This is a genomic window from Pseudoroseicyclus sp. CXY001, assembly GCF_041714655.1.
GTDB lineage: Bacteria > Pseudomonadota > Alphaproteobacteria > Rhodobacterales > Rhodobacteraceae > Pseudoroseicyclus_A.
Genome location: NZ_CP168219.1, coordinates 1 through 432,264 on the forward strand (window position 1 = coordinate 1; position 432,264 = coordinate 432,264).

A 432,264-nucleotide genomic window follows, 5' to 3' on the forward strand; every position below is an offset into this window, starting at 1 on the left:
CGACGCTGGAGGCGATCGAGATCGGCGGGCGGGTCTATCTCGCCGCCGCCGGCGGCGATCACGGCATCACGCTGATGGAGCTGCTGCCCGAGGGGCGGCTCGTCACGCTGGCGGTGCTGGAGGATCAGCTCAACACCGGGCTCTTCACGGTCACCGACATCGCGCTCGCCGAGGCGGCGGATGGCGGGCTCGACATCCTCGTCTCCTCCGGGTCCGAACCCGGGATCACCTGGCTCCATGCCGATCTGCCGACCGGCGGGCAGGTGCAGATGGGCGGCGCTGGCGGCGGCGCCTTCAGCGGCACGGGACGGGCCGACATGCTGAGCGGCGCCACCGGCAGCGACCGGATCTACGGCGGCGGCGGCGACGACATCCTCTATGACGGCGCCGGCACCGACACGCTCGAAGGCGGGGCCGGGCGCGACATCTTCTTCCTCGAGGCGGATGAGGAGATCGACACGATCCGCGATTTCCAGCGCGGCACCGACCGGCTCGACCTGTCGTCCTGGACGTTCCTGCGGAGCGCGGCGCAGCTCACCATCCTCGAACGGAGCTGGGGGACGGAGCTGCGCTACGGCAACGAGGTGCTGCGCATCCTCACCGCCGATGGCGGCACGCTGACCAAAGCCGAGATCACCGCCATGGAGCTCATCGGCCTCGAGCGGCTGATGCCGGGCTGGACGCCGGAGCTGGTGCCGCCGAAGACGGTCATCGGCGGGGCGGGCGATGACGACCTCAGCGGCGACATCTCGGGCGACACCATCGACGGCGGCGCCGGCAACGACGTGCTGCACGGGGTCGACGGCAACGACACGATGTACGGCGGCATCGGCAACGACACGCTCTACGGCGAGGCCGACAGCGACATCATGGACGGCGGCGAGGGCGACGACCTGCTCGACGGCGGCGACGGCCACGACATCGCCAACGGCCAGGCGGGCGACGACCGCATCGACGGCGGCGACGGAGACGACCAGCTCACCGGCGGGGCCGGGGCGGATTCGATCTCCGGCGGCGCGGGCGACGATGTGATCGACGGCGGCATCGGGGATGACCTCCTCCTCGGCGATGACGGCAACGACAGGATCGGCGCCGGCGACGGGGCCGACACGCTCTATGGCGGCGCCGGCGACGATGTGCTGCGCGGCGGTGCCGGCGATGACCTGATCGCCGGCGGCAGCGGCAACGATGCGCTCGATGGCGAGGCGGGGGATGACCGGCTCGACGGCGCGGCGGGGGACGACAGCCTTGCCGGGGGCGACGGCACGGATTCGCTGACCGGCGGCGAGGGCAGTGACCTCCTCTCCGGCGATGCCGGCCGCGACGTGCTCGCGGGGGAGGACGGCAACGACACGCTCTACGGCGGCACCGATGCCGACGAGCTGTCGGGTGGCGCGGGGGACGATCTTCTCGACGGCGGCACCGGCGACGACGTGCTACGCGGCCAGCAGGGCAGCGACGTCCTCGCCGGCGGGGCGGGGAACGACACGCTCTGGGGCGGCGGCGGTGGCGACGTGCTGACCGGCGCCGACGGCACCGACATCCTGCATGGCGAGGACGGCCACGATTCGCTCGCCGGTGGCGCGGGCGACGACCAGCTCACCGGCGGCGAGGGCAACGACAGTCTGACGGGCGATGCGGGCCGGGACACGCTCGACGGCGGCAATGGCGACGACCGGCTGCATGGCGGCGACGGCGACGACTGGATCCTCGGCGGCGATCACCACGACATCCTCGATGGCGGCGACGGCAACGACATGCTCCGCGGTCAGGCCGGGCAGGACAGGCTCTTCGGCCAGGACGGCGACGACCGGCTCTTCGGCGGCGGTGCCGCCGACCTGCTCGACGGCGGCGACGGGACGGACCTGCTGCGCGGCGAAAGCGGCAACGACACGCTCTACGGCGGGGCCAATGCCGACTCGCTCTGGGGCGGCGGCGACAACGACCTGATCGAGGGCGGCAGCGGCGCCGACATCCTCTACGGGGCCGGCGGGCGCGACCGGCTCGATGGCGGCAGCCAGGACGACCGTCTCTATGGCGGCGCCGGCGCGGATTCGCTGACCGGCAAGCAGGGCAGCGACCAGCTCTACGGCGGCGACGGGCGCGACGTGATGTCGGGCCACGAGGGCAATGACCGGCTCTGGGGCGGCCGCCACGACGACCGCCTGCTCGGCGGCTTCGGCAAGGACAGGCTCTATGGCGAGGATGGCAACGACCGGCTGGAGGCGGGCGACAACCCCGACACCGTCTGGGGCGGCAGCGGCAACGATCTGGTGATCGGCAACCGCGGCAGCGACAAGCTCTACGGCGGCACCGGCGCCGACCGGCTGCAGGGCGGCGACAGCAAGGACCAGCTCTGGGGCGAGGCAGGCAAGGACAGGCTCGACGGCGGCCAGGGCAGCGACAGGCTCTTCGGCGGCACCGGCGCCGATGTTCTTAAGGGCAGTGGCGGCAACGACCTCCTGCGCGGCGGCGCCGGCAATGACGAGCTCTTCGGCGGCTCGGGCGCCGATGCCTTCGTGTTCGAGGCGGGCCGCGACTGGGTGCGCGACTTCGAGGCGGGGCGGGACAGGATCGAGATCGACAAGGCGCTCCTCGGCGGCAAGGCGCTGAGCGGGCAGGCGATCCTCGACAGCTACGGCCGGCGCGGCGGCGGCGACACGATCCTCGATTTCGGCCATGGCCATGTGCTGACCATCGACGATGTCACCGACTGGGCCCTTCTGACCGGCGCGCTCGAGGCGGGCTGAGGCCTAGTGCCGCGAGTTCCAGGCGTGGCGCTCGATGGCCTCGTCGACGTCGTCGTAGTAGGTGAGCTGCCCCTTCTCGAGCACCATGCCGGCCGTGCACATCTCGCGCACGGAGCCGAGCGAGTGGGTCACGTAGATGGCGCCGCAATCCTTGAGCCGGTTCTGGAAGACCGCCTCGCTCTTGCGCTTGAAGGCCGCGTCGCCCACCGCGGTGATCTCGTCGAGCAGATAGGTGTCGAACTTCAGCCCCATCGAGATCCCGAAGGACAGGCGCGAGCGCATCCCCGAGGAATAGCTGCGGATCGGCAGGTAGAAATGCGAGCCGAGCTCGGCGAAGTCGCGGACGTATTCCATCAGCGACTCGGTATCGACGCCGTAGATCCGCGCCACGAACCTCGTGTTCTGCGCGCCCGACATGTCGGGGTGAAACGAGCCGGCATAGCCCACGGGGAAGGAGATCGTCCCGTCGGAGAGGATCTCGCCCTTCGTGGGGTGAGTCGTGCCGGCGATCATCCGCAGGAGCGTCGACTTGCCGGCGCCGTTCCGCCCCAGAAGCGCGATGGAGGTCTTCGACGGCAAGAGCAGCGTCACGTCGTTGACGACGCGCTTCACCGTGCCCTGAAGCCGGTAGGTCTTGGTGAGGTTCCGAAAGAGGATCATCGCCGCCGCCGGCTCAGCGCCGGTCCTTGAAGGAATAGAAGGCGAGGACGAAGATCGCCCAGAGCAGGAAGGCAAAGAAGCCGATCAACGCCAGGATGGTGAAACGCTGCGGATATTCCGCCCGCTCGGCCAGCGTCGGGCGCACATGGGTGGCGAGATAGCGGCTCTGCCGCTGCGATTCCGCCACCGCGCCGTCATAGGCCGCCCGCGCCGCCGTGTAGCTCTGCTCGGCGAAATGCAGGTCGACCGCCAGCCCTTCGTACTCGCCGACGAGATCGGCGAAGAGGTCGGAATTCTCGTCGCCGGTGGCGCCACCGATGCCGAGCTTGGCGCGCTCCTCGGCGATCCGAAGCTGGATCACGTCGATCCGCCGCTGCGCCTGCTCGAGGCGCGGGTCGGTCTCGCCCGCCGTCTGGCGGAGGAGGTCGACCTCGATCAGCGTATTGGCAAGCTGCGACTGCAGCTCGGAAAGAATGCCCATCTGGCTCTGGATCGAGGCCGCCGGATCGACGAGCTGATGCTCGTTGCGGAAGCGGGTCAGCGCCTCGCGGGCCTCGCGCAGGCGCTCCTGCGTCAGGTCGAGCTCCTCGCGGGCATAGCGTGTCGCGTCCTGCTGGGCGTCATAGGCCAGCCGGTTGATCATCAGCGAGCTCTCGGAGACGATCGTGCGGGCGATGAGCTGCGCATCCTCGGGCGAGAAGGCCTGCGCTTCGATGTTGAGAAGGCCGGTGGAGCTGTCCTTGTAGACATCGACCATGCGGCCCCAGTAATCGACAAGATCCTCGATCGTGCCGGGGGCATGATAGACATAGATCGGGTCGCGCTCGATATCGGCATCCGACCAGATGCTGCGCAGGTCGATCAGCTCGTCGATGCGGGCGACCATCTCCTGGCTCTGCAGATACTGGTGCAGGATGTCGACATCGGAGGAGGAGCCGCCGCCGAGTTCGGCCACGCCGCCGAGAAGCTCGATGGCCGACGAGACCTCCTGCGTGCGGATCGACAGGCCGGCGACCGAAGAATAGCGGTCGATGGCGCGATCCCAGAGATACCAGGCGGTGGCGCCGATCGGCACCGCCACCATGTAGAGAAAGGCGAAGGCGACGATCCAGTGGCGGTGGCGCAGCTTGCTGCGCTCCGGGTCGGGCTTGATGACCGGCTTGCCGCCGGGGAGCTGCGCCTCGCGTTCGGCCTTGCGCTCCGCCTGGCGGGCCCGCTGCTCGGCGAGCCGCTGGCGCTGGATCTCTTCCTTCCGCTTGCGGATGAGCTCGGCATTGCCGGGGTCGCGCTTCGGGGCCGGCTCCGACTCGGGTTCCGCCGGGGCGGAGGCGGACGGAGCGACGGCGCGGCCGCGGGGCGCCCCGGTCGCCTTGCCGGGCTGGCCCTGGGCGACATGGGTCACGTTTGCGCTACGAGGGCGCGCGGCGGGGGCCGGCGCCTCGGCGGCGCGGGTGTCGGGCTGCGCCTCGGACGGGGCGTCGGTCTGAGCTTCGGCGGCAGGTTCCGCGCCCGTCTCGGCGCCACTCTTGAGGGAGGTCTCTGCCGCCACCTTGCCCGCGCCGCGACTGCGTGCCGACTTGCGATCAGCCAATGAAAGAACGGCCTTGTCTTCGGCTGTGTCCTCGGGCCGGGTCTCCGCTGCGGGAGACTCTGTCGCGGCGTCGCCGGTGCTGCGCTTGGCGCGCCGGCTGCGGGCATTGGGGTTTTGGGACAAACGGGCCTCTGCTCGCCGGTTGAATATTGTCGCCCCTTCCTACATAGAAACGGGCGCACTGACCAGAGTGCCGCATGGGGCGGCGGAGGCTCGGTGCCAGCGCCCCCGGGGACGAATGGCCGCGCCGCATATCCATATCCTGCTCTGCACGCATAACGGCGGCGACCACCTGGCCGATCAACTGGAATCCTATGCGGCCCAGGCTCATGCCGACTGGTCGCTCTGGGTGTCGGACGATGCCTCGACCGACGGGACGCGCGACACCATCGCCCGCTTCGCCGCGCGGCATCCCGGCCGGCAGGTGACGGTGTTCGACGGCCCGGCGCTCGGCCCGGCGGCGAACTATTTCTCCCTTCTGGCGCGGCCCGAGATCCCCGATGGCTGGGTCGCCTTCTCGGATCAGGACGACGTCTGGCTGCCCCACAAGCTCGCCCATGGCCTCGCTGTCATGGAAGAGCGCGGGGTGGAGGTCTACGCGAGCCGCACCATCCTGACAGACGCGAATCTGACCAGGATCGGCCCCTCGGTGGTGCATCGCCGCGGGCCGAGCTTTCCCAATGCGCTGGTGCAGAACATCCTCGCCGGCAACACCCTGATCCTGACGCCGGAGGCCTTCGCGCGGCTCCGGGCGATGACCGCCGCCGCACTTCGTGAAGGGATCACGCCGCCGCATCACGATTGGTGGATCTACCTCGCGATGAGCGGCGCCGGCATGGGCATCGTCAACGACCTGCGGCCGGGGCTCCTTTACCGCCAACATGCCAGCAACGCGCTCGGCGCCCATCGCGGCCTCCGCGCCGGGACGGCGCGGCTGGCGCTCTTGCGGGATCGTCACTACGCCGGCTGGCTGGCGACGAACCTCTCGGGCCTCGCGGCCGCCTCGATGTACATGACGCCGCCCAACCGGGCACTGGCGGAGGCCTTCGGCACGGTGCGGCAGGCCAGCGGCGGTGCCGCGCGGCTGATGACGATGCGCAAGCTCGGGATCACGCGGCAGAGCTGGCGGGGCGATCTCGTGCTCGCCGGCCTCGCGCTGACGGGCCGGATCTAGAAGCTGAAGCTTAGCCCGAAGTTGAGCGCGCCGGTGGTCACATCGGTCTCGAGCGTGCCGCCGGTGGTGAGCTCGGCGCTGTTCTGCGACCAGGTGCCCTTGTATTCGCCGAAGACGTCGATCCGGTCGGTGACCGGCAGGCTGGCGCCGGCGATCCAGGTCGCGGCGGGGCCGGTCACCTGATACTCAAAGGTCTCGCTGGCGCCGTCGGTGAGCTCGACATGCGGCATGGCGAGCCCGACACCGCCGCCGACATAGGGCGTCACGGCGCCCAGCATCCCGTCCCACCGGTAATAGGCGTTGACCGTCAGGATGTTGAGGCCGTCGGAGAATTCCAGCCGCTCGTAGCCGGTGGCGGCGAGCGTGGCCGCATCGGCATAGACCTTGGCGTGGTTCACATCGAGCCCGAAGCCGAAGCCGCCCTCGCCCCACCAGGTGGCGCGAGCGCCCCAGTAATAGGGCAGATCGAACGAGCGCCCCTCCCAGGTGGAGGTGAAATCCCGATCCGCCAGCAGCGAATCGCCGCGGAGCGTCACGTCGGACGGCGCCGCTTCCTGCACGCCGCCATAGAAGCTCAGCGACAGCTCCGCCCAGGCGGAGACGGGCGCGAGCGCACCGCAAAGCCCCACCGCAGTGGCAGCGATCATGGAAGTCTGGCGAAAGCGCATGGCGCCCTCCGATAAGCCGCCCCTCGAGGCCGGGACACTAGGGGCGAGGCAGGCCGACCACAAGGATGCGCCGACAACCTTTCGGAAATGTTAACCAAACGGACGCAGCCTCGCACCACCTGCGGGCTCTCTTTGCGGCCGGGCATTGCGCGCTGGACGCCCCATTGCATCACGGCTAAGAAGCCCACAAAAATCGGGCGGAAATCCGCCGCGGGACAAGTGCGCCGGGCCTCCGGGCCCCCGACATAGGAGAAAAACCTCGTGTCACAAGCAGAGACCACCCCAGAGGGCACGCGCCGCGACTTCATCTACTATGCGACCGCGGGCATGGCGACGGTGATGACCGGCGCCGCCGTCTGGCCGCTGGTGAACCAGATGAACCCCTCGGCCGACGTTCAGGCGCTCGCCTCGATCCGCGTCGACATCTCGGGCGTGCAGCCCGGCACGCAGCTCACCGTGCTGTGGCAGGGCAAGCCGGTGTTCATCCGCTCGCGCACCGAGGCCGAGATCGAGGCCGCCCGCGCCGTCGAGCTCTCCGAGCTGGTCGACACCAGCGCCGAGAATGCCAACCTTCCCGAGGGCTCGCCCGCCACCGACGAGAACCGCGCGCTCAGCGAGGACGGCACCTGGCTGGTGCAGATGGGTGTCTGCACCCACCTCGGCTGCGTGCCGCTCGGCGAGCAGGGTGACTTCGGCGGCTGGTTCTGCCCCTGCCACGGCTCGCATTACGATACGGCCGGCCGCATCCGCAAAGGCCCGGCGCCGCGCAACCTGCCCGTCCCCGTCGCCGCCTTCGTCGACGAATCCACGCTGCAGCTCGGTTAAGGAGAACCCTCGATGGCTGGTATTCCCCACGACCATTACGAGCCGAAGACCGGCTTCGAGAAATGGCTGCACACCCGTCTTCCCGTCGTCAGCGTGCTCTATGACACCCTGATGATCCCGACGCCGAAGAACCTCAACTGGTGGTGGATCTGGGGCATCGTCCTCGTCTTCGCACTGGTGCTGCAGATCGCCACCGGCGTCGTCCTGGTGATGCACTACACGCCGCAGGTCGACATGGCCTTCCAGAGCGTCGAGCACATCATGCGTGACGTGAACGGCGGGCACATGCTGCGCTACTTCCATGCCAACGGCGCGTCGCTCTTCTTCTTCGCCGTCTATGCCCACATCTTCCGCGGCCTGTTCTACGGCTCCTACAAGAGCCCGCGCGAGGTGACCTGGATCATCGGGATGCTCATCTACCTGCTGATGATGGCCACCGGCTTCATGGGCTACGTGCTACCCTGGGGGCAGATGTCCTTCCACGGCACCGCCGTCATCACCGGGCTCTTCGGCGCCATCCCCTTCATCGGGGAAAGCGTGCAGACCTGGCTCCTCGGCGCCTCCGCCGTCGGCCAGCCGGCGCTCAACCGCTTCTTCTCGCTGCATTACCTGCTGCCCTTCATCATCGCCGGGCTGGTGATCGTCCATGTCTGGGCGTTCCACTCCACCGGCAACAACAACCCCACCGGGGTCGAGGTGCGGCGCGGCTCCAAGGAAGAGGCGGCCAAGGACACGCTGCCCTTCTGGCCCTATTTCGTGATCAAGGATCTCTTCGCGCTCGCGGTGATCCTTGTCGTCTTCATGGCCATCGTGGGCTTCATGCCGAACTACCTCGGCCACCCCGACAACTACATCCCGGCCAACCCGCTGGCGACGCCGAGCCACATCGTCCCCGAATGGTACTTCCTGCCGTTCTATGCGATCCTGCGCGCCTTCACCGGCGACGTCTGGGTGGTGATGTTCGCCAACTGGATCTCCTTCGGCATCATCGACGCGAAGTTCTTCGGCGTCCTCGCCATGTTCGGCGCCATCCTGGTGATGGCGCTCGTGCCCTGGCTCGACACGTCGAACACCCGCTCGGGCCGCTACCGGCCGATGTTCAAGTGGTGGTATCGCCTGCTGGTCGTCGACTTCATCGTGCTGATGTGGGTCGGCTCCCAGGCGGCCGAGCCGCCCTATTCGACCATCTCGCTGATCGGCGCGACCTACTGGTTCGCCTATTTCCTGGTGATCCTGCCGCTCCTCGGCGTCTTCGAGAAGCCGCTGACTCCGCCGGACACGATCGAGGACGACTTCCGCGATCACTACGGCGATGCCGAAACGCCGCCGCCCTATGCCGCCAAGTCGCCGGCCGAGTGAGAAAGGACGAACACATGCTCAAATCTCTCGCTCTGACGGTCGCCCTGGCGCTGGGGCTGCCCATGGCAGCCGCCGCCCAGCACGCCGAGGCGCATGTCGAGAACTACTCGTTCCCCTATGAGGGGCCCTTCGGGACGTTCGACCAGAACCAGCTCCAGCGCGGCCTGCAGATCTACACCGAGGTCTGCGCCGCCTGTCACGGGCTCGAATATGTCTCGTACCGCACGCTGGCGGAGGAGGGCGGCCCCGCCCTCCCTGAGGACCAGATGCGCGCCTATGCGGCCCAGTTCGAGGTCTTCGACGAGTCGCTCGCCGATGGCGAGGGCGACTATCGCACCGCGACGCCGGCCGATTACTTCGGCCAGTCCGCGCTCGGCAACGCGCCGGACCTCAGCCTGATGGCCAAGGCCCGCGCCGGCTTCCACGGCCCCTACGGGACCGGGCTCAGCCAGCTCTTCAACGGCATGGGCGGCGGTGAATACATCGCCTCGATCCTGACCGGCTACCACGAGGCGCCCGAATGCGCCCCCGAGGATTTCGACGGCTACTACAACGTCGCCTTCGCCGCCGGCGGCTATCCCGACAGCTGCAAGGACGAGGACGGTCACCACACCGTCCCCGGCTCCTGGATCGGCATGCCCCCGCCCCTTCTGGGCGAGGATGTCACCTTCGCCGACGACCATTCCAACGAGCTGCACCACGAGGCGGTCGATGTGGCGGCCTTCCTGATGTGGACGGCGGAGCCCCACATGGCCGCGCGCAAGCAGGTCGGCCTCGCCGGGGTCATCGGCCTGACGCTGCTGGCCGTGCTGCTTTACCTCACCAACAAGCGCCTCTGGGCGCCGCACAAACCGAAAGGCCGCAAGGAAGAGGCCTGAGCCTCTCCCTCACCCCGGCAAAAACAGGCGGGCGCCCCCAGCGGGCGCCCGTTTTGCATTGGGGCGCAGGCCCCTGGCCGACCTGCTGACGCCCGCGTGAGCAATCGTGAGGGCCCGCGTGAACATCATCTCCGCTCTCCTGCGTGTCTACGAGCAAGTTCGGCCATGAGGGCCGTGCCGCAAAGACGTTAACGAGAGAGGATTTCACCCATGAAAACCCGCTATCTTGCCAGTGCCGCCGCCGCCTCCCTGCTCCTCGGCTCCGCCGCCGTCGCCCAGGACATGACCCCCTCCGTCACCGCGATGGATCAGGACGTCTCCAACGGCGTCGTCAGCGCCGAGAGCATCACCGCCGAAGAGAACGGCTGGCTGGTCGTGCACCGCACCGACGCCGACATGGCCCCCGGCCCGGTCGTCGGCCACGCGCCGATCCGCGCCGGCACCACCTCCGACGTGGCCGCCATCCTGACGGAAGAGGTCGCCTCCGGTGACATGCTGATGCTCATGGTCCACAGCGAGGCCGGCGGCATGCAGACTGGCATCTTCGAATACACGCTCGGCGCCACCGAAGACGGCCCGATCCGCGTGAACGAGGACCTGGTGATGTCGGTCATCACCGCCGAGTGACATCGGCCCGGCTTCGGCCCGTGCGCCCGCCTCCCCCCGGGGAGGCGGGCGTTTCGCGTCACGGGGCGGGGAGCCTCTGCAAAGTGAGCGGATCCGGCTCGCGGGAATAGAGCGCCGCCAGAACCTTTGAGAAGACCGGCGGCGCGCCCGGGACCGCCGCGAAGAGCGTCATGGACGAGCGGAGCTTCAGCGCGTCCACCGGCCCCATCAGCCGCTCCGCATCGCGCTCGCCGGAGGCCAGCACCAGCTCCGCCGCCTCCACCAGCCGCGCGCCCAGCACCGGATGCGCCAGATAGGCCGCCGCCTCGTCCAGCCCCGCCAGCGCATAGGCGCGGGCGGTGTCCGACCGGCCTAGCCCGGCGATCTGGGGAAAGATCCACCACATCCAGTGGCTGCGCTTCCGCCCGGCGCGGAGCTCTGCCTGCACCTGCGGCCAGACCGGCTCCTGCGCCGCGAGAAAGCGCCCGGCGTCGATGGCGTCAGCCCGTGCGCTCGCAGGCGAAATCGCCGTTCGTCATCGAGCTTGCGGTAACGTTGGCGAGCTGCACCTGATTCCCGTTGGCGAGGGAGAGCGTATAGGACTCGCCCGGCCCGGCACTCACGGCGGCGATGCCGCTGTTGACGTTGCCCAGGGTGTAGGTCGTGGCCGAGATGCGGGTGTTGAAACCCTGGCAGTTCCACGCCCCCACGAAGGGATAGCTCGCGGGGGCGGCCGCAGTCGCCTCCGCCGGCGCGGTGGCGGGAATGGTCTCGTCGCAGGCGGCGAGCAGCGGAAGGAGCAGCAGAAGGGAAAGGGCGCGCATGGAATCCATCCTTGATAATCCCGGCCAGCCTAGGCCGGGATTGCCGTCAAGGAAAGCGCCTCGCGCGGTCAGCCCCGGCGGTTGCGCGTCGCCAGCAGCTTCAGCCGCAGCGCGTTCAGCCGGATGAAGCCCTCGGCATCCTTCTGGTCATAGGCGCCGGCGTCGTCCTCGAAGGTCACATGCGCCTCGGAATAGAGCGAGTGGTCCGACCAGCGGGCCACGGTGCGGGCCGAGCCCTTGTAGAGCTTCACGCGGACGGTCCCGGTGACGAACTCCTGGCTCTTGTCGATGGCGGCCTGCAGCATCTCGCGCTCGGGGGAGAACCAGAAGCCGTTGTAGATCAGCTCCGCATAGCGGGGCATCAGGCTGTCCTTGAGATGGCCGGAGCCCGAATCGAGCGTGATCTGCTCGATCCCCCGATGCGCCTCGAGAAGGATCGTGCCGCCGGGGGTCTCGTAGACGCCGCGGGACTTCATGCCGACGAAGCGGTTCTCGACGAGGTCGAGAATGCCGACGCCATGCTTGCCGCCGAGCTCGTTGAGCTTGGTCAGGATCGTGGCCGGCGACATCGCCTCGCCGTTGATCGCGACGGCATCGCCCTTCTCGAAGGTGATCTCCACCATCTCGGGCTCGTCCGGCGCCTCTTCCGGGCGGGTGATCCGCTGGAGCACGTAATCCGGCGCCTCCACGCCCGGATCCTCCAGCACGCGGCCCTCGGAGGAGGTGTGCAGGAGGTTCGCATCGACCGAGAACGGCGCCTCGCCGCGCTTGTTCTTGGCGATGGGGATCTGGTGCGCCTCGGCGAACTCGATGAGCTTCGTGCGGCTTTGCAGGTCCCATTCGCGCCAGGGCGCGATCACCCGGATCTCGGGGTTGAGCGCATAGGCGGAGAGCTCGAAGCGCACCTGGTCGTTGCCCTTGCCGGTGGCGCCATGGGCCACGGCATCGGCGCCTGTCATCGCGGCGATCTCTACCAGCCGCTTCGAGATCAGTGGCCGGGCGATGGACGTGCCGAGAAGGTAGAGCCCCTCGTAGAGCGCATTGGCGCGGAACATCGGGAAGACGAAGTCGCGCACGAATTCCTCGCGCACGTCCTCGATGTAGATGTTCTCGGGCTTGATCCCCAAGAGCTCCGCTTTCTGTCGCGCCGGCTCGAGCTCTTCCCCCTGGCCGAGATCGGCGGTGAAGGTCACCACCTCGCAGCCATACTCCGTCTGGAGCCACTTGAGGATGATCGAGGTATCGAGCCCGCCGGAATAGGCGAGCACCACTTTCTTGGGCGCGGACATGAGGCCTCCATTGACGTATCGCCAGCGGCGTAAGGGGTTTTGGGGGGCTGGGCAAGCCGGCGCCGGCCCTGCCCCCTTCCCAGGAGGGCATATCTCCTGTATGCGCCCGCCATCTGAGACGTGACGCTAGGGCCCCGGCGCATGGAACGATGAGAGGGGCCGGCGGCAATGGGGCCGCCATATGAACGGGAGACGCGGGAACGCCCGCGAGTGCTCCCTTACAGGATACGCAGATGTTCAACACCGTTACCAAATCCATCCAGTGGGGCGACGAAACGCTCACGCTGGAAACCGGCAAGGTCGCCCGCCAGGCCGACGGCTCGGTCATCGCCACGCTGGGCGAGACCTCCGTCATGGCCAACGTGACCTTCGCCAAATCGCCGAAGCCGGGGCAGGACTTCTTCCCGCTCACGGTCCACTACCAGGAAAAATACTATGCGGCCGGCAAGATCCCGGGCGGCTTCTTCAAGCGCGAGGCGCGGCCGACCGAGAAGGAAACGCTGACCGCCCGGCTCATCGACCGGCCGATCCGGCCGCTCTTCGCCAAGGGCTTCAAGCATGAAGTGCTCGTCATGTGCACCGTGCTCAGCCACGACCTCGTCAACGACCCCGACGTCGTCGCCATGATCGCCGCCTCGGCGGCTCTGACGATCTCCGGTGTGCCCTTCATGGGCCCGATCGCCGGCTGCCGCGTCGGCTTCGCCAATGGCGAATATGTCCTCAACCCGACGGTTGACGACATGCAGGGCCTGCGCAACGACCCCGAGCAGCGGCTCGACCTCGTCGTCGCCGGCACCGCCGACGCCGTGATGATGGTCGAATCGGAAGCCTACGAGCTGACGGAAGCCGAGATGCTCGGCGCCGTGACCTTCGCTCACAAGCAGATCCAGCCGGTCATCGACTGCATCATCGACCTCGCGGAAATCGCCGCGAAGGAGCCCTTCGACTTCCAGTCGCCGGATTATTCCGAGCTCCTTGGCGTCGTGAAGGGCCTCGGCGAGGCGGACATGCGCGCCGCCTATGCGATCACCGACAAGCAGGAGCGGGTCGCCGCCGTCTCCGCCGCCAAGGCGAAGATCAAGGAAGGCCTCACCGAGGAGCAGCTCGAGGATCCGAACCTCGATTCCGCCCTCAAGACGCTGGAATCCGGCGTGCTCCGCGGCGATGTCGTGAAGAACGGCCGCCGCATCGACGGCCGCGCGCTCGATCAGGTCCGCCCGATCGTCTGCGAGACGGGGCTCCTGCCCCGGACCCATGGCTCGGCGCTCTTCACGCGCGGCGAGACCCAAGGGCTCGTGGTGACGACGCTCGGCACGGGCGACGATGAGCAGTTCATCGACGCGCTGCACGGCAACTTCAAATCCAACTTCCTGCTGCACTACAACTTCCCGCCCTATTCGGTCGGCGAGGTTGGCCGTGTGGGCAGCCCCGGGCGCCGCGAGATCGGCCACGGCAAGCTGGCCTGGCGGGCGCTTCAGGCGGTGCTGCCGGCGGCGACCGACTTCCCCTACACGATCCGGCTGGTCTCGGAGATCACCGAGTCGAACGGCTCCTCCTCGATGGCTTCCGTCTGCGGCGGCTCGCTGTCGATGATGGATGCCGGCGTGCCGCTCAAGGCCGCCGTCGCCGGTGTGGCGATGGGCCTGGTGCTGGAGGAAGACGGCTCCTACGGGATCCTGACCGACATCCTCGGCGACGAGGATCACCTCGGTGACATGGACTTCAAGGTCGCGGGCACCGAGAACGGCATCACCTCGCTGCAGATGGACATCAAGGTCGCCGGCATCACGCCGGAGATCATGGAAAAGGCCCTCGCCCAGGCGAAGGCCGGCCGGATGCACATCCTCGGCGAGATGGCCAAGGCGCTGAACACGGTGAATGAATTCTCCGTCCACGCGCCGCGCATCGAGACGATGCAGATCCCGACCGACAAGATCCGCGAAGTGATCGGCTCGGGCGGCAAGGTGATCCGCGAGATCGTCGAGGTCTCGGGCGCCAAGGTCGACGTCAACGACGACGGCGTCATCAAGATCGCCTCGCCCGATGGCGAAGCCATCCAAAAGGCCTACGACATGATCTATTCGATCGTGGCGGAGCCGGAAGAGGGCAAGGTCTACAAGGGCAAGGTCGTGAAGATCGTCGATTTCGGCGCCTTCGTGAACTTCTTCGGCAAGCGCGACGGGCTCGTCCACGTCAGCCAGATCGAGAACCGCCGGCTGAACCACCCCTCCGACGTCCTCAAGGAGGGCCAGGAGGTCTGGGTCAAGCTGCTCGGCTTCGACGATCGCGGCAAGGTGCGCCTGTCGATGAAGGTCGTCGACCAGGAGACGGGCGAGGAATCCAAGGCGGAAGAGCCCGCCGAGGAGTGATCCTCACCGCTTGAGACAAGGAACCGCCCGGGAGTGCTACTCCCGGGCGGTTTTTCTTTGGCTGGAGACTGGGGTGGGGGCCAGCGGAACCCATATGGCTTCCGCCTCCAATTTTCATGTGGAAATCGGTGCCCGGCCCTGAGGTTGGCGTAGGGTGGGTTCCAACCCACCGCCCCCCCTTAACCGCGCCCAACCTCGCCGCGCGGGGTGAGCGCCAGCCCGCGGGACGGGCCGGCGCTCGCCCTGCGCCGTGCCGGCGCGTACCGGGCGGGGGCTCAACTCAGTAGCGGTAATGCTCCGGCTTGAACGGCCCTTCGACCGTCACGCCGATGTAATCCGCCTGCTCGGGGCTCAGCTCGCTCAGCTTCACGCCGATCCGGTCGAGATGGAGCCGCGCCACCTTCTCGTCCAGATGCTTCGGCAGGATGTAGACGCCGGGCTTGTACTCGTCGCCCTTCGTCCAGAGCTCGATCTGCGCCAGCGTCTGGTTGGTGAAGCTCGCCGACATGACGAAGCTCGGATGCCCCGTGGCATTGCCGAGGTTCAAGAGCCGCCCTTCGGACAGAAGGATGATCCGGTTGCCGGACGGCATCGAGATCATGTCCACCTGTTCCTTGATGTTCGTCCACTTGTGGTTGCGCAGGTTGGCAACCTGGATCTCGTTGTCGAAGTGGCCGATGTTGCCGACGATCGCCATGTCCTTCATCTCGCGCATGTGCTCGATGCGGATGACGTCCTTGTTGCCGGTGGTGGTGATGAAGATGTCGGCGCTGTCCACCACATCCTCCAGCCGGACGACCTCGAAGCCGTCCATGGCGGCCTGCAGGGCGCAGATCGGGTCGATCTCGGTGACCTTCACGCGCGCGCCGGCGCCGGCCAGCGAGGCGGCAGAGCCCTTGCCCACGTCGCCATAGCCGCAGACCACGGCGACCTTGCCGGCCATCATCACGTCGGTGGCGCGGCGGATGCCGTCGACCAGGCTCTCGCGGCAGCCGTACTTGTTGTCGAATTTCGACTTGGTGACGGAGTCGTTGACGTTGATCGCCGGGAAGGGCAGCTGGCCCTTCTTCTGCAGGTCATAGAGCCGGTGGACGCCCGTGGTCGTCTCTTCCGAGACGCCGACGATCTGGTCGCGCACCTTGGTGAACCAGCCGGGCGATTGCTTCATGCGCTTGGCGATCTGCGCCTTGATGACCGCCTCTTCCTCGGAGGAGGGCACGGGGATGATCTCTTCTCCCGCCTCGGCGCGGGCGCCGAGCAGCACGTAGAGCGTCGCATCCCCGCCGTCGTCGAGGATCATGTTCGGCCCGTCTTCGAACTGGAAGGAGCGGTCGAGGTAATCCCAATGCTCCTCGAGGCTCTGCCCCTTCACGGCGAAGACAGGCACGCCGGCGGCGGCGATGGCGGCGGCGGCGTGATCCTGCGTCGAGAAGATGTTGCACGACGCCCAGCGCACATCGGCGCCGAGGGCGACCAGCGTCTCGATCAGCACGGCCGTCTGGATGGTCATGTGCAGCGAGCCGACGATCCGCGCACCCTTGAGCGGCTGCGCCTGCCCGTATTCCTCACGCGTCGCCATGAGACCGGGCATCTCCGTCTCGGCGATGTCGAGCTCCTTGCGACCGTATTCGGCGAGGGCAATGTCACGGATGATGTAATCTTCGGCCATTCTGCACGCTCCTGAGACGAAATTTCGCTTGGCTCATATCAAGAGCCGACTTCGTTAGGAAGGCGTGACCGGGAGCTGTTCCGCAGCGCAGCGAAGCGGGCTAGGCTGGCCGCATGGCCCGACTTGCCTTCTTCACCGATCTCGACGGAACGCTGCTCGATCACGAGAGCTACGACTGGTCCCCCGCCGCCGGGGCGCTGGCGCGGCTGAAAGCCGCCGGCCTGCCGCTCGTCCTTGCCACGTCGAAGACGGCGGCGGAAGTGGCTCCGCTCCGGGAGGCGCTCGGTTTCGCCCATTGCCCCGCCGTGGTGGAAAACGGCGCCGGCATCCTGCCCGCCGGGGCCGAGACGGTGGACGGCGCGGATCACGCGCGCCTGGTGGAGGCGCTTGAAGCGGCGCCCGGCCGCGAGAATTTCCGCAATTTCCATGCGATGAGTCTTGGCGAGCTGGCCGAGGCCACCGGCCTGCCTGAGGAAGGCGCCGCCCGCGCCCGCCAGAGGCAATTCTCCGAACCCGGGCTCTGGGAGGGGCCTGAGGAGGGCCGCGAGCCCTTCCTCGCCGCGCTCGCCGCCAGCGGCGTCAGCGCCCGCGCCGGGGGACGGTTCCTCACCCTGTCGTTCGGGCGCACCAAGGCTCAGGCGATGGCGGAGCTCGCCCCGGATCTCGGCGACACCATCGTCGCGCTCGGCGACGCGCCCAACGATGCCGAGATGCTGGAGGCCGCCGACATCGGCATCATCATCGCCAACCCCGCCCATCCGCCCCTGCCGCTCCTCGCCGGCGAGGGCGCGGGGCGGATCACCCGCTCCTCCCTCGCGGGGCCGGACGGCTGGGCGGACGAGGTGTCGCGCATTCTCGATCTCCACGAGATCCCAGACTAGGAGCCGCCCTTGGCCGATTTCCACCAGAACGGCAACGTCGCCACGTTGCACAACCTCTCCACCCGCCGGGTGGAGGAGATGAGCCACGAGATCAGCACCATGTCGCGCGACCGGCCGGTGACGCTGATCCTGCCGTGCCTCTTCTCGGAGCTCGAAAGCCCGGCCATCGGCAATATCGTGAACGAGCTCAACGAGCTGCCCTGGATCGGCCGGGTGATCATCGGGCTCGACCGGGCGGATACGGCCCAGTACCGCGAGGCGGCGGATTTCTTTTCGCGCCTCCGCCACAACCACGTGGTGATCTGGAACGACAGCCCCGCCCAGCTCGCCATCGGCGACCGGCTGAAGGAGCTGGGGCTCTACCCCTCCGAACCCGGCAAGGGAAAGAACGTCTGGACCTGCCTGGGCTACAACATGGCCTTCCGCGACAGCGCCGTGGTGGCGATCCACGATTGCGATATCGTCACCTATCACCGCGACATGCTCACGCGGCTGGTCTATCCGGTGCTCAACCCCAACCTGCCCTATCAGATGTCGAAAGGCTTCTATCCCCGCATCGGCGAGGGCAAGATGAACGGCCGCGTCACGCGGCTCTTGGTCTCGCCGCTGCTGATCGCGCTGAAGAAGGTGGTGGGCGACCGGGACTACATCGATTTCCTGCGCGGCTTCCGCTACCCGCTCTCCGGCGAGATGGCGATGCGCTCGGTGATGCTGCCCGACCTGCGCATCCCCTCCGACTGGGGGCTGGAGATCGGCATCCTCTCGGAGGCCTGGCGCAACCTCGCGCCGAAGAGCGTCTGCCAGGTCGAGATCGCCGACAATTACGACCACAAGCACCAGGACCTCAGCGAGGCCGACGCCAACACCGGGCTCTCCCGGATGTCCACCGACATCTGCAAGGCGCTCTTCCGCAAGCTGGCGGCCGACGGCACGGTCTTCACGCCCAACATCTTCCGCTCGCTGAAGGCGACCTATTACCGGACGGCGCTGGACCTCCTCGAGCACTACGACGCGGATGCGACCATGAACGGGTTGGCGCTCGACCGCCACAAGGAGGAGCGCGCCATCGAGCTCTTCGCAGAGAACCTGATGCGCGCCGGTCAGATCTTCCTCGAAAATCCGTTCGAATCGCCGTTCATTCCGGCGTGGAACCGGGTGCATTCCGCCGACCCCGGGCTGATGGAGGACATGCTGAGAGCGCTCGAAGAAGACAGGGCGGTGCTGTGAGCCCGCGGTCGTCGCGCGACATCCGCAAGCCGCGCCGGAGCCGCCCGTGACCCAGCCCCGCGCCTGGCAGCGCATGCTCTCCGGCCGGCGGCTCGACCTCCTCGACCCGGCGCCGCTCGACATCGAGATCGAGGACATCGCCCATGGCCTCTCCTTTGTCGCCCGCTGGAACGGCCAGACACACGGCGACTGGCCCTATTCGGTCGCCGAGCATTCGCTTCTGGTGGAGGACATCTTCACCCGGCTCTATCCGAAGGAGCCGGTGCGCTGGCGGCTCGCGGCGCTTCTTCACGATGCGCCGGAATACGTCATCGGTGACATGATCTCGCCGGTGAAATCCGCCGTCGGCCCGGCCTATGGCGAGCTCGACGCGCGGCTGACGGCGGCGGTGCATCTGCGCTTCGGCCTGCCGGCGCTGCTGCCGCAGGAGGTGAAGCGCAAGATCAAGCGGGCCGACAAGGTCTCCGCCTGGCTGGAAGCCACGCGCATCGCCGGCTTCACGGAAAGGGAGGCGACGCGCTTCTTCGGCCGCCTCCCCTCTTCGGTGGATCAGGGTCTGTCCATCGTCCTGCGGCCTCCGCTGGAGGCCCGGGCCGATTACATCGCCCGCCATGCGGCGCTGCTGGCCGCATGCTGACCTACCAGCGCCGCTCCCAGTAGCGCTCGTCGCGCTCGCGGATCTGCTGCTGACGGCGCAGCTCGCGCTCGGCGCGCTCGCGCTGATGGGAGGTATCCCGGCCGCGGCCGAGGGCGGTAAGCAGGCTCTCGCCAAGAATTGTAAGCATCTCTGTCTCCTTTGCTGTCGTCTTGTCCTGAAGATAGGCGCTCTTGCCCCGGTGGAGCGAATCAATAGGATTGCCGATGTGTAAGGAGGGCTAACAGATGGATTGGCGCGCCATGCCACCGCTCGCCGCGCTGCGCGCCTTCGAGGCCGCCGCCCGCACCCGCGGCTTCACCGCCGCCGCCCGCGAGCTGAACGTCACCCACGCGGCCATCGCCCAACAGGTGCGCAGCCTCGAAACCACGCTCGGCCTGCCGCTCGCCCGGCGCGAGGGGCGCGGCATCGCGCTGACGGAGGAGGGCGCCGCCCTCGCCGCGGCGCTGACCAAGGGCTTCGAGCGGATCGAGGGCGCGATCCTCGAGCTGAAGGCCCGCGACGCCGAGGGGCCCCTGCGCGTCTCGCTGACGCCCCGCTTCGCCACCCAATGGCTGCTGCCGCGGCTGGCGCAGTTCTGGAAGGAGCATCCGGAGATCCCCGTCTCGATGTCGCCGAGCCAGGACCTCGTCGACCTGACCCGCGACCGCTTCGACATCGCCATCCGCTTCGGCGCCGGAAGCTGGCCGGGGGTGGAGACGGAGCTCCTCGTCCCCGCCCATTTCACCATCGTCGCCTCGCCGAAGATGGGGCTGAAAGGGCCGATGAGCATCGAGGAGCTCATGCGGCAACCCTGGATCGTCGAGGACGACTGGCCCGAGCAGTTCGCCTATTTCAAGCGCCACGGCTTCGACATCGGCCAGGTCAAGGCCACCCACATGCCGACGGAGGAGCTCGCCGGCGCCGCCGTGCAGAACGGCATCGGCATCGGCGCCGCCTTCATGGGGCTGGTGCAGGACGATCTGGACAGCGGCCGGCTGGTGACGCTCTACCAGACGGAGGAGACGAGCCTCGGCTACTGGCTCTGCCTGCGCCCCGGGCCGATGCGAGATGACTTGCGCACCTTTCTGCGCTGGCTAAGGTCGGTAGCCTGACCGCCGCAGCCTGAGCCCCGACGTTTCCGCAAGCCCCCGAACTCCCCGAAAAGCCCCCGTTAGCCCCATGCCTGTCACGACCCGCCCCGCCACCTCCGGCGATGCCGAGCCGCTCGCCGCCCTGATCAACCGGATCATCGCCCGCGGCGGCACCACCGCGCATCAGACCCCGTTCGATGCGGCCCGCATGGCCCGCCATTACGTCGCGCCGGAGCGGAACATCTCCTGCACGGTCGCGGAAGAGGCGGGGGCGATCCTCGGCTTCCAGTCCCTCGTCTGGCCCTCGGACGACGGCGACCCCTTCCCCGAGGGCTGGGCGATCATCGCCAGCTTCGTGGCCGAGGGTCATGCCGGCAAGGGCATCGGGCGGAAGCTCTTCGAGGCGACCTGCAAGGCCGCCCGCGCCGAGGGCGTGGCGGTGATCGACGCGACCATCCGCGCCGACAATGCCGAAGGGCTCGGCTATTACGCGGCCATGGGCTTCGAGGATTACGACATCCTCCCGGGCGTGCCGCTCCGCGACGGCACGCATGTCGACAGGATCCGCAAGCGGTTCGACCTCTGAGGGAGGCGTCGGGGGTGCCCCCGGCCGTAGAGTGGTTTTCCAACCCACCGCCGGCGCAACGCTCGTTCCTTTTCCCCGCCCGGGGCGCGGGCTGGCGCTCTGGCTGGGTCCGGGCGCAGCCCGAGAGCGAGGGGGTTGGTTGCACCATAAAGTGCGCCGACAAACCGTCGGGGCGCCACCCCCCGGGCCGGCGCTCGACCTGCGCAGCACCGGTGCACCCCGTTGAGAGGGGGCGGTGGGTTACAAACCCACCCTACGCCGGGGGCAATCCCCCTGCCCCGCAACGTCGTTCCCGCGGGCGTCTTGCCCCTGTCGCGTAAATACTGTCAGATTTGGCGATGGAGACCCATGTGAAATCCTGGGCCGATGCCGCCCCCCGCCTTGTCGAGATCGCCGCCGGCCGCGCGCCCGCCGATCTGGTGCTGCGTGACCTCACGCTCGTCAACGTCCAGTCCCGCGAAATCCTGCCCGGCTGGCAGGTCGCCGTGGCCGAGGGGCGCTTCGCCTATGTCGGCCCCGACGCCTCCCATTGCATCGGCGAGGCGACCGAGGTCGTCGAGGCCGGCGGGCGTTTCCTGACCCCGGGCCTCATCGACGGGCACATGCATATCGAGAGCGGCATGCTCATCCCGGCGGAATTCGCCGCCGCCGTGGCGCCGCATGGCACCACGACGATGTTCACCGATCCGCACGAGATCGCCAATGTCCTGGGGCTCAAAGGCGTCCGCCTCATGCATGACGAGGCGCTGATGCAGCCTCTCAACATCTTCACGCAGATGCCCTCCTGCGCGCCCTCCGCCCCGGGGCTCGAGACGACGGGCTACGAGATCACCGCCGAGGAGGTCGCCGAGGCGATGGACTGGCCGGGCATCATCGGGCTCGGCGAGATGATGAACTTCCCCGGCGTGGTGAATGGCGATCCCAAGATGCTGGCCGAGATGGCGGCGACCATGCGCGCCGGAAAGACCGTCGGCGGCCATTACGCCTCGCCCGACCGGGGGATCCCCTTCCACGCCTATGCGGCCGGCGGCGCGGCGGACGATCACGAAGGCACCGCCGAGAGCGACGCCGTCGCCCGCGCCCGGCAGGGCATGCGCTCGATGCTGCGCCTGGGCTCCGCCTGGTACGATGTCGAGAGCCAGATCACCGCGATCACCGAGAAGGGGCTCGACCCGCGCAACTTCATCCTCTGCACCGACGATTGCCATTCCGGCACGCTGGTGAAGGACGGCCACATGGACCGTGTGGTCCGCCACGCCATCGCCTGCGGCTGCGACCCGCTGGTCGCGCTGCAGATGGCCACCGTGAACACGGCGACCCATTTCGGGCTGGAGCGCGAGCTCGGCTCCATCGCCCCGGGGCGGCGGGCCGACATGATCCTGACCTCCTCGCTCACCGAGCTGCCCATCGAGGCGGTCTGGGCGCGGGGCGTGAAGGTGGCCGAGGGCGGCACGCTCCTCGCCGACTGCCCGCATCTGGACTGGCCGGAGGAGGCCCGGGCCACCGTCCACCTCGGCAAGACCCTCGCCCGCGCCGATTTCGAGATCGCGGCCCCCGAGGGCCGCAACCGCGTCACCGCGAAGGTCATCGGCGTGGTCGAGAACCAGGCGCCCACCAAGGCGCTCACCGCCGACCTCCCCGTCATCGACGGCAAGGTCGAGGCGGAGGGCCCCGTCGCCCAGATCGCGCTCGTCGAGCGGCACCGGGGGACGGGCGGCGTCACCAATGCCTTCGTGCAGGGCTTCGGCTACGAGGGGCGGATGGCCATGGCCTCCACCGTCGCGCACGATTCCCACCACATGATCGTCGTCGGCACCGACCGCGAGAGCATGGCCGCCGCGGCCAACCATCTCGGCGCGCTCGGCGGCGGCGTGACCATCTGGCGCGATGGCGAAGAGCTCGCCACCGTGCCCCTGCCCATCGCCGGGCTCATGTCCGACCGGCCGGCCGCCGAGGTGGCCGCCGGGGCCGAGGCGCTCGGCCGGGCCATGGCCGCCTGCGGCTGCACGCTCAACAACGCCTATATGCAGCATTCGCTGCTCGCGCTCGTGGTCATCCCCGAGCTGCGCATTTCAGACCTCGGGCTCGTCGATGTCCGCACATTCGAGCTCGTGCCGCTTTTCGAGGAAACGACATGAATACCCATACCGGCGCATCGCTGCCGATCCTGACGCCGCCGCCTTCGGGCCACGAGCTCTTCACCGATGCCGAGGCCGCCGTCGAGCGGCTGATCGCGCTCTATGCCGAGGCGACGGAATTCCTGCAGGGGCGCTTCCGCGCCGCGCTGACCTCCGGCCGCCCGGAGGCCCGCGCCCGCGCCTTCTACCCCGAGATCCGCTTCACCTGCGCCAGCTTCGAGCAGACGGACAGCCGCCTCTCCTTCGGCCATGTGAGCCAGCCTGGCACCTATGCGACGACCGTCACCCAGCCGACGCTCTTCGCCAATTACCTCCGCCAGCAGATCGGGCTCCTGATCCAGAACCACCATCTGCCGGTCTCCATCGGCCCCTCCGAGACGCCGATCCCCGTGCATTTCGCCGTGGCGAACGATGCCGCGATCAATGTGCCGCAGGAGGGGGCGACCGCCTTCATCCTCCGCGATTTCTTCGACGTGCCTGATCTGACGACGACGCACGACGACATCGTCAACGGCGAGGGCTTCACCTATCCCGACGGGGCGCATCCGCTCGCCCCCTTCACCGCCCAGCGCATCGACTATTCGCTGGCCCGGCTCAGCCATTACACGGCGACGAGCGCCGCGCATTTCCAGAACCACGTGCTCTTCACGAACTACCAGTTCTATGTGGAAGAGTTCGAGGCCTTCGCCCGCGCCGCCCTCGCCGACCCCGAGTCCGGTTATGTGAGCTTCGTCGGCCCCGGCTATCAGGAAATCACCGAGCCCGACGCGCCGCTCACCCTGCCCGCCAAGCTGCCGCAGATGCCGAGCTACCACCTGACCCGCGCCGACGGGCAGGGGATCAGCCTCGTCAACATCGGCGTCGGCCCCTCCAACGCCAAGACGGCGACGGACCATATCGCCGTCCTCCGCCCCCATGCCTGGCTGATGGTCGGCCATTGCGCCGGCCTGCGGAATTCGCAGCGCCTCGGCGATTTCGTCCTCGCCCACGCCTATCTGCGCGAGGACAAGGTGCTGGACGACGACCTGCCCGTCTGGGTGCCGATCCCACCGCTCGCCGAAATCCAGACCGCGCTCGAAAGCGCGGTGGAGGAGGTGACGGAGCTGCAGGGCTACGAGCTGAAACGCATCATGCGCACGGGCACGGTCGCCAGCCTCGACAACCGCAACTGGGAGCTGCGCGAGCATGCCGGCCCGGTGCGCAGGCTCAGCCAGTCCCGCGCCGTAGCGCTCGACATGGAAAGCGCGACGATCGCCGCCAACGGCTTCCGCTTCCGGGTGCCCTACGGCACGCTGCTCTGCGTCTCCGACAAGCCGCTGCATGGGGAGCTCAAGCTCCCCGGCATGGCCAGCGACTTCTACAAGACCCAGGTGGCCCGCCACCTGATGATCGGCATCCGCGCGATGGAGCGGCTCCGCGACATGCCGCTGGAACGGCTCCACAGCCGGAAGCTCCGCAGCTTCGAGGAGACGGCCTTTCTGTGAGGGAGCACCCGCCCCGGCCCATGAGCGGGTTTGTGCCAACGCGGCCATTCCTCTCGGAAAACCAATAAAAAAAGGCATATAAGGGTGAAAAAGGCTTGCAACCCTACACAAATCGTTGTGTGGATAGCCAAACGACGGGCGACTTGTGGGAGTTATCCACAAGTCCTCGGGCATGATGGAAGGAGACCTACGACATGGCGAAACCGATGACCAAGGCCCAGCTCGTCGCCGCGCTGGCCGAGGCGACCGAGTCCGACAAGAAATCCGCCAGCGCCACCCTGGACGCCCTGGCCGACATCATCACCAAGGAAGTGTCCGCCGGTGGTGCCGTGACGATCCCCGGCATCGGCAAGGTCTACTGCCGCGAGCGCCCCGAGCGCATGGTCCGCAACCCGGCCACCGGCGAGCAGATGAAGAAGGAAGCCGACAAGGCGGTGAAAGTCACCATCGCCAAGGCTCTGAAAGACAGCGTCAACGCCTGATCCTGTCAGGCCAGCGCGTGCAAGGGGCTGCCTTCGGGCAGCCCTTTTTGCATTCCGGCTGCTGCCCCCTCCCCCCGGCCCCGGCCCCCCGCCCCCGTCTTTGCTCCAGGGAAATCCTCAGGGGGGAGTCGGCCCCTCAAGGGGCCGACGGGGGGCGCGAGCGCCCCCCCCTCAAGGGATGGAATGCGCCGCAGGCGCTCCTTTGAACAGCCGGGCTGCCCTGCCGCCCCCATGGACTTTTCCCGCCTGCGGCTCCAGCCTCCCCGCCGAGCTGGAAGGAGACCCCATGGACATTCGCGCAATCGGCATGGGGCTGGCCTTCGCCTTCTTCTGGTCCTCGGCCTTCACCTCGGCCCGCATCATCGTCACCGCCGCGCCGCCGCTCACCGCGCTGACGGCGCGCTACCTGCTCGCCGGGATCATCGCCATCGCGCTGGCGCGGGCGCTCGGCCAGCACCTGCCCCGCGACCGGCGGACGTGGACGGCCATCGTGATCTTCGGCATCTGCCAGAACGCGCTTTATCTCGGGCTCAACTTCGTCGCCATGCAGTGGGTGGAGGCCTCGGTCGCCGCCATCATCGCCTCCGCCATGCCGCTGATCGTGGCCTTCCTCGGCTGGGTGGTGCTGGGCGACCGGCCGGGGCCGCTGGCGCTGGCCGGCCTCGTTGCCGGCATGGCGGGCGTGGCCCTGATCATGGCGACCCGCATCGAGGGCGGCGCCGTCGGGCTCGGGCTCGCGCTCTGCGTCATCGGCGCGCTGGCGCTGGCGGTAGCGACGCTGGCGGTGAAGGGCGCCTCGGGCTCCGGCAACCTTGTGATGGTCATCGGCCTGCAGATGCTCGTCGGCGCCGTCTCCGTCGGGCTACCGGCCCTGGCGCTGGAGCGGGGGGCAGAGATCGCCTGGAGCTCCACGCTGGTGCTCTCCTTCGCCTATACGACCATCTTCCCGGGGCTGGTGGCGACCTGGATCTGGTTCCTGCTGGTGCGGCGCATCGGCACGGTGAAGGCCTCGGCCTTCCACTTCCTCAACCCGTTCATCGGCGTGGCGGTCGCGGCCGTGCTTCTGGGCGAGCGGCTGACGCTGCTCGACGGGATCGGCGTTGCCATCATCGCCGCCGGCATCCTCGCCGTGCAGCTCTCGAAGGCCCCGCCCCGCGTGGCGGAGGCGGAGGCGGCCACCGCCGCCCCCGCGATGCCGCGCCGCTAGGCGGCGGCCATCAGCTCTTCGTCATGGGCCACGGCCCATTGAAAGGCCGGTAGCGCCGCAACCCGGGCGACCCATTCCTTCGCCACGTCCGGCGTCGCCTCGGGGAACCACAGATAGGTGGAGGCGACGATGAAATCCGCCGCGGTCAGCTGCTCGCCCATCAGCCAGGGCCCCTCGGCGAGCGCGGCCTGCAGCCGCGCCACCGCCTCCGGCACGCCGCGGATGGCGGCATGGATGGCGCCGCGATCGGTGACCCCGTCGACCTGCGCCAGATAGACCGGCTCGAAGACCGAGCCGTACCAATGCATCCACGACAGGAAGCGCCCGCGCTCCGGCCCCTCGCCGACGCCGAGCCCGGCCTCGGGGAAGAGCTCCGTCAGGCGGAGCATGATGGCGCCCGATTCCCAGGTGGCGATGCCGTCTTCGACGAGAAGCGGCACCTTGCCGTCGGGATGCGGATTCGCCGGATCGGCGCCGCCGGTGCCATCCTGCCGGCGGATGGCGACGATCTTCAGATCGATGCGGTCCAGCGCGCCGAGCGCATGGGCAAGGGCGACGACCCGCGTCGAGCGCGAGCGGGGGGAGTGGTAGAGGGTGATCAACGTGGGTCTCCTGATCGAGGGCCCGTGGACGGGCGCCGGTGAAAGCCTTGTGAAGCTGGCGCCACCATGCTCCTTGGCCCCTGTCAGAACCTGACAGGAGCACCCATGGCCCGCGCAGATCGCCTTCTCCGCCTCCTCGACCTGATGCGCCGGCTTCGCCCGCCGGTGACAGCCGCGCGTCTGGCGGAGGAGCTGGGGCTTTCGGAGCGGACGCTCTACCGCGACATCGCCGCCCTCCGCGCCGCCGGGGCGCGGATCGAGGGCGAGGCGGGCTATGGCTACACGCTGACCGAGGATCCGGCCCTGCCGCCGCAGATGTTCGACCGGCTGGAGGTCGAGGCCTTGGCGCTCGGCCTCGCCGAGATCCGCTCCTGGGGCGACGCGGCGCTGGCGGAGGCGGCGGAGCGCGCCCTCGCCAAGATCGTCGCCACCCTGCCCGAGCGGGTGCAGCGCCAGGCCATGCACAACGTGCTCCACGCCTACCGCTATTTCGAGCGCCCCGCGGCACCGCCCTGGATGGCGCTCCTCCGCGAAGCGGCCTGGGACGAGGAGGCGGTGCACATGCGCTATACCGACCGGGCCGGGGCGGAGACGGAGCGGGTCGTCTACCCGCTCGGGCTCGTCTTCACCGAGGATCGCCACCAGCTCCTCGCCTGGTGCTGCCTGAGGGAGGGGTTCCGCCGCTTCAACCTGCACCAGGTGGCGGCGGCCGAGCGGACGGGCGAGAGCTTCCGGCCCCGGCGGGTGGGGCTGTTGAACGATTATCTGAAGCAGATGGGGGGATGAATACGGTGGGTTTAAAACCCACCCTACGCCTGGTGCGACGGTTGGAGCTGTGCCCCGCCCGGTACGCGCCGGAACGGCGCAGGGCGAGCGCCGGCCCGTCCCGCGGGCTGGCGCTCCCGAGGGGCAGCGCATCGCTGTGGGCGAGGAGGTAGCTGCACCATAAAGTGCCCTGCGGAACAGTCAGGAGCGCCACCCCCCGGGCCGGCGCTCGCCCTGCGCGGCACCGTGGCCGCTGCTCCGGGCGCCGATTTCCCTATGGAGACCGGAGGCGGAAACCATGAGGTTTCCGCTCCCCGCCTCAGCCGATCCGCCCCCGGACCCCGCCGGTCTGCCCCCGGTCGAGCAGCAGGTGATCGAGGAGCACGGCCGCCATCATCGCCTCGCCGACCGGCACGGCGCGGATGCCGACGCAGGGGTCGTGGCGGCCCTTGGTGATGAGCTCCACCGGGTTGCCCTCCACGTCGATCGAGCGGCGGGGCGAGAGGATCGAGGAGGTCGGCTTCACCGCGAAGCGCACCACCACCGGCTGGCCGGAGGAGATGCCGCCGAGAATCCCGCCCGCATGATTGGAGCTAAACGAAAGCCCCTCGTTCTCGCCCCAGAAGAGCTCGTCGGCATTCTCGCGCCCGGTGAGCGCCGCCGCGCCCATGCCGGCGCCGATCTCGACGCCCTTCACGGCGTTGATGCTCATCATCGCTGCCGCCAGCTCGGTGTCGAGCTTGCCGTAGACCGGCGCGCCGAGGCCGGGGGGCACGCCCTCCGCCACGACCTCGATCACGGCGCCGACGGAATTGTGGTCGTCCTTGCGGAGGTGGTCGAGATAGGCGGCCCACTCCTCCACCACGCCGGGGTCAGGGCACCAGAAGTCGTTGCGGCCGATCTCCGCCGCGTCGAAGCGCGCCCGGTCGATGTGCTTCTCGCCCATCTGCACCATGTAGCCGGTGATCTTCAGCTCCGGCGCCAGCATGCCCAGCGCGGCGCGCGCCACGCCGCCGGCGGCGACCCGGGCGGCCGTCTCGCGGGCCGACGAGCGCCCGCCGCCGCGCGGATCGCGAACGCCGTATTTCAGATGATAGGTCAGGTCGGCATGGCCGGGGCGGAACTGGCGGGAGATCTCGGAATAATCCTTCGACCGCTGGTCGGTGTTGCGGATCATGAGGGAGATCGGCGTCCCCGTCGTCACCCCCTCATAGGTGCCGGAGAGGATCTCGACCGCGTCGGGCTCCTTCCGCTGCGTGGTGTGCTTCGACTGGCCGGGGCGGCGGGCGTCCAGCCAGGGCTGGATGTCGGCCTCCGTCAGCGGCACGCCGGGGGGGCAGCCGTCGACCACGGCGCCGAGCGCCGGCCCGTGGCTCTCGCCCCAGGTCGTGACGCGGAAGAGATGGCCGTAGCTGTTGAGGCTCATGACAGGGCTCCCGGAAAACCGCGCCATCTCTAGGCCAGCCCTGCGCCCGGCGCAAAGGGGAATCCCCTTGCGCCCGCCGGGCTCTTCCCTATCTTCCGCCGCACCTCGGGGTTCCAGGCTGCGATGCCTGGCTGAGATGCGGTGACCCGCGAACCCGTTGAACCTGAACCGGTTAGACCCGGCGGAGGGAAGGTTGGAGCGCAATGCTCTCATGCCGTCTTTCCGCCCCGCATGAGAGGAGAACGCCATGCGCGTCGCACTCGCATCGGGGCTGAGCCTGGCTGCTTCGGCGGCCCTGGCCCAGACGCCCGAACTGACGATCTACACCTATGACAGCTTTGTCACCGATTACGGCCCCGGCCCGGTCATCGCCGCCGCCTTCGAGGAGAAGTGCGGCTGCACCGTCTCCTTCGAGGCGTTCGGCGAGGGCGCCGCGCTTCTCAGCCGCATCCGGCTGGAAGGCGCGCGTTCGGAGGCCGACATCGTGCTCGGGCTCGACACGAACCTCATCGCCGCCGCGGCGGAGACGGGGCTCTTCGCGCCGCACGGGGTCACGCCCGAGCTCGACATGCCGGTCGCCTGGGACGACCCCTTGTTCCTGCCCTATGACTGGGGCTGGTTCGCCTTTGTCGGCAATGTGGGCGACGACTTCCCGACCAGCTTCCGCGAGCTGGCCGAGAGCGACCTGCAGGTGGTCATCGAGGACCCCCGCTCCTCCACCCCCGGGCTCGGGCTCGTCTACTGGGTCGAGGCCGCCTATGGCGACGAGGCGCCGGAGATCTGGGCGGCGCTGGCCGACAACATCCTGACCGTCACGCCCGGCTGGTCGGAGGCCTATGGCCTTTTCACCGAGGGCGAGGCGGATGCCGCGCTCTCCTACACGACCTCGCCGGCCTATCACATCGTGGCCGAGGGCGACGAGACCAAGGCGGCGATGGCGTTCGAGGAAGGCCACTACATGCAGGTCGAAGTGGCCGGCAAGCTCGCGGCGACCGACGTGCCGGAGCTGGCCGACGCCTTCCTGGCCTTCATGCTGACCGAGGGCTTCCAGTCTGTGATCCCCGAGACCAACTGGATGTATCCGGTCACGATGCCCGAAGGCGGGCTCGGCGCGGGGTGGGACGGGCTGGTGACGCCCGAGACCTCGCTGCTCTACTCCCCCGAAGAGGCGGCGGCGCGGCGTGACGCGGCCATCGAGGCATGGCGCACCGCTCTCGCGCGCTAGGCGCGGCGATGGCGCTTGCGGCCCTGGCACTCGTGCTGGGGCCGCTTGCCGCCGTCGGCCTGTGGGCCGGCCGGGCCGGGATGCCGACGCCCGGCGACTGGGCGGCCTTCCGCTTCACGCTTTGGCAGGCGGCGGCCTCGGCCGCCCTGTCCTGCGCGCTGGCCGTGCCGCTGGCGCGGGCGCTGATGCGCCGGCGCTTTCCGGGGCGAAAGGCGTTCCTCTCGCTCATCGGGGCACCGTTCATCCTGCCGGTGATCGTCGCGATCTTCGGGCTGGTGGCCATCTTCGGGCGGAACGGCTGGATCAACGCGGCGCTGGCGCCGCTCGGCCTGCCGCCGCTCTCGATCTACGGGCCGCAGGGGGTGATCCTCGCCCATGTGTTCTTCAACCTGCCGCTGGCCTGCCGGATGCTGCTCTCCGGCTATGCCGCCATCCCCGGCGAGCACTGGCGGCTGGCGGAGGCGCTGAGCCTGCCGCGCTTCCGCTTTCTGGAATGGCCGATGCTGCGGCAGCGGCTGCCGGGGGCGGCACTGCTGATCTTCCTCATCTGCCTCACCTCCTTCGCGGTGGCGCTGACCCTCGGCGGGGGGCCGCGCGCGACGACGATGGAACTCGCCATCTACCAGGCGCTGCGCTTCGAGTTCGACCTCGGCAAGGCGGCGCTGATGGCGGTAGCGCAATGCGCCGTCTGCCTCGCGGCGCTCGGGCTCGCCGGGCGCGCGGCGCTGGCGCCGGTGGCGGCGCCGGGGCTCGGCCTGCAGGCGCGGCTGCCGCCGGGCCCGCTCTGGCTGGATGCCGGGGTGATCGGCCTCGCCGGGCTCTTCTTGGCGCTACCGCTCGCGGCGGTTGTCGCCTCTGGCGCGACATGGATATTTGATCTACCGCCGACAATCTGGTGGGCTGCGCTCCGCTCGATTGTCGTGGCGCTCGCGGCGACGGCGCTGGCGATGGCCATGGCGCTGGTGATGGCAAGGGCCGGCGGCCGCCTGGCGGAGGTCGCGGCGGCGCTGCCGCTCTCCGCCTCCTCGCTGGTGACGGGGACGGGGATCTTCATCATCCTCTTCCGCGTGATCCGGCCCGAGGCGCTGGCGCTGCCGGCCACGGTGCTCGTCAACGCGCTCGTCGCCCTGCCCTTCGCCTACCGCATCCTCCGCCCCGCGCTGGCGCAGGTGGAGGCGGATTACGGCAGGCTGGCCGACCAGCTCGGCCTCGGCGGCCTCCGTCGCTGGCGGCTGATGCTGGTGCCGCTCGCGCGCGGCCCCATCGGCTTCGCCGCCGGGCTGATCGCCGCCATGGCGATGGGCGACCTCGGCGTCATCGCGCTTTTCGCCAGCCAGGAGCAGCAGACCCTGCCGCTCGCCATGTCGCGCGCGATGGGCGCCTACCGGATGGGGGAGGCGGCGGGGGCGGGGCTGCTTCTCGTGCTCCTCGCCTTCGGCATGTTCTGGATCTTCGACAGGGGAGGCCGCGATGTCCGGGCCTGACGGGCTGACACTGGAGGGCGTGACCCTCGTGCAGGGGAGCTTCCGCCTCGGCGCCGATCTCGCCGTCCCGGCGGGACAGACCCATGCGGTCATGGGCGCCTCCGGCGGCGGCAAGTCGACGCTCCTCGGCGGCATCGCCGGCTTCCTGGCGCCGGCCGCCGGGCGAATCCTCTGGCAGGGGCGGGACATCACCGCCCTGCCCCCGACGGAGCGGCCGGTCTCCATGCTCTTTCAAGAGCATAACCTCTTCCCGCATCTGACCCTCGCCGAGAATGTCGGGCTGGCCCTCGGCCCCTCGCTGAAACACGCGGGCTCCGCCGAGGTCGCGGATGCCCTCGCCCGCACCGGCCTTGCCGATCTCGGCAAGCGCCGGCCCGCCGAGGTTTCCGGCGGGCAGCGGAGCCGCGCGGCGCTGGCCCGCGTGCTTCTGTCCGACAAGCCGCTGATCCTGATGGACGAGCCCTTCGCCGCCCTCGGGCCCGGGCTGAAGCAGGAGATGCTGGCCCTGGTGGACGAGACGCTCCACGCCGCAGGGCGGACGCTGCTGATGGTCACCCACGACCCGGCGGATGCCCGCGCCATCGCCGCGCAGATCATCGTGGTGGAAGACGGCCGCGCCCTGCCGCCCGCCGCGACCGGCCTGCTGCTGGACAACCCGCCGCCCGGCCTCGCCGGCTACCTCGGCAGCTGAGCCGAGGTCCAGGCGCCGGCGATCTTGGCCGGCAGCCCCATGCGGACAAGGGCGGAATCCATCCGCCGGGCGAGCGCCGCCTCGCTGGCGAGAATGCCGCCGAGGTCGATGAGCCCGCCGTGAAGCACGATGGCGATCGTCGCCTCCCCCTCGGCCTGATGGGCGCGGAAGAACGCCGCCTCCTCGGGTAGTTCGGCCGCGACGGCGCGCACCGCCGCCGCGACATCGAAGCCGGGCTCGGCGCCGCCCGGCGTCAGGATCGGCAGCGGGCGACCGTCCAGCTCCATCTCGCCGGCCTCCTCCATGCCCTCGGGGCGAGAGCTCATCCGGGCCATGAGGCTGCCGATCAGTCCCGGCGGCAGGGCGCTGGCCGGGCCTTCGGCGACGAAGGCCGCGCCCGGCCCCACCGGCGAGAGCGTGACGATGATGCCGTGGAACAGCGTCGACTTGTTCTCGCCGCCGGATTTCAGATGCAAGTCATACCCGGCATAGCTGACGCCGCCGAGCTCGCCCGAGATGCAATCGTCGAGCGGCACCGTGGCGGCGTTCTTCGGCACGAGCCCGCGCGACTGAAAGAGCGGCACGTCCGCCCGCGTCTGGCTGTGGCGAAGCCCCAGCGCCGCCGCGAGCCGGGGCGCAAGCCGGTGCGTGCGCGCATAGCGGAGCCGCGAATCGCTGAGCGCCACATAGATGCCGAACGCGATGAGGAGGACCGCCACGATCGGCGTCGCTTCCGTCCCCATCAGAACGAAGAGCGCGACCGAAACGAGCGCCGTGCCCGCCGCGGCCAGGCCCAGCCACCGCAGGAGCTTGCGCCGTTCGGCACGCAGCCCCTCCAGAAGCTCGGGGACCGCCGAGAGCGGATCTGCCGCCTCGCCCCCGCTCATGCCGGCTGCCCCGCCGTCCAGGCGTCTGCCACCTTGGCGGGCAGGGCCATGGCGGCCAGCGCGTCGTCCATCTTCTCGCGCACCTTCTCTTCGGAGGTGAAGAGCCCGCCGAGGTCGAAGAGCCCGCCCGTCAGCGTGATGGCGATATCCGCCCGCTCCTTGCCCTGGCGGATGCGGAAGATCTGCGCCTTGTCGGGCAGCACCGCCTCGACGGCCTGCGCGGCGGCGGCCACGTCGAAATGCGGCGGCTCCAGCGCCGGATGTAGGATCGCCTGCGTCCCCCGGCGGAGCTCGACGGTGCCGGATTGCAGCCACCCCCGGGGCGTCGGCGCCATCCGGTCATGCGCCCATTGCCCCGCCCGGCCGCCGCCGAACTCCGGCACATGCACGCGCAGATACATGGCGCCGCCCGTCACCGGCTCGATCCCCAGGACGATGCCGTTGAAGAGCGAGCGGCTGTTCTTGCCCGTCGTCATCAGGCGCAGGTCGTGCGAGGTGAAGCTGATGTCTCCTAGCTTTCCGCTCAGCCCGTCGTCCTGCACCTTGGTGTCGCCGCCGGGCGGCAGGACGAGCGCCTCCTCCAGCCGGGCCGCCGGCGTCGTTCCCCAGGAATGATGCATTCCCGCCGCCGCGGCGAGGAGCGGCATGACCTTGCGGGCGCGCCGGGCGCGGAAGTTCAGCCCCGCAACCAGCACCGCGACGAGCACCCAGCCGGGCGCGAAGGCGATGATGACGAAGAGGATCGCCGCATTCCCGGACAGGAACAGCACCAGCGCGAGGTCGAAGACCACGCCCAGCCCGGCGATCAGCCCCATGCGCATGAGGGCGCGGCGGCGGTCGGCGTTCAATTCGTCCAGGATGTCCGGAAGGTGACCCAGGCCCTCAAGGCCGTCGGGGTGCTCATTCATTTCAATCGGGCCTCGGCAAGGGCTGTGTAAAAAGGCATCGCCTCTTCCACCAGGGCCCCCGCCCGTCCGTCGAGTTCGGGGAGCGGCCCCTCGGGACCGGCAAATCCGGTCGAGGCATGGACCCCAGCGTACCAGTGCTTCGCCCAGATACCATCCTCCTTTCGCCCGCCCGCGGGCCAGTGGAGCATCGCATCGGTATAGGGCAGCCCGATTTCGGCGCAAAGCCGCCCCAGCGCGCCCGCCGGATCGGCGCGGATGTCGGCGCTGTCGATCACCGGGCCGGGCAGCCGCCGGTAGATGTCGAACTGCTGGCTATAGCCGAGCTCCTCCAGCTCCGGCAGGTCGCGCCGCGCCCCGTAGCTCGCCACCACCCGCGCCGGATGGCGGATGAGATGCACATGGGTGCATTCCTCCGACCAGCCGAAGGGGAAGCCCTCGGCCATGTGGTGCGGCATGAGCTTGAGGTAGAGATGCGGCAGCCCTCCGGGGATCGGCGCGATGCAAGCGGCGGCAACGGCCTCTGCGTCCGTTTCCATGTCGGCGAGGATCTCCTCGCGCATCGGATGCTGCGCGCCGCCGGCCTTCAGCCAGGCGCCGTAGAAGGGCTCGTCCACCACCGCGCAATCGCCGCGGGCGGCGAAGCTGTACATCATGGCGGTGGAGAGGTTCCGCGGGCCGGACCACATGGCGATCCTCATGCGCCGACCAGCTCCTTGTAGAGCGCGCGGATGCGCTCCGTCACCGGGCCGAGGCCCCCCTCGCCGATCCGCCGCCCGTCGATCTCGCTCACCGGGGTCTGCGCCCCGAAGGTGCCGGTGAGGAAGGCCTCGTCGGCGCCATAGGTGTCCACCAGCGAGAAGTTGCGCTCGAAGACCGGGATGCCGTTCGCGCGGCAGAGCTCGATGACCTTCCGGCGCGTGATGCCGTTCATGCAATAATCGCCCGTCGAGGTCCAAACCTCGCCGCGGCGGACGATGAAGAAGTTGCAGGCGTTGGTGGTGTTCACGAAGCCATGCACGTCGAGCATCAGCGCCTCGTCCGCCCCCGCCTTCTCGGCGGCGATGCAGGCGAGGATGCAGTTGAGCTTGGAATGGGAGTTGAGCTTCGGATCCTGGCTCATCGGCAGGCCGCGGAAATGCGGCACGGTGGCAAGCCGGATCGGCCGGCCGATGGCGGGTTTCGAATGCTCCATGATGATCGCGACCGTCGGGCCGGAGCGGGAGAGGGCGGGGTGCTGGAAGGGCCGGTGCTTGACGCCTCGGGTCACCATCAGCCGGGCATGGGCATCGGTCTGCATGCCGTTGGCGGCGCGGGTCTCGTCCAGCGCCGCCGCCAGCGCGTCGGCACTCATGCCGATGTCGAGGTCGATGGCCTTCGCCGCCTCGAAGAGCCGGGCGAGATGCTCATCGAGGAAGGCCCAGCGCCCGTGGTAGAGCCTGAGCCCCTCCCAGACGCCGTCGCCCAGCATGAAGCCGGAATCGTAGATCGAGACGAGCGCCTCGGCCTTCGGCACGACGCGGCCGTTCAGCCAGAGCTGCAGGGTCTCGTTGCGGGCGTCCTCTTCAGAGGCGTGTGTGCTTGTCTCGGTCATGCCGCCAGTCTTCGGGCCAGCGCCCGGGCGGCGCAAGCCTCACTCGGGCGAGAGGCTCACGAGATAGGCCCAGATATCAGCGGCATCCTGGGCACTGCGCACCTGATAGGCCATCTTCGAGCGGGCCTGACGATCCTCTAGATGCTCGCGGAGGAAGCCGGTCGGATCCTGGACGTAGGGAATGAACAGCTCCGCCGTCCAGGGCGCGCCCTCCCCGCCGGCGGCGGCGAGATCCACGATCGAATCGCCATAGCGGAAATCCTCGATCCCGGCGATCGGCCGCTGGTCGATGGCATAGAGATTGGGGCCGGTGCGCGCATTGCGGCCGGCCAGCGTCTCGCCCGCGTCGTTGACCACGACATGGCAGGCCACGCATTGCCGGCCGAAGAGCGATTCGCCGTTCGCGGCATCGCCCTCCTGCGCGGCGGCAGGGGCCGCAAGGGCCGTGAGCGCGGGCAAAGCCAGCGCGGCGATGAGGGATCTGGGGTGCATTTGCGCCTCCCTGACAGGTTGGTTCACGCTCAAGATAGGCACGGCGGCGGAAAGCGCCAGCCCGTCCGCATCAGAGCGTTGCGTCCACTTCGGCGCGATGCGGGATGCCGGCGGCGGCCCCGGCCCGTGTGACCTTCAGCGCCGCGGCGCGGAGAGCGAGCGAGATCGCCTCCGGCATCTCCATCCCCTCTTCAAGCCCGGCCAGCAGGTAGCCCGCGAAAGTGTCTCCCGCCCCCGTCGTATCGACGGCGGAGACCTTGATGGCCGCGAAATTCCGCGCGCCCCCCGGCCCGGCCCCGGCCCCGTGCCAGGTCACCCCCTCCGCCCCGCGCGTGACGACGACATCCGCCACGCCAAGGCCCCCGGGTGCCTTGCCGGTCGCCTCCTGCAATTGCCCGGCCTCGACTGCGTTGAGGATGAGAAGGTCCGCATGGGGCAGCATCGCCTCGACCGCCGCCGCGTCGAAGGGCGCCGCGCAGTAGCAGACCTTCAGCCCGGCCTCCTTCGCGGCGCGCGCCGCCTCAGCCTGCAGGTTGGTCTCGTTCTGGGTGACGAAGATGTCGCCGGCCCCGGCCCCCGCCAGCGCCGCCGTCACCTCCGCCTCGGTGAGGCTCATGTTGGCGCCGGGGAGGAGCACGATGGCATTCTCGCCCGCCGCGTCCACATTGATGATGGCATGGCCCGTCGGCCCCTCGCGCCGCGCCACATGGCCCAAAGCCACGCCATGGCCCTCCAGCTCCGCCATGACCCGCTCGGCCCCCGCCCCCACGGCGCCGATATGCACCACCGCCGCTCCCGCCTTTGCCACGGCGACCGAGAGGTTCGCGCCCTTGCCGCCGAGCCCCTGGCTGTAATCGAGCGAGGCCAGCGTCTCCCCCGGCGCCGGGATATGCGGCACGCGGTAGACGTGATCGACATTGATCGAGCCGAGATTGAAGATCGTCACCCTGCCCCTGCCCCTTTCCAAACACCCTTCGGGGGGGCTGGGGGGCAGACGGCCCCCCAGCCTCTCCACCCGGGCCCGCCGTCAGCCCACCTTCACCGCCGCCATGACCGCCATGTTCATGATGTCGTTCACCGTCGAGACCGTCGAGCAGATCTGGATCGGCCGGTCGACGCCGGTGAGGATGGGCCCGATCACCGTCGCGCCGGCCATCTCCTGCATAAGCTTGACCGAGATCGAGGCGGAGTGCCGCGCCGGCACCACAAGCACATTGGCCGGGCCGGTCAGCCGCGAGAACGGGTAGTTCTCCGCCGAGCGGGCGTTCAGCGCCACGTCGACGGCCATCTCGCCCTCGAATTCGAAGTCGACGCCCCGACCCTCGAGCACCACAGGCGCGCGGTGCATCTTCGCCGAACGCTCCGAGACCGGATAGCCGAAGGTCGAGAAGCTGACGAAGGCCACGCGCGGCACCAGCCCGAGGTGGCGCGCCACAGCGGCGCCGCGCTCGGCGATGTCGGCGAGGTCCTCCTCCTCCGGCCATTCATGCACGAGCGTGTCGGCGATCAGCACGATGCGGCCCTTGTGCATCACCGCGCTGACGCCGACGGCGCCGTCATGCGGGCCGGCGTCGAAGACGTGGTTGATGAGCTCGAGCACATGCGCGCTCTTGCGGGTCGCGCCGGTGACCATGCCGTCGCCATGGCCATGCGCCAGCATCAGCGCCGCGAAGACATGCCGGTCGCGCGCCGCGAGGCGGTGGATGTCCTGCGCATCGAATCCCTTCCGCTGCAGGCGGTCGTAGAGGAAGCCCTTGTAGGTCTCGAAATGCTCGGTCCGCGCGGCGTTGGTGATCTCGAGTTCGCCCAGCGCATCGCCTAATCCGGCGGCGCCGAGCTTCTCCTCCACATCCGCCTGCCGGCCGACGACCACCGCCCGGCCGAGGCCGGAGCGCTGGAAGGCCACCGCGGCGCGCAGCACGCGCGGGTCGTCGCCCTCGGCGAAGATGATCTTCGCCTGCGCCGCCCGGGCCCGGGCATAGAGCCCGCGCAGCACCGAGGCCGTCGGGTCCATCCGCGCCATCAGCGCCTGCTCATAGGCCTCCATATCCTCGATCGGCCGGCGGGCGACGCCGGTCGCCATGCCGGCCCGCGCCACGGCGGGCGGGATCTTGTGGATCAGCCGCGGGTCGAAGGGCGTCGGGATGATGTAATCCCGCCCGAAGGTCAGGTTGCGGCCATAGGCCAGCGCCACCTGGTCGGGCACATCCTCCCGCGCCAGCGCCGCCAGCGCCTGGGCACAGGCGATCTTCATGTCGTCGTTGATGGCGCGGGCATGGATGTCGAGCGCGCCGCGGAAGAGATAGGGGAAGCCGAGCACGTTGTTGACCTGGTTGGGATAATCCGACCGGCCGGTGGCGACGATGGCATCGGGGCGCACCTCGTGCGCCTCCTCCGGCGTGATCTCGGGGTCGGGGTTCGCCATGGCGAAGATCACCGGATCGGGCGCCATGGAGGCCACCATCTCCTTCGTCACCGCCCCCTTGGCGGAGACGCCGAGGAAGACGTCGGCCCCCTTCATCGCATCCGAGAGGCTCCGCGCCTCCGTCACCACGGCATGGGCGCTCTTCCACTGGTTCATGCCCTCGGTGCGGCCCTGCCAGATCACCCCCTTGGTGTCGCACATGATGCAGTTCTGCGGCTGGGCCCCCATGGACTTCAGCAGCTCCAGGCAGGCGATCCCCGCCGCGCCGGCGCCGTTGAGGACGATGCGCACGTCTTCGATCTTCTTGCCGGAGAGGTGCAGCGCGTTGATCAGCCCCGCCGCGCAGATCACCGCCGTGCCATGCTGGTCGTCATGGAAGACGGGGATGTCCATCTCTTCCTTCAGGCGCTGCTCGATGATGAAGCACTCGGGCGCCTTGATGTCCTCGAGGTTGATGCCGCCGAAGCTCGGCCCCATCAGCCGGACGGCCTCGCAGAAGGCATCCGGGTCTTCCGTATCGAGCTCGAGGTCGATGGAGTTGATGTCGGCGAAGCGCTTGAAGAGCACCGACTTGCCTTCCATCACCGGCTTGGAGGCCAGCGCCCCGAGGTTCCCCAGCCCGAGGACGGCGGTGCCGTTCGAGATCACGGCGACGAGGTTGCCCTTGTTCGTGTAATCATAGGCCGCCTCGGGATTGGCGGCGATCTCTTCACAGGGGATGGCGACGCCCGGGGAATAGGCGAGGGACAGGTCGCGCTGCGTGGTCATCGGCACGGTGGCCGACACCTCCCACTTGCCGGGCGACGGCTCCATGTGGAACGCGAGCGCATCCTCGCGCGTGAAACGCGGTTTCGCCATGTCAGACCTCCTCCCGGCTGGTTGCAGAGCCATATCGGGCTTCGCCCCCGGGGGGCAACCGGCTGCTTGCTCGGCGCCGTTAATGTTGATATCAACATGAACGGAATCAGCGTGGAGATTGCGCGTGGAACAATCACCGTACAGATGGGTCATGGTCGCAGTGGGCGGCGTGATGGGCTGCATCGCCATGGGCTCGCTCTTCGCGCTGCCCGTGCTGCTCCTGCCGATGTCGGAGGCGACCGGCTGGTCGCGCACCGGCATCTCGGCGGCGATGACCTTCGCCTTCCTCGCAATGGCGCTGACCTCGATGCTCTGGGGCGCGATCTCCGACCGGTTCGGGACGCGCGTGGCGGTGATGGCCGGGGCGGTGCTCTTCTCCGCCGCGCTCTGGGGCGCCTCGGCGGCGCCCTCGCTGCCGGTCTTCCAGATCGCCTTCGGGATCTTCGCCGGCACCGGCGTCGGCGCCTTCTTCGCACCGATGATGGCGACGATCATGGGATGGTTCCAGACGCAGCGGGGCCTCGCCGTCTCGCTCGTCTCCGCCGGCATGGGGCTGGCGCCCGTCACCATGTCGCCGCTCGCCGCCTGGCTGGCGGAAAGCCACGACTGGCGCGGCGTGCTCGCGATCATGGCGGCGATCGTCGCCGGGGTGACGCTGCCGCTCAGCCTGCTCATCCGCCGCCCGCCGCCGCAGCCGGAGATGGATCCGGCGCCGGAAGCGGGCGGGGGAGCGGGGCTCGTCCCGATGCCCGCCCTCGCCTCCGCCGGCATGAGCGTCCGGCAGGCGCTGCGCTCGCCGCAGTTCATCGTGCTGGTGCTGACGAACTTCCTCTGCTGCGCCACCCATGCCGGGCCGATCTTCCACACGGTGAGCTATGCCCAGCTCTGCGGCATCGCCGCGGTCGCGGCCGTGTCGATCTATTCCATCGAGGGCCTCGCCGGCATGGGCGGGCGCATCGGCTTCGGCGTGCTCGCCGACCGGCTCGGCGCCAAGCGCGTGCTGGTGGCCGGGCTCCTCGCCCAGGCCTTCGGGGCGCTGGCCTATTTCTTCGTGCGCGAGCTCTGGGCCTTCTACACCGTCGCCGCGATCTTCGGCTTCATCTATGCCGGCATCATGCCGCTCTATTCCGTCCTCGTGCGCGAGAACTTCCCGATGCGGATGATGGGCACGATCATGGGCGGCACCGGGCTCGGCGGCGGGCTCGGCATGGCCATCGGCCCCGTGGTCGGCGGCTGGATCTTCGACCGGACGGGCACCTATGGCGGGCTCTACATCACCAGCTTCGTCCTGGGGCTCGGCGCCTTCCTCGTCGCCATGACCTTCCGCCCCTTCGGCAGCACCGCCCCCGCGCCGCAACCGGCCTGAGACCTGGCGGCCCGCCCGTCAGGGCGGGCCGCCCCGTCCTTACCGGATGGTAACCAAGCCCCTCTAGCGTCTGGGAGACATCCGGGCGGCAGCAGAAGGCGGCGGTCTCAGACATGCGATCAGCGACAGGGGCGCCTTCGCGGCGCCAGGCGATTCCAACGGCCCGTCCCGGCGAGGAGGGCTGAGCCATGCCGAAGACCACCATCTTCCAGCCGACGATCCTCCTGGCGCTGGCGCTGATGGCGATCATCACCATGATGATCCTGCCCATGCCGCCCATGGTGCTCGACCTCGGCCTCGCCGCCTCCTTCGGGCTGGCCATCCTGATCTTCACGGTGACGCTCTTCATCCAGCGCCCGCTGGATTTCTCGTCCTTCCCCACCGTGCTTTTGGCCTCGCTGATGCTGCGGCTCAGCCTCAACGTCTCCTCCACCAAGCTCATCATCGGCCAGGGCCATACCGGCACCGCCGCCGCCGGCCATGTCATCGAAGGCTTTGCCGATTTCGTCATGGGCGGCTCGGTGATGCTCGGGCTCGTCGTCTTCGGCGTGCTGCTCATCGTCAACTTCGTGGTTATCAACAAGGGCGCCGCGCGGATGGCCGAGGTCGGCGCCCGCTTCGCGCTCGACGCGATGCCGGGCAAGCAGCTCGCCATCGACGCCGACATGTCCGCCGGCGCCATCGACCACAAGGAGGCGAAGGCGCGGCGCGAGCGCGAACAGCAGGAAACGACCTTCTTCGGCTCGCTCGACGGCGCGTCGAAATTCGTGAAGGGCGATGCCGTCGCCGGGCTCCTCATCACCGCGCTCAACCTCGTCGTCGGCCTCATCGCCGGTGTGGTCATCCACGGGATGCCACTCTCCCGCGCGTTCGAGACCTATTCGATCCTCACCGTCGGCGACGGGCTCGTCAGCCAGATCCCGGCCGTCATCATCTCCGTCGCCTCCGCCCTGCTCCTCGCCCGCGGCGGCGCCACCGGCGCGACGGATACCGCGCTCCTCAGCCAGCTCGGCCGCCATCCGGCGGCGCTCGGGACCGTCGCCGTGCTCATGCTGCTCTTCGCGCTGGTCCCCGGCCTGCCCTTCACGCCCTTCGTCATCGGCGCGGCGCTCCTCGGCGGCATCGCCTTCTCCGTCAGCCGGCGGCAGGCGGCGGAGGCTGTGGCGGCCGCCGCCGCCCCGACCGATGACGCGCCGAAGCCGAAGCAGACCTCGCTCGGCGATCTTCTCGACCTCGACGACATCCACGTGGAATTCGCGCCGGATCTGGTGGAGATGGTGCTCGACGCCGCCACCGGGCTCGACGCGCGCATCGCCAACATGCGGGCGCATGTCGTCACCGCCTTCGGCGTGATCCTCCCCGAGATCCGGCTGACCGACAACGCCGCCCTGCCGCCCGGCACCTATGTGATCCGCATCCAGGGCGTCGAGCAGGTGCGCGAGGGGCTGCGGCCCGACCGCTTTCTCGCGCTCCTCTCCGGCCCCGATCAGGGCGCCTTGCCCGGCGAGGACGTCAAGGAGCCCGTCTACGGCGCCCCCGCCCGCTGGATCGCCAAGGCCGACCAGGAGCAGGCCCAGCTCGCCGGCATGACGACCGTCAGCCCGCCGGAGGTGCTGGCCACCCACCTCCTCGAGGTCATCAAGCGCAACTTCCCGCGGCTCCTGACGCTCAAGGCGCTCCGCCGGCTCCTGGACGAGCTCGTCTCGCTCTCCGATGCCGGCCGCGCTGAGGCGAACAAGCGCATGATCGACGAGCTGATCCCCGAGAAGCTGCCGATCGACACGCTCCTCTCCGTCCTCCGGCTGCTGCTGGAAGAGCGCGTGTCGATCCGCAACCTGCCGCTCATCATCGAGGCGGCGGCGGAGGGGCGGCAGCTCCACAATGCCGCCGACCTCATCGCCGAGCATGTGCGCCAGCGGCTCGGCTTCCAGCTCGTCGCCGAGCTCCGCCGCGAGGACGGCACCATCCCGCTGGTGCAGCTCGCCCCAGAGTGGGAGGAGTGTTTCACGGCCTACCAGATCCCCGGCGATCGCGGCTCCTCCGACGTCGCCCTGCCGCCCGAGGCCTTCAACAAGCTCGCCAACGGCATCGCCGACCGCATCGCCCGGGCGGGCGAGACGGGGACCTTCCCGGCCCTCGTCACCTCGGCCCGGCGCCGGCGGTTCCTCAAGACCGTGCTGATGGCCAAGGGCATCCCCAACCCCGTCCTCTCCTTCGACGAGATCGGCATGGATGCGCGCCCGGCCCTCGTCGGGCTGGTGGCGGCGTGACCCTGGGGAGCGCTGAGCTCGCGGCGCTCCTCGGCCTCGCGGAGGGCTGGCTGCCCATCGCCGTGCTCGTCTTCCTGCGCGTCGGCGCCGCCATGTGGCTCCTGCCGCTCGTCGGCAACCAGGCGGTGCCGGGCCGGGTGAAGACGGCGCTGGCGCTGGCCTTCGTGGTGATCTGCCTGCCGCTGGTCGCCCCCCTCTACGGGCCCGCCCCCGCCGGCCTCGCCGGCTGGGGCTTCGCCGCGGGGGCCGAGGTGCTCGCGGGCCTCCTCTTCGGGCTGGCGCTGAGGTTCTTCGTCTTCGCCCTGCAGGTCGCCGGCACCATCGCCGCGCAATCGGTCTCGCTCAGCCAGATCTTCGGCGCCAGCGCCGGCGGCGAGCCGCAGCCGGTCATCGGCCACCTGCTTGTCATCTCGGGCCTGGCGCTGGCGGCGATCCTGGGGCTCCACATCCGCCTCGCCGAATACCTGCTGATCTCGTGGGACATGCTGCCCCCGGGTGCCTACCCGCTCCCCGCCGAGGTCGCCGAGATCGGCCTCGCCGAGGCCGGGCGGATGCTGGCGCTCGCCTTCTCGCTCTCCGCCCCCTTCGTCCTCGCCGGGCTCGCCTATCAGGTGACGCTCGGCGTCATCAACCGGGCCATGCCGCAGCTCATGGTGACCCTCGTCGGCGCGCCCGCCGCCACCGCGGGCGGGCTGATCCTGCTCCTCGCCGCCGCGCCGCTCCTCCTCTCGCTCTGGACAGACGCGCTCTTCGCCTTCATGGGCGCGCCCTTCGCGCCATGAGCGGCGAAGACGACGACTCGGCCGAGAAGGAATTCGCGCCCTCCCAGCGCAAGCTCGACGACGCGCGCCGCAAGGGCGACATCCCCAAATCCACCGACCTCGCCACCGCCGCCGGCTACGGCGGCATCCTGCTCGCCGCCTCGGTCTTCGGCGGCGCCAGCCTCACGTCGCTCGGCGGCACGCTCTCCGGCGCGCTCGGCCATGCGGCGGAGCTGGCGGCGCTGGTCTTCACCGGCTCGCCCCAGGCGGCGCTGGAGCCTCTGGCCACCGGCACGCTCTCCGCCAGCGCGCCCTGGTTCGCGCTGCCGGCGGCGCTGGTGCTGCTGACGCTCCTCGCCCAGCAGGCCGTGGTCTTCTCGGGGCAGAAGCTGCAGCCGAAGCTCTCGCGCATCTCGCCCCTCAGCCAGCTCAAGCAGAAATTCGGCCGGGCGGGGCTCTTCGAGTTCCTCAAGAGCTTCCTCAAGCTCCTGCTCTACTCCGCTATCCTCGGCTTCTACATCCGCCGCGAGCTGCCGCAGATGATGGAGGCGATGGCGCTGGAGCCCGGACAGATCGCGCTCCTCTTGGGCGATTTCCTCGCCGGCATCATGCTCATCGTGCTCCTCGTCGCGCTGGCGCTGGGCGTCGTCGACTACATGTTCCAGCGCGCCGAACACAGCCGCAAGCTGATGATGACGCGCAAGGAATTGACCGACGAGATGAAGGAGAGCGAGGGCGACCCCCACATGAAGCAGCAGCGCCGCCAGAAGGCGGTTGATATCGCGCTCAACAAGATGCTGATCGAGGTGGAGCGGGCCGATGTGGTCATCGTCAACCCCGAGCATTACGCCGTGGCGCTGAAATGGGAGAGGTCGTCGGGCCGCGCCCCCACCTGCGTCGCCAAGGGGGTGGACGAGATCGCCTTCCGCATCCGCGAGATCGCGGCCGAGCATGGCGTGCCGATCCATGCCGACCCGCCGACGGCACGGGCGCTGCATGCCACCGTCGAGATCGGCGCCGAGATCAGCCGCGAGCATTACAAGGCCGTCGCCGCCGCCATCCGCTTCGCCGAGCGGATGCGCAAGGCGGCGCGGGCGCGCGGATGGTGAGCCGGTCGGGTCAGATGGCCGGGCTGGCGGCGCTGGCCGATGCGCGCTTCCGCGCCGAACAGGGCCGCCTTGCCGTGCTTCGCCGCAAGCAGGCGGCGCTCGAGGCGCAGATTGCCGAGCTTTCCCGCGCCCGGGCCGGCGCCGCGGCCCTGCCGCTCGACGATCCCGCCACCCGCACCGGCGCCGACCTCAAGTGGCAGGCGTGGGTTGCCCGGCGGATCACGGCGCTCAACATGGAGCTGGCGCGCCTGCGCGCCGAGATCGAAGTCGAGCGCGCCCGCCTCGCCAAGCTCTTCGGCCAGTCCGTCGCCGCCTCCCGCCTCGGCCGCCGCCTCGCCCTCGAGGAAAGCCGCCTGCAGGAGACCCGCGCCGAACGCGAAGGCCGGTAGGTCACCCTCGCCCCACCCCCCATGTCTTTGCTCCAAACAAATCCTCGGGGGGAGTCGCCAAAGGCGACGGGGGGCAGACAGCCCCCCGGTCCACACTCTCAACCAGTCCCGCCGCCCGCCATCCGGGCCCAAAATTCTTCGCAGAAGAATTTTGCCCCCCCGCGCCGCCCTCAGCCCTGAAGCCTCTGGCGCACGATGTCGGTCACCAGCACGTCGATCACCACCTCGCCCAGCACCGCCCGCCCGGCGGCGCGGAGCGCGTCGCGCAGGTTCCGCATGGTGGCCGCCTCGGTGAAGTTGCCGTCGAACCCGCCGGTATTGGAGTGATCGAAAAGCACCTGCAGGAACACGTCCCTCAGCCGCGGCTCATGGGCGAAGATCACCGATTGCTGGCCCGGCGGCACCTCGATGGAGAGCGACAGCAGCATCATCGAATCCGCATTGCCGTTCCGCACGACGGGGATGACGAACTGGTTGTTCATCTTGGCATATTCGTTGGTGGTGGGCGCATCGGCCACCGTCTCCGCCTCCTCCAGCGCCGCCTCGGGCTCGTGACCCTCGGCCGGCACGTCGCCGCAGGGGCCGGGCGCCTCCTCCTCCGCAGCGGAGGGGAAGAGGAACATCGCCGCGCCGACACCGCCGCCGGTGCCGAGGAGCGCGAGGAGCAGGGGGAGGAGGAGCTTCTTCATCGGGGCCTCTTCAGAACGGCAGCATCAGCTCGGTCGCCTCGGCCGCCCAGCGCGGCCGCTGCACGTCGGAGATCATCCCCCGCCCCCCGTAGGAGATCCGGGCCGCGGCGATCTTGTCGTAGGTGATCTCGTTCTGCCGGGTGATGTCGGCCGGGCGGACATAGCCGTCGACCAGAAGCTCGCGGATCTCGTTGTTGACCCGCACCTCCTGCCGGCCCTGGATCTGCAGAACGCCGTTCGGCAGCACCTCCGTGACCGTCGCCGCCACCCGCAGGGTGAGCTGCTCGGTGCGGGTCACCGAACCGTCCCCCGCGAAGGCGGAGGAGGAGGAAAGCCCGACGGCCGGCGACATGTTCGGCCCGCCGTTGTTGTCGATGAACTGCGGCAGCGCGAAGAACTCGTCGATCGCCAGATCCTGGCTGCCGGAGCGGGAGCGGCCGGAGGCGTTGTTGAAGCTCGCCGAATCGTCGATCTCGATCACCACCGTCAGGATGTCGCCGCGGGTCATCGCCCGCCGGTCGCCGAGAAGCGAGCCGCGCTCGCCCGTCCAGAGCGAGGCGGCGGTCAGAGTTTCCGGGCCGAGGACGGGCTGCATCTCGATGGGCAGGCCGGGCTGCATCATCGCCATGTGCTCGTCGCTGAAGGCGACGGGGGTCATGGGCGGCGGCTGGCCGACCTCGCTCATCCGCTCGCAGGCGGAGAGCGCAAGGGCGGCAGCGGCAAGGGGAAGGATCTTCACTGGAGCACCTCCTGGGCGGCGACATAGGCGGCACCATCGGCCCCGATCAGCGCCGTGACGGTGTTGCGGGAGGAGGTGTTCATCACGCGGATGCTCTCCCCCACGCCGGCGCGGTCGAGCGCGCGCCCCTCCGTCTCGATCCGCAGGCCCGAGGCGTTGTAGATCAGGGGCAGGATCTGGTTGCGCTCGACGATGGCCGGCGGGCCGAGATCGGCGAGCCGGATCGGCCGGCCGGCATAGAGCGCGACGCGGCTCTCGAGGCCGACGACCTCGCCCGGCGTCGCGGCGACGCCCGGCATCTCGCCCTCGGCGGCGGTGACATCGCCGGGGCCGAGCAGCGTCTGCGCCGGCATGGTGCGCGCGGCCACCATGATGTCGGCCGCGGCCGGCGGGGCGGCGAGCGCCGCCAGAAGAGCCAGCCCCCGCATCAGCGCACCTGCACCATGGCGCCGAGCATCTGGTCGGCGGCGGAGATGACCTTGGAGTTGAGTTCGTAGCCGCGCTGCGCCTCGATCAGGTCGGTCACCTCGCGGACGGCATCTACGGCGCTGTCCTCCAGATAGCCCTGGCGGAGGACGCCCAGCCCCTCGTCCCCCGGGGTGCCGCCGAGCGGCGGGCCCGAGGCCTCCGTCTCGGTGAAGAGGTTGGAGCCCATGGCCTCCAGCCCCCGCGGGTTGGAAAAGCCGGTGAGGGTGAACTGGCCGATGAGCTGCGCATTCACCCGGTCGCCGAAATAGGCATAGACCTCGCCATCGGCATTGATGGAGAGCGAGCGCGCATCGGCGGGCACGGTGATGTCGGGCGCGACGGGGAAGCCGTCGGAGGTGACGATGAGCCCGTCGCCTGTCATCTTCAGCGCGCCGTCGCGGGTATAGGCGGCGCGGCCGTCGGGCAGCGTCACCTCGAGGTAGCCATCGCCCTCGATGGCGACGTCGAGATCGCCGCCGGTGGCGGAAAGCACCCCCTGCCCGAGGATCTGCGCGACGGATGACGCGCGCACGCCGAGCCCGAGCTGCACCCCGGTCGGCAGCACCGTGCCGTCGGCGGAGGAGATCGTGCCGGGCCGGGCGACCTGCTGGTAATGCAGGTCGGCGAATTCGGCGCGGCGTGGCTTGTAGCCGGTGGTCGACATGTTCGCGAGGTTGTTCGAGATCACCTCGACGCGGGTCTGCTGGGCCGACATGCCGGCGGCGGCGATCTGAAGGGCGCGCATGGCTCTCTCCTAGCTTCTGACGGTTTCGATGGTGTCGCGGATGCGCTGGTCCTCGCGCTCGGCGAGGCCCTGGCCCAGCTCGTAGGCGCGCTGCACCTCGATCATCCGCGCCACTTCAAGGAGCGGGTTGACGTTGCTCTGCTCGAGGAAGCCCTGGACCATGCGGCCCTCGGGCTCCGGCTCCCACCCGGCGGCGGCCTCGAAGAGCACGCCGTCGCTGCGCTGCATGGCGCCGGGGTCGAGCGGGCGGACGAGGCCGATCTGGCCTATGGGCTGCCCGCCGGCCGAGATCGTGCCGTCGGCGGCGATGGCCACCGGCCCCGCGCCCTGCGGCACGAAGACCGGGGCGCCGCCGGCATCGAGCACACCATAGCCCTCGGGCGTCACCAGATCGCCGTTGGCGCTGGGGCTGAAGGCACCGGCGCGGGTCAGCCGCTCGCCCTGCGGCGTCGCGACGACGAAATAGCCCGGCCCCTCGACGGCGAGGTCGAAGGCGCCGCCCGTCTGGGTGAGCGCGCCCTGGGCGACCGACAGCCGGCGGACATCGCCGAGCCCCATCGACAGCGAGGGCTCACCCTGCCCGGTCAGCGCCACGAATTCCGAGAAGATCATCCCCTCGGCGCGGTAGCCGGTGGTGGCGGAATTGGCGATGTTGTTGGCGATGCTCTGCATCTCGTGCATCAGCCCCGCCTGCCGGGTCAGCCCGGCGTAGATGGCATTGTCCATTCCGGTGGCTCCTCAGGTTGCGGCGATCAGCGGCACGAGCGTGTCCAGCCAGAGGCTGCGCAGCGTCTCGGTCATGAAGCCCATGCTCAGCCAGAAGATCGCGACGATGGCGGCGAGCTTGGGCACGAAGGTCAGCGTCATCTCCTGCACGGAGGTCAGCGCCTGGAAGAGCCCGATGGCGAGCCCGGTGACCAGCGCCACCACGAGGATGGGCAGCGAGATCACCACGGCGACGCGCAGGGCGGCGCGGAACGTGTCGTAGAAGAGCGACGGGTCCATGTTCCGGCCTCAGACCGGCATGCGGAGGATTTCCTGATAGGCCTCCACCACCTTGTTGCGCACGGCCACCGCCGCCTCGACGGCGAGCTCGGTCTGCGCCAGCGCCTGCACCAGCGCATGCGGGTCGGCGCCGCCGGTCATCGTGCCGATGGCCATCTGCTCGCCCGCGCGGAGCGTCGCGGCGAAATCCTCGGCGGCGGTGCCGGCGAGCCCGGCGGCGCCGCCGGGTTGCGGCTCGGCGGCCGAGCGGGCGGCCTCGTACTGGCGGGCAACGGCTGAGAGTTCCATTCTGGTCCCTCCTTCTTCCTCGGGGGTGGGTGGTCAGGCACCGGGCGCCGGTCAGCGGCGCCGCAGCAGGTTCATCAGCTCGCTCGACATCGAGCGGATCTGTTCGAACATCTTGAGATTGGCCTCGTACGAGCGGCTGGCCTCGCGGGCGTCGGCCACCTCCATCAGGAGGTTGACGTTCGACCCCTCGACATTGCCGTCGGCATCCGCGAGCGGGTGGCCGGGGTCGTATTCGACCGCGAGCGGCGACTGGTCGAGCCGGACGGGGCCGGTCTCGATCATGCCCGTCGCGCGGCCGCCCTCGACCTCGGCGCGGAACGAGGTCGTCTTGCGGTGGTAGCCGGGCGTGTCGGCATTCGCGACATTCTCGGAGGTCAGGCGCAGGCGCATCGCCTGGGCGCGCATGGCCGAGGCGGTGACGGCGAGGCTTTCGGAGAAATCGGGCATCGGGCGCCTCCTCAGCTGCCGATGACGGTGCGCAGCACCTGCATCGAATGGCGGTAGACGGTCAGCGCGCGGCCATGCTCGCGCTCGGCATCGACGGCGCGCACCATCTCTTCCTCGATCGAGACGGAATTGCCGTTGGGCGAGGTCTGCGCCTCCGCCCGTTCGATGCGGGCGAGCGCCGTGGCGCCGCTGCCGGCGATATGGCCGGTGCGGGTGGTGCGCATCCCCGGTTCGCTGAGCGCGCCTTCGTCCGCCAGATCGGCGAAGCTCGGCAGCGCCTGGGCGCGGTAGCCGGGCGTATCGGCATTGGCGAGGTTGCGCGCGGCGAGCGCCGTGCGCTGCCCGGCGTGGCGGGCCATCGATTCCGCCATGCGGAAAACGGTCAGTTGGTCAAACATCGGGGCTTCTCCCTCGATCATGCTCAACGGCTGATTAAGCGCGATTCCTTAAGGTCGCGTGTGTCCCACCCCGGAAATTGCCCCGGACCAGGAGCCGGACCCAGCCCCAGACCCAGACCCAGCGAGGAGAAGCCCGCGATGCCACCCCCGACGAACAGCCTCTTCGACAGCCCCTCGGCCCCCGGCGCCCCCCGCAGGAGCCCGCCGCGCCATCCCGTCCACCCCGGCGAATCGCCCCTTTTCGGGCGCATGGCCGCCGCCGTCGGCCGCGCCCGGCTGACCCGGCCGCTCGGCGCCATCACCGAGATCGCCGGCGGCCGGCTGATCGCGGGAGGGCTCGCCGACAAGGCGCGGCTGGGCGACCGGGTGGAGATCCTGAGCCCCGGCATCCCCGCCGGCATCCCGGCGGAGGTGATCCGCGTCTCGAACGGCGAGGTGCTGCTGCTGGCGGAGGGCTCGACGGAGGGCGTCGGCACCGGCACCCCGGTGCGGCTCTGCCCGCCGCCCTCCTTCGCGCCCGACGATTCCTGGATCGGCCGGGTGGTGGACCCGGACGGCCGGCCGCTCGACGGCCGGCCGCTTCTGCCCGGCACCGCCGAGCGCAAGCTCGCCGCCGCGCCCCCCGCCCCGGCCGAACGGCGGGCGCTCGGCAGCCGCATGGCGACCGGCTTCGCGCTTTTCGACACGCTCCTGCCGCTGGTGCGCGGCCAGCGCGTCGGGCTTTTCGCCGGCTCCGGCGTCGGCAAGTCGACGCTGCTCGCCGGGCTCGCCCGCAACATCGAGGCGGAGGTCGTCGTCATCGGCCTCGTCGGCGAGCGCGGGCGGGAGCTCAGGCATTTCGTCGAGGCGGTGCTCGGGCCGGAGGGCATGGCGCGCTCGGTCGTCGTCGCCGCCACCTCCGACCGCGCCCCGCAGGTGCGCCGCCGCTGCGCGCTGGCGGCGACGGCGGTGGCCGAGCACTTCCGCGCCGAGGGCTGCCAGGTGCTCCTTCTCCTCGACAGCGTCACCCGCTTCGCCGAGGCGCATCGGGAGCTCGCGGTCTCGTCGGGGGAATCGGCGGGGCTCCGCGGCTTTCCGCCCTCCACCGGCGGCGCCATCGCGGCGCTCTGCGAACGCGCCGGCCCGGGGGTGGAGGAGGAGGGCGACATCACCGCCATCTATTCCGTGCTCGTCGCAGGCTCCGACATGGAAGAGCCGGTGGCCGACATGCTCCGCGGCGTACTCGACGGCCATGTCGTGCTCGACCGGGCCATCGCCGAGCGCGGCCGCTTCCCGGCGGTGGACGTGCTGCGCTCCGTTTCGCGCTCGCTGCCGGATGCGGCAAGCGATGCCGAGAACCTCCTGATCGGCGAGGCCCGCGCCCGGCTCGGCGCCTATGACCGGGCGGAGCTGATGATCCAGGCGGGGCTCTATGCCAAGGGCTCCGACCCCGAGATCGACGCCGCCATCGCCACGCACCAGCCGCTCGAGGCGTTCTTCGCGAGGAAGGGGCCCGACACCGCGCAGCATTTCGCCGCCCTCGGCCAGGCGCTCGCGGCGGGCAAGGCGAAGGCCAAGTAGGCCGGGCTTCAGCCCGGCCCCCCTTTCGCCCACCCCCTTTCGCCCGGGCCGCCCCCGCCCTAGTCTGCCGCCTCAACCACGAGGGGGCAGGCATGGCCGCGGACGGCGCCACGCCGATGATGGCGCAATATCTGGAGATCAAGGAGAGCCAGCCCGGCGCGCTCCTCTTCTACCGGATGGGCGATTTCTACGAGATGTTCTTCGACGACGCCCTCGCCGCGGCGGAGGCGCTCGACATCGCGCTGACCAAACGCGGCAAGCATCTGGGCGAGGACATCCCGATGTGCGGCGTGCCCGTCCATGCCGCCGAGGGCTACCTCCTCCAGCTCATCCGCAAGGGCTTCCGCGTCGCCATCGCCGAGCAGATGGAGGACCCGGCGGAGGCCAAGAAGCGCGGCTACAAGGCGGTCGTGAAACGCGACGTGGTTCGGCTGGTCACGCCGGGGACGCTCTCGGAAGAGGCGCTGCTCGATGCGCGCCGCCACAACTTCCTCGCCGCTTACGCCGAGATCCGCGACGAGGGAGCGCTCGCCTGGGTCGACATGTCGACGGGCGGCTTCTGGGTCACCACCTGCCCTGCCTCGCGGCTCGCGCCGGAGCTCGCCCGGCTCGGCCCCCGCGAGGTGCTGATGGCCGAGGGGGCGGAGGCGCCCTATGCCGCTTTGGTGGCGGAGGCGGGGGCGGCGCTGACCCCCGTTCACCGCGGCACCTTCGATTCCACTGCCGGCGAGCGGCGGCTCGCGGGGCTGTGGAACGTCGGCTCGCTGGAGGGCTTCGGGGCCTTCACCCGCGCCGAGGTCTCCGCCATGGCGGCGCTGGCCGAGTATCTCGACCTGACGCAGCGCGGGCAGATGCCGCTTCTCCGCCCGCCGCAGCGCGAGCGGGCCGGGAGCATGATGCAGATCGACGCGGCGACGCGGCGCTCGCTGGAGCTGACCCATGCGGCGGGCGGCGGCCGGGCCGGCTCGCTCCTCGCCTGCATCGACCGGAGTGTCACGGCCGCCGGCGCGCGGCTGCTGGAGCGGCGGCTCGCCGCCCCCTCCTGCGACCTCGCGCTGATCGGGGACCGGCAGGCGGCGGTGACGGCGCTGGTGGAGGGCGGCGCGCTCCGCCGTGACCTCCGGAGCCAGCTCCGCGCGGTGCATGACGTCGACCGCGCGCTCTCCCGCCTCGCCCTCGGCCGCGCCGGCCCCCGCGACATGGCCGCCATCCGCGATTCGGTGGCAGAGGCCGGGCGGCTGGCCGAGCGGCTGGCTCCCGAAACCCTGCCGGAGCTGCTGGGGGAGGCGGCGGGCGCGCTGACGGGGCTCGAGGACCTGACGGAGCTGCTGGACGCCGCGCTGGTCGCCGAGCCGCCCCTCCTGGCGCGGGACGGCGGCTTCGTCGCGGCCGGCCATGATGCGGAGCTCGACGAGGCCCGGACGCTCCGCGACGAGGGGCGCGGTGTCATCGCCGGGATGCAGGCGCGCTATGTCGAGCTCTCGGGCGTCGGCTCGCTGAAGATCAAGCATAACAACGTCTTGGGCTATTTCATCGAGGTCACGGCCACGCATGAGGCCAAGCTCCGCGCCCTGCCCGAGACCTTCATCCACCGCCAGACCACCGCCAGCCAGGTGCGGTTCACGACGCTGGAGCTGAACGAGCTGGAGAGCCGCATCCTCAACGCCGGCGCCCGGGCGCTGGAGATCGAGAAGCGGATCTTCTCCGAGCTGACCGGCGCCATCCTCGCCGAGGCCGGCCCGCTCGGCGCCCTCGCGAGAGCGCTGGCGGAGATCGACCTCGCCGCCGGGCTCGCCGAGCTGGCGGCGGCCGAGGACTGGGCGCGCCCGGTGCTGGAAGACAGCCGCGCCTTCGAGATCACCGCCGGCCGCCACCCGGTGGTGGCCGAGGCGCTGCGGCGCGAGGGCAAGCCCTTCGTGGCGAACGATTGCGGGCTGTCGGACAGCGCCATCTGGCTGCTGACCGGGCCGAACATGGCCGGCAAGTCGACCTTCCTCCGCCAGAACGCCCTCATCGCCATCCTCGCGCAGATCGGCGCCTGGGTGCCGGCGGAGGCGGCGCGGATCGGGCTGGTCTCGCAGATATTCTCGCGCGTGGGGGCCTCCGACGACCTCGCGCGCGGCCGCTCGACCTTCATGGTCGAGATGGTGGAGACGGCGGCGATCCTCCATCAGGCGGATGACCGGGCGCTGGTGATCCTCGACGAAATCGGCCGGGGCACGGCGACCTGGGACGGGCTGTCGATCGCCTGGGCTGTCTTGGAGCACCTCCAGGCCGTCAACCGCTGCCGGGCGATCTTTGCGACGCATTATCATGAGCTTGCCGCGCTGGCGCAGCGGCTCAGCGGGGTGGAGAACGCCCATGTCGCGGTGCGCGAATGGGAGGGCGACGTGATCTTCCTGCACGAGGTGCGGGAAGGCGCGGCGGAAAGCTCCTACGGCGTGCAGGTGGCCAGGCTGGCCGGCCTGCCCGAGGCGGCGGTGGCGCGGGCGCGGGAGGTGCTGCAGGCGCTCGAGGAGGGCGAGCGCGAGGGCGGCGCCTCGGCCGCGCTGATCGACGACCTGCCCTTGTTTGCCGCCGCCCATGCTCCGGCGCCCAAGCCTGTGGCGAAAGTCTCCGAGGTGGAGGCGGCGCTAAAGGAGGTGCTGCCGGACGAGCTCAGCCCGCGCGAGGCGTTGGAGCTGGTCTATCGGTTGAAGGGGTTGCTTTAGAGGGGCCGGAGGGGCCGGGCTGAAGCCCGGCCTACGGGCCGGCCCGCGGCTCGTCCCACGGGCAAGAAGGGAGGGAGGGCGCCGAGACGCCCCTCCCCCTTTCATCTGGCCATAAATACCTCGAGGGGGGTCCGGGGGGCTGGCCCCCCGGCCTCTCCGCCAGGCTCAGTTCGCCGGGGTCGAGGACACACCCACCTGCGCGGCGCGGAGGAGCCGGCCTTGCAGCGTGAAGCCGCTCGCCATCACCTGGATGATGTCGCCGGCCTTGGTGCCGGGCACCGGGGCCTCGAACATGGCCTCGTGCATCTTGGGGTCGAAGCGCTCGCCGACTTCGGGGATGATCTGCACGATGCCGTGCTTGGAGAAGGTGTCGAGCAGCGCCCGCATGGTCAGCTCGATGCCTTCCACCAAGGGCGCATGGTCCTTCTTCAGCTCCTCTCCCACCGCGTCGAGGGCGCGGGAGAGGTTGTCGTAGATCGGCAGCAGGTCGCCGGCGAGGCGGGAGGCGCCATAGGCCTCGCCCTCGCGTCGCGAGCGGTCGGCGCGCTTGCGGGCGTTCTCGGCATCGGCGAGGGCCCGGACGAAGCGGTCCTTGTAGGCGTCGCGCTCGGCGATCACCGCCTCGAAATCGGGGCTTGCCTGTTCGCCTTCGGCGCGGGCCGCGTCGATCTCGGCCTGTTCGGCCTCGATGGCCTCGGCCTCCGCAGCCAGATCGTCGAGGCTTTGCGGCTCGGGGTTCTTGCTCGACATGTCGTCCTCTTGGTTTCCTCAGGTCCGGCCGGACAGCAGGCGTCCGACGAGCTGGGCCGTATAATCGACGATGGGCACGATGCGGCCGTAGTTGAGCCGCGTCGGGCCGATGATGCCGACGGCACCGATGATCTTTCGGTCGGCGTTCATATAGGGAGAAACCACCAGAGAGCTACCCGAAAGTGAAAAGAGCTTGTTTTCGGAGCCGATGAAGATCCGTACCCCCTCGCCGCCCTCGGCAAGCTCCAGAAACGAGGCAATGTCGCGCTTGCGTTCGAGATCGTCGAAGAGCAGGCGGATGCGCTCCAGATCGGCCTCGGTGCCGTCGCCGCCTAGCAGGTTGCCGCGGCCGCGCACGATCAGCCGGTCGGGCTCGCCATCGGCGACCGCCCAGGAGGCGAGGCCGGATTCGACGAGGCTGGCGGCGAGCGAATCGATCTCCTGCCTCCGGTTGGCGATCTCGCGGGTCATGACCGTGCGGAGTTCGGAAAGGCCGCGCCCCTCGGCGATGGCGGAGACGAAATTCGCCGCCTCGCGGAGCGACGCCGCCGTCTGGCCGGGGGGCGGGGTGAAGAGCCGGTTCTCGACATGGCCATCGGCGAAGACGATGACCACCAGCGCCCGGTCGGGCGCGAGCGAGAGGAACTCCACATGGCGGATCGGCGCCTCGTGCTTCGGCGCCAGCACCAGCGAGGCGCCGCGCGTGAGGCCGGAGAGCGCCGCGCCCACACGGTCAAGGAGCGCCGGCACCTCGGATTCGGTGGCCGCCGCGCCGTCGAGGAGCTCGCGTTCCTCCCCCGCGAGGTCGGAGACCTCGAGGAGCCCGTCGACGAAGAGGCGGAGCCCCGCCTCGGTCGGCATCCGGCCGGCGGAGACATGGGGCGAGCCGAGAAGGCCGAGATATTCGAGATCCTGCATGGTGTTGCGGATCGTGGCCGCGCTCACCGGCTCGCTCATCGCGCGGGTCAGCGAGCGCGAGCCGACGGGGGCGCCGGTCTCGAGATAGGCCTCCACCACGCGGCGAAAGACTTCGCGCGAGCGGTCGGAGAGATCCTGAATATTCGGGCTCGTTTCCTGCATGGGCTCTCTTGCCGGGGGCCGGGGCGGGACCGGGGACATTAAGCCCGAGGCTGCGGCGGCGTCAATGAGGGTTGGTTTTCGGGCAGGCGGAGCGTATCCCGCCGGCTGAACAAAGAGGAGAGAGCCATGCGTCCGTCCGGCCGTGCGAACGACGAATTGAGGGACATTTCCATCGAGACGGGGGTGAATGCGCATGCGGAGGGCTCCTGCCTCATCAAGGTGGGGCGGACGCAGGTGATCTGCACCGCGACGCTGGAGGAGAAGGCGCCGCCGTTCCTCAAGGGGTCCGGGCTCGGCTGGGTCACGGCGGAATACGGCATGCTCCCACGCGCGACGAACACGCGGATGCGGCGCGAGGCGAAGACCTCGCAGGGCGGGCGCACGCAGGAGATCCAGCGGCTGATCGGCCGGTCGCTCCGCGCCGGGGTCGACCGGGTGGCCCTGGGCGAGCGGCAGATCGTGGTGGATTGCGACGTGATCCAGGCCGATGGCGGGACGCGCTGCGCCTCGATCACCGGCGGCTGGGTGGCGCTGCGGCTGGCGGTGAACAAGCTGATGAAGGCGGGGCTGGTGACGGCCGATCCGCTGGAGGTGCCGGTGAGCGCGGTGAGCTGCGGGATCTACGCCGGCCAGCCGGTGCTCGACCTCGACTACCCGGAGGATTCCGAGGCGGGGGTCGATGGCAATTTCATCCTCTGCGGCGAGAAGCTGGTGGAGGTGCAGATGAGCGCCGAGGGGTCGACCTTCACGCGGGCGCAGATGGGCGAGCTCTTGGACCTCGCCGAGAAGGGCTGTGGTGATTTGATGAAGGCGCAGCTCGCGGCGGTGGAGAATGCGTAGATTTGAGGGCGAGCGGCTGCTGATCGCCACGCATAACGCCGGCAAGCTGGCCGAGATGCGGGCGCTGCTGGCGCCGTTCGGGGTGGAGGTGAGCTCCAACGCCGATCACGGGCTCCCGGAGCCCGAGGAGAGTGAGGAGAGTTTCGTCGGCAATGCTCGCATCAAGGCGCGAGCCGCGGTGGCGGCGACGGGGTTGCCGGCGCTGGCGGACGATTCCGGGATCGAAGTCGAGGCGCTCGGCGGCGCGCCGGGCGTGCACACCGCCGATTGGGCGGAGACGCCGGGGGGCCGCGACTTCGTGCAGGCGATGACGCGGACCTGGGAGGAGCTGGAGCGGATCGGCGCGCCGGAGCCGAGGCGTGCGGCCTTCTGCTGCACGCTGGTGCTGGCCTGGCCGGACGGCCATGAGGAGGTCTTCGAGGGAAGGATGCCAGGGCGCCTCGTCTGGCCGATGCGCGGCGCCGAAGGTCATGGCTATGACCCTATCTTCCAGCCGGAGGGCCATGAGATGACCTTCGGCGAGATGGACCCGGCGGAGAAGAACCGCATCTCGCATCGGGCGAAGGCGGTGAAGGCGCTGGTGGAGGGCTGCTTTGGGGCCTGAGGGCGGTTTCGGGCTCTATGTGCACTGGCCGTTCTGCCAGGCGAAATGCCCTTATTGCGACTTCAATTCCCATGTGGTGAGCGCCGTCGACCAGGGGCGCTGGGCCGATGCCTTCGAGGCGGAGATCGCCCGCTACGGCGCGGAGACGGGCCGGCGGGTGTTCGGCTCGATCTTCTTCGGTGGCGGCACGCCGAGCCTGATGCAGCCCGAGGTCGTGGCGCGGGTGATCGAGGCGGCGCGCGGGCAATGGGACTTCGCCAATGACATCGAGGTGACGCTGGAGGCGAACCCGACCTCCGCCGAGGCGGCGCGGTTCGAGGGCTATCGGGCGGCGGGGGTGAACCGCCTGTCGATGGGCGTGCAGGCGTTGAACGATGCGGATCTGAAGGCGCTGGGGCGGCTGCATTCGGCTGCCGAGGCGATGGAAGCTTTCGCGATGGCGCGGGAGCTGTTCGGGCGGGTCTCCTTCGATCTCATCTATGCGCGGCAGGGGCAGGATGTGGCGGCCTGGGAGGCGGAGCTCGGCCGGGCGCTGGAGCTCGCCGTCGACCACCTGTCGCTCTACCAGCTGACCATCGAGGACGGGACGGCCTTCGGGGCGCGGGCGCGGGCGGGCAAGCTGCGCGGGCTCCCCGGAGAGGACGCGGCGGACGAGATGTGGGATGTCACCCAGGCGCTGACGGCGGCGGCCGGGATGGCGGCCTATGAGGTGTCGAACCACGCCGGGCCGGGGGCGGAGAGCCGGCACAACCTCATTTACTGGCGGAGCGGCGACTGGGTCGGTGTCGGGCCCGGGGCGCATGGGCGGCTGACGCTGGATGGCACGCGCTGGGCGACGGAGACGGCGCTGCAGCCGGGGGCTTGGCTCGCCGCTGCGGAGGCCGGGCGCGGGGAGGCGTCTCGCGAGGCGCTCGGGGGCCGGGAGCGGCTGGAGGAGCTTCTGATGATGGGGCTGCGGCTGTACGAGGGCGTCGAGTGGCGGCGGGCGGAGGCGCTCGGAGGCGGGGATTTACATCCTAAAATCAACGGCTTGGTTGACATCGGCATGCTGGAGGCGGGCGAGCGGCTGCGTGCCACGCCGGAGGGGCGGCCGGTGCTGAATGCTGTGCTGCGGAAGCTTCTCGCCTAGCCGCCGAGGGCACGCAGCAGATCGTCGAGCTGGTCGAGATCGCGGTAGTGGAGCGCCAAGGTGCCGCCCTCGCCGCCCGGCTTGTGGGTAATGCTGACGCCCATCTTGAGCTGCGCCGCAAGTTCGGCCTCAAGCGCCCGCGTGTCGGCATCCTTCTCGGCGCTCGGGCGCGGCTGGCGCGGCTTGGGGCTGAGGCCCTGCTTCACCAGCTTTTCCGTGGCGCGGACCGAGAGGCCGCCCTGCAGAATGCGCTTGGCGAGGGCCGAGGCCTCGGGATGCCCGACCAGGCAGCGGCCGTGGCCGGCGCTGAGCGAGCCGTCGGTCAGGTAGCCCTGCACATCATCCGGCAGCGCCAGGAGGCGGAGGAGATTGGCGATATAGGGGCGCGATTTGCCTAAAGCCGTCGCCAGCTGCTCCTGCGTATGGCCGAAGCGGTCCATCAGGGCGCGGTAGCCGGCAGCCTCGTCGACGGGGTTGAGATTGGCGCGCTGGATGTTCTCGATGATGGCGATCTCGAGAACATCGGTTTCCGAATAATCGCGGATCAGCACGGGCATCTCGTGCAGCCGGGCGAGCTGCGAGGCGCGCCAGCGGCGCTCGCCGGCGACGATCTGGTAATCTCCCGGATGGGTCGGATCGGGGCGAACGATGATCGGCTGGATCACGCCGCGACGGGTGACGGAATCGGCGAGCTCCTTGAGCTCGGCCTCGTCGAAATGGCGGCGCGGCTGATCGGGATTGGGGCGGATGCGCTCGATCGGCAGATGTGTGTCGGGGCGCTTCGGCGCCTCGGGCGTCGCCGGGGTGACATCGGCCATGAGGGCGGAGAGGCCGCGGCCGAGCCCGCGGGTCTTCGGCTTCGGAGCGCTATCGGATTTGTCGGCCATCAGCCCTCCTTCCCCGCGTTGCGGGCGATCAGTTCGGCGGCAAGGGCGCGGTAGGCGAAGGCGCCCGTCGAATTGGTGTCGTAATCGAGCACGGGGCGCGCGAAGGACGGCGCCTCGGAGAGGCGGACGTTGCGCGGGATGACGGTGTCGAAGACAAGGTCTCCGAGGTTCTCCCGCGCGTCCTCCTCGACCTGGCTCGCAAGGTTGTTGCGGCGGTCGACCATGGTGAGGACGACGCCGGCGATGCGGAGGTCCGGGTTCGGCCCGGCGCGGAGCTCGCGGACCGTCAGCATGAGCTGGGAGAGGCCCTCAAGGGCGTAGAATTCCGCCTGCAGGGGCACGAGCAGCGCGTCGGCCGCGACGAGGGCGTTGAGGGTGAGAAGGCTGAGCGCGGGAGGGCAATCGATCAGGATGATGTCGTAGGGCGAGTCAGTGCGGAGGGCCCCGCGCAACAGGCGCATCCGTTTTTCATTGTTTATCAGGTCGATATCGGCGGAGGAGAGGTCCGTTGTCGCCGGAACGATCGAGAGATTCGCGAAGCTCGTCGGGCGGGTGGCGGCGGCGAGATCGGCGTCTCCAGCCAGCAAATCGTAGGTGGTGACGGGCCGGTCGTCGCGCTCGATACCGAGGCCGGTGGAGGCGTTGCCCTGGGGGTCGAGGTCGACGAGGAGCACCTTTAGCCCGTGCTCGGCAAGGCCCGCGCCGAGGTTGATCGCCGTCGTCGTCTTGCCGACGCCGCCCTTCTGGTTGGCGATGGCGATGATGCGGGCGCCGGGCTCAGCCACGGGTGATCCTTTCGAGGGTCAGGAGGGTCGCGTCGGGATCCGTCTTACTTTGGCTTCGGGTGAGATCAAAGTGCCATCCGGGCGCGGCGGCCAGCTCTTCCTCCGCGCGGCGTCCCTTCGGCAGGATCGCGCGGCCGGTCGGCGACAGGTGGCGGGTGACGAGCGGCAGGAGTTCCGCGAGAGGCTTGAGGGCGCGGGCGGAGACGACATCGGCCTCGAGCGGCGGGAGCGACTCGACCCGTGCGGCGTGGATCGTGGGCGTGAGCGAGAGGGCGCGAGCCGCCTGGCGCAGGAAGGTCGCCTTCCGTTGGTCGGATTCGACGAGGGTGATGCGTGCCGTGGGATTGAGTTCCGCCGCCAGCACCGCGATCACGAGACCGGGGAGGCCGCCGCCGGCGCCAAGGTCGGACCAGTGGCTGAAACTCTCCGGCGCGAGGCAATAGAGCTGTGCAGAATCAAGAATATGGCGGTGCCAGACATCCTCTGCCGTGCCCGGGGCGATCAGGTTGATCCGGGCCGTCCATTTCAGGAGGTCGGCCGCGAAGGCCTCCAGCCGCTCCCGTGTTTCACGTGAAACATCGAGGCCCGGGAGCAGCTCCGTCCGCCCGGTCACGCGATCTTCGCCTGCTCCTGGCGCTTCAATCGCGCGGTCAGGAGAAGGAGGGCCGCCGGGGTCATCCCCTCGATTCGCGCCGCCTGGGCGATGGAGACAGGGCGAACCCGCTGGAGCTTGAGCTTGAGCTCGTTGGAAAGCCCCTCGATCGGCGCATAGTCAAACCCGGCCGGGATCGTCAGCGCCTCGTCGCGTTGGAGCGCCGCGATGTCGCGGGACTGCCGCTCAAGGTAGTGCATGTAGAGCGCATCGCGCTTCAGCTGAACCTGGATCGGCTCGGGGATGTCGGCCAGCTCGGGCGCAATCTGCAGGAGCTGCGGGAAGTCCGCATCCGCCAGCGCCAGCATTTCCAGCGCCGAGCGGCTCTCGCGCTCGGGGTTGAGGTTGACGCCGGTCCCCGCGATGGCACGCGCCGTCAACGACACGCCCTCCAGCCTGGACCGGCCCGCCTCCAGCGCATCGGCCTTGGTGGAAAAGGCGCTCCACCGCCCGTCGCCCACGCAGCCGATCTTGCGGCCAAGCGGGGTCAGCCGCTGGTCGGCATTGTCGGCGCGGAGCGAGAGGCGGAACTCGGCGCGGGAGGTGAACATCCGGTAGGGCTCTGTCACCCCATGGGTGATCAGGTCGTCGATCATCACGCCGATGTAGCTGGTCGAGCGCGTGAAGTGCAGCGGCGCCCCATCGGTGGCGCGGCGCGCGGCGTTCAGGCCCGCCACCAGCCCTTGCGCCGCGGCCTCCTCGTAGCCCGTCGTGCCGTTGATCTGGCCGGCGAGATAGAGGCCCGGGAGCGCTTTCAGCCCCAAGTCGGCGTCAAGAGCACGCGGATCGACGTAATCGTACTCGATGGCATAGCCGGGCTGCAGGATCATCGCCTGCTCCAGCCCGGCGATGGAATGCACATAGGCCTCCTGCACATCGGCCGGAAGAGAGGTCGAGATGCCGTTGGGATAGACCTGATGGCTCTCAAGCCCTTCCGGTTCAAGGAAAATCTGGTGAGAGGTCTTCTCGGCGAAACGGACGACCTTGTCCTCGATCGAAGGGCAATAGCGCGGCCCGACCCCCGCGATGTGGCCCCCATACATGGCGGAACGCGTGAGGTTGTCGCGGATGATCTCATGCGTCCGCTCGTTTGTCTGGGTGATACCGCAGGCCACCTGGCGAGCGACGGGCGCATCCGAGAGGAAGGAGAAGAGGCTCGGCACCTCGTCCCCCGGTTGCATCTCCATCCCCTCCCAGTTGATCGTGCGCCCGTCCAGCCGGGGGGGCGTGCCCGTCTTCAGGCGGCCCATCGGCAGGTCGAGCGCATCGAGCCGCTCCGCCAGCTTCTGCGAGGGCGACTCGCCCATGCGGCCGCCCGGGCGCGACACATCGCCGATGTGAATGACGCCGCGCAGGAAGGTGCCGGTGGTCAGCACCGCTGCCCTGCAAGAGATCTCGCTGCCGTCCCCCAGGATGACCCCGGCCACTTCGCCGGCCGAGACCATCAGGTCCGTCACCTCGCCCTCGATGATCGTCAGCCCCGCGCGCGCCTGAAGCTCCCGCTGAATCCCCTCCGCATAGCGCGCCCGATCGGATTGCGCGCGGGGGCCCTGCACTGCCGGCCCCTTGCGCCTGTTGAGCAGGCGGAACTGGATGCCGGCGTAATCCGCGACGCGGCCCATCACGCCATCCAACGCGTCGATTTCGCGGACGAGATGGCCCTTGCCCAGCCCGCCGATGGCCGGATTGCAAGACATCGCGCCGATACCCGCGACCTTGAGCGTGACGAGCGCCACCTCGGCGCCCATCCGAGCCGCCGCATGCGCCGCCTCAGCGCCCGCATGGCCGCCGCCGATCACGATGACATCAAAGCGTTGTTTCACGTGAAACACTCCTACTTCCCGATGCAGAAGCTCGAGAAGATCTCATCCAGCAGATTTTCGACGCCCACCCGACCGATAAGCATGTCTAGCGCCCGCGTCGCTTCGCGGAGCCGCTCCGCCGCGAGTTCGGCCCGGTCGGACCCCGCTCTTACCTCAGCTTCCGCCGATTCCAAAGCCCCTACGGCCGCTTCGACCGCCCGCAACTGCCGCTGCCGGTGGATCGTCGCCGCCCCGGCGCTCCGCTCCGCGAGCCGAGCCCCGATCTGCTCCAGAAGCGCGCTCACCCCCTGCCCCGTGAGTCCGGAAACCTCCCCCTCCCCGAGGTCCGCCTTGCCGCGCACCGTCAGGTCCCCCTCGCGTGGCGCCATCAGCGGCAGGTCCTCGCCATCGAGGAGGATCACCCGCAGATCGGCGGCCTCCGCCCGCTGCAAGGCCCGCTCGACGCCGATCCGCTCGACCTCGTCCTCCGCCTCGCGCAGCCCGGCGGTATCAAGGAGTGTCACCGGCAGGCCGGCGATCTCCATCCGCACCTCGATGACGTCCCGCGTCGTCCCCGCCACCCGCGAGGTGATCGCTGCCTCGCGCCGCGCCATAGCGTTCAGAAGCGTCGATTTCCCCGCGTTCGGCCGGCCGACGATGGCCACCTCGAACCCCTCACGCAGCCGCTCCGCCGCCCCGTAGCCCGCAACCTCGCCCCGCAGCTCCGGCAGCACCCGGCCGATCAGCTCCAGCACCTCGGGCGCCACATCGACCGGCACCTCCTCGTCGGCGAAGTCGATCGTTGCCTCGATCAGCGCCGCCGCCCGGACCAGCGCCACCCGCCAGCCCGCCGCCTTCTCGCCGAGCGCCCCGGCCAGCACCCGCACCGCCTGGCGCCGCTGCGCCTCCGTCTCCGCCTCAATCAGATCGGCGAGCCCCTCGACCTGCGCGAGGTCCAGCCGCCCGTTCTCCAGCGCCCGCCGAGTGAACTCCCCCGCCTCCGCCGGCCGCAGGCCCTGCCCCGCCAGCGCCTCCAGCACCGCCGCCACCACAGCGCGGGAGCCATGGACCTGCACCTCCACCACCGCCTCGCCGGTGAAGCTCCGCCCGGCTTCGAAGGTCAGCACCAGCGCCTCGTCGATCAGCCCCGCCGGCCCGACGAGCCGCGCCAGCCGCCGCCCGTGCGCCGGCAGCGGCCCGGCCAAAGCCTCGCCGGCCGCAAGCGCGCCAGGCCCCGAAACGCGCACCACCGCCACACCGGCTTTCCCGGGGGCGGTGGCCGTGGCGAAGATGGTATCCATCGCCTATCTCATTGTCAGATAAGGGAAATCAAGTGTTCATCGAGTCGAAGAAGTCGCTGTTCGTCTTCGTCTGCTTCAACTTGCCGATGAGGAACTCGATGGCATCCGTCGTGCCCATCGGGTTGAGGATCCGCCGGAGGACATACATCTTCGACAGATCCGCCTTGTCGACCAGCAGATCTTCCTTCCGCGTACCGGACTTGAGGATGTCCATCGCCGGGAAGACCCGCTTGTCGGCCACCTTTCGGTCGAGCACGATCTCGCTGTTGCCGGTGCCCTTGAACTCCTCGAAGATCACCTCGTCCATCCGGCTGCCGGTGTCGATCAGCGCGGTCGCGATGATCGTCAGCGAGCCGCCCTCCTCGATGTTCCGCGCCGCGCCGAAGAAGCGCTTCGGCCGCTGGAGCGCATTGGCATCCACACCGCCGGTCAGCACCTTGCCCGAGGACGGCACCGTCGTGTTGAAGGCCCGCCCGAGGCGCGTGATCGAATCGAGCAGGATCACCACGTCCCGCTTGTGCTCCACCAGCCGCTTGGCCTTCTCGATGACCATTTCGGAGACCGCCACGTGCCGCGCCGCCGGCTCGTCGAAGGTCGACGAGACGACCTCCCCCTTCACCGAGCGCTGCATGTCCGTCACCTCCTCCGGCCGCTCGTCGATGAGCAGCACGATGAGATAGGCCTCCGGGTGGTTCACCTCGATCGATCGCGCGATGTTCTGCAGAAGCACCGTCTTGCCGGTCCGCGGCGGCGCGACGATCAGGCCCCGCTGGCCCTTCCCGATCGGCGCCACCAGGTCGATGATCCGAGCAGAGCGATCCTTGTTGGTCGCGTCCTCCTCGATCTCCATCTTCAGGCGCTGGTCGGGATAGAGCGGCGTCAGGTTGTCGAACGCCACCTTGTGCCGCGCCCGTTCCGGGTCCTCGAAATTGATGCTCTCGACGCTGGTCAGCGCGAAATACCGCTCGTTCTCGCCAGGCTCGGCGATGACGCCCTCGACGGTATCGCCGGTCCTGAGCGAATACTGGCGGATCATGTCCGGCGAGACATAGATGTCATCCGGCCCCGGCAGGTAGTTCGCCTCGGGGCTCCTCAGGAAGCCGAAGCCGTCCTGCAGCACCTCGAGCACCCCGTCGCCGCCGATGACCCAATCGTCCTCGGCGCGCTCCTTGAGGATGGCGAACATCATGTCGCCCTTGCGCATGGTGGAGGCGTTCTCGATCTCCAGCTCCTCGGCGAGGGCGAGGAGGTCTTTCGGGCTCTGGGCCTTCAGGTCGGCAAGGTTCAGGCGCTCTTCAAGCATGAATACACTCGTGCTGAGGCGGGGCGGTCCCGCATCTGTCGAAAAGGAATGGATGGTGCATCGCCCCGGACGGGGCGGCGACCCCTCAGATAGGGACAGGTGTCCCCCAAGTCAATCGCTGCCTCGGTGGACCCGTCAGAACGGCCGGGCGATGACCATCACGACGATGAGGATCAGAAGCACGGTCGGGATCTCGTTGACCATCCGGTAGGTCCGCCCGCTCACCGTATTCGTCCCCGCCTCGAAGGCCTTGCGCTGCTTCGACAGCCAACCGTGGACGCCGCTCATGCCGAGCACCCCCAGGGCCTTGCCCCAGGGCCAGCCCTGATGCCAGTCGACCACCCCGGGCGTGAAGACGAGCATGAGCCCGAAGATCCAGGTGGCGATCATCGCCGGGTTCATGATGGCCCTGAGGAGCCTGCGCTCCATCGTGCGGAAGGTGCTCTCGAGCTTCGGCTCTCCTGCCGCCTGCTCTGCGTGATAGACGAAGAGCCGAGGCAGATAGAACATGCCAGCCATCCAGGCGACCATGGCGATGACATGGAGCGACTTCACCGTCGGATAAGCAAAGGTGAGAAAATCCCCGATCATGGCAGGTCCCCCGAGCTGATCTCTCCCCCTAATCAAAGAATAAAGAAAAAGAAAAGACGTGGTTGATGTAGGGGTGTGGACAAGTCGGGTCTCAAAACTTCTCCGCAGAGTTACCCACAGGCGTCCACAGCCGCGGGATCAGAGTTAAACGAATCGTGAACTCAACAAGCCATTGATTTCAAAACATTATTTGATCAGCTGTCGCCACCTCTGCAGCATTGACTTCGCCGGCGCGCCAGTGGCGCCGCCGAGTCCCCCACAGCCGCGACTTGTTAAGATCCACCGTGGGGGACTCGGGCCTCGTCTGACCCGGATCCGCGTCAAGCCCATGGGCAAATCCCGCCCCTCGTGGCATTCAGGCGCTCCACCCACCGTCCGTTCCCCGGCTTGTCCCCTATGCTGTCCACAGCCCTGATCCTCGCCTCCGGCTCCGCCACCCGCGCCCGGCTCCTCGCCCAGGTCGGCCTGCCGTTCGAGCCGCACCCGGCCCGCGTCGACGAGGCGGCGATCCGCGCCGCCCTCGCGGCCGAGGGCGCCCCGCCCCGCGACATCGCCGATGCGCTGGCCGAGGCCAAGGCGCGCAAGGCCGCCGGCCGCCATCCCGGCCGCCTCGTCCTCGGCTCCGATCAGGTGCTGGTGCTGGTCGGCGAGATCCTCTCCAAGCCCGAAAGCCGCGAGGACGCCGCCGCCCAGCTCGCCCGCCTCTCCGGCCAGACCCACGAGCTCCTCTCCGCCGCCGTCCTCTATGAGGATTCCGCCCCCGTCTGGCGCCACATCACCCGGGCGCGGCTGACGATGCACGCCCTCACGCCGGAAGAGATCGAGGCCTACCTCGCCCGCACCTGGCCCGGCACGGCCGACAGCGTCGGCGGCTACAAGATCGAGGAGGAGGGTCTCGCGCTCTTCTCCGACATCACGGGCGACCATGCCACCATCCTCGGCCTGCCGCTTCTGCCCCTCTTGTCATATCTGCGCCTTCGCGGAAGATTCCCGGCATGACCAGTTACCCTCTCGCCGGTGTTCTCGGCTGGCCCATCGGCCATTCCCGCTCGCCCCAGTTGCACCGCCACTGGCTGAAGACCTATGGCATCAAGGGCGATTACGTCGCCCTGCCCGTGGCGGAGGAAAACCTCGAAGCCGTCCTGCGGACCATGCCGAAGATGGGCTTCGTGGGCTGCAACGTCACGATCCCGCACAAGGTCGCCGTCCTCGAGATTGCCGATCATATCTCCGACCGCGCGACGCTGCTCGGCGCCGCGAACACGCTGATCTTCCGGGCCGACGGCGGCATCCATGCCGACAATACCGACGGCACCGGCTTTCTCGCCAACATCCGCCAGCACGCGCCGGACTGGACGGCGGCGAACGGGCCCTGCGCTGTCCTCGGCGCCGGCGGCGCCGCCCGCGCGGTGATCGGCGCCCTCATCGAGGATGGCGCGTCAGAGATCTTCCTCTCCAACCGCACCCGCCCCAAGGCCGAGGCGCTGAAGCAGGAATTCGGAAGCAAGATCAACGTGGTAGACTGGGTGCAGGCCGGCAATGCCGTCGAGGATGCACAGACCATCGTCAATTGCACCTCGCTGGGCATGGAGGGCTGCCCGGAGCTGCGCGTGCCGCTCGACGGGCTCACCCCCGGCAAGCTGGTGACCGATCTCGTCTACCAGCCGCTCGAGACGCGGCTCCTCCGCGAGGCGCGCGCCGCCGGGGCCACGGCGGTGGACGGGCTGGGGATGCTCCTGCACCAGGCCGTGCCGGGCTTCGAGCGCTGGTTCGGCGTCAAGCCGGCGGTGGACGAGGCGGCCCGCGCCGCCGCGCTCGGGGCATGATCGCGCTCGGCCTCACCGGCTCCATCGGCACCGGCAAGAGCACGACCCGCGAGATGTTCGAGGCCGAGGGCGTCGCCACCTGGGATGCCGACGCCGCCGTCCACCGGCTCTACGCCCCCGGCGGCCCCGCCGCCGCTGCGCTGAAACCCCATTTCCCGGGCGCCGTGACGGCGGAAGGCGGCATCGACCGCCCTGCCCTCTCCGCCCTCGTCACGGCTGACCCGGACGCGCTCAAGCTCCTGGAATCCCTCATCCATCCGCTCGTCGCCGCCGACCGGGAGGCCTTCCTCGCCAGCGCCAGCGCGCCGGTGACGCTCTGCGACATCCCGCTTCTCTTCGAGACGGGGCTCGAGCGGCTCTTCGCCGCCATCATCGTCACCACCTGCCCGCCCGCCATGCAGCGCGCCCGCGTCCTCGCCCGGCCAGGCATGACCGAGGAGAAGCTCGCCGCCATCCTCGCCCGCCAGATGCCGGACGAGGACAAGCGCCTGCGAGCCGATTACACGGTGGTCACCGACACGATGGACCATGCCCGCGCCCAGGTCCGCGCCATCCTTGCGGAGGTCACATCCCATGCGTGAAATCGTCCTCGACACCGAAACCACCGGCTTCGAGCCGGAATCCGGCGACCGCATCGTCGAGATCGGCGCCGTCGAGCTTTCCGGCCACCTGCCCACCGGGCGGACCTTCCACAAATACCTGAACCCGCAGCGCGACATGCCGCAGGAGGCGTTCGAGGTGCACGGCCTGTCGGAGGAGTTCCTCTCCGACAAGCCGCTCTTCGCCGATCTGGCGGATGAATTCCTCGCCTTCGTGGGCGATGCCAAGCTGGTCATCCACAATGCCGGCTTCGACATGAAATTCCTCAATGCCGAACTGCGCTGGGCCGGCAAGCCGACGCTGCCGATGGATCAGGCCATCGACACCGTCGCCATCGCCCGCCGCCGCTTCCCCGGCTCGCCCGCCTCGCTCGACGCGCTCTGCCGCCGCTTCGGCATCGACAATTCGGCGCGCACCCTGCACGGGGCGCTGCTCGATTCAGAGATCCTGGCGGAGGTCTATCTGGAGTTGATCGGCGGGCGGCAGCCGGATTTCGCGCTCGGCGGCCCGGCCTCGCAAGGCGGCCCCGGCGCCGCCCCGGCCTGGCGGCCGGAGCCCCGTCCCGTGGCTCTGCTGCCCCGGATCACCGCGGCGGAAGAGGCGGCCCATGCCGCCTTCGTCGAAAAGCTGGGGGAGGCGGCGCTCTGGCTCAAAGCCTGAGCGCCGGCCCTAGTCAGCCGCCCGGGGGTCAAGCGTCAGAGGGCTTCGGCTCGCTCGTGTCCACCTCGGCCTCGACCTGCGACTCGCGCTGCGCCTGCAGGCGGCGGGCCATGTCGGCGCGGTAGAGCGCCACGAAGTCGATCGGCTCGAGGTTCACCTGCGGGAAGCCGCCGTCGCGCGTCGTGTCGGCAACGATCCGGCGCACGAAGGGGAAGGTCATCCGCGGGCATTCGATCAGCAGGTAGGCATGGAGCTGCTCCTGCGGCACGCCCTTGATCTCGAAGACGCCGGCGTAATCCAGCTCCATCAGGAAGAGCACCGCCTCCTGGCCCTTGGCCTTGGAGGTGACCTTCAGCTTGGTCGAGACCTCATAGGTCTCCTCGCCGCGCTTCTTGGCGTCGAGGTTCACCTGGATCGAGACCTCGGGCTGCGGATTTTCCGGCGCGCCCTTCTGGGCGAGCACGTTCTCGAAGGACATGTCGCGGATGAACTGCGCCAGCACGCGCTGGCTGATCTGCGGGGGAGTTGCGGCGGCGCCGTTTCCGGCCGCGCTGCCATTCTCCGGGGTATCGGGCGTGTCGGCCATGTGAGGCTCCTGTCGTCAAACTCGCGTTTGACTAACAGGAGCGGGCAGGGGCCTCAACCGAAAGCGCCGGATGGCCCTGTTGGAGCCCCCCGGAGGCCCCCTGCGGCGCCCGTCAGTGCCGCGTCCAGCCGGAGGGCTCGTGCGTCGGGCGCTTGCCGGGCGTCACCTCCTCGAAATCCGCATCGATCACATCCTCGCGGGCTGGCCGCGCGGAATCGGGATAGCTCTGCTGCCCGCCGGTGCTGCCATAGGTGAAGGTCTGCGCCACGACCTTGCTGCGGATCCAGCGATAGACCTGCCGGCGGACCGGCGGCACCAGCAGCGCGAAGCCGCAGGCGTCGGTGAAAAAGCCGGGTGTGAGCAGCAGCGCCCCGGCGACGAGGATCATCGCGCCATGGGCCAGCGGCTCGGACGGATCGCGCAACTCGTTGAAACTGCGCTTGAGATCGCCGATCGCCCGCGCGCCCTCGCGGCGGACGAGCTGCGTGCCGAGGATCGCCGTCACCAGCACGATGGCGAGCGTCGGCCAGAGGCCGATGAAGCCGCCGACCTGCACGAAGAGCGCGATCTCGATCAGGGGCACGGCGATAAAGGCCGCTAAGAGCCACATGGCGATCCTCCTCTCGGCCTGCCGGTCCGTGCCGGGGGCCTTGTTTTGACGGGCCGCGAGGTGGACTCGGCGGCTCGTCGACCCTAGATAGGGGCTGTACGCCACATCGCAACGCCGCCGTGCGGAAAGTCGCCTTCAGATGAATGGACCCATCCTTCAACTCCTGGTGCTCGCCGGCATCGCCATCTTCCTGATTCTGCGGCTCCGCAGCGTCCTCGGCACCCGGGACGGCTTCGAGAAACCGACCCTCGAGAGCCCGGCCGAACGGCGCGGGCCGCGGCCGGATCTCGAGGTGATCGAGGGCGGCCCCGATCGCGACATTACCGATCACGTCCCCGAGAAATCCATCTCTGCCAAGGCCTTGGCCGAGATGAAGCGGGCGGACCCGTCGTTCTCCGTCGGCGAGTTCCTCCATGGCGCCCGCGGCGCCTACGAGATGATCCTCATGGCCTTCGAGCATGGCGATCTCGCCAGCATCAAACCGTTCCTGTCGGACGACGTCTATGCCGCCTTCGCCGAGGCGGTGGAGGAGCGCGAGCGCGAGGGGCTGCAGATCGAGGCGAAGTTCGAGGGGCTGAACGAGCTGGCCCTCGATGAGGCCGAATACGATGCCGAGACCGGCGAGGGCGAGGTCACCGTGCGCTTCGTCTCTGAAATGATCTGGGCCGTCCGCGACCGCGCCGGCGACATCATCGAGGGCTCGCTGACCGAGCGGCGCCGGCAGAAGAACCTGTGGACCTTCGCCCGCACCATGACCAGCGCCGATCCCAACTGGCAATTGGTCGCCACCGGCGAATGATCCGCGCCGCCCTGGCCGGGCTGGCGCTGATGCTGGCGCCCGGCTCCGCGAGCGCGGTGGCCACCGGCGGGCCCGCCGCGCAGATCCTCTCCTTCGACGCGCTGCCCGGCTGGGCGGAGGAGGATCATGCCGCGGCGCTTGCCGTCTTCCGCTCCACCTGCGCCGACATGCGAGGCCGCGACTGGCAGGTGCTCTGCGCCTTCGCCGGCACCGGGCCGGACCCGCGCGCCTTCTTCGAGCGGTTCTTCCTGCCGGTGTTCCTCGCGGAGGAGGGCACGGAGGCGATGTTCACCGGCTATTACGAGCCCGAGCTGCGCGGCGACCGCTGGCGGTCGGAGTATTACCACGTTCCCCTCTACGCCCCGCCGCCGGAGCTGCCGGAGAGCGGCCCCTGGCTGACCCGGCGAGAGATCGAGGATAGCGGGGTGCTCGAAGGGCGGGGGCTCGAGCTCGCCTGGGTGGCCGACCCGGTGGATGCGTTCTTCCTGCAGATCCAGGGCTCCGGCCGCATCCGCCTGCCCGACGGCTCGCTCACCCGGCTCGGCTATGCCGCCGCCAACCGGCAGGATTACACCTCGCTCGGCCAGATCCTCGTCGCCCGCGGGCTCTTCGAGCCGCATGAGGTCTCTTTCGAGGCGATCCGCGCCTGGGTGCGCGCCAATCCGGAGGAGGGGGTCGAGCTCCTCCGCCAGAGCGACAGCTATGTCTTCTTCCGCCGGGTGGATGACGTGCCGCCGAGCGCCGGCCCGCTCGGCGCCATGAACCGCTCGGTGACCGCCATGCGCAGCCTCGCCGTCGATCCGGCCTTCGTGCCGCTCGGCGCGCCGGTCTGGGTCGAGACGACGGCCGCGCGGCCCCACCGCCGACTGATGATCGCGCAGGACACCGGCTCGGCGATCAAGGGGCCCCAGCGCGGCGACATCTTCACCGGCACCGGCCGCGAGGCGGGCCGCGTCGCCGGCAACATCCGCGACGGCGGGCGGCTGGTGATGCTGCTGCCCATCCAGCTCGCCCATGCCCTCGTCGCCGACCCGGGCGCGGAGATCCGCTGATGCGCCGCCCCCGCCACCTGTCGCCGGACGAGCGCCGGCTGTGGGAGAGTGTCGCCCGCCAGGCGGACCCGCTGCACCCGAAGGGCGGGCCGCTGAAGGCGCCGGAGGCGACGCCGCCCGCCAAGCCGGTGCGCGAGCCGGGATCGGAGCCGGCACCGGAGCGGCAGGACCAGCCGCGCCTGGGCTTCCGCCTCGGCGAGAAGGCTGCGCCGAAGCCCATGAGGGACGACCTCGCCCCCTCCATGGCCGAGGCGCTCCGCGCCGCGCCGCCGGCGATGGACGTGAAGGCCCACCGCCGCCTGACCCGCGGCAAGCTCCGGCCCGATGCGCGGATCGACCTGCACGGCATGACGGCGGCAGAGGCGCATCCCTACCTCACGTCGTTCCTGCTCAGCGCCCATGCGGAGGGGCGGCGGCTCGTGCTGGTCATCACCGGCAAGGGCAAGCGCCGCGACGAGCTGGCGCCCATGCCCGTCCGCCAGGGGGTGCTGCGCCATCAGGTGCCGCACTGGCTGAACCTGCCGCCGCTCCGCGCCATCGTGCTGCAGATCAGCCCGGCGCATCTGCGCCATGGCGGCGAGGGCGCCTATTACGTCTACCTACGCCGGCCCAGATGAGGGCACACGGGCGGGCCGCGCGAAGAGCGCCAGCGCCCCCCAGGCCAGCGCCGCCGCCACGACGAAGTAGATCGCGAAGGCGATGAACTGCACCTCCATCCCGATGCCCCGGTCGAGCAGCGCGCCGGAGATGCCGGGGCCGAGGGCGCTGCCCAGCACCATGATCGCGGCATTGACCGCCTTGATCGCGCCGATGAAGCGGGTGCCGTAGACCTCCGCCCAGAAGGCGGAGACGACCGTGCCCGCCATCCCCTGGCCGAGCGCCATGACGACAAGCGCCAGCGCCGCCGCCCCGAGGCTGGGCGCCCAGGCCATCAGCGCGAAGGCGGCGGCGAAGGGGAAGAGGAAGAGCCGCAGCATCCGCATCGGCCCGAAGCGGTCGATGGCGAGGCCGGAGGTCAGCGTCACCGCCACCGTCACCGCCGTGAAGAGCGGCAGGAGCGCGACGAAGCCCGCCAGCGTCCAGCCCTTCTCGGCCACCAGCTCGACCTGCTGGAACCACAGCACCGTCCCCCAGGCCGGCGGCCCGAGGAGGAGCGGCACGAGGCACCAGAAGAGCGGATGCCGGAGCATCTCTCCCCGCGTCCAGTGCCGCCCGCCGATCCCGGCGGAGACCTCGGCATCGGTGAAGCTCTGTGGCGTGCGTTCGGCGCGCAGGAGCCGCTGGACCACTGGCAGGGCGATGAGCACCAGCCCGGCCGCCAGCACCCAGAGCCAGCGCCACGGGGCGATTTCGGCGAGGGCGACGAAGCTGATCGGCAGCACCGCCTGCCCGAGCGCGAAGCCCATCGCGGCGATGGACAGCGCCCGCCCCCGCGTCGCCACGAACCACCGCGCCATTGCGACGGTGGAGAGTTGGCTCATCATCCCCTGCCCGAAGAACCTCAGCGCGAAGATGGTGAGAACCAGCATCGGCACGGAGGCGACCCCCGCCATCGCCACGCAGGCCAGCGCCAGCCCGGCCATGACGAACCCCGCAAGCCGCCTTATGCGAAACCTGTCCGTCAGCGCCCCCGCCCAGAGCATCAGCGCCGCCGAGGCGCTGGTGGCGATCGTGTAGAGCCCGCCCCACTGGCCGTGGGTGAGGGACAGCTCCGCCCGGATCTGGTCGGAGAAGAGCGCGATGAAGAAAGTCTGGCCGTAGGACGACGAGAAGGACAGGAGCACCCCGGCGAGAAGGAAGAGCCAGTTGGTGCGCAGGAAGGAGAGGAAGGTCATGAAGCGCTAGGTGCGCCGGATTTGGGGGGAAGGGAAGGGGGGGGCCGGTTTGGGGGGCGTGGGGGGGGCTGCCGCCCCCCGGACCCCCTGCCTCGGGGGGCCCTCGCGCCCCCCGAGATCCCCCCTGAGGATTTTTCGGGAGCAAAGACTGGGGGGCGCGGGTTTATGAGACGCGCCTGAAAGGGCGCGGTGAGGGGGTCAGAGTACGTAGCGGCTCAGATCCGTGCTCCGCGCCAGCCCGCCGACGTTCTCTTCGACGAAGGCTTCGTCGACCACGACCTTGTCGCCGCCCTTGTCCGGCGCGGTGAAGCTCAGCTCTTCGAAGACCCGCTCCATGATCGTGTAGAGCCGCCGGGCGCCGATGTTCTCGACGCTCTCGTTCACCTCCGCCGCGATCCGCGCGAGCGCGTGGATGCCGTCTTCGGTGAAGCTCACCTCCACCGCCTCCGTGCCCATCAGCGCCGTGTACTGGCGCGTCAGCGCATTGTCCGTCTCCGTCAGGATGCGGACGAAATCCTCCTCCGTCAGGGCGCGGAGCTCGACGCGGATCGGCAGGCGGCCCTGGAGTTCGGGGAGCAGGTCGCTCGGCTTCGCCACATGGAAGGCGCCCGAGGCGATGAAGAGGATGTGGTCGGTCCTGACCGGCCCGTGCTTGGTGGAGACGTTCGTGCCCTCGATCAGCGGCAGCAGGTCGCGCTGCACGCCCTCGCGGGAGACATCCGCGCTGCGCGCGCCGCCTTCGGACTTGGCGCAGACCTTGTCGATCTCGTCGATGAAGACGATGCCGTTCTCCTCCACCGCCTCCAGCGCCGCGCGCTTGACCGCCTCGTCGTCGAGCAGCTTGTCGGCCTCGTCGGCAATGAGCACGTCATAGCTCTCGAGCACCGTCAGCTTCTTGGTCACCGTGCGGCCGCCGAAGGCCTTGCCGAAGATGTCGCCGAGGTTCATGCCGCCGCCCATCATCCCCGGCTGGCCGGGGATCTCGAACATGCCGCCCGCCGGGCCGCTGTCGGCCACCTCCAGCTCGATCACCTGATCGTCCAGCTCGCCGGCGCGGAGCTTCTTGCGGAACATCTCGCGGGTGCCGTCGCGGGCGCCGTCGCCGGCGATGGCCGAGATCACCCGCTCCTCCGCCGCCGCCTGGGCGCGGGCCTTCACGTCTTCGCGCATCTGCTCGCGGGTCGTCAGGATCGCGGCATCGACGAGATCGCGGATGATCTGCTCGACATCGCGGCCGACATAGCCGACCTCGGTGAATTTCGTCGCCTCGACCTTCAGGAAGGGCGCCCGCGCCAGCTTGGCGAGCCGGCGGGAGATCTCAGTCTTGCCGACGCCGGTGGGGCCGATCATCAGGATATTCTTGGGGAAAACCTCGTCCCTCAGCTCGGGCGGAAGCTGCTTGCGCCGCCAGCGGCTACGGAGCGCCACCGCGACGGCGCGCTTCGCCTCCTTCTGGCCGATGATGAAGCGATCGAGCTCCGAGACGATTTCGCGCGGCGTGAGGTCTGACATCATTCTCTCCGGTTGCAGCGGGCGACTTAGGGGCGCGGGGCGGAATTTCCAACCCCGGGACTGGCCAGGGGGGCGGCCGGGCGGTAGCCTCCGGCGATGTTCCAAGCCCGAACCGGCCATGTTGACGCGACTGATTTCCCGCTTCCGGCGCCCGGCGCCCGCCTCCTTCACCGCTGCCCTCGCCCCTGACGCGCCGCTGGCGGTCATCGGCGACGTGCATGGCTGCGACAGCCTGCTCGCCGGGCTTCTCGCGCGTCTGGCGGAGGAGGCGCCGGATCACCGCATCGTGCTGGCCGGCGATCTCGTCGATCGCGGCGAGCAGTCGGCGGAGGTGCTGCGCCGCGCCAGGACGCTCGACGCCGAGGTGCTCATGGGCAACCACGAGGCGATGATGCTCGCCTTCCTCGAGCATCCGCGGTCAGAGGGGCCGCGCTGGCTGGCGAATGGCGGCTTGCAGACGCTCGCCTCCTTCGGGATCGGCGGGCTCGGGCTGGCGCCCGCGCCCGAGGCCCTGCGCGAGGCGGCGGCGGCGCTGCGCGAGGCGATGGGGCCGGAGCTGCTGGACTGGCTCGCGGCGCGGCCGATGCTGTTCCGCAGCGGCAATGTCGCGGTGATCCATGCCGGCGGCGAGCCTGGCCTGCCGATCGACGAGCAGCCGGAGCGCGCCAGTCTTTGGGGCAGCCCGAGCTTCCTGCAGGAGACGCGCGCCGACGGTATCTGGGTCGTGCGCGGCCATGTCATCGTGCCCGAGCCGCAGGCGGCGGAGGGGCGGATCTCCATCGATACCGGCGCCTTCGCCACCGGATGTCTGTCCGCCGCGCTCATCGGGGCGGGTGGGCTGCACTTTCTTCAGCACAGGGCAGACAAAACCGCCCTCATCGGGTAACGATTTTTTTGATGTCTCGGACAATCGGCAGTACCGTCAAGCGGCTACCGGTACTCCGGATCTACCGAGCCTTGGGGGGCCCATGACCGTGATTTCGATGACGCTGCGCGCCGCGCTGCTTGGCTGCGCCCTGACCATTTCCGGCTGCGGCATCACCTATATTAGCCCGACTGTCAGCGACCAGATGCCCGGCGTGGATGTGCGCGTCCTGCCGGTGACGCCCGAATCGGTGCTCATCGCCAATCGCCAGCCCTATGCCCCTCGGAGCCTGCCCGCCTATTTCAGCCAGGTGGCCGGCGGCGGCTCCCCGCGCGGCATCGGCGCGCTGCCGAACGCCCCGCAGGTGCCCGACCTCGCGCCCGGCGCCCTGTCGCTCCGCCCGCCGCCCTCGGCGGAGGATACGCCCTACCGGATCGGCGTGGGCGACCGGGTGCGCCTCGCCACCCGCTCGCGCGAGGATGTGCTGAACCCGCTGACCAGCGATGTCGCCGGGCAGAACGTCCAGCAGGATTACCTCGTGCGCGACGACGGCGGCGTGACCATCCCCGAGGTCGGCGCCATCGACATTGCCGGGCTGACCATCGAACAGGCCGAGAACCGGCTCTTCGACCGCTTCATCCAGGGCGGGATCGACCCGAGCTTCAGCCTCGAAGTCTCGGGCTTCAATTCGCAGCATGTGAATGTCGGCGGCGCCGTCGGTGGCGCGACCCGCGTGCCGGTCGGCCTGACCCTGCCGACGCTCGACGATGCGCTGACGGCGGCGGGTGGCCTCGCCGTGCCGAACCCGGAGTTCGGTGTGATCCGCATCTATCGCGATGGCACGCTCTACGAGATCCCGGTCAGCGATTACACCACGCGCACGGAGCTGCGTAGCCTGCGGCTGTCGGATGGAGATTCCGTCTTTGTCGACACCAGCTACGACCTCGACCGCGCACTCGGCTATTATCAGAACGAGATCCAGCTCGCGACGCTGGAACGCTCCGCCCGCAACGCTGCGCTGGACGAGCTGGCGACGGAGATCGGCCTCCGCCGCGCCGCGCTGAACGAGATGCGGGGCAATTACCAGGCGCAGCTGGAGCTCGGCGGCATTGAGTTCGACTATGTCTATCTCGCCGGCGAGGTCTCCGCCCAGGGGCGGCAGGCGCTGCCGCCGAATCAGCAAAGCTCGCTGGCCGACGTGCTCTACGGCAACGGCGGCTTCGCTACGGCCACGGGGAATCCGGGTCAGATCTACGTGCTTCGCGCCTCGCCCGACCCCGCCGATTTCGGCGCCGTCACGGCCTGGCATCTCGATGCGACGAATGCCGTGGCGCTGACGCTGGCGACGCGCTTCGAGATGCGCCCCGATGACATCATCTTCATCGAGGAGCAGCCGATCACCCGGTGGAACCGCGCGCTGCAGCAGGCCTTCCCGGTGCTCATCAGCTCGGCGGCCGATGCGTTGAACTGAACGGGCGTTTGCGCAAGGTTAACGCCCCGGGCGATTTCCGGCGTTTTTGCTTAAGATGCCGCCCTCAAGAGCCCCGTAAGACCTTCATGGTTGATTGCCCCCGGCCGCAAAGCGGCGCGTGTTATTGAGGGGTAAAAATCATGACGATCTGGACTTGGCTCCGCCGCAGCCCTGCGGCGGCTCTGGTGAACCTTTGCCTTCTGGCCGCCGGCGGGCTGGCCGTGCCGACAACGGGTCTAGCCCAGGTATCCTACCCGCCGCTCGTCATCGGGGATGACCGGGGCGGTGTCGTCTCCACCCGGGTGCAACTGCTCGACCGGCTCCGGGCCAGCGGCCAGCGCGTCGAGATCCGCGGAAACATCTGCTATTCGGCCTGCACGCTCTACCTCGGCGCCGGGGATGTCTGCGTCTCGCCGACCACCAATTTCGGCTTCCACGGCCCGAGCAACCGCGGCGCGCCTCTAGCGCCGCAGACCTTCGAGCGCTGGTCGAACATCATGGCGAGCTATTACCGCGAGCCCTTGCGGAGCTGGTTCATGCGCGACGCGCGCTATCTGCGCGTCAACATGCGCCACATGACGGGCCGCGAGCTCATCCGCATGGGCTATCGCAGCTGCTGACATGCGAAAGGCGCCGCTCGCGAGGAGCGGCGCCGATCCCGGCTGCAATCGGGGTTGATCTTAGTTCGTGGTGTCGGTCGGGGAACCCCCGAGGGCGCCGCTGAGCAGCGCCGCAGCGCCGGCACCGCCGAGAAGCAGCAGCGGCAGCGGCAGACCGAACGCGGTGACGTTGCCGTCGCCATCCGCAGGAACAACGACCTGGGCGGTCACTTGACCGTCCATCCCGCAGACCGGCGTCACGCCGTCGGCAGCATAGCCCATGAACTGTGCGGAGCCGCAGGGGTTGAGACCACCGGCAAAGGCCGGAGCGGAGATGAGAAGCGCGGAGACGCCGGAAATCAGAAATTTCGTCATGGGAATACCCTCATGTTTGGCGAACTTGACTTGCCGTAACACGGATTCAATCGTTTCGCATAGCGGCGAATTGCTCTTTCTCAGCGAAAAGGCGCCAATTTGCAGGCCTGCGCACCCCTTCGCCCGTTTTTGCACCGACATTTCTGCCGCAGCGTCAACCGGCGATGCGCTCCACCGTCAGATTGCCGTTCGTGTAGACGCAGATGTCGGCAGCGATTCCCATGGCGCGGCGGGCGATCTCCTCCGCCGGAAGATCGCTGTCGATCAGCGCCCGCGCCGCGGCCAGCGCGTAATTGCCGCCGGAGCCGATGGCGGCGACGTCATGTTCGGGCTCCAGCACGTCGCCGGCGCCGGTGATGACGAAGAGGTCGCGCCCGTCGGTGACGATCAGCATGGCCTCGAGCTTCTGCAGGTACTTGTCGGTCCGCCAGTCCTTCGCCAGCTCGACGGAGGCGCGGGCGAGCTGGCCGGGCGTCGCCTCCAGCTTCTTCTCGAGCCGCTCCAAGAGCGTGAAGGCATCGGCGGTGGAGCCGGCGAAGCCCGCCACCACGTCGCGGCCGCCGGGGGCGAGCCGGCGCACCTTGGTCGCCGTGCCCTTGATGACCGTCTGGCCGAGGGTCACTTGGCCATCGCCGGCGACGACCACCTCGCCACCCTTGCGCACACCGATGATCGTCGTCCCGTGCCAGCCGGGAAAGTCGTTCTCTGCCATGGGATGCCTCCTTCTGGCCCCGATATGGGCGGGGGGGCGCTGAAATGCAAAGGGCGCCCGAAGGCGCCCTCTTGTCGGTCCTGACCAGTGCTCAGATCGCGCTGTCGATCCAGCTCTTCAGCGCTGCCTTCGGCGCCGCGCCGGCGCGGGACGAGACGGGCTGGCCGCCGTTGAAGACGAACAGCGCCGGAATGCCGCGCACGCCCATCTGGGCCGGGGTGTTCGGGTTTTCGTCGACGTTGACCTTCACGATCTTCAGCTTGTCGCCGTATTCGGTCGAAAGCTCCTCGAGGGCCGGGCCGATCTGCTTGCAGGGGCCGCACCACTCCGCCCAGAAATCCACCACGACGGGAACGTCGGAGTTGCGGACTTCGGATTCGAATGTGGCGTCGGTGACGGGAATCGTGGCCATGAGAGCCTCCTCGCACAAGATGTCGAGGGCTGAACGTAGGTAGACCACAAGGCCGCGTCAAGGTCGCGACCCCTACGGCAACTCCACCCGGAGGAGCGCATCCTCCAGAAGCGGCCATGGCATCTCCATCAACTGGCCCGTCGCCGTCCAGAGCACCGACAGGCGGAGCGGCCGCACGCCGTAGATCTCGCGCAGCATCGTGCCGTAGGCGGCCATCTGGCGGAGGATGCCTTCGGGCGTCGCGCCCGGCCGGTCGGGGACGATCCGGTTGGTCTTGAAGTCGATGGCATGGACTTCCTCGTCGGTGACGATCAGCCGGTCGATCACCCCGAGGAGCCGCCGCCCGTGGAAGGCGGGCGGCGCGGCGCTGAGTTCGACCTCGGCGAGCGCGGACGGGGCGAAGATCGCGGCGAGCGCCGGGGCGCCGATCAGCCGGGCGGAATCGGCGATGAGCCGGGCGGCCTCCTCGGGCTCCGGCGGCTCCTCGGCGGCGGCGAGAAGCTGGCGGGCGGCCGCCTCGCGCGCCGGGGCCACCAGCGCCGGCAGATGCTCGAGCAGCAGGTGCAGGTGCCGGCCGCGGCGGCGGGAGGCATCGCCGCCCTCGCCGAACGTGTCGCCGGGCAGCGCCTTGGCGCCGCCGAGATCGGAGGGCGAGACCAGCATGGCCGGGCGCGCGGCGGGCGGCAGCGGCAACAGCTCCAGCGGCTCCGGCGGGGCAGGGGGCTCAGGCGCCGGGGCGGCGTCGGAGCCGGCCATCGGCCAGTCGCCCGATTGCAGGCGCCGCCCGGGGCCGGTGGGCGCCGCGAGATCCACCGCGCCCCCATGCTCCAGCCCCGCCGCCACCAGCCGGTGCCAGCTCTCGTCCTTCTCGGCATCGCCCGCCGCCGCGAGGATCAGCCATTGCTCCGCCCGGGTCATGGCGACGTAGAGGAGCCGGAGTTCCTCGCGCCGCTCCGCCTCGGCCTCCGCCTCGCGGAGCCGGGCGAGGGCGGGGGGCATCTCGTCCTTGCGGGTGGCCCAGAAGGGCGGGCCGTCGCCGGCCAGCACCTGCCCGCGCGGCTGCGCCTGCCGGTCGGCGCAATCGGGCAGGATCACGATCGGCGCCTCGAGCCCCTTGGCGCCATGCACCGTCATCACCCGGATGCGCCGCTCCGCCTGGCCGAGCGGGCGCTTGATGTCGATCTCTTCTGTCTGCATCCACTCGGCGAAGCCGGTGACGGAGGGCACCTCGCGCCGCTCGTAGGCCAGCGCCTGGGCGAGGAGCGCGTCGATCCCTTCCTCCGCCTCCATCCCGAGCCGTTCCAGCAGGCGCTTCCGCCCGCCGTGGCGGGTGAGGAGCCGCATGACGAGGTCATAGGGGCGCAGGTAATCGGCCTGATCGCGCAGATCGGTGAGGATCGCCTTCGTCTCCTCATGGCCCGGCGCCTCTCGCAGCGCCTGCCAGAGCGAGCGGCCGCCCCGGGGCCGGGCGAGGGCGTGGAGCTGCTGCTCCGACCAGCCGAAGAGCGGCGAGCGCAGCGCCGCTGCCAGCGACAGGTCGTCATCGTCGAGCGCGAGAAAGCGGATGACGGCGCCGATGTCCTTCACCGCGAGTTCGGATGCGAGCTTCACCCGGTCCTTCCCCGCCACCGCGAGCCCGGCCGCCTTGCAGGCGCGGATGATCTCGGAATAGAGCCGCTTCTGCCGCCCGCGCACGAGGATCAGCACGTCGCCCTCGTGGATCGCCCGCGCGCCCCAGGAGCCGTCCGCACGCCGCTCGGGCAGGCGCTCCTCGGCGATCATGCGCTTCAGCTCGGCGGCGAGGGTCTCCGCCAGAAGCGTCTGAGCCTTGCGGGCGCCGAGCGGGTCTTCGCTGCTGTCGAAGGCCGGCGCCTCGGCGCGGTCGTCCTTCGGCAGGGCGGGCCAGAGGTCCACCCGGCCGGGCATCGCCTCGTGGAAGGCGATATGCGGATTGGCATCGGGGAGGAGCGGGGCGCCTTCGACCCGGGCAAAGGTCAGATCGACCGCGTCCAGCACCGCCTTGGCGGAGCGGAAGGAATGCTGCAGCGCCTGCTCGTGCAGGCCGGGCGGCGGCAGCTGCGCGGCGAAATGCGCACGCATCCGGGCGAAGCCCTCCGGGTCGGCACCCTGGAAGGAATAGATCGACTGCTTCATGTCGCCGACGACGAAGAGCGTCCGCCCCGGGCCGCGCGCGCCTTCGCCGGCGGTGATCTCGCGGGCGAGATGCTCGATGACCTGCCACTGGCCGGGCGAGGTGTCCTGCGCCTCGTCGACGAGGATATGGTCGATCCCGCCATCGAGCCGGTAGAGCACCCAGTCCGCCACCTTGGGGTCGGAGAGGAGCCGGTTCGCCCCCGCGATCAGATCGTCGAAGCCGAGGAGGCCGCGGCGCGTCTTCTCCTCCGCCAGCCGGGCGCAGAAGCGGTGGGCGAAGGCATGAAGCGCCTCGGCCCGGGCAAGCGCGGTGAGGGCGAGCCTCGCGGGGCGGGCGGCCTCGAGCCGCTCCATCAGCGGGTCGAGCCAGTCCGTGATCTCGGGATGCGCCTCGCGAAGCGCCTTGGTGGGGATCTTGCCTGTCTTGGCCGTGAAGGGCTCCTTCGCCGTGGCGCCGGTGAGAAGCGCGCCTTCCAGCCCTTCGAGGTCGATGGCGCGGAGCGGCTGGCTCCAGTCGACGGCATGGAGCGCGGCGGCGAGCTTCTGGTCGGTCGCGCCGCCGCGGGCGAGGTGGGGCAGGGCGGCGAGTACGTCTTTCTCGCAGGCCTCCCAGGGCAGGCCGGCGCAGAGCCGCTCCATGCTGTCACCCTCGCCGAGGGAGAGGGCCGCGCGCAGAGCGGCGCGGTCCGGCCTCGCGGCGAAGCGGGGCGCCTCGGCGGCGAGCTCGGCGAGGAGCGTCGTCAGCGCCTCCTCGCCTGAGAGATGCTCCGCGAGCGCATCCACAAGGCCCTGGTCACGCCCGCCCGCCATCTCCTCGAAGATCTCGCGGCGGAGGAGCTCGGCCTCCCGCTCTTCCATCTCGGAAAAGCCGGGGCCGACCCCGGCCTCGAGCGGAAAGCGGCGGAGCAGCGCGGCGCAGAAGGCGTGGATCGTCTGGATGCGGAGGCCCCCCGGCACCTCGATGGCGCGGGCGAAGAGGGTGCGGGCGGCGGCCAGCTCTTCGGGCCCGAACGGCCCCGCCTCGCCAAGGCTCGCCAGCTCGGCGCGGAGCGCATCGTCGCCCAGCATCGCCCAGGCGCCGAGGCGGGTGAAAAGGCGGTTCTGCATCTCTCCCGCCGCCGCCTTGGTATAGGTGAGGCAAAGGATGTTCGCCGCCTCCGCCCCGCCGAGGAGGAGCCGCGCCACCCGGTCGGTCAGCACGCGCGTCTTGCCCGAGCCGGCATTGGCCGCGAGCCAGGTCGAGAGGCCCGGCGCCGAGGCGAGGTGCTGGCGGGCGCTGGCGGGATCGGGGCTCATGCCACATCCTCCGGCCGCGGCGGGTCGCTTTCGTCCCACTCGCCGTAGCGGGCGAGGTGGTCGTAATCGCCGTCGAACCGCCCCGGCCAGCGGCGCGAGACATAGCCCCGGTCTTGCGTCATCCAGCCGGCCACCAGCCGCTCGAGCCCCGCCCAGACCTCCGCCGCCGGCTCGTCGCCGAGCGGGGCCGGCACGATGCGGGCCGCGCGGTTGAGGCCGATGTATTCGGCCCCGACGACCGGCATAGGCCCGAGTTCGGCGAAACCGCCGTTCTCGATCAGCGCCGCCTCGAGGAGAAGCTGCTTTTCGTGCGATTTCTGCGAGGGCACCGTCGGCGGGTCGCCGGTCTTGTAGTCATAGACCCAGACCTCGCGCCCGCCCGCCACGTCGATCCGGTCGGCCTTGGCGACGAGCGTCACGCCCGTCGCGCCGACCGGCAGCGCCCCCCGCTGCTCGAAGAGCCCGGGCAGGGCGCGAAGCTGGCGGGTGATCTCGCCGGCGAGGAAGGGCACCGCGATCCGCGCGATGCGGGCGCGCCAGAGGCGGCGCATCGAGGGCCAGGGGCAATGCTCGGCGAGGACGGCCGCGGTCGCGCGCATGAGCTCCGCCTCCGCCGTGGGGGCGGCGGCCGGCGGGCCGTCCTTCACGAAGCGCTCGAAGATCTTGTGCAGGATCTCGCCACGGAGCCGCGCGTCGGGCTCTGGCACCAGCGGGTCGAGCGGGCGGAGCCGCAGGACCTTGCGGGCATAGATCGCGTAAGGGTCGGCATGGAGCCGGCCGATATCGGTGACGGACAGCTCGGTCGGGCGCTGGGCGACCGGCGGGCGGGGCGCCGGGCGCGGCGCCGCGCGCGGCGGGCCGGCGGGGCGCTCGAGCCGTTCGGCGAGGGCGAGCGCCGCCGCGCCCCGGGCGCGCATGGCATCGAGCAGCGGGCGGCCCGCCTCGAGCCCCGAGAGGAGGTTCGTCAGCCGGTTCAGCCAGCGCGAGGGCACCGTTTCCGCCTCGTCGGAGCGGGCGGCGCGGGTCAGCCAGACCTCGCGCGCCGCGATCCCCTGCTGGAAGTCATGCGCCGCCAGCCCGATGCGCCGCTCGGGCAAAAGCATCCCGGCCTCCGCCCGCATCCGCCGGTTGAGCCAGGGATCGGCCGCCGGCGGCTCGGGCCAGGAGCCCTCGTTGAGCCCGGCGAGGATCATCAGCTCCGCCCCCTGCTCGCGCAGCTCGCGGGGGCCGAGGATGCGGATCAGAGGATGGCCCGGCTCGTCGCGCCGCGCCTCGTCTGCCGCCAGCACGCCGTGGAGCAGCGCCGCATATTCGGCGGCGTCGATCTCGCCGGCCGCATCGGCATGGGCCTCGAGCGCCGCCATGGCGCGGCGGGCCACGCGGCCCGGCTCTTCCTCCCAGAGCCGCCCGGCGCCCTCCTGCCCCGGGCCGGCGGCGAGGCGCTCGGCCAGCGACAGGTGGCGGGCGACGTGATCGGCGAGCGGCATCTCGCCGGGCGGGCCGAGCGTCAGGCAATCCTCCAGCCATTCGGCCCAGACCCAGAGCCGGTCGTCGCCCTTGATCCCGCGCTCGGCCATGCGCCTGAAGGTGCTCGGCCCCGGCGTCGGCGCGCCGGTCTTGCGCAGGTAGAGCTCCAGCGCCGCCGTGCGGCGGACGTGATTGCCGCGGTCGCGGCCGTCCGACAGGGTGAAGGGATGCTTCAGCAGCGCGAGGAGCTGGGCGGCATCCGGCGGGCGGACGTAGAGCTCCGCCACCATCCGCAGGAACCGGCCGGGTGCGGTAAGGGGCAGTGGCAGGCCGGCCGATTCGTCCGGCCTGATGCCCCAGCGCGACAGGGCGGCGGCGACGCGGCGGCCAAGGCTGCCGTCAGGCGTCACCAGCGCGGCGGACTGGCCCTCGGCGGCCGCCTGCCGCAGCCGGATGGCGATGGCCTCGGCCTCGTAGCGGGGGTCGGGCGCCTCGAGCAGCGTCAGTGCCCGCGTGGCCTCCGCGAGCCCCTCGAGCCGCGGCCCCTCCGCCAGCCAGGCGTCGGTGACCGGCGCGGGGCGGAGCGCGAGCGACACAAGCCGGTTGCGCTCGGGCGCGGCGGGGGTGGCGTCGGTCCAGCGGGGCAGGGCGGTCTCGGTGAGGTCCATCGCCTCCGCCAGCCGGCGGAAGCGGTATTGCGGGTGATCCTCGCCGGACAGCGGCCCGCCCATGGAAGACCAGACCTCCTGCGGCAGGTCGGTATCGACCCCCGGCAGGATCGCGGCGCCGTTCGGCAGGGCGGCGACGGCGCGGATCAGCTCCGCCGCCGCGCCGCGCGAGCCGGTCGAGCCGGCGACGAGCACCGGGCCCTCCGGCGGAACCTCGGCCCAGCGGGCGGCGAGCCCGGCGACGGCGGCGCGCATCCGCCCCTCCTGCCCCGGCGGGGCGCCGGTCGCGCCCAGAAAGCCGGTGGCGATGGAGAGGAACTCCTGCGCCATCGCCCAATGACCGGAGAGGTCCGAGACATCGAGCTCCCTCAGCGCCTCGGGCGGCACGCCCTCGCCCTCCATCTCCGACAGGAGGCCATGGAGGCTCTCGGCGAGGTCGAAGAGCGCGGCGCGGGGCGCGAGCTCGGGCCGGGCGCGCAGGAGCGCGGCGGTGAGCCGCGTCAGCTCCAGCTTGCGGCGGAGCGCGGGGACGGGCGCGCCCTCGCCGGCCTCGGGCAGGAGCACGAGGTCGTTCAGCGTGCGGATGCGCGGCAGGAGCCCCGCGCCGCCCTCGGCCGCGATCTCCTTGATGCGCCGCGCCATGCGGTTGGTGTTGACCCAGATCGTTACCCGCGCCCGCGCCTCGGGCGGCTGCCCGCCGAGCCGCCGGTCGAGCCCGGCGAGCACCTCGCGCGCGAAATCGACGCCGGGCGGCAGGGTGAAGAGGCCGGGACGCTCGAAGAGGACGGGGTCAGACATGAGCGCAGACATCAGGCTTGAAGACGGGCTCAGGCACGGGCCGTCACGCGGGCCAAGAGGCTCTCCGCAAGGGGCAGCGACGCCGGCTGGCCGACATCGACCCAGGCGCCCTCATGGACGAGACCGAAGAGCCGGCCGCCAGCGATCATCCTGTCCCACAGCATGTTGAGAGAGAACGCCTTCTCGCCGATCTCCGCCAGCCCCCCCGTCTTCGTCACATGCGCCCCGGTATAGACATAGCCGCGCCCCCGGGCGAGCCGCCCCTCGGGCGAGAGGTCGAAATCGCCCAGCCCCGGATGGCCGATGGCGGCCTCGCGGGCCACGAGGAGGAGGAGCGCATCCATGCGCTCCGGGTCCCAGGCGCGGGCGAGTTCGGTGAGGGCGGTGGGCCGCTCCCAGGCGGCGTCGGCATTGAGGACGAAGCAGGGCTCCGGCCCCAGAAGCGGCAGGGCGGCGCGCAGGCCGCCGCCGGATTCGAGGAGCTCGGGCTCTTCGGAGAAGAGGATCCCCCGACCCTCCAGATGCGCCCGAAGCTGGGCGCCGCGGTAGTGCAGGTTCACGACGCGGGTGAGGGGGAGGAGCGGCTCGGTTAGCGCCAGCGCATGGTCGATGAGCGGCCGGCCGGCGATCTCGATGAGCGGCTTCGGGCGGTCCGCCGTCAGTGCGCCCATGCGGGTGCCGCGCCCGGCGGCGAGGATCATGGCGGCAGAGGGCCGGCTCATGGCGCCCGCCCCGGCAGGAGTGCCTCCGGCGGCGGGGCGGCGGCGCGGACGAGGGGCGCGAGCTGGGCGGCGGCGGGATGGGTCAGGCAGGTCTCCACATGGGTGTAGACCCTCGGGACGAAGGCCAGGTAGCTCCGCCGCCCATGCCGCGCCAGCCGGGCGAAGAGGCCGAGGATCCGCAGGCTCCGCATGAGCCCGAGCACCGCCACCTCGGCGGCGATCTGCCGCTCCGGCAGCTCCAGCGCGGCGGCGAAGCGGGCCGTCACCTCCTCGGCGAGGCCGGGCGCGGCGTCGCGGCGGGCGTCTGTGATCCAGGAGGCGAGGTCATAGGCGCGGGGCGCCAGCACCGCATCCTGGAAGTCGATGATGCCGAGCCGGCGCAGGCCGCTCTCGCCCTTCCGCCAGATCAGGTTCTCGGCGTGGAAGTCGCGCAGCGACAGGTGATCGGGCACGCAGCCGAGCTCGGTCAGCCGGCCCCGCAGCCCGGCCCGCAGCGCCTCCGCCGCCTCGGGCGGCGTGGCGGCGTAATGCTCGAAGAGCGGTGCGAGCTGGGCGGCACCTTCGGTGGGGCCGAGCGGCGGCAGCGCCGCGGGCGGCTGGGTTCGGGCGAGGAAGGCGAGAAGATCGGCGACGAGCCGGCTGGCCTTCGCCTCGCCCTTCGGCTTGCGGGCAAGCCGGGCGGCGAGCGTCTCCGGCCCCAGATCCTCGACGAGGGCGAGCCCCTCCTCGGGCGCGGCATCGAGGATCTCGGGCGCGGCGAGGCCGAGGAGCCGCAGGTGCGCGGCCATGGAGGTGAAGGGCGCCACCGTCTCGGGCGGCGCCTGCATGAGGAGCATCGTCGCGCCCTTCGGGCCGGTCAGCCGCCAGTAGCGCCGGCTCGAGGCATCGGCAGGCAGGGGCGCCGCGTCCCAACCGGCCGCGGCGGTGCCGCCGAGCCAGGCCTCCGCCGCCTCCTCCGAGCCGCGGGGCGGGGCGGGGATCGGCGGCCCGACGGTGAGCTCGGTGAAAGGCTCGGGGGGGCCGGGGGGTGCGTCAGACGGGGTCAAGCGCTGCCTCCAGCCTCTCGCGCCATGCAGGCGCGCCCAGGAGCGTCAGCCGATGGGCCGGGCTGCCGGCCTCGAGCCGGAGCGTCAGGGCGGAGGGCGGCAGCGCCCCCGCCAGCCGCTCGGGCCATTCGATGAGGAGGATCGCCCCCTCCTCCTGCGCCGCCCAGAGCCCGAGTTCGTCGGCCTCCTCGGGTGCGGAGAGGCGGTAGAGATCGGCGTGCCAGATCTCGCCGCCGGGTGCGGCATAGGCCTGCACCAGCGTGTAGCTGGGGCTCGGCACCTCGGCGGCGGGATCGCCGAGCCGGGCGCGGATCAGCGCCCGGGCGAGGACGCTCTTGCCCGCCCCGATCTCGCCCGAAAGCGCCAGCACATCGCCGGGTGCAAGGCAGGGCGCGAGGCGACCGGCAAAGGCCAGCGTCGCCGCTTCGCCGGCGAGATCGAGGGTGCCGAAGGGGTCCATGGGGCGGGAGTTTAGGGGCGGGGGCTGCGGGCCGAAAGGGCGAAGTTGGCGGGACGGGTCCGGCCGCGGGGCGGCGATGCCCATTTGGGCAGGGCGCTGCCTGTCGCGCCTGGGCCCGCGCCATCCGGGGTGGCGTGGGGGCCAACCCCCACACCCCCGGAGGATTTGGAAAAGGGCGTTTGCATCGGGCGGTCGCGGGCTCTGGCGCTGGGCCTCGGCCTGCGGGAGTGGCTTCGGGCCCGCCACCGCGCCTCACTCGCCGGGCGGCGCCTCGGCGGGCATGAGCGCCGGCAGGCTGTCGGGGGCGGGCAGGGCGGCGGGCGGCCGATCCGGCAGGCCGGTCTGCAGGAAGCCCACGAGCAGCGCCCCGGCCGGCAGCGGCTCCACCCTCAGGCGGAGCATCCGGCCATCGCGCCGCTTTACCAGCCCGACCCAGCCGCGCCGGGCGCTCCGCGTCTCTGCCGTCTCGCGCAGTCGCTGCCAGACGCGGCTCGGCGCGGCCTGGCGCCAGCGCTCGATCTCGCTGGAGATGACCAGCTCGCTCAGCCGCGCCTCGGCCGGGCCCCACATGTCCTCGTAGGGCTCGTTGGCGAGGCTGAGCCGGCCGCCGGCGGTGAAGACGGCGATGCCCTCCTCCGTCCGGTCGAGGACGGCCTGGGCAAGGTCCATCTCCTCCCGGAAGTGGCGGGTGAGCGCGACCTCTCCGGTGATGTCCTCGAAGAGGAAGGCCAGCGCCCCGTCGGGATGCGGCCGGCCGGTGACGCGGATGGTCTGGCCCGAGGGCAGCACCCAGGTCTCGCCGAAGGTGCCTTGCCGCGCCTGGCTTTCGACCCGCGTGAGCTGTTCGCGCCAGGAGCGGTAGTTCTTCGGCTCCGGCAGGATGTGCTTGTCGCGCATCCGGTCGAGCACGCTCGCGAGCGTCGGCCGGCCCGAGAGGAACGACACGGCGAAGCCGGTGAGGTCGGTGAAGGCGGGGTTGAAGATCATCAGCCGCCGTTGCCGGTCGAAGATGGCGAGGCCGATGGAGAGCTGGGCGAAGGTCTTCGACAGGGTCTGCACGAATTCCGCCCGCGCCTGGGTGGCCTCGGCCATCTCGGTCACGTCGACCGCATAGGCGATGAGTTCGCCGCCCCGCCGCACCAATGTGATGTCGAACGACTGCGCCCGGGCGGCGCCGGGCAGCGAGATGTCGCAGCGGGTGGAGGCCGGATCATCCTCGCTGGCGGGCGGGGCGAGCTGATCGAAGATGATGGGCGGCGGCCAGTCGCGCCCGTCGCCGGCGGCGCCCTCCATCGGGCGCATCATGTCGCAGAGCGTCAGATAGGCGCTGTTGGCCCACGAGATGCGGCCGGTCCTGTCGATCTTCCAGATGGGCAGGGGGGCGGCATCGCCGATCGTGCGCAGGACCTGCAGCTCCTCCATCACCGCGGCCACGGCCGGCGGGGCGTCGTCGCGCGCGCGGGGCGCCGTCGTGAGGGTGACGCGGAGCCGCGCGCCCCAGCGGGCCAGCTCCACCCGGGCCTCGCCGAAGCTGCTGCCGAGATGCCGGCGCTCGCCGGTCAGCAGATCCTCCGCCAGCGCGCCGATGCCGGTGAAGCGCGGCTCGAGCTGGGCGACGAGGCGCTGCAGATCGCTCGCGCCGGCGCGGCCGCCCTCGCCGGCGGGCAGAAGCGCCTGCGCCGCGGCGGAGGCGTCGATCAGCCGCTCGTCCTCGAAGAGGAAGGTCGCCACCTCGCCGCCCGCCCGCCGCCGCCCCGTGAGCTGCGCCCAGGTGGCGCCGAAGAGGCCCGGCAGGAGCAGGGCAACGGCACCGCCGCAGAGCGCCGCGGCGAGGAGCGTGAGCAGAGAATCGGCAACTGGCAACATCGGCGACCGTTCAAGATAGCAGCCCGATGACGATCGGGATGGAGACGTTAAGAAGGAGTTAACCAAGCGTCATCTTAGACCGAAAACGCCGTCTCACGGGCAAGCCGCGCGCCGAGATGCCGTAGCGTCATTTTCGCCGCGAGTGACGCCTCCGGGCGGGGCGGGTGGGCGCGCCGCCGGGTCTCAGCTCGCGAGCGGCAGGTTGGGGCCGAGCGGGCCGCTGGCCGGGGCCTCGATTTGCGAGCGGGGCCAGGTGACGGTCACGACCGCGCCCTGCAACCCGTCCGCGGCGCCATGGCCATTGCCGAAGGAGAGCCGGGCGCCGCTCCGCTCCAGCAAGGTCTTGGCGATGAAAAGTCCAAGCCCCAGGCCATCATAGCCGGGCTGGCGCGGGGCCTCGTCGGCGGTGCGGCGGCGCCGCTGCATGGGCTCGCCGATGCGCGCCAGCACCCCGGGCGAGAAGCCGCGCCCGTCGTCGGAGATCGTCACGCTGATCTCGAGCGCCGTCCATCGCGTCTCGATCCGCACCTCGGTCGCCGCGAAGTCGACGGCGTTCTGGATGAGGTTGCGCAGCCCGTGGATCACCTCGGGCCGCCGCCAGATCCGCGGCTGATCGCGGCCGGGGCTGCGGGGGCTCGTGAAGGTCACGGTCTTGCCGCGCGCCATGTGCGGCTCGGCCGATTCGCGGATCACCGTCATCACCGGCGCGTTGCGGACCTGCATGTCCTCGTTCCCGGCGCGGCCCATGGCGCGCAGGATGTCCCGGCAGCGGTCGGCGCTGTCGGCGATGAGCTGGGCGTCGGCGGCGAGCGTCGGCCGCTCCGTCAGATCGTCGGCGAGCTCGGCCGCCGCCAGCTTGATCGTGGCCAGCGGCGTGCCCAGCTCATGTGCCGTCGCCGCCACCACGCCGCCGAGATCGGTGAGCTTCTGCTCGCGGGCGAGCGCGAGTTGCGTGGCCGAGAGCGCCTCGGAGAGCTCCGCCATCTCGGCGGTCACCCGATGCGCATAGAGCGACAGGAAGATCGAGCCGATGACGAGCGCCAGCCAGAAGCCGACGATCCAGCTCTGCGGCAGGGCGAAGACGCTGCCGTCGGCGGTGATGATCGGCCGGTTCCACAGGAGCAGGGCGGTCAGCACGAAGACGGTGAGCGCCCCGAGCGGCAGCGTGACGCGCAGGCGCAGCGCCGTCGCCGCGATGGTGATCGGGGGAAGGAGGAGGAGCGCGAAGGGGTTGATCAGCCCGCCGGTCAGATAGAGCAGCGCGCCGAGCTGCAGCATGTCGAAGGCGATCATCCCGCCCGCCTCGTGCTCCGTCAGCATGTGCCCGGAATCGTAGAGCGCCAGACAGGCGAAGTTGAGCATCACCGAGGCGCCGATCGCGAGCCCCACCATCGGCAGGTCGATCTGCAGGCCCCAGCCCAGGCAGGCGACGAGGACGCCGGCGATCTGCCCGACGATGGCGACCCAGCGCAGGAGCAGCATCGTCTTCAGCCGCATCGCCCGCGAGGTGCGCAGCCCCAGCGCCTCGGCCCCGGCGCGAACGGCGAAGGGGCCGGCGGTGTAGTCGGTCTTCGGGCCGGCGGCGGGGCCGTTCGCGGCGAGGGGGGCCGCGATGGGCTCGGCGACCATGTCGGGCATCTTGAGCGGGCGGGCGGGGCCGCCGGGTGGGGGAACGGTCATCGGGGTCGCTTTCCTCTGGCCCTGCCTATGTTATGGGGTGGTCCCGCAGGGTCAATTGGCTGCCGGGCCGACCGGGCCCACGATTGGCGGGAGGAAGAGCATGCAGCGCCGCGCCATGATCGCCGCCGGTGGCGCCTGCCTTCTCGCCCTGGCCCTCGGCGGCACCTGGCTCGCCACGACCGGCCCGCTCGCGCCCGACGATCCCTTCGTCGCCTGCCGGGGAGAGGACGGGCCCGCCGCCGTGCCGGCCGGTCTGCCGGCCCTTTCGGCCGAGGCGCCGCTCGGCCTCGTCAGCGAAACGGGGGAGGCGATCGCTGTTTCCGAGGCCCTAGGCGGGTTTTCGCTCGTTTACTTCGGCTACACTTTCTGCCCTGATATTTGCCCCATCGACGCGATGCGCAACGCGCTCGCGGTGGAGGAGGCTACGGCAGAGGCCGCCGAGCCGGTGCTCCCCGTCTTCATCACGATCGATCCGGATCGCGATACGCCGGAGGTTCTTGCCCGGTTCACCGATAATTTCCATGACCGGATGCTCGGCCTCACCGGCAGCGCGGAGGAGATTTCACAGGTGGCAGAAGCCTTTGGCGTGGCCTACGCGCGCGATCCGGGGGAGGAGGCGTTCTACACGATGTCGCATACCGCGCTGTCCTACATCATGTTGCCCGGCGGCCGCGTCGCCGATATCGTTCGCAGGGAGGAAAGCCCCTCCGCCCTTGCCGCGCGGCTCGTCTGCTTCACGAATTTGCGAGAAGTCGACCTAAGGTCAAATTGACCCTTGGGCGACCAAGAGCTAAAGCACCTCCGGAAGGACGGTAGCTCCATGGTAAACAACGACTTTTCACTCGGCGAAGACACAACGCTTCTTCTCGTTGACGACGATGAGCCGTTTCTCAAGCGTCTCGGGCGCGCCATGGAAAAGCGTGGCTTCACAGTCGAGATGGCCGAGAGCGTCGCCGACGGCAAGGCAGTGGCCGCGAACCACCCGCCCGCTTATGCGGTCGTCGATCTGCGTCTCGACGATGGCAACGGACTCGAGGTGGTCGAGACCCTGCGCGAGACGCGGCCCGATTGCCGGATCGTCGTGCTGACCGGCTATGGCGCCATCGCCACGGCCGTGGCGGCGGTGAAGATCGGGGCCACCGACTACCTCGCCAAGCCCGCCGATGCCGATGACGTCACAAGGGCGCTTCTCTCCGCGGCCGGCACGCTGCCCTCGCCGCCGGAGAACCCTATGAGCGCCGACCGGGTGCGCTGGGAGCATATCCAGCGGGTCTACGAGCTCTGCGACCGCAATGTCTCCGAAACCGCGCGGCGGCTCGGGATGCACCGGCGGACCCTGCAGCGGATCCTGGCGAAGCGCAGCCCGCGCTGAGGCGCTGACCTGGCGGTGAGGCGTCGGGTGGGTTTTCAACCCACCGTTCTCCCCCTCAACACATCCCGCGGGTGCCGCGGAGGGCGAGCGCCGGCCCGTGGGATGGCGCTCCTGCCCGTGCCGCAGCGCGCTTTATGGTGCAACCCACCTCCGACCCCAACGCGGCGCCTGACCTCACCAGAGCGCCAGCCCGCGGGACGGGCCGGCGCTCGCCGTGCGCCGTTCCGGCGCGCACCGGGCGGGGCATCGCTCGGGCGGCGGGAAGGTGGTGGGTTGGAAACCCACCCTACGCCTCACCCCTTCGCGCGGTGCTGGTCGATGAGGATGGCGTTGCCGTCGGGGTCGGTCAGCGCCACATGGCCGGTCCCCGTGCCGTCCGGGTCCGTCTCTTGCGTCAGCTCGATCCCGGCCGCCTTCAGCCGCGCCTGGATGTCCCGGATGTCGGTGAAGGGGTCGGCCTCCGCCCCGTCGGCCGTCCAGCCCGGATTGAAGGTCAGGATGTTGCCCTCGAACATCCCCTGGAAGAGCCCGATCGTGGCCGCGCCGTTCTTCAGGATGAGGTAATGCTCGCCATCCCCGCCGATACCCGCAAAGCCCAGCGCCTCGTAGAATGCCCGGCTCTTCGCCAGATCATTCACCGCGAGGCTCACCGAAAACGCGCCGAGATCCATGGCTCTCTCCTTTTCCCTAGGGGAAACATAGCCACCCCCGCCCCCGCCCGTCTACCGCTCGCGGCCCATCACGGATTGGTGGCCCGCCTTGCGGATGGGCGCGGCGCCTGTAGTCTCCGCCCTGGATCCCGCAGGGAGGAGACCATGCGCGCCCTCACCCTTTCGCTCGCCATCCTCGCATCGCCCGCGTTGGTCTCGCCGGCCCTTGCCGAGACGGGCGACGTCACCACCAGCAGACTCGCCAACGGCATGGAGATCGTGGTGATCGAGGATCACCGCGCGCCCATCGTCGTGCATTCCGTCTACTACCGCGCCGGATCGGCCGACGAGCCGGCCGGGCTCTCCGGCGTCGCGCATTTCCTCGAACATCTGATGTTCAAGGCGACCGATACGCTCGCCTCCGGCGAATTCTCCTCCACCGTCGCCGCCAACGGCGGGTCGGACAATGCCTTCACCTCCTGGGATTACACCGCCTATTACCAGCGCATCGCCGCCGACCGGCTGCCCTTGATGATGGAGATGGAAAGCGACCGGATGGTGAACCTCCGCCTGACGGAGGAAGAGATCGTCACCGAGCGCAATGTCATCCTCGAAGAGCGCAGCCAGCGCGTCGACAACAACGCCAATGCCCTCGCCCGCGAGCAGATCGCGGCGGCGCAGTATCTCAACCATCGCTACGGCATGCCGATCATCGGCTGGCGCCACGAGATGGAGGCGCTGACCCGCGAGGACGCGCTCGCCTGGTACGAGCTCTTCTATTCGCCGAACGATGCCATTCTCGTGGTGGCGGGCGACGTGGTGCCCGAGGAGGTGCTCGCCCTCGCCGAGCAATATTACGGGCCCATCCCCGCCGAGCCCGACCTGCCGGAGCGCAACCGCGCCGAAGAGCCGCCGCAGATCGCCGAGCGGCGCCTGATCTTCGCCGACCCTCGCGTCGGGCAGGATTACGTCACCCGCTCCTATCTCGCCCCCGAGCGCGATGCCGGCGCGCAGGGCGAGGCGGCGGCGCTCGTCTATCTCGCGCAGATCCTGGGCGGCTCGAGCTTCACCTCCATCCTCGCCCGCGAGCTGAGCTTCGAGGAGGACATCGCGCTCTTCTCCGGCGCCGGCTACAGCGGGCTGTCGCTGGATGACACGACCTTCACGCTCACCGTCGCCCCGTCGGAGGGCGTGACCCTCGCCGAGGCCGAGGCGGCGCTGGACGAGGTGCTGGCCGGGTTCCTCGAGGAGGGGATCGACGTAGAGCAGTTCGCCCGCATCCGCACCCAGCTCCAGGCCGGCGAAATCTATGCGCAGGACGATATGGAAGGCCTCGCCCGCCGCTACGGCATGGGCCTGACCTCCGGCCTCACCATCGAGGATATCGAGGCCTGGCCCGAGGTGCTGCAGGCGGTGACGCCGCAGGACGTGATGGAGGCCGCCGCCGCCGTCTTCGACATCCGCCAGTCCGTCACCGCCTATGTCGTCGCCGATCGCCAGGAGGCGCTGCAATGATCCGCCATGCCTTTGCTGCCCTGATGCTTCTCGCCACCCCCGCCGTGGCGGAGGTGGAGATTCAGACGCTCACGACGCCCGGCGGCGTCGACCTCTGGCTGGTCGAGGAGCATTCCCTGCCCTTCGTCGCGCTCGAGATCCGCGCCCGGGGCGGCGCGGCGCTCGACCCGGAGGGTCTGCGCGGTGCCGCCAACCTGATGACCGGCCTCATCGAGGAAGGCTCGGGAGACATGGATGCCGCCGCCTTCCAGACCGCCCGCGAGGGGCTGGCGGCGGATTTCTCCTTCCGCGTCTACGACGATGCGCTGGCGATCTCCGCGCGCATGCTGTCGTCGAACCGGGACGAGGCCGTGGCGCTGCTCCACCAGGCGCTGACGGAGCCGCGCTTCGACGACGACGCGGTGGAGCGGGTGCGCGCCCAGGTGCTGGCCGGGCTCTCGGCCGCCGAGCGGCGCCCCGGCACGCTCGCCTCGCACCGCTTCTTCGCGGCGGCCTTCCCCGGCCATCCCTATGGCAGCGATTCGGACGGCACGGTCGAGAGCGTCTCCGCCCTCACCCGGGCCGACCTGCAGCAGAGCTTCGCCGACATCCTGACCCGCGAGGGGCTCTATGTCGGCGCCGTCGGCGACCTCACGGCGGAGGAGGCGACGGCGCTGGTCGACGAGCTGCTGGACGGTATCCCGGCCGAGGGGCCGACTGCCGAGGGCCATGTCGATTTCGCGGCGCCCGGCGGCGTCGACATCGTCGATTTCGCCACGCCGCAGAGCATCGCCATCTTCGGCCATCAGGGCATCGGCTGGGAGGATCCGGATTACTTCGCCGCCGCGGTGCTCAACCAGATCATCGGCGGCGACGGCTTCGACACGCGTCTCATGCAGGAGCTGCGCGAGAAACGTGGCCTCACCTACGGGGCCAGCACCTCGCTCTATGTCTTCGACAATGCCGAGGCCATCGTCGGCTCCTTCGCCAGCGCCAACGGCACCATGGCAGAGGCGGTCGAGGTGGTGCGCGACGTCTGGGCCGACTTCGCCGAGAACGGCGTGACGGCCGAGGAGCTCGAGGCCGCGAAGACCTACATGACGGGCGAATATCCCCTGCGCTTCGACGGCAATGCCGAGATCGCCAAAATCATGGTCGGCATGCAGATGATCGACCTGCCGCCCGACTACGTGGTGCATCGCAACAGCTACATCGAGGCGGTGACGCTGGAGGATGTGAACCGGGTCGCGGCGCGGATCCTGAAGCCGGACGAGCTCTACTTCGCCATCGCCGGCCAGCCGGAGGGGCTGGACGACACGGTCGAGTAGGGTGGGTTTGTAGCCCGCCCGGGTCGCGACCCAGGCGCTCGGTGCCTCAGCTCTGCCGCCCGACCATCTCGTTGATCCAGAGGGGCGCGAAGGGTGAGGTGCAGCCCTTGGGCGTCGGGTAGTCGCGGTAGACGCCGAGCCGCTCGCCTATTTCCAGCGCCCGCTCGCGCTCCGCTTCATGGTTGATGCCGATCGCGGCGAGCGTGTTGTTCATCGTCCATTGCGGCTCGGGCGGGGCCTCGGCCATCTCCGCCTCGATCCGGTCGAGCAGCGGGCCGAGCGCAAGCCCCTCCGGCGCCTTGGTGACGCGCTCCGCCGTCAGGCTCCAGTAGGCGCGGGCCAGCATCGGGTCCTCCGCGGACTCCCAGCGCTGGCGAAGCTCTTCCTTCGCGGGATGCTGCTTCAGCACATAGGAGTTCAGCCAGTCGGAGACCTGCATCACCCGGTTCTCCCGGATCAGCCCCTCCATCTCTTCCGCCGAAAGCCGCTTGGGCTTCATGAGCAGGATCGCCAGCATCCGCGCCTCGAACTGGCCGGTCTCCCAAAGCTCCAGCGCCAGCTCGTGGCCGCCCTTGCTGGCCTTCGCCAGCTTGCGGATGTCGCCCATCTTGACGCCGAATGCGTCCTCCCCCGCCCCGTGGCGGATGTGGCTCTCGCGCATCTTGTCGTCACCGAGCGCCTTGAGCTCGGCCATCAGCTCGTCCCGGGTCATCGGTGCCTCCTTCGGCGCCAATCTGGCCCCCGAGCCCACCTCCGCGCAAAGAAAAAGCGCGCCCGGGGGGCGCGCTTCCAAACTCGCGAGGGCTGACAGGCTCAGCGGCGGAGGCCGAGGCGCTGGATCAGGTCCTGGTAGCGGGCTTCGTCGTTGCGCTTGACGTAGTCGAGCAGCTTCCGGCGCTGGGCAACCATCTTCAGAAGGCCGCGGCGGCCGTGGTTGTCTTTCTTGTGCGTCTTGAAGTGCTCGGTGAGCGTCGCGATGCGCGAGCTGAGGATCGCCACCTGGACTTCGGGCGAACCGGTGTCGCCCTCCTTGGTGCCGTATTCCTTGATCAGACGGGTCTTCTCGTCGGGCGTGATCGACATCGGGGTCTCCTTGGGTTCGAGGTGATGGCGCAAGCCGGGATGTCGTCCAGCAGGGCCCTTGGAGGGGGACCGCCCCATGGCGGATGCGGGCTGATAGGGGATTCGCGCGCCTTTGGGAAGGGGCTAGCGGGCCACGAGGCGTATGGCGCCGAGGTCGAGGCTCTCCAGCCCCGCCAGATGCGCGATGGGCATCCCGTTGGCGAAGAGCGTCAGCACGCCGTCGCCCGCCTCGGTCGTCAGCTCGGGGAGCGGGCCGTCCGGGTCGTAGCGCAGCACGATCTCGTCGCCCTCCGCGGGGTCGAAATCACTGACCTCGGCCGGCCCGGCGGCGTTGGCGGCGAAGCGGAAGCTGTCGGCGCCGATGCCGCCGCTCATCACGTCGCCCGCCCCGCCGAGGAGCACGTCGTCACCCGCGCCGCCGTTGAGGAAATCGGCGGAGGAAAACGGCTCGTCCGTCACCCCGTCCACCAAATCGTTGCCCTCGCCGCCCTGCAGGAGGTCGCGCCCCGCGCTGCCCGTCAGCGTGTCATCGCCGGAAGAGCCGGAGAGGCTGTCGTCGCCCGTGCCGCCATTGAGCACATCCGCCCCGTCCCCGCCGGTGAGCGTGTCGTCGCCGGCGCCGCCCGCGATCACGTCGTCGCCCACATGGCCGTAGAGCGTGTCGTCCCCCGCGCCGCCGTCGATCCCGTCGTCGCCTTCGCCGCCATGCAGCTCGTCACCGCCCGCGCCGCCGTCGATCCGGTCGTCGCCGCCCTCGCCGTCGATGTAATCTCCGCCCTCGCCGCCCTGATGCACCCCATCCGCATCGTCGCCGAACGCGACATCGTCGATGGCGCCCGGGAGGGGAGTGTCTTCGGGCGGAGGCTCGTCCGGCAGGTCATCGCCGAGGAGCTGGTCGATCGGCACCATCTCGGGCGCGTCGTCCTCGCCCTCCTCCTCCGGCTCGGAATCGGGGATCTCGTCGCCGCCGAAGCCGGGGAGGGCGAGGCCGATGATCGCCAGGCCGAAGAGACCGAAGAGCGCCAGCATGGGGACTCATCCTGCAAAGAAGGCCTCCCGCCTAGCACAGCTAGCTGCCGGGATGGCCGACTTTCGCGCCTTGAGGTTAACCGCGGCTTGCGCGGCGCTCCGGCACCAGGACGACAGGCGGGGCCCAGGGCTCCGGCCGCACCGTCCTGCGCAGATAGAGCGGGTGGCGCGGCAGCCCGCCCTTGGTCAGCCCCAGCACCGTCAGCGCATGGCCCTCGGCCGCAAGCTCCGCCGCCAGCCGCTCGCCGGCGCCCTGATGGGCGCCATGCACGCCCCAGGCGCAGATGACCGGACCATCCTCGCGCAGCGCCGCCGAGATCACCGCCCGGTTGGCCGGCCCCTCCGGCGCGGCGGCGGCCTTCAGCGCCGCCGGCCGCGTGGCGCGGTAGGCGAAGAGGTTGGCGATGGCGAGCCCGCCGAGGCCCCACTCCCGGCTCCGCGCCTCGCAGCGGGCGATGGTGGGATCGTTCCGCGTCTCGTCCGCCGTGGAAGGGTTGAGCATGATCCAGAGCGCCCGCGGCCCCGCGCCCCAGCGCCGCGTCAGCAGGTAGCGATAGGCCCCGCAGGAGGAGTAGAGCGCCGCCGAGGCGGTGCCCCCCGCCTCGTGCCGCCGCTCCACGACCCCCGCGGGGAAGCTCATGAGACCGGGAAGACCCGCGCCGGGTGGAACTCGCCGCCCATGTAGCGGCCGATGGCGACGGGTTCGCCCTTGTGCCGGGCGAGGCATTCGACCCCGAACTCGACGCCCGAGGCGATGACGCTCGCCGGGTTGCCGTTCCGCAGCCGCGCCAACGAGGACTCGGGCACCACGACCTCCGGCAGGTCGCCGAGCGCCGCGTCCATCGGCAGGAGCAGCGCATCGCGCGCCTCGGGGCTCTCCAGCGCCTCGACCGCCTCCAGCGTCACGGCATCCTCGAGGTCGAAGGGCCCCGACCAGACCCGGCGGAGCGCGGTGACATGGCCGAGGCAGCCCAGCGCCTGCCCGAGGTCGCGGGCAATGGAGCGGACATAGCCGCCCTTGCCGCAGACCATCTCGAGCTCTGCCGTGTCGGCATCCGGCCGCGCCACCAGCTCCAGCCGCTCGACCCAGAGCGGGCGGGCGGCGAGCTCCAGCGCCTCGCCGTCTCGGGCGAGGTCATAGGCGCGCGCGCCGTCCACCTTCACCGCCGAGAAGGCCGGGGGGACCTGCTCGATCTGGCCGCGGAAGGCTGCCAGCGCCGCGTCGATCTCGTCATCCGTCGGCCGGGTCTCCGAGGTCTCGACGACCTCGCCCTCGGCGTCGTCCGTCGTCGTCGCCGCGCCGAAGCGCACGGTGAAGCGGTAGCATTTGAAGGCGTCGGTCACATAGGGAATGGTCTTCGTCGCCTCGCCGAAGGCCAGGGCCAGAAGCCCCGTCGCCGCCGGATCGAGCGTGCCCGCATGGCCGGCCTTCTGCGCCTGCAGAAGCCAGCGCGCCTTGCCGACGACATCGGTGGAGCCCATGCCCGCCGGCTTGTCGACGATCAGCCAGCCCGAGACCGGGCGGCCCTTGCGCTTGCGTGCCATGTCTCGCCCCTGCTGCCCGAAGAAAGGCGCCGCTTAGCCGCCACCCTCCGGCGGGTCAACCAGCAGCCCGACGATCGGCCCCATGGCCCGCCCGGCATCCGAGCGGCCGAAATCCGGCGCATGGAGGCGCGAGACATTGCCGTCAAGGAACAGCGCCTGGTCGATCCCCAGGAAATCGCGGAAGAAGCTGCCGAATTCCCAGAAGGTCACCGGCTCGTCGGAGATGACGAACACCGCCTCGTCCCCGGATGCGCTGGTGCCGACGCCATTGCGCACATAGCGCGAGGTCGAACTCTCGAGGAAGCGCGGGTGCAGCTTGCCGTCGATCACCAGCATCGGCCCCGATTGCGTGGCATAGTCGCACGCCGGCTCCTCCTCGGCGAAGCGGCGGGTCTCGATGACCTCGGCGCTGTCGGCCGTCAGGCAGAGCACGCCATTGGGCAGAAGCCCGAAGTTGCCCGGGCTGGCGCTGGTGAGAAGCCGCGTCTGCGCCTCGCCGCCTTCGACGTAATAGCCGACCGCCGCGCGATCGGGATGATACATCCCGGCGTTCATCGCGAAGACCAGCCGCTTGTCGGGGAAGGCCGCCTCGACGGCGCTGAACTCGCCGAAGGGCTGGCCGTTCGCATCGTTGAGGAAGAGCCGCAGGTCCCCCTCTTCGGGCGAGAGGCGGCACAAAGCATAGGATCGGCCCTCGAAGCTCTCGCGCCGGCAATCGAGTGCGGCGGCGGGGCCTGCGAGGGCCAGAAGCCAGAGAATCGCGACCGCGGCCCGGGCGTTCATCCCTCGACGTCGCGCCGCACCCGCTCGTCGTCCAGGAGACGGCGGGTCTCGTCCATCTTGTCGAAGGTCTCGTCGAGCTCGAAGCGCAGCTTCGGCGCGTATTTCAGATCGACCTGCCCGGCGACGAGATGGCGGATCTCGGCGGAATTCTTCCGCAGCGCCGCCAGCACCGGCTCGGCGTCGATGCCGCCCAAGGGCATGACGAAGGCGGTGGCGATCTTCAGATCGGGCGAGGAGCGCACCTCGCCGACGGTGATCGAGGTGCGGCCGAGCACCTCGTCATGCACGTCGCCGCGCATGAGGATGTCGGCGAGCGCCCGGCGCACGAGTTCGCCCACGCGCAGCTGGCGCTGGGTGGGGCCGGCGGTGTCGGAAGGATGCCTGCGGCTCATGGGGCTGATCTAGGGCAAGCCGGCGCTCTTGCCAATGGTGCGGCGGCGGTTGCCCGCCTCTCCGCCGGGCGCTAGAGCCGGAAGGACAGCGAGGGAGCAGCGCAGATGGACCAGACAGAAGGCCCCACCACTGGCCCGACACCCGGTGTCGTCGTCACCGGAGCCTCCGGCCGTATGGGCCAGGCCCTCATCCGCCTGCTGGCGGAGACGGATCGGCTCCGCCTCGTCGGCGCGCTCGACCGCGAAGGGTCTGACTGGGTGGGCCGCGATGTCGGCGAGGCCATGGGCGGCGCACCCCTCGGCGTCATGGTCAGCGATGATCCCGTGGCCACCATCGCCCGGGCGCAGGCGGTGATCGACTTCACCGCCCCCGCGGCGACGGTCGCCTATGCCGAGCTGACGGCGCAGGCCCGCGCAGTGCATGTCATCGGCACGACCGGCTTCGAGCCGGAGCATCTCGCGGCGCTCCATGCCGCCGCCCGCCATGCGGTGATCGTCCGCGCCGGCAACATGAGCCTCGGCGTGAACCTCCTCGCCCGGATGACGGAGCGGGTGGCGGCGGCGCTGGATGAGGCCTTCGACATCGAGATCATCGAGGCGCATCACCGCCACAAGGTCGACGCGCCCTCCGGCACGGCGCTGATGCTGGGCGAGGCGGCGGCGAAGGGCCGCGGCATCGCGCTTCAGGACCATGCCGAGCGCGGCCGCGACGGCATCACCGGCGCCCGCGCCCCCGGCGCCATCGGCTTCTCGGCGATCCGCGGCGGCGATATCGTCGGCGAGCACACGGTGCTCTTCGCCGGCGCCGGCGAGCGCATCGAGCTTCGCCATATCGCGACCGACCGCTCGCTCTTCGCCCGCGGCGCCCTCAAGGCCGCCCTCTGGGGGCAGGACAAGCACCCGGGCGAATACGACATGTACGACGTCCTCGGCCTCTGACCGGCGCGCCCCCGCCCCCCGGTCTTTGCTCCCGACAAATCCTCGGGGGGGAGTCGCCTAAGGCGACGGGGGGCAGACAGCCCCCCAGACCCGCCCGCAGCCCGCTCAGACCCTGGCGATGGCGCGCCGCACTGCCGCGCACATGTCCCGCGCCGTCGGGTTGGCCGCGATCTCGACACGGGCGGGGCGGAGCGGCCCGGCCGCCTCCGCCACCGCCTCGCTCATCGCGACGATATGGAGCGGTGCCGTCAGCCCGGCTTCCGCCGCCATCAGCACCGCGGAGCGGGGGGAAAAGAGCGGCAGCACCACCGCGCGCTCCCCGCCCAGCGCCTCCCGGGCGGCCGGCGACAGGGGGCGCGGCTCCTGCACATAGACGATGCGCTCCTCGGCGCCGAGCCGCTTCGCGATATTCCCCGTCGTATGCGCGCCCCGCAGGTGGAGGAACCGCATGTCGCGCGGATGCTCCGCCATGGCCGTCACGAGCTTCTCCGCCGTGGGCGCGGTGAAGACCACATTGGCCCCGACCGCGCGCACCGCCGCCGCCGTCCGCTGGCCGACCACCCAGGCGGGCAGGCCCTTCGGCAGCGAGGCGGCGGCATAGGCCGCATTCTCTGAGGTGAGGATCAGCCCGTCCGGCGTCTCTGCGGGCAGGCCGAAGGGGCGCCGGTGAATTGCCTGCGTCGGCGCGATGAGCAGCTCCGCCGCCACCTCGCCGAGATCCTCCGCAAAGCGGCGCGAATCCGGCTCCGGCCTTGTGATGATCAGCCATGGTCGAGCCATGCGGTTGCCCCCTCCCTCGCGCCGCCGGACCGGCAGCGCCATTGTTCGCACCCGGGCACAATGTTACCTCGCGTACAATCAGCCGCAATGGGAGCGCCATGATCGCGCCGTTTACCCTTCTCGGGATCGAATCGAGCTGCGACGACACGGCCGCCGCCGTCGTCCGCATGGGCGAGGCGCCCGAGGTGCTGGCCAATGTCGTCATGGGGCAGGAGGCGCTTCATGCCGCCTTCGGCGGGGTGGTGCCCGAGATCGCTGCCCGCGCCCATGCCGAAAAGCTCGACTTCGCCGTCGAGGCGGCGCTGGCCGGGGCCGGGGTCACGCTCGCCGAGATCGACGGCATCGCCGTCACCGCCGGGCCCGGGCTGATCGGCGGCGTCCTCTCCGGCGTCATGCTGGCCAAGGGGCTGGCGGCGGCGACGGGAAAGCCGCTCATTGGGGTGAACCACCTCGCCGGCCATGCGCTGACGCCGCAGCTCACCGACGGGCTGGCCTTCCCCTACCTCATGCTCCTCGTCTCCGGCGGGCATTGCCAGTTCCTGATCGTGCGCTCGGCCACCGAGTTCACCCGCCTCGGCGGCACGATCGACGACGCGCCGGGCGAGGCCTTCGACAAGGCGGCGCGGCTCCTCGGCCTGGCCCAGCCCGGCGGCCCGGCGGTGGAGAAGGCGGCGGAGGCTGGCGATCCCGCCCGCATCGACCTGCCCCGCCCGCTCCTCGACCGGCCGGATTGCGACATGAGCTTCTCCGGCCTCAAGACGGCGCTTCTGCGCGCCCGCGACCGGCTGGTCGATGCGGCGGGGGGCCTGACGGAGGCCGATGTCGCCGACCTCTCCGCCAGCTTCCAGGCGGCGGTGACGGAGATCCTTGGCGTGAAGGCTCGCCGGGCCATCGCGCTCTACCTCGAGGAAGCACCGGAGGCCCCCGCCTTCGCCGTCGCCGGCGGCGTCGCCGCCAACCGCGCCATCCGCGCCGCGCTGGAGGAGGAGGCCCGGGCGGCCGGCGTGGCCTTCGCCGCGCCGCCCCTGAAGCTCTGCACCGACAATGCGGCGATGATCGCCTATGCGGGCGGGCTCAGGCTCGCGGCGGGGCTGACGGACGACCTGACGCTCTCCGCCCGCCCCCGCTGGCCGCTGGACGCGGGCGCCGCGCCGATGATCGGCTCGGGCAAGAAGGGGGCCAAGGCATGAGCTCGCCCATCGCCGTCGCCGGCGCCGGGGCCTTCGGCACGGCGCTCGCCATCGCCGAGGCGCTGGCCGGGCGCGACGTGCTGCTCTGGGGCCGCGACGCGGGCGTGATCGCGGAGGCTGAGGCCTCCCGCCGCCTGCCCCGCCTGCCGGAGGCCGAGCTGCCCGGCAACATCCGCCTCACCGCCGATCTCGCCGAGCTGGCGGGCGCCGAGGCCGTGCTGCTCGCCGTGCCGGCCCAGGCGCTCCGCGGCTTCCTCTCCGGCGCCGGCGTGCTCGCCGGGCGCCCGCTCGTCGCCTGCGCCAAGGGCATCGACCTCGGCACCGTCACCGGCCCGACGGCGCTGATCGAGGCGGCGATGCCGGGCAATCCGGCGGCCGTCCTCACCGGCCCCTCCTTCGCCGCCGACATCGCCGCCGGCCTGCCGACGGCGCTGACGCTCGCCTGCGAGGACGAGGCGCTGGGCGAGAGTCTGCAGCATGCGCTCTCGACCCCCAACCTCCGGCTCTACCGCTCGACCGACGTGACGGGGGCGGAGCTCGGCGGCGCGCTCAAGAACGTCATGGCCATCGCCTGCGGCGCCGCCATGGGCGCCCGGCTCGGCGAGAGTGCCCGCGCCGCCCTCATCTCGCGCGGCTTTGCCGAGATGCAGCGGCTGGCGCTCGCCCTCGGCGCCCGGGCCGAGACGCTCGCCGGCCTCGCGGGGCTCGGCGATCTGGTGCTGACGGCCACCTCCGAAGGGTCGCGCAACTACCGCTACGGCCTTGCCATCGGCCGGGGCGAGGATTTCGCCGCCGGCGTCACCGTCGAGGGCGCCGCCACCGCCGACGCGGCGATGGCGCTCGCCACCCGCATCGGGGTAGACCTTCCGATCACCGAAGCCGTCGCCGCGCTGGTCGCCGGCGAGGCCGAGGTGTCCGACGTGCTCTCCGGGCTCTTCGCGCGCCCGCTCAAGGAGGAATGAACTTGGCCAAGTGGCTCTTCAAATCCGAACCCGACGTCTTTTCCTTCGATGAGCTGGTGTCCCGCGGCAAGGACGGCGAGGAATGGGACGGCGTGCGCAATTACCAGGCCCGCAACAACATGCGCGAGATGAAGGAGGGCGACCTCGGCTTCTTCTATCACTCCCGCTCGGGGCTGGAGATCGTCGGCATCGTCGAGGTCTGCAACGAGGCGCATGCCGATTCGACGACCGAGGACGAGCGCTGGGAATGCGTCGACATCCGCGCCGTGAAACCGCTGCCCCGCGCGATCACGATGAAGGAGATCAAGGCCGAGCCCCGCCTGAAGGACATGGTGCTCGCCAACAACTCCCGCCTTTCCGTTCAGCCGGTGAGCGAGGCGGAATGGGCCGTGGTGCTGGAGATGGCGGGCGCCTGACGCGCTCGCGCGCCCCGGGGCCCTCTGGAGGTGCCCGGGGGCTTCTGCACACGCCCTGCGCAACCGCTCCGCCGTGTCTGCCGGGCCGCCGGCCTACCCTTCCCGCGACATCAGCCGGGAGGTCACTCATGCACCGCAACTCTCATCGCCGTCGCGCCGCCGCCCCCGGCTGGTGGATCGGCCCTGCCTCCATCGCCGGCGTGCTGCTCTGGGCGGCGCTGATTGCCGGCCTGTCCTGAGTCGGAGGCCCGCCAGAGGGCGCCGCACATGCGGAAGGACCCGGGCCAAGCCGCGGGTCCTTCCCTCACCCCGTGTCTCCCACAACACGAAATCACCGTGCAGCCTCTATGCCACCCCGCCCCCGAAGATCGGGTTAAGACGCGGTAGCCGAAACGGCGGAATGCTTAAGGTTGAAGGTTAACGGGCGGCCGGATGGCTGGGCCGAAAGGCCGGCGCGGCCGCCTCCCCGCGGCAGCTCACGATGACATGATCTCGAGTCGTGTTGAAGGGGGCCGGCATCGCACCACATTGGAAGTTAAACGTTTTTTAAAGAGGCACCCTGATGCAGACCAAGTTCACACTCGCCGCCCTCGCAGCGGCAACCTCGCTCGCCGCCGCCGCCCCCGCGCTCGCCCAGGAGCCCGGCAGCGTCAATGTCGGCGCGGGCCTGTCGACCCTCGGCGCGACCATCGAAGGCTCCTACCAGATCACCCCGGAAGTGGCGCTTCGCGGCCTGGCCAACGGCACCTTCGGCCTCGGCGTGGAATCGACGCTCGAAGATTACGACTTCGAGGGCGACGCGCAGATCGGCGGCGTCGGCCTTCTGGCCGATTACTACATCGGCGGCGGCAACTTCCGCGTCTCCGGCGGTGTCTACGTGCCCGTGGGCGAGCTCGAGGGCACCTTCACCTCCGGCGCGCAGACCTTCGACGGCACGGCGCGCTTCTCCGATGACGTGGCGCCCATGGCCACTGCCGGCTACCGCTACGCCTTCGCCAGCGGCCTGACGCTGACGGCCGAGGCCGGTGCGATCTTCTCGGATTACGAGATCTCCACCAACAGCCCCAACCCGGCCGACCAGGCCGAGGCCGACCGGCTGAACGACGAGGCCAACGACTGGGGCGCCTACCCCTATGTCGCCCTGACCGCCGGCTTCAGCTTCTGAGCCAGTCCTTCGGGCCCCGGCCCGGAGCTTCAGCCCGAGGGCGCGCCCGGTTCACAGCGGTTTCAGCCGCCAGTTGTGAGCCGGGCGCGCCCTGCTGTATAAGGGCAAGCGACAACAGCGCCGCGGGGCTGCCCGCGGCGACCAAAGGTTGAAGGACATGTCCATGGTTTCGCGACGCAGCTTTCTGGCCGGATCGGCGGCCGCTTTCACGGCCGGCCCGGTGCTGGCGCAGGTGACGCCGCCCGATCGCCCGGCGCCGCTGCAGCTCGACGTGACGCCCGAGGCGACCGCGCCGCTCGGCATCAACCTGCCCCCGGACATGGAAGGGGATTACCTGATCCCCGAGGAATACCGCGCCAAGATCGTGCCGATCCAGCCCGGCATCCCGGCCAACCAGATCCATATCGTGCCGCAGAACTACCACCTCTACTTCACCCTGCCGGACGGCGTGGCGATCCGCTACGGCGTCGCCGTCGGGCAGGAGGGGCTTGGCTGGTCCGGCTCCGCGCGGATCCAGCGCAAGGTGGAATGGCCCTCGTGGCGGCCGACCGACGAGATGATCGAGCGCAACCCCTCCGCCTACGCGCAATATGCCGACGGCATGCCCGGCGGTCCGACGAACCCGCTCGGCGCCCGGGCGCTCTATCTCTTTCAGGGGGAGCGCGACACGGCGATCCGCATCCATGGCACGACGCAGCCGGCCTCGATCGGCCGCTCGGCCTCGAACGGCTGCTTCCGCATGTACAACAGCCACGTGATCGACCTCTACAACCGCGTGCCGCTCGGCACGGCGGCCTTCGCCTACTGAGCGAAGGGCTCTGGCTGCGAGACCACAGGGGCGCCCCAACCGGCGCCCCTTTCGCGTTTTTCGGCGACAGGGTTAACCAACCGGTGATAAAGTCCTGCTCATAAAAAGCAGGCAACAACATGAGCAGTCCCATGACATCACGGAGAGGTTTTCTCGCCGGCGCGCTGGCATCCGTTCTTGCCACACCGGCCCTTGCGCAATCCGTCTGGCGGATGCCGCATGAATACCGGCCCACGAATGTGCGGATCGGGCCCGGGCAGATCCCCGGCTCCATCCAGATCGATTCGGCCGGCACCTGGCTCTACCACATCCTCGATGAGGGTCTGGCGCGCCGCTACAAGATCGCCGTGGGCGCCGCCGGCCGGCAGTTCGTCGGCACCGCCTATGTCGGGCGCAAGGCCGAATGGCCCTCCTGGCGGCCGACGGCGAGCATGATCGCCGAGGAGCCGGAGGTCTACGGACCCTTCCGCGCCGGCCTGCCCGGCGGCCACCAGATGAACCCGCTCGGCGCCCGGGCGCTCTATCTCTATCGCGGCGGGCAGGACACGCTCTTCCGGATCCACGGCACGCCCCAGCCCTGGACGATGGGGGAGAGTTTTTCCTCCGGCTGCGTCCGGCTCATCAACGAGCATGTCGAACAGCTCTACGACATGGTGCCGGTCGGCACCCCCGTGATCGCGACCTGATCGCGGGATGGCGCGCCGGGGCCTGGCCGGCTGAGCGGCCGGCCACGGATCCGCCACGGGCGGGCGGACAAGCAAAACGGGCGGCAGGTTGCCCTGCCGCCCGTTTGTCGTCCGTTGCGAGCCCGTGGCCGGGCCCTGCCCTCAGGAGGGCAGTTTCGCGGTGCGCAGATACGGCAGCACCTTGGTGAACTCGCCGAATTTCGCCTTGGCGTCCTCGTCCGAGACGGAGGCGGGGATGATGATGTCCTGCCCCAGCGCCCAGTCGGCCGGGGTGGCGACGCCGCGCGAGGAGGAGGTCTGCAGCCCGTCGAGCGCGCGGAGCACTTCAGAGAAGTTGCGCCCCACCGTCATCGGATAGGTCATCGTCAGCTTCAGCTTCTTGTCCGGCCCGATGATGAAGACGGCGCGCACGGTCTGGCTGTCCGCCGGGGTCGGGTTCTCGGGCAGGTAATGCTCGGCCTCGAGCATGTCGAAGGCCTTGGCCACCGTCAGGTCCTTGTCGGCGATGATCGGGAAGCCCGCCTCGCGGCCGGCGACCGTCTCGATATCGCCCTTCCACTTCTGGTGGTCGGCGGCGCTGTCGACGGACACGCCGATCACCTTCGTGCCGCGCTTGGCCCATTCATCCGCGAGCCGCGCGACCGCGCTGAACTCGGTGGTGCAGACGGGGGTGAAATCCTTCGGGTGCGAGAAGAGGATCGCCCAGCTGTCGCCGATCCACTCGTGCAGCGACAGGGTGCCCTGATCGGTCTCGACCGTCAGGTCGGGGATGGTGTCGTTCAGTCTCAGTCCCATGTCGATCTCCTTGTCCAGAGGCGGGTCTCGGCCCGCGTCGAAAGACATATAAGCGGCGGGCCGCCGTGCCGCCACCACCCGGGGCCAATGAGGGAGGCGGGCAAGCACTTCGGAACGACAAGAGAATTTCTTCCCGCCGGGAGCGGCGGGGCCATGAAAACAGACTTCCGGCCTCGGGGCCGCTCGACCATCCGTCCCGGGGGAGTCGGCCGGGCCTCGGGCGGCCGCACCTGGCATGCCCGCAGAGCGTCGCGCGGGCCGGCGGGGTTTTCGCGGGCGCCCGGCGCCTTACATAGAAGCCGGACCAGTTAGGAGCCGCCCATGTTTCCGACAATTCCCGGATTGCACCACGTCACCTCCATCGCCTCCGATCCGCGGCGGAATGACGCGTTCTTCACCGACAAGCTCGGCTTGCGCCGCGTGAAGAAGACCGTGAATTTCGACGCCCCCGATGTCTATCACCTCTACTTCGGCGACCAGGCCGGCAGCCCCGGCACGATCTGGACGAGCTTCCCCTTCCCCGATGCCCGCGCCGGCACGGTCGGCAACGGCACGACGGTGCGCACCTCCTTCGCCGTGGCGAAGGATGCGCTCGATTACTGGGAGGCGGTGCTGGGCGGTCGGCGTGACAGCACTTTCGGCGTCTCGCGGCTCGTCTTCGAGGGGCCGGACGGTGAAGGGCTGGCGCTCGCGGCCGAGGCCGATGGCGACGGGCCCGAGATCCGCTCGTTGCATTCGGTGACGCTCAGCCTTGCCGATACCGGGCCTGAGGCGGAGATCCTCAGCCTGATGGGCTGGGAGGAGGTCGCCGAGGAGGGCGGCGAGCGGCTGTTCTCCGCCCCCGGCGAGGCGCGCGGCAAGAGCGTGATCCTCGCCGGCCGGCCGGATGCCCCCCGCGCCCGCGAGGGCGCCGGCTCTGTGCATCACGTCGCCTTCCGCGTCGCGGATGACGCAGGCCAGGAGGCGGCGCGGCAGGCCCTCAGCGATGCGGGCTATGGCGTGACCGAGGTGCGCGACCGGCAGTATTTCCGCTCGATCTACTTCCGCACCCCCGGCGGCGTGCTCTTCGAGATCGCCACCGACGGCCCCGGCTTCGATGCCGACGAGCCGGCGGAGACGATGGGCCAGGCGCTGAAGCTGCCCGGCCAGCACGAGCATATGCGCGACCGTCTTGAAGACGAGCTGGTGCCGCTCGACTAGAGCCCGAGCCTGTCCAGCGCCGCGTCGAGCGGCGCCGGATCATCCAGCGTCAGCCGGACGGGCAGCGTCAGCACCTTGGCGCGAAAGCCGTCCGGCAGGCGCACCGCATCCTTCTCCGTCGTCACGAGCTGGGCGGTCACCGCCTTCGCCTCCGCCTCCAGCCGTTGGAGGAGTGCGGGGCTGAAGGGCTGGTGATCGTCTAATGCCACGGTGGCGACGAGGTCTGTTCCGAGCCCGCGGAGCGTCGCGAAGAACTTCTCTGGATGCCCGATGCCGGCGAAGGCGAGGGCGCGGATGCCGGGCCAGGGCATGCCCGTCGCCAGCGGCGTGAGCGCGCCGGTCAGGCGCGGCGGCGCCTCCGGCAGCGGCCAGCGGGCGGCGAAGGCCGCCTGCGCCGGCGCCGCGCCGATGGTGAGGAGGAGGTCCGCCCGGGCGAGCCCGGGGCCGACCGACTCTCGCAGCGGCCCGGCGGGCAGGCAGCGGCCGTTGCCGAAGCCGAGGCCCGCATCGGCGACGACGATCGAGAGATCCTTCACCAGCGCCGGGTTCTGGAAACCGTCATCCATCAGGATGACCTCCGCCCCCGCCTCCACCGCCAGCCTTGCGGCGGCGGCGCGGTCGCGCGCCACATGGGTCGGCAGAAAGGCGGAGAGGAGGAGCGGCTCGTCCCCCACCTCCGCCGCGCTCTGGCCCGCCACGGTGACGGGGCCGGTGAGGCTGCCGCCATGGCCGCGGCTGATGGCATGGGGGCGGGCGCCCCGGGCGATCAGCCGCTCGGCGAGCGCGATGAGCGTCGGCGTCTTGCCGGTGCCGCCGGCGTTTAGATTGCCGATGCAGATGACGGGCACGGGCGCCCGCCAGCCCGGCCGCGCCACCCGCCGCGCCGTGGCGGCGCCGTAGAGCGCGCCGAGCGGGGCGAGCGCGCGGGCCTGCCAGCCGGGACGGTCCGGCGGCGCCTGCCAGAAGGCGGGCGGGCGCATCAGGGCGCCTCCGCCGGCAGGATCGCCAAAAGGTGCTCCGCCAGCCGGTCGAGCGCCTCGGCGCCCTGCGAGGTCACCGACCAGGCGGCATGGGCCATCTGCGCGGCCTTGTCGGGGGTCAGCAGCGTCTCGACCATGCGGCCCAGATCCTCGCCGGAGGTGACGGCGCGCGCCGCGCCGGCGCGCGCGAGGCGGCGATAGGCGGCGTCATGCGGCTCGGTGCGGATGCCGTGAAGCACGGCGGAGCCCATCGCCGCCGGCTCGAACGGATGCCGCCCGCCGCCGCGGCTCATGGTGCCGCCGAGATAGGTCAGCGTCGCGATCCGGTACCAGAGCCCGAGCTCGGACACGCCGTCGGCGAGGCAGATGTCGGTCTCCTCTCCCGGCTCCTGCCCCTGCGCGCGGTCGGCGACGCGCAGGCCCTCGGCCCGGAAGGCGCGGGCGAAGGCGGCGGAATCGGCCGGGTCCGCCGGCAGCACGGCGAGGAGCAGCCGGTGCGTGGCGCGGGTGGCGCGGCGCTGGGCCAGCGTGAGCGCGGCGAGCTCGGCCACGGGCGCGGCGGCGGCGAGCCAGACGGGGCGGGGGCCGATGGCCTCGGTCACCGATTCCAGCTCGGCCCGGCTGCAGGGCAGGATATGCGGCGGCGGCACCAATGCGCCGATGGCCCGCGCCTCGCGCGCGCCGCTGCGCAGGAGCTCGGCGATCTGGCCCCGCTCTTCGGCGAGCACGCAGTCGAAGAGCTTCAGGAGCGAGCGGGCCAGCCCGAGCCCGGCGCCGAACCCCGCGCCCCGGCGGCGCGGCACGACGGGGGAGCCGCTCGGCACGAGGAGCCGCGGCATCCCGGAGAGCGCCGCCTCGGCGATCAGCGCCGGGCGGGCGGGCGCGCCGAACCAGACGAGCGCATCGGGGCGCCAGCGGTCCAGAAAGGCCCGGGCCGCGCTGCGGTTGTCGGGGGGCGCGGCAGCGTGGAGGCCCTCGGCCTGCGGCGCATCGCCGGTGACGACCAGCGCGGGCGCCGCGCCCCGATGCTCCAGATGCGCGGTGAAGGCGGCGAGGGCGGCGCCGGCCTCCGCCCCTTCGGCATGCAGCCAGACGAGCCGGCCCGCGGGCCGGGGCGCCGGCTCCTCAGCCGGGTCTCCGCCCCGGCCGGTGCCGCGAAGGGCCAGCCAGGCGGAGAGCGGCAGGGGCAGCCGTGCGGGCGCGGGGCTCAGCCCAGCTCCTCGGTCGGCGAGCCCGCGCTCTCCTCGTCGCGCAGGCGATGGATATGGGCGATGAAGTAGCGCATGTGGGCATTGTCCACGGTGCGCTGGGCCTCGGATTTCCACGCGTTGTAGGCGGTGGCGTAATCCGGGAACATGCCGACGAGGTGGATGTCGTCGACATTGCGAAAGACGTTCTTCTGCGGGTCGACGAGCTCACCGCCGAAGACGAGGTGCAGGCGCTGGGTGGGCATGGGGGCTCCTTTCGCTGACGGCGCCTTCCTAGGCGCGCGCGGCCCCGGCGGCAAGCGGGGCGCCCGGTTCAGGCGCCGGCGACAGACATGTCCTCGACCAGCAGCGACGGGATCACCCGGCCCGTGTGCAGGCGCGCGTCATTGGCGGGGATCACCCGGCGGAGCATGTCGGGCAGCGATCCGGCGATGGTGCATTCCGACACCGGCCAGGCGATCTCGCCGTTCTCGACCCAGAAGCCCGAAGCCCCCCGCGAGTAATCCCCGGTGTTGGGGTTGATCGTGGCGCCGATCAGCGAGGTGACGTACAGCCCGGTGCCCATCTGCTTCAGGAGGTCATCGAGGCTCGCCTCCCCCTCCGTCAGGCGGAGGTTGTGGGCCGAGGGGTTCGGGCCGGAGCGGGGGGAGCGGGCGGCATTGGCGGTGCTCTCCAGCCCCAGCTTGCGCGCATTTGCGAGATCGAGGATCCAGCCCTGCAGCACCCCGTCCTCCACCAGCTTGCGCTCGCGCGTCGGCAGCCCTTCGGCATCGAAGCGGCGCGAGCCGGGCACGCGCGGGCGGTGCGGCTCTTCCATCAGGTCGATGCCGGCGGGCAGGACGGCCTCGCCCATCAGCCCGCGCGCCCAGGAGGCGCCGCGCGCCACGGCGCTGCCGTTGATGGCCGAGAGGAGATGCCCGACGAGGCTGCCCGCCACCCGCTCGTCATAGAGCACATGGGCGCGGCCCGTCGGCGGCTTGCGCGGTTTCAGCCGGGAGAGCGCCCGCTCGGCGGCCAGCGCGCCGATCTCGGCGGGCGCGCGCAGATCGGCCGTGAAGACGCGGGCGTCGTAGTCGTAATCGCGCTCCATCCCCAGCCCCTCGCCGGCGATGGCGACGAGCGAGAGCTGCGCCATCGTCGCCGTCCAGCCGCCGGAGAAACCGGTGGAGGTGGCCAGATGCAGCCGCGAGCGGCTCCAGGCGGCGGAGGCTTCCGCCTGCGCGATGCCGGGGGCGGCCATGGCGGCGGCCTCCATCTCGCGGGCCGCGGCCTCCAGCGCCGCGGGGTCGCGGTCGATGGCGGGGTCTTCGAGCTCGAGGCCGGTGGCGTCCCGCGCCTCGGCCAGCGCCTCGGCCGGGGCGAGCCCGGCATAGGCATCCTCCGGCGCCTCGCGCGCCATGGCGACGGCGCGCTCGGCCAGCCCGGCAAACCCGCCGGGCCGGCTGTCGGAGGCGGAGGTCATCGCCTGCCGCTGCCCGATGAAGACCCGCAGGCCGATCTGCATCGCCTCGGCCCGCCCCGCCTCCTCCAGCTTGCCGGCCCGCACGTCGATGCCGGTGGCGCTTTCCTCCACCACCATGGCATCGGCCGCATCGGCGCCGGCCTTGCGGGCGGCGTCGATCAGGGCCTCGGCGAGCTCTTCGGGGCTGGCGACGGCCGGGGCGTCGCTCATTTGATCTGCTGCCCGTTGGCGAAGATCGTGCCGTCGGGATTGATCTCGATATGCGAGGTGAGCGCATCCTCGCCCGCCGCCTCGGCGAACATGCCGATGCCCATGCGCACGCCCATGATCGATTCGGCGGGCACCATGCCGGAGGCGCTGAGCGTCGACAGCGCCTGGTTCAGCCCGGTCAGATCGAAATCGGCCGTGCCGTCGAGCGAGGGCTCGGCCCCCGTGGCGAAGGTCTTGCTGAGGTCGACGGCGAAGCTGCCCATGCCGGTCAGTTGCGCGCCGAGCGCCCGGACGTCGAGCCCCCTGAAGCCGACATTCGTGACGTCGACGGGGCTCTCGCCCGCCTCGATCGTCTCGATCAGCGGCATGATGTCGAGCAGATCCTGGCTGATGACGAGATCGGCGTTCAGTTCCATGCCCAGCGTCATCGGGTCGCGGGGCAGGTTGCCGCCCGGGTCGATCATGTTCCAGAGCTCGTCGGAGACGGCTAGGTCTTCCGCCCGGAAGGCATAGCGGCTGGCCTGCGTCTCTTCGCGGGCATTGACCGGCAGCGTCATGCCGAAGGTGCCGGTCGCCACGGACACGCCGAGCGGGAAGGGGATGTCGGGCGAGGGCGGCATCGAGAAGTCGAAGCCGCCGAACGTCGCGTCGAGCACCAGCCCGTCATCGTCGAACCGCAGCGTGGCCTCCTGGCTGGCGACCGACTGCGCCTGGCTCACGGACATGCCGGTATAGGCATCCTCGGTCACGGTCTGCGACTGGGTGTTGGTCGTGGTCGTCTCCGCCGACAGCGCCAGGCCGCGCCGGAGCGCGTCGGAGAGGTTGAGCAGGTCGATCGTCCCGCCGGGCAGGGCGAGCGTCACGTCGGACACCACCGATTCCATGACGCCGACCGTGTGGATCGTCGTGACGCCGGGGAGCGTCAGCGTCATGTCCTGCACGACGCCGGCCATGCGGGACTGCGCCGTGGCATCCACCGCGCCGCCTTCGGAGCTGATGGTGCTGAGCGAGGTCATCTCGTCGTAATCGATGAAGAAATCGAAGCCCGGCTCGCCGTCGAGCTCGGGCACGGTCGGGCCGTACTGATCCTCGGCATGGAAGGCGAGAAGGTGCATTTCCACGCCGCTGCCGGTCGTCTCGTAGGTGACCTCGGAGGGCGTGCCGCTGGCCAGCGTCTCCTGCCGTACGGACATGCCGAAGAGCAGGTGCACCGTCATCCTGTCGCCATCGGCGTTGATCTCGGCGTCGAAGGCCATCTCGGTGTCTTCGGGCCAGAGGATCTGCGCGGTGCCGTCGCCGGTCTCGGTGATCTCGGGGCCGGTCAGCGAGAGGCTGACGGAGCCGACATCCATCGGCAGAACGTAGCTGTAGACCACGTCGCCCACCGAGAGCGTGTCGCCGCTGCGCGTCGGGCTGGCGGAGATGTCGAAGCCCATGGCGACGGTCGGCCGGGTCATGTTGTGCCAGACATCCTCGGCGGTGACATCGGCGAAGGCCGGCAGGGCGGCGAGGCTCGCGACGGCGGTGGCGCTCAGAAGGGCGGAACGGGGCATGATGGGACCTCCCGGGGTCTGGTATCCTTGGCGCGATATGCGCGACGGGCGCCGCGAGGCTGCGGCGCCCGCCCTGTGGTTCCCTCTTTATCTAGCGAAGCTGCTGCCCGTTCGCCAGAACCGAGCCGTCCGGAGTGACGGTGATCGTCGATTGCAGCGCATCTTCGCCGACCGATTCGGTGAAGAGCCCGAGCATCATCCGCGCGCCCATGAGCTGGTCCTGCGGGACCAGCCCCATCTCGGCGAGCTTGCCGATCAGCGCGTTCAGACCCTCGATGTTGAAGACCGCCTCGCCCTCGGGCCGCGGCATGCCCTGGAAGGTCGTCAGATCGGAATTGTCGAAGGTGAAGGCGCCGGTGCCCTCGATGGAGGCGCCGACGAGCTTCACCGTCAGTTGATCGAGGTTGAGCTGATAGAGTTCGCCCGGCATGTCGTTGCCCATGCCCATCGCCGCCGTGGGGTCGGAGAGGTCGACGAGCAGCTTGCCAACGCCGGAGAGCTTGAAGATCAGCGTCATCGGGTCGTGCGGCAGGGCGCCGGCCGGATCCGCCATCATCCAGATCTCTTCGTTGAGCGCGAGCTGGTCGATGGTCAGGCTCGCGCCGATCTCCGCCGGCTCTTCGGTCGCGGACACCGGCATGCCGAGCGAGAAGCCAAGCTCGGCCACCGACACGTCAAGCGGCAGCGGCATGCTGCCGGACACGAGCTGGAAGACGACCCCGTTCGCCTGCTCCTCGAGCGCGAACTCGCTGGCGTTGAGCGTCAGCGCGAGGCTCGAGCTTTCGGCGGCATAGGCGCCGGAGGCGGTGTCGCTGCCGTCTTCCCAGGAGTAGATCATCTCGCCCGCCCCCGCAGATACGGCGAGATCCGTCGCGAAGCCGGCGGCGAACATCTCTTCCGGTTCGGTCGTGGCCATGTCGAGCGGCGTGGTGGTGTCCTGCCGCAGGGCCACGTTCGAGATCTGGCCGGCCAGGTTGGCGACGACCTCGCCCGGGTCGTTGATGTCGAGGAAGAGCTCCAGCGTGTCGGCATTGATGTCGGAGGCGACATGCTGCAGCGCCTCGTCCTCCGACATGGTGGCCGAGCCGGACAGGCCGATGAGCCGGGCCGTCCCCTCCGCCTCGACGGGTTCGCCGGCGTCATAGAGCTCGACGAGCGCGAAGTCGTAGCTGTCGGCGCTGAAGGTGTAGGTCATCTCCTCCGGCGTGCCGGAGACCTGCATGTCGAGCCCGGCATTGCTGACCGAGATGACGGCGCGGTTGAGGTCCACGTTGGCCGCCTGGCCGAAGGTCATCTCGTAGCTTTCGGGCACGGTGACGGAGACGGAGCCGTCGCCATTCTCGGTCAGCACGATCGTGCCGACATCGGCGGAGACATGGACGTCGTCGTCCTCAAACTCGACCGAAATGTCGTCAATTGTGAGCGTATCGCCGTCGCGCACCGGATCGGCCATGGTGATCATGCCGTCACCATAGGCAGAGATCGCCTCCTGCCACGTGGCCCAGACGTCGTCGGCGGTGACATCGGCCCAGGCGGCACTGGAAAAGGCGAGCCCGGCCGTGAGGGCGGCCAGCGCGGTGGCGGGACGTGAAATGTGATTAACGGGCATTGGGGGCCCTCCCTGATCTAACACAATGTACCCAAGTTGCGCGCCGTCCCTGCCACGTCAAGGTGGGGAAATCTGGACCATTCCCCCTTGTCATGGCAGCATTCCTGCGCAGGCAGCAAAGAGGCTCGAACGGATGAACGTCAGCGGCAGATGCGTTGTGATCACGGGTGCGAGCCGCGGCATCGGGGCCGCGGCGGCGCGGGTTTTCGCCGATGCGGGCGCCAGGGTGGCGCTCCTCGCCCGCAACGAGGCCGAGATCGCCGACATCGCCGGCGAGATCGGCACCGAGCAGGCGCTGGCGGTGCCCTGCGACGTCAGCCGCGCGTGGGAGGTGGATTTCGCCATCAAGGCGGCGGCGGAGGCCTTCGGGCCGCCGGCGGTGCTGGTCAACAACGCCGCCGTGGTCAGCCCCATCGCCCCCATAGCCGAGGCGGATCCGGAAGCCTGGTGCCAGGCGCTCGACATCAACGTCAAGGGCCTCTTCAACGCCGCGCGGGCGGCCCTGCCCTCGATGCTGGGCGCCGGGGGCGGCACGATCCTGACGCTTTCCTCCGGCGCGGCGCACCGGGCGCTCGACCATTGGTCGGCCTATTGCGTGTCGAAGGCGGCCGCGGCGATGTTCAACGCCGCGCTGCACGAGGAATACGGCGAGCGGGGCATCCGCGCACTGGCGCTCTCGCCGGGCACCGTGGCGACGGACATGCAGCGGCAGATCAAGGACAGCGGCATCGGCCCGGTGGCGGCGCTCGACTGGTCGGATCACATCCCGCCCGACTGGCCGGCGCGGGCGCTCCTGTGGATGTGCTCGGCCGAGGCGGATAGCTATCTCGGCGGCGAGGTGAGCCTGCGCGACGAGGACATCCGCGCCCGGATCGGGCTGTCCTGAGCGGCGAGGCGGGCCGGGACGGGCCGGGGAGCCTGCGGGCCTAGCGCCCCTGGCCCGGCACCCAGGGCACATCCGCCCGGCCGCCGTCATTGGCCATGCGCGCGGCGGCGAAGAGCCAGTCCGACAGACGGTTGAGGTATTTCAGCGCCGCCGGCGTCACCTCGGCCCCTTCCGCCAGCGCCATCGCCAGCCGCTCCGCCCGCCGGCAGATCGTGCGCGCGAGGTGCAGATGCGCGGCGAGCGCCGTGCCGCCGGGCAGGATGAAGCTGCGAAGCGGCTCGAGCTCCGCCGTCATCGCATCGATCTCCGCCTCCAGCCGCTCGACCTGGGCGGGGGTCATGCGCAGCACCTCGTAGGATTCACTGGCATCCGCCGCCGGATCGGGCCGCGAGAGATCGGCGCCGAGGTCGAAGAGATCGTTCTGGATCCGGGCGAGTGCCGCCGCCATGTCGCCCTCCGCCTCCAGCCTGGCGAGGCCGAGCGCCGCGTTGGTCTCGTCGACCGTGCCATAGGCCTCGACTCTCAGGTCGTGCTTCTTGACGCGGTCGCCGTTGGACAGCGCCGTCGTGCCGTCATCGCCCGTGCGGGTGTAGAGCTTCGACAAGACAACCATCAGCCGCCCCTCCTGAGCCAGACATAGAGAAGGATCATCGCGATCGCGACGGCCTGCATGCCGACGCGCCAGCGCATGATCTTGTTGGCATTGCGCCGGTTGAAATCGCCGCCGCGCCCGAAGGTGCCGATGCCGAAGAGCAGGATCCCCGCGACCAGAAGGACGGCGCCGAGCGGCAGCAAGAGGAGCGGATCGTCGCGCAGCATGAAGCCCTCCCTCAGGCCTGTGACAGGGCCGGCTTCGGGGCGAAGCCGGTGACGATGGCGGCGCCCCTGCCGGTGGCCGGGCCGCGCGTCATCGCCGGGAGCAGATAGCACGCGGCCGCCCGGCGGGCCATGACCGCCCGGGCGGCATGTCTGTTGAAAGCCTCGTGATCGGCGGGCCGGGCGCCGCTCACGGCTCGCCCGCCGCCGGCTTCGGGCGGTTCACGCGGCGGATGATCCCGTCCACCCAGCGGGTCGGCAGCGCCCGGCGGCCGAGGCTGGCGACGAGCGCCGGCACCGTCACGGTATAGCGGGCGCGCGGCCGCCGCGCCTCCAGCGCCCGGGCCAGCACCCGCGTCACCGCCTCGGGGAAGAGCTCGAACGCATCCTTGCCCGGCGCCTCGGCATAGAGCCGGCGGCGCAGATCGCCGTAGTCGCGGGCGGAGGCCTGCCAGTCGATCCAGCGCTCGAAATGCGGCACGGAATTCACCCGGATGCGGCTGCTGATCGGCCCCGGCTCGATCAGCACGACCTGGATGCCGGCCGGTGCCAGCTCCAGCCGCATCACGTCGCTCAGCCCCTCGATCGCGTATTTCGTGGCGGCATAGGCCGCCCGCCATTCATAGGGCACCAGCCCGAGGATCGAGGAGTTCTGCACGATCCGCCCGTGTCCCTGCGCCCGCATGACCGGGATGACCTGCCGGGTGAGGTCGTGCCAGCCGAAGACATTCGTCTCGAAGATCTCCCGCAGCGCCTCGCGGGGCAGGTCCTCCGCCGCCGCGGGCAGGCCATAGGCGCCATTGTTGAAGAGCGCATCGAGCGTGCCGCCGGTGGCGGCGAGCACTTCGGCGAGGCCGGAGCGGATGCTCTCCTCGTCGGTATAGTCGATGCGCGGGCTCTCGAAGCCCTCGGCGCGCAGCCGCGCGCAATCCTCTTCCCGCCGGCAGGACGCAAAGACCCGCCAGCCGCGGCTGCGCATCCCGCAGGCGGCATCATAGCCGATGCCGGAAGAACAGCCTGTGATGAGAAGCGTCCGCGCCATCCGCCCTTTCTGGGGCGGCGTGGCGCGGACGGCAAGAGCTGGCTTGGGGGCGGGTTCGGAGGGGGCTGCGGCGGGGCTTGGGGCGGGGCCGTCCCCGGCCCCGCTCGGACTTGTCAGGCTCAGGCCTGGGGGGCGATCAGGCGCTCGGCCATCCAGCCCTCGACGCCGCCGTCGACCGTGCGGATGCGGGCCCAGCCGGAGCGGGTCTCCATCACCTCGAGGGCGGTCCCCTCGCTCAGCGTATCGACGACGAGGTAGTTGGTGCCCGGGCCGGCGCGCATGTTCACGCGGCTGCCGTCGACCATCCACAGCGGATCGGCCTCCGGGGCCTCGGCGGCGGCTTCGACTGCTTCGGTGGCCGGCTCGGTCCCCGACTCGGTCAGGGTGATCGTCTCCTCCGGCACCACTTCCAGCGCGGCCGGCTCGGCGGTCGCGGGGGCGGCGATGGCCGGCAGGGCGAGGCTGCCCTGCTCGGAGAAAGAGGCGAGCGTCACCTCGGCACCGGCGGCGCGCGTCACATCGACATCGCCCGCCTCGGCGCCGGCCTCGGCGACCTCGTAGGTCTGTTGTTGCGGCACGAAGTTCGGCCCGTCGGACAGGGCGTAATAGGCGCCGCCCAGAAAGAGGAAAGTAACGGCGATGAAACTCTTCACGATATCGCTCCCGGTTTGGTTGCGAATCCACAGGGGGCAGCAGCAGATTCGAGCAGTGTTTGCTCTCCAATGCGTGACGAGCCGTGAGGTTCCACCGGGGAAGGCCGGATTGAGTCCAATTGGCGAGGCCAGATGAGCCGGCCGACGCCGTGAGGGGGCGTTCCCCGGACGGCGCGCAGGCGGTGGGTTGCAAAGCTCCACCGCCGGCTTGCCCGGCCCGCCGGCCCCCGCTACACGAGACCTATGAGCGACGAGACGGATGACCCCAAGATGGAGGGGCCGGAAGAGCCGGCACCCGGCGGCAGCGAGGTCAGCGAGCCTCTCAGCCGCGCCATCGGCGAGCGCTATCTGAGCTATGCGCTCTCGACGATCGTCAACCGCGCGCTCCCCGATGCGAGAGACGGGCTGAAGCCCGTCCACCGGCGGATCCTCTTCGCGATGCGCGAGCTGCGGCTCACCGCCTCCGGCGGCTTCCGCAAATCCGCCAAGATCTCCGGCGACGTGATGGGGAATTACCACCCCCATGGCGACGGCGCGATCTACGACGCCATGGCCCGGCTCGCGCAGGATTTCGTCATCCGCTACCCGCTGGTCGACGGGCAGGGGAACTTCGGCAACATCGACGGCGACATGCCCGCCGCCTCGCGCTACACTGAGGCCCGCCTGACGGCGGCCGCCGAGGCGCTGATGGAGGGGCTGGCCGAGAATGCCGTCGACTTCCGCGAGAATTACGACGGCACGCTGACCGAGCCGATCGTCCTGCCGGCGGCCTTCCCGAACCTCCTCGCCAATGGCTCCTCCGGCATCGCCGTGGGCATGGCGACGAATGTGCCGCCGCACAATCTCGACGAGCTGATCGAGGCCTGCCTGCATCTTATCAAGTCGCCCGACGCGCGGGACGAGACGCTGATCCGCATCGTGAAGGGGCCGGACTTCCCGACCGGCGGCGTCATCGTCGAAAGCGCCGAGAGCATCGCCGAGACCTACCGCACGGGCCGCGGCTCCATCCGCACCCGCGCGCGCTGGGAGGTGGAGGAGCTCGGCCGCGGCCAGTGGCAGGTCGTCGTCACCGAGATCCCCTACATGGTGCAGAAGTCGCGGCTGATCGAGAAGCTCGCCGAGCTGATCCAGCTGAAGAAGATGCCGGTGCTGGCCGATGTGCGCGACGAGAGCGCCGCCGACATCCGGCTGGTGCTCGAGCCGAAGAGCCGCTCCGTCGACCCCGGGGTCATGATGGAGATGCTGTTCAAGGCTTCCGACCTCGAGACGCGCTTCGCCATGAACATGAACGTGCTGATCGACGGCATCACGCCGAAGGTCTGCTCGCTGAAGGAGGTCCTCCAGGCCTTCCTCGCCCACCGCCGCGCCGTGCTGATCCGCCGTTCGGAGCACCGGATGGAGAAGATCGACCACCGGCTCGAGGTGCTCGAGGGCTTCATCACCGCCTTCCTCAACCTCGACCGGGTGATCGACATCATCCGCTACGACAACGACCCCAAGGCCGCGCTCATGGCCGAGGAATGGGCCCGCAAGACCCCGCGCTGCCGCGACGAGAGCGACTATGTCTCGCCGCTCAGCTACTCGACCGAGGGCGAGCTGAGCGAGGTGCAGGCCGAGGCGATCCTCAACATGCGCCTCCGGGCCCTCCGGCGGCTGGAGGAGATGGCGCTCCTCAAGGAGCAGGGCGAGCTGATGGAGGAGCGGGCGGCGCTCGACGACCTCCTCGCCTCGGAGGAGCTGCAATGGGCGAAGATCGCCGGCGAGCTCCGCGAGACCCGCAAGGCCTTCGGCGCTTCCGCCCCCGGCGGCGCGCGGCGGACCAGCTTCGGCGAGGCCGGCGAGGTCACCGAGATCGCCGTCGAGGCGATGATCCCGAAGGAGCCGGTGACGGTCGTCCTTTCCGCCATGGGCTGGATCCGGGCGATGAAGGGCCATATCGACCTCACCCAGGAGCTGAAGTACCGCGACGGCGACGAGGGGCGCTTCCTCTTCCATGCCCAGACGACGGACCGGCTGATCCTCGTCGGCGAGAACGGCCGGTTCTACACGCTCTCCGCCGGGCAGCTCCCCGGCGGGCGGGGCTTGGGGGAGCCGGTGCGCCTGATGGTCGACCTGCCGAATGACAGCCGCATCCTGACGATCTTCACCCACGAGCCGGGGCGGAAGCTGCTGGTCGCCTCCTCCGCCGGGGACGGGTTCCTCCTCAGCGAGGACGAAGCCGTGGCCCAGACCCGCGCCGGCAAGCAGGTCTTGAACGTCAAGGACGGGGTGGTGGCCAAGGTCGTGACGCCGGCCACAGGCGATCACGTCGCGGTGGTCGGCGAGAACCGCAAGGTGCTGGTCTTCCCGCTGGAGGAGCTGCCCGAGATGGGGCGCGGCAAGGGCGTCCGCCTGCAGAAATACAAGGATGGCGGGCTCAGCGACGCCATCACCTTCACGCTGGCGGAGGGGCTGAGCTGGCCCGACAGCGCCGGGCGCACCCGGCGGGTGGAGGACCTCGGCGATTGGCTGGCGAAACGCGCCTCCGCCGGGCGGATGGCGCCGCGAGGCTTCCCGCGCGACAACCGCTTTGCCTGACCGCCTGAGGTCACGCCTCAGGGCGTGGTGGGCGGGGGCCGATTGGTCCGAGCGGCTCCTGGGCCTCTTCACGGCGGGGTTCCTCACCTTCTGCCTCGGGTTCTTCTGCAAGGCCTGGATCCTGGCGTCCGGCCCGTCCGACGGCCCGCCCTGCCGCGAGCTTGCCGCCGAAGAGGCGACGGTCTTCGCCTACGAGCCCGGCCCGAGCGCGCTCGATCGTGTCAACGGCGTCGTCGTCTCGGGCATCTGGGGGCGGGCGCAGCCGCGCTGCGTGATGGTCATCGGCAGGCACCGCTGCGAGGTGACCGGGCCGACGATCCTGCGCGCGGAGGTCCATGGCCAGCGGCGCTACTTCGAGGTGCCGGAGGGGCGCGCCGCCGTGCTCACCGTCCGACGGCGGACGCCGCAGTGCACTTTGCCGCAGGACGTGTGACGGGGCGAGCGGCGGGGCGAGCCGCAGGGCGACGGCCAGACCCCCATGCCGGCTTGATTTCTGCCCTCCGACTCAATACATGGCCCGCGATATTGACCATGGGAGCCCCCCGGCGGGGCGCCACAACCAGCGGAGCGCGGGCACATGTCCAAGGCCAAGTTTGAACGCAACAAGCCGCACGTGAACATCGGGACGATCGGTCACGTGGACCACGGCAAGACGACGCTGACGGCGGCGATCACGAAGTATTTCGGCGACTTCCAGGCCTATGACCAGATCGACGCGGCGCCGGAAGAGAAGGCGCGCGGCATCACGATCTCGACCGCGCACGTCGAGTACGAGACCGAGGCGCGCCACTACGCCCACGTCGACTGCCCCGGCCACGCCGACTATGTGAAGAACATGATCACCGGCGCCGCGCAGATGGACGGCGGCATCCTCGTGGTGAACGCCGCCGACGGCCCGATGCCGCAGACGCGCGAGCACATCCTGCTTGCCCGCCAGGTCGGCGTGCCGGCGCTCGTGGTGTTCCTCAACAAGGTCGACCAGGTCGATGACGCCGAGCTGCTCGAGCTCGTCGAGATGGAAGTGCGCGAGCTGCTCTCCTCCTACGAGTTCCCCGGCGACGACATTCCGATCATCGCCGGCTCGGCGCTCGCTGCCCTCGAAGGCCGCGACCCGGAGATCGGCGAAGAGAAGATCAAGGAGCTGATGGCGGCCGTGGATGAGTTCATCCCGACGCCGGAGCGCGCCGTCGACCAGCCGTTCCTGATGCCGATCGAGGACGTGTTCTCGATCTCCGGCCGCGGCACGGTCGTGACCGGCCGCGTCGAGCGCGGTGTCGTCAACGTCGGCGACGAGCTCGAGATCGTGGGCATCAAGGACACCAAGAAGACGACCTGCACGGGCGTCGAGATGTTCCGCAAGCTGCTCGATCGCGGCGAGGCCGGCGACAACATCGGCGCGCTGCTGCGCGGCATCGAGCGGGACGGCGTCGAGCGGGGCCAGGTGCTCTGCAAGCCGGGCTCGGTGAAGCCGCACACGAAGTTCGAGGCCGAGGTCTACATCCTGACCAAGGAAGAGGGCGGCCGCCACACGCCGTTCTTCGCGAACTACCGTCCGCAGTTCTACTTCCGCACGACGGATGTGACCGGCACCGTGACGCTGCCCTCGGGCACCGAGATGGTGATGCCGGGCGACAACCTGAAGCTGGAAGCCGAGCTGATCTACCCGATCGCCATGGAAGAAGGCCTGCGCTTCGCCATCCGTGAAGGCGGCCGCACCGTCGGCTCCGGCGTCGTCTCCAAGATCGTCGCCTAAGGGGTAGCGCCCCAAATTCTTCTTCGGAAGAATTTGGGGCCTCCACCAGATTGCAGGGGGCCGTCCTTCGGGGCGGCCCGTTTGCTTTGGGCGGATCATCGGCGGGGGGCGGAAAATCCTTCTGCAGAAGGATTTTCGGGTCCGCCATCTGGCGCATGGGCCCCCGGAGCATGGCCCAGCAGGCAGGCCTCCGTCTCGTCATCGACCGGCGAGAGAAGCTCGACCTCCAGCCCCGCGATGGCCGCGTCATGGATCGAGGCGAGCCGCCCGACCAGCGATGACATCGACAGCAGCACCCCGCCCGGCCCCTCCAGCACCGCCGGCACGAAAGCGGGCGGCGCGGTGCCGGCGAGCCTGGCGGGGACGTGGTCGAAGAGCCCCTCCGCCCGCGCCCGGGCGAAGCGCGCCGCGATCCGCTCGCTCTCCGCCGCCGCGGCCTGCATGCGAAAGTAGAAGACGAGGCTCACGTCCTGCCAGTTCCGCACCCGGGCGCGGAAGGCCTCGGAGAGGAAGATCTCGAAGAGCGAGGGGTGGGGGCCGGCATCCCCGAGCGAGGCCAGAAGCGCCGCGCCCGGCCCGTTCCGCCGGAGCACCTGCCATTCGGCATCGAGGACGAAGCCGGGGAAGGGCCAGTGGCGGAGCACCCGCCGCTCGAGCCGGTCGAGCAGCGCCTCCATCTCCGCCGCGCCGAAGCCCTCGTGCCGGAAGGGGTTGGGCAGCCCCGCCGCCGAGAAGAGCATCGCCCGCTGCGGCAGCGACAGCGCCAGCTCGGTGCAGAGCCGGATGAGGAAGTCCCGCGTCGCCCGGCTCCGCCCGGTCTCGACGAAGGAGACATGCCGCTGCGTGGTGCCGATCCGCCCGGCGAGCGCCAGCTGCGACAGGCCGAGATCCTGACGGAGGTTCTGGAGCGCCGGGCCGACCTGAATGATACCCTCCAAGGGAATTGAGCCGATACCCTGAGGAGCCTAGCTCGGGAGGAGCGTCAACGGAAAGGATTTTCCCATGCTTCTCTGGCTCCTCCTCGGCTCGGCCCTCTACCTGCTGAGCTGCTACGTCCCCGCCCTCATGCTCATCTCGCATATCTCCATCGGCCGCTTCCTCGCCTCCCGCGACGAGGAGCCGTTGAAGAACGCCGTCCACGGCCGGGCCGAGCGGGCAGCGCGGAACTTCCGCGAGAACTACCCGGTGTTCATGGGCCTCGGCATCCTCGCGCTGGTGGTGGAGGGGGCAAACATGCCGCTCGCGACCTTCGGCGCGGCGGTCTTCGTGCTCGTCCGCATCCCCTACATGCCGATGTACATGGCGGCGGTGCCGGTCTGGCGCTCCATGGTCTTCATGGTCGGCTGGACGGGCATGGTGCTGATGGGGGTGGCGCTGGTCTGGCCGGGCCCGGCTTGAGGGCGCCTGCGCGGGGTGGAGAGGCCGGGGGGCCAGCCCCGTCGCCCTTGGGGCTTGAACCAATGGCGCCACCAATGGCGACCCCCCCGAGGTATTTGGAGCCAGATGAAGGGGATCCGGAAGGTCGGTCCGGGGCAGTGATCAGGGCTGTGGCGGCAGGCCGAGCATCGCGTCGGCCCGGTCGGTCACCTTGTTGAGCAGCGCCGTCAGGCTCGCTGTCGCCGCCGCCCGCTCTGCCTCGCCGGGCTGGCGGGGCAGGGGCGGCGCCTCCCAGGGGGCGACGACCATGGCGCCCCTGGCGAAGGGGCGGGGAAAGAGCGTTCTGTCCCAGCTTTTCAGTCGCCAGGAGGGGCGCTGGCTGACCGCCATCGCCCAGACCGGCACGCCGGCGATGCGCGCCCAGTCGATGGGCACGGGCTTCAGCTCCCGCGCCGGGCCGGCGGGGCCGTCGGCGGCGATGCCGATGGAGATGCGCTCATCGCGCAGCCGCTTCAGCACCACCCGCATCTGCGCGAGGGTGGAGGCTTTGGGCGGCATGACCATCGGCAGGAAGCCCTGCCGCTCCATCACCTCCGCCATCATCCGGCCGACCGCCGTGCCCTCGTTCAGGGTCGAGATCGGCGCCGGCATCGGCCAGCAATAGCCGCAGAAGGCCAGCCGCGAATGCCAGGTGACGACGATCACCGGCCCGGCCTTCACCGCCTCCTCCAGCGCCTCCGTCCCCTCCCGCTCCCATCGCGTGGTGCGGACAGACAGGTCTGTCCAGCCGGAGATGAAGACGGCGAGGCCGCGGCGGAGCCAGCGGGCATTGCGGAGGCGTTTGCGAAGGGAGGGGGCGGGCGAAGACATGGCGGGCACCCTGCCGCGCGGGCGCCTGGGTGACAAGGGACGCGTCGGGGGGTGGAGGCCGTGAGGGTCGGACCGGGGCCCGGCGTCCAAGCGACTTGGGACAGGAGACCGGGCCTAGGGCGCTGGCCTGGGAGACCCGTCAGGGTGGATCGCGCCGGGAGGGCCGCGCGCCGGAAACCGAGTGAAGGTGACCGGGCCAGATAGCCTGACCTCGGAGACCGGACCCGAAGACCCGGCCCAGGGGATCGCGCCGCAGAGAGCCCGCGCCAAGGGCCCCCCCGGGCATCGGGGCCTTGCCTCGCGTCCCGCTTCGTCTTAAGCAGCCGCTCGGCCCTAGGGGTATAGCTCAGTTGGTAGAGCGACGGTCTCCAAAACCGTAGGTCGCGGGTTCGAGCCCTGCTGCCCCTGCCATTCCTCCAGATCACCGGCTCATTGCGGTTGCGCCCGGCGCCCCCGGGCGACAAGCTCGCCCAATCCGCCAGCCAGGGACGCCCCGATGCTTTCGCAAAAAGCCCGCTATGCGCTGCATGCCGCCATCCATCTGGCGCGGGCCGAGGCGGTGGCCGGGGCGGAGGAACGCGCGGTGACGGCGGCGGCCATCGCGGCGGCGGAGGGCATCCCGCCCAAGTATCTCGAACAGATCCTCGCCGATCTGAAGCGGCGCGGCATCGTGCGCGGCCGGCGCGGCCCCTCGGGCGGCTACCGGCTCGCGCGGCCGGCGGCCGAGATCTCCTTCGCCGAGATCCTGCGCGGCGTCGACGGGCCGCTGGCGCTCGCGCCTTGCGTCTCGCAGAGCGCGCCGGGCCGCTGCCCGGATTGCCGCAATGTCGAGACCTGCGAGATCCGCCCGATTCTCGAGGCGGTGCGGCACACGACCTCGCTGCTCCTCGAGGGCATGTCGCTCGCCGAAGCGGCGGGCGGCAAGGCCGTCTCCTTCGCCACTCTGCCCGGCGCCTGAGCAGGGCCCCACCGGCGCGCCGGGGTCGCTCAGATTTCGCTTGACCGAATTACCTACCTATCAGGTATGTAATTAGGGTAACTGGCGGTCACTGGAGACCCAAATGGAAAACAGCTTCCTGCTCTTCTCACTCGTCGGCTTCCTCGCCCAGCTCGTCGACGGCGCGCTCGGCATGGCTTACGGCGTCGTCGCCTCCTCCGTCCTTCTGTCCTTCGGGGTGGCGCCGGCCGTCGCCTCGGCGACCACGCATTTCGCCGAGGTCTTCACCACCGGCGCCTCCGCCGGCTCGCATATCTGGAACCGCAACGTGAACTGGAAGATGTTCGCGGCCCTCGCGCCCGCCGGGGTCATCGGCGGGGTGCTCGGCACCTATGTGCTGACCAGCTTCGACGGCGACGTGCTCAAGCCATTCATCGCGCTCTACCTCGCCGTCGCCGGCGTCTGGATCGTGGCGCGCGGCCTGGCCGGGCCGGTGACGCTGCGCGAGCCGACAGCCCGGGCGCTGGCGCCGCTCGGCGGGGCCGGCGGCTTCATCGACGCCGTCGGAGGCGGCGGCTGGGGGCCTTCGGTCACCACGGCGCTCATCGGCTCCGGCGCCGCGCCGCGCACGACGATCGGCACCGTGAACACGGCGGAGTTCTTCCTGACCGTGGCCGTCTCGGCCGCCTTCCTCACCGCGCTGCTCACCGGCAATTGGGAGGCCGGCGGCATCACCGGGCACCTCGCGGCCGCGGGCGGGCTGATCGTCGGCGGCGTCCTCGCCGCGCCGCTCGCCGGCTATGTCGTCAAGATCATCCCGGCGCGGCAGCTCATGCTGACCGTGGGCGTGCTGATCCTCTGCCTTGCCGTCTACCAGACCTGGCGGCTGATCTGAGGACAAGCGGAGACAGGGGCGCGGCCCGGGCACAACACCCGGGCCGCGCCTTTCCGCCGACGGCCACGGGGCGGCCTTGAAAAGCGCACATCGACCCGTTACCTGCCGGCTGCCGCAAGGGAGACGCCGATGGCCCGCACCAACCCCGCCCAGTTCATCCAGCAGACACGCGCCGAGATCGGCAAGATCGTCTGGCCGACGCGCCGCGAGGTGCTGCTGACGACGCTGATGGTGGTGCTGCTGGCCGGCTTCGCGGCGGCGTTCTTCTCGATCGTCGACATCCTCATCCGGCTGGGGCTGACCGGCATCCTGAGCTATTTCGGCGGCTGACGGCCCCTCGGACCCTCCGGGCCTTGCCCGAGGGTTGAAATCGCTGCAGGCGGGCGGTATGAGGCCCGACGATTGGCGCGCGGCGATAAGAGCCCCGCGCCGATTTTCTTTGGCCCCGGGCGTTGCCGGGGCATTCGTGGACAAGACAGCCGAAGGGCAGGACGACAGATGGCGAAGCGCTGGTATTCGGTGAGCGTGCTCTCGAACTTCGAGAAGAAGATCGCCGAGCAGATTCGCGCCAAGGTGGCCGAACAGGGGATCGAAGAGCAGATCGACGAGGTCCTGGTGCCCACCGAGGAGGTCATCGAGGTCCGCCGCGGCAAGAAGGTCACGACGGAGCGGCGCTTCATGCCGGGCTATGTGCTCGTGCATATGGAGATGTCCGACGAGGGCTATCACCTCATCACCTCGATCAACCGGGTGACCGGCTTCCTCGGCCCGCAGGGCCGGCCGATGCCGATGCGGGACGCCGAGGTCCAGCAGATCCTCGGCCGCGTCGAAGAGGGGCAGGAGGCGCCGCGCACGCTGATCCGCTTCGAGATCGGCGAGAAGGTGAAGGTCGCCGACGGCCCGTTCGAGGATTTCGACGGCACCGTCGAAGAGGTCGACGAGGACAACCAGCGTCTCAAGGTCACCGTCTCGATCTTCGGCCGCGCGACGCCGGTGGAGCTCGAGTTCACGCAGGTGTCGAAGCAGGGGTGACCCCGGGCGGTGGGTTGAAAACCCACCCTACGCCTGACGCGACCGGTCTCCGCACCCGTAGGGTGGGTTTGTAACCCACCTTCCTTCGCCGCCACGACTGACCTTGCCGCGCAGGGCGAGCGCCGGCCCGGGGGTTGGCGCTCCTGCCGGTGCCGCTTCGCGGTTTATGGTGCCACACACCTCCCCGCTCCGAGCTCACGCCCAGCCCAACCAGAGCGCCGACCCGCGGGACGGGCCGGCGCTCGCCCTGCGCCTGCGGCGCGCACCGGGCGGGGGTCCCGCACAAGCGTCGGGCCAAGGGGAGAGGCTGTAGGGCGGGCTTCAGCCCGCCACCCCCGCCGCCGCCAAGTCCGGCTCCTCCGCCTTGAACCGCGCGGCCCAGTCCCGGTTGAGCGCGTCGGCGATCTTGGCGACGCCCGGTTCCAGCCCAGAGGCCGCCGCCACCGGCTGGCCGAGCGCGGCGAGGATGCGGGCGACCTCCGTCTCCGGATCCGCCGCGAGGGATTCGTAGGTCAGGCGGAGGGGCTCCACCCCGGCCTCGGCGAACCACGCCTCCCAATCCGCCTCCTCGGCCAGCGCCTGGCGGAGCCGGGCGGCGATGGCGGCGCCGTCATAGACCGGTGGGCGGGGTGGCGAGAGCCGCTCGACCTCGCTGCCGTCCGGCGCCTGATGCCAGAGCCCCGTCTGCTCGGCGCGGATGTACGAGATCGCCTGATCGAGCTTCGCCCCCCGCCGGAGGTAGACCGGCACGAGATCGCCGAGGACGGCCTCGATCGCCGCCATGTCGCCCTCCGCCCCGGGGGCGAGCAGATGCATCTGCCGCAGGAAGAAGGGGAAGCTCTCGCGCTGGACGCGCATGCCGAAGACCTCCGTCTCCCCCCGGCCACGGGCGAGCGCGGCGGCGACCACGGCGCGGCTGGCCTCCAGCTCTCCCGCGTAGTCCGCCTGGGCCAGATCGTAATCCTCGAGCCAGCCCTCCAGCGTCGGCACATGGAAATGCGAGTTGGGCGCCCCGGCCACGCCGGTGGCGCCGAGAAGTCGGCAGAGGAGCGTCGAGCCGCTCCGCGGCGTGGTGAAGATGATGTAACCCTTTGTCATGGCGGCATCTGAGGGCGCAGAGCCCGGCGTGACAAGGGCAATCCCTTGCATTCGGGGGGCAGGCGGTGTAACCGCCGCCTCTGTCCCCTTCCGGGGGCACCAAACGTGGGAGGCGAGGCGCTCGCGAGCGCCGGACCGGACCACGCCAACCGATCCCCAAGGGCGCGCCTGCGGGGAGTTGAGAAAGGAGACTCTCATGGCCAAGAAAGTCATGGGGCAGCTCAAGCTGCAAGTGAAGGCGGGGCAAGCCAACCCCTCCCCGCCGGTCGGCCCCGCGCTCGGTCAGCGCGGCATCAACATCATGGAATTCTGCAAGGCCTTCAATGCGAAGACCGCGGATTTCGAGCCCGGCGCCCCGATCCCGACCGTGATCACCTACTACCAGGACAAGTCCTTCACGATCGAGACGAAGTCGCCGCCGGCGTCGTTCCTCCTCAAGAAGGCCGCCGGCCTGAAGCCGGTCGGCAAGCGGAACCGCCCGAAGGGCGCGACCACGCCCGGCAAGGAAACCGTCGCCACCGTCACGCTCGCCCAGGTGAAGGAAATCGCCGAAGCGAAGATGAAGGACCTGAACGCCACCTCCGTCGAAGGCGCCATGCAGACTGTGCTCGGCTCCGCCAAATCGATGGGCATCGAGGTGAAGGGGTAAACCATGGCCAAGCTCGGAAAACGCACCCGCGCCACGCGTGAAGCCGTCGCCGGCAAGGAGAACCTCTCGGTCTCCGACGCCGTGGCGCTCATCAAGGCCAATGCCACCGCCAAGTTCGACGAGACCATCGAGATCTCGCTGAACCTCGGCGTCGATCCGCGCCACGCCGACCAGATGGTCCGCGGCACGGTCAACCTGCCGAACGGCACGGGCCGGACCGTCCGCGTCGCCGTCTTCGCCCGTGGCGAGAAGGCCGACGAGGCCAAGGCCGCCGGGGCCGACATCGTCGGCGCCGAAGACCTGATGGAGACCGTCCAGGGCGGCACGATCGACTTCGACCGCTGCATCGCCACGCCCGACATGATGCCGATCGTCGGCCGTCTCGGGAAGGTCCTCGGCCCGCGCAACCTGATGCCGAACCCCAAGGTCGGCACGGTGACGATGGATGTCGCCGAGGCCGTGCAGGCGGCCAAGGGCGGCCAGGTCCAGTTCAAGGCCGAGAAGGCCGGTGTGGTCCATGCCGGTGTCGGCAAGGCCTCCTTCGATGCAGCCAAGCTCGAAGAGAACATCCGCGCCTTCGTCGATGCCGTCTCCCGCGCCAAGCCGGCCGGGGCGAAGGGCACCTACATGAAGAAGGTCTCGCTCTCGTCCACCATGGGCGCCGGCGTCTCGGTCGACGTGGCCTCCGCCACCGGCAACTGAGCCGATCTCAGGCCAGAGAAAATGAGGCGGCCGCTCCGGAAACGGGGCGGCCGCTTTCACATTCGGGCCCAAAACAGGCCGCAAAGATTTTGCTTAAATTGTCACGACTTGATTCCAGCGGGGACAAACCGTGACATTTCAGCTCAAAGTGATTGCCCTCGGCGCGGGGCCCGACATCGACCCCTTCGAGGGTGACACCGATGCCGAAGCGGCCGGCCTCATCGTCGGTCAGACCTATGGCGGAGAGGGCGATGCGCTCTCCGGCAATATCCACGACCTGACGGTCGAGACCTACACAGATCCGCCGACCTTCCATCTCGACGGCGGCGCGCCGCAGGTCTTCGATTCGCTGGCGATCTACAACGCCACGATCACCTATGCCGACGGCACAGAGGCGCAGATCACCGCCAATGTCTTCCAGGACACCGACGGCAATCTCTATTTGGCGCCCGAAGAGCCCGAGAGCCCCGACACCGCCGCGCTGGAGGCCGGGCCGATCCGGTCGCTGCATCTCGACGGGGTCTGCGAGGGGGGCTACGGCACGATGTCGGGCTGCTTCGAGGATGCGAATTTCGTGCCCTGCTTCACCGAGGGCACCCGGATCATGACGCCCTTCGGCTCCCGCGCCATCGAGACGCTGCGCCCGGGCGAGCTCTTGCTCACCGCCGATGGCGAGCTGCGCTCCGTTCACTGGATCGGCGCCGCGACGGTCGCCGCCGAGGGGGCCATGGTGCCGATCCGCATCATGGCCGGGGCGCTCGGCCGCGGCCTGCCGGAGCGGGACCTCGTCGTCTCGCCCCAGCACCGCATGATGCTGCGCTCGCGCATCGCCGAGCGGATGACCGGCCGGGCCGAGGTGCTGCTGCCGGCGATCAAGCTCCTCGGCCTGCCGGGCGTCGTCCGTGACGAAAGCGCCCGCGAGGTGACCTATCTGCATCTGCTCTGCGAAGGGCATGAGGTGCTGCTCGCCGAGGGCGCGCCGACCGAATCGCTGCTGACCGGCAAGGAGGCGCTGAAGGCGCTCGGGCCGGAGGCGGTGGCCGAGATCGACGCGCTGTTCCCCACTCGCCCGGCGACGATGCCGGCGCGGCTGATCCCGCAGGGACGGGTCATGAAGAAGATGGTCGCCCGGCACGCAAAGAACGCAAAGCCGCTGATCGGTTAGGTCGCCACGTCGACCTGCGGGGCGCTCCGCCCCGTCACTCGCTCGTCGAGCTTCGCCTCGATGTTGTTGCCATCGGGGTCGAGCAGGAAGGCGGCGTAGTAGCCGGGGTGGTACTCGTCGCGCAGGCCGGGGGCGCCATGGTCCCGCCCGCCCGCCGCCAGACCGGCGGCGTGGAAGGCGGCGACGGCCTCGCGGCTCGCCGCCTGAAAGCACAGATGCACCGGGCCGGAGGGGGGCCGCGCCCCGGCGCCCGAGATATAGAGCTCGTCGAGGACGAGGAAATCCTCGCCCTCCTCGATCTCTTCCCCGAACCCCAGGGCCGTGAAGACGGCGCGGTAGAAGCGCCGCGCCGCCGGCAGATCGCTGACGCGCAGGTCGATATGGTCGATGAGCCGCCCCAGCGTGTAGCCCATCGCACTCAGCCGAGGTCGAGACCGTCGAAATCGGCCGCCGAATGCCGCTCCGGCACCGCCGGCTCACCCTGGCCGCGGTTGACGATCTTGCCGCGCTTGACCGCCGGCCGCGCGTCGATGGCCTCGGCCCAACGGACGACGTTCTTGTAGTCCGCGGTCTGCAGGAACTCGCCGGCATTGGGATAGCTGCGGTTCAGCGCCAGATTGCCGTACCAGGGCCAAATGGCCATGTCGGCGATCGTGTACTCGCTGCCCGAGATGTACTCGCGCTCTGCAAGGGCGCGGTCGAGCACATCCATCTGCCGCTTCGCCTCCATGGCGTAGCGGTTGATCGGATATTCGAGCTTCTCCGGCGCATAGGCGAAGAAATGCCCGAAGCCGCCGCCGAGGAAGGGCGCCGAGCCCATCTGCCACATCAGCCAGGAGAGCATCTCGGCGCGGTTCGAGGCCGGCCCCTGGAAGGCGTCGAACTTCTCGGCGAGATGCATGAGGATGGCGCCGGATTCGAAGACACGGATCGGGTTAGCGCCCGAATAATCCATCAGCGCCGGGATCTTGGAGTTCGGGTTCGCGCCGACGAAGCCCGAGCCGAACTGGTCGCCCTTGCCGATGTTGATGAGCCAGGCATCGTATTCGGCGTCATGGCCGGCGGCGAGCAGCTCCTCGAACATGATGCCGACCTTCATGCCGTTGGGCGTGGCCAGCGAGTAGAGCTGGAACGGGTGCTCGCCGCGCGGCAGCTCGGCGTCATGCGTCGGCCCGGCGATGGGCCGGTTGGTGGAGGCGAAGGCGCCGCCGTTTTCCTTGTCCCAGGTCCAGACCTTGGGGGGTGTATAGCTGTCGCTCATCTTGGAATGCCTTTCGGGAAGGGGTCGGGCGGGAGCCAAACGCATCGCCCCGGCGAGGGCAAGGGCGGGCGATCCCGTCATTCGGGCTGAAATAGGTCCTCGATCCGGCATTGGAAGAGGGCGGCGAGGCGAAAGGCGAGCGGGAGCGAGGGGTCGTATCGCCCCGTCTCGATGGCATTGACCGACTGGCGCGAGACGCCCAGCGCCTCGGCCAGCGCGCCCTGGCTCATGCCCCGGGCGCTGCGCATCTCCTTCAGGCGGTTGTTCACCGGCTCCCCCGGTTGTCTTTGAGGTTATGGATCGTGGCGGCCAGACCATAGACCAGCCAGAAGAGCGGGTTGAGCCAGAGAAGGCGGAGATCCGGGAAATCGGCGAAGGCCTCCCAGAACCCCCAGGCGGTGGCGACGAGCAGCACGGCGCAGAGGCCGGCGATCACGCTTCTGAGCTGGCGGTCTCGGACGAATTCATCGGCGCGGCGATACCAGGCGACGAAGGCCAGCCCCATGCCGACCATGGCACCGATGGGCACCAGGGCGCCGACGGCGCGCAGGAGCGGCGTGGCGCTGTCGTCCACGGCGGCAAGGCCGAGGCTGCTGACAACGACCAGCCCGGCAAGGCCGAACTGGGTGAGGATGTAGCGAAGGTCGGATGACTCGGAAGACATCTGAAGGCTCCTGTGGTTGTAAAGCTCCCTTTACATCGGTGCATCGCGCCGAACTGTCAAGTCTCCTTTACAGGCCGCCCGCCTCGCCCACCCTTGTCGCTCCCGATGTTAGGGGGTTGGAAATCCCCGCCGAAGGGCGTAGACCGCCCTCTGCATTGGAGCGCGCGATTCGTCACGCGCTCTATTGCTTTTCGTCCGAGACGGTGGGCCGCCCTAAGCGTAACTCCTGCCTGAGACGGGATCAGACCAGATGAACTGGTGGCTCTCCATGGCTTCCAGCGTTTGGCTCAGCCCCGTGCGCGGACCTTAAGTGCCCGGGTTCCCGGGTAGACTGAGCCGGGGGGAGACCCCCATGACTGGAGTAGACTGTGGATAGAGCCCAGAAAGAGAAAGTGGTCGAGGAACTCGGCCAGATCTTCGAAAGCTCTGGCGTCGTGGTGGTTGCCCACTACGAAGGCATGACGGTTGCTCAGATGCAGGACCTGCGCGCGAAAATGCGTGATGCGGGCGGGTCCGTGCGTGTCGCGAAGAACAGGCTCGCCAAGATCGCCCTGAAGGGGCAGCCCTGCGAAAGCATCGGCGACCTTCTGACGGGCATGACCGTGCTCTCCTATTCCGAAGATCCCGTGGCGGCCGCCAAGGTGATCGACGAATACGCCAAGGGGAATGACAAGCTCGTCATTCTCGGCGGCGCGATGGGAGACACGGCTCTCGACCCCGAAGGCGTCAAGGCGGTTGCCAAGATGCCGAGCCGCGAGGAGCTCATCGCTTCCATCGTGGGCATCATCGGCGCGCCCGCGTCGAACATCGCCGGGGTCATCGGCGCACCTGCTTCGAACATCGCCTCCATCCTCTCGACCATCGAGGAGAAGGCGGCCTGAGCCCCTCATGCCGGCACCCGTTGAAGAAACGGGGCGTTGGACACATATTGAAAACGGAAAGCACAAATGGCTGATCTGAAAAAACTCGCCGAAGAGATCGTGAACCTCACGCTTCTCGAGGCCCAGGAACTCAAGCAAATCTTCAAGGACGAGTACGGCATCGAGCCCGCCGCCGGCGGCGCGGTCATGATGGCCGGCCCGGCCGGCGACGCCGGTGGCGCTGCCGAAGAAGAGAAGACCGAATTCGACGTCGTGCTGAAAGAAGCCGGCGCCCAGAAGATCAACGTGATCAAGGAAGTCCGCGGCATCACCGGCCTCGGCCTGAAAGAAGCCAAGGACCTCGTCGAGGCCGGCGGCAAGGTCAAGGAAGGCGCCCCGAAAGCGGAAGCCGAAGAGATCAAGGCGAAGCTGGAAGCGGCTGGCGCCAAGGTCGAGCTGGCCTGAGGCCAGTAGGTGCGCCGCTGGCGCACCGCACGAAACAGAGGCTGGGCGCGCCAAAAGCGGGCCCAGCCGAACCTGTCTTGACGGGGGGCCCATCGGCCCTCCTTCCGGGTAGGTTCTAGAGGTCGGGCGGCGCCGGTTGGGCCCGGGCGCCAGGAATAGACCTCCCTCCCGTTCTCGAAGGGGCGCCAGCCGCGCGAGCCCCGGCGCGGCAGGCCCTCGGCAAGAGATGTGAAAGGCGATATCGCTCATGGCGCAATCCTTCCTCGGCCAGAAACGACTTCGGAAATACTACGGCAAGATCCGCGAAGTGCTGGAGCTGCCGAACCTCATCGAGGTGCAGAAAGCCTCCTACGACCTGTTCCTCCGCTCGGGTGAGGCGCCCGAGCCCACCGACGGCGAAGGCCTGCAGGGCGTCTTCCAGTCGGTCTTCCCGATCAAGGATTTCAACGAGACCGCCGTTCTCGAATTCGTCTCCTACGAGCTGGAAAAGCCGAAGTACGACGTCGAGGAGTGCATGCAGCGTGACATGACCTACAGCGCCCCGCTGAAGGTCACGCTGCGGCTCATCGTGTTCGATGTCGACGAAGACACCGGCGCCAAGTCCGTGAAGGGCATCAAGGAGCAGGACGTGTTCATGGGCGACATGCCGCTCATGACGCCGAACGGCACGTTCATCGTCAACGGCACCGAGCGGGTCATCGTCAGCCAGATGCACCGCTCCCCGGGCGTGTTCTTCGACCACGACAAGGGCAAGACCCACTCGTCGGGCAAGCTGCTCTTCGCCTGCCGGATCATCCCCTATCGCGGCTCGTGGCTCGACTTCGAATTCGACGCCAAGGACCTCGTCTACGCGCGCATCGACCGCCGCCGGAAGCTGCCGGTGACGACGCTGCTCTATGCGCTGGGCCTCGACCAGGAAGGCATCATGGATGCCTATTACAACACGGTCGATTACCATTTCGACAAGAAGGCCAACGGCTGGAAGACGAAGTTCTTCCCCGAGCGCGTGCGCGGCACGCGCCCGACCTTCGACCTCGTGGATGCCGACACCGGCGAGGTGATCGCCAAGTCCGGCGAGAAGGTAACGCCGCGCAAGGTGAAGAAGCTGATCGACGACGCCCAGGTGACCTCGCTGATGGTCCCCTTCCGCAACATCGTCGGCAAGTATGTCGCCAAGGACATCATCAACGAAGAGACCGGCGCGATCTATGTCGAGGCCGGCGACGAGCTGACGCTCGAGATGGACAAGGACGGCGAGATCATCGGCGGCTCCGTCAAGGAACTGCTGGATGAGGGCTTCACCGACATCCCGGTGCTCGACATCGACAACATCAATGTCGGCCCGTACATGCGCAACACCATGGCGACGGACAAGAACATGTCGCGGGAGACGGCTCTCCTCGACATCTACCGCGTCATGCGCCCCGGCGAGCCGCCGACCGTCGATGCCGCCTCGGCGCTGTTCGACACGCTGTTCTTCGACAGCGAGCGCTACGACCTCTCGGCCGTCGGCCGGGTGAAGATGAACATGCGCCTCGACCTCGATGCCGAGGACACGCAGCGCACGCTGCGCAAGGAAGACATCGTCTCCTGCATCAAGGCGCTGGTGGACCTGCGCGACGGCAAGGGCGAGGTCGATGACATCGACCACCTCGGCAACCGCCGCGTCCGCTCCGTCGGCGAGCTGATGGAGAACCAGTATCGCGTCGGGCTTCTCCGCATGGAGCGCGCGATCAAGGAGCGCATGTCCTCCGTCGAGATCGACACGGTCATGCCGCAGGACCTCATCAACGCGAAGCCCGCCGCGGCCGCGGTGCGGGAGTTCTTCGGCTCCTCGCAGCTCTCGCAGTTCATGGACCAGACGAACCCGCTTTCGGAAGTCTCCCACAAGCGCCGCCTCTCGGCGCTTGGCCCGGGCGGCCTGACCCGCGAGCGTGCCGGCTTCGAGGTGCGCGACGTGCACCCGACGCACTACGGCCGGATGTGCCCGATCGAGACGCCGGAAGGCCCCAACATCGGCCTCATCAACAACCTCGCGACCTTCGCGCGGGTCAACAAGTACGGCTTCATCGAGACCCCCTACCGTCATGTGAAGGACGGGCAGGTGACCGATGAGGTCCGCTACATGTCGGCCACGGAAGAGCAGCGCCACATTGTCGCGCAGGCGAACGCCAATCTCGACGAGAACGGCCGCTTCGTGAACGACCTGGTGAACACCCGGCAGGCCGGCGAATACACGCTGGCCCCGTCGGAGAATGTCGACCTGATCGACGTGAGCCCGAAGCAGCTCGTCTCGGTCGCGGCCTCGCTCATTCCGTTCCTCGAGAATGACGACGCCAACCGGGCGCTCATGGGCTCCAACATGCAGAAGCAGGCCGTGCCGCTCCTGCAGGCCGAAGCGCCGCTCGTCGGCACCGGCATGGAGGGCGTCGTCGCCCGCGATTCCGGCGCCGCCATCATGGCGCGCCGCGGCGGCATCATCGACCAGGTGGACGCGATGCGCATCGTCGTGCGCGCCACGGAAGATCTCGAGGTCGGCGACCCCGGCGTCGACATCTACCGGATGCGCAAGTTCCAGCGCTCGAACCAGAACACCTGCATCAACCAGCGGCCGCTGGTGAAGGTGGGTGACGTGGTCTCGAAGGGCGAGGTCATCGCCGACGGCCCGTCGACGGACATGGGCGAGCTCGCGCTCGGCAAGAACGTCGTCGTCGCCTTCATGCCGTGGAACGGCTACAACTACGAGGACTCGATCCTGATCTCCGAGCGCATCGTGCGCGACGACGTGTTCACCTCGATCCATATCGAGGAGTTCGAGGTCGCCGCCCGTGACACCAAGCTCGGGCCGGAAGAGATCACCCGCGACATCCCGAACGTCGGCGAGGAAGCCCTGCGCAACCTCGACGAAGCCGGGATCGTCTATATCGGCGCCGAAGTGGGGCCGGGCGACATCCTCGTGGGCAAGATCACTCCCAAGGGCGAAAGCCCGATGACGCCGGAGGAAAAGCTGCTCCGCGCCATCTTCGGCGAGAAGGCCTCCGACGTTCGCGACACCTCGCTCCGGCTGCCGCCGGGCGACTTCGGCACCATTGTCGAGGTGCGGGTGTTCAACCGGCACGGCGTCGACAAGGACGAGCGCGCGCTGCAGATCGAGCGTGAAGAGGTCGAGCGCCTGGCACGTGACCGGGACGACGAGCTCGCCATCCTCGACCGCAACATCTACGCGCGTCTGAAGGAGATGATCCTCGGCAAGCAGGCCGTGAAGGGCCCGAAGGGCTTCAAGGCGAACAGCCAGATCACGGAAGAGGTCCTCTCCGACCTCTCCCGCGGCCAGTGGTGGCAGCTCGCCCTCGCCGACGAGGACGATGCCAAGATCGTCGAGGCGCTCAACGAGCAATACGAGGCGCAGAAGCGCACGCTCGATGCCCGCTTCGAGGACAAGGTCGAGAAGGTCCGCCGTGGCGACGATCTGCCTCCGGGCGTCATGAAGATGGTCAAGGTCTTCGTGGCCGTGAAGCGCAAGCTGCAGCCGGGCGACAAGATGGCCGGCCGTCACGGCAACAAGGGCGTCATCTCGCGCGTCGTGCCGATGGAGGACATGCCGTTCCTCGAGGACGGCACCCCGGTGGACTTCTGCCTCAACCCGCTCGGCGTGCCGAGCCGGATGAACGTCGGCCAGATCCTGGAGACGCACACCGGCTGGGCCGCCCGCGGCCTCGGCATCAAGATCGACGAGGCGCTGCAGGAATACCGGCGCTCCGGTGACCTGACGCCGGTCCGCGAGGCCATGCGCATCGCCTATGGCGACGATGTCTACGACGAGGGCATCGAGGGCATGGAAGAGGGGATCCTGGTCGAGGCGGCCGGCAACGTCACGGGCGGCGTGCCGATCGCGACGCCGGTCTTCGACGGCGCCAAGGAAGGCGATGTGGACGACGCGCTCCGCCGCGCCGGTTTCGACCAGTCGGGCCAGTCCCGTCTGTTCGACGGCCGGACCGGCGAGCCCTTCAGCCGCCGTGTGACGGTCGGCGTGAAGTACCTCCTCAAGCTGCACCACCTGGTGGACGACAAGATCCACGCCCGCTCGACCGGCCCCTACTCGCTGGTCACCCAGCAGCCGCTGGGCGGCAAGGCGCAGTTCGGCGGTCAGCGCTTCGGCGAGATGGAGGTCTGGGCGCTCGAAGCCTACGGCGCCGCCTACACGCTGCAGGAGATGCTGACGGTCAAGTCCGACGACGTGGCCGGCCGGACGAAGGTCTACGAGAGCATCGTCAAGGGCGAGGACAACTTCGAGGCCGGCGTGCCGGAATCGTTCAACGTGCTGGTCAAGGAAGTCCGGGGTCTCGGGCTCAACATGGAGCTTCTGGACGCGGAGGAGGAGGAGTAATGGCGCTGCTCACCGGCCGCGCCAAGGCTCGCCGCGAGCCTGACGCGGTGCTGGAGGCCTTCCGCGCCTGGCTGCCGGACAGCGTGACCATTGCCGAGCCCTCCGGGGCCCGCGTGGTGGCGCTCGACGGGGCCAAGCTGCCGGGGCTGACGCTCAAGGGCAGCTTCGGGCCGGGGGCGCATCTGATCCTCTGGGGGGGCTTTCAGCCCTCCGCCGAGGTGCCGGTGACCATCCGCGCCCGCAGGAGCGTGCCCGACGATCTGATGATCGGCATCGGCCCGGTGGAATCCGGGGCGGTGACGATCAACGTCGTCGGCCAGGGCGGCCGTCTGGCCGTCGGCGCCTCGCGGAAGATGCACCTGACGTGCAACCTCCTGCACGATTCCGAAGTGGTGTTCGGCGACGACACCACGACGGAGCGGGCGGCGGTGACCTGCCGGCACGGCCATGTGCGGCTCGGGCGCGACTGCATGCTGTCGAGCGATGTCGAGATCGACGCGGCCCAGCACCACGGGCTTGTCGATCTGTCGGGCGACACGCCCCGGCTCGACGACCGGCCCTCGGGCGTCACGGTCGGCGACCATGTCTGGCTCGGCAAAACCTCCATGCTGATCGGGCGCGCCTCGGTCGGCAGCGGCTCCATCATCGGTGCGGGGTCGGTCTTCGCCGGCGCCGCGCCCGCCAATACGGCTCTTGCGGGCAACCCCGCCAAGGTCCTGCGCGAAAGCGTGACCTGGAGCCGCAAATACGATGCCATCGACCCGGCGACGCTGGGCTACATTTCGACTTTGCAAGGAACCGGGCCTGCCTCTGCGGCCGCCGGTTTCGAGGAGACGGCGCAATGAACCAGGAACTGACCAACAACCCGTTCAATCCCCTGGCCCCGGCCAAGATGTTCGACGAGATCCGGGTGTCGCTGGCGAGCCCCGAGCGGATCCTGTCGTGGTCCTTCGGCGAGATCAAGAAGCCCGAGACGATCAACTACCGGACCTTCAAGCCCGAGCGCGACGGCCTGTTCTGCGCCCGGATCTTCGGGCCGATCAAGGATTACGAGTGCCTCTGCGGCAAGTACAAGCGCATGAAGTATCGCGGCGTCGTCTGCGAGAAATGCGGTGTGGAAGTGACGCTCCAGAAGGTGCGCCGCGAGCGGATGGGCCATATCGAGCTCGCCGCCCCGGTCGCGCATATCTGGTTCCTCAAGTCGCTGCCGAGCCGGATCGGGCTCATGCTCGACATGACGCTCCGTGACCTCGAGCGGATCCTCTATTTCGAGAACTACGTCGTCATCGAGCCCGGCCTGACGGACCTGACCTACGGCCAGCTCCTGACGGAAGAGGAGTTCCTCGACGCCCAGGACGCCTACGGGATGGACGCCTTCACGGCGAACATCGGCGCCGAGGCGATCCGCGAGATGCTCTCCCAGATCGACCTCGAGGCCGAGGCCGAGCAGCTTCGTGCCGACCTCAAGGAGGCCACCGGCGAGCTGAAGCCGAAGAAGATCATCAAGCGTCTGAAGATCGTCGAGAGCTTCATCGAATCCGGCAACCGCCCGGAGTGGATGATCATGACCGTGATCCCGGTCATCCCGCCGGAGCTGCGCCCGCTGGTGCCGCTCGACGGCGGCCGCTTCGCGACCTCCGACCTCAACGACCTGTACCGCCGCGTCATCAACCGGAACAACCGCCTCAAGCGGCTGATCGAGCTGCGCGCGCCGGACATCATCGTCCGCAACGAGAAGCGGATGCTGCAGGAATCGGTCGACGCGCTCTTCGACAACGGCCGCCGCGGCCGCGTCATCACGGGCGCCAACAAGCGCCCGCTTAAGTCGCTGTCCGACATGCTCAAGGGCAAGCAGGGGCGGTTCCGCCAGAACCTCCTCGGCAAGCGGGTCGACTTCTCGGGCCGCTCGGTCATCGTGACGGGCCCCGAGCTGAAGCTGCACCAGTGCGGCCTGCCGAAGAAGATGGCGCTCGAGCTCTTCAAGCCGTTCATCTACTCGCGGCTGGAAGCGAAGGGCCTCAGCTCCACCGTCAAGCAGGCGAAGAAGCTGGTCGAGAAAGAGCGCCCGGAAGTCTGGGACATCCTCGACGAGGTGATCCGCGAGCACCCGGTCATGCTGAACCGGGCGCCGACGCTGCACCGCCTCGGCATCCAGGCGTTCGAGCCGATCCTGATCGAGGGCAAGGCCATCCAGCTTCACCCGCTGGTCTGCTCGGCCTTCAACGCCGACTTCGACGGCGACCAGATGGCCGTGCACGTGCCCCTCTCGCTGGAAGCCCAGCTCGAGGCGCGCGTCCTGATGATGTCGACCAACAACGTGCTGTCGCCCGCCAACGGCGCGCCGATCATCGTGCCCTCGCAGGACATGGTGCTCGGGCTCTACTACGTGACGATCCAGCGTGAAAACATGGTCGGCGAAGGCATGTCCTTCGGCTCCGTCGAGGAGGTCGAGCACGCGCTCGCCTCCGGCGCCGTGCACCTGCACGCCAAGATCACCGCGCGGATCAAGCAGATCGACGAGACCGGCAACGAGGTGATGCAGCGCGTCGAGACCACCCCGGGCCGCCTGCGGCTCGGCGGGCTCCTGCCGCTCAACGCCAAGGCGCCGTTCGAACTGGTCAACCGCCTCCTCCGCAAGAAGGAGGTGCAGCAGGTCATCGACACCGTCTACCGCTACTGCGGCCAGAAGGAATCGGTCATCTTCTGCGACCAGATCATGTCGATGGGCTTCAAGGAGGCCTTCAAGGCCGGCATCTCCTTCGGCAAGGACGACATGGTCGTGCCCGAAGCGAAGTGGGAGCTGGTCGAAGAGACCCGCGAGCAGGTCAAGGACTTCGAACAGCAGTACATGGACGGCCTGATCACCCAGGGTGAGAAGTACAACAAGGTCGTCGACGCCTGGTCGAAGTGCAACGACAAGGTCACCGCCGCGATGATGGCGACGATCTCGGCCACCCGGAAGGACGAGGACGGCCGCGAGATGGAGCCCAACTCCGTCTACATGATGGCTCACTCCGGTGCCCGGGGCTCGGTGACGCAGATGAAGCAGCTCGGCGGGATGCGCGGCCTGATGGCCAAGCCCTCCGGCGAGATCATCGAGACGCCGATCATCTCGAACTTCAAGGAAGGCCTGACGGTGCTGGAGTACTTCAACTCCACCCACGGCGCCCGGAAAGGTCTGTCGGACACGGCTCTGAAGACGGCCAACTCCGGCTACCTGACCCGCCGTCTCGTCGACGTGGCGCAGGACTGCATCGTGCGCGAGCATGATTGCGGCACCGGCCAGGCGATCACCGCGGAAGCGGCGATCAACGACGGCGAGGTGGTCTCGTCGCTGGCCGAGCGCGTGCTCGGCCGCGTGGCGGCGGATGACGTCCTCCGCCCCGGCAGCGACGAGGTTATCGTGAAGGCCGGCGAGCTGATCGACGAGCGCAAGGCCGACATGATCGACACTGCCGCCGTCGCCAAGATGCGCATCCGCTCGCCGCTCACCTGCGAGTCGGAGGATGGCGTATGCGCCATGTGCTACGGGCGTGACCTCGCGCGCGGCACCATGGTCAACCAGGGCGAGGCTGTCGGCATCATCGCCGCGCAGTCCATCGGCGAGCCCGGCACGCAGCTGACGATGCGGACCTTCCACATCGGCGGCGTCGCGCAGGGTGGCCAGCAGTCCTTCCTGGAAGCCAGCCAGCCCGGCAAGATCGAGTTCCGGAATGCGCAGCTTCTGGAAAACGACGCGGGCGACCAGATCGCCGTGGGGCGCAACATGGTCCTGGCCATCGTCGGTGACGAGGGCGAGGAGCGCGCGACCCACAAGATCGGCTACGGCACCAAGCTCATCGTCAAGGACGGGCAGGAGATCGCCCGTGGCGACAAGCTGATCGAATGGGACCCCTATACCCTGCCGATCATCGCCGAGAAGGGCGGCAAGGCCCGCTTCGTCGACCTCGTGACCGGCATCGCCGTCCGCGAGGACACGGACGACGCGACGGGCATGACCCAGCGCATCGTCTCCGACTGGCGCTCGGTGCCGAAGGGCAGCGATCTCAAGCCCGAGATCCTGATCGTCGGCGAGGATGGCGAGCCGATCCGGGGCGACTCGGGCAACCCGGTGAGCTACCAGATGTCGGTGGACGCGATCCTCTCCGTCGAGGACGGGCAGGACGTGAAGGCCGGCGACGTCGTGGCGCGGATCCCGCGGGAAGGCGCGAAGACGAAGGACATCACCGGGGGTCTCCCGCGTGTGGCCGAACTCTTCGAGGCCCGCCGTCCGAAGGATCACGCCATCATCGCCGAGATCGACGGCTATGTGCGCTTCGGCAAGGACTACAAGAACAAGCGCCGCATCGCCATCGAGCCGGCGGACGACAGCTTCGAGCGCGTCGAGTACATGGTGCCGAAGGGCAAACACATCCCGGTGCAGGAAGGCGACTTCGTGCAGAAGGGCGACTACATCATGGACGGCAACCCTGCCCCCCATGACATCCTCGCCATCATGGGTGTGGAGGCTCTGGCCGACTACATGATCAACGAAGTGCAGGACGTCTATCGACTGCAGGGCGTGAAGATCAACGACAAGCACATCGAGGTCATCGTCCGGCAGATGCTGCAGAAGATCGAGATCACCGAAAGCGGCGATACCGTTCTTCTCAGGGGCGAGCATGTCGACAAGGGCGAGTTCGACGAGGCGAATGCCAAGTCGCTCTCGAAGGGCGGCCGCCCGGCCGAAGGGGCGCCGATCCTGCTTGGCATCACCAAGGCGAGCCTGCAGACGCGCAGCTTCATCTCCGCCGCCTCCTTCCAGGAGACGACGCGGGTGCTCACGGAAGCCTCCGTGCAGGGCAAGCGCGACAAGCTCGTCGGGCTGAAGGAGAACGTCATCGTCGGCCGGCTGATCCCGGCGGGCACCGGTGGCGCCACCTCCCGCGTCCGCAAGGTGGCCTCCGACCGCGATCACCAGGTGATCGAGGAACGGCGTGAAGCTGCGGAAGCCGCGGCGGCCCTCGCGGCCCCGACGGAGGAAGACGTGATCGGCGGCGACGAGTTCGACCAGATCATCGTCGATACCCCGGAAAGCCGCGACTGACGCCAGCGGCACTGACATCGAGAGGGCCCGCCGGGAGACCGGCGGGCCCTCTTTCGTTCCTGACAGCTCCTGTCAGGGGGAGGGCGCTAGAGACGGTCCTGGGCAAGGGAGACCGCACTTGACCATGAAGACCTACCAAGGGTCCTGCCATTGCAAGGCCATCCGCCTCGAGGCGGAGATCGACTTCGCCGAGGACGGTACCGGCAAGTGCAACTGCACCTGGTGCTTCAAGCATCGCTACTGGAGCGTCACTATCCCGCCCGAGCGCTTCCGGGCGATCAGCGAGGGGCCGAAACTGCCCGAGACCGGCGAGAGCGCGCTGGGGATGGCCTGCGCCCGCTGCGGCATCCTGACCTTCGCGCGCACCGAGCCGACCGAATGGAGCCCCGAGCCGAGGGTGGCGATCAGCGTGGCCGCCCTCGACGGGCTGGACCCGGCGGAGCTTCTGGCCGCGCCCGTCCGCTATTGCGACGGGCTGCGCGACAACTGGTGGTCACCACCCGACGAGGTGCGCCACCTCTGAGGCCGCCCCGGACTCGGCCGCTCAGGTCACCACCCGCATCGTCAGGTTGATCCGCCCGCCGCCGTCCAGGAGCGTCGAGCTGCCCTCCCGCAGCTTGTCCACCCCGTGATAGACGAGCCGCGCCGGCCCGCCGATCACGGCGACATCGCCGGAACGGAGCCAGTGGCTCTCCGTCTTGCCGCCCTTCTCGGTGTTGCCCACCCGGAAGAGCGCGTCGTTGCCGAGCGAGATCGAGACGACCGGCTGCGTGAGGTCAGCCTCGTCGCGATCCTGATGCAGCCCCATCCGCGCGCCGCCGCGGTAGAGGTTCACCAGGCAGCTCTCCGGCGATCGTGCCTTCGGCGCCACCGCCGCCCAGACCGCCGCCGCCGTCGCCGGAATCTCCGGCCATGGCGCCCCGGTCACCGGGTGGCGCGGCTCGTAGCGGTAGCCCCGCCGGTCGCTCACCCAGCCGTAGCGGCCCGAGGAGGTCATCTGCACGCTCATGGGCTTGCCCCAGCGGGTCTCGGGGCGGAAGAGCGGCGCCGCCGCCACCACGCCGCGCAGCTCCTCCAGGAGCCGTGCCTGAGCCGCCGCGTCGAGCCAGCCGGGGAAGATGCGAACGCCGCGTAGGTCAATCGGGGCTGACATTTCTGGCATTCTCTCCCCCTCTCGCGTGGTTGCAGGCGCCCGGTGCCGTTCCTATATAGCGGCTGGTCAGGCGAAGCGTCATCGCTCCGTCACCTACCCAACCCACTGGCCGGGGTGCCGCTTCCCGGGCCCCGCCCTTCAAACCGCCTAACGTCAAGGGATTTGAACACATGGCCAAAGTCATCGGTATCGACCTCGGGACAACCAACTCCTGCGTCGCCATCATGGATGGGTCGCAGCCCCGCGTGATCGAGAATTCCGAGGGCGCGCGTACCACGCCCTCCATCGTCGCCTTCACCGAAGAAGAGCGGCTCGTCGGCCAGCCCGCCAAGCGGCAGGCCGTCACCAACCCCGACAACACCATCTTCGCCGTCAAGCGCCTGATCGGCCGCCGCACGGACGACGCCGAGGTCGACAAGGACAAGAAACTCGTCCCCTACGACATCGTCGACGGCGGCAATGGCGACGCCTGGGTCAAGGCCCGTGGCGAGACCTATTCGCCCAGCCAGATCAGCGCCTTCATCCTCGGCAAGATGAAGGAAACCGCCGAGTCCTATCTCGGCGAGGAGGTGACGCAGGCCGTCATCACCGTGCCCGCCTATTTCAACGACCAGCAGCGTCAGGCCACGAAGGACGCCGGCAAGATCGCCGGGCTCGAGGTGCTGCGCATCATCAACGAGCCGACGGCCGCCGCGCTGGCCTACGGGCTCGACAAGAAAGAGGCCCGGACGATCGCCGTCTATGACCTCGGCGGCGGCACGTTCGACGTGACCATCCTCGAGATCGACGACGGTCTCTTCGAGGTGAAGTCGACCAACGGCGACACCTTCCTCGGTGGCGAAGACTTCGACATGCGCATCGTCAGCTACCTCGCCGACGAGTTCAAGAAAGAGCACGGCGTCGACCTGACGAAGGACAAGATGGCCCTTCAGCGCCTGAAGGAAGCCGCCGAGAAGGCCAAGATCGAGCTCTCGTCCTCGACGCAGACCGAGATCAACCAGCCGTTCATCTCGATGGGCTCCAACGGTCAGCCGCTGCACATGGTCATGAAGCTGACCCGCGCGAAGCTGGAAAGCCTCGTCGGCGATCTCATCAAGAAGTCCATCAAGCCCTGCCAGTCGGCCCTCAAGGATGCCGGCATCGGCGTCGGCGACGTGGACGAGGTCGTTCTCGTCGGCGGCATGACCCGGATGCCCAAGGTCGTCGAGGAAGTGACGAAGTTCTTCGGCAAGGAGCCCCACAAGGGCGTGAACCCCGACGAGGTCGTGGCGCTCGGCGCCGCCATCCAGGCGGGCGTCCTGCAGGGCGACGTGAAGGACGTGGTGCTGCTCGACGTGACGCCGCTCTCGCTCGGCATCGAGACGCTGGGCGGGGTCTTCACCCGGCTCATCGACCGCAACACCACGATCCCGACCAAGAAGTCCCAGGTCTTTTCGACCGCCGAGGACAACCAGAACGCCGTGACCATCCGCGTCTTCCAAGGCGAGCGCGAGATGGCCGCCGACAACAAGATGCTCGGCCAGTTCAATCTGGAAGACATCCCGCCGGCGCCGCGCGGCCTGCCGAAGATCGAGGTCACCTTCGACATCGACGCCAACGGCATCGTAAACGTCTCGGCCCGCGACCAGGGCACGGGCAAGGAGCAGAAGATCACCATCCAGGCCTCCGGCGGCCTGACCGATGACGACATCGAGCGCATGGTGAAGGATGCCGAGGACAATGCCGAATCGGACAAGAAGCGCCGCGGCCTCGTCGATGCCAAGAACCAGGCGGAAAGCCTGATCCACTCGACCGAGAAGTCGATCGAGGAGCATGGCAGCAAGGTCGATCCCTCCACCGTCGAGGCGATCGAGCTGGCGCTCGCCGCGCTCAAGGACGAGCTGGAAGGCGACGACCCGGAGAAGATCCGCGCCGGCATCAACAACGTCACCGAGGCCTCGATGCGGCTCGGCGAAGCCATCTACAAGGCCACCCAGGAAGAGGGCGGCGAGGCGGAGCCCGACATGCGCGGTGCCGATGAAGCCGATGACGAGGGCATCGTCGACGCCGATTTCGAGGATCTCGGCGAAGACGACAAGCGGGGTCAGTGACCTTTTGACAAGGCGGCGGGCCGGCTTCCGGGCGGAGGCCGGCCCGGCCCGTTCCGGAAGGGGACGACACCGATATGGCAAAACGCGATTTTTATGAGGTGCTTGGCGTCGCGAAGGGCGCCAGCCCGGACGAGATCAAGAAGGCATACCGGGGCAAGGCGAAGGAGCTGCACCCCGACCGCAATGCCGACAAGCCGGATGCCGAGGCGCAGTTCAAGGAAGTGAACGAGGCCTATGACGTCCTGAAGGATGCCGAGAAAAAGGCCGCCTACGACCGCTTCGGCCACGCCGCCTTCGACGGCGGCATGGGCCAGCGCCCGGGCGGCAGCTATCGCCCCGGTGCGGGGCAGGGCGACTTCGCCTCCTCCTTCTCCGACGTGTTCGACGATCTCTTCGGCGATTTCATGGGCCGCGCCGGTGCCGGCGGGGCCGCGGCCGGCCGCGCCCGCGCGACGCGCGGCAACGACCTGCGCTACAACCTGCGCGTGACGCTCGAAGAGGCCTTCGGCGGCATGACGAAGACGCTGAACGTGCCCACCTCCGTCGCCTGCGACGTATGTTCGGGCACCGGCGCCGCCGGCGGCAGCGAGCCGCAGACCTGCCCGACCTGTTCGGGCATGGGCAAGGTGCGCGCGCAGCAGGGCTTCTTCACGGTGGAGCGGACCTGCCCCACCTGCAACGGCCTCGGCCAGACGATCAAGAACCCCTGCCGCAACTGCGGCGGCGCCGGCCGGGTCGAGAAGGAGCGCTCGCTCTCCGTCAACATCCCCGCGGGGGTGGAGACGGGTACGCGCATCCGGCTCGCCGGCGAAGGCGAGGCGGGGCTGCGCGGCGGCCCGGCGGGCGACCTCTACATCTTCATCGAGGTGAAGGAGCACGCGCTCTTCCAGCGCGACGGCGTGCATCTGCACTGCCGCGTGCCGGTCAGCATGGCGACGGCGGCGCTCGGCGGCGAGATCGACGTGCCGACGATCGACGGCGGCAAGAGCCGGGTGAAGATCCCCGAGGGCTCGCAGAACGGCCGCCAGATGCGCCTGCGCGCCAAGGGCATGCCCGCGCTCCGCGGCGGCCCGCCCGGCGACATGTTCATCGAGCTGGCCGTCGAGACGCCGGTCAAACTCTCCTCGCGCCAGAAGGAGCTCCTGCGCGAGTTCGACAAGCTGAGCGAGGAGAACAACCCCCAGAGCGCCGGCTTCTTCAAGTCGGTCAAGGGGTTCTGGGATTCGATGAAGGGCTGAGGCCCCGGCCTCTCCCCGTCTTTGCTCCCGATAAATCCTCGGGGGGAGTCGGCCCCCGGGCCGACGGGGGGCAGACAGCCCCCCGCCCCCCTCTCCGCCCGGAGCTGCCGCGACAAAATTCTCCTCGAAGAATTTTGGGCCCGGCCGCGCCCGGCGTGCGCAGCCTTAACCTCCCCTTCACCATCGCCCCCGCAGGCTCCCCCCATGAGCGCGCGCGGCTTTTCCGACGGTCAACTCCCGTTCCCCGCCCTTGGGGACGAGGCGGCGCCGGTGGCCGCCCTCGCCCCCGGCGCCCGCGTGCCCTCCTACATGGCCGATCATCGCAAGCGGCTGCGGGAGCGCTTCATGGCCGGTGGCGGCGGGCCGATGCCGGACTACGAGCTGCTGGAGCTCCTTCTTTTTCGCGCGATCCCCCGGCAGGACGTGAAGCCCCTTGCCCGGCGGCTGATCGACACCTTCGGCTCGCTCGGCGGCGTCCTCGCCGCACCGCTGCCCCGCCTTCTGGAGGTGGAAGGCATCGGCGAGGCGGTGCTCTGCGAGCTGAAGGTGGTGGAGGCGGCGGCCCACCGGATGGCGCGCGCCAAGGTGCTGCAGCGGCACGTCATCTCGTCCTGGCAGCAGGTGCTGGATTATTGCCACACGACCATGGCCCACAGGGAGACGGAGCAGTTCCGCATCCTCTTCCTCGACCGCAAGAACGTGCTCATCGCCGACGAGGAGCAGGCGCGCGGCACGATCGACCATGTGCCGGTCTATCCGCGCGAGGTGGTCAAACGGGCGCTGGAGCTCAACGCCTCCGCCCTCATCCTCGTGCATAACCACCCGTCGGGTGATCCGACGCCAAGCGAGACGGATATCCAGATGACCGCCTCCATCGCCCGCGCCGCCGAGGCGCTGGGGCTGACGATCCACGATCATCTGGTGATCGGCCGGGAGAAGGAGCTGAGCTTCCGCGCCGAGGGGCTGCTCTAGGGCGCGTCTCGGGGCTGCGATTCTCGGAACGATAGTCGCGGGCGGGAACCGCGCCGTTTGCCGGCACCGCTGCGCCACGCCGCCAGAAGGGCGCCGCATGCCCTATGGAGCTCGGGGGCGGAAACCCTACGGCGTCCGCCCCCGGAAGGCTTACTCCGCGCCCGCCTCGGCCAGCGCCTCGTCGAGGATCGCCGAGAGGTCGTCATAGGCCATGTTGGAATATTTCTCGCCCTGCACCATCAGCGTGGGCGTCGCCTGCACCTCGTCGGCCTCGGCATTCTCCTGGAACCAGGCGACCAGCGTCTCGGCCGTCGTCGCGTCCGACAGGCAGGCATCCACCTGCTCGCCGTCGAGCCCGGCCTGGATGCCGAGGCGGCGGAGGTTGTCGGCGATGGCCGCCGGGTCGCGGCCGCCGGCGATCCACTCGCTCTGCGTTTCGTAGATCAGGTCGTGGATGCCGAAGAACCGCAGCTCGCCGCCGCAGCGGGCGACCATCGAGGCCCAGAGACCGAAGCGGTCGAAATAGACCTCGCGGAAGATGAACCGCACCTTGCCGGTGTCGATATAGTCGCGCTTCAGCTCCTGGTACTGCTCGGCATGGAAGGCCGCGCAATGCGGGCAGGTGAAGGAGCCGTATTCGATCATCGTCACCGGCGCGTCGGGGTCGCCGAGCACCATGTCCTGGACGGTGGAGGTATCGATCTCCGCCGCCTCGGGGCTCTCGGCATCCTGCGCATTGGCGGCGCCGGGCAGATCGAAGCTCGTCTGGCCCGGCTGCGGCCGGGTGAAGGCCCAGGTGCCGCCGACGGCAGCGGTGCCGGCGAGAAGGATAAGGGCGGTACGCCTGTTCATTGGGTCTCTCCCGAAACTCGTTTGGCTTTGGTCAACACGTTTGCGCCGAGTTGCGCAAGGGCGGCGCGCAGCGCCTCGTCCCTCACGCCCTCGGTGAGGGTGGCGGCGCTCTGCGACGCGGCCGGGCTCGGGCCCTTGGGCGCGGCCTTGGCGGTGAAGGGGGTCTGGCCCTCGGCGAAGCCGGAGGGCGCCGTCTGCGTCAGGCGGATATGGGCGATGGCATTGTAGCCGTAGCAGGCATTCACCCGCTCGCGGAGCCGCTCCTTTTCCATCTCGAGCACCGGCCCGTGGGCGCCCTGGACGAGCAGGACGAGGCTCGCGCCCATGCCGCCCCGCGCATAGCTCACCTCGACCGGGCGGCAGATGCGGGCCAGCGCCTCGCCCGCCACCTCCTCCCAATGCGTCACCAGCCGCGCGACCGAGAAGCCGCGCGCCTCCGCGCCCCGGCGGATGTCGGGGGCGAGGATGGAATCGACCTTCTTCAGGCCGTAGGTGGAGCTGTCTCGTCTGGGCTTCTGGCTCATCACGGGGCATCTTAACGGGCGGCGAAGACGAGGCCACGGAAACCTTTGCAACGGTCCATAAAAGATGCGTGACGGCTTTGTGTGATGGGCATGTCTGACGGGGCCACGAGCCCCGATCCCGGCGAGCTCCTCGCCTGGTACGACCGCCATGCGCGGGCGTTGCCCTGGCGGGTGCCGCCGGGGGCGGCGCATCGGGCCGATCCCTATCGGGTGTGGCTGTCCGAAATCATGCTCCAGCAGACGACCGTCCCGGCGGTGAAGCCCTATTTCGAGCGGTTCCTGACGCGCTGGCCGGATGTGGCCGCCCTCGCGGCCGCCGAGGATGCCGAGGTCATGGCCGCCTGGGCGGGTCTCGGCTACTACGCCCGCGCGAGGAACCTCCTCAAATGCGCGCGGGTCGTGGCGGGGGAGCTGGGCGGGGTCTTTCCTGACACCGCCGAGGGCCTGCGGGCCCTGCCCGGCATCGGCCCCTATACTGCCGGCGCCATTGCCGCCATCGCCTTCGGCCGGCCCGAGCCGGTGGTCGACGGCAATGTCGAGCGGGTCATGGCGCGGCTCTACGACATCGCCGAGCCGCTCCCCGGCGCCAAGGCTTCGATGCGGGCGCGGGCCGCGGCACTGACGCCGGAGGCCCGCCCCGGCGACTATGCGCAGGCGGTGATGGATCTCGGGGCGACGATCTGCACGCCGCGCTCCCCGGCCTGCGGGATCTGCCCCTGGCGGGAGCCCTGCCTCGCCCGGGCGCGGGGCACCCAAGGGGAGCGGCCGGTGCCGGCGCCGAAGAAGGGCAAGCCGACCCGCTTCGGCATCGCCTATGCGGGCCTGCGGGAGGACGGGCTCTGGCTCCTCGAGACGCGCCCCGCCAAGGGCCTCCTCGGCGGGATGCTCGGCTGGCCGGGGTCGGACTGGGCCGAGGGCACGCCGGAGGAGGCGCCGCCGGCAAAGGCCGGCTGGCAGGATGCCGGCGCCGAGGCCCGCCACACCTTCACGCATTTCCACCTGCGGCTGCAGGTGCGCGTCGCGCATCTGCCCCTCTCGGCGAAGCCCGCGCGCGGCAGCTTCCAGCCGCTCGATCCGGCGAGCCTGCCCACGGTGATGCGCAAGGTCCATGCCATCGCCGCGCCGGCGCTCCGCCATGATTGAGCCCGCCTGCCCTGTCACCTAGAGTGGCCTTGAGGGAGCCCGCCCATGAGTGACACCAGCCGCAGCCCTGACCGCCCCGCCGTCTCGCGCTTTACCCGGGCGCTGCCCTTCGGCCTGTCGCTGCTGCTCGTGCCGCTGGCGGCCTGGGCCGCCATCATGGGCGGCTGGTGGGTGCTGACGCTGCCGGCGGCGACGCTCTGGATCTTCTCGCTCATCGACTGGGCCGGGGGGCTCAACCTGTCGAACGAAGACCCGGAGACGGCGGACGAGGACCTTTTCTGGTACCGCGCCCTGACGGCCGCCTGGGTGCCGATCCAGGCCGTCATCATCTTCGGCACGCTCGCCTATGTGCATCAGACGGAGCATCTGTCTCTCCTCGAGAAATGGGCGCTCTTCGCCGGGATCGGCGTGCCCTCGGGCACGATCGGCATCGTCTATGCCCATGAGCTGATGCATCAGAAGCCGGCCTGGGAGCGCTGGCTGGCCGACCTCTTGCTCGGCATGGTGCTCTACAGCCATTTCCGCTCGGAGCATCTGCGCGTCCACCACCCCTGGGTCGGCACGCCGCGCGATGCGGTGACGGCGCGCTATGGCGAGGGGTTCCACCGCTTCTTCCCGCGTGTGCTCAGCGAGGCGCCCGTCTCGGCCTTCCGGGCAGAGACGGCGATGCTGGCGCGGCGCGGCCTGCCCTGGTGGCACCGGCGCAACCCCTTCTGGCGTTATCTGGTGCTGCAGGTTGGCTTCATCGCCCTCGCGATGCTGATCGCGGGCTGGGAGGGGCTCTTCCTCTTCTGCACCCAGGCCTTCTTCGCGGTCTGGCAGCTCGAGCTGACGAATTACGTCGAGCATTACGGGCTGACGCGGCGCCATCTGGGGGAGGGCCGCTACGAGCACCAGATGCCGCATCATTCCTGGAACGCCGCGCACCGCATGTCGAACTGGCTGCTCATCAACCTGCAGCGCCACTCCGACCATCATGTGAAACCCGACCGGCGGTTCCCCCTGCTCCAGACCTATGGGGAATCGGAGGCGCCGCAGCTGCCCTATGGCTATACGATCATGGGGGCGCTCGCGATGTATCCGCGGGGGTGGAAGCGGGTGATGAACCCGAAGGTCCGCGCCTGGCGCCAGCGCTTCTATCCCGACATCGAGGATTGGCGGCCCTACAACAAGGGAACGAACCCTCTGCCCGCGCGGGCGTGAGGGGCGGCGCGCGGGTGCCTGCCGCTCAGGACAAGCTTTCAACCTACCCATTGCGAAACGCTTGTGCGGTACCCCCGCCCGATACGCGCCGCAGGCGCAGGGCAAGCGCCGGGTCGTCCCGCGGGTCGGCGCTCCGGTGGGGCTGGGCATGAGCTCCGGGCGGGGAGGTTGGTTGCCGCATAAAGTGCGCCGCGCCACCGTCGGGAGCGCCAACCCACGGGCCGGCGCTCGCCCCGCGCGGCGAGGTTGAGGGGGGTGGTGGGTTGGAAACCCACCCTACGGATCGCCCCGACGGTCGCGCAGTGCAGCTGGGTGCGGGCCGTTGGCGCTCGGGCGGGCCGGTCGCCGCATCCGCACGGTGGGTTTGTAACCCACCATTCCCCGCCCCCCGGAACGACAAAGGGCGAGGCCAATGGCCCCGCCCTTCGCACGTCTCGATATGTCCGGCGATCAGGCCGGCTGCACGTCGACGAGCTCGACCTCGAAGGTCAGCTCCTTGCCGGCGAGCGGGTGGTTGGCGTCGAGAACGACTTCGCTCTCGGTCACTTTCTCCACCGTCACGGGCACGGCCTGGCCCTGCGGCGTCTGCATCTGCAGGCGGGTGCCGGGGTCGAGCGGGATGTTGTCGGGGATCTGCGTCCGGGCGACCGTCTGCTTGGCATTGGGGTCGCGCTCGCCATAGGCAGCGGCGGCGGGGACGGTGACCGTCTTGCTCTCGCCGACCGTCATGCCCGGCATGGCGGCGTCGAGGCCCGGAATGATCTGGCCGGCGCCGACCTGAAAGCTCAGCGGGTCGCGGCCCTGGCTGGAATCGAAGGTCTCGCCGTCGGTGGTGCCGGTGTAATGAATGCGCACAGTGTCGCCTTGCTTGACCTGGGTCATGAGCGTCTCCTGTTCTGATTTTGGGTGAATTGGCGGAGGCCGCGCCAAGCGGGTGCTCCGTAAGTCTCCCCCTAAAGACTAGGGGGTCTGCCCCGGGTTTCAACCGCTCGGGGCCGAAAAACTCGGGATTTCCTGAGGAAAGGGCGGGATTTCTCCCGCCCCTCACCCCTTAGTGAACCACGGCGCCCTCGGGCCGCGGCCGGTTCGAGCCGCCGACGCGGCTGCCGAGGATCAGCCCCTCGGGCCCGGCAGAGACGGGCAGCGTCTCGCCGTCATGCACCTCGCCGGCGAGGATCATCTCGGCCAGCGGGTCCTGCAGGGCGCGCTGGATGACGCGTTTCAAGGGCCGCGCGCCGAAGACCGGGTCGTAGCCTTCCTCGGCCAGCCAGGCTTTCGCGCTGTCGTCCAGCGTGAGGTTAATGCCTCGCGCCACCAGCCGCTTGGCGAGCCGGGCGAGCTGGATCTCGACGATGCCGCCCATGTCCTTCCGCCCGAGCCGGTCGAAGACGATGATCTCGTCGAGCCGGTTGAGGAACTCGGGGCGGAAATGGGCGCGCACCGCGTCCATCACGTCGCGCTTGGCCGCCGAGGCGTCCGTCCCGTCGGGGAGCTGGCTCAGAGCCTGCGCGCCGAGGTTGGAGGTCAGCACGATCAGCGTCTGCTTGAAGTCGACCGTGCGGCCCTGGCCATCGGTGAGCACACCGTCGTCCAGCACCTGCAGGAGCACGTTGAAGACGTCGGGGTGGGCCTTCTCGACCTCGTCGAAGAGCACGACCTGATAGGGCCGGCGCCTCACGGCTTCGGTCAGCACGCCGCCCTCGTCATAGCCGACATAGCCCGGCGGGGCGCCGATCAGGCGGGCCACGGAGTGCTTTTCCATGAACTCGCTCATGTCGATGCGCACCATGGCGCCGTCGTCGTCGAAGAGGAACTCCGCGACGGCCTTGGTCAGCTCCGTCTTGCCGACGCCGGTCGGGCCGAGGAAGAGGAACGAGCCGAGCGGCCGCCCCTCGTCGTTCAGCCCGGCGCGCGCGCGGCGGACGGCGTTGGCGACGGCCCGCACGGCGGCATCCTGGCCGATGACGCGCTTGTGGAGCCCGTCTTCCATGCGCAGGAGCTTCTCGCGCTCGCCTTCGAGCATCCGGCTGGTCGGGATGCCCGTCCAGCGCTCGACGACCTCGGCGATCTGCTCGGGGCCGACGGCCTCTTCGACCATGACCTCGCCGGTATCATCCGCCTCGGCCAGCTTGCGCTCCAGCTCCGGGATGATCCCGTAGGAGAGCTCGCCCGCCTTGCCGAGGTTGCCCTCGCGCTTGGCGATCTCGAGATCGGCGCGGGCGCGGTCGAGCTTTTCCTTCAGCTCGCGGCCGGATTCGAGCCGGTCGCGCTCCGCCTGCCACTTGGCGGTCATGGCATGGGATTTCTCCTCGAGCCCGGCAAGCTCGCCCTCGAGCTTCTCGAGCCGCGCGGCGGAGGCGTCGTCGCTCTCATGGCGGAGCGCCTCGGCCTCGATCTGCAACTGCAGGATCTGCCGGTCGAGCGCGTCGAGCTCCTCGGGTTTGGAATCGACCTCCATCCGCAGCCGCGACGCCGCCTCGTCCATCAGGTCGATGGCCTTGTCGGGCAGGAAGCGGTCGGTGATGTAGCGGTTGGAAAGCTGGGCGGCGGCGACCAGCGCAGAGTCGCTGATCCGCACCCCGTGGTGCAGCTCGTATTTCTCCTTGATGCCGCGGAGGATCGAGATCGTGTCCTCCACCGTCGGCTCCTCGACCAGCAGAGGCTGGAAGCGGCGGGCCAGGGCGGCGTCCTTCTCGACATACTTGCGGTATTCATCGAGCGTCGTGGCGCCGACGCAGTGGAGTTCACCGCGGGCGAGCGCCGGCTTGATGAGGTTGGCGGCATCCATGGCGCCGTCGGATTTGCCGGCCCCCACGAGCGTGTGCATCTCGTCGATGAAGAGGATCACCTCGCCGGCGGCGGCGGTGATCTCGTTCAGCACGGCCTTCAGCCGCTCCTCGAACTCGCCGCGATATTTCGCGCCGGCGATGAGCGCGCCCATGTCGAGGGCGAGGAGCTTCTTGTTCCGCAGGCTCTCGGGCACGTCGCCGTTGACGATGCGCAGCGCCAGCCCCTCGGCGATGGCGGTCTTGCCGGTGCCGGGCTCGCCGATGAGAACCGGGTTGTTCTTCGTGCGGCGGGAAAGGATCTGCATGGCGCGGCGGATCTCTTCATCCCGGCCGATGATCGGGTCGATCTTGCCCTCCTCGGCGGCCTTGGTGAGGTCGCGGGCGTATTTCTCGAGCGCCTCGAAGTTGCTCTCGGCGGAGGCCGAGTCCGCCGTGCGGCCCTTGCGGATGTCGTTGATCGCGGCGTTGAGCTTCTGGGCATTGACGCCGCCGGCCTCCAGCGCCTCGCGCGAGCGGCCGGAATGCATGGCGAGCGCCGTCAGCAGCCGTTCGACCGTGACGTAGCTGTCGCCCGCCTTCTTGGCGAGCTTCTCCGCCTCGTCGAGGACGCGGACGGTGGAATTGTCCATATAGACCTGCGCAGCATCGCCGGTGACCTTCGGCTCCTTGGCGATGGCGGCATCGGTGGCCTGGCGGGCGGCGGCGGCATTGCCTCCGGCCCGGGCAATGAGCCCCGCGGCCATGCCTTCCTCGTCGTCCATGAGCGCTTTCAGGACGTGCAGCGGCTTCAGGCGCTGGTGGTTCTCACGGGCGGCAATGGTCTGGGCGGCCTGCAGAAAGCCGCGCGCCCGCTCGGTGAACTTCTCCAAGTTCATGTCGTCTCTCCTCTTCAAGCACCCCGGGGTTTGGCGATGCCCGCCAGGCGGCACATCGGCCTCTTGGGGCCTCGGGGCTTATCTGGTGTCGGGGGAGACCTGTTGCAAGTCTGCCATAGCGGTTTTCAGCCGCCGGATCTCCTCTGCCGAGGTGACGCGGAGCCCGGGGGTGGCGAAGCCGAGCTCGCGCAGCCGGGGGGCCGGATCGGCGGGCAGCGCGCAGGAGGCATGGAGGTCGCAGCCGGGCATTGCGGTGAGGAGCTGGGCGGCAGTCTCCGCCCGCACGCCACCGCCCGGCATGATCGCCGGGGTGCCGGCGGCGAGGCGCAGCGCCTCGCGGAGGCGGGGCAGGCCATCGACGGCGCGGGGGGCGCCGCCGGAGGTGAGAATGCGGGCGATGCCGAGCCGGCGGCAGAGCGCGATGGCCGCCGCCTGGTCGGGCACGAGGTCGAAAGCGCGGTGGAGCGCGATCTCCATCCCCTCCGCCGCCTCGGCAAGGCGGGAGAGGACCTCGGCATCAAGACTGCCGTCGGGGAGCGAGGCGCCGATGACGACGCCGGCGAGCCCAGCCTCGCGGGCGGAGGCGATGTCGGCCAGCGCCGCGCCCTCCTCGTCGAGCCCCATCTCGAAGCCGCCGGGCGCGGGGCGGATCAGCGCCATGACCGGCAGGCCGCATTCGGCGGCCAGCACCATCATGCCGGCGGAGGCGGTGAGCCCGCCGATTTCCAGTGCCGCGCAGAGCTCGATCCTGTCCGCCCCACCGTCGACGGCGGCGGCGAGGCCGGCGGGAGAATCGACGGCGATTTCAAGGGCGCTGGTCATGAGCGGCAGCTAGCGCCCGGGCGGCGGCCGAGGCAAGGGGAGGCTTGACCCCGGGGGCCTCAGGGGCGATGACGGCGAAAATCCGGGATGACAGCCATGGACGACCGTCTGATCGTGGCCCTCGACGTGCCGCATGCGCTCGCGGGGATCGAGCTTGCCGACCGGCTCGGCGATACCGTCAGTTTCTACAAGATCGGGCTCGGGATGCTCTCCGGCGGCGGCCTCGCGCTGGCGCGGGAGCTGAAGGACGAGCGCGGCAAGCGCATCTTCCTCGACATGAAGCTCTTCGACATCGGCGCGACGGTGGAGGCGGCGGTGCGGGGGCTCTGCCAGTTTGACCTCAATTTCCTGACCGTCCACGGCGACCCCCATGTGGTGCGCGCCGCCAAGGAGGGCGCCGGGGGGTCTGGGCTGAAGATCCTTGCCGTCACGGTGCTGACCTCGCTGGAGCGGGCCGACCTCGACGAGGGGATGATGGCGCCGGGCGATGTGCCGGAGGTGGTGACCGAGCGGGCCGCAAGGGCGCTCGCCGCCGGGGCCGACGGCGTGATCTGCTCGCCGCAGGAGGCGCATCTGGTGCGCGCCCTCGGCGAGGCGGACGGCAAGCTGATCGTGACGCCGGGGGTGCGGCCGGTGGGCAGCGATCTCGGCGACCAGAAGCGGGTGATGACACCGGCCGAAGCCGTGGCCGCCGGCGCCGACCATGTGGTGGTCGGCCGGCCGGTCTGGCGCGCAGCGGACCCGAGGGCGGCGGCCGAGGCGATCGTCGCCGAGCTGAACTCGGCACGGGCGCTCATGGCGAACCACTAGGGCTGTTCAGCGGAGCGCCTGCGGCGCGTTCCTTTGAGTGCGGCGGGGGCCTTGCCCCCACACCCCCAGGATTTTTTGGAGCAAAGACATGCGGGATATGGGCGAGGCTTTGGTCGTCATTGATGTGCAGAACGATTTTCTGCCGGGCGGGGCGCTGGCCGTCGCCGGGGGGGACGAGATCGTCCCCGGCATCAATGCGCTGATGGACGAGTTTCACGCCGTCGTGTTGACGCAGGACTGGCACCCGGCGGGGCACAGCTCCTTCGCCTCTTCGCATCCGGGGGCGGCGCCCATGTCGCTCACCCAGATGCCCTATGGGCCGCAGGTGCTTTGGCCGGATCACTGCGTGCAGGGGAGCGAGGGGGCCGCCTTCGCGCCGGGGCTGCGGGTGGATGGCGACCTCATCCTCCGCAAGGGCTTCCGGCCGGAGGTCGACAGCTATTCCGCCTTCTTCGAGAACGACCACACGACGCCGACGGGGCTCGAGGGCTATCTGAAGAGCCGGGGGATCACGAGCGTGACCCTCGTCGGCCTCGCCACAGATTTCTGCGTCGCCTATTCGGCGCTCGATGCAGTGAAGCTCGGCTTCACCGTCGAGCTCCGGCGCGACCTCTGTCGGGGGATCGACCTCGACGGCTCGCTCGGGGCGGCGGTGGAGGAGATGCGGGGCGCCGGGGTGATGCTCAGGGGGTGACCACCAGCTTGCCGGCGATCTCGCCGGCGCCCATGGCGGCCAGCGCCCCGGGCGTGTCCGCCAGCGGCACCACGGCGCCGATCACCGGGCGGAGGGTGCCGGCCTCGACCATCGCCAGAAGCTCTGGAAGCCGCGCCGGCCCCTGCGGCACGATCAGGAGACCGGCGCGGCGGCCCTGCCGGTCGGCGCCACGGAGCGTGCCGCCGACGGCGCTCCAGAAGGCCCGCATCGGGCCGCCGACCATCATGTAGCGCCCGCCGGGGCGGAGGCAGGGGCGGATCGCCCGCATGGGGCGGGTGCCGTAGAGGTCGAGGATCACGTCCCATGTCGCGCCGGTCCTGGTGAAATCTTTGTGGGCGTGGTCCATCACCTCTGCCGCCCCGGCGGCCCGCATGACCTCCGCCTTGCCGGCATTGTCCACCGCCGTCACCACCCCGCCCCGCGCCACGGCGAGCTGGATCGCCAGCGGCCCGGAGCCGCCGCCGGCGCCGTTGACCAGTACCCGCTGGCCGGGCAGCACGCGCTCCATCGCCTTCAGCGCGATGGTGCCGGATTGGGGGAGGGCGGCGGCATCGACGTCTGACACGCCCGGCGGGATCTTCACGAAGCGGCTGGCCGGCGCGGCGACGCGCTCGGCAAAGCCGCCCCAGTGCTCCATGAGGTCGGCGACCACCCTGTCCCCCGGCGCAAAGCCGGTGACGCCCGCGCCCAAAGCCTCCACCACGCCTGCGACATCGGAGCCGGGGATCGTCTCGCGCCCGCGGAACCGGCGGGTGAGGCGGGCATAGGCCGGGGTGCCGGTGATCACCTCCCAGTCCGAGGCATTGGCGCCGCAGGCCGTCACCCGCAGCAGCAAGCCGCCCGGCCTGACCTCGGGGTCCGGCCAGTCGCGGAGAACCAGAGGCTCCGGTCGTGCGTATCCTCTTTGAACGATGGCGCGCATGGCGCCCATCCTTTCACGCAAGGAGGCGCGCGCCATGGGGAAAATCACCGTCAACGACACCATGCAGCAGGGCTACAGCTACGAGACCGTGGCGAAGATCGGCGACGTCCATTCCGAGGAGTTCGACCCCTGGTGCCCGCCGGCGAAGATGCTGGAACTGGGGGTCTTCGAGGGGAAGTACCTCAACGATTGCCGGGACGAATTCCCCAAGAGCTGGTTCGAGGGGGCGAAGCTCTCCGACCGGCCGAACGAGGCGCTCAACTACTTCGGCATCAAGTCGCGCCAGCCGCTCTCCGTGTGGAAGCAGAAGGGCTGGATCATCGACCCCGACCCGCGCGGCTGGTTCCAGTGGTATTGCCGCTACTGGATGGGCCGGCGGCTCGAGGGGGTCGATGCCAAGCAGATGCAGCGCTGGCGCAACTTCCGCCGCCATGCCGGGCAGGTTCGCAAGGCCTGCGAGCCGGGAGACATTCACTGCCGGCCGAAGCAGCGGCAGGCGCTCTTGCAATGGGCGCATGACCCGTTCGTCTGATCTGGACAGGGCGGGCCCGCCCTGCATGATGGCGGCCCCAACGGGAGGGCCGAGATGGTCGACATCGCGACGCGCGTCTGGAACCACAAGTGGAAGATCGACCCGATCGTCCGCTCGCTGATCGACACGGATTTCTATAAGCTGCTGATGTGCCAGTCCGTCCGCCGCTACAAGCCGGATGTGCAGGTGACCTTCAGCCTCATCAACCGGACGAAGGACGTCCGCCTCGCCGAGCTGGTCGACGAGGGTGAGCTGCGCGAGCAGCTCGACCACATCCGCTCTCTGTCGCTGTCGCGCGGCGAGAGCACCTGGATGCGGGGCAACACCTTCTACGGCAAGCGGCAGATGTTCACGCCGGATTTCATGGACTGGTTCGAGGCGCTGCGCCTGCCGCCCTATCACCTGGAGGTCCGCGACGGGCAGTACGAGCTGACCTTCGAGGGGAGCTGGCCCGAGGTCATGCTCTGGGAGATCCCGGCGCTCGCCGTGCTCATGGAGCTCCGGGGCCGCGCGGTGCTGAACGCCATGGGCCGCTTCGAGCTGCAGGTGCTCTATGCCCGCGCCATGACGCGGATCTGGGAGAAGATCGAGCGGCTGCGCGTGCATCCGGGCCTCAAGATCGCCGATTTCGGTACGCGGCGGCGGCACAGCTTCCTCTGGCAGGACTGGTGCGTGCAGGCGATGCAGGAGGGGCTGGGCGAGAGCTTCACCGGCACCTCCAACTGCCTGATCGCCAAGAACCGCGACCTGGAGGCGATCGGCACCAATGCCCATGAGCTGCCCATGGTCTATTCGGCCCTGGCGACGAACGACGAAGAGCTGGCGCGGGCGCCCTACGAGGTGCTCTCCGACTGGCACGAGGAGCATGACGGGAACCTCCACATCATCCTGCCCGACACCTACGGCACGGTCGGCTTCCTCGAGAGGGCGCCGGGCTGGCTGGCCGGCTGGACGGGCATGCGCATCGATTCCGGCGACCCGGTGGAGGGCGCCGAGACCGCGATCCGCTGGTGGGAGAGCCGGGGCGAGGACCCGCGCGAGAAGCTGGTGATCTTCTCCGACGGGCTCGACGCGGGGAAGATCATCGAGCTCTACGAGCGCTTCCGCGGCCGGGTGCGGGTGAGCTTCGGCTGGGGCACGATGCTGACCAACGATTTCGGCGGGCTGACGGAGGGGAATTCCCTCGCGCCGTTCTCGCTGGTCTGCAAGGCTGTGGAGGCGAACGGCCGGCCGACCGTGAAGCTGAGCGACAACCCGCGGAAGGCCATGGGGCCGGAGGGGGAGATCGCGCGGTACAAGCGGGTGTTCGGGGTGGGGGCACAGGAAGAGATGGAGGTGGTGGTTTAGGCGACTAAAGCAAATCGACCTGTTCGACACTCACAAGGTCGCGATACCTACGTCGTTTGAACCCCCCGCGCACCTGGACGCGTGCGCCATTTTTGAAGTCAGCCGAACCTAGGAGTGCATCAAATAGCGGAGCTGGAACTTCTGCCGTAGTCTGTCGGCCGTGAGCGTCGTCTATTACAAAGGTCCGCGACTTTGAGTTGATGATAGAGATTTCTCCGGTCAGCGATATCGGCTCTCTGAGTATTTTTCGAGCAGATTCAATTATTGCCGCCCCGTCATGCCGCGAAAGTCTAACATGCTTATGCGAGTGAATTCCCGAGTGCGTCACTTCCAATTCTGAAAATGAGCTTCGCATTGTGGGCAGCATTGCCCCTAGATTCTCGTAAGCATCAAGTATATCTAACTTGGAGCCAGCTTCCATCTCATCATGGCTCGATCTTTCTTTTAGAGAGGCGAGGAGGTCGAATATACCGTCTCTATCCAAAGCAAGCTTCGAAAGGACATCAAATTGATTTAGTGAGCGATGACGACTAGCTTGCCTTGCTAAAGCTTCGTCAATCATTGGCTCCTTAATGGAGAGTACTAAAGATCCGAGCTGCGGCTCATAAAGGGGAAACTGGAGAATGCCAGAATTTCCGAATAGCTCGTTCACGTGGAACAGCTTTCTGACAGCGTCATAGAAACCCGAAGTCAGATCTCTCAGATTCTTTAGCGAGATGAGATTTTCACCCAAATCACCACCCGAGAACCGAGCGGAAAAAAAAGCATCCGCCTGCTCCACAAAGTCTGCCGCCCAATCGCGCTGATGGTCCAATCCAACCCCTCGCTCGGGTAGCAAACTTTCATCGATTTCCCAGACCTTTGTCTTCCAAAGACGAGAGACGGTCTGCCGCTGCTCCATTTCGAAAATGAAGATGCTGCCTTGGCCTAAGCTGCCCCTCACCGAGAGGCTTCCTTCCTTCAAGCAATCGAGGGCTTTTCGTCCCAACTCTGAACAAAAGAAGTAGTCACGGCCATTTACTTCGTCGAATTTCACGACAATATAATTCTCTACACCAAGCGTGGTCGTGTAGATTAGCGGCTCGTCATAATAATAAAGTACCTCTTGGACTTCGAGCGCCCCAATGTCTATCTCTGTCGGCTCATCATGCTGGGACCACATCTAAATCCAGCCCCCTTCAGTGTACCTAACTTCGTAGGGGCCTGTTATGTCATGGTCGTGATGTTTCCAGAACGTATAGTGCTCCGGTTGGCGACGGTTTGGCGTCGCGGCAATTACACCGTCAATCGCAGCAATAGTTACCTGTACAATATTCTGGTCGCGGAAAAACTTAAAAATACCTAGAGCATTACGCACTGCGGACTCGCTCGTCCAAACCGAGCAACCCCAGCACTTGCACTGCGCCCTATCTGCTTTCGCAGGCTGGTAAATCACGTCCGGCTCCAGATCGTGAGAGGATGCGGGTAAATCGCGAACCATCCTAAAAATGTCGCCTGTCATTTCAGACGCATCTTCAGGAGGACAATTCTGAGGGCCGTCATCTTGGAGTTCGCAGTAGTACATATTCAACCAATCGTCTTTTGGACGATGTATACGTTGCATGAGGCTAACCAAGCAACGGTCAAATGATCGCTTGCTGTGCGGTGGTTGACACCCCCCCCCTCACCAAACCGTCACTTCCCCCCATCCCCCCCTCCGCCTAGCCTCCCCGGCATGCCCAGCCTCTCCCGCCGCATGGCGCTCTCCCTCTTCGCCGCCGCGCCTCTCGCGGCGCGCGCCCAGTCCGGCCCCAGCGTCGCCGGCCTCCCGGCCCTCCTCGAGGCCTTCCCGCAGGCCCATGCCATCGCCCTCGCCCAATCCGGCCAGCTCACGCTGAACGAGGCGGTGCGCGGCCCGGCCGTCTCCCGGCCGGTCAACGTGAAATCCGTCTCCAAGAGCCTCGTCGCGGCGATCCTCGGCGGCGTCATCGCCGAGGGCACCGTCGCGCTCGATGACACGCTGGAGGAGACCGCCCCCGCCCTCATCCCCGCCGGCGCCGATCCGCGCGTCGGCGCGTTGACGCTGCGCGATCTCGTCACGCTCCGCGCGGGGCTGGAGCGGACGAGCGGGGGGAAATACGGGGGCTGGGTCGCCAGCGGCAACTGGGTGGCCGACCAGCTCTCCCGCCCCTTCGTGGCCGAGCCGGGCGGGCCGATGCTCTATTCCACCGGCTCCGTCCATGTGCTCGGCGCCGCGCTGAGCGAGGCGACGGGCGAGAGCCTCCTCGCCCTCGCGCGGCGGCATCTGGGCGCGCCGCTCGGCATCGAGATCCCGGCCTGGACGCGCGATCCGCAGGGCTATTACCTCGGCGGCAACGAGATGGCGCTGACGCCCGAGGCCATGGTGCGGGTCGGCGAGCTCTACCGGCTGGGCGGCGTCTGGGAGGGCCAACGAGTGCTGGCCGACGGCTATACGGCAGAGAGCTTCACCCCCGTCACCCGCTCCCCCTATTCCGGCCTCGGCTACGGGCTCGGCTGGTTCACGGGGGAGGTGCGTGGCCTGCGCTACGGCCTCGCCCGCGGCTATGGCGGGCAGGTGATCTTCGTGGTGCCGGAGGCGGAGCTGACCGTGGCGATCACGTCGGACCCGACGCTCCCGGCCCGCAGCGAAGGCTATTTCGGCGAGCTCATGCGCTTCCTCGAAGGTCCGGTGATGGAGGCGGCCGCGTAGGCCGGGCTACGGATCCTGCCGGAGGCGCTTCACCTCGCTGCGCTTCTTCTTCTCCTCCACCCGCTTCCGCTTCTGGTTGAGGGAGACGCGCGTCTTCACCCGCCGCTTCGGCGCCACCAGCGCCTTGGCCACAAGCTCGACCAGCCGCTCCCGCGCCACCGCGCGGTTCCGCGCCTGGCTGCGCTCCTCGCTCACCTGGATCACCAGCGCGCCTTCCTTGGTCCAGCGGCGCCCGGCCAGGCGGCGCAGTCGCCGTTTCACCGGATCGGGCAGGGAGGGCGAGCGTTCCGCCTCGAAGCGCAACTCCACCGCCGACGAGACCTTGTTGACGTTCTGGCCGCCCGGGCCGCCGGCGCGGATGAACTGCTCCGTCAGCTCCCAGTCCTGCAACTCGATCTCGTCGCTGATCCTCAGGCCCATCGTCCTCTCCCAGAAGGCCGCCGCTTCAATGAAGGGGGCCGCCCCGGCGATGGAGCGGCCCTCTCGAAAGTTCAGGAGGTGGGGTCGGTTAGACGCGTCCACCTTGGGGGTGCGCAGCCAAGGGCTGCCTCAGATGCGCCCCTCCAAAGCTGTCCCGACTCCTTGCTCCAATCTCTTTCTCGACACTGGATCACCTCCTTTCAATGGGTTTCGCCTGACACCCAGCCTTGCAGGCACAAGGTGAATGTCAAATGAAAATCAAGCGCTGGGGGTGACATCCCTCCGGCCCTGCAGCATTTGCCCCACGATCAGGCGGAAGGGGAGGAGCGCGAGGAGCGCGATCGCCAGTTTCACGCCCCAGTCGGCCACGGCGAGCGAGTGCCAGAGCGGCACCGGCGCACCGGCGCCGAGGAAGGGCACGGTCTCGCGCGCCCAGGCGGTGGCGGCATCCGCCTCCGGCCCGAGGCTGACGAAGCCGGCGAAGGCGATGGTGAAGAACACCGCCGTGTCGAGCGTCGAGGAGGCGAGGGTCGAGACTAGCGGCGCCCGCCACCAGCGGCCCGCGCGCATCCGGTTGAACACCGCCACGTCGAGAAGCTGCGCCGCGAGGAAGGCCGCGCCGGAGGCGACGGCGACGCGAAGCACGACGGCCGGGCCGAACTCCAGCATGACCTGCGTGCCGATCAGCGAGCAGAGGATGCCGGTGGCGAAGCCGGCCAGCACGACGCGCCGCGCGGCCGCCGGGCCGTAGAGCCGGTTGGTGATGTCGGTCACGAGGAAGGCGAAGGGATAGGTGAAGGCGCCCCAGGTGAGGAAGCCGTCCCAGAGCAGGAACTGCACGAGGATGTTGGAGGCCACGACAAGCGCGGCCATGGCGAGGATCGCCGGAAGGAGTCGCATGGATTTCATCCGTTTTGGCAAGGTGGCGGAGACTTGGCCGCCCGGCGGGCGGCGGCGGGGCTGGTAGCCCTCCGCGGCGGGCGCGTCAATCCGCCAGCCGGTATTCCACGATCTCGCCGCGCAGAAGCGCGCTTTCGTTGTTGTCGCTGACCATGGTAAGCCGCAGCGCCCCGTCCGGCCCCGTCCAGACGGAGAGGCCCTCGAGATTGCCATGCGTCCCGGCGCCCGTCCGCAGCACCTGCGTCTCGCCGGAGCCGTCGGGCTCGAAGCGGCGGATGCGGCTGCGGAAGGCGATGCCGGTGAAGTCGCGCTCGAGGAGGTAGAACCGCCCGTCCGGCCCGAAATCGGCGCCGACGGGCACGAAGGCGCCGCGGCGCGGGATGGGGAAGGCGGCGGCCCAGGCCGCGCCGTCGAGCCTGAGGAGCGTCCAGTCCTCCGTGCCGTTGCCGGTGCGCTCGGGCAGGGTGTAGAGCTGGCCGGCGGCGTCGAGGGCGAGCGCCTCGTAACTTTCGTTGAGCAGCGCATTGGGCTGCGGCGGCGGGGCCGGCAACTCCGTCAGCGCACCGTCGAAGCGCACGACGCGGCCGCGCCCCTCGAACGAGAGGAAGAGCGTGCCGTCCCCCGCCATGGCCAGCCCCTCGCTGTCGCGCTGGCGCTGGGGCAGGGGGGCGCCGTCAGCGCCGGTGATCCGCTGGCGGGAGGTCTCGGTAAAGCCGGTCGGCCGGCCGCCCTGGCGCTCCAGCACGCCGCGGACGATCAGCCCGCGGTCGGAGAGCAGCACGACCTCCGCCCCGTCCGCCGCGAGCTCGATGCCGGAATAGCCGCCCGGCAGCGTCGGTAGGGGCAGCGCCCCCACGAGCTCCGCCTCGCCCCGCGCGCAGCCGGCGAGCGCCGCGAGCAGCGCGGCGGCGAAAAGGCCGAGAGCGGCTCTCACCCCGCGTTAGAGACGGCGAGGCAGGCGCCCGGCAGCGACGACATGCGCAGGGGCCCGCTGGAGGGGGCCGGGTCGCCGTCATCCGACGCGGGCGGCGGGTTGAGGATGTTGTTCACCCAGGCGCGCGCATCGGCGCAGCCGTCGCCGGGGGGCGGCGGCTCCTGCGGTTCGCAGTAATCGGCCCCGGCCGGGCAGTCGAGCCGCACATGGAAGTGATAGTTATGCCCGTACCAGGGGCGCACCTTGTTGAGCCAGGCGCGGTCGCCGGTGGCGTTGTCGCACATCCAGACCTTGGCGCCGGGGAAGACGAAGATCCGCGCCACGCGCGGGTCCTCGGCGGCGCGGCGCAGGATCGCCATGTGCTCCGCCGTCCAGGCATCGTTCACATAGGCGCCGGAATTGCGGTCGGTGCGGATCGACGAGAGCGACTCGCGCTCGGCGGGGGTGAGGTTCAGCCGCTCCGGCGGCAGCATCCAGATGTCGGCATCGAGCCCGATCTGGTGACTGGCATGCCCCGTGAGCATCGGCCCGCCGCGCGGCTGGGACATGTCTCCGACATAGAGCCCCGACCAGCCCGGCTGGCGGGCGGCGAAGCGCGAGAGATCCTGAATGAAGTCCACCAGCTCCGGCTGGCCCCAGTTGCGGTTGCGGCTGAGCCGCATGGCCTGCCAGGTCGGCCCCGTCTCCGGCAGGGCGACATTCCCGGCGGCGCAGCCGCGGGAGTAGAATCCCAAGGGCGCCGAGCCGCCGCCCGAGGGCGTGGCGATATGGCCGAAGACCTCGCGGGCGACGCGGCTGTCGGTGGCGATGGCGGCGTCGAGCGCCGAGACCTCGGCCTGTGTGACCTCCGGCGCATCGCTGCGACAGGCGGCAAGCCCGGCGATCAGGCCGAGGGTGAGGAGGATGCGGACCATTCTGCTCGATCTCCGTCTTTGTTGACGAAGACTAGCAGCAGAAGGCCGAGAAGCAAAAGCAGGATCACCGGAAAGAAGCCGAGCTGGTTGTCTCCGGTGATCACGGTTGCGAGGGCGATGAGCAAGGGGGCGAGAAACGCCGTCGCCCGGCCCGAAAGCGCGAAGAGCCCGAAGGCCTCCGCCGGGCGCTCCGGGTCCGCATGGCGGACCATGAGGCTGCGCGAGGCGGAATAGAGCGTGCCCCCCGCGCCGCCGATCAGCACGCCGCAGAAGTAGAAGATGTAATCCGCCATGGCCGAGCCCTCGGGGAAGGGCAGGCCGTAGAGATCCGCGGGCGAAATGCCGATGATGATGGTCGAGACCACGGCCAGCACCACGCAGCAGAGCGCGATGACGGGTTTCGGCCCGATCCGCTCGTCGAACCGCCCGCCGACCCAGGTGAGGATCGCCGCGGCGACGGCGGAGATGATGCCGAAGATGCCGACCTGCGTGATCTCCCAGTCGAGCACCAGCGTCGCGTAGAAGCCGCCATAGGCATAGAGCGCCGCCAGCCCGTCGCGGTAGAACATCGAGGCGAGGAGGAAGTTGCGCAGGCTCCGCCGCCGGACGGTCCGTCGCAGCGTGGCCTTGAGGTCCCCCCAGACGGCGCCGAGCGGGGGCGGCGTTTCCTTCGGCGGCACCTCGCGAACCCAGAGCAGGTAGGGGATCAGGAAGATCGCGAACCAGATGGCGATGAAGGGCCCGGTGAAGCGCGTGCCCTCGCGCGCCGCCGGGTCGAGCCCGAAGGGCGGCGCGAGGCCGATGAGCGTGGTGCCCGAGGCGTTCTCGGCGAAGAACAGGAGCGTGATGACCAGCGCCAGCACCCCGCCCCAATAGCCGAAGGCCGCGGCGCCGCCCGAGATGCGGCCGACGCGGCCGGCGGGGCCGAGCGAGGGCAGAATGGCGTTGTTGAGATTGAAGGCGCTTTCGGAGGCGACGAAGCCGATCCAGAACAGGAAGGTGACGAGGTAGAGAGACGTCCCGTCGGGCTCCAGCATCCAGGTGCCGGCGATGCAGAGCATGGCGAGCACCGAGAAGCCGATGATCCAGCGCATCTTCCGCCCGGAGGCATCGGCAAGGGCGCCGAGGAAGGGGGCGGTCAGCGCGATGAAGAGACCGGCGATGGTCTGGGCGGACGACCAGAGCGACTGCGCGCCGGCATCGGCCTCGGCCGAGGTCAGGCCCTGCGCCTCGAAGTAACCGGCCGCGACGGCGGCGAAATAGGGGCCGAAGATGAAGGTCAGCCCGAGCGTGGCATAGGGCTGCTGCGCCCAATCGTAGAGCATCCAGCCCCAGATGCGGCGGCGCGTCACGTTCATGGCAATGTCCCCCGGGTCCCTCGCGGCGGATCAAGACCCAAGACGGCCGCCCTGGCAAGCGGCGGCCGGAGGAGCGCGGCGGGGGCCGGGGAAGGTGTGGCGCGAGGGTCGCCCGGGGCTTTGCTGCCCGGGGGGCGGGGTGCAAACTCACCCTGCGGCGTGCTCCGGCGCCCGTGCCGGAGGGTGAGCGGCCGCCCCCGGGGGAGCGGCCCCGAGTCGATGCCGGCCGGCCGGCCGGAGCCTCAGGACGCCTCAGGCCGGCACCATCCCCACGGAGGACACGCTCCGCTCCGCCCGTTCGGTCGCCGCGATCGTGCCGGCCACCGCTTCGGCCGTGGCGGCGGAGAGCGTCCAGCCCAGATGCCCGTGGCCGGTGTTGTAGAAGACGCGCGGATGCCGCCCGGCGCCGACGCGCGGCATCATGTTCGGCATCATCGGCCGGAGCCCGGCCCAGGGCACGCAGGTCTCGGTGTTCACGCCGGGGAAGTGCCTTTCGACCCAGGCGATGAGCGGCTTCACCCGGTCCATGCGGATGTCGCGGTTCTCGCCGTTGAACTCCGCCGTGCCGGCCACGCGCAGCCGCCCCTCGCCGAGCCGGGACGAGACGATCTTCGCCTTGTCGTCGAGGAGAGAGACATGCGGCGCCGCGGCCCGGCTGGTCTCGTCGTTCAGCTCGACAGTGATCGAATAGCCCTTCACCGGATAGATGTTCACCCGGTCGCCGAAGCCGCGCGCCAGCGCCCGGCTGCCGACGCCCGCCGCCACGACCACGCCGTCATAGCGCGCCTCGTCGCCGGCGGTGACGCGCACGCCATCCGCCCCGGCGCGGGCGGAGGTGATCTCCGCCCCATAGCGGAAGGTCACGCCCTGAGTCTTCAGCCAGTCGGCGAGGCCGGTGGTGAAGCGGTGGATATCGCCGGTCGAATCGCTCTCCGTCCAGTAGCCGCCGACCATCTGGCCCTGAAGCTCCGGCGCCTTCGCGCGCACCTCGTCCGGCGTCAGCTCGGTGCGGGTCAGCCCGCCGGCGGCCAGAAGCGGGTTTACCCGGCGTGCATGGTCGAGGTCGTGCTGCCGCTCGTAGAAATGCAGGATCCCGGCGCGCGAGAAGGCGAAATCCATCCCCGCCGCCGCCGCCATCTCGGCCAGCCCGGCGCGGGCGGCAATGGCCATGCGGGCCGTCTCGGTGGTGTTTTGCCGGTATTGCGGGATCGCGGCGAGGAACTCGGCCATCCAGCTCAGCTTGTGCCAGGAGGGCTTGGGGTTCACCGACAGGGGCGCATCGGGCTTCAAGAGCCAGCGGATGCCCTTCAGCACCGTCGACGGCTGGTTCCACACCTCGGCGTTGGAGGCCGAGAGCTGGCCGCCATTGGCGAAGGAGGTCTCCATCGCCGCGTAGCGGTTGCGGTCGTAGACGGTGACGTCGTAGCCGCGCTTCTTCAGCGAATAGGCGGTGGTGATGCCGGTGATTCCGGCGCCCAGGACAGCGATATGGCGCATCTCATCTGCTCCGATGCGGCGGGTCTTCGCCCGCCCTGCGCCCCCTCCGTCCTCGGGCCTGAGAGATTCACCGCACGTCGCGCGGCTTGCTCCTTCGGCGGGCCCCCGCCCGGTCGCGTGTGGGGGCCACTCTTCGGAGTGTTGCGACAGCGCCGGTCCTTTTGCCTGAGAGTTCGCGGGGCGCGATTGCTCCTTCGGCGGCGACCTGACTGGCCGCTCTCTCCCGATGCGGTCGTATGACCTGTGCCAGACTATAGCGCGGGCGTTGCGATCGGGATAACGAATGTTCTGCATGATCTTCATGCAGGAATCTGATGGATGCCCCCCGCCGCCAGCCAGGCCTGCAGCCGCGCCGCCTGCCGGGGCACATGGCGCATGGCGAAATAGACGCCGGGCGTCACCAGCGCCCAGCCCTGCCCCTCGTCCCCCAGCCTGACCCGCCGCTCCGCGCCCTCCGGCAGGGCCAGCACGAAGAACCAGAACGCGCCGCCATGCCGCTCGGCGAAGAGCCGGCGCGCGCCGTCCAGGGTGAGCCCCAGCTCCTCCCGCAGCTCGCGGGCCAGCGTCTGCTTCGGCGTCTCCGCCCCCTCGCGGCCGCCGCCCGGCAGGTCCCAGAGGTTCGGCGCGCTGATCCAGGGCTTGGCATCCCTCAGCAGGACGAGCAGCCGCCCGCCGATGAAGATCGCCCCCTTCGCCCCGTCGAACGCATCCATGCCCCACCTTGCCACCTGCCCCGCCCCGCCTCCATGCCCCTTTGCAAATACCTCGGGGGCGTGGGGGCTGGCCCCCACTGCAAAGGGGGTCCGGGGGGCCCAAAGCCCCCCGGGAAAGCGGGGGGCCGGGGGTGCAGCCCCCGCACGCCCCCCGTGGACGCCCCGCCCCCCGAGGCCTATCCTTTGCCCATGCCCGCCCTCTGCCGCGCCTGCCTTCACGCCTTCGAGTCGGGCACCCGTTGCCCGGCCTGCCGCAGCCCGCGCGTCACGTCCCATCCCGAGCTCTTCACGCTCTCCATCGCCCATATGGATTGCGACGCCTTTTTCGCCTCGGTCGAGAAACGCGACCGGCCAGAGCTGCGGGATCATCCCGTCATCATCGGCGGCGGCAGGCGGGGCGTCGTCTCCACCGCCTGCTATCTCGCGCGGATCAAGGGCGTCCGCTCCGCCATGCCGATGTTCCAGGCGCTGAAGCTCTGCCCCGAGGCGATCGTCGTGCCGCCGCGGATGGAGGCCTATGCCGAGGCCTCCCGCGCCATCCGCGCGATGATGGACGACCTGACCCCGGTCATCCAGCCGCTCTCGCTCGATGAGGCCTTCCTCGACCTCACCGGCACGCTGCGCCTCCATGGCGCGCCGCCCGCCGTGCTGCTCGCCCGGCTGACGAAGCGCATGGAGGACGAGCTCGGCCTCAGCGGCTCCATCGGCCTTTCCCACAACAAGTTCCTCGCCAAGCTCGCCTCCGACCTCGACAAGCCGCGCGGCTTCTCGGTGATCGGCAAGGCAGAGACGGAAGCCTTCCTCGCGCCCCTGCCGGTCAGCAAGATCTGGGGAATCGGCCCGGCGGGGCAGGCGAGCCTCGAGAAGGCCGGGATCCGCATCTTCTCCGACCTCCAGCGCTGGGAGCGGCGCGAGCTGATGACGCGCTTCGGGCAGATGGGTGACCGGCTGTGGCATCTCGCGCGGGGGGAGGACCACCGCCCGGTCAGCGCCCGCGAGCCCGTCCGCTCGATCTCCAACGAGACGACCTTCTTCGAGGATACCTCGGACGCAGACCTCCTCGACGGGCATATCTGGCGGATGGCCGAGAAGGTGGCGAGCCGCGCCAAGGCCAAGGGGCTGGCCGGCCGGGTCGTGACGCTGAAGCTCAAGCGCGCCGATTTCAAGCTGCTGACCCGCCGCCTGTCGCTCGGCCAGCCGACGCAGATGGCCGACACGCTCTACCGGACGGCGCGGGGGCTCTATGACGCCTCCGGCATCAAGGGCCCCTTCCGCCTCATCGGCGTCGGCCTCTCCGAGCTCTGCGATGCGGCCGAGGCCGACCGGGAGGGCGACCTCCTCGACCCCGGCGCCAGCCGCCGGGCGGGGGCCGAGCGGGCGACCGATGCGATCCGCGCCCGCTTCGGCAAGGAGGCGATCGTCAAGGGACGGGCCCTGCGCTAGGGGGAACCTCCCGCCGGCGCGGCCGTTTTCCCTCCAACCACAGGAGAGAGACATGAGTGCCAAGACCGAACGCCACAGCGGCGAAGACTGGAGCGACGGTGACGTCGCCGAACTGAAGAAGCTCGCGGAAGAGAACACGCCGACCCGCGTGATCGGCCTCAAGCTCGGCCGCACCGAAGAGGCCGTCTATGCCAAGGCCTCCGCCGAGGGCATTTCACTGAAGCCGGTGAACCAGTCGCCGCGCGGCTGAGCGGCGGCCTATTCGGCCGCCATCGGCATCGGGTCCGCCCGGCCGAGCGCGGTGATCTCGGCCATGATGCCGCTGAGGCGCGCGCGGAAGAGCTCGAAATGGGGGAGCGGCGTGATCTGGGCCTCGTCCATGTAGAGTGCCCGGTCGATCTCGATCTGGATCGCGTGGCGCCGCCGCGCCGGCCGGCCGTAGGCCTGGGCCACGTAGGCACCGGCGAAGGGCATGTTGCGCGCGGTGCGCAGGCCCGCGCGGGCGAAGGCCGCCTCGATCTCGGCCACGAGTCCGGGGGAGGCGGCGGCGCCGAATCGGTCGCCGATCACCACGTCCGGCTTGCGGGCGCTGCGGGGGCCGAGCGTTTCCAGCGCCTCGTGGGGCATGGAGTGGCAGTCGATCAGGATCGCCTGGCCGAAGCGTTCCTCCGCCTCGTCCATCAGCCGGCGGAGCGCGGCGTGATAGGGCCGCCAGACGGCGGCGAGCCGCGCCTCCGCCTCGGTGTGTGTGATCCGCCCGTGATAGATCGGCCGCCCGCCGGCGACGACGCGGGGGATCACGCCCAGCCCCGACGCGATGCGCGGGTTCGGATTGACCCGCCGCAGCCCCTCGATCAGCGCCGGGTCGAGCTCGTCCTCGGCGCGGTTGAGATCGACATAGGCGCGGGGCGCGAGCGCGGTGATGAGCGGCGCGCCGAGCGTCGGCGCCGCGGCGAAGAGCCTGTCGACGAAGGCATCCTCGCTCGAACGGACGGCCCGCTCGTCGAGCCGGGCTTTGGCAAGGAAATCCTTGGGATAGTCGCTGCCGGAATGCGGCGAGGCAAAGATCACGGCGCTCGTGCGCCGAGCCGGCATCTGCACCCGAAAGGCATCCATACCCGTCTCTCCTCCCCCGTCAGCATAGGCGTGGACGGGGCGCGCCAAAAGCCCTTGATCCGCCCGGGGAGTCCTTTTATAGACCCGTCACCCGACGCGGAGGTATCCCCCGCGTCCCTTTTGTTTGGGGCGCATGGGACCATCGTGACGGAAGGGCGGTTAGCTCAGTGGTAGAGCACTACGTTGACATCGTAGGGGTCACAAGTTCGAACCTTGTACCGCCCACCAGAGAGATTTCACCGGCATCCGGTTTGGATGTCACAACGCTGATGCGGCCCTAAAGCGCCGCGAGAGAAGGAGAGGCAGATGAAGGTCGCCAATTCGCTGCGCTCGCTCAAGTCGCGCCACCGGGATTGCCGGGTCGTGCGTCGCAAGGGCCGCGTCTACGTCATCAACAAGACCCAGCGCCGGTTCAAGGCCCGCCAGGGCTGAGCCGCAGGGGCGCGCTCCGGGGGTGACCCCGAGGGCCCGGACCCGCGCCAGGACGAGTTTCGAAGGGCCGCTCCCGAAAGGGGGCGGCCTTTTGTCACCTCGGGGGCGCTCTTTGCGGCCCATCTACGGGGGTTTTCCCGACCCTCTTCCCCCTAGCCCCAGCCCGCCCGATGCGGGTAGTGTCCGGGCAAGGGTGAAAGAGGACACATTTGCCATGACAAGACATTTCAAACTCCGCGCCGCGCTTGCGGTGCTCTTCGCGGGCGGGGCGGCCCTGCCGGCCTTCGCCCAGGATTTCTGCAGCGGCCTCGGCCAGGGCGGTCAGTGGATCGGCGGCACCCAGGAGGCCTCCGACATCTCCACCTCGGGGGATTACCTCGAGCAGATGGCGCTGGTGCTCATGAACAGCGACTATGTCGCGATCTTCGACGTCACCGAGCCGACGGAGGTGCGGATGGAAGCCCAGGCGCGCGGCGCCGGCGACCCGCTCTTCGATCTCTACGCGCCCAATGGCGACATCGTGCTCTCCGACGACGATTCGGGCGGTGATAGCGCCTCGCGTGCCGAAACGATGCTGGAGCCCGGCACCTATTGCCTGGCCATGTCGACCTATGACGGCGCGCCGATGACCGGCTACGTCCGCGTCGGCCGGCTCGAGCACGAGGCGCTGACGCCCGGCCTCGGCGCCATGCCGGTGGAGCTGGATGGCGGCAACGGCTCCGGCGGTGACGGCAGCGGCGGCGGCATCACGGCCGGCGCCCAGATGCCCGGCGAGATCTGTGAGTTCGACCGCGTGGTGAACTTCTTCTCCGACGGCGCCATCGACAGCCAGCTCGCCACCGGGCTCAGCGCCACCGCTTCGGTCAACGACATCGCCTATTGGGGCTTCTATCTCGATAGCCCGCAGGCGCTGACGATCACCGCCGTGAACGAGAGCGCCGATCCGGTGATCGCGCTCTATGACGGCATGGGCAACTGGCTGGCCGAGAACGACGACTGGGACGGGCTGAACAGCCAGATCGACCTGTCCTACCCGCTCGACCCGGGTCCCTATTGCATCGCCGTCACGGCGCTGTCCGACCCCAGCCTGCCGATCACCGTCTCTGTCGTGGGCTTCGACCCGATGGCCGAGCAGGTCGCCATGTTCGACTACGCCGAGGCGGCCCCGCCGCTCGACGGCTCCTACCCGGTGACCGATCTCGGCGCGCTCGACACCCGCCTGCGCCAGGACGTGCAGAACGGCGGCATCGCCAACTGGTTCTCCTTCGACGTGAACGAGGGCGGGCTCATCCTGATCGAGGCCGTGACCAACGGGCTCGGCGACCCCGTGCTGGTGCTCTTCGACGATTTCGGCCGGCAGGTCACGATGAACGACGATTACGGCGACAGCTACGATTCGCTGCTCGCGGCCCGGGTGCTGCCCGGCAAGTATCTCGTCGCCGTCCGCCAGTATGACGACAGCGCGCCGGTGATGACCCGTCTGCTCTTCGAGCGCTACGTCCCGGCGCGCTGAGCGCCGCGGATCGAGGAGGGGCGCCCGGGCGGCGCCTCTCACCAGAAAGACGAGGGCCGCCGGAGTGATCCGGCGGCCCCATTCATTTGAGCCTGAGCGCATAGACGGCCCAGCCGTCGTCCAGCTGGCGCAGCTTGCGCCAGCCGCGCCGCTCCAGGAGCCCGCCCGCGGCGACGGTCGTGGAATGGATCTCGCAGGCGCCGCGCCGCGCCGCCTCCGCCTCCAGTGCCGCCACAAGCGCATCGGCGACGCCCTGGCGGCGGCAGGCGGGGTCGGTGACGAGGCCGTTCATCCAGAAGCCCTCTGCGGCGAGCGCCCCATGCGAGCTGGCGTCGAGCGTGACGAGGCCGGCGAGCCGGCCCTCCTCGGTCACGGCCGCGAGCCCGCAGGGCAGGCTCTCGGCGCAGCTGCGGCGCGCGATATCCTCCGCGGCATTTCCCTCGCCCCCCGGCCCGTACCAGTCGGGCCAGGTCTCTTCCATCAGGCGCGCGGCGGCCGCCCCCAGATGGGGGGCGGCCGCGAGCGATGTGAGGGTCAGCGGGAGCGGCGTGCCGCTCACTGCATGGCGTCCGCGAGGAGCCGCACCACCGTCTCTTCATTGAGATAGCCGGTCACCCCGAGCTGCCGGTCGCGCTGATAGCGGCGGAGCGCCCGGCGCGTGTCGCCGTCGAACTGCCCGTCGACGACGCCCGGCTCAAGCCCGGCCGCCTCCAGCCGCTGTTCGACCAGCCGGCGGGTGAACGGGTTGAGGTTGAGCGCCTCTTCGGCGGTGGCCGCCGCGTCGAGCTGGTCTTCCTGGCCGTTGCGGTTGCGCAGCTGCGCCTGACGGGCGCGGGCCTCTTCGACGAACGCGCCGTTGGGGTAGTTCTGCAGATAGCCGTCATAGGCGATGATCGTGTCGGCCTCGCTGACCCGATCCCAGGCGTTGCGATCGGCCTGGGCGGCGCGGTTGCGCTTGACCCGCTCGATCTCGGCCAGCGCGTCCTGCGCCTGCTCGGCATGGATGCCGTCGGGATAGCGCTCCAAGTAGGCCCTGAGGCCCGGCTCGTCGCCCTCGCGGCCCGTCTCTTCCCAATAGGCGTTGTCGGCGCGGCGCTCGGCGGCGGCGCGGGCCTCGGCCTCGGCCTCCAGCTCGGCGGCGCGGCGGGCGGCCTGGGCGTCGATCCGTGTGATCTGCTCCAGCGTCAGGTAGGAGGTCTGGGCGAAGCCGTTCTCTTGCTGCCAGTTGGTGATCGCCCCGCGGGTGCCGGAGCCGAAGATGCCGTCGATGCCGCGGGTGTTGTAGCCGAGCATGACGAGGTTGCGCTGCACGTCCTGCCGCTCCTCGCGGTTGAGGCGCATCGATTCCTCCGACAGGCGCGCCTGCCGGTTGGGCTCGGCGAGGATCGCCTCGATGGCGTCCTCGGCATCCTCCGCATGGGGGCCGACCGGGTAGTTGGACAGGTAGTTGCGGTAGGCGTCGATCGTGTCGAGCGCCCGCGCGCCCTCCCAGAGCGCCCGTTCGGCGGCGTCGTTGTTGGTGACGACCGGCGCGAAGGAGCCGCGCTCCTCCGGCATGAACTCGAAGCTCCGCGGCAGATAGCCATAGAGCTCCAGCCTGCGCTCGCGGCGAAGGGGCGCCAAGATGTCGGCCTCGGGCTCCAGCACCGGGCCGGCCACGAGATCGGCGACGACATTCGGCGGGCCGGTGACGACGGTCACCCCCTGCGGCGCCTCGATGGGGCCGAGCCCGTCGCGCAGCCAGTCGTCCACCTCGCTCCCGTCGCCGGCGGCGCCGAGGAAAAGGATCGCATGGCCCGGCCGCTCGGCAAGGATCTGCAGAAGGCTGTCGACCGAGACCGACTGCTGGCCGACGTTCATCAGCGAGACGTCATCGGCCTCGGCGGTCAGCAGCCAAGAGCGCGTCCCGTCGGTGACGAAGCGCCCGGTCAGGGCGACGAACAGCCGCTCCGCCTCGGGCACGGCATCGACCCATTCGGCGATGGCCTGGGTGGTCGAGGGGATGCGGCCGTTGGGCAGCGACAGGGTGGTGAAGCCCATGTCGGTCAGGTCTTCGGCGGCATCGGTGATCGTATCGGCGCCGGAGACGCGGGTCATCTCCTCGTAGCGCTCGATGCCGATGAGCAGCGCCGCGTCGTCGGCGGCGAGGGGAGTCGCGGCGGCGCCGGCGGTGAGCGCGGCGAGCGCGGTCGTACGGATGAGGTGTCGCATGTGAACTTCCTTGCCTCGTTTGACGCGAACTTCGGCGCCGCGTTCGTGCTATTCAATATCGGCACAATGGCGCCGACCCGTGCGAGGTTCCGCGCCGTCAAAGCTCAAGGGTGACTGAGGGAGGGTCAAGATATTGGCCTACAAGGATAAATCCGATAGCCCCTCCGAAGAGGCGCTGGCCGGGCGGCTCAGCTTTCACGAAGCGGTGGAGATTGCAGAGCTGAGCTACCGCGGGCTCGATATCGCCACCTCCGCCGAGGCGAATGCGCTCTTCGACGCGCTGGAGCGGCGCCTCGCAGAGACGGGCGAGGCGCTCTGGTTCTTCCTTCTCGACCAGCGCGACTACCGGGTGGAGCCCTCCGCCTGGATGGCCTTCGCTCGGCGCGGCAGCGACCTCCGCGCCGCCCATGCCCAGGGCCTCGCCCGCTGGGACGACAGCGCCATCACCGCCCGCCAGATCGCCCGCACGGCGGGCACCGACCTCGCCGACCCGACGCTCTTCGCCTCCCGCGAGGCCGCCTGGGCGCATCTGCGCAGCCTCCCGTCCAAGCGCCGCCACCGCATCGAGCATGTGCCTAATCTCCGCCCGGAGGACATCCGCGCCCGCATCACCACCGATCCGGGCGAGGGGCTGATGGAGGTCGACCTCTCCGGCCTGACCTTCGCCCATTCCCGCGACGTGGCCGATGTCTTCAACGAGATCGAGGCGCAAATCCGCGCCTCGGGTCACAAGTGGTGGATGCTGATGAACTACGAGCGCACCCGCATCGAGCCGCCGGCCTGGGTCGCCTATACGCTGCGCTCCGACGAGCTGCGCGAGCGCTATGTCATGGGCGCCGTCCGCTACGCCCCCGATGCCGAAACGGAGGCCGACATCCGCCGCCGCGCCGAAAGCCGCGCCCGGCCCAACATCCGCAACTCCCGCGCCGAGGCGCTAGAGCGGCTGGACGAGATGATCGCGGCGTATGCGGCGGCCCATTGAGCCCCCCGTGTCCCCTTTCATCTGGCCGAAAATACCTCAGAGGTGTGGAGGCAGAGCCTCCGCCCGGCCCCCGCCCCCCTCCTCGGGGGGCGGGGGCCGGCAGCCCCTCAGGTCTCGCCCCAGCGGTAGAGCTGGTCTTCCTCGTCCCGCGCCGAGATCCCCAGCGCCTCGAGACCGCTTTCTAGATGGTCGGCGAGATGCGGCGAGCCCTTGAGGTAGCTCGCCGTGGGCGTGTGGCGCTCTTCGCCGGCGGTGCGGACGGCCTCGTCCCAATCCTCCGGCTCGAAGGCGCCGCGGCCGATCCACATCATGGCGACGAGGGCGGATTGCTCGCTCTCGTTCAGGCTCTCGATGAAGCTGTCGAATTCGTTCTCTGCGCGCGGAAGCTCGCGGGCGAGGATGATGATCTCTGCGACGGTGCTGCTGGCGATCTCGGGCATGACCTGCCCTCCCTGTCGTGACGTCCAAAAGGGCCCGCTGCCGGTGGCGGCGGAGGTTACTCCCAGGCCAGCGGCGTCTCGGAGCCGCCGGGGAGCGTCATGTGGCCGGTGCCGCCGGGCAGGAGGTGGAAGATGCGGTCGTGAAGCCCGCTGACGACCACCGAGCCTTCCGCCGCCGCGGCGCTGCCGACGCGGCCGCCCGAGCAGATCGCCCCGCTGTTGCAGGGCAAGAGCGCGAAGGTATCCATGCCGACATCGCCGGCGGCGACCACCGTGACCGGCGCGCCATCGGCGAAGGGCCGCGGCTTGCCGAGCTCCCAGAGCGGCAAGCCCGCCTGGCTGGCGTTGGGCACGATGCCGGCACAGCCGGTCAGCCCCGTGGCGGCGAGCGTTGTGGCGGCGATGAGCGCCGCGGCTTTCAGAGCGCGCATGGGCTCCCCCTCATCCTTTGTCCCGGCTGAGGCTAGACCCGGCCCGGCCCGGGCGCAATCAGCTCTCGGCCTCGCTTTCGGCGAGGAGGTCCGGCGCGGTGATGTGCCGCGGCTCGACCTCGAGCGGCACCAGGGGGTCGAGGCTCTTGCCGGAGGGCACGACGCCGAGGCTCTCGAACTTGCGCGCAGAGGGCAGCACGCGCCCTTCGAGCGAGCCCACCGCGCGGTTGTAATTGTCGACGGCGGAGCGGAGGCCGGATCCGACCTTGCCGAGGTGGTCGGCGAAGGTGGCGAGGCGATCGTAGATCTCCTGCCCGACCTTCTGCACCTCGACGGCATTCTCGGCCATCTTCTCCTGCTGCCAGCCGTAGGCGATGGATTTCACCAGCGCCATCAGCGTGGTCGGCGTGGCGATCAGCACGCGGTTCTGGAAGGCGTATTCGATGAGGCCGGGATCGGCCTCGGCGGCGGCGGAGACGAAGGTCTCGCCGGGGATGAACATCACCACGAAATCCGGCGTCGTCGCCAGCCGCGCCTGATAGTCCCGGCTGGCCAGCACCTTCACATGAGCCCGTACATGGCGGGCATGGCGCAGAAGCGCCTCGCGCTGGGCCTCGGGCGTCTCGCCCTCGAGCGAATCGAGATAGCCCTCAAGCGGCGTCTTGGCGTCGATGACGATATGCTTGCCGCCGGGGATCGAGACGATGGCATCCGGGCGCTGCCGACCGTCGTCGCTCTCCATGCTCTTCTCGAGCGTGAAGTCGACATGCTCGGTCATCCCGGCCATCTCGAACACCTGGCGAAGCTGCATCTCGCCCCAGCGCCCGCGCGTCTTGGGCGCGCGGAGTGCCTGGACCAGCCGGTGCGTCTCGTTGCCGAGGTTGGCCTGGCCCTCGGCCAGCTTGGTGACCTGCTCTCGGATCTGGCCATAGGCCTCCGACCGCGCCTTCTCGATCTCGCCGATCTTCTGGTCGAAATGCCCGAGCTTTTCGCCCAGGGGCTTCACCAGCTCGGCGATGGCCTGCTGGCGCTTCGTCAGATCCTCCTCCGCCGTCTGGCGGTGGAGCGTGAAGCGCTCGGTGGCGAGGTCGAGGAAGCGGCGGGAATTGGCGCTGAGCGCCTCGCCGGCGAGCGAGGCGAAGCGGTCCTCCACCTCCTTCTTCAGGCCCCGGATCTCGTCCATCCGCGCCTCGAAGCTCTCGCGCAGCGTCTCGAGCTCGGTCTCGGCGCTGCTCCGGCGCTCGCGTTCCGAGGTGAGCGCCTCGCCGGCGCGGCGAAGCTCCTCGACCATCTCGGGGATGCGCTCGGCGCGGGCCTCGAGCCCGGCGCGGGCGGTCTCGGCCTCGGCCAGTCGGGCGCGAAGCTCGCGGATCTCGGCGGACAGTGCCGCGGCGGTGCGGGCGCGGAGCGCGGCGCTGAGGATGAGGATCACCAGAAGCCCGGCGGCGATGATTGCGAGCAGCGGGCCATTGGCCTCGATCCAGGGGGCGATGACGTCCATGTGCCTCTCCCTAGCGGCGGCCGAAGAGCTTTTCGATATCGGCGAGGCTGAGCTCGACCCAGGTGGGCCGGCCGTGGTTGCAGGTGCCCGAGAAGGGCGTCGCCTCCATCTCGCGCAGGAGCGCGTTCATCTCCTCCCCCCGCATCCGCCGGCCGGAGCGGACGGAGCCGTGGCAGGCGATGCGGCTGAGCACCGCGTCGATCCGCGCGGCGAGGGCGGCGGAGGCGTCATCCTCGATGAGGTCGGCGAGGTCGTTGAGGAGGGCCTTGCAATCCACCTCGCCCAATGCCGCCGGCACCTCGCGGACGGCGACGCAGCCCTGGCCGAAGGGCTCGATGGTGAGGCCGAGGGTGGAGAGGGTCTCCGCCTCGGCGAGGAGCGCGTCGGCGGCGGCGCCGAGATCGACGATGTCTGGGATGAGGAGGGCCTGAGCGGCGATGCCGGTCTCCTCCCGCTGGCGCTTGAGGCGCTCGTAAACGAGCCGCTCATGGGCGGCGTGCTGGTCGACGATGACCATGCCGCGCGCCGTCTGCGCGATGATGTAGTTCTCGTGCACCTGCGCCCGGGCGGCGCCGAGCGGCGAGTCCTCGGGCGGCGACTCATCGCCCCCTTGCTGGGGCGCATCAAATCGGGCCGAGGGCGCATCCAGCTCGGCGAAACCGGGGTTCTGGTAGCTCATCGGCCGCGGTGCCGGCCGGTCCATCTGATAGATGCGCGCGCCCTCGGGCGCGGCGCGGGTCAGCGCCTCGGCGGTCAGCGTCGTGGCGCTCCGCTGGCTGGCGCCGGCCAGCGCGTGGCGGAGGGCGGAGACGACGAGCCCCCGGGCGAGGGCCGGCTCGCGGAAGCGCACCTCGGCCTTGGCGGGGTGGACGTTCACGTCCACCGCCTCGGCGGGGCACTCCAGATAGAGCGCGGCGGCCGGGTAGCGGCCGGGGGCGAGGCTGTCGGCATAGCCGGCACGCAGCGCGCCTATGAGGAGCTTGTCGCGCACCGGGCGGCGGTTGACGAAGAGGTACTGCTGGCTGGTGGAGCCGCGCGAATAGCTCGGCAGCGCGGCGAGGCCGGTGAGGTGCATCCCGTCGCGCGGCGCGTCGATGCGGATCGCGTTCTCGGCGAACTCCCGGCCCATGACGGCGGCGAGCCTTGCGTGGAGCGCGTCGAAAAGGTCGCCCTGTTCGGCCTCCACCCGAAAGATCACCCGCTCCTCCCCGCCCGTGGCATCGCCGAGCCGGAAGGCGACCCCCGGCTCGGCCATGGCGAGCCGGCGGATCACGTCGCCCACCGCCTGCGCCTCCGCCCGTTCGGAGCGGAGGAACTTCAGCCGCGCCGGCGTGGCGTAGAAGAGGTCGCGCAGCTCGACGATCGTGCCGCGGCGGAGCGCGGCGGGCTTCACCTTGCCGAGGCGGCCCGCCTCGGCGGCGAGGCTCACCGCCTCCTCCCCCGCGCTGCGGGTGGTGATCGTCAGCCGCCCGACGGCGGCGAGCGAGGCCAGCGCCTCGCCCCGGAAGCCGAAGGAATGGATGTCGGTGAGGTTGCTGCCGTCGATCTTCGAGGTCGCATGCCGGGCGAGGGCCAGCGGCAGATCCTCCGCCGCGATGCCCGAGCCGTCGTCGGTGACGCGGATGAGCCCGGCGCCGCCGCCGGCGATGGTGACCTCGATGCGGGTGGCGCCGGCGTCGAGCGCGTTCTCCACCAGCTCCTTCACCGCCGAGGCGGGGCGCTCGACCACCTCGCCGGCGGCGATGCGGTTGATCGCCGTCTCGTCGAGCTGACGGATTCGCGGGCGGGAATCGTGCATCTTGCGGAGGGGGTCGGCCATGGGCCCAGATATAGCATGAGCCGGGCGCTCGGTGCACCCGGTTTCTCGGGCGGAGACGGCCCCCTGAGCCTAGGCCAGCGCGCGGAGCACCTCGCGGTCGACCGGCGAACCCAGCAGCTCCGCCGCCAGCTCCGGGTCCATCCAGACGGCCTCGTGCTCCGGCTCGCTCGGCGGGCCGAGGCGGAGGACGGGGCGGGCGAGGTAGATGTGGCAGATCTTCTCGGCCCACCAGCCGTAGTCGGGCATGAAGACGAAGCGGCGGAAGGCGCCGATCTTCCGCGCGCCGGCGATGCGCCAGCCGGTCTCCTCCATCACCTCGCGGTGGAGCGCCTGCAAGGGCGATTCCCCCGGGTCGATGCCGCCGCCGGGGAGGAGGAAGGCGTTCTCGCTGCCGCCCTGCCAGGTCAGCAGGAGCGACCCGCCGCGCGGCAGCACGGCATAGGCGCCGGGGCGGGCGCGGTAGCTTTGCCCCCGTTTGACAGGCTCGCCGACGCGTCGGATCATTCTGGCACACTCCTTGCCCTCGAAGGCCCATCTATGCCCGCCGATCCCCCGAATGGCAAAGCTCAGGCGATCCGGCCCGCGCCGGACCCGTCAGGCAGGGGCGTTGGTATTCGCCGCGGGATGCCTATATGGGGCCGGTCAAGCCAACCCTCCAAGGCCAAGGAAAGCCCATGACCCTCGGCGCGCGCATCGCCTGGGACGACACGATCCTGCCGTTCCAGCTCGACATTTCCGACATCCGTGGCCGCGTCGCGCGGCTCGACGGGGTGCTCGACGAGCTCCTCAGCCAGCACGACTACCCGCCGCTCGTCGAGAGCCTGGTGGCCGAGGTCGCGCTGATCACCGCGCTCATCGGCCAGTCGGTGAAGCTGCGCTGGAAGCTCTCCGTGCAGGTGCGCGGCGACGGTCCGGTGCGCATCCTCGCCGCCGATTACTACGCGCCGGAGGAGAAGGGCGGCCAGGCCCGGATCCGCGCCTGGGCGAGCTACGATGCCGAACGGCTCAACACCGTGGCCGATGCCTTCGGGCAGATCGGCAAGGGCTATTTCGCCGTGCTCATCGACCAGGGGGAGGGGACGACGCCCTACCAGGGCATCACCCCCCTCTCCGGCGGATCGCTCGCCGCCTGCGCCAGCACCTATTTCGCCCAGTCGGAGCAGCTTCCGACCCGCTTCTCGCTGGCCTGGGGCCGCGACGAGCCGGAGGATGACATCCGCGCCGGCGGCGTGATGCTGCAGCACATGCCCAAGGCCTCCCCCTTCGCCAAGGGCGAGGCGACAGCGGAGGACGGGCTCCTCTCCGCCGAGGATCTCGTCGCGCCGTCCGAAGAGGCGGCAGAAGACTGGCGGCGGGTGAACATCCTTCTCGATTCGGTCGAGGCGCATGAGATGGTCGGGCCGGAGGTGGCGCCGACGGATCTGCTCGTCCGGCTCTTCCACGAGGAAAACCCCCGCGTCTTCGATCCGCAGGCGATCCGCTTCGGCTGCTCTTGCTCGGAAGACAAGGTGCGCCAGTCGCTGTCGATCTACTCGGCGAAGGACATCGCCACCATGACGACCGACGAGGGCATCGTCACCGCCGACTGCCAGTTCTGCGGGGCGCATTACGAGTTCGCGCCCGAGTCGCTCGGCTTCGAGGCCACCGACCCGCCAGGCGATGCCTGACCTCCGCCGCCGGCTCGAGGGGGCGCTTGCCCGCGCGGCCGGCGGCCAGTCGGCGGGGTCGTCGGATTTCGATCTCAACCGCCACGTCGCCCCCGGCGCCCGCAAGCTGCGCGCCGCCGGGGTGCTGATCGGGGTGGAGGATGGCGCGGTGCCGCAGGTGATCCTCACCAAGAGGTCCTCGCATCTGCGCCACCACCCCGGGCAGATCGCCTTCCCCGGCGGCAAGGTCGAGCCGGAGGATTCCGGGCCCGTCGATGCCGCGCTCCGCGAGGCGGAGGAGGAGATCGCGCTGTCCCGCGCCCATGTCGAGGTGCTCGGCACCTTCCCCGCGCATGAGACGGTGACGGCCTTCACCGTGCAGCCCGTCCTCGCCCTCGTCCGCCCCGGCTTCGCCGAGCGGCCCGAGGCGGGCGAGGTGGACGAGATCTTCCGCGTGCCGCTCGATTTCCTCGCCGACCCCGCGAATTACCGCATCGAGGGGCGGCGCTGGCAGGGCACGCTCCGCCGCTATTATACGGTGCCCTGGGGGCCCTATTACATCTGGGGCGCTACCGCGCGGATGCTGAGGGGGCTGGCGGAGTGGATAGACTGACGGCCGACTGGCTGGAGAGCCCCGGGGCGCGGGAGGTCACGGGCCTCCTCACCGCCGCCGGGCACCGGGCGCTCTTCGTCGGCGGCTGCGTGCGAAATGCGCTGCTGGGGCTCGCGCCGGGCGACCTCGACCTCGCCACCGATGCCGAGCCCGCCGAGGTGATGGCGCTTGCGAAGACCGCCGGCGTCAAGGCGATCCCCACCGGCATCGAGCACGGCACTGTGACGCTGGTCGCCCATGGCGAGGCGCTCGAGGTCACGACCTTCCGCGCCGATGTGGAAACCGACGGCCGCCATGCGGTGGTGCGCTTCTCGCGGGACGTGGCGGAGGATGCCGCCCGCCGCGACTTCACGATGAACGCCCTCTATGCGGCGCCGGACGGGGCACTGCTCGACCCGCTCGGCGGGCTGCCGGACCTCCGTGCAGGGCGCGTGCGTTTCATCGGCGCGCCCGAGGCGCGGATCGCCGAGGACGGCCTGCGCATCCTGCGCTTCTTCCGCTTCACCGCCTGGTACGGCGCGCCGGAGGAGGGGATCGACGCCGAGGGCCTCGCCGCCTGCGCCGCCGCCGGTGAGGCGCTGGAGGGCCTGTCGCGCGAACGGATCGGCCACGAGATGGTGCGGCTCCTCGAGGCGCCCGACCCGGCGCCGGCCGTCGCCTCGATGCAGGCCGCTGGCCTGCTCGCCCGGGTGCTTCCCGGCGCCTCGGCGGCGGCGCTGGCGCCGCTCGTCCATGCCGAGGGCACGCTCGGGCTGGCGCCGGACACCGCCCGGCGGCTCGCCGCGCTCGGAGGAGAATCCCCGCAGGAGAACCTCCGCCTCTCCAACGCCCTCGCCGCCCGCGCGGCACGGCTGGCCGAGGCGGTGGGCACCGTCCAGACGCCCGCCGAGCTCGGCTACCGGCTGGGCGCGGAGGAAGGCGCCTCGGTGCTGGCGCTCCTCGGCGCTCCTGTCGAGGCGCTGGCGCCCCTCCGGCGCGGGGCCGAGGCGGTGTTCCCGGTCTCGGCGGCGAACCTCCGGCCCGACTACGAGGGCGCGGCGCTGGGCGCCCGGCTGAGGGCGCTGGAGGCGGAGTGGCTTGCGGGCGGCATGACTGCGACCCGCGAGGAGCTGCTTGGTTCGAAGGGGTGAGTGGGGCCGTCAGGCGATGAGGTTGCCCTCGGGCCACGTCTCAACCCGCACCACGCCAGCACGCCGGCCCGTGGGGTGGCGCTCCGACACCGGGAGCTTAGCGCTTTATGGCGCAAGCCACCTCATTGCCCCGAGCGGGGCACCAAGCCCCACCAGAGCGCCAGCCCGCGGCGACGGGCCGGCGCCCGCACGGCGCCTGCGGCTCGATTCCGCGCGGGGAGCGGAGCGGCGAGGGTGCCAACGGGGCCGACCGCCCCCCAAAACCTGCCCCGACGGAGCCCGCCATTTCGAGGGGTGACAATCCCCGAAAGCTCGGGTACAGGACTTCCATCCAGCAGGAGGGACAGATGAGAAACGGGATTCGAGCAGACCTGGTTTAACCGGTCCGATCCCGTTTGGGCGGCCCGGTTGGCCCGCCTCACTTCACTCATCGCTGTCTTTACTACAGGCCTCCTGCCATGCTTTCGCCCTTCTTCCGTTTTTTCGAGAATCTCGTCGACCCCTACGCGCCGTACGAGGAAACCGATACGCCGCCGAGCAAGCTCGGCGCCTTCATCGGCCAGTATGCCAAGCCCTTCCGAAAGGTCTTCCTCGCTACGACGATCTTCTCGGTCGCGGCGGCCGTCGTGGAGCTCTGGCTCATCGGCTACATGGGCCGGCTCGTCGACTTCCTCGACCTCGGGCCCGAGGGATTCTGGGCCGATCACGGGCTGGAACTCGTGCTCGTCGGGGTCTTCCTCCTGACCATCCGCCCGGCGGTGCAGATCGTCGGCATGGCGCTTCTGCACAACACCATCATGGTGAACTTCGGCACGCTCATCCGCTGGCGGAGCCACCGGCATGTGCTGCGCCAGTCGGTCGGCTGGTTCGAGAACGATTTCGCCGGCCGCATCGCGGGCCGCATCATGCAGACGCCGCCGGCGGCGAACGAGGTGGTCTTCCAGCTCTTCGACGCGATTGCCTATGCCATCGCCTATCTGATCGGCTCCGCCCTGCTCCTCGGCGATGCCGACCCGCGGCTGATCGTGCCCCTGGCCATCTGGGCCGCGGCCTACGGCTTCCTGATGCAATGGGTGATCCGGCGGATCGAGCCGGCCTCCAAGGCCTCGTCCGACGCGCGCTCGCGGCTGACGGGGCGGGTCGTCGACAGCTACACCAATATCCATTCGGTGAAGATGTTCGCCCATAACGCCCGCGAGATCGACTATGCCCGCGAGGCGATCGAGGAGACGCGCCAGACCGTCCGCAAGGAAATGCGGCTCTACACGCTGATGGATCTCAGCCTCGTCGTGCTGAACGGCTACCTGATCGTCGGCGTCGGCGGCTGGGCCATCGCGCTCTGGCTGCAGGGCGCCGCCTCGCCCGGCGTCGTCGCCGCCGCCGTGGCGCTCGTCCTCCGGCTCAACGCCATGTCCGGCTGGATCATGTGGGCGGTGTCGAACTTCTTCCAGAACCTCGGCGTCGTGGCCGAGGGGATGGAGACCATCGCCCAGCCCGTGACGCTGACCGACAAGCCCGCCGCCGGCCATCTGGCGCTCGGCGAGGGGCGGATCGAGCTGCAGGGGCTGACGCACCACTACGGCCGGCAGTCGGGCGGCCTGCAGGACGTGACGCTGACCATCGCCCCCGGCGAGAAGGTCGGGCTCGTCGGCCGCTCCGGCGCCGGCAAGTCGACGCTCGTCAAGCTGCTCTTGCGCTTCTACGACGCCGAGGGCGGGCGCATCCTGATCGACGGGCAGGACATCGCGGGCCTCACGCAGGACAGCCTCCGCCGCGCCATCGGCGTGGTGCAGCAGGACAGCTCGCTCCTCCACCGCTCGGTGCGCGACAACGTGCTCTACGGCAATCCCGAGGCCAGCGAGGCCGAGATGATCGAGGCCGCCAAGCGGGCCGAGGCGCATGAGTTCATCCTCGGGCTCGAGGACAACAAGGGCCGCAAGGGCTATGACGCGCTCGTCGGCGAGCGGGGCGTCAAATTGTCCGGCGGGCAGCGGCAACGGATCACCCTTGCCCGCGTTATCCTGAAGGACGCGCCCATTCTGGTGCTGGACGAGGCGACCTCCGCCCTCGATTCCGAGGTGGAGGCCGCCATTCAGGACACCCTTTACGGGATGATGGAAGGCAAGACCGTGATCGCCATCGCCCACCGGCTTTCGACCATCGCGCAGATGGACCGGATCGTGGTGATGGATCAGGGCCGCGTGGTCGAGGACGGCTCGCATGAGGCGCTTCTCGCCGAGGGCGGCATCTATGCCGGCCTCTGGGCGCGGCAGTCGGGGGGCTTCCTCGGCGAGGACGATGAAGTGGCGGCCGCGGAATAGCGGCGCCGATGAAGACGTGAAGGACAGGCGATGAGCGAGGCGAGCGGGCAGAACTTGGTGGCGGGGGGCTCCCGCGAGCTCCGCGCCCGGATCGAGGCACCTTTCGATTACGAGGCCGCCGCCGACAGCCCGCCGCCCCGCAAGCCGCTGCCCTTCATGCTCTGGGCCCTCAAGGGCTCGGGCGGCGTGATCCTGCTCGCCAGCGTCTTCTCCTTCATCGCCGGCACGACGGAAACGGTCGCCGCCTATGTGCTCGGCTCGGTCGTCGACCGGGCCGATGCCACCGGGGTGGAGGGGTTCTTTGCCCAGAACACCTGGATGCTGCTGGCGGCGGCGGTGTTCTTCATCATCGCCCGCCCGGCGGCGCTGGGGCTCAACGCCCTCGCGCAGACGGTCATGCTGGCGCCCAACCTCTTCAACCTCGTGCTCAGCCGGCTCTTCCGCTACACGCTGGGGCATTCCGTCAACTTTTTCGACAACGACTTCGCCGGCCGCATCGCCCAGAAGGAGATGCAGGCCGCCCGCGCCGTCGCCGATCTCGTCAACGACTTCGTCAACACGGTGATCTTCGCACTCGCCTCGATCATCGGCGCCGTGGCGCTCCTCGGCGCCATCGGCGGCTGGACCGTTGTGGCGCTCTTCGTGTGGCTGCTCGGCTACCTCTGGCTCCTCGTCCACTACATCCCCCGCATCCGCCGGACCGCCAAGTCGCGGGCCGAGGCGCGGGCGCGGGTGACGGGGCAGGTGGTCGACACGATCACCAACATCAAGACGGTGAAGCTCTTCGCCCATGACGATCACGAGGACCGCGCCGCGCTCGGCGCGCTCCGCCGCTTCCGGCAGGACCAGCTCGCTTTCGGCCATGTCTCCACCGCCTTCCGCTTCTGGCTGATGGCGCTGGCCGGCACGCTGCCGGTGATGCTGGTCGGCATCCCGCTCTGGGAATGGTCGCAGGGCGATGCCACCACTGGGCAGATCGTCGCCGCCGGCGCCATCGCGCTCCGCCTCGCGCAGATGACGGGCTGGGTGAGCTTCACGCTCATGCAGATGTATTCCAACCTCGGCGAGGTGGAGGATGCCGTCGACACGCTGACGCCCGAATGGCGGCTGAAGGATGCGCCGGGTGCGGTGGAGATCCGCCCGGCGCGCGACATCCTCTTCGACAACGTCACCTACACCTATGGCGGCGGCAACGGCGGCATCCGCGAGCTGACGCTGAAGATCGCGCCCGGCGAGAAGGTCGGCGTCGTCGGCGCCTCCGGGGCCGGCAAGTCGACGCTGGTGGCGCTCTTGCTGCGGCTTCACGATGCCGAGTCGGGGCAGATCCTCATCGGCGGGCAGGACGTGTCGAAGGTCACGCAGGAGAGCCTGCGCCGCCAGATCGGCATGGTCACGCAGGAAACGGCCATGTTCAACCGCACGGCGCGCGACAACATCGGCTACGGCCGGCCCGACGCGAGCCAGGCCGAGATCGAGGATGCCGCCGCCCGGGCGGAGGCGCATGACTTCATCGGCGAGCTGCGCGATTTCCGCGGCCGGCAGGGCTACGACGCCTTCCTCGGCGAGCGGGGCGTCAAGCTCTCCGGCGGGCAGCGGCAGCGCATCTCGCTGGCCCGCGCCCTTCTGAAGGATGCGCCTATTCTGGTGCTCGATGAGGCGACATCGGCGCTCGACAGCGAGGTCGAGGCGCAGATCCTCGGGGCTCTGGAAGAGGCGATGGAGGGCAAGACCGTGCTCGCCATCGCGCACCGGCTCTCGACGCTCTCGTCGATGGACCGGATCGTGGTGATGCACGAGGGCCGGATCGTCGAGGAGGGCACGCATGACGGCCTCCTCGCGCAGGACGGGCTCTATGCCCGCTACTGGAAGCGCCAGTCGGGCGGCTTCATCGGCACGGACGACTAGGGAAGGCCCGGCCGGGCCCGCCTCGGGGGGCACATCGGGGCGTGACGTGGCGTATCCGTTTGCGCGGGGCGCCCCCGCCCTTACCCTCGCGGCGAAGTGAGGTTGCCCGATGCCCTATCTCCCCCCGCTCGATGACTTCCGGCTCATCCTGACCCATCTGGCCGGCTATCCCGCCCTGTCGAAGACGGAGCTTTTTGCCGAGGCCGGCGCCGAGACGGCGGAGGCCGTGCTCACCGAGGCCGGCCGGCTCGCCGCCGAGGTGCTGGCGCCGCTCCAGCGCGTCGGCGACCGGCAGCCCGCGCGGCTCGAGAACGGCGTGACCCGCACGCCGCCCGGCTTCGGCGAAGGCTTCCGCGCCATCGCCGAGGGCGGCTGGATCGGCATCTCGGCCGAGGAGTCCTCCGGCGGCATGGGCCTGCCGCTCAGCCTCGCCACCGCCGTCAACGAGATGTTCTCCGCCGCCTGCCTGTCGCTGCAGCTCGCGCCCCTGATGAGCCAGGGGCAGATCGAGGCGCTGGAGCATCATGGCTCGGACGAGATGAAGGCGCTCTACCTGCCGAAGCTCACCTCCGGCGAATGGATGGGCACGATGAACCTCACCGAACCGCAGGCCGGCTCGGATGTCGGCGCGCTGACGACGAAGGCCGAGCCGGCGGGGGACGGCACCTACCGGATCACCGGCCAGAAGATCTACATCACCTGGGGCGACAACGATTTCGCCGAGAACATCTGCCATCTCGTCCTCGCCCGCCTGCCGGATGCCCCGGCGGGCACGAAGGGGATCTCGCTCTTCATGGTGCCGAAATTCCTGCCCGATGAAGCCGGCGCCCCCGGCGCAGCCAATGCGCTCCGCGTCGTCTCGCTGGAGGAAAAGCTGGGCCTGCACGGCTCGCCGACGGCGGTCATGGCCTATGAGGGGGCGAAAGGCTGGCTGGTCGGCGCCGAACATGGCGGCATGGCGGCGATGTTCACCATGATGAACAACGCCCGCCTCGGCGTCGGCGCGCAGGGCATCGGCGTGGCGGAGGCCGCCTGCCAGATGGCGCTCGCCTATGCCGCGGATCGCAAGCAGGGCCGCGCCGAGGGGCGGGGCACGATCATCGAACACGCCGATGTCCGCCGGATGCTGGCGACCATGCGGGCGCAGACCTATGCGGCCCGGGCCATCGCGCTGCTCTGCGCCGGGGCGCTCGATCGGGCGAAGGCGGGCGAGGCGGCGGCCGCGGCGGAGGCGGCGTTCCTGACGCCCATCGCCAAGGCCTTCGGCACCGACACGGGCTGCGAGGTGGCGCAGCTTGGCATCCAGGTGCACGGCGGCATGGGCTTCATCGAGGAAACCGGCGCCGCCCAGCTCGCCCGCGACGTCCGCGTCACGGCGATCTACGAGGGCACCAACGGCATCCAGGCGCTCGATCTCGTCGGCCGCAAGCTCGCCGATGGCGGCGAGGCGGCCTTCGCGCTGATCGACAAGGCCGTGGCGGAGGCGGAGGCGGCGCGCGAGGCGCTGAAGCCCCTCGCCGAGGCGCTCTGGCAGGCGGCGGAGGAGCTCCGCGAGGCGACCGAGCGGCTACTCGCCCTGCCGGTGGCGGCGCGCGGCGCCGTGGCCGTGCCTTACCTCCGCGCCTTCGCGCTGGTCATCGGCGGGCAGGCGCATCTGTCGGCCGCCCGCCACGGCGGGGCCGAGCGGCTGGCGCTGGCGCGCTTCTACCTCCTCCGGATGCTGCCCGAGCATCAGGGCCTTCTCGCCCATGTGGCCGAGGCGGGGGAGGCGGGGCTGCCGACGGCCGACGAGTTGCTGGCGTGACCGAGCTCTCCCATCCCTTCGACACCGCCCCGCCGCCCGGCGAGATGTGGCAGGTGGCCGAGAGGCTGCACTGGGCGCGGCTGCCGCTGCCGATGGCGCTCGATCACGTCAATGTCTACATCGCCGACGAGGGCGAGAGCTGGACGCTGATCGACACCGGGCTCGACTGGGCGAAGGGCCGGGCGGCGCTGGAGGCGCTGCTGGCCGGGCCGCTCGCCGGCAAGCCCGTCGCCCGCGTCATCGTCACCCACCACCACCCCGACCATGTCGGCCTCGCCGGCTGGATGGTGGCCCGCGGCGCCGAGCTCTGGATGCCGCGGACGGGCTGGCTCCTCTCCCGCATGCTGGTGCTGGACGAGGAGGAGCGCCCGACCCCCGAGGCGCTGCGCTTCTGGCGGCTGGCGGGGATGGACCCGGACGAGCTCGCCCGCCGCGAGGGCTCGCGCCCCTTCAACTTCGCCGACGCTGTGGCGCCGCTGCCGGCGGGCTACCGGCGGCTGGTGGAAGGCGAGGTGATCCACCTCGCGGGGCGCAACTGGACCGTGCGGATGGGCAATGGCCATGCGCCGGAGCAGGCGACCTTCTGGGCGGAGGACGAGCCGCTGGTGATCGGCGCCGACCAGCTCCTGCCGCGGATCTCGCCCAATATTTCCGTCCATCAGTTCGAGCCGGAGGCCGACCCGCTGGCGGAGTGGTTCGCGAGCTGCGCCCGCTTCTCCGCACTGGCCGAGCCCGAGCAGCTGGTCCTCCCCGGCCACCGCCTGCCCTATCGCGGCCTGCCCTTCCGCCTGACGCAGCTCGCGGAGAACCACGTCGGCGCGCTGGCGCGACTGCGGGGATTTCTGGAAGAGCCGAAGGTCGGGCATGAGTGCTTCCCGGTGCTCTTCGCCCGCGAGATCGGGCGGGACCAGTACACGCTGGCCCTCGGCGAGGCGCTGGCGCATCTCAACCACCTCTGGCTGGCCGGCGAGCTCAGCCGCGAGGAGGTGGACGGGGTGTGGCATTGGCGGATGGCGGGGGCGGCGGGGGTGGTGGGCTGAAGCCCGCCCTACTCCCGCCCTCCGGTCCGCTCCGCATGACCGACATTGGCGCTATGCCCCCGCCCGGTACGCGCCGCAGGCGCAGGGCGAGCGCCGGCCCGTCCCGCGGGCTGGCGCTCTCGTGGGGCAGCGCGCCGCTCTGAGCGGGGAAGTCGCTGCACCATAAAGCGCGATGCGGAACCGGCAGGAGCGCCAACCCCCGGGCCGGCGCTCGCCCTGCGCGGCACCGTTGCGCCAGGTTGACGTTGGACGGTGGGTTGAAAACCCACCCTACGCCCGGCGAAAGCCGTCGCCGCTTTGCCCCATCCGTGGCGCGCCGGCTCGGACGGCGGAACAGGGCGAGACGGCGGATTCGGTATTTGGAGAAAAGCGAGGGGGAGGGGTGGCTCTCTCTCCACCCCCGTGACGCGGCGTCCGGGATGACGGGGGGGCGGGGCTTTGGCACCGTCCGGGGCCGGAGGACCCCATGACCTACCCGCATCTCTTCGCCCCGCTCGACCTCGGCCATGTGACCCTGCCCAACCGGGTGATCATGGGCTCCATGCACACCAATCTGGAGGAAACCGGCGACTGGGGGCGGATCGCGGCCTTCTATGCGGCGCGGGCGAAGGGCGGGGCGGGGCTCATCGTCACCGGCGGCATGGCGCCGAATGACGAGGGCGGGGTGTTCAAGGGAGCGGCGGGGCTCTTCTCCGCCGACGATATCGCCAACCACCGGGGCGTGACCGATGCCGTCCATGCCGAGGGCGGGCGGATCGCCATGCAGATCCTCCATGCCGGGCGCTATGCCTACAATCCGGCCTGCGTCGCGCCCTCCGCCATCAAATCCCCCATCTCGCCCTTCGCGCCCGCGGAGCTCGATGAGGCGGGGATCGAGAAGCAGATCACCGACATCGCCACCGCCGCCGCCCGCGCCCGCGAGGCGGGCTATGACGGGGTGGAGGTGATGGGGTCGGAGGGCTACTTCCTCAACCAGTTCCTCAGCCTCCGGACCAACCAGCGGACGGACCGCTGGGGCGGCGCCTACGAGAACCGGATGCGCCTGCCGGTGGAGGTCGTCCGCCGGGTCCGCGCGGCGGTGGGCGAGGATTTCATCCTCATCTACCGCATCTCGCTCCTCGATCTCGTGCCCGGCGGGCAGTCGTGGGAGGAGGTCGTGACCCTTGCCAGGGCCATCGAGGCGGCGGGCGCCTCGATCCTCAACACCGGCATCGGCTGGCACGAGGCGCGGGTGCCGACCATCGCCACCTCCGTGCCCCGGGCGGCCTTCGCCTGGGTCACGAAGAAGCTGATGGGGGAGGTCTCGCTGCCCCTCGTCACCTCCAACCGCATCAACACGCCGGAGGTCGCGGAGCAAGTGCTGGCGGAGGGCTGCGCCGACATGGTCTCCATGGCGCGGCCCTTCCTCGCCGACGAGGCCTTCGTCGCCAAGGCGAAGGCCGGCCAGCCCATCGCGCCCTGCATCGCCTGCAACCAGGCCTGCCTCGACCATACCTTCATGGGCAAGACCTCCACCTGCCTCGTGAACCCCCGTGCCTGCCACGAGACCGAGCTGGTGATCCGCCCCACGGAGACCCCGAAGGTCATCGCCGTGGTCGGCGCCGGGCCGGCCGGGCTGGCGGCGGCGATCACCGCCGCCGAGCGCGGGCACCGCGTGACGCTCTGGGAGAAGGCGGGCCAGATCGGGGGGCAGCTCAACCTCGCGCGGCGCATTCCGGGCAAGGAGGAGTTCCACGGGCTCGTCGCCTATTACGAGGCGCGGCTGGCGGCGCTGCCGATCCGGCTGCGGCTCGGCGAGGCGCCCGCCGAGGCCGACCTGCAAGGGGCGGACGAGGTGATCCTCGCCACCGGCGTGCGGCCCCGCTCCCCCGGCATTCCGGGGCAGGAGGGGCCGAACGTGCTCAGCTACATCGAGGTGCTGCAAGGCGCGCCCGTGGGCCCGCGCGTCGCCGTGGTCGGCGCCGGGGGCATCGGCTTCGACGTCGCCGAATATCTCGTGACGGAGCACAGCCCCACGCTCGACCCCGAGGCCTGGATGGCGGAATGGGGCATCACCGATCCCGCCCTCGCGCCCGGCGGGCTCTCCCCCGACGGGCCGAAGCCGCCGCCCCCGGCCCATCAGGTGACGCTCCTGCAGCGCAAGGCCGAGAAGCCGGGCAAGCGGCTCGGCAAGACGACGGGCTGGATCCACCGCGCCGGGCTCGCCATGCGCGGCGTCACCATGATGGGCGGCGTCACCTACGAGCGGATCGACGCGGCGGGGCTGCATCTCGGCACCCCTGACGGGCCGAAGCTCATCGAGGCCGACACCATCGTCCTCTGCGCCGGGCAGGAGCCGGAGCGCGCGCTCGCCGCCGCCCACCCCCGCGCCCATCTCATCGGTGGCGCCGATGTGGCGGCCGAGCTCGACGCCAAGCGGGCTATCAACCAGGGCACAAGGCTCGCCGCGCGCCTGTAGCCCAGCCGCCACAGGCCGCGCCGAACCGCCACCGCCCCGCCAACCGGAGCGCGCGAGCGTCGTTTCCCCCTCAGGGCCGATCCTTGGACTTTCCCCGATATTGTCCGGCGCGCGCCCCGTTTGTGCCGTCTTCTGACAGCAGAAACCCCTCTTGAGGAATAGGGAAGGACTGCCATGGATCGGCTCACCGAGATGGAGGCTTTCGCCACGGTCGTGGACCAGGGCGGCTTCACCGATGCTGCCAAGAAGCTCGGCATCTCGAAGTCGGCTGTCTCCAAGCATGTCTCTGCCCTCGAGGCGCGGCTGGGGGCGCGACTGCTCAACCGCACAACCCGCCGCGTCTCACCAACCGAAATCGGGCTGGCCTATTACGACCGCGCCCGGCGCGTCCTGAACGATGCCGGAGAGGCGGATGCGCTTGTCTCCGCCATGCAATCGGCGCCCTCGGGGCTTCTGCGCATCTCGGTCGCGACCGATTTCGGGGTGAACCACCTGTCGCCGATCCTCGGCGACTTCCTCGCGGAATTCCCGGACATCACCGTCAACATGGTGCTCAACAACCGCTTCGTGGAGCTGATCTCCGAAGGGTTCGACCTCGCCATCCGCATCGGCGAGCTCGAGGATTCGACGCTTCGCGCCCGCAAGCTGACCGACACCACTAAGCGGATGATCGCGAGCCCGAGCTACTTCCAGCAATACGGGCGGCCGCAGCGGATCGACGATCTGAACGAGCACAAGCTGCTGCATTACTCGAACCAGGCCAATGGCGCGGTGTGGAAGATCACCGCCCCCTCCGGCGAGAAGCGCCAGGTGCGCACCGCCGGCTGGCTGACCGTGAACGACGGCCAGTCGCTGCTGAACGCCTGCGTGAGCGGCCTCGGCATCGCCTATCTGCCGAGTTTCCTTTACGCCGATGCGATGGAGCAGGGGCTGGTGGAAGAAGCGATCCCCGACCTGCCGGTCGAGGTGCAGGGCATCTATGCCGTCTATCCGCCGGGCCGCTTCACGCAGCCCAAGGTGCGGGCCTTCATCGATTTTCTCGTGAATGCCTTCGCCGACAAGGGCCCCGACAAGTGGAGCTGAGGGGCGCCTAGAGCCCCAGCACCATCACCAGCGTCTCGCCATAGCCGAAGAGCCGCCCGCCGATGCCGGGCGGCTGCCGCTGCACGAGCCGGAAGCCGAGCCGCTCGTAAAGCGCCCTTGCGCGCGTATTGGCGGCGATGACGTCGAGCCTGAGCTCGGTGAAGCCCCGCGCCCGCGCCTCCCCTGCCAGCCCGCCGATCAGAAGCGTCCCCGCGCCGCGGCCGCGCGCGCCCGCGTCGACGAATATCCCGTCCACCAGGAAGCGCCGGTTGTCGCGGTCGCGCTCCATCAGCGCCAGAAGCCCGAGCCGCCAGAGCGCGCCGGCGGTGCCATAGGCCCGCGCCATCTCGCGAAAGCCGCCCTCGGCGAGCGCGCCCTCATGCGTCTTGAACCCGGCGACGCCGATCAGCCGCCCGCCGTCGTCGCGGACGATCAGCGCGTGATCGGGGCGGAGCACCGAGGCGATGAAGGCGCGGGCGCGCGGCTCGGGGTTGAGCGCCCGGCCGAGCTTGGGGCCGAAGGCCTGCCAGTAGAGCCGGGCCACCTCCGCCCGCTCGGCCTCGGCGAAGCCGCGCTCGAGCCTCATGCCAGCCGCGCCTCGGCGGCGGCGAGGTCCTCTAGCGTGTTCACGTTGAAGAACGGGTCCACCGGATCGGCCGGCCAGGTGGCGATACCGGGGGAAAGCGTCTCGGCGAAGACCATCACCTTGCGCGTGCCTGCCGCCAGCGCCGCCTCCAGCGCCGGCAGGGCCGTGACCGGCCAGAGCCCGCAGGTGCCGTGCCGCCGCCCGCCCGAGGCGGCGATGGCGGCGCCGGTCTCTTCCCCGGCGAGGAAGAGCTGCGGCACGAGGTCGCCGGGCAGGAACGGCAGGTCGACCGGCACGGTGATCAGATGGCTCCCCCCCGCCGCCGCCGCCCAGGCGAGCCCGGCGGCGATGCCGGCGAGCGGGCCCTGATCCGGCGCCCCGTCGGCGAGGACCTCGCCGGAGAAGCCCTTGAACCGCAAGGGATCGCCATTGGCGGAGAGCGCGAGATCGGCGACCTGGGGCGAGAGCCGCGCCTCGACATGTCGCCATAGGGGCCTGCCGGCGAGGGGGATCAGGGCCTTGTCCGCCCCGCCCATGCGCCGGGCCGAGCCGCCAGCGAGAATCAGCCCCATCGGGTGCAATTGCGCTCCTTCATGCGAGCGGATAGGCACGCATCAGGGCGAGCCTAGCGGCACGGGGCGATGAGCGAAACCACCCTCAGATCCACCTACCTTCTGGGGCTGCGCGATGCGTTGCCCTTCATCCTCGTCGTGGCTCCCTTCGCCTTTCTCTTCGGCGTGGTCTCGGCCGAGGCGGGGCTGAACCTCGTCGAGATCTTCTCGTTCTCCTTCATCGTCGTCGCGGGGGCCTCGCAGCTTTCGGCCCTGTCGGTCCTGCAGGACAACGGCACGGCGCTGGTGGCGATCATCACCGGGCTCGCGGTCAACCTGCGCATGGCGATGTATTCCGCCTCGCTGACGCCCTGGCTCGGGGCGCTGCCGCTCTGGCAGCGCGGCTTCGCCTCGTACCTCATGGTCGACCAGACCTATGCGCTGTCGATCTTCCGCTATGAAGAGAGCCCCGGCTGGACGCTCGGCCAGCGGCTTCGCTATTACCTCGGCACGGCCACGATCATCATGCCCGTCTGGTATGTGGTGACCATCGTCGGCGCGCTGACCGGGCAGAACGTGCCGGAGAGCTTCGCGCTCGATTTCGCCATGCCCATCGCCTTTCTCTCGCTCATCGCGCCGGCGCTGCGGACGCTCGCGCATGTGGCGGCGGCCTTCACCTCGGTCGTGATGGCGCTTCTGCTGGCCGGGCTGCCCTCGGGCTTCGGCCTGCTCATCGCCGGGGTGCTGGCGATGATGGCCGGGGCGCAGGTGGAGCAATGGATGGAAAGGCGGGCGGCATGATCGACCACGGCGTGCTCTGGATCGTCATCGTGGCGCTGGGGATCGGCACCTTCCTCATCCGGTTCTCCTTCCTTGGCCTCATCGGCGAGCGGAAGATGCCGGACTGGGTGCTGCGGCACCTGCGCTACACCCCCGTGGCGCTGCTGCCCGGGCTCGTGGCGCCGCTCGTCCTCTGGCCGGCGGCGACGGAGGGCGAGACCGACCCGGCCCGCCTCGCCGCGGCGCTGGTGGCGCTGCTGGCGGGCTATATCGGCAGGTCGGCGATCTGGGCGATGCTGGCGGGGGCCGTCGTGCTCTACGCCGGGCACTGGCTCGAGGGGCTCGCCGGCTGGGGCTGAGCGCGATCGGTCAGCGCGGGGGCCGTCGCTCAGAGCGGCTCGGGCTCGTAGGCCTCGAGCGCCAGGAAGCGGTCATCGTCGTCATCCTCGCGGATCTCGCTGGTGACGACGCCGGGGATGCGGGCGAACTGCTCCTGCAGCCGGTCGGGGAAGAGCGTCTTTTTGATGCTGCCGAGCCCGGGGAGCTGCTGCAATATCCCGGCCGCCGCGCGCGTGCAGGCGGCCTTCGGCACCGGCCCGGCGGCGAGCGCCAGGCGCAGCGCCTGTTCGGCCGCGGCATCGGAGACGACGAGGTCCTGGCGGATGACGTAATAGGTCTCGCGCGCGTGGAACGACAGATAGAGCCACTCGACCGCCGGCGTGATGCCGAAGAACACGTCGTTGCGCTCGGGGATGGTCTCGTGATGGAACGAGCCGGCGCCGTCGAAGATGACGCGCTGGCTGGCGTTGATCATGAGCCCGGTATGGGCGCCGCTGTCATTGCCGGTGCTGCGCACGGTGATGAGGCTGAGCATCGCCGGTCCCGGGGCCCTGTAGGCGACGCGCAGGACATCCGCCTCGGGCGCCCAGACGGCCTCTCCGCCGCCGCAGCCGGCGAGCGCCAGCGGCAGCCCGGCAAGAAACATGCGGCGATGCATCGGCCTGAAACTCAGGCGTTCAGCAGCGAGAGAAGGACGAGGGCCACGATGATGACGATGGAGCTGCGCGTGACGAGCTTCATGAAGCCGTTGAACGTCGCTTCCTGCGTGCTCGTGTCCATCTCGCCATGCTTGTGCTCTGCCATCTCTCGCTCCTTCGGGGCTTCTGGCCGCTCCTCTAGCCGATCCCGCGGGGGCTGTCAGCCCCTGGACGCGGCTGGAGTTGCGGGGGTGGCGGCGGGGACGGGCTTGCCGGCCTCCGCCTCCGCTTCAGCCTCCGCCTCAATGTCGGCGACAAGGCGGAAACCGATGCGCTCGGGAGACGGCGCCGCGGTATCGCGGCGCACCGCCCGCAGCAGCACCGAGATCCTAGAGACATGCTGGACGATCTGCGTCTTCGCGCCCGAGGGATCGCGGCCGTAGAAACTGAGGATGTCGGGGTCGAAATAGCCCATGCCCTCGATGCGGATCACCCCGGTCTCGCTGCCGGTGAAGGCCAGCGCCACCTCCTCGCCCGCCTCGAGCCCGGCCTCGAAATTCCGGATGTAGAGCGCGACACGCTCATAGGCCCAGCGGGCCGGGCTCTTGGCGGGCTGCGCCTGCCGGAGCCCTTCGGGCAGGGTCGCGCTGCGGGCGGCCGGGTCGCAATGCACTTCGTGCAGACGCGGCAGCGCGGCGTTCTCCTCGGCTTCGGCGGCGGTGGCGATGGCATCGGTCATGGGCGGCAGGATAGGAGGCGCGCGGGAGGCTTGCCAGCCCCGTCGCCATTTCTCCGAAGCACAGGCGGGGGAGGGGAGCCGCGCTTGACTTGGCGCCGGGGGTGGAGGAGAGGCCGGACATGCCGCTCCGGATCGACAGTCTCACCCTCAACGCCCAGGGCCGCGCCGAAGACGGCACGCTGGTGCCGCGCGTGCTGCCGGGCGAGGTGATCGAGCTCGCCGAGGGCGGCGCGCGCATTCTCGAACCCTCGCCCGACCGCGTGGCGCCGCCCTGCCGGCACTATCGCTCCTGCGGGGGCTGCGCCTTGCAACATGCCTCCGATCCCTTCGTCGCCGGCTGGAAGCGGCAGGTCGTCGAGCGGGCGCTGAAGGCGCAGGGGCTGGAGGCGGAGGTGACGGGCCCCGCCACCTCGCCGCCGAACGCAAGGCGGCGCGCCAAATTCGCCGGGCGGCGCACCAAGGGCGGCGCGCTCGTCGGCTTTCACATGCGCGGCTCGGACCAGATCACCGCCATCCCCGATTGCCGGCTGATCACGCCCCGGCTCAAGGCGGCGCTGCCGGCGCTCGAGGCGCTGACCCGGCTCGCCGCCAGCCGCAAGTCGGAGGTCGCGCTCACGGTGACGGACAGCCCCGAAGGGCCGGACGTGCTGGTCGAGGGCGGCCCGCCGCTCGACCAGCGCCTCAGGATGGAGCTGCCGGCGCTGGCCGAGGCCCATGGCCTCGCCCGCATCGCCTGGGGCGGCGAGATCGTCGCCGAGCGCGCCGCGCCCGCCCTGCCCATGGGCCGCGGCCGCGTCGCCCCGCCGCCCGGCGCCTTCCTGCAGGCGACGGCGGAGGGCGAGGCGGCGCTCCTGGCCGAGGCGGAGGCGGCGACGGAGGGCGCGCGGCGAATCGTCGACCTCTTCGCCGGTTGCGGCACCTTCACCCTGCCGCTTGCCGAGCGGGCGGAGGTGCATGCCGTCGAGGGCGAGGCGGCGATGCTCGCCGCGCTCGATGCCGGCTGGCGGGGCGCGCCGGGCCTGCACCGGGTCACGACCGAGGCGCGCGACCTCTTCCGCCGGCCGCTCCTGCCCGAGGAGCTCGCCCGCTTCGACGCCGCGGTCATCGACCCGCCCCGCGCCGGGGCCGAGGCGCAGGTGGCCGAGATCGCGGCCTCCCGGCTCTCCCGCATCGCCATGATCTCGTGCAATCCCGTGACCTTCGCGCGCGACGCGGCCCGGCTGGTGGCGGCTGGCTTCACGCTCGGGCCGGTCACCGTGGTCGACCAGTTCCGCTGGTCGTCGCATGTGGAGCTGGCGACACGGCTCACACGGTAAATTTCCGCTGACGGTTCACGAGGTGTTTGGCGAATCTGTCGAGACTGGGTAGAAGCCGGTCGAGCAGAATCTCACCCAGACCGGAAAACCGGCGTTTGAGGCATAACATGGTCAACCGACGCACCTTCCTGGCCGCGTCCGCCGCCGCGGGGGCCACCGCCCTCGCCGGATGCGCCGGCCCGATCCGCAGCTATGACGGCCCGGCCGTCACCCAGATCCTCGCCGTGAAGGGGAACAGGCGGCTGTACCTTCTGCATTACTCGCAAACGCTGGCGGCCTATGACTTCCAGCTCGGCTTCAATCCCGAGGGGCACAAGCAGTTCCAGGGCGACGGGCGCACGCCCGAAGGGGCCTATGTGATCGACCGGCGGAACCCGAACAGCAGCTACCACCTGTCGGTCGGCATCTCCTATCCCAACACGCAGGACAGGGCCTTCGCCGCCGCCGCGGGGCGCAGCCCGGGGGGAGACATCTTCATCCACGGCACGCCGCGCGAATACCGCCGCAGCCGCGACTGGACGGCGGGCTGCATCGCGGTCACCGACCGGGCGATCGAGCGGATCTATTCCATGGTCGAGCCGGGCACGCCGATCCTGCTGACGCCCTGAGCGGGTTGGCGGGGGCTCGGCCCCCGGTCTCCGGTCCGGCGTAGGGTGGGTTTTCAACCCACCATTGCGCGCTCTCCCTCCGAGGGGCGGGCCGTCAGCCCTTCAGCGCGCTGGTGCCACAACCGTAGGGTGGGTTTTCAACCCACCGTCCCCCCCATTCGGCCATCGCGCGCCGGGCGGCCTGCCCCCCGGTCAGTTCCCCAGAACCATCGTCCACCAGAGCTTGCCCGAGGGCTCCTGGAACCAGGCGAGGCCGAGCCGCGTCGCGCGGCGGTCGAGGATGACCTCGCGCGTCTCCGGCGCTTCCGACCAGGCGGCGAGGGTCTCGAGCTCGGTCTCGTAGCTCTCGGAAATCGCCTCGCCGACGAGCCCGCCCGCGTAGCCGACGCGGCGCAGCCGGTCGAGCGGCGAGGAGCCGTCGGAGCCGAAATGCCAGGGGCGGTTCTGCAGCGCCATGTCGCGCGAATGCGTGGCGGCGGCGGCGTTGAGCTGCGCGTCGAGCTGCACCTGCGGCGCGCCGGCGGCGGCGCGCAGGGTGTTCAGCCCGTCGAGAAAGCGGAAGGGGATCCCCGCCTCGACCTCCGGCGTGATGTGGTAGATCTGCGGGCCCGGCAGGCCGTCGGCGCCGATGTTGCGCGGCCGGGCGCAGGCGGCGAGGGCCAGGGCCGGCAGGGCGAGCACGAAAGTCCGGCGCTGCATGTCGGGTCTCCGATAGGTTGCTTGGGGCTCCATACCCCGCCGCTGCGGGCGGTTCAAATCCCCATGCACACTCACTTTAGGGTGATGCTGCACCGGCCCGTTTACGCGGGTGGCCCCCCGGGGGTATGAGAGCACAGAGCAGCAGAACCCCAAAGGAGCCCCCGATGGGCAAACTCCCCGCACCCGCCCTGTCGCGCCGCCTCTTCATGGCCTCCGCCGCCTCCGCCGCCGCATCGGTCGCCGGCTCCGCCGCGCTGGCCCAGTCGACCGGCGCGATGGCCAATTCGACGGTGATCGAAGGCGAGATCAGCACCAGCGTCGCGCGCAACGTCTCGAGCTTCCGCACGCTCAACTGGCAGGATTACTTCTCCAGCACCGCGCCGGCCGCGATCATCTGCGACATCCGCAGCCGCGCCCTGCATTTCTGGAACGCCGACCAGAGCATCTACCGGCTCTACCCGACCTCCGTTCCGGTGTCGGAGGAGCTGACGCGCCGCGGCACCTGCACCGTGACGCAGAAGGTCACGTCCCCCACCTGGCGGCCGACGCCCTCGATGCTCGAGCGCAACCCCGAATGGCCGGCGGTGGTGGAGGGCGGCGACCCGCTCAACCCGCTCGGCCCCTATGCGCTCTACCTGTCGTGGCAATACTACCGGATCCACGGCACGCATGACACGCGCAAGATCGGCCGGCCGAGCTCCAACGGCTGCATCGGGCTCTACAACGAGCACATCACCGAGCTCTTCAACCTGACGCCGGTCGGCACCCAGGTGATCCTGATCTGAAAGGGCTCCCTCCCGGATCCCCTTTCATCTGGCCAAAAATACCTCGGGGGTGTGGGGGCTGGCCCCCACTCCCTCACGCGCAGCCCGGCCCGCCGCTTGGCAGGCTCAGACCACCCAGCCGGCGAGGTTGGTCTCGATCAGCCGCGACAGCACCGCGATATGCTCCTCGCCCGCGTTGAGGCAGGGGATATAGGTGAAGCGCTCGCCGCCGGCGTGCAGGAAGCTCTCCTGGATCTCGCCCTGGATCTCTTCCAGCGTCTCGATGCAATCGGCCGAGAAGGCGGGGGCGACGACGGCGATGCGCTTCTTGCCGGCGCCGGCCTGCCGGGCAACCTCTTCCACCGTATAGGGCTTCAGCCATTCCTCCGGCCCGAACTTGGACTGGAAGGTGGTCATCACCTTGTCCTCCGGCCAATCGAGCTCCTCGCGCAGGAGCCGCGTCGTTTTCTGGCACTGGCAATGGTAGGGGTCGCCCTCGCGCAGGTAGCGCGCCGGCAGGCCGTGGTAGGAGCAGATCAGCAGATCCACCTCCTCCGCCAGCCCGGCGCGGACGGAATTGGCGAGCGCGGCGATGTAATCGCCCTCGTCGTAATAGGGCGGCACGATGCGGAGCGTCGGCTGCCATTTCTCCTTCATGAGGCCCCGGAAGAGCTCGTCATTGGCCGTGGCAACCGTCGCGCCCGCGTAATGCGGATAGAGCGGGAAGAAGAGCAGCCGCGTGCAGCCGGCCTCGACCATCTTTCGGAGGACGGAGCGGGTCGAGGGATTGCCGTAGCGCATGGCGAACTCGATCATGACCCGGCCCTCGTAGCGCTGCTCCGCCCAGCCGCGGATCGCGGCCGTCTGCGCCTTGGTGATGGTCATCAGCGGGCTTTCGTTCGCCTCGTCGTTCCAGATCATCCGGTAGTTGGCGCCGCTCTTGGAGGGGCGCCGCGCGAGGATCGGCCCCTGCAGGATCGGCTGCCAGAACCACGAGGGGTAATCGACGACCCGCTTGTCGGAGAGGAACTCCGACAGATACCGCCGCATCGGCCAGTAATCCGGGCTGTCCGGCGTGCCGAGATTGGCGAGCAGGATGCCGGTCTTTTCCGAAGGGATCTTCGGATGGTCGGGGGGGAGCTGACGCATGGGGTGTCCTCCTGGCCGTCTTCCTAGGCGGGCCCGCCCCGGGGTTCAATCGCCGTCGGTCCCCGGGGCGGCTTCCCTTGCGGCGCGAAGCACATCCTCCAGCCGGTGGCTGGCGGTGCCGGGGCGCATCGGTTGCTGCTGGCCCTCGGCCGGGGCCCAGCCGGTGAGGGTGATCATCTCGAAACGGGCGGTGATGCGGCCCTCCGCATCCGCCCCCTCTTCCAGCCGCGCCGCCGCCCGGGCGATGACCTCGCGGCGGGTGGGGCGGCGGAGGCGCTGGGCCAGCGCATTCCCCTCGCCCATGGCGCGCAGGTCGCGCATCAGCGCCAGCGCCCCGGGCCAGGAGACGTCGAGCGGCGTCAGATCCGCCACCGGCAGGGCGAGCCCCGCCCGCTGAAGGAGCGCGCCGGCCTGGCGCACCTCCGCCATCGGCAGCACGCGGGGCGAGACGCCGCCGGTCACCGCGAGCTCGGCCTCGGCCAGCGCGGCGCGGAGCGGCGCCAGCGTCTCGCCGCCGAAGAAGGCGGCGATGAAGAGCCCGTCGGGCTTCAGCGCCCGGGCGCACTGGATGATCTGCCCGAGCGGATCGTCGGCCCAGTGGAGGCAAAGCGCGTGGATCACGAGGTCATGCGCGCCCTCGGTGAGGTCCAGCACCTCGGCGTCGGCGACGATCCTGGCGCCCGGCAGCCGTTCGGCCCAGAGGTCGGGCCAGGGCGTCACCACCGCCGGCGCCGTAAAGGACCTCTTAACCTCGATGAGTCTATCCTGAATGTCGTCCGCCGCACTCTCCTGCAGGAAGAGCGCGGGGTTGCGGGCGGCGCGGGCGCGCTGGCGGTCGAGGGCCGGGCGGTCGGTCAACTGGCTCATGGGGAGGGAGATGCGCGCGCGATGGGCGCGATGCAAGCCTTGCTGCAGGTGGTCTATCCGCCGGCCTGCGTCTCCTGCGGGGCGCTGACGGATACCGACTTCGCGCTCTGCCCGGCCTGCTGGGCCGAGGCGCATCTGATCTCGGGCCTCGTCTGCGACCTTTGTGGCCTGCCCTTGCCGGGGGAGGAGCCGGAGGGTGCCCAGATTCATTGCGACGCCTGCCTCGCCCTGGCGCCGCCCTGGGCGCGGGGGCGGGCTGTGCTCCTATACCGCGACGTCGGCGCCAAACTGGTGCTGGCGCTGAAGGCGCATGACCGGGCCGAGCTGGCGAAGCCCTTCGGCCAGTGGATGGCCCGCGCCGCCGCGCCGCTGGCCCCCGGCGGCGCAATCGTCGTGCCGGTGCCGCTCCATTGGCGGCGGCTCTGGGCGCGGCGCTACAATCAGGCGGCGCTGCTGGCGCAGGAAGTCGGGCGGGCGCTCGGCCTCGAGGTCCTGCCCGACGTGCTCCTCCGCCCGGCGCCGACGCCGAAGCTCGAGGGGCTCGGCCGCGGCGCCCGCGAGGCGGCGCTCGCCGGGGCGCTGGCCGTCCATCCCCGCCGGGGCGCGGCGCTGAGGGGCCGGCGGGTGCTGCTCGTCGACGATGTGCTCACCACCGGCGCGACACTTTCGGCGGCCACGGTGGCACTCCGACGCGCCGGCGCAAGCGAGGTATGCGTCCTGACGCTGGCCCGGACGGCAAAGGACACCTAAGTTGGGGGCAACCCCTTCAGGAGGCCCCCATGAAGACCGTCGAGATCTACACCACCCCCACCTGCGGCTATTGCCAGGCCGCCAAGCGGCTCCTCAGCCAGAAGGGCGTCAGCTACGCCGAGGTCGATGTCGCCGCCGACCCCGACCGCCGGGCCGAGATGGTGCAGCGCGCCAAGGGCGGCCGCACCGTGCCGCAGATCTTCATCGGCGACACGCATGTCGGCGGCTGCGATGACCTTTACGCTCTCGACCGCGCCGGCAAGCTCGACGCGCTTCTCGCGGCGTGAAGGCCGCTCTTTGCCAGATGACCTCCTCCGATGTGCCGGAGGAGAACCTGAGCGCCGCCCGCGCCATGATCGCCGAGGCGGCGGCGGGCGGGGCGCAGCTTGTCTGCACGCCGGAGGTGACCAACTGCGTCTCCACCTCGCGCGCCCGCCAGGAGGCGGTGCTGGCGCTGGAGGAGGATGACGCCACGCTCGCCGGCATGCGGGAGGCGGCGCGGGAGCACGGGATCTGGCTCTCCATCGGCTCGCTGGCTCTCAAGACCCGCGATGCCGACGGGCGATTCGCCAACCGCTCGTTCCTGATCTCGCCCGAGGGCGAGGTGACCGCACGCTACGACAAGATCCACATGTTCGACGTGCAGGTGTCGGACACCGAGACCTATCGCGAGAGCGCCGGCTACCGCCCGGGCGCCGAAGCGGTGGTGGCCGAGACCCCGCTCGCCACGCTCGGCCTGACGATCTGCTACGACCTGCGCTTCCCGCATCTGCACCGTGGCCTCGCGAAGGCGGGGGCGGAGGTGATCCTCATCCCCGCCGCCTTCTCCCCCGGCACCGGGCCGGGCCATTGGGAGGTGCTGCTGCGCGCCCGCGCCATCGAATGCGGCGCCTACGTGCTGGCCGCCGCGCAGACCGGCAAGCATGAGCTCACCGAGGGCCGGCCGCGCAAGTCCTGGGGCCATTCCATGGCCGTCGCGCCCTGGGGCGAGGTGGTGCTCGACGCCGGCGAGGCGCCGGGCGTCTTCCTCGTCGATCTCGACCTCGCGCAGGTGGCGGATGTGCGCCGCCGGCTCCCCGCGCTCACGCACGACCGGCCCTACGAGGGCCCGGGCGCATGAGCCAGGCGACGGAAAGCCTCGCCATCGCGCTCATCAGCGAGATCCTGACGGTCGACCAGCTCAGCCGCGCGCAGCTCACCAAGGTGCTGCCGAAGGGCATGGAGCTCTCGCAATTCTCGGTGCTGAACCACCTCGCGGCGCATGGCGGCGAGCGCACGCCGGCGCAGCTCGCTCGCGTCTTTCACCTGACGCGCGGCGCCATGACCAACACGCTCAGCAAGCTCGAGTGGAACGGCTGGGTGCATATCCGCCCCGACTGGGACGATGCGCGGCGGAAGCTCGTCTCGCTCTCGCCTCCCGGCCGCGCCGCCCGCGACGCGGCAGTGGCGGCGATCGTGCCGCTCATGAGCGACATCACCGCGCGGGTGGGGGAGGAGAAGGTGCGCCAGCTCCTGCCCGTGCTGCGGGAGCTCAGGGTGAAGCTGTCGGAGAGCTGAGAGGGGAGCGGAAACCATATGGTTTCCGCCTCCGATTTCCATATGGAAATCGGTGCGCCTTCGGCGCCCTCGGCCCCGCTCAGGGCGCCCGCGCCGCCGTCACGTAATTGACCGACAGGTCTGTCCCCGACAGCCGCCACTGCCATGAGAGCGGGTTGAACACCATGCCCGTCCGGTCCAGCGGCTCCATCCCGGCGCCGCGGAGCAGCTCGTAGAGCTCGTCGGGCGTGATGAACTTCCGCCAGTCATGCGTGCCCTTCGGCAGCCAGCGCATGACCACCTCGGCGCCGACGATGGCCATGGCGAAGCTCTTTGGGTTGCGGTTCAGCGTCGAGCAGATGTGCAGGCCCCCCGGCTTCAACAGCGCGCGGCAGGCGGCGAGGTAGCTCGCCGGGTCGGGCACATGCTCGACCACCTCCATGTTGAGCACCACGTCGAAGCGCTCGCCGGCCTCGGCCAGCGCCTCCGCCGTGCCGACGCGGTAGTCGATGGCGAGCCCCGATTGCGCCGCATGCAGCTCCGCCACCGGGATGTTGCGGGCGGCGGGGTCGACGCCCACGACCTCCGCCCCGAGCCGCGCCATCGGCTCGCAGAGGAGCCCGCCGCCGCAGCCGATGTCGAGCAGCCGCAGGCCGGCGAAGGGCGCCTCACCCCCGAGGTCCCGCCCGAATTCGGCGGCGATCTGGGAGGTCACATAGTCGAGCCGCACCGGTTGCAGCATGTGCAACGGCTTGAACTTGCCCTCCGGATCCCACCATTCGGCGGCCATGGCCTCGAACTTCGCGAGCTCGCCCGGGTCTGTGTGGGTCATGTCGGATTTCCCTTCTCGCCCCCGTGGTGCGGGCGGCGCCAACCCTATATAGCCCTTATCATGGACAGGACAGCCGTTCACAGGCGCGCAGGTGCGCATCTTTACCCGCCGATCGAGCCCTTCGACAGCCGGATGCTCGACGTCGGCGACGGCCATACGCTCTATGTCGAGCAATGCGGCAACCCCGAGGGGCAGCCGGTCGTCGTGCTCCATGGCGGGCCGGGCGGCGGCTGCTCTCCCGCCATGCGCCGCTATTTCGACCCCAAACGCTACCGCATCGTGCTCTTCGACCAGCGCGGCTGCGGCCGCTCGCGGCCCCATGCGGAGGTCGAAGCCAACACCACCTGGCATCTCGTCGCCGATATCGAGCTGATCCGCGAGACGCTGGGCATCGACGCCTGGATGGTCTTCGGCGGCTCCTGGGGCGCCGCGCTGGCGCTGATCTATGCCGAGGCGCATCCGGATCGCGCCCGGGCGCTGGTGCTGCGCGGCGTGTTCCTGATGATGCAGCGCGAGCTCGACTGGTTCTACGGTGGCGGCGCCGGCCAGTTCTGGCCCGACCTCTGGGCCCGCTTCACCTCGCCGATCCCGATGGAGGAGCGCGGCGACATGATCGGCGCCTATGCGCGGCGGCTCTTTTCCGGCGACAAGGCGGTCGAGCTGCGCCACGCCCGCGCCTGGGCGGAATGGGAGAACGCGCTCGCCTCGATCGACAACGACGGGCCGGGCGGCGAGCCGCCGGCCGATTACGCGCGGGCCTTCGCACGGCTGGAGAATCACTACTTCCGCCATGGCGGCTTCCTCGGGCCGGACGAGCAGATCCTGGATCGGCTGGACCGCATCGCCCATATCCCGGGCGTGATCGTGCAGGGGCGCTATGACATGATCTGCCCGCCGCATTCCGCCTTCGCGCTCGCCTCCGGCTGGCCGAACGCGCGGCTGGTGATGGTGCCAAGGGCCGGGCACGCGCTTTCGGAGCCCGGGATCAGCGCCGAGCTCATCCGCGCCACCGACCGGCTGGCGGAAGGGTGACTTGCCGCGCGCCGCGCTTGCGGTAGTCTGGGGCCCGCAATGAGCCAGAGACGTTTCACCCGCCGCGGACTTCTTCGCACCGGCGCCGCCGCCGGGCTGATGGTCGCCACCGGCCAGGCCCTCGCCGCGCCGGCGCGGGGCGGCACCCTGCGGCTGGCGCTGCCGGGCGAGGCGCTGGAGCTTGTCGCCCGCCGCGCCGCCTTCGACACGCTGACGGAGGTGACGCCCACGGGCGAGCTCGTCGGCGAGCTGGCGGCGGGCTGGGAGCCCATGGGTCCCGAGGCCTGGGCCTTCACGCTCCGCCGCGGCCCGGCCTTTCCCGATGGCGCGGCGCTGACCGCAGCCGACGTGGCCGCGAGCCTCGAGGCCGGCGGTGTACCCGCCGGCGTCACCGCGCTCACCCCGCGCGGCGCGCAGGTGCTGGAGGTCCGCCTCGATGCGCCCGACCCCAACCTGCCCTTCCGCCTCGCCGCGCCCGATTTCTCCATCGCCCGCGCCGACGGCGCCGGCACAGGGCTCTACCGGCCCGAGGCGGGCGAGGGCGGCACGCTCCTTCTCCGCGCGCAGGCGCATTACAAGGACGGCCGGGCCGGCTGGTTCGACCGGGTCGAGCTGATCGCGGTGGAGGAAGACGCGGCCCGCGCCGCGCTTCTTGCCTCCGGCGCCGTCGATGCAGCCTGCCGGACGGCCGAGGAGGGGATGCAGATCGCCATCGCCGCCGCCCCCCTCGCCCGGCCCGCTGGGTCGGACGGCACGGTTGAGGGCGATGGCGGGCGCATCGCCGAGCGCTGGTGGTTCGCCTGAGCCGCCCCTGAGCCGCCCGGCCGGCCCGCCCGGCGCTGCCCCTTCCCCTCCGCTCCCGCGCGTCGTATGAGCGCCCCGGTTTGCCAAACCATTAGGAGAGGACAATGGGCTACAGAATCGCTGTCGCCGGCGCCACGGGCAACGTGGGCCGCGAAATGCTCAACATCCTCGCCGAGCGGGAATTCCCCGCCGACGAGGTCACGGCGCTTGCCAGCCGCAAGTCGCTGAACACCGAAGTGAGCTACGGCGACAAGACCCTGAAGACCAAGGACCTCGATACCTTCGACTTCACCGGCTACGACATCGCGCTCTTCGCCATCGGCTCGGAGGCGACGAAGCAATACGCGCCCAAGGCCGCCGCTGCCGGCTGCGTGGTGATCGATAACTCTTCGCTCTACCGCTACGACCCCGACGTGCCGCTGATCGTGCCCGAGGTGAACCCCCAGGCCGTGCACGGCTATTCCAAGAAGAACATCATCGCCAACCCCAACTGCTCCACGGCGCAGATGGTGGTGGCGCTGAAGCCGCTGCACGACCGCGCGACGATCAAGCGGGTGGTGGTCTCGACCTACCAGTCCGTCTCCGGCGCCGGGAAGGAGGGGATGGACGAGCTCTGGGACCAGACGAAGAGCATCTACAACCCGACCGACAGCAAGCCGCCGAAGAAGTTCACCAAGCAGATCGCCTTCAACGTCATCCCCCATATCGACGTCTTCATGGACTCCGGCGAGACCAAGGAAGAGTGGAAGATGGTGGCGGAGACGAAGAAGATCGTCGATCCCAAGATCAAGGTGACGGCCACCTGCGTGCGGGTGCCGGTCTTCGTCGGCCATTCGGAATCGATCAACATCGAGACCGAGGATTTCCTCGACGAGGACGAGGCCCGCGACATCCTGCGGGAATCGCCGGGCATCATGGTCGTCGACAAGCGCGAGGACGGCGGCTACGTGACGCCGATCGAATGCGTCGGCGATTTCGCGACCTATATCAGCCGCATCCGCCAGGATTCGACGATCGATAACGGCCTGAACTTCTGGTGCGTCTCCGACAACCTGAGGAAGGGCGCGGCGCTCAACGCCGTGCAGATCGCCGAGCTCCTCGGGCGGGAGTGCCTGAAGAAGGGCTGAGTGATCAGGCGGGGCCGGCCAGACGGGCGGCCCCGGACAACCTCACCAATCGGGCTCGATCAGAACGATATCTTCCTCCTCTTCCTGCGGCAGGGCGCCGGGGCGCAAACCCGGGCCGGGGAGGGGGCGGCCGAACTGCCGTTCGAGCCGCGCATGTCGCATCCCGAGCCGGGAGGCGCGCACGATCTTGCCGCCGGTGGGATGATGAAAAAGCGCGTAGCCGCCGCCCCCGGTGCCCCGAAGCGCGAAGCCGAGCCGCATCAGACGGGCTTGCAGCTCTTCCCAGCTCCTCGCGCCCTTGATGACGGGCGCAAGGCGCTCCTTGAGCGCCCGGATGCGCGCCTCGGCCGGGTCATCCGCCTCGTGCGAGAGGTGCTGCGCCAACACCCTCCCGATCCAGGCATCGAGGCTCAGCCCCTCCGCCGCTGCCAGCCGGACGGCAGCCCTGTGAAGATCGTCGGGAATCGCCAAGGTCACCTGTCCCATGCCGCCCAGACTGGCCGGTCATGGTTACCAAAGCCTTGACGCCGCAGCGCCCGTCTCAGACCGGCTCGAAGGTCCCCGTCGCGCTGACATACTGGTGCAGCCCGCCCTCGCCGATATGCGTCCAGAGCCCGTGCAGGCTCAGCCGCTCGGCCTCCACCGCCTCCTTCACGAAGGGGAAGGTCATGAGGTTCTCGAGGCTCACCAGCACCGCCTCATGCTCCAGCGCGATCATGCCCTGCTCGCCGCCGATCCTGTCCTTCACCCGTTCGTAGCCGGGGCGGAGGATGTCGAGCCAGCGGCCGATGAAGCTCGTCTTCTCCTCGAGGTCAGGCGCCTGGCCGGAGCACATGGCATGCCCGCCCTCGACGCCGCCGCAGTTGGAATGGCCGAGGACCACGATCTGCGTCACGCCGAGATGCGTCACCGCATATTCCACCGCCGCCGAGGTCCCGTGGTGGTCGCCGTCCGGCGCGAAGGCCGGCACGAGATTGGCGATGTTGCGGTGGATGAAGAACTCCCCCTGATCGGCCCCGAAGATCGAGGTGACATGCACGCGGCTGTCGCAGCAGGAGATGACCATCGCCCGCGGCCGCTGCCCCTCAGCCGCGAGGCGCCGGTACCAGGCGCGGTTCTCGGCATAGGTCGTGGCCTTCCAGCCGTGATAGCGGCGGACGAGATACTCGGGGAGCGGTTCGGTCTCGATCATGAGACAGTATCTAGCGCGAGGGCGGATCGGCATCAATTGCGCGCATTAAAGACCGAGCTTGCCTCACTCATTCAATAACTTCGACACAATTGCCGCTCAAAAGAGGTCGTCGAGAGTGAGGTGAGAGAGATGATGCAGAGCCACGCCATGCCCCAGCCGGCCAGAAAACCCGCTCAGGTGAGCTGGATCGACCCCAGTGAAGTCGCCCGGATCGACCCGGCCCCGCTGCTGCGCCTGCAAGGCGGGCTCGGCCCGCAGCTGACCGCCGATCTCCTCCGCCGCACGCGCGAGGATCTCGCCTATCTCACCGCCTCGGCCCGCGCCGCGCAGGAGATGGGCGACAACGCCACGCTGGCGCGCTTCGGCCGCCGCATCGAGGTGCTGGCGCTGCAGATCGGCATGCGCACGCTCCGCCGCGCCGCCGCCAACCTCGCCAATTGCGCCGACGGGCTCGACCCGCATGCGCTCGCGGCGACCTTCGCGCGGCTCGAGCGCCTGGCGCAGAGCGCCGTGCAGAGCATCGGCGCCGTGCGGATCTCGGATCTCTGACCCCTGTCGCCGGCCCGCTCCCGGGCCTGTGACGCTCCTCCGCCGAAGCTGACGCCGGGCTGCCCTTGCGGGCCGCCGGCGCCGGGCTAGGGTGGCGGCAGTCTTCACTGCCCCCCGGAGCCCCCATGCCCCTCACCTTCGCCGCCCCCACCGACAAAGCCCTGCCGCTGACCCTCCTCGCGCCCGAGGCGCTGGAGGAGGGCCTCGCCGCCCTGCCGAAGGCCGCCGCCGACTGGGCGCGCGGCGCGGGCTTTGCCAGCAAGGCGGGCGAGGTGCTGCTGCTGCCGGGCGAGGGAGGCGCCCCCGCCGGCGCGCTCGTCGGCCTCGGCGATTCCAAGGCGCGCGCCCGCGGCCGCTTTCTCGCCGCTGCCGCCCGCCGCCGCCTGCCGGAGGGGATCTTCGCCGTCGCCTCGGCGCCGGAGGGCACCGACCTCACCGAATTCGCGCTCGGCTGGCTGCTCGAGGGCTACCGCTTCACCCGCTACAAATCCGCCGCCGCGCCCAAGGCGGCGCTGGTCGCGCCCGAGGGCGTCGACGCCGCCCTCATCGAGGCGACGGCGGAGGCGGAGGCGCTGGTCCGCGATCTCATCAACACCCCCGCCGCCGACATGGGCCCGGCGGAGCTGGAGGCCGCCGTCCGGGCGCTGGGCGAGAAGCACGGGGCGAAGGTCGCTGCGACCACGGGCGCCAAGCTCCTCGAAGAGAACTTCCCGATGATCCACGCCGTCGGCCGGGCGGCGACCGAGGCGCGGGCGCCGCGGCTGATCGAGCTCACCTGGGGCAGCGAGGGGCCGGCGCTGACCCTCGTCGGCAAGGGCGTCTGCTTCGACACCGGCGGGCTCGACCTGAAGCCCGCCGCATCCATGGGCCTGATGAAGAAGGACATGGGCGGCGCGGCCAACGTCCTCGGCCTCGCCAGCCTCATCATGGCGACGGGGCAGAAGATCCGCCTTCGCGTGCTGATCCCGGCCGTGGAGAATGCCGTCTCCGCCGACAGCTTCCGCCCGCAGGACGTGCTGACGGCGCGCAACGGACTCACGGTCGAGATCAACAACACCGATGCCGAGGGGCGGCTGGTGCTGGCCGATGCGCTGGCGCTGGCGGCGGAGGATCCGGCGGCGCTGACCATCTCGATGGCCACGCTCACCGGTGCCGCCCGCGTGGCGCTCGGCCCCGACCTCGCGCCCTTCTATGCGAGCGAGGATGCGCTGGCGACGGCGCTCTCCGCCGCCGCCGCAAGGGTCGCCGACCCGGTCTGGCGCCTGCCGTTCCACGAGCCCTACGAGACGCTGATCGAGCCCGGCATCGCCGATCTCGACAATGCGCCGAAGGGCGGCATGGCGGGCTCGATCACCGCCGCGCTCTTCCTCCGCCGCTTCGCGCCGGAGCGCTACATGCATTTCGACATCTACGGCTGGACGGCGACTGCCGCCCCCGCCCGCCCCGTCGGCGGCGCCGGCCAGGGCTGGCGGGCGCTCTTCGCGGCGCTGCCGGAGCTGCTCGGGTGAGCGCCCCCGGGTCCATCCCCCGGGCCATGCTCGTCCGCCAGTCCGTTGCCGGGCTGATGTCCGAGCACGGCCGCGCCCGGCTCCGCGAGCTGGTCTTCGGCGAGGGCTTTCGCGAGCTCCGCCGGGAGGACGGCTGGTCCTTCGGCGAGGCCGAGCGGGACAGCTATCCCGGCTGGATCCGCTGCGAGCACCTCGGCGAGACCGGCCGCCAGACCCCCACCCACCGGGTGCGCGTGGCACGGAGCTACGCCTTCGGTCAGCCCGATCTGAAGGCGCCGGACGAGCCGCTCCTCCTCTCCTTCGGCGCGCGGGTGGAGGTGTTCAACACCCATGAAGACAAGAGCGGCGTCCGCTGGGCGGAGATCGCGGATTTCCGCGAGTACGACCCCGAGCTCGACACCAAGCCCGGCTGCTACTACGTGCCCGCGCCGCATCTCGCCCCGCTGGACGAGCCGGAGACAGACCCCGCCGCCGTCGCCGAGCTTCTGATCGGCACGCCCTATCTCTGGGGCGGCAATTCCGCCTATGGGGTGGATTGCTCCGGCCTCGTCCAGATGGCGCTCCTCGCCTGCGGCATCCCCTGCCCGGGCGACAGCGATCAGCAGGAGGCGCTGGGCGCCCCCGCCACCGGCGCGCAGCAGCGGGGCGACCTGATCTTCTGGGAGGGCCATGTCGCCATGGCGCTGGACGAGACCCGGATGATCCACGCCAATGCCCATCACATGGAGGTGGCGATCGAGCCCACGGCCGAGGCCGAGGCGCGCATTCTCGCCAAGGGCAGCGGGCCGGTGATCGCGCGGCGCCGGCTCTAGCGGCGCGCTCGCCTTCGGGGAGCGCGAGGGGCAGACAGCCCCTCGCTCCTGCGCTCTCGACCCGCGCTGACGTTGTTAGTCGACGACCCTCAGCCGCCGCGGCTCCAGCACCTTCAGGACCTGGGCGAGATCGTTGCCGCGCTTGAGCACCTGACCTTCCGGCCCGAGCACCGCATATTGGCCCTGACGGAGGCGCAGCCGGGGGCGCTTCTCGATCCGGTAGACCGGATGTTCGGCGGTGCGGCGGAAGACGGAGAAGACGGCGACCTCGCGGAGGCAGGAGATCCCGTAGTCGCGCCATTCGCCGGCGGCGACCATGCGGCCGTAGAGCGACAGGATGGGCCCGAGCTCCGTGCGGTGAAACGACACCTGATCGGCGGTGATGAGGAAGCTCTGACCGGGCGGCGCCATGTTCATGCGCCCAGACTTGCGCTCGCGGCAGCGAAAATCAAGGCCGGCCCGTCATGGTGAGCGGGCGGTTATCCTCAAAGACCTCGGGAAAGCCGGAATCTCCACCCGGGCGCGCCGCGAATCTGCCGCGTTCGGCGGGCAAGAGAGGGTCAGGCGACAGGCAGCGTGCCCCTTTCATCTTTGCCCCCACCCGTGACGGGGGCGCGCTGCCTGGAGCCCTTTCCCCCTCAGCCGCAGGAAATCCGGGCGATCCGCCCCGGGCCCTCGACCGCCGGTTCGATATGGAAGTCGATCCGTGCCGGGATCACGTCGGCGCTCGGCCGGTCGCCGGGGTCGAGGACCTGCACGGGGGAGAGGATCAGCACCCGCTCGAGCGCGCGCCTGTCCTGGCCGATGAGCCCGGCATGGGCGCCGGCGTTGCAGGTATCGACCTCGGGCAGGGGCGGGCCGGAGGGGATGGCGGCGCCACCGGCACCGCCGAGCGGCCCCCCGCCCCCCGCGCAGCCGGCGAGCGCGAGGAGCACGGCGGGCGCCAGAAGCGCGAGCCGGGGGCGCCGCCGGAGGCTCATCCGCAGGAGACCCGGGTGACCACGCCGGCCTCGTCCAGCAGCACGTTGAGCCGACCGGCCATGAACTCCTCCGTGATGATGGCGTCGGGCTCGAGGATCCGCGCCGTGCCATCGGCCACCCGCGCCGCGAGCGCGGCCTCGGCCTCGGCCTTGGTAGCGCCGAGCAGCGCCTGGCTCTCGACGGCGCCGCAGGCCTCGAGATCCTCGGCCGGGGGCACATCCTGAGGCGGCGGCGTGCAGGCGGCCAGCGACAGGGCGAGAAGCGGGGCGGCGAAGGAGAGGCGAAGCATGGCGAGTCCTTTCATGTCATCTTCGGCGAATAGCGCGAGCGCGGCCCGGACGGTTCCATATCACATGTTCGCCCAGCCGCCGTCGATCACATGCGCGACGCCGGTGACATAGGCGCTCTCGTCAGAGGCGAGCCAGACGGCCAGCGCCGCAATCTCTTCCGGCCGGGCGATACGGCCCATCGGCTGGCGGGCGGTGAAGGCGGCGCGGGCGGCGGCGGCGTCTCCCGTCGCGTCCAGCCGCGCCTGCAGCGAGGGGCTTTCCACCGTGCCGGGGCAGATGGCATTGGCGCGGATGCCGGCGGTCACGAAATCGGCGGCGATGCTCTTCGTCAGCCCGATGACCCCGGCCTTGCTGGCGCCATAGGCGAAGCGCGCCGGCGCCGCGATGACCGAGGAGGCGACGGAGGACATGTTGAGGATCGACCCGCCGCCGGCGGCGATCATCCCGGGCAGGAATGCCCGGCACATCCGGTACATGGCGGTGAGGTTGAGCTCTAGCGTGCTCTGCCATTGCTCCTCGTCGCACTCGAGGATCGTGCCATGGGCGACGACGCCCGCGCAGTTGAAAAGGACATCGGGCGTCATCTCGGCGGCGAGGGCGGTGACGGCTTCGCGGTCGGTGACGTCGAGCCGGCGCGTCGCGAGCCCGTCGAGCGTGGCGAGGGCCTCCGCGTTCACGTCGGTCGCCAGCACGTCGGCCCCCTCGCCGGCCATGGCCAGCGCCGTCGCGCGGCCGATGCCCTGGCCCGCCGCCGTCACCAGCGCCCGCTTGCCGCTCAATCTGCCTGCCATCGGATGCGCTCCCCCCAGGGGGCCCGATCCGGCCCTCCGGCGCCAGTCTGCCATGGCGGCGGCGGGCCCGCCAGCGGCGGGTCAGCTTGACTTCCCCGCCTCGGCCCGTCATCTTTCGCAACGAGAAAAGATTTTCGCCAAACGAAAAATGGGGAGGAAGACATGCGCATTGGCAAGCAGGATCAAGCGTTTACGGCCATCTGTGCCTCGGATGCCGAAAGCGTCACCGTGCGCGGGCTCGACCTGTGTTCGGAGCTGATCGGCAAGATCGGCTTCACCGACTACTTCTGGCTGCTCGTCCTCGGCGACAAGCCGACCGAGGCGCAGCGCGGCATGACCGACGCCTGCCTCGTCGCCATCGCCGAACACGGGCTCGTGCCCTCCGTGCAGGCCGCGCGGATGACGCTCGCCGCCGGGCCGGACGCCTGGCAGGGCGCCATTTCCGCCGGTCTCCTCGGCATGGGGACGGTCGTCGCCGGCTCCTCCGAGGTGGCCGGGCGCTATCTGGTGGAGGTCCATAAGGAGTGGAAGAGCTCCGGCCGCTCGCTCGACGAGGTCTGCATCGAGAGCCTCGAAGGCCTCAAGGCCGCGAAGAAGAAGGTCCCCGGGCTCGGCCATCCGCAGCATTCGGACGGCGACCCCCGCGCCCATGCGCTGGCCGCCGAGGCCGAGCGGCTGGGCGTGAAGGGCGAGTATTTCGCCGTGCTCGAATGCCTGGCCGAGCACGCGCCGAAGATCATCAACCGGCCGTTGCCGATCAACGTCTCGGGCGCGATCCCGGCGGCGATGCTCGATGCGGGCTGGCCGATCGAGGCGATGAAGGGCGTGCCGCTCCTCGCCCGCGCCGCGGGGCTTGTGGCGCATCTCTTCGAGGAATCGCAGCGTTCCATCGGCTTCATCATGTCGAACCACGCCGATCAGGCGATCAGCTACGACGGCAAGTGAGCGGGCCGGCCGCTGCGCGCGCGGCGGCCCCCTGAGCGCGACATCGCGGGTGGGGCAGGGCGGAGGCCCTGCCCCATTGCGCTCGCGCCGCGCCCTTGCAACCCTGCGGCGAGACCCCCACCTCGGTCCGATGCAGGAGAAAGCCATGCGCCGCACGATCATCCTCACCGGCGCCAGCGACGGCATCGGCGCCGCGGCAGCGCGGCAGCTCGCGGCCGCCGGTCACCGGCTCGTGCTGGTCGGCCGGTCGCCGGAGAAGACGGCCCGCGTCGCCGCCGAGCTCGGTGCCCCCTACCATCTCGCCGATTATGCCCGGCTCATCGATGTGCGGCGGCTGGCGGACGAGTTGGCTGCCTATGGGCCGATCGACGTTCTCGCCAACAATGCCGGCGGCATCTTCAACGGCGGCGAGACGACGGAGGACGGGTTCGACAAGACCATCCAGGTCAATCACCTCGCGCCCTTCCTTCTGACCTCGCTGCTCCTGCCCGGGCTCATCGAGAACGGCGCCAGCGTGATCCAGACGGCCAGCGCCTATGCCAAGTCGGCGCCGCGGCTCGATCTCGACAGCTTCGCGAAGCCGGAGGGCACGAGCGCCACACGCAGCTATGCGACGAGCAAGATGGCCAATGTGCTCTTCACCCGCGAGCTTCACCGCCGCTACCACGAGGAGGGGCTGAACGCCGTGGCCTTCCATCCCGGCGTGCTGGCGACGAACTTCGCCTCTTCCACCTCCAGCTTCTTCCGGTTCATGGCGTCGAGCCGACTGGTTCGCCTGTTCCTTTCGGCACCGGAGGATGGCGGCGCGCGGCTGGCCGCGCTCGTGGAGGGGCGTGCGGGGGCCGACTGGCCGCCGGGCGCCTTCCTCTCCGGCACGAAGGAATGGACGGTGCGGGGCGATGACGACCCAGCGCTGGCCCGCGCGCTCTGGGAGCGCTCGGAGGCGCTGCTCGGCCTGCCGCCTGCGCCCTGACCTGAGGCCCCCCGAACACACACCCCCAACGCTCCCCCCCCCGAACGAATAGCCCCGCCGGATCGCTCCGACGGGGCCGCTCTCGGGGGGAACCACCGCCCCGGAGAAGGGACGGTGATCTCGGAAGGGGCGCTTACATCGCGCCCACTTGTTCGGCGTAACGCTCGACCTCTTCCTCGATCTCGAAGAGGTATTCCTCGGGGAACCAGCCGTCCTCGATCAGCTCGACCGTGGCTTCGGTGAGCTGGGCGCGGTAGTCGCCCGGCGAGGTGTAGAGCCCGCCGAGGGTCTCGGCGTCGAGCGGCACGGAGATGCCCATCAGCGTACAGACGAAGCCGCCGGCATTGGGCGTGGTGAAGGTCTCGCGCGGGACCTCGACCTGCGGCGAGCGCACGCCGCCCATGGCGTTGCCGTATTCGTCACGGACGATGGCGGCGTCGACCTCCTCGGATTCGTACTGGATCTTGTCGGCCATCGGCGGGGCTTCGCCCTCGGCCAGCCAGTCGTACATCCAGTCGAGGCCCTGGAAGACCATGGCGTTGTACCAGAAGTCGTCGATCGGGTCGGTGCAGTCGCTCCAGCCCGCCTCGTACATCTCGCGGCTCTCGAGATGCGGCATGCCGGCGACCTGGTAGAGGCGGAACTGGCTGCCCTCCTCGTCGCTGTCCTCGGCGAAGACGCGCGGGCCGTCCATGAACTCCGTCTCGGTCGACAGGATGATGACGGGGACGGAATAGGTGCTGTCGAGCACCTCCTGCGTCGGGCCGTCGGTATCCCAGACATACATGGCGTCGATGATCGGCGAGCCGTCCTCGGCCTGCCAGGCATTGGCGCCGTTCTCGGCTTCCATGAAGTTCATGGCCGTCCGCGAGGTGGCGGAGGCGCCGGACATCACCAGATACTCGGCGTTCCAGTCGTCGCCGAGCGGGTTGGCCACCTGCACGAGGTTGGCGATCTGGGCGATGATCTCGTTCTGCGCCGGGTCGGGCTGGCCCTGTTCGGTCACGGCGCCCTCGATGGCGAGGTCGGCGTAGCGGCCGGGGTTGTAGGCCTGCAGCGAGCCGATGAGGCCGGGCGTGTTGACGACCTCGACGTAGCCGTGGCCGTTCATCATGCCGCCGACGCGGGACGCCATCCACATCTGCGCGGATTGCGCCGGGTGCAGCGTCTCGATGGAGACATAGCCCGAGAAGGCCTCGGGATCCGCCGGGTGGCGGAAGACGAAGCGCGTCGTGTAGGGCGCGCCGTTGGCTTCGCCGGTGATGAAGAACTCATCCTCGACATAGTCGAAGAAGGCCGGCTCGCGGTCGGCGGGCCAGTCCATCGGCGGGTTCTGCCCGAGCGTCGGGCCGCGGCGGCTGGGGTGGGCCATGTCGCCGAGCGTGGTGGCGATGGGGCCGGAGACCTCCGGCATCGCCGGGACCTCCTGCGCGAAGGCGCCCGAGGCGGCCATCAGGGCCGCGGCGGCGGTGGCCGGCAGGGCGATCCTGCCGAGGGCCTTGGTCATAGTCATGTGGATCCTCCCTAGAATCTCGTTTGCCAATCCTGTCCCCTCGTCCGGGACTTCGCAGAGCGAAGTTTCCTCCGGTTGGCGAAATCAGGATAGGCAGGGGGCGGGGCGGCTGTCAAGGCGGGCCGGCGGAAAACTGATCGCTCAAGTCTTTGTTATTGAACGGAAAAATGAAAATCTCGAGATGCGACCATAGGCGCGGCGCGCCGCACGCGTCGTGGATCAGGTGGGCTTGCGCCCAGCGAAATCTGGGGCCCCGGGGGCCCGCCTCACTCCCGCGTCATTCCCGCCGGGTGAGGGAGATCAGACCGGGGCCGAGCTCGTACCAGCCGGCGAGATGCAGCTCCATCATCACCGGCTCCATCTTGCGGTTCGCCAGGAACCAGCCGTGGATGCCGTCGATCGGCGCGGTCAGCACGCCGGAGGCCTCAAAGGCGCGGCCGGTGGCATAGGTCATGACCTCCATCGGCCCGTCGCTCGCGCCTTCGGCATGTGCCTCCGGGTCCGCATGGCCGTGGAAGTCGTAATAGAGCTCCTCCGGCGAGGACCAGGAATAAAGGAGGGTATCTCCCGCCTGCATCGTCAGCTTGTATTCGATCTGCCCGTAGAATTCGTCGAGCCCGCCGACGCGGACCATGATCGTGTCCTCCCGGTAGGGCGTCTCGTGCGGGCGGGCGATCTCGAACGGCACATTGGCAACCGGCTCGACCCGGATCTCCTGCGGGGCGTCCAGCCGGGTGAGCCCGGTGGCGGCGCCGAGGCCGGTCGGGTCGATCCCGTATTCCGCCGGCAGGACGAAGGCCACGGTGACCGCCGTCGCGACGAGGGCCGTGAGCCCGAGCTGGGGAAGAAGCCTCATGCCGCGATCTCCTGAAGGAAGCCGACCATTTGCATCTCGAAGAGCACCAGCCCCGCCCCGGCGAGCACGAGGTTCGCCGCCCACGCCTGCCGCGGGAAGGCCGGCGCCCGCCGCCAGAGCGCCATCAGCGCCAGGACGAGCGACAGCGCGAGGATCTGCCCGAGCTCCACCCCCACGTTGAACGCCAGCATGTTGGCGACGAGCCCGTCGCCCGAGAGCCCCACCGCCTGCAGCTTGGTGGCGAGCCCGAAGCCATGAAACAGCCCGAAGATCAGCACCGGCGCCTTCTGCCCGGGCTCCATCCCCAGCCGCCGAAACGCGCCGAGATTGTCGAGCGCCTTCCAGATGACCGAGAGCCCGATGATCGCATCGACCAGATGGGCATTGACGTGGATGCCCGAGAGCACCCCGAAGAGCAGCGTCACCGAATGGCCGATGGAGAAGAGCGTCACGTAGAGCGCGATGTGGCGGAGCCGGTAGAGGAAGAAGATCACGCCCACGAGGAACAGCAGGTGATCGGTGCCCGTCACCATGTGCTTCGCGCCGAGATAGACGTAAGGCAGGATGTCGGCCCCGGTCGTCGCCGCCATGAACTCCGCATCGCCGCCAGCGACGCCATGGGCCGAGGCGGCGGGCGCGAGAAGCGCGAGGAGGAGGGCGAGCGTCAGTACCAATTGGCGACCCTCACGTCGATGTCGGTCGCGGCCTCGACCACCGCCGAGAAGTTCCAGATGTCGTTGCCCCAGTAGTGGTAGGGATAGACCACGGCGGGGCGGAAGGCCTCCGCCGCCGCCGCCGCCTCGGTGGGCGACATGGTGTCGGGCCAGGACATCGGCAGGAAGGCGGCGTCGATGCCGGTGAGGGCGAGCATCGCCTCCGTCGCCTCGGTGTCGCCGGCGATGTAGATGCGGGCGCCGTCCAGCGTGATCACGTAGCCGAGCCCGGTGCCGGGCGGGTTGTGATGCAGGCGCCCCTCGGAGGTGTTCTCCGCCGGGATGGCCTCGATCTGGGCCCCCGCGAGGGTCAGTCTGTCGCCGGCCGCCATCGGATGGGCGGTAAGCCCCTCCGGCAGGGCGAGGCCCGCGGGCGCCACGACCGGCACGCCGGGGGCGGCGAGGGCGGTGAGCGTCTCGGGGTCGAGATGGTCGCCATGGCCGTTGGTGATGAGGATCAGCGCCGGGGGCGGCAGGCCCTCGTAGAGCGCGGCGCCGCCGACCGGATCGGCATAGAGCGCCGTGCCGAGCAGCTGGAGCACGAGCGAGGCATGGCGGATCGGCCAGACGGCGATCTCGCCATGCTCCGCCGCGATGCCGGGCACGGGCTGGGCGCTGGCGGCAAGTGGCAGGGTGGCAAGCGGCAGGGCGGCGAGAGCCGCCGCCATGCCGAGTGTCAGGGGGCGTGATGCCCGCATGGATCAGTCGAACCCGAAGAGCGCGTCGCCGCCTTCGGGGCGCTCCATGCCGTCCTCGAAGTGGCGCTCCCAGACCGCGGCCCAGGGCCGGCCGTAGAAATCCTCGACCGTGTAGTCGATGGTCGTCCCCGGCGCGAGCGGCTGCGGGCGGCCGTCCACCTCGAAGATGGTCTGCACGCAGCGGACATAGGCGTAGGGATTCCCCTCGCTCAGGCCCTTCTGGCGCACGAAGATCCGCACCGAGCGGACGGGTTCGACGAAGACCTCGGGATCGTAGAAGATCGTCTCCTGCTGGAGGCCGACGAAGGCGCCATCGACGCGCACCGGGGTCCAGATCTCGATGGTCTGAAGCTGGTTCGAGAATTCCCAGCTCGAATGCGTGAACCAGCCCTGGATGTTGCTCGTCCAGGTGATCAGCGCCTCGCCGTCCCAGTAGCCGATTGTCTCGCCGAACCAGCGGGGCACATCGGCGCCGAGGCGGGGCACGGCGCCCGAGGTGTCGAACTCCCGCCTGAAGTTGACGTTGCGCACGACGTTGTCGGCGCCGTCGGCGAGGAACTGCACCCGGTCCATCGAGACCGTCACGTCCATGTAGCCGAGCCCGGGCTCGGACCACATGCGCATGAAGCCCTCCGGCCGGCAGTACTGGGCCGACCATTGCGGGGCGTGGCTCTGCACCTGGTGGTACATCTGCTGTACCCAGCGCTGCTGGTAGAGCGGTGTGACGAGGCTCAGCATCGTCGACATCTGGGCGTTGAAGCCCATGATCCACTGCGGCGGCTCCTGGTATTCGTCGCGGAAGGTCACGTCCGGGTCGCGCCCGGTGCGGACGAGGAAGTCCAGCCAGATGTTGCGCAGATAGGTGCCGTTCCACTCGAAGGGCAGCGTCTCGGGCGTCATCTCGGTCGGGCCGCCGTTGGCGACCGTCTCTGCCATCAGAGCGTTGTAATGCTCCTCCGCCGTGGTGAACGGATAGGGAGAGACCATGTCCTCGCGCGGGTAGTCCTGATCGCAGGAGCCCCAGGTGCCGGTAGCCGGGTCGTCATTCTGGATGACGGCCGGCGTGCCGGGGTAGTCGCCCCATTGCGCATCGAGCGCCACGGGCGAGTTGCAGCGGAAGTAGCGCGGATCGCTCCAGAGCTCGGCGTCCTGATAGAAATCCTCGGTGGTGAAGAGATCGACGGGCAGGGGCTCGATGCCCTCGGGTGCCGCGCCGCCGGATGCGGCGATGTCGCCCGGCTGGCCGTGGATGCCCATGCCGATCTCGGTGGCCTCCATCTCGCTCACCGGCCAGCCGCGGCCGACGCTTTGCGTGCCGTTGTCCTGTGCGAAGCCCGGGCCGGCAAGGGTCCCCAGAAGGGCCCCAGCCAGCGCCAGCCGCGCCGTGGGTTTTTTGATCATCATGTCCTGGTCCTCCTCCAGAGCGTTCCCTGTCCTCCGGCCCCTGCGGGGTCCGGATGGGCGGGCGGGCGGCACCCTCCCGATGCCGCGCCGCCCGGACGCGAATGCGAGGATAGCCCCCAAGGGCGCCCCGCCAAAATGGAATCGGGGCCCGAAGTCTCCTCCGGGCCCCGCGTCGTCTGGATCAGTCGAAGCCGAACAGGCCCTCGGCCTCCGGCCGGGTCATGCCTTCTTCGAAGAACTCTTCCCAGATCGTCGACCAGGGCCGGCCGTACATGTCCGGCACGCGGTATTCGATCACCGTACCGGGCGAGATCGGCGTGGCTATGCCGTCCTGCGGGAAGATGGTCTGCACGCAGTTCACGTAGATATAGGGATCGGTGTCATCGAGCTGGCCGATGCGCTCGAGGTCGCGAACCATGCGGATCGGCTCCACCAGCGCTTCGGGATCGTAGAAGATCGCCTCGTGATGGATGCCAGTGACTTCGCCGGCGTCATTGTAGTTGGCGTTGTAGATCTCGACCGTCTGCATCGAGTTGGAGAACTCGAAGCCGGCGTGAACCGTCCAGCCCTGGATGTTCGAGGTCCAGGTGATGAGCGTCTCGCCATCCCAGAAGCCGATGGTCTCGCCATACCAGCGCGGCACGTCCTGGCCGAGCCGCGGCACGGCGCCTTCCATGTTGAACTCGCGGCCGATGAAGATCTGCGTGAGGATGTTGTCGGCCACCCCGGTGAGGATCTGCACCATGTCGGGCGTCACCAGAACCTGGTGATCGCGCACGGCATGTTCGTGCCAGCGGCGCAGGAACCCTTCGGGCCAGCAATATTGCGACTGCCACTGGGCGGCGTTGGTGTTCGCCTGGTGGTAGTGCATCTGCACGGCGCGCTTCTGGTACTCCGGCGTCAGGAGTTGCAGCTCCGTCGAGGTCTGGATGATGCGGCCCCAGAACCAGTTCTCGGAGGAATCGTTGTAGCGGCCGTCCCAGTCGGGCGGCATGTTGTCGCGCGAGTATTCGGTCGGCCCGCCATTGGCCTCGGTCTCGGCGAGAAGCGCCTCGTAATGCTCCTGCGCGGTGGCGAAGCCGTAGGGGCTGACGATGTTCTCGACGGGATAGTCGGCATCGCAGAAGCCCCAGGCGCCGGAGCCGGGCGGGTTGTCGCCGATGATCGGAGAGCCGTAGCCGCCCCACTGGCTTTCGAGGCCCATCGGCGAGTTGCAGCGGAAGTAGCGCGGATCGCTCCAGAGCTCTTCATCGGCGTAGAAATCCTCCGAGGTGAAGATGTCCACCTCGAGCGGCTCGACGCCCTCGGGCACATCGCCGTTGCGCGCGGCGATGAACTCGCCATGGAACGCGCCGCCGGTGCCGGCGCCGACGACGGGCTCGTCCTGCTGGTTGGCCATCGGAGCGCCGCGGCCGACGCTGTCCTGCGAAAGAGCGGTGGTGGCGCCGGCGCCGATGAAGACGCAGCCGAGCAGTGCTGACTTGAGAGTCAGGTCCAGTTTCATTCGATTTTCCTCCCTTTGCGGCGATATGTTCGCCTAGCGAAAAATTCTCCGCATAGCGAATTGTCACAAACCGATACGCGGCTTGTCAAGCCTTCAGGGGGGAGGGGTGGGGGAGGGGCCGCCGCAGCCCCATCGAGGGGCCGCGGCGGCCTGGGCGCCCGGCTGAGCCGTCGGGCCCGGGCAGCGAGCGTGGCTGCGGCGCTCGGCCGCGGAGCCCAGCCGCCGAACTCAGCCGTGGAGCTTGGCGGCGATCCCGGCGAGGTAGCGGCCCTGCCACTTGGCGCCGTCGAGCTCCTGCTCGCTCGGCAGGCGGGAGCCGTCGGAAAGCGTCGTCGTGGTCATGCCGTAGGGCGAGCCGCCACGGATCATGTCCGTCCCCATCTGGTCGGCATAGGCGTAGCCGAGCGGCACCGAGATGATGCCGTGGTGCGCCAGCGACACCTGCGTCGAGATGATCGCGAACTCCTGCCCGCCGTGCTGCGAGGCGGTGGAGGACATGACGCCGGCGACCTTGCCGACCAGCGCGCCCGTGGCCCAGAGCCCGCCGGTCTGGTCGAGCACGTTCTTGAGCTGGCTGGCCATCATGCCGAAGCGGGTGGAGATGCCGAAGATGAAGCCGTCATATTCCGCCAGCTCGGACACATCGGTGAGGACGGGGGCCTCCTGGTCGAGCTTGTAATGGGCGTTCCGCGCCACCTCTTCGGGCATCAGCTCGGGCACGCGCTTCACGGTGACCTCGGCGCCGGTCTCGCGCGCGCCCTCGGCGGCGGCATGGGCCATGGCCTCCATATGGCCGTAGCTCGAATAGTAGAGCACAAGAATCTTCGTCATTGGGTCCTCCCTCGAAGTGGCGCCCTCGTCGGGGCGTGGATGGTGTGGCGCCCCCTTCGGGGCGATGATGAAGGTCGCCCTCGTCCGGGCGACGGCGGCCCTCAGATCGGGCCGACGCGCTGGGCACTTTGCGGCGAGAGCGCCGTGCGCACCAGCACCGGATATTGCGAGAGTTTCGCGGTGATGTTCCGCGAGGCCTGCAGAAGCCGCGGCAGACGCTCCTCAATGAGAATCGTCTTCGTCAGCCGCCCGGAGAAGCCGGAGGAATTGATGGCGGCCACCACCTGACCCTCGGCATCGAGAATCGGGCAGGCGATCGAGGCGATTCCATAGTCGAGCTCGTCGACGGCGATGGCGTAGCCCAGCCGCTTGACCTCCTGCAGGTTGGCCAGGAGCTCCTTCTTGCCGGTCAGCGTCCGGTCCGTCAGCGGCGTGAAGGGGGCCTGGCCGACATAGCGGTTCAGCGTGACGGAATCGGCATTGGCCAGCAGCACCTTGCCGAGCGAGGTCGCATGGGCCGGATAGCGCACGCCGACTGCGGCGGTGGGTCGCACCGCGCTCTGCCGGGTCGTATGCGCGAGATAGAGCGCCATGCCGTCATCGAGAATCGCCACGGAGGCGGCATCGCCAAACGCCTCCACCAGGCTGCGCACCTCGGGCAGCAGGAACTCGTCGATCTGGCTCGACCGCATGTAGGAGGACGAGAGCGACAGCACCCGCGCGCCGAGCGTGAATTTGCGCCCGTCCTGCCGGACATAGCCAAGGACGCGCAGCGTATAGAGGCAGCGGCGCGCCGTGGCCGGCGACAGGTTGGTGCGGGCCGCAACCTGGGAGAGGGTCATCTCGGTGTGCGTCTGGTCGAAGCACTCGAGCACCGCGAAGCCGCGGGCTATGGCCGAGTTGAATTCCTTCTCGTCGATCCGTCCCACATCCAGAACGCTTGACATGTCTTTCTCCTCCCCTAAGATGTTCGCCTATCGGATATTGCTTCGCTGGGCGAAAAATACAAGCCCTAAAATGCGGGTACTCCGACGGGAGGAAAGACACATGCAAGGCAGCGCAGCCATGAGCGCGGGCAGCGGAGTGACGGCAGGCTACGGGCTCGCCGAATCCGGTGCGTCTTGGGAGGATGCGAGGGCCGTCCTCGTCCTGGTGCACGGGCGCGACGGCTCCCCCGAAGAGATGGCCGGCCTTCTTTCGCCGGAGCTGACCGAGCGGCTGCGGGTGCTCGCGCCCTATGCCGAGGCGCGGATCTGGTATCCCGGCCGCTACGATGCGCCGATGGCCGAGAACGAGGCCGGGCGCGACGCGGCGCTCGCCGCCATCGATGGCGCCTTCGCCGCCGCGGCAGAGCGCGGCTTCGGCCCCGAGCGGGTGATTCTCGCCGGCTTCAGCCAGGGCGGCTGCCTCGTCACCGAATATCTGATCGCGGGGCGCCAGCGCCCGGCCGGCGCCGCCATCTTCACCGGCACGATTCTCGCGCGGAATGAGCGGACGCTCCCCGAGCGGGACCTCGCCGATCTGCCGATCATCGTCTGCGGGGGCTCGGGCGACGCCTGGCTGCCTCTCGGAGATTTTCTCGCCACCGAGGCTGTGCTCAGCCAGATGGGTGGTAACGTGCATCTGGAGATGTTCCCCGACGCGCAACATATGGTGCGGCCGGAGGAAATCAGGCTTCTGGGCCGGCTGGTCGACCAGCTCGCCCCGTAAGAAATCGCCGCCTCGACCCACCGGAGGCGGCGCAACAAAGCAGGAGGAGAACAAACGTGCCTGAACAACCCAAGACCAACAAGCCGGCCAAGCGGCTCGACGGCAACCACCACATCACCGGCATCACCGGCGATGTCGTGGCCAACGTGGACTTCTGGTCGCGCATCATGGGGCTGCGCTTCGTCAAGAAGACCCTGAACTTCGAGACGACGTTCCGCTACCACACCTATTTCGGCGATACCGACGGCTCGCTCGGCTCGGTCGTGACCTTCCTCGAGTTCAACGACGCGCCGAAGGCGCCCGCCGGCAAGGGCAACCACCATTCCGCCGTCCTGCGCGTGCGCTCCAACGAGGCGCTGGACTTCTGGATGGACCGGCTGACGCAGAACGAGATCTTCTCGGAGCTCTACCGTCTCAACCCGACCGTGCCGCGCCGCCTGGTGTTCCACGATTTCGAGAACCACAAGGTCGAGCTCATCGTTTCCGACGCGCCGGACAAGCCGCTGGCCTTCCCGGCCTCCGACATCCCGGCCGAGTTCCAGATCACCGGCATCGAGGGCATCCGCTCCAACGTGTCCGTGAAGGACCTGCTGCCCTATGCCGAGCATATGGGCTTCACCTACAACGAGGCCATGCAGCGCTTCGAGATGGAAGGCGACCACAAGACGTCGCGCTGGTACACGGCCCCCGTGCCGGAAGACCTGCCCTTCCAGGAAGCCGCCATCGGCGTCTGGCACCACCTCGCCTTCGATGCCGACGAGGATCTCGCCGGCTGGCGTGACTATTCGGACGCCGGCCCGGTGCCGACGACCCCGATCTACGATCACCACGTCTTCGACAGCTGCTACGCGCAGACGCCGGGCGGCATCATCGAGCTGACCTCGGCGGGCCCCGGCTTCCTCGTCGACCAGCCGAAGGAAGAGCTCGGCGAGCGCCTTGCGCTCTCCAAGCGGGTCGAACCGCTCCGCGCCCGTCTCGAGCGCGAGCTGACCCCGATCGAGAACCCGCGCCGCCCCGACGGCACGCTCAAGACCGAGCCGCCGCTCGACGGCCCGAAGAAGGCCAAGGCGACGCTCTGACAATGGCTGGGCCGGCGCCTCGGAGCGTCGGCCCGACCAGCCCCGGGAGGGGGTTAATATCAGGATTCGCATAACGAATATACCGGCGAAGGAGGTTCATCCCCCAATCCCTGGTATATCGTTGACGAAGACGACGCTGGGTGCGTCCATTCCGAACGCTCGTGCGCGAGCGCCGGGGGGGAGCCCCGTAACAGGGAGGAAAACCATGTCCAGACTTATCATGCCGCGCCGGCCCGGTCTGTCGCGCCGCAAGTTCCTCGGCACATCCGCCGCCGCCGGTGGTGCCGCCGCTGCCGGGCTCTACGCGCCCGCCGTCCATGCGCAGGAGCGCACCGTAAAGATCGGCTACGTCACGCCGCAATCCGGCCCGCTCGCCGGCTTCGCCGAGGCGGACAACTTCACGATCCAGCAGCTGCAGGAAGTCTTTGCCGGCGGCATCGACGTGAACGGCACGCGCTACAACATCGAAGTCATCGTCGCCGACAGCCAGTCGAACCCGAACCGGGCCGCTGAAGTCGCGCTCGACCTCATCGTCGACGAAGAGGTCGACCTGATGGTCGTCGCCTCGACGCCCGACACGACCAACCCCGTCTCCACCCAGTGCGAGATCGAGGAGCAGCCCTGCATCTCGACCATGGCGCCCTGGGATGCCTGGTATGTCGGCCGTCAGGCCAACCCGGGCGATCCGAGCACCTGGGAGCAGTTCGACTGGACCTACCACTTCTTCTGGGGTGGCGCCGATTACTACGGCGTGACGCTCAACATGTGGGGCCAGCTCGAGCACGGCAACACGGTCGGCGCGCTCTGGCCGAACGATGCCGACGGCAACGCCTTCGCCGATCCGAACGCCGGCTTCCCGCCGGTGCTGGCCGCCAACGGCTACGAGCTGGTCGATCCCGGCCGGTTCCCGAACGGCACCGACAGCTTCGCCAGCCAGATCGCGACGTTCCAGAACGCGAATATCGACGTCATCACCGGCCTGATGATCCCGCCGGACTTCACGACCTACTGGACCCAGTCGATCCAGCAGGGCTACAAGCCGAAGATCTGCACCATGGGCCGTGCGATCCTGTTCCCCTCCGCCGTCGAGGCGCTGGGCGACACAGGCCACAACCTCTCCTGCGAGGTCTGGTGGTCGCCGTCGCACCCGTTCACCTCTTCGATCACCGGGCAGTCGGCCTCCGAGCTGGCCTCGGCTTTCGAGCAGTCGACGGGCCGCCCCTGGACGCAGCCGATCGGCTACATCCACGCCCTCTTCGAGGTGGCTCTGGACGTGATCGCCCGCGCCGAGGATCCGAACGACCGCGACTCCATGGTCGCCTCGATCGCCGCCACCAACACCGAGACGATCATCGGCCCGGTGTCCTGGAACGGCGAAGGCCTGCCGCCGTTCGCCCAGAAGAACGTCTCTCCCGCCCCGCTCGTGGGTGGCCAGTGGCGCCTGAAGGAAGACGGCAGCGGCTATGACATCGTCATCGTCGACAACCAGTCCTATCCGGACATCCCGACGGGCGGCCAGATGGAGCCGATCGTCTGATCGAGCCTCGCTGAACGAAGGTGTCCGCGGCACAGCGCCGCGGACACCGCCATGGCCGGCAAACACACAAGCGCCCGGTGTAGGATGGGTGCCAACGGTGGCTTGACCCGACACGGGCGAGCAGCAACAATAAAACCCGAAAAAACTTTCGCAGAGCGAAAAGAGATCCACAAGGATCGGACTGCGGAAGGGTCGGCAAGGGGGCGAGCGGCGCCCGCCGACGGGCACAACAAAGGCCGGAAAGGCTCAGGAAAAGAACAATGATGAACGGAATGCTCAAGAATATCAAAGTGGTCGAGCAAGGGACCTTCATCACCGGCCCCTGCGCCGGCATGATGCTCGCCGACCTGGGCGCCGATGTCATCAAGGTGGAATCGCCCGGCTCGGGCGACCCCTACCGCACCTATCAGGAGGGGCTCTATTCCCCCCATTTCCAGGCCTACAACCGGAACAAGCGGTCGATCGCGCTCAATCTGAAGGAGGAGGACGACAAGGAGGTCTTCCGCCAGATGATCGCCGAGGCCGATGTCTTCATCCAGAACTTCCGCCCCGGTGCCGCCGAACGGCTCGGCGCCGGCTACGAGCAGCTGAAGGCGATCAATCCGAACATCGTCTATTGCTCGATCAACGGCTTCGGCCCCGACGGGCCCTATCGTGACCGGCCGAGCTACGATTCGGTGGCGCAGGCGCTTTCCGGCTTCCTCGGCATCGTCACCGACCGCGAGAACCCCCGGTTCCTCGGCCCGGCGCTCGCCGATGCGATCACCGGCATCTACGCCGCCTACGGCATTCTCGGCGGGCTGGTCAGCCGCGGCTCCTCCGGCAAGGGGGCGCTGATCGAGGTCTCGATGCTCGAGGCGATGACCCATTTCGCCATCGAGCCCTTCACGGCGCTCTTCGCGCTCGGCGCGGCCCCGAAAGGGCTCGACCGGCCGCGGCTCGCGCAGGCGCATATCCTGCGCACCAAGGACGACAAGCTCGTCGCCATCCACCTCTCCAGCCCGGAGAAGTTCTGGAACCAGCTCGTCGAGTCGCTCGACGCCGGCTGGATGCAGGACGACGAGCGCTTCTCGACCCGCCTGGCGCGGATCGACAATTACGAGGCCCTCGGCGAGGAGCTCAACAAGATCACGAAGACCAAGACCCGCGACGAATGGACCGCCATCATGGAGGGCTCCGATGTGCCCTTTGCCCCGATCAACGAGGTCGAGGAGGTGGTCGAGGACCCGCAGGTCAAGCACATGGGGCTCATCGTCGATGTGGAGCCCGATGGCGAGGATGCGGCGGACCGTGCGGTCCGTCCGGCAGTGACGGCCAATGGGTCGCGTGCCACCTCGATCCGCCCCGCGCCCCGGCTCGATGCCGACGGCGCCGCCATTCGCGCCAGTCTTGCCGAGGGCAAGGGTTGGCCGGCCCTCCAGCCGACCAATGACCCCACTTCCCGGCAGGCAGAGGAGAGCGTGTAAGGCGGACACCAGGGGGCGACCGCACATCGAAACAGCACCCGGGGAGGCGGGTGCGCTTTTGGGAGGAAAGTGAAATGCAATTCGGTTTGAGGAGACTGGCGAAGACGGCGGCCGCACTGGCAACCGGCCTGAGCCTGACCATGGCGAGCGGCGCGGCCTATGCGCACCATTCGTTCGCGATGTTCGACAATACCCAGGTGCGCGTGTTCACCGGGGTGGTGACGCGGATCAACCCCGACGCCAACCACCTGCAGATCTTCTTCGCGCCGCTCAATGACGAGCACACCACGGTGGTGCGTGACGAAGCCGGCGACCCGATCATCTGGGCCGTCGAGATGGCCGGCTCCGCCCAGGCGGCCGCCATGGGCATCACGGTGAACAACTTCCCGCCGGGCACCATCTTCTCCGTCGGTCTGTACCCGCTGCGCAATGGCCAGCCGGGCGGCGACCGCGGCAACATGGGCCTGTGGAAGTGCCCCGCCAACACGCCGCCGGCCCCCGGCGCGATGTGTGACAGCGTGGACGGTGCCACCCAGCACGGCGAGGGCGAGATCCCCGTTGCCGACGTCGAGCTCGATACCCCCTTCGTCCCCGGCCAGGAGACGACGCAGGAGTATGATGACGAGGAAGAGGGTGGCGAAGCCGACGGCTGACCCAGCTTCTGTAACCTGAAGGGACCCGCCGCGCCGCCCGTATTGCGGCCCGCGGCGCGGCGGGTCATCCCGGGTGCCCCCCGAACATTACCGAGCGGGAGCAATCCACCGACACGCGTTGGGAGGACAAGATGCGTGATTTCATTGCCTGGCTGAGTGTCTCGGACCTCAGCATCGCCATCGGCAGCGCGGGATGGGCCGTTCCGCTGATCCAGTGCTTTCACATCGTGGCCGTGGGCGCGCTCACCGGGGCGCTGCTCGTCTTCAACCTGAAGATCGCAGGCGTCTTCGCCAGCGAAGAGCCGCTGCGCGTCGTCTCGAAGCGCTACGAGGGCTGGATCTGGGGCGCCATCGCCACGCTGGCGCTGACCGGCGCGCTGCTCATCATCGCCGAACCGGCGCGCGAGCTGCTGGCCTTCTCGTTCTGGGCGAAGATGGTTCTTTTGCTCATCGGGATCATAGTTGTTGCCGGGTTTCAGATCCGCATCCGTCGCGGCAGTGGCGCCTGGGGAGACGCCACCCATGCACCGGCGGGCGCGCGGCGTCTGGCAGTGTCATCCTTCGTGATCTGGGTCTGCATCATGGTGCTCGGCCGCTTCATCGCCTGGGATACGGCAATCTGGGGAACTTGGTCTTTCGCCGCCTGAGGCAGGGACGAACATAGGAAATCAGGCTGATGGACCTTTCTTCGATCTTCACATGGCTGGAAAACTCCGGCGTCGGCTTCTGGATGCGCGACAGCGTCTATGCGTTGCCCGTCATCAATGCGCTGCACATCGTCTCGGTCGTGACGCTGTTCGGCTCGCTCATCACGGTGGACCTGCGGCTCATCGGCGTTCTCGCCCCCACCCGCACCTTCACCCGCGTCTCGCACGAGCTTTTGCGCTTCACCTGGATCGGCTTTGCCGGGGCGCTGATCTCGGGGCTTCTGATGGTCACGGCGAACGCGTCGGAGTTCTATGTAAACAAGCTCTTCTGGTTCAAGATGGCGACCATCGTCCTGGCCGGGATCAACATGATGTTCTTCGAGCTGCGCACGATGAAGACCGTCGCCAACTGGGACACGGCCCGCCCGCCGCCGGGCCGGGCACGGGTCGCCGGGCTGATCTCGATCGCGCTGTGGACCGGAGTCATCTTCCTCGGTCGCTGGATCGGCTATACAAAGGGGTTCGATTTCGACGCTCCGATCGACATCGACCTCGACAACCTGATGTTCTCGATGCTTGCCGCAAGCGGCATCGGGCTGGCCTGAGAGAGGGGGGGACATGCTTCTTCAACTGACCGGCGTCAACAAGCGCTTCGGTGCCGTGGTCGCGGCCGACGACGTCTCGATGCATGTCGAGAAGGGCGAGGCGCTCGGCATCATCGGTGCCAACGGCGCCGGGAAGTCGAGCCTGTTCAACCTGTGCACCGGCGTCCTGAAGCCCGACAACGGCGAGATCCGTTTCCACGGCCAGGACGTCACCCGCACCTCGGTGCGTGACCGCTGCCGGGGCGGGATGGGGCGGTCCTTCCAGATCCCCAAGCCCTTCGAGAGCCTTACGGTCTTCGAGAACCTCCTGACAGCCGCCGAGTTCGGCTGTCAGGATCGCCTGAGCGTGGCGGAGACGGCGCGGATCCTCGAGCTCACCGGCCTCGCCGACAAGGCGAATATCGAGGCGGGCAAGCTCACGCTTCTCAACCGCAAGCGGCTGGAGCTGGCGCGGGCGCTGGCGACGACGCCGGACCTTCTGCTCCTCGACGAGATCGCCGGCGGTCTGACCGAGGGCGAGTGCCACGAGCTGGTCGACCTCATCAAGACGCTGCATGCCGAGGGCATCACCATCGTCTGGATCGAGCATATCGTGCACGCGCTCCTCTCCGTCGTCTCGCGCCTCGTGGTGCTCGAGCGCGGCAAGATCATCGCCGAGGGCGAGCCGCGGGCGGTCATGCGCGACCCCGAGGTGAAGCGCTCCTATCTCGGCATCGACGACGACCTGGACGAGGAGGTTGCCTGATGGCGCTGCTTGAGACCCATGACCTCGAGGTCTTCTACGGCGATTTCCAGGCCGTCTTCGGCATCGACCTCGCCGTCGAGGAGGGCGAGACGGTCGCCATCATCGGCTCGAACGGCGCCGGCAAGTCGTCGTTCCTGAATGCGCTCGCCGGCATCACGCCGACCAAGCCCGAGGCGATCACCCTGGGCGGCAAGCCGATCGGCGGCACCCCGGCCTACGAGATGGTCAAGAAGGGCATCGCCCTCGTCCCCGAGGGCCGCAAGCTCTATCCCTCGCTGACAGTTGAGGAGAACCTCCTCATCGGCGCCGACGGCAAGACCGTCGACCGGGGCTGGACGCTCGACGAGATCTACCGGCTTTTCCCGATCCTCAAGGAGCGGGCCAAGCAGATGTCGACCACCCTCTCGGGCGGCCAGCAGCAGCAGGTCTCCATCGGCCGGGCGCTGATGGCGAACCCGCAGGTGCTGCTCTGTGACGAGATCAGCCTCGGCCTCGCCCCCACCATCGTGAAGGACGTCTATGCCGCGGTGAAGGAGATCCAGGCGCGCGGCACCACCGTGCTGCTCGTCGAGCAGGACCTTACCGCCGCCCTCGGCGCCGCCGACCGGGTCTATTGCTTCATGGAAGGCCGCGTGACGCTCACCGGCCGGCCGGGTGAGCTGACGAAAGACCAGATCCAGCAGGCCTATTTCGGAATGAGCGAAGAAGCATGAGCTACGTCAACACCATCATCCAGGGCATCCTGCTTGGCGGGCTTTACGCGCTCTACGCCTCGGGACTGTCGCTGATCTTCGGCGTCATGCGGCTGGTGAACCTCGCCCATGGCGACTTCATCGTGCTGGCCGCCTACACGATCCTCGCGCTGAGCTCCTTCCTGCTCCTGCCGCCGGTGCTCGCGTTCCTGCTCGCCGCGCCCTTCCTCTTCGCGCTCGGCTGGGCGCTGCAGCGCTTCATCCTCAACCGGACGGTGCAGTCCAACCTGCTCGTGCCGCTGCTCGTCACCTTCGGCCTGCAGATCATCGTGCAGAACGGCCTTTTGGAGGCCTTCTCGGCCGACAGCGTGCGCATCCAACTCGGCCCGATCGAGACGGCGAGCTTCACCGTGGGGGGCATCTCGCTCGGCGTGATGCCGGCGATCACCTTCGTCGCGGCCCTGGTCGTGATCGGGGGGCTGAACCTGCTCTTCTACCGCACGGCGCTCGGCCGGCGCCTGCGCGCCACGTCGGATTCCCCGGTCTTCGCGCAGATCGTCGGGATCAACCCCCGCACCGTCTTCGCCATCGCCATGGGCATCTCCTTCGTGGTGATCGCCGTCGCCGGCTTCTTCATGGGCGCCCGCGCCAATTTCGACCCCTCGGTCGGGCCGGCGCGCCTGCTCTTCGCCTTCGAGGCGGTGGTCATCGGCGGGCTCGGCTCGCTCTGGGGGACGCTGGCGGGCGGCATCATCCTCGGCGTGGCGCAGGAGCTCGGCGCGACGATCTCGCCGCAATACCAGGTGCTGACCGGGCACCTCGTCTTCCTCATCCTCATCCTGATCAGGCCCAACGGCCTGTTCTCGAAGCAATAGGCCGCCCTCATGAGCGACACGCAACTCGATACCAGCGCCGCCAAGAAGGCCTTCCATGCCGAGGACCGGGGCTATTCCGTCTCCGTCGGCACGCCGACCTTCCGGATCGCGATGGTGGTCTTCGCCCTTCTGGTCGTCGGCCTGATCGTGGCGCCCGGCTTCGTCGGCCGCAGCGGCATTCGCGACCTGATGCAGATCATGCTGCTCATCGGGCTGGCACAATGCTGGAACCTGCTCGCCGGCTACGGGGGCCTGATCTCGGTCGGCCAGCAGGCCTTCGTCGGGCTCGGCGCCTACTTCATGTTCTACTGCATCATCTACGTGGGGATGGATCCGCTCATCGCCGTCATCGCGGCGACCGTGGGCGGGGCGATCATCTCGGTGCCCATCGGGCTTCTCACCTTCCGGATGCAGGGCGCCTATTTCGCGGTGATGACCTGGGTGGTGGCCGAGGTCTTCCGCATCCTCGCCTCGATCTATCCCGGCCTCGGCGGCGGCACCGGCACTGGCCTGCCGCGCGCCGCCACCTCCGAGATGTTCGGCATCGAGGCCACGGCGACGCTCTTCGACATGCGCTCTTCCTCCGCCCGCGAGGTGGTCATCTACTGGGCCATGCTGGCGGCCATGCTGATCGTCGTCTTCGGCTCCTACTGGATGCTGCGCTCCCGCCGGGGCCTCGCGCTCATGGCCATCAAGGATGACGAAGTGGCGGCCGAGAGCGTCGGCGTCGACATCACGCGGTCGAAGTTCATCGTCTACATCTTCGCGGGGGCCGGGGCGGCGCTCTTCGGGGCCCTCTACCACCTGCAGAAGGGCGGGATCGACCCGAACTCCGCCTTCTCGGTGATCGACTGGACGGCCTATGTGATCTTCATCGTGGTCATCGGCGGGCTCGGCACGGTCATGGGCCCGATCGTGGGCGCCATCGTCTTCGTGCTCCTGCAGAATTACCTGTCGGACTTCGGCCCGTGGTATCTGATGATCCTCGGCGGGCTCGCCATCGTCATGATGCTTTTCGCGCCCCAGGGGCTCTGGGGAATCTTCACGGAACGGACCGGCATAGAGCTTTTCCCGACCCGACGCCGCCTGTCGCATACCGACGGCAAGGATCGACAATAGCGACCGCCCGAAAGGGCCCTGATCTAGGAGGGATCAATGACGCTGTTCCTTGACCGGAGAGCGGCAGCAGGAGCGCTCTGCCTCATGCTTGCCGCCACCAACCCCGCCATAGGGCAGGAGAGCCTGCTCTCCCCCGATGCCGAGGTGCTCGCCCGACAGGGGCTGAAGGCGCAGGTCGCCAGTTTACGGGCCGAGATCGAGGGCCTCGTCGGCGACGGCACGGGCGAGGTGGACGTCGCCCGCGTCCAGCAGGATCTCACCCTGATCGCCGCCATCCTCGGCGCCTTCCCGCATCTCTTCGGCGAGGGCACCTCGCAAGAGGCGCTGGCCGCCGCGGGGTCGGCGGTGACGACCGACGCGCAGCCGGCCATCTTCGAGGATCTCGAGAGCTTCGCGGCCTTCGCGGCCTCCGTTCAGGGCACTGCCGAGGTGGCCGCGGCCGAGAGCGACCCGGCGGCGCTCCATGCCGCCACGCTGGCGCTCTGGGACAGCTGCACCGCCTGTCACGACACCTATCTGGCCTATGAGATGGATCTCGGCGGCGGCGGTGACGTCGGCAACCTCGACTTCCTCAACGATTTCTAAGAGCTCCCTGCCAGGGCCCCGGGCGGCTCCCTTCGGGGGTCGGCCGGGGCCGAAAGACGGGCCGAGTACCGGTCAACGCTTCGGTGACCAATTCCGCATAGACCCGTCCCCAGCAACGACTGGCTGGGGTTCACGTCCATGAGCGTAGAGATCACGAAGCGCCTGCAGTATTTTGGCATCGGGCCGGAGCAGCAGGGCCTCCTCAAACGGGCAAGGACAGCGCTGGAGCCGTCCTTCGACGCGATTCTCGACACGTTCTACGCCTTCTGCCGCTCGACGCCGGAATTCGCCGCCTTCTTCCGCGACGAGGGGCATATGCGCTTCGCACGCGACCGGCAGAAGGCGCATTGGCTCATGCTGCTCTCGGGCGAGTTCTCCGCCGAATATCTCGCCTCCTGCAAGCGCGTCGGAGAGGCGCATTACCGGATCACCCTGCCCTTCACGCTCTACCTCGCCGGCTACGCGCGGGTCAGCGCGCATGTGAAGGAGATCCTGATCCACAAGGCCGGCCGCTTCGGCGGGCCGGCGGCGCTGGCCGCCCAGCTCGGCGCGGTCGACCGCGCCTTCCAGCTCGACATGGAGCTGGTGATCGACGCCTTCTTCGAGGCCCGGCAGAAGCACGAGGCAGAGGCCGCCATCGGCCATGTGGCCGAGGGCCTCCGGCGCTTCGCCAGCCGCGATTTCTCGCAGGCCATCGCGAAGGAGGGCTTCCCCGAGAAATTCCACGCCATCCGCGAGGATTACAACGCCGCCGTCAGCTCCTTCTCCGAGGCGATGGCGACGATCGCCCGCGCCATCGGTGCCCTGAACGCGCTGACGGGCGAGATCGCCGGCAATGCCTCTGATCTCTCGCTCAGGACGGAAAGCCAGGCCGCCACCATCGAAGAGACGGTCGCGGCCATGCAGACCCTGACGGAGAACGTCCGCGAGACCGCCGAGCGCGCGACCCTCGTCGATACCCGCATCGGCGAGACGAGCCGCGGCGCCGAGGCGAGCTCCGCCGCCGTCGCCGCCGCGGTGGAGGCGCTGTCGAAGATCGAGGCCTCCTCCGCCGAGATGGGCAACAAGGTGCGGGTGATCGACGATATCGCCTTCCAGACCAACCTTCTGGCGCTGAATGCCGGGGTCGAGGCGGCGCGGGCCGGCGAGGCCGGCAAGGGCTTTGCCGTGGTGGCGAGCGAGGTGCGCAGCCTCGCCGAACGCTCCGCCGAGGCCGCGAAGGAGATTCGCGCCCTCATCAGCACCAACACCAAGATCATCCGCGACGGGGTGGAGAAGGGCGATCAGGTCAACGAGCGGCTGGGCGAGATCGTGCGCGGGGTGACCGAGGTCTCGGGCCTCGTCTCGCAGATCAGCGCCTCGACGACGGAGCAGGCGAGCTCGATCAGCGAGGTGAACGAGGCCACCGGCGCGCTCGGCACCGTCACCCAGAACAACGCCGCCATGGCGGAGGAAACGACCGCCGCCACCCGCGGCATGAAGCAGAACGCCGAAGAGCTCGAGGCGCTGATCCGCTCGTTCCGCTTCGTCGGGGCGGGGGGCGCGGGGGGCGCAGCAGCCAGCCGGCAGGCGGCGCATCGCTACGCCGCCGAATAGGGCTCAGACGGCCTCGGCCATCTGGAACCAGGCCGCGTTCTTGCGCGGCTGCCATTCCTCGGTGATGCGGAATCCCGCATCGCTCAGCGCCGCGCGTTCTTCGGCAATCGTGAACAGCGCAAGCGGCGGCAGCAGGCGCAGCCCGGCACCGGCTCTGATGCCGGCGCGCAGCGGCCAAGGATGATCGCCTATGGTCGCGGTGGAGAGCGCGAGAAACCCGCCCGGCACGAGGAGCCGGCGCGCCTGCGCGAGCGCGCCGCGCCAATCCTTCAGCAGATGCAGGATGTTGAGCCCGACGATCCCGTCGAACGGCCCCTCTGTCACCTCGCTCAGCGTCGCCTGGCGGAAGGTGACATTGGCGGCGCCGCCCTCGGCCTCGCGGGCCTTGGCGCGGGCGATCTCGATCATCTTGCCCGAAATGTCGGTGGAGAGGATGGAGCCCACGCGGGGCGCCAGCATGAGCGCGGAAGATCCTGTGCCGGCCCCGAACTCCAGAAGCCGGCCCTCGGGCCCGGCGCGTGAGGCGATGGCATCGAGCTTGCGGTGCCAGGCCCCGGGGTCGGACACGGGCGAGCGCGCATAGCGCGCGCTCGTCCAGTCCCAGAATTTTTCTGCATCAGCCATGTCATGTGACATAGCTGATGCGCGCCTTTCGAGAAATGGGCAAGTCGCGGGAGATTTCCCCGCGCTGCCCGGCGCCTCAGGCGGCGCGGGCGACCGAGCGGCGGGCGCGGCGGCCGACGAAGCTGCGAACCATCTCGCGCAGAGCTTCGGCGCGCATGCGGTGGGCGCGGGCTTCGATCTCGGAAAGGCTGAGGTGCTGGATATCGTTGGTCATGTCCGTCTCCTTGTCCCCCCGTTTCAAGGAACAGAATACGGCAGCGGCGCTGACATACCACAGACAATGCTGCAACGCGGCATTGCGCCTTGCGCAGGCCTGCCTGCGCGTCGCGGCGCCGCTCAGGTGCCGCAATAGGTGACGAAAGGCGTGCCGGCCGGGGCCGGCGCGGCAAGGTCCTCCGCCCCCTCCTGCCGGGTGAAGGGCGCGGCCACGATGCCGAGCACCCGCCGGATCGGCGCGAGGTCGCCGGCCTCGGCGGCGGTGAGCGCGGCATCGAGCGGCAGGTTGCGGGGCAGGTAGATCGGGTTCACCGCCGCCATCCGCTCCGCCGCCCCGGGCGCCTCTTGCGCGAGCCGCGCCTCCCAGGCGGGGAGCCAGGCGTCAAACGCGCCGGGATCGGCGAAGAGTGCGTGGGCGGGGGCTGGATCGCCCCCGGCAGCCACCCCGAGCGCCCGGAAGAGGCTGGTGAAATCCGCCTGCCCCCGCGCCATGGCCAGGAGGCCGGTCACCAGATCCATGTCGCCCTCCTCCGCCCGCTCAAGCCCCAGCTTGGCGCGGAAACGGCGGAGCCACGCGGCCTCGTAGAGCCCGGCGAAGCCCGAGACGATCTCCGTCGCCGCCGGGATCGACTCGTCGCCGCCCATCAGCGGCAGTAGCGCCTCGGCCAGCCGCGCGAGGTTCCACTGCGCGATGCCGGGCTGGTTGCCATAGGCATAGCGGCCGGCATGGTCGATGGAGGAGAAGACCGCGGCGGGGTCGTAGGCCTCCATGAAGGCGCAGGGACCGTAGTCGATGGTCTCGCCGGAGACGGCCATGTTGTCGGTGTTCATCACGCCATGGATGAAGCCGAGCGCCATCCAGGCGGCGATCAGCTCCGCCTGCCGCTCGACCACGCGGGCGAGGAAGCGCTCGTAGCGATCCTCCCCGGTCAGGTCGGGGTCATGCCGGGCGATGGCATGGTCGGCGAGGGCCTTCAGGATGTCATGCTGCCGCCGGGCCGCGAAGAACTGGAAGGAGCCGACGCGGATATGGCTCGCCGCGACCCGGGCGAGGACGGCGCCGGGCTTGCGCCCTTCGCGCATCACGTCCTCCCCCGTGGTGGTGACCGCCAAAGCGCGCGTGGTCGGCACCCCGAGCGCCGCCATCGCCTCGCCGAGCACGTATTCGCGCAGCACCGGTCCGAGCACGGCCTTGCCGTCACCGCGGCGGCTGAAGGGCGTCGGGCCGGAGCCCTTGAGGTGCAGGTCGCGCAGCCCCGCCTCCGTGGCGATCTCGCCGAGAAGCAGCGCCCGCCCGTCGCCGAGCTGCGGGTTGAACTGGCCGAACTGGTGGCCGGCATAGGCCATGGCCACCGGATGCGCGCCGGGCGGCGGCTCGGCGCCGCAGAGCCAGGCGGCCGCCTCGGGGCGACGCAGGGCCTCGGGGTCGAAGCCGAGCGCCTCCGCCAGCGCTTCGTTCAGCAGCACGACCTCGGGCCGCGGCACCTCGGCCCCGGCCCAGGGGAGCGAGGCCCCCTCGACGGCGCCCGCGAAGACGGCCTCGAAGGCGGGTGCCGCGCTCCCGTCCTTCACTCCGCCGCCTGGCGCTTCGGCAGGACCCAGTCGGGTCTCGGGAAGTGGCAGGTGTAGCCGGAGGGGTAGCGCTGCAGGTAATCCTGATGCTCAGGCTCCGCCTCCCAGAAATCGCCGACGGGCTCGACCTCGGTCACCACCTTGCCGGGCCAGAGGCCCGAGGCCTCGACATCGGCGATGGTCTCCATCGCCACCTGCCGCTGGGCCTCGTCCTCGTAGTAGATCGCCGAGCGGTAGGAGGTGCCGCGGTCGTTGCCCTGCCGGTCCTTCGTGGTCGGATCGTGGATCTGGAAGAAATACTCGAGGATCCGCCGGTAAGAGATCACCTCGGGGTCGAACATGATCTCGATCGCCTCGGCATGGGTGCCGTGGTTGCGATAGGTGGCATTCGGCACGTCGCCGCCCGAATAGCCGACGCGGGTGGCGCTGACGCCGGGCAGATGGCGGATCAGTTCCTCCATGCCCCAGAAGCAGCCCCCTGCGAGAACAGCGCGGTCCATCAGCTCACCTCCTCCACCTGATCCAGGTAATCGCCATAGCCTTCCTCCACCATGCGCGCCTTCGGGACGAAGCGCAAAGAGGCGGAGTTGATGCAGTATCTGAGGCCCCCGCGGTCGACCGGACCGTCGGGGAACACATGGCCGAGATGCGAATCGCCATTGGCGGAACGCACCTCGGTGCGCACCATGCCTAATGACAGATCGTCGATCTCGCGCACATGGGCGGGCTCTATGGGCTTGGTGAAGCTTGGCCAGCCGCAGCCGGAATCGTATTTGTCGGCCGAGGCGAAGAGCGGCTCGCCGGAAACGAGGTCGACATAAATGCCGGCCTCCTTGTTGGAGAGATATTCCCCCGTGCCGGGCCGCTCGGTGCCGGCTTGCTGGGTGACGCGGTACTGCTCCGGGCTGAGCCGGGAGATGGCCTCTTCGTTGCGGGTCCAGTTGCTCATGACGGGCCTCCTGACATGTCTCCCCTCATGTGGGGGCGCGGCCCTGTGAATAAAGGGCGGCGGCGCTGAAATCGGCGTGTGGCGATGTTGCAGGGGCGGAGCGAGGGGCCGCCTGCCCCGCGCGTTCCCCGGAGGTATTTGGAAAGGGGCAGGGGAAGGGGAGCGCCTCTTTGCCTTTCATCTGGCCTAAAATACCTCGGGGGTGTGGGGGCTGGCCCCCACCGGAATGGGGGTCTGGTGGCCCAAGGGCCCCCAGGACGGCGGGGGTTCGGGGGGTGCAACCCCCCGCGCCTCCTTCAGAACGGGCAGTTTGCCTTGAAGGTCAGGCCCTTGCCGCCGTCGGGATGGCGGAGCCGCAACCGCTCGGAATGGAGCATGAGGCGCGGGAAGTCCCGGGCGGGGCCTTCAGCATAGAAGGGATCGCCGAGGATCGGGTGGCCGATCTCGGCCATGTGGACGCGGAGCTGGTGCGACCGGCCGGTCTGGGGGAAGAGCCGCACCCGCGTCTCGCCGCCGCCCCGCTTCGCGACCTTCCAGTCGGTCACCGCCGAGCGGCCATTCTCGTGGTCGACCATCTGCTTCGGGCGGTTCGGCCAGTCGACGATGAGCTTCAGGTCCACCCGGCCCTCGCTCTCCGCCATCTCGCCCCAGACCCTCGCCAGATATTCCTTCTTCACCTGCCGCTTCTCGAACTGCAGGCCCAGATGCCGCTGGGCATGGGGCGTCAGCGCGAAGACCATGACGCCGGAGGTGTCCCGGTCGAGCCGGTGGACGAGGAGCGCCGTCGGGAAGGCCGCCGCCACCCGCGCCATCAGGCAATCGGCCAGCTCCGGTCCCTTGCCGGGGACGGAGAGGAGCCCCGCCGGCTTGTCGACCACGACGATCTCGTGATCCTCGTGGATGACGCTCAGCGGCGTGTCGGGGGGGCGGTACTCAGAGGTCAAAGCTGGCGAAGACCGGGGCGTGGTCCGACGGCTGCTCCCAGCCGCGGGCCGGGCGGTGGATGCGGCTGCCATGGGCGGCCGCCGCGATGTCGCGCGAGGCCCAGATGTGGTCGAGCCGCCGGCCCTTGTCGGCGGCGTCCCAGTCGGGCGAGCGGTAGGACCACCAGGAATAGAGGTTGCCGGAGGGGATGTCGGCCCGCGTCACATCCTCCCAGGCGCCCGCCTCGCGGGTCGCCTCGAAGAGCTCCACCTCGACGGGCGTGTGGCTGACGACCTTGAGGAGCTGCTTGTGGTTCCACACGTCATCCTCCCGCGGCGCGATGTTGAGATCGCCGACGAGGATCGCCTTGTGGGGCCGCTCGGCCCCAAAATGCTCGCGCATATGGGTGAAGTAATCGAGCTTCTGGCCGAACTTCACATTGGCGTCGCGGTCGGGGATGTCGCCGCCGGCGGGGGCGTAGACATTGTGGATGGTCACGCCGTTCTCCAGCTTCGCGGCGACATGGCGGGCATGGCCGAGGCGGGCGAAGTCGACGTCGCCGACCTCCTCGATCGGCAACTTGGAGAGGATCGCAACGCCGTTGTAGCCCTTCTGCCCGCGCGCCACGATGTGGCGGTAGCCGAGCGCGGCGAAGCCCTCGAGCGGGATCTTCTCCACCGGCGACTTGCATTCCTGCAGGCAAAGGACGTCGGGCGCCTCCTCCTCCAGGAGCTTCGCCACCAGCCCCTCGCGGAGGCGGACGGAATTGATGTTCCAGGTGGCGAGGGTGAAGGGCATCGGCAGGCTCCGGTCGTCTGTGAGGCGGCGAGACTAGACGAGGGGCCGGGCGGTGCCAAGCCGCGCGGGCGGCGGGATCCGTCCCGACGCGCTGGTGGCCGATGCTTTGGAGGGAGGGGGGGCGCCGCCGCAATAGACGGGAGGCCCTTTGGGGGGAGGGGGTTGCGGCGAGGCGGCTCGTGCCGGCCCCGCCCGTCCCCTGTTCAGGCCCGAACGGGCCCGACCTTGCGCCGCTTACGGCGTGATCGTGTAGGTGCCGACGTTGCAGAGATTGACGGAATCGTAGATCACCGAGCCTTCGATGAACTCGAACTTGAAGTCATAGAGGCATTCCTGAACGTTCGAGAAGGTCAGCGGCATGATGCTGCGGTTGTTCAGCACGCGGTTGCCGAGCAGATCCTGCCCGTAATTGTCCCAGGAGCGCGGGGTGGCGTAGAGACGGTAGAGCGTCACGCCAGAGAGGTTTTCGATCCGCAGCGTATAGTTCTGCGCGGCGGCCGGCAGCGCCGCGAACATCGTGGCCATGAGGGCCACGGCGGCGAGAATCTTCTTCATGAATGACATTGGCTTCTTCCCTTAATGCCTGGTGATGACGGAAAGTCATCATCTCACGCTAAGGTGAGCTACCCCGGGAGGCAACGAAAATCCCGGGGAAAATCCGTGCAGGATTCCCTGACCTTGCGAATTTTAGGGGAAGGTTCGGCGGCCCGATGACCGGGCCGCCCAGGGCCGTCAGGCGACCAGCCGGTAGCCGCCCGCCTCGGTCACCAGAAGCCGGGCGTTCGAGGGGTCGGGCTCGATCTTCTGGCGGAGCCGGTAGATGTGGGTCTCGAGCGTATGGGTTGTGACGCCGGCATTGTAGCCCCAGACCTCGTGCAGCAGCACATCGCGCGGCACCACGCCTTCGGAGGCGCGGTAGAGGAACTTGAGGATGTTCGTCTCCTTCTCCGTCAGGCGCACCTTCTTCTCGTCCTCGGTGATGAGGAGCTTCTGCGAGGGCTTGAAGGTGTAGGGGCCGAGCGTGAAGATCGCGTCTTCGCTCTGCTCGTGGGAGCGGAGCTGGGCACGGATCCGGGCAAGGAGCACGGGAAACTTGAAGGGTTTCAGCACATAGTCGTTCGCGCCGGCGTCGAGCCCGAGGATCGTGTCGCTGTCGCTGTCATGGCCGGTGAGCATGACGATGGGGCATTTCACGCCCTGCTTGCGCATCAGCTTGCAGAGTTCGCGCCCGTCGGTGTCGGGCAGGCCGACGTCGAGAATGACGAGGTCGTAGTGCCCCTCCTTGGCGCGGGCCATCGCCTCTGCGCCCGAGCTGGCCTCGAACACGTCGAAGTCTTCCGTCATCACGAGCTGCTCACTGAGCGCTTCGCGCAGGTCCTCGTCATCATCGACGAGAAGGATTTTTCGCAATTGCGCCATGTCACACCTCTCAAACCGGTTATCGCGCCTCACATGTGACTACGCACGGCAGCCGGCAATGTTTCTGACAGGGACTCACGCCGACGTGTCGCTTCGGGAGGGAATGTTTCAATCCCGACGCAAAGGCCCTATCTGGCGAGGGCGGCCGGGAGGCCGGAAGGAGCGGCGGATGAGCCTCATACCCAGCATGGACGACCTCAAGGCCCGCGCGCGGGCCGATCTGCGCATCGGCCTGCCGGTGGCGATCTGTGATGGCGCCGGCGAAGGAGCGCTCGTGCTGGCGGCGGAGGTGGTGACCGAGCCGCGGCTGCAGGCGCTCCGCGCCCTCGGCGGCACGCCGCATCTGGCCATCACCCGCCGCCGGGCCGAGACGCTGCGCGCCATGGTCTATGACGGCGATCTCGCCCGGCTGACCCTGCCGGCCGATGCCGGCCCGCGCTGGATCGCCGGCCTCGCCGACCCGGCGGGGGATCTCGCCGCGCCGCTCCGCGGCCCCTGGAAGGCCGAGCGGGGCGGCGATGCCAGGCTCTCCCGCGCCGCGATCCGGCTGGCGAAGGACGCGCGGCTTTTGCCCGCGGCCCTGGTGCTCGAGCTGCCGGCGGGCGAGGCGCGGGCGCTGGCGGAGGCGGAGCGGCTGACGCTCCTGCCCGCCGAGGTGCTCCTGTCGACCGCCATGCCGGATCTGGCGCCGGTGGCGCAGGCCTTCGTGCCGCTCCTCGGGGCGGAGAACGCGCATCTGCACATCTTCCGACCCGGTGACGGCGGCGAGGAGCATTACGCGGTGGAAATCGGCGCGCCCGACCGCGACAAGCCCGTGCTCGCCCGGCTCCATTCCGCCTGCTTCACCGGCGACCTTCTCGGCAGCCTCAAATGCGATTGCGGCCCGCAGCTCCGCGCGGCCATCGCCCAGATGGGCGAGGCGGGGGCAGGGGTGCTGCTCTACCTCAACCAGGAGGGGCGCGGCATCGGGCTCGCCAACAAGATGCGCGCCTATGCGCTGCAGGATCAGGGCTTCGACACGGTGGAGGCCAACCACCGGCTCGGCTTCGAGGATGACGAGCGCGATTTCCGCATCGGGGCGGAGATCCTGCGGCAGCTCGGGTTTTCCGCCGTGCGGCTGATGACCAACAACCCCGCCAAGGTGGCGCGGATGGAGGATTGCGGGGTGACGGTGGTCGAGCGGGTGCCGCTCAAGGTCGGCCGCAACCCGCTGAACTCGAAATATCTCGACACCAAGGCTCAGAAATCCGGCCATGTCCTTTAGGGCAGCGGAAGGCGCGCCCAAATCCCGGGCCCGGCGGTGAGCACCCTCCGCCTCACGCCCCGGGGGCTCCTGGCCTTCGGCCAGCTCCACCCCTGCACCATCGGCCGCACGGGCCTGACGGAGGACAAGCGCGAGGGCGATGGCGCGACGCCCCGCGGCACGCTCCGCCTCACCGCCATGCTCTACCGGCCCGACAGGCTCGCCGCCCCCGCTCCCTGGGCCCGGCCGATCCGCCCGGGCGACCTCTGGTCGGACGATGCGGAGGATCCCCTATACAATAGACTCGTCCGCGCGCCCCACGCGCGCTCGCACGAGGCGCTCCGCCGGGCGGACCCGCTCTATGACCTGATCCTGGTGACGGACTGGAACGCCGAGGGCCGCCCGGGCGCGGGCTCGGCGATCTTCATGCATCAGTGGCGGCGGCCCGGCTGGCCGACGGCGGGCTGCATCGCCCCGCCGCGCCCGGCGCTCCACCGGCTGGCCGCAAGGCTGCGGCCGGGCGACGTGATCCTGACCTGAGGGGCCGGGCTACCGGGGCGTCCGCTCGCCGAAGATGGCGGAGCCGACGCGGACGAGCGTCGCGCCCTCCTCGATGGCGATCTCGAAATCGCCGCTCATCCCCATGGACAGCTCCTCGAGCCCGAGCGTCTCGCCCATGCTGCGCAGCATTGCGAAATGCGGGCGCGGGTCTTCCTCGGCCGGCGGGATGCACATGAGGCCGCGGACGGGCAGGTCCATCTCGCGGCAATCGCGCACGAATCCCTCCGCCTCGCCGGGCAGGATCCCGGCCTTCTGCGGCTCCTCGCCCGTGTTCACCTGCACGAAGAGCTCGGGGCAGGAGCCCATCTCCTGCGCCAGCCGCGCCAGCGTGCCGGCCAGCTTCGGGCGGTCGAGCGATTCGATGACCTCGGCGATCTCCATCGCCTGGCGCGCCTTGTTGGTCTGCAAGGGGCCGATGAGATGCAGCGAGATGCCCTCGTAGCGCTCGCGGTAGCCCGGCCAGCGCCCCGCGGCCTCCTGCACGCGATTCTCGCCGAAGAGCCGCTGGCCCTCGTCGAGCACCGCCTCGATTCGACTGTCCGTCTGCTGCTTGGAGACGGCCACCAGCCGCACGGAGCCCTCGTCGCGCCCGGCCCGCGCGGCCGCCTCGGCGATTCGTATGCGGATCCCTGCGAGCGACATGCCATCCCCCTGCTGATTGCAGCCAAGCCCTTGATAGCCGGGCCTCCCCGCCCGGCGAGCCCTAGGCCCCGGGCCGGCGGAGATTTGCCATATTTGCCCGGGCTTGGCCATCTGTGTGTCTGAGATGCATCATTTCCGACAGCCCGCCCGGAGCCGGGTCCAATTCGCTTGAGATCGGAGACCCGAATGCGCAAAAGCATCCCAATGCTAGCAGGACTGGCATTCTGAGAATGCAATCACGAGGGAAAGACATGAAAAGCATCCTCCTCGCCTCGGCCTCTCTCTTCGCCTTCGCGGGCGCGGCGGCCGCTGAGGTCACTCTCTCTGCTGGGGCCACCGTCGGCTACAACGACACCGACAACGTCGCTTCGACCGACGACGCCACCGGCTTCTACTGGGACTTCTCCGTCGACCTGACGGCTGAAACCGTCCTCGACAACGGCCTGACGGTCGGCGCCACCATCGGCGGCGACATGGTCGACAACGACCTCGGCACCGTCTGGACCACCGACGGCTACGAGTTCTACATCACCTCCGACATGGCTTCCGTGTTCGTCGGTGACATCGACCTGGCTGCTGACGAGTACTTCTCCATGCCCGACGGCATGGATGTCGGCTTCGACGGCGACGGCGTTGGCGACGCGGGCATCCGCGGCGAGCTGATGTTCGGTTCGTTCTCGACCTACGCCTCCTACAGCATCTTCGCTGACGGTGGCCTGCAGGGCCTGCAAGTCGTCGCCACCGGTTCCTTCGGTGCCTTCGACGTCTCCGGCGCCTACCAGGACGACCAGGGCGACTCCGGTGAGGAAGTCTTCGGTGTGGCCGTCGGCACGTCCTTCGGCGGTGCGGACATCGACCTCGCCTACACCTCGAACCAGACCACCGGTGCCGACTCCATCGGCGTGGGCGCGTCCTACCCGTTTGGCCCGGTCACGGTTGCCGGCTACTACGCCTCCAACTCGGCCGCTCCGGATGCCTACGGTGTGTCCGCCGACTACACCAACGGCCCGGTTTGGGTGAACGCCTACTACGACACGGATGACACCGGCGCCGACGACTTCGGCATCGATGGCTCCTACGATGTCGGCTCCGGCCTCGTCGTCATCGCCGGTCTGACCGACTCGGGCGACGACTACTACGCTGGCGTCACCTGGGACCTCGGCTCGGGCGCGTCGCTCCTGTTCTCCTACGCGGATGACTCGGACGACGACAACTCCGACGACGAGATCGGTTCTCCGGAACTGCAGGAAGGCATCACCGTCGAGGCCTCCTTCGAGTTCTGATCTGACCTTCCGGGCCTGAACGCCCGGGACCAGATGGACAGATGATCCTTCGGGCCGGCCTGGAAACAGGCCGGCCCGTTGCTTTGTGCGGCGGCCCTTGAGGCCCCGCCGCAGGCGGCGCCGGTGCCGCGCCCCGGGCATTTGCCTTGTGACACTGGCGGCGCTTCGCTAGACCTTTCCTGCGAAAGAAGAAGTGCGACGGGGGAGCCATGACAGGCGCTGCATCGAGACTGACCGGCCTGGCGCTTGCCGCGCTGCTCGCCCTTTCGGGCTGTTCGCTCTTCGACGGCAACCGGGCCGATGCGCCCGCCGTCCGCCAGGCCGCCCGCACCCAGGGCACCGAGAATGTCGCGGTGAACCGCTATCTCTGGGCCGCCTCGCTGGATGTGCTGAGCTTCCTGCCGATCGAGAGCGTCGATCCCTTCACCGGGGTCATCGTCTTCGGCTACGGCGTGCCGCCGGGCGGCAGCACGCCCTATCGCGCCACCGTCCATATCAAGGACCCGGCGCTCGATGCCCGCTCGCTCAACGTCGCCGTCGCGACCAGCCGCGGCGCCGTCGCAGCCGAGACGCAGATCGCCATCGAGGATGCCATCCTCACCCGCGCCCGCCAGATCCGCATCGCCGACGGGGCGATCTAGGCCGCTACTGGCCCCGGGGGCCGAACGCCGCTAAGAGCGAAGCGAAAGACCGCCCGCCCGACCGGCGGGGCGAAGAGGATATAGCCCATGTCGCGCTACGCGCCGAACGAGATCGAGCCGAAATGGCAGGCCGCCTGGGACGAGGCAGGGACCTTCCGCGCCGAGATGTCGGACAAGCCGAAATATTACGTGCTCGAGATGTTCCCCTATCCCTCGGGGCGCATCCATATCGGCCATGTACGCAACTACACGATGGGCGACGTCATCGCGCGCTACAAGATGGCGCGCGGCTTCAACGTGCTTCATCCGATGGGGTGGGACGCTTTCGGGATGCCGGCCGAGAATGCCGCCATGGCCTCCGGCGGCCATCCGAAGGACTGGACCTACCAGAACATCGCCGACATGAAGGCGCAGATGAAGCCGCTCGGCTGGTCGCTCGACTGGACCCGCGAATTCGCCACCTGCGACCCCGAGTATTACGGCCAGCAGCAGGCGCTCTTCCTCGACATGCTGGAGGCCGGCCTCGTCTACCGCAAGAACGCCGTGGTCAACTGGGACCCGGTCGACATGACCGTGCTCGCCAACGAGCAGGTGGTCGACGGCAAGGGCTGGCGCTCGAATGCCGAGGTCGAGCGGCGCGAGCTGACGCAGTGGTTCTTCCGCATCTCCGACTATTCCGAGGAGCTGCTGGAGGCCATCGATTCCCTCGATGACTGGCCGGCCAAGGTGAAGCTGATGCAGGCCAACTGGATCGGCAAGAGCCGGGGCCTGCGCATGGGCTTCGAGCGGGTGGACGGCGGCGAGGCCATCGAGGTCTTCACCACCCGGCCCGACACGCTCATGGGCGCCAGCTTCGTCGGTATCTCGCCGGATCATCCGCTGGCCAAGGCGCTGGCCGAAGAGCGCCCCGAGGTCGCCGCCTTCAACGCCGAGGCTCGCAAGGGCGGCACGACGGAAGAGGCGCTGGAGACGGGCGAGAAGCTGGGCTTCGACACCGGGCTCAAGGTCCGCCATCCGCTCGACCCTTCCTGGGAGCTGCCGGTCTGGATCGCCAACTTCATCCTCATGGACTACGGCACCGGCGCCATCTTCGGCTGCCCGGCCCATGACCAGCGCGACCTCGATTTCTGCCGGAAGTACGATCTGCCGGTGACCTCCACCTTCGTCTCGATGACCGAGGTGCCGAGCGTCTCCCCCGCCCTCAGCGGCGTGGCCTTCGTGCCCCCGAAGACCGAGACCGTCCGCTGGACGGAGAGCTTCAACTGGGGCGAGATCGCCACCGGGGAGGAGGCCATCGCCGCCGCCATCGAGCTGGCCGAGCGCGATGGCTGGGGCCGCGGCGTCACGCAATATCGCCTGCGCGACTGGGGTCTCTCCCGCCAGCGCTACTGGGGCTGCCCGATCCCGGTCGTTCATTGCGAGGCCTGCGGCGTGGTACCTGAGCGCAAGGAGAACCTGCCCATCCGCCTGCCGGAGGATGTGAGCTTCGACGTGCCCGGCAACCCGCTCGACCGGCACCCGACCTGGCGCGACTGCGCCTGCCCGGCCTGCGGCGCCCCGGCAAAGCGCGAGACGGACACGATGGACACCTTCGTCGATTCGTCCTGGTATTTCGCCCGCTTCACCGCGCCCCGCGCGGAGACGCCGACGGAGATGGAGGCGGCCAGCTACTGGATGAACGTCGATCAATATATCGGCGGCATCGAGCACGCGATCCTGCACCTGCTTTACTCGCGCTTCTTCGCCCGGGCGATGGAGAAGACCGGCCACCTGCCGGCCTCCGCCATCGAGCCGTTCAACGCGCTCTTCACGCAGGGCATGGTGACCCACGCGATCTACAAGACCGAGGAGGCCGGCCGCGCCATCTATCACTTCCCCGAGGAGGTGGAGCTGCAGGGCGACCGCGCCGTGCTCAAGGCGACGGGGCAGGAGGTGGAGGTCATCCCCTCCGCCAAGATGTCGAAATCGAAGCGCAACGTGGTGGACCCCGACGACATCGTCGCCCGCTACGGCGCCGATACCGCCCGCTGGTTCGTGCTCTCCGATTCGCCGCCCGAGCGCGACGTCGAATGGACGGCCGCCGGCGCCGATGCCACGCAGAAGCATCTGGCGCGGGTCTGGCGCATCGTCTCCGAGCTGCCCGAGGCGCCCGAGGCGGCGCCGCAAGGGGCCGATGAGGCCCTGGCCAAGGCCGTCCACCGCACGATCCACGATGTCACGATGGGGCTGGAGTCCTTCGGCTTCAACGCCGCCATCGCCAAGCTCTACGGGCTGACCGGCGCTATCCAGAAGTCGGGCGCCTCCCGCGCCGCCAAGACGGAGGCGGCGAGGACCCTCGCGCAGCTCATGTCCCCCTTCACGCCGCATCTGGCGGAAGAGATCTGGGCCGAGCTCGGCGGCGAGGGGCTGATCACCGGCGCGCCCTGGCCGGTGGCGGACGAGGCGCTGCTCACTGACGACAGCGTCACGTTGCCCATCCAGGTCAACGGCAAGCGCCGGGCCGAGATCACCGTGCCGAAGGAGATGGGCAAGGACGAGATCGAGGCGCTGGTGCTCCAGCATGAGGCCGTTCAAAGCCATCTGAACGGCGGCGCGCCGAAGAAGCTGATCGTCGTGCCCGGGCGCATCGTCAATGTCGTGGTCTAGGCGGGGCCTCCTCCTCGCCCTGCCGGCCGCCGCGCTCGCGGGCTGCGGCTTCACCCCCGCCTATGCCCCTTCGGGCCCCGGTGCCGCGCTCTTCGGCGCCACCCGCTACGATGTGCCGGCGACGCCCGAAGGCTTCTGGCTCCGCGCCCGCTTGCAGGAGCGGCTGGGCAGCGGCGCCGGCCCCTACGGGCTGGCGGTGACGCTCACGCTGACGCCGCGCGACGCGGCGCTCTCGCCCTCGGGCCAGGTCGTCCGCCGGGCGCTGCGCGGCGCCGCCACCTGGGCGCTGACCGGGCCGGAGGGGGAGCTTGCCACGGGCGAGGTCTCCACCTTCACCGCATGGTCCTCCAGCGGCTCCACCGTGGCTGTGCAGACGGCCGAGGAGGATGCGCGGGAGCGGCTCGCCCGCGCCCTCGCCGATCTGGTGGTGACCGAAGCGCTGGCGGCGCTCGCGGGTCCATGAAGCTCTCCAGCCGCGACGCGAAGGGCTTTTTGGCCCGCCCCGACGCGGCCCGTGGCGCGGCCCTGATCTACGGCGCCGACCCGATGCGCGTCGCCGATGCCCGCGCCCGGCTGGTGCTGGCGCTGGCCGGCAAGGAGGCCGAGGCCGAGATGCGCCTCACCCGCATCGCGGGCAGTGACCTCCGCAAGGACGGCGCGCTCCTCGATGATGCGATGCGGGCGCAGGGCTTCTTCCCCGGCCCCCGCATGGCGCTGGTGGAGGAGGCGGGCGACGGGCTCGCCCCGGTCATCAAGGATGCCCTGAAGGCCCGCGTGGCGGAGGATGCCTTCATCCTCGTCACCGCCGGGGCGCTGGCGGCCAAGTCGGCGCTGCGGAAGCTCTTCGAGGGCGACAAGGCCGCGGCCTGCATCGCGCTCTACGACGACCCGCCGGGGCCGGAGGAGATCGCCGAGATGCTCGGCGCCGCCGGCCTCCGCGACCTCACCGCCGAGGCGCGGAGCGACCTGCAGAGCCTCGCCCGGGCGCTGGAGCCCGGCGATTTCCGCCAGACGGTCGAGAAGCTCGGGCTCTACAAGTACCGCGACGCCACGCCCGTGACGCCGGAGGACATCGCCGCCGTCGCCCCGCTCTCTGCCGAGGCGGATCTAGACGAGCTGCTCGAGGCGATGGGCGACGGCCGGGCGGAGGCGGTGCCGGGGCTTATGGGGCGGCTCGGGGCGCAGGGCTCCGGCGCCGTGTCGCTCTCCATCGCCGCGCTCCGGCATTTCCGCCAGCTCCACGCGGCGGCGAGCCACCCCGAGGGGCCGGCGCAGGGCATCGCCCGCGCCCGCCCGCCGATCTGGGGGCCCAGGCGGGATGCCATGACCCGCGCCGCCACCCGCTGGGGCCGGGCGCGGCTGGAGGCCGCCATCGGCCTGCTGATCGAGACCGACATGACGCTCCGCTCCGCCAGCCGCGCCCCCGATGTGGCGCTGCTGGAGCGGCTGTTCATCCGGCTGGCGATGATGGGGCGCGATCGCGGCTAGGCCCTGCGTGCGGGGCCGCCGGGGCTATCTTTGGTTTTTTGCGAAGTGTGGGCGTGCCGGGCTGAAGCCCGGCCTACGGGGTATGTGCACGGCGTACGCGTCAGGGAACCCGTAGGCCGGGCTTCAGCCCGGCAACCCCGGCAAACCCGGCACCCCCAAAACCTACCCCCCAGACAAAACAAAACCGGCAGGCCGAGGCCTGCCGGTTTCAAGCTTCCCCGAAGGGAGGCTAGATCAGTCGTCCGTGGTGCCGGAGGCAGCGGCGACGGCCACGAGGGCGGTCAGCACGGCGGCCGGGATAACCCAGACGGGAAGGGAGAAGCCGGTCGCCGGCTCGTCTTCGATGACGACGACTTCCGGAACTTCGACGACCGGGGCGAAGCCGCCGGCCATGGCCGAACCGGCAACCGTCGTGGCGAGGGCGGCGGCGGTCAGGGTCTTGATGAGGCGCATGTTGTTCTCTCCAGTTGATAAACAAGGCGTTACGTCGGCTATAGCTTCTTGGTGATTGAAACTCAACCCGGTTGTCTCCCCTCCGGCTCAAGCTCCCCGCATCAAAGTCCGTTCTCGCGCAAATATGCAACAGTTTGCGTCACGAACTGGCGGCTGGCGATGATTTCTCCAGTATTATCAAGCCAGTACTTGTTGGTGAACTGAACCCCGCCACCCACGCAGGTTTCTTCCCATGCGGTGGCCTCGGCCTCGCGGAGGCCCAGGTTGACGGCTTCACGCGCGCCACCTTCGACCGTGCAGTCGAAAGAGGTGGTCACAATCTGATCCAGCCCCGTGAGTGTCTCGTGCACGCGCCGCGTCGTGCCGCCACCGGCGCGAATCGTCTGCAGGAGCGCCCCGGGGTTGGCGGCCATCAGGTCATCGGCCAGCCCGCGGGTCGACAGAAGCACCCCGTTCTCGAAAGCCGCCGAGAACGCGTACTGGCTCTCGTAGGTCTGGGAGCCGCCGTGCGATTCGGTCAGCCGGGCGAGCCCGGCGGGATAGAGCCCCTGGATGGTGATGAGCCGGTAGGCGCCGGGATTCGCGGCGACCTCGTTCGGGCGGAAGCCCGGGGGCATCGCCGCCGGGTCTCCCGGAGGGCCGCCGCCGAGCGCGGGAATCGCGGCCTTGGCGATCGTGACCACCGGGCTCTCTTCATACATCGTGCCGCAGGCGGCGAGGAGGCAGAGCCCGGCGGTAGCGAGGGCTGTCTTGATCTTCACATTCATCTCCAGAACCGTCCCCAGCCATCCTGCAGGTCGCCGAGCTGGCCGGACCGCAGCGTGTCGTAAAGCCGGCCCTCGACATCCAGCCGCGCGCCGCCGTCGCGTGTGAGCGAGGCGAGCGTGTTGTCGAAGGTCTGGCGGGTCGGCGTGCCGGCGAAATAGTCGATCGGCACCGAGATGCGGATCCCCTTGTCGAAGGAGCCCTCGCCGAAATCCTCGAAGGGCACGTCGGTCAGCGTGAAATAGCCGCCGACCCGCCAGCCGTTCTCGAACTCGCGGTCGAGCGAGAAGGTGGCGCCCCAGTCGCCGGCGAGATAGCGGCCCGCGTCGATCTGGGCGAAATAGCCGTTCGCCATGTCGTAATAGACCGACAGATGGCCCGTCACGACGTCGTAATCCTGGAAGCCGAAGAGCTGGTCGAAATCTCGCTGCACCGCGTAATTGACCTCGGCGCCGACGGCGAGGCGGCTGTCGGTGGGCGCCCAGAGGAGCTCGCCGGAGACGCCGCCGAACATCGCCTCGAGATAGCCCGCCGTCACGCGGGAATAGATCTCCGGCGCCGGGCGACCGTACCAGGCGAGCGTCAGATGTTCGATCCCGGGGTTGCCGGTGTTGTTGTAGACCGCCGCGTCGGAGCGGACATGCGGCAGGGGCGAGCCCGAGATGCTGGCATCGTCGCGATAGGGCGTCAGCGCATAGCGCAGCGCGCCGGAGGCGACGAGATTCGGCATGATCTCGTATCGGGCGCGCATCTCGATGCCCGCCTCGATCTGCACCGGATCGGGGTTCGAGAAGAGCACGAAGCCCGCATAGGGGCCGATGCCCCAGGTGAAGGCCGGATCGGGGTCGTCCACCGGGACGAGCCCGTCGTTCGGGCCCGCCGGGCCACGATCGGCGCGGGCGAAGACGGCATCGGTGCCGCCGACGCGATTCTCCAGCGTCTCGATATCGCGCCGCGCCAGCGTGACGCCGAGCGAGGGGATGCCGGCATAGACCGGCTCGAGCTGGAAGGTCTCGACATTGGGCGGCGCCTCGGCGGTGAGGATCCGCGCCAGCCGGCCGAGCGCCTGGGCTTCGGCCCGGTAGCGGTCGTTCTCGTAGCGCACGCGCAGCGTGTCGCCGTCGAGCTCGAGCCCGACGAGGGTGAGCCCCTCGGCCGCCATCGCCTCCTGCAGGCTCGGCGTCAGACCGCGGGCGTCGATGGCGCCGGCCCAGCTCGCGGCGGCGGCGGTGTCGCGCACCTGCACCGGGGGCGGCGGCGAATCGAAGCCGCTCGGCAGCGGCCGGTTGGCGGCGTTGAGCAGCACCGTCGCCGTCAGCGCCAGCTCGTTGCCGTGCAGCACGTTGAAGCTCAGGTGCATCCCCGGGCGGGGGAACCAGACGACGCCGACGTTGAAGGGCGTATCCCAGTCGAAGCCGTTGCGGGTCTGCTCGATCAGATAGGCGTCGGAGGAATACTCCACCTTCACCGTCAGCTTGTCGGTCGCCACCCATTCGACGCCGCCGAAAAAGGCCGCATCGCCGCGGAACCAGGCGCCGTAGGAGGGCACGCCGCCCTTGCCGGTGTCGCCGTTCTCGGCGGCGCTGGCCGGCCGGTCGGCGAAGCTGTCGCCGAGCAGGCTGGCGAGCGGGTTGTCGAAGGCACCATGCCCCGCCAGACGCCCCCAGCCGAGGCCGGCGGAGGCGCGGATGTTGGTGCCGAAGGTCTTGGAGGCGACGACATATTCGCTCGAGAGCACCCCGGTGCCGAGGAAGTCGCGCAGGCCCACGGTGACGGCGGGCAGGTATTCCGACTCGTCCAGCACGCGGAAGGCGACGTCGAAGCTGCGGTCGTAGAGATCCTCCAGCGTCGGCGAGCCGATGTAGTAATCGACGAAGGTCGAATAGCGGAAGGCGGCGTTCAGCCGGTCGGAGACCTGAAAGCTGAAGGTGCTGCGATACTGATCGGGCAGCACGGTGACCGTGCCGGTGATCGTGCCGGCGGCGGGCAGCGCGGCGACAGGCGTGTCGATCACCCCGGGCGTGCCGAAGAGCGCCCAGCTGATCCCGTCATCCTGAGCGAGGGATTGAGAGGCAGGCAGGCCGAGTGCGGCGATGCTGGCCGCGGCCAGCAGACGGCCGGTGGAATTCATGAAGGGGTGCCTCCGAAAGTTTAAGAAGTCCTAACCGATGCGCGGGTCTGTTGGAAAGCCGCGGGGTGGTGTTATTTCGGCTCAGGCGCTGCTTTGCCACCCTCCGGACCGGCGCGCTCTGTGCCGGCCGCGAAGGCGGCGGCGGCGCGGCCGGCGTGGCGGCCGGTGGCGAGGCAGGCGGTCAGCAGGTAACCCCCTGTCGGCGCTTCCCAATCCAGCATCTCGCCGGCGGCGAAAACCCCGGGACGGTCGCGCAGCATCAGCCCCGCGTCCAGCGCATCGAAGCGGAGCCCCCCGGCGGTGGAGATCGCCTCGTCCAGCGGGCGGAGGCCTGTGTGGCGCAGAGGCAGCGCCTTGAGCACCGCCGCGAGATCGGCGGGGAGCGGCCGGGCGAATTCCTGCAGGAGCGCCAGCTTCTCCGGCGGCAGGCGAAAGGCGCGGCGCAGCCGGTTGGCGGCGCTCTGCTTGTCCGGCTGGCGGGCGAGTCGGGCGGCGACCTCCTCCACCGACAGGTCGGGCAAGAGGTCGGCGACGAGCGGCGCACCGGCGCGGAGCGCCGGCGTCAGCGCATAGAGCCCGCCGCCCTCGAGCCCGCGGGCCGAGATCACCAGCTCGCCGCGGCTCTCAAGCGCGCCGGCGGTGAGGCGGAGCCCCTTCACCGGCCGCCCGAAATGCCGCGCCATATGGGGCGACCATTGGGCGGTCACGCCGGTGTTGGAGGGCTGGAACGGGGCCACATCCACCACATGCTCGGCCCAGGCGCCGTCGGAGCCCAGCCGCCGCCAACTCGCCCCGCCGCAGGCGAGCACCGTGACGGCGGGCGCGACGAGCGCCGGCCCCTCCGGCGTGGCGAAGCGGAGCGCCTCGCCCACGAACCCCTCCCAGCGCCAGCGGCGGCGGAGCGTGACGCCGGCCTCCCCCAGCCGCGCCAGCCAGGCGCGCAGAAGCGGCGAGGCCTTCATCGCCTGCGGAAAGACCCGGCCGGTCGAGCCGGTGAAGAGCGGCTGGCCCAGCCCCTCCGCCCAGGCCATCGCCGCCTCCGGCCCGAAGGCCTCGAGCGCGGCCGTCAGCGCCGGGGCGGTTGCCCCATAGGCGGCCCGAAAGGCGTCCGGCGCCTCGGCCTTCGTAAGGTTGAGGCCAGACTTGCCGGCCATCAGGAGCTTGCGGGCGGGGGAGGGCATGGCTTCGGCGATGACGGGCGCGAGCCCTGCCTCCGCTAGCGCCTCGGCGGCCATGAGCCCGGCCGGGCCGGCGCCGATGACCAGCGCCTCCATCCGTTCCGGCTGCATTCCGGGGCTCAGATCTTGCGGCGGGCGGGGCGGGGCGCCCGGGCAGCCTCGGCAGCGGCCGCCGGTTCGGCGCCGCGCGCCTCGGCCTCCATCGCCAGCCGCCTGAGCACGGATTTCACGAGGTCGAGCTCGGCCCTGAGGCTCGCCACCTCGACCCGCAGATCCTCCGCCACCGGCACCCCGGCGATGAGCGAGATCTCGGCGATGGTCTCGCCCGTATCGGCATCGGCGATGAGGCAGGTCTGCGCCCCCTCGCTGATCATCTCGCGGGGGAGCAGCAGCCGGAGCGAGGTGCCCGCCTCATGCGGCTCGATCTCCAGCCCCTCGATGATGCGGCCCTGGTAGGTGACGATCAGCCGCTCGGGCATCCGCCCGGTGATTTCGCCATGCCAGATGCCCGCCCTGATGCGGGCATGGGTGAGGTCTGCCATGCTTTAGAGCTCCGCCCTTGGGTGCCGCAGCAGCGTCACGTCGCGAAGCGTGACGCGGGTCATGCGCGGGCTTTCGAAGATGAGGTCGAGCCAGAGCCGCTCGATGCGCTTCTCGTCGAGCGTGGCATAGCCGAGGTCGAAGGCGACCTCCGCCCCGCCCGCCGGCACCTCGCGCACGATCTGCTCGGTGTTCGGCCCGTGGCGGAGGTTCAGCCGCGCGAAGAGCTCGAGCGGCCGCTCCATCTCGGCGGTGAGGTTCAGCCGCACCACGTGGCGCCGCCCGAGCCCCGCCGCGGCCTCCGCCGGCAGCTCGAGCACCAGCGACAGGAAGCTGCCCTCGAAGGCGAAGACCTCGACCTCCAGCCCGAAGGGCGGCGTCTGGCCTGCCGCGCCGTTCCGCACCTGCCGCAGGATGATCTCGCGCCGGGGGCAATCGTGAAAGAGCGTCACCTCCGGCCCGAGGGCAGAGCGGCTGCCGGCCCCGGCGAGGGCGGGGGTGGTCAGCGCGCTTTGCCACAGGGCCGGGCGCCAGGCCCAGTCGCAGCCCGGCGGGCGGGCGATCTGAGGCTGACCATGGCGGGCGACGCCGAGCCGCCGGTCGGCGGCGGCGATGACTTCGCCGAGCTCGTGGCGCAGGGCCTGCGCGGCCTCGGCCTGCGCGGCAAGGCGCGTCAGCCCGGCGCGGGGCGCCTTCTTCGCCCAGCGGGCCCAGCGCGCCGTCGACCTCTCGGTCAGCGCCCGCTCGACGCGGCTCATGCCTGTGCCTGCCATCTCCGCCCTCCTCGGCCCGGATTCTGCCAGTTCGCCCGACGGTTGAACAGGGTCAGCCGCCCTCTGCCTGGGCGGCGGGCCGGTTGGCCCCCCGGAAGGTCTCCGCCGCCTGTTCCAGAAGCTGCAGCCCGCCGTCGGTCGACAGCGGCGCCCGGGCGAGGCCGCGGAGCGCGATAGTCACCAGCCGCCCGCCGGTGTCGAAGAAGGCCCGCCATTCGCGGGTCTCGATCCCCGGGGCCGGCGGCGTGCCCTCGTCGGTGAAATGCACGAAGACGATCCCCTGCCGCGGGTCGACCGCGTCCACCGTCACTTCGGCGCCATCGCCGTCTTCCGACAGGAGCGTCGCCCCGGCGGCGGTCATCAGCAGCCCGGCCAGCTCGCCCTCCTGCCCGGCGACGGCGGCGGAGCCCGGCCGCCCCACCTGGATGGAAAGGAGCGCCTCGGCGGAGGGCATGATGTCGAGCGCCGAGATCAGCCCGCAGCCGGCGAAGAGCGCGAAGCCCTGGCTCGGCCGGCTGGCCTGCGTGTCGGCGCAATAGCCATAGGGCGCGGTGGCGACGACATCGCCGTCATAGAGCGCGATGGCGCGGGTGCCCTCGTCGGTCGGCGCGCCGAAGGTGGAGAGATTCGCCTCGCAGCCGGCGAGGGCGAGAAGCCCAAGGGCGGCGGCGAGGCGGCGCATGGCTCAGAGATCCATGTACTGGTGCTTTTCGGCCTTGCCGCCGGGATGCGTCACCGCCCCCTGACGTGCACCGCCGACCTGCTGGGCGAATTTCCACAGCGCGCCCGAGGCGTAGATCGTCTCGCGCGGGCCGGCCCAGGCCTCTTTCCGGGCGGCGAATTCCTCGTCGGAGAGCGCCACCGAGATCTCGCCCTTGATGGCGTCGATGGTGATGACATCGCCGTCCTTCAGGAAGGCGATCGGCCCGCCATGCGCGGCCTCGGGGCCGACATGGCCGACGCAGAAGCCCCGCGTGGCGCCCGAGAAGCGGCCGTCGGTGATCAGCGCGACCTTCTTGCCCATCCCCTGGCCCGAAAGGGCGGCGGTGGTGGCGAGCATCTCGCGCATGCCCGGGCCGCCGGCCGGCCCCTCGTTGCGGATGACGATGACCTCGCCCTCCTTGTAGCTGCGCGCCTTGACGGCCTCGAAGGCGTCTTCCTCGCATTCGAAAACGCGGGCGGGGCCGGAGAACACCTGCTGCTCCTCGGTCATGCCGGCGACCTTCACGATGGCGCCGTCGGGGGCGAGGTTGCCCTTGAGCCCGACGACACCGCCGGTCTTGGTGATCGGCGTCTCGACGGGGTGGATGACGCGGCCATCGGCCTTGCCGGCGATCTTGTCGAGCGCCTCGCCGAGGGTCTCGCCGGAGGCGGTCATGCAATCCTCATGGAGAAGGCCCGCCTTGCGCAGCTCCTTCATCACCACCGGCACGCCGCCGGCCTCGTAGAGATCCTTGGCGACGAACTGGCCGCCCGGCTTCAGGTCGACGAAATAGGGCGTGTCGCGGAAGATGTCGCAGACGTCGAAGAGGTCGAAATCGATCCCCGCCTCATGGGCGATGGCCGGCAGGTGCAGGCCGGCATTGGTCGAGCCGCCGGTGCAGGCGACGACGCGGGCGGCGTTCTCGAGGCTCTTGCGCGTCACCACGTCGCGGGCCCGGATGTTCTTCTCGATGAGCTGCATCACCGCCTGGCCGGAGGCCTCGCCATATTGGTCGCGGCTCTCGTACGGGGCGGGCGCGCCCGAGGAGTTGAGGAGCGCAAGGCCGATGGCCTCGGAGACGCAGGCCATGGTGTTCGCGGTGAACTGCCCGCCGCAGGCCCCGGCGGAGGGGCAGGCGACCCGCTCGAGCACGGCCAGCGCCGCGTCGGAAAGCGTGCCGTTCTGGTGGCGGCCGACGGCCTCGAACATGTCCTGCACGGTGAGGTCGCGGGTGGCGAAATCCTCGGGCACATCGGCGCCGGCGGGCACCTTGCCCGGCAGGATCGAGCCGCCGTAGATGAAGACGGAGGGCACGTTCAGCCGCACCATGGCCATCATCATGCCAGGCAGCGACTTGTCGCAACCGGCGAGGCCGACGAGCGCGTCATAGCAATGCCCGCGCATGGTGAGCTCGACGGTATCGGCGATGGCCTCGCGGCTGGCGAGCGAGGAGCGCATGCCCTCATGGCCCATGGCGATGCCGTCGGTGACGGTGATGGTGGTGAACTCCCGCGGCGTGCCCGAGGCGGCCTTGACGCCGAGCTTCACGGCCTGCGCCTGGCGGTTGAGCGAGATATTGCAGGGGGCGGCCTCGTTCCAGCAGGTGGCGACGCCGACGAGCGGCTGCGCGATCTCGTCCTCCGACATGCCCATGGCATAATAGTAGGAGCGGTGGGGCGCGCGGGCCGGCCCTTCCGTCACATGACGGCTAGGCAGGCGCGACTTGTCGAACGGGCGTTTCAGCATGTCTCTTCCCTGGGGTGTGCGAGGCCAGTGGTATCGGTGGGGGAGGCATAGACCCCGGCCGCCCATGGCACAAGCGTCCCGGGCGCGCGGGCGGGCGCTCCGTTCGAGCGGCGCGCGGGACTGCGGCGTGGCGCGCCGGGACCTTCGGTGCCTCCGGCGGAGGTATTTTGGGCCAGATGAAGCCAGGGCGGTCCACCCTGCCCCGACCGCGGTGCGGTGACCGGCGACGGGGCTGGGCTTCACCTGGCACGGTCATCGGCATGCCTGCCTGTACCGTGGGAGGAGTTTGGGACATCTTGGTAAAGAGAGCCCTAACGCCTCCTTCATCTGGCCGGAAACATGCCGGAGGTGTGGAGGCAGGGCCTCCACCCGGCCCGGAACGGGCCGGCGCCCCCCCAAGCTGGACAGAACCCCCCGGAGCCCCTATCTCCGCCCCTCATGGCCAAGGACAGTGACAACTACAAGGTTATCGCCGAGAACCGCCGCGCCCGGTTCGATTACGCGATCGAGGATGACCTCGAATGCGGGATCGTGCTCACCGGCTCGGAGGTGAAGTCCCTGCGCACCGGCCAGTCCAACATCGCCGAGAGCTATGCCTCGGTCGAGAATGGCGAGCTCTGGCTCACCAATGCCTATATCGCCCCCTACGAGCCGGCGAAAACCTGGGGCCACGAGCCCCGGCGGCGGCGCAAGCTGCTCGTCTCGCGCCGCGAGCTGTCGCGGCTGTGGAACGGCACGGCGCGGGAGGGCATGACGATCGTGCCGCTCGTCATGTATTTCAACCATCGCGGCATGGTGAAGCTGAAGGTGGCGCTGGCGAAGGGCAAGAGAACCGTCGACAAGCGCGAGACCCAGGCCAAGCGCGACTGGAACCGGCAGAAGCAGCGGCTCCTGAAAGAGCACGGCTGAGCGGACTTCCCCCGCGGATTACGACCGCGTGACAAGGCGTTGCACTGCGCCGCGCGGCTCTGCTAGCACATCGCCCCATGTGGGAACTGGTGCTCATAGATGCCGTCTCGGGCCTTCTGGCCGGGCTCTTCATCGCGCTCATCTTTCTGCGGTTCCGCCTGATGCTCGCCTCCGGCGCGCTCGGCGGCATCCTGGCCGGGCGCATCTGGGACAGCCTCCGGCCGACCGGCCTCGTCGACACCGCCGGGGTCACCGCCTCGCTCGATCTGTCGCTCTCGGGGCTGATGCCGCATCTCGTGGCCGGCTCGGCGGGCGGCTTCGCCCTGGCCGGGCTGGCGGCGCTGGCCATCGGCCGGCGCGGCTGATGCCCCGGCAGAAGCCCGCCCGGCGGGCCGCTCCCTTGTGCGCTTGCGGCGCCCGCGCTAGGGGGCGGTGACGCGCCTCGGCGCGGGGGCGAAGAGGTGCGGCGATGGACGATCCCGAGGTTCTGGTCTCCACCGGCTGGCTGGCCGGGGCGCTGGACGCGCCGGATCTGCGCGTCCTCGACGCCTCGTGGTATCTGCCCGACATGGGCCGCGACGCCGCCGGCGAATTCGCCGATGCGCATATCCCCGGCGCCGCCTTCTTCGACATCGACGCGCTCAGCGACCCAGAGAGCCCCCTGCCGCACATGCTGCCGCCCGAAGCCTGGCTGGCTCCGCGGCTGGCGGCGCTGGGCCTCCGCGACGGCGACCGGGTGGTGGTCTATGACGGCGCCGGGCTTTTCTCGGCGGCGCGGGTCTGGTGGATGCTGTCGCTCCTCGGCCGCTTCGCCTCCGTCGCCGTGCTCGACGGCGGCCTGCCGAAATGGCGGGCGGAGGGGCACCCGCTGGTCGCCGGCCCCGCCGGCCCGGCCCTGCCGCGCGAGGGGGCCGTGACGCTGACGCGCCGCCCGGGGCGGCTCGCCGATGCGGCCGCCGTGGCCGGGGCCCGCGCCGCCGGGACGGAGGTCATCGACGCCCGCCCGCCGGCGCGTTTCCGCGGCGAGGCGGCGGAGCCGCGCCCCGGGCTCCGCGCCGGGCATGTGCCGGGCAGCCGCAACGTCTTCTTCAAGGACCTCCTGAACGCCGACGGCACGATGAAGGCGCCCGAGGCGCTCCGCGCCGCCTTCGAGGCCGCGGGGGTGGACCTTTCCCGCCCGGCGATCACCTCCTGCGGCTCGGGCGTCACCGCCGCCGTGCTCAGCCTGGCGCTGGCGCGGATCGGCAAGCGGGATCATGCGCTCTATGACGGCTCCTGGGCCGAATGGGGCCAAGAGACGGGTATGGACAGCGACCGCCCGGTCGCCACTGGAGAAAGCGATGTTTGAGACCCTGAGCGAGCCGGCGCCCGACAAGATCCTGGCGCTGATGGCGATGTACCGGGCGGATGACCGGCCGACGAAGATCGACCTCGGCGTCGGCGTCTACAAGGATGCGCGCGGCGTGACCCTGGTCATGCGCGCCGTGAAGGCCGCCGAGGCGCGGATCCTCAAGGATCAGGAGAGCAAGAGCTACACCGGCCTCGCGGGTGACCCCGCCTATGCCGAGGCGATGATCGGGCTGCTCCTCGGCGCGGAGGCCCCGCGCGAGCGCCTCGCCGCCGTGGCGACGCCGGGCGGCACCGGCGCCGTCCGCCAGGCCTTCGAGCTGGTGAAGATGGCGCGCCCGGGCGGGGTCGTCTGGTACTCCGAGCCGACCTGGCCGAACCATGTGTCGATCCTCAACTATCTCGGCCTCGAGGCGCGGCCCTACCGCTACTTCGACGAGGCGAGCGGCGAGGTGGATGCCGCCGGCATGCTGGCCGCACTGGAGGCGGTCGGGGAGGGCGATGTCGTGCTCCTCCACGGCTGCTGCCACAACCCGACGGGCGCCAACCTCACCGGGGCGGACTGGGACCGGGTAGTGGCGCTCCTGAACGCCAAGGGCGCGCTGCCGATGGTCGACATCGCCTACCAGGGCTTCGGCGACGGGCTGGAGGCGGATGCGCTGGGGCTTCGCACCATCGTCGCGGGCTGCCCGGAGGCGCTGATCGCGGCCTCCTGCTCGAAGAACTTCGGCATCTACCGCGAGCGGGCGGGACTCCTGGTGGCGCTGGCGGCGGATGCGGCCGGGGCGAAGCTCGCCCAGGGCAACCTCGCCTTCCTCAATAGGCAGAACTATTCCTTCCCGCCCGACCATGGCGCGCGGGTGGTGACCGAGATCCTGACGGACGAGGCGCTGCGCGCCGACTGGCAGGAGGAGCTGGAGCAGATGCGGGAGGGCATGCTGGCGCTCCGCCAGCAGCTCGCCGACGAGCTTCGCCGGCTGACGAATTCGGACAGGTTCGACTTCGTGGCGCGGCACCGCGGGATGTTCTCGCGGCTGGGTCTGACGCCCGATGAGGTGACGCGGCTCCGCGAGGAGCATGCCGTCTACATGGTGGGTGACAGCCGCATCAATATCGCCGGCCTCAATGCCGAGACGGTGCCGGTGCTGGCGAAGGCGATCGCCTCGGTGATCTGACGCGCCTCGGCCGCGCCCTTGCGGGCGCGGCTCGGGAGTCCCTGCGTAGTCCTGACGCTCGTCCGTTTCCCCGCCCGGGTCGCGCGGCGATGGTGTGCCCGGTTGCGAGGGGAAAGGTGGGTTACAAACCCACCCTACGCCAGGTCGAGACAGTCGAGCTGTGCCCCGCCCGGTACGCGCCGCAGGCGCAGGGCGAGCGCCGGCCCGTCCCGCGGGCCGGCGCTCTCGTGGGGCAGCGCGCCGCTCTGAGCGGGGGAAGTGGCTGCACCATAAAGCGCGATGCGGAAGCGGCGGGAGCGCCACCCCCCGGGCCGGCGCTTGCCCTGCGCGGCACCGTTTGAGCCCCATCCTGCGCCCCGCCGCACAACAAAAAACCCGGGCGCGAACGCCCGGGCAGTTGGTCAAAGTGCTGACTGGAAGGAAGGTCAGCCCTTGGAGAACTCCGGATAGGCCTCCATGCCGAGTTCGGCGATGTCGAGACCGGCGATCTCGTCGTCGGCCGGGGCCCGGATGCCCATGACCATCTTCAGGATGAACCAGACGATCAGCGACACCACGAAGACGAAGGCGCCCACGATGATGATCGAGATCAGCTGGCCGCCCAGCGTGGCGTCGCCATTGGTGATGACCACCGCCAGCGTGCCCCAGATGCCGCAGACGAGGTGCACCGGGATGGCGCCGACCACGTCGTCGATCTTGAGTTTGTCCAGCATCGGCACCGCGAGGACCACGAGCACGCCACCGACGGCCCCGATCAGGGTCGCGGCGCCGAGGCCCGGCGTCAGCGGTTCGGCGGTGATCGAGACGAGGCCCGCCAGCGCGCCGTTCAGCACCATGGTGAGGTCCGGCTTGCGGTAGAGGATCTGCGTCAGGATCAGCGCCGCGAGAGCACCGCCCGCCGCCGCCGTATTGGTGTTGGCGAAGATGCGGGAGATGTCGGCCACGTTGCCGGCGGTATCCATGTAGAGCTGCGAGCCGCCGTTGAAGCCGAACCAGCCGAGCCACAGGATGAACGTGCCGAGCGTCGCGAGGGTCAGGTTGGACCCCGGCATCGGCACGACCTTGCCGTCCTTGTACTTGCCGATCCGCGGACCGAGGATCAGGGCGCCCGCAAGAGCGGCCCAGCCACCGACCGAGTGCACCACCGTCGAGCCGGCGAAGTCCAGGAAGCCGTAGTTGGCGTCGAGGAAGCCGCCGCCCCACTTCCAGGAGGCCTGGATCGGGTAGATGAGGCCGGTGAGGATCACCGTGAAGATCAGGAACGGCCAGAGCTTGATGCGCTCGGCGAGCGTGCCGGAGACGATCGAGGCGGTGGTCGCGCAGAACATCAGCTGGAAGAAGAAGTCCGAGCCGACGGAGGCATAGGTGAGATCGGTCTCGGTTTCGGCGAGGCCGACGGGCTCGAGCGAGGTCAGCGAGAAGGCGCCGAGCACGTTGCTGATGGTCCAGCCATCACCCGGATACATGAGGTTGTAGCCGATGAGGTAGTACATGATGGCGGCGATCGAGAAGAGCGCCACGTTCTTCATCAGCTGCATGGTGACGTTCTTCTGACGCACGAGGCCCGCCTCGAGCATCGAGAAGCCGGCGCCCATCCACATCACGAGGAAGCCCGTGACGAGGAACATGAACGTGGTGAAGATGTAGCCGATGTCTTCGTTCAGCGGCGTGTCGTCGACGGCAGTCTCTTCGGCGCCGTCCACGGCCAGCTCGTCGGCGACCTCGTCAGCCGCCTCATCCGCCAGCGCGGCGGCGTCTTCGGCGGTTTCCTCGATGGCCTCGCCGGTGTCTTCGGCGGCCTCTTCAATGGCGTCACCGGTATCCTCGAGCGCTTCCTCGGTGGCGGTGTCGTCCTGCGCCCAGCCCGCGTCGGGGACGGCGCTGATGCCGATGGACAGGAACGCCATCAACAGCGCCACCATCCAGAGTTTGAAAACCTTCATTGTCCCTTATCTCCCGTAATCCGCCGCTTAAAGCGCGTCGTCGTTGGTCTCGCCGGTGCGCACGCGCAGCGCGCTCGCCACATCGAGAACGAAGATCTTGCCGTCGCCGATCTTGTCGGTCTTGGCCGTCGTGGCGATCGTGGAGACCACCTGATCGGCGAGCCCGTCCGGCACGACAATCTCGAGCTTGACCTTGGGCACGAAGTTCACGGCGTATTCGGCGCCGCGGTAGATCTCGGTATGGCCGGACTGAGAGCCGAAGCCCTTGATCTCGGTCACCATCATGCCGCGCACGCCGACGGAGGTGAGCGCTTCGCGGACCTCCTCGAGCTTGAACGGCTTGATCGTCGCAATGATGAGTTTCACTGTCTTCCCCTTGCAATTGGCTCCCGGGACGGGCCGCCCCGCGCCGTGCAAGGGGTGACCGCCTCGCCGAACCAAGCCTTTTGCTGCGGGTGCGAACAAGAAAACGACAGCGCCCGGCGCCCGCAAAACGGGCAAAATTGCACAATTTTTGCACAAACAGGGGTGTTTGCCCGGGAAATGGGCGAAATGAAAACCGCATGAAAACCCTTCGTTAAGACTCATCGAGGCTCAACTTTTCCTGCGGAAGGGGGTAGGATCGCCGCAACGAAAGGCCGGCCCGGCGGCGCCCGAAGAGGCGTGAGGGCGTAGAGCAGGTCAGCACGAGCAGGTCAGAGCCCATGGCGAAGCAAGGCGGAAGACGGCCACCCCTCGTGGCCGAACGGCGGTATCCGGCCGGCAGTGGCAACGCCAAGGCGGGGCAGAGGCCGGCTGCCAAACAGACGGCTGCGAAGCAGGCGGCGGCGACCCACGCTGGGAGATCCTCGGAGAGATCGTCAGGCGGCGGCAAGGCCCCGCCGCCGCGCGGCCGTCGCGGCAAGCCGAAGCGCCCCGCCCCCAGGCGGCCGCGCGGGCCGATCGGCTGGCTCCTCGGCCTGCTCGCCTTCCTGTGGTCCGTGCTCTGGGGCGTCGGCTGGCGCGTGGGGCTGGCCTTCGGGCTCTTCCTCGGCGGCGCCGTGCTCATCTATGCCGCCGGCCTTCCCGATATCGACGAGCTGGTCGACGGCCGCGCCCGCGGCTCGGTCACGCTTCTCGACCAGTCGGGCGATCCCTATGCCCGCCGCGGCGACCAGTTCGGCGGCGTCGTCACCGCCGACACCGTCTCGCGCCACCTGCGCAACGCCCTGGTGGCCACGGAAGACAGGCGCTTCTACCGGCATTTCGGTGTCTCGCCGCGCGGCGTCGCCAGCGCCGTGCGCATCAACCTCTCCGAAGGCCGCGGCCCGCTGGAGGGCCACGGCGGCTCGACGATCACCCAGCAGGTCGCGAAGCTCCTCTGCCTCGGTCGGCCCTACGAGCCCGAGGAATGGGAGAACGAGGCCGCCTACGAGGCAGATTGCCGCCGCACGACGCTCTGGCGGAAAGCCGTCGAGGCCGTCTACGCCATGGCGATGGAGGTGCGGTATTCGAAGGACGAGATCCTGACGATCTACCTCAACCGCTCCTACCTCGGCGCCGGCGCCTATGGCTTCGAGGCCGCCGCCCAGCTCTATTTCGGCCATTCCGCCGCCGAGGTCACCCCGGCGGAGGCGGCGATGCTCGCGGGGCTCCTGAAGGCGCCCTCGTCGCTGGCGCCGACCAACTCGCTCACCCGGGCGCAGGACCGCGCCAACATCGTCGTCGGGCTGATGGAGGAGCAGGGCTATCTCTCCGACAGTGCTGCGGACGAGGCGCGGGCCAATCCGGCGACGCTGAGCCAGGAGGCGGCGACGACGGGCGGCGGCTATTTCGCCGACTGGATCATGGATTCGGGGCCGGAATTCTTCACCCGCGACACGACCGAGGACGTGGTGATCCGCACGACGCTCGATCCCCGCATCCAGCGGGCGGCGGAGGAGGCGATCGACTACATCTTCGCCGAGCGCGTCTCGGCGGAATCGAACGCCCAGGCCGCCATCGTGGTGATGAGCGCCGACGGTGCCGTGCGCGCCATGGTCGGCGGGCGCGACGTCGATGCCTCCTTCTCGTTCAACCGGGCGACGCAGGCGCTCCGGCAGACTGGCTCGACCTTCAAGCCCTTTGTCTATGCGGCGGCGCTCGACCTCGGCGCGACGCCGATGGACCCGATCGAGGACACGCCGATCACGCTCAACATTCCCGGCTCCGGCCCCTGGTCCCCCCGGAACTACGACGAGGAATTCCACGGGACGATCACGCTGCTGGACGCCCTGCGCGAGAGCCGGAACGTCCCGGCGGTGCGGCTGTCGGAGCGGGTGGGGCGCGAGAACGTCCGCCTCGTGGCCGAGGGTTTCGGCATCGACCGCGATCTCGCCGACGGGCCGGCACTGGCCCTCGGCGCCTCCGAGGCGACGCTGCTCGAGATGACCGGCGCCTATGCCGGCATCCTCAACGGCGGCTCTTCGGTGACGCCCTATGGCATCGTCGACCTGCGCTTCCAGGGCGCGGCCGAGCCGGTGATGACCACGCGCTCCGGCATCGGCGAGCGGGTCATCCGCGAACCGGCGGCGCGGCAGCTCATCTACATGATGCATGAGGTGGTCGAGAACGGCACGGGCGCCCGCGCCCGCGTCGACGGCTGGGAGCTCGCCGGCAAGACCGGCACCACCTCCGCCGCGCGTGACGCCTGGTTCCTCGGCTTCTCGGCCGATTACGTCGTCGGCGTCTGGATGGGCTATGACGACAACACGCCGCTCACCGGCGTCACCGGCTCCGGCCTGCCGGCCGAGATATGGCACGAGGCCATGGTCCGGGTGCTGGCGCCGCTGACGCCCCGCCCCCTGCCGATGGACGCGCCGCTGCCGGCGCGCGACCAATCCGCGGATGCGGTGGCCGGCGCGCTCGACGACATCCTCGGCGCGCCCTCGGACAATACGACCGTCACGACGACCACGCCCATGCCGACCGTCTCGACCACCACGCCCGAGCCGCAGCCCGCCGAGCGCGACAGCATCGCCGACGCCCTGAGCCGCATCCTCGGCGGCGGCTGAGCGGGGGCAAAAATTCTTCTGCGAAGAATTTTTGGGGCGCGGTTGCTGGCGGTGGAAGGAGAGGAGAATGCGGGAGTGTGGGCCAGCCCCGTCGCCATTGGTGCTTGAACCAATGGCGCACTTGGGTGGCGACCCCCCGAGGTATTTTTGGCCAGATGAAAGGGGATCAGGAGGCCTGTCGGGCCTTCCGCGCGCGGATCAGCGTGAAGACCCCGGCCGAGACGACGATGGCCGCTCCGATCGCGACATGCAGCTCCAGCACCTCGCCGAAGACCAGAAGGCCGATGGCGCTGCCGAAGACGAGCTGGAAATAGGCGAAGGGCTGCACCGTGCTCGCCTCCGCCACCTCGTAGGTGCGGATGAGCAGCCAGTGCCCTCCGGCGCCGGAGACGCACAGAAGCGCCATCCAGCCCCAGTCGGGCCGGCTCATCGGCTCCCAGAACCAGGCGCCCACGGCGGTCGTCAGAACGGCGCCGCAGACGCCCGTCCAGAAGAACGAGGTCGCCGTGGAATCGCGCCGGGCCACGTAGCGGTTGAGGAGCGAGTAGAGCGCGAACATCAGAGCCGAGGCCAGCGGCAGGATCGCGGCGGGGGAGAAGACGCCGAACCCCGGCTGCAGGATCACGAGGACGCCGACGAAGCCCACCCCGATTGCCGCCCAACGCCGCCAGCCGACCGCCTCGCCCAAGACGGGGCCGGAAAGGGCGGCGACGATCAGCGGATAGGCCGCGAAGATCGCATGGGCCTCCACCAGCCCGAGCGCGACGAAGCCGGCGACCATGACGAAGATCTCGGTGGCGAGGAGCAGCGAGCGGAAGATCTGGATCACCGGCTGGGTCGTGGAGGCGGCGGCGCGGATCGAGCCGGTCTTGCGGAGCGCCACCGAAATGACGAAGGCCGCGAAGAACCAGTAACGGATCATCACCACCATGAAGACATTGTATTCCCCCGCGAGGTGGCGGGAGATCCCGTCCTGGCAGGCGAAGATCAGCGTGGTCAGCAGCATCAGGCCGATGCCGAGGCGGTCGTTGCTCTGCATCCGAACTCCCGGTGCCGGCCCCTACGGCGGCGCCGCAGGAAAGGGCGGCGCCCCCGGCAAAGTCAAGACGCGCCTCGTTGGCAGGAATGGCTTGCCCGATCCCGGCCTCGTGTCCTAGCCTGAAGCCTGCAAGGAGATCTCGATGGTTGCGCGGCACGAAGCGAATTTCTTCGACCCCTATGTCGCGGCCATGGACGCGAACCGGCAGATGCATGAAAATCTGGCGCGGGGCCAGGCCAGGGCCACGACGACCGCGGCGCCCAGGCCCGTCGCCGATGCGCCGGTTGTTCTGCCCATCAGAGGCAGCGTGGGCAGCGCACCGGATCCGACCCCTGTCAGCCGACTCGCCGAGGCCACCCGCAGACCGGCCTGGTATGCCGTTCGTGCCGTCATCGGCGCCCTCTTCGTGCTCGGTCTCGTCCTCAGCATTGGCCCGGTCGACTGGGTCGGCGTCGGGCTGGTCTTCGGCATGGGCGTCCTCGCGCTCGACGGTTGCCTCGCCCTCATGCGACTGGCCGAGGCGATTCTCATCGGCACCGTGGAGCTGCTCGCCGAGCTGGTGCACGCGCTCGTCGACCTGGTGAAGCTGCTCTTCTGGCTCGCTCTCGGCGGTGCGGCCCTGTGGCTGGCCGCCCGAATGGCGGGGTGGTTCCTGCTCTAGCCGAGCCACCCGCTGCTCATGTGCCGCTTGCGGCCGAAGCCGGGGCGGCGGGTCACGGTGAAGCCGGCCTCCTCCAGCGCCCGGCGCACATGGCCGGCCGCCGTATAGGTGGCGAAGCTGCCGCCGGGGGCGGTGTGGCGGGCGACCTCGGCGAGGAGCGCCGGCTCCCAGAGCTCGGGGTTCTTGGCGGGGGAGAAGCCGTCGAGGAACCAGGCGTCGGCGCGGCCCGCCCAGGCCGGCAGCGTGCGGCGCGCGTCGCCTTCGATCACCGTGAGCCGGGCGGGGCCGATCTGCCAGGGGCCGGGAGAGGCGAGCGCGGCGCGTAGGGCCGAGGCCTCCTCCGCCAGCTCGGGGAAGGCGGCATGGGCGCGGGCGAGGTCTTCCGGGGCCAGCGGGAAAGCTTCGAAGGAGGTGAAGGAGAAGGTGCCGGGGGTGCCCGCCTCGGCCCAGGCGCGCAGTGTCACGAGGAGGTTGAGCCCCGTGCCGAAGCCCGTCTCGGCGATGGCGAAGCCGGGGGCGAAGCGCCGGGGCAGGTCGTTGCCGGCGAGGAAGACATGGGCCGTCTCCGCCGCGCCGCCCTGAAGGGAGAAATACGGGTCGTCGAAGCGCGCCGCCACCGGCACGCCCCCGCTCCACGCCACCTCTGCCTGCTGGCCCTGCATCGCCCCCTGCCCTAGAACGGCGCGACCATGCGGCGGCGGCAGGGGATTGGCAATGCGGGACCTGACGGTGATGGGCGCCGGCGCCTTCGGGCTGAGCGTGGCCTATGCGGCCGCCCGGCGGGGGGCGCGGGTGCGCGTCATCGACCCGGGGGGGCCGGGGGCGGGGGCCTCCGGCGGCGTCGTCGGCGCGCTGGCGCCCCATGCGCCGGAGGGCTGGGACGCGCTCAAGGCCTTCCAGTGGGAGGCGCTGATGATGGCGGAGGGCTGGTGGCGCGGGGTCGAGGAGGCCGGGGGCGGTGCCACCGGCTACGCGCGGCTCGGGCGGCTCCAGCCGCTGAGGGATGACGCCGCCGTCGCCCGGGCGCGGGACCGGGCCAAGGGCGCGGCGGCGCATTGGGGGGCGGCCGCGCGCTGGCGGGTGATCCCGGTGGCGGAGGCGGGGCGCTTCGCGCCGGCCTCGCCCTCGGGCTTCCTCATCCATGACAGCGCCTCGGCGCGCATCAGCCCGGCCGGCGCCTGCGCGGCGCTGGCGGCGGCGGTGGCGGCGCTCGGCGGTGAGATCCTCCGCGAGGGCGAATGCGTGGGGCCGGTCGTCCGGGCGACCGGGGCGGCGGGGCTGCGCGCGGCGGGGCTTGGCTCGGGCGTGAAGGGCCAGGCGGCTCTTCTGGCGCTCGACCGGCGGGAGGCGCCGCAGATCTCCGCCCCCGGGCTCCACATCGTGCCCCATGCCGACGGGACCGTCGCCGTGGGCTCCACCACGGAGCCGGAGGCGGAGGGGCCGGAGGTCGACGGGCGCCTCGACAAGGTGCTGGCCAAGGCCGCGGCTTTGATGCCGGAGCTGGCGGAGGCGGAGGTCATCCGCCGCTGGGCCGGCTTCCGCCCCCGGGCGCGGCAGCGGCTGCTGCTGGGGCGGCTCGGCGCGGGATACATCGCCAACGGCGGCTACAAGATCGGGCTGGGGCTGGCGCCGCTCGTCGGCGAGCGGATGGCGGAGCTGGTGCTAGAGGGGCGGGCGGAGATACCGGAGGAGTTCGCGCCCGAGGAGGGGGCCTGAGGGGAGAGGGCCGAGGGCTGGCGGGGAGCAGACCCACCGAAAGTCGGTATGGTTCCCTCACCCGGTTCGGCACCCGGGCCCGCGCCGGGCTGAAGCCCGGCCTACGGCGGCGGGCCGGCACCCCCCTGCCATGCTCCGGCCCCTCCGCCCTTCCTTGCGGCGCCGCGAAGGCTGCCGCATGGTGCCGCGACCGAGAAGGGAGACTTCCATGCGCCACGGCGGCCAGATCCTCGTCGATCAACTCGTGCGCTTGGGCGCGCGCCGCGCCTTTTGCGTGCCGGGCGAGAGCTTTCTCGCCGTGCTCGACGCCTTCCATGACGCGCCGGTGGAGCTGATCACCGCCCGCCACGAGGGCGGCGCCGCCATGATGGCCGAGGCCCATGCCAAGCTGACCGGCGGACCGGGGCTCTGCTTCGTGACGCGCGGGCCGGGGGCGGCCAATGCGGCGGCGGGGCTGCATGTGGCGCGGCAGGATTCGACGCCGATGATCCTCTTCGTCGGCCAGGTGCCGCGCGGCCACAAGGATCGCGAGGCCTTCCAGGAGGTCGATTACCGCGCCGCCTTCGGGGGCCTCTGCAAATGGGCGGCGGAGGTCGGCGAGACCGAACGCCTGCCCGAATACATCGCCCGCGCCTGGCATGTGGCCGTAAGCGGCCGGCCCGGCCCAGTGCTGCTGGCGCTGCCGGAGGATGTGCTCTCCGCCCGGGCCGAGGTGCGCGACCTCGACCATGCGCCCATCGAGCTGGCGCCGACCTTCGAGACGGTGGCGCAGGATGCGCTGGGCTGGCTCGCGGGGGCGGAGCGCCCGCTCGTCGTCGCCGGCGGGCCGCATTGGTCGGAGGAGGCGGCGGCGGACCTCGGCCGCTTCGCCTCCGCCCAGGGCCTGCCCGTGGCGCTGAGCTTCCGCCGGCAGGATTACCTCGACAACCGGCATCCCGGCTACGTCGGCGACCTCTCGGTCGGCGGCAATCCGAAGCTCTTCGCGCGGCTGGGGGAGGCGGACCGGGTGATGCTGCTCGGCACGCGGCTCGGCGAGAACGCATCAAAGGGCTACACGGCGCTGCGGCCCGAGGGACCCGGCCCGTCAATCCTGCATGTCCATGCGAGCCCGGAGGAAGCCGGCCTCGTCTGGCGGCCGGACATGAGCGTCACCGCCGATGCGGTCTCCTTCATCCGGGCACTGGCCCGGCAGGCGCCGCTCGGCCGCGACTGGTCCGGCTGGACCGGGGCGCTCCGCGCCGATTACGAGGCCTGGGTGACGCCGAAGCCGACCCCGGGCGCCGTGAAGATGGAGGAGGTCGTGCGCTGGCTCGCCGAGAACCTCCCCGAGGAGGCGATCGTCACCAACGGCGCCGGAAATTACGCCGCCTGGCTCCACCGCTACTACAGCTACCGCCGCTTCCGCTCCCAGCTCGCGCCGACCTCCGGCTCGATGGGCTACGGGCTGCCGGCGGCCATCGCGGCCTGCCTCGAATATCCCGGGCGGCCGGTGGTCTGCATGGCCGGCGACGGCTGCCTGCAGATGACGATCAACGAGCTCTCGACGGCCGCGCAATACCGCGCGGCGCCGGTGATCGTGGTGGCCAATAACGGCCGCTACGGCACGATCCGCGCCCATCAGGAGCGGACCTATCCGGGGCGGCAGGCGGGCACGGCGCTCGCCAACCCCGACTTCCCGGCACTGGCGGCGGCCTATGGCGGGGTGGGGGTTCGGGTGGAACGCACGGAGGATTTCCCGGCGGCCTATGAGGCGGCGAAAGCGGCGGGGCGGCTGGCCATCATCGAGCTGATGCTCGACGCTGAGGCGCTGTCGCCGGGCCAGACGCTCAGCGAGGCGCGGGCGGCGGGGGAGGCTCGGGGGGCTTAGGGGGCCGGTGGTGGAGGTGGCGGGCTGAAGCCCGCCCTACGCCCGCATACGCCTCAGGCCGAACCTTGCCGCTTCATCCCCCGCCCGGTACGCGCCGCAGGCGCAGGGCGAGCGCCGGCCCGTCCCGCGGGCTGGCGCTCCCGAGGGGCAGCGCGTCGCTTCGAGCGGGGATGTGGCGGCACCATAAAGCACGCCGTTCAGCCGTCAGTAGTGCCATCCCCCGGGCCGGCGCTCGCCCTGCGCGGCGAGGGCGGGATGTGGGGCGGGGAAGGTGGGTTACAAACCCACCCTACGCCGGGTGGCCTACGGAATTCGCGCCAGACTCGCGGGCCTCAGGCCCTCCTGCCCATCACCGAAAGGCCGAGCGCGGATTGCGCGACCTCGGCGATGTCCTCCGCCGAGAGGCCGGCGGTGCGGTACATGTCTTCCGGGGTCGACTGGTCGATGAAGATGTCGGGCAGCACCATCGGGCGGAAGGCGAGGCCCTTGTCGAAGACGCCCTCCCGCGCCAGCAACTGCGCCACATGCGCGGCGAAGCCGCCGACGGCGCCCTCCTCGATGGTCACCAGCGCCTCGTGATCGCGGGCGAGGCGGAGGATCAGCTCTTCGTCCAGGGGCTTGGCGAAGCGCGCATCCGCCACCGTCGGCTCGATGCCCTTGCGGGCGAGCATGTCGGCGGCCTTCTCGGCCTCCGCCAGCCGGGTCCCCAGCGACAGCAGAGCCACGCGGCTCCCCTCGCGGATGACCCGGCCGCGGCCGATTTCCAGCGGCTCCGGCGCCTCGGGCAGCTCGACGCCCACACCCTCGCCCCGCGGGAAGCGGAAGGCGATGGGGCCGTCGTCATGCGCCGCCGCCGTCGCCACCATGCGCACCAGCTCCGCCTCGTCGGCCGCCGCCATCACCGTGAAACCGGGCAGGTTGGAAAGATAGGCGATGTCGAAGGCCCCGGCATGGGTGGCGCCATCCGCCCCGACCAGCCCGGCGCGGTCGATGGCGAAGCGCACCGGCAGGCGCTGGATGGCGACGTCATGGACGACCTGATCGTAGCCGCGCTGCAGGAAGGTCGAGTAGATGGCGCAGAAGGGCCTCATCCCCGCCGCCGCGAGGCCCGCCGCGAAGGTCACCGCATGCTGCTCGGCAATGCCGACGTCGAAGCAGCGGGAGGCGTAGCGCTCCATGAACCGGGCGAGGCCGGTGCCGTCGGGCATCGCCGCCGTCACGGCGCAGATGCGGCCGTCCTTCTCCGCTTCCTTGACGAGAGCGCTTGAAAAGACGCTCGTGTAGGATGGCGCGTTGCTCTTGGCCTTGGACTGCTTGCCTGTCACCACGTCGAATTTCGACGTCGCATGGCCGCGGTCGGCGGCGCCCTCGGCGGGGGCGTAGCCCTTGCCCTTCCGCGTGATCGTATGGATCAGCACCGGCCCGTCCGCCCGCGCCTTGACGGTGCGCAGGACCGCCATGAGCTGCTCCATGTCATGCCCGTCGATCGGGCCGACATAGGAGAAGCCCATCTCCTCGAAGATCGAGCCGCCGACGGCGAGGTGCTTCAGCACGTCCTTCGCGCGCTTCGCCCCCTCGCGGAAGGGGCCCGGCAGCATGCTCACCGCGCCCTTGGCCGCGGCCTTCAGATCCTGGAACGGCGCGCCGGCGTAGAGGCGCGAGAGATAGGCCGACATGGCGCCCACGGGCGGCGCGATGGACATCTCGTTGTCGTTGAGGATGACGATCAGCCGGCGGCCGAGATGGCCGGCGTTGTTCATCGCCTCATAGGCCATGCCGGCGCTCATGGCGCCGTCGCCGATGACCGCGATGGCATCGCCCACGCCCTCGGCTCCCAGATCGCGCGCCACGGCGAAGCCGAGCGCGGCGGAGATGGAGGTGGAGCTGTGGGCGGCGCCGAAGGGGTCGTAAGGGCTCTCGCTCCGCTTGGTGAAGCCCGAGAGCCCGTCCTTTTGGCGCAGCGTGCGAATGCGGTCGCGGCGGCCGGTCAGGATCTTGTGGGGATAGGCCTGGTGGCCGACATCCCAGATGATCTTGTCGCGGGGCGCATCGAAGGTGGCGTGGAGCGCCACGGTCAGCTCGACGACGCCGAGGCCCGCACCGAGGTGCCCCCCGGTGACGGAGACGGCCGAGATCGTCTCGGCCCGCAGCTCGCCCGCCAGCTCCGTCAGCTCGCGGAGCGACAGGGCCTTGAGGTCCGCCGGAGAGGCGACGCGGTCGAGAAGGGGGGTCTTCGGGGTATCGGTCATGGGGCCTACCTGTCCCGCGAGATAGCGAAGCGCGCGGCGTCCCGCAACGGGAGCGCCTTCACGCCATAGGGAGAGATAGCCGCTTCGGCCGCCTCGGCCAGCTCGGCGGCGCGGGCGCGGGCGCCCTCGACGCCCAGGAGCGACACGAAGGTCGCCTTGCCCGCATGGGCATCCTTGCCGGTGGCCTTGCCGAGCGTCGCGGCATCGCCCTCCACATCCAGCAAATCGTCGGCGATCTGGAAGCCGAGGCCGAGCGCGGCGCCATAGGCGGCGAAGGGGGCCGGGTCCTCCCCCGCGATCCGCGCGCCGGCCATGGCGGCCCAGGAGAGGAGCGCGCCGGTCTTGCCGGCCTGGAGCCGCTCGATCTGCGGCAGGGTCAGCGGCTCGGGCGCGGTCTCGGCGGCGATGTCCATCGCCTGCCCGCCGACCATGCCGTGGATGCCGGCGGCCTCGGCCAGCGAGGTCACGAGGCCGAGCCGCGCCTCGGCGGTGGCCCGCACATCGGCGGCGAGCGCGAAGGCGAGGGATTGGAGGCCATCGCCGGCGAGCACGGCGGTGGCCTCGTCCCAGCGCTTGTGCAGCGTCGGGCGGCCGCGGCGGAGATCGTCGTCATCCATGCAGGGCAGGTCGTCATGGGCGAGCGAATAGGCATGCATCGCCTCGATGGCGGCGGCGGGGCCGGAGGCATCGGTCGCCCCGAAGATCTTCGCGCTCTCCTCCACGAGGAAGGCGCGCAGCCCCTTGCCGCCTTCGGCCGCATAGGCCATCGCCTCGGCCACGTCGCCGCCGGGGCCCCCGGCCCCCGAAACGGCGGCACGGATGCGTTCGGCGGCCCGCCCGGCGGCGGCCTCCATCTGGGCGATGAGGGTGGTCATCAGGCCTCGAAGGGTTCCGTGCCCGAGGGCTTGCCGCTCGAGAGCTTGATCTTCTCGACCTTCTCCTCGGCTTCGGCGAGCTTCTTCTCGCAATGCGCCTTCAGCGCCGCGCCGCGGTTGTAGAGCGCGATGCTCTCCTCCAGCGGCACCTCGCCACGGTCGAGCTTGGTGACCACCTGCTCGAGCTCGGCCAGCGCCGCCTCGAAGCTCATGCCGTCTACCGGTGTCTCGCTCATGCCCGCTCCTTCAACGTCTCGACATGGGCGCGCACAGACGCGCCCAGCGCCGCAAGGTCATAGCCCCCTTCGAGGAGGGAGACCAGCTTGCCGCCGCAGAGCTCTTGTGCAGCGCCGGTCAAAAGGCCGGTGAGCCTGGCGTAATCCGCCGTCTGCATGGCGAGCCCGGCGAGCGGGTCATCCTCATGCGCGTCGAAGCCGGCGGAGAGGATGATGAGCTCGGGCGAGAAGGCGCGGACGCGGGGGAGGATCTGCCGCTCCCAGATGCGGATGATCTCGGCCCCCGTCGTGCCCTCGGCGAGGGCGACGTTGACAATCGTGTCATGCGGGCCGGTCTCGGCGGGGTCGCCCGTGCCGGGGTAGAGCGGCATCTGATGCGAGGAGCAGAAGAGGATGCGCGGGTCGTCCTTCACGCAATCCTCCGTGCCGTTGCCGTGGTGGACGTCGAAATCCAGCACCGCCACGCGGGAAAGCCCGTGATGGTCGAGCGCCGCCTTCGCCGCGATGGCGGCGTTGGAGAGGAGGCAGAAGCCCATGGCCGTCTCGCGCTCGGCGTGGTGGCCGGGGGGCCTCGTGGCGACGAAGGCATTGTCCGCCGCGCCGGAGAGGACGAGCTCCACCGCCTTCACCGCCGCCCCGGCGGCGCGGAAGGCGGCGCCGAGCGAGCCGGGGGAGAGCTGGGTGTCGGGGTCGAGCCGCCGCCACCCCTCCTCCGGCTCGGCGCGGCGGAGGCTGTCGAGATAGCGCTTTGGATGCGCGCGGAGGATGTCGGCCTCGGCGGCGAAGGGGGCATCGAGCCGGGCAAGGTCCATCCCCTCGAGCGCCGCCATCACGGCATCGAGACGGGCGACTTGCTCGGCATGGCCGGGCGGGTTGATATGCTGCCAGCAATCGGGATGTGTGAGGAGCGCGGTGACCATGACACGAAGGAAACAGCTCGCCGGAGCGCTTGCAAGCGCCCTGATCGCCGGCGCGGCCTGGGGGCAGGTCCCGCAGGGCGTGACCGAGGTCTCCGCCGACCTCGACGGCGACGGGGTGGCGGAGTTCTTCACGCTGGAGGTGACGGAGGAGGCCGTGGGCGACCTCCACGTGGCGGCAGGCGGAACGGAGCAGGTCTTCGAGAATATCGCCTGGGCCGGCAGCATGTACGGCACCTTGCCCTGGCTGGAGCTGTCACCCGGCGGGTCGCTGCAGATCCATGCCGCCAATGACGCGATCGGCCGCAACCGCTGGCATTTGATGCTCACCATCGCCTGGCGGCAGGGCGCCTACCGCGTCGCCGGGCTCACCTACGAGTGGCGCGATACGCTCAATCTGAAGGACTCGGGGCGCTGCGACATCAACCTGCTGACCGGCAATGGCGTGGTCGAGGATGCCTCCGGCGAGCGGCTGATCGCCGTGACGGGAGAGGCGCCCCTGCTGGCCGACTGGCAGCGCGACGACGGGCGCGAAGGGGTGCTCTGCGGGCTCTGGTGAGGGGCAGGGCAGGGCGGTGAGTGGGGTGGCGGGCTGAAGCCCGCCCTACGGTCTCCTTACGGGGTTCACATCCTATCCGACGGTCGTGCGGCTCCCCGCCCGGTACGCGCCGGCACGGCGCAGGGCGAGCGCCGGCCCGTCCCGCGGGTCGGCGCTCTCGTGGTGCTGGGCCCTGCCGGTGAGCGGGGAGGTGGCTACACCATAAAGCGCGATGCGGCCCCGGCAGGAGCGCCCACCCCCGGGCCGGCGCTCGCCCTGCGCGGCGCCGTGGCGCCCGGCTGCGAGGGAGATGGTGGGTTACAAACCCACCCTACGCCTTGCCCCCGGCGTTTGTGGCAGGGGGGCTTCGCTTGGCGCGCCCTATTGGGCAGGCTCGCGGTGGGGCGGTGGGTTGCAACCCACCCTACGCTGGTTGCGGCATCTCGCCGCCCCGCCTCAATCCGGCGCGAGCATGTAGCCCGACCCGCGCACCGTCTGAAGATACCTCGGCTGGCGCGGGTTGCTCTCGATCTTGCGGCGGAGCCGCGTGATCTGCACGTCCACCGCCCGCTCCTGGGCCTGGCCGCCATCGCGGCCGAGCTCCTCGACCAGATGGGTGCGGGTGAGCGCCTCGCCGGGCCGGGCGGAGAAGATGCGCATCAGCTGGCTCTCCGTCGCCGTCAGCCGCACCGGCGTTTCCCCAGCCCACATCTCGCCGCGCTCGGTGTCGTAGCGGATCGGGCCGAGATGCAGCACCTTCGGGCGCTGCACCACCGGCGCCACCACCGGCGCGCGGCGGAGGATGGCGTTGATCCGCAAAAGCAGCTCCTTCGGCTCGAAGGGCTTGCCGAGGTAATCGTCCGCCCCCGCCTCCAGCCCCTCGATGCGGTCGCCCGTCTCGGCCTTGGCCGTGAGGAGGAGGATCGGCAGCGCCCGCTCGGCACGGAGCGAGCGGCAAAGGCTCACGCCATCCTCCCCCGGCATCATCACGTCGAGGATCAGCAGGTCGAAGTCGAGCCCGGCCAGCAGCCGCCGCGCATGGGCGGCGTCGCGGGCCATGGTGACCAGAAAGCCGTGCCGCATCAGGAACTTCTGCAGCAGCGTCCGGATGCGCTCGTCATCGTCGACGAGGAGGAGATGCACCGCCTCGCTCATCGCCGGGGCGCCTCGCTCAAGCGCTCGTATTGCCGGCGCTGGTCATCGTCCATCATCGCCTCCAGCACCTGGCGGAAGCCGGCGACGGCCTCGGGCCCCGCCGTCCGGTAGGCGGCGCGCATCCGCTCGCGCTGGGCGTCGGAGAGCTCGCGCTCGAGCGCCTGGCCCGCCTCGGTCAGATGCAGGTTGCGCTCGCGCTTGTCGCTGCGGCCGACGCGGCTTTCCACCAGCCCGTCCTCGATCAGACTCCGCAGCACCCGGTTGAGGCTCTGCTTGGTGACGCCCAAGGTCGCGAGGAGGTTGTTGACGGTGGTGCCCGGCGCGCGGTGGATGAAGTGGATGGCGCGGTGATGCGCCCGCCCGTAGGACTTCTCGGCGAGGATGCGGTCGGGATCGGCCGTGAAGCCGCGATAGGCGAAGAACATCGCCTCGATCCCCTTCCGGAGCTGCTCGTCCGTGAGGAACAGCAGCGCCTGTCCGCCCGCCCCTTCCGCCATCATTCTCCTCCCCTTTACGATCACAGAATATGTCAGCCTTGTTGACATTCCAAGATGCGACTGATAGCCGAGTCGCCGAAAATTCGCAACTTTATGTCCGAAGCGGACCTATCGGCGAAAGAAGTGCAAAAGAGGAGGAGGGCGCCATGGTCGGGGCCTATGATGATCGCGACGGCAAGATCTGGATGGACGGCGAGCTCGTCGACTGGCGGGATGCCAAGGTGCATCTCCTGACGCATGCCCTGCACTACGCCTCCTCGGTCTTCGAGGGCGAGCGCTGCTACAACGGCAAGATCTTCAAGGGCGAGGCGCATACGCAGCGGCTGATCGCCTCCGCCGGGATGCTCGATTTCGAGATCCCCTGGACGGCGGACGAGATCGAGGCCGCCAAATACGCCATGCTGAAGGCCAACGGCTGGACGGATGCCTATGTCCGCGCCATCGCCTGGCGCGGCGCCGGCCCCGACATGGGCGTCAGCGCCGCCCGCAACCCGGTGCGGCTGGCCATCGCCGGCTGGGAATGGGGCAATTACTACGGCGACGCGAAGATGAAGGGCGCCAAGCTCGACATCTCCAAATGGAAGCGCCCGAGCCCCGAGACGATCCCCAGCCACGCCAAGGCCGCCGGGCTCTACATGATCTGCACCATGTCGAAGCACGCGGCGGAGGCGAAGGGCTGCTCCGACGCCATGATGTTCGACTATCGCGGCTATGTGGCCGAGGCGACCGGCGCCAACATCTTCTTCGTCAAGAACGGCGAGGTGCATACGCCGCTGCCCGATTGCTTCCTCAACGGCCTGACCCGCCAGACGGTGATCGGGATGCTGAAGGAGAAGGGCGTCACGGTCCACGAGCGCCACATCATGCCGGAAGAGCTTGAGGGCTTCGAGCAATGCTGGCTGACGGGCACGGCCGCCGAGGTCACCCCGGTCGGCCAGATCGGCGACTACAGCTTCGAGGTCGGCGCCCTCACCCGCGACATCGCGGAGAGCTACGAGCGGCTCGTGCGGAGCTAAGGGCGGCTCGCGGGGCCCAAGGCCCGTTACAAGCGACGCGCCCCCGTTCGACGGCGGGGGCGCGTCGTAAACCGTGGAGCCGAGGCTTAAGCGACTCCCCTGAAACCAGGGGTCCCTCAGGTCCCCCCGCCCCCCGGCCGCGACGCCCGCCGCTCCCGGGCGCGTTGCAGCCCGAGGTGCCGCTCGCGCAGGATCACCACCACCCCTGCCAGCACGATGAGCCCCGCCCCGGTGAGGACCGTCACGGTCGGCACTTCCGCGAAGACGAGGAAGCCGATGGCGACCGCCAGCAGCATCGAGGCGTAGTCGAAGGGGGCGATCAGCGAGGCATCCGCGTAGCGGTAGCTCGAGGTAAGGCAGATCTGCCCGAAGCCGCCGAGGAGGCCTCCCAGCACAAGCAGCGCGAAGGCGCCGGGCGAGGGCATCCGCCAGCCCCAGGGCAGCGTCAGCAGCGACAGGCAGGTGGCGGTGACCGAGAACCAGAAGACGATCGTCGCCGTCTGCTCCACCTGCACCAGCCGCCGCACCTGGATCTGCGCCAGTGCCGCGCAGAAGGCGCCGCCGAGCGCGATGAGCGCGCCGAGCCGCTGGGCGCCCGGCAGCTCGGCCCCGAGCGACAGGCTGGGGGCGAGGACGATCAGCACGCCGACCATGCCGAGCGCCACCGTCGAGAGCCGGAAGATCCCCACCTTCTCGCGCAGGATCAGCGCGGCGAGCACCACGACGAGTAGCGGCGCCGCATAGCCGATGGCCGTCGCCTCCGGCAGGGGCAGAAGGCCCAGAGACGTGAAGCCGAGCCCCATCGCCGTCGTGCCGATCACGCCGCGCCAGACATGGCCGAGCGGCCGCGTCGTCTTCATCCCCGTCGAGAGCTGCCCCTGCAAGGTGAGCCAGCCGAGGATCACCGGAATGGCGAAGAGAGAGCGGAAGAAGACCGCCTCGCCGGAGGGCACTTCGTCCGCCGTCGCCTTCACGATGGAGGACATGGCGACGAAGAGCCCCACCGACAGGAGTTTCAGAAGAATGCCGCGGAGGGGTTGCATCGGGGCCCTTGCAAAGGGCGCCCGCTTTCATGCCGGCGCCCCGGGGCGTGCCCCGTTCGCCGCGACCCTAACCCCGCTGCGGGCGAGGTAAAGCCTGCCTCAGCGTTCGCGCCGCCGGTCGATGCGGACGGGCACGGGCTGGGGCTGCGGGGTCACCAGACCTTCGACGAGTTCGGCGAGCCGGTCGATCAGTGTCTTGAGCATAGGGGGCCTCCCTTCCACGCCAGTATGGCACAGACGCGCGGCGAGCGGGTTAAGTTCCCGGCGTCATTCGCAGGATCGCGCCGTTATTTTCGTCCACAAGCAGCAGGATGCTGCCATCCGGGGCAATCTCGACGTCGCGGATGCGGCCGAGGTCGGGGCGAATCCGCTCCTCGCCCGTCACGCGGCCCCCGTCGATTCGCAGCCGCGTGACGCCGCCGGGCGTCAGCGAGCCGATCAGGAGGTCGCCCTGCCAGCCGGCGAAGCTGCCGTCGTAGAAGCTCATGCCCGAGGGGGCGATGACCGGGTCCCAGTAGTAGACGGGCTCCTCGAAGCCCTCGGCCCGCGCCTCGCCGGAGCCCACGGCGGAGCCGTTGTAGTTCTGCCCATAGCTGACGACGGGCCAGCCGTAGTTCAGACCCGGCTCCGGCGCGTTCAGCTCGTCGCCCCCCGCCGGCCCGTGCTCGATGGTCCAGAGCCGGCCCGAGGCGTCGAGATCGGCGCCCTGCACGTTGCGGTGGCCGAGCGTCCAGACTTCGGGCCTCGCGCCATCCGTCTCGACGAAGGGATTGTCCGCCGGCACGCCGCCGTCATGCGTCAGGCGCACGACCTTGCCGTAGGTCGCGCCCAGCTCTTGCGCGCGCTGCCGGTCTGAGAGCGAGAAATGCTCACCGGTGGTCAGGTAGAGATAGGGCCCGTCGAAGACGATGCGGCTGCCGTAATGGGCGGGGTTGGAGGAGGGCGGCGTCTGCTCGAAGATCTCCTCGACCGCTGTCACCTCCGTCAGGTCTTCGCTGAGGATGCCTCGCGCCGCCGCCGTGACCGTGCCGCCGCTGACGCGCTTGGCATAGGTCCAGTAGATGCGCCGGTCCTCGGCGAAATCCGGGCCGACGGCCACGTCGAGGAGCCCGCCCTGCCGCCGCGCATCGACCTCCGGGAGGCCGGCGATCGGCTCACCGAGGCTGCCGTCCGCGCCCACGACCCGGAGCCGCCCGGGCCGCTCCGTCACCAGCCAGCCGCCCTCCGGCAGGGGCGCGATGCCCCAGGGGTGGGACAGGCCGGTGGCGAAGGTCTCGACCGTGACCGCGGTCGGCTCCAGCGCCGGGGCGCGGGTCTGGTTGTCGAAGGCGGGGGCGAAATCGGCGTTGGCCGGGCCCTGCTCCACCTGGGCGAGGGCGGGGCCGGCCGCGGTGGCGGCGAGGAGGGCGGGGATCAGAAGCTGTCTCATGCTCCCCTAGGTAACCCGATCTGCGCTCTCGCCCATGTCACCAAGCCGTGAGAGCGCCCAGGCGGCCGCGTCGCGCACCGCCGGGTCGGCGCTCTCCAGATGCGGCCGGGCCGCCGCAGCCAGATGCGGCGCGCCGGAATTGCCGATGGCATAGAGCACGTTGCGCATCAGCCGGGCATGGCCGAGCCGGCGGATCGGGGTGCCCTTGAACCGCTCGCGAAAGCCCGCCTCGTCGAGCGCGGCGAGCGCGCCCAGCTCAGGCGCCGCCTCGCCGGCATAGCGCGCCTCGCGGGCCCGGGCAGCGAACTTGTTCCAGGGGCAGATGGCGAGGCAATCGTCGCAGCCGAAGATGCGGTTGCCGAGTGCGGGGCGGAACTCCTCCGGCACCGGCCCGTGGTGCTCGATGGTGAGGTAGGAGATGCAGCGCCGCGCATCGAGCTGGAAGGGGGCGGGGAAGGCGTTCGTCGGGCAGATGTCGAGGCAGGCGGTGCAGGAGCCGCAATGCTCGCCTTCGGGCGCATCCGGCTCCAGCTCCAGCGTGGTAAAGATCGCGCCGAGGAAGAACCAGTTGCCAAGGTCCCTCGAGAGGAGGTTCGTGTGCTTGCCCTGCCAGCCGAGCCCGGCGGCCTCGGCCAGCGGCTTCTCCATCACCGGGGCGGTGTCGACGAAGACCTTGATCTCCTCGCCCGCCGCCTGCTCCAGAAGCCAGCGCCCGACCCGCTTCAGCCGCTTCTTGACGATGTCGTGGTAATCCTTGCCCCGCGCATAGCCCGCGACGATCCCCCGTTCGCGCTCGCTGAGCAGCGCCAGCGAATCCTCCGGCTCATAGACCTCGGCGAGCATGATGACGCTCTTCGCCTCCGGCCAGAGCGCCCCCGGGTCGCCCCTCCAGGCCGCCCGCTCCTCGAGCCAGGACATCTGCCCCTGCCGGCCCTCACCGAGAAAGGCCCCGAGCCGGTCCTTCGCGGCTGGAATGGCATCAGGTCGGCACACACCCATCCCCGAAAACCCGGCCTCGAATGCAAAGTCCCGCAGTGCCGCCTTCAGCACCACGTCCCCCAGTCTTTGCTCCCAAAAAATCCTCGGGGGGGTCCGGGGGGGCAGACAGCCCCCCCGGCTCTCGTCTCAGAAATCGAGGTCGGCATAATGCGGCGCCGGCTGGAAGCCAGGCACGTTGTCGGCCAGCACCCCGCGGAAGGCCGGGCGCGACTTGATCTTGGCGTACCAGTCCTTGACCGTCTCCGAGAGGTGCCAGTCTACATCCGAGATGTAGTCGAGGCAGGAGATGTGGGCCGCCGCGGCAAAGTCGGCCAATGTCATCTCGGGCCCCGCCAGCCAGCGGCGCTGCTCCAGGAGGTGCTCCATGTAGCGCAGGTGCCACTTGATTGCCTTGGAGCCGGATTTCACGTTGGCGCTGTCGGGATAGCCGGTGCCCATCACGCGGCGGAAGACCCGCTCGCCCATCAGCTTCTCGGTGACCTCGCGGTTGAACTTGTCGTCGAACCAGCCGACCAGCCGGCGCACCTCGTAGCGCGCCTCGGCGCCCTTCGGCATGAGGGGCGGCTCGGGGTGGGCCTCTTCGAGATATTCGCAGATGGCCGCGCTTTCCGACATCATCCGCCCGCCCATGCGCAGGACGGGGACCTTGCCGGCCGGGTTGCGGCGCAGGAAGTCGCTGTCCTTCTCCCAGTATTTCTCCTCCACCAGCTCGACCTCGATGCGCTTCTCGGCGAGCACGAGGCGCACCTTCCGGCTGAAGGGGGAGAGCGGGTAGTGATAGAGGCGATTCATGGGCGGGGCCGGGTCTGTTGCGGGGTGTCTCCCTCAATGCCTGTTCAGCCGCAAGGTTGCAATCAGGGGTCCCGCTCACTCGAAGCAATCCGCCCGCCCGTCCCGCGCGATGGTGGCGGCGCCGTCCTCGATGGCGGCGGCGCGGCGGAGCATCATCGTCGTCAGGTTGGCGGCGTTGCGGGTTTGGGGCGAGGGCAGGACGGTGGCGAGCCGCGCCGCCTCGGCGGAGCTGAGCGCCGAGGCGGGCTTTCCGAAGAACTGCTGGGCCGCCGCCTCCACCCCGAAAATGCCGGGGCCGAATTCGATGACGTTGAGATAGACCTCGATGATCCGCTCCTTGGACCAGACGAGCTCCATCAGGGGCGTCACCACCGCCTCGATGCTCTTGCGCAGCCACGAGCGCCCCTGCCAGAGGAAGACGTTCTTGACCGTCTGCTGCGAGATCGTCGAGCCGCCGCGGCTGGCGCCCTCGCCCAAGGCGGCGCGGATCGCCTCGATGTCGAGCCCCCAGTGCAGGCAGAAATTGGCATCCTCCGCCGCGACGACCGAGCGGGCCATGACGGGGGCGATCTCCTCCAGGGGGACCCAGTCGTGCGCGACGCTGCCGAGGCGCGCGCGTTCGGAGATCATGTAGGGTGTCGTCGGCGGGTTGATGAGGGCGAAGGTTGTGAGGGCGGCGAGTGTCAGACCAAGAGCCATGAATACGATCCTGAAGACCCAGCGGGTCAACCATCGGATCGGCCGGAACCGGCGAGGCGTGGCGGCGCCCGTCCCCTTGCGCCGCCGGCTTCCACCGGCCCGTTTCCCGTCCCTTGTCGCCCGCACCATGGCGTCATTGGCCATGCGGGGGCCCCTCCGGTCAACAGGCTCGGCGTGCAGAAGGGGCGGAAACCACATGGCTTCCGCCCCGTCCTGGCGCTTTCAGGCGCGCGTTACTCCGCCGGCATGGCGGCCTGCTCTTCCACCAGCGGATGGGCGAGCTTGCCGAGCATCTCCTTCGGGCAGACCTGCAGGAAGTTCGGCAGCTCGGCCTCCCAATGGGCGAGGATCTCCGCCGCCCGGCGCGAGCCGGTCTCGGCGGCGTGGCGCTCGATGAGGCCGCGCAGCTCCTCCTGCCAATGGGCGACGCCCACGGGCGAGGTGACGAGCGTGTCCATGTTGATCAGCGGCCCGGCCTTGCCCTCGGGATCGTAGAGATAGGCCATGCCCCCGGTCATGCCGGCGCCGAAGTTGGCGCCGATGTCGCCGAGGATCACCGCCGTCCCGCCGGTCATGTATTCGCAGCCGTTCGAGCCGCAGCCCTCGATCACCACCTTGGCGCCCGAGTTCCGCACGGCGAAGCGCTCGCCGGCCCGGCCGGCCGCGAAGAGCCAGCCGTCGGTCGCCCCGTAAAGGACGGTGTTGCCGATGATCGTGTTCTCCTCCGGCACCAGCGGCGAGGCCATGGGCGGCCGCACGACGATGGTGCCGCCGGAAAGCCCCTTGCCCACATAGTCGTTGGCATCGCCCGAGACCTCGAGCTTCAGCCCCGGCGCCGCGAAGGCGCCTAAGGACTGGCCGGCGGAGCCCTTGAGCTTCACCGTCAGGTGGCCGGGCTGCAGGTCGTTGCGCATCCCGAAACGCTTGACGATATGGCTCGAGGTCCGCGTGCCGATGGTGCGGTGCGTGTTCTGCACCGCATATTCGAGCTGCATCTTCTCGCCATCCTCGAGGAAGCGCGCGGCGTCCTTGACGATCTCGGCGTCGAGCGTGTCGAGCACCGCGTTGCGCGGCTTCAGCCGGTCGTAGCGGATCTGGTGCGCGCCATCGACGGTGATGAGCAGCGGGTTGAGGTCGAGGTCGTCGAGATGCGCCGCCCCGCGGGAGACCTGGGTGAGCAGGTCGGCCCGGCCGATGACGTCATCGAGGCTCCGCGCGCCGATGGAGGCGAGGATCTCGCGCACCTCGGTCGCGTAGAAGGTGATGAGGTTCACCACCTTGTCGGCATTGCCGGTGAACTTGGCGCGGAGGCTCTCGTCCTGCGTGCAGACGCCCACCGGGCAGGTGTTCGACTGGCACTGGCGGACCATGATGCAGCCCATGGCGATGAGCGCGGCGGTGCCGATGCCGTATTCCTCGGCCCCCAGCATCGCCGCCATGACGATGTCGCGCCCCGTCCGCAGCCCGCCGTCGGTGCGCAGCGTCACCCGCTCGCGCAGGTGGTTCATGGCGAGCACCTGATGCGCCTCGGTCAGGCCCATCTCCCACGGCAGGCCTGCGTATTTGATCGAGGTGCCCGGAGAGGCCCCCGTGCCGCCGTTGTGGCCGGAGATGAGGATCACGTCCGCCTTCGCCTTCGCCACCCCGGCGGCGATGGTTCCGACACCGGAGGAGGCCACGAGCTTCACCGTCACCTTGGCGCGCGGGTTGATCTGCTTCAGGTCATAGATGAGCTGGGCGAGATCCTCGATCGAGTAGATGTCGTGGTGCGGCGGCGGCGAGATCAGCGTAACGCCGGGGGTGGAGTGCCGCAGGCGGGCGATGAGGCCGGTGACCTTCATGCCCGGAAGCTGGCCGCCCTCGCCGGGCTTGGCGCCCTGCGCGACCTTGATCTCGAGCTCTTCGCACTGGTTGAGGTATTCCGCCGTCACGCCGAAGCGGCCGGAGGCGACCTGCTTGATCTTCGCCGACGGGTTGTCGCCGTTGGATTCGGGCACGAAATGCGCCGGATCCTCGCCGCCCTCGCCCGAGTCGGATTTCGCGCCGATCCGGTTCATGGCGACGTTGAGCGTCTTGTGCGCCTCGGGGCTGAGCGCCCCGAGCGACATGCCCGGCGTCACGAAGCGCTTGCGGATCGAGGTGATGCTTTCCACCTCCTCCAGCGGCACCGGCTCGCCCATCGGCTTGATGGCCAGAAGGTCGCGCAGGTGAATGGGCGGGTTCGACTGGATCGCCTTGGAATACTGCTGCCACATCTCGTAGCTCGCCCGCTCGCAGGCGCTCTGCAGCAGGTGCATCGTGGTGGCGCCCCAGGCATGGGTCTCGCCCGAGCGGCGCGCCTTGTAGAAGCCGCCGATGGGCAGGACGTCCTGCCCGGTGAGGAAGCCCCTGGCATGGACCTCCTCCAGCTTCTTCTGGATGCCCGCCGTGCCGATGCCGGAGATGCGGGAGTGCATCCCGGGGAAATACTCCGCGCACATGGCGCGGCTGAGGCCCACGGCCTCGAAGTTCAGCCCGCCCCGGTAGGACGAGATGATCGAGATCCCCATCTTCGACATGATCTTGAGAAGGCCGGCGTCCACCGCGTCGCGGTAGCGGCGCATGGCATCCTCGAGGCTGCCCTCGATCAAGCCGCGGCGAATGCGGTCGGCGACCGAATCCTCGGCGAGATAGGCGTTCACGGTCGTGGCGCCCGAGGAGATGAGCACGGCGAAGTAATGCGGGTCGATGCATTCCGCCGAGCGGACGTTGAGCGAGCAGAAGGTGCGCAGGCCCTGCTTGGTCAGCCAGGAATGCACGGCCGAGGTGGCGAGGATCATCGGCATGGCGACGGCCTCGGGGCCCTGATGCTGGTCGGTCAGCACGATATGCCCGGCGCCGGAGCGCACGGCATCCTCCGCCGCCTCGCGAATGCGGGTCAGCCCGTCCTTCAGCGCGTCCGGCTTGCCGCCGGTCGGGAAGGTGCAGTCGATGACGGCGACCTGATCGCCGAACTGCCCCACCATCGCGTCGAACTCGGCATTCGCCACGAAGGGCGATTCAAGGACGAGAATCTCGGTCTGCGAGGAATTCTCGTCGAGCACGTTCTTGAGGTTGCCGAAGCGCGTCTTCAGCGACATGACCCGCGCCTCGCGAAGCGAGTCGATCGGCGGGTTGGTGACCTGGCTGAAGTTCTGCCGGAAGAAATGGCTGAGCGGCCGGTATTGGGACGACAGCACCGCGGCGGGCGTGTCGTCGCCCATCGAGGCGATCATCTCCTTGCCGTCCTCCGCCATCGGCGCCAGCACCTGCTCCAGCTCCTCGAGCGTGAAGCCGGCGGCGATCTGGCGCCGGCGGAGCTCTTCGCCCTCGAACATCGGGGCCTCCGGCACGTCCTTCAAAAGGGCGTTGAGGTCGACGACCTTCTCGATCCAGTCCTGATAGGGCAGGGCGGCGGCGAGCCGGTCCTTGATCTCGGTGTCGTGGTAGAGCTTGCCCTCTTCCATATCGACGGCGATCATCTGGCCCGGGCCGAGCGCGCCCTTTTCCTTCACGCGGGTCTCGTCGACGGGGACCATCCCCGCCTCCGACCCCGCGATGAGCAGGCCGTCGCCGGTGACGACGTAGCGCATGGGCCGAAGGCCGTTGCGGTCGAGCCCGCCGCAGACCCAGCGGCCGTCGGTCATCGCCAGCGCCGCCGGCCCGTCCCAGGGCTCCATCACGGCGTTGCAATAGGCATACATGTCCGACCAGGCCTGCGGCAGCTCGGTGGCCGACTTGCTCCAGGCCTCCGGCACCAGCATGGTCTTGGCCATCGGCGCCGAGCGGCCGTTGCGCACCAGCACCTCGAAGACGGCATCGAGCGCCGCGGAATCCGACGAGCCCGGCGGGACGATCGGCTTGATGTCCTCCGCCATCTCGCCGAACGTCGACGAGGCCATGCGGATCTCGTGGCTCTTCATCCAGTTGAGGTTGCCCTTCAGCGTGTTGATCTCGCCGTTATGGGCGAGCATGCGGAAGGGCTGGGCCAGCCACCATTGCGGGAAGGTGTTGGTCGAATAGCGCTGGTGATAGAGCGCGAAGGCGCTCTCGAAGCGCGGGTCCTTCAGGTCGGGATAGAACTCGGCCACCTGCTCGGCCAGCATCATCCCCTTGTAGATGATCGAGCGGCAGGAGAGCGAGGCGAGGTAGAGCCCGCCCACGCCGGCCGCGGCGGCGGCCTTCTCGATCCGCCGGCGGATGATGTAGAGCTCGCGCTCGAAGGTCTCCTTGTCGGTGTCCTTCTCGCAGCGGATGAGGATCTGCTCGATCTCGGGCCGCGTCGCGTTGGCCTTCTCGCCGAGGACGGAGATGTCCACCGGCACATGTCGCCAGCCGTAGATGTAGTGGCCCATGCGCAGGACCTCGGATTCCACGATGGTCCGGCACTTCTCCTGCGCGCCGAAATCGGTGCGGGGCAGGAAGACCTGGCCGATGGCGATCAGCCGGTCGGGGCGCGGCTCGTGGCCGCAGCGGCGGATCTGCTCGTAGAAGAAGGGCGCGGGGATCTGCACATGGATGCCGGCGCCGTCGCCGGTCTTGCCGTCGGCATCGACGGCGCCGCGGTGCCAGATGGCCTTGAGCGCGGAGATGCCCTTCTCCACCACGGTGCGGCTCGCCCGCCCGTCGATGGACACGACCAGCCCGACGCCGCAGGAGGCGTGCTCGTCCTCCTCGCGGAAGAGCGAGTTCTCGGCCATCCACTGGCGCTTGGCCTCTTCGGTCGCGGCCCAGCTTTCGTCATAGGTGGTCATGGCTCAGGCTCCTTCCGGTGAGGCGGGCATGATCTCTGCCCTTGTGCGGCGGGGGTGGTTGCCGGCGAAGGCGAAGCCCGCCGGCTTGAAGTCGATGAAGATCTCGCTGGTGAGCGGGATGTCGTCTTTCTCGTCGAAGAGCCCGAGGGGCACCTCGTAGCTGCCGGTGCCGTCGACGCCCTTGTCATAGCGATACCAAAGCGGCGAGCCGCAGGTGCCGCAGTTCGAGCGCGTGGCCCAGCCGGAGGTCCGCCTGGTGACGACATGCTCCGAGCCGGTGACGACCAGCGCCCCCTCGGGCACGGACACGCCAAGGAGCGGCCCGCCCGTCCAGCGCTGGCACGAGGTGCAATGGCAGGCGCCGAGCTTGCCGATCTCGGAGGCGACGAATTGCACGGCGCCGCAGAAGCAGGATCCGGTCCTGGTCATGAAAGCGCCTCCACATGAGGGGCCCGGGCCTCGTAATCGGCCGAGGTGACCCGCTTGTGATCGCCGGCCAGAAGCAGCGCCCGATGCGCGCGATCGGTGTAGTTCTCGTTGTGAAGCGGCCAGTCCCGCGTGGCGGGGAAGAGGCCGGCGGTGAATTCGTAGGCCTTGCCGTCCTCGCGGAACCACAGCGGCGAGCCGCAGCTCTCGCACGAAGTGCGCTCGCCGAAGGGGGAGGAGCGGTAATGCCGCACCGGGCCGGTGATGGTCACATCGGCCGCCTCGGCGGAAAAGCCGAGGAACACGCCGCCCGTCCAGAGCCGGCAGATGCTGCAATGGCAGGCGAAGAGCCGTTCGGCCTCCGGCACGGCGCTCATCCGCACGGCGCCGCAAAGGCAGCGCCCCTCCAGCGCGGTGCTCATGGCGCGTCCCCCGGCACGAACTGCCAGCGCGCCTCGTAATTGGCGCGGCTGATCCGCTCGTGATCGCCGGCGAAGCGATAGCCCTCCGGGCAGCGGTCGGCATAGACCTCGCGCACCATGACCGCGCCGCCGGCATTCTCGAAAAGGCCGGGGCAGAGCTCGATGATGCCGACATTCTCGCCCTCGGTGTCGCGGACCCACAGGGACGAGCCGCAGGTCGGGCACCAGGCCCGCTCGGCGAAGGGCGAGGAGGCATAGGTCGCGACCTCGCCGGTGACGGTGATCTCCGCCTCCGGCGTCGCGATGCCCATGCCCATCGTGCCGCTCCACTTGCGGCACATCTCGCAATGGCAGGCCGACAGCTCCTTCGGGAGCTCGCCGACGGTGACGGTCACGGCGCCGCAAAGGCAGCGGCCGGTGACGCTCATTCCAGCGGACTCCAGGACGAGCTGACGACATTGCAGCCGAACTTCGGTTCGGTGGACAGGAAGCCCGGATCGCCGGGGAAGGAGATCTGCATCGGGCTGTCATCGGTCGGATAGCTCTCGCCCTCGACCGTCGTCGTGCCGGGGCCCGAGAGGAACAGCCGATGCTCGCGGTTGATGTATTCGTTGCCCTCGGATTCCCACAGGATATCGCCCTCCGGGCTGATCGCCTGGATGTGGTATTCCGTCTCCTCGAGCGCGAGCCCGTCCACGGTGATCGCATTGCCCGTCAGCGAATCCTGCCCGACGAAGCGGGTGGTGCCGACCTCGGGCGAGGTCGTCTCGAAATCGTAGCTGTCGCGGCCGGTGGAGATCAGCTCGGAGAAGCTCGCCGGGTCGTTGGCGCCGGGGGCGAGGGCCTCGGAATGGCCCGAGAGCACATGGAAGCTCTCCACCCATTGCGTTTCGGCGTCGATGGCGCCGGCATAGGTGATGCCCTCGGCATCGAGATCCACGCGGCGCTGCCAGCCCTCGGGATCGTTCGAGCAGGTGAAGTGATGCGAGATCGAGCAGCTCTTCGTCTGCACGGTCATGTAGCCGGTGCAATCGGCGGGCAGCGAGAAGGTCGCCTGCGCGGCGGCCGGGCTGGCGGCGAGGATCAAAAGAGAGACGAGGTATTTCATTGGCTTGCTCCGCGCAGCGCCGATTCCACGACGCCGCAGTCGAACTTCGGTTCGGTCGAGAAGAACCCGGGCTCGCCGGGGTAGATGAATTCGACGGGGCTCGCCTCCAGCACCTCGCCGGGCTCGTCCCGCGGCCAGGAGCGGCCGAGCAGGAAGATCCGGTGGCGCTCGGAGACATATTGCTCGCCCTCGCCGGAATAGGTGATCTCGCCGTCGGGCGTCACGACGTCATAGCCGTAACGCGTGGCGAGCAGCGGCTCGCCGTCGATCGTCACCTCCTCGCCCGTCAGCCGGTCGAAGCCGACGACGCGCTCCGCAGGGGCGCCGTTGTCGGAGGTGGTGGTGAAGTCATAAGTGTCGCGGCCCGTCTCGAAGAGCTCGGTGAGGCTCTCGGGGTCAGGCGCGGGGGTGACCATCGTCTCCGTCCGGTCGGGGAAGTAGGTCTCCAGCCACTGGAAGTCCTCGTCGACCTTCTTGAACTGGAAGGGGCCGGCGGCGCCGAACATGGCGATCCACTGCTCGCCCGGCGCATCGTCCTGGCATTGCCAGACATTGACGACGATGCAGGCGCGCTGCTGCACGGTGACGACGCCGGCGCAGCCCTCGGGCGGCGTGAAATCCTGCGCGGCGGCAGGCCCGGCGAGAGCCGCCAGCGGCCCCAGCGCGAGGAGAAGCCTGCGCACCCTCATTCCGCCGCCACCACGTTCACCGCCTGCGCGAGATGGGCGAGGATCGCCTCGGCGCAGTCGCGTCCGTCCTTGATCGCCCAGACGACCAGCGAGGCGCCCCGCACGATGTCTCCGGCGGCGAAGACGCCGTCCAGAGAGGTGCGGCCGGTACTGAAATCGGCGCGGATCGTGCCCCAGCGGGTCACGTCGAGCCCGGTGACGCCCCAGAGTTTCGGCAGCTCCTCCGGCTCGAAGCCGAGCGCCTTGATGACGAGATCGGCCTCTTCCAGATAGTCGGCGCCCTCGATCACCTCGGGGAAGCGCCGGCCCGTGGCATCGGGCGCGCCGAGCCGCATCTTCGAGATGGTGACACCGGAGACGGCCTCGCCCTCGCCCGCCTCGAACCCGGCGGGGGCGGAGAGCCAGACGAACTCCACGCCCTCCTCCTCGGCATTCTGCACCTCGCGCTGGCTCCCTGGCATGTTCGCCCGGTCGCGGCGATAGAGGCATTTGACGGAGGTCGCGCCCTGGCGGATCGCCGTGCGCACGCAATCCATCGCCGTGTCGCCGCCGCCGATGACGACGACCTTCTTGCCGGCGGCGTTCAGTTCGCCCGACTCGAACTCCTCCACCTCGTCGCCGAAGCTCTTGCGGTTGGAGCAGGTGAGGTAATCGAGCGCGCGGACGATGCCGGAGGCGCCGGCGCCCGGCGCATCGAGGTCGCGCGACTTGTAGACGCCCGTGGCGATCAGCACCGCGTCGTGCTTGCCGCGGATGGCGTCGAAGGACAGGTCTTCGCCGACATTGCAGCTCGTGACGAACTCGACGCCGGATTCCTCGAGAAGCCGGATGCGGCGCATCACGATCTCTTTCTCGAGCTTGAAGCCTGGGATGCCGTAGGTCAGGAGCCCGCCGGCCCGGTCGTGCCGGTCATAGACGGTGACCTGCACCCCGGCGCGGCGCAGCATCTCGGCCGCCGCGAGCCCGGCAGGGCCGGCGCCGATGATGCCGACGCTCTCGTCCCGCTCGCGGGCGGGCAGGCTCGGCTTCACCCAGCCCATGTCGAAGGCGGTGTCGGTGATGTACTTTTCCACCGAGCCGATGGTCACGGTGCCGTGGCCCGACTGCTCGATCACGCAATTGCCTTCGCAGAGGCGATCCTGCGGGCAGATGCGGCCGCAGATCTCGGGGAAGGTATTGGTGGATTGCGAGAGGGCATAGGCCTCTTCGAGCCGGCCCTCGGCCGTCATCCGCAGCCAGTCGGGGATGTTGTTGTGCAAGGGGCAATGCGACTGGCAATAGGGCACCCCGCACTGGCTGCAGCGGCCCGATTGCTCCTGCGCCTTGGCATCGGCGAACTCGGCGTAGATCTCGTGGAAATCGTCGCGCCGGTCGGCGGCCTCCCGCTTCGCGGGCATGTCGCGTGGGGTGGTGACGAATTTGAGCATGCGCTGCGTGGCCATGGGGTGCCTCTCTGGTGGTCCAGAGTGGACTACAGCGTCTCCGCGCAGAATGAAAGTCAGCAATGCTGACCTAAATAGCGAAAGTTTGCCTGGGGAGGGGCCGCACCGGGGTCGTTCGCCAGATTATTGGGTCAGCATGGCTGACTAAACAGTGGTCGGCCCCATGAGAAGAAGGATCAACGCGAGGCCGCCCACCGCGATTCGCCACCAGCCGAAGAGCGCGTAGCCGTGGCGAGAGACGAAGCCGAGCAGCCAGCGCACCACGAGAAGCGCCGTGACGAAGGCCGCCGCGAAGCCGATGGCGATCTCGCCCCAGGCGGAGAGGTCGAGCTCGTGGCGCGTGGCGTAGATGTCGTAGGCGACGGCGCCGGCCATGGTCGGCATCGACAGGAAGAACGAGAATTCCGCCGCCGCCCGCTTCGAGACGCCGAGCATCAGCGCGCCGACGATCGTGGCCCCCGAGCGCGAGACGCCCGGCACCATGGCGAGGCACTGGCAGAGCCCGACGGCCAGCGCCTTTCGGATCGGCAGCGCCTCGGCGGAATCCACCGTCGGTTCCGGCGCGAGCCGCTCGAAGAAGATCAGGATCACCCCGCCGATGACCAGCATCGAGGCGATGAGAAGCGGGGTCTCGAAGAACACCGTCTTGATGATGTCGTGCAGCAGCACCCCCAACACCGCGGCCGGCAGGAAGGCGACGATCACCGAGGCGATGAACCGCCGCGCCGCCGGGTCATGCGGCGCCGCGGTGAAGACCGCCCAGAGCCTCTGCGCATAGACCACCAGCAGCGCCAGAATGGCGCCGAGCTGGATCACGACCTCGAAGGTCTTGCCCGCCGCATCGAAGCCGAGGAAATGCCCGGCCAGCAGCAGGTGCCCGGTGGAGGAGACGGGGATGAACTCCGTCAGCCCCTCGAGCACGCCGAGGAGCAGCGCGATAAGCGCGGTGTCAGCCATGGGTCAGGATTTCCTGAGGCCCTTGGCGGAATCCTTGATGGCCAGATACTGCCCCGAGGGGCGGAACCGCCAGAGATAGCCCGGCAGGACGATCTCCATCGCCGTTGGCGCGATACCGAGCTCGGCGAAGCCGTCGGCCCCCTCGGGCACGACGCTGTCGCTCGCGAGCGCCCTCAGCTCGTCCTTCGAGATCGGCGCCTTGACGATGCCGAGCGTCACGTAGGATCCGATATCGCCGAGCCAGGCCATGAGCCGGGCCAGGAAGAGCGGCATGCCGACGATCACCCGCTTGCGGCGAATGGTGGCGACCACCTCTTCCATCACCTCGCGCTGGGTCATGACCTCCGGCCCGCCGAGGCAATAGGTGCCGGGCGCGGCGGCGCCGGTCACGCCGAGCACGGCGGCGGCGGCGACATCGTCGACATAGACGGGCTGCAGCCGCGTCTCGGGGCGGGGCACGGGCAGGAGCGGGAAGAGCCGCGCGAGCTGGGCGAGACGGTTGAAGAACGTGTCATCCACGCCGAACATCGGCGCGGGCTTCAGGATCATGGCGCCGGGGAAGGCGGCGCGCACGGCCTCCTCGCCCTCGGCCTTGGAGCGCAGATAGGCGGCCTCCGCCTCCGTGCTGGCGCCGAGGCCGGAGACATGGACGAGCCGGGCGATCCCCATCTCGGCCGCCATCCGGGCGACGCGGGCGGCGCCGTCGCGGTTGACCGCATCCAGCGTGTTGCGGCCCTGATCGCCGAGAACGCCGACGGAATAGACGGCCGCATCGGCGCCCCTCAGCGCGGCGGCGACGGAGCCTTCGTCACGGATGTTGCACAGGACGGGCACGACCTGGCCGACGACGCCGTACTGGCGGACGAAGCCCGCCTCTTCCGGCTCGCGGACGGCGACGCGCACGCGCCAGCCTTCTTTCGCGAGGCGCCGGGCGATGTGCCGGCCGAGAAATCCCGATCCGCCGAAGATGGTGACGAGGCCTGCCATGGATCGCTCCCGGTCTCTCTTGCTGTCCGCCTCGCGGTTTAGTCCCGCGAGGGGAGGCAGACAAGGCGAAAGGGCGCACCCGGTGAAACCCCGTTGACACCCTCAGGCGCGGGCCGTAAAGCCACGCGGCACACCTGCCCAGGTGGCGGAATTGGTAGACGCGCTGGCTTCAGGTGCCAGTGGCCGCAAGGCCGTGGAGGTTCGAGTCCTCTCCTGGGCACCATCTGCACCCCCGAAAATGCGAGCATGCTTGGTTTTCCGAGGTGGGAGGTGTGTTTCCTCCGGAAATTGCCCCCCAGACGGCTCCCCGCGTCCGACATCGGCACACCACCGAGCCTCGCGGCTTGAGCGACAGATCTCGACTGCCGAAAGAGGCCGCATGACTCGCGCCATGGGTCCTGGCGGTTGCGCGAGGCGTCACTGGTCCTGCGGCCTGCCGAAGCCGTGCATTTCCTTGGCCCACTGGTAGCCGATCATGAACCCCTTCATGCGCGGCAGCAGCACCAAGGAGGCGATCACGGCGACCGCGCTGAGCAGGAGCGCGAGGATCAGCGGGTCATCCTTCAAGTAGCCGAACGTGGCGTGCAGGAGGAAGCCCACCACATGCGCGACGATCAGGATCGTCAGATAGGCCGGCCCGTCATCCGCGCGGTGGTGATGAAGCTCTTCGCCGCAATGCGGGCAGGAGTCATTCACCTTGAGGTACTTGTAGAACAGCTTCCCCTCTCCGCAGTTCGGGCATCGCTCTTTCAGGCCCCGCAAGATGGCGGGTTTCACGGCTCGGTCGCAGCTGCCTTGGCGGGTGGTCGGTGTCATGGTGGATACTCCGCGGCTGGGTCGTTGGATCGTCACCGAGCCGCAATCTTGAACGGGGGGGGCCGCCGCATCCGCGGCAGCCCTGTTGTGTTGGGTCAGTAGCCCACGGTGAACCGGGCGCGGCTGTGCTTTGGCTTTTCAAGCTCATCGACCATGGCGACCGCGAGATCCTCGTAGGACATGTGGCTGCCGTCCGGTCCGACGAGCAGCTGGTCTTTGCCAAGCCGGAAGTCACCCGTGCGTTCTCCGGGGCCGAACAGGGCCGAGGGGGCGAGAAACGTCCAGTCGAGGCCGTCGGTCTTCGTCAGGCGCTCGAGATAGGCGATGCCGGCCTCGGATTCCGGCCGCGCGACCTCCGGGAAGTCGGCGCTGTCCAGAAACCGGACACCGGGCGCGACCTCGAGGCCGCCGGCGCCGCCGACGACCAGGTAGCGCGGCACCTCGGACCGGATGACCGCATCCAGCATCTTGCCGTGATCGAAGGCGCGGAACATGACCGAGCTGATGACGGCGTCGTGGCCAGCCAGGGTCGTGGCGAGAGACCGGGGCTCGGCGATGTCGCCGGCCAGAGCGACGGTCCGCTCGAGCGGTTGGATCTTCTCGGGGTTGCGGGCGATGGCGGTGACGTCGTGGCCCCGCGATACGAGTTCGGTGTGGAGCCGTTGGCCGGCGTTGCCGGAGGCGCCGATGAGAGCGATTTTCATGCTGGATATCCTTGGGTCATGGGTCAGGCGGGTTCGCCAAGGGCGGCCAGAACGGCGTCGCCCCCCGCGTAGAGGATCTGGCTATCGATGACGCGGGCCCCGCTTTCGTTCGTGACGACGAGCTGCGGGATGCCCTGAATGCCGAGCGTGGTCATCGCTTTGCGACTCTCGGTGATGCGGCGGTCGGTCTCGGCGTCAATGGTCGGGTCCGCCTCGATCTGGTCCCGGAGGGCCGCGTCGGAGAGATCGTAGCCCGCCGCCCGCGCAACCTCGCCGGCGATGGCGGCCACGACATCGGCGCGGGAGGTATCTTGCCCGCCCACATAGCGCGCTGTTTGCGCATCGTGCAGGAATGGCGGCTCGAGCCTCGGGTCGATCCGCCCGAGCGCCACGACGGCACGGGTCAATGCGCCGGAGCTGAACACGCCGCCGGCCGCACGCATGACGCCCTGGTGGTAGGCCTGCGTGAAGGGTTGGCCGGTCAGCTTCTGGATATGGGTGTCGTTCCTCTGGGCATGGTCAGCGATTGCCGCGACGGGGCGGGGCTCGACGAAAAGGCCCGTCGGCATCAGCCGGAGCCGGTCGCCGCTGGTCTCGGCGATCCGCTGCAGCGCGGGGGCCGCGGCGTAGCACCAGCCGCAGAGCGGGTCGAAGAAGTAGGTGAGCTCGGTCATGTTCAGGGTGTCCTTGTCGTGTCACCCTCACTTGGTGTTTCCTGGTTCGAAGATATACGGCAAAACACGGGCATCAGTGTTGCATGACGGGAGCGAATAGATGCTGGACCGGATCATCGCCGCGCGGGTGTTCGTCGAAACGGTCGAGCGTGGCAACGCCACAGCCGCGGCCGAGGCGCTCGGCATGTCGCGGGCGATGGCGTCACGCTACCTGACGGCGATGGAGAACTGGGCGGGCACGCGGCTTCTGCACCGCTCGACCCGGCACATGTCGCTGTCCTCGGCCGGAGAGCACGCGCTCGCCCGCTGTCGCAGGCTCATCGAGATCGCCGACAGCATCGCCGGGCAGAGTGCCGATGCCGCCGAGCCGTCCGGGACCATTCGTGTCGCGATGCCCGGCATGCTGGCGGAGACCGTCTTCCTGCCGTTGATCCGGGACTTCGCGGAGCGTTCCCCCAAGGTCTCGATCGACCTGCGGATCACCGACCGTCTGGTCGACCTCGTGCAGGACCGGATCGACATCTCCTTCCGCATCACGGGCGCGCTCGACCGCGCCGTGATCGCGCGGAAGCTGGGGAGCGTGAGCTCGGTGCTCTGTGCCGCGCCCGAGCTTCTGTCGAGGACCGGCGCCCCGGCGGACCCGGAAGCCCTGGCGCACCTTCCCTGCGTCACCTACGCGCGGTTCGGCGGAGCGACCTGGATGCTCACCGGGCCGGACCGCTCCGCGAAGGTCGAGGTCGCCGGACAGCTGCAGACGGACGAAGCCTACCTGCTTCTGCGCGCCGCGCTCGAGGGGATCGGCATCGTCATGCTGCCGACCTTTGCGGCTGCCCCGCATATCGCGAAGGGACGACTCGTGCGGGTGCTCCCCGACTGGGCACCGGCGCACCTGTCGCTCTATGCCCTTTACTCCTCCCGCCGGAACCTGCCCGCCGCGACGCGCGCCTTCATCGACTTTGCCGCCGAGAAGATCCATGGAGATCCTGCCTTCAGCCTTGGCTGACCTGCGTGCTCGTCGCCGCGCGGAGCACTCTGAGTGCCGTCACCAACGCATCGAGCGCGTTGGTCTTGACCGCGACCCTCACCCCTCTGGCGCTAGGCTCTCCATCGCGGCGGTCCGAGCCGCGCGCCACTGGCGCACGAGGTCATGCCTGCGCCTAGGCGGCCGGCGCGCGAGAACCTCGATCTCCCACATGCGCTCGACGCGAAAATGCCGGATCGCCTGCCGATCCTCGCACCATGCGATCAGCAGGCAGGCGGTCTCGTCATAGCCCAGCAGGATCGGCCAGACGTGCCGCTCCGTGATCGCGCCATCACGCGCGCGGTAGCGGAACGCGACCACACGCCAGCGATGGATCGCCTCCCGAAGGGCGGTCGAATCGAGGAGGGATTCCGGGGCGGCCGCCGGCTCCTTGACCCCGAGGGCGGGTTGATCCAGCACCATGCGGCTGGCCTCCGGCAGGGACAGGCGGATCTTCGACAGGCCATCGAGAGCCAGCCGGGAGAGCGCCGTGTCGGGATGCCGCGCCACCCATCGGGCGCCAAGCTCCAGAGCCTCCGCCTCCGCCGGGCTCAGCGCCAGGGGGCGCATCTCGTAGTCATCCGCGATCAGGTATCCCAGCCCGGCCTCGCCCTGGATCGGCACCCGGCGGCCGATCAGCGCTGCAATGTCGCGATAGACCGTCCGCCTCGACACTTCGAGCTCTTCCGCGATGGCCGCCGCCGTCACGGGCCGAGTGGTGCGGCGCAGGATCTGTATGATCTGGAAAAGGCGGTCGGTTGTGCGCATCCGGTTTCCTGTTGCCAGAATGGTGGCAGCAGCGCCTCTCTAGACATCGGCCCTGCCGGTCAAGAGCCGGCAGGAAAGGACACACCCATGAAAATTGCCTCCATTCGTCTCATCGCACGCGATGTCCAAGGCCTCGTCGCCTTCTACGAGAGGGTCACTGGCGTGAAAGCCCAGTGGCTTGCACCGGTCTTCGCAGAGATCGTCACACCGGGCGCCTCACTTGCCATCGGCTCGGAAGAGACCGTGGCGCTCTTCGAGGCCGGCAGCGCCGAAGCCGGAGCGAACCGGACGGCCATCATCGAGTTTCAGGTGGATGACATCGATTCCGAATTCGCGCGGCTGGAGGATCTGACCGTCGTCCACCCACCGAAAATGCTGCCCTGGGGAAACCGGACGTTCCAGCTGCGGGATCCGGAGGGAAACCTGGTCAGCCTGTACTCGCCGGAGTCGGAGGCCGCGAAGGCTCGGTTTGCCCAGAGGTAGGATGCGCTGTTGAAGCTGGCGCCAGCCCCCGCCGCTCGCCCTGCCGGGCGGCGGCATTGGCGCGCAGCCTGCATCGGGAAATGGACTCCCCCGCCCGCTTGCGCTTTTGTGCCGCAAAAGCCGGCCCGCCGGCCGACAGCGAAGGGGGACGCGGTGAGCCTGGCAGACATGGATCCCGGCGTGCAGGCGCCCGGCGAAGGCGGCCGCCTTGCCGGCGCGGACTTCGAGGCGGTGCTCGGCCCGCGCCGCGCCCTCGCGCAGATGCTGGCGGAGCGGCTCGCGGCCCATCCGGACGGCACGCTCACCGAGATCGGCCGCTCCGGCGCGCGGAGCGTCACACCCTATGCGGGCCTTCAGGCCGAGGCGCGGCGCATCCTCGCCGCGCTCCGCCAGCTGCCGGGGATCGCCGGGCGCGACGTTATCGCCTGCTTCGAGACGGCGCGGGGCTTCGTGCCGGCGGCCTGGGCGGCAATCGAGGGCGGGCTGAGCTGCCTGCCGCTGCAACATCGGCAGACCGGCAGCGATTCCGGGCAGCTCGGCCCGCAGCTCGCCGAGCTCTGCCCGCTCCTCGAGGCGCCGATCCTGGTGACGACCCGCGCGCTGGCCGGCGCTATAGGCGATGCCGGGGCGCTGGGGGTGGCGAATGTCCTCTTCACCGACGACCTGCCGGAGGTCGCGCCGGATTGGGCGGGCCCGCCCGTCGGCCCCGGCCGGGTGCTCATTCGCACCTCGGGCACCACCGACAGGGCGAAGGTGGCGATCTTCCCGCATGATGCGCTCGCCGGGCGCTTCGCGCTTCACGCGCTGTCGCACGAGAACCTGGCGGCGGTGCTCTATGCGCCCTTCGATTCGGTCGCGGGGCTCAGCGTCGTCCTGCCGCCCAACGGGCGGGCGCTCTATCTGCATCACGACCGGTTCCGCACCCATCCTGAGGAGTTCCTCGCCCTCATAGAGGAGTTCCGCCTGCAGACCTTCAGCCTGTCCTCCTCGACCTCCGCGCGGCTGACGGAGGCGCTGGCGAAGCCCGGGCGGGTCCATGACCTCTCCTCGCTCAGCCATCTGCGCTTCGGGGCGGAGGTCATCGTGCCGGCGACCGTGGCGGAGCTGGTGGCGGCGCTCCGGGCCGCCGGGGCAGGGGCGCTCGACATCTCCTTCGGCTTCTCGATGACAGAGGCGAGCTTCGTCACCTCCACCGGCCGCGCCGACCCTGACGCGCTGACGGCCGAGCCCGGCGCGGCGGTCAGCCTCGGGCCCTGCAATCCCGGCTGGGAGCTCAGGATCACCGACCCGGCCGGCCAGCCCTGCCCGGACGGCGTGGCGGGGCAGATGGAGGTGCGCTCCACCCATGCGCTCTTCGCCGGCTATCTGGGCATGAGCCGCGCGCAATCGGGCATCGACGACGCGGGCTGGTTCGCCACCGGCGATCTGGGGATGATCGAGGACGGGGCGCTGCGCATCACCGGCCGCAAGAAGGCGACGATCATCGTGAACGGGCGGAACGTTTCGCTCGACGATATCGAGCGGCCGCTGCGGGGGCTGAAGGGCGTGCACGAGACCAACCTCGCCGCCGTGCCCGTCCGCTTCGAGGCGAGCACCACCGACGAGCTGGCGCTGTTCTTCGTGGCGGATGCGGAAGACCCTGAGGCGCTCGACGCGCTCTGCCGGCAGATGGTCCGCATCACCGCGAAGGGCACCGGCCTGCGCGTGGCCCATCTCGTCCCCGTGCCGGCGGCCGAGATGCCGCTGACGGAGACGGGCAAGATCCGGCGCGGCGATCTGGCCCAAGGCTTCCTGACGGGGCGCTGGCCGGCGTATCGGCTGATCCAGACCCAGCCCCCGGAGGCGGCGGGCGGCGCCGCGCTGGCCGCCCGTCTTGCCGGGCTCTGGCAAGAGCTTCTCGACCTGCCGGCCCCGCCCGGCGCGGAGGAGAATTTCTTCGACCTCGGCGCCGATTCGCTCGCCTCGGCGCAGCTCATGAGCGCCGTGGAGGAGGAGTTCGGCGCCGTCTTTCCGCTCGCGACCTTCTTCGACGAGCCGACCATCGCCCATCTCGCGCGGGCGCTCGAGGGCAAGACCGGCCCGCGCACGCCGCAGTCACCGGCGCCGATGGGCGGCAAGGAGCTGCTCCGCCGGATCGGAGCCTTCACCGGAAGCTGGGCGGGGGCGCGGCGCTTCCCCGAAAGCCTCGTCGTCGGCGCCAATGTCGAGGGCAGGCGGGCGCCGCTCTTCTGGGTCTTCCAGTCGGAGGCCGAGTTCCGCCGCCTCGCCGGGGCGCTCGGGCCGGACCAGCCGGTCTACGGGATGCGCTCGGCGGTGGAGATCCTCCACACAAACGAGCTCTTCCCCGACGGGATCGAGGCGATCTGCAACCGCTACCTGTGGGAGATTCTGGCGCTTCGGCCCACAGGGCCCTTCCTTCTCGGCGGCAATTGCCAGGCCGGGCTCTTCGCCGTGCGGATGGCGCAAAAGCTGGAGTTGGTGGGCCGTCTGCCGGAGAGGCTGATGCTCCTGGAATGGACCTATGCGCTCGGCCGCTACGGCGGGGCGACCTCGCTGATCTACGGTGCCGCCAGCCACACGGCGCGGATGTACCGCGACCCGGATTCGGCGCGCTGGAATGCCGATTTCCCCGACAGGGAGATCCGGCCGATCCCGCCGGGCCACGGCCGGTTCTTCGGGGAGGACACCATCGGCCATCTCGCCGGCGAGATCGCCCGGGTCCGGCCGCCGCTGCCGCGGCGCGGCTGGTTCCGCCGCTCCTGACCCTCCTCAGCCCGACCCTCTTCAGCCGGGCCGGCGCCCCTCCAGCCGGCGGGTCAGCCAGTCCGGGTCCATCTCCGGCACGGAGGAGAGGAGGAGCTCGGTATAGGGCGCATGGGGCGGCGTGAAGATCTGCGCCTTGGCGCCGCGGTCGACGACCTTGCCGTGCTGCATCACCACCACCTCGTCGGCGATGGCCTTCACCGTGGCGAGGTCATGGGTGATGAACATGTAGGCGAGCCCGAGCTCGCCCTGCAGCCGGTCAAGCAGCTTCAGGATGCCCTCCTGCACGATCTGGTCGAGCGCGCTCGTCACTTCGTCGCAGATGATGAGCTTCGGCTCCGCCGCCAGCGCCCGCGCGATGCCGACCCGCTGCTTCTGCCCGCCCGAGAGCTCGGAGGGCAGCCGGTCGATGAAGGCATCGGGCTCCAGCTCGATGAGCGCGAGAAGCTCGCGGATGCGCTCGTCGAGCTTGCGGCCGCGGAGGCCGAGATACATCTGCGCCGGCCGCCCGATGAGGTCGCGCAGGCGCAGCTTGGGGTTCAGCGCCGTGTCGGCCATCTGGTAGATCATCTGGCACTGGCGGAGCTGGTCGCGGCTGCGGCTGCGGTAATAGGGCGGCAGCGGCTCGCCCTCGAGCAGCACCTGCCCCTTGCGCGGCGGCAGAAGCCCCGTGATGACCCGCGCCGTCGTCGACTTCCCGGAGCCGGATTCGCCGACCACGGCGACCGTCTGCCCGGCGTGGATGTCGAAGCTCACATCCTCCAGCACCGCATGGGTGCCGTAGCCCGCCGTGACGCCTTCGACGCTGAGGATGGGCGTGCTGTCCGGCGGCGGCTCGGCGGCCCGCGCGAAGCTGCGCACGGCCCAGAGGCTGCGGGTGTAGTCTTCCTTCGGGGCGGAGAGCATCTCGGCGGTCGGCGCCTCCTCCACCTCCTCGCCGCGCAGGAGCACCTTTATCCGGTCGGCCATCTGCGCCACGACGGCGAGGTCGTGGGTGATGTAGATGGCGGCGGTGCCGAATTCCTCCACGATGTTGCGGATCGCGGCCAGCACCTCGATCTGCGTGGTGACATCGAGCGCCGTGGTCGGCTCGTCGAAGATGATGAGATCGGGCCGGCAGGCCATGGCCATGGCGGTCATCGCCCGCTGGAGCTGCCCGCCGGAGACCTGGTGCGGATAGCGGAAGCCGATCTCGTCGGGGTTCGGCAATTGCATCCGGCGGTAGAGGTCCTTCGCATCCGCCTCTGCCTTGCTGCGAGCCATGGTGCCGGAGGTGACGGGCACCTCGGCATATTGGTCGATCAGCCGGTGGGCGGGGTTGAAGCTGGCGGCGGCGGATTGCGCCACATAGGCGATGCGCTGGCCACGGAGCCGCCGGCGGACCGCCTCCGGCGCGCCGTTGAGCTCTGTCCCGTCGAAGCGGATCGAACCGCCGGTGATCCGGCAGCCGTCGCGGGCGAAGCCCATGGCGGCGAGGCCGATGGTCGACTTGCCGGCGCCCGATTCTCCGATGAGGCCGAGCACCTCGCCGCGGCGAAGCTCGAGGTCCACGCCCTTGACGATCTCGGCCCAGCCGGTGCCGGAGCGGCCCTCGATCCTCAGGCCTTCGATCTTGAGGAGGATGTCATCCATATCCGTCAGTCCTTCAGGCCGGAGGCGCGGTGGAGCTGCCAGTCGACGACGAAGTTCACCGCGACGGTGAGCAGCGCGATGGCGCCGGCGGGCAGGAGCGGGGTGATGTCGCCGAAGGTGATCAGCGTCGCATTCTCGCGCACCATCGAGCCCCAGTCCGCCGTGGGCGGCTTGATGCCGAGGCCGAGGAACGACAGCGCCGAGATGGTCAGGAACACGAAGCAGAAGCGCAGCCCGAACTCGGCGACGAGCGGTGCGAGCGCGTTCGGCAGGATCTCGCGCCGGATCAGCCGGAAGGTGCCCTCGCCGCGCAGGAGCGCCGCCTCGACGTAATCCATGACGACGATGCCCTGCGCCACCGAGCGGGCGAGGCGGAAGACCCGCGTCGCATCGACCGTGGCGATGACGAGGATCAGCGTCGGGATCGAGGTGCCGAAGATGGTCAGGAGCAGCATCGAGAAGATGAGCGCCGGAATCGCCATCAGCGCATCGACGATGCGCGAGAGGATCTGATCCGTCCAGCCGCCGAGCAGCGCCGCCCAGAGCCCGAGGAACGAGCCGACGAGAAAGGCGAGGAGCGTGGTGGCGAAGGCGATGCCCACGGTGTTCCGCGCCGCGAAGATCAGCCGGGAGAGCATGTCGCGCCCGAGCTTGTCGGTGCCGAGCGGGAACTCGGCGCTCCACGGCAGGTAGCCGCCGCCGACGACCATCCGCTCGGGGTAGGGCGCGATCAGCGGCGCGAAGATCGCGACGAGGATGTAGATCACGATGACCATGATGCCGAAGGCGGCGGTCACGGGCATTCCCCGCGTCTCATGCGCCAGCCGGTCGGGCAGGGCCCGGGCAATGAGGCTGCGCAGCAGGGCCGCGAGGCCGAGCGCGAGGCCGATGACGATCAGGGCGAGGAGGATGTTGCGCAGCGTCGGCGCTGCGGTCCAGAGCGCGTCCATCGTCACCTCCTGTGCAGAAGGCGCGGGTTGGTGATCGTCGAGAGCACATCCGCGAGGAGGTTGAGGAGCACATAGGCCGCCGCGAAGATCAGCGCCACGGCCTGCACCACGGCGATGTCCCGGTTGGTGACGCTGTCGACCATGAGCTGGCCGAGGCCGGGATAGACGAAGACGACCTCCACCACCACGACGCCGGTGATGAGATAGGCGAGGTTGAGCGCGATGACGTTGATGATCGGCGCCAGCGCGTTCGGCAGCGCGTGCCGCAGGACGATCCGCAGGGGCGAGATCCCCTTCAGCCGCGCCATCTCGATATAGGGCAGGGCGAGGAGGTTGATGATGGCGGCCCGCGTCATGCGCATCATATGCGCGGTGACGACGAGGGTCAGCGTCAGAGCCGGCAGGAAGGTCTGCCAGAGCCGGTCGGAAAGCTCCGCCCCCGGCACGACGCGCACCATCGAGGGGAAGATCCCCGATTGCGCCAGCCACAGGATGAGGATGTAGGAGACGAAGAACTCCGGGAAGGAGATCGAGGTGAGCGACAGGGCGTTGACCACCTTGTCGAAAACCGAATTGCGCCAGAGCGCCGCGAGCACACCGAGCACCAGCGAGATCGGCACGGCCATGGCGGCGGCATAGAGCGCGAGGAAGATCGTGTTGCCGAGCCTCGCGCCGATCAGCTCCGAGATCGGGCGCTGGTTGCCCATCGAGACGCCGAAATCGCCCTGCAGCGCGCCCGTCAGCCAGTTCCAGTAGCGCAGCGGCGCGGGATCGTTGAGCCCGAGCTGCTCGCGGAGGACGGCGAGCGTCTCCGGCGTCGCCGAGTTGCCGAGAAGCTGCCGGGCGAGGTCGCCGGGCAGAAGCTCGGTGGCGAAGAAGATCAGCAGAGAGACGATGAAGAGCGTCAGAAGGCCGAGCGCCAGGCGCTGGGCGATCATGCGCCAGATTGCGGACATGCGGGTTCCCCTCGTCGGCCCCGGGCGGGGCCCTCATCGGGCCCTCCCCGGGCCCGCCTCGGCAGGGGCCCCGGACCTGACGTCCGGGACCCCCAGACCATCAGATCAGGCGAACCACCAGCGCTCGAGGGCGCGGTAGCCGTCGATATTGGCGTTCTTGCCGATCGTCTCCGGCGTGCTCACGTTGTTGGCCACGCCCATGATGAAGTTGTTGTACATGGGGATGACCACGGCGCCCTCGAAGCTCACGATCTGCTGCATCTCGTGATACATCTCGCGGCGCTTGTCCTCGTCGAGCTCGGAGCGGGCCTCGAGCAGGAGCGTGTCGAAGCGCTCGTTCGACCAGAAGCTGTCGTTCCAGGCGGCGCCGGTCGCATAGGCGACCGAGAACATCTGGTCCTCCGTCGGGCGCCCGCCCCAGTAGGAGGCGCAGAAGGGCACCTGCATCCAGGTGTTGTCCCAGTAGCCGTCGTTCGGCACCCGGTCGATATTGATGGTGATCCCCGCCGCGGCGGCGCGTTCGGAGTAGAGCACACCAGCATCGACGGCGCCCGCGAAGGCGGCATCGGCGACCGACAGCGTCACGTCGAGCGAGGACAGGCCCGATTGCTGCAGGTAGTATTTCGCCTTGTCGGGGTCGTAGGTCTTCTCTTCCATATCCGCGAAGAAATAGCGGTTGGCCGGGCCGATCGGGTTGTCGTTCGACACCGCGCCGTGGCCGGCGAGGATCTTGTCGACCATCTCCTGCCGGTCGAGCGCGTATTTCAGCGCCAGCCGGACGTTGTTGTCGTCGAAGGGCGCGACGCGGGAATCCATCGGGAAGACGTAATGCGCGTTGCCGGGGATGGAGAGGACGGAGGCGATGCCCCGCGCTTCCAGCATCGGGATCGTCGCCGGCTCCACCTGGTCGACGGCATCGACCTCGCCGGTGAGCAGCGCGTTGAGCCGCGCCGCGCCGTCGAGGATGACGAGGATCTCCACCCGGTCGAACCACGCGCGGTCGGACTTCCAGTAATCCGGATTGCGCGTCAGCGAGGCCTGCACGCCCGGCTCGAAGCTCTCGTAGACGTAAGGCCCGCAGCCGACCGGCGAGGTCGGGTCGATCTTGCCGTCGGTCGAGGGCAGGATCGGCAGGTGGTAGTCGGACAGGATGTAGGGGAAGTCGGCATCCGCGGCGGCGAGCGTCACGACGACGTTCTGGCCGTCGACGGAGATATCCTGGATCGCCTCGAGATAGGGCTTCACGGCGGAGGTGCTTTCCTCGCCGCGGTGGTGGTTGATCGAGGCGACGACATCGGCGGGCATCACGGTCCGGCCGTCATGGTAGGTCACGCCCTCGCGGATCGGGAAGACCCAGGTGATGGCGTCGTCCGACATCCAGTCGGTGGCGAGCTCGGGCACGATCTGGCCGTCGGCGGCGACCTCGATGAGGTAGTTGTGCAGCGCGTTGGCGAAGACCTGGTCGAAGAGCTGCGTATAGAGCGCCGGGTCGAGACTGTCGGCGGACGAGCCGTGGCCGAGCCCGAGGCGGAAGGTGCCGCCGCGCTTGGCTTCCTGCGCCTGGGCGGCGCGCATGCCTGCGGGGAGGATGAGGCCGGCGGCCGCGGCGCCTTTCAGAAGGCCCCGGCGCGAGACGCTGCCGGTGTGAAATCGTTGCATGTATTGGCTCCCTGATGGTCGGGCGCTCTTCTCGGCACCCGGTTGCTGTCCCATGTCGTCCGCCCTCGGCCCTGCCTGGGCCCGGCGGCTGCCCCCGGGCCGACCTGCCCCTCTGCGAAACGGGGCGCCGGTCTGCCCGGTCGCCGGGCAAATGCCCGGATGCCAACAGACTATGGGAGGCCCTGCCCACTATGCCAGCCATTTCTGCCGTCCGGGCGGTATCCTTCGCTCCGACTTGGGGTTACCCTCGCCGGCAGTCGTGATTTCAATCGGGGACCGCCCATGCGCCTAGCGCCCATCCTGCTGCTTGCCCTCGCCGGCTGTGTGACCTCTGCGCCGAGCCTGTCCGACAGGGTGGCGGTCGGCGATACCGGGGAGGAGCCCTATCTCAACATGCGCTCCGGGCCGGGGCTGGGCTACCGGGCGGTGCTGGGCCTGCCGGAGGGCACGGCACTCAACCGGCATGATTGCGTGACCGAGCTCGGCCAGCTCTGGTGCCGCGTGTCGCTCGCCGGCTCGCCGAATGCCTCGGGCTATGTCTCCGCCGACTACCTGGTGGCGCGATGAGCGCGAGCCTGCGGGCCTCCCTCGTGCGGCTCCCCCTCGCGCTGGCGGCGCTGGCGCTCCTCGCCTCCTGCGGCATCTTCGGGCGCACGAGCGAGCTCGAATGCATGGAGCGCGCGATGTATTTCGAATCGATCCGCTCGAGCCGCGACGGGCTGATCGCCGTCGGCTCGGTGGTGATGAACCGCGTGGAATCGCCCGATTACCCCGACAGCGTCTGCGGCGTCGTCGGCCAGCGCAACCAGTTCGCGCCCCGCGTCATGTCTCGCCGGATGGATCCCTCGCCCCTCGTGCGCGAGGCGGCGACCTCCGTTCTCAATGGCGAGCGGCATCCGCTCATCGGCAATGCCCAGTTCTTCCACGCCGCCAGCTACAACGCGAACTACAACAACATGCACTACGTGCTGACCACAGGCGGCAATGCCTTCTACGAGCGGCGGCGCCCCGAGCTCGTCACCCGGCCCGACCCGCTCCCCCCGATCGAGGGGATCACCCGCAGCGGCCGCTAGGCCCTTGCGGCCCGGAGCGCCCCGGGGGAAAACCGGCGGCGTCGGCCAAGGGGGCGCGGCAAAGGGGGCATGGGGATGAAGATTGCTGTTGCGGGGCTCGGCTATGTCGGCCTCTCGAATGCCGTGCTGCTGGCCCAGGCGCATGACGTCACGGCGGTGGACATCTCGGCCGAGCGCGTGGCGCTCGTCAACGCCGGCAAGGCCCCGTTCGAGGATCCCGACATCGCGCGCTACCTCGCCGAGGTGCCGCTGACGCTGCGCGCCACGACGCTGCCGGAGGAGGCCTATCCCGAGGCCGAGATCGTCTTCATCGCCACGCCGACGAATTACGATGCCGAGACCGACCGTTTCGACACCTCCTCCGTCGAGGCGGTGATCGCCGAGGTCACGGCGCTGAACCCCGCGGCGACGATCGTCATCAAGTCGACGATCCCGGTCGGCTATACCGAGCATGTGCGCGTGGCGCTGGGCGCCCCCAACGTGATCTTCAGCCCGGAGTTCCTCCGCGAGGGGCGCGCCCTGCACGACGGCCTCTACCCCAGCCGCATCATCGTCGGCGACGACGGCCCGCGCGGGCAGGCGGTGGCGGCGCTCCTGCAGCGCAGCGCGCTGAAGGAGGATGTGCCCGTCCTGCTCACCGGCCCGGCGGAGGCGGAGGCGATCAAGCTCTTCGCCAACACCTATCTCGCGATGCGCGTCGCCTATTTCAACGAGCTCGACAGCTACGCGCTGGCCCACGGGCTCGAGGCGCGGCAGATCATCGAGGGCGTCGGGCTCGATCCGCGCATCGGCACGCATTACAACAACCCCAGCTTCGGCTACGGCGGCTATTGCCTGCCGAAGGACACCCGCCAGCTCCTCGCCAATTACCAGGCGGTGCCGCAGAACCTCATCCGCGCCATCGTCGATGCCAACACGACGCGGAAGGATTTCATCGCCGCCCGCATCGTGGCGATGCGGCCGAAGGTCGTGGGCGTCCACCGGCTGGTGATGAAGGCGGGCTCCGACAATTTCCGCGACAGCTCCATCCAGGGCATCATGAAGCGGATCAAGGCGAAGGGGATCGAGGTGATCGTCTACGAACCGAACCTCGGGGAGGAGACCTTCTTCAACTCCCGCGTCATTCCCGACCTCGCCGCCTTCAAGGCCGAGGCCGATGTCATCGTCGCCAACCGCCTGACGCCGGATCTGGGCGACGTGGCGGAGAAGGTCTTCACCCGCGATCTCTTCGGCGGGGATTGAGCGCCCCCGCCCTCCTGTCTTTGCTCCCGGGCATCCTCGGGGGGAGTCGCCTGAAGGGCGACGGGGGGCAGACAGCCCCCCAGGCCCGGCCTCGGCCCGGCGCAACACTCGCTGTCCGTGCCCAACCTCTTTCAGGAGAGATCTTCGCCCGCCCGCGGCGCCTCTTCGCCCCCCGCAAGTGATTGTCATTGCTCCCCCTTGCCCTTACCCTCCCCGAAAAACGGGAGGAACGACATGCGGACCAAGGCAGCCGTGGCGCTGGAAGCGGGCAAACCGCTGGAAGTGATGGAGGTCAATCTCGACGGCCCGCGTGCCGGCGAGGTCCTCGTCGAGATCAAGGCCACCGGAATCTGCCACACCGACGAGTTCACCCTCTCGGGCGCCGATCCCGAAGGGCTCTTCCCCGCCATTCTCGGCCATGAGGGCGCGGGCGTGGTGGTCGAGGTCGGCGCGGGCGTCACCAGCCTGAAGCCGGGCGATCACGTGATCCCCCTCTACACGCCCGAATGCCGGGAATGCCCCTCCTGTCTCAGCCAGAAGACCAACCTCTGCACCTCGATCCGCTCGACGCAGGGTCAGGGCCTCATGCCAGACGGCACGTCGCGTTTCACCACGCTCGATGGCGACCCGATCCTGCATTACATGGGCTGCTCGACCTTCTCGAACCACACGGTCCTGCCCGAGATCGCCCTCGCCAAGGTCCGGGAAGACGCGCCCTTCGACAAGATCTGCTACATCGGCTGCGGGGTCACGACCGGCGTCGGCGCCGTCATCAACACCGCGCAGGTGGAGGAGGGCGCGACCGCCGTCGTCTTCGGGCTCGGCGGCATCGGGCTCAACGTGATCCAGGGCCTCCGCCTCGCCGGGGCCGACATGATCATCGGCGTCGACATCAACAATTCCCGCAAGGAATGGGGCGAGCGCTTCGGGATGACGCATTTCGTCAACCCCAAGGAGATCGGCGAGGATGTGGTGCCCTACCTCGTCAACCTCACCAAGCGGCGCGGCGACACCATAGGCGGCGCCGACTACACCTTCGACTGCACCGGCAATGTCACCGTCATGCGCCAGGCGCTCGAATGCGCGCACCGGGGCTGGGGCGTCTCGACCGTCATCGGCGTCGCGCCGGCGGGGGCAGAGATCGCGACCCGCCCCTTCCAGCTCGTCACCGGCCGCACCTGGAAGGGCACGGCCTTCGGCGGCGCCCGCGGGCGGACGGACGTGCCGAAGATCGTCGACTGGTACATGGACGGCAAGATCGAGATCGACCCGATGATCACCCACATTCTGGCCCTCGAGGAGATCAACAAGGGCTTCGATCTCATGCATGCCGGCGAGAGCATCCGCTCCGTCGTCGTCTACTGACCGAAGAGCGACCACCGGCCGGGGCGGCCTCGCCCCGGTCTCATTTCAGGAAAGGATTTTGACATGACCAGAGCGGTTTTCCGCATCGCCGCGGCCGCGCTTCTCGCCCTGCCCGCCGCCGCCGCCCAGGCCGAGGGCTGGACGGCCACGACGCTCGCCACGATGAACACCGAGGCCGAATGCATGGCGAAGGCCGACCGCGTCTTCCAGCGCTACGCCGACACCTATGCCCCGGGCGCCGATGTCTCCGGCGCCGGCTGGACGGCGGCAGGCTACGACCAGATGGGCGAGGACGTGGATTCCCTCATCATCTGCCCGATGGTCGACGGGCTGGTCGAGGCCTTCCTCGTCTCGCATTCGAGCCATGACTTCCCCGACGAACGCGAGCTCGTCCACGACCGGCTCCTCTCGCTCTGGGACAAGACCAACTGATCGGGGGCCCCCGCCCTTCTCTAGGCCATCAGAGCGCCAGATCGCGGCGCGAAGCGCGGGCCAGCGCCTCCGCCAACCCGTCGGGCAGCGGCGTCTTCGGCGAGAAGGTGACGCCGGTCTTCGTCGCCTTGAGCCCGGCTGCCGCGATCTCCTCTTCGCAGGCCGCGATGGCGCCGGGGCTGACATAGAGCCCGCACTGCGCCTTGAAGGCAGCATAGCCCGCGATGACCGTCCCGCCCTTGGCGAAGCCCGGCATGTCGTAGCGCAGGATCTCCTCCGCATCGGGCAGGGTCTCGGCGAGCCGCGCGCGAAGCTGGCGGAGCCCGGGCTGCAACGCCTCGGGGGCCGCGGCGATATAGGTCTCGTGGGGCGATGGGGCGCCCATGGCCGTCCTCCTCTGCGGCGGGCTTTGCAGCCGGCCCTGCGGCAAGCCCGCCCCCGAGCCTAGCCCATCCCCTGCCGCCGCGGAAGGCGGGCGCCGTTGCCAGCCGCGGCCGGAAAGCCTAGGTGTGCCCCACTCCGCCCCGGAGCTGCCCGGAAAGGCCGCACATGCCCGAAAGCCGCCCCCTCCTCGCCGTCCTGATCGACGCCGACAATTCCTCGCCCGCCAAGGCCCGCGCCGTCTTTGCCGAGATCGCCTCGCTCGGCGAGGCCTCGGTGCGCCGGGTCTACGGAGATTTCTCCTCGCAGCGCATGGCCGGCTGGTCGAAGATGCAGGCCGAGCTCGGGCTGGTGCCGCATCACGCCCCGGCCAACACGGTCGGCAAGAACGCCTCCGACATCAGCCTCGTCATCGACGCGATGGACCTTCTGCACACCGGCCGCTTCGACGGCTTCGTGCTCATCAGCTCCGACAGCGATTTCACGCGCCTCGCCAGCCGCATCCGCGAGCAGGGGATGGATGTCTTCGGCATCGGCCAGAAGAAGACGCCGGAGGCCTTCCGCAAGGCCTGCAAGCGCTTCATCTTCGTGGAAAACCTAGGCGAAGGCGCCGAGGAGCCCGTCCAGCCAGCGAGCAGCCAGCCCGCCCCGCCCGACGAGGGCCCGAAGGGCACGCCCGACGAGGCCCGCCGGCTCATCACCGGCGCCATGGAGGCGATCGAGCAGGAGGACGAGTGGTACACGCTCAGCCAGCTCGGCCAGTACATCACCTCGGCGAACCCCGATTTCGACACGCGGACCTACGGCAAGCGCAAGCTCTCCGACCTCATCCGCGAGCTGAAGGTCTTCGAGACGAAGACCGGCTCCGGCAACCAGCTCCTCGTCCGCCGCCGCGACTGAGAGCCGCGTCGCCGCCGCGCCTAACCGGCCGGGGCGGGCCCGAGTCCCCGTGTCCCCTTTCATCTGGCCAAAAATACCTCGGAGGTGTGGAGGCAGAGCCTCCACCCGGCCCAACGGGCCGGCCGCCCCGATCCTTCCCTCGCCGCTTGGCAGCCCCCCGCCAAGCGGCTATCCCCCGCCGCCATGACAGAGCGCCTCGCCCCTGACGCCCCCGGCCTTGCCCGCGCCGCCGCCCTCCTCGCGGAGGGCGCCCAGGTCGCCTTCCCGACGGAGACGGTCTACGGGCTCGGCGCCGATGCGCGGAACGGCCGCGCCGTCGCCGGCATCTTCGCCGCCAAGGGCCGGCCGAGCTTCAACCCGCTGATCGTCCATGTCCCGACGCTGGAGACGGCGGCGGCGCTGGTCGAGCTCTCGCCCGAGGCCGAGCGCCTCGCCGCGACATTCTGGCCCGGCGCCCTGACGCTTGTCCTCCCCGCCCGCCCGGGCAACGGCATCTCCGAACTCGTTAGCGCCGGCCTGCCCTCGCTCGGCATCCGCATCCCCGCCCATCCCCTCGCCCGGGCGCTGCTCGAGGCCTTCGGCGGCCCCGTCGCCGCGCCCTCCGCCAATCCCTCCGGCCGCGTCTCGCCGACCACGGCCGCGCATGTGCTCTCCGGGCTCGACGGGCGCATCGCGGCGGTGCTCGACGGTGGCGCCTGCCCGGTCGGTCTGGAGTCGACGATCGTCGGCCTCACCGGCCAGCCGACGCTCCTCCGCGCCGGCGGCATCCCGGCGGAGGCGCTGGAGGCCTGCCTCGGCGCCCCCCTCGCCGCGCCCCCCGCGAACGACACGCCGACCTCCCCCGGTCAGCTCGCCTCGCATTACGCGCCGCAAGGGACGCTCCGCCTGAACGCCGAGGCTCCCGAGCCGGGCGAGACCTATCTCGGCTTCGGCCCCGGAGATGCCGATCTCACACTCTCCGCCTCGGGAGACCTCACCGAAGCCGCCGCCAATCTATTCGCCTGCCTCCATGCGCTCGACGCGCGCGGCGCCACCCGCATCGCCGTGGCCCCGATTCCCGACCACGGGCTCGGCCGCGCCATCAACGACCGCCTCCGCCGCGCCGCCGCTCCCCGGCCCTGACCGCCCTCCCATGTCTTTGCTCCCGAAAATCCTCGGGGGGAGTCGCCAAAGGCGACGGGGGGCAGACAGCCCCCCGAAGATTCTTCTCGAAAAATCTTCGCCCCCCGGACCCCCAGAAATTCTTCGCAGAAGAATTTTCCCCGTCACTCCGTCGAGGTCAGGATCACCTCGACCCGCCGGTTCGCCTCGCGCCCCCCGGGGGTGAGGTTGCTGGCCACCGGCGCCAGATAGCCCATGCCCTCCGCCGCGAGCTGGCTGCGCGGCGTGCCGTAGCGGCTGACGAGCCGTTCGAGCACCGATCCGGCGCGGCGGCGCGACAAGGTGATGTTGGGCTCCAGCCCCCCCTCGCTGTCGGTATGGCCGACGAGCGCCACCTGCCGGCCGGGATGGGCGGCCAGATAGCGGGCGAGCGCCTGCAGAGAGGCATAGGGCCCGGGGCCGAGCTGGGCGGAGCCGGTCTCGAAGCTGAGATCCGCCAGGATCACCCGCCCCCGCGCCTCCAGCTCGCTGTCGAAATCGGCCGGGCTCGCGGGCGGTGCCGCCGCCGCGGCCTCCGCCGGCACCGACAGGGCGGCCTCCTCCGAAGCGGGGCCGATGCGCGCCAGATGTACATAGCCCGCGCCGGCGGTGTGCGAGACGACGAGGACCAGCGCTTCCTCCTCCGCCTCCTTCTCGGCGGCGAAGGCGCGGAAGTCGCCGAGGTCGAACCAGAAGTCGGGCGCGGGCAGGAGCTCGACCGCGAGGCGGAAGTCGAAGCCGCCGCAGCCGGAGGTCTCGCAATCGAGAAGCGGGGTGAAGCCCGCGGCGAGGATCTGCTCGCGGAGCGGCGCGAGGAGGGCCAGCGTGTCCTCCGTCTCGGGCAGGCGCCAGGCCTGCATCGTCAGCGCACCCTCCACCCGGCGGGTCGGCACAACGCCCGCCTCCGCCGGCCCGAGCGGCAAGGCATAGGAGCCCTCCGGCTCCTGCCGCTCGGCGGTCATCACCGCGCCCTCGGGAAAGCTCAGCGTCTGGGCCAGCGCCGGCCCGGCGAGGAGGACGGCAAGGAGCCCGCCAAGCCGGGCGGCCCGCCTCACGGCGCGAGCTCGCGGTAGTGATAGCCGCCCGTCTGCGCCATGCCGAGCCCGGCATAGAGCGCATTGGCCCCGGCATTGGCGCGGGTGACGAGGAGCACGAGCTGCCCCGCCCCCTGCCGCGCCGCCCAGGCCCCCGCGGCGCCCATCAGCGCCCGGCCGAGGCCGCGCCGCCGCGCCGAGGCCAGCACCTCGAGCGCATGGAGCATGGCGAGCCCGTCATGGAGCGCGACATAGGCGACGCCGCCGCCCATGCCGAGCGCCACCTTCGGCCCCGCCGCCCGGTCCATCACGGCGATGCGCTCCGGCCCGATGCCGCCCTCGGCCCAGACGGCCCGCGCCTCCGGCCCCGGCGGCCAGGCCTCCGCGACCTCCAGCCCCGGCGCCGGCAGCGCCGAAGCCGGGCCGGCATAGGTGACCACCGGGTCCTTCACCCGCCAGCCGCTCGCCTCGAGCGCCCGGTCGAGCGCCTCCTGCCCGGCGCGGACCATCACGAGCGGGGTCTGGCCGAGCGCCCGCATCGCATCCTCGGCCCCGGCGAGGCTCTCTTCCGCCGGCCCCGGACCTTCCCAGGTCGCCGCGCTGACCCGGCTGCCGCCGCCCCGCCCCTCGCGGATCGTCCAGCCGCCAAGCCGCGCCATGGCCGCCGGCGGCCAGGTGGCGTCGATGGCGGCGTAGATCTGTTCGGCCGCAGGAGGCGCCGCGCCCTTCACCCGAAGAGCTCCTGCAGCCGCACCAACGCCGCGTCGACCGCCGCCGGCTCCTGCCCGCGGACCACGAGGTTCGTGCCGTGCCGCCCGTCCGGCCGGGTGAAAGGGTAGGAGCCGAAGGAGAGCTCCGGCCGCTCCGCCGCCAGCGCGCCCAGAGCCGCCGCGATCTCTCCCTCGCCGCGCTCGACCATGACCGAGCCGGAGAGGAGCGGCGCGCCGCCGGTCAGCCCGGGCAGGAGCCCCGCGACCATCGCCTCGAAGATCGCCGGCACCCCGGCCATCACATGGACATTGCCGATCGAGAAGCCCGGCGCGGCGGAGATCGGGTTGGCGATCAGCTCCGCCCCCTCGGGCACCCGCGCCATGCGCAGCCGCGCCTCGTTCAGCTCCTGCCCCGTCCTTGCGTAATGTGCCTCCAGGATCGCCCTCGCATCGTCCCGCACGCCGATGGCGGCGCCCATCGCCTCGGCTACCGCCTCGGCGGTGATGTCGTCATGCGTCGGGCCGATGCCGCCGGAGGTGAAGAGGTGATCGACCCGCCCGGCCAGCTCGCGCACCGCAGCGACGATGCCCGCATGGTCATCGCCGATCACGCGGATCTCGCGAAGGTCAATCCCGAGCGGCGCCAGGGCGCCGGCGAGGTGATGGGCATTGCCCTCGCGGGTGCGGCCGGAGAGGATCTCGTCTCCGATCACCAGCATGGCGGCTGTGGGGTTGCGCATCGCGGCCTTTCCGTCCCTGGGCCGGACTGGAAAACCCGGCCGATCTGTCCTAGGTGGTCAGCATTAGGAGGGCTTTGGCGCTTGGACAAGACACGTGGCCGACTGACGCGGGACGGGATCCGCATCTACGAGCCCGGCGATTTCGCCGGGATGGAGGCGGCTGGCCAGGTGACGGCCGACATCCTCGACAGGATCGCCGACTGGGTGCGCCCCGGCGCCACCACCGCCGAGATCGACGCCGAGATCGAGCGCATGGTCGGCGAGGCCGGCGCCAAGTCGGCGACCATCGGCTACAAGGGCTATCAGCACGCCTCCTGCATCTCGATCAACCATGTGGTCTGCCACGGGATTCCGGGGCCGAAGAAGCTGAAGGACGGCGACATCCTCAACATCGACGTCACCGTCATCCTCGATGGCTGGTACGGCGATTCGAGCCGGATGTACGTGGCCGGCAAGCTGCCCAAGAAGGCCGAACGGCTGATCGACGTGACGCATGAGGCCCTGATGAAGGGCATCGAGGCGGCGGTCGCCGGCAACACGTTCGGCGACATCGGCGCGGCGATCCAGGCGCATGTCGAGGGCAACCGCATGAGCGTGGTGCGCGACTTCTGCGGCCACGGGCTCGGCCGGGTCTTCCACGCGCCGCCGAACGTGCTGCACTACGGCCGGGCCGGCACCGGGCCGATGCTGGAGGAAGGGATGTTCTTCACCATCGAGCCGATGGTGAACCTCGGCGGCGCGGCGACGAAGGTGCTTTCCGACGACTGGACGGCGGTGACGCGCGACCGCTCGCTCTCCGCCCAGTTCGAGCATTCGGTGGGGATCGGCGCGGACGGGCCGGTGATCTTCACCGGCTCTCCGGCGGGGAAATTCCACCCGACCTGGTGAGCCCGCGCGGCCCCCGGGGTCAGTCCTCCGCCTTCTCCATCCGTTTCCAGATGAGCGACAGGAGCGTCTCGCCGCCGAGCGGCGTGGCGGCATCGCTCAGGAGGAGCGGCCCGCGCGCCGGCACGGCCGGCGGCCTGGGCAGGGAGCCGGCGTCGCTGCGCGGCAGGAGCGGCGGGGCGAGACTGAGCAACATGGGGAAGAGAATAGGTCGGTAGGGAGGAGGGGCAAGAGCCGCCGTGCCTGGGGCCGTCGTAGGGTGGGTTTCAACCCACCGATGGCGCAACGGCCGTGCGGTGCCCCGCCCTCCCAGCCCGGCTGCCGGCGGGTGGTGGGTTGAAAACCCACCCTACGGCGGAGCCTCCCCGTAGGCCGGGCTTCAGCCCGGCGCCCCCGGCACTTCCCTCCCCGCCGCCCGCAGGAACGTCACATGCGCCACGCCGACCTTGCGGTGCTCCGCGAGCGTGAAGCCCGGCGGCGCGGGCTGCGGCGCGGCTTCTTCCCAAAGCACCAGCGCGTCCGGGGCCAGCCAGCCGCCCGCGCGGGCAGAGGCGAGGGCGGCCGCGCCGAGCGCCCGGCCATAGGGCGGGTCGAGAAAGACCAGGGTCGCCGCCTCCCCCGCGTTCGCCGGCAGGGCCGTCGCATCGGCGGCGAGGAGCCGCGCCTCCGCCCCTCGGCGCGCCCGCCCGAGGTTGTCGCGGATCAGCCGCTGGCCGACCCGGCCGTTTTCCACGAAGAGCGCCGAGCCCGCGCCGCGCGACAGGGCCTCCAGCCCCAGCGCGCCGGTCCCGGCGAAGAGGTCGAGCACCACGGCCCCGCGGAGCGGCGCGCCGTAGCGGCCGCCCTCGAGGAGGTTGAACAGCGTCTCGCGCAGCCGGTCGGAGGTCGGGCGGAGCGCCGCCGCCGCATCGCCTTCGCCGACCTCAGCCAGCCGGAGCCCACGGTGCTGGCCCGCGATGATCCTCATCAGACCCTCACGCCGTCAGCAGCGCCTTGAGATCGGCGGAGGCATTGCCGACCACCGCCGGGTCCGCCGTCTTGCCGGCCTCGATCAGGCGCTTGCCGATCATGTAGCCGCGCGGGTCGTTCATCGCATCGACGGCGATGAGCTGGCCGCCCCGGTAGTACCAATGCGAGCGCGCCGCGCCGCCGTCGCGAACCACCACGCGGTCATAGCCGGTGTTGAGCCCGGCGATCTGCAGCTTGCACTCGTACTGGTCGCTCCAGAACCACGGCTTCGGGCGATAGGGCTCGTCGCTGCCCAGCATCGCCAGCGCCGCCGCCTCGCCCATGTCGATGGCGTTGCCGACGCTCTCGAGCCGGATGCGCCCCTCGCCCCAGGGGAAGGAGGCGCAGTCGCCGGCGGCGAAGACATCCTCCGCCGAGGTGCGGCAATGCGCATCCACCGCGATGCCGTTGTCTATGGCGAGCCCGGCGGCGCTGGCGAGGATCGTCGCGGGCGCGATGCCGATGCCGGTGATGACGAAATCGACTTTGAGCTCGCGGCCGTCCGCCAGCACGGCGCCCTCGACGGCCTCGGTGCCGGTCAGCCTTTCCAGCCCGACATTCTCGATCACCTCGACGCCATGGGCGCGGTGGAGCTCGCGGAAGTAATCCGCCGTCTCTTCCGCCGCGACGCGGCCGAGGATGCGCTGGGCGGCCTCGATCAGCGTCACCTTCAGGCCCTTCTTGGCGGCCACCGCCGCCGCCTCGAGCCCGATATAGCCGCCGCCGACGACGAGCACGTGGCGGCCGGGCTGCATCAGCGGCGCCATGCGGCCGGCATCGTTGAGGTCGCGCATCGTGAGCACGCCCTGAAGGCCGCCGCCCATCGCGGAGGGAAGCTGCCGCGGATCGGCGCCGGCGCAGAGCGCGAGCTTGTCATAGGCGAGCGGCTCGTCGCCGGAGAGGAGCACCCGGTGCGCGGCCGGGTCGATCTCGACCACCCGCGTGTCCGTCAGCAGGCGGATGTTCTGCGTCTCGTACCAGTCGGCCGGCCGCAGGTAGAGCCGCGCCTCCTCCATCTCGCCCAGAAGGAACTTCTTGGAGAGGGGCGGGCGCTGGTAGGGGGGCGCGGGCTCGGCGCCGATGAGGGTGATCTCACCGTCGAATCCGGCGGACCGCAGCTTGGCGACCAGCGAGGCCCCGGCCTGACCGGCTCCGATGACGACGTAATGGCTCATGGGGCTCTCCCTCTTGCATCAGGCGAGACTATCCGCTCCGCTCGGGGAGAGAAATCAGGAAAGGATATTCCCATGGCCATCTCCCCCGGAGACCACCTGCCCGACGCCACCTTCCTCGTGATGGGCGAGGACGGGCCCGAGAGCCTCAAGCTCGAGACGGCCGGCCGCAAGATCGCCATCTTCGGCCTGCCCGGCCCCTTCACCGGCACCTGCACCACGGCGCATGTGCCGAGCTTCCAGAGGAACGCCGATGCCTTCGCCGAGAAGGGGGTGGACGAGATCTACTGCGTCGCCGTCTCCGACGCCTTCGTCATGAAGGCCTGGGCCGAGAGCATGGGCGCCGACCGGATCACCTTCCTCGCCGACCCGGCGTCGGACTTCACCAAGGCCATCGGCCTCAACTTCACGGCGCCGCCGGTCGGCTTCTACGACCGCTCGAAGCGCTATTCGATGCTGGTGGAGGACGGGGTCGTGAAGGCCGTGAACCTCGAGGAGAGCCCGGGGACCTGCGACATCTCCGGCGGCGAGGCTCTGCTCGAGAAGGTCTGACCTGGGGGCCACGATTTTCGCGCGAAAATCGTGCACGGAAATCGCGTGATTTCCGTGGGCGCGATAGCGTACGGTCGGTCCTGTGGGGCCGACGGTTGCCGCTCGTCCCCGCGCGGAATCAAGCCGCAGGCGCCGCGCGAGCGCCGGCCCGTCCCGCGGGCTGGCGCTCTGGTGGGGCTGCTCTGACGGTCGGGCGGAGGATGTGGCGGCACCATAAAGTGCCCTGCGGCACCGCTAGGAGCGCCAACCCCCGGGCCGGCGTGCTAGGTTTGGTCTCGATTAAGATGAGCTGGTGGTGTGAAACCCCACCCTACGCCTGACCCGGGCGGCGACCTCCATATGGAAATCGCAGGCTAAAACCGTCGTCTTATCCAGATTGATTTTTTCGCCGGGTTTTGGGCAAGCGCGCAAAAACTAAGATTTCTTCACCTCCCGCCTTCGAACTCGCCACGCCTCTTCTGACTTGGATCGAGCCTTATCTGTGGTCGAGAAACGGTTAGGATGCTCTTGACTAAATTCGTGAACGCAGATGCGCACTAGCTCAGAAAGCGAGCGCCCATAGCTCTTTACGCCAGCTTGGAGCCATTCGTCGATGTCTGGATCGACTGTGATGGTGATCCTGTGCTTACTCATCGTCTTGATCTCTTAGACCATCTAAGGTTGCTGCTGCGACCGCTAATCCGAAGACAATCCCCATCTCGGCTACGGTACTGCCGCCAAGTGGTAGAAAATGGAACACTTTCGGGAGCAGCCCCTTCGCTACTGCAAGCAGCAGCAATGCGACACCTGCAATAGCAATGAACTTCACGAACGCCTCCATCTGAGCGCCCTCGTTGATAGCTGGAAAACCTTAACAAGTGGTTGCTACTGCATCACATTGAGCCGCCGGATGTGCGCCCATGTCGATCGGATCATACAAGCCGGCCTATTCAACACTTATGTCCTTGAGACAGTAGGAACCGCTTGAGTGGGCAAAGATCAGAGTTTCGATCGCGGCGGGTGGCCAGAACAAATGGTTTTCTGTCAACGGCGGAAACCATATGGTCTCCGCCTCACTCCGGGTCGAGATCGAAGCGCCTTGTCCCCTCAGGCACCGTCACCCAGCCGTGCCGGCGGCTCTCGTAGATCGAGGCGCGGGGCGGCGGGAGATCCGGGTCGGCGAAGGCGCCGACGGCGCCCGTCACCCAGTCGCCGCCCTCCTCTGTATGGAAGAGATTGGTCCCGCAGACCGGGCAGAAGCGGAAGGTGATGCGGCTGCCCTGCCGGTCGCCCACCCGCAGGTACTCCGTCGCCTGCCCCGTCACCCGCCAGGGCGGGCCGAAGGAGGCCAGCGCCGCGAAGACGCTGCCCGTCCGCCTCTGGCAGGCGAGGCAATGGCAGATGCCGCCGCCGAGCTCTGCCCCTTCCAGCTCGATGGAGAGCTGGCCGCACTGGCAGGCGGCGCGGCGCATCTATTCCGCCGCTTTCGCCCCGGCCTGGCCGTCGGGCGCATCCTCGGGCGTCTCGTAGACCAAAGTCCGCGTCGGGAAGGGGATCGGCACGCCGGCGGCGTCGAGATTCTCCTTCACCTTCCGTGTCATGTCGGTCTGGAAGGCATAGGCATCGCTGTTGGCGCACCAGATCCGCACCTGGAAATCCACCGACCAGTCGCCGAGGTTGTTCACCTGGATGAAGGGCTCGGGCTCCGCATGGGCCCGCGGGTCGGACATGATCGTCTCGCGGATCACCCGCTCGGCCTCGGCGAGGTTGGCGCCGTAGCCGACGCCGAAGGTCCATTCCACCCGCCGCGTGTCATAGCGCGAGAAGTTCTTGATCGTGTTCCCCCAGACCTCGGAATTGGGGATGATGTACTGCACGTTCTGCAGGTCGGCGAGCTCGGTGTAGTTCAGCGATATGTCCTTCACCGTGCCCATCACGCCGTTGATGACCACGAAATCCCCGATGCGGATCGGGCGGAAGAAGATCAGCATCACGCCCGCAGCGATGTTCGACAAGGTCCCCTGCAGGGCGAGGCCGATGGCGAGGCCGGCGGCACCGATGGCGGCGACGATGGAGGTCGTCTGCACCCCGAAGGTGTTGAGCACGATGATGATCGAGAACGCGATGATCGCGTAGCGCACCAGGTCGCCGAGAAAGCCGAAGAGCGCATCGTCCAGCGTGGCGTTCCGGATGCCGATCCGCTCGATCCGGCGCTTCACCCACCCGGCGACGACGAAGCCGAGGATGAGGATGACGATCGCCGCCAGCACGCTGCCAAGGAGCGAGGCGAGAAACTGCACGGTGAGGAGGTCGCCGAGCGTGTGACCTCCCCAGAGTTCGGTATTGATAAGCTTGTCCATCTATCCCTTCGCCAGTTGGTCTATCTTCTTTGCGAGCTTGGCGTCGCGCGCCGTCAGGCCGCCAGTGTCATGGCTGGTGAGCGTGACGTCCACCCGCTTGTAGCTGTTCGACCAGTCGGGATGGTGGTTCCACTTCTCCGCCCAGAGCGCCGCGCGGGTCATGAAGCCGAAGGCCTCGATGAAGTTGCGGAACTCGAACGTCTTCTGGAGGGCCTTGCCCTCGTCGGCCAGCGCCCAGCCGCGCTCCAGCGCGGCGGCCCGGTCGTCTTCTGTGATCTCGTCGCTCATTCGGCTTCGTCCCTTCGGTCACGGCGGAACGGCCCGTAGGAGGTGAGGATCTCGATCTCCTCGTCCACGGCCTCCGCCTCGGCGGCCAGATAGCGCGCGATGGCCTCGCGAAAACCGGCATCGCCGATCCAGTGGAGCGAATGCGTCTCCACCGGCAGGTAGCCGCGCGCCAGCTTGTGCTCGCCCTGGGCGCCTGCCTCGACGCGGCTGAGGCCATGGGCGAGCGCCCAGTCGATGGCCTGATAGTAGCAGAGCTCGAAATGCAGGCACGAATGGTGCTCGGTGCAGCCCCAGTAGCGGCCGAAGAGCGTCTGCCGCCCGATGAAGTTGAGCGCCCCGGCGATGGGGCGGCCGCCCCGGAGCGCGAGGCAGAGCATCACGTCATCGGCCATCGTCCGGTGCACGATGTCGAAGAAGGCGCGGGTGAGATAGGGTGTGCCCCATTTCCGGCTGCCGGTGTCCTGGTAGAAGCGCCAGAAGGCGTCCCAATGCTCGGGGAGGAGCTGGTCGCCGGTGAGGCAGACGATTTCGCCCCCGAACTCCTGCGCCGTCCGCCGCTCCTTGCGGATCACCTTGCGCTTGCGGGAGGAGAGGGCGGCGAGGAAGCCCTCGAAATCCCCGTAGCCCTCGTCCTGCCAGTGGAATTGCTGCGTCGTGCGGCGGAGGAGCCCTATGGCCTCGCCCGCCATCGCCTCCGCCTCCGTGCAGAATGTCGCGTGGAGCGACGACATGCGGTTCTGCGCGGCGAGGCTGACGGCGCCCTGCACGAGGGCGGAGATACCCTCCGCCTCATGCCCCGGCGCGGTCAGGAAGCGCCGGCCGGTGGCGGGGGTGAAGGGCACGGCGATCTGCAGCTTGGGGTAGTAGTTGCCGCCGGCATTCTCGTAGGCATGGGCCCAGTTGAAATCGAAGATGTACTCGCCCTGGCTGTGCCCCTTGGCATAGAGCGGCGCGACGGCGATCAGCTTGCCGTCCTTCCGCGCGAGCAGGTGATGCGGCTCCCAGCCGGTACCCCGGCCGACGGAGCCGCTCTCCTCCAGCGCGTGGAGGAAGCGGTGCGTGGTGAAGGGGTCATTCGGGCGGCCACCGTCCGCCGCTTCGGGAGCGGCGCAGGCATCCCATTCGGCGGCGGGGATGCCGGCGAGGGAAGAGAGGGTGGAGACCTCGATCTCCACCTCGGGGCCGGGCGCCGCGCTCATGGCAGATAGCCCTCGAAGGTGACGTTGTCGGCGTAGCGGCGCGCCGCCGCCTCCGCCTCGGGGCTGCGGATCGTCCAGCAGAAGACGGCCAGCCCTGCCGCCTTGGCCCGCGCCACGGGGGCGGAGGAGAGGTCCGCCGCCTCGTGGCTGATGAAGGCGGCGCCGGTGCGGGCGAGATCCTTCATCTCGCGCAGCCGGGCGCGGCGCGCCTCGGGCACCTCCGGCCAGTCGTCCGCCCGGAAGGCGGCCGTGGTCAGCCCGCGGGGGACCCCCGGCGCCAGCGCCGCCATGGCGGCGACGCTCGCGGGGTTGAACGACATGAAGGCGAGCGGGCCGGCGTAGCCCTCCGCCGCCCGCGCCGCGGCCGCCTCGAGCGCACCGACCGAGGGGCCCAGCGCCCCGTCCTGATCCTTGATCTCGACGAGCAGCGGCACCCGCCCGGCGACCAGCGCCAGCACCTCGGCGAAGGTCGGGATGCCCTCCTCGCCGCCGGTGAGCCGGATAGCCCCGAGCTCCGCTGCCGTCCGGCCCGCCACGGGGCCGGCCTCGCCGGTCAGCCGCTCCAGCCCCTCGTCATGAAAGACCATCGCCACCCCGTCGGCGGAGGGCTGCAGGTCGATCTCGATCCCGTAGCCGGCGCCCACCGCCGCGCGCACGGCGGCGAGGGAATTCTCCGGCCGGCCCGCCCCGTGCAGCGCCCGATGCGCGATCGGCCGGGCGAGAAAGGCAGGCGGGAGGGCAGCGGTGGCTGCCAGAGAGTCGGGGGGCGTCAGGCTCATGCGATCTCGAAGATGCCTTCGATCTCGACGGCCACGCCCCGCGGCAGGGCGGCCACGCCGACGGCCGAGCGGGCGTGCCGGCCGGAATCGCCCAGCACCTCGACCAGCAGGTCGGAGGCGCCGTTCACCACCTTCGGCTGATCGCCGAACCCCTCCGCCGAGGCGACGAAGGCCGTCAGCTTGACGACGCGCTTGAGCCGCCCCCAGTCGCCGCCGAGCGCCGCCCGCACCTGGGCGAGCAGCGACAGCGCGCAGGTCTTCGCGGCCTCGGCCCCGGCGGCGACATCCATGTCCGCGCCCAGCCGGCCGCAGATCATGTTGTCCGGCCCGTTGGAGACCTGGCCGGAGACGTAGAGCATCTGCCCGCTGATCACGAAGGGCACGTAATTGGCGGCCGGAGCCGGCGCATCGGGAAGCGTGAGCCCGAGCTCGGCGAGCCTGGCGTCGATATCTGTCATGGGATTGCCCTGGAAAGGTTGCTTGCCCCCGAAGGCTAGTGCGCGCCCGCCCCCGCCTCAAGGCCCCCTGCCTTCACGAAAGCTGCGGAACCTCGGGGAACCGGCCCCCCGCCCCCCCATCTTTGCTCCCGGGCATCCTCGGGGGGAGTCGCCGAAGGCGACGGGGGGCAGACAGCCCCCCGGTCCGCACTCTCCACCGGGCGCCCCGTCCGGGCAGCGCCTAAAATTCTTCCGCAAAGAACTTTGGGGCCGGGCCCCTTGCGTCAGGAGATGTCCGCGATGAGCCGCGGGAGGCTGCCGCCGCGCTGGTCGAGCATCGCCAGCACCTCCTGCCGCTCGGACAGGAGCATGTTCACGCCCTCGATCACGAGGTTGAAGAAGAGCGGCCGCCCATTCGAATCCTCGACATGGAAATCCACGCGGAAGGGCGACTGGCCGCGGAGCACGGCCCGCGTCTCGACCTCGACGCCGCGCGGCAGGTCGCGGGCGCCGACCACCTCCACCGCACCGCCGATGAACTCGCGGAAGCGGCTGCCGTAGCGGCGGGCGACATAGGTGGCATAGGCCCGGGTGAAGGCGGTGACCTCGGCGGCGGAGGCGGTCCGCCGCGCCGGGCCGAGCACATAGGCCGCGATGGTCGGCACATCGGCATAGCGCAGGAAGATCGCCTCGAAATCGGAGAGCATGGCGCTCTCCGACTTGCCCGAGGCGATGACGGCATTCACCTCGGCCACGAGCTGGCTGACGAGCGTCGTCGCGGCATCGCGGGTGACGGCCGCGGCGGGGCCGGCGCCCAGAAGCGCGAACGCGGAGGCGGTGGCGAGGAAGGTGCGGCGGCTCAGCATGGGCTTACTCCAGCTCGGCAAAGGGATCGACGAAATCGGCGAAGGGGTCGACGAAGCCGGCATCGTCGTCCTGCGCGGCGCTGCCGCCGGCGACCTCGAAGCGGCGGTTCTGCAGATAGGCGAGCCGCGCCTGGGCGTAGCTGTCGGCACTCTCGTAGAGAAGCCCGTCTACGGTGGCTATGAACTGGCCGCGCTCGACGATCTTCTCGCCGACCCAGAAGGCGGTGGAATGATCGCGCTGCAGCGCCCAGCCGACGCCCCCCAGCGGATCCATGAGGATGTCGACGAGCTGGCCCGCCGCGTCCCGCTCGGTCGAGGGGCCGAAGAGCGGCAGCTCGACATAGGCGCCCTCCTCGAAGCCCCAGACGGCCAGCGTCTCGCCGAAATCGGTGTCGCGCTCGAAGAGCCCGATTTCCGCCGCCGGATCGCCGAAGCCGCCGAGGCCGAAGACCGTGTTGATGACGAAGCGCGCCGCATTGGCACCGGCATCCTCGAGATTGCCCTGCAGGAGGTTGTTCACCGCCATCCCGGGCAGGGAAGCATTGTCGGAGAAGGTGACGATCGCCTCGCCGATGCCCTCCGGCAGATGCGTCGACGCCTGGCCGAGCGGCCGCAGCAGCGCCCGGTCGACATCGGTGTTGAAGGCATGCACCGCCCGGTTGGTGACCTCATAGGGATCGTTGACGCCGCCATCCGGCGGGGCCGGTGTGCAGGCGGCAAGCGCCAGGGCGGCAAGCGTGAGGGCGGGGAGCTGCAGAATGCGGAGGCTGGCAAGCATGGGGCGCTCTGAAATCCTTTCGCGGCCGGGCCGGCATTGCGCCCTCTTTGCGGGATATCTGCCCCGGCGTCCAGCGGCGCGGCGGAAAGCCGCCTCACGTGCGCGCGAGGGCGGGCGCCGATCGGCTCTCGGGTATCGGGCAGGGCGCGGGGGGAGAGGGCGGGAGCGAGGGGCTGTCTGCCCCTCGCGCTCCCCGAAGGGTATTTGGAAAGGGGCAGGGGAGGGCAGGGGGGGCAGGGGCAGGACAGGCGCGCCTCCAAGCATGTGGCGTTCCCGGCCAAGAGCCCCTAGAACTTTTCGCGAGAGCCGGGGCGGGGCCCGGCCGGGAGGGCCAGGATGGCGGAGAAGCGCGAGATCGCGGCGGGCAGGGCCGAGCTCAGGGCGGCGCGGGCCGAGAGCCGCTGGCTCTACTGGGCCGTCGGTCTCTTCAGCTTCTTCGTGAACCTTCTGATGCTCACCGGCCCGCTCTACATGCTCAATGTCTACGACCGGGTGCTGGGCAGCCGCAGCCTCGAGACGCTGCTGGCGCTGACGAGCATCGTCGCCTTCCTCTTCCTGATGATGGGGCTGCTCGACGGCGTTCGCGGCCGGCTGATGGGCCGCATCGCGGCGCGCTTCCAGGCGCGGCTCGACCGGCGGGTCTTCTCCGCCGCATTGGGCGGCACCACGCAGCACCGCTCCGAGGCAGCGGCGGCCGCCGCGCTCCGCGATCTGGAGAGCGTCCAGCGGCTGATCGGCTCGCCGGCCCTCTCGGCGCTCTTCGATCTGCCGTTCTCGCCGCTCTTCTTTCTCGGCATCTTCCTCTTCCATCCCTGGCTCGGCATCCTCTCGCTGATCGGCGCCGCCGTGCTCGTCGTGCTGGCCGTGGCCAACCAGGCCAGCGCCCGCGGCCCGCTCGCGACGGCGAATGCCACCACCGCGAAGGCGGAGGCCGAGGGGGCGCAGATCCGCCAGGATTCCGAGGTCGTCCAGTCGCTCGGCATGCGCGCTGCCGCCTTCGACCGCTGGAAGGTGGCGCGGGATGCCTCGCTCAAGGCCGCCATCGAGGCGCGGGACAGGACGGGTGGCTTCACCGCCGCCACCCGCGCCTTCCGGCTCTTCATCCAGTCGGCGATGCTCGGGCTCGGCGCCTATCTGGTGCTCCAGCAGGAGATCACCGCCGGCGCGATGATCGCCGGCTCGATCCTCATGGGCCGGGCGCTGGCCCCCGTCGAGCAGATCGTGTCGCAGGCCGCGCTCTTCGAGCGGGCGCGCGAGGGCTGGCGGCGGCTCTCGGCCCTGCTCGGCGAGGTGCCCGAGATGGCGCCGCGCACGGCGCTGCCGCGCCCCAAGGCCAGGCTCGAGGTCGAGCAGCTCACCGTCATCCCGCCGGGGGAGAGCCTCGCGGCGCTGCGCATGGTCTCGTTCCGGCTGGAGCCGGGCCAGGCGCTCGGCGTCGTCGGCACATCGGGCGCCGGCAAGTCGACGCTGGCGCGGGCGCTGACCGGGCTCTGGCGCCCGGCCGCGGGGCGCGTGCGGCTCGACGGCGCTGCGCTTGATCAATACGACCCCGACATGCTCGGCAGCTACATCGGCTATCTGCCGCAGCGGCTCAGCCTCTTCGACGGCACGATCGCCGAGAACATCGCCCGGCTGGCCGCGGTGCCCGACCCCGAGAAGGTCGTCCGCGCCGCCGAACGGGCCGGGGCGCACGAGATGATCAAGGCCCTGCCGGAGGGCTATGACACCCGCGTCTCGCAGGCCGGGGGGCGGCTCTCGGGCGGGCAGATGCAGCGCATCGGCCTCGCCCGGGCGCTCTATGGCGACCCGGTGCTCCTGGTGCTCGACGAGCCCAATTCCAACCTCGACAACGAGGGGAGCATCGCGCTCAACAAGGCCATCCGCCAGCTCAAGGCCGAGGGCGCCACGATCCTCATCATGGCGCACCGGCCGGCGGCCATCCAGGAATGCGACATGCTTCTGATGATCGAGGGCGGCGTCCGCCGCGCCTTCGGCCCGAAGGACGAGGTGCTGCGCGAGATCGTGCGGAACCACCAGGAGATCACCGCCTCCTCCGGGACGGGAGGCGTGTCGTGAACTGGCCGGTGCGGGCGCCGCTGATCGGCGGGCTGATCTTCATCCTCCTTCTCGTGGCCGGCTTCGGCGGCTGGGCGGTGGCGAGCAGCATCACCGGTGCGGTGATCGCGCCGGGCCGCATCGAGGTCGAGCAGAACCGCCAGGTGGTGCAGCATCCCGACGGCGGCGTCGTCGCCGAGATCGCGGTGAGCGAGGGCGACACGGTCGAGGCCGGCGACCTGCTCATCCGGCTCGATGGCGAGGAGCTCCGCTCGGAGCTCACCGCCGTCGAGGGGCAGCTCTTCGAGCTCCTCGCCCGCCGCGCCCGCTTCGAGGCGGAGACGACGGGCGCCGAGGCGCTGGACTTCGATCCGATCCTTCTGGAGACGGACAACCCGGTCGCCGCCGAGCTGATGGCGGGCCAGCGCCGGCTCTACGAGGCGCGGCGCCTCAGCGAGGTGCAGGTGCGCGACCAGCTGCAGCGGCGCATCGAGCAGATGGAATCGCAGATCGAGGGGATCGAGGCCCAGAAGGACGCGATCTCAAACCAGATCCGCTTTCTGCAGGAGGAGCTGGACGATCAGCAATCGCTCCTCGACCGCGGCCTCGCCCAGTCGGCGCGTGTGCTGGCGCTTGAGCGCGAGAAGGCCGATCTCGAGGGGCGCTTCGGCGAACTCACCGCTGCCGCCGCCCAGGCGGAGGGGCGGATCACCGAGACCGAGATCGAGATCATCAAGATCGATTCGACCCGCAGCGAGGAGGCGATCTCCATGCTGCGCGACCTGCAGTATTCCGAGATCGAGCTGGTCGAGCGCCGCCACCAGCTCATGACCCGCATCGGCCGGCTGGAGATCCGGGCCCCCGTCTCCGGCATCGTCTACGGGCTGAGGGTCTTCGCGCCGCGCTCGGTGGTGGTCGGGGCCGACCCGCTGCTCTACCTCGTGCCGCAGGACCGGCCGCTGGTCATCACCGCCCAGGTCAACCCCAGCGACATCGACCAGATCTATGCCGGCCAGGCGGCGGGGCTGCGCTTCTCGGCCTTCGATCAGCGCACCACGCCCGAGCTCGACGGCCATGTCGTGCGCGTCTCGGCGGATGCCTTTACCGATCAGAATTCCGGGCTCAGCTTCTACCGGGCGGAGATCGCGCTCGACGAGGGAGAGCTGCAGCGCCTGCCGGCGGAGATGACGCTGGTGCCGGGGATGCCGGTCGAGGCCTTCATCGCCACCGGGGCACGCTCGCCGATGGCGTATTTCCTCAAGCCATTCACCGATTACCTCGCCAAGGCCTTCCGCGAGACCTGAGGGGTGAGTCGGCCGGCCGGTGACGCCGGCCGGCCGGCCGGCGACCGATTCCCGCCACATCCGGTTGAGCCCGCCCGCCCGCCGCAACTCCTGCGCGAGTGCGGCCGGGAGCGGGCCCGCGCTAAGTCATTGACCTGTCACAAGCGCGCGAGGAAAGCCTCGTCTCTGGCAAGAATTTGGTAAGAAAATAAGGCCAGGCTGGTGCGCAGGGCCATGTTGTTGCGCTAGAGTGCCCCGAGCTGCTGCGTGTGCGCGCCGGGGGGCTTTGCGCAACACCATATCTTTTGAGGCGAAATTTGAGGGACGGTGTGGGCCGGCGCAAAGGCTCCGCCGAATGGACAAACTTAGGCCCTGTTTCCGCGTGAGCTTCGGCCGCGATGGAACGAGGGGCACGTTAATGGCGCAAGAGTTGGAAATCATGGACGATTTGCTTTGGGACGCGGTTGACAGCGCCCGTCGGGAGACCTTCGATCCGAGCCTCGGCGAACATGAGCTTGCGCGCCTCTTCCCCAAGGCGGACCTGGCGCTGGTGCCCATCTATCGCGATCTCCTGGCCCTCGCCGAGGAATTCGAGATGTTCACCGGCCGCGATCTCGGCCTCTGGGATCAGATCGGGGAGCTCTTCGGCGCCATCACCTACGGCATCGACCTCACCCGCATCGGCGGCAAGTCCACCGGCGGCACGCTGGAGGGCGAGGCGGTGGCGATCCGCACCATCCGCCCGGGTGGCGAGGAAGCCGTGACGATCGATCGCGCCGAGCCGTTCGAGAAGCTGCTGATCGTCAGGATCGACGACACCTACCAGGTGCGCGGCCAGCTCCTGCCCCGCGCGGCGCTGCCCTCCGGCGAAAGCGCCGAGATCCGCCTCGGCTGGGGAGACCTGCGCCCGGTCAACTGAGGCTCGGCCGAGGTGACGCGGGGCCTGGCTGCGGGCCGAGGTGCCGTTTCGGCTGAACGGGCCCGATAGGCGGGCCCAGGGCCGGGTCTGAGGGGCAGGCCCGCCGCTGCTCGTGACGCCCTTCCCGCTCTCCCTTGAGCTACTCTCCCATTGGCAGAGGCGGCGCCTCCCGCCCCAGCCAGGTCCACGACCAGCGCTCCCGGCGCCGTGCTCCGCACGGTCTCCCAGTGCTCCGCCCCCAATCGCTCATCTTCAAAACCGGCGAAAGCCCCACGCCTCCCCTCTCCCGCCGCCGGCCCCTTGCCCTCCCGCGCCCGGCGCCCCAAAGGGGGCGCATGAAGACGGGAAGCGATTGGGGATTGATCCTGGCGCTCTGGGCCGCGGGGCTCGGGGCCGGGGCGCAGTTTGCGAAGGTCTCGACGATCTTCGACACGCTCGGGCAGATCTATCCCGGCGCCGGCGCCACGCTCGGTTTCTCCGTCTCGCTGCTCAGCTTTCTCGGCATCGTCTTCGGGCTCTTCGCCGGGCTGGTGGCGGCGCGGCTGGGGGTGCGGCGGCTGCTGATCGGCGGGCTCCTTCTGGGCGCCGCCGTCAGCGCCTTTCAGGTCACCCTGCCGCCGATGCCCGTCCTTCTCGTCAGCCGCGTCGTCGAGGGGCTTTCGCATCTCGTCATCGTCGTCGCGGCGCCGACGCTGCTTGGCAGCCTCGCCCGGGGCCGCGCCCGGCCCGTCGCCATGACGCTCTGGAGCACCTTCTTCGGCGTCGCCTTCTCGGTGACGGCCCTTCTGGGCCGGCCGCTCAGCGATGCCTTCGGTCCCGCCGCGCTCTTTGCCGCCCATGCCGTCTACATGGCGGCGATGGCGGCGCTGCTCGCCTGGCGCCTGCCGCCCGTGCCGGCGCCGCCCGGCCCGCGGCTGACGCTCCGCGCCATCGCCGCCCGGCATGTGGAGGCCTACCGCTCCCCGGCCACCGCCGCGCCGGGGCTGGCCTGGCTCTTCTATACATTATCCTATGTCTCGATCCTGACCGTCCTGCCCGCCATGCTCCCCGAGGCCGGGCGGAGCTTCGCGGCCACAGCCATGCCGCTTGCCGGCATCGTGGTCTCGATGACGATCGGCAATCTGCTGCTGCAGCGCCTGCCGCCGGTGCCCGTCGTCATCGGCGGCTTCGCCCTCGCTGCCGTCGCGGCGGCGGCGCTGCCCTTCACGGCGAGCCCCTGGGTGCCGGTGGCGCTGATCGGCGCGCTCGGACTCGTGCAGGGCGCGAATTTCGAGGCCATCCCGGCGCTCAACCCCGAGCCCGAGCAGCAGGCCATCGCCAATGGCGCCGTGGCGCAGATGGGCAATCTCGGCAATACGCTGGGAACGCCGATCCTCCTCGCCGCCACCGGCGCCTTCGGCCAGGCGGGGCTGGTCGGCTTCGCGCTTCTTGCCTTCGGGGGCGGAATCGCCGTTCATCTGGCCTTGGCGCGGGCGCGGGCCAACGGACCGAAGGGCGCCGAACCGCGCGCGACGCGGCCTTGATCCGGGCGGAGATGACCCAGAACGGGTCAATTTTTCGGCGCATTTGAAGGGCAAGAGACCCGCATGATGAGAACAGCCTCCGCCCTCCTGCCCACACGCCCCTGGCCCCGGCTCGGGGTCTTCGGCCTTCTGGCGCTGATCGAGATCGGTGCCCTTGCGGTGACCTACCAGGTCCTCGCCGATTTCGAATGCACCGACACCGGGTTCTACGGGGCCTGCCGGGCCATGCAGAGCCTGCCGGCCCGGGCGCTCGTGGTGCTCGGCGTCGTGGCGCTGATCGCCTGGGCGCGGCCCGCGGCGCTTCGCCATCTGGGCGGCCGCCCCGGCGGCGGGGCCTGGGCGCTCCTTCATCTCGCCGGACTGGTCCTGATGTTCCTGCCCGCCGTGCTCGCCCCCGCGGGCGATCTCGCGGCCATCGCCCCCCAGGCCATGGCGTTCTGGGCGGCGGGGGGCATCGCCACCGCCCTTGGCTGGCTCTTCTGGCTCGCGGCGCCCCGCGCCCTCGCCGACATCGCCCGCGAGGTGGGCTGGATGGCGGCGATCGTGCTCCTTGTCGCGCTCGTCATGCCGGATCTCGTGCGGCTGCTCGGCCCGATCTGGAACCTGCAGGCCATGGCCTCGGCCACGCTGCACGGCGCCGCCTGGCTGCTTGAGCTTTCGGGCGAGGAGGTCATGGTCGACGCGCCGCAGGCGATCCTCGCCACGCCGACCTTCGCGGTGCGCGTCGCCGAGACCTGCTCGGGGATCGAGGGGGTCGCGCTCGTCCTCGCCTTCGGCTCTCTTTATGCGGGGCTCTTCCGCAAGACGATCCACCTGGGGCGCTTCTTCGCGCTGGTGCTGCCGCTGGCGATGCTGGCGAGCTGGCTGCTCAACATGCTGCGCATCGCCGTGCTGGTGAAGATCGGCGCCAATGGCGCGCCGGATCTCGCGGTCGGCGGCTTCCATTCCCACGCCGGCTGGATCTTCTTCTGCCTCGTGGCGCTCGGGCTTGTTGCCCTCATGGAAACCATTCCCTGGCTCCACAAGGGCCCCGTCCGCCCCTCCGCCGCGCCGCGCTGGACGGAGGACCGGGCGATGGCGCTGATCCTGCCCTTCGTGGTTTTCATGCTGACGGGGCTGATCTTCAACGGCATCTTCGCCGAACCGGAGATCGCCTATCCGATCCGCATCGGGCTCGTCGCGCTGACGCTCTGGCCCTTCCGGCGGCTCTGCCGCGAGATGATGCACCGCCCCGAGATGGTGGGCATCGGCGCAGGCATCGTCGTCGGCATCCTCTGGGCCGTGACGGCCCCCGCCGGCAACGGCGCGCTCGGCACGGCGCTGGGCGAGCTGGCCCCTTGGGCGCTGGCGCTCTGGGTGCTGATCCGGGTGCTCGGCACCTCGATCATCGTGCCCATCGTCGAAGAGGCGCTCTTCCGCGGCTACATCCTGCTCGACTGGCTGGATGGTCCGGGCTGGCCGCGCAAGGCCTTCGCGATCGCCGCCTCGACGCTGCCCTTCGCCTTCCTGCATGGCCGTCTGCTCGCGGCCGGGCTGGCGGGGCTGGTCTTCGCGCTGGTCGCGCTCCGCCGCGGCAAGGTCAGCGATGCGATCTGGGCCCATGCCATCGCCAACCTGATCGTGGCGATCTGGGCGCTGGCCATGGGCGATTTCACCATGATCTGAGCCGGGCTGCGGGGGGATGGGGCCGAGCGGCCCGCCCCAAGCCTACCGGCAAAAGAAAAGCGGCGCAGCCCCAGGACTGCGCCGCTTTGCGTCTTGATCGGTCCGAACGCCTCAGGCGTTGCGGCGACGGGCGTGGACCAGCAGGGTCACGGCAGCGACGGCGGCCAGGCCGAGAAGGCCGGCGGAGGCGTCGATTTCCGGAACGTTGGTGGTCGGCGGGGTGCAGCCGTAGTAGCAGGTGGCGAAAGCAGGCGCGGACGCGATCGTGAGCGGCAGCGCCACGAGACCGGTGAGAAGCTTGTTCATATGGTTTCCCTCGTGAAAATATTGGTCGCCGCTCTGGCGGCATGGAAAGGTTTACGACAATTCTAACGTTTCGCCAGTGAAATGAAGAAAACCGCCAAATTTCGGGGTGTTCGTTCGTGGGGTCGCCCGCAATCGCTGGGGCTCGGCGGGATTGTTTACAATTTGTCGAAAGACTGCACCGGGTTGGAGCGGCCCTTCGCGGGCCTCGCGCCGAATCCGCGGCAGGTCCGATTCGCCCTCTCCTCCCGGGGGCCCACCCTGGCACGCACCCTCGCGCGCGCGTATGTAGGGGAGAGGGTCGGCGGAGGCGCCCGGGCCGTCCAGCGGCGTCAGGGGCCGCTGTTGACAGCCCTTCCGACTCCCCCTATACGGCCACCACTCAGGCGCATGGGCATCCTTGCGGCCTGAAAATCAGAGTTGAGTGGTCACGATCCGGGCCTGAGCCCCGATCCTCTGTAAGACCCACCGCACCGCTTCCCCGGACCAGGGAGCGCTTGCGGGTATTTGCGTTGTGCCGCGCGCTCCATGCGCCCGCGCGCCACGGAGGAACGGGCACCGCCGATGCGGCGCCCCGGATGAACGAAGGCTGCGGATATCCGCGGCCTTGAAGCACGAGAGACGATCGGCGGACCCAAGGGGCCGCGAACAGCAGGAAGCGGGGAAAAGAGCCCAATGCCAACGATCCAGCAGCTGATCCGCAAGCCGCGGAAGCCGAAGGTCACGAAGTCGAAGTCGCAGCACCTCGAGGGCTGCCCGCAGAAGCGGGGCGTCTGCACGCGCGTCTACACCACGACGCCGAAGAAGCCGAACTCCGCCATGCGGAAGGTCGCCAAGGTTCGCCTGACGAACCAGTACGAGGTGATCTCCTACATCCCCGGCGAAAGCCACAACCTGCAGGAGCACTCGGTCGTGCTCATTCGCGGCGGCCGTGTGAAGGACCTTCCGGGCGTCCGTTATCACATCCTGCGCGGTGTCCTCGACACGCAGGGCGTCAAAGACCGCAAGCAGCGCCGTTCGAAATACGGCGCCAAGCGTCCGAAGTAAGGAGTTCGCCGAATGTCCCGCCGTCATGCCGCCGAGAAGCGTGAAGTCCTCCCCGATGCCAAGTTCGGCGATCGGGTGCTGACGAAGTTCATGAACAACCTGATGATCGACGGCAAGAAAGCCGTCGCCGAGCGCATCGTCTACAATGCCTTCGACCGCGTGGAAGGCCGCCTCAAGCGCGCCCCCGTCGAGGTGTTCCACGAGGCGCTCGACAACATCAAGCCGAGCCTCGAGGTCCGCTCCCGCCGGGTCGGCGGCGCCACCTACCAGGTCCCCGTCGAGGTGCGCCCCGAGCGCCGCGAGGCCCTGGCGATCCGCTGGCTGATCGAGGCGTCGAAGAAGCGCAACGAAAACACGATGGAAGAGCGCCTTGCCGGCGAGCTGCTCGATGCAGTGAACGGCCGCGGCTCCGCCGTGAAGAAGCGCGAAGACACGCACAAGATGGCCGATGCCAACAAGGCCTTCAGCCACTACCGCTGGTAACCGAACTTCAGCCTGAGGACCCTTCCCATGGCACGCGACTACCCCCTCAAGCGCTACCGGAACATCGGGATCATGGCCCACATCGATGCGGGCAAGACCACGACGACCGAACGCATCCTTTTCTACACCGGCCGCTCGCACAAGATCGGCGAAGTCCACGATGGCGCCGCCACGATGGACTGGATGGAGCAGGAGCAGGAGCGCGGGATCACCATCACCTCCGCCGCCACGACCACCTTCTGGCAGCGGCAGGATGACCCGACGGCTGACGGCACCTCGGACACGAAGTACCGCTTCAACATCATCGACACCCCCGGCCACGTCGACTTCACCATCGAGGTCGAGCGCTCGCTCGCCGTGCTCGACGGCGCGATCTGCCTGCTCGACGGCAACGCCGGTGTCGAGCCGCAGACGGAAACCGTCTGGCGCCAGGCCGACCGCTACAAGGTGCCGCGCATCGTCTTCGTCAACAAGATGGACAAGATCGGCGCCGACTTCTTCAACTGCGTCCGCATGATCAAGGAACGCACCGGCGCCACCCCGGTGCCCGTCGCGCTGCCGATCGGTGCCGAGGACAACCTCGAAGGCATCATCGACCTGATCACCATGGAAGAGTGGGTCTGGCAGGGTGAAGACCTGGGTGCCTCCTGGGTGCGCCAGCCGATCCGTGCCGACCTGCAGGACGTCGCCAACGAATGGCGCGCCACGCTGATCGAGAACGCCGTCGAAATGGACGACGACGCCATGATGGCCTATCTCGAAGGCGAAGAGCCCGATGTCGACACGCTGCGCGGCCTCGTCCGCAAGGGCTGCCTGTCGCTGACCTTCGTGCCCGTCACTGCCGGCTCCGCGTTCAAGAACAAGGGCGTCCAGCCGCTTCTCAACTCCGTCATCGACTTCCTGCCGTCGCCGCTCGACGTGCCGGCCTACATGGGCTTCTCGCCCGATGACGAGACCGAAGAGCGCAACATCGCCCGTCATGCCGATGACGACGAGCCCTTCTCGGGCCTCGCGTTCAAGATCATGAACGACCCCTTCATGGGCACCCTCACGTTCACCCGCATCTACTCGGGCAAGATGGTGAAGGGCGAGAGCCTGCTGAACTCCACCAAGGGCAACCGTGAGCGCATCGGCCGTATGGTCATGATGCACTCCAACAAGCAGGAAGAGATCACCGAGGCGTATGCCGGCGACATCATCGCGCTGGCCGGCCTGAAGGCCACGACCACGGGCGACACGCTTTGCGATCCGTCGAAGCCGGTCGTGCTGGAAACGATGACCTTCCCCGACCCGGTGATCGAGATCGCCGTCGAGCCGAAGACGAAGGCCGACCAGGAGAAGATGTCCATGGGTCTGCAGCGGCTTGCCGCCGAAGACCCGTCCTTCCGCGTCGAGACCGATCTTGAATCGGGCCAGACGATCATGAAGGGCATGGGCGAACTTCACCTCGACATCCTCGTCGACCGCCTCAAGCGGGAGTTCAAGGTCGAGGCGAACATCGGTGCGCCGCAGGTGGCCTATCGCGAGACCATCGGTCACGAGATCGAGCACACCTATACGCACAAGAAGCAGTCGGGCGGCTCCGGCCAGTTCGCCGAAGTCAAGCTCGTCATCTCGCCGACAGAGCCGGGCGAAGGCTATTCCTTCGAAAGCCGCATCGTCGGTGGTGCCGTGCCGAAGGAATACATCCCCGGCGTCGAGAAGGGCATCAACTCGGTGATGGACTCGGGCCCGCTGGCCGGCTTCCCGGTGATCGACTTCAAGGTCGCGCTGGTCGACGGCAAGTTCCACGACGTGGACTCCTCGGTCCTGGCCTTCGAGATCGCCAGCCGCATGTGCATGCGCGAAGGTCTCCGCAAGGCCGGCGCCAAGCTGCTCGAGCCGATCATGAAGGTCGAGGTCGTCTCCCCCGAGGAGTACACCGGCTCGATCATCGGTGACCTCACCTCGCGGCGGGGCATGGTGCAGGGGCAGGACACGCGCGGCAACGCCAACGTGATCAACGCCTTCGTGCCGCTCGCCAACATGTTCGGCTACATCAACAACCTGCGCTCGATGTCTTCGGGCCGCGCGGTGTTCACGATGCAGTTCGACCATTACGAGGCCGTGCCGCAGAACATCTCGGACGAGATCCAGAAGAAATACGCATGACGGGATGCCGGGCTCGAGCCCGGCCTACCCTCCACCCCGTAGGCCGGGCGCAAGCCCGGCACCCGACAAAAGGAAGACACCATGTCCAAGGCCAAGTTTGAACGCAACAAGCCGCACGTGAACATCGGGACGATCGGTCACGTGGACCACGGCAAGACGACGCTGACGGCGGCGATCACGAAGTATTTCGGCGACTTCCAGGCCTACGACCAGATCGACGCGGCGCCGGAAGAGAAGGCGCGCGGCATCACGATCTCGACCGCCCACGTCGAGTACGAGACCGAGGCGCGCCACTACGCCCACGTCGACTGCCCCGGCCACGCCGACTATGTGAAGAACATGATCACCGGCGCCGCGCAGATGGACGGCGGCATCCTCGTGGTGAACGCCGCCGACGGCCCGATGCCGCAGACGCGCGAGCACATCCTGCTTGCCCGCCAGGTCGGCGTGCCGGCGCTCGTGGTGTTCCTCAACAAGGTCGACCAGGTCGATGACGCCGAGCTGCTCGAGCTCGTCGAGATGGAAGTGCGCGAGCTGCTCTCCTCCTACGAGTTCCCCGGCGACGACATTCCGATCATCGCCGGCTCGGCGCTCGCTGCCCTCGAAGGCCGCGACCCGGAGATCGGCGAAGAGAAGATCAAGGAGCTGATGGCGGCCGTGGATGAGTTCATCCCGACGCCGGAGCGCGCCGTCGACCAGCCGTTCCTGATGCCGATCGAGGACGTGTTCTCGATCTCCGGCCGCGGCACGGTCGTGACCGGCCGCGTCGAGCGCGGTGTCGTCAACGTCGGCGACGAGCTCGAGATCGTGGGCATCAAGGACACCAAGAAGACGACCTGCACGGGCGTCGAGATGTTCCGCAAGCTGCTCGATCGCGGCGAGGCCGGCGACAACATCGGCGCGCTGCTGCGCGGCATCGAGCGGGACGGCGTCGAGCGGGGCCAGGTGCTCTGCAAGCCGGGCTCGGTGAAGCCGCACACGAAGTTCGAGGCCGAGGTCTACATCCTGACCAAGGAAGAGGGCGGCCGCCACACGCCGTTCTTCGCGAACTACCGTCCGCAGTTCTACTTCCGCACGACGGATGTGACCGGCACCGTGACGCTGCCCTCGGGCACCGAGATGGTGATGCCGGGCGACAACCTGAAGCTGGAAGCCGAGCTGATCTACCCGATCGCCATGGAAGAAGGCCTGCGCTTCGCCATCCGTGAAGGCGGCCGCACCGTCGGCTCCGGCGTCGTCTCCAAGATCGTCGCCTGAATCCGGTAGGGCCGGGCGCCATCGCGGCGCCCGGCACCCGCCGCAAGACCAAGAACCGATGTGGGCAGGGCAATCCCGCGCCGTCCACCTCTCGGGAATGAGACAAGCCGCGAAGGGCAATCCACATGGCCGTGCAAAGCCAAAACATCCGCATCCGGCTCAAGGCGTTCGACTATCGCGTCCTCGACGCCTCGACGCATGAGATCGTGCAGACCGCCAAGCGCACCGGCGCTTCGGTGCGTGGCCCGATCCCCCTGCCGAACAAGATCGAGAAGTTCACGGTTCTCCGTGGGCCGCATATCGACAAGAAATCCCGCGACCAGTTCGAGATCCGCACCCACAAGCGGCTCCTGGATATCGTGGACCCGACCCCGCAGACGGTGGACGCGCTGATGAAGCTCGACCTCGCCGCCGGCGTGGATGTCGAGATCAAGGTTTGAGGGAGGGCTCGCCGATGTTGCGCTCCGGAGTGATCGCAAAGAAGGTCGGGATGACCCGGCTCTTCCTGGAAGACGGCAGGCAGGTCCCCGTGACCGTCCTGCAACTGGACAACCTGCAGGTCGTGGCGACCCGCACGATCGAGAAGGACGGCTATGCCGCCGTCCAGCTCGGCGCCGGCACCGCCAAGGCCAAGAACACCACGCGCGCCCTGCGCGGCCATTTCGCGGCCGCCAAGGTCGAGCCGAAGCGGAAGATCGCGGAGTTCCGCGTCGACCCCGAGAACCTGATCGGGATCGGCGAGGAGATCATCGCGGATCACTATTTCGCCGGCCAGTTCGTGGATGTCTCGGGCACCTCGACCGGTAAGGGCTTTGCCGGTGCGATGAAGCGGCACAACTTCGGGGGCCTCCGGGCGTCCCACGGCGTGTCCATCTCGCACCGTTCGCATGGCTCCACCGGCCAGTGCCAGGACCCGGGCAAGGTGTTCAAGGGCAAGAAGATGGCCGGCCACATGGGCGCCGTGCGCGTGACCACGCAGAACCTGCAAGTCGTCCGCACCGATGCCGACCGTGGCCTCATCATGGTCAAGGGTGCCGTCCCCGGCACCAAGGGCGGCTGGGTCACCATCAAGGATGCGGTGAAGAAGCCGCTGCCCGAGAACCTCATCTACCCGGCGGCGCTGAAGAGCGCCAAGGCCGAGGCCGAGCGGGTCGCCGCGGAAGCTGCCGAGCAGGCTGCTGCCGAGGAGGCTGCGGAGGCTGAACGTCTGGCCGCCGAGCAGGCCGCCGCCGAAGAAGCCGCGCTGAAGGAGGCCGAGGCCTCCGACCAGCCGTCGGAAGGAGACGAGTCCAATGAAAGCTGATGCCATCAATCTCGACGGCAAGAGCGCCGGCTCCGTCGATCTCTCCGACGAGATCTTCGGGCTGGAGCCGCGGTCGGATATCCTCCACCGCGTCGTGCGCTGGCAGCGGGCGCGTGCCCAGCAGGGCACGCACTCGACGCTGGGTCGCTCCGATGTGAGCTACTCGACCAAGAAGATCTATCGCCAGAAGGGCACGGGCGGCGCTCGCCACGGCTCCAAGAAGGCGCCGATCTTCCGGCACGGCGGCACCTACAAGGGGCCGACGCCGCGCAGCCACGAGCACGAGCTGACCAAGAAGTTCCGCAAGCTGGGCCTGCGCCATGCGCTGTCGGCCAAGCTGAAGGCGGGCGAGCTGGTCATCATCGAGGCCGCCGAGCTGTCGGATGCCAAGACGAAGGCGCTGGCCAACACGGTCAAGACCCTCGGCTGGCAGAAGCCGCTGGTCATCGACGGCGCCGAGGTCAACGGCGATTTCGCCCGCGCCGCGGCGAACATCGCCAACCTGAACGTGCTCCCCTCGATGGGGGCCAATGTCTATGACATCCTGCGGGCCGGCACCCTGGTGCTGACCAAGGCAGGGGTCGAAGCTCTGGAGGCTCGTCTGAAATGAGTGCCAAGGCAGACCATTACGACGTGATCCGCTCGCCGGTCGTGACCGAGAAGGCCACCATGGCCTCCGAGGCCAATGCCGTCGTCTTCGAGGTCGACATCGCGGCCTCCAAGCCGCAGATCAAGCAGGCGGTCGAGGAGCTCTTCGGCGTCAAGGTGAAGGCGGTGAACACCACCATCACCAAGGGCAAGGTCAAGCGCTTCCGCGGCCAGCTCGGCACGCGCAAGAGCGTGAAGAAGGCCTATGTGACGCTCGTCGAGGGCAACACGATCGACGTCTCGACCGGGCTCTGAACCGGTCGGCAGAGACAGGAAAGGCCCCCGCGAGAGCGGGGGCCTTTTGCGTTCGGGGCCTCGGGGGCAGGGGGTCAGACGGCCTCGGCATGGGCCTTGTAGTTGTCAAGGATCGCCTGCCAGCCCTCGCGCTGCATCTCGGCCGAATGCGCGCCCTCGGCATCGAAGGTGGTCGTGACGCGGGTGCCCTCGCCCTCCGGCGTGAAGCGCGTCTCCACCACCCTGCCGTCCGGCATGGTCATGGTGAAACCCTCGCCCGGGCTCACGGCATCGTAGACCGCCTCGAAGTCGAAGCCCATCGAGCCGTCCTTCGCCTCCATCCGCGCCACGTAGCGGCCGCCGGGGCGGAGGTCGTTCGAGGCGGAGGGGCAGCACCAGTCGTCGCTGGCGAAGTTCCACTCCGTGATATGCTCGGGCTCGACATAGGCGGCCCAGGCGCGGGCGGGCGGGGCGTCGATCAGGGCGTCGACGGTGATCTTCTCGGCCATCACACCTCCTCCTTCAGCGAGACGAGCAGCTCGTCGAGCCGTTCGAGGGTGGAGGCGAGGCCCTCCTCCATCTGCATGTCGATGACCTTCTGCAGATCCTCCGTCGAGGGATAGGCCAGCTCGGTCTGCACCAGCGTGCGGTCGCCGAGCGGGGTGAAGGTCAGCACCATCGAGGCGCGGGGCATGGCGGGGTCGATGGCGCCCGAGGCGTCGCTGAAGGCGTCATAGGCGGAGAAGCGGTCCCTCGGGGTGATGCGCTCGTAATCCTGCCGGCTCCAGAATTCGGTGCCGTCGGGCATCACCATCGCGAAGAGCCAGTAGCCGCCTTCGGCGAAGTCGAGATGGCTGGTGCGCGCGGTGAGTGGCTTCGGGGCATACCAGCGGTCGAGGAGCTCGGCCGTGGTGTAGCACGCCCAGACGAGGTCGCGCGGGGCGTCGAACTCGCGGGCGATGGAGAGCGTGGCCGCCTCCAGGTCCGGAGTGAAGTCGTAGCGATGGGCGGTCATTGGGTTTTCCTTTGCTTGAGGGTGCCGAGCAAGTCGTCGAGCTGCTCGTAGCGCGCCTTCCAGAGGTCGCGCTGTTCCTCGAACCAGCCGGCGGCCGCTTCGAGGCGCTGTTCTTCCAGCGTGCAGGTGCGCACGCGGCCGACCTTGATGGAGCTGACGAGCCCGGCGGCCTCAAGCACGGAGATGTGCTTGAGGAACGCCGGCAGCCCCATCTGGAACGGCTCAGCCAGGTCGCTGACCGCCGCGGGGCCCTGCCCCAGCCGTTGCACCACGGCCCGCCGGGTCGGATCGGCGAGGGCCTGGAAGAGGGTGTCGAGCGTGTCGGAATGGTTTTCCATGTGGTGAACCATGCGGCGAGTCGGATAGTTCTGTCAATGGTGAAGTATCGAGCCGCCCAGCCCGCGCCTCCCGCCTCGCTTGACCCGTTGCCGCAACTCCCTTAAGGGAGGCCATCCGCGTAAGCCCCGGATTCGTCCGGGGCTTCGTTTTTGCTCCTCCGGGGGCACCAAGTCGGGGACCTTCGGGGCCCTTCATCCTGGGACCTTCGGGGCCCTCAATCACAGACGGGCCCCGGTCACCTGCCGGGCAACGGCCCGCAAGCAACGGAAGACAGAAAGCATGGCACTCAAGTCGTATAAGCCGACGACGCCGGGCCAGCGCGGGCTGGTGCTGATCGACCGTTCGGAACTTTGGAAGGGGCGCCCCGTCAAGGCGCTGACCGAAGGTCTGACGAAGAACGGCGGCCGGAACAACACCGGCCGGATCACGATGCGCCGCAAGGGCGGCGGGGCGAAGCGCCTCTATCGCATCGTCGATTTCAAACGCACCAAGCACGACATGGCCGCGGTCGTCGCGCGGATCGAATATGATCCCAACCGCACCGCCTTCATCGCCCTCGTCCAGTACGAGGACGGCGAGCAAGCCTACATCCTGGCGCCGCAGCGCCTCGCCGTGGGCGACAAGATCTATGCCGGCGCCAAGGTCGACATCAAGCCGGGCAACGCGATGCCGTTCTCCGGCATGCCGATCGGCACGATCGTCCACAATGTCGAGCTGAAGCCCGGCAAAGGTGGCCAGATCGCCCGCGCCGCCGGCACCTACGCGCAATTCGTCGGCCGCGATGGCGGCTACGCGCAGCTGCGCCTCTCGTCCGGTGAGCTCCGGCTGGTCCGTCAGGAATGCATGGCCACCGTCGGTGCCGTGTCGAACCCCGACAATTCCAACCAGGACATCGGCAAGGCCGGCCGCAACCGCCACAAGGGCATCCGCCCCTCCGTTCGCGGTGTTGCCATGAACCCGATCGACCACCCGCATGGTGGTGGTGAGGGCCGCACCTCCGGTGGCCGCCACCCGGTCACGCCGTGGGGCAAGGGCACCAAGGGCAACCGCACCCGGAACAGAAAGAAGGCGTCGTCGAAGCTCATCGTTCGCTCGCGCCACGCTCGGAAAGGCCGCTAATCCATGTCGCGCTCTGTTTGGAAAGGCCCGTTCGTCGACAGCTACGTCCTGAAAAAGGCGGAGAAGTCGCGCGAAGGCGGGCGTAACGAAGTCATCAAGATCTGGTCGCGCCGCTCGACGATCCTGCCCCAGTTCGTGGGCCTGACGTTTGGCGTCTACAACGGTCAGAAACACATCCCCGTCCTCATCTCCGAGGACATGATCGGCCAGAAGTTCGGTGAATACGCGCCGACGCGGACCTACTACGGTCACGCCGCCGACAAAAAAGCGAAGCGGAAGTAAGTCATGGGCAAGGAAAAGAACCCCCGCCGCGTGGCCGACAACGAAGCCATGGCGAAACTGCGCATGCTTCGGACCTCGCCGCAGAAGCTGAACCTGGTGGCCGCGATGATCCGTGGCAAGAAGGTCGAGACGGCGCTCGCCGACCTCACCTTCTCGAAGCGCCGCATCGCGCAGGACGTCAAGAAGTGCCTGCAGTCGGCCATCGCCAATGCCGAGAACAACCACAACCTGGACGTCGACGATCTCGTCGTCGCCGAGGCCTTTGTGGGCAAGAACCTGATCATGAAGCGCGGCCGACCCCGCGCTCGCGGCCGCTACGGCCGGATCATGAAGCCGTTCTCTGAGCTCACCATCAAGGTCCGTCAGGTCGAGGAGCAAGCCTAATGGGTAACAAGGTCAATCCCGTCGGCATGCGTCTTCAGGTCAACCGGACCTGGGACAGCCGCTGGTACGCAAACACGAAGGATTTCGGCGACCTTCTTCTTGAGGACATCCGCATCAAGGAGTTCATCAAGAAGGAGTGCAAGCAGGCCGGTATCTCCCGCGTGATCATCGAACGTCCGCACCGCAAGTGCCGGGTCACGATCCACGCCGCCCGCCCCGGTGTCATCATCGGCAAGAAGGGCGCTGACATCGAGACGCTGCGGAAGAAGCTTTCGAACCTGACGGATTCCGAGCTGCATCTCAACATCGTCGAGGTGCGCAAGCCCGAGCTCGACGCCGCGCTGGTGGGGGAAAGCATCGCCCAGCAGCTCGAGCGCCGTGTCGGCTTCCGCCGCGCCATGAAGCGCGCCGTGCAGAATGCCATGCGCATGGGTGCCCTCGGCATCCGGGTGAACCTCTCCGGCCGCCTCGGCGGCGCCGAGATCGCCCGCACGGAATGGACGCGTGACGGCCGCGTGCCGCTGCACACCCTGCGTGCCGATATCGACTACGCCCTCTCCGAGGCCATGACGCCCTACGGCATCATCGGCATCAAGGTGTGGATCTTCAAAGGCGAGATCATGGAGCACGACCCGCAGGCCCGCGAACGCAAGTCGCAGGAACTGCAGGACGCCTCCGTGCCGCGTGGCGCCCGGCCCCACGGCCGGGGCGACCGCTAAGGAGGAATGACAGATGCTGCAACCGAAGCGCACGAAATTCCGCAAACAGCACAAGGGCCGGATCCACGGCGAAGCGAAGGGCGGCTCTGCCCTGAACTTCGGCACCTTTGGCCTGAAGGCGCTCGAGCCCGAGCGGGTCACCGCCCGCCAGATCGAAGCCGCCCGCCGGGCGCTGACGCGTCACATGAAGCGTCAGGGCCGGGTCTGGATCCGGATCTTCCCGGACGTCGCCGTCTCGTCGAAGCCCGTCGAAGTGCGGATGGGTAAAGGCAAGGGCTCGGTCGACTTCTGGGCCGCCAAGGTCAAGCCGGGGCGGATCATGTTCGAGATCGACGGCGTCGCCGAAGACATCGCCCGCGAGGCCCTGCGCCTGGCCGCGATGAAGCTGCCGATCAAGACCAAGACCGTGGTCCGCGAGGACTGGTAAGGCCTCCGGCCTCACGACATCGAAAGGGCCCCTGCCGGCGACGGCGGGGGCCTTTTCCTTTTCCGGCGGGCTCCTGTAAGGCGGGAGCACACCGCCACCCGGGAGCCTGCCATGGCCGAGATCACCCCCCTCTTCGTCACCCCGCTCTATCGCGCCCCGCTCGCCGAGCATGGCCCCGCCATCGACGCGGCCGAGCTCGAGGCCTCCTGCATCACCATCGCCGAAGATGACGAGGCGGGGCAGGAATGGTGCGAGGCCAACGGCTACCCCGGCTACACCTCCTATGCCTCGCTCACCGACCTGCCCTGGCGGTTCGACATCTTCCAGAGCCTCGTAACCGCGCTCGACGCGCATGTCGCGGCCTTCGCGGAGGAGCTCGGCTTCGATCTGGAGGGGCGGCCGCTGGTGCTGGAAGATCTGTGGATCAACATCCTGCCCGAGGGCGGCACGCATGGGAGCCACATCCACCCGCATTCGGTGATCTCGGGGACGACCTATGTGGCGATGCCCGAGGGCACCTCGGCGCTCAAGCTCGAAGACCCCCGCCTGCCGATGATGATGGCCGCCCCCACGCGGCGGAAGGGCACGGCGGAAGGGTTGCGCCAGTTCGTCTACGTCAAGCCCGAGGTCGGCGACGTGCTTCTGTGGGAAAGCTGGCTGCGCCACGAGGTGCCCATGAACATGGCGGAGGAGGAGCGGATCTCCGTTTCCTTCAACTACGCCTGGAGCACCGGCGCATGAAAAATGCGGCCCCCGAAGGGGCCGCATTCTTTCGTCTCAAAGATGGCGTGGGTCAGTCCCACCAGCCTTCGTCGACATCTTCCAGCTCTTCGAGCTGCTCTTCGTTGTAGCGCGTGACGAAGGCGTATTCGCGATCGTCGACGGCCACGAGGCTGACGTTCTCGACGGGGATCACAACATGCTTGTCGGCAATGTCGAGGAAGCCGCCGACCTCGGCCACGATGCCGATGAGCTGGCCGTCGCGGGAGAGGATCAGGTCCTCGATCTCGCCGATCTCGTTCCAGCCGTCGCCGACGCCGTCATACACGGTCGAGGCATCCCAGCCTTCGTCGTTGGCCGCGTTGGTCGTGTAGATGTCGCCGCCGGTGATGTCGCGGGTGCGGATGAGCTCCCCACGGTCATAGCCGTCCATCATCATGTCCTGGGCATAGGCCCCGGAGGCGGCGATCGTGAGCGCGAGCGTGCTTGCGAAAAGACGTTTCATGTCATTTCTCCTTTCGTTCATTGCCGGACCAACACGGCCCCCCCGGCCACCGTTCCACCCTTTCTTTTTTGCTCTTTCGCTTGACTTCGGGGCTCGGGGGCCCTCCACGCGGGCCCGCCCAGCAGGCTTCTGGCCACAACGCTTGCAATGCACGCGGATGTGGGCTATCCGCCCCCCTCATCCACGTACTCCACCGGGAATCAGGGTGACCCTCGCGACTGACGAGGAGGGGCTCTCCGGTGATGTTGAAAGGAAAAGGGCGACATGAACGCCAGCGAACTGCGTGACAAGACGCCGGACGAGCTCCGGACCCAGCTTGTCGATCTCAAGAAGGAGGCCTTCAACCTCCGTTTCCAGCAGGCCACCGGCCAGCTCGAGAACACCGCGCGCATGCGCCAGGTCAAGCGTGACGTGGCCCGCGTGAAGACGATCCTGAACGAAAAGGCGGCTGCCGCCGCCGCGGAGGCCTGATCCATGCCCAAGCGTATCCTGCAAGGCACCGTGACCTCCACGGCCAACGCCCAGACCGTCACCGTGACCGTCGAGCGGCGCTACAAGCACCCGCTCCTCCACAAGACCGTCCGCTCCTCGAAGAAGTACCGCGCTCACGACGAGATCGGCTCCTTCAACGTCGGCGACACCGTGCGCATCCAGGAATGCGCGCCGAAATCGAAGACCAAGCGCTGGGAGGTGATCGCCTCCTAAAGGCCGTCACACCCGGTTTGATCGAAACCCTGAGGGCCAACAACAGAACAGCCCTCAAAGGTCGGGAGAAACCACATGATCCAGATGCAGACCAATCTGGATGTCGCTGACAATTCCGGCGCGCGGAAGGTGCAGTGCATCAAGGTTCTCGGCGGGTCGCACCGCCGTTACGCCTCGGTGGGCGACATCATCGTCGTTTCCGTCAAGGAAGCGATCCCGCGTGGCCGCGTCAAGAAAGGCGATGTCCGCAAGGCCGTGGTCGTGCGCACGGCCAAGGAAGTGCGCCGCGAGGACGGCACCTCCATCCGCTTCGACCGCAATGCCGCCGTCATTCTGAACAACCAGAACGAGCCGGTCGGCACCCGCATCTTCGGGCCGGTCGTGCGCGAACTGCGCGCCAAGAACTTCATGAAGATCATTTCGCTTGCTCCGGAGGTGCTCTAGATGGCTGCCAAACTCCGCAAAGGTGACAAGGTCGTCGTGCTTGCCGGCAAGGACAAGGGCGCGACCGGCGAGATCGAAAGCGTGAACCCGAAGGCCGGCAAGGCCGTCGTCTCGGGCGTCAACATCGCGATCCGTCACACGAAACAGAGCCAGTCCAGCCAGGGCGGCCGCGTGCCGAAAGCCATGCCGATCGACCTGAGCAACCTCGCCGTGGTCGATGGCAACGGCAAGGCCAGCCGCGTCGGCTTCCGCGAGGAAGACGGCAAGAAGGTCCGGTTCTTCAAGACCACCGGGGAGGCGATCTGATGCTTGATACTGCCACCTATACCCCGCGCCTCAAGGCGGCGTACCGGGAGACGATCAAGGCCCAGCTCAAGGAAGAGTTCGGCTACAAGAACGACATGCAGATCCCGTCGCTCGAGAAGATCGTTCTCAACATCGGCGCCGGCTCCGAGAGCGTGCGTGATTCCAAGAAGGTCAAGTCGGCCCAGGACGATCTCAGCCTCATCGCCGGCCAGCGCGCCGTCGTGACCAAGGCCAAGAAGTCCATCGCCGGCTTCCGCGTTCGTGAAGGCATGCCGCTCGGCGCCAAGGTCACGCTGCGCGGCAACCGGATGTACGAATTCCTCGACCGCCTGATCACCGTGGCCATGCCGCGCGTCCGCGACTTCCGCGGCGTTCCCGGCAAGAGCTTCGACGGTCGCGGCAACTATGCCTGCGGCATCAAGGAACACATCGTCTTCCCCGAGATCAACTTCGACAAGGTCGATGAGGTCTGGGGCATCGACATCGTCATCTGCACCAATGCGAAGACCGATGCCGAAGCCAAGGCGCTGCTCAAGCACTTCAACATGCCGTTCAACAGCTGATCGCGGGAGAAAGAGATATGGCCAAGAAATCCATGATCGAACGCGAGAAGAAGCGTGAGCGTCTCGTGAAGCAATACGCCGACAAGCGCGCCGCGCTGAAGGCGATCATCGAGGACAAGGACAAGCCGGTGGAAGAGCGCTTCAAGGCGTCGCTCGACCTCGCCAAGCTGCCCCGTAACTCCTCGCCCACCCGTCTGCACAACCGCTGCCAGCTCACCGGGCGTCCCCACGCCTACTATCGCAAGCTGAAGGTGAGCCGGATCATGCTGCGCGAGCTCGGCTCGAACGGCGAGATCCCCGGCCTCGTGAAGTCGAGCTGGTAAGGAGAAGCATGTGATGAACGATCCCATCGGTGATATGCTGACCCGGATCCGCAACGCCCAGATGCGTGGCAAATCCACGGTCGTCACCCCGGCGTCCAAGCTGCGGGCGCACGTCCTCGACGTGCTCCGCGACGAGGGCTACATCCGCGGCTACGAAGAGGCGACCGACAAGAACGGTCACCCGGCGCTCGAGATCTCGCTGAAGTATTACGAGGGCACCCCCGTGATCCGCGAGCTCAAGCGCGTCTCCAAGCCCGGCCGCCGGGTCTATTCCGCCGCCATCGACCTGCCGCAAGTGCGCCAGGGCCTTGGTGTCTCCATCGTCTCCACGCCCAAGGGCGTGATGTCGGATGCACATGCCCGCGCTGCCAATGTCGGCGGCGAGGTCATCTGCACCGTCTTCTGAGGAGGGAACCATGTCTCGAATCGGAAAACGTCCCGTCCCGCTCCCCTCCGGCGTCACTGCCGAGGTGAAGGGCCAGCATGTCGAAGTGAAGGGGCCGAAGGGCACCCGCAGCTTCACGGCGACCGACGATGTGACCATCACGCTCGACGATGGCGCGATCTCCGTCACGCCGCGCGGCACCTCGAAGCGCGCCCGCCAGCAATGGGGCATGTCCCGCACCATGGTGCAGAACTGCGTCACCGGCGTTACGGACGGCTTCAAGAAAGAGCTCGAGATCCAGGGCGTCGGCTACCGGGCGCAGATGCAGGGCAACACCCTGAAACTGGCGCTCGGCTATTCGCATGACGTCGATTTCCCGGTGCCGGAGGGCGTCACCGTGACGGCCCCGAAGCTGACGGAAATCATCGTCGAAGGCGCTGATCAGCAACTCGTCGGCCAGGTCGCGGCCAATATCCGCGAATGGCGCGCGCCGGAGCCCTACAAGGGCAAGGGCATCCGCTACAAGGACGAGTATATCTTCCGCAAGGAAGGCAAGAAGAAGTAAGGACCGGACAGATGGCACAGACGAAACGCTCCCTGTTCCAGAAGCGCCGCCAGCGCGTCCGGAGCAAGCTTCGCAAGGTCAACGCCGGGCGCGCGCGCCTGAGCGTTCACCGCAGCAACAAGAACATCAGCGTCCAGCTGATCGACGATGTGAACGGCGTCACCGTCGCCTCCGCCTCCTCGCTGGAGAAGGATCTCGGCGTGGTCGGCAAGAACAACGTCGATGCCGCGGCCAAGGTGGGTGCGGCGATCGCCGAGCGCGCCAAGAAGGCGGGCTTCAGCGAGGCCTATTTCGACCGTGGGGGCTTCCTCTTCCACGGTCGGATCAAGGCGCTGGCCGAGGCCGCCCGCGAGAACGGGCTGAAGATCTGATGGGCGGGGCGCCTCGGCGCCCCTTCCGCTTTTGAAGGCGCCCCGCCGGGGCGCCTCGATGATCCGGGAGCGCTGGCGCTCACCTGGATTGGACCAACCGGACCCGCCCCAGGGTCTTGAGAGAAAGGGCCCCACATGGCCAGAGAAGGAAACCGGCGCGACCGCGACGAGTCGCCCGAATTCGCCGATCGCCTCGTTGCGATCAACCGCGTCTCCAAGACCGTCAAGGGCGGCAAGCGCTTCGGCTTCGCCGCGCTCGTCGTCGTCGGCGACCAGAAGGGCCGCGTCGGCTTCGGCAAGGGCAAGGCCAAGGAGGTCCCCGAGGCCATCCGCAAGGCCACCGAGCAGGCCAAGCGCAACATGATCCGCGTGCCGCTGCGCGACGGGCGCACCGTGCACCACGACATCGAGGGCCGTCATGGCGCCGGCCGCGTCGTGATGCGCACCGCCGTTCCCGGTACCGGGATCATCGCCGGTGGTCCGATGCGGGCCGTCTTCGAGATGCTCGGCATCCAGGACGTGGTGTCGAAGAGCCTCGGCTCGCAGAACCCCTACAACATGATCCGCGCCACGCTCGACGGTCTGAAGAAGCAGCAGTCGCCGCGCTCCGTCGCGCAGCGCCGTGGCCGCAAGGTTGCCGACATCCTGCCGAAGCGTGATGACGCGCCGGCCGAGTCGAGCCTCGTTGCCGAAGAAAACTAAGGAGCCCGACCCATGGCCAAGACCATCGTCGTCAAGCAGATCGGCTCCCCGATCCGCCGCCCCGCCGTTCAGCGCGAGACGCTGAAGGGCCTGGGGCTCAACAAGATGCACCGCACCCGCGAGCTGGAGGATACGCCCTCCGTCCGCGGCATGGTCGCCAAGATCCCGCATCTGGTCGAGATCATCGAAGAGCGCGGCTGACCCCGCCTCTCGTCTGAGCATTCCGAAAGCCCCGGCCCTCGCGCCGGGGCTTTTCGTTTCTCCGGCCCTTGAAGGCTGGCCGGGCAGGGGGGAAGCTCGCGGCCGGAAAGGACCACCCGGATGCCCATCCCCTCCACCGCCTTCCGCCACCACCCCGAGCTGATCGGCCGCATCAAGGCGCCGGAGGAGTCCTACTTCCGCGACCTCGACTATGCCGAGCTCGACGCCTCCGTCGCGCGGAACGGCGGCGATCCCGGCTGGCGCTATCCTGATGCGCATCGCGATGCGCTCCGCCGGGCCACGCTCGCCGGCCGCGAGGGGCAGGAGGTCTGGGTCTTCGGCTATGGCTCGCTGATCTGGGATCCGGGGTTCCTCTTCGACGAGATCCGCCGCGCCCATGTTCCCGGCTTCACGCGCGAGCTCTGCCTCGTCGACCGGATGGGCGGCCGCGGCACGGCGGAGGCGCCGGGGCTGATGGCCGGGCTCGTGCCCGGCGGCGCGGTGGACGGGCTCGCCTTCCGCATCCCGCCCGGGCTGGTCGAGGCGGAGACCGACCAGCTCTTCCGCCGCGAGATGGTGGCGCCCGGCTATCACGCGATCTTCACCCCGGCGGAGACGGCGGGTGGCCCGGTCGAGGTGCTGACCTTCGTCGCCGACCCCGAGGCGGCGATGATCGAGATCGGCCTGCCGCGCGAGACGCAGATTCGCTACCTCGCCACCGGCGCCGGGATGCTCGGCACCTCGCTGGAATATCTCGACAACGTCGTCGCGCATTTTCGCGCCTTCGGCATCCATGATGCCGAGCTTGAGGGGCTCCTTGCCGAGGTGCGAACGCTAACATCGTGAGAGGGCGGCGATTTCTCGCCTGCCGCCGTTGAAATGCATGCGCATTCGGGCCACCTTTCCCTCACGAGGAGGAAATCAACATGACATATACACGCCGCACCTTTCTGGCCGGCGCCGCAACTGCTGCGGGCGCCACGACCTTCCTGCCCTACGCCGCCATGGCGCAGGACGGGATGGCCGACACGTTCCCGACCGCCGCGGGGGACATCACCGTACATCCCGTGAGCCACGCGTCCTTCGTGATGGAGACGCCGGTCGGCACGATCTACTGCGATCCGGTCGGGGACCCGGCCGCCTATGCCGATTACCCGGCGCCGGACCTCATCCTCATCACGCATGAGCATGGGGATCACTACAACGCAGATACGCTTGGCGCGCTCGCGGGAGAGGGCACGCAGCTGATCACCAACCCGGCGGTTTACGACATGCTGCCCGAAGCGATGCAGGCCATGGCCACATCCATCGGCAACGGCGAGTCGGCCGAATGGGGCGGGCTCACGATCGATGCGATCCCGGCCTACAACACCACCGAAGACCGGCTGATGTTCCACCCCGAGGGGCGCGACAACGGCTATGTGCTGCATTTCGACGGCTTCACCGTCTACATCTCCGGCGATACCGAAGACATTCCCGAGATGCGCGCGCTGGAAGGCATCGACCTCGCCTTCCTCTGCATGAACCTGCCCTTCACGATGACCGCGGAACAGGCGGCCTCGGCGGTGCAGGATTTCACGCCCACCTATGTCTATCCCTACCACTACGGTGGCGACGGCGAGGGCGCGCAGGATCCGGCGGCCTTCGCCGAGATGGCGGGCGATGCCACCGAGGTGAAGATGGGCGCCTGGTACTGATCCGGCGATCCGCGAATCGAGCTGATGAGGAGGGCGGCCCCCAGGCCGCCCTTTTCGCTATCCGATCACCCGGCCGAGAAGCCGCCGGAGCCGGCGCCCGACGGTGACGAGCGGATGCTCCCCGGCATTGCCCTCGAGCTCGAGCCGGAAGGAGCGGGGGGCCACGTGGTTCGAATCGACCGCCCGCGCGCCCGCATGGGCGGCGCCCTCGGCGAGCTGAACGAGCTGCCGCGGCAGGCGCAGATGCGGAGAGATGGCCACCAGACGCTCGTTGAGCCGCAGGGTGGCACCAGGCCGTATCGGCAGGTCCCAGAGCGTCACCGTGTAGAGCCCCGCCTGCAGCCGGTGCACGAGCTCTTCCATGAGCGCCCATTCGCGCTGGCCCGCCCCTCCGGAGAGATGCAGCCCCTCGAGAATGTCGAGCGCCACGCCGAGCCCGCATTCGCGGCGGTCGATGATCGCTTCGAGAATGAGGATGTCCCCCGCGCCGGCGGGCAGGCCCTCGCCCTTGTAGAAATCTAGAATGTCGCCCCATTCGGCAGAGGCGAGGAGCGGCAGGACTTTGGCCGCCGCATCGGCCCGCGCGGCAGCCAGACGGCGATAGGTCGACAGGGGCTCTGCCATGTCGGACAGCGGCGAGAACTCGGCGATCTGGAGGGTCAAGGCGTCATCAATCTGTGTATCAATCGGAGCGGACTAGGACATGGACCTGTGACATTGCTTTGGCGCTTCCGTGGCGAGATCGCCCCGATCCGGCCGGGGCTGCGGGAGTCGGGCCCCGGGGCTTGAATGGCGGCGCGGAGGCCTTTATACGCCCGCGGGTGCCGGCCCTCGGGGCGGCCCGTCTCAACATCAAGAAAAGCCGCGTTCGGTCCATCTCGCTTCGGGGCCGCTTCCGGCAAAGGAGAAGCGACATGAAACTGCACGAACTCAGCGACAATCCGGGCGCCTCCAAAAAACGCATGCGCGTCGCGCGCGGCCCGGGCTCCGGCAAGGGCAAGACCGCCGGCCGCGGCATCAAGGGGCAGAAGTCCCGCTCGGGCGTGGCGATCAAGGGCTACGAGGGCGGCCAGATGCCGCTCTACCAGCGCCTGCCGAAGCGCGGCTTCAACAAGCCGAACCGCAAGGAATACACGGTCATCAACCTCGGCCTGATCCAGAAGTTCATCGACGCCGGCAAGCTCGATGCCAAGAAGGACATCACCGAGGATGCGCTCGTTGCCTCCGGGCTCGTCCGCCGCGTGCGTGACGGCGTGCGCGTGCTGGCCAAGGGCGAGATCACCTCGAAGGTGACCCTGGCCGTGACTGGCGCCTCCGCCGGCGCCGTCGAGGCCGTGAAGGCCGCGGGCGGCACGCTCACCATCACGGCGGCAGCGGCCGAGGCCGCGGAATAAGCGGCTTGTGAGCCGCAGGGCGGGACCTTAAGTGTGTCCCGCGCATGAGAGCGCCGCCGTCCGGACCCCCGGCTGGCGGCGTTTGCATGAAGGTTGAAGGGGGCCTTTGATGGCATCAGCAGCAGAACAGATGGCGGCGAACCTCTCCTGGGGGACGTTCGGCAAGGCGACCGAGCTTCGCCAGCGCATCTTCTTCACCATCGGCCTGCTCGTGGTCTACCGGATCGGCACCTACATTCCCGTGCCCGGCATCGACGCCGGCGCGCTGAGGGATTTCATGGAGGATGCGGCCTCGGGCATCGGGGGGATTCTCTCGATGTTCACCGGCGGCGCGCTGGGGCGGATGGGGCTCTTCAGCCTCGGCATCATGCCCTATATCTCCGCCTCGATCATCATCCAGCTCGTCGCCTCGATGTACGAGCCCTGGAAGCAGCTCCGCAAGGAAGGCGAGCAGGGCCGCAAGAAGATCAACCAGTATACGCGGTATTTCACCGTGATCCTGGCGACCTTCCAGGCCTATGCGCTGGCGGTCTCGATCGAGGCCGGCGGGCTCGCCCATGACCCCGGCATGTTCTTCCGCGCCGCCTGCGTCGTCAGCCTCGTCGGTGCCACCATGTTCCTGATGTGGATGGGCGAGCAGATCACCGCCCGCGGCATCGGCAACGGCATCTCGCTCATCATCTTCACCGGCATCATCGCCGAGATCCCGGCCGCGCTCGGCCAGTTCTTCGCGCAGGGCCGGGCCGGGGCGATCTCCGTCCCCGTCATCCTCGGCGTCATCGTGATGGTGCTGGTGGTGCTCGCCTTCGTGGTCTTCATGGAGCGGTCGCTCCGCAAGATCCACATCCAGTATCCGCGCCGCCAGGTGGGGATGAAGATGTACGACGGCGGCTCCAGCCACCTGCCGATCAAGGTGAACCCGGCGGGCGTCATCCCGGCGATCTTCGCCTCTGCCCTGCTGCTGCTTCCGACGACGCTCTCGACCTTCTCCGGCACCGGCACGACCGGGCCCGTGATGTCGACGATCCTCGCCTATTTCGGCCCGGGCCAGCCGCTTTACCTCTTGTTCTTCACGGCCATGATCGTGTTCTTCGCCTATTTCTACACCAAGGAAGTCGCCTTCAAGACCGACGAGGTGGCCGACAACCTGAAGAACCAGTCCGGCTTCGTGCCCGGCATCCGGCCCGGCAAGCGGACGGCGGAATATCTCGACTATGTCGTGAACCGCATCCTCGTGCTCGGCTCGGCCTATCTGGCGCTCGTGTGCCTCCTGCCCGAGATCCTGCGCTCGCAGCTCGCCATCCCCTTCTATTTCGGCGGCACATCGGTGCTGATTATCGTCTCGGTGGGGATGGACACCATTCAGCAGGTGCAGTCTCATCTGCTCGCCCATCAATATGAGGGGCTTATCGAGAAATCCCAGCTGCGCGGCCGGCGCGGCGGAAAAACGAAGGCCAAGGGGGGCCCGGCACGTCGATGAACATCATTCTTCTGGGGCCGCCGGGCGCGGGTAAGGGAACTCAGGCGCGGCGGCTCGTGGAGGAGCGCGGCATGGTGCAGCTCTCGACCGGCGACATGCTGCGCGAGGCCCGCACCTCCGGCACGGAGATGGGCAAGCAGGTCGCCGCGGTGATGGACCGGGGGGACCTCGTCACCGACGAGATCGTCATCGGCCTCATCCGCGAGAAGCTGCAGGACGGCGCCGGCAACGGCTACATCTTCGACGGCTTCCCCCGCACCCTGCCCCAGGCCGACGCGCTCGGCGCGCTCCTGGAGGAAGAGGGCGAGACGCTCGACCATGTCATCGAGATGCGGGTGGACGACGAGGTCCTGGTGAACCGCGTCGCCGGCCGTTCGACCTGCGGCAATTGCGGCGAGGTCTACAACGACCAGACAAAGCCGATCCCGGCGGATGGCAAATGCACCGTCTGCGGCGGCAGCGACTTCAAGCGCCGCGGCGACGACAATGCCGACGCGCTGAAGACCCGGCTCCTTGCCTATTACAAGCAGACCTCGCCGCTCCTCGGCTATTACTACGCCAAGGGCCAGCTCGAGGGCGTGAACGGCCTCGGCGAGATCGAGGACGTGGCCGGAGAGATCAAGGCGCTGCTGGGCTGAGGCCCGACCCCCGCGCGGACGTTACAGCGCCGGCCCTCGGGCCGGCGTTTCGCATTGGGGCGCGTTTGCAAAGTGTACACGAAAAGCGTACATTATGGCGGCGAGCCCGCCGCACCGCTTAACCACTTGTTAGCCATCCGCCCCGAAGGCTCCACCGATGGAGTTCGAATGGGACGAGGCGAAGCGGCAGAAGGTCCTCGCGGAGCGCGGCGTCGATCTGGCCCGCGCCGCGCGCATCTTCGACGGGCCCGTGCTCAGCCGGCTCGACCGGCGGATGGCGTATGGAGAGGTGCGGTGGGTCTCGGTCGGCACGATTGATGGCATCGCCTACACGGTTGTTCATGCCGGGCGCGGCGAGGCGATCCGCCTCATCACCGCCTGGAAAGGAGGGCGCGATGAGCTCGAAAGATATACGGCGAGCCTCTTTGGACGAGATCCGCGCGATGGAGGCTCGCGGTGAGCTAGGCGACCGCCCCGACGCGCTGGTCGAGGACGGCAAGCTGCCGCCGGAGTTCTGGGAAGAGGCGGAGGTCTGGTATCCGCCGGCCGCGCGGCGCTCGGTGCATCTGAAGCTCGAGCCGGAGGTGTTCGACTTCTTCAAGGACGGCGGCAAGGGTCACCTGACGCGGATGCAGAACGTCCTTGCCGCCTATGTGCGGGCGCAGAAGTCCCGCGCCTGAGGGCCGGAACCGGTCTGGAGCTTCGGCCTCGGGCCCGCCCTCGGGCCGCCAATCTGGCGCCGGCCCGCCCACAAACCTCTTGACAGGGGGTTGACCCTCCGGGCGCATCTCCATAGATAGCGCCATCCCGCATAAGGGAATCATGGCCCTTTTCGGGGCTGCGCGCCCGCGCCTTCAAGCTCGCGGGTGCATCGTTGTGAAAAAAGGGTCTGGTATTACGGACCCGCAACCTGAAGGAATGTGCCCTTGGCCCGTATCGCCGGCGTCAACATCCCCACCGCCAAAAGGGTTCCGATCGCCCTGACCTATATCCACGGTATCGGTCCGTCGACCGCCCAGGCCATCTGCGAGGCCACCGGCATCGACCAGGCCCGCCGCGTCAACGACCTCTCCGACGCCGAAGTGCTCGCCATCCGCGAACATATCGACGCCAACCTGACGGTCGAAGGCGACCTGCGCCGTGAAGTGCAGATCAACGTCAAGCGTCTGATGGATCTCGGCTGCTACCGCGGCCTGCGCCATCGTCGCAACCTCCCGGTGCGCGGTCAGCGGACCCACACCAACGCCCGCACCCGCAAGGGCCCGGCGAAAGCCATCGCCGGCAAGAAGAAATAAGGGAGGGCAAGACGAATGGCACGTGATACCCGCCGCACCAGCGGCAAGCGCAAGGTTTCCAAGAACATCGCCGCCGGCGTTGCTCATGTGAACTCCTCGTTCAACAACACCAAGATCCTGATTTCCGACGTTCAGGGCAACGCCATTGCCTGGTCCTCCGCCGGCACGATGGGCTTCAAGGGCAGCCGCAAGTCGACGCCCTATGCCGCCCAGATGGCTGCCGAGGATGCCGGCAAGAAGGCGCAGGAGCATGGCGTCAAGACCCTTGAGGTCGAGGTGCAGGGCCCCGGCTCCGGCCGCGAATCGGCGCTCCGCGCCCTCGCCGCCGTCGGCTTCAACATCACCTCGATCCGCGACGTGACGCCGATCGCCCACAACGGTTGCCGTCCGCCGAAGCGCCGCCGCGTCTGATCGCCTAACGACTTTCTCCGGGCCGCGCTGGATTCCGCGCGGCCCGGTACCGCATTTTGGAACCTCGGGCGCTTGCCCATCTGGTCATGGAGGGCAGGCAGGAATGGAGGGCAACATGATCCACAAGAATTGGGCCGAGCTGATCAAGCCGAACGCGCTTGACGTGCGTCCCGGCGCGGACCCCAGCCGCTCGGCAACGGTCGTCGCCGAGCCGCTGGAGCGTGGCTTCGGCCTGACGCTCGGCAACGCGCTGCGGCGCGTGCTGATGTCGAGCCTTCAGGGCGCCGCCATCACCGCCGTGCAGATCGACAACGTTCTGCACGAGTTCTCCTCCGTCACCGGCGTCCGCGAGGACGTGACGGATATCGTGCTCAACCTCAAGGGCGTCGCCATCCGCATGGATGTGGAAGGGCCGAAGCGCCTGACCATCCAGGCCAAGGGCCCGGGCGCCGTCACCGCCGGTGACATCTCGGAAAGCGCCGGGATCGAGATCCTGAACAAGGAGCACGTGATCTGCCACCTGGACGACGGCGCCGATCTCTACATGGAGCTGACCGTCAACACCGGGAAGGGCTATGTCGCCGCCGACAAGAACAAGCCCGAGGATGCGCCGATCGGCATGATCGCCATCGACGCCATCTATTCGCCGGTCAAGCGCGTCTCCTACGACGTGCAGCCGACCCGCGAGGGCCAGGTGCTCGACTATGACAAACTGGTCATGAAGGTCGAGACCGACGGCTCGCTGACCCCGGACGATGCGGTGGCCTATGCCGCCCGCATCCTGCAGGACCAGCTGGGCATCTTCGTCAACTTCGACGAGCCGGAATCGGCGCAGACGGGCGGCGCGGACGACGGGCTGGAGTTCAACCCGCTGCTTCTGAAGAAGGTCGACGAGCTGGAGCTTTCGGTCCGCTCGGCGAACTGCCTGAAGAACGACAACATCGTCTATATCGGCGACCTGATCCAGAAGACCGAAGCCGAGATGCTCCGCACCCCGAACTTCGGCCGCAAGTCGCTGAACGAGATCAAGGAAGTGCTCTCGGGCATGGGCCTGCACCTCGGCATGGATGTCGAGGACTGGCCGCCGGAGAACATCGAGGACCTCGCCAAGAAGTTCGAAGACCAGTTCTGAGGGGAAGCCGGGCTGACGCCCGGCCTGCCGCTCGCTGCAAAGGCGTAGGCCGGGCTTCAGCCCGGCCCACCCAGAAAGACCCGGGCATCCCGCCCCACAAACGGAGCCGTCGTCACGCAATCGGCGGCCCACATAAAACGTAACGGAGACACATCATGCGCCACGGTTCCGGCTATCGCCGCCTCAACCGCACCCACGAGCACCGCAAGGCGCTCTTTGCCAACATGGCGGGCTCGCTCATCGAACATGAGCAGATCAAGACGACCCTGCCGAAGGCCAAGGAGCTGAAGCGGATCGTCGACAAGCTCATCACCCTCGGCAAGCGCGGCGATGTCCACGCCCGCCGCCAGGCCGCCGCTGCCCTCAAGCAGGACATGCATGTGGCCAAGCTCTTCGACGTGCTTGGCCCCCGCTATGCCGAGCGTGCCGGTGGCTACACCCGCGTCCTGAAGGCCGGCTTCCGCTATGGCGACATGGCCCCCATGGCCATCATCGAACTCGTCGACCGCGACCCGGCCGCCAAGGGCGCCGCCGACAAGGCGCGGCTCGAGGCCGAGGCCGCCTACGAGGCCGAAGACTGACGCTGCCCGGGGCGCGCGCGCCGCGCCCCTGTCAAGCGTGACGCGAGGGCCCGCCATACGGCGGGCCTTTTGCTTGTGCCCGGCCCGACACGAATGGCCGCGGCGCCGACGCCGCGTAAAGGCATGGCCCGATTGAACAACTGTGACCAAAAAGCATAGCTCGCCCCGAGAGACTAAACTACACTTCAAAGTTGTCCCGTTTCTTTTGGGGAGCCGTATAGTTATAAGCCATGCGGTCCGTGATCGATCAGAGCACCGAGCGGCTCCAAATGATGTCGCCCTGCGGGTTCTTCTATGGGCTGCACATTCGTTACGCTCTGCCGCTTCTGCATCATCAGACCTATCCGCAGGCCTGGATCGACCATTATACAGAGGAGGCATACGCGCTGCGCGACCCGATCATTGCCTGGGGGTTCAGCGTCGTGGGAACGGCAAGATGGAGCGAGATAAGCATTCCCGATCCTTTCGACATTCTCGGCAAGGCGGCTGAATACGGCATGGTTTATGGTCTGGCAGTCGCTCTCGGTCAAAAGCAGAGCCGCACAATTGCTTCGGCGGCGCGGGCCGATCGGGAATTCACCGATGGCGAGATCTCGGCCTTTTCCGATGTCATTCACGAGTTGCATGTTCTCACGGAGCCCCCCAAGTCCTTGACGGACGCGGAAATCGAAGCCCTGCGGTGCATTGCCGAGGGTGATCGCTATGCAGCGGCCGCGGCGCGGCTGGACATATCGGAATCAGCCCTGAAGGCGCGTCTGGCTTCGGCCCGCACCCGCCTTCTGGCGCGCACGACCACCGAAGCCGTCCAGCGGGCCCGCGACTACCGACTGCTATGAGATCGCCCGGCAAGGTCATCAACAGGGTGGAGCCGCGGCCACGTCAGGCCGGAGACACTATGGAAGCCACGACCCTGTCGTTCGCCAATATCCACAACCACGGCGAACTCTTCGCAAACCTGTTCCGCGCCCGGCGCCAGTCGTTCATCCTCAAGAAGGGGTGGGATCTGCCGGAGACGATGGGCATGGAGTTCGACCAGTACGACACCCCCGTGTCGCGCTGGGTGGCCGTGCACAACGGCGACGGCCGCGTGCTCGCCGGGCTTCGCATGACGCCGACGCTCGCCCGCTGCGGCATCTACACCTATATGATCCGCGACGCGCAGCGGGGCCTGCTGGAATCCATTCCCTCCGACCTCCTCTACGAGGAAGCGCCGCTCGACCAGGGCATCTGGGAGGTGACGCGCGGCTTCATCCTGCAGGACATCCCCGCCGCTATGCGCCTGCGCGTGCGGCTGAAGCTCATCAGCCAGCTCACCGCGGCGGCGCGCGAGAATGACGTGCGCCAGGGCCTCGCGCTCCTGCCGTCGAACTGGGGCCGCTGGGCGAAGCGCGCCAATCTCAATCTCAGCCCCGCGGGGCGGACGATGAACATGGGCGGCATCGAATATCAGGCCGTCTGGATGCAGTTCGCCTCGAACCTGCACTGAGGCCGACGAGAGCGGGGCTTTTGCCCCGCCGCCCGCCGGCCTATCTCTGTTCCATGGCCGATCTCTTTTCCCAAGGCGAGCCCGAGGCGGGCGCCCCCGCCGGCATCGCACCCGGCGCCCATGACAGCGCCCCCCGGCCGCTGGCCGACCGGCTGCGGCCGGCGAGCCTCGCCGAGGTCATTGGCCAGGCGCAGATCCTGGGGGAGGAGGCGCCGCTCGGCGCCATGCTCGGCTCCGGCCAGCTGTCCTCGCTGATCCTCTGGGGCCCGCCCGGGGTGGGCAAGACAACCATTGCAAGGCTGCTGGCGCGCGAGACCGATCTCGCCTTCGTGCAGATCTCCGCCATCTTCTCGGGCGTGCCGGAGCTGAGGAAGGTGTTCGAGGCCGCCAAGCACCGGCGGCAGAACGGGCAGGGGACTCTCCTCTTCGTCGACGAGATTCACCGGTTCAACAAGGCCCAGCAGGACGGCTTCCTGCCGCATATGGAGGACGGGACGATCCTCCTCGTCGGCGCGACGACGGAGAACCCGAGCTTCGAGCTCAACGCCGCCCTCCTCTCCCGCGCCCAGGTGCTGGTCCTCACCCGGCTCGGCCCCGACGACCTGGAAGCGCTCGCGGCCCGCGCCGAGGAAGAGCTCGGCCGCCCGCTGCCGCTCGAGCCCGAGGCCCGCGAGGCGCTGAAGGCCATGGCCGACGGCGACGGGCGGGCGCTCCTCAACCTCATCGAGCAGGTGATGGGCTGGAAGACCAAGGCCCCCCTCGGCCCCGATGCGCTCGCCAGCCGCCTCACGCGCCGCGCCGCCAAATTCGACAAGTCGGGCGACGAGCATTACAACCTCATCTCCGCCCTGCACAAATCCGTCCGCGGCAGCGACCCGGACGCGGCGCTCTACTGGTTCGCCCGGATGCTGGAGGGCGGCGAGGATCCCCGCTTCCTCGCCCGGCGCATCACCCGCATGAGCGTGGAGGATATCGGCCTCGCCGACCCGGCCGCCCAGCAGCATTGCCTCGCGGCGTGGGAGACCTACGAGCGGCTCGGCTCCCCCGAGGGCGAGCTGGCGCTGGCCAATGCGCTCGTCTACCTCGCCCTCGCGCCCAAATCGAACGCCGCCTACAAGGCCTATGGCGCGGCGCGGGCGCTGGCGCGGCGCACCGGCTCCGAGCCGCCGCCCAAGCACATCCTAAACGCGCCGACGAAGCTCATGAAGGACGAGGGCTACGGCTCGGGCTATGCCTATGACCACGATGCCGAAGACGGCTTCTCGGGGCAGAACTACTTCCCCGACGGGGTCCCCCGCCCCGCCCTCTACGCCCCGGTGGAGCGCGGCTTCGAGCGTGACCTCAAGAAGCGCCTCGACTACTTCGCTCAGCTCCGCGCCAAGCGCGGGACCTCCTGATCCGCCTTTCATCTGGCCCTAAATACCTCGGGGGGGTCGCCACCCAAGTGCGCCATCGGTTCGAGCACCAATGGCGACGGGGGCTGGCCCCCCGGCCTCTCCACCAGTCCCCCCAGTTGACAACCGCCCCGCCCCCCGCGAAGGAAGCCCGATGTTGCAAACCCTCGGACAGGTCGCCATCGGCGGCGCGCTCGGCGCCTCGGCCCGCTATCTCGTGGGCGTTGGGGCCGTGCGGCTCATGGGCCCGGGCTTTCCTTGGGCCACGCTCGTCGTCAACGTCGTCGGCTCCTTCGTCATGGGGGCGCTGATCGTGGCGCTCGCGCAGCTCTCCGCCACGCGCTTCGCGCCTTTCCTGATGACCGGGCTCCTCGGCGGCTTCACGACCTTCTCGGCCTTCTCGCTCGATGCGGTGGCGCTTTTCGAGCGGGGGCAGGCGGTCGCGGCGGCGCTCTATGTCGCCGCCTCCGTCGGCCTGTCTCTCGCCGCCTGCGTCGGCGGCCTCCTTCTGGCACGGAGCCTCGCATGAACGGCGCATCGGAACGTCAGGTGAAACCCGGCGAGGGCGACCAGCGGCTCGACCGCTGGCTGAAGAAGCAATTCCCCGGCCTCGGCCAGGGGCGGATCGAGAAGGGCTGCCGCAAGGGCGAGTTCCGCATCGACGGCGCCCGGGCCAAGCCGTCCGACCGGGTGGAGGATGGCCAGACCATCCGCATCCCGCCCCTCGACCTCACCCCCCGGGCCCCCGCCGCTCCGAAGCCGCCCGCGAGGGCGGATGAGGAGATGATCCAGGCCGCCGTCCTGTGGAAGGACGAGCACATCATCGCTCTCAACAAGCCCCCCGGCCTGCCGTCGCAGGGCGGCTCCGGCCAGGGCTCGACCCATGTCGACGGGCTGACCCCGGCGCTGATGTTCGGCTACAAGGAGCGGCCGAAGCTGGTGCACCGGCTCGACAAGGACACCTCCGGCGTCCTCCTCCTCGCCCGCACCGACCGTGTGGCCCGCCGCCTCTCCGAAGGCTTCCGCCACCGCGCCACGCGCAAGATCTACTGGGCCGCCGTCGCCGGCGCGCCCCTTCCGCGCAAGGCCTCCATCAAGTTCGCGCTCGCCAAGATGCCCGGCCGCGGCAAGGGCGGCGAGGGCGAGAAGATGCGCGCGCTCCATCCGAACCAGATCGCCGAGGTCGAGGGCGCCAAGCGGGCCCATACCGATTACATCGTCCTCGAGAATGCCGGGCAGCGGCTCTCCTGGGTGGCGCTGACGCCGATCACGGGGCGGACCCACCAGCTCCGCGCCCATATGGCCGAAATCGGCCACCCGATCCTTGGCGACGGCAAGTACGGCGGCTCGGGGCAGGAAAATCTCGGCGACGGCTGGGGCGCTTCCGCCGGCGGCGCGCTTTCCCGCAAGCTGCATCTCCATGCCCGCTCGATCACCTTCGAGCACCCTGTCACCGGCGCCATCCTGACGCTGACGGCGCCGCTCCCCGAGCATATGCAGCGCACCTGGGATTTCCTCGGCTGGGACCCGCGCGAGCCCGCCGTCGACCCGTTCGAGGACGAGGACTGATGCGGCTGGTCATCTTCGACGTCGACGGCACGCTCGTCGACAGCGCCGCGCATATCCATGCCGCGATGAGCACCGCCTACACCGGGCTCGGCCTGTCGGCCCCCGCCGCAGCCGCCACGCGCGCCATCATCGGCCTGTCTCTGCCCCATGCGTTCCTGCGCCTGTCGCCGGAGCACGAGGAGCATCACGAGGCGCTGCTCGATGGCTACAAGGCCGCCTTCGCCGAGCGGCGCATCGCCGAGGGCGCGGCGGCCAGCCCGCTCTTCCCCGGCGCGCGCGAGGCGCTGGACGCGCTCGCTGCCGATCCGCAGACGCTGCTCGCTGTCGCCACCGGCAAGTCCCGCCGGGGTCTTCGGGGGCTGATCGAGGTGCATGGGCTCGAGGGGGTCTTCGTCAGCGCCCAGACGGCGGATGACCACCCGTCGAAGCCGCATCCGGCGATGATCGAGGCGGCGCTCGCCGAGACCGGCATCCCCGCCGATCAGGCCGTCATGGTCGGCGACACGAGTTTCGACATGGACATGGCGCGCGCCGCCGGAATCGCGGCCATCGGCGTCACCTGGGGCTATCATGCGCCGGAGAGCCTCGGCGCCGATCGGCTGATCGGGCGCTTCGCCGAACTCCCCGCCGCCGTCGCGGAGCTGATCGGAGAGCCGGCATGACCGAATGGGCGGCGAAGGTCTTCTGGCGCGAGGTGGTGGCCGAGCCCGCGGGCGATGCCTGGCACGTCACGCTCGACGGGCGGCCGATCCGCACGCCCGGCCGGCAGCTCCTCGCCCTGCCGACGGCGCCGCTGGCCGAGCGCGTGGCGGCGGAATGGCGGGCGCAGGAGGGGCTGATCCGCCCCGAGACCATGCCCGCCACCCGCACCGCCAATTCGGCGCTCGAAAAGGTCGCGCCGCAGCGCGAAGCGGTTGCCGAGATGCTCGCCGGCTATGGCGAGACGGATCTCCTCTGCTACCGCGCCGAGAGCCCCGCCGAGCTCGTCGCCCGCCAGGCCGAGGCTTGGGACCCGCTGCTCGCCTGGGCGGAGGAGACCTACGGGGCGCCGCTCATCGTCACCACCGGGGTCATGGCCGTCGCGCAGCCGCCTGCCGCCACCGCCCGGCTGGCGGCCGAGGTGGGCGCGCTCGACGACTTCGCGCTCGCGGCCTTCCATGACCTCGTCGCCCTCTCCGGCTCGCTCGTCCTCGCCCTTGCCGTCCGCGCCGGGCGGCTGGAGCCGGAGGCGGCCTGGGCGGCCAGCCGCATCGACGAGAGCTGGCAGGAAGAGCAGTGGGGCCATGACGACGAGGCCGCCGCCGCGGCCGCCCTCAAGGCCCGCGCCTTCCTCGACGCAGCGGCATTCCTGGCCGCGGCAGAGATGTGAATCACCCCGCGCCGGGTTGATTGATGCGTCAGTCAAACCCGCTAAACGGCTTGGGCGAACTGCCCTTTTGCTGGTCATCCCCCATCCAAAACGCTTTGGATCGCCGCTTTTTCCAGCAGATGCCCCGCCAGAGGGGGCAGCGAAGCCTTGACCGGTCGGTGGGAAATCGCCCAAGTTTGGTAAATCGGGAGGGGCCCTGCCCCCAATGAAACTCGATTCCGCTCTTCAGGGAGAGCGGGCGATAAGCCCCCGTCTTCGGGCGTGGGAACTCAGGAAGAGGTAGACATGAAAACATCCGTTCTTTTCGGCGCGCTGACCGTTGCCGGTCTCGCTGCCGGTTCGGCCAGCGCCGCGACGCTCGATGACGTCAAGGAAGCCGGCGTGCTGAACTGCGGCGTGACCACCGGCCTCGTCGGCTTCGCGGCCCCCGACGCCAATGGCGAGTGGGAAGGCTTCGACGTCGGCATCTGCCGTGCCGTCGCCGCCGCCGTGCTCGGCGACCCCACCGCCGTGAACTTCGTCCCGACCACCGGCCAGACGCGCTTCACCGCGCTCGCCTCCGGTGAGATCGATCTGCTGGCCCGGAACACCACCTGGACCTTCAGCCGCGACGTCGACCTCAAGTTCGAGTTCGTCGGCGTGAACTACTACGACGGCCAGGGCTTCATGGTGCCGCGCTCGCTGGGCGTGACCTCCGCCAAGGATCTCGACGGCGCCACGGTCTGCATCCAGACCGGCACGACCACCGAGCTCAATCTCGCGGACTTCTTCCGTGTGAACAACATCAACTACGAGCCGGTGCCGATCGAGACCAACGCCGAGGCCCAGCAGCAGTATCTGGCTGGCGCCTGCGACGTCTACACGACGGACGCCTCCGGTCTCGCGGCCACCCGTGCGACCTTCGAGAACCCGGGCGATCACGTGATCCTGCCCGAGATCATCTCCAAGGAGCCGCTCGGCCCGCTCGTGCGCCATGGCGACAACGACTGGGGCGACATCGCCCGCTGGACGCTGAACGCGCTGATCGCCGCCGAGGAATACGGCGTGACCTCCGCCAATGTCGAAGAGCTCTCGCAGGGCACCGACAATCCGGAGATCAACCGTCTGCTCGGCACCGAGGGTGACCTCGGCGCCATGCTCGGCCTCGAGGCCGACTGGGCGAAGAACGCCATTGCCGCCGTCGGCAACTATGGCGAGCTCTTCGAGCAGAACATCGGCGAGTCCACCCCGATCGGTCTGGCGCGCGGCCTGAACGCGCAGTGGACCGAAGGCGGCCTGCTCTACAGCCCGCCGTTCCGGTAAGACGACAGGGGAGGGCGCTGCCGAAAGGCGGCGCCCTCTTCCAATAACGGGGCCGGCCGCGGAGCCGCTCCGAATGAATGGACAGCATCGGGCCGCCCTTTGAGGACAAGCCGGAAAACCGGCGCCTCGGAAGGAAGGGTGTCTCGCCGGGGAGACAACATGTCCACGACGACTGACGCGTCCGCGCCGGACGGGGGATTCCGGCTCAGCCAACTGATCTACGACACACGGTATCGCTCGCTGACGATCCAGATCGTCGCGATGATCCTGCTGCTCACCTGCTTTGGCTGGCTCATCAACAACATCGTCGAAAACCTCGCCGCGCTCGGCAAGGATTTCGACTTCGGCTTTCTCGGCCAACGGGCCGGCTACGACATCAACCAGACCCTGATCCCCTACGACAGCGGCTATACCCATGGCCGCGCCGCCCTTGTGGGGATCCTCAACACGCTGCTCGTGGCCTTCCTCGGCTGCGTCACCGCCACGGTGCTGGGCGTGCTGGCGGGGGTTCTGAGGCTCTCGAACAACTGGGTCATTGCCAAGCTGATGACTGTCTATGTCGAGGCCTTCCGCAACGTGCCTCTGCTCCTGTGGATCCTGCTCATCTTCGCCCTGATGACCGAAGCCACGCCGCAGCCCCGCGCCTTCCGCCCCGACGAGAACGGCATCGCCGACGCCTCGATGCTGCTGTGGGAGTCCGTCGCCATCACCAACCGCGGCGTCTTCATCCCCGCGCCCGTCTGGGGCCCCGGATCCTGGATCATCGGGTTGGTCTTCCTCGCCTCCATCGCCGCCATAATCTGGTGGCGCCGCCGCGCGGTGAAGAAGCTCTTCGACGAGGGCAAGGTCGTGCCGACCTTCTGGCCCTCCGTCGCGATGTTCTTCCTGCCGACGCTCCTCATCTTCTTCGTCCTCGGCCGGCCGATCGGCCTCGCCTATCCCGAGCTCGGGGGCTTCAACTTCGACGGCGGCCTGCAGGTGCGCAACTCGCTGATCGCGCTCTGGTTCGCCCTGTCGCTCTATACCGGCGCCTTCATCGCCGAGATCGTGCGCGGCGGCATCCTCGCCATCGCCAAGGGCCAGACGGAGGCCTCCTACGCGCTGGGCCTGCGCTCGGGCACCACGATGCGGCTCGTCATCCTGCCGCAGGCGCTCCGGGTCATCATCCCGCCGCTCATCTCGCAATATCTGAACCTCACCAAGAACTCCTCGCTGGCCATCGCCGTCGGCTACATGGATGTCCGCTCGACGCTGGGCGGCATCACCATCAACCAGACGGGGAAGGAGCTGGAGGGCATGCTGCTCCTGGGGCTCTTCTACCTGGTGATCTCGCTCATCATCTCGGGGGTGATGAACGTCTACAACAACCGCGTGAAGCTGAGGGAGCGCTGAGATGGCCGATACCCATTCCGAAGCCGATCTCGCCTTCGTCCGCGAGACGATGCTCGCCCAGAAGGAGCCGCCGATCACCGAGACCGGCGCGCTCAAGTGGATGCGCCAGAACCTGTTTTCGGGCTGGGTGAACGCCATCCTGACCGTGCTGGCGCTGGCGGCGATCTACTGGATCCTCTCCCATATCCTGCCGTGGATCTTCCGCGGCATCTGGGACGCCGGCTCGCTCAACGAGTGCCGCGAGATCCGCAATGCCACCTATGGCGAGGGCGTCGACGCGGCCTGCTTCGCGGTCATCTCCGACCGCTGGCAGCAGCTCTTGTTCGGCTTCTATCCGCGCGAGCTCTACTGGCGGCCGATCCTCGCCTTCGTGCTGTTCTTCGTGGCCGTGGCGCCGGTGCTCTTCGACAAGCTGCCGCGCAAGATGCTGTGGTTCACCGCCATCTCGCCCTTCATCCTGTTCTTCCTTCTCTGGGGCGGCACGATCTGGGGGCCGCTGTCGGTGGCCTTCGGCTTCGTCATCGCCTGGGCCTGCATCCGCTTCCTCAGCGGGCCGGTCGGCACGCTCGGGGCGACACTGGCCGCCTTCATCCTGCCGATCCTCTACTGGCTCTTCCTCGCCGGCCTACTGGCGCGGGAGCTGGGGAACATCGCGCCCATCGGGCTCGAGCCCGTCGATTCCAAGGATTTCGGCGGCTTCATGCTCTCCTTCGTCATCGGCGTGACGGGCATCATCCTTTCTCTTCCGCTCGGCATCCTCCTGGCGCTCGGCCGGCAGTCGGACCTCTTCCTGATCAACAAGATGTCCGTCGGCTTCATCGAGCTGATCCGCGGCGTGCCGCTGATCGTCTGGCTCTTCACCGCCTCGCTCCTGCTCAACTACTTCCTGCCGCCGGGGACGAATTTCGACATCATGCTGCGCGTCATCATCATGGTGACGCTCTTCTCGGCCGCCTATATCGCCGAGGTCGTCCGGGGCGGGCTCGCCGCCCTGCCGAAGGGGCAATACGAGGCGGCAGATGCTCTGGGGCTCGACTACTGGCAGTCCATGCAGCTCATCGTCCTGCCGCAGGCGCTGAAGATCTCGATCCCCGGCATCGTCTCCACCTTCATCGGGCTCTTCAAGGACACGACGCTGGTGGTCTTCATCGGGCTTCTCGACCCGATCGGGCTTTCCAACTCCATCCGGGCGACGACCGACTGGAACGGCATCTACTGGGAGCTCTTCGTCTTCATCGGGGTCCTGTTCTGGATCTTCTGCTTCAGCATGTCCCGCTACTCCATGTATCTCGAACGCAAGCTCACGCGTGAGCATCGCTAAGGAGCCCGACCATGACCGCATTTGACACCGAGCTCGAAATCGACCGCAGCCAGATGAAGGTGACCGACGAGGTCGCCGTGCAGATCGTCAAGATGAACAAGTGGTTCGGCACCTTCCACGTGCTGCGCGACATCGACCTGACGGTCTATCGCGGCGAGCGCATCGTCATCGCCGGGCCCTCGGGCTCCGGCAAGTCGACGCTGATCCGCTGCATCAACCGGCTGGAAGAGCACCAGTCCGGCAAGATCGTCGTCGACGGGACGGAGCTCAGCTCCGACCTCAAGAACATCGACAAGGTGCGCTCGGAGGTCGGGATGTGCTTCCAGCACTTCAACCTCTTCCCGCATCTGACGATCCTCGAGAACTGCACGCTGGCGCCGATCTGGGTGCGCAAGACGCCGAAGAAGGAAGCCGAAGAGACGGCGATGCACTTCCTCGAGAAGGTGAAGATCCCCGAACAGGCCGACAAATATCCCGGCCAGCTCTCCGGCGGGCAGCAGCAGCGCGTGGCCATCGCCCGGTCGCTCTGTATGCGGCCGCGGATCATGCTCTTCGACGAGCCGACCTCGGCGCTCGACCCCGAGATGATCAAGGAGGTGCTCGATACCATGATCGAGCTGGCGCAGGAGGGCATGACCATGCTCTGCGTCACGCACGAGATGGGCTTCGCCCGTCAGGTGGCGAACCGCGTGATCTTCATGGATCAGGGCCAGATCGTCGAGCAGAACGAGCCCGAGGAGTTCTTCAACAATCCGAAGAGCGACCGGACCAAGCTGTTCCTCAGCCAGATCCTCGGCCACTGACACTCCGCGCGGCGCTCCCGCAAGGGGGCGACAAGCAGAAGGGGCGGCCCGCCGGGGCCGCCCCTTCGCGTCAGAGCCCGCTGGTCACATGCGTAGTCGCCACCCGCTCGATGCCGATCATCATCGGCCGGACGCGGGCGATGGTCTCCTTCACCTGCGGCAGGCGCAGCGCGGCGGCATGGGCCGCGGCATTCTCCCAGATCTCCGTCACCCAGATGACATCGCCGGCGTCGATATCGCGCGCGACGATGTAGGACAGGCAGCCCGGCAGCCTGCCGGTCCCGCTGCCGAGCGTCGTGAGGAGCTCGTCACGCATCCCCGGCTTCGCATTGATCCTGCCGATCACACCGTGCATGGGGCCCTCCACCTCTCTTGTCGGCTCAGGTCAGCTCCGCCGGAATGGCGAAGTCGAGAAGCCGGCCCGTCCCCGGCCGCAGTTGCGCCCAGTCGTCGAGCTCGAAGCCGATGACGGCCGTGGCGCCGGTCGGATAGCCCTCCCAGCGGTCATGGCCCGGCGCCTCGGCGACGAGCTCCGCCGCCAGTTGGCCGATGCCGGGATTGTGGGCGATCACCTGGATCGTCGTCGCTCCGGTCTCGCCCTGCACGATCTCGAGGATGCGCGCGGCGGAGGCCTGGTAGAGCGACTTGCGCTGGCGGACGGGCGGCCAGCTCTCCCATTCCGCGAGGATCAGCGCGAGCGTCTCGCGGGTGCGCTTGGCATCGGAGCAGAGCACGAGATCCGGCAGCCAGCCGCCCGCCTGCAGCCACTGGCCGATCATCGGCGCGGCCCGGCGGCCGCGCTTGCTGAGCGGGCGCTGATGATCGTTGGCGCCGTCGACCCAGTCGGACTTGGCATGGCGGGTGAGGATCAGTCGCTTCACGGGTGAAAGGCCTTCATGTGGAATTCGGATTGCGCCGGCAGCCGGAGCCCCGCCCCGACGGGGCAGGCCCGGCGCACCAGGCAGCCGCCCTCCATGCACATGGACCCAGCGTCACTGTCAAGCCAGCGGTGGCACCGTGCCACGTCATAACCCGCTGGTGTCAGCGCGCCGGCCGGGCAGGCGCTGCGGCAGGGCTGCGGGCAGGCGGGGCAGGGGGAGGGCAGGGGCGGCAGCGCCGCCTCCCACCCCACCAGGAGCGCGCCCCGCGCCGAGAAGAAGAGCCCCGCGACGCCATCGACGAGGAGCGTGACGGGGGAGGCATAGGCCCGCCCCGACCGCTCTGCCCAGCGGATGAACGGCCGGTAGGGCGGCCCGCCGAAGGGGTAAACGGCGCTGGCCCCATGCGCCCGCGCGACCGCGCCCAGCACCCGAGCGGACCAGCGGTCGAGCGGATCCTCCAGCCCGTCGGCGCGCTCGGGGCTGCCGGCGAAGACCGGCCAGAACGCCGGCTCGTCGGGTGAGACGAGCAGGATCGAGCGCACCTCCCGCCCCAGCCCGTCCTCCGCCTCCGGCGCGCAGGCGCCCGCCAGCCGCAGCCCCTGAGGCTTCAGCGCTGCTGCCAGCGCCTCCTGCTCCGCCGGCAGGCGCATCCTTAGCCGACCCGCGTCCACCGGCGGGGGAAGCGCGGCAGGTCGTCGCCGGCGTCGAAGGACATCGAGGTCTCGCTGCAGCCGTAGATGCCCTCGGCATTGCCGAACATCCCCGTGTCGGAGGTGATCGGGATCGTCATGCGCTGGCCGAGCACGTCGGCGGAGCCGATGAGCTCGAAATCGACGGTCGAGTAGCGCCAGGCCCCGCCATCCGCCTCGAAGAGGCCGCGGCTGTAGCCGGTGACGACGACCTCGATCGGCGGCGTGCCCGCGACCACGACGTTGATCGTCAGGTTGTTGGCGATGATCTCGGCGATGCCGTCGGCGGTGATGACCATATGGGCTGTGCCGGAGACATGCTCCGCCGTGCCGTTCATGGTGGTCGCCATCAGATGGGCGATATCGTTGGCATCCGCCTCCCAGACGCCGATGGCGCAGGAATCGAGCGCCGCGGCCGGGCTGGCGGCGATGGCCAGGGCGATGGCGGCGAAGGCGGCACGGGGGCCGGCAATGGGCAAGGCAGGGCGCATGGGCGGGATCCTTTCGCCCCTGAGCCTAGCACGGAACGCCGCGCCTGTCGCTCACTCGTCGGAGGGCACCCGCGGCTCGGTCGAGCGGATGATCGAGCCGGCGCCATGCTCGGTGAAGAGCTCCAGCAGCGCTGCATTCGGCAGCTTGCCGTTGATGATCACCGCCGCGCGGACGCCGTCGTCCACCGCCTTCAGCGCCGTCTCCACCTTGGGGATCATCCCGCCGGAGATCGTGCCGTCGGCGATCATCGCCCGCACCTGATCGGGCGTGAGCTGGGTGACGACATTGCCGTCCTTGTCCTTGACGCCGGGCACGTCGGTCAGAAGCAGCAGGCGGTCGGCCTTCAGCGCCCCGGCGATGGCGCCGGCGGCGGTGTCGCCGTTGACGTTGAAGGTCTCATTCGGGTCCATCCCCGTCGCCACCGGGGCGATGACCGGGATGATCCCCGCCTTGAAGAGGTCGCGCAGCACCTGGACGTTCATCTCGATGGGCCGGCCGACGAAGCCGAGCTCCGGGTCGTCCGCCTCGCAGACCATCAGGTCATCGTCCTTGCCGGAAAGGCCGACGGCCCGCCCGCCCTCGTCCATGATCGCCTGGACGATGCGCTTGTTGACGAGCCCGGTCAGCACCATCTCGACCACCTCGACGGTGGCCTTGTCGGTGACCCGCTTGCCGTTGACGAAGCGCGATTCGATGCCGAGCTTGGCGAGCAGCTCGTTGATCATCGGCCCGCCGCCATGGACGACGACGGGGTTCACCCCCACCTGCCGCATCAGCACGATGTCCCGGGCGAAATCCGCCATCTCCTCGACGCCGCCCATGGCGTTGCCGCCGAATTTGACGACGACGATGGCGCCGGAATAGCGCTGCATGTAGGGCAGCGCCTTCTGCAGGGTCCGGGCGGTTGTCAGCCAGTCGCGATCCATATCCTGGGTCATCATCTCTGTCGGTCCGGGGTCAGGGGGTGGTACCCATTACCACCGCTCCTGCCAAGGGCCGCGCCGCCCCGCAGATGTCAAGCGCGCCGGGCCAAAACCCGCCGCCCCTCTCGCTTTTCTCCAGATACCCGTGGGGGGAGTCGCCGTTCAGGCGACGGGGGGCAGGGCGCCTCGACCCGGCCGCCTCAGGCGATGCCGGCGATGATCGCGCGCAGCGTCTCCAGCCCCTCGCCCTTCTCGGAGCTCGTCAGCACGATCTCCGGGAAGGCCGCGGGGTGCCGCGCCAGCACCTCGCGCGTGGTGGCGATGGCCTTCTCGCGTTCGGCGCTGCGAACCTTGTCGGCCTTGGTCATCACCACCTGGAAGGTCACGGCGGCGCTGTCGAGCAGGCCCATGATCTCTTCGTCCACCGGCTTGGCGCCGTGGCGGCAGTCGATGAGCACGAAGGCGCGGCGGAGCGTCGCGCGGCCCGCCAGATAGGCCTTCAGGAGCCGCTGCCAGGCCTGCACCTTGGCGAGCGGCGCCTCGGCGAAGCCGTAGCCGGGCAGGTCGACCATGTAATGGCTCTGGCCCAGCGTGAAGAAGTTCAGCTCCTGCGTCCGCCCCGGGGTGTTGGAGGCGCGGGCCAGCGCCTTGCGGCCCGTCAGCGCGTTGATGAGGCTCGATTTGCCGACGTTGGAGCGCCCGGCGAAGCAGATCTCCGGCCGGTCGCCGGGCGGCAGCCCGTCCATGGCGACGACGCCCTTGAGGAAGTCGACCTCGCCGGCAAAGAGCAGCCGGCCGGCCTCGCGGGCCTCCGGCTCCGGCGCCTCGGCGAGGGGGAAGGCGAGGCTCATGCCGGCCCCACCGCATCGCCGAGCGCGATGTCGCCAGAAGAGATGACCGTGCAGAAGACGCCGAAGTCGCGGTGGCCGAAGGCGTCGAGCCCCCCCAGCGTGTCGAGATCCTTCTCGCCCGTCTCGGGATTGCCCATCGTCGCCTCGCAGCGGGTGATCCGCTCCTCCACGCGCAGGCGCGCGCCGCCGACCTGCAACTCTTGCCCGATGAGGTCGAACTCCGCCCAGGGCGCCCAGCCGTCGACCCAGAGATTGCCACGCCAGCGGTGCATGTCGAGACGTGCGCCCATGCTCTCCCCCAGCGCCGCGTTGGAGGCGGTCGAGAGGAGCGAGACATAGGGCGCCGGCGTGTCGGCCAGCGGGCCGTTGGGGTTTCGCTCGATGGAGCGGGGGGCGGGCCGGTTCTCGGGCCAGAGCGGCGCCAGCCAGCGGGTGAGCTGCACGCTGTCGCTCTCGGGGTCGATGGTGAGCTCGCCGGCGGTGGGGTGGCTGAGCACGAGCTGTGAGCCCTCCATCCGGGCCTTGATGGCCATGAGCTGCGACGAGGCGGCGCCGCGGATGAAGTTGCGCTTCGGCTGCCAGCCGTCGAGCTCGCGCTCGGCGAACCGCGCCGCCTCATGCGCCACGGCCCAGTGCCGGTCGAAGGGCAGCGCCTCGCCGGCGGTCAGCCGCGTGGCGCGGAGCGTCTCCGTCCCGATCGCCTTGATCGGATGGCGAACGATCCCGGCGAGGGACCCTTCCCTCGGAGCGCTCATTTGCCCTTGGGCTTGCCGCCCGAATTGGCGGCGGTACTCGCGCCCGCCTCGGCCGGCTTGCGGCGGAAGGCCGAGACGATGTTGCCGAAGACGTCGGGCTTGTGCCCGTGCAGCCGCATGATCGTGTACTGCTGGATGAAGGTGATCGTGTTGTTGGTGATCCAGTAGAGCACCAGGCCGCTGGCGAAGCTGCCGAGCATGAACATGAAGACCCAAGGCATCCAGGCGAAGATCATCCGCTGCGTCGGGTCCGGCGGCGCCGGGTTGAGCTTCTGCTGCAGCCACATCGAGATGCCGAGGAGGATCGGCAGCACGCCGAGGGACAGGATGAACAGGATCGAGCCCTGATCCGGCGGGGCATAGGGCAGGAGCCCGAAGAGATTGAGGATCGACGAGGGGTCCGGCGCCGAGAGGTCGCGGATCCAGCCGATCCACGGCGCGTGGCGCAGTTCGATCGTGTTGATGATGACCTTGTAGAGCGAGAAGAAGATCGGGATCTGGAAGAGGATCGGCACGCAGCCCGAGGCCGGGTTGACCTTGTTCTTCTTGTAGAGCTCCATCATCCCCTTCTGGAGCTTTTCGCGGTCGTCGCCCGCGGCGGCCTTCATCTTCTCCATCTCGGGCTGGAGCTCGCGCATGCGGGCCATCGAGACATAGGAGCGGTAGGCCAGCGGGAAGACGAGGATCTTCAGGAAGATGGTCAGCACGATGACCGACCAGCCCATGTTGCCCATGAGCGCATGGATGTGGTGCAGCACCCAGAAGATCGGCTTGGTCAGGAAGAAGAACCAGCCCCAGTCGATCGTGTCGAGGAAGCGGTCGATCCCGCCCTCGTTCTGGTAGTCGCGCAGCACTTCCCATTCCTTGGCGCCGGCGAAGAGCATGCCGGAGACTTCCTCGGTGGCGCCCGGCTCGACGGTGAGCGTCGGGAAGAGGATCTCGACCTGATAGATGCCCGAGGTCTCGTTGTAGCGCGCGGTCGAGGTGAAGGGGGCGCCGGGGGAGGGGATGAGGTTCGTCATCCAGTAGGTGTCGGCAAAGCCGATCCAGCCGCTGCCGGTGGCCGCGACGGTTTCGGCGTAGCCGCCGCCGGGGGCGGGGTCGAGGCCGTCGAACTTGGCGTATTTGACCTCCTCGAGCTCGCCGTCGGTCATGCGCACGAGGCCTTCGTGCTGGATCCAGAGCGCCCGGTGATCCGGGGTGCCGTGGCGGGCGACGAAGCCGTAGGGCGCGAGAGAGACCGGGGCCTCCCCCTGGTTCTCGACCGTCTGGGCGATGGTGAAGAGGAATTGCTCGTCGACCGAGATCGTCCGGTGGAAGACGAGCCCGGCGCCATTGTCCCAGGTGAGCTCGACGGGCGTGTCGGGGGTCAGCGTCTCGCCGTCCTCCAGCTCCCAGAGCGTGTTGGGGCCCGGCACGGCATCGGCGGCGAGCCCGCCGGCGGGGGCCCAGCCGTAGACGGCGTAATAGGCGTATTCCTCGCCGCGGGGGCTGAGGAGCCGCACCATGTCGGCATCCGCGTCGAGATTGTCGCGGTAGGTGACGAGCCGGAGGTCGTCGAACCGCCCGCCGAGCAGCGACAGCGAGCCGGTGAGGTTGGGCGTGTCGATGGCGACGCGCGGCGCCTCGGCGGCTGCGTCGGTCGCGGGGGTGCCGGCGGTCGAGGCCGTGGTGCCCGGCGTCGTCGGCGCCCCGTCCTCGGCAGGCGGCGAGGCGGTGGGCGTGCCGAGGGGAGAGGTGGACGCGGCCTCTTCCGGCAGCGGCGTGTCTTCGACAGGCGGGGGCGGGAACAGCAGGATCCAGACCAGCATGACCAGCATGGACAGCCCGGTCGCGATCAGAAGGTTCCGGTTGTTTTCGTTCATCTTCGCCCCGCGAGAGCCTGGCCGTTTATCCCGCAGCGTTCAACAGGGGCAGGGTTCAAAGGTCAAGCGGATAGTGCCGGAGGTCTTTCACCTTGCGGAGAAGGGCCTGCCGGCCCGCCCTCGCCATGCCCTTGCGCTGGCCGCGAGCCCGCCCGTCAGGTCGGGCCTCAACCCGCCAGCGCCCCCGATAGGCCCGCATGGGCGGCAATCCAGCGCGTCGCATCTTCCAGCGGCATCGGGCGGGCGATGCCAAAGCCCTGCAGATGCGCGCAGCCGAGGGCCGTCAGGGCCGTGCGGGCGTCCTCGGTCTCGACCCCTTCGGCGAGCGTATCGAGCCCCAGGCGGTCGGCGATGGTCAGGATGGCGCCGACCATCGCCTGCTGCTCGGGATCGCCGTCGATGCCGGCAACGAAGCTCCTGTCGATCTTGAGCCGCTGGATCGAGAAGCGGCGGATCGTCGTGATCGCCGCATGGCCGGTGCCGAAATCGTCGAGGTCGATGCGGCAGCCGAGCCGGGCGAGGCCCGAGAGGTTGCGCATCACGGTATCGTCCACCTTGGCGGCGACGACCGTTTCCAGCACCTCGATCACCAGCCGCCGCGCCGCGATGCCGTGCCGGTCGAGCTCGAAGGCGATCTTGTCGGTCAGATGCGGGTCGCTGAGCTCGGTCGCCGAGAAGTTGACCGAGACGCCGGGCACGTCGAGCCCCATCGCGTCCCACCGCTTCAGCGCCTCCAGCGCCTGGCGGAGCATCTGCTCGCCGAGCCTGTCCATCATCCCGGCCTGCTTGAGTGCCGGCATGAACTCCGCCGGCGGGATCAGCCCGCGGTCGGGATGCTGCCAGCGGGCCAGGGCCTCGAGCCCGGTGAGCCGCCCGCTGCCCGCGGCGATCTGCGGCTGGAACCAGGCGTGGATGTCGCCGCGGTCCAGCGCCTCGGCCACGGCGCGGACCAGCCCCCGGCGGCTTTCGACGCGCTCGCGCATCGCTTCGGAATAAGAGCGGACGGCCCCGGGGCCGGCCCGGCTCGCCTCCGCCAGCGCGGTGGTGGCGGCCTGCAGCACCGCCTCGGCCCCCGCGGGCGCGATCCTGCCCGCAAGCGCGATGCCGCAGGAGGCGGAGAGGTAGAGCCTGTCGTCGCCTGTGAGGCTCATGGGCCGCATCAGCGCCTCCTGCAGGCGGGAGGCGAGGGCCATCATCTCGGGCAGCTCCCCCTGGTTGCAGCGCCCGGGCAGGATGCCGAAGCTGCTGCCGCCCAGCCAGGCTAGCACGTCCGAGCTGCGCAGCGCCGCCGACAGCCGGTCGCTGGCACGGCGGAGCATCTCATCCTCGGCCGCGCGCGGATTGGTCCGCTCTGCTTCGGAAAAGCCGTCGAGCGACAGAAGCAGAAGCGCCGCGCCGCCGCCGCGGTGCGGGGTCTCGAGCCGGGCCGAGAGCTGCTCCAGCAGCTCGTGCCGGCCGGGCAGGCCGGTGACGAGGTCGCGGTCGGGCGCGCGCAGGAGGGCGACATCCATCAGCCAGAGCGCCACGGCGCAGGGCAGCGCCAGGGCAAGCACCGAGGGCAGCACCCGCGCCACCGCCACGGCCGCCCCGCCCGCCGGCGCGAGCAGCGCCGCGATGAGGAGCGCGAAGGCAATGCCGGTGATCACGCAAAGGAGCAGAGCCCGGCGCCGGCGCCGTGGGCGCGCCAGGCCGTCATCCAGCCAGCTCGGCCATCTTGCTGTGCGCAGCCTCATCCCGCCGCAGCCTTCCTTTCCATCGGTCCGTTCAATGCCGGATCAACATCGCGGAAGTGTAGCGGGGTGACGATGGGGCAGGCGTTAAATTTGAGCCGGTCTTTGGTTCGAATTGTCCTGATCGGCGCGCCCGTCCGGGCTCTCGCCTGCGCTTCGCATGAGCCCCGCGAAGTCGAAAAGCGCCGGATCGAGCAGGTGGCTCGGCCGGGCGTTCATGAGGGCGGAGAACATCTTCTGCCGCCGCCCGGGCGCCCGCGCCTCCCATTCGTCGAGCATGCCCTTGATCTGCTGGCGCTGCAGCCCGTCCTGGCTGCCGCAAAGGTCGCAGGGGATGATCGGGTAATCCATCGCCCGGGCGAAGCGCTCGCAATCCGCCTCGGCTACATGGGCGAGCGGGCGGTAGACGAAGAGGTCGCCCTCGTCGTTCAAGAGCTTCGGCGGCATCGTCGCCAGCTTGCCGCCGTGGAAGAGGTTGAGGAAGAAGGTCTCGAGGATGTCGTCGCGGTGGTGGCCAAGGACGACGGCCGAGCAGCCCTCCTCCCGCGCGATGCGGTAGAGGTTGCCGCGCCTGAGCCGCGAGCAGAGCGCGCACATGGTCCGCCCGGCGGGCACCTTGTCCATCACGATGGAATAGGTGTCGGCAAATTCGATCCGGTGGGGCACGCCCATCCGCTCAAGGAACTCCGGCAGGACAGTCGCGGGAAAGCCCGGCTGCCCCTGATCGAGGTTGCAGGCGAGGATCTCCACCGGCAGGAGGCCGCGCCATTGCAGCTCGGTCAGCGCCGCGAGGAGGGTGTAGCTGTCCTTGCCGCCGGAAAGGCAGACGAGCCAGCGCGGCTTCGGCGCATCAGGATCCTGCGCGCCCGGCGCGATCATCCCGTAGCGGTCGATGGCCTCGCGGGTGTTTCGGATGATGCGCTTGCGGAGCTTCTTGAACTCGCCCGTGCCCGGCGCCCCGTTGAAGAGCGCATGGATGTCGCCGCCGAGGTCGTCGTCGATGTCGCTCATGTCGTTCATAGCAGCGGTGGCCCCTTGATCTCGAGCCGGTTGCCCCAGGGGTCGAAGATATAGGTGCTCTCGCCCATCCCCCGCGCCCCGGAATGCAGCGCCTCGGTGTCGATGGTCACGCCATGCTTCGTGAAATGCGCCCGGAGCACCTCCCGCGAAGTGGCGGTGATGTTGAGGCAGACATGATCGACGTTCCGCCCGCCCGCGACCTTCGGCACCATCGCCGCGGCCTTCGGGTCGGTGATGTCGACCAGCACGATGAGCTGCGGGCCGCACCAGACCTGCTCCATCGCCAGATGCGGGAAGGAATAGCCGGGCCGGCAGCTGAGGACGTCGCAATAGAAGTGCAGCGCCTCGTCCATGTCGCCGACCAGGAGCACCACATGGTCGATGCCGACCATGCGGAAGGGCACCGCCGGTTCGCCGGCGTCGTGAAGGGCCTGCGCGGCGGGGGAGAGCTCTCCGGTCATGTCAGGACCTCAGTCGGGGTGATGCGGCTTGGCGGCGGGAAACACGCCCATGATATGCAGATAGTCGGTGAAGAAACGCAATTCCTCCATCGCGAGCTGCACGGAGCGGTCTTCGGGGTGGCCCTCGATCTCGGCATAGAACTGCGTCGCGGTGAAGGCGCCGCCGACCATGTAGCTCTCGAGCTTGGTCATGTTGATGCCGTTGGTCGCGAAACCGCCCATCGCCTTGTAGAGCGCCGCCGGGATGTTGCGCACCCGGAAGACGAAGGAGGTGATCATGCCCGAGTCGCCACGCCGGGAGAGGTTGGGCTCGCGGGACATGATGTAGAAGCGCGTGGTGTTCGAGCCCTCGTCCTCGATGCCGTCGGCGAGGATGTCGAGCCCGTAGACCTCCGCGGCCATCGGCGAGGCGAGCGCGCCCTCGGCGGGGTCCGCCATCTCGGCCACCGTGCGGGCGGCGGCGGCATTGTCCGACCAGTTGAGCCGGGCCAGCCCGTGCTCGTTGAGGAAGCGGCGCGCCTGCCCGAGGAGGATCGACATCGAGCGCACCCGCCGCAGCCCCTCCAGCGTCGCGCCCTTCGGGGCCATCAGCGCGATGCGCACGCGGACGAAGGCCTCCTCGACGATGTGCAGGCCGCTGTCGGGCAGAAGCTGGTGAACGTCGGCCACGCGGCCGTAGGTGGAATTCTCCACCGCGATCATCCCCAGCTCCGCCTCGCCGGAGCGGACGGCGGCCAGCGCATCCTCGAAGGTCGGGCAGGGCAGGGGGTCGTAGCCGGGCTTGGCCTCCTGGCAGGCCTGATGGCCATAGGCGCCGGGCTCGCCCTGGAAGGCGATCTTGGGGGTCGTCATGGGCAGTTCCTTCGGCCCGGAGGCCCCGGGCAAGTCGGGGCGCCACTACACCTTGCACCCAAGGCGGAGGAAGGGGTAGATGGGCGCGAAATCGGTGAAGGGCGAAAGGCGCGGCATGTTCGACACAATGACGTTTACCAAGCTGCTTGGCGGGTTTGCCGGCACCTTTCTGATCTTCCTGCTCGGCAAATGGGTGGCCGAAGAGGTCTACATGGTCGGTGGCCATGGCGAGCATGAGCAGGCCTATGTCATCGCGGTGCCCGAGAGCGGCGAAGGCGGCGACGCGCCCGTCGAGGAAGGCCCGGCCTTCGAAGAAGTCTATGCCAATGCCGATCCGGCGGCCGGCGAAGGCGTGTTCCGCAACTGCCGCTCCTGCCACTCGGTGGAGCCGGGCGAGAACATGACCGGCCCGACGCTCTTCGGCGTCGTCGGCCGGGCGGTCGACGCGGTCGAGGGCTATGCCTATTCCGGCGCGCTCGAAGAGCATGCCGATGTCTGGAGCCCCGAGAATCTCAACGCCTTCCTCGAAGACCCGCGCGGCTTCGCGCCGGGCACGAAGATGACCTACAGCGGCCTGCGCTCGGTCGAGGATCGGGCGAACATCATCGCCTGGCTCGACTCGCTGGACGGCTGAGGCCGGCGGGGGCGGCCCCGCGGGTCGGCTCAAGGTAAGTGACAAAACGCCCGGGCCCGCAACGGCCCGGGCGCTTTCGTTTCGGGGGGGGCTTTCAGGGCGCTGCCCATGCGGGCAACAGGGGCGTTGCGCGGCCGCGCCGCGGGGCTCACGGTTTGTTAACGCAATCTCAACTTGAATGTCGTCGTCTCGGCCCATTAGCCTGCGGGTAAGGTTAATCGCCCGTTCATGACAGGAGTGAGTCATGCCGCATCGCCCTGCCCGAGAGATGTTCCCGCCCCGGCGCGAGGCCCGGGCCGAGGCCCGCAGCCTGCCGCATGAGCCGCCGTGGCGCCTGATCCTCGCGACCGGCCTGGGGCTCGCGGCGCTCGTCGCGGCGACGCAGACCCGCGCCCAGGACGAGGCGACGGAGGACACGGCCACCGAAGAGGCGACACCGGAAGAGGCCGCCGAGTTCCGCGTGCCCGCCGGCGCCACGCTTGGCGAGCGGGACGGCGTGCAGACGATCATCTCCCACGGCTATTCCAACTTCGGCGAGCTCGCCCTGCCGGCCGATTTCGAGCACCTCGCCTATGTGAACCCCGATGCGCCGAAGGGCGGCGAGATCGCCATCTGGGCCCAGGGCACCTTCGACAACCTCAACCCCTATGCCACCAAGGAGGGCACGCCCGGCGCGCTCGCCACCATCGGCTTCGAGAGCATCCTGCAGGGCACGGCCGACGAGGTGGGGGCGAGCTACTGCTATCTCTGCACGACGCTCGAATATCCCGCCGATCCCGACGCGCGCGACTGGGTAATTTTCAACCTCCGCGATGACGTCACCTTCTCGGATGGCGAGCCGATGACGGCGGAAGACATCGTCTTCAGCCACGAGATCTCCATCGAGCAGGGCACCGAGAGCTTCGCCTCCGTCGTCAGCCAGATGCTGACCAGCGTCGAGGCGCTCGACGAGCATACGGTGCGCTTCACCTTCGGCGAGGATTTCTCGCCGAACGACACGATCTCCCAGGCCGGCGCCACCACCGCGCGGCCGAAGCACTGGTTCGAGGAGACGGGCTACCGGCTCGACGAGGCCAGCTTCGAGATCCCGCCCGGCACCGGCGCCTACATGCTCGACAGCTACGACGTGAACGAGCAGATCATCTATCGCAAGGTCCCGGACTGGTGGGGGGAGAGCATCCCCTTCAACATCGGCCGCGACAATTACGAGACCATCCGTGTCGAGTATTTCGCCGATACCACCGCCGCCTTCGAGGCCTTCAAGGCCGGCGAATTCACCTTCCGGCAGGAAAATTCCTCGCTCAACTGGGCGACGGCCTATGACTTCCCGGCGCTCGACAACGACTGGGTCGTGACCGAAGAGCTGCCCGACGGCGATCTGCCGAATGCCACCGGCTTCGTCTTCAACATGGGCTCCGAGAAGTTCGCCGACCGCCGCGTCCGTCAGGCGCTGGCGCTCATGTACAACTTCACCTGGACCAACAACACGCTCCAGTACGGGCTCTTCCAGCAACGCGAAAGCTTCTGGGAAGGCACGGATTTCGAGGCGACCGGCGTGCCCGAGGGCCGTGAGCTGGAGCTTCTGGAAACCGTCGCCGACATGATCGACCCCTCGATCCTGACGGACGAGGTGACGATGCCGCACAGCTCCGGCGAGAGCCAGCTTGACCGCGCCAACCTCCGCGCCGCCATCGCGCTGCTGGAAGAGGCCGGCTACGAGGTGGTCGACGGCGTGATGCAGAAGGACGGCGAGCCGCTCAGCGTCGAGTTCCTCTTCTACTCGCCGAGCTTCGACCGGATCCTCATCCCTTACGTCGACAACCTGAAGGCGCTGGGCATCGATGCCGTCTACGAGCGGATCGACCCCAGCCAGTATACCGAGCGGCTCAACACCTTCGATTACGACATGACCTTCGCCGGTTATTCCGTCTATCTCGAAGAGGGCGAGAGCATCGGCCAGCGCTTCGGCACCGACGGGCTCGGGGATGTCTTCAACCCTGCCTATTATTCCAACCCCGCCGTCGATGCGCTGATCCCCTATGTCGCCAACGCCAGATCCATCGAGGAGATGGCGGCCGGCGTCCGCGCCATCGACCGGATCATGCGCTACGACATGTGGATGGTGCCGGTCTGGTACCTGGGCAAGTACTGGGTTGCCTATTACGACTTCTACCGCCATCCCGACGAGTTGCCGCCCTATGCGCTCGGCCAGCTCGACTTCTGGTGGATCGACCAGGCGGCCTACGACGATCTTCGCGCCGAAGGGGCCTTCCGGTAACGGAAGGACCCTCCCCGGCTGCCGACTGATAACCCGTATCCCGAAGGGAGCGCATGGGCGCCTATATCCTCCGCCGATTGCTGCTCGTGATCCCGACGCTGTTCGGCATCATGGTCATCAATTTCGTTCTCGTGCAGTTCGTGCCCGGCGGCCCGATCGAGCAGGTCATTGCCCAGATGCAGGGCCGTGGTGACGTGTTCGAGACGATCGCCGGCGGCTCGGGCGACATCTCGCTCGGCGACAGCGGCGACGATTCCGCCCGCAGCGCCGGCGGCAGCTCCGCCAATTCGCGCTATATCGGCGCCCGCGGCCTGCCGCCCGCCTTCATCGAGCAGCTCGAGCGGGAGTTCGGCTTCGACAAGCCGCCGCTCGAGCGCTTCATCGACATGATGTGGAACTACATCCGCTTCGACTTCGGCGAGAGCTACTTCCGCTCGATCTCCGTCGTCGATCTGGTGAAGGAAAAGCTGCCGGTCTCGCTGACCCTGGGCCTCTGGTCGACGCTCATCGCCTATATCGTCTCGATCCCGCTCGGCATCCGCAAGGCGGTGCGCGACGGTACGCCCTTCGACACCTGGACCTCCGGCGCCATCATCATCGGCTATGCCATCCCCGGCTTCCTCTTCGCGATCCTCCTGATCGTGCTCTTCGCCGGCGGCAGCTACTGGCGGATCTTCCCGCTTCGCGGCCTCACCTCGACGGATTTCGAGCAGCTCAGCCTCATCGGCAAGGTGCTCGACTACCTCTGGCACATCACCCTGCCGGTCTTCGCCGGGCTCATCGGCGCCTTCGCGGGGCTGACGATGCTGACGAAGAATTCCTTCCTCGACGAGATCAAGAAGCAATACGTGATGACCGCCCGCGCCAAGGGCCTGACGGAGCGGCGGGTGCTCTACGGCCATGTCTTCCGCAACGCGATGCTGATCGTGATCTCGGGCTTTCCGGCGCTTTTCATCGGCGTCTTCTTCGGCGGCAGCCTGATCATCGAGACGCTGTTCTCGCTCGACGGGCTCGGGCGGCTCGGCTTCGAGGCGGCGGTGGCGCGCGACTATCCCGTCGTCTTCGGCACGCTCTTCGCCTTCTCGCTCATGGGGCTCGTCATCGGCATCGTCACCGACATCACCTACATGTTCATCGACCCCCGCATCGACTTCGGAACGCGCCGATGAGCTGGCGCGAGGAGAATTACGACGGCGTCGAAGAGCCCATGCGCGAGGCGGCGGCGACGCCCTTCTCGGCCGGCGCCCATGCGCCCGTGCCGCCGCCACTGCCGGGCCGCCGGCTCTCGCCGCTCAACCGCCGCCGCTGGCGCAACTTCCGCCGCAACCGGCGGGCCTTCGTGTCGCTGATCGTCTTCTCGGTGCTCTTCACCATCTCGCTCTTCGCGGAGTTCATCGCCAACGATCACCCGATCGCGGTGCAGTACCGCGGCGAATGGCGGATGCCGATCTTCTCCTTCTATTCCGAGCGCGACTTCGGAGGCGACTTCCCCACGGAGGCGAATTACTCCAGCCCCGAGGTGCAATGCCTCATCCGCACGGGCGGCCTCGTCGAATGCTTCGACGACCCGGTGGGCCTCCGCGAAGCCGCCATCGCCGGCACTGTCGAGATCGAGGGCTTCGAGCGCGGCCGCATCCTCTGGCCGATCATCCCCTATGCCTTCGACACCATCGTCGACGTGCGCGGCGTGGCGCCCGCCCCGCCCTCCGCCGACAACTGGCTCGGCACGGATGACACCAAGCGCGACGTGGTGGCGCGGGTGATCTACGGCTTCCGCCTGTCGATCTTCTACGCCGCCATCGTCACCTTCGCGACCTCGGTCATCGGCATCATCGCCGGCGCCGTGCAGGGCTATTTCGGCGGCTGGACGGATCTGATCTTCCAGCGATTCATCGAGATCTGGACGGGCACGCCCGCGATCTACGTCATCATCATCGTCTTCGCGATCCTCGGGCGAAGTTTCTGGCTGCTGGTCTTCCTCTCCGTCCTCTTCGGATGGCCGGCGCTGGTCGGCGTCGTCCGGGCGGAGTTCCTGCGGGCGCGCAACTTCGAATATGTCCGCGCCGCCAAGGCCCTCGGCGTCTCCAACTGGACCATCATGTTCCGCCACATGCTGCCGAACGCCATGGTCGCCACGGTCACCATGCTGCCCTTCATCATCACCGGCGCCATCGGCTCGCTGGCCTCGCTCGACTTCCTCGGCTTCGGCCTGCCCTCCTCGGCGCCATCGCTCGGGGAGCTCACGCTTCAGGCCAAGCAGAACCTGCAGGCGCCCTGGCTCGGCTTCACGGCCTTCTTCACCTTCGCGATCATGCTGACCCTGCTGGTCTTCATCTTCGAGGGCGTGCGTGACGCTTTCGACCCGCGGAAGACATTCGCATGAGCGTGCTCGAGGTGCAGGACCTCACGGTCGACTTCCTTCAGGACGGCCGCCGCATCCCCGCCGTGCGCGGCGTCTCCTTCTCTATCGAGAAGGGAGAGACGGTGGCATTGGTCGGCGAATCGGGCTCCGGCAAATCCGTCACCGCGCTCTCCACCGTGCAGCTCCTCGGCGAGAATGCCGAGGTCGGCGGACATGTACGCTTCGGCGGGCAGGACATGGTCACCGCCTCCGGCCGCGCGCTGCGCGAGGTGCGCGGCAACGGCATCAGCTTCATCTTCCAGGAGCCGATGACCTCGCTCAACCCGCTGCACACGCTCGAGAAACAGCTCCGCGAGGCCATCGAGCTGCACCAGGGTCTGCGCGGCGATGCCATCCGCGCCCGCATCATCGACCTCTTGACCCGCGTCGGCATCCGCGACCCGGAGAGCCGGCTGGCGGATTTCCCGCACCAGCTCTCCGGCGGGCAGCGGCAGCGGGTGATGATCGCCATGGCGCTGGCGAACAACCCGGAGCTCTTGATCGCCGACGAGCCGACCACGGCGCTCGACGTGACGATCCAGGCGCAGATCCTCGAGCTTCTGGCCGAGGTGAAGGCGGGCACCGGCATGTCGATGCTCTTCATCACGCATGACCTCTCCATCGTCCGCCGCATCGCCGACCGGGTCTGCGTGATGAAGGACGGCGAGATCGTCGAGGCCGGCCCGGTTGCGGAGATCTTCTCCTCCCCCGAGCACCCCTATACGCAGATGCTCCTCGCCGCCGAGGCGGCCGGCCGCCCCGTGCCGGTGCCGGCGGATGCGCATCCGATCCTGCAGACCGAACATCTGAAGATCTGGTTCCCCATCCAGCGGGGCCTCCTCAAGCGCACCGTCGGCCATGTGAAGGCCGTCAACGACGCGACGCTGACGATCCGCTCCGGCGAGACCTTGGGCATCGTCGGCGAAAGCGGCTCCGGCAAGACGACACTGGCGCTGGCGATCCTGCGGCTGATCGACTGCGAAGGACGGATGGTCTTCCTCGGAAACCGGCTCGACGAACTCTCCCCCCGGCAGATGCGCCCGCATCGCAAGGAGATGCAGATCGTCTTCCAGGACCCGTTCGGCTCGCTCTCACCCCGCATGACGGTGGCGGAGATCATCTCCGAGGGGCTCGGCGTCCATGGCGCGCCCGAGGGCACCGACAAGCGCCGGCTGGTGGCGGAGATCATGGCCGAGGTCGGGCTCGACCCGGCGACGATGGATCGCTACCCGCACGAATTCTCCGGCGGCCAGCGCCAGCGCATCGCCGTGGCGCGCGCCCTGATCCTCCGCCCGAAGCTGATCGTGCTCGACGAGCCGACCTCGGCGCTCGACATGTCGGTGCAGGTGCAGATCGTGCATCTGCTGCGCGACCTGCAGAAGCGGCACGGGCTCGCCTATCTCTTCATCTCGCACGATCTGAAGGTCGTCCGCGCCCTCAGCCACCGGATCATGGTGATGAAACAGGGGGATGTGGTGGAAGAAGGCCCGGCCGACGCCATCTTCGACGCCCCGCAGCACCCCTACACCCGCGAGCTGATGGACGCCGCCTTCGTGCGCTGAGCTACAAAGCTCGCGCTCCCTGCCTAATGCCCCTTTCCAAATACCCTTCAGGGGGGTCTGGGGGGGCAGACAGCCCCCCAGCCTCTCAACCTAGATCAGCGCCCGGGCTCAGCTCGCCTCGCCGATCATGAAGCAGGTCGTGCCCCGCGCCTGAAGCCGGCGGCAGGCGAGGTCGGCTCCCTCGCGCGTCAGCCCCATGAAGTTCGCGTCGAACCCCGTGGCCGATTGCACGACGCGGCGGAGCGAGCCTTCGAGCGTCGTCGTCTCTCCGAGCGCGACGCGGATCAGCACCCGCTCGGCCTCGCCGCGGGAGGCATAGCGGCCGACGTTGATGCCCCAGGTATGGCCGCCGGAGGTGGACAGGCGCGTCACGATCTCGGGCTCGGCATCGGGAAGGGCGCCGGGCTCGATTGCCTCGGCGGTCATGATGAGCTCTGCCGGCCGCGCGGGCGGCGCCGGAGCCTCGACCGGCGCGTATTCCGACGGGGCGGGCATCGAGGCCGCGACGACGAGCGTCCCGTCCGGGGCAGCGACGGCATCGGGCCCCGGGGCCTCGCTCGCCTCGGCGATGATCGCATCGGCCAGCGCCTGGGCGATGGCATCCGGCCCGGCTTCGGCGCCGGCACTGGCCAGGAGGGCCGCCTCGCCGCCCGTGCCCGCGCCGCCCGGCCGCGCCATCGGGCGGAGCGAGCGGTTGACGATGCCTGAGACGCGGATGGTCCGCGCCGCGGCGCCCGGGATCGCGGCCGCGCCCGGCGGCGCCGTCGCCACCAGATCGGCCCCCTCGCGAAGCGTCACCGCCGGCGGCGGTTCGGGCCGGTTCAGCCGGGCATTGGCCGGGGCGCGGTTGAAGCCGAGATTGAGGAGCTCGGTGATCTTCGTGGTGCGCTGCGCCGTGGAGGTGCCGCCGAAGACCGTGGCGATGATGCGCACGTTGCCGTGCTGGGCCGAGGCGGTCAGGTTGTAGCCGGCGGCGCGGGTATAGCCCGTCTTGATGCCGTCGGCGCCCGGGTAGCTGTCGAGGAAGCGCCGGTTGGTGCTCGACACGGTGGCGATGCCGGCATCGGCGGAGCGGCGGGAGAACAGATTGTAATACTGGGGAAAATCGTAGATCAGGTGCCGCCCGAGGATCGACATGTCCCGCGCGGTGGACATGTGGCCGTCGGCGGTCAGCCCGTTCATGTTGACGAAGGTGGTGTTGTTCATCCCCATCGCCCGCGCCGTGGCGTTCATCCGGCGGGCGAAGGCCTCCGAGCTGCCGGCAATGCCGATGCCGATCGCCGTCGCCGCGTCATTGGCGGAGCGGATGGCGGCGGCGCGGATCAGGTAGCGCAGCCGGATCGACGAGCCGGCCGAGACGCCGAGGCAGGAGCATTCCTGCCGGTCGGCCTCTTCGGTGATGCGGATCTCGGTATCGAGGCTGATCTCGCCGCGCTGCACCGCCTGGAAGGCGATGTAGAGCGTCATCATCTTGGTGAGCGAGGCGGGATGGAGCCTCGTGTTGGCGTTTTCCTCGTAGAGGGTCTCGCCGGTGCGCGCGTCCATGACATAGGCGGCGTAGGGGGCTGATCGTCCTGCCGTCGGCGCCAGTGCGGCGGCGAATAGCATGAACAGAATCAGCAGGCCCAACCGGGCCGTCCGCAGACTGGTGTTCGGCATTTTTTCACTGCCCGTTTTACTGCCTCGCGACTCCACTTCTTTGGCGGATGCCGCTTGATTGAGACTGACGCTAGCATGGGGTCAGGGGGCCGGAAACACCCCTTTTCTCAAAAAGTTCCGTGCTGAAGCTCATGTGCTTCGCAGATATGGTGTGGTGGTCTGGGCGGCCCCCTAGTTGTTGAGTCGCCCATCAAATCGCCAGCGAAAAATTGCCTCTAAATGAGTCTATCTACGAGGCGTGGCAGCTCGCCGAGGGCCGCAATGCGATGAAAGAGCGGGCTTTGCGCCGGGTCATCGGCCTCCTCCAGCGCCCAGGTCGTCTCATGCGGCACATGGACGCCATGCGCGCCTGCGGCGAGGGCCGGCAGCACGTCGGATTTCATCGAATTGCCTGCCATCAGCGCGAAGCCGGCCCCGGCGAAGACGCGGGCATAGGTCGCCTCGGTCTTGTCCGAGACGATCTCGACGGAATCGAAGGCCTCCCCCAGCCCCGATTGCGCCAGCTTGCGCTCCTGGTCGAGCAGGTCGCCCTTGGTGATGAGCACCACGCGCCCCCGCTCGGCCAGCGCCGCCACCGCCGCCACCGCCCCGGGGAGGAGCTCGATGGGATGGCGCAGCATCTCCTGCCCGGCGGCGAGCAATTCGGCGATGACCTCGCCGGGCACGCGATTGCCCGTCACCTCCAGCGCCGTCTCGATCATCGATAGCGTGAAGCCCTTGATTCCAAAGCCGTAATGCCCGATGTTCCGCCGCTCGGCGGCGAGGAGCCGCGCCTCCAGCGTCTCGGGTTCGGCATGATCGGCAAGGAGCTCGGCGAAGCGGCCCTGGGTCAGGCGGAAGAACTTCTCGTTGTGCCAGAGCGTGTCGTCGGCATCGAAGCCGAAAACCGGATCCTGAGCGGCCATCCCCGATTCCCTTGCAAACCGGCCTTTGCAGCCGCGCGCGAGCCCCTATATAACGCGGACACATCCAATGCGACGGGCGAGACGAAAACGGACAATGCTGGCCGATTTCTACATGATGGCGGAAGGCGGGGATGATGACGGCGGTGACGTCGGCATCAAGGTCGAGACCCGCGCGAAGACCAAGCGTCCGCCGCTCTACAAGGTGCTGATCCTCAACGACGACTACACGCCCATGGAGTTCGTCGTGCATGTGCTCGAGCGCTTCTTCGGCATGACCCATGCCCAGGCCTTCGAGCTAATGCTGACCGTGCACAAGAAGGGCGTGGCCGTCGTGGCCGTCTATTCCTACGAGATTGCAGAGACCAAGGTCGCGCAGGTGATGGATTTCGCCCAGCGCAACCAGCATCCGCTGCAATGCACGATGGAAAAGGAATAGGCCCCGGGAGGGCCGCAACCTCATGGCATCCTCACGCCTGTCCGCGGCCCTCGACGAGGGCCTGTTGAGCATTCCCGAAACGGGAGAGATTCTCGTGATGCGCCCGCCGGTCGGGGCCGACCTCGCCGGCCTGCCGGTGGAGCAGGTGCGCATCGAGACGGGCAACCGCGCCGAGGCCGGCTACTGGCAGGCGGCGGGCTACCGGATGGGCGAGGGCGGCGCGGCGGCGCTGGCGCTGGTCTATCTGCCGCGCTCGAAGGCCCTCGCCCGGGCGCTTATCGCCGAGGCGGCGGCGCGCGCCCCCGTGGTCGCCGTCGACGGGCCGAAGACCCATGGCGTCGATTCGCTCTGGCGCGAGGCGCGCAAGCGGCTCGGCGAGCTCGGCTCCGACACGCGCGACCACGGGCGGCTCTTCGTCATGTCCCCCGGCGAGGCGATGGCGGATTTCGCCGGCACCGGGCCGGCCGAGGCCGAGGACGGCTGGTTCCGCCAGCCCGGCATCTTCTCGGAGGACAAGATCGACCGCGGCTCGGCGCTGCTGGCCGAGGCGCTGCCGCCGAAGCTCCCCTCCCGCATGGCCGATTTCGGCGCCGGCTGGGGCTATCTCTCCCGCGCCATCCTGGAGCGGCGGGGGGTGGAAGCGCTCGATCTGGTGGAGGCGGAGGCGCTGGCGCTCGACTGCGCCCGGCTCAACGTCACCGACCCGCGCGCCAGCTTCCTCTGGGAGGATGTGACGACCTTCACCGCGCCGGAGGCCTACAGCGGCATCGTCATGAACCCGCCCTTCCATTCCGGCCGGGCGGGCGATCCCGGCCTCGGGCAGGCCTTCATTGCCGCCGCGCGGCGGAATCTCACGGCGGGCGGCCAGCTATGGCTTGTGGCCAACCGGCATCTTCCCTACGAGGCCGCCCTCGATGCCGCTTTTTCGCGCGTCGAAGACATTGGCGGCGATACCGCCTTCAAACTCTTCCGCGCGACTCGCCCGCGGCGGTGAACTTCGCTTAAGGTCCCCAGGAGGGACGGAGGCAGACATGAGCTTCTCGATCGACGGCAAGACCGCCATCGTTACCGGTGGCGCCCATGGCGTGGGCCTGGCCATCGGCCTGCACTTCCTCGAGGAAGGCGCCAATGTCATCTTTGTCGACAGGGATGAAGAAGGGCTGAACGCCGAGCTGGGCGATGTGGCCCACGAGGGCAGCGCCGCGCGCATCTTCGCCGGCGACCTGCGCGAGAAGCTGACCATCGCCAACCTCCTGTCGCTTTCCATCGACGCCTTCGACGGGGTGGACATCCTCGTCAACGCCGCCCGCCAGATCGTGCCGACGCAGCTCTTCGACCCCGAGGACAATTCGGTGGCGATCATGATCGAGCAGAACATGATGGCCTCGCTGCAGCTGAGCCGCATCGTCGCCAAGAAGATGATCAAGCTCGAGCCGGGCGACGAGGGGCCGCGCGGCTCCATCGTCAACATCTCCACCATCGCGGCGCGCATGGCGCATCCGGAGCTCCTGGCCTATTCCGTCTCGAATGCCGCGCTGGAGCAGATGACCCGCTCGATGGCCGTGGCGCTGGCGCCGGAGCGCATCCGCGTCAACGCCGTCTCCTTCGGCTCGGTCATGAGCCATTCGCTCCACGAGCGGCTGAAGGACGACGAGGAGATGCGCGCCCGCGTCATCGGGCGGACGCCGCTCGGCCGCATCGCCTCGCCCCGCGAGCTGGCGGAGGCGGTGCAGTTCCTCGCGTCCGAAGGCGCCGGCTTCATCACCGGCCAGGTGCTGACGGTGGACGGCGGGCGGAGCCTTCTCGACCCCGCCGCCTGCTCGGCCTTCTGAAGCGGCCTATTCCGGGTAGGCCGCCCGGCAGGCCGCGACCTGCCCCTGCACCTCGCCCGCCATCTGCCCCCGCCGCTCGCGCAGCGACGCCAGCTTGGCGCGCTCGGCATTGAGGTCGATGGCCACCGGCACCTGCCGGTCCACCGTCTCGGTCCGCTCGCATTGATAGGTGATCGACTGGCCGTCCTCGGTCATGCCGCCGCAGAGCCGCGGGCGGGTGACGAGCTCCTGCCGCGTCTCGAGCGCGAAGCCGCGGTCGAGATTCGCGGCGGTCTGGTCGATCAGCCGGTCGAGCGTCCGCAGCTCCTGCGCGGCACGGTTGATGCATTGCTCCTGCGGCGTGCCGCAGGCGGCAAGGGCGAGAAGCGGCAGGGAAAGGATGAGGCGGCGCATGGGGGGCTCCCGGGTCTTGGGTTCCCCGCCGGTTTGCGCCACAAGGCGGCGGTTATTCAATATCGGAGGCCGCGATGAGCGAAGACGAGCCCATGGAGGGCGAAAAGGCCCGCGCGGCCGCCTGGTTCCGCCAGCTCAGGGACGAGATCGTCGCTGCTTTCGAGGCGCTGGAAGACAGCCAGCCGGGCGAGGCCCCCGCCGGACGCTTCGAGCTGCGCGAGACGCGCCGGGGCGCCGAGGGCGAGGATGGCGGCGGCGGGCTCATGAGCGTGATGCGCGGCGGCCGGGTGTTCGAGAAGGTCGGCGTCAATGTCTCCGCCGTAAAGGGCATCCTCGGCGCCCCCGCCATCGCCAGCATGGCGGCGCGCGGCGTGCCCGGCATCGAGATGGATCCCCGCTTCTGGGCCTCCGGCATCTCGCTCGTCGCGCATCCGGTGAACCCGCATGTCCCCGCCGTCCACATGAACACCCGCATGTTCTGGACGCCCGGCGCCTGGTGGTTCGGCGGCGGCAGCGACCTCAACCCGGCGCTGCCCTATGACGAGGACACGGCGCATTTCCATGCCGTGCAGGAAGAGGCGCTCGCCCCCCATGGGCGCGACCTCTACCCCCGCCTCAAGGCATGGGCGGACGAGTATTTCTACATCCCCCACCGCGGCCGCGCCCGCGGCGTCGGCGGCATCTTCCTCGATGACCATGCCACCGGCGACTGGGAGGCGGATTTCGCCCTCATCCAGAGCATCGGCCGCGCCTTCCTGCCCGCCTGGCTGCCGCTCGCCGAGCGCCGCCGCGAGACGGAATGGACGGAGGCCGACCGCGAGGCGCAGCTCGTCCACCGGGGGCTCTATGCCGAATACAACCTCGTCTACGACCGCGGCACGAAATTCGGCCTCGCCACCTCGCACGATCCCGACGCCGTGCTGATGAGCCTGCCGCCGCTGGCGAAATGGGTCTGACCCGCCTCCTTCATCTGGCCGAAAATATGCCGGGGGGCTGCGGGGGGCTGGCCCCCCGCCCCCGCACTCAGGGCCGGCGCGCCGCCCGCATCTCGCGCTCCACCTCCGCCACCTGGCCCCGCCCGGCTGCATAGGCCCGCGCCGCCGTCACCAGCGCCCGGAAGATTGCCCGCTGCCGCCGCGCGTACCACAGGTGCTCGGGGTGCCACTGGACGCCGAGCGCGAAGGGGTCGGCCACCCGCTCCACCCCCTGCACCATGCCGCCGAGGTCGCGCGCTGCGACGCGAAGCCCCTCTCCCAGCCGGTCCACAGCCTGGGAATGGAGCGCGTTCACCCGCATCGGCGCTGCGCCGGCGATTCGCTCCAGCCGGCTGCCCTCGCAGATCCGCACGGTCTTGCGGGGCAGGATCGTGTAGACGCGCTTCGAGCGCGTGTAGGTGCGATAGGCATCCCGGTCGAGCGTGCCGCCCGTGGCCACGTTCAGCATCTGCGCCCCCCGGCAGATGCCGAGGAGCGGCATCCCCCGCGCGGCGGCGCCGGCGATGAGCGCCCGCTCCAGCGCGTCGCGCTCGGGGTCGATCCGCGCCGAGGTGACCACCTCGCCGGCATAGACATCGGCCGAGATGTCGTCTCCGCCGCCGATGATCACCCCGTCAACATCCTTCAGATCCGCCGGCCGCCCGGCGCCCCAGCGCACCGCCCGGCCACCCGTCACCAGGATGTTGAGCGCCACCAGCGGGAAGATCCGCCAGCCGGAGCGGGCCGAGGTCGTCACCGCGATGCGGGGCCGTTCGTGCCAGGGGGTCGCCCCGGGCGGGGCACTCAAGGCGCCAGCCCCCGGCTCATCACCAGATTGCCGCTGAAGCGCCGCCAGTCGGCGATGGTCGAGAAGACATCGCGCCGATGCGCCCGCCAGCGGCTCCTGAGCTCCGCCAGCAGCTCCGGCTCTCCGGCGAGGCGCTCGACGATCACCCAGCGGTTCCACTCATAGGCGATGCGCCAGCCCGCCGCGTTCACGCGGCTGTCGGGCAGGCGGTAATGGAAGGCGGGCCGCGGCTTCACCGCGCTCCGCTCGACGAGCGCCGCCCGCACCTTCGCGGGGCGAAGCGTCGCCAGCACCGGCAAGAGGTCGAGCCCGCGATTGCGGCTCTGCACATGCTCCAGATAGACCGCCGTCAGGTCATCGAGGCTCCAGCCCTCCGCCTCCGCCAGCGCGTCGGTGAAGCCGCGCGGCCAGGGGTCGGAGAAGGGCAGGACCCGCCGGGCCGGGTCGATCGGGTCGTCATAGCGCAGCCAGTCCTCGAGAAGGCCATAGGCGGTGACGATGGGCAGGATGTCCTCCACCTCCTGCCCCGGGATCTCCGGGTTGAGATGCAGGCCGAAGCCGTAGAGCGCCGCCGATTGCGAGCCCTCGGCGCCGGCCTGGCGCAGCGCCTCGCGGAGCGTGTCGAGCACCGGCAGGTCATCGGGCAGAAGCGGCTCGGTCACGATCTCCACCGGCACCAGCGCCCGGGCGAGGTCGAGCCCCGCCTCGGCGAGGGGGCCCCTGGCGCTCCGGTAGGCGGTGTCGAGATAGACCTTGAGCGCGCCGATCATCGTGCCGGTGACGCGAAACTCGCGGGCGCCCGCCGGCTCGACATCGCCGCCCAGCACCTCGGCGGCCAGCTCCGCCGCCTCGGCCTCCGTCAGGCCCGCGAATTCGAGCTCGACGCCCGTGCGGCGGGTCCCGCCCTCGGGCCCGTCCGGCCGGGGCAGCGGCGCGAAGGCGCTGCGATCGATGTCGGCGCTGCCGAGCATGGCTCAGCAACGCCCCTCTGGGTCAGGCTGTTCCGCGGATCGTCTCAATCATCAAGGCCACATTCTCGGGGTCGGCGTCGGGAGTGATTCCATGCCCCAGATTGAAGATATGGGGCCCCTTGGAAAAGGCCTTCACGATGGCCTTCGTCTCGTCCACCAACGCTTCGCCGCCCGTCACCATGTGGCGCGAGGCTAGGTTGCCCTGCACGCAGCCCGCGGGCTGCACATGCGCGGCGGCCCAATCGGCGGTGACGCCGTCGTCGAGCGCGATGCAATCCGCGCCGATGGCCTCATGGGCGCCCTCGAAGCGGGTGCCGGCCCCGCGGGGGAAGGCGATGACCGGCAGGCCCGGATGGCGGGCCTTCAGCGCGGCGGTGATCTCGCGCATCGGCGCCAGGGACCAGCGCTCGAAGGAATCGCCCTCGAGCGAGCCGGCCCAGGAATCGAAGAGCTTCACCACCTCGGCCCCGGCCTCCACCTGGGCGGAGAGATATTCGACCGTTGCCTCGGTTAGCCGCTCGATGATGCCGCCGAAGGTCGCCTCGTCCTCCACCCGCAGCTTGTGGGCCGGACCCTGATCGGGCGTGCCGCGCCCGGCGATCATATAGGTGGCGACGGTCCAGGGCGCCCCGGCGAAGCCGATGAGCGCCGTCTCGGCCGGCAGCTCCCGCGTGAGGATCTGCAGCGTGTCGTAGACCGGGCCGAGCGTGTCGTGGATCGCCGCAGTCGGGCGGAGCGCGGCCAGCTCCTCCGCCGTCGTCACCGGATCGAGCCGCGGCCCTTCGCCCGGCTCGAACCAGAGCTTTGCCCCCAGCGCCTGCGGCAGAAGCAGGATGTCGGCGAAGAGGATCGCGGCGTCGAAGCCGTAGCGGCGGATCGGCTGCAGCGTCACCTCGGCGGCGAGATCGGGCGCGTAGCACAGCGACAGAAAGTCGCCGGCCTGCGCGCGGGTCTCGCGGTACTCCGGCAGGTAGCGCCCGGCCTGCCGCATCATCCAGATCGGCGGGGTGGGGAGCACCTCGCCAGCCAATGCCCGCAAAAGGGCCTTCGTCTCGGTCATGGGGGTTCCTTCCATGGGGCTCTCGTCCCGCCCGGGCCGGGGCTTGTCAAGTCGCCGGCTTCGGCCTAGCCCTCCCGCCCATGTCTGATCGTCCCTCTCCCGCCTCGCCCCTTCGCATCGGCACCCGCGGCTCGCCGCTCGCGCTCGCCCAGGCGCATGAGACGCGCCACAGGCTGATGGAGGCCTGGGACCTGCCGATGGAGGCCTTCGAGGTCGTCATCGTGCAGACCACCGGCGACCGCGTTCAGGACCGTGCGCTGAAGGAGCTGGGTGGCAAGGGGCTCTTCACCCGCGAGATCGAGGAGGGGCTGATCCGCGCCGAGCTCGACATCGCCGTCCATTCCATGAAGGACATGCCGGTCCTGCAGCCCGAGGGGCTGACGCTCGATTGCCACCTGCCGCGCGAGGATGTGCGGGACGCCTTCGTCTCGCTCTCCCACGATGCGCTGGCGGCGCTGCCCCAGGGCGCCACCGTCGGCACCTCCAGCCTCCGCCGCCGGGCGCAGCTTCTGGTGCGGCGGCCCGACCTGCAGGTGGTGGAGTTCCGCGGCAACGTGCAGACGCGGCTGCGGAAACTGAGGGAAGAGGTGGCGGAGGCGACCTTCCTCGCCATGGCCGGCCTCAACCGGCTGGAGATGGCGGATACCGTCCCCGCGGCGCCGATCACCCCCGACGTGATGCTGCCCGCCGTCGCGCAGGGCGCCATCGGCATCGAGCGCCGGGCGGACGATTCGCGCGTGGCGGCGCTGCTGGAGCCGCTGCACCACCGCGAGACCGGCACGCGCCTCGCGGCCGAGCGCGGCTTCCTTGCAGCGCTCGACGGCTCCTGCGAGACGCCCATCGCCGGGCTGGCCGAGCTGTCGGGCGGGACGCTCCGGCTGCGCGGCGAAATCCTCAAGCCCGACGGGTCCGAGGCCCATGCCGGCGAGACCTCCGGCCCCGCCGAGCAGGCCGCCGCCATGGGGCGCGACCTCGCTGCCGAGCTCCTCTCCCGCGCGGGGGACGGCTTTTTCTACTGGCGGTGAGCGGGGCGCCGAATCCGCGCCGGAATCCGCCCCCCGGGCGTTGACAGACCAATCGTCACCCCTTAGACGACGGGCTTCGAATGACAGGGCCCCGGCTGCGAGCCTCGCTGCCGGTGCGGCCCCTGATGTGACGGAGAGCCGCGATGAAACGCACGTTCCAGCCTTCCAACCGCGTCCGCAAGGCGCGCCACGGCTTTCGCGCCCGCATGGCCACCAAGGCCGGCCGCAAGGTGCTGAACGCCCGCCGCGCGCGCGGCCGCAAGGTTCTGTCGGCCTGATCTTGGCCGCCGGAGGGGCGCCCGCGACCCTCAGGAGCCGCGCTGAATTTCTCAGAACCGCGCGAGGGGGCCGTGCCTTCTCGCGCGGTTTCGTGCTGCAGGGGCGGCCGCGGGACGCTGAAGTGTCCGAGCCTGCCCCGGACGAGGACGACGGCCAGATCCGCGTCGGCTACACCTGCTCCAAGAAGGTCGGCAATGCCGTGGCGCGCAACCGCGCCAAGCGCCGGCTGCGCGCCCTGGCGCGCGAGGTGATTCCCGCCCACGGCCGGCCCGGCTGGGATTACGTGCTGATCGGCAAGGCCGGCAGCACCGCCAGCCGGGATTTCTCCCTCCTCAAGGACGACCTCGCCCGCGCCCTCGCTGAACTCCACGAGGCCGCGGCGTGACGCCCTTCGCCTATGCGCTGTCGCTGCCCGTCCGCGCCTATCGGCTCGTCGGCTCGCCCTGGGTCGGCCATGGCTGCCGCTACACGCCCACCTGCTCGGCCTATGCGCTGGAGGCGCTGGAGAAGCACGGCGGCCTCAAGGGCGGCTGGCTGGCACTCCGCCGCCTGTCCCGTTGCCACCCGCTCGGCGGCTCGGGCATCGACAACGTGCCGGATTAGGCGCCCGCGCCCGGGTAGCGCTGCGAGAGCGTCTCGGCATAGCCGTTCACCCGCTCCTGCAGGCGCGCCGTCATCCGGCCCTGGCCGAGGCTGAGCGATGTGAGGAACACCTTCGTCTTCAGCGACTTGCCCTCGGCCGAGACGCTGAGGCGCAGCCCCGTCGACCGCTCGCCCTTCGGCGTCAGCGCCACATCGACGGTCAGCACCAGCCCCTGCGAGGCCGAGGTGAGCTGATAGCCCTCCGGCGGCGACCAGCGGGTGACGCGCGGCTTCAGATGCCGCTCATGGCCGCGGAAGGTGACATGGATATCCCAGCTCGTGCCCGGCCCGACCGGCGCGCCGGCCTCGGCCATCCGCTCCACGCGGGTGCCGCGCTCGCGGGCGAGCTGCTCGAAGCGGGCGAAATCGGCGAGCTGGTCGAAGACCCAAGGGGCGGGCGCGGCGATCTCGGCTTCGGCGGACAGGTCCATGGCGGCTCCTTGGCTGGCGTCCCCCGGGTGATGACAAGCGCGGGGGCGAAGGTCAATCCAGCCGGTCGGCGAGCCAGTGCCACATGAGGAACCCGGCGATGGCGCCGGGGCGGGGCGGGCGGATCTGAGGATCCTTGCCCGCGAAGACCTCCGCCAGCCGCTCGCGGCTGACCCAGAGCGCCTCGGCGATCTCGGCGGGGTCGAGGGTGAACTCTTTCGTCTCCGCCTGCCCGATGCAGCCGAACATGAGCGAGGTGGGGAAGGGCCAGGGCTGGCTGGCGAGGTAATCGACCGGCCCGATCCTGACGCCCGTCTCCTCCATCACCTCGCGGCGGACGGCGGCCTCGAGGCTTTCGCCCGGCTCGACGAAGCCGGCGAGGAGCGAGAACATCCCTTCCGGCCAGGCGGGGGAGCGGCCGAGGAGCAGGGAATTGCCCTTTGTCACCAGCATGATGACCACCGGATCGGTGCGGGGGAAATGCGCGCCGCCGCAGGCCGGGCAGCGCCGCTCCCAGCCGGCGGCGACCATGGCGCTCTCGGCGCCGCAGCGGGCGCAGAAGCGGTGGGAGCGGTGCCATTCGAAGAGCGCGCGGGACGTGGCGGCAAGCTCGGCGCCGCGCGCCGTCAGGCCCGGCATCAGCCGGCGGAGCTCGGTGAAGGCCCCCTCCGGCAGGTCCGGGTGGCGGTGCTCGGAGGCATCGCCGAAGCCGCCCTCCGGCGCCTCCGCCCCCGGCCAGTCGGCGATGTCGACCGCGAAGAGCGGCACCCCGTCCTCGCCGCGGCCGAGAAAGACGCGCGGCCCCTCTTCCAGCACCACCCGGGGCGGCAGGAGGCAGGGCTCGCCGTCCGCCGCCAGCGGCCGCCCGCGCCAGAGCGGCAGCACGCGCCCCTCGGCCCAGAGCGCCGCCTGACGCGCCTCGTCACTGCGGAGCATGGCGGCCCTGTCGAGCCCGGAGGTGGAGAAGGTGACCGTCTCGGCGCGTCTCATGCCGCTTCCTGCCACGGGCCGGCGGGGCAGGAAAGGGTGCAACGCTGCGGCGCTCTCCTCGCAATGGGCGATGGACGCCAGCGACAGGACTTGCCATGTTTTGCATGTAGTGGTTGAGCGGCGGTAGGTTGGCGAATGCCGCAGGTGAGCACAGGTATCGCAACGACGGCGGGGGAGACCGCCCACGTCCGCATCCTTGCGACGTCGGACCTGCACATGACCCTGCTCCCCTGGGATTACTTCACCGACACCGAGGACCCGCCCATCGGCCTTGCCCGCTGCGCGACGCTCGTCCGCCGCGCCCGCTCTGGCGCCCCCAATGCCTTTCTCTTCGACAATGGCGACTTCCTGCAGGGCAACCCGATGTCGGATTTCCTTGCCGAGCTGGCCGAGGCGGGCCGGCCGATGGCCAATCCGATGATCGGGGCGATGAACCTTCTCGGCTATGACGCGGTGACCTTGGGCAATCACGAGTTCAACTACGGGATCGACTATCTGGAGGCGGCGCTGGGCCAGGCCAACTTTCCTGCGGTCTCGGCCAATGTGGTCCGCCGCCTCGGCAACCAGCCGGAGAGCGACGATCCCCTCGTGCCGCCCTTCGTGGTGATCGACCGCGAGATCGTCACCGGCAACGGGATGCGGCGGCCGCTGAAGGTCGGCGTCATCGGCTTCGCGCCGCCGCAGATCGCGCTCTGGGACGGGCAGCACCTCGGCAACAGCATCGCGACGCGCGACATCGTCGAGGCGGCGCAGGCGCATCTGCCGCGGCTGAAGGCGGCGGGGGCCGAGATCGTGGTGGCGCTGTCGCATTCCGGGATCGGCAGTGCCGATTACGAGCCGGGGCGGGAGAATGCCTCGGTGCCCCTCGCCGCGCAGGAGGGGATCGACGCGCTGATCTGCGGGCATACGCACCGGATCTTCCCCCGGCCGGGGGGGCCGCGGCACGGCCCGGTGGATCATGACGCCGGCACGATCCACGGGCGGCCGGCGGCCATGCCCGGCGCCTTCGGCTCGCATCTGGCGGTGATCGACCTGGCGCTGGTGCGGCGGTCGGGCCGCTGGTCGGTGGTGCGCCATGCCTCGCGGCTCTTTCCGCTCCGCGGCATCGACGGCTCGCTGCCCGAGCCCGACCCCTACATCACCAAGCTCGCCGCCCCCGCCCACCACGCAACGCAGGAAGAGGTGCGCCGCCCGATCGGCCGGCTGGAGGGGCGGCTGCAGTCCTATTTCGCCCTCGCGGCGCCCGACCCCTGCCTGACGCTGGCGACGGATGCGATGCGCGACACCGCCGAGCGGCTGCTGGCCGACCTGCCCGAGCAGGGCCTGCCGATCCTCTGCGCGCACAGCCCGATGCGCTCGGGCGGGCACAAGGGGCCCGGCAATTACGTCGACATCCCCGAGGGGCCGCTGGCGCTGCGCCATGCGGCAGAGCTCTATGCCTATCCCAACCGCATGGTGGTGGTGGAGATGACGGGGCGCGACGTGGCCCGCTGGCTGGAGCGATCCGCCTCGATCTTCACGCAGCTGAGGATGGGCGAGAGCAACCAGCCGCTGATCGACGCCGATTGCCCGCCCTATATCTTCGACGTGCTCGACGGGCTGACCTACGAGATCGACCCGACGCGGCCGCCGATGTGCGATGCGGCCGGCATGTTGCTGACGCCCTCGGCGCATCGGGTCAGCCATATCCGGCTGGCGGACGGCACCGAGGTCACGCCGGAGATGCGGCTGGTGGTGGCGACGAATTCCTACCGGATCGGCGGCAGCGCCGGCTTCGGCATGGTGCGGCAGGGCCGCGTGCTGGCCGAGAGCCGGCAGTCGCTGAGGGATATCATCGCCGATTACGTCCGCCTCGGCTCGCCCGTGCATTCGGTGGCGCGGCGGGTCTGGCGCTTCACCTCGCTGCCGCGGACGAGGGCCATCTTCCAGACGGCGCCGGCGGCGGTGGAGGTGCTGAAGGGGCCCGACGCGCCGAGCCACATCCGCTCGCTCGGGCTCGTGCGGAACGGTTTCGGGCTTTACGAGGTGCGGTTCTGAAGGCGCGGCCCGCCCATACCGGGCGGGCGCGCTACTCGCTCTCTTCCGGCGGATCGGCGACCAGCCGCCCGGCGGCGAGGTCGACCGTGGGCACGACCGCCTTGGTGAAGGGCAGCAGCAGCGGCTTGCCGCCCTTGCGCTTGATTTCGAGAAGGTCCCCCGCCCCGTGATCGTAGATCGCATGGACGCGGCCGATCTCCTCCCCGCCGGAATCGAAGACCGGCAGGCCGATCAGGTCGGCGTGGTAATATTCATCCTCCGGCAGATCCGGCAGGCGGGAGCGCTCGGCATAGAGTTGCGTGCCCTTCAGGGCATCGGCCTGCTCCTTGGTCGCGATCCCGTCCAGCCGGGCCGTCAGGGCGCCGGAGGTGCGCCCGGTGAGCCGGACCGAGGGAAAGACCTCCCCCCGGTCCGTCGTCAGCGGCACGTAATCGGCAATCGCCTCGGGCTCGGCGCAGAAGCTCTTCAGCCGCACCTCGCCCTTGACGCCGAAGGCGCCGGCCACCGCGCCGATGATGACGCGGCTGTCGCTCACTCGGCGGCGTCCTTCTCGGCCGCCTCGTTGGCCTCGACCTGCGCGGCAGCGTCGGAACCCTCGGCCTCGGCGGCGCGGGCGGCCTTCTTCTCGGCGCGCTCCTGCATGGCCTTGCCGGGGACAGCCTTCTTCATGTTGGCGCGCTCTTTCTTCTCGGTGACGCCGGCGGCTTCGAGGAAGCGGCTGACGCGGTCGGTCGGCTGGGCGCCCTGGCCGAGCCAGTGCTTCACGCGCTCGACATCCATCTTCACGCGGTCTTCGCTGTCCTTGGGCAGGAGCGGGTTGTAGGTGCCGAGCTTCTCGATGAAGCGGCCGTCGCGCGGCATCCGGCTGTCGGAGGCGACGATGGAATAATGCGGGCGCTTCTTCGAGCCGCCGCGGGCGAGGCGAATTTTCATGGCCATGTGTGGTCTCCTTTGATGGCGCTGGGCGAGGGCCTTCGGCCCTCAGGCTTGTTGCTGTTCGTGGTGCTTGATGACTTCCTGGATGATGAAGGCCAGGAACTTCTTGGCGAAGGCGGGGTCGAGATCGGCCCCCTCCGCAAGATCGGTGAGCCGGGCGATCTGCGCGGCTTCGCGCGCGGGATCGGACGGCGGCAAGGCGTGCTCGGCCTTGAGCTTGCCCACCGCCTGGGTGTGCTTGAAACGCTCGGCCAGCGTGAAGACGAGGATGGCATCGAGCCTGTCGATGCTGCTGCGGTGCTCGGCGAGGAGCGCGGCGGCGCGTTGGGTCGGGTCGGTCATGTGGCCTCCGAAGCGGGGCGGGGGTGGCGGTAGACGAGGCAGGGCTTGTCGGGGCGCGGGACCTCGGCCTGCGGGTCATGAGCGGCGCCGAGCCGCTCGGCCAGCGCGATGGAGCGGGCGTTGTCCGGGTCGATGTAGGAGACGATGGTCTCCCACCCCAGCACCGCCCAGGCATGGGCAATGGCGGCCTGGGCGGCCTCGAAGGCATAGCCCTTGCCCTCGACATCGGGCGCCCAGATCATCCAGCCCACTTCCGTCTCCGGCCAGTCGGCGGGAAACCAGGGGCCGACGAGGCCGATGGCCCGGTCGTCGTCGTGCCCCTCTTCCCGGCGGGTGACGGCCCACATGCCGTAGCCGCGCATCTCCCAATGGCCGATTTCGGCCGCCAGCGCCCGCCAGGCGGCGCCGACCGACACCGGCCCGCCGATCCCGGCGGAGCGGGGCGAGAGGAAGAACTCGCGCGCCGCCGGCCAGTCGCCGGCATTGGGGCGGCGGAGCACCAGCCGCTGGGTTTCGAGCCGCTCGATCATGCCGGGGCCCCCGCGTCGCGCGTGAAGCGCCAGACATCGCTGTGGAGGCCCGGCGGCAGGGGCGCCGCGCGGTCGATCACCGCGCCGAGACGGCGGGCGAGCCGAGCCGAGCGCAGGTTGTCCGCCCGGATATAGCTGACGAGCGTTGCCATGCCGCGCGGCCCGAAGGCCCAGGACAGCAGGGCCGCTGCCGCCTCAGCGAAATAGCCGCCGCCCTCGCCGGTGCTTTTGAAGGCGAACCAGCCGATCTGCGGTTCGGGGAAATGCGGCGGCCGGGCGATGCCCACCTGGCCGAGCAGCGTGCCGTCCTCCGAGCGCTCGACCATCAGCGCGCCATGGCCGAGGAGCGGCCATTGCGCGACGTCGGAGGCGAACCAGTTCCACGCCGTCTCGGCATCATGAGGCCCGCCCATATGGGCGGCGCGCGGTGAGGCGCAGAAGGCCGCATAGGGGGCGAAATCCTCTATCACGGGCGCGCGGAGCCGCAGGCGTTCGGTGACGAGCTCGGGGATCATGCCAAATCCTCCGGCCCCGTATGGCGCCAGACCTGCACGGGGTCGCCTATCAGCAGCCGCTCGCCCTCGATCTCGGCGCCCATGCGGCGGGCGAGGGCGGCGGAGCGGGTGTTCTTCGGGTCGATATGGCTGATGAGCGGATGCCGCGTGATGCGGGCGTGGTAATCCGCCTTGGCAGCGCGGGCCGCCTCGAGCGCATAGCCCTTGCCCTCGAAGCCGTCGAAGAGCTGCCAGCCGAGCTCCGGCTCCGTCCAGCCGCCCGGAAAGTCGTGGAAGATCACGCCGATGCGGCCGATCATCTCGCCGGTCTCGCGCAGATGCACCGCCCACATGCCGTAATCGCGCAGGGTCCAGTGGCCGATGCTGGCCAGGACGCCGCGATAGGCCCCGAAGGGCTCGGTCCTGCCGCCGATGAAGCGCGTGCGCTCCGATTGCCCGAAGGCAATGGCGGGGCCGAGGTCGTCCGGGCCCGGCAGGCGAAGCTCCAGACGCTCGGTCTGCAGCGGGGGGAGGGCGGGCCATTTCATGCCGTGCCCTCCGCAGCCGGGTGCGGGTGGCGCCAGACCTCGGCCGGCTTGCCGGAATGATAGCGCGTCATGCCCTCGAAGGTGCAGCCGAGCCGCTTGGCGAGCGCGATGGAGCGGGCGTTGTCCGGCGAGATATCGCTGTGGAGCGGGCCGATGCCGCGCTCCTCCCAGGCCCAGCGGCGCACGCGGCGGGCGGCCTCTTCGGCATAGCCCTTGCCCTCGAACCCGTCGAAGATGATCCAAGAGAGCTCGGGCTCGTCGAGGTTCACCGGATGCCAGAGGCCGACTCGCCCGGCCGTGCGGCCTGTGGCCGTCTCGGTCAGCCAGAAGGTGCCGTAGCCGCGCAGCGCCCATTGGCCGGAATGGATCATCGACGAATCCCAGGCGTCGCGCGGGTCGTCCGTCGGCCCGCCGAGGAAGCGGCTCCGCTCGGAGAGGCAGAAGGCCGCGAAGGCCTCCTGATGCGGCCAGGTAATGCCGCCGTAGCTCAGCCGCTCGGAGGTGAGATGGGGCACGAGGCTCATGCCGCCTCCCCGGGCCGCGAGATGCGCAGCACCAGATCGCCCGGCTCGGGCGGCAGGCCCTCCGGGTCTTCCACCGCGCCGAGGCGCCTCGCGAGCGAGATCGAGCGGGCGTTCGCCGGGTCGATATAGACGGTGACGGAGGGCAGGGCGGTCTCCGCCCAGATCCAGGGCAGGATGGCGCTGGCGGCCTCGAAGGCGATGCCGCGGCCCTCGGCCTCTTCCATCAGCGTCCAGCCGATCTCGGCCTCGGGATAGTCGATGCGCCGGTTGAGCCCCACGATGCCGCAGAAGGCGCCCGTCGCCTTCTCTTCCACCGCCCAGCAGCCGTAGCCCTCGATCAGCCAGAGCCCGAAGGCGGCGGCGTAATCCTCCCACGCGCCCACGGACTCGCGCGGGCCGCCCTCGTGGCGGGCCCGGTCGGAGGCCCAGAAGGCGACATAGGCCGGGTAGTCGTCGCGGGACGGTCCGCGCAGGACCAGCCGCTCCGTCTCCAGCCGGGGGAAAGGGAGTGGCGTGCTCATTTCTTCTTGCCGAAGCCCGAAAGGCCGGGGGGCAGGCCGCCGCCGCCGAGCCCGGGCAGACCGCCGCCGCCCATGCCCCGCATGCCGCCGAGCGCCTTGGCGGCCTCTTCCATGGCGCGGGGGTCGTTCATGTCGGGTATGCCGCCCTCGGGCATGCCAGGCATCCCGCCCTTGCCCATGAGCTGCTTGGCCATCTGGCGGAGCCCGCCCTTGCCGCCCTTGCCGATCTTCTTCATCACATCGGCCATCTGCCGGTGCTGCTTGAGGAGCCGGTTGAGCTCCTGCACCTCGAGGCCGGCGCCGGCGGCGATGCGCTTCTTGCGGCTCGCCTGAAGGAGGTCGGGATTCGCCCGCTCCTTCTTGGTCATCGAGTTGATGAGGGCGATCTGCCGGGCGAGCATCTTGTCGTCGATCCCCGCCTCGGCGACCTGCTTCTGCATCTTGCCCATGCCGGGGATCATGCCGGCGAGGCCGGCCATGCCGCCCATCTTGATCATCTGCTCGAGCTGCATCTTGAGGTCGTTCATGTTGAACGCCCCCTTCTGGAAGCGGCGGATCATCCGCTCGGCCTGCTCGGCCTCGAGCGTCTGCTGCGCCTTCTCGACGAGGGCCACGATATCGCCCATGCCGAGGATGCGGCCGGCGATGCGCTCGGGGTCGAAGGTCTCGATGGCGTCGAGCTTCTCGCCGAGGCCGACGAAGCGGATCGGCTTGCCGGTGACGGCGCGCATCGACAGGGCCGCGCCGCCGCGCCCGTCGCCGTCCATCCGGGTGAGGACGACGCCGGTCACGCCGATCTTGTCGTCGAACTCGGTCGCGACGTTGACGGCATCCTGGCCGGTCAGGCCGTCGACGACGAGCAGCGTCTCGCGGGGCCGCGCCACGTCGCGGACGGCGGCGGCCTGGGCGATGAGCTCCTGGTCGATGTGCAGCCGGCCCGCGGTGTCGAGCATGTAGACGTCATAGCCGCCAAGGCTGGCCTGGGTCTTGGCGCGCTTGGCGATCGTCACCGGGTCTTCGCCCTTGACGATGGGCAGCGTGTCGACGCCGATCTGCTGGCCGAGGATGGCGAGCTGCTCCATGGCCGCGGGGCGGTTCACGTCGAGCGAGGCCATGAGGACCTTCTTGCCCTCGCGCTCCTTCAGCCTTTTGGCGATCTTGGCGGTGGTCGTCGTCTTGCCGCCGCCTTGCAGGCCCACCATCAGGATCGGCGCCGGCGGGCTGTCGATCTTGAGCTGGCCCGGGTCGTCGTCACCCTTCAGCACATGGATCAGCTCGTCATGGACGATCTTGACCACCTGCTGGCCGGGCGTGACCGACTTGGTGACGGACTGGCCGGTGGCCTTGGCCTCCACCGCCTTGATGAAGTTGCGCGCCACCGGCAGCGAGACATCGGCCTCGAGCAGCGCCACGCGGACCTCTCGCATCGCGGTGCGGACGTCGTCCTCCGAGAGGGCGCCCTGCTTGGTCAGCCGGTCGAAGACGCCTCCGAGGCGGTCGGACAGGTTCTCGAACATCGGCGGGCTCCCCCGGGGTTGATCCATGGACAGCCCCCGATATGGGGGCGGCCCGGCAAACGGCAAACGCCCCCGTGGGCGAACACTCGCTGACGGGGGGCGATCCCGGCCAGGGCCGGGACCGGAAGGCTGTGGCGCTTCCGGATGGGCGGGCGAATACGCGCCGGGGCCCCCGGAGTCAAGCCAGACGGGCCGAAGGCGCGGGCTCAGGCGAAGCGGGTGAGGGGCGAGGACCAGGCCGTGGCGCCGACCAGCGCCACGTCATCGGCGACCGCGGCGCGGAGCTCTTCGATGAAGCCCGGCGCCACCTCGCCATAGGTCTGCAGCGCCGCGAGCTCTTCTTCGCGGGCCTGCAGCGCCTTCCGCGTGCCGCCGCCCCGCCATTGCCGCCCGTAGCCGCGGCCCCAATGGTGATCCGAATAGGCGATCTCGCGGCGCTGCCCCGCCCGCCGGTTGTGCTCGCCCGCGTCGATATTCTTCAGATGCGCGAGGACGAGCTGCCTCGTGAAGGCGGCCCGGTGCTGGGAGCGGTGCTGTCCGGGGCCGAAGGCGTTGTAATCGCGCCAGACGGCGGGCTTGGTGAAGACCGACGAGAAGGTCCCGTAGCTCCGTTGCTCCAGAAGCGGGCGCGCCGGGTCGAAGGGCGCCTCGATCCCGTCGATCTGCTGGAAGTTGTAGCCGAGCGGCCGGAGCCAGCGGCCCTTGACGCGGCCGAGCACATCCATGAGCCCGCCGCGCACCCCCGGCGCCGTCAGCACGATCTCGTCGGCATCGCTGGCGATGACCTGCGCGAAGCAATGGACGAGCGTATTGGCGAAGGCCGTCAGCGCCGCCGCCTTGTACTCGACATCGAAGGGCACGTCCGGCAGCGGCACGACGTGGATCGCCTGCTCCGCCGCAGGGCCGATGCGCTCCACCAGCCCGTGCTTCACGTCCTCCGAGGAGGCATGATCGAGGATGTAGAGCTGCGCGTCGGGCTCCTCGCCGAGGTAGTAGCGCGCCCAGATCTCGAGGAAGAAGGCCTCGTTGCGGGCCATGGTCACGCAGGCCAGCGGGCGAACGGGCTGGCGCGGCGGCCAGTGCCGGAGCGGCGGAGCCGCGCGGTCCTTGTCGGTCTCTGCAGCCATCCGGCCCCCCTTGGTCTCGGGCCAGTGTTCTAGCCCGGGCCTCCCGCGCGGGCAATCGCGTTCGCCCGCCCCGGCTTGCCGCGCTCCGCCGGCTGGGGCACAGAAGGCGGCGACGGCGGGAGGGGATCGGCATGACGGACGCGGCACGGGGGCATCTGGCGATGCTGCTCTTCTCGGCGCTCGTCGCCGGCAGCTTCCCCCTCGGCGCGCTCGCGGCGCCGCATATCGCGCCGGCCGCGCTCAACGCGCTGCGCTTCTGGATCGCGGCGGCGATCCTCACCCCCTTCGTCCTCGCCCGCCACGGCCGGCCGGAACGGCTGATCCCGAAGGCGCCCTGGCGCCACGCGCTCCTCGGCGGGCTCTTCGCCATCTACTTCGTGACGATGTTCGAGGGGCTGAAGACGGCGCCGCCGGTGGCCGCCTCGGCGGTTTTCACGCTGACGCCCATCATGTCGGCCGGGTTCGGCTGGCTCCTGATGCGGCAGCGGCTGACGGGGCGGATGGCGCTGGCGCTCTGCCTCGGCGGGCTCGGGGCGCTCTGGGTGATCTTCCGCGCCGACCTCTCGGCGGCGCTGGCATTCCATGTCGAGCGGGGCGAGGCGATCTTCTTCCTCGGCTGCATCAGCCACGCGCTCTACACGCCGATGGTGCGGTTCCTCAACCGCGGCGAGAGCGCCCTGCAGTTCACCCTGCCGATGCTGGTGGCCGGCGCGATCATCCTGACGATCTGGGGTCTGCCGGACCTTCTGAAGACCGATTTCGCGGCACTCCCCGGAATTGTCTGGGTGACGCTCGCCTATACGGCGGTCTTCGCCTCGGCGACGACCTTCGTGCTTCTGCAATTCGCGACGCTGCGCCTGCCTTCAGCGAAGGTCATGGCCTATACCTACCTCACCCCTTCCTGGGTGATCCTCTGGACGCTGGCGCTGGGTGACAGCCTGCCCCCGGCGCTGATCCTCGCCGGGGTCGGACTCTCCATCGTCGCGCTGATCCTGCTCCTCAGGGAGGACTAGACCGCCTTGGCGCGGCTTTCCTCGAGGTAGATCTCGCGCAGGCGCCGGGCCACCGGGCCGGGCGTGCCGGTGCCGATGGCGGCGCCGTCGATCTCGACCACCGGCATGACGAACATGGAGGCGGAGGTGATGAAGGCCTCGTCGGCCGCCTGCGCCTCCTCGATGGTGAAGGGCCGCTCCTCCACCTGCATCTGCGCCTCGGCGGCGAACCTGAGGACGGCGGCGCGGGTGATACCGTGCAGGATCTCCTCGCTCAGATGCCGGGTGATGATCGTGCCGTCCTTGACGATATAGGCGTTGTTCGAGGTGCCCTCGGTCACCGCGCCCTCCTCGACCATCCAGGCGTCATCGGCGCCGGCGGCCTTGGCCATCATCTTGCCCATCGAGGGATAGAGAAGCTGCACCGTCTTGATGTCGCGCCGCCCCCAGCGGACGTCGGGGATCGAGATGACCTTCAGCCCGCGCTCCGCCAGCGGGCTCTCGGCCATGCCGGGCTTCGACTGGGTGAAGAGCACCAGCGTCGGCGCCACGTCATCGGCGGGGAAGGCGAAGTCGCGGTCGCCCGGATTGCCACGGGTGACCTGCAGATAGACCATGCCGTCCTCGATGCCGTTCCGCTCCACCAGCTCGCGGTGGATCGCCAGCAGCTCCTCGTCATCGCACGGCGCGGCCATCTGCAGCTCGGACAGCGAGCGCGCCAGCCGCGCCGCATGGCCGGCGAAGTCGATCAGCTTGCCGCCGAGGACGGAGGTCACCTCATAGACGCCATCGGCCATCAGGAAGCCTCGGTCGAAGATCGAGACTGTCGCCTCTTCCTCGGGAAGATAGGCTCCGTTCACATAGACGATGCGGCTCATCGGCGGCTCTCCTGTTGCTCGCCCGCGACCTTCCGCGATTGGGCGGCCGCGTCAAGGCCGGGTGCGCGCCAGAGCGGGCTGAGGTCGGCGGCGGGTGCCGCGCGGCGTGCCGAGGGCAGGGCGCCCGCATCGGCGCCTCGGCGCGCCCGACAGGAGACGGCGGGCGGGTTGCCAGCGCAGGAGGGGACCTTCGGTGCCTCCGGCGGAGGTATTTTTGGCCAGATGAAGCCAGGGGGTCCACCCTGCCCCGACTGCGGTGCAGCGACCGGCGAAGGGGCAGGGCTTCACCTGGCACGGTCATCGGCCCCTCGGCCTGTACCGTGGGACAGGATTAGGCGCATCTTGGTAAACGAACGCCTAACGTCCCCTTTCATCTGGCCAAAAATACCTCGGAGGTGTGGAGGCAGAGCCTCCACCCGGCCAGAATGGCCGGCCCTCCCTCAGGCCGCGAGCCCCTTGGCCCCGAGCCCGAGGTATTTCCGCCGCCGGTTGGCGCGGATCTCGTCGCTGCCGACGTTGGAGAGCTGCTTGAGCTGCCCCTTCAGCGCCTCGCCGACGGCCTTGATCGCCGCCGCCGGGTGGCGATGCGCCCCGCCGACCGGCTCCTTCACCACCTTGTCGATGACGCCGAGCTGCTCGAGATCCTGCGCGGTCAGCCGCAGGGCCTCCGCCGCCTCGCGCATCTTCTCGGCATCCTTCCACAGGATCGAGGCGCAGCCCTCCGGCGAGATCACCGAATAGATCGAGTGCTCGAGCATCAGCACCTTGTTGGCCGTGGCGATCCCCACGGCGCCGCCTGAGCCGCCCTCGCCGATGACGACGGAAACCATGGGCACGCCTAGCCGCAGGCAGCGCTGCGTCGCCCGTGCGATTGCCTCGGATTGCCCGCGCTCCTCAGCGCCCTTGCCGGGGAAGGCGCCGGGCGTGTCGACCAGCGTGATGACCGGCAGGCCGAAGCGGTCGGCGAGGTCCATCAGGCGCACGGCCTTGCGGTAGCCCTCGGGCCGCGCCATGCCGAAGTTGCGCTCGATGCGGCTCTTGGTGTCGTTGCCCTTCTCCTGGCCCATCACCACCACCGGCTGGCCGTCGAGCCGCGCGAGCCCGCCCATGATGGCATGGTCGTCGGCGAAGTTCCGGTCACCGGCGAGCGCCGTGTAATCGGTGAAGAGCGTCTCGATATAGTCCTTGCAATGCGGCCGGTCGGGATGGCGCGCCACCTGGCATTTCCGCCAAGGGGTCAGCTCGGCATAGAGCTTGGCCAGCATGTCGCCGGCCTTCTTGTCGAGCGCCGCCGCTTCCTTCTCGACATCCATCTCGGCATTGGAGCGGGCCATGGCGCGCAGCTCGTTGGCCTTGCCCTCGATCTCCGCGAGCGGCTTCTCGAAATCGAGATAATTGTTCATCGGACCTCCATCGGGGCGCGCGCCCGGGTGCCCTCGATATATGCGCCGCCGGCGCGGAATGGCAACCAAGGGGGCGGCGCGAAAGATTTCGCGCCCCGGCCCCGGCGCTCCCTTGCGGAGCGGCGGGAAAACCGGCTTCTCTGGCGCAAAGCCTGCGACCAAACACCGAGACGAGGAGCCGTCATGATCACCCCGCCCTATCTGCTGTTCCTCGGCGACGCGCCGGACAGGCTGGCCGCCAAGGTGGCGCAAGGCATCCGCGACTGGCGCCCCGATTACGCCATCGGCCAGCTCCGCCTGCCCGGCTGCAAGGCCGACCTCGGCCTCGCCGACATGACGCTGGAAGAGGCGCGCGCGGCCGGCGCGGAGACGCTGGTCATCGGCGTCGCCAACCGCGGCGGCGTCATCTCCGAGACCTGGAAGGAGGTGCTGGGGCAGGCGCTCGAGCTCGGCTTCGACCTCGCCTCGGGCCTCCATAACCTCCTGCGCGACGAGCCGGCCCTGGTGGCGGGCGCCAACGCCCATGGCCGGGCGCTGCATGACGTGCGCATCCCGGTGGTCAAGTATCCGATCGCCAATGGCGAGCCCCGCAGCGGCAAGCGCTGCCTCGCCATCGGCACCGATTGCTCCGTTGGCAAGATGTACACCGCCCTCGCCATGGAGCGCGAGATGGCGGCGCGCGAGATGAAGGCGACCTTCCGCGCCACCGGGCAGACGGGCATCCTCATCACCGGCGGCGGCGTGCCGCTCGATGCGGTCATCGCCGATTTCATGGCCGGCTCGGTGGAATGGCTGACGCCCGACAACGATGCCGACCACTGGGATCTGATCGAGGGGCAGGGCTCGCTCTTCCACCCCTCCTATTCCGGCGTGACGCTGGCGCTGATCCACGGCGGCCAGCCGGATGCGCTGGTGCTCTGCCACGAGCCGACGCGCGAGCACATGCGGGGGCTGCCCGGCCGGGCGCTGCCCAGCCTCGAGGCGCTCCGCGATCTCGGGCTCACCATGGCGCAGATGGTCAACCCCGACGTGCAGGTGACCGGCATCTCGGTCAACACCGCGGGGCTGGAGGAAGCGGCGGCCCGCGACTACCTGGCCGAGGTGGAAGAGCGGATGGGCCTGCCCACCGTCGATCCCTATCGCCACGGCGCCGGCCGTCTGGTGGATTCGCTGGCGGCGATCACGTGAGCCTCTCGGTCACCGCCGAGAGCTTCCGGCTCGCCGAGGTCTTCACCATCTCCCGCGGCTCGCGCAGCGCCGCGGAGGTGCTGACCGTCCGCGTCACCCGCGAGGGGGTGCAGGGCGCCGGCGAATGCGTGCCCTACGCGCGCTACGGCGAGATTCTGGCGAGCGTCACGGCCGAGATCGAGGGGCTCGACCCCGACATCTCCCGCCAGAACCTGCAGGACGCGCTGCCCGCCGGCGCGGCGCGCAACGCCGTCGATTGCGCGCTCTGGGACTGGCAGTCGAAGCGCTCCGGCGCGCCGGTCTGGCAGCTCGCCGGGCTCGCGCGGCCGAAGCCGCTCACCTCCGCCTACACGCTGTCGCTGCAGGAGCCGGAGAAGATGGAGGCGGCGGCGGCGAAACATGCCGCCCGCCCGCTCCTCAAGATCAAGCTCGGCACGCCGGAGGACATGCCCCGGCTCGAGGCCGTCCGCCGTGGCGCCCCGAAGGCGCGGCTGATCGTCGATGCCAACGAGGGCTGGACGGCGGAGGTCTATGCCGACCTCGCGCCGCATCTTTTGAGGCTGGGCGTCGAATTGGTGGAGCAGCCGCTCCCCGCCGGCGATGATGCCATGCTGGGCGAGATCGAGCGGCCGCTGCCCGTCTGCGCCGACGAAAGCTGCCACGACCGGGCGAGCCTCGCGGAGCTCACCGGCAAATACGACGTCGTCAACATCAAGCTCGACAAGACCGGCGGCCTGACGGAGGCGCTGGCGCTCCGCGATGCCGCGCGGGAGGCCGGCTACCGGGTGATGGTCGGCTGCATGGTCGGCACCTCGCTGGCCATGGCGCCGGCGGTGCTGGTGGCGCAGGGGGCCGACTGGGTGGATCTCGACGGCCCGCTCCTCCTCGGCGAGGACCGCGACCCGCCGATCCGCTTCGAAGGGTCTGTGATGTCCCCGCCGGAGCCGGAGCTCTGGGGGTGAGGGGGCCGGCCCCTTGGGCCGGGTGGGGGCTCTGCCCCCACACCCCCGGCATATTTGGGGCCAGATGAAGGGGAGCGTTAAGGCTCTCTTTACCAACAGATGTGAGACTTCCCTCACGGTACAGGCAGGCATGCCGATGACCGTGCCAGGTGAAGCCCTGCCCCGTCGCCGGTGATCTCACCGCAGTCGGGGCAGGGTGGACCCCTCGGCTTCATCTGGCCAACAATATTGCCCGCCGGAGGCACCGAAGGTCCGGGGCGGTCCACTTCGTCAGGTGAACCGCTCGGGCAGGGCGGCGCCGCGCAGGAGCTCCCCGGAGCTCATCGGCCGCTTGCCGGCGCGCTGGGCTTCAAGGATGTCGAGCGCCTCGCCCCCTCCCGGGCCGCAGGCGACGACGAGCCCGGCACGATCGGGCAGGATCGTGCCGGGCGCATTGGGCAAGCCTGCGTCGTCCGGGCCCACCGCCGCCGGGCGGGCGCGGAGCAGCTTGAGCCGCTCGGCCCCGTCCTCCGCGCCGAGCGCCGTCCAGGCGCCGGGGAAGGGCGAGAGCCCGTTCACATGTGCCGCGAGCTCCCTCGCCGGGTGGCTCCAGTCGATGCGTGCCTCGTCCTTCAGGATCTTGGCGGCGTAGGTCACGTCGGCCTCAGGCTGCGGCTCGGGCACAAGCGCATCGAGCCCCGCCAGCGCCTCGGTGATCGCCTCGGCGCCCAGCGCCGCCAGTCGGTCGTGCAGCTCGCCCGTCGTCTCCGCCGCGCCGATCGGCACGGCCTGCCGCAGCAGCACCGGCCCGGTGTCGAGCCCCGCCTCCATCTGCATGATGCAGATGCCGCTCTCGGCATCGCCGGCCATGATCGCCCGGTGGATCGGCGCCGCGCCCCGCCAGCGGGGAAGGAGCGAGGCGTGGATGTTGAGGCAGCCGCGCGCCGGCGCATCGAGCACCGCCTGCGGCAGGATCAGCCCGTAGGCCACCACCACCGCCAGCTCGGCCCCGAGCGCCGCGAAAGCCTCCTGCTCTTCCGCGCCCTTGAGGCTCACCGGATGGCGCACCTCGAGCCCCAATGTCTCCGCCGCCGCGGCGACCGGCGTCGCCTTCGGCTTCTTGCCGCGGCCGGCGGGGCGGGGCGGCTGGGTGTAGACGGCGGCGACCTCGTGGCCGGCGGCGACCAGCGCCTTGAGCGCCGGCACCGAGAACTCTGGTGTGCCCATGAAGATCAGCCGCATGACAGCTCTCCCGTCGCCTCGCGAGACGGCCCGGCAGGGCCGATGAGCCCGCCCCCGCTCATGCCTTCCGCGCCCGGCGGAGGAGCATGTCGCGCTTCAATCGGCTCAGCCGGTCGAAATACATCCGCCCCTCCAGATGGTCGAGCTGATGCTGGGCCGAGATCGCCCAGAGCCCGACCAGGTCGCGCTCCTCGATCTCTCCGGCCTCGTTCAGGAACCGCAGCGTCACCGCCCTGGGCCGCGTCACCACGGCGGAGACGCCGGGCAGGTTCGGCGAGGCCTCCTCATGCTCCGTCAGCTTCACCGAGGCGTGGAGCAGCTCGGGATTGGCCATGCGGATCGCCTGGCCCCGCGCCTCGCTCGCATCCACCACGGCCAGCCGGAGCGAAACGCCCAGTTGCGGCGCCGCGAGGCCGACGCCCGGCATCGCATCCATTGCCGCCACCATCTCGTCCCAGAGCGCGCGGATCTCGTCCGTCACCGCCTCCACCGGCGCCGCCGCCTGGCGGAGCACCGGATGCGGCCAGCGGAGGAAGGCCCTCACGCGCCCAAGACCTCAGGCACGGGCCCGCTCGCGCTTCAGCTTCTGCATCTTGCGCGTGATGATCTGCCGTTTCATCGGGCTGAGGTAGTCGATGAAGAGCTTGCCATCGAGGTGGTCGATCTCGTGCTGCACGCAGGTCGCCCAGAGCCCGGAGAAATGCTCCTCATGGGTCTTGCCATCGAGCCCCGTCCAGCGCACGTCGACCTCCGCCGGTCGCTCGACCTCGGCATATTGCTCGGGGATCGACAGGCAGCCCTCGTCGAAGATCGAGGTCTCCTCCGACGTGGCTACCACCTCGGGGTTGATCAGCACCATCGGCCGGGCCGGCGTCTCTTCGTCCTTCACGCAATCCATCACCAGCATCCGGCTCATCACGCCCACCTGCGGCGCGGCGAGGCCGATGCCGGGGGCGTCGTACATCGTCTCCAGCATGTCGTCCGCGAGGCGGCGGAGCTCGTCCGTCACCTCGGTCACGGGGGTCGTGCGGGTCTTCAGCCGCGGGTCGGGATGGATGAGTATGGGCAGGATCATGGGCGCCTGATCTAGGGCCAAGCCGCCGCCCTTGCAACTGCCGGCGCGGGGGATAGGGTCCGCCAGACAGGCGGCAACAGGGCACGGCATGACATTCGACGAGATCATCGACAGGCGCGGCGCGCATACGGCGAAATGGGACGCGATGGAGGCTTTTGCCGGTGTCTCCCCCGACGGCGGATTGCCGATGTGGGTGGCGGATATGGAGTTCCGCCCGCCGCAGGTCGCCCTCGATGCCGCGCAGCGCCTGATCGAGCTCGGCTCCTTCGGCTATTTCGGCGATGATACCGCCTATCGCGAGTCCATCCGCTCGTGGCAGGAGGCGCGCCACGGCGTGACCATCGACCCCGCACATATCTGCACGACCCACGGGCTGGTGAATGCCATCGGGGTGATCCTCGACGAATTCACGGCGCCCGGCGACGGCGTCGTCGTCTTCTCGCCCGTCTATCACGCCTTCGGCCGGATCGTACGCGCCGCGGGCCGCGAGCTCATCGAATGCGAGATGGGCATCGGGCCGGACGGCACCTACGCGCTCGATCTCGAGCGCTATGCCGCGCAGCTCCCCTCCCATGCCAAGGTGCTGATTTTCTGCACGCCGCACAATCCCGCCGGCCGGCTCTGGCGGCGGGAGGAGATCGAGGCGGTGGCGGCCTTCGCCAGGGCGCATGACCTCCTCCTCATCTCCGACGAGATTCACCAGGACCTCGTCTTGCCCGGCAGCAAGCATATCCCGACCGCCCTGATCGAGGGGGTCGAAGACCGGCTCATCACGCTCGCGGCGGCGTCCAAGACCTTCAACATCGCCGGCGCCCATACCGGCCAGGCGATCATCGCCGACGATGCGCTCCGGGCGCGGTTCACCGCGCGGCTCGGCGCGCTCGGCCTGTCGCCGAACAGCATCGGGCTGCACATGACCACGGCCGCCTATTCGCCCGCCGGGGCGGAATGGGTGGATGCGCTCTGCGCCTATCTGGCCGGCAATGTCGATGTCTTCGCCGAGGGCATCAAGGCCATCCCCGGCCTCACCATGATGCCGATGGAGGCGACCTATCTCGCCTGGGTGAACACCGAGGGCACCGGCATGACCGCCGACGAGGTGAAGGCCCGCGTCAACGGCACCGCGCGCATCGCCCCGAGCCCGGGTCCGGATTTCGGCAAGGGCGGCGCCGGCTGGCTGCGCTTCAACCTCGCCATGCCGCGCGCGCAGATCGAAGAGGCGGTGAGCCGCCTGCAGGAGGCTTTCGCCGACCTTCAGTAAGGCAAGCGCGGGGGGAGGGTCAGCCGGTCCGGGTCACTCGCGGGTCAGAAGGCCCGCGGGGACGAACTCGTCCGCCTGCTCGAAATCGAGCGCCGGCCGGTCGCTGACGGGGGTGGCGCGCTTGAACTCGTAGACATGCTCGTCGCCCTCCACCTCGGAGGAGACAACGAGGCAGGAATAGAGATGCCGCGGCCCGTCGTAGATGTCGACGAAACCGCGCAGGGGCGGCGCGTCGCTTTCGAGCGCGAATCCACTTTCCCACAGGCGGAGGACGCGGTGCACATCCTCTCCGTCATGCACGCAGAGCCGCTTCGACTTGCGCAGCATGTTGCGGTGGGCTTCCTCCAGTCCCTTGCGGACGGCTTCGGGCAGGTAGTCGGTCACGTCGTCTCTCCTCCCGACAGACCTTTGGCTGAGGGCGATCAGAAAGCAAGCCGGTTAAGGAATTGTGGACGCCGGAGCGCGGCCCCGGCGCCGCACCTAGGCCGATTTGACGCGGGGCCGCAGGAGGTGCGGCCGGGCGGCATCGTAGAGCGCCGAATCGGGGAAGCCCTGCTCCGCCGCCAGCGCCGGGCCGACGAAGATCAGCGCCGTGCGGGTGATCTTCGCCTCGCGGACCTTCGGCTGGATGTCGGCCAGCGTGCCCCGGATGATCTGCTCGTCCGGCCAGGTGGCGCGGTAGACGACGGCGACGGGGCAGTCCTCGCCGTAGAAGGGCGCGAGCCGCCGGCCGATGTCGCGCAGCGCCCGGATGCCGAGGTGGATGGCCAGCGTCGTGCCGGTGGCGGCGAAGCCCTCGAGCGTCTCGCCCGGCGGCATGGAGGTCGACTTCATCGACATCCGGGTGAGCACGATGCTCTGCGCCACCTCGGGGATCGTCAGCTCCTGCCCCAGGGCGGCGGCGGCGGCGGCCCAGGCGGGGACTCCGGGGGTGATCTCGTAGGGAATGCCGTCGCGCTTGAGGAGCCGGATCTGCTCGGCGATGGCGCCATAGAGCGAGGGGTCGCCGGAATGGACCCGGGCGACGTCCTCGCCCCGCGCATGGGCCTCGGCGATGAGGCCATGCGTCTCCTCCAGCGTCAGCGGCGCCGTGTCGATCGGCGTTCCCGGCGCGCGGGCGACGACCGCCTCGGGCACCAGCGAGCCTGCGTAGAGGCACAAGGGGCAGCTCTCGATCAGCCGCGCCGCCTTGAGGGTCAGAAGCTCGGGGTCGCCCGGCCCCGCGCCGATGAAATGGACGGTCATTCGGCGGCCCTCGCGATCAGATGTTTCTCGTAGCCCCGCGGCGTGAAGATGCGCGGCCCGTCGCCCGTCTCGATGAGGCGCGAGGCGGAGGAGCCGACGAGCACCACGGTCAGCATGTCGACCTCGTCCACCTCCAGATCCTCCAGCCGCCGGTGCCGGAGTTGCTCCTCCGGCCGCCCGAGGTTGGAGGCGAGCAGCACCGGCGTATCGGCGGGGCGATGGGCGAGCAGGATCTCGCGCGCCTCGGCGAGGAGGGTCCGGCGGGTCTTCGACACCGGGTTGTAGAAGGCGATGACGAAATCGCCCTCCGCGGCGGCCCGGAGCCGGGTGCGGATCGCCTCGCGCGGGGTCAGGAGGTCACTGAGCGAGATGGCGCAGAAGTCGTGACCCAGAAGCGCCCCGGCCCGGGCGGAAGCCGCCTGCATGGCAGTGATCCCCGGCGCCGAGGTCACCCGGGCGCGGCGGGCGGCATCGCTGACGCCCCCCGGCCCGTCGCCCCGGGCGATCAGCTCCCAGACCAGCGCGCCCATCGCGTAGATGCCGGCATCGCCGGAGCAGATGAGCGCCACGTTCCGCCCCTCGCCGGCGCGTTCGAGCGCATGGCGGCAGCGGTCCTCCTCGCCGCCGAGCGGGAAGTCGGCGCGCGGCTTGCCATGGGCGAGCGGGCCGAGGAGGTCGATGTAGAGCGAATAGCCCACCAGCTCGTCCGCCTCGGCGACGAGCCGCGAGGCCTCCGGCGTCCGCCAGGCGGCCTGCCCCGGCCCGATGCCGATCAGCGAGAGCTGGCCGCGGGGGCGGCCGGGGAGGGCAGTGAGGGGCGCCTCGGCGAGGGCAAGGGCGACGGTGGCATTGGCGCTCTTCTGCTTGGGCAGGAGGAGCGAGGCCGTGGCCCCGGCACTGGCCAACGCGGCATTTTCGGAGACGCCATGCGTGCCGACCTCGGCGAAGACGACGTCGGAGGGCGTGGCGGCGCGGGGGCTCTCGGCCTCCAGCTCCTCGGCGGCGAAGAGCCGGAGCGGCGCACCCAGATGCGCCGCGAGCGCGTGCATGGCCGGCTCGTCCGCCTTGAGATCGAGCGTGGCGACGGCGGCGACGGCTTCGGGGGCGACGCCCGCCTCCGTGAGCGCCGCCTCGGCCAGCGCGATCAGCTCCTCCGCCGGGCAATTCCGCGCGCAGCCGGCGCCGAGCACCACGCGGGCGGGGTGGAAGGCGAGCGCCCCCTCGGGCGCCGGGCCGATGCCGGCATGGATGGCGACCTCGGGCCCTTCCGGCAGGGCGGCGAGCCAGGGCGCGTCGCCGGTCACGGTCGCGCCGCCCCCCGCCAGCAGCGCCGCCATGGCCGGCTTCGCCGCCTCGGGGTTGGCGAGCCGCCAGCCCGGCGGCGGCGCGTCGAGCGCCACGCCCAAGGTGACGTCGCCCGCCGTGGTCAGCGCCGGGCTCACGCCGAGCGCCGCCGCCACCGCGCGGGCCAGATCGTTGGCCCCGTGGTGCCCGCCGAGGAGCGGCACCACCGAGCTCCCGTCCACCGCCACCGCCAGCACCGGCGGCTCCGCCCGCTTGTCCGACAGCATCGGCGCCAGCGCCCGGATCAGGATCCCCGCCGCGCAGAGCCCGATGATCGGCCGCCCCGCCGCGAAGAGCGCGCGAAGGTGCTCGGGCACGTCGGTGAAGGTCACCTCGCCGGCGGCGCGGCCCTCCAGCGCGTGGAGTTCGGCGCCGAGCGCCGCCGCCAGACGGGCCGCAACGGGGGTGTCGGTGAGGGTGATGACAGCGGGAGTCAAAGCCAAGGGTCCTCGCCTTTCGTGATCAAGAGAAGCGAGAAATAGGGCGCCACCGCGGGCGCCTCGTCAAACGGGCACAGCACCTGCCCGGGCATCGAGACATGCTGGGCATAGGTCGTCCGCCCGGTCAGCCCCAGCCGCCCGAGCACCCGGGCGAGCTTGTCCTTGTGACGCCCGAGCTTCAGCACGGCCACAGCATCCGCCGCCGCGATCCGCGCCTCCAGCGCCGCCTCGTCCAGCCCGGCGGAGAGCACCTCAAGCCGCTCGTCGCGGGCCACCAGCGGCAGGCGCGCGGCGGCGGTGGCGGCGCTGAGCGAGGTGATGCCCGGCACCACCTCGATCTCCCGCCCGGCCAGCCGTGCGGCGATATACATGAACGAGCCGTAAAAGAGCGGGTCCCCCTCGCAGAGAAGCGCCACGTCGAGCCCCTCGTCGAGCGCCGCCGCGATCTCCGCCGCGCCCCGGTCATAGGCCGTCTGCGCCGGCTCGCGCGCCGGGCGCATCGGCACCTCGATGCGGATCTCGCGCGCCGCCGCAGGGATCAGCCCGGCGGCGATGGAGCGGGCGAGGCTCTCGCCGCCCTCGGGCGCCGGATAGGCCACGACCTCCGCCGCCTCGATCAGCCGCGCCGCCCTCAGGGTCAGCAGGTCCGCCGCCCCGGGGCCCAGCCCGATGCCGTAGAGCGTCCCGCTCATGTCTCGCTTGTCTCCAAATACTCCCGCCGGAGGCTCCCCCGGCCAATCCCGTGCGCTGTCATCTCTTCACCAGGCTCCACTGCGTCACGGGCCGGAGCGGCTTGAAGCCGGTCAGCCCGCCGACCGGCCCGGAGCGGGAGATGTCGATGCGGGTGAGCTCGCCGCCGTGCTCGGCGGCCAGCGCTGCCAGCCGCGCCTCGCCCTCGATGGTCACCGCATTGGCGGCGAGGCGGCCGAGGGGGCGGAGCGCCGCGAAGGCGGCGGCGAAGACCTCCGCCGTCAGCCCGCCGCCGATGAAGATCGCATCCGGCGCCGGCAGGCCCTCGAGCGCCGCCGGGGCATCGCCTGCGACCAGCTCGAGCCGCGGCGTGCCGAGGGCGAGCGCATTCTCC

At 69.5% G+C, this 432,264-nt stretch carries 458 protein-coding genes, 3 tRNA genes and 2 riboswitches (1 of these 463 only partly in view); of the genes, 226 read left to right on the plus strand and 235 right to left on the minus strand.

The genetic code is table 11. The features are described from left to right. Window positions 1–74: 74 nt before the first annotated feature. Window positions 75–2,750, plus strand: coding sequence for a calcium-binding protein (locus ACAZ03_RS00005; RefSeq protein WP_373355282.1), 2,676 nt, complete (start codon window positions 75–77; stop codon window positions 2,748–2,750). Between the two features lie 3 nt (window positions 2,751–2,753). On the opposite strand, the gene ACAZ03_RS00010 is transcribed toward ACAZ03_RS00005, so the two are convergent. Next, on the minus strand, window positions 2,754–3,410 hold the full coding sequence (locus ACAZ03_RS00010; RefSeq protein WP_373355283.1) for an ABC transporter ATP-binding protein: 657 nt from the start codon (window positions 3,408–3,410) through the stop codon (window positions 2,754–2,756). Window positions 3,411–3,423: 13 nt separating this feature from the next. Further along, the gene (locus ACAZ03_RS00015) at window positions 3,424–5,001 is read right to left on the minus strand and encodes a capsule biosynthesis protein (RefSeq protein ID WP_373355284.1); all 1,578 of its coding nucleotides are present in this window, start codon (window positions 4,999–5,001) and stop codon (window positions 3,424–3,426) included. A 238-nt stretch (window positions 5,002–5,239) separates the two neighbouring features. Between ACAZ03_RS00015 and ACAZ03_RS00020 the strand changes: the two genes are divergently transcribed. After that, window positions 5,240–6,175, plus strand: a complete 936-nt coding sequence (locus ACAZ03_RS00020; RefSeq protein WP_373355285.1) for a glycosyltransferase — start codon at window positions 5,240–5,242, stop codon at window positions 6,173–6,175. Here ACAZ03_RS00020 and ACAZ03_RS00025 read toward each other — a convergent pair. Beyond that, window positions 6,172–6,822 carry an outer membrane protein gene (locus tag ACAZ03_RS00025; RefSeq protein ID WP_373355286.1) on the minus strand — a complete coding sequence of 217 codons (651 nt, stop codon included), beginning with the start codon at window positions 6,820–6,822 and terminating at the stop codon, window positions 6,172–6,174. The two genes, ACAZ03_RS00020 and ACAZ03_RS00025, sit on opposite strands and share 4 nt — an antisense overlap. 282 nt (window positions 6,823–7,104) lie before the next feature. On the opposite strand from ACAZ03_RS00025, the gene petA reads away from it, so the two are divergent. The 4 genes from petA to ACAZ03_RS00045 all read left to right on the plus strand — a co-directional run bounded on the left by petA (window position 7,105) and on the right by ACAZ03_RS00045 (window position 10,532). After that, complete coding sequence (gene petA / locus ACAZ03_RS00030) at window positions 7,105–7,668, plus strand: ubiquinol-cytochrome c reductase iron-sulfur subunit (RefSeq protein WP_373355287.1); 564 nt, start codon at window positions 7,105–7,107, stop codon at window positions 7,666–7,668. A 12-nt stretch (window positions 7,669–7,680) separates the two neighbouring features. Beyond that, a complete protein-coding gene (locus ACAZ03_RS00035; RefSeq protein WP_373355288.1) occupies window positions 7,681–9,027 on the plus strand; it encodes a cytochrome bc complex cytochrome b subunit in 1,347 nt (448 codons plus the stop codon). A 14-nt stretch (window positions 9,028–9,041) separates the two neighbouring features. Further along, window positions 9,042–9,905: a cytochrome c1 gene (locus ACAZ03_RS00040; RefSeq protein WP_373355289.1), complete on the plus strand. Its 864-nt coding sequence runs from the start codon at window positions 9,042–9,044 to the stop codon at window positions 9,903–9,905. Between the two features lie 210 nt (window positions 9,906–10,115). Then, window positions 10,116–10,532, plus strand: a complete 417-nt coding sequence (locus ACAZ03_RS00045; protein ID WP_373355290.1) for a hypothetical protein — start codon at window positions 10,116–10,118, stop codon at window positions 10,530–10,532. Between the two features lie 58 nt (window positions 10,533–10,590). On the opposite strand, the gene ACAZ03_RS00050 is transcribed toward ACAZ03_RS00045, so the two are convergent. From ACAZ03_RS00050 to ACAZ03_RS00060, 3 genes are all read right to left on the minus strand, one after another. Further along, window positions 10,591–11,037: a DUF1810 domain-containing protein gene (locus ACAZ03_RS00050; RefSeq protein WP_373357102.1), complete on the minus strand. Its 447-nt coding sequence runs from the start codon at window positions 11,035–11,037 to the stop codon at window positions 10,591–10,593. Next, a complete protein-coding gene (locus ACAZ03_RS00055) occupies window positions 11,012–11,335 on the minus strand; it encodes a hypothetical protein (RefSeq protein WP_373355291.1) in 324 nt (107 codons plus the stop codon). The genes ACAZ03_RS00050 and ACAZ03_RS00055 overlap by 26 nt, the downstream gene beginning before the upstream one ends. A gap of 68 nt (window positions 11,336–11,403) precedes the next feature. Continuing rightward, complete coding sequence (locus tag ACAZ03_RS00060) at window positions 11,404–12,624, minus strand: argininosuccinate synthase (protein WP_373355292.1); 1,221 nt, start codon at window positions 12,622–12,624, stop codon at window positions 11,404–11,406. Between the two features lie 233 nt (window positions 12,625–12,857). Here ACAZ03_RS00060 and pnp point away from each other — a divergent pair, with 233 nt between their 5' ends. Continuing rightward, entirely contained in the window at window positions 12,858–14,993 is a 2,136-nt protein-coding gene (gene pnp, locus ACAZ03_RS00065) for a polyribonucleotide nucleotidyltransferase (RefSeq protein ID WP_373355293.1), read from the plus strand. A 280-nt stretch (window positions 14,994–15,273) separates the two neighbouring features. Here the strand turns inward: pnp and ahcY are convergent, their stop codons facing one another. Further along, the gene (gene ahcY, locus ACAZ03_RS00070) at window positions 15,274–16,662 is read right to left on the minus strand and encodes an adenosylhomocysteinase (RefSeq protein ID WP_373355294.1); all 1,389 of its coding nucleotides are present in this window, start codon (window positions 16,660–16,662) and stop codon (window positions 15,274–15,276) included. Window positions 16,663–16,775: 113 nt separating this feature from the next. Between ahcY and ACAZ03_RS00075 the strand changes: the two genes are divergently transcribed. The 3 genes from ACAZ03_RS00075 to ACAZ03_RS00085 all read left to right on the plus strand — a co-directional run bounded on the left by ACAZ03_RS00075 (window position 16,776) and on the right by ACAZ03_RS00085 (window position 19,407). Next, window positions 16,776–17,543, plus strand: coding sequence for an HAD-IIB family hydrolase (locus ACAZ03_RS00075; protein WP_373355295.1), 768 nt, complete (start codon window positions 16,776–16,778; stop codon window positions 17,541–17,543). A gap of 9 nt (window positions 17,544–17,552) precedes the next feature. Beyond that, window positions 17,553–18,770 (plus strand): glycosyl transferase, encoded by a 1,218-nt coding sequence (locus tag ACAZ03_RS00080; protein WP_373355296.1) that lies wholly within the window; start codon window positions 17,553–17,555, stop codon window positions 18,768–18,770. A 73-nt stretch (window positions 18,771–18,843) separates the two neighbouring features. After that, entirely contained in the window at window positions 18,844–19,407 is a 564-nt protein-coding gene (locus ACAZ03_RS00085) for an HD domain-containing protein (protein ID WP_373357103.1), read from the plus strand. Window position 19,408: 1 nt separating this feature from the next. On the opposite strand, the gene ACAZ03_RS00090 is transcribed toward ACAZ03_RS00085, so the two are convergent. Further along, window positions 19,409–19,555, minus strand: coding sequence for a hypothetical protein (locus ACAZ03_RS00090; protein ID WP_373355297.1), 147 nt, complete (start codon window positions 19,553–19,555; stop codon window positions 19,409–19,411). A 97-nt stretch (window positions 19,556–19,652) separates the two neighbouring features. Between ACAZ03_RS00090 and ACAZ03_RS00095 the strand changes: the two genes are divergently transcribed. The 6 genes from ACAZ03_RS00095 (at window position 19,653) to ACAZ03_RS00120 (ending at window position 26,395) form a co-directional block, all read left to right on the plus strand. Then, window positions 19,653–20,519, plus strand: coding sequence for a LysR family transcriptional regulator (locus tag ACAZ03_RS00095; RefSeq protein ID WP_373355298.1), 867 nt, complete (start codon window positions 19,653–19,655; stop codon window positions 20,517–20,519). A gap of 67 nt (window positions 20,520–20,586) precedes the next feature. Continuing rightward, on the plus strand, window positions 20,587–21,084 hold the full coding sequence (locus ACAZ03_RS00100; RefSeq protein ID WP_373355299.1) for an N-acetyltransferase family protein: 498 nt from the start codon (window positions 20,587–20,589) through the stop codon (window positions 21,082–21,084). A gap of 338 nt (window positions 21,085–21,422) precedes the next feature. Further along, window positions 21,423–23,222 (plus strand): adenine deaminase, encoded by a 1,800-nt coding sequence (locus tag ACAZ03_RS00105; protein WP_373355300.1) that lies wholly within the window; start codon window positions 21,423–21,425, stop codon window positions 23,220–23,222. Next, entirely contained in the window at window positions 23,219–24,706 is a 1,488-nt protein-coding gene (locus tag ACAZ03_RS00110; RefSeq protein ID WP_373355301.1) for an AMP nucleosidase, read from the plus strand. Before ACAZ03_RS00105 ends, ACAZ03_RS00110 begins: the two co-directional genes overlap by 4 nt. A 194-nt stretch (window positions 24,707–24,900) precedes the next feature. Continuing rightward, window positions 24,901–25,188 carry an HU family DNA-binding protein gene (locus ACAZ03_RS00115; RefSeq protein WP_373355302.1) on the plus strand — a complete coding sequence of 96 codons (288 nt, stop codon included), beginning with the start codon at window positions 24,901–24,903 and terminating at the stop codon, window positions 25,186–25,188. Between the two features lie 286 nt (window positions 25,189–25,474). Then, window positions 25,475–26,395: a DMT family transporter gene (locus tag ACAZ03_RS00120; protein WP_373355303.1), complete on the plus strand. Its 921-nt coding sequence runs from the start codon at window positions 25,475–25,477 to the stop codon at window positions 26,393–26,395. On the opposite strand, the gene ACAZ03_RS00125 is transcribed toward ACAZ03_RS00120, so the two are convergent. Continuing rightward, window positions 26,392–26,997 carry a glutathione S-transferase family protein gene (locus ACAZ03_RS00125; RefSeq protein ID WP_373355304.1) on the minus strand — a complete coding sequence of 202 codons (606 nt, stop codon included), beginning with the start codon at window positions 26,995–26,997 and terminating at the stop codon, window positions 26,392–26,394. The two genes, ACAZ03_RS00120 and ACAZ03_RS00125, sit on opposite strands and share 4 nt — an antisense overlap. A gap of 105 nt (window positions 26,998–27,102) precedes the next feature. Here ACAZ03_RS00125 and ACAZ03_RS00130 point away from each other — a divergent pair, with 105 nt between their 5' ends. After that, window positions 27,103–27,783, plus strand: a complete 681-nt coding sequence (locus tag ACAZ03_RS00130) for a helix-turn-helix transcriptional regulator (protein WP_373355305.1) — start codon at window positions 27,103–27,105, stop codon at window positions 27,781–27,783. A gap of 298 nt (window positions 27,784–28,081) precedes the next feature. Here the strand turns inward: ACAZ03_RS00130 and aroC are convergent, their stop codons facing one another. Beyond that, on the minus strand, window positions 28,082–29,188 hold the full coding sequence (aroC, locus tag ACAZ03_RS00135) for a chorismate synthase (RefSeq protein WP_373355306.1): 1,107 nt from the start codon (window positions 29,186–29,188) through the stop codon (window positions 28,082–28,084). A gap of 96 nt (window positions 29,189–29,284) precedes the next feature. Further along, window positions 29,285–29,395, plus strand: a riboswitch (TPP riboswitch). 40 nt (window positions 29,396–29,435) lie between these two features. On the opposite strand from aroC, the gene thiB reads away from it, so the two are divergent. From thiB to ACAZ03_RS00150, 3 genes are read left to right on the plus strand one after another with little or no spacing between them, the layout of a single operon-like run. Next, window positions 29,436–30,413, plus strand: a complete 978-nt coding sequence (gene thiB, locus ACAZ03_RS00140; RefSeq protein WP_373355307.1) for a thiamine ABC transporter substrate binding subunit — start codon at window positions 29,436–29,438, stop codon at window positions 30,411–30,413. Beyond that, window positions 30,389–31,897: a thiamine/thiamine pyrophosphate ABC transporter permease ThiP gene (locus ACAZ03_RS00145; RefSeq protein ID WP_373355308.1), complete on the plus strand. Its 1,509-nt coding sequence runs from the start codon at window positions 30,389–30,391 to the stop codon at window positions 31,895–31,897. The genes thiB and ACAZ03_RS00145 overlap by 25 nt, the downstream gene beginning before the upstream one ends. Then, entirely contained in the window at window positions 31,884–32,588 is a 705-nt protein-coding gene (locus ACAZ03_RS00150) for an ATP-binding cassette domain-containing protein (RefSeq protein WP_373355309.1), read from the plus strand. The genes ACAZ03_RS00145 and ACAZ03_RS00150 overlap by 14 nt, the downstream gene beginning before the upstream one ends. Here the strand turns inward: ACAZ03_RS00150 and ACAZ03_RS00155 are convergent. The 7 genes from ACAZ03_RS00155 to ACAZ03_RS00185 all read right to left on the minus strand — a co-directional run bounded on the left by ACAZ03_RS00155 (window position 32,573) and on the right by ACAZ03_RS00185 (window position 39,749). Further along, complete coding sequence (locus ACAZ03_RS00155) at window positions 32,573–33,475, minus strand: hypothetical protein (RefSeq protein WP_373355310.1); 903 nt, start codon at window positions 33,473–33,475, stop codon at window positions 32,573–32,575. The two genes, ACAZ03_RS00150 and ACAZ03_RS00155, sit on opposite strands and share 16 nt — an antisense overlap. Further along, window positions 33,472–34,383 carry a hypothetical protein gene (locus tag ACAZ03_RS00160; protein ID WP_373355311.1) on the minus strand — a complete coding sequence of 304 codons (912 nt, stop codon included), beginning with the start codon at window positions 34,381–34,383 and terminating at the stop codon, window positions 33,472–33,474. The genes ACAZ03_RS00155 and ACAZ03_RS00160 overlap by 4 nt, the downstream gene beginning before the upstream one ends. After that, window positions 34,380–35,081 (minus strand): HAD family hydrolase, encoded by a 702-nt coding sequence (locus ACAZ03_RS00165; protein ID WP_373355312.1) that lies wholly within the window; start codon window positions 35,079–35,081, stop codon window positions 34,380–34,382. Before ACAZ03_RS00165 ends, ACAZ03_RS00160 begins: the two co-directional genes overlap by 4 nt. Continuing rightward, window positions 35,078–35,974 carry a D-amino acid aminotransferase gene (locus tag ACAZ03_RS00170; protein WP_373355313.1) on the minus strand — a complete coding sequence of 299 codons (897 nt, stop codon included), beginning with the start codon at window positions 35,972–35,974 and terminating at the stop codon, window positions 35,078–35,080. Before ACAZ03_RS00170 ends, ACAZ03_RS00165 begins: the two co-directional genes overlap by 4 nt. A gap of 39 nt (window positions 35,975–36,013) precedes the next feature. Further along, window positions 36,014–36,466, minus strand: a complete 453-nt coding sequence (locus ACAZ03_RS00175; protein WP_373355314.1) for a cytochrome c family protein — start codon at window positions 36,464–36,466, stop codon at window positions 36,014–36,016. A gap of 70 nt (window positions 36,467–36,536) precedes the next feature. Continuing rightward, the gene (locus tag ACAZ03_RS00180) at window positions 36,537–37,412 is read right to left on the minus strand and encodes a ribokinase (protein ID WP_373355315.1); all 876 of its coding nucleotides are present in this window, start codon (window positions 37,410–37,412) and stop codon (window positions 36,537–36,539) included. 81 nt (window positions 37,413–37,493) lie between these two features. Beyond that, window positions 37,494–39,749, minus strand: coding sequence for an NADP-dependent malic enzyme (locus ACAZ03_RS00185; protein ID WP_373355316.1), 2,256 nt, complete (start codon window positions 39,747–39,749; stop codon window positions 37,494–37,496). A gap of 124 nt (window positions 39,750–39,873) precedes the next feature. Between ACAZ03_RS00185 and ACAZ03_RS00190 the strand changes: the two genes are divergently transcribed. From ACAZ03_RS00190 to ACAZ03_RS00210, 5 genes are all read left to right on the plus strand, one after another. Further along, a complete protein-coding gene (locus ACAZ03_RS00190) occupies window positions 39,874–41,115 on the plus strand; it encodes an MFS transporter (RefSeq protein WP_373355317.1) in 1,242 nt (413 codons plus the stop codon). Between the two features lie 188 nt (window positions 41,116–41,303). Next, the gene (gene flhA / locus ACAZ03_RS00195; protein WP_373355318.1) at window positions 41,304–43,385 is read left to right on the plus strand and encodes a flagellar biosynthesis protein FlhA; all 2,082 of its coding nucleotides are present in this window, start codon (window positions 41,304–41,306) and stop codon (window positions 43,383–43,385) included. Continuing rightward, a complete protein-coding gene (locus ACAZ03_RS00200) occupies window positions 43,382–44,167 on the plus strand; it encodes a flagellar biosynthetic protein FliR (RefSeq protein ID WP_373355319.1) in 786 nt (261 codons plus the stop codon). The genes flhA and ACAZ03_RS00200 overlap by 4 nt, the downstream gene beginning before the upstream one ends. Then, a complete protein-coding gene (gene flhB, locus ACAZ03_RS00205) occupies window positions 44,164–45,255 on the plus strand; it encodes a flagellar type III secretion system protein FlhB (RefSeq protein WP_373355320.1) in 1,092 nt (363 codons plus the stop codon). The genes ACAZ03_RS00200 and flhB overlap by 4 nt, the downstream gene beginning before the upstream one ends. Then, window positions 45,249–45,644 (plus strand): hypothetical protein, encoded by a 396-nt coding sequence (locus tag ACAZ03_RS00210; RefSeq protein ID WP_373355321.1) that lies wholly within the window; start codon window positions 45,249–45,251, stop codon window positions 45,642–45,644. Before flhB ends, ACAZ03_RS00210 begins: the two co-directional genes overlap by 7 nt. Before the next feature lie 170 nt (window positions 45,645–45,814). On the opposite strand, the gene ACAZ03_RS00215 is transcribed toward ACAZ03_RS00210, so the two are convergent. Genes ACAZ03_RS00215 through ACAZ03_RS00255 form a run of 9 tightly spaced genes read right to left on the minus strand, consistent with a single transcriptional unit; the run spans window position 45,815 to window position 50,423 of the window. Beyond that, window positions 45,815–46,333 (minus strand): flagellar basal body-associated FliL family protein, encoded by a 519-nt coding sequence (locus tag ACAZ03_RS00215; RefSeq protein ID WP_373355322.1) that lies wholly within the window; start codon window positions 46,331–46,333, stop codon window positions 45,815–45,817. 10 nt (window positions 46,334–46,343) lie between these two features. Beyond that, window positions 46,344–47,066, minus strand: coding sequence for a flagellar basal body L-ring protein FlgH (flgH, locus tag ACAZ03_RS00220; protein ID WP_373357010.1), 723 nt, complete (start codon window positions 47,064–47,066; stop codon window positions 46,344–46,346). Between the two features lie 2 nt (window positions 47,067–47,068). Next, complete coding sequence (gene flgA, locus ACAZ03_RS00225) at window positions 47,069–47,500, minus strand: flagellar basal body P-ring formation chaperone FlgA (protein WP_373355323.1); 432 nt, start codon at window positions 47,498–47,500, stop codon at window positions 47,069–47,071. Continuing rightward, window positions 47,500–48,285 (minus strand): flagellar basal-body rod protein FlgG, encoded by a 786-nt coding sequence (gene flgG, locus ACAZ03_RS00230; protein ID WP_373355324.1) that lies wholly within the window; start codon window positions 48,283–48,285, stop codon window positions 47,500–47,502. The genes flgA and flgG overlap by 1 nt, the downstream gene beginning before the upstream one ends. 9 nt (window positions 48,286–48,294) lie before the next feature. Beyond that, entirely contained in the window at window positions 48,295–49,011 is a 717-nt protein-coding gene (locus ACAZ03_RS00235) for a flagellar hook-basal body complex protein (protein WP_373355325.1), read from the minus strand. A 12-nt stretch (window positions 49,012–49,023) separates the two neighbouring features. Further along, complete coding sequence (locus ACAZ03_RS00240; RefSeq protein WP_373355326.1) at window positions 49,024–49,290, minus strand: flagellar biosynthetic protein FliQ; 267 nt, start codon at window positions 49,288–49,290, stop codon at window positions 49,024–49,026. Between the two features lie 9 nt (window positions 49,291–49,299). Beyond that, window positions 49,300–49,578 (minus strand): flagellar hook-basal body complex protein FliE, encoded by a 279-nt coding sequence (gene fliE, locus ACAZ03_RS00245; RefSeq protein ID WP_373355327.1) that lies wholly within the window; start codon window positions 49,576–49,578, stop codon window positions 49,300–49,302. Between the two features lie 51 nt (window positions 49,579–49,629). Beyond that, window positions 49,630–50,025, minus strand: a complete 396-nt coding sequence (gene flgC, locus ACAZ03_RS00250; protein ID WP_373355328.1) for a flagellar basal body rod protein FlgC — start codon at window positions 50,023–50,025, stop codon at window positions 49,630–49,632. Window positions 50,026–50,036: 11 nt separating this feature from the next. Then, window positions 50,037–50,423: a FlgB family protein gene (locus ACAZ03_RS00255; RefSeq protein ID WP_373355329.1), complete on the minus strand. Its 387-nt coding sequence runs from the start codon at window positions 50,421–50,423 to the stop codon at window positions 50,037–50,039. A 249-nt stretch (window positions 50,424–50,672) separates the two neighbouring features. Here ACAZ03_RS00255 and ACAZ03_RS00260 point away from each other — a divergent pair, with 249 nt between their 5' ends. Together ACAZ03_RS00260 and mutS are read left to right on the plus strand one after the other, a co-directional pair. After that, the gene (locus tag ACAZ03_RS00260) at window positions 50,673–51,983 is read left to right on the plus strand and encodes a FliI/YscN family ATPase (RefSeq protein WP_373357011.1); all 1,311 of its coding nucleotides are present in this window, start codon (window positions 50,673–50,675) and stop codon (window positions 51,981–51,983) included. Between the two features lie 92 nt (window positions 51,984–52,075). Beyond that, window positions 52,076–54,694, plus strand: a complete 2,619-nt coding sequence (mutS, locus tag ACAZ03_RS00265; RefSeq protein WP_373355330.1) for a DNA mismatch repair protein MutS — start codon at window positions 52,076–52,078, stop codon at window positions 54,692–54,694. 165 nt (window positions 54,695–54,859) lie between these two features. Here mutS and ACAZ03_RS00270 read toward each other — a convergent pair whose 3' ends face one another. After that, a complete protein-coding gene (locus tag ACAZ03_RS00270; protein WP_373355331.1) occupies window positions 54,860–55,444 on the minus strand; it encodes a nucleotide exchange factor GrpE in 585 nt (194 codons plus the stop codon). 18 nt (window positions 55,445–55,462) lie between these two features. Further along, complete coding sequence (gene hrcA / locus ACAZ03_RS00275; protein WP_373355332.1) at window positions 55,463–56,524, minus strand: heat-inducible transcriptional repressor HrcA; 1,062 nt, start codon at window positions 56,522–56,524, stop codon at window positions 55,463–55,465. A gap of 126 nt (window positions 56,525–56,650) precedes the next feature. On the opposite strand from hrcA, the gene rph reads away from it, so the two are divergent. The 3 genes from rph to hemW are packed head-to-tail and all read left to right on the plus strand — an operon-like array spanning window position 56,651 to window position 59,097. After that, a complete protein-coding gene (gene rph, locus ACAZ03_RS00280; RefSeq protein ID WP_373355333.1) occupies window positions 56,651–57,364 on the plus strand; it encodes a ribonuclease PH in 714 nt (237 codons plus the stop codon). Further along, a complete protein-coding gene (gene rdgB / locus ACAZ03_RS00285) occupies window positions 57,357–57,968 on the plus strand; it encodes an RdgB/HAM1 family non-canonical purine NTP pyrophosphatase (RefSeq protein WP_373355334.1) in 612 nt (203 codons plus the stop codon). The genes rph and rdgB overlap by 8 nt, the downstream gene beginning before the upstream one ends. Continuing rightward, on the plus strand, window positions 57,958–59,097 hold the full coding sequence (hemW, locus tag ACAZ03_RS00290; protein ID WP_373355335.1) for a radical SAM family heme chaperone HemW: 1,140 nt from the start codon (window positions 57,958–57,960) through the stop codon (window positions 59,095–59,097). Before rdgB ends, hemW begins: the two co-directional genes overlap by 11 nt. Here the strand turns inward: hemW and ACAZ03_RS00295 are convergent. The 7 genes from ACAZ03_RS00295 to hemJ all read right to left on the minus strand — a co-directional run bounded on the left by ACAZ03_RS00295 (window position 59,094) and on the right by hemJ (window position 66,418). After that, window positions 59,094–59,984, minus strand: coding sequence for a ParB/RepB/Spo0J family partition protein (locus ACAZ03_RS00295; protein WP_373355336.1), 891 nt, complete (start codon window positions 59,982–59,984; stop codon window positions 59,094–59,096). The genes hemW and ACAZ03_RS00295 overlap by 4 nt on opposite strands. Then, complete coding sequence (locus tag ACAZ03_RS00300) at window positions 59,984–60,769, minus strand: ParA family protein (RefSeq protein WP_373355337.1); 786 nt, start codon at window positions 60,767–60,769, stop codon at window positions 59,984–59,986. Before ACAZ03_RS00300 ends, ACAZ03_RS00295 begins: the two co-directional genes overlap by 1 nt. Then, window positions 60,762–61,382, minus strand: a complete 621-nt coding sequence (gene rsmG / locus ACAZ03_RS00305; RefSeq protein WP_373355338.1) for a 16S rRNA (guanine(527)-N(7))-methyltransferase RsmG — start codon at window positions 61,380–61,382, stop codon at window positions 60,762–60,764. The genes ACAZ03_RS00300 and rsmG overlap by 8 nt, the downstream gene beginning before the upstream one ends. Beyond that, a complete protein-coding gene (gene mnmG, locus ACAZ03_RS00310; RefSeq protein WP_373355339.1) occupies window positions 61,379–63,253 on the minus strand; it encodes a tRNA uridine-5-carboxymethylaminomethyl(34) synthesis enzyme MnmG in 1,875 nt (624 codons plus the stop codon). Before mnmG ends, rsmG begins: the two co-directional genes overlap by 4 nt. 2 nt (window positions 63,254–63,255) lie before the next feature. Next, a complete protein-coding gene (gene mnmE, locus ACAZ03_RS00315) occupies window positions 63,256–64,524 on the minus strand; it encodes a tRNA uridine-5-carboxymethylaminomethyl(34) synthesis GTPase MnmE (protein WP_373355340.1) in 1,269 nt (422 codons plus the stop codon). Between the two features lie 28 nt (window positions 64,525–64,552). Next, complete coding sequence (rho, locus tag ACAZ03_RS00320; RefSeq protein WP_373355341.1) at window positions 64,553–65,827, minus strand: transcription termination factor Rho; 1,275 nt, start codon at window positions 65,825–65,827, stop codon at window positions 64,553–64,555. A gap of 135 nt (window positions 65,828–65,962) precedes the next feature. Next, window positions 65,963–66,418 carry a protoporphyrinogen oxidase HemJ gene (gene hemJ / locus ACAZ03_RS00325; protein WP_373355342.1) on the minus strand — a complete coding sequence of 152 codons (456 nt, stop codon included), beginning with the start codon at window positions 66,416–66,418 and terminating at the stop codon, window positions 65,963–65,965. Window positions 66,419–66,817: 399 nt separating this feature from the next. Here hemJ and ACAZ03_RS00330 point away from each other — a divergent pair, with 399 nt between their 5' ends. Genes ACAZ03_RS00330 through dnaQ form a run of 4 tightly spaced genes read left to right on the plus strand, consistent with a single transcriptional unit; the run spans window position 66,818 to window position 69,504 of the window. Next, window positions 66,818–67,417 carry a nucleoside triphosphate pyrophosphatase gene (locus ACAZ03_RS00330; RefSeq protein WP_373357012.1) on the plus strand — a complete coding sequence of 200 codons (600 nt, stop codon included), beginning with the start codon at window positions 66,818–66,820 and terminating at the stop codon, window positions 67,415–67,417. Next, the gene (locus ACAZ03_RS00335) at window positions 67,414–68,244 is read left to right on the plus strand and encodes a shikimate dehydrogenase (RefSeq protein ID WP_373355343.1); all 831 of its coding nucleotides are present in this window, start codon (window positions 67,414–67,416) and stop codon (window positions 68,242–68,244) included. Before ACAZ03_RS00330 ends, ACAZ03_RS00335 begins: the two co-directional genes overlap by 4 nt. Further along, a complete protein-coding gene (gene coaE / locus ACAZ03_RS00340) occupies window positions 68,241–68,825 on the plus strand; it encodes a dephospho-CoA kinase (RefSeq protein ID WP_373355344.1) in 585 nt (194 codons plus the stop codon). The genes ACAZ03_RS00335 and coaE overlap by 4 nt, the downstream gene beginning before the upstream one ends. Beyond that, complete coding sequence (gene dnaQ, locus ACAZ03_RS00345; protein ID WP_373355345.1) at window positions 68,818–69,504, plus strand: DNA polymerase III subunit epsilon; 687 nt, start codon at window positions 68,818–68,820, stop codon at window positions 69,502–69,504. The genes coaE and dnaQ overlap by 8 nt, the downstream gene beginning before the upstream one ends. Before the next feature lie 28 nt (window positions 69,505–69,532). On the opposite strand, the gene secB is transcribed toward dnaQ, so the two are convergent. Together secB and ACAZ03_RS00355 are read right to left on the minus strand one after the other, a co-directional pair. After that, window positions 69,533–70,090, minus strand: a complete 558-nt coding sequence (gene secB / locus ACAZ03_RS00350; RefSeq protein ID WP_373355346.1) for a protein-export chaperone SecB — start codon at window positions 70,088–70,090, stop codon at window positions 69,533–69,535. Window positions 70,091–70,202: 112 nt separating this feature from the next. Then, entirely contained in the window at window positions 70,203–70,700 is a 498-nt protein-coding gene (locus tag ACAZ03_RS00355) for an FxsA family protein (protein ID WP_373355347.1), read from the minus strand. A 139-nt stretch (window positions 70,701–70,839) separates the two neighbouring features. Between ACAZ03_RS00355 and ACAZ03_RS00360 the strand changes: the two genes are divergently transcribed. Genes ACAZ03_RS00360 through ACAZ03_RS00370 form a run of 3 tightly spaced genes read left to right on the plus strand, consistent with a single transcriptional unit; the run spans window position 70,840 to window position 73,168 of the window. Continuing rightward, window positions 70,840–71,499 carry a Tim44/TimA family putative adaptor protein gene (locus ACAZ03_RS00360; RefSeq protein ID WP_373355348.1) on the plus strand — a complete coding sequence of 220 codons (660 nt, stop codon included), beginning with the start codon at window positions 70,840–70,842 and terminating at the stop codon, window positions 71,497–71,499. Beyond that, a complete protein-coding gene (locus ACAZ03_RS00365) occupies window positions 71,496–72,551 on the plus strand; it encodes a murein transglycosylase A (RefSeq protein ID WP_373355349.1) in 1,056 nt (351 codons plus the stop codon). Before ACAZ03_RS00360 ends, ACAZ03_RS00365 begins: the two co-directional genes overlap by 4 nt. Continuing rightward, window positions 72,551–73,168: a Smr/MutS family protein gene (locus ACAZ03_RS00370; protein WP_373355350.1), complete on the plus strand. Its 618-nt coding sequence runs from the start codon at window positions 72,551–72,553 to the stop codon at window positions 73,166–73,168. Before ACAZ03_RS00365 ends, ACAZ03_RS00370 begins: the two co-directional genes overlap by 1 nt. On the opposite strand, the gene ACAZ03_RS00375 is transcribed toward ACAZ03_RS00370, so the two are convergent. After that, a complete protein-coding gene (locus ACAZ03_RS00375) occupies window positions 73,151–74,386 on the minus strand; it encodes an MFS transporter (RefSeq protein WP_373355351.1) in 1,236 nt (411 codons plus the stop codon). The genes ACAZ03_RS00370 and ACAZ03_RS00375 overlap by 18 nt on opposite strands. Window positions 74,387–74,584: 198 nt before the next feature. Next, complete coding sequence (gene hslU / locus ACAZ03_RS00380) at window positions 74,585–75,898, minus strand: ATP-dependent protease ATPase subunit HslU (protein ID WP_373355352.1); 1,314 nt, start codon at window positions 75,896–75,898, stop codon at window positions 74,585–74,587. Window positions 75,899–76,016: 118 nt separating this feature from the next. Between hslU and ACAZ03_RS00385 the strand changes: the two genes are divergently transcribed. From ACAZ03_RS00385 to ACAZ03_RS00395, 3 genes are all read left to right on the plus strand, one after another. Next, window positions 76,017–76,784, plus strand: a complete 768-nt coding sequence (locus ACAZ03_RS00385) for a metallophosphoesterase (protein ID WP_373355353.1) — start codon at window positions 76,017–76,019, stop codon at window positions 76,782–76,784. A gap of 82 nt (window positions 76,785–76,866) precedes the next feature. After that, on the plus strand, window positions 76,867–78,234 hold the full coding sequence (locus tag ACAZ03_RS00390; protein ID WP_373355354.1) for a polysaccharide biosynthesis/export family protein: 1,368 nt from the start codon (window positions 76,867–76,869) through the stop codon (window positions 78,232–78,234). A gap of 140 nt (window positions 78,235–78,374) precedes the next feature. Further along, window positions 78,375–78,854, plus strand: coding sequence for a hypothetical protein (locus ACAZ03_RS00395; RefSeq protein ID WP_373355355.1), 480 nt, complete (start codon window positions 78,375–78,377; stop codon window positions 78,852–78,854). A 60-nt stretch (window positions 78,855–78,914) separates the two neighbouring features. Here the strand turns inward: ACAZ03_RS00395 and ACAZ03_RS00400 are convergent, their stop codons facing one another. The 10 genes from ACAZ03_RS00400 to regB all read right to left on the minus strand — a co-directional run bounded on the left by ACAZ03_RS00400 (window position 78,915) and on the right by regB (window position 92,447). Beyond that, window positions 78,915–79,208, minus strand: coding sequence for a hypothetical protein (locus tag ACAZ03_RS00400; protein ID WP_373355356.1), 294 nt, complete (start codon window positions 79,206–79,208; stop codon window positions 78,915–78,917). 154 nt (window positions 79,209–79,362) lie between these two features. Then, the gene (hslV, locus tag ACAZ03_RS00405) at window positions 79,363–79,920 is read right to left on the minus strand and encodes an ATP-dependent protease subunit HslV (protein ID WP_373355357.1); all 558 of its coding nucleotides are present in this window, start codon (window positions 79,918–79,920) and stop codon (window positions 79,363–79,365) included. Between the two features lie 91 nt (window positions 79,921–80,011). Then, window positions 80,012–80,332, minus strand: coding sequence for a thioredoxin (gene trxA / locus ACAZ03_RS00410; RefSeq protein WP_373355358.1), 321 nt, complete (start codon window positions 80,330–80,332; stop codon window positions 80,012–80,014). Between the two features lie 72 nt (window positions 80,333–80,404). Then, on the minus strand, window positions 80,405–83,782 hold the full coding sequence (addA, locus tag ACAZ03_RS00415) for a double-strand break repair helicase AddA (protein ID WP_373355359.1): 3,378 nt from the start codon (window positions 83,780–83,782) through the stop codon (window positions 80,405–80,407). Next, the gene (addB, locus tag ACAZ03_RS00420) at window positions 83,779–86,715 is read right to left on the minus strand and encodes a double-strand break repair protein AddB (protein WP_373355360.1); all 2,937 of its coding nucleotides are present in this window, start codon (window positions 86,713–86,715) and stop codon (window positions 83,779–83,781) included. Before addB ends, addA begins: the two co-directional genes overlap by 4 nt. Window positions 86,716–86,744: 29 nt before the next feature. After that, the gene (locus ACAZ03_RS00425) at window positions 86,745–87,437 is read right to left on the minus strand and encodes a nucleotidyltransferase family protein (RefSeq protein ID WP_373355361.1); all 693 of its coding nucleotides are present in this window, start codon (window positions 87,435–87,437) and stop codon (window positions 86,745–86,747) included. Continuing rightward, entirely contained in the window at window positions 87,434–88,483 is a 1,050-nt protein-coding gene (locus ACAZ03_RS00430; protein WP_373355362.1) for an aminoglycoside phosphotransferase family protein, read from the minus strand. Before ACAZ03_RS00430 ends, ACAZ03_RS00425 begins: the two co-directional genes overlap by 4 nt. Next, complete coding sequence (gene tsaE / locus ACAZ03_RS00435; RefSeq protein WP_373355363.1) at window positions 88,470–88,943, minus strand: tRNA (adenosine(37)-N6)-threonylcarbamoyltransferase complex ATPase subunit type 1 TsaE; 474 nt, start codon at window positions 88,941–88,943, stop codon at window positions 88,470–88,472. Before tsaE ends, ACAZ03_RS00430 begins: the two co-directional genes overlap by 14 nt. 252 nt (window positions 88,944–89,195) lie before the next feature. Next, window positions 89,196–90,809, minus strand: a complete 1,614-nt coding sequence (locus ACAZ03_RS00440) for a PAS-domain containing protein (RefSeq protein ID WP_373355364.1) — start codon at window positions 90,807–90,809, stop codon at window positions 89,196–89,198. A gap of 183 nt (window positions 90,810–90,992) precedes the next feature. Beyond that, on the minus strand, window positions 90,993–92,447 hold the full coding sequence (gene regB / locus ACAZ03_RS00445; protein WP_373355365.1) for a sensor histidine kinase RegB: 1,455 nt from the start codon (window positions 92,445–92,447) through the stop codon (window positions 90,993–90,995). Window positions 92,448–92,589: 142 nt separating this feature from the next. On the opposite strand from regB, the gene ACAZ03_RS00450 reads away from it, so the two are divergent. Then, entirely contained in the window at window positions 92,590–93,261 is a 672-nt protein-coding gene (locus tag ACAZ03_RS00450) for an SCO family protein (protein ID WP_373355366.1), read from the plus strand. A gap of 48 nt (window positions 93,262–93,309) precedes the next feature. After that, the gene (locus ACAZ03_RS00455) at window positions 93,310–93,861 is read left to right on the plus strand and encodes an ActR/PrrA/RegA family redox response regulator transcription factor (RefSeq protein ID WP_373355367.1); all 552 of its coding nucleotides are present in this window, start codon (window positions 93,310–93,312) and stop codon (window positions 93,859–93,861) included. A 293-nt stretch (window positions 93,862–94,154) separates the two neighbouring features. On the opposite strand, the gene ACAZ03_RS00460 is transcribed toward ACAZ03_RS00455, so the two are convergent. Then, window positions 94,155–94,532: a VOC family protein gene (locus tag ACAZ03_RS00460; RefSeq protein WP_373355368.1), complete on the minus strand. Its 378-nt coding sequence runs from the start codon at window positions 94,530–94,532 to the stop codon at window positions 94,155–94,157. A 144-nt stretch (window positions 94,533–94,676) separates the two neighbouring features. Here ACAZ03_RS00460 and ACAZ03_RS00465 point away from each other — a divergent pair, with 144 nt between their 5' ends. Further along, a complete protein-coding gene (locus tag ACAZ03_RS00465; protein ID WP_373355369.1) occupies window positions 94,677–96,026 on the plus strand; it encodes a M16 family metallopeptidase in 1,350 nt (449 codons plus the stop codon). Next, window positions 96,023–97,333, plus strand: coding sequence for a M16 family metallopeptidase (locus tag ACAZ03_RS00470; RefSeq protein WP_373355370.1), 1,311 nt, complete (start codon window positions 96,023–96,025; stop codon window positions 97,331–97,333). The genes ACAZ03_RS00465 and ACAZ03_RS00470 overlap by 4 nt, the downstream gene beginning before the upstream one ends. Window positions 97,334–97,379: 46 nt before the next feature. Here the strand turns inward: ACAZ03_RS00470 and ACAZ03_RS00475 are convergent, their stop codons facing one another. The 7 genes from ACAZ03_RS00475 to rbfA all read right to left on the minus strand — a co-directional run bounded on the left by ACAZ03_RS00475 (window position 97,380) and on the right by rbfA (window position 102,165). Then, complete coding sequence (locus ACAZ03_RS00475) at window positions 97,380–98,045, minus strand: DNA alkylation repair protein (protein ID WP_373355371.1); 666 nt, start codon at window positions 98,043–98,045, stop codon at window positions 97,380–97,382. A gap of 101 nt (window positions 98,046–98,146) precedes the next feature. Continuing rightward, complete coding sequence (gene rpsO / locus ACAZ03_RS00480) at window positions 98,147–98,416, minus strand: 30S ribosomal protein S15 (RefSeq protein WP_373355372.1); 270 nt, start codon at window positions 98,414–98,416, stop codon at window positions 98,147–98,149. A 123-nt stretch (window positions 98,417–98,539) separates the two neighbouring features. Further along, on the minus strand, window positions 98,540–99,445 hold the full coding sequence (locus ACAZ03_RS00485; protein WP_373355373.1) for a calcium-binding protein: 906 nt from the start codon (window positions 99,443–99,445) through the stop codon (window positions 98,540–98,542). A 76-nt stretch (window positions 99,446–99,521) separates the two neighbouring features. Next, the gene (locus tag ACAZ03_RS00490) at window positions 99,522–100,085 is read right to left on the minus strand and encodes a DUF1643 domain-containing protein (protein ID WP_373355374.1); all 564 of its coding nucleotides are present in this window, start codon (window positions 100,083–100,085) and stop codon (window positions 99,522–99,524) included. Then, window positions 100,082–100,990, minus strand: a complete 909-nt coding sequence (gene truB / locus ACAZ03_RS00495; RefSeq protein ID WP_373355375.1) for a tRNA pseudouridine(55) synthase TruB — start codon at window positions 100,988–100,990, stop codon at window positions 100,082–100,084. The genes ACAZ03_RS00490 and truB overlap by 4 nt, the downstream gene beginning before the upstream one ends. A gap of 33 nt (window positions 100,991–101,023) precedes the next feature. Next, window positions 101,024–101,773 (minus strand): phosphodiester glycosidase family protein, encoded by a 750-nt coding sequence (locus ACAZ03_RS00500; RefSeq protein WP_373355376.1) that lies wholly within the window; start codon window positions 101,771–101,773, stop codon window positions 101,024–101,026. Beyond that, on the minus strand, window positions 101,770–102,165 hold the full coding sequence (gene rbfA, locus ACAZ03_RS00505; protein WP_373355377.1) for a 30S ribosome-binding factor RbfA: 396 nt from the start codon (window positions 102,163–102,165) through the stop codon (window positions 101,770–101,772). The genes ACAZ03_RS00500 and rbfA overlap by 4 nt, the downstream gene beginning before the upstream one ends. 105 nt (window positions 102,166–102,270) lie before the next feature. Between rbfA and dapB the strand changes: the two genes are divergently transcribed. Beyond that, on the plus strand, window positions 102,271–103,104 hold the full coding sequence (dapB, locus tag ACAZ03_RS00510) for a 4-hydroxy-tetrahydrodipicolinate reductase (RefSeq protein WP_373355378.1): 834 nt from the start codon (window positions 102,271–102,273) through the stop codon (window positions 103,102–103,104). 105 nt (window positions 103,105–103,209) lie between these two features. On the opposite strand, the gene ACAZ03_RS00515 is transcribed toward dapB, so the two are convergent. Next, window positions 103,210–103,884 carry a uroporphyrinogen-III synthase gene (locus ACAZ03_RS00515; protein WP_373355379.1) on the minus strand — a complete coding sequence of 225 codons (675 nt, stop codon included), beginning with the start codon at window positions 103,882–103,884 and terminating at the stop codon, window positions 103,210–103,212. A 98-nt stretch (window positions 103,885–103,982) separates the two neighbouring features. Between ACAZ03_RS00515 and tsaD the strand changes: the two genes are divergently transcribed. The 6 genes from tsaD to ACAZ03_RS00545 all read left to right on the plus strand — a co-directional run bounded on the left by tsaD (window position 103,983) and on the right by ACAZ03_RS00545 (window position 109,111). Beyond that, window positions 103,983–105,074, plus strand: coding sequence for a tRNA (adenosine(37)-N6)-threonylcarbamoyltransferase complex transferase subunit TsaD (gene tsaD / locus ACAZ03_RS00520; RefSeq protein ID WP_373355380.1), 1,092 nt, complete (start codon window positions 103,983–103,985; stop codon window positions 105,072–105,074). Then, the gene (locus tag ACAZ03_RS00525) at window positions 105,071–106,036 is read left to right on the plus strand and encodes an NAD(P)H-dependent glycerol-3-phosphate dehydrogenase (protein ID WP_373355381.1); all 966 of its coding nucleotides are present in this window, start codon (window positions 105,071–105,073) and stop codon (window positions 106,034–106,036) included. The genes tsaD and ACAZ03_RS00525 overlap by 4 nt, the downstream gene beginning before the upstream one ends. Window positions 106,037–106,038: 2 nt before the next feature. Continuing rightward, entirely contained in the window at window positions 106,039–106,452 is a 414-nt protein-coding gene (locus ACAZ03_RS00530; protein ID WP_373357013.1) for an EVE domain-containing protein, read from the plus strand. Window positions 106,453–107,014: 562 nt separating this feature from the next. Beyond that, on the plus strand, window positions 107,015–107,617 hold the full coding sequence (locus tag ACAZ03_RS00535) for a hypothetical protein (protein ID WP_373355382.1): 603 nt from the start codon (window positions 107,015–107,017) through the stop codon (window positions 107,615–107,617). 163 nt (window positions 107,618–107,780) lie between these two features. Then, a complete protein-coding gene (locus ACAZ03_RS00540; RefSeq protein WP_373355383.1) occupies window positions 107,781–108,425 on the plus strand; it encodes a L,D-transpeptidase family protein in 645 nt (214 codons plus the stop codon). A 131-nt stretch (window positions 108,426–108,556) separates the two neighbouring features. Then, complete coding sequence (locus ACAZ03_RS00545) at window positions 108,557–109,111, plus strand: L,D-transpeptidase (RefSeq protein WP_373355384.1); 555 nt, start codon at window positions 108,557–108,559, stop codon at window positions 109,109–109,111. A gap of 141 nt (window positions 109,112–109,252) precedes the next feature. Here the strand turns inward: ACAZ03_RS00545 and ACAZ03_RS00550 are convergent, their stop codons facing one another. After that, complete coding sequence (locus ACAZ03_RS00550) at window positions 109,253–109,906, minus strand: peroxiredoxin (RefSeq protein ID WP_373355385.1); 654 nt, start codon at window positions 109,904–109,906, stop codon at window positions 109,253–109,255. Window positions 109,907–110,227: 321 nt separating this feature from the next. Here ACAZ03_RS00550 and ACAZ03_RS00555 point away from each other — a divergent pair, with 321 nt between their 5' ends. Next, window positions 110,228–111,106, plus strand: a complete 879-nt coding sequence (locus ACAZ03_RS00555; protein WP_373355386.1) for a ring-cleaving dioxygenase — start codon at window positions 110,228–110,230, stop codon at window positions 111,104–111,106. Here ACAZ03_RS00555 and lpxK read toward each other — a convergent pair. From lpxK to ACAZ03_RS00585, 6 genes are all read right to left on the minus strand, one after another. Then, complete coding sequence (gene lpxK, locus ACAZ03_RS00560) at window positions 111,103–112,086, minus strand: tetraacyldisaccharide 4'-kinase (protein ID WP_373355387.1); 984 nt, start codon at window positions 112,084–112,086, stop codon at window positions 111,103–111,105. The two genes, ACAZ03_RS00555 and lpxK, sit on opposite strands and share 4 nt — an antisense overlap. Next, a complete protein-coding gene (locus ACAZ03_RS00565; RefSeq protein WP_373355388.1) occupies window positions 112,086–113,411 on the minus strand; it encodes a 3-deoxy-D-manno-octulosonic acid transferase in 1,326 nt (441 codons plus the stop codon). The genes lpxK and ACAZ03_RS00565 overlap by 1 nt, the downstream gene beginning before the upstream one ends. Next, entirely contained in the window at window positions 113,294–113,539 is a 246-nt protein-coding gene (locus tag ACAZ03_RS00570; protein ID WP_373355389.1) for a DUF4170 domain-containing protein, read from the minus strand. Before ACAZ03_RS00570 ends, ACAZ03_RS00565 begins: the two co-directional genes overlap by 118 nt. A 68-nt stretch (window positions 113,540–113,607) precedes the next feature. Next, on the minus strand, window positions 113,608–114,966 hold the full coding sequence (locus ACAZ03_RS00575; protein WP_373355390.1) for a TldD/PmbA family protein: 1,359 nt from the start codon (window positions 114,964–114,966) through the stop codon (window positions 113,608–113,610). Next, entirely contained in the window at window positions 114,963–116,519 is a 1,557-nt protein-coding gene (locus ACAZ03_RS00580; protein WP_373355391.1) for a hypothetical protein, read from the minus strand. The genes ACAZ03_RS00575 and ACAZ03_RS00580 overlap by 4 nt, the downstream gene beginning before the upstream one ends. Before the next feature lie 91 nt (window positions 116,520–116,610). After that, window positions 116,611–118,128: a hypothetical protein gene (locus ACAZ03_RS00585; RefSeq protein ID WP_373355392.1), complete on the minus strand. Its 1,518-nt coding sequence runs from the start codon at window positions 118,126–118,128 to the stop codon at window positions 116,611–116,613. Window positions 118,129–118,261: 133 nt separating this feature from the next. Here ACAZ03_RS00585 and ACAZ03_RS00590 point away from each other — a divergent pair, with 133 nt between their 5' ends. Further along, window positions 118,262–119,014 carry an SDR family oxidoreductase gene (locus ACAZ03_RS00590; protein WP_373355393.1) on the plus strand — a complete coding sequence of 251 codons (753 nt, stop codon included), beginning with the start codon at window positions 118,262–118,264 and terminating at the stop codon, window positions 119,012–119,014. A 40-nt stretch (window positions 119,015–119,054) separates the two neighbouring features. Here ACAZ03_RS00590 and ACAZ03_RS00595 read toward each other — a convergent pair whose 3' ends face one another. From ACAZ03_RS00595 to ACAZ03_RS00615, 5 genes are all read right to left on the minus strand, one after another. After that, entirely contained in the window at window positions 119,055–119,627 is a 573-nt protein-coding gene (locus ACAZ03_RS00595; protein WP_373355394.1) for a cob(I)yrinic acid a,c-diamide adenosyltransferase, read from the minus strand. After that, on the minus strand, window positions 119,627–119,830 hold the full coding sequence (locus tag ACAZ03_RS00600) for a twin transmembrane helix small protein (RefSeq protein WP_373357014.1): 204 nt from the start codon (window positions 119,828–119,830) through the stop codon (window positions 119,627–119,629). Before ACAZ03_RS00600 ends, ACAZ03_RS00595 begins: the two co-directional genes overlap by 1 nt. A gap of 14 nt (window positions 119,831–119,844) precedes the next feature. Beyond that, a complete protein-coding gene (locus tag ACAZ03_RS00605; protein ID WP_373355395.1) occupies window positions 119,845–120,024 on the minus strand; it encodes a hypothetical protein in 180 nt (59 codons plus the stop codon). Continuing rightward, window positions 120,021–120,872, minus strand: a complete 852-nt coding sequence (locus ACAZ03_RS00610) for an SDR family NAD(P)-dependent oxidoreductase (RefSeq protein WP_373355396.1) — start codon at window positions 120,870–120,872, stop codon at window positions 120,021–120,023. Before ACAZ03_RS00610 ends, ACAZ03_RS00605 begins: the two co-directional genes overlap by 4 nt. A 119-nt stretch (window positions 120,873–120,991) precedes the next feature. Beyond that, window positions 120,992–121,525 (minus strand): SH3 domain-containing protein, encoded by a 534-nt coding sequence (locus ACAZ03_RS00615; RefSeq protein WP_373355397.1) that lies wholly within the window; start codon window positions 121,523–121,525, stop codon window positions 120,992–120,994. Window positions 121,526–121,768: 243 nt separating this feature from the next. Here ACAZ03_RS00615 and ACAZ03_RS00620 point away from each other — a divergent pair, with 243 nt between their 5' ends. From ACAZ03_RS00620 to tuf (ACAZ03_RS00630), 3 genes are all read left to right on the plus strand, one after another. Next, on the plus strand, window positions 121,769–124,102 hold the full coding sequence (locus ACAZ03_RS00620; RefSeq protein ID WP_373355398.1) for a DNA topoisomerase IV subunit A: 2,334 nt from the start codon (window positions 121,769–121,771) through the stop codon (window positions 124,100–124,102). Further along, entirely contained in the window at window positions 124,095–124,535 is a 441-nt protein-coding gene (locus ACAZ03_RS00625) for a hypothetical protein (RefSeq protein WP_373355399.1), read from the plus strand. The genes ACAZ03_RS00620 and ACAZ03_RS00625 overlap by 8 nt, the downstream gene beginning before the upstream one ends. 144 nt (window positions 124,536–124,679) lie before the next feature. Next, on the plus strand, window positions 124,680–125,855 hold the full coding sequence (gene tuf, locus ACAZ03_RS00630; protein ID WP_373355400.1) for an elongation factor Tu: 1,176 nt from the start codon (window positions 124,680–124,682) through the stop codon (window positions 125,853–125,855). Between the two features lie 95 nt (window positions 125,856–125,950). Here the strand turns inward: tuf (ACAZ03_RS00630) and ACAZ03_RS00635 are convergent, their stop codons facing one another. Further along, on the minus strand, window positions 125,951–126,793 hold the full coding sequence (locus ACAZ03_RS00635; protein ID WP_373355401.1) for a helix-turn-helix domain-containing protein: 843 nt from the start codon (window positions 126,791–126,793) through the stop codon (window positions 125,951–125,953). Window positions 126,794–126,857: 64 nt separating this feature from the next. Here ACAZ03_RS00635 and ACAZ03_RS00640 point away from each other — a divergent pair, with 64 nt between their 5' ends. After that, window positions 126,858–127,253, plus strand: a complete 396-nt coding sequence (locus ACAZ03_RS00640) for an MAPEG family protein (RefSeq protein WP_373355402.1) — start codon at window positions 126,858–126,860, stop codon at window positions 127,251–127,253. Between the two features lie 141 nt (window positions 127,254–127,394). Here ACAZ03_RS00640 and ACAZ03_RS00645 read toward each other — a convergent pair whose 3' ends face one another. Beyond that, window positions 127,395–128,102, minus strand: a complete 708-nt coding sequence (locus ACAZ03_RS00645; RefSeq protein WP_373355403.1) for a lysophospholipid acyltransferase family protein — start codon at window positions 128,100–128,102, stop codon at window positions 127,395–127,397. Between the two features lie 335 nt (window positions 128,103–128,437). On the opposite strand from ACAZ03_RS00645, the gene ACAZ03_RS00650 reads away from it, so the two are divergent. The 5 genes from ACAZ03_RS00650 to nusG all read left to right on the plus strand — a co-directional run bounded on the left by ACAZ03_RS00650 (window position 128,438) and on the right by nusG (window position 130,966). Continuing rightward, window positions 128,438–128,513, plus strand: a tRNA-Trp gene (locus tag ACAZ03_RS00650). An 85-nt stretch (window positions 128,514–128,598) separates the two neighbouring features. Continuing rightward, entirely contained in the window at window positions 128,599–129,060 is a 462-nt protein-coding gene (locus tag ACAZ03_RS00655; protein ID WP_373355404.1) for an Rrf2 family transcriptional regulator, read from the plus strand. Window positions 129,061–129,163: 103 nt separating this feature from the next. Then, complete coding sequence (locus ACAZ03_RS00660) at window positions 129,164–129,934, plus strand: sulfite exporter TauE/SafE family protein (RefSeq protein WP_373355405.1); 771 nt, start codon at window positions 129,164–129,166, stop codon at window positions 129,932–129,934. A gap of 129 nt (window positions 129,935–130,063) precedes the next feature. Then, window positions 130,064–130,264 (plus strand): preprotein translocase subunit SecE, encoded by a 201-nt coding sequence (gene secE, locus ACAZ03_RS00665; RefSeq protein WP_373355406.1) that lies wholly within the window; start codon window positions 130,064–130,066, stop codon window positions 130,262–130,264. 168 nt (window positions 130,265–130,432) lie between these two features. After that, entirely contained in the window at window positions 130,433–130,966 is a 534-nt protein-coding gene (gene nusG, locus ACAZ03_RS00670) for a transcription termination/antitermination protein NusG (RefSeq protein ID WP_373355407.1), read from the plus strand. A 321-nt stretch (window positions 130,967–131,287) separates the two neighbouring features. On the opposite strand, the gene ACAZ03_RS00675 is transcribed toward nusG, so the two are convergent. Continuing rightward, a complete protein-coding gene (locus tag ACAZ03_RS00675) occupies window positions 131,288–132,064 on the minus strand; it encodes a Stf0 family sulfotransferase (RefSeq protein WP_373355408.1) in 777 nt (258 codons plus the stop codon). A 196-nt stretch (window positions 132,065–132,260) separates the two neighbouring features. On the opposite strand from ACAZ03_RS00675, the gene rplK reads away from it, so the two are divergent. The 3 genes from rplK (at window position 132,261) to ACAZ03_RS00690 (ending at window position 134,580) form a co-directional block, all read left to right on the plus strand. Next, window positions 132,261–132,713, plus strand: coding sequence for a 50S ribosomal protein L11 (rplK, locus tag ACAZ03_RS00680; RefSeq protein ID WP_373355409.1), 453 nt, complete (start codon window positions 132,261–132,263; stop codon window positions 132,711–132,713). A gap of 3 nt (window positions 132,714–132,716) precedes the next feature. Next, on the plus strand, window positions 132,717–133,415 hold the full coding sequence (rplA, locus tag ACAZ03_RS00685) for a 50S ribosomal protein L1 (protein WP_373355410.1): 699 nt from the start codon (window positions 132,717–132,719) through the stop codon (window positions 133,413–133,415). 130 nt (window positions 133,416–133,545) lie between these two features. Continuing rightward, window positions 133,546–134,580: a Hint domain-containing protein gene (locus ACAZ03_RS00690; protein ID WP_373355411.1), complete on the plus strand. Its 1,035-nt coding sequence runs from the start codon at window positions 133,546–133,548 to the stop codon at window positions 134,578–134,580. Here ACAZ03_RS00690 and ACAZ03_RS00695 read toward each other — a convergent pair. From ACAZ03_RS00695 to ACAZ03_RS00710, 4 genes are all read right to left on the minus strand, one after another. Beyond that, window positions 134,577–134,993 (minus strand): VOC family protein, encoded by a 417-nt coding sequence (locus ACAZ03_RS00695; RefSeq protein WP_373355412.1) that lies wholly within the window; start codon window positions 134,991–134,993, stop codon window positions 134,577–134,579. The two genes, ACAZ03_RS00690 and ACAZ03_RS00695, sit on opposite strands and share 4 nt — an antisense overlap. A 5-nt stretch (window positions 134,994–134,998) precedes the next feature. Further along, window positions 134,999–135,841 (minus strand): glutathione-dependent disulfide-bond oxidoreductase, encoded by an 843-nt coding sequence (gene yghU, locus ACAZ03_RS00700; protein ID WP_373355413.1) that lies wholly within the window; start codon window positions 135,839–135,841, stop codon window positions 134,999–135,001. Between the two features lie 77 nt (window positions 135,842–135,918). Next, window positions 135,919–136,110, minus strand: a complete 192-nt coding sequence (locus ACAZ03_RS00705) for a helix-turn-helix transcriptional regulator (protein ID WP_373355414.1) — start codon at window positions 136,108–136,110, stop codon at window positions 135,919–135,921. Further along, window positions 136,107–136,505 carry a hypothetical protein gene (locus ACAZ03_RS00710; protein ID WP_373355415.1) on the minus strand — a complete coding sequence of 133 codons (399 nt, stop codon included), beginning with the start codon at window positions 136,503–136,505 and terminating at the stop codon, window positions 136,107–136,109. The genes ACAZ03_RS00705 and ACAZ03_RS00710 overlap by 4 nt, the downstream gene beginning before the upstream one ends. Before the next feature lie 368 nt (window positions 136,506–136,873). Between ACAZ03_RS00710 and rplJ the strand changes: the two genes are divergently transcribed. The 6 genes from rplJ (at window position 136,874) to ACAZ03_RS00740 (ending at window position 147,826) form a co-directional block, all read left to right on the plus strand. Further along, the gene (gene rplJ, locus ACAZ03_RS00715; protein WP_373355416.1) at window positions 136,874–137,386 is read left to right on the plus strand and encodes a 50S ribosomal protein L10; all 513 of its coding nucleotides are present in this window, start codon (window positions 136,874–136,876) and stop codon (window positions 137,384–137,386) included. A gap of 66 nt (window positions 137,387–137,452) precedes the next feature. After that, window positions 137,453–137,830: a 50S ribosomal protein L7/L12 gene (gene rplL / locus ACAZ03_RS00720; RefSeq protein ID WP_373355417.1), complete on the plus strand. Its 378-nt coding sequence runs from the start codon at window positions 137,453–137,455 to the stop codon at window positions 137,828–137,830. Window positions 137,831–138,077: 247 nt separating this feature from the next. Beyond that, window positions 138,078–142,217, plus strand: a complete 4,140-nt coding sequence (gene rpoB / locus ACAZ03_RS00725; protein ID WP_373355418.1) for a DNA-directed RNA polymerase subunit beta — start codon at window positions 138,078–138,080, stop codon at window positions 142,215–142,217. Then, window positions 142,217–143,062: a hypothetical protein gene (locus ACAZ03_RS00730; protein WP_373355419.1), complete on the plus strand. Its 846-nt coding sequence runs from the start codon at window positions 142,217–142,219 to the stop codon at window positions 143,060–143,062. Before rpoB ends, ACAZ03_RS00730 begins: the two co-directional genes overlap by 1 nt. Further along, complete coding sequence (gene rpoC / locus ACAZ03_RS00735) at window positions 143,059–147,303, plus strand: DNA-directed RNA polymerase subunit beta' (protein WP_373355420.1); 4,245 nt, start codon at window positions 143,059–143,061, stop codon at window positions 147,301–147,303. The genes ACAZ03_RS00730 and rpoC overlap by 4 nt, the downstream gene beginning before the upstream one ends. Window positions 147,304–147,427: 124 nt before the next feature. Continuing rightward, complete coding sequence (locus ACAZ03_RS00740; protein ID WP_373357015.1) at window positions 147,428–147,826, plus strand: GFA family protein; 399 nt, start codon at window positions 147,428–147,430, stop codon at window positions 147,824–147,826. Between the two features lie 21 nt (window positions 147,827–147,847). On the opposite strand, the gene ACAZ03_RS00745 is transcribed toward ACAZ03_RS00740, so the two are convergent. After that, window positions 147,848–148,456, minus strand: a complete 609-nt coding sequence (locus tag ACAZ03_RS00745) for an alpha-ketoglutarate-dependent dioxygenase AlkB (RefSeq protein ID WP_373355421.1) — start codon at window positions 148,454–148,456, stop codon at window positions 147,848–147,850. Window positions 148,457–148,626: 170 nt separating this feature from the next. Here ACAZ03_RS00745 and dnaK point away from each other — a divergent pair, with 170 nt between their 5' ends. From dnaK to radC, 3 genes are all read left to right on the plus strand, one after another. Continuing rightward, window positions 148,627–150,546: a molecular chaperone DnaK gene (dnaK, locus tag ACAZ03_RS00750; RefSeq protein WP_373355422.1), complete on the plus strand. Its 1,920-nt coding sequence runs from the start codon at window positions 148,627–148,629 to the stop codon at window positions 150,544–150,546. 74 nt (window positions 150,547–150,620) lie between these two features. Next, complete coding sequence (gene dnaJ, locus ACAZ03_RS00755; protein WP_373355423.1) at window positions 150,621–151,784, plus strand: molecular chaperone DnaJ; 1,164 nt, start codon at window positions 150,621–150,623, stop codon at window positions 151,782–151,784. Window positions 151,785–151,988: 204 nt separating this feature from the next. After that, complete coding sequence (radC, locus tag ACAZ03_RS00760; protein WP_373355424.1) at window positions 151,989–152,756, plus strand: DNA repair protein RadC; 768 nt, start codon at window positions 151,989–151,991, stop codon at window positions 152,754–152,756. A gap of 150 nt (window positions 152,757–152,906) precedes the next feature. Here radC and ACAZ03_RS00765 read toward each other — a convergent pair whose 3' ends face one another. Continuing rightward, window positions 152,907–153,608: a DsbA family protein gene (locus tag ACAZ03_RS00765; RefSeq protein WP_373355425.1), complete on the minus strand. Its 702-nt coding sequence runs from the start codon at window positions 153,606–153,608 to the stop codon at window positions 152,907–152,909. Next, window positions 153,605–154,132 (minus strand): DUF721 domain-containing protein, encoded by a 528-nt coding sequence (locus ACAZ03_RS00770; protein ID WP_373355426.1) that lies wholly within the window; start codon window positions 154,130–154,132, stop codon window positions 153,605–153,607. Before ACAZ03_RS00770 ends, ACAZ03_RS00765 begins: the two co-directional genes overlap by 4 nt. A gap of 90 nt (window positions 154,133–154,222) precedes the next feature. On the opposite strand from ACAZ03_RS00770, the gene mutY reads away from it, so the two are divergent. Together mutY and ACAZ03_RS00780 are read left to right on the plus strand one after the other, a co-directional pair. Further along, window positions 154,223–155,275, plus strand: a complete 1,053-nt coding sequence (gene mutY / locus ACAZ03_RS00775; protein ID WP_373355427.1) for an A/G-specific adenine glycosylase — start codon at window positions 154,223–154,225, stop codon at window positions 155,273–155,275. Between the two features lie 45 nt (window positions 155,276–155,320). Beyond that, window positions 155,321–156,478 (plus strand): alkane 1-monooxygenase, encoded by a 1,158-nt coding sequence (locus tag ACAZ03_RS00780; RefSeq protein ID WP_373355428.1) that lies wholly within the window; start codon window positions 155,321–155,323, stop codon window positions 156,476–156,478. A gap of 450 nt (window positions 156,479–156,928) precedes the next feature. Here the strand turns inward: ACAZ03_RS00780 and ACAZ03_RS00785 are convergent, their stop codons facing one another. From ACAZ03_RS00785 to ACAZ03_RS00795, 3 genes are all read right to left on the minus strand, one after another. Further along, on the minus strand, window positions 156,929–157,360 hold the full coding sequence (locus ACAZ03_RS00785) for a peptidylprolyl isomerase (protein ID WP_373355429.1): 432 nt from the start codon (window positions 157,358–157,360) through the stop codon (window positions 156,929–156,931). Between the two features lie 169 nt (window positions 157,361–157,529). After that, complete coding sequence (gene clpB, locus ACAZ03_RS00790; protein ID WP_373355430.1) at window positions 157,530–160,142, minus strand: ATP-dependent chaperone ClpB; 2,613 nt, start codon at window positions 160,140–160,142, stop codon at window positions 157,530–157,532. A gap of 78 nt (window positions 160,143–160,220) precedes the next feature. Then, window positions 160,221–160,964 carry a copper homeostasis protein CutC gene (locus ACAZ03_RS00795; protein WP_373355431.1) on the minus strand — a complete coding sequence of 248 codons (744 nt, stop codon included), beginning with the start codon at window positions 160,962–160,964 and terminating at the stop codon, window positions 160,221–160,223. Window positions 160,965–161,051: 87 nt separating this feature from the next. On the opposite strand from ACAZ03_RS00795, the gene pyrF reads away from it, so the two are divergent. Both pyrF and pncA read left to right on the plus strand, forming a co-directional pair. Beyond that, complete coding sequence (pyrF, locus tag ACAZ03_RS00800; RefSeq protein ID WP_373355432.1) at window positions 161,052–161,774, plus strand: orotidine-5'-phosphate decarboxylase; 723 nt, start codon at window positions 161,052–161,054, stop codon at window positions 161,772–161,774. A gap of 97 nt (window positions 161,775–161,871) precedes the next feature. Beyond that, on the plus strand, window positions 161,872–162,468 hold the full coding sequence (gene pncA, locus ACAZ03_RS00805; protein ID WP_373357016.1) for a bifunctional nicotinamidase/pyrazinamidase: 597 nt from the start codon (window positions 161,872–161,874) through the stop codon (window positions 162,466–162,468). Here pncA and ACAZ03_RS00810 read toward each other — a convergent pair. Continuing rightward, window positions 162,458–163,411, minus strand: coding sequence for an NAD(P)-dependent alcohol dehydrogenase (locus tag ACAZ03_RS00810; protein ID WP_373355433.1), 954 nt, complete (start codon window positions 163,409–163,411; stop codon window positions 162,458–162,460). The genes pncA and ACAZ03_RS00810 overlap by 11 nt on opposite strands. A 34-nt stretch (window positions 163,412–163,445) precedes the next feature. On the opposite strand from ACAZ03_RS00810, the gene ACAZ03_RS00815 reads away from it, so the two are divergent. Together ACAZ03_RS00815 and pncB are read left to right on the plus strand one after the other, a co-directional pair. Further along, a complete protein-coding gene (locus tag ACAZ03_RS00815) occupies window positions 163,446–163,943 on the plus strand; it encodes a hypothetical protein (protein WP_373355434.1) in 498 nt (165 codons plus the stop codon). A gap of 54 nt (window positions 163,944–163,997) precedes the next feature. Continuing rightward, the gene (pncB, locus tag ACAZ03_RS00820; protein ID WP_373355435.1) at window positions 163,998–165,290 is read left to right on the plus strand and encodes a nicotinate phosphoribosyltransferase; all 1,293 of its coding nucleotides are present in this window, start codon (window positions 163,998–164,000) and stop codon (window positions 165,288–165,290) included. Window positions 165,291–165,294: 4 nt separating this feature from the next. On the opposite strand, the gene ACAZ03_RS00825 is transcribed toward pncB, so the two are convergent. After that, window positions 165,295–166,452, minus strand: coding sequence for a hypothetical protein (locus ACAZ03_RS00825; protein ID WP_373355436.1), 1,158 nt, complete (start codon window positions 166,450–166,452; stop codon window positions 165,295–165,297). Window positions 166,453–167,004: 552 nt separating this feature from the next. Here ACAZ03_RS00825 and ACAZ03_RS00830 point away from each other — a divergent pair. Further along, a complete protein-coding gene (locus ACAZ03_RS00830; protein ID WP_373355437.1) occupies window positions 167,005–168,000 on the plus strand; it encodes a serine hydrolase domain-containing protein in 996 nt (331 codons plus the stop codon). Between the two features lie 6 nt (window positions 168,001–168,006). Here the strand turns inward: ACAZ03_RS00830 and arfB are convergent, their stop codons facing one another. The 7 genes from arfB to ACAZ03_RS00865 form a co-directional block, all read right to left on the minus strand. After that, complete coding sequence (gene arfB / locus ACAZ03_RS00835) at window positions 168,007–168,420, minus strand: alternative ribosome rescue aminoacyl-tRNA hydrolase ArfB (RefSeq protein ID WP_373355438.1); 414 nt, start codon at window positions 168,418–168,420, stop codon at window positions 168,007–168,009. Window positions 168,421–168,678: 258 nt separating this feature from the next. Next, on the minus strand, window positions 168,679–169,320 hold the full coding sequence (locus ACAZ03_RS00840) for a queuosine precursor transporter (protein ID WP_373355439.1): 642 nt from the start codon (window positions 169,318–169,320) through the stop codon (window positions 168,679–168,681). 85 nt (window positions 169,321–169,405) lie between these two features. After that, entirely contained in the window at window positions 169,406–170,254 is an 849-nt protein-coding gene (locus tag ACAZ03_RS00845; protein ID WP_373355440.1) for an esterase-like activity of phytase family protein, read from the minus strand. After that, on the minus strand, window positions 170,251–171,168 hold the full coding sequence (mepA, locus tag ACAZ03_RS00850) for a penicillin-insensitive murein endopeptidase (protein ID WP_373355441.1): 918 nt from the start codon (window positions 171,166–171,168) through the stop codon (window positions 170,251–170,253). The genes ACAZ03_RS00845 and mepA overlap by 4 nt, the downstream gene beginning before the upstream one ends. Beyond that, complete coding sequence (locus ACAZ03_RS00855) at window positions 171,138–172,526, minus strand: MFS transporter (RefSeq protein WP_373355442.1); 1,389 nt, start codon at window positions 172,524–172,526, stop codon at window positions 171,138–171,140. The genes mepA and ACAZ03_RS00855 overlap by 31 nt, the downstream gene beginning before the upstream one ends. A 252-nt stretch (window positions 172,527–172,778) precedes the next feature. Then, window positions 172,779–174,023 carry a D-amino acid dehydrogenase gene (locus ACAZ03_RS00860; RefSeq protein WP_373355443.1) on the minus strand — a complete coding sequence of 415 codons (1,245 nt, stop codon included), beginning with the start codon at window positions 174,021–174,023 and terminating at the stop codon, window positions 172,779–172,781. Between the two features lie 143 nt (window positions 174,024–174,166). Further along, window positions 174,167–174,259: riboswitch (glycine riboswitch) on the minus strand. Between the two features lie 63 nt (window positions 174,260–174,322). Continuing rightward, a complete protein-coding gene (locus ACAZ03_RS00865; RefSeq protein ID WP_373355444.1) occupies window positions 174,323–174,736 on the minus strand; it encodes an NUDIX domain-containing protein in 414 nt (137 codons plus the stop codon). A gap of 189 nt (window positions 174,737–174,925) precedes the next feature. Between ACAZ03_RS00865 and ACAZ03_RS00870 the strand changes: the two genes are divergently transcribed. Then, window positions 174,926–176,179, plus strand: a complete 1,254-nt coding sequence (locus ACAZ03_RS00870; RefSeq protein WP_373355445.1) for a DNA polymerase IV — start codon at window positions 174,926–174,928, stop codon at window positions 176,177–176,179. 52 nt (window positions 176,180–176,231) lie between these two features. Continuing rightward, complete coding sequence (locus ACAZ03_RS00875; RefSeq protein WP_373355446.1) at window positions 176,232–176,429, plus strand: hypothetical protein; 198 nt, start codon at window positions 176,232–176,234, stop codon at window positions 176,427–176,429. An 8-nt stretch (window positions 176,430–176,437) separates the two neighbouring features. Here ACAZ03_RS00875 and ACAZ03_RS00880 read toward each other — a convergent pair whose 3' ends face one another. Beyond that, a complete protein-coding gene (locus ACAZ03_RS00880; protein ID WP_373355447.1) occupies window positions 176,438–177,295 on the minus strand; it encodes an N-formylglutamate amidohydrolase in 858 nt (285 codons plus the stop codon). Between the two features lie 153 nt (window positions 177,296–177,448). Between ACAZ03_RS00880 and ACAZ03_RS00885 the strand changes: the two genes are divergently transcribed. From ACAZ03_RS00885 to ACAZ03_RS00895, 3 genes are all read left to right on the plus strand, one after another. Then, window positions 177,449–177,523: transfer RNA gene (locus ACAZ03_RS00885), tRNA-Val, on the plus strand. Between the two features lie 78 nt (window positions 177,524–177,601). Beyond that, on the plus strand, window positions 177,602–177,727 hold the full coding sequence (gene ykgO, locus ACAZ03_RS00890) for a type B 50S ribosomal protein L36 (RefSeq protein ID WP_163895964.1): 126 nt from the start codon (window positions 177,602–177,604) through the stop codon (window positions 177,725–177,727). Between the two features lie 214 nt (window positions 177,728–177,941). After that, on the plus strand, window positions 177,942–179,240 hold the full coding sequence (locus ACAZ03_RS00895; protein WP_373355448.1) for an ABC transporter substrate-binding protein: 1,299 nt from the start codon (window positions 177,942–177,944) through the stop codon (window positions 179,238–179,240). A gap of 82 nt (window positions 179,241–179,322) precedes the next feature. Here the strand turns inward: ACAZ03_RS00895 and ACAZ03_RS00900 are convergent, their stop codons facing one another. Together ACAZ03_RS00900 and ACAZ03_RS00905 are read right to left on the minus strand one after the other, a co-directional pair. Continuing rightward, the gene (locus tag ACAZ03_RS00900; protein WP_373355449.1) at window positions 179,323–179,799 is read right to left on the minus strand and encodes a GNAT family N-acetyltransferase; all 477 of its coding nucleotides are present in this window, start codon (window positions 179,797–179,799) and stop codon (window positions 179,323–179,325) included. Next, entirely contained in the window at window positions 179,796–181,451 is a 1,656-nt protein-coding gene (locus ACAZ03_RS00905; RefSeq protein ID WP_373355450.1) for a peptidoglycan-binding protein, read from the minus strand. Before ACAZ03_RS00905 ends, ACAZ03_RS00900 begins: the two co-directional genes overlap by 4 nt. A gap of 133 nt (window positions 181,452–181,584) precedes the next feature. On the opposite strand from ACAZ03_RS00905, the gene ACAZ03_RS00910 reads away from it, so the two are divergent. Beyond that, window positions 181,585–182,433, plus strand: a complete 849-nt coding sequence (locus tag ACAZ03_RS00910) for a hypothetical protein (protein ID WP_373355451.1) — start codon at window positions 181,585–181,587, stop codon at window positions 182,431–182,433. A 107-nt stretch (window positions 182,434–182,540) separates the two neighbouring features. Here the strand turns inward: ACAZ03_RS00910 and ACAZ03_RS00915 are convergent, their stop codons facing one another. The 5 genes from ACAZ03_RS00915 to ACAZ03_RS00935 form a co-directional block, all read right to left on the minus strand. Beyond that, window positions 182,541–182,873, minus strand: a complete 333-nt coding sequence (locus tag ACAZ03_RS00915) for a DUF3775 domain-containing protein (protein ID WP_373355452.1) — start codon at window positions 182,871–182,873, stop codon at window positions 182,541–182,543. A 56-nt stretch (window positions 182,874–182,929) separates the two neighbouring features. Next, the gene (locus ACAZ03_RS00920) at window positions 182,930–183,304 is read right to left on the minus strand and encodes a hypothetical protein (RefSeq protein ID WP_373355453.1); all 375 of its coding nucleotides are present in this window, start codon (window positions 183,302–183,304) and stop codon (window positions 182,930–182,932) included. 58 nt (window positions 183,305–183,362) lie between these two features. Next, complete coding sequence (gene rmuC / locus ACAZ03_RS00925) at window positions 183,363–184,805, minus strand: DNA recombination protein RmuC (protein WP_373355454.1); 1,443 nt, start codon at window positions 184,803–184,805, stop codon at window positions 183,363–183,365. Between the two features lie 10 nt (window positions 184,806–184,815). Beyond that, on the minus strand, window positions 184,816–186,624 hold the full coding sequence (gene mutL / locus ACAZ03_RS00930; protein ID WP_373355455.1) for a DNA mismatch repair endonuclease MutL: 1,809 nt from the start codon (window positions 186,622–186,624) through the stop codon (window positions 184,816–184,818). Window positions 186,625–186,693: 69 nt separating this feature from the next. Beyond that, a complete protein-coding gene (locus ACAZ03_RS00935) occupies window positions 186,694–187,128 on the minus strand; it encodes an NUDIX hydrolase (protein WP_373355456.1) in 435 nt (144 codons plus the stop codon). A gap of 170 nt (window positions 187,129–187,298) precedes the next feature. Between ACAZ03_RS00935 and ACAZ03_RS00940 the strand changes: the two genes are divergently transcribed. The 9 genes from ACAZ03_RS00940 (at window position 187,299) to ACAZ03_RS00980 (ending at window position 200,624) form a co-directional block, all read left to right on the plus strand. Continuing rightward, window positions 187,299–188,291: an Hsp33 family molecular chaperone HslO gene (locus tag ACAZ03_RS00940; RefSeq protein ID WP_373355457.1), complete on the plus strand. Its 993-nt coding sequence runs from the start codon at window positions 187,299–187,301 to the stop codon at window positions 188,289–188,291. Continuing rightward, a complete protein-coding gene (locus tag ACAZ03_RS00945; RefSeq protein WP_373355458.1) occupies window positions 188,284–188,883 on the plus strand; it encodes a CoA pyrophosphatase in 600 nt (199 codons plus the stop codon). Before ACAZ03_RS00940 ends, ACAZ03_RS00945 begins: the two co-directional genes overlap by 8 nt. Further along, window positions 188,871–190,013, plus strand: a complete 1,143-nt coding sequence (locus ACAZ03_RS00950) for a CCA tRNA nucleotidyltransferase (protein ID WP_373355459.1) — start codon at window positions 188,871–188,873, stop codon at window positions 190,011–190,013. Before ACAZ03_RS00945 ends, ACAZ03_RS00950 begins: the two co-directional genes overlap by 13 nt. 458 nt (window positions 190,014–190,471) lie before the next feature. After that, window positions 190,472–192,334 carry an ABC transporter ATP-binding protein gene (locus tag ACAZ03_RS00955; protein WP_373355460.1) on the plus strand — a complete coding sequence of 621 codons (1,863 nt, stop codon included), beginning with the start codon at window positions 190,472–190,474 and terminating at the stop codon, window positions 192,332–192,334. A gap of 30 nt (window positions 192,335–192,364) precedes the next feature. Continuing rightward, entirely contained in the window at window positions 192,365–194,239 is a 1,875-nt protein-coding gene (locus ACAZ03_RS00960; RefSeq protein ID WP_373355461.1) for an ABC transporter ATP-binding protein, read from the plus strand. 109 nt (window positions 194,240–194,348) lie between these two features. Beyond that, entirely contained in the window at window positions 194,349–196,043 is a 1,695-nt protein-coding gene (locus ACAZ03_RS00965; RefSeq protein WP_373355462.1) for an acyl-CoA dehydrogenase, read from the plus strand. Between the two features lie 44 nt (window positions 196,044–196,087). Continuing rightward, on the plus strand, window positions 196,088–197,083 hold the full coding sequence (locus tag ACAZ03_RS00970; RefSeq protein ID WP_373357017.1) for an MBL fold metallo-hydrolase: 996 nt from the start codon (window positions 196,088–196,090) through the stop codon (window positions 197,081–197,083). Window positions 197,084–197,549: 466 nt separating this feature from the next. Then, entirely contained in the window at window positions 197,550–199,541 is a 1,992-nt protein-coding gene (locus tag ACAZ03_RS00975; RefSeq protein WP_373355463.1) for an FAD-dependent oxidoreductase, read from the plus strand. A 174-nt stretch (window positions 199,542–199,715) separates the two neighbouring features. Further along, the gene (locus ACAZ03_RS00980) at window positions 199,716–200,624 is read left to right on the plus strand and encodes a LysR family transcriptional regulator (protein ID WP_373355464.1); all 909 of its coding nucleotides are present in this window, start codon (window positions 199,716–199,718) and stop codon (window positions 200,622–200,624) included. Between the two features lie 7 nt (window positions 200,625–200,631). Here ACAZ03_RS00980 and ACAZ03_RS00985 read toward each other — a convergent pair whose 3' ends face one another. Together ACAZ03_RS00985 and mobA are read right to left on the minus strand one after the other, a co-directional pair. Then, a complete protein-coding gene (locus tag ACAZ03_RS00985; protein WP_373355465.1) occupies window positions 200,632–201,210 on the minus strand; it encodes an N-acetyltransferase family protein in 579 nt (192 codons plus the stop codon). Further along, a complete protein-coding gene (mobA, locus tag ACAZ03_RS00990; RefSeq protein WP_373355466.1) occupies window positions 201,207–201,782 on the minus strand; it encodes a molybdenum cofactor guanylyltransferase MobA in 576 nt (191 codons plus the stop codon). Before mobA ends, ACAZ03_RS00985 begins: the two co-directional genes overlap by 4 nt. 69 nt (window positions 201,783–201,851) lie before the next feature. Here mobA and ACAZ03_RS00995 point away from each other — a divergent pair, with 69 nt between their 5' ends. Both ACAZ03_RS00995 and ACAZ03_RS01000 read left to right on the plus strand, forming a co-directional pair. Further along, entirely contained in the window at window positions 201,852–202,562 is a 711-nt protein-coding gene (locus tag ACAZ03_RS00995) for an AzlC family ABC transporter permease (RefSeq protein WP_373355467.1), read from the plus strand. Next, on the plus strand, window positions 202,559–202,900 hold the full coding sequence (locus ACAZ03_RS01000) for an AzlD domain-containing protein (protein WP_373355468.1): 342 nt from the start codon (window positions 202,559–202,561) through the stop codon (window positions 202,898–202,900). The genes ACAZ03_RS00995 and ACAZ03_RS01000 overlap by 4 nt, the downstream gene beginning before the upstream one ends. A gap of 29 nt (window positions 202,901–202,929) precedes the next feature. On the opposite strand, the gene ACAZ03_RS01005 is transcribed toward ACAZ03_RS01000, so the two are convergent. From ACAZ03_RS01005 to ACAZ03_RS01015, 3 genes are read right to left on the minus strand one after another with little or no spacing between them, the layout of a single operon-like run. Beyond that, window positions 202,930–203,526 carry a hypothetical protein gene (locus ACAZ03_RS01005; protein ID WP_373355469.1) on the minus strand — a complete coding sequence of 199 codons (597 nt, stop codon included), beginning with the start codon at window positions 203,524–203,526 and terminating at the stop codon, window positions 202,930–202,932. A gap of 23 nt (window positions 203,527–203,549) precedes the next feature. Continuing rightward, complete coding sequence (locus tag ACAZ03_RS01010; RefSeq protein WP_373355470.1) at window positions 203,550–203,684, minus strand: aa3-type cytochrome c oxidase subunit IV; 135 nt, start codon at window positions 203,682–203,684, stop codon at window positions 203,550–203,552. A gap of 54 nt (window positions 203,685–203,738) precedes the next feature. Next, entirely contained in the window at window positions 203,739–204,257 is a 519-nt protein-coding gene (locus tag ACAZ03_RS01015) for a hypothetical protein (RefSeq protein WP_373355471.1), read from the minus strand. Between the two features lie 119 nt (window positions 204,258–204,376). Between ACAZ03_RS01015 and ACAZ03_RS01020 the strand changes: the two genes are divergently transcribed. After that, window positions 204,377–205,573: a class I SAM-dependent RNA methyltransferase gene (locus ACAZ03_RS01020; RefSeq protein WP_373355472.1), complete on the plus strand. Its 1,197-nt coding sequence runs from the start codon at window positions 204,377–204,379 to the stop codon at window positions 205,571–205,573. A 107-nt stretch (window positions 205,574–205,680) separates the two neighbouring features. Beyond that, window positions 205,681–206,181 carry a murein L,D-transpeptidase family protein gene (locus ACAZ03_RS01025; RefSeq protein WP_373355473.1) on the plus strand — a complete coding sequence of 167 codons (501 nt, stop codon included), beginning with the start codon at window positions 205,681–205,683 and terminating at the stop codon, window positions 206,179–206,181. Between the two features lie 192 nt (window positions 206,182–206,373). Here ACAZ03_RS01025 and ACAZ03_RS01030 read toward each other — a convergent pair whose 3' ends face one another. Further along, window positions 206,374–206,880, minus strand: coding sequence for a CAP domain-containing protein (locus ACAZ03_RS01030; protein ID WP_373355474.1), 507 nt, complete (start codon window positions 206,878–206,880; stop codon window positions 206,374–206,376). A gap of 164 nt (window positions 206,881–207,044) precedes the next feature. Between ACAZ03_RS01030 and ACAZ03_RS01035 the strand changes: the two genes are divergently transcribed. After that, complete coding sequence (locus ACAZ03_RS01035; protein WP_373355475.1) at window positions 207,045–207,665, plus strand: L,D-transpeptidase; 621 nt, start codon at window positions 207,045–207,047, stop codon at window positions 207,663–207,665. Between the two features lie 105 nt (window positions 207,666–207,770). On the opposite strand, the gene hemH is transcribed toward ACAZ03_RS01035, so the two are convergent. Continuing rightward, a complete protein-coding gene (gene hemH / locus ACAZ03_RS01040) occupies window positions 207,771–208,793 on the minus strand; it encodes a ferrochelatase (protein WP_373355476.1) in 1,023 nt (340 codons plus the stop codon). 45 nt (window positions 208,794–208,838) lie between these two features. Further along, entirely contained in the window at window positions 208,839–209,660 is an 822-nt protein-coding gene (locus tag ACAZ03_RS01045; RefSeq protein WP_373355477.1) for a methyltransferase domain-containing protein, read from the minus strand. Window positions 209,661–209,690: 30 nt separating this feature from the next. On the opposite strand from ACAZ03_RS01045, the gene ACAZ03_RS01050 reads away from it, so the two are divergent. The 4 genes from ACAZ03_RS01050 to ACAZ03_RS01065 are packed head-to-tail and all read left to right on the plus strand — an operon-like array spanning window position 209,691 to window position 211,967. Continuing rightward, window positions 209,691–210,410 (plus strand): ComF family protein, encoded by a 720-nt coding sequence (locus tag ACAZ03_RS01050; RefSeq protein WP_373357019.1) that lies wholly within the window; start codon window positions 209,691–209,693, stop codon window positions 210,408–210,410. Window positions 210,411–210,439: 29 nt separating this feature from the next. Beyond that, window positions 210,440–210,697 (plus strand): glutaredoxin 3, encoded by a 258-nt coding sequence (gene grxC / locus ACAZ03_RS01055; protein ID WP_373355478.1) that lies wholly within the window; start codon window positions 210,440–210,442, stop codon window positions 210,695–210,697. Then, complete coding sequence (locus tag ACAZ03_RS01060; RefSeq protein WP_373355479.1) at window positions 210,694–211,530, plus strand: carbon-nitrogen hydrolase family protein; 837 nt, start codon at window positions 210,694–210,696, stop codon at window positions 211,528–211,530. Before grxC ends, ACAZ03_RS01060 begins: the two co-directional genes overlap by 4 nt. Further along, window positions 211,527–211,967: a MarR family winged helix-turn-helix transcriptional regulator gene (locus ACAZ03_RS01065; protein ID WP_373355480.1), complete on the plus strand. Its 441-nt coding sequence runs from the start codon at window positions 211,527–211,529 to the stop codon at window positions 211,965–211,967. Before ACAZ03_RS01060 ends, ACAZ03_RS01065 begins: the two co-directional genes overlap by 4 nt. 79 nt (window positions 211,968–212,046) lie before the next feature. On the opposite strand, the gene ubiG is transcribed toward ACAZ03_RS01065, so the two are convergent. Next, window positions 212,047–212,778, minus strand: coding sequence for a bifunctional 2-polyprenyl-6-hydroxyphenol methylase/3-demethylubiquinol 3-O-methyltransferase UbiG (ubiG, locus tag ACAZ03_RS01070; RefSeq protein WP_373355481.1), 732 nt, complete (start codon window positions 212,776–212,778; stop codon window positions 212,047–212,049). A gap of 60 nt (window positions 212,779–212,838) precedes the next feature. Here ubiG and pip point away from each other — a divergent pair, with 60 nt between their 5' ends. The 3 genes from pip to ACAZ03_RS01085 all read left to right on the plus strand — a co-directional run bounded on the left by pip (window position 212,839) and on the right by ACAZ03_RS01085 (window position 215,741). Beyond that, window positions 212,839–213,810, plus strand: a complete 972-nt coding sequence (pip, locus tag ACAZ03_RS01075) for a prolyl aminopeptidase (protein ID WP_373355482.1) — start codon at window positions 212,839–212,841, stop codon at window positions 213,808–213,810. Between the two features lie 39 nt (window positions 213,811–213,849). Further along, window positions 213,850–214,614, plus strand: coding sequence for an ABC transporter substrate-binding protein (locus ACAZ03_RS01080; protein ID WP_373355483.1), 765 nt, complete (start codon window positions 213,850–213,852; stop codon window positions 214,612–214,614). Window positions 214,615–214,718: 104 nt separating this feature from the next. Beyond that, window positions 214,719–215,741 carry an aspartate-semialdehyde dehydrogenase gene (locus tag ACAZ03_RS01085; RefSeq protein WP_373355484.1) on the plus strand — a complete coding sequence of 341 codons (1,023 nt, stop codon included), beginning with the start codon at window positions 214,719–214,721 and terminating at the stop codon, window positions 215,739–215,741. Between the two features lie 42 nt (window positions 215,742–215,783). Here ACAZ03_RS01085 and ACAZ03_RS01090 read toward each other — a convergent pair whose 3' ends face one another. Together ACAZ03_RS01090 and ACAZ03_RS01095 are read right to left on the minus strand one after the other, a co-directional pair. After that, on the minus strand, window positions 215,784–216,227 hold the full coding sequence (locus tag ACAZ03_RS01090) for a hypothetical protein (RefSeq protein ID WP_373355485.1): 444 nt from the start codon (window positions 216,225–216,227) through the stop codon (window positions 215,784–215,786). Between the two features lie 55 nt (window positions 216,228–216,282). Then, window positions 216,283–216,933 (minus strand): carbonic anhydrase, encoded by a 651-nt coding sequence (locus ACAZ03_RS01095; RefSeq protein WP_373355486.1) that lies wholly within the window; start codon window positions 216,931–216,933, stop codon window positions 216,283–216,285. 129 nt (window positions 216,934–217,062) lie between these two features. On the opposite strand from ACAZ03_RS01095, the gene ACAZ03_RS01100 reads away from it, so the two are divergent. From ACAZ03_RS01100 to ACAZ03_RS01110, 3 genes are all read left to right on the plus strand, one after another. Then, a complete protein-coding gene (locus ACAZ03_RS01100) occupies window positions 217,063–217,482 on the plus strand; it encodes a hypothetical protein (RefSeq protein ID WP_373355487.1) in 420 nt (139 codons plus the stop codon). 125 nt (window positions 217,483–217,607) lie between these two features. Further along, a complete protein-coding gene (locus ACAZ03_RS01105) occupies window positions 217,608–218,990 on the plus strand; it encodes a M17 family metallopeptidase (protein ID WP_373355488.1) in 1,383 nt (460 codons plus the stop codon). Then, on the plus strand, window positions 218,987–219,802 hold the full coding sequence (locus ACAZ03_RS01110) for an NlpC/P60 family protein (protein WP_373355489.1): 816 nt from the start codon (window positions 218,987–218,989) through the stop codon (window positions 219,800–219,802). Before ACAZ03_RS01105 ends, ACAZ03_RS01110 begins: the two co-directional genes overlap by 4 nt. Before the next feature lie 75 nt (window positions 219,803–219,877). On the opposite strand, the gene ACAZ03_RS01115 is transcribed toward ACAZ03_RS01110, so the two are convergent. From ACAZ03_RS01115 to ACAZ03_RS01130, 4 genes are all read right to left on the minus strand, one after another. Then, a complete protein-coding gene (locus tag ACAZ03_RS01115; protein WP_373355490.1) occupies window positions 219,878–220,219 on the minus strand; it encodes a DUF2794 domain-containing protein in 342 nt (113 codons plus the stop codon). A 221-nt stretch (window positions 220,220–220,440) separates the two neighbouring features. Further along, window positions 220,441–220,782, minus strand: a complete 342-nt coding sequence (locus tag ACAZ03_RS01120) for a hypothetical protein (RefSeq protein WP_373355491.1) — start codon at window positions 220,780–220,782, stop codon at window positions 220,441–220,443. Continuing rightward, complete coding sequence (locus tag ACAZ03_RS01125) at window positions 220,779–221,087, minus strand: I78 family peptidase inhibitor (protein ID WP_373355492.1); 309 nt, start codon at window positions 221,085–221,087, stop codon at window positions 220,779–220,781. The genes ACAZ03_RS01120 and ACAZ03_RS01125 overlap by 4 nt, the downstream gene beginning before the upstream one ends. A 45-nt stretch (window positions 221,088–221,132) precedes the next feature. Next, window positions 221,133–221,864 (minus strand): SDR family oxidoreductase, encoded by a 732-nt coding sequence (locus tag ACAZ03_RS01130; RefSeq protein WP_373355493.1) that lies wholly within the window; start codon window positions 221,862–221,864, stop codon window positions 221,133–221,135. A gap of 162 nt (window positions 221,865–222,026) precedes the next feature. On the opposite strand from ACAZ03_RS01130, the gene ACAZ03_RS01135 reads away from it, so the two are divergent. Both ACAZ03_RS01135 and ACAZ03_RS01140 read left to right on the plus strand, forming a co-directional pair. Next, window positions 222,027–222,809: a citryl-CoA lyase gene (locus tag ACAZ03_RS01135; protein ID WP_373355494.1), complete on the plus strand. Its 783-nt coding sequence runs from the start codon at window positions 222,027–222,029 to the stop codon at window positions 222,807–222,809. A gap of 130 nt (window positions 222,810–222,939) precedes the next feature. Then, window positions 222,940–223,782, plus strand: a complete 843-nt coding sequence (locus tag ACAZ03_RS01140) for an SDR family NAD(P)-dependent oxidoreductase (RefSeq protein ID WP_373355495.1) — start codon at window positions 222,940–222,942, stop codon at window positions 223,780–223,782. 133 nt (window positions 223,783–223,915) lie between these two features. Here the strand turns inward: ACAZ03_RS01140 and ACAZ03_RS01145 are convergent, their stop codons facing one another. The 8 genes from ACAZ03_RS01145 to ACAZ03_RS01180 all read right to left on the minus strand — a co-directional run bounded on the left by ACAZ03_RS01145 (window position 223,916) and on the right by ACAZ03_RS01180 (window position 232,248). Continuing rightward, the gene (locus tag ACAZ03_RS01145; protein ID WP_373355496.1) at window positions 223,916–225,295 is read right to left on the minus strand and encodes an alpha/beta hydrolase domain-containing protein; all 1,380 of its coding nucleotides are present in this window, start codon (window positions 225,293–225,295) and stop codon (window positions 223,916–223,918) included. Between the two features lie 277 nt (window positions 225,296–225,572). After that, complete coding sequence (locus ACAZ03_RS01150; protein ID WP_373355497.1) at window positions 225,573–226,151, minus strand: hypothetical protein; 579 nt, start codon at window positions 226,149–226,151, stop codon at window positions 225,573–225,575. Beyond that, complete coding sequence (locus ACAZ03_RS01155; protein WP_373355498.1) at window positions 226,148–226,825, minus strand: HupE/UreJ family protein; 678 nt, start codon at window positions 226,823–226,825, stop codon at window positions 226,148–226,150. Before ACAZ03_RS01155 ends, ACAZ03_RS01150 begins: the two co-directional genes overlap by 4 nt. Beyond that, a complete protein-coding gene (locus ACAZ03_RS01160) occupies window positions 226,816–227,562 on the minus strand; it encodes an MBL fold metallo-hydrolase (RefSeq protein WP_373355499.1) in 747 nt (248 codons plus the stop codon). Before ACAZ03_RS01160 ends, ACAZ03_RS01155 begins: the two co-directional genes overlap by 10 nt. Before the next feature lie 3 nt (window positions 227,563–227,565). Continuing rightward, entirely contained in the window at window positions 227,566–228,966 is a 1,401-nt protein-coding gene (locus ACAZ03_RS01165) for a hypothetical protein (RefSeq protein ID WP_373355500.1), read from the minus strand. Between the two features lie 181 nt (window positions 228,967–229,147). Further along, complete coding sequence (locus ACAZ03_RS01170) at window positions 229,148–230,470, minus strand: hypothetical protein (protein WP_373355501.1); 1,323 nt, start codon at window positions 230,468–230,470, stop codon at window positions 229,148–229,150. Window positions 230,471–230,698: 228 nt separating this feature from the next. Then, window positions 230,699–231,301 (minus strand): NAD(P)H:quinone oxidoreductase type IV, encoded by a 603-nt coding sequence (gene wrbA, locus ACAZ03_RS01175; protein ID WP_373355502.1) that lies wholly within the window; start codon window positions 231,299–231,301, stop codon window positions 230,699–230,701. Window positions 231,302–231,402: 101 nt separating this feature from the next. Next, complete coding sequence (locus ACAZ03_RS01180; RefSeq protein ID WP_373355503.1) at window positions 231,403–232,248, minus strand: IclR family transcriptional regulator; 846 nt, start codon at window positions 232,246–232,248, stop codon at window positions 231,403–231,405. Window positions 232,249–232,348: 100 nt separating this feature from the next. On the opposite strand from ACAZ03_RS01180, the gene ACAZ03_RS01185 reads away from it, so the two are divergent. The 13 genes from ACAZ03_RS01185 (at window position 232,349) to ACAZ03_RS01245 (ending at window position 244,610) form a co-directional block, all read left to right on the plus strand. After that, a complete protein-coding gene (locus ACAZ03_RS01185) occupies window positions 232,349–233,011 on the plus strand; it encodes an alpha/beta hydrolase (protein ID WP_373355505.1) in 663 nt (220 codons plus the stop codon). 56 nt (window positions 233,012–233,067) lie between these two features. Next, window positions 233,068–234,090, plus strand: coding sequence for a VOC family protein (locus ACAZ03_RS01190; RefSeq protein WP_373355506.1), 1,023 nt, complete (start codon window positions 233,068–233,070; stop codon window positions 234,088–234,090). A 205-nt stretch (window positions 234,091–234,295) separates the two neighbouring features. After that, window positions 234,296–235,627, plus strand: coding sequence for an ABC transporter substrate-binding protein (locus tag ACAZ03_RS01195; protein WP_373355507.1), 1,332 nt, complete (start codon window positions 234,296–234,298; stop codon window positions 235,625–235,627). Between the two features lie 272 nt (window positions 235,628–235,899). Then, window positions 235,900–237,093: a CaiB/BaiF CoA transferase family protein gene (locus tag ACAZ03_RS01200; RefSeq protein WP_373355508.1), complete on the plus strand. Its 1,194-nt coding sequence runs from the start codon at window positions 235,900–235,902 to the stop codon at window positions 237,091–237,093. A gap of 74 nt (window positions 237,094–237,167) precedes the next feature. Next, window positions 237,168–237,746: a DUF6152 family protein gene (locus ACAZ03_RS01205; RefSeq protein ID WP_373355509.1), complete on the plus strand. Its 579-nt coding sequence runs from the start codon at window positions 237,168–237,170 to the stop codon at window positions 237,744–237,746. A 131-nt stretch (window positions 237,747–237,877) separates the two neighbouring features. Further along, complete coding sequence (locus ACAZ03_RS01210) at window positions 237,878–238,393, plus strand: DUF6644 family protein (RefSeq protein WP_373355510.1); 516 nt, start codon at window positions 237,878–237,880, stop codon at window positions 238,391–238,393. 29 nt (window positions 238,394–238,422) lie between these two features. Continuing rightward, window positions 238,423–238,998: a DUF6644 family protein gene (locus ACAZ03_RS01215; protein WP_373355511.1), complete on the plus strand. Its 576-nt coding sequence runs from the start codon at window positions 238,423–238,425 to the stop codon at window positions 238,996–238,998. 13 nt (window positions 238,999–239,011) lie between these two features. Beyond that, window positions 239,012–239,743 (plus strand): ABC transporter ATP-binding protein, encoded by a 732-nt coding sequence (locus ACAZ03_RS01220; protein WP_373355512.1) that lies wholly within the window; start codon window positions 239,012–239,014, stop codon window positions 239,741–239,743. Then, window positions 239,743–240,456 carry an ABC transporter ATP-binding protein gene (locus tag ACAZ03_RS01225; RefSeq protein WP_373355513.1) on the plus strand — a complete coding sequence of 238 codons (714 nt, stop codon included), beginning with the start codon at window positions 239,743–239,745 and terminating at the stop codon, window positions 240,454–240,456. The genes ACAZ03_RS01220 and ACAZ03_RS01225 overlap by 1 nt, the downstream gene beginning before the upstream one ends. Beyond that, entirely contained in the window at window positions 240,453–241,310 is an 858-nt protein-coding gene (locus tag ACAZ03_RS01230; protein ID WP_373355514.1) for a branched-chain amino acid ABC transporter permease, read from the plus strand. The genes ACAZ03_RS01225 and ACAZ03_RS01230 overlap by 4 nt, the downstream gene beginning before the upstream one ends. Before the next feature lie 9 nt (window positions 241,311–241,319). Beyond that, window positions 241,320–242,429 (plus strand): branched-chain amino acid ABC transporter permease, encoded by a 1,110-nt coding sequence (locus ACAZ03_RS01235; RefSeq protein WP_373355516.1) that lies wholly within the window; start codon window positions 241,320–241,322, stop codon window positions 242,427–242,429. 36 nt (window positions 242,430–242,465) lie between these two features. Beyond that, window positions 242,466–243,014 (plus strand): cytochrome c, encoded by a 549-nt coding sequence (locus ACAZ03_RS01240; RefSeq protein WP_373355517.1) that lies wholly within the window; start codon window positions 242,466–242,468, stop codon window positions 243,012–243,014. Window positions 243,015–243,152: 138 nt separating this feature from the next. After that, a complete protein-coding gene (locus tag ACAZ03_RS01245) occupies window positions 243,153–244,610 on the plus strand; it encodes a methyl-accepting chemotaxis protein (RefSeq protein ID WP_373355518.1) in 1,458 nt (485 codons plus the stop codon). 3 nt (window positions 244,611–244,613) lie between these two features. Here the strand turns inward: ACAZ03_RS01245 and ACAZ03_RS01250 are convergent, their stop codons facing one another. The 9 genes from ACAZ03_RS01250 to ACAZ03_RS01290 form a co-directional block, all read right to left on the minus strand. Next, window positions 244,614–245,234, minus strand: coding sequence for a class I SAM-dependent methyltransferase (locus ACAZ03_RS01250; protein WP_373355519.1), 621 nt, complete (start codon window positions 245,232–245,234; stop codon window positions 244,614–244,616). Between the two features lie 76 nt (window positions 245,235–245,310). After that, on the minus strand, window positions 245,311–245,448 hold the full coding sequence (locus ACAZ03_RS01255) for an RSP_7527 family protein (protein WP_373355520.1): 138 nt from the start codon (window positions 245,446–245,448) through the stop codon (window positions 245,311–245,313). Window positions 245,449–245,570: 122 nt separating this feature from the next. Continuing rightward, window positions 245,571–247,022 (minus strand): YdiU family protein, encoded by a 1,452-nt coding sequence (locus ACAZ03_RS01260; RefSeq protein ID WP_373355521.1) that lies wholly within the window; start codon window positions 247,020–247,022, stop codon window positions 245,571–245,573. Next, window positions 247,019–247,522, minus strand: a complete 504-nt coding sequence (msrA, locus tag ACAZ03_RS01265) for a peptide-methionine (S)-S-oxide reductase MsrA (RefSeq protein WP_373355522.1) — start codon at window positions 247,520–247,522, stop codon at window positions 247,019–247,021. The genes ACAZ03_RS01260 and msrA overlap by 4 nt, the downstream gene beginning before the upstream one ends. Further along, complete coding sequence (msrB, locus tag ACAZ03_RS01270; protein WP_373355523.1) at window positions 247,522–247,971, minus strand: peptide-methionine (R)-S-oxide reductase MsrB; 450 nt, start codon at window positions 247,969–247,971, stop codon at window positions 247,522–247,524. The genes msrA and msrB overlap by 1 nt, the downstream gene beginning before the upstream one ends. A gap of 296 nt (window positions 247,972–248,267) precedes the next feature. Next, window positions 248,268–248,915, minus strand: coding sequence for an RluA family pseudouridine synthase (locus ACAZ03_RS01275; RefSeq protein WP_373355524.1), 648 nt, complete (start codon window positions 248,913–248,915; stop codon window positions 248,268–248,270). Continuing rightward, a complete protein-coding gene (locus ACAZ03_RS01280) occupies window positions 248,905–249,693 on the minus strand; it encodes an exodeoxyribonuclease III (protein ID WP_373355525.1) in 789 nt (262 codons plus the stop codon). Before ACAZ03_RS01280 ends, ACAZ03_RS01275 begins: the two co-directional genes overlap by 11 nt. Before the next feature lie 234 nt (window positions 249,694–249,927). Then, the gene (locus tag ACAZ03_RS01285) at window positions 249,928–250,248 is read right to left on the minus strand and encodes a hypothetical protein (RefSeq protein ID WP_373355526.1); all 321 of its coding nucleotides are present in this window, start codon (window positions 250,246–250,248) and stop codon (window positions 249,928–249,930) included. A gap of 177 nt (window positions 250,249–250,425) precedes the next feature. Continuing rightward, window positions 250,426–251,112, minus strand: coding sequence for a response regulator transcription factor (locus tag ACAZ03_RS01290; RefSeq protein ID WP_373355527.1), 687 nt, complete (start codon window positions 251,110–251,112; stop codon window positions 250,426–250,428). A gap of 169 nt (window positions 251,113–251,281) precedes the next feature. On the opposite strand from ACAZ03_RS01290, the gene ribA reads away from it, so the two are divergent. Beyond that, entirely contained in the window at window positions 251,282–252,376 is a 1,095-nt protein-coding gene (gene ribA, locus ACAZ03_RS01295) for a GTP cyclohydrolase II (RefSeq protein WP_373355528.1), read from the plus strand. A gap of 36 nt (window positions 252,377–252,412) precedes the next feature. Next, entirely contained in the window at window positions 252,413–252,895 is a 483-nt protein-coding gene (locus tag ACAZ03_RS01300; RefSeq protein ID WP_373355529.1) for a L,D-transpeptidase, read from the plus strand. 9 nt (window positions 252,896–252,904) lie between these two features. On the opposite strand, the gene ACAZ03_RS01305 is transcribed toward ACAZ03_RS01300, so the two are convergent. Then, window positions 252,905–253,558 carry a YggS family pyridoxal phosphate-dependent enzyme gene (locus tag ACAZ03_RS01305; RefSeq protein ID WP_373355530.1) on the minus strand — a complete coding sequence of 218 codons (654 nt, stop codon included), beginning with the start codon at window positions 253,556–253,558 and terminating at the stop codon, window positions 252,905–252,907. Between the two features lie 251 nt (window positions 253,559–253,809). On the opposite strand from ACAZ03_RS01305, the gene ACAZ03_RS01310 reads away from it, so the two are divergent. The 5 genes from ACAZ03_RS01310 (at window position 253,810) to holA (ending at window position 259,616) form a co-directional block, all read left to right on the plus strand. Further along, a complete protein-coding gene (locus ACAZ03_RS01310) occupies window positions 253,810–254,841 on the plus strand; it encodes a porin (protein WP_373355531.1) in 1,032 nt (343 codons plus the stop codon). A 209-nt stretch (window positions 254,842–255,050) separates the two neighbouring features. Continuing rightward, entirely contained in the window at window positions 255,051–255,482 is a 432-nt protein-coding gene (locus ACAZ03_RS01315; protein ID WP_373355532.1) for a DUF3576 domain-containing protein, read from the plus strand. 87 nt (window positions 255,483–255,569) lie between these two features. Further along, entirely contained in the window at window positions 255,570–258,128 is a 2,559-nt protein-coding gene (leuS, locus tag ACAZ03_RS01320; RefSeq protein ID WP_373355533.1) for a leucine--tRNA ligase, read from the plus strand. After that, window positions 258,115–258,591, plus strand: coding sequence for an LPS assembly lipoprotein LptE (lptE, locus tag ACAZ03_RS01325; RefSeq protein WP_373355534.1), 477 nt, complete (start codon window positions 258,115–258,117; stop codon window positions 258,589–258,591). Before leuS ends, lptE begins: the two co-directional genes overlap by 14 nt. Beyond that, entirely contained in the window at window positions 258,588–259,616 is a 1,029-nt protein-coding gene (gene holA / locus ACAZ03_RS01330) for a DNA polymerase III subunit delta (protein WP_373355535.1), read from the plus strand. The genes lptE and holA overlap by 4 nt, the downstream gene beginning before the upstream one ends. Before the next feature lie 234 nt (window positions 259,617–259,850). On the opposite strand, the gene ACAZ03_RS01335 is transcribed toward holA, so the two are convergent. The 8 genes from ACAZ03_RS01335 to ilvD form a co-directional block, all read right to left on the minus strand. Continuing rightward, window positions 259,851–260,069, minus strand: a complete 219-nt coding sequence (locus ACAZ03_RS01335) for a hypothetical protein (RefSeq protein WP_373355536.1) — start codon at window positions 260,067–260,069, stop codon at window positions 259,851–259,853. 101 nt (window positions 260,070–260,170) lie between these two features. After that, window positions 260,171–260,830, minus strand: a complete 660-nt coding sequence (locus tag ACAZ03_RS01340) for a YjbF family lipoprotein (protein WP_373355537.1) — start codon at window positions 260,828–260,830, stop codon at window positions 260,171–260,173. Window positions 260,831–260,832: 2 nt separating this feature from the next. Beyond that, window positions 260,833–262,965, minus strand: coding sequence for a YjbH domain-containing protein (locus tag ACAZ03_RS01345; RefSeq protein WP_373355538.1), 2,133 nt, complete (start codon window positions 262,963–262,965; stop codon window positions 260,833–260,835). A gap of 71 nt (window positions 262,966–263,036) precedes the next feature. Then, window positions 263,037–264,254: a TIGR03862 family flavoprotein gene (locus ACAZ03_RS01350; RefSeq protein ID WP_373355539.1), complete on the minus strand. Its 1,218-nt coding sequence runs from the start codon at window positions 264,252–264,254 to the stop codon at window positions 263,037–263,039. A gap of 8 nt (window positions 264,255–264,262) precedes the next feature. Further along, a complete protein-coding gene (locus ACAZ03_RS01355; RefSeq protein ID WP_373355540.1) occupies window positions 264,263–264,685 on the minus strand; it encodes a hypothetical protein in 423 nt (140 codons plus the stop codon). A gap of 3 nt (window positions 264,686–264,688) precedes the next feature. Next, the gene (locus ACAZ03_RS01360) at window positions 264,689–265,456 is read right to left on the minus strand and encodes a DUF6478 family protein (protein ID WP_373355541.1); all 768 of its coding nucleotides are present in this window, start codon (window positions 265,454–265,456) and stop codon (window positions 264,689–264,691) included. Between the two features lie 52 nt (window positions 265,457–265,508). Further along, window positions 265,509–266,138: a dihydroxy-acid dehydratase gene (locus ACAZ03_RS01365; RefSeq protein ID WP_373355543.1), complete on the minus strand. Its 630-nt coding sequence runs from the start codon at window positions 266,136–266,138 to the stop codon at window positions 265,509–265,511. 3 nt (window positions 266,139–266,141) lie between these two features. Continuing rightward, window positions 266,142–267,905, minus strand: coding sequence for a dihydroxy-acid dehydratase (gene ilvD, locus ACAZ03_RS01370; protein ID WP_373355544.1), 1,764 nt, complete (start codon window positions 267,903–267,905; stop codon window positions 266,142–266,144). Between the two features lie 438 nt (window positions 267,906–268,343). Here ilvD and smpB point away from each other — a divergent pair, with 438 nt between their 5' ends. The 4 genes from smpB (at window position 268,344) to ACAZ03_RS01390 (ending at window position 271,336) form a co-directional block, all read left to right on the plus strand. Continuing rightward, the gene (gene smpB, locus ACAZ03_RS01375) at window positions 268,344–268,814 is read left to right on the plus strand and encodes an SsrA-binding protein SmpB (RefSeq protein WP_373355545.1); all 471 of its coding nucleotides are present in this window, start codon (window positions 268,344–268,346) and stop codon (window positions 268,812–268,814) included. 77 nt (window positions 268,815–268,891) lie between these two features. Further along, entirely contained in the window at window positions 268,892–269,179 is a 288-nt protein-coding gene (locus ACAZ03_RS01380) for a hypothetical protein (RefSeq protein WP_373355546.1), read from the plus strand. 104 nt (window positions 269,180–269,283) lie between these two features. Next, the gene (gene sseA / locus ACAZ03_RS01385) at window positions 269,284–270,162 is read left to right on the plus strand and encodes a 3-mercaptopyruvate sulfurtransferase (protein ID WP_373355547.1); all 879 of its coding nucleotides are present in this window, start codon (window positions 269,284–269,286) and stop codon (window positions 270,160–270,162) included. After that, on the plus strand, window positions 270,155–271,336 hold the full coding sequence (locus ACAZ03_RS01390) for an aromatic amino acid transaminase (protein ID WP_373355549.1): 1,182 nt from the start codon (window positions 270,155–270,157) through the stop codon (window positions 271,334–271,336). The genes sseA and ACAZ03_RS01390 overlap by 8 nt, the downstream gene beginning before the upstream one ends. Window positions 271,337–271,761: 425 nt before the next feature. On the opposite strand, the gene ACAZ03_RS01395 is transcribed toward ACAZ03_RS01390, so the two are convergent. Then, a complete protein-coding gene (locus ACAZ03_RS01395) occupies window positions 271,762–273,279 on the minus strand; it encodes an ammonium transporter (RefSeq protein ID WP_373355550.1) in 1,518 nt (505 codons plus the stop codon). Window positions 273,280–273,306: 27 nt separating this feature from the next. Further along, complete coding sequence (locus tag ACAZ03_RS01400) at window positions 273,307–273,645, minus strand: P-II family nitrogen regulator (RefSeq protein ID WP_373355551.1); 339 nt, start codon at window positions 273,643–273,645, stop codon at window positions 273,307–273,309. Between the two features lie 338 nt (window positions 273,646–273,983). On the opposite strand from ACAZ03_RS01400, the gene ACAZ03_RS01405 reads away from it, so the two are divergent. After that, entirely contained in the window at window positions 273,984–276,311 is a 2,328-nt protein-coding gene (locus tag ACAZ03_RS01405) for a transglycosylase domain-containing protein (RefSeq protein WP_373355552.1), read from the plus strand. Window positions 276,312–276,477: 166 nt separating this feature from the next. Here ACAZ03_RS01405 and ACAZ03_RS01410 read toward each other — a convergent pair whose 3' ends face one another. Continuing rightward, entirely contained in the window at window positions 276,478–277,350 is an 873-nt protein-coding gene (locus ACAZ03_RS01410; RefSeq protein WP_373355553.1) for a DMT family transporter, read from the minus strand. Between the two features lie 142 nt (window positions 277,351–277,492). Between ACAZ03_RS01410 and ACAZ03_RS01415 the strand changes: the two genes are divergently transcribed. Next, complete coding sequence (locus ACAZ03_RS01415) at window positions 277,493–278,011, plus strand: hypothetical protein (RefSeq protein WP_373355554.1); 519 nt, start codon at window positions 277,493–277,495, stop codon at window positions 278,009–278,011. On the opposite strand, the gene mnmD is transcribed toward ACAZ03_RS01415, so the two are convergent. After that, complete coding sequence (gene mnmD, locus ACAZ03_RS01420; RefSeq protein ID WP_373355555.1) at window positions 278,008–278,673, minus strand: tRNA (5-methylaminomethyl-2-thiouridine)(34)-methyltransferase MnmD; 666 nt, start codon at window positions 278,671–278,673, stop codon at window positions 278,008–278,010. The genes ACAZ03_RS01415 and mnmD overlap by 4 nt on opposite strands. 52 nt (window positions 278,674–278,725) lie before the next feature. On the opposite strand from mnmD, the gene ACAZ03_RS01425 reads away from it, so the two are divergent. Continuing rightward, window positions 278,726–279,727: an FAD-dependent oxidoreductase gene (locus ACAZ03_RS01425; protein WP_373355556.1), complete on the plus strand. Its 1,002-nt coding sequence runs from the start codon at window positions 278,726–278,728 to the stop codon at window positions 279,725–279,727. Between the two features lie 208 nt (window positions 279,728–279,935). Continuing rightward, window positions 279,936–281,594: a thiamine pyrophosphate-dependent enzyme gene (locus ACAZ03_RS01430; protein ID WP_373355557.1), complete on the plus strand. Its 1,659-nt coding sequence runs from the start codon at window positions 279,936–279,938 to the stop codon at window positions 281,592–281,594. Between the two features lie 332 nt (window positions 281,595–281,926). Here ACAZ03_RS01430 and dxs read toward each other — a convergent pair whose 3' ends face one another. Genes dxs through ACAZ03_RS01450 form a run of 4 tightly spaced genes read right to left on the minus strand, consistent with a single transcriptional unit; the run spans window position 281,927 to window position 285,874 of the window. Continuing rightward, window positions 281,927–283,843, minus strand: coding sequence for a 1-deoxy-D-xylulose-5-phosphate synthase (dxs, locus tag ACAZ03_RS01435; RefSeq protein ID WP_373355558.1), 1,917 nt, complete (start codon window positions 283,841–283,843; stop codon window positions 281,927–281,929). Window positions 283,844–283,848: 5 nt separating this feature from the next. Further along, window positions 283,849–284,718 carry a polyprenyl synthetase family protein gene (locus ACAZ03_RS01440; RefSeq protein WP_373355559.1) on the minus strand — a complete coding sequence of 290 codons (870 nt, stop codon included), beginning with the start codon at window positions 284,716–284,718 and terminating at the stop codon, window positions 283,849–283,851. Then, complete coding sequence (locus ACAZ03_RS01445; protein ID WP_373355560.1) at window positions 284,718–284,954, minus strand: exodeoxyribonuclease VII small subunit; 237 nt, start codon at window positions 284,952–284,954, stop codon at window positions 284,718–284,720. The genes ACAZ03_RS01440 and ACAZ03_RS01445 overlap by 1 nt, the downstream gene beginning before the upstream one ends. Continuing rightward, window positions 284,951–285,874, minus strand: a complete 924-nt coding sequence (locus ACAZ03_RS01450; RefSeq protein WP_373355561.1) for a histone deacetylase family protein — start codon at window positions 285,872–285,874, stop codon at window positions 284,951–284,953. The genes ACAZ03_RS01445 and ACAZ03_RS01450 overlap by 4 nt, the downstream gene beginning before the upstream one ends. Here ACAZ03_RS01450 and ACAZ03_RS01455 point away from each other — a divergent pair. Further along, window positions 285,873–286,430 carry a hypothetical protein gene (locus ACAZ03_RS01455; RefSeq protein WP_373355562.1) on the plus strand — a complete coding sequence of 186 codons (558 nt, stop codon included), beginning with the start codon at window positions 285,873–285,875 and terminating at the stop codon, window positions 286,428–286,430. The two genes, ACAZ03_RS01450 and ACAZ03_RS01455, sit on opposite strands and share 2 nt — an antisense overlap. Window positions 286,431–286,865: 435 nt before the next feature. On the opposite strand, the gene ACAZ03_RS01460 is transcribed toward ACAZ03_RS01455, so the two are convergent. Continuing rightward, the gene (locus tag ACAZ03_RS01460) at window positions 286,866–287,564 is read right to left on the minus strand and encodes a response regulator (RefSeq protein ID WP_373355563.1); all 699 of its coding nucleotides are present in this window, start codon (window positions 287,562–287,564) and stop codon (window positions 286,866–286,868) included. Further along, on the minus strand, window positions 287,561–288,061 hold the full coding sequence (locus ACAZ03_RS01465) for a MarR family winged helix-turn-helix transcriptional regulator (protein WP_373357020.1): 501 nt from the start codon (window positions 288,059–288,061) through the stop codon (window positions 287,561–287,563). The genes ACAZ03_RS01460 and ACAZ03_RS01465 overlap by 4 nt, the downstream gene beginning before the upstream one ends. A 146-nt stretch (window positions 288,062–288,207) precedes the next feature. Here ACAZ03_RS01465 and ACAZ03_RS01470 point away from each other — a divergent pair, with 146 nt between their 5' ends. Beyond that, entirely contained in the window at window positions 288,208–289,077 is an 870-nt protein-coding gene (locus ACAZ03_RS01470) for a branched-chain amino acid aminotransferase (protein ID WP_373355564.1), read from the plus strand. Window positions 289,078–289,193: 116 nt separating this feature from the next. Here ACAZ03_RS01470 and ACAZ03_RS01475 read toward each other — a convergent pair whose 3' ends face one another. The 14 genes from ACAZ03_RS01475 to ACAZ03_RS01540 form a co-directional block, all read right to left on the minus strand. Continuing rightward, on the minus strand, window positions 289,194–290,120 hold the full coding sequence (locus ACAZ03_RS01475) for a DMT family transporter (RefSeq protein WP_373355565.1): 927 nt from the start codon (window positions 290,118–290,120) through the stop codon (window positions 289,194–289,196). Window positions 290,121–290,373: 253 nt separating this feature from the next. Then, the gene (locus tag ACAZ03_RS01480) at window positions 290,374–291,549 is read right to left on the minus strand and encodes a PQQ-dependent sugar dehydrogenase (RefSeq protein ID WP_373355566.1); all 1,176 of its coding nucleotides are present in this window, start codon (window positions 291,547–291,549) and stop codon (window positions 290,374–290,376) included. 6 nt (window positions 291,550–291,555) lie between these two features. Then, window positions 291,556–292,596, minus strand: a complete 1,041-nt coding sequence (gene queG, locus ACAZ03_RS01485) for a tRNA epoxyqueuosine(34) reductase QueG (RefSeq protein WP_373357021.1) — start codon at window positions 292,594–292,596, stop codon at window positions 291,556–291,558. 78 nt (window positions 292,597–292,674) lie between these two features. Beyond that, window positions 292,675–293,340, minus strand: coding sequence for a glutathione S-transferase family protein (locus ACAZ03_RS01490; RefSeq protein WP_373355568.1), 666 nt, complete (start codon window positions 293,338–293,340; stop codon window positions 292,675–292,677). Window positions 293,341–293,415: 75 nt separating this feature from the next. Beyond that, entirely contained in the window at window positions 293,416–294,183 is a 768-nt protein-coding gene (gene mtgA / locus ACAZ03_RS01495; RefSeq protein ID WP_373355570.1) for a monofunctional biosynthetic peptidoglycan transglycosylase, read from the minus strand. Between the two features lie 89 nt (window positions 294,184–294,272). Then, entirely contained in the window at window positions 294,273–298,811 is a 4,539-nt protein-coding gene (gltB, locus tag ACAZ03_RS01500) for a glutamate synthase large subunit (protein WP_373355571.1), read from the minus strand. A gap of 3 nt (window positions 298,812–298,814) precedes the next feature. After that, window positions 298,815–299,240 carry a GFA family protein gene (locus ACAZ03_RS01505; protein WP_373355572.1) on the minus strand — a complete coding sequence of 142 codons (426 nt, stop codon included), beginning with the start codon at window positions 299,238–299,240 and terminating at the stop codon, window positions 298,815–298,817. Continuing rightward, complete coding sequence (locus ACAZ03_RS01510) at window positions 299,237–299,659, minus strand: GFA family protein (protein ID WP_373355573.1); 423 nt, start codon at window positions 299,657–299,659, stop codon at window positions 299,237–299,239. The genes ACAZ03_RS01505 and ACAZ03_RS01510 overlap by 4 nt, the downstream gene beginning before the upstream one ends. Continuing rightward, window positions 299,656–300,087 carry a GFA family protein gene (locus tag ACAZ03_RS01515; RefSeq protein WP_373355574.1) on the minus strand — a complete coding sequence of 144 codons (432 nt, stop codon included), beginning with the start codon at window positions 300,085–300,087 and terminating at the stop codon, window positions 299,656–299,658. Before ACAZ03_RS01515 ends, ACAZ03_RS01510 begins: the two co-directional genes overlap by 4 nt. Continuing rightward, window positions 300,084–300,767: a hypothetical protein gene (locus tag ACAZ03_RS01520; protein WP_373355575.1), complete on the minus strand. Its 684-nt coding sequence runs from the start codon at window positions 300,765–300,767 to the stop codon at window positions 300,084–300,086. The genes ACAZ03_RS01515 and ACAZ03_RS01520 overlap by 4 nt, the downstream gene beginning before the upstream one ends. Beyond that, window positions 300,764–301,450: a hypothetical protein gene (locus ACAZ03_RS01525; protein WP_373355576.1), complete on the minus strand. Its 687-nt coding sequence runs from the start codon at window positions 301,448–301,450 to the stop codon at window positions 300,764–300,766. The genes ACAZ03_RS01520 and ACAZ03_RS01525 overlap by 4 nt, the downstream gene beginning before the upstream one ends. Window positions 301,451–301,452: 2 nt before the next feature. Further along, on the minus strand, window positions 301,453–302,898 hold the full coding sequence (locus ACAZ03_RS01530; protein ID WP_373355577.1) for an NAD(P)-dependent oxidoreductase: 1,446 nt from the start codon (window positions 302,896–302,898) through the stop codon (window positions 301,453–301,455). Window positions 302,899–303,042: 144 nt separating this feature from the next. Continuing rightward, window positions 303,043–303,855, minus strand: coding sequence for an undecaprenyl-diphosphate phosphatase (locus ACAZ03_RS01535; protein WP_373355578.1), 813 nt, complete (start codon window positions 303,853–303,855; stop codon window positions 303,043–303,045). Window positions 303,856–303,858: 3 nt separating this feature from the next. After that, a complete protein-coding gene (locus ACAZ03_RS01540; protein WP_373355579.1) occupies window positions 303,859–304,842 on the minus strand; it encodes a complex I NDUFA9 subunit family protein in 984 nt (327 codons plus the stop codon). 136 nt (window positions 304,843–304,978) lie between these two features. Between ACAZ03_RS01540 and ACAZ03_RS01545 the strand changes: the two genes are divergently transcribed. Further along, a tRNA-Leu gene (locus tag ACAZ03_RS01545) sits at window positions 304,979–305,065 on the plus strand. 194 nt (window positions 305,066–305,259) lie between these two features. Here the strand turns inward: ACAZ03_RS01545 and ACAZ03_RS01550 are convergent. The 3 genes from ACAZ03_RS01550 to ACAZ03_RS01560 all read right to left on the minus strand — a co-directional run bounded on the left by ACAZ03_RS01550 (window position 305,260) and on the right by ACAZ03_RS01560 (window position 307,036). Next, on the minus strand, window positions 305,260–305,658 hold the full coding sequence (locus ACAZ03_RS01550) for a DUF983 domain-containing protein (protein WP_373355580.1): 399 nt from the start codon (window positions 305,656–305,658) through the stop codon (window positions 305,260–305,262). Between the two features lie 95 nt (window positions 305,659–305,753). Then, entirely contained in the window at window positions 305,754–306,362 is a 609-nt protein-coding gene (locus tag ACAZ03_RS01555) for an NAD(P)-dependent oxidoreductase (RefSeq protein WP_373355581.1), read from the minus strand. A 23-nt stretch (window positions 306,363–306,385) separates the two neighbouring features. Further along, complete coding sequence (locus ACAZ03_RS01560; protein WP_373355582.1) at window positions 306,386–307,036, minus strand: DsbA family protein; 651 nt, start codon at window positions 307,034–307,036, stop codon at window positions 306,386–306,388. Window positions 307,037–307,136: 100 nt separating this feature from the next. Here ACAZ03_RS01560 and ACAZ03_RS01565 point away from each other — a divergent pair, with 100 nt between their 5' ends. Next, complete coding sequence (locus ACAZ03_RS01565; RefSeq protein ID WP_373355583.1) at window positions 307,137–308,039, plus strand: LysR family transcriptional regulator; 903 nt, start codon at window positions 307,137–307,139, stop codon at window positions 308,037–308,039. Between the two features lie 78 nt (window positions 308,040–308,117). Here ACAZ03_RS01565 and ACAZ03_RS01570 read toward each other — a convergent pair whose 3' ends face one another. Beyond that, complete coding sequence (locus tag ACAZ03_RS01570; RefSeq protein WP_373355584.1) at window positions 308,118–308,825, minus strand: helix-turn-helix transcriptional regulator; 708 nt, start codon at window positions 308,823–308,825, stop codon at window positions 308,118–308,120. Window positions 308,826–308,912: 87 nt separating this feature from the next. Here ACAZ03_RS01570 and ACAZ03_RS01575 point away from each other — a divergent pair, with 87 nt between their 5' ends. Together ACAZ03_RS01575 and ACAZ03_RS01580 are read left to right on the plus strand one after the other, a co-directional pair. Next, window positions 308,913–309,308 (plus strand): VOC family protein, encoded by a 396-nt coding sequence (locus ACAZ03_RS01575; RefSeq protein WP_373355585.1) that lies wholly within the window; start codon window positions 308,913–308,915, stop codon window positions 309,306–309,308. Between the two features lie 153 nt (window positions 309,309–309,461). Further along, window positions 309,462–312,071, plus strand: coding sequence for an AMP-binding protein (locus ACAZ03_RS01580; protein ID WP_373355586.1), 2,610 nt, complete (start codon window positions 309,462–309,464; stop codon window positions 312,069–312,071). A gap of 21 nt (window positions 312,072–312,092) precedes the next feature. Here the strand turns inward: ACAZ03_RS01580 and ACAZ03_RS01585 are convergent, their stop codons facing one another. The 4 genes from ACAZ03_RS01585 to ACAZ03_RS01600 form a co-directional block, all read right to left on the minus strand. Continuing rightward, window positions 312,093–313,703 carry an ABC transporter ATP-binding protein gene (locus ACAZ03_RS01585; protein ID WP_373355587.1) on the minus strand — a complete coding sequence of 537 codons (1,611 nt, stop codon included), beginning with the start codon at window positions 313,701–313,703 and terminating at the stop codon, window positions 312,093–312,095. Between the two features lie 5 nt (window positions 313,704–313,708). Further along, window positions 313,709–314,653 (minus strand): ABC transporter permease, encoded by a 945-nt coding sequence (locus ACAZ03_RS01590; protein WP_373355588.1) that lies wholly within the window; start codon window positions 314,651–314,653, stop codon window positions 313,709–313,711. 2 nt (window positions 314,654–314,655) lie between these two features. Then, the gene (locus ACAZ03_RS01595; RefSeq protein WP_373355589.1) at window positions 314,656–315,609 is read right to left on the minus strand and encodes an ABC transporter permease; all 954 of its coding nucleotides are present in this window, start codon (window positions 315,607–315,609) and stop codon (window positions 314,656–314,658) included. 105 nt (window positions 315,610–315,714) lie between these two features. Then, window positions 315,715–317,268, minus strand: a complete 1,554-nt coding sequence (locus ACAZ03_RS01600) for an ABC transporter substrate-binding protein (protein WP_373355590.1) — start codon at window positions 317,266–317,268, stop codon at window positions 315,715–315,717. Window positions 317,269–317,550: 282 nt separating this feature from the next. On the opposite strand from ACAZ03_RS01600, the gene ACAZ03_RS01605 reads away from it, so the two are divergent. The 5 genes from ACAZ03_RS01605 to ACAZ03_RS01625 all read left to right on the plus strand — a co-directional run bounded on the left by ACAZ03_RS01605 (window position 317,551) and on the right by ACAZ03_RS01625 (window position 321,380). Further along, window positions 317,551–317,835, plus strand: a complete 285-nt coding sequence (locus tag ACAZ03_RS01605) for an SH3 domain-containing protein (protein WP_373355591.1) — start codon at window positions 317,551–317,553, stop codon at window positions 317,833–317,835. Then, window positions 317,832–318,341 carry a cell wall hydrolase gene (locus ACAZ03_RS01610; RefSeq protein ID WP_373355593.1) on the plus strand — a complete coding sequence of 170 codons (510 nt, stop codon included), beginning with the start codon at window positions 317,832–317,834 and terminating at the stop codon, window positions 318,339–318,341. Before ACAZ03_RS01605 ends, ACAZ03_RS01610 begins: the two co-directional genes overlap by 4 nt. A 75-nt stretch (window positions 318,342–318,416) precedes the next feature. Continuing rightward, a complete protein-coding gene (locus ACAZ03_RS01615; protein ID WP_373355594.1) occupies window positions 318,417–319,583 on the plus strand; it encodes a nucleotide sugar dehydrogenase in 1,167 nt (388 codons plus the stop codon). Between the two features lie 234 nt (window positions 319,584–319,817). Next, a complete protein-coding gene (locus tag ACAZ03_RS01620; protein WP_373355595.1) occupies window positions 319,818–320,948 on the plus strand; it encodes an S-(hydroxymethyl)glutathione dehydrogenase/class III alcohol dehydrogenase in 1,131 nt (376 codons plus the stop codon). Between the two features lie 63 nt (window positions 320,949–321,011). Further along, entirely contained in the window at window positions 321,012–321,380 is a 369-nt protein-coding gene (locus tag ACAZ03_RS01625) for a hypothetical protein (RefSeq protein WP_373355597.1), read from the plus strand. A 28-nt stretch (window positions 321,381–321,408) separates the two neighbouring features. On the opposite strand, the gene ACAZ03_RS01630 is transcribed toward ACAZ03_RS01625, so the two are convergent. Then, on the minus strand, window positions 321,409–321,765 hold the full coding sequence (locus tag ACAZ03_RS01630; protein ID WP_373355598.1) for an iron chaperone: 357 nt from the start codon (window positions 321,763–321,765) through the stop codon (window positions 321,409–321,411). Between the two features lie 164 nt (window positions 321,766–321,929). Here ACAZ03_RS01630 and ACAZ03_RS01635 point away from each other — a divergent pair, with 164 nt between their 5' ends. Together ACAZ03_RS01635 and ACAZ03_RS01640 are read left to right on the plus strand one after the other, a co-directional pair. Continuing rightward, complete coding sequence (locus ACAZ03_RS01635; protein WP_373355599.1) at window positions 321,930–322,661, plus strand: NYN domain-containing protein; 732 nt, start codon at window positions 321,930–321,932, stop codon at window positions 322,659–322,661. A 183-nt stretch (window positions 322,662–322,844) separates the two neighbouring features. After that, on the plus strand, window positions 322,845–323,783 hold the full coding sequence (locus ACAZ03_RS01640) for an L-threonylcarbamoyladenylate synthase (RefSeq protein WP_373355600.1): 939 nt from the start codon (window positions 322,845–322,847) through the stop codon (window positions 323,781–323,783). 143 nt (window positions 323,784–323,926) lie between these two features. Here the strand turns inward: ACAZ03_RS01640 and ACAZ03_RS01645 are convergent, their stop codons facing one another. The 3 genes from ACAZ03_RS01645 to ACAZ03_RS01655 all read right to left on the minus strand — a co-directional run bounded on the left by ACAZ03_RS01645 (window position 323,927) and on the right by ACAZ03_RS01655 (window position 326,285). Continuing rightward, entirely contained in the window at window positions 323,927–324,856 is a 930-nt protein-coding gene (locus ACAZ03_RS01645; RefSeq protein ID WP_373355601.1) for an OmpA family protein, read from the minus strand. Further along, window positions 324,853–325,494 carry a GNAT family N-acetyltransferase gene (locus ACAZ03_RS01650; protein ID WP_373357022.1) on the minus strand — a complete coding sequence of 214 codons (642 nt, stop codon included), beginning with the start codon at window positions 325,492–325,494 and terminating at the stop codon, window positions 324,853–324,855. The genes ACAZ03_RS01645 and ACAZ03_RS01650 overlap by 4 nt, the downstream gene beginning before the upstream one ends. 68 nt (window positions 325,495–325,562) lie before the next feature. Continuing rightward, window positions 325,563–326,285 carry a competence/damage-inducible protein A gene (locus ACAZ03_RS01655; RefSeq protein WP_373355602.1) on the minus strand — a complete coding sequence of 241 codons (723 nt, stop codon included), beginning with the start codon at window positions 326,283–326,285 and terminating at the stop codon, window positions 325,563–325,565. An 81-nt stretch (window positions 326,286–326,366) separates the two neighbouring features. Here ACAZ03_RS01655 and map point away from each other — a divergent pair, with 81 nt between their 5' ends. After that, a complete protein-coding gene (gene map, locus ACAZ03_RS01660; protein ID WP_373355603.1) occupies window positions 326,367–327,173 on the plus strand; it encodes a type I methionyl aminopeptidase in 807 nt (268 codons plus the stop codon). A 19-nt stretch (window positions 327,174–327,192) separates the two neighbouring features. Here the strand turns inward: map and ACAZ03_RS01665 are convergent, their stop codons facing one another. The 3 genes from ACAZ03_RS01665 to ACAZ03_RS01675 all read right to left on the minus strand — a co-directional run bounded on the left by ACAZ03_RS01665 (window position 327,193) and on the right by ACAZ03_RS01675 (window position 329,353). After that, window positions 327,193–327,366 carry a hypothetical protein gene (locus tag ACAZ03_RS01665; protein WP_373355604.1) on the minus strand — a complete coding sequence of 58 codons (174 nt, stop codon included), beginning with the start codon at window positions 327,364–327,366 and terminating at the stop codon, window positions 327,193–327,195. A gap of 183 nt (window positions 327,367–327,549) precedes the next feature. Further along, the gene (locus tag ACAZ03_RS01670; RefSeq protein ID WP_373355605.1) at window positions 327,550–328,137 is read right to left on the minus strand and encodes an RsmD family RNA methyltransferase; all 588 of its coding nucleotides are present in this window, start codon (window positions 328,135–328,137) and stop codon (window positions 327,550–327,552) included. Window positions 328,138–328,144: 7 nt separating this feature from the next. Continuing rightward, window positions 328,145–329,353, minus strand: coding sequence for an NAD(P)/FAD-dependent oxidoreductase (locus tag ACAZ03_RS01675; RefSeq protein ID WP_373355606.1), 1,209 nt, complete (start codon window positions 329,351–329,353; stop codon window positions 328,145–328,147). A 72-nt stretch (window positions 329,354–329,425) separates the two neighbouring features. Here ACAZ03_RS01675 and ACAZ03_RS01680 point away from each other — a divergent pair, with 72 nt between their 5' ends. Further along, on the plus strand, window positions 329,426–329,902 hold the full coding sequence (locus ACAZ03_RS01680) for a peroxiredoxin (RefSeq protein WP_373355607.1): 477 nt from the start codon (window positions 329,426–329,428) through the stop codon (window positions 329,900–329,902). Window positions 329,903–330,527: 625 nt separating this feature from the next. Here ACAZ03_RS01680 and ACAZ03_RS01685 read toward each other — a convergent pair. The 9 genes from ACAZ03_RS01685 to ACAZ03_RS01725 all read right to left on the minus strand — a co-directional run bounded on the left by ACAZ03_RS01685 (window position 330,528) and on the right by ACAZ03_RS01725 (window position 336,588). After that, window positions 330,528–330,722, minus strand: coding sequence for a hypothetical protein (locus tag ACAZ03_RS01685; protein ID WP_373355608.1), 195 nt, complete (start codon window positions 330,720–330,722; stop codon window positions 330,528–330,530). 232 nt (window positions 330,723–330,954) lie between these two features. Then, the gene (locus ACAZ03_RS01690) at window positions 330,955–331,353 is read right to left on the minus strand and encodes a GFA family protein (protein WP_373355609.1); all 399 of its coding nucleotides are present in this window, start codon (window positions 331,351–331,353) and stop codon (window positions 330,955–330,957) included. Beyond that, window positions 331,354–332,241: a mechanosensitive ion channel family protein gene (locus ACAZ03_RS01695; protein ID WP_373355610.1), complete on the minus strand. Its 888-nt coding sequence runs from the start codon at window positions 332,239–332,241 to the stop codon at window positions 331,354–331,356. Further along, the gene (locus tag ACAZ03_RS01700) at window positions 332,242–332,529 is read right to left on the minus strand and encodes a 4a-hydroxytetrahydrobiopterin dehydratase (protein ID WP_373355611.1); all 288 of its coding nucleotides are present in this window, start codon (window positions 332,527–332,529) and stop codon (window positions 332,242–332,244) included. Continuing rightward, a complete protein-coding gene (locus ACAZ03_RS01705; RefSeq protein WP_373355612.1) occupies window positions 332,526–333,728 on the minus strand; it encodes a GNAT family N-acetyltransferase in 1,203 nt (400 codons plus the stop codon). Before ACAZ03_RS01705 ends, ACAZ03_RS01700 begins: the two co-directional genes overlap by 4 nt. Beyond that, window positions 333,725–334,507 (minus strand): glycerophosphodiester phosphodiesterase family protein, encoded by a 783-nt coding sequence (locus tag ACAZ03_RS01710; RefSeq protein WP_373355613.1) that lies wholly within the window; start codon window positions 334,505–334,507, stop codon window positions 333,725–333,727. Before ACAZ03_RS01710 ends, ACAZ03_RS01705 begins: the two co-directional genes overlap by 4 nt. Next, window positions 334,504–334,965 (minus strand): RidA family protein, encoded by a 462-nt coding sequence (locus ACAZ03_RS01715; protein WP_373355614.1) that lies wholly within the window; start codon window positions 334,963–334,965, stop codon window positions 334,504–334,506. Before ACAZ03_RS01715 ends, ACAZ03_RS01710 begins: the two co-directional genes overlap by 4 nt. Before the next feature lie 263 nt (window positions 334,966–335,228). Beyond that, window positions 335,229–335,810 carry a phospholipid-binding protein MlaC gene (locus ACAZ03_RS01720; protein ID WP_373355615.1) on the minus strand — a complete coding sequence of 194 codons (582 nt, stop codon included), beginning with the start codon at window positions 335,808–335,810 and terminating at the stop codon, window positions 335,229–335,231. Between the two features lie 4 nt (window positions 335,811–335,814). Then, window positions 335,815–336,588, minus strand: coding sequence for a VacJ family lipoprotein (locus ACAZ03_RS01725; RefSeq protein WP_373355616.1), 774 nt, complete (start codon window positions 336,586–336,588; stop codon window positions 335,815–335,817). Between the two features lie 336 nt (window positions 336,589–336,924). Here ACAZ03_RS01725 and ACAZ03_RS01730 point away from each other — a divergent pair, with 336 nt between their 5' ends. From ACAZ03_RS01730 to xrtE, 5 genes are all read left to right on the plus strand, one after another. Beyond that, window positions 336,925–338,664, plus strand: a complete 1,740-nt coding sequence (locus ACAZ03_RS01730; protein WP_373355617.1) for a type I secretion system permease/ATPase — start codon at window positions 336,925–336,927, stop codon at window positions 338,662–338,664. Beyond that, a complete protein-coding gene (locus ACAZ03_RS01735; RefSeq protein ID WP_373355618.1) occupies window positions 338,661–339,947 on the plus strand; it encodes an HlyD family type I secretion periplasmic adaptor subunit in 1,287 nt (428 codons plus the stop codon). The genes ACAZ03_RS01730 and ACAZ03_RS01735 overlap by 4 nt, the downstream gene beginning before the upstream one ends. A gap of 418 nt (window positions 339,948–340,365) precedes the next feature. Further along, on the plus strand, window positions 340,366–340,845 hold the full coding sequence (locus ACAZ03_RS01740) for a hypothetical protein (protein ID WP_373355619.1): 480 nt from the start codon (window positions 340,366–340,368) through the stop codon (window positions 340,843–340,845). A 335-nt stretch (window positions 340,846–341,180) separates the two neighbouring features. Further along, window positions 341,181–342,368 carry an MFS transporter gene (locus ACAZ03_RS01745; RefSeq protein ID WP_373355620.1) on the plus strand — a complete coding sequence of 396 codons (1,188 nt, stop codon included), beginning with the start codon at window positions 341,181–341,183 and terminating at the stop codon, window positions 342,366–342,368. A gap of 63 nt (window positions 342,369–342,431) precedes the next feature. Next, on the plus strand, window positions 342,432–344,033 hold the full coding sequence (gene xrtE / locus ACAZ03_RS01750; protein WP_373355621.1) for an exosortase E/protease, VPEID-CTERM system: 1,602 nt from the start codon (window positions 342,432–342,434) through the stop codon (window positions 344,031–344,033). A gap of 111 nt (window positions 344,034–344,144) precedes the next feature. Here xrtE and ACAZ03_RS01755 read toward each other — a convergent pair whose 3' ends face one another. Further along, window positions 344,145–344,339 carry a VPEID-CTERM sorting domain-containing protein gene (locus ACAZ03_RS01755; RefSeq protein WP_373355622.1) on the minus strand — a complete coding sequence of 65 codons (195 nt, stop codon included), beginning with the start codon at window positions 344,337–344,339 and terminating at the stop codon, window positions 344,145–344,147. Window positions 344,340–345,011: 672 nt separating this feature from the next. Between ACAZ03_RS01755 and rpsL the strand changes: the two genes are divergently transcribed. From rpsL to ACAZ03_RS01795, 8 genes are all read left to right on the plus strand, one after another. Beyond that, on the plus strand, window positions 345,012–345,383 hold the full coding sequence (gene rpsL, locus ACAZ03_RS01760; protein ID WP_163895084.1) for a 30S ribosomal protein S12: 372 nt from the start codon (window positions 345,012–345,014) through the stop codon (window positions 345,381–345,383). A gap of 12 nt (window positions 345,384–345,395) precedes the next feature. Next, window positions 345,396–345,866 (plus strand): 30S ribosomal protein S7, encoded by a 471-nt coding sequence (gene rpsG, locus ACAZ03_RS01765; RefSeq protein ID WP_373355623.1) that lies wholly within the window; start codon window positions 345,396–345,398, stop codon window positions 345,864–345,866. 27 nt (window positions 345,867–345,893) lie between these two features. Next, window positions 345,894–348,017 carry an elongation factor G gene (gene fusA, locus ACAZ03_RS01770; protein ID WP_373355624.1) on the plus strand — a complete coding sequence of 708 codons (2,124 nt, stop codon included), beginning with the start codon at window positions 345,894–345,896 and terminating at the stop codon, window positions 348,015–348,017. Window positions 348,018–348,098: 81 nt separating this feature from the next. Continuing rightward, window positions 348,099–349,274: an elongation factor Tu gene (gene tuf / locus ACAZ03_RS01775; protein WP_373355400.1), complete on the plus strand. Its 1,176-nt coding sequence runs from the start codon at window positions 348,099–348,101 to the stop codon at window positions 349,272–349,274. A 131-nt stretch (window positions 349,275–349,405) separates the two neighbouring features. Beyond that, window positions 349,406–349,714: a 30S ribosomal protein S10 gene (gene rpsJ, locus ACAZ03_RS01780; protein ID WP_373357024.1), complete on the plus strand. Its 309-nt coding sequence runs from the start codon at window positions 349,406–349,408 to the stop codon at window positions 349,712–349,714. Between the two features lie 14 nt (window positions 349,715–349,728). Next, on the plus strand, window positions 349,729–350,577 hold the full coding sequence (rplC, locus tag ACAZ03_RS01785; RefSeq protein WP_373355625.1) for a 50S ribosomal protein L3: 849 nt from the start codon (window positions 349,729–349,731) through the stop codon (window positions 350,575–350,577). Beyond that, entirely contained in the window at window positions 350,567–351,187 is a 621-nt protein-coding gene (rplD, locus tag ACAZ03_RS01790; protein WP_373355626.1) for a 50S ribosomal protein L4, read from the plus strand. The genes rplC and rplD overlap by 11 nt, the downstream gene beginning before the upstream one ends. Beyond that, the gene (locus tag ACAZ03_RS01795) at window positions 351,184–351,480 is read left to right on the plus strand and encodes a 50S ribosomal protein L23 (protein ID WP_373355627.1); all 297 of its coding nucleotides are present in this window, start codon (window positions 351,184–351,186) and stop codon (window positions 351,478–351,480) included. Before rplD ends, ACAZ03_RS01795 begins: the two co-directional genes overlap by 4 nt. A 74-nt stretch (window positions 351,481–351,554) precedes the next feature. On the opposite strand, the gene ACAZ03_RS01800 is transcribed toward ACAZ03_RS01795, so the two are convergent. The 3 genes from ACAZ03_RS01800 to ACAZ03_RS01810 are packed head-to-tail and all read right to left on the minus strand — an operon-like array spanning window position 351,555 to window position 352,812. Continuing rightward, window positions 351,555–351,968, minus strand: coding sequence for an SRPBCC family protein (locus ACAZ03_RS01800; protein WP_373355628.1), 414 nt, complete (start codon window positions 351,966–351,968; stop codon window positions 351,555–351,557). Next, the gene (locus ACAZ03_RS01805) at window positions 351,968–352,474 is read right to left on the minus strand and encodes an SRPBCC domain-containing protein (protein WP_373355629.1); all 507 of its coding nucleotides are present in this window, start codon (window positions 352,472–352,474) and stop codon (window positions 351,968–351,970) included. The genes ACAZ03_RS01800 and ACAZ03_RS01805 overlap by 1 nt, the downstream gene beginning before the upstream one ends. Next, window positions 352,471–352,812, minus strand: a complete 342-nt coding sequence (locus ACAZ03_RS01810) for an ArsR/SmtB family transcription factor (RefSeq protein WP_373355630.1) — start codon at window positions 352,810–352,812, stop codon at window positions 352,471–352,473. The genes ACAZ03_RS01805 and ACAZ03_RS01810 overlap by 4 nt, the downstream gene beginning before the upstream one ends. Before the next feature lie 280 nt (window positions 352,813–353,092). On the opposite strand from ACAZ03_RS01810, the gene rplB reads away from it, so the two are divergent. The 6 genes from rplB (at window position 353,093) to ACAZ03_RS01840 (ending at window position 356,485) form a co-directional block, all read left to right on the plus strand. Next, entirely contained in the window at window positions 353,093–353,932 is an 840-nt protein-coding gene (gene rplB, locus ACAZ03_RS01815) for a 50S ribosomal protein L2 (RefSeq protein ID WP_373355631.1), read from the plus strand. Between the two features lie 3 nt (window positions 353,933–353,935). Continuing rightward, window positions 353,936–354,214 carry a 30S ribosomal protein S19 gene (gene rpsS / locus ACAZ03_RS01820; protein WP_373355632.1) on the plus strand — a complete coding sequence of 93 codons (279 nt, stop codon included), beginning with the start codon at window positions 353,936–353,938 and terminating at the stop codon, window positions 354,212–354,214. 3 nt (window positions 354,215–354,217) lie between these two features. Then, window positions 354,218–354,598, plus strand: a complete 381-nt coding sequence (gene rplV, locus ACAZ03_RS01825; RefSeq protein ID WP_373355633.1) for a 50S ribosomal protein L22 — start codon at window positions 354,218–354,220, stop codon at window positions 354,596–354,598. Next, window positions 354,598–355,317, plus strand: coding sequence for a 30S ribosomal protein S3 (gene rpsC / locus ACAZ03_RS01830; protein ID WP_373355634.1), 720 nt, complete (start codon window positions 354,598–354,600; stop codon window positions 355,315–355,317). The genes rplV and rpsC overlap by 1 nt, the downstream gene beginning before the upstream one ends. Before the next feature lie 13 nt (window positions 355,318–355,330). Next, the gene (gene rplP / locus ACAZ03_RS01835) at window positions 355,331–355,744 is read left to right on the plus strand and encodes a 50S ribosomal protein L16 (RefSeq protein WP_163895056.1); all 414 of its coding nucleotides are present in this window, start codon (window positions 355,331–355,333) and stop codon (window positions 355,742–355,744) included. Window positions 355,745–355,855: 111 nt separating this feature from the next. Then, window positions 355,856–356,485, plus strand: coding sequence for a 2OG-Fe(II) oxygenase family protein (locus tag ACAZ03_RS01840; protein ID WP_373355635.1), 630 nt, complete (start codon window positions 355,856–355,858; stop codon window positions 356,483–356,485). A gap of 52 nt (window positions 356,486–356,537) precedes the next feature. Here ACAZ03_RS01840 and ACAZ03_RS01845 read toward each other — a convergent pair whose 3' ends face one another. Then, on the minus strand, window positions 356,538–356,969 hold the full coding sequence (locus tag ACAZ03_RS01845; protein ID WP_373355636.1) for a PRC-barrel domain-containing protein: 432 nt from the start codon (window positions 356,967–356,969) through the stop codon (window positions 356,538–356,540). 264 nt (window positions 356,970–357,233) lie between these two features. Here ACAZ03_RS01845 and rpmC point away from each other — a divergent pair, with 264 nt between their 5' ends. The 13 genes from rpmC (at window position 357,234) to ACAZ03_RS01910 (ending at window position 363,231) form a co-directional block, all read left to right on the plus strand. Further along, window positions 357,234–357,440 carry a 50S ribosomal protein L29 gene (gene rpmC / locus ACAZ03_RS01850; RefSeq protein WP_373355637.1) on the plus strand — a complete coding sequence of 69 codons (207 nt, stop codon included), beginning with the start codon at window positions 357,234–357,236 and terminating at the stop codon, window positions 357,438–357,440. A 3-nt stretch (window positions 357,441–357,443) separates the two neighbouring features. After that, window positions 357,444–357,674 carry a 30S ribosomal protein S17 gene (gene rpsQ, locus ACAZ03_RS01855; RefSeq protein ID WP_373355638.1) on the plus strand — a complete coding sequence of 77 codons (231 nt, stop codon included), beginning with the start codon at window positions 357,444–357,446 and terminating at the stop codon, window positions 357,672–357,674. A gap of 75 nt (window positions 357,675–357,749) precedes the next feature. Further along, window positions 357,750–358,118, plus strand: a complete 369-nt coding sequence (rplN, locus tag ACAZ03_RS01860) for a 50S ribosomal protein L14 (protein ID WP_373355639.1) — start codon at window positions 357,750–357,752, stop codon at window positions 358,116–358,118. Continuing rightward, window positions 358,119–358,424 (plus strand): 50S ribosomal protein L24, encoded by a 306-nt coding sequence (gene rplX / locus ACAZ03_RS01865; RefSeq protein ID WP_373355640.1) that lies wholly within the window; start codon window positions 358,119–358,121, stop codon window positions 358,422–358,424. It begins immediately after the preceding gene. Further along, on the plus strand, window positions 358,424–358,987 hold the full coding sequence (gene rplE / locus ACAZ03_RS01870; RefSeq protein WP_373355641.1) for a 50S ribosomal protein L5: 564 nt from the start codon (window positions 358,424–358,426) through the stop codon (window positions 358,985–358,987). Before rplX ends, rplE begins: the two co-directional genes overlap by 1 nt. A 17-nt stretch (window positions 358,988–359,004) precedes the next feature. Beyond that, a complete protein-coding gene (gene rpsN, locus ACAZ03_RS01875; RefSeq protein ID WP_373355642.1) occupies window positions 359,005–359,310 on the plus strand; it encodes a 30S ribosomal protein S14 in 306 nt (101 codons plus the stop codon). Between the two features lie 13 nt (window positions 359,311–359,323). Further along, on the plus strand, window positions 359,324–359,716 hold the full coding sequence (rpsH, locus tag ACAZ03_RS01880) for a 30S ribosomal protein S8 (RefSeq protein ID WP_373355643.1): 393 nt from the start codon (window positions 359,324–359,326) through the stop codon (window positions 359,714–359,716). Window positions 359,717–359,726: 10 nt separating this feature from the next. After that, the gene (gene rplF, locus ACAZ03_RS01885) at window positions 359,727–360,260 is read left to right on the plus strand and encodes a 50S ribosomal protein L6 (protein WP_373355644.1); all 534 of its coding nucleotides are present in this window, start codon (window positions 359,727–359,729) and stop codon (window positions 360,258–360,260) included. 11 nt (window positions 360,261–360,271) lie between these two features. Further along, on the plus strand, window positions 360,272–360,631 hold the full coding sequence (rplR, locus tag ACAZ03_RS01890; protein ID WP_373355645.1) for a 50S ribosomal protein L18: 360 nt from the start codon (window positions 360,272–360,274) through the stop codon (window positions 360,629–360,631). Between the two features lie 135 nt (window positions 360,632–360,766). Beyond that, window positions 360,767–361,333 carry a 30S ribosomal protein S5 gene (rpsE, locus tag ACAZ03_RS01895; RefSeq protein WP_373355646.1) on the plus strand — a complete coding sequence of 189 codons (567 nt, stop codon included), beginning with the start codon at window positions 360,767–360,769 and terminating at the stop codon, window positions 361,331–361,333. Between the two features lie 12 nt (window positions 361,334–361,345). Beyond that, a complete protein-coding gene (gene rpmD, locus ACAZ03_RS01900; RefSeq protein ID WP_373355648.1) occupies window positions 361,346–361,534 on the plus strand; it encodes a 50S ribosomal protein L30 in 189 nt (62 codons plus the stop codon). Between the two features lie 120 nt (window positions 361,535–361,654). After that, window positions 361,655–362,380 (plus strand): gamma-glutamylcyclotransferase, encoded by a 726-nt coding sequence (locus ACAZ03_RS01905; RefSeq protein WP_373355649.1) that lies wholly within the window; start codon window positions 361,655–361,657, stop codon window positions 362,378–362,380. Window positions 362,381–362,460: 80 nt separating this feature from the next. Continuing rightward, a complete protein-coding gene (locus tag ACAZ03_RS01910; RefSeq protein WP_373355650.1) occupies window positions 362,461–363,231 on the plus strand; it encodes an MBL fold metallo-hydrolase in 771 nt (256 codons plus the stop codon). 57 nt (window positions 363,232–363,288) lie between these two features. On the opposite strand, the gene ACAZ03_RS01915 is transcribed toward ACAZ03_RS01910, so the two are convergent. Next, window positions 363,289–363,894 (minus strand): hypothetical protein, encoded by a 606-nt coding sequence (locus ACAZ03_RS01915; protein WP_373355651.1) that lies wholly within the window; start codon window positions 363,892–363,894, stop codon window positions 363,289–363,291. Between the two features lie 251 nt (window positions 363,895–364,145). On the opposite strand from ACAZ03_RS01915, the gene rplO reads away from it, so the two are divergent. The 20 genes from rplO (at window position 364,146) to ACAZ03_RS02015 (ending at window position 380,798) form a co-directional block, all read left to right on the plus strand. Continuing rightward, window positions 364,146–364,625 carry a 50S ribosomal protein L15 gene (rplO, locus tag ACAZ03_RS01920; RefSeq protein ID WP_373355652.1) on the plus strand — a complete coding sequence of 160 codons (480 nt, stop codon included), beginning with the start codon at window positions 364,146–364,148 and terminating at the stop codon, window positions 364,623–364,625. Between the two features lie 109 nt (window positions 364,626–364,734). Further along, window positions 364,735–366,105: a preprotein translocase subunit SecY gene (secY, locus tag ACAZ03_RS01925; RefSeq protein ID WP_373355653.1), complete on the plus strand. Its 1,371-nt coding sequence runs from the start codon at window positions 364,735–364,737 to the stop codon at window positions 366,103–366,105. Beyond that, a complete protein-coding gene (locus ACAZ03_RS01930; RefSeq protein WP_373355654.1) occupies window positions 366,102–366,743 on the plus strand; it encodes an adenylate kinase in 642 nt (213 codons plus the stop codon). Before secY ends, ACAZ03_RS01930 begins: the two co-directional genes overlap by 4 nt. 157 nt (window positions 366,744–366,900) lie before the next feature. Next, a complete protein-coding gene (locus ACAZ03_RS01935) occupies window positions 366,901–367,203 on the plus strand; it encodes a BrnT family toxin (protein WP_373355655.1) in 303 nt (100 codons plus the stop codon). After that, entirely contained in the window at window positions 367,187–367,423 is a 237-nt protein-coding gene (locus tag ACAZ03_RS01940) for a BrnA antitoxin family protein (protein WP_373355656.1), read from the plus strand. The genes ACAZ03_RS01935 and ACAZ03_RS01940 overlap by 17 nt, the downstream gene beginning before the upstream one ends. 246 nt (window positions 367,424–367,669) lie before the next feature. Next, entirely contained in the window at window positions 367,670–368,038 is a 369-nt protein-coding gene (rpsM, locus tag ACAZ03_RS01945) for a 30S ribosomal protein S13 (RefSeq protein ID WP_373355657.1), read from the plus strand. 15 nt (window positions 368,039–368,053) lie between these two features. After that, window positions 368,054–368,449, plus strand: a complete 396-nt coding sequence (rpsK, locus tag ACAZ03_RS01950; RefSeq protein ID WP_373355658.1) for a 30S ribosomal protein S11 — start codon at window positions 368,054–368,056, stop codon at window positions 368,447–368,449. A 115-nt stretch (window positions 368,450–368,564) separates the two neighbouring features. Then, window positions 368,565–369,581 (plus strand): DNA-directed RNA polymerase subunit alpha, encoded by a 1,017-nt coding sequence (locus tag ACAZ03_RS01955; RefSeq protein ID WP_373355659.1) that lies wholly within the window; start codon window positions 368,565–368,567, stop codon window positions 369,579–369,581. A 155-nt stretch (window positions 369,582–369,736) separates the two neighbouring features. Next, a complete protein-coding gene (gene rplQ, locus ACAZ03_RS01960) occupies window positions 369,737–370,162 on the plus strand; it encodes a 50S ribosomal protein L17 (protein WP_373355660.1) in 426 nt (141 codons plus the stop codon). 230 nt (window positions 370,163–370,392) lie between these two features. Beyond that, the gene (locus tag ACAZ03_RS01965; RefSeq protein WP_373355662.1) at window positions 370,393–370,998 is read left to right on the plus strand and encodes an autoinducer binding domain-containing protein; all 606 of its coding nucleotides are present in this window, start codon (window positions 370,393–370,395) and stop codon (window positions 370,996–370,998) included. A 59-nt stretch (window positions 370,999–371,057) separates the two neighbouring features. After that, on the plus strand, window positions 371,058–371,648 hold the full coding sequence (locus ACAZ03_RS01970) for an acyl-homoserine-lactone synthase (protein WP_373355664.1): 591 nt from the start codon (window positions 371,058–371,060) through the stop codon (window positions 371,646–371,648). A gap of 53 nt (window positions 371,649–371,701) precedes the next feature. Continuing rightward, a complete protein-coding gene (locus ACAZ03_RS01975; protein ID WP_373355665.1) occupies window positions 371,702–373,045 on the plus strand; it encodes a replication-associated recombination protein A in 1,344 nt (447 codons plus the stop codon). A 151-nt stretch (window positions 373,046–373,196) separates the two neighbouring features. Then, complete coding sequence (gene crcB / locus ACAZ03_RS01980; protein WP_373355667.1) at window positions 373,197–373,571, plus strand: fluoride efflux transporter CrcB; 375 nt, start codon at window positions 373,197–373,199, stop codon at window positions 373,569–373,571. Next, window positions 373,568–374,611, plus strand: a complete 1,044-nt coding sequence (locus ACAZ03_RS01985) for an RluA family pseudouridine synthase (RefSeq protein WP_373355668.1) — start codon at window positions 373,568–373,570, stop codon at window positions 374,609–374,611. The genes crcB and ACAZ03_RS01985 overlap by 4 nt, the downstream gene beginning before the upstream one ends. Next, window positions 374,611–375,273 (plus strand): HAD-IA family hydrolase, encoded by a 663-nt coding sequence (locus ACAZ03_RS01990; protein ID WP_373355669.1) that lies wholly within the window; start codon window positions 374,611–374,613, stop codon window positions 375,271–375,273. Before ACAZ03_RS01985 ends, ACAZ03_RS01990 begins: the two co-directional genes overlap by 1 nt. After that, entirely contained in the window at window positions 375,270–375,980 is a 711-nt protein-coding gene (locus tag ACAZ03_RS01995) for an ATP12 family chaperone protein (protein ID WP_373355670.1), read from the plus strand. The genes ACAZ03_RS01990 and ACAZ03_RS01995 overlap by 4 nt, the downstream gene beginning before the upstream one ends. A 285-nt stretch (window positions 375,981–376,265) precedes the next feature. Continuing rightward, on the plus strand, window positions 376,266–377,282 hold the full coding sequence (locus ACAZ03_RS02000) for an amino acid ABC transporter substrate-binding protein (protein WP_373355671.1): 1,017 nt from the start codon (window positions 376,266–376,268) through the stop codon (window positions 377,280–377,282). Between the two features lie 159 nt (window positions 377,283–377,441). Further along, window positions 377,442–378,674, plus strand: a complete 1,233-nt coding sequence (locus ACAZ03_RS02005; protein ID WP_373355672.1) for an amino acid ABC transporter permease — start codon at window positions 377,442–377,444, stop codon at window positions 378,672–378,674. A 1-nt stretch (window position 378,675) separates the two neighbouring features. Beyond that, on the plus strand, window positions 378,676–379,995 hold the full coding sequence (locus ACAZ03_RS02010; protein ID WP_373355673.1) for an amino acid ABC transporter permease: 1,320 nt from the start codon (window positions 378,676–378,678) through the stop codon (window positions 379,993–379,995). Between the two features lie 11 nt (window positions 379,996–380,006). Next, on the plus strand, window positions 380,007–380,798 hold the full coding sequence (locus ACAZ03_RS02015; protein WP_373355674.1) for an amino acid ABC transporter ATP-binding protein: 792 nt from the start codon (window positions 380,007–380,009) through the stop codon (window positions 380,796–380,798). A 70-nt stretch (window positions 380,799–380,868) separates the two neighbouring features. Here the strand turns inward: ACAZ03_RS02015 and ACAZ03_RS02020 are convergent, their stop codons facing one another. The 12 genes from ACAZ03_RS02020 to ACAZ03_RS02075 form a co-directional block, all read right to left on the minus strand. Further along, complete coding sequence (locus ACAZ03_RS02020; RefSeq protein WP_373355675.1) at window positions 380,869–381,153, minus strand: putative quinol monooxygenase; 285 nt, start codon at window positions 381,151–381,153, stop codon at window positions 380,869–380,871. Window positions 381,154–381,178: 25 nt separating this feature from the next. Then, the gene (locus ACAZ03_RS02025) at window positions 381,179–381,679 is read right to left on the minus strand and encodes a histidine phosphatase family protein (protein WP_373355676.1); all 501 of its coding nucleotides are present in this window, start codon (window positions 381,677–381,679) and stop codon (window positions 381,179–381,181) included. Next, window positions 381,676–382,329, minus strand: coding sequence for a ferredoxin (locus ACAZ03_RS02030; protein ID WP_373355677.1), 654 nt, complete (start codon window positions 382,327–382,329; stop codon window positions 381,676–381,678). The genes ACAZ03_RS02025 and ACAZ03_RS02030 overlap by 4 nt, the downstream gene beginning before the upstream one ends. A 2-nt stretch (window positions 382,330–382,331) precedes the next feature. Further along, on the minus strand, window positions 382,332–382,859 hold the full coding sequence (locus ACAZ03_RS02035) for a hypothetical protein (protein WP_373355678.1): 528 nt from the start codon (window positions 382,857–382,859) through the stop codon (window positions 382,332–382,334). Between the two features lie 51 nt (window positions 382,860–382,910). After that, window positions 382,911–383,801 carry an acetylglutamate kinase gene (gene argB / locus ACAZ03_RS02040; protein ID WP_373355679.1) on the minus strand — a complete coding sequence of 297 codons (891 nt, stop codon included), beginning with the start codon at window positions 383,799–383,801 and terminating at the stop codon, window positions 382,911–382,913. 182 nt (window positions 383,802–383,983) lie between these two features. Continuing rightward, window positions 383,984–384,634, minus strand: coding sequence for a ribosome biogenesis GTP-binding protein YihA/YsxC (yihA, locus tag ACAZ03_RS02045; RefSeq protein WP_373355680.1), 651 nt, complete (start codon window positions 384,632–384,634; stop codon window positions 383,984–383,986). After that, the gene (locus ACAZ03_RS02050; RefSeq protein WP_373355681.1) at window positions 384,631–385,389 is read right to left on the minus strand and encodes an MOSC domain-containing protein; all 759 of its coding nucleotides are present in this window, start codon (window positions 385,387–385,389) and stop codon (window positions 384,631–384,633) included. The genes yihA and ACAZ03_RS02050 overlap by 4 nt, the downstream gene beginning before the upstream one ends. Next, window positions 385,386–387,254, minus strand: coding sequence for a membrane protein insertase YidC (gene yidC, locus ACAZ03_RS02055; RefSeq protein ID WP_373355682.1), 1,869 nt, complete (start codon window positions 387,252–387,254; stop codon window positions 385,386–385,388). Before yidC ends, ACAZ03_RS02050 begins: the two co-directional genes overlap by 4 nt. A gap of 167 nt (window positions 387,255–387,421) precedes the next feature. Then, complete coding sequence (locus tag ACAZ03_RS02060) at window positions 387,422–388,987, minus strand: putative bifunctional diguanylate cyclase/phosphodiesterase (protein ID WP_373355683.1); 1,566 nt, start codon at window positions 388,985–388,987, stop codon at window positions 387,422–387,424. 84 nt (window positions 388,988–389,071) lie between these two features. Then, window positions 389,072–389,995: a tRNA 2-thiocytidine(32) synthetase TtcA gene (gene ttcA / locus ACAZ03_RS02065; protein WP_373357025.1), complete on the minus strand. Its 924-nt coding sequence runs from the start codon at window positions 389,993–389,995 to the stop codon at window positions 389,072–389,074. Window positions 389,996–390,000: 5 nt separating this feature from the next. Beyond that, entirely contained in the window at window positions 390,001–390,465 is a 465-nt protein-coding gene (locus ACAZ03_RS02070) for a VOC family protein (protein WP_373355684.1), read from the minus strand. Window positions 390,466–390,474: 9 nt separating this feature from the next. Next, entirely contained in the window at window positions 390,475–391,317 is an 843-nt protein-coding gene (locus ACAZ03_RS02075) for a prephenate dehydratase (RefSeq protein ID WP_373355685.1), read from the minus strand. Between the two features lie 115 nt (window positions 391,318–391,432). On the opposite strand from ACAZ03_RS02075, the gene ACAZ03_RS02080 reads away from it, so the two are divergent. The 5 genes from ACAZ03_RS02080 (at window position 391,433) to ACAZ03_RS02100 (ending at window position 398,192) form a co-directional block, all read left to right on the plus strand. Then, the gene (locus tag ACAZ03_RS02080; protein WP_373355686.1) at window positions 391,433–391,951 is read left to right on the plus strand and encodes a cytochrome c family protein; all 519 of its coding nucleotides are present in this window, start codon (window positions 391,433–391,435) and stop codon (window positions 391,949–391,951) included. Window positions 391,952–392,195: 244 nt separating this feature from the next. Then, a complete protein-coding gene (locus tag ACAZ03_RS02085; protein WP_373355687.1) occupies window positions 392,196–394,229 on the plus strand; it encodes an extracellular solute-binding protein in 2,034 nt (677 codons plus the stop codon). Between the two features lie 53 nt (window positions 394,230–394,282). Further along, window positions 394,283–395,398 carry a microcin C ABC transporter permease YejB gene (locus ACAZ03_RS02090; protein ID WP_373355688.1) on the plus strand — a complete coding sequence of 372 codons (1,116 nt, stop codon included), beginning with the start codon at window positions 394,283–394,285 and terminating at the stop codon, window positions 395,396–395,398. Then, window positions 395,395–396,612: an ABC transporter permease gene (locus ACAZ03_RS02095; protein ID WP_373355689.1), complete on the plus strand. Its 1,218-nt coding sequence runs from the start codon at window positions 395,395–395,397 to the stop codon at window positions 396,610–396,612. The genes ACAZ03_RS02090 and ACAZ03_RS02095 overlap by 4 nt, the downstream gene beginning before the upstream one ends. Continuing rightward, the gene (locus ACAZ03_RS02100; protein ID WP_373355690.1) at window positions 396,609–398,192 is read left to right on the plus strand and encodes an ABC transporter ATP-binding protein; all 1,584 of its coding nucleotides are present in this window, start codon (window positions 396,609–396,611) and stop codon (window positions 398,190–398,192) included. The genes ACAZ03_RS02095 and ACAZ03_RS02100 overlap by 4 nt, the downstream gene beginning before the upstream one ends. 108 nt (window positions 398,193–398,300) lie before the next feature. Here the strand turns inward: ACAZ03_RS02100 and ACAZ03_RS02105 are convergent, their stop codons facing one another. Both ACAZ03_RS02105 and ACAZ03_RS02110 read right to left on the minus strand, forming a co-directional pair. After that, entirely contained in the window at window positions 398,301–399,800 is a 1,500-nt protein-coding gene (locus ACAZ03_RS02105; protein ID WP_373355692.1) for a D-alanyl-D-alanine carboxypeptidase family protein, read from the minus strand. A gap of 266 nt (window positions 399,801–400,066) precedes the next feature. Then, a complete protein-coding gene (locus ACAZ03_RS02110; RefSeq protein ID WP_373355694.1) occupies window positions 400,067–400,756 on the minus strand; it encodes an HAD family hydrolase in 690 nt (229 codons plus the stop codon). Window positions 400,757–400,850: 94 nt separating this feature from the next. Here ACAZ03_RS02110 and clpS point away from each other — a divergent pair, with 94 nt between their 5' ends. Genes clpS through ACAZ03_RS02125 form a run of 3 tightly spaced genes read left to right on the plus strand, consistent with a single transcriptional unit; the run spans window position 400,851 to window position 403,024 of the window. After that, window positions 400,851–401,192: an ATP-dependent Clp protease adapter ClpS gene (clpS, locus tag ACAZ03_RS02115; protein WP_373355695.1), complete on the plus strand. Its 342-nt coding sequence runs from the start codon at window positions 400,851–400,853 to the stop codon at window positions 401,190–401,192. A 22-nt stretch (window positions 401,193–401,214) separates the two neighbouring features. Continuing rightward, window positions 401,215–402,186 (plus strand): class I SAM-dependent methyltransferase, encoded by a 972-nt coding sequence (locus ACAZ03_RS02120; protein ID WP_373355696.1) that lies wholly within the window; start codon window positions 401,215–401,217, stop codon window positions 402,184–402,186. 37 nt (window positions 402,187–402,223) lie between these two features. After that, entirely contained in the window at window positions 402,224–403,024 is an 801-nt protein-coding gene (locus tag ACAZ03_RS02125) for an SDR family NAD(P)-dependent oxidoreductase (protein WP_373355697.1), read from the plus strand. A gap of 6 nt (window positions 403,025–403,030) precedes the next feature. Here the strand turns inward: ACAZ03_RS02125 and ACAZ03_RS02130 are convergent, their stop codons facing one another. After that, window positions 403,031–403,417, minus strand: a complete 387-nt coding sequence (locus ACAZ03_RS02130) for a hypothetical protein (RefSeq protein WP_373355698.1) — start codon at window positions 403,415–403,417, stop codon at window positions 403,031–403,033. 74 nt (window positions 403,418–403,491) lie between these two features. Here ACAZ03_RS02130 and hemF point away from each other — a divergent pair, with 74 nt between their 5' ends. Further along, on the plus strand, window positions 403,492–404,373 hold the full coding sequence (gene hemF, locus ACAZ03_RS02135) for an oxygen-dependent coproporphyrinogen oxidase (protein WP_373355700.1): 882 nt from the start codon (window positions 403,492–403,494) through the stop codon (window positions 404,371–404,373). A 67-nt stretch (window positions 404,374–404,440) separates the two neighbouring features. Here hemF and ACAZ03_RS02140 read toward each other — a convergent pair whose 3' ends face one another. From ACAZ03_RS02140 to hemE, 3 genes are read right to left on the minus strand one after another with little or no spacing between them, the layout of a single operon-like run. Beyond that, window positions 404,441–405,148, minus strand: coding sequence for a gamma-glutamyl-gamma-aminobutyrate hydrolase family protein (locus ACAZ03_RS02140; RefSeq protein WP_373355701.1), 708 nt, complete (start codon window positions 405,146–405,148; stop codon window positions 404,441–404,443). Between the two features lie 47 nt (window positions 405,149–405,195). Beyond that, window positions 405,196–406,170, minus strand: a complete 975-nt coding sequence (locus ACAZ03_RS02145; RefSeq protein WP_373355702.1) for an amidoligase family protein — start codon at window positions 406,168–406,170, stop codon at window positions 405,196–405,198. 22 nt (window positions 406,171–406,192) lie between these two features. Beyond that, a complete protein-coding gene (gene hemE, locus ACAZ03_RS02150; protein WP_373357026.1) occupies window positions 406,193–407,230 on the minus strand; it encodes a uroporphyrinogen decarboxylase in 1,038 nt (345 codons plus the stop codon). Window positions 407,231–407,310: 80 nt separating this feature from the next. On the opposite strand from hemE, the gene hemC reads away from it, so the two are divergent. The 4 genes from hemC to yidD all read left to right on the plus strand — a co-directional run bounded on the left by hemC (window position 407,311) and on the right by yidD (window position 409,137). Next, complete coding sequence (hemC, locus tag ACAZ03_RS02155) at window positions 407,311–408,255, plus strand: hydroxymethylbilane synthase (protein ID WP_373355703.1); 945 nt, start codon at window positions 407,311–407,313, stop codon at window positions 408,253–408,255. A 143-nt stretch (window positions 408,256–408,398) separates the two neighbouring features. Next, on the plus strand, window positions 408,399–408,533 hold the full coding sequence (rpmH, locus tag ACAZ03_RS02160; RefSeq protein ID WP_373357027.1) for a 50S ribosomal protein L34: 135 nt from the start codon (window positions 408,399–408,401) through the stop codon (window positions 408,531–408,533). Then, window positions 408,530–408,919 (plus strand): ribonuclease P protein component, encoded by a 390-nt coding sequence (gene rnpA / locus ACAZ03_RS02165; RefSeq protein ID WP_373357028.1) that lies wholly within the window; start codon window positions 408,530–408,532, stop codon window positions 408,917–408,919. The genes rpmH and rnpA overlap by 4 nt, the downstream gene beginning before the upstream one ends. Continuing rightward, on the plus strand, window positions 408,916–409,137 hold the full coding sequence (yidD, locus tag ACAZ03_RS02170) for a membrane protein insertion efficiency factor YidD (protein ID WP_373355704.1): 222 nt from the start codon (window positions 408,916–408,918) through the stop codon (window positions 409,135–409,137). The genes rnpA and yidD overlap by 4 nt, the downstream gene beginning before the upstream one ends. Here the strand turns inward: yidD and ACAZ03_RS02175 are convergent. Beyond that, window positions 409,134–409,607 (minus strand): hypothetical protein, encoded by a 474-nt coding sequence (locus ACAZ03_RS02175; protein WP_373355705.1) that lies wholly within the window; start codon window positions 409,605–409,607, stop codon window positions 409,134–409,136. The two genes, yidD and ACAZ03_RS02175, sit on opposite strands and share 4 nt — an antisense overlap. Window positions 409,608–409,659: 52 nt before the next feature. After that, window positions 409,660–410,595 (minus strand): NAD(+) diphosphatase, encoded by a 936-nt coding sequence (nudC, locus tag ACAZ03_RS02180; protein WP_373355706.1) that lies wholly within the window; start codon window positions 410,593–410,595, stop codon window positions 409,660–409,662. A 135-nt stretch (window positions 410,596–410,730) separates the two neighbouring features. On the opposite strand from nudC, the gene ACAZ03_RS02185 reads away from it, so the two are divergent. Further along, window positions 410,731–412,632 (plus strand): bifunctional 2',3'-cyclic-nucleotide 2'-phosphodiesterase/3'-nucleotidase, encoded by a 1,902-nt coding sequence (locus tag ACAZ03_RS02185; protein WP_373355707.1) that lies wholly within the window; start codon window positions 410,731–410,733, stop codon window positions 412,630–412,632. Window positions 412,633–412,663: 31 nt separating this feature from the next. Here the strand turns inward: ACAZ03_RS02185 and rimM are convergent, their stop codons facing one another. The 10 genes from rimM to ACAZ03_RS02235 all read right to left on the minus strand — a co-directional run bounded on the left by rimM (window position 412,664) and on the right by ACAZ03_RS02235 (window position 419,171). Further along, window positions 412,664–413,167: a ribosome maturation factor RimM gene (gene rimM, locus ACAZ03_RS02190; protein ID WP_373355708.1), complete on the minus strand. Its 504-nt coding sequence runs from the start codon at window positions 413,165–413,167 to the stop codon at window positions 412,664–412,666. Continuing rightward, window positions 413,164–413,571, minus strand: coding sequence for a 30S ribosomal protein S16 (rpsP, locus tag ACAZ03_RS02195; protein WP_373355709.1), 408 nt, complete (start codon window positions 413,569–413,571; stop codon window positions 413,164–413,166). The genes rimM and rpsP overlap by 4 nt, the downstream gene beginning before the upstream one ends. Window positions 413,572–413,613: 42 nt before the next feature. Continuing rightward, a complete protein-coding gene (locus tag ACAZ03_RS02200; RefSeq protein WP_373355710.1) occupies window positions 413,614–413,910 on the minus strand; it encodes a chorismate mutase in 297 nt (98 codons plus the stop codon). After that, window positions 413,907–414,440 carry a GNAT family N-acetyltransferase gene (locus tag ACAZ03_RS02205; protein WP_373355712.1) on the minus strand — a complete coding sequence of 178 codons (534 nt, stop codon included), beginning with the start codon at window positions 414,438–414,440 and terminating at the stop codon, window positions 413,907–413,909. Before ACAZ03_RS02205 ends, ACAZ03_RS02200 begins: the two co-directional genes overlap by 4 nt. Further along, entirely contained in the window at window positions 414,437–414,955 is a 519-nt protein-coding gene (locus ACAZ03_RS02210; protein WP_373355713.1) for a GNAT family N-acetyltransferase, read from the minus strand. Before ACAZ03_RS02210 ends, ACAZ03_RS02205 begins: the two co-directional genes overlap by 4 nt. Next, a complete protein-coding gene (locus ACAZ03_RS02215) occupies window positions 414,952–415,482 on the minus strand; it encodes a GNAT family N-acetyltransferase (RefSeq protein WP_373355714.1) in 531 nt (176 codons plus the stop codon). Before ACAZ03_RS02215 ends, ACAZ03_RS02210 begins: the two co-directional genes overlap by 4 nt. After that, the gene (locus ACAZ03_RS02220; RefSeq protein ID WP_373355715.1) at window positions 415,479–416,006 is read right to left on the minus strand and encodes a GNAT family N-acetyltransferase; all 528 of its coding nucleotides are present in this window, start codon (window positions 416,004–416,006) and stop codon (window positions 415,479–415,481) included. The genes ACAZ03_RS02215 and ACAZ03_RS02220 overlap by 4 nt, the downstream gene beginning before the upstream one ends. Next, window positions 416,003–416,527: a GNAT family N-acetyltransferase gene (locus ACAZ03_RS02225; RefSeq protein WP_373355716.1), complete on the minus strand. Its 525-nt coding sequence runs from the start codon at window positions 416,525–416,527 to the stop codon at window positions 416,003–416,005. Before ACAZ03_RS02225 ends, ACAZ03_RS02220 begins: the two co-directional genes overlap by 4 nt. Further along, window positions 416,524–418,044: a signal recognition particle protein gene (ffh, locus tag ACAZ03_RS02230; RefSeq protein ID WP_373355717.1), complete on the minus strand. Its 1,521-nt coding sequence runs from the start codon at window positions 418,042–418,044 to the stop codon at window positions 416,524–416,526. The genes ACAZ03_RS02225 and ffh overlap by 4 nt, the downstream gene beginning before the upstream one ends. A 206-nt stretch (window positions 418,045–418,250) precedes the next feature. Further along, complete coding sequence (locus tag ACAZ03_RS02235; protein ID WP_373355719.1) at window positions 418,251–419,171, minus strand: hypothetical protein; 921 nt, start codon at window positions 419,169–419,171, stop codon at window positions 418,251–418,253. A gap of 131 nt (window positions 419,172–419,302) precedes the next feature. Between ACAZ03_RS02235 and ACAZ03_RS02240 the strand changes: the two genes are divergently transcribed. Continuing rightward, window positions 419,303–420,184 (plus strand): DMT family transporter, encoded by an 882-nt coding sequence (locus tag ACAZ03_RS02240; protein ID WP_373355720.1) that lies wholly within the window; start codon window positions 419,303–419,305, stop codon window positions 420,182–420,184. Here the strand turns inward: ACAZ03_RS02240 and ACAZ03_RS02245 are convergent. Continuing rightward, entirely contained in the window at window positions 420,181–421,041 is an 861-nt protein-coding gene (locus tag ACAZ03_RS02245; RefSeq protein WP_373355721.1) for a D-amino-acid transaminase, read from the minus strand. The genes ACAZ03_RS02240 and ACAZ03_RS02245 overlap by 4 nt on opposite strands. Before the next feature lie 440 nt (window positions 421,042–421,481). Then, the gene (locus tag ACAZ03_RS02250) at window positions 421,482–422,444 is read right to left on the minus strand and encodes an acetyl-CoA carboxylase carboxyltransferase subunit alpha (protein WP_373355722.1); all 963 of its coding nucleotides are present in this window, start codon (window positions 422,442–422,444) and stop codon (window positions 421,482–421,484) included. A 183-nt stretch (window positions 422,445–422,627) separates the two neighbouring features. Between ACAZ03_RS02250 and dgcN the strand changes: the two genes are divergently transcribed. Both dgcN and dgcA read left to right on the plus strand, forming a co-directional pair. Continuing rightward, window positions 422,628–423,632, plus strand: coding sequence for an N-acetyltransferase DgcN (gene dgcN, locus ACAZ03_RS02255; protein WP_373355723.1), 1,005 nt, complete (start codon window positions 422,628–422,630; stop codon window positions 423,630–423,632). Next, window positions 423,629–424,594 carry an N-acetyl-D-Glu racemase DgcA gene (gene dgcA / locus ACAZ03_RS02260; protein ID WP_373355725.1) on the plus strand — a complete coding sequence of 322 codons (966 nt, stop codon included), beginning with the start codon at window positions 423,629–423,631 and terminating at the stop codon, window positions 424,592–424,594. The genes dgcN and dgcA overlap by 4 nt, the downstream gene beginning before the upstream one ends. A gap of 270 nt (window positions 424,595–424,864) precedes the next feature. Here dgcA and fmt read toward each other — a convergent pair whose 3' ends face one another. Genes fmt through def (ACAZ03_RS02275) form a run of 3 tightly spaced genes read right to left on the minus strand, consistent with a single transcriptional unit; the run spans window position 424,865 to window position 426,890 of the window. Further along, window positions 424,865–425,815 carry a methionyl-tRNA formyltransferase gene (fmt, locus tag ACAZ03_RS02265; RefSeq protein ID WP_373355726.1) on the minus strand — a complete coding sequence of 317 codons (951 nt, stop codon included), beginning with the start codon at window positions 425,813–425,815 and terminating at the stop codon, window positions 424,865–424,867. Window positions 425,816–425,873: 58 nt separating this feature from the next. Next, window positions 425,874–426,359 (minus strand): peptide deformylase, encoded by a 486-nt coding sequence (gene def / locus ACAZ03_RS02270; protein ID WP_373355727.1) that lies wholly within the window; start codon window positions 426,357–426,359, stop codon window positions 425,874–425,876. 12 nt (window positions 426,360–426,371) lie between these two features. Then, entirely contained in the window at window positions 426,372–426,890 is a 519-nt protein-coding gene (gene def / locus ACAZ03_RS02275; protein WP_373355728.1) for a peptide deformylase, read from the minus strand. Between the two features lie 88 nt (window positions 426,891–426,978). Here def (ACAZ03_RS02275) and ACAZ03_RS02280 point away from each other — a divergent pair, with 88 nt between their 5' ends. After that, complete coding sequence (locus ACAZ03_RS02280; RefSeq protein ID WP_373355729.1) at window positions 426,979–428,151, plus strand: MalY/PatB family protein; 1,173 nt, start codon at window positions 426,979–426,981, stop codon at window positions 428,149–428,151. 33 nt (window positions 428,152–428,184) lie between these two features. Here the strand turns inward: ACAZ03_RS02280 and ACAZ03_RS02285 are convergent, their stop codons facing one another. The 5 genes from ACAZ03_RS02285 to cbiE form a co-directional block, all read right to left on the minus strand. Beyond that, window positions 428,185–428,535 carry a hypothetical protein gene (locus ACAZ03_RS02285; protein WP_373355730.1) on the minus strand — a complete coding sequence of 117 codons (351 nt, stop codon included), beginning with the start codon at window positions 428,533–428,535 and terminating at the stop codon, window positions 428,185–428,187. A gap of 96 nt (window positions 428,536–428,631) precedes the next feature. Beyond that, the gene (cobM, locus tag ACAZ03_RS02290; RefSeq protein WP_373355731.1) at window positions 428,632–429,396 is read right to left on the minus strand and encodes a precorrin-4 C(11)-methyltransferase; all 765 of its coding nucleotides are present in this window, start codon (window positions 429,394–429,396) and stop codon (window positions 428,632–428,634) included. Further along, window positions 429,393–431,183 carry a precorrin-3B C(17)-methyltransferase gene (gene cobJ, locus ACAZ03_RS02295; RefSeq protein ID WP_373355732.1) on the minus strand — a complete coding sequence of 597 codons (1,791 nt, stop codon included), beginning with the start codon at window positions 431,181–431,183 and terminating at the stop codon, window positions 429,393–429,395. The genes cobM and cobJ overlap by 4 nt, the downstream gene beginning before the upstream one ends. Further along, a complete protein-coding gene (gene cobI / locus ACAZ03_RS02300) occupies window positions 431,174–431,872 on the minus strand; it encodes a precorrin-2 C(20)-methyltransferase (protein WP_373355733.1) in 699 nt (232 codons plus the stop codon). The genes cobJ and cobI overlap by 10 nt, the downstream gene beginning before the upstream one ends. Window positions 431,873–431,930: 58 nt before the next feature. Then, on the minus strand, window positions 431,931–432,264 hold the final stretch of the coding sequence (gene cbiE / locus ACAZ03_RS02305) for a precorrin-6y C5,15-methyltransferase (decarboxylating) subunit CbiE (RefSeq protein ID WP_373355734.1). The gene runs 911 nt beyond the window's last position; the window shows 334 of its 1,245 coding nt (coding positions 912–1,245); its start codon lies off the right edge, out of view — the gene reads right to left on this strand; it ends in the stop codon at window positions 431,931–431,933.

Bases quoted from the DNA above. Each gene is read 5' to 3' on its own strand.
- grxC (WP_373355478.1), top strand. From the start codon at position 210,440: ATGAAGACCGTCGAGATCTACACCACCCCCACCTGCGGCTATTGCCAG.
- ACAZ03_RS00795 (WP_373355431.1), bottom strand. From the start codon at position 160,964: ATGACCAGCGCCCTTGAAATCGCCGTCGATTCTCCCGCCGGCCTCGCC.
- ACAZ03_RS00830 (WP_373355437.1), top strand. From the start codon at position 167,005: ATGCCCAGCCTCTCCCGCCGCATGGCGCTCTCCCTCTTCGCCGCCGCG.
- ACAZ03_RS01905 (WP_373355649.1), top strand. From the start codon at position 361,655: ATGCCCATCCCCTCCACCGCCTTCCGCCACCACCCCGAGCTGATCGGC.
- secY (WP_373355653.1), top strand. From the start codon at position 364,735: ATGGCATCAGCAGCAGAACAGATGGCGGCGAACCTCTCCTGGGGGACG.
- ACAZ03_RS02225 (WP_373355716.1), bottom strand. From the start codon at position 416,527: ATGAGCACGCCACTCCCTTTCCCCCGGCTGGAGACGGAGCGGCTGGTC.
- ACAZ03_RS01050 (WP_373357019.1), top strand. From the start codon at position 209,691: ATGCAAGCCTTGCTGCAGGTGGTCTATCCGCCGGCCTGCGTCTCCTGC.
- fliE (WP_373355327.1), bottom strand. From the start codon at position 49,578: ATGGAACTCTCAGCCGTTGCCCGCCAGTACGAGGCCGCCCGCTCGGCC.
- rph (WP_373355333.1), top strand. From the start codon at position 56,651: ATGCGTCCGTCCGGCCGTGCGAACGACGAATTGAGGGACATTTCCATC.
- rho (WP_373355341.1), bottom strand. From the start codon at position 65,827: ATGCTTGAAGAGCGCCTGAACCTTGCCGACCTGAAGGCCCAGAGCCCG.
- ACAZ03_RS00240 (WP_373355326.1), bottom strand. From the start codon at position 49,290: ATGGACCCGTCGCTCTTCTACGACACGTTCCGCGCCGCCCTGCGCGTC.
- ACAZ03_RS00915 (WP_373355452.1), bottom strand. From the start codon at position 182,873: ATGCCCGAGATCGCCAGCAGCACCGTCGCAGAGATCATCATCCTCGCC.
- tsaD (WP_373355380.1), top strand. From the start codon at position 103,983: ATGATCGCGCCGTTTACCCTTCTCGGGATCGAATCGAGCTGCGACGAC.
- ACAZ03_RS02200 (WP_373355710.1), bottom strand. From the start codon at position 413,910: ATGACCGACCCGACCCAACGCGCCGCCGCGCTCCTCGCCGAGCACCGC.
- rmuC (WP_373355454.1), bottom strand. From the start codon at position 184,805: ATGGACGTCATCGCCCCCTGGATCGAGGCCAATGGCCCGCTGCTCGCA.
- ACAZ03_RS01200 (WP_373355508.1), top strand. From the start codon at position 235,900: ATGCTCAAGAATATCAAAGTGGTCGAGCAAGGGACCTTCATCACCGGC.
- ACAZ03_RS00610 (WP_373355396.1), bottom strand. From the start codon at position 120,872: ATGGCGCGGACGCTTCTCATCACAGGCTGTTCTTCCGGCATCGGCTAT.
- ACAZ03_RS02020 (WP_373355675.1), bottom strand. From the start codon at position 381,153: ATGCACGGTGTGATCGGCAGGATCAATGCGAAGCCGGGGATGCGTGAC.
- ribA (WP_373355528.1), top strand. From the start codon at position 251,282: ATGAGCCTCATACCCAGCATGGACGACCTCAAGGCCCGCGCGCGGGCC.
- ACAZ03_RS01410 (WP_373355553.1), bottom strand. From the start codon at position 277,350: ATGCAGAGCAACGACCGCCTCGGCATCGGCCTGATGCTGCTGACCACG.
- ACAZ03_RS01455 (WP_373355562.1), top strand. From the start codon at position 285,873: ATGACACGAAGGAAACAGCTCGCCGGAGCGCTTGCAAGCGCCCTGATC.
- ACAZ03_RS01585 (WP_373355587.1), bottom strand. From the start codon at position 313,703: ATGGATGACATCCTCCTCAAGATCGAAGGCCTGAGGATCGAGGGCCGC.
- ACAZ03_RS00120 (WP_373355303.1), top strand. From the start codon at position 25,475: ATGGACATTCGCGCAATCGGCATGGGGCTGGCCTTCGCCTTCTTCTGG.
- tuf (WP_373355400.1), top strand. From the start codon at position 124,680: ATGTCCAAGGCCAAGTTTGAACGCAACAAGCCGCACGTGAACATCGGG.
- ACAZ03_RS01365 (WP_373355543.1), bottom strand. From the start codon at position 266,138: ATGCGCCGCCTCGCCGCCGCCCTTGGGCTTCTCGCCCTCGCCGGCTGC.
- rplF (WP_373355644.1), top strand. From the start codon at position 359,727: ATGTCTCGAATCGGAAAACGTCCCGTCCCGCTCCCCTCCGGCGTCACT.
- flgC (WP_373355328.1), bottom strand. From the start codon at position 50,025: ATGCCCGATTTCTCCGAAAGCCTCGCCGTCACCGCCTCGGCCATGCGC.
- ACAZ03_RS01355 (WP_373355540.1), bottom strand. From the start codon at position 264,685: ATGGCAGACCTCACCCATGCCCGCATCAGGGCGGGCATCTGGCATGGC.
- ACAZ03_RS00580 (WP_373355391.1), bottom strand. From the start codon at position 116,519: ATGCCCCGTTCCGCCCTTCTGAGCGCCACCGCCGTCGCGAGCCTCGCC.
- ACAZ03_RS00270 (WP_373355331.1), bottom strand. From the start codon at position 55,444: ATGTCGAGCAAGAACCCCGAGCCGCAAAGCCTCGACGATCTGGCTGCG.
- ACAZ03_RS00825 (WP_373355436.1), bottom strand. From the start codon at position 166,452: ATGTGGTCCCAGCATGATGAGCCGACAGAGATAGACATTGGGGCGCTC.
- ACAZ03_RS01845 (WP_373355636.1), bottom strand. From the start codon at position 356,969: ATGAAACGTCTTTTCGCAAGCACGCTCGCGCTCACGATCGCCGCCTCC.
- ACAZ03_RS01520 (WP_373355575.1), bottom strand. From the start codon at position 300,767: ATGAAATACCTCGTCTCTCTTTTGATCCTCGCCGCCAGCCCGGCCGCC.
- ACAZ03_RS02010 (WP_373355673.1), top strand. From the start codon at position 378,676: ATGGCCGATACCCATTCCGAAGCCGATCTCGCCTTCGTCCGCGAGACG.
- ACAZ03_RS00100 (WP_373355299.1), top strand. From the start codon at position 20,587: ATGCCTGTCACGACCCGCCCCGCCACCTCCGGCGATGCCGAGCCGCTC.
- ACAZ03_RS00185 (WP_373355316.1), bottom strand. From the start codon at position 39,749: ATGGCGAAACCGCGTTTCACGCGCGAGGATGCGCTCGCGTTCCACATG.
- ACAZ03_RS01005 (WP_373355469.1), bottom strand. From the start codon at position 203,526: ATGTTTCTTGCCGGGCTGCCGCTGGCGCTCGCCGGCTGCGGCGGCGGA.
- ACAZ03_RS00235 (WP_373355325.1), bottom strand. From the start codon at position 49,011: ATGGACAATGCCATCTACGCCGGGCTGACCCGGCAGGCGGGGCTGATG.
- ACAZ03_RS01115 (WP_373355490.1), bottom strand. From the start codon at position 220,219: ATGAACATGGCGCCGCCCGGTCAGAGCTTCCTCATCACCGCCGATCAG.
- mutS (WP_373355330.1), top strand. From the start codon at position 52,076: ATGGCCGCGGACGGCGCCACGCCGATGATGGCGCAATATCTGGAGATC.
- hemJ (WP_373355342.1), bottom strand. From the start codon at position 66,418: ATGATCGGGGATTTTCTCACCTTTGCTTATCCGACGGTGAAGTCGCTC.
- dxs (WP_373355558.1), bottom strand. From the start codon at position 283,843: ATGACCGATACCCCGAAGACCCCCCTTCTCGACCGCGTCGCCTCTCCG.
- ACAZ03_RS01630 (WP_373355598.1), bottom strand. From the start codon at position 321,765: ATGGGCGCCCCATCGCCCCACGAGACCTATATCGCCGCGGCCCCCGAG.
- ACAZ03_RS00935 (WP_373355456.1), bottom strand. From the start codon at position 187,128: ATGATCCGACGCGTCGGCGAGCCTGTCAAACGGGGGCAAAGCTACCGC.
- ACAZ03_RS00035 (WP_373355288.1), top strand. From the start codon at position 7,681: ATGGCTGGTATTCCCCACGACCATTACGAGCCGAAGACCGGCTTCGAG.
- ACAZ03_RS01910 (WP_373355650.1), top strand. From the start codon at position 362,461: ATGACATATACACGCCGCACCTTTCTGGCCGGCGCCGCAACTGCTGCG.
- rpsE (WP_373355646.1), top strand. From the start codon at position 360,767: ATGGCCAGAGAAGGAAACCGGCGCGACCGCGACGAGTCGCCCGAATTC.
- rplD (WP_373355626.1), top strand. From the start codon at position 350,567: ATGAAAGCTGATGCCATCAATCTCGACGGCAAGAGCGCCGGCTCCGTC.
- rpsK (WP_373355658.1), top strand. From the start codon at position 368,054: ATGGCACGTGATACCCGCCGCACCAGCGGCAAGCGCAAGGTTTCCAAG.
- ACAZ03_RS02060 (WP_373355683.1), bottom strand. From the start codon at position 388,987: ATGAGGCTGCGCACAGCAAGATGGCCGAGCTGGCTGGATGACGGCCTG.
- ACAZ03_RS01810 (WP_373355630.1), bottom strand. From the start codon at position 352,812: ATGGAAAACCATTCCGACACGCTCGACACCCTCTTCCAGGCCCTCGCC.
- ACAZ03_RS00865 (WP_373355444.1), bottom strand. From the start codon at position 174,736: ATGGATGCGTTCGACGGGGCGAAGGGGGCGATCTTCATCGGCGGGCGG.
- xrtE (WP_373355621.1), top strand. From the start codon at position 342,432: ATGATGAGAACAGCCTCCGCCCTCCTGCCCACACGCCCCTGGCCCCGG.
- rplX (WP_373355640.1), top strand. From the start codon at position 358,119: ATGGCTGCCAAACTCCGCAAAGGTGACAAGGTCGTCGTGCTTGCCGGC.
- ACAZ03_RS00110 (WP_373355301.1), top strand. From the start codon at position 23,219: ATGAATACCCATACCGGCGCATCGCTGCCGATCCTGACGCCGCCGCCT.
- truB (WP_373355375.1), bottom strand. From the start codon at position 100,990: ATGGCACGCAAGCGCAAGGGCCGCCCGGTCTCGGGCTGGCTGATCGTC.
- yidC (WP_373355682.1), bottom strand. From the start codon at position 387,254: ATGAACGAAAACAACCGGAACCTTCTGATCGCGACCGGGCTGTCCATG.
- ACAZ03_RS01595 (WP_373355589.1), bottom strand. From the start codon at position 315,609: ATGTCCGCAATCTGGCGCATGATCGCCCAGCGCCTGGCGCTCGGCCTT.
- pncA (WP_373357016.1), top strand. From the start codon at position 161,872: ATGGGCGAGGCTTTGGTCGTCATTGATGTGCAGAACGATTTTCTGCCG.
- pncB (WP_373355435.1), top strand. From the start codon at position 163,998: ATGGTCGACATCGCGACGCGCGTCTGGAACCACAAGTGGAAGATCGAC.
- rplP (WP_163895056.1), top strand. From the start codon at position 355,331: ATGCTGCAACCGAAGCGCACGAAATTCCGCAAACAGCACAAGGGCCGG.
- ACAZ03_RS01170 (WP_373355501.1), bottom strand. From the start codon at position 230,470: ATGAAACTGGACCTGACTCTCAAGTCAGCACTGCTCGGCTGCGTCTTC.
- ACAZ03_RS02120 (WP_373355696.1), top strand. From the start codon at position 401,215: ATGGCATCCTCACGCCTGTCCGCGGCCCTCGACGAGGGCCTGTTGAGC.
- dnaK (WP_373355422.1), top strand. From the start codon at position 148,627: ATGGCCAAAGTCATCGGTATCGACCTCGGGACAACCAACTCCTGCGTC.
- ACAZ03_RS00575 (WP_373355390.1), bottom strand. From the start codon at position 114,966: ATGAGCGACGCCCCGGCCGTCGCCAGCCCCGAAGAGCTCGCCGAGGCC.
- ACAZ03_RS01800 (WP_373355628.1), bottom strand. From the start codon at position 351,968: ATGGCCGAGAAGATCACCGTCGACGCCCTGATCGACGCCCCGCCCGCC.
- fmt (WP_373355726.1), bottom strand. From the start codon at position 425,815: ATGCGGCTGATCTTCATGGGCACACCAGAGTTCTCGGTGCCGGCGCTC.
- ACAZ03_RS01345 (WP_373355538.1), bottom strand. From the start codon at position 262,965: ATGAATTCCACCGGCCGTCTGCTGGCCGCGGCCAGCATCGCCGCACTC.
- ACAZ03_RS01285 (WP_373355526.1), bottom strand. From the start codon at position 250,248: ATGAAGAAGATTCTCGCCGCCGTGGCCCTCATGGCCACGATGTTCGCG.
- rpsS (WP_373355632.1), top strand. From the start codon at position 353,936: ATGTCGCGCTCTGTTTGGAAAGGCCCGTTCGTCGACAGCTACGTCCTG.
- ACAZ03_RS01570 (WP_373355584.1), bottom strand. From the start codon at position 308,825: ATGCGCACAACCGACCGCCTTTTCCAGATCATACAGATCCTGCGCCGC.
- ACAZ03_RS01125 (WP_373355492.1), bottom strand. From the start codon at position 221,087: ATGAAAGGACTCGCCATGCTTCGCCTCTCCTTCGCCGCCCCGCTTCTC.
- ACAZ03_RS01740 (WP_373355619.1), top strand. From the start codon at position 340,366: ATGGACGATTTGCTTTGGGACGCGGTTGACAGCGCCCGTCGGGAGACC.
- rplK (WP_373355409.1), top strand. From the start codon at position 132,261: ATGGCCAAGAAAGTCATGGGGCAGCTCAAGCTGCAAGTGAAGGCGGGG.
- ACAZ03_RS00090 (WP_373355297.1), bottom strand. From the start codon at position 19,555: ATGCTTACAATTCTTGGCGAGAGCCTGCTTACCGCCCTCGGCCGCGGC.
- ACAZ03_RS01160 (WP_373355499.1), bottom strand. From the start codon at position 227,562: ATGCGGGCATCACGCCCCCTGACACTCGGCATGGCGGCGGCTCTCGCC.
- ACAZ03_RS00055 (WP_373355291.1), bottom strand. From the start codon at position 11,335: ATGCGCGCCCTTTCCCTTCTGCTGCTCCTTCCGCTGCTCGCCGCCTGC.
- rpsG (WP_373355623.1), top strand. From the start codon at position 345,396: ATGTCCCGCCGTCATGCCGCCGAGAAGCGTGAAGTCCTCCCCGATGCC.
- ACAZ03_RS00060 (WP_373355292.1), bottom strand. From the start codon at position 12,624: ATGTCCGCGCCCAAGAAAGTGGTGCTCGCCTATTCCGGCGGGCTCGAT.
- ACAZ03_RS00585 (WP_373355392.1), bottom strand. From the start codon at position 118,128: ATGCCCGTTAATCACATTTCACGTCCCGCCACCGCGCTGGCCGCCCTC.
- ACAZ03_RS02245 (WP_373355721.1), bottom strand. From the start codon at position 421,041: ATGAGCCGCATCGTCTATGTGAACGGAGCCTATCTTCCCGAGGAAGAG.
- ACAZ03_RS00525 (WP_373355381.1), top strand. From the start codon at position 105,071: ATGAGCTCGCCCATCGCCGTCGCCGGCGCCGGGGCCTTCGGCACGGCG.
- mnmE (WP_373355340.1), bottom strand. From the start codon at position 64,524: ATGGATACCATCTTCGCCACGGCCACCGCCCCCGGGAAAGCCGGTGTG.
- ACAZ03_RS01080 (WP_373355483.1), top strand. From the start codon at position 213,850: ATGAGCCAGAGACGTTTCACCCGCCGCGGACTTCTTCGCACCGGCGCC.
- ACAZ03_RS01290 (WP_373355527.1), bottom strand. From the start codon at position 251,112: ATGGCGCAATTGCGAAAAATCCTTCTCGTCGATGATGACGAGGACCTG.
- cobM (WP_373355731.1), bottom strand. From the start codon at position 429,396: ATGACCGTCCATTTCATCGGCGCGGGGCCGGGCGACCCCGAGCTTCTG.
- ACAZ03_RS02080 (WP_373355686.1), top strand. From the start codon at position 391,433: ATGTTCGACACAATGACGTTTACCAAGCTGCTTGGCGGGTTTGCCGGC.
- ACAZ03_RS01635 (WP_373355599.1), top strand. From the start codon at position 321,930: ATGCCCGAAAGCCGCCCCCTCCTCGCCGTCCTGATCGACGCCGACAAT.
- ACAZ03_RS02090 (WP_373355688.1), top strand. From the start codon at position 394,283: ATGGGCGCCTATATCCTCCGCCGATTGCTGCTCGTGATCCCGACGCTG.
- ACAZ03_RS02175 (WP_373355705.1), bottom strand. From the start codon at position 409,607: ATGGACCTGTCCGCCGAAGCCGAGATCGCCGCGCCCGCCCCTTGGGTC.
- dapB (WP_373355378.1), top strand. From the start codon at position 102,271: ATGGACCAGACAGAAGGCCCCACCACTGGCCCGACACCCGGTGTCGTC.
- ACAZ03_RS00040 (WP_373355289.1), top strand. From the start codon at position 9,042: ATGCTCAAATCTCTCGCTCTGACGGTCGCCCTGGCGCTGGGGCTGCCC.
- hslV (WP_373355357.1), bottom strand. From the start codon at position 79,920: ATGGCAGAGAACGACTTTCCCGGCTGGCACGGGACGACGATCATCGGT.
- addA (WP_373355359.1), bottom strand. From the start codon at position 83,782: ATGAGCCCCGATCCCGCCAGCGCCCGCCAGCACCTCGCCTCGGCGCCG.
- rplB (WP_373355631.1), top strand. From the start codon at position 353,093: ATGGCACTCAAGTCGTATAAGCCGACGACGCCGGGCCAGCGCGGGCTG.
- ACAZ03_RS00155 (WP_373355310.1), bottom strand. From the start codon at position 33,475: ATGAGCGGGGGCGAGGCGGCAGATCCGCTCTCGGCGGTCCCCGAGCTT.
- ACAZ03_RS01020 (WP_373355472.1), top strand. From the start codon at position 204,377: ATGCCGCTCCGGATCGACAGTCTCACCCTCAACGCCCAGGGCCGCGCC.
- ACAZ03_RS01350 (WP_373355539.1), bottom strand. From the start codon at position 264,254: ATGCAGCCGGAACGGATGGAGGCGCTGGTCATCGGCGCCGGCCCGGCC.
- ACAZ03_RS01730 (WP_373355617.1), top strand. From the start codon at position 336,925: ATGGCGGAGAAGCGCGAGATCGCGGCGGGCAGGGCCGAGCTCAGGGCG.
- flhB (WP_373355320.1), top strand. From the start codon at position 44,164: ATGAGCGGCGAAGACGACGACTCGGCCGAGAAGGAATTCGCGCCCTCC.
- ACAZ03_RS01090 (WP_373355485.1), bottom strand. From the start codon at position 216,227: ATGGGACAGGTGACCTTGGCGATTCCCGACGATCTTCACAGGGCTGCC.
- ACAZ03_RS01725 (WP_373355616.1), bottom strand. From the start codon at position 336,588: ATGCTTGCCAGCCTCCGCATTCTGCAGCTCCCCGCCCTCACGCTTGCC.
- ACAZ03_RS01990 (WP_373355669.1), top strand. From the start codon at position 374,611: ATGCGGCTGGTCATCTTCGACGTCGACGGCACGCTCGTCGACAGCGCC.
- ACAZ03_RS01255 (WP_373355520.1), bottom strand. From the start codon at position 245,448: ATGACCAACGATATCCAGCACCTCAGCCTTTCCGAGATCGAAGCCCGC.
- ACAZ03_RS01955 (WP_373355659.1), top strand. From the start codon at position 368,565: ATGATCCACAAGAATTGGGCCGAGCTGATCAAGCCGAACGCGCTTGAC.
- ACAZ03_RS01165 (WP_373355500.1), bottom strand. From the start codon at position 228,966: ATGATGATCAAAAAACCCACGGCGCGGCTGGCGCTGGCTGGGGCCCTT.
- rpsN (WP_373355642.1), top strand. From the start codon at position 359,005: ATGGCCAAGAAATCCATGATCGAACGCGAGAAGAAGCGTGAGCGTCTC.
- ACAZ03_RS02015 (WP_373355674.1), top strand. From the start codon at position 380,007: ATGACCGCATTTGACACCGAGCTCGAAATCGACCGCAGCCAGATGAAG.
- ACAZ03_RS01195 (WP_373355507.1), top strand. From the start codon at position 234,296: ATGTCCAGACTTATCATGCCGCGCCGGCCCGGTCTGTCGCGCCGCAAG.
- nudC (WP_373355706.1), bottom strand. From the start codon at position 410,595: ATGAGACGCGCCGAGACGGTCACCTTCTCCACCTCCGGGCTCGACAGG.
- ACAZ03_RS00655 (WP_373355404.1), top strand. From the start codon at position 128,599: ATGCTTTCGCAAAAAGCCCGCTATGCGCTGCATGCCGCCATCCATCTG.
- ACAZ03_RS02030 (WP_373355677.1), bottom strand. From the start codon at position 382,329: ATGCGCCTGCCGGCGGAGCAGGAGGCGCTGGCAGCAGCGCTGAAGCCT.
- rdgB (WP_373355334.1), top strand. From the start codon at position 57,357: ATGCGTAGATTTGAGGGCGAGCGGCTGCTGATCGCCACGCATAACGCC.
- ACAZ03_RS00465 (WP_373355369.1), top strand. From the start codon at position 94,677: ATGCGCGCCCTCACCCTTTCGCTCGCCATCCTCGCATCGCCCGCGTTG.
- ACAZ03_RS01510 (WP_373355573.1), bottom strand. From the start codon at position 299,659: ATGAGCACCGCGCTGGAGGGGCGCTGCCTTTGCGGCGCCGTGCGGATG.
- ACAZ03_RS01415 (WP_373355554.1), top strand. From the start codon at position 277,493: ATGGTTGCGCGGCACGAAGCGAATTTCTTCGACCCCTATGTCGCGGCC.
- ACAZ03_RS01245 (WP_373355518.1), top strand. From the start codon at position 243,153: ATGAGCGTAGAGATCACGAAGCGCCTGCAGTATTTTGGCATCGGGCCG.
- ACAZ03_RS01710 (WP_373355613.1), bottom strand. From the start codon at position 334,507: ATGAGCCTGACGCCCCCCGACTCTCTGGCAGCCACCGCTGCCCTCCCG.
- ACAZ03_RS00840 (WP_373355439.1), bottom strand. From the start codon at position 169,320: ATGCGACTCCTTCCGGCGATCCTCGCCATGGCCGCGCTTGTCGTGGCC.
- ACAZ03_RS01475 (WP_373355565.1), bottom strand. From the start codon at position 290,120: ATGCAACCCCTCCGCGGCATTCTTCTGAAACTCCTGTCGGTGGGGCTC.
- hslU (WP_373355352.1), bottom strand. From the start codon at position 75,898: ATGTCAGACCTCACGCCGCGCGAAATCGTCTCGGAGCTCGATCGCTTC.
- ACAZ03_RS01065 (WP_373355480.1), top strand. From the start codon at position 211,527: ATGAGCCAGGCGACGGAAAGCCTCGCCATCGCGCTCATCAGCGAGATC.
- ACAZ03_RS01425 (WP_373355556.1), top strand. From the start codon at position 278,726: ATGCGGGACCTGACGGTGATGGGCGCCGGCGCCTTCGGGCTGAGCGTG.
- ACAZ03_RS01140 (WP_373355495.1), top strand. From the start codon at position 222,940: ATGCAGGAGAAAGCCATGCGCCGCACGATCATCCTCACCGGCGCCAGC.
- ACAZ03_RS01700 (WP_373355611.1), bottom strand. From the start codon at position 332,529: ATGAGCGACGAGATCACAGAAGACGACCGGGCCGCCGCGCTGGAGCGC.
- secB (WP_373355346.1), bottom strand. From the start codon at position 70,090: ATGGCCGACACGCCCGATACCCCGGAGAATGGCAGCGCGGCCGGAAAC.
- wrbA (WP_373355502.1), bottom strand. From the start codon at position 231,301: ATGACGAAGATTCTTGTGCTCTACTATTCGAGCTACGGCCATATGGAG.
- pnp (WP_373355293.1), top strand. From the start codon at position 12,858: ATGTTCAACACCGTTACCAAATCCATCCAGTGGGGCGACGAAACGCTC.
- ACAZ03_RS01460 (WP_373355563.1), bottom strand. From the start codon at position 287,564: ATGAGCGAGGCGGTGCATCTCCTCCTCGTCGACGATGACGAGCGCATC.
- ACAZ03_RS00540 (WP_373355383.1), top strand. From the start codon at position 107,781: ATGGTTTCGCGACGCAGCTTTCTGGCCGGATCGGCGGCCGCTTTCACG.
- mnmD (WP_373355555.1), bottom strand. From the start codon at position 278,673: ATGCAGGGCCAGCAGGCAGAGGTGGCGTGGAGCGGGGGCGTGCCGGTG.
- ACAZ03_RS02070 (WP_373355684.1), bottom strand. From the start codon at position 390,465: ATGACCGGAGAGCTCTCCCCCGCCGCGCAGGCCCTTCACGACGCCGGC.
- ACAZ03_RS00645 (WP_373355403.1), bottom strand. From the start codon at position 128,102: ATGTCTTCGCCCGCCCCCTCCCTTCGCAAACGCCTCCGCAATGCCCGC.
- ACAZ03_RS00640 (WP_373355402.1), top strand. From the start codon at position 126,858: ATGCTTCTCTGGCTCCTCCTCGGCTCGGCCCTCTACCTGCTGAGCTGC.
- ACAZ03_RS01215 (WP_373355511.1), top strand. From the start codon at position 238,423: ATGGACCTTTCTTCGATCTTCACATGGCTGGAAAACTCCGGCGTCGGC.
- rbfA (WP_373355377.1), bottom strand. From the start codon at position 102,165: ATGAGCCGCAGGCATCCTTCCGACACCGCCGGCCCCACCCAGCGCCAG.
- ACAZ03_RS00770 (WP_373355426.1), bottom strand. From the start codon at position 154,132: ATGAGCCAGAAGCCCAGACGAGACAGCTCCACCTACGGCCTGAAGAAG.
- ACAZ03_RS00740 (WP_373357015.1), top strand. From the start codon at position 147,428: ATGAAGACCTACCAAGGGTCCTGCCATTGCAAGGCCATCCGCCTCGAG.
- rplR (WP_373355645.1), top strand. From the start codon at position 360,272: ATGGCACAGACGAAACGCTCCCTGTTCCAGAAGCGCCGCCAGCGCGTC.
- ACAZ03_RS00870 (WP_373355445.1), top strand. From the start codon at position 174,926: ATGCCCGCCCTCTGCCGCGCCTGCCTTCACGCCTTCGAGTCGGGCACC.
- ACAZ03_RS02250 (WP_373355722.1), bottom strand. From the start codon at position 422,444: ATGAACAATTATCTCGATTTCGAGAAGCCGCTCGCGGAGATCGAGGGC.
- ACAZ03_RS01795 (WP_373355627.1), top strand. From the start codon at position 351,184: ATGAGTGCCAAGGCAGACCATTACGACGTGATCCGCTCGCCGGTCGTG.
- ACAZ03_RS00385 (WP_373355353.1), top strand. From the start codon at position 76,017: ATGTTGACGCGACTGATTTCCCGCTTCCGGCGCCCGGCGCCCGCCTCC.
- ACAZ03_RS01445 (WP_373355560.1), bottom strand. From the start codon at position 284,954: ATGAGCGAGACACCGGTAGACGGCATGAGCTTCGAGGCGGCGCTGGCC.
- ACAZ03_RS01535 (WP_373355578.1), bottom strand. From the start codon at position 303,855: ATGGCTGACACCGCGCTTATCGCGCTGCTCCTCGGCGTGCTCGAGGGG.
- ACAZ03_RS00370 (WP_373355350.1), top strand. From the start codon at position 72,551: ATGCGCCGCCCCCGCCACCTGTCGCCGGACGAGCGCCGGCTGTGGGAG.
- ACAZ03_RS02220 (WP_373355715.1), bottom strand. From the start codon at position 416,006: ATGAGCCTCGTGCCCCATCTCACCTCCGAGCGGCTGAGCTACGGCGGC.
- ACAZ03_RS00375 (WP_373355351.1), bottom strand. From the start codon at position 74,386: ATGACCTTCCTCTCCTTCCTGCGCACCAACTGGCTCTTCCTTCTCGCC.
- ACAZ03_RS00490 (WP_373355374.1), bottom strand. From the start codon at position 100,085: ATGAGCTTCCCCGCGGGGGTCGTGGAGCGGCGGCACGAGGCGGGGGGC.
- ACAZ03_RS01540 (WP_373355579.1), bottom strand. From the start codon at position 304,842: ATGGCAGGCCTCGTCACCATCTTCGGCGGATCGGGATTTCTCGGCCGG.
- ACAZ03_RS00500 (WP_373355376.1), bottom strand. From the start codon at position 101,773: ATGAACGCCCGGGCCGCGGTCGCGATTCTCTGGCTTCTGGCCCTCGCA.
- ACAZ03_RS01180 (WP_373355503.1), bottom strand. From the start codon at position 232,248: ATGTCAAGCGTTCTGGATGTGGGACGGATCGACGAGAAGGAATTCAAC.
- ACAZ03_RS01720 (WP_373355615.1), bottom strand. From the start codon at position 335,810: ATGCTGAGCCGCCGCACCTTCCTCGCCACCGCCTCCGCGTTCGCGCTT.
- hemH (WP_373355476.1), bottom strand. From the start codon at position 208,793: ATGCGTCAGCTCCCCCCCGACCATCCGAAGATCCCTTCGGAAAAGACC.
- ACAZ03_RS00675 (WP_373355408.1), bottom strand. From the start codon at position 132,064: ATGACAAAGGGTTACATCATCTTCACCACGCCGCGGAGCGGCTCGACG.
- ACAZ03_RS00210 (WP_373355321.1), top strand. From the start codon at position 45,249: ATGGTGAGCCGGTCGGGTCAGATGGCCGGGCTGGCGGCGCTGGCCGAT.
- ACAZ03_RS02240 (WP_373355720.1), top strand. From the start codon at position 419,303: ATGACGGACGCGGCACGGGGGCATCTGGCGATGCTGCTCTTCTCGGCG.
- ACAZ03_RS00590 (WP_373355393.1), top strand. From the start codon at position 118,262: ATGAACGTCAGCGGCAGATGCGTTGTGATCACGGGTGCGAGCCGCGGC.
- ACAZ03_RS00960 (WP_373355461.1), top strand. From the start codon at position 192,365: ATGAGCGAGGCGAGCGGGCAGAACTTGGTGGCGGGGGGCTCCCGCGAG.
- dgcN (WP_373355723.1), top strand. From the start codon at position 422,628: ATGATCACCCCGCCCTATCTGCTGTTCCTCGGCGACGCGCCGGACAGG.
- ACAZ03_RS01250 (WP_373355519.1), bottom strand. From the start codon at position 245,234: ATGGCTGATGCAGAAAAATTCTGGGACTGGACGAGCGCGCGCTATGCG.
- ACAZ03_RS00075 (WP_373355295.1), top strand. From the start codon at position 16,776: ATGGCCCGACTTGCCTTCTTCACCGATCTCGACGGAACGCTGCTCGAT.
- ACAZ03_RS01185 (WP_373355505.1), top strand. From the start codon at position 232,349: ATGCAAGGCAGCGCAGCCATGAGCGCGGGCAGCGGAGTGACGGCAGGC.
- ACAZ03_RS00995 (WP_373355467.1), top strand. From the start codon at position 201,852: ATGAGCGAAACCACCCTCAGATCCACCTACCTTCTGGGGCTGCGCGAT.
- addB (WP_373355360.1), bottom strand. From the start codon at position 86,715: ATGTCTGACCCCGTCCTCTTCGAGCGTCCCGGCCTCTTCACCCTGCCG.
- cobI (WP_373355733.1), bottom strand. From the start codon at position 431,872: ATGAGCGGGACGCTCTACGGCATCGGGCTGGGCCCCGGGGCGGCGGAC.
- ACAZ03_RS01560 (WP_373355582.1), bottom strand. From the start codon at position 307,036: ATGACCGAGCTCACCTACTTCTTCGACCCGCTCTGCGGCTGGTGCTAC.
- ACAZ03_RS01030 (WP_373355474.1), bottom strand. From the start codon at position 206,880: ATGCAGCGCCGGACTTTCGTGCTCGCCCTGCCGGCCCTGGCCCTCGCC.
- dnaJ (WP_373355423.1), top strand. From the start codon at position 150,621: ATGGCAAAACGCGATTTTTATGAGGTGCTTGGCGTCGCGAAGGGCGCC.
- ACAZ03_RS00745 (WP_373355421.1), bottom strand. From the start codon at position 148,456: ATGTCAGCCCCGATTGACCTACGCGGCGTTCGCATCTTCCCCGGCTGG.
- trxA (WP_373355358.1), bottom strand. From the start codon at position 80,332: ATGGCCACGATTCCCGTCACCGACGCCACATTCGAATCCGAAGTCCGC.
- flgA (WP_373355323.1), bottom strand. From the start codon at position 47,500: ATGCGGGGGCTGGCTCTTCTGGCGGCGCTCGCCGCCCCGCCGGCCGCG.
- ACAZ03_RS00620 (WP_373355398.1), top strand. From the start codon at position 121,769: ATGAGCGACGAGACGGATGACCCCAAGATGGAGGGGCCGGAAGAGCCG.
- dnaQ (WP_373355345.1), top strand. From the start codon at position 68,818: ATGCGTGAAATCGTCCTCGACACCGAAACCACCGGCTTCGAGCCGGAA.
- ACAZ03_RS00095 (WP_373355298.1), top strand. From the start codon at position 19,653: ATGGATTGGCGCGCCATGCCACCGCTCGCCGCGCTGCGCGCCTTCGAG.
- ACAZ03_RS01840 (WP_373355635.1), top strand. From the start codon at position 355,856: ATGGCCGAGATCACCCCCCTCTTCGTCACCCCGCTCTATCGCGCCCCG.
- ACAZ03_RS00460 (WP_373355368.1), bottom strand. From the start codon at position 94,532: ATGGATCTCGGCGCGTTTTCGGTGAGCCTCGCGGTGAATGATCTGGCG.
- ACAZ03_RS00130 (WP_373355305.1), top strand. From the start codon at position 27,103: ATGGCCCGCGCAGATCGCCTTCTCCGCCTCCTCGACCTGATGCGCCGG.
- ACAZ03_RS00360 (WP_373355348.1), top strand. From the start codon at position 70,840: ATGAATGGACCCATCCTTCAACTCCTGGTGCTCGCCGGCATCGCCATC.
- ACAZ03_RS02000 (WP_373355671.1), top strand. From the start codon at position 376,266: ATGAAAACATCCGTTCTTTTCGGCGCGCTGACCGTTGCCGGTCTCGCT.
- rplA (WP_373355410.1), top strand. From the start codon at position 132,717: ATGGCCAAGCTCGGAAAACGCACCCGCGCCACGCGTGAAGCCGTCGCC.
- ACAZ03_RS00260 (WP_373357011.1), top strand. From the start codon at position 50,673: ATGGCCGCCGCCGTCGGCCGCGCCCGGCTGACCCGGCCGCTCGGCGCC.
- ACAZ03_RS01230 (WP_373355514.1), top strand. From the start codon at position 240,453: ATGAGCTACGTCAACACCATCATCCAGGGCATCCTGCTTGGCGGGCTT.
- ACAZ03_RS01565 (WP_373355583.1), top strand. From the start codon at position 307,137: ATGCTGGACCGGATCATCGCCGCGCGGGTGTTCGTCGAAACGGTCGAG.
- ACAZ03_RS00475 (WP_373355371.1), bottom strand. From the start codon at position 98,045: ATGACCCGGGACGAGCTGATGGCCGAGCTCAAGGCGCTCGGTGACGAC.
- thiB (WP_373355307.1), top strand. From the start codon at position 29,436: ATGCGCGTCGCACTCGCATCGGGGCTGAGCCTGGCTGCTTCGGCGGCC.
- ACAZ03_RS02280 (WP_373355729.1), top strand. From the start codon at position 426,979: ATGACATTCGACGAGATCATCGACAGGCGCGGCGCGCATACGGCGAAA.
- ACAZ03_RS01135 (WP_373355494.1), top strand. From the start codon at position 222,027: ATGCGCATTGGCAAGCAGGATCAAGCGTTTACGGCCATCTGTGCCTCG.
- ACAZ03_RS01715 (WP_373355614.1), bottom strand. From the start codon at position 334,965: ATGACAGATATCGACGCCAGGCTCGCCGAGCTCGGGCTCACGCTTCCC.
- ffh (WP_373355717.1), bottom strand. From the start codon at position 418,044: ATGTTCGAGAACCTGTCCGACCGCCTCGGAGGCGTCTTCGACCGGCTG.
- rpsC (WP_373355634.1), top strand. From the start codon at position 354,598: ATGGGTAACAAGGTCAATCCCGTCGGCATGCGTCTTCAGGTCAACCGG.
- crcB (WP_373355667.1), top strand. From the start codon at position 373,197: ATGTTGCAAACCCTCGGACAGGTCGCCATCGGCGGCGCGCTCGGCGCC.
- ACAZ03_RS00970 (WP_373357017.1), top strand. From the start codon at position 196,088: ATGTGGCAGGTGGCCGAGAGGCTGCACTGGGCGCGGCTGCCGCTGCCG.
- rpoC (WP_373355420.1), top strand. From the start codon at position 143,059: ATGAACCAGGAACTGACCAACAACCCGTTCAATCCCCTGGCCCCGGCC.
- ACAZ03_RS00550 (WP_373355385.1), bottom strand. From the start codon at position 109,906: ATGGGACTGAGACTGAACGACACCATCCCCGACCTGACGGTCGAGACC.
- msrA (WP_373355522.1), bottom strand. From the start codon at position 247,522: ATGGACCGCGCTGTTCTCGCAGGGGGCTGCTTCTGGGGCATGGAGGAA.
- mobA (WP_373355466.1), bottom strand. From the start codon at position 201,782: ATGGGGCTGATTCTCGCTGGCGGCTCGGCCCGGCGCATGGGCGGGGCG.
- ACAZ03_RS01670 (WP_373355605.1), bottom strand. From the start codon at position 328,137: ATGAGGATCATCGCGGGCCAGCACCGTGGGCTCCGGCTGGCTGAGGTC.
- sseA (WP_373355547.1), top strand. From the start codon at position 269,284: ATGGACGATCCCGAGGTTCTGGTCTCCACCGGCTGGCTGGCCGGGGCG.
- ACAZ03_RS01310 (WP_373355531.1), top strand. From the start codon at position 253,810: ATGAAAAGCATCCTCCTCGCCTCGGCCTCTCTCTTCGCCTTCGCGGGC.
- ACAZ03_RS01450 (WP_373355561.1), bottom strand. From the start codon at position 285,874: ATGGTCACCGCGCTCCTCACACATCCCGATTGCTGGCAGCATATCAAC.
- ACAZ03_RS00365 (WP_373355349.1), top strand. From the start codon at position 71,496: ATGATCCGCGCCGCCCTGGCCGGGCTGGCGCTGATGCTGGCGCCCGGC.
- ACAZ03_RS01935 (WP_373355655.1), top strand. From the start codon at position 366,901: ATGGAGTTCGAATGGGACGAGGCGAAGCGGCAGAAGGTCCTCGCGGAG.
- ACAZ03_RS00730 (WP_373355419.1), top strand. From the start codon at position 142,217: ATGGCGCTGCTCACCGGCCGCGCCAAGGCTCGCCGCGAGCCTGACGCG.
- ACAZ03_RS00875 (WP_373355446.1), top strand. From the start codon at position 176,232: ATGAGTGCCAAGACCGAACGCCACAGCGGCGAAGACTGGAGCGACGGT.
- ACAZ03_RS01315 (WP_373355532.1), top strand. From the start codon at position 255,051: ATGACAGGCGCTGCATCGAGACTGACCGGCCTGGCGCTTGCCGCGCTG.
- ACAZ03_RS00395 (WP_373355355.1), top strand. From the start codon at position 78,375: ATGACGATCTGGACTTGGCTCCGCCGCAGCCCTGCGGCGGCTCTGGTG.
- ACAZ03_RS00570 (WP_373355389.1), bottom strand. From the start codon at position 113,539: ATGCCCACCCAGCGCCTGCACCTCGTCTTCGGCGGTGAGCTCGTCGAC.
- ACAZ03_RS00160 (WP_373355311.1), bottom strand. From the start codon at position 34,383: ATGAATGAGCACCCCGACGGCCTTGAGGGCCTGGGTCACCTTCCGGAC.
- ACAZ03_RS00880 (WP_373355447.1), bottom strand. From the start codon at position 177,295: ATGGATGCCTTTCGGGTGCAGATGCCGGCTCGGCGCACGAGCGCCGTG.
- ACAZ03_RS00860 (WP_373355443.1), bottom strand. From the start codon at position 174,023: ATGCGCCATATCGCTGTCCTGGGCGCCGGAATCACCGGCATCACCACC.
- ACAZ03_RS01045 (WP_373355477.1), bottom strand. From the start codon at position 209,660: ATGAGCCAGTTGACCGACCGCCCGGCCCTCGACCGCCAGCGCGCCCGC.
- radC (WP_373355424.1), top strand. From the start codon at position 151,989: ATGAGCGCGCGCGGCTTTTCCGACGGTCAACTCCCGTTCCCCGCCCTT.
- ACAZ03_RS01010 (WP_373355470.1), bottom strand. From the start codon at position 203,684: ATGGCAGAGCACAAGCATGGCGAGATGGACACGAGCACGCAGGAAGCG.
- ACAZ03_RS00980 (WP_373355464.1), top strand. From the start codon at position 199,716: ATGGATCGGCTCACCGAGATGGAGGCTTTCGCCACGGTCGTGGACCAG.
- flgG (WP_373355324.1), bottom strand. From the start codon at position 48,285: ATGCGCGCCCTTCAGATCGCCGCCGCCGGCATGTCGGCCCAGCAGACC.
- ACAZ03_RS00020 (WP_373355285.1), top strand. From the start codon at position 5,240: ATGGCCGCGCCGCATATCCATATCCTGCTCTGCACGCATAACGGCGGC.
- ACAZ03_RS01985 (WP_373355668.1), top strand. From the start codon at position 373,568: ATGAACGGCGCATCGGAACGTCAGGTGAAACCCGGCGAGGGCGACCAG.
- ACAZ03_RS00150 (WP_373355309.1), top strand. From the start codon at position 31,884: ATGTCCGGGCCTGACGGGCTGACACTGGAGGGCGTGACCCTCGTGCAG.
- ACAZ03_RS00855 (WP_373355442.1), bottom strand. From the start codon at position 172,526: ATGAACGTGACGCGCCGCCGCATCTGGGGCTGGATGCTCTACGATTGG.
- ACAZ03_RS01930 (WP_373355654.1), top strand. From the start codon at position 366,102: ATGAACATCATTCTTCTGGGGCCGCCGGGCGCGGGTAAGGGAACTCAG.
- ACAZ03_RS00400 (WP_373355356.1), bottom strand. From the start codon at position 79,208: ATGACGAAATTTCTGATTTCCGGCGTCTCCGCGCTTCTCATCTCCGCT.
- ahcY (WP_373355294.1), bottom strand. From the start codon at position 16,662: ATGGCCGAAGATTACATCATCCGTGACATTGCCCTCGCCGAATACGGT.
- ACAZ03_RS00390 (WP_373355354.1), top strand. From the start codon at position 76,867: ATGACCGTGATTTCGATGACGCTGCGCGCCGCGCTGCTTGGCTGCGCC.
- ACAZ03_RS01640 (WP_373355600.1), top strand. From the start codon at position 322,845: ATGACAGAGCGCCTCGCCCCTGACGCCCCCGGCCTTGCCCGCGCCGCC.
- ACAZ03_RS02095 (WP_373355689.1), top strand. From the start codon at position 395,395: ATGAGCTGGCGCGAGGAGAATTACGACGGCGTCGAAGAGCCCATGCGC.
- ACAZ03_RS00765 (WP_373355425.1), bottom strand. From the start codon at position 153,608: ATGAACAGGCGTACCGCCCTTATCCTTCTCGCCGGCACCGCTGCCGTC.
- ACAZ03_RS00005 (WP_373355282.1), top strand. From the start codon at position 75: ATGGAGCTGCTGCCCGAGGGGCGGCTCGTCACGCTGGCGGTGCTGGAG.
- ACAZ03_RS02105 (WP_373355692.1), bottom strand. From the start codon at position 399,800: ATGCTATTCGCCGCCGCACTGGCGCCGACGGCAGGACGATCAGCCCCC.
- ACAZ03_RS02100 (WP_373355690.1), top strand. From the start codon at position 396,609: ATGAGCGTGCTCGAGGTGCAGGACCTCACGGTCGACTTCCTTCAGGAC.
- ACAZ03_RS01360 (WP_373355541.1), bottom strand. From the start codon at position 265,456: ATGGCAGGCACAGGCATGAGCCGCGTCGAGCGGGCGCTGACCGAGAGG.
- pyrF (WP_373355432.1), top strand. From the start codon at position 161,052: ATGACAGCCATGGACGACCGTCTGATCGTGGCCCTCGACGTGCCGCAT.
- smpB (WP_373355545.1), top strand. From the start codon at position 268,344: ATGGCCAAGGACAGTGACAACTACAAGGTTATCGCCGAGAACCGCCGC.
- pip (WP_373355482.1), top strand. From the start codon at position 212,839: ATGGACAGGACAGCCGTTCACAGGCGCGCAGGTGCGCATCTTTACCCG.
- ACAZ03_RS01465 (WP_373357020.1), bottom strand. From the start codon at position 288,061: ATGGCGGAAGGGGCGGGCGGACAGGCGCTGCTGTTCCTCACGGACGAG.
- ACAZ03_RS00785 (WP_373355429.1), bottom strand. From the start codon at position 157,360: ATGACCCAGGTCAAGCAAGGCGACACTGTGCGCATTCATTACACCGGC.
- rpmH (WP_373357027.1), top strand. From the start codon at position 408,399: ATGAAACGCACGTTCCAGCCTTCCAACCGCGTCCGCAAGGCGCGCCAC.
- ttcA (WP_373357025.1), bottom strand. From the start codon at position 389,995: ATGAGCGACATCGACGACGACCTCGGCGGCGACATCCATGCGCTCTTC.
- ACAZ03_RS01000 (WP_373355468.1), top strand. From the start codon at position 202,559: ATGATCGACCACGGCGTGCTCTGGATCGTCATCGTGGCGCTGGGGATC.
- ACAZ03_RS01470 (WP_373355564.1), top strand. From the start codon at position 288,208: ATGGTCGGGGCCTATGATGATCGCGACGGCAAGATCTGGATGGACGGC.
- coaE (WP_373355344.1), top strand. From the start codon at position 68,241: ATGATCGCGCTCGGCCTCACCGGCTCCATCGGCACCGGCAAGAGCACG.
- ACAZ03_RS01015 (WP_373355471.1), bottom strand. From the start codon at position 204,257: ATGACCGATGCCATCGCCACCGCCGCCGAAGCCGAGGAGAACGCCGCG.
- ACAZ03_RS02185 (WP_373355707.1), top strand. From the start codon at position 410,731: ATGCCGCAGGTGAGCACAGGTATCGCAACGACGGCGGGGGAGACCGCC.
- ACAZ03_RS01665 (WP_373355604.1), bottom strand. From the start codon at position 327,366: ATGTTGCTCAGTCTCGCCCCGCCGCTCCTGCCGCGCAGCGACGCCGGC.
- ACAZ03_RS00355 (WP_373355347.1), bottom strand. From the start codon at position 70,700: ATGTGGCTCTTAGCGGCCTTTATCGCCGTGCCCCTGATCGAGATCGCG.
- ACAZ03_RS00955 (WP_373355460.1), top strand. From the start codon at position 190,472: ATGCTTTCGCCCTTCTTCCGTTTTTTCGAGAATCTCGTCGACCCCTAC.
- ACAZ03_RS01705 (WP_373355612.1), bottom strand. From the start codon at position 333,728: ATGAGCGCGGCGCCCGGCCCCGAGGTGGAGATCGAGGTCTCCACCCTC.
- ACAZ03_RS01615 (WP_373355594.1), top strand. From the start codon at position 318,417: ATGAAGATTGCTGTTGCGGGGCTCGGCTATGTCGGCCTCTCGAATGCC.
- ACAZ03_RS02050 (WP_373355681.1), bottom strand. From the start codon at position 385,389: ATGAGCGCTCCGAGGGAAGGGTCCCTCGCCGGGATCGTTCGCCATCCG.
- rplO (WP_373355652.1), top strand. From the start codon at position 364,146: ATGAAACTGCACGAACTCAGCGACAATCCGGGCGCCTCCAAAAAACGC.
- ACAZ03_RS01305 (WP_373355530.1), bottom strand. From the start codon at position 253,558: ATGTCGCTCGCAGGGATCCGCATACGAATCGCCGAGGCGGCCGCGCGG.
- ACAZ03_RS01440 (WP_373355559.1), bottom strand. From the start codon at position 284,718: ATGACCACCCTCATCGCCCAGATGGAGGCCGCCGCCGGGCGGGCCGCC.
- gltB (WP_373355571.1), bottom strand. From the start codon at position 298,811: ATGACCACCTATGACGAAAGCTGGGCCGCGACCGAAGAGGCCAAGCGC.
- ACAZ03_RS01335 (WP_373355536.1), bottom strand. From the start codon at position 260,069: ATGCGCCTCATCAAGACCCTGACCGCCGCCGCCCTCGCCACGACGGTT.
- ACAZ03_RS00535 (WP_373355382.1), top strand. From the start codon at position 107,015: ATGCAGACCAAGTTCACACTCGCCGCCCTCGCAGCGGCAACCTCGCTC.
- ACAZ03_RS00440 (WP_373355364.1), bottom strand. From the start codon at position 90,809: ATGTTGCCAGTTGCCGATTCTCTGCTCACGCTCCTCGCCGCGGCGCTC.
- ACAZ03_RS01105 (WP_373355488.1), top strand. From the start codon at position 217,608: ATGCCCCTCACCTTCGCCGCCCCCACCGACAAAGCCCTGCCGCTGACC.
- ACAZ03_RS01100 (WP_373355487.1), top strand. From the start codon at position 217,063: ATGATGCAGAGCCACGCCATGCCCCAGCCGGCCAGAAAACCCGCTCAG.
- ACAZ03_RS00515 (WP_373355379.1), bottom strand. From the start codon at position 103,884: ATGGCTCGACCATGGCTGATCATCACAAGGCCGGAGCCGGATTCGCGC.
- mutL (WP_373355455.1), bottom strand. From the start codon at position 186,624: ATGGCCGACCCCCTCCGCAAGATGCACGATTCCCGCCCGCGAATCCGT.
- ACAZ03_RS01035 (WP_373355475.1), top strand. From the start codon at position 207,045: ATGGGCAAACTCCCCGCACCCGCCCTGTCGCGCCGCCTCTTCATGGCC.
- hemC (WP_373355703.1), top strand. From the start codon at position 407,311: ATGTCTGATCGTCCCTCTCCCGCCTCGCCCCTTCGCATCGGCACCCGC.
- ACAZ03_RS00335 (WP_373355343.1), top strand. From the start codon at position 67,414: ATGACCAGTTACCCTCTCGCCGGTGTTCTCGGCTGGCCCATCGGCCAT.
- rpoB (WP_373355418.1), top strand. From the start codon at position 138,078: ATGGCGCAATCCTTCCTCGGCCAGAAACGACTTCGGAAATACTACGGC.
- fusA (WP_373355624.1), top strand. From the start codon at position 345,894: ATGGCACGCGACTACCCCCTCAAGCGCTACCGGAACATCGGGATCATG.
- ACAZ03_RS01220 (WP_373355512.1), top strand. From the start codon at position 239,012: ATGCTTCTTCAACTGACCGGCGTCAACAAGCGCTTCGGTGCCGTGGTC.
- hemE (WP_373357026.1), bottom strand. From the start codon at position 407,230: ATGACCGAGACGAAGGCCCTTTTGCGGGCATTGGCTGGCGAGGTGCTC.
- ACAZ03_RS02085 (WP_373355687.1), top strand. From the start codon at position 392,196: ATGCCGCATCGCCCTGCCCGAGAGATGTTCCCGCCCCGGCGCGAGGCC.
- rpmD (WP_373355648.1), top strand. From the start codon at position 361,346: ATGGCCAAGACCATCGTCGTCAAGCAGATCGGCTCCCCGATCCGCCGC.
- rplE (WP_373355641.1), top strand. From the start codon at position 358,424: ATGCTTGATACTGCCACCTATACCCCGCGCCTCAAGGCGGCGTACCGG.
- ACAZ03_RS02075 (WP_373355685.1), bottom strand. From the start codon at position 391,317: ATGACGACCCCCAAGATCGCCTTCCAGGGCGAGCCCGGCGCCTATGGC.
- rpsO (WP_373355372.1), bottom strand. From the start codon at position 98,416: ATGTCGATCACGCCCGACGAGAAGACCCGTCTGATCAAGGAATACGGC.
- ACAZ03_RS01755 (WP_373355622.1), bottom strand. From the start codon at position 344,339: ATGAACAAGCTTCTCACCGGTCTCGTGGCGCTGCCGCTCACGATCGCG.
- ACAZ03_RS02125 (WP_373355697.1), top strand. From the start codon at position 402,224: ATGAGCTTCTCGATCGACGGCAAGACCGCCATCGTTACCGGTGGCGCC.
- hemF (WP_373355700.1), top strand. From the start codon at position 403,492: ATGAGCGAAGACGAGCCCATGGAGGGCGAAAAGGCCCGCGCGGCCGCC.
- ACAZ03_RS00170 (WP_373355313.1), bottom strand. From the start codon at position 35,974: ATGACCGAGACAAGCACACACGCCTCTGAAGAGGACGCCCGCAACGAG.
- ACAZ03_RS02110 (WP_373355694.1), bottom strand. From the start codon at position 400,756: ATGGCCGCTCAGGATCCGGTTTTCGGCTTCGATGCCGACGACACGCTC.
- ACAZ03_RS01550 (WP_373355580.1), bottom strand. From the start codon at position 305,658: ATGACACCGACCACCCGCCAAGGCAGCTGCGACCGAGCCGTGAAACCC.
- ACAZ03_RS01480 (WP_373355566.1), bottom strand. From the start codon at position 291,549: ATGAGACAGCTTCTGATCCCCGCCCTCCTCGCCGCCACCGCGGCCGGC.
- lpxK (WP_373355387.1), bottom strand. From the start codon at position 112,086: ATGCGCCCGCCCGCCTTCTGGCAGGCGCCGCCGGACCGTCCCGGCTGG.
- ACAZ03_RS00145 (WP_373355308.1), top strand. From the start codon at position 30,389: ATGGCGCACCGCTCTCGCGCGCTAGGCGCGGCGATGGCGCTTGCGGCC.
- ACAZ03_RS00470 (WP_373355370.1), top strand. From the start codon at position 96,023: ATGATCCGCCATGCCTTTGCTGCCCTGATGCTTCTCGCCACCCCCGCC.
- flhA (WP_373355318.1), top strand. From the start codon at position 41,304: ATGCCGAAGACCACCATCTTCCAGCCGACGATCCTCCTGGCGCTGGCG.
- rpsL (WP_163895084.1), top strand. From the start codon at position 345,012: ATGCCAACGATCCAGCAGCTGATCCGCAAGCCGCGGAAGCCGAAGGTC.
- ACAZ03_RS00165 (WP_373355312.1), bottom strand. From the start codon at position 35,081: ATGAGGATCGCCATGTGGTCCGGCCCGCGGAACCTCTCCACCGCCATG.
- ACAZ03_RS01805 (WP_373355629.1), bottom strand. From the start codon at position 352,474: ATGACCGCCCATCGCTACGACTTCACTCCGGACCTGGAGGCGGCCACG.
- yihA (WP_373355680.1), bottom strand. From the start codon at position 384,634: ATGAGCCTCGCCTTCCCCCTCGCCGAGGCGCCGGAGCCGGAGGCCCGC.
- holA (WP_373355535.1), top strand. From the start codon at position 258,588: ATGAAGCTCTCCAGCCGCGACGCGAAGGGCTTTTTGGCCCGCCCCGAC.
- ACAZ03_RS00815 (WP_373355434.1), top strand. From the start codon at position 163,446: ATGGGGAAAATCACCGTCAACGACACCATGCAGCAGGGCTACAGCTAC.
- ACAZ03_RS00085 (WP_373357103.1), top strand. From the start codon at position 18,844: ATGCTCTCCGGCCGGCGGCTCGACCTCCTCGACCCGGCGCCGCTCGAC.
- ACAZ03_RS02210 (WP_373355713.1), bottom strand. From the start codon at position 414,955: ATGATCCCCGAGCTCGTCACCGAACGCCTGCGGCTCCGCGCGCCCGTG.
- ACAZ03_RS00545 (WP_373355384.1), top strand. From the start codon at position 108,557: ATGACATCACGGAGAGGTTTTCTCGCCGGCGCGCTGGCATCCGTTCTT.
- ACAZ03_RS00105 (WP_373355300.1), top strand. From the start codon at position 21,423: ATGGAGACCCATGTGAAATCCTGGGCCGATGCCGCCCCCCGCCTTGTC.
- hrcA (WP_373355332.1), bottom strand. From the start codon at position 56,524: ATGCAGGAAACGAGCCCGAATATTCAGGATCTCTCCGACCGCTCGCGC.
- ACAZ03_RS01235 (WP_373355516.1), top strand. From the start codon at position 241,320: ATGAGCGACACGCAACTCGATACCAGCGCCGCCAAGAAGGCCTTCCAT.
- ACAZ03_RS00945 (WP_373355458.1), top strand. From the start codon at position 188,284: ATGCCTGACCTCCGCCGCCGGCTCGAGGGGGCGCTTGCCCGCGCGGCC.
- mutY (WP_373355427.1), top strand. From the start codon at position 154,223: ATGTCTGACGGGGCCACGAGCCCCGATCCCGGCGAGCTCCTCGCCTGG.
- ACAZ03_RS01625 (WP_373355597.1), top strand. From the start codon at position 321,012: ATGACCAGAGCGGTTTTCCGCATCGCCGCGGCCGCGCTTCTCGCCCTG.
- ACAZ03_RS01970 (WP_373355664.1), top strand. From the start codon at position 371,058: ATGGAAGCCACGACCCTGTCGTTCGCCAATATCCACAACCACGGCGAA.
- mtgA (WP_373355570.1), bottom strand. From the start codon at position 294,183: ATGGCCAATGACGCCATGGTGCGGGCGACAAGGGACGGGAAACGGGCC.
- ACAZ03_RS01620 (WP_373355595.1), top strand. From the start codon at position 319,818: ATGCGGACCAAGGCAGCCGTGGCGCTGGAAGCGGGCAAACCGCTGGAA.
- ACAZ03_RS01395 (WP_373355550.1), bottom strand. From the start codon at position 273,279: ATGAAGGTTTTCAAACTCTGGATGGTGGCGCTGTTGATGGCGTTCCTG.
- rpsP (WP_373355709.1), bottom strand. From the start codon at position 413,571: ATGGCCATGAAAATTCGCCTCGCCCGCGGCGGCTCGAAGAAGCGCCCG.
- ACAZ03_RS01150 (WP_373355497.1), bottom strand. From the start codon at position 226,151: ATGAGGCTTCTTCCCCAGCTCGGGCTCACGGCCCTCGTCGCGACGGCG.
- ACAZ03_RS01695 (WP_373355610.1), bottom strand. From the start codon at position 332,241: ATGGACAAGCTTATCAATACCGAACTCTGGGGAGGTCACACGCTCGGC.
- ACAZ03_RS00115 (WP_373355302.1), top strand. From the start codon at position 24,901: ATGGCGAAACCGATGACCAAGGCCCAGCTCGTCGCCGCGCTGGCCGAG.
- ACAZ03_RS00710 (WP_373355415.1), bottom strand. From the start codon at position 136,505: ATGTCTTCCGAGTCATCCGACCTTCGCTACATCCTCACCCAGTTCGGC.
- rplV (WP_373355633.1), top strand. From the start codon at position 354,218: ATGGGCAAGGAAAAGAACCCCCGCCGCGTGGCCGACAACGAAGCCATG.
- rplC (WP_373355625.1), top strand. From the start codon at position 349,729: ATGTTGCGCTCCGGAGTGATCGCAAAGAAGGTCGGGATGACCCGGCTC.
- ACAZ03_RS01940 (WP_373355656.1), top strand. From the start codon at position 367,187: ATGGAGGCTCGCGGTGAGCTAGGCGACCGCCCCGACGCGCTGGTCGAG.
- ACAZ03_RS00450 (WP_373355366.1), top strand. From the start codon at position 92,590: ATGCAGCGCCGCGCCATGATCGCCGCCGGTGGCGCCTGCCTTCTCGCC.
- ACAZ03_RS00555 (WP_373355386.1), top strand. From the start codon at position 110,228: ATGTTTCCGACAATTCCCGGATTGCACCACGTCACCTCCATCGCCTCC.
- secE (WP_373355406.1), top strand. From the start codon at position 130,064: ATGGCCCGCACCAACCCCGCCCAGTTCATCCAGCAGACACGCGCCGAG.
- ACAZ03_RS01505 (WP_373355572.1), bottom strand. From the start codon at position 299,240: ATGACCAGGACCGGATCCTGCTTCTGCGGCGCCGTGCAATTCGTCGCC.
- ACAZ03_RS00660 (WP_373355405.1), top strand. From the start codon at position 129,164: ATGGAAAACAGCTTCCTGCTCTTCTCACTCGTCGGCTTCCTCGCCCAG.
- ACAZ03_RS00695 (WP_373355412.1), bottom strand. From the start codon at position 134,993: ATGGGCTACACGCTGGGGCGGCTCATCGACCATATCGACCTGCGCGTC.
- ACAZ03_RS01120 (WP_373355491.1), bottom strand. From the start codon at position 220,782: ATGAGCCTCCGGCGGCGCCCCCGGCTCGCGCTTCTGGCGCCCGCCGTG.
- ilvD (WP_373355544.1), bottom strand. From the start codon at position 267,905: ATGCTGAAACGCCCGTTCGACAAGTCGCGCCTGCCTAGCCGTCATGTG.
- ACAZ03_RS00810 (WP_373355433.1), bottom strand. From the start codon at position 163,411: ATGCGCGCCATCGTTCAAAGAGGATACGCACGACCGGAGCCTCTGGTT.
- yghU (WP_373355413.1), bottom strand. From the start codon at position 135,841: ATGAGCGACAGCTATACACCCCCCAAGGTCTGGACCTGGGACAAGGAA.
- regB (WP_373355365.1), bottom strand. From the start codon at position 92,447: ATGCCCGACATGGTCGCCGAGCCCATCGCGGCCCCCCTCGCCGCGAAC.
- ACAZ03_RS01280 (WP_373355525.1), bottom strand. From the start codon at position 249,693: ATGCCCTTCACCCTCGCCACCTGGAACATCAATTCCGTCCGCCTCCGC.
- arfB (WP_373355438.1), bottom strand. From the start codon at position 168,420: ATGGGCCTGAGGATCAGCGACGAGATCGAGTTGCAGGACTGGGAGCTG.
- ACAZ03_RS00780 (WP_373355428.1), top strand. From the start codon at position 155,321: ATGAGTGACACCAGCCGCAGCCCTGACCGCCCCGCCGTCTCGCGCTTT.
- ACAZ03_RS01600 (WP_373355590.1), bottom strand. From the start codon at position 317,268: ATGCAACGATTTCACACCGGCAGCGTCTCGCGCCGGGGCCTTCTGAAA.
- ACAZ03_RS01655 (WP_373355602.1), bottom strand. From the start codon at position 326,285: ATGCGCAACCCCACAGCCGCCATGCTGGTGATCGGAGACGAGATCCTC.
- nusG (WP_373355407.1), top strand. From the start codon at position 130,433: ATGGCGAAGCGCTGGTATTCGGTGAGCGTGCTCTCGAACTTCGAGAAG.
- ACAZ03_RS00485 (WP_373355373.1), bottom strand. From the start codon at position 99,445: ATGCTGGCGCTCTTCGGTCTCTTCGGCCTGGCGATCATCGGCCTCGCC.
- ACAZ03_RS01225 (WP_373355513.1), top strand. From the start codon at position 239,743: ATGGCGCTGCTTGAGACCCATGACCTCGAGGTCTTCTACGGCGATTTC.
- ACAZ03_RS00920 (WP_373355453.1), bottom strand. From the start codon at position 183,304: ATGCGCGCTCTGAAAGCCGCGGCGCTCATCGCCGCCACAACGCTCGCC.
- ACAZ03_RS01390 (WP_373355549.1), top strand. From the start codon at position 270,155: ATGTTTGAGACCCTGAGCGAGCCGGCGCCCGACAAGATCCTGGCGCTG.
- tsaE (WP_373355363.1), bottom strand. From the start codon at position 88,943: ATGGACCCCTTCGGCACCCTCGATCTCGCCGGCGAAGCGGCGACGCTG.
- mepA (WP_373355441.1), bottom strand. From the start codon at position 171,168: ATGGTCCGCATCCTCCTCACCCTCGGCCTGATCGCCGGGCTTGCCGCC.
- ACAZ03_RS02145 (WP_373355702.1), bottom strand. From the start codon at position 406,170: ATGCTCGGCAGCGCCGACATCGATCGCAGCGCCTTCGCGCCGCTGCCC.
- ACAZ03_RS02205 (WP_373355712.1), bottom strand. From the start codon at position 414,440: ATGATCGAGCGGCTCGAAACCCAGCGGCTGGTGCTCCGCCGCCCCAAT.
- ykgO (WP_163895964.1), top strand. From the start codon at position 177,602: ATGAAGGTCGCCAATTCGCTGCGCTCGCTCAAGTCGCGCCACCGGGAT.
- clpS (WP_373355695.1), top strand. From the start codon at position 400,851: ATGCTGGCCGATTTCTACATGATGGCGGAAGGCGGGGATGATGACGGC.
- ACAZ03_RS01240 (WP_373355517.1), top strand. From the start codon at position 242,466: ATGACGCTGTTCCTTGACCGGAGAGCGGCAGCAGGAGCGCTCTGCCTC.
- ACAZ03_RS00215 (WP_373355322.1), bottom strand. From the start codon at position 46,333: ATGAAGAAGCTCCTCCTCCCCCTGCTCCTCGCGCTCCTCGGCACCGGC.
- ACAZ03_RS02005 (WP_373355672.1), top strand. From the start codon at position 377,442: ATGTCCACGACGACTGACGCGTCCGCGCCGGACGGGGGATTCCGGCTC.
- ACAZ03_RS01685 (WP_373355608.1), bottom strand. From the start codon at position 330,722: ATGGAGGCGTTCGTGAAGTTCATTGCTATTGCAGGTGTCGCATTGCTG.
- ACAZ03_RS01745 (WP_373355620.1), top strand. From the start codon at position 341,181: ATGAAGACGGGAAGCGATTGGGGATTGATCCTGGCGCTCTGGGCCGCG.
- ACAZ03_RS01490 (WP_373355568.1), bottom strand. From the start codon at position 293,340: ATGAATCGCCTCTATCACTACCCGCTCTCCCCCTTCAGCCGGAAGGTG.
- ACAZ03_RS02130 (WP_373355698.1), bottom strand. From the start codon at position 403,417: ATGCGCCGCCTCATCCTTTCCCTGCCGCTTCTCGCCCTTGCCGCCTGC.
- msrB (WP_373355523.1), bottom strand. From the start codon at position 247,971: ATGAGCAACTGGACCCGCAACGAAGAGGCCATCTCCCGGCTCAGCCCG.
- ACAZ03_RS01650 (WP_373357022.1), bottom strand. From the start codon at position 325,494: ATGGCGCGGCTTGGCGGCTGGACGATCCGCGAGGGGCGGGGCGGCGGC.
- ACAZ03_RS01675 (WP_373355606.1), bottom strand. From the start codon at position 329,353: ATGAGCCATTACGTCGTCATCGGAGCCGGTCAGGCCGGGGCCTCGCTG.
- ACAZ03_RS01530 (WP_373355577.1), bottom strand. From the start codon at position 302,898: ATGGCCACGCAGCGCATGCTCAAATTCGTCACCACCCCACGCGACATG.
- ACAZ03_RS01610 (WP_373355593.1), top strand. From the start codon at position 317,832: ATGAGCGCGAGCCTGCGGGCCTCCCTCGTGCGGCTCCCCCTCGCGCTG.
- ACAZ03_RS01555 (WP_373355581.1), bottom strand. From the start codon at position 306,362: ATGAAAATCGCTCTCATCGGCGCCTCCGGCAACGCCGGCCAACGGCTC.
- ACAZ03_RS01680 (WP_373355607.1), top strand. From the start codon at position 329,426: ATGGCCATCTCCCCCGGAGACCACCTGCCCGACGCCACCTTCCTCGTG.
- ACAZ03_RS00425 (WP_373355361.1), bottom strand. From the start codon at position 87,437: ATGAGCCGGCCCTCTGCCGCCATGATCCTCGCCGCCGGGCGCGGCACC.
- ACAZ03_RS01145 (WP_373355496.1), bottom strand. From the start codon at position 225,295: ATGACTATGACCAAGGCCCTCGGCAGGATCGCCCTGCCGGCCACCGCC.
- ACAZ03_RS00255 (WP_373355329.1), bottom strand. From the start codon at position 50,423: ATGTTTGACCAACTGACCGTTTTCCGCATGGCGGAATCGATGGCCCGC.
- def (WP_373355728.1), bottom strand. From the start codon at position 426,890: ATGATCCTGCCCATACTCATCCATCCCGACCCGCGGCTGAAGACCCGC.
- lptE (WP_373355534.1), top strand. From the start codon at position 258,115: ATGTCGTGGTCTAGGCGGGGCCTCCTCCTCGCCCTGCCGGCCGCCGCG.
- ACAZ03_RS00045 (WP_373355290.1), top strand. From the start codon at position 10,116: ATGAAAACCCGCTATCTTGCCAGTGCCGCCGCCGCCTCCCTGCTCCTC.
- rplL (WP_373355417.1), top strand. From the start codon at position 137,453: ATGGCTGATCTGAAAAAACTCGCCGAAGAGATCGTGAACCTCACGCTT.
- ACAZ03_RS00295 (WP_373355336.1), bottom strand. From the start codon at position 59,984: ATGGCCGACAAATCCGATAGCGCTCCGAAGCCGAAGACCCGCGGGCTC.
- ACAZ03_RS00985 (WP_373355465.1), bottom strand. From the start codon at position 201,210: ATGAGGCTCGAGCGCGGCTTCGCCGAGGCCGAGCGGGCGGAGGTGGCC.
- ACAZ03_RS01405 (WP_373355552.1), top strand. From the start codon at position 273,984: ATGGCGAAGCAAGGCGGAAGACGGCCACCCCTCGTGGCCGAACGGCGG.
- leuS (WP_373355533.1), top strand. From the start codon at position 255,570: ATGTCGCGCTACGCGCCGAACGAGATCGAGCCGAAATGGCAGGCCGCC.
- ACAZ03_RS01380 (WP_373355546.1), top strand. From the start codon at position 268,892: ATGTGGGAACTGGTGCTCATAGATGCCGTCTCGGGCCTTCTGGCCGGG.
- rpsQ (WP_373355638.1), top strand. From the start codon at position 357,444: ATGCCCAAGCGTATCCTGCAAGGCACCGTGACCTCCACGGCCAACGCC.
- rpsH (WP_373355643.1), top strand. From the start codon at position 359,324: ATGAACGATCCCATCGGTGATATGCTGACCCGGATCCGCAACGCCCAG.
- ACAZ03_RS01210 (WP_373355510.1), top strand. From the start codon at position 237,878: ATGCGTGATTTCATTGCCTGGCTGAGTGTCTCGGACCTCAGCATCGCC.
- tuf (WP_373355400.1), top strand. From the start codon at position 348,099: ATGTCCAAGGCCAAGTTTGAACGCAACAAGCCGCACGTGAACATCGGG.
- ACAZ03_RS01025 (WP_373355473.1), top strand. From the start codon at position 205,681: ATGGTCAACCGACGCACCTTCCTGGCCGCGTCCGCCGCCGCGGGGGCC.
- ACAZ03_RS00455 (WP_373355367.1), top strand. From the start codon at position 93,310: ATGGTAAACAACGACTTTTCACTCGGCGAAGACACAACGCTTCTTCTC.
- ACAZ03_RS01995 (WP_373355670.1), top strand. From the start codon at position 375,270: ATGACCGAATGGGCGGCGAAGGTCTTCTGGCGCGAGGTGGTGGCCGAG.
- rplQ (WP_373355660.1), top strand. From the start codon at position 369,737: ATGCGCCACGGTTCCGGCTATCGCCGCCTCAACCGCACCCACGAGCAC.
- ACAZ03_RS00905 (WP_373355450.1), bottom strand. From the start codon at position 181,451: ATGCGACACCTCATCCGTACGACCGCGCTCGCCGCGCTCACCGCCGGC.
- ACAZ03_RS02215 (WP_373355714.1), bottom strand. From the start codon at position 415,482: ATGAAATGGCCCGCCCTCCCCCCGCTGCAGACCGAGCGTCTGGAGCTT.
- argB (WP_373355679.1), bottom strand. From the start codon at position 383,801: ATGATGACCCAGGATATGGATCGCGACTGGCTGACAACCGCCCGGACC.
- ACAZ03_RS01590 (WP_373355588.1), bottom strand. From the start codon at position 314,653: ATGGACGCGCTCTGGACCGCAGCGCCGACGCTGCGCAACATCCTCCTC.
- rpmC (WP_373355637.1), top strand. From the start codon at position 357,234: ATGAACGCCAGCGAACTGCGTGACAAGACGCCGGACGAGCTCCGGACC.
- ACAZ03_RS02035 (WP_373355678.1), bottom strand. From the start codon at position 382,859: ATGCGCCCTGCCTTGCCCATTGCCGGCCCCCGTGCCGCCTTCGCCGCC.
- ubiG (WP_373355481.1), bottom strand. From the start codon at position 212,778: ATGACCCACACAGACCCGGGCGAGCTCGCGAAGTTCGAGGCCATGGCC.
- ACAZ03_RS01430 (WP_373355557.1), top strand. From the start codon at position 279,936: ATGCGCCACGGCGGCCAGATCCTCGTCGATCAACTCGTGCGCTTGGGC.
- ACAZ03_RS00895 (WP_373355448.1), top strand. From the start codon at position 177,942: ATGACAAGACATTTCAAACTCCGCGCCGCGCTTGCGGTGCTCTTCGCG.
- ACAZ03_RS01975 (WP_373355665.1), top strand. From the start codon at position 371,702: ATGGCCGATCTCTTTTCCCAAGGCGAGCCCGAGGCGGGCGCCCCCGCC.
- ACAZ03_RS01095 (WP_373355486.1), bottom strand. From the start codon at position 216,933: ATGATCGAGACCGAACCGCTCCCCGAGTATCTCGTCCGCCGCTATCAC.
- ACAZ03_RS01690 (WP_373355609.1), bottom strand. From the start codon at position 331,353: ATGCGCCGCGCCGCCTGCCAGTGCGGCCAGCTCTCCATCGAGCTGGAA.
- ACAZ03_RS01205 (WP_373355509.1), top strand. From the start codon at position 237,168: ATGCAATTCGGTTTGAGGAGACTGGCGAAGACGGCGGCCGCACTGGCA.
- ACAZ03_RS01085 (WP_373355484.1), top strand. From the start codon at position 214,719: ATGGGCTACAGAATCGCTGTCGCCGGCGCCACGGGCAACGTGGGCCGC.
- ACAZ03_RS01130 (WP_373355493.1), bottom strand. From the start codon at position 221,864: ATGGCAGGCAGATTGAGCGGCAAGCGGGCGCTGGTGACGGCGGCGGGC.
- ACAZ03_RS02235 (WP_373355719.1), bottom strand. From the start codon at position 419,171: ATGGCTGCAGAGACCGACAAGGACCGCGCGGCTCCGCCGCTCCGGCAC.
- ACAZ03_RS00595 (WP_373355394.1), bottom strand. From the start codon at position 119,627: ATGGTTGTCTTGTCGAAGCTCTACACCCGCACGGGCGATGACGGCACG.
- ACAZ03_RS01515 (WP_373355574.1), bottom strand. From the start codon at position 300,087: ATGAGCGTCACCGGCCGCTGCCTTTGCGGCGCCGTGACCGTCACCGTC.
- ACAZ03_RS01965 (WP_373355662.1), top strand. From the start codon at position 370,393: ATGCGGTCCGTGATCGATCAGAGCACCGAGCGGCTCCAAATGATGTCG.
- ACAZ03_RS01605 (WP_373355591.1), top strand. From the start codon at position 317,551: ATGCGCCTAGCGCCCATCCTGCTGCTTGCCCTCGCCGGCTGTGTGACC.
- ACAZ03_RS00175 (WP_373355314.1), bottom strand. From the start codon at position 36,466: ATGCACCCCAGATCCCTCATCGCCGCGCTGGCTTTGCCCGCGCTCACG.
- ACAZ03_RS00940 (WP_373355457.1), top strand. From the start codon at position 187,299: ATGACCCTCGGCGCGCGCATCGCCTGGGACGACACGATCCTGCCGTTC.
- aroC (WP_373355306.1), bottom strand. From the start codon at position 29,188: ATGAGCCTCAACAGCTACGGCCATCTCTTCCGCGTCACGACCTGGGGC.
- ACAZ03_RS00010 (WP_373355283.1), bottom strand. From the start codon at position 3,410: ATGATCCTCTTTCGGAACCTCACCAAGACCTACCGGCTTCAGGGCACG.
- rplN (WP_373355639.1), top strand. From the start codon at position 357,750: ATGATCCAGATGCAGACCAATCTGGATGTCGCTGACAATTCCGGCGCG.
- clpB (WP_373355430.1), bottom strand. From the start codon at position 160,142: ATGAACTTGGAGAAGTTCACCGAGCGGGCGCGCGGCTTTCTGCAGGCC.
- ACAZ03_RS00965 (WP_373355462.1), top strand. From the start codon at position 194,349: ATGCCCTATCTCCCCCCGCTCGATGACTTCCGGCTCATCCTGACCCAT.
- ACAZ03_RS01575 (WP_373355585.1), top strand. From the start codon at position 308,913: ATGAAAATTGCCTCCATTCGTCTCATCGCACGCGATGTCCAAGGCCTC.
- ACAZ03_RS00975 (WP_373355463.1), top strand. From the start codon at position 197,550: ATGACCTACCCGCATCTCTTCGCCCCGCTCGACCTCGGCCATGTGACC.
- ACAZ03_RS00025 (WP_373355286.1), bottom strand. From the start codon at position 6,822: ATGATCGCTGCCACTGCGGTGGGGCTTTGCGGTGCGCTCGCGCCCGTC.